The organism is Streptomyces sp. NPDC030820, assembly GCF_055572075.1.
Genome location: NZ_JBVIEB010000001.1, coordinates 499,158 through 914,232, shown reverse-complemented (window position 1 = coordinate 914,232; position 415,075 = coordinate 499,158). Strand labels below are relative to the sequence as shown.

At 71.0% G+C, this 415,075-nt stretch carries 365 protein-coding genes, 6 tRNA genes, 1 other RNA gene and 5 pseudogenes; 168 read left to right on the top strand and 209 right to left on the bottom strand.

Annotation, left to right across the window (positions count from 1 at the left end):
* Positions 1 to 1,150 precede the first annotated feature (1,150 nt).
* The 3 genes from ACZ418_RS04150 to ACZ418_RS04140 are packed head-to-tail and all read left to right on the top strand — an operon-like array spanning position 1,151 to position 4,315.
* On the top strand, positions 1,151 to 2,038 hold the full coding sequence (locus ACZ418_RS04150) for an alkaline phosphatase family protein (protein ID WP_468356600.1): 888 nt from the start codon (positions 1,151 to 1,153) through the stop codon (positions 2,036 to 2,038).
* Between the two features lies 1 nt (position 2,039).
* Entirely contained in the window at positions 2,040 to 3,299 is a 1,260-nt protein-coding gene (locus tag ACZ418_RS04145; protein WP_468356597.1) for an MFS transporter, read from the top strand.
* The gene (locus tag ACZ418_RS04140; RefSeq protein WP_468356594.1) at positions 3,296 to 4,315 is read left to right on the top strand and encodes a TolB family protein; all 1,020 of its coding nucleotides are present in this window, start codon (positions 3,296 to 3,298) and stop codon (positions 4,313 to 4,315) included. Before ACZ418_RS04145 ends, ACZ418_RS04140 begins: the two co-directional genes overlap by 4 nt.
* Before the next feature lie 13 nt (positions 4,316 to 4,328).
* Here ACZ418_RS04140 and ACZ418_RS04135 read toward each other — a convergent pair whose 3' ends face one another.
* Genes ACZ418_RS04135 through ACZ418_RS04125 form a run of 3 tightly spaced genes read right to left on the bottom strand, consistent with a single transcriptional unit; the run spans position 4,329 to position 8,853 of the window.
* Complete coding sequence (locus tag ACZ418_RS04135; RefSeq protein WP_468356591.1) at positions 4,329 to 5,303, bottom strand: antibiotic biosynthesis monooxygenase; 975 nt, start codon at positions 5,301 to 5,303, stop codon at positions 4,329 to 4,331.
* Positions 5,304 to 5,308: 5 nt separating this feature from the next.
* Positions 5,309 to 8,026, bottom strand: coding sequence for a molybdopterin-dependent oxidoreductase (locus ACZ418_RS04130; protein WP_468356588.1), 2,718 nt, complete (start codon positions 8,024 to 8,026; stop codon positions 5,309 to 5,311).
* Positions 8,023 to 8,853 (bottom strand): FAD binding domain-containing protein, encoded by an 831-nt coding sequence (locus tag ACZ418_RS04125; RefSeq protein WP_468356585.1) that lies wholly within the window; start codon positions 8,851 to 8,853, stop codon positions 8,023 to 8,025. Before ACZ418_RS04125 ends, ACZ418_RS04130 begins: the two co-directional genes overlap by 4 nt.
* A gap of 385 nt (positions 8,854 to 9,238) precedes the next feature.
* On the opposite strand from ACZ418_RS04125, the gene ACZ418_RS04120 reads away from it, so the two are divergent.
* Complete coding sequence (locus ACZ418_RS04120; protein ID WP_468356582.1) at positions 9,239 to 9,898, top strand: NADPH-dependent FMN reductase; 660 nt, start codon at positions 9,239 to 9,241, stop codon at positions 9,896 to 9,898.
* Between the two features lie 21 nt (positions 9,899 to 9,919).
* On the opposite strand, the gene ACZ418_RS04115 is transcribed toward ACZ418_RS04120, so the two are convergent.
* Together ACZ418_RS04115 and glnA are read right to left on the bottom strand one after the other, a co-directional pair.
* Positions 9,920 to 11,029 carry a PP2C family protein-serine/threonine phosphatase gene (locus tag ACZ418_RS04115; protein WP_468356579.1) on the bottom strand — a complete coding sequence of 370 codons (1,110 nt, stop codon included), beginning with the start codon at positions 11,027 to 11,029 and terminating at the stop codon, positions 9,920 to 9,922.
* Between the two features lie 158 nt (positions 11,030 to 11,187).
* Complete coding sequence (gene glnA, locus ACZ418_RS04110; protein ID WP_153534723.1) at positions 11,188 to 12,549, bottom strand: type I glutamate--ammonia ligase; 1,362 nt, start codon at positions 12,547 to 12,549, stop codon at positions 11,188 to 11,190.
* Between the two features lie 304 nt (positions 12,550 to 12,853).
* Here glnA and ACZ418_RS04105 point away from each other — a divergent pair, with 304 nt between their 5' ends.
* Positions 12,854 to 14,038, top strand: a complete 1,185-nt coding sequence (locus ACZ418_RS04105) for a globin domain-containing protein (protein WP_468356575.1) — start codon at positions 12,854 to 12,856, stop codon at positions 14,036 to 14,038.
* A gap of 215 nt (positions 14,039 to 14,253) precedes the next feature.
* On the opposite strand, the gene ACZ418_RS04100 is transcribed toward ACZ418_RS04105, so the two are convergent.
* Positions 14,254 to 14,706 carry an RrF2 family transcriptional regulator gene (locus ACZ418_RS04100; RefSeq protein WP_468356572.1) on the bottom strand — a complete coding sequence of 151 codons (453 nt, stop codon included), beginning with the start codon at positions 14,704 to 14,706 and terminating at the stop codon, positions 14,254 to 14,256.
* A gap of 151 nt (positions 14,707 to 14,857) precedes the next feature.
* Here ACZ418_RS04100 and ACZ418_RS04095 point away from each other — a divergent pair, with 151 nt between their 5' ends.
* The 3 genes from ACZ418_RS04095 to ACZ418_RS04085 all read left to right on the top strand — a co-directional run bounded on the left by ACZ418_RS04095 (position 14,858) and on the right by ACZ418_RS04085 (position 18,364).
* Positions 14,858 to 15,535, top strand: a complete 678-nt coding sequence (locus ACZ418_RS04095; RefSeq protein WP_468356569.1) for a DUF3105 domain-containing protein — start codon at positions 14,858 to 14,860, stop codon at positions 15,533 to 15,535.
* A complete protein-coding gene (locus ACZ418_RS04090) occupies positions 15,535 to 16,170 on the top strand; it encodes a DUF305 domain-containing protein (protein ID WP_468356566.1) in 636 nt (211 codons plus the stop codon). Before ACZ418_RS04095 ends, ACZ418_RS04090 begins: the two co-directional genes overlap by 1 nt.
* Before the next feature lie 256 nt (positions 16,171 to 16,426).
* Positions 16,427 to 18,364, top strand: a complete 1,938-nt coding sequence (locus tag ACZ418_RS04085; protein WP_468356563.1) for a S53 family peptidase — start codon at positions 16,427 to 16,429, stop codon at positions 18,362 to 18,364.
* 74 nt (positions 18,365 to 18,438) lie between these two features.
* Here the strand turns inward: ACZ418_RS04085 and ACZ418_RS04080 are convergent, their stop codons facing one another.
* Positions 18,439 to 18,642, bottom strand: a complete 204-nt coding sequence (locus ACZ418_RS04080; RefSeq protein ID WP_468356560.1) for a DUF397 domain-containing protein — start codon at positions 18,640 to 18,642, stop codon at positions 18,439 to 18,441.
* Positions 18,614 to 19,477: a helix-turn-helix domain-containing protein gene (locus tag ACZ418_RS04075; protein ID WP_468356557.1), complete on the bottom strand. Its 864-nt coding sequence runs from the start codon at positions 19,475 to 19,477 to the stop codon at positions 18,614 to 18,616. Before ACZ418_RS04075 ends, ACZ418_RS04080 begins: the two co-directional genes overlap by 29 nt.
* A 157-nt stretch (positions 19,478 to 19,634) precedes the next feature.
* Here ACZ418_RS04075 and ACZ418_RS04070 point away from each other — a divergent pair, with 157 nt between their 5' ends.
* Positions 19,635 to 19,814, top strand: coding sequence for a hypothetical protein (locus ACZ418_RS04070; protein WP_468356554.1), 180 nt, complete (start codon positions 19,635 to 19,637; stop codon positions 19,812 to 19,814).
* The gene (locus tag ACZ418_RS04065) at positions 19,811 to 20,167 is read left to right on the top strand and encodes an ATP-binding protein (RefSeq protein WP_468356551.1); all 357 of its coding nucleotides are present in this window, start codon (positions 19,811 to 19,813) and stop codon (positions 20,165 to 20,167) included. Before ACZ418_RS04070 ends, ACZ418_RS04065 begins: the two co-directional genes overlap by 4 nt.
* Before the next feature lie 40 nt (positions 20,168 to 20,207).
* Here the strand turns inward: ACZ418_RS04065 and ACZ418_RS04060 are convergent, their stop codons facing one another.
* The 4 genes from ACZ418_RS04060 to ACZ418_RS04045 form a co-directional block, all read right to left on the bottom strand.
* Entirely contained in the window at positions 20,208 to 21,431 is a 1,224-nt protein-coding gene (locus tag ACZ418_RS04060) for an MFS transporter (RefSeq protein ID WP_468356548.1), read from the bottom strand.
* 104 nt (positions 21,432 to 21,535) lie between these two features.
* A complete protein-coding gene (locus ACZ418_RS04055; RefSeq protein ID WP_468356545.1) occupies positions 21,536 to 22,585 on the bottom strand; it encodes an endonuclease/exonuclease/phosphatase family protein in 1,050 nt (349 codons plus the stop codon).
* 188 nt (positions 22,586 to 22,773) lie between these two features.
* On the bottom strand, positions 22,774 to 23,403 hold the full coding sequence (locus tag ACZ418_RS04050) for a TetR/AcrR family transcriptional regulator (RefSeq protein ID WP_468356542.1): 630 nt from the start codon (positions 23,401 to 23,403) through the stop codon (positions 22,774 to 22,776).
* A gap of 94 nt (positions 23,404 to 23,497) precedes the next feature.
* Positions 23,498 to 25,084: an MFS transporter gene (locus ACZ418_RS04045; protein ID WP_468356539.1), complete on the bottom strand. Its 1,587-nt coding sequence runs from the start codon at positions 25,082 to 25,084 to the stop codon at positions 23,498 to 23,500.
* Between the two features lie 197 nt (positions 25,085 to 25,281).
* Here ACZ418_RS04045 and panB point away from each other — a divergent pair, with 197 nt between their 5' ends.
* From panB to ACZ418_RS04030, 3 genes are all read left to right on the top strand, one after another.
* Positions 25,282 to 26,148, top strand: a complete 867-nt coding sequence (gene panB / locus ACZ418_RS04040; RefSeq protein WP_468356536.1) for a 3-methyl-2-oxobutanoate hydroxymethyltransferase — start codon at positions 25,282 to 25,284, stop codon at positions 26,146 to 26,148.
* An 813-nt stretch (positions 26,149 to 26,961) separates the two neighbouring features.
* Positions 26,962 to 27,987 carry an ATP-binding cassette domain-containing protein gene (locus tag ACZ418_RS04035; RefSeq protein ID WP_468356533.1) on the top strand — a complete coding sequence of 342 codons (1,026 nt, stop codon included), beginning with the start codon at positions 26,962 to 26,964 and terminating at the stop codon, positions 27,985 to 27,987.
* Positions 27,984 to 28,802, top strand: coding sequence for an ABC transporter permease (locus tag ACZ418_RS04030; RefSeq protein ID WP_468356530.1), 819 nt, complete (start codon positions 27,984 to 27,986; stop codon positions 28,800 to 28,802). Before ACZ418_RS04035 ends, ACZ418_RS04030 begins: the two co-directional genes overlap by 4 nt.
* Before the next feature lie 18 nt (positions 28,803 to 28,820).
* On the opposite strand, the gene ACZ418_RS04025 is transcribed toward ACZ418_RS04030, so the two are convergent.
* Positions 28,821 to 32,084, bottom strand: coding sequence for a BTAD domain-containing putative transcriptional regulator (locus tag ACZ418_RS04025; protein ID WP_468356887.1), 3,264 nt, complete (start codon positions 32,082 to 32,084; stop codon positions 28,821 to 28,823).
* A gap of 14 nt (positions 32,085 to 32,098) precedes the next feature.
* On the bottom strand, positions 32,099 to 32,575 hold the full coding sequence (locus tag ACZ418_RS04020) for a DUF6578 domain-containing protein (RefSeq protein ID WP_468356527.1): 477 nt from the start codon (positions 32,573 to 32,575) through the stop codon (positions 32,099 to 32,101).
* A 107-nt stretch (positions 32,576 to 32,682) separates the two neighbouring features.
* Here ACZ418_RS04020 and ACZ418_RS04015 point away from each other — a divergent pair, with 107 nt between their 5' ends.
* Positions 32,683 to 33,453 carry a site-2 protease family protein gene (locus tag ACZ418_RS04015; protein WP_468356524.1) on the top strand — a complete coding sequence of 257 codons (771 nt, stop codon included), beginning with the start codon at positions 32,683 to 32,685 and terminating at the stop codon, positions 33,451 to 33,453.
* Here ACZ418_RS04015 and ACZ418_RS04010 read toward each other — a convergent pair.
* From ACZ418_RS04010 to ACZ418_RS04000, 3 genes are read right to left on the bottom strand one after another with little or no spacing between them, the layout of a single operon-like run.
* The gene (locus tag ACZ418_RS04010) at positions 33,450 to 33,692 is read right to left on the bottom strand and encodes a hypothetical protein (protein ID WP_468356521.1); all 243 of its coding nucleotides are present in this window, start codon (positions 33,690 to 33,692) and stop codon (positions 33,450 to 33,452) included. The genes ACZ418_RS04015 and ACZ418_RS04010 overlap by 4 nt on opposite strands.
* 4 nt (positions 33,693 to 33,696) lie before the next feature.
* Positions 33,697 to 34,410 carry an NADPH-dependent F420 reductase gene (gene npdG / locus ACZ418_RS04005; RefSeq protein WP_468356518.1) on the bottom strand — a complete coding sequence of 238 codons (714 nt, stop codon included), beginning with the start codon at positions 34,408 to 34,410 and terminating at the stop codon, positions 33,697 to 33,699.
* Between the two features lie 35 nt (positions 34,411 to 34,445).
* Entirely contained in the window at positions 34,446 to 35,519 is a 1,074-nt protein-coding gene (locus ACZ418_RS04000) for a sialidase family protein (RefSeq protein WP_468356515.1), read from the bottom strand.
* A gap of 139 nt (positions 35,520 to 35,658) precedes the next feature.
* Here ACZ418_RS04000 and ACZ418_RS03995 point away from each other — a divergent pair, with 139 nt between their 5' ends.
* Together ACZ418_RS03995 and ACZ418_RS03990 are read left to right on the top strand one after the other, a co-directional pair.
* Positions 35,659 to 36,261 carry a hypothetical protein gene (locus ACZ418_RS03995; protein ID WP_468356512.1) on the top strand — a complete coding sequence of 201 codons (603 nt, stop codon included), beginning with the start codon at positions 35,659 to 35,661 and terminating at the stop codon, positions 36,259 to 36,261.
* A gap of 71 nt (positions 36,262 to 36,332) precedes the next feature.
* Positions 36,333 to 37,601 carry an MFS transporter gene (locus ACZ418_RS03990; protein WP_468356509.1) on the top strand — a complete coding sequence of 423 codons (1,269 nt, stop codon included), beginning with the start codon at positions 36,333 to 36,335 and terminating at the stop codon, positions 37,599 to 37,601.
* On the opposite strand, the gene ACZ418_RS03985 is transcribed toward ACZ418_RS03990, so the two are convergent.
* Positions 37,602 to 37,835 carry a hypothetical protein gene (locus ACZ418_RS03985; RefSeq protein WP_468356506.1) on the bottom strand — a complete coding sequence of 78 codons (234 nt, stop codon included), beginning with the start codon at positions 37,833 to 37,835 and terminating at the stop codon, positions 37,602 to 37,604.
* 57 nt (positions 37,836 to 37,892) lie between these two features.
* Here ACZ418_RS03985 and map point away from each other — a divergent pair, with 57 nt between their 5' ends.
* Positions 37,893 to 38,750, top strand: coding sequence for a type I methionyl aminopeptidase (gene map, locus ACZ418_RS03980; protein WP_468356503.1), 858 nt, complete (start codon positions 37,893 to 37,895; stop codon positions 38,748 to 38,750).
* Between the two features lie 104 nt (positions 38,751 to 38,854).
* Positions 38,855 to 39,505: a biliverdin-producing heme oxygenase gene (locus tag ACZ418_RS03975; protein ID WP_468356500.1), complete on the top strand. Its 651-nt coding sequence runs from the start codon at positions 38,855 to 38,857 to the stop codon at positions 39,503 to 39,505.
* A 13-nt stretch (positions 39,506 to 39,518) separates the two neighbouring features.
* Here the strand turns inward: ACZ418_RS03975 and ACZ418_RS03970 are convergent, their stop codons facing one another.
* The gene (locus ACZ418_RS03970; RefSeq protein ID WP_468356497.1) at positions 39,519 to 40,163 is read right to left on the bottom strand and encodes a PhzF family phenazine biosynthesis protein; all 645 of its coding nucleotides are present in this window, start codon (positions 40,161 to 40,163) and stop codon (positions 39,519 to 39,521) included.
* A gap of 166 nt (positions 40,164 to 40,329) precedes the next feature.
* Here ACZ418_RS03970 and efeO point away from each other — a divergent pair, with 166 nt between their 5' ends.
* Genes efeO through ACZ418_RS03950 form a run of 4 tightly spaced genes read left to right on the top strand, consistent with a single transcriptional unit; the run spans position 40,330 to position 44,562 of the window.
* On the top strand, positions 40,330 to 41,466 hold the full coding sequence (efeO, locus tag ACZ418_RS03965) for an iron uptake system protein EfeO (protein WP_468356494.1): 1,137 nt from the start codon (positions 40,330 to 40,332) through the stop codon (positions 41,464 to 41,466).
* A 2-nt stretch (positions 41,467 to 41,468) separates the two neighbouring features.
* On the top strand, positions 41,469 to 42,734 hold the full coding sequence (gene efeB / locus ACZ418_RS03960) for an iron uptake transporter deferrochelatase/peroxidase subunit (RefSeq protein WP_468356491.1): 1,266 nt from the start codon (positions 41,469 to 41,471) through the stop codon (positions 42,732 to 42,734).
* A 3-nt stretch (positions 42,735 to 42,737) separates the two neighbouring features.
* Positions 42,738 to 43,610: an iron uptake transporter permease EfeU gene (gene efeU, locus ACZ418_RS03955; protein WP_468356488.1), complete on the top strand. Its 873-nt coding sequence runs from the start codon at positions 42,738 to 42,740 to the stop codon at positions 43,608 to 43,610.
* Positions 43,570 to 44,562, top strand: coding sequence for an SCO2278 family lipoprotein (locus ACZ418_RS03950; protein WP_468356485.1), 993 nt, complete (start codon positions 43,570 to 43,572; stop codon positions 44,560 to 44,562). Before efeU ends, ACZ418_RS03950 begins: the two co-directional genes overlap by 41 nt.
* A 17-nt stretch (positions 44,563 to 44,579) precedes the next feature.
* Here the strand turns inward: ACZ418_RS03950 and ACZ418_RS03945 are convergent, their stop codons facing one another.
* The 4 genes from ACZ418_RS03945 to ACZ418_RS03930 form a co-directional block, all read right to left on the bottom strand.
* Positions 44,580 to 45,308: a bifunctional DNA primase/polymerase gene (locus ACZ418_RS03945; protein WP_468356482.1), complete on the bottom strand. Its 729-nt coding sequence runs from the start codon at positions 45,306 to 45,308 to the stop codon at positions 44,580 to 44,582.
* Between the two features lie 113 nt (positions 45,309 to 45,421).
* Positions 45,422 to 46,411: a small ribosomal subunit Rsm22 family protein gene (locus ACZ418_RS03940; protein WP_468356479.1), complete on the bottom strand. Its 990-nt coding sequence runs from the start codon at positions 46,409 to 46,411 to the stop codon at positions 45,422 to 45,424.
* A gap of 54 nt (positions 46,412 to 46,465) precedes the next feature.
* On the bottom strand, positions 46,466 to 47,647 hold the full coding sequence (locus ACZ418_RS03935) for a serine hydrolase domain-containing protein (RefSeq protein ID WP_468356476.1): 1,182 nt from the start codon (positions 47,645 to 47,647) through the stop codon (positions 46,466 to 46,468).
* Complete coding sequence (locus tag ACZ418_RS03930; RefSeq protein WP_468356473.1) at positions 47,587 to 48,891, bottom strand: multidrug effflux MFS transporter; 1,305 nt, start codon at positions 48,889 to 48,891, stop codon at positions 47,587 to 47,589. The genes ACZ418_RS03935 and ACZ418_RS03930 overlap by 61 nt, the downstream gene beginning before the upstream one ends.
* A 71-nt stretch (positions 48,892 to 48,962) precedes the next feature.
* Between ACZ418_RS03930 and ACZ418_RS03925 the strand changes: the two are divergent.
* Positions 48,963 to 49,893: pseudogene (locus ACZ418_RS03925) on the top strand (Gfo/Idh/MocA family protein).
* Between the two features lie 97 nt (positions 49,894 to 49,990).
* Positions 49,991 to 50,749 (top strand): SDR family oxidoreductase, encoded by a 759-nt coding sequence (locus ACZ418_RS03920; protein ID WP_468356470.1) that lies wholly within the window; start codon positions 49,991 to 49,993, stop codon positions 50,747 to 50,749.
* Positions 50,750 to 50,969: 220 nt separating this feature from the next.
* On the opposite strand, the gene ACZ418_RS03915 is transcribed toward ACZ418_RS03920, so the two are convergent.
* The 3 genes from ACZ418_RS03915 to ACZ418_RS03905 all read right to left on the bottom strand — a co-directional run bounded on the left by ACZ418_RS03915 (position 50,970) and on the right by ACZ418_RS03905 (position 53,893).
* Entirely contained in the window at positions 50,970 to 52,247 is a 1,278-nt protein-coding gene (locus ACZ418_RS03915) for a D-alanyl-D-alanine carboxypeptidase family protein (RefSeq protein ID WP_468356467.1), read from the bottom strand.
* Between the two features lie 277 nt (positions 52,248 to 52,524).
* Entirely contained in the window at positions 52,525 to 53,514 is a 990-nt protein-coding gene (locus ACZ418_RS03910; RefSeq protein ID WP_468356464.1) for an aldo/keto reductase, read from the bottom strand.
* A gap of 52 nt (positions 53,515 to 53,566) precedes the next feature.
* Positions 53,567 to 53,893, bottom strand: a complete 327-nt coding sequence (locus tag ACZ418_RS03905; protein WP_468356461.1) for a nuclear transport factor 2 family protein — start codon at positions 53,891 to 53,893, stop codon at positions 53,567 to 53,569.
* Between the two features lie 131 nt (positions 53,894 to 54,024).
* Between ACZ418_RS03905 and ACZ418_RS03900 the strand changes: the two genes are divergently transcribed.
* The 3 genes from ACZ418_RS03900 (at position 54,025) to ACZ418_RS03890 (ending at position 56,738) form a co-directional block, all read left to right on the top strand.
* On the top strand, positions 54,025 to 54,570 hold the full coding sequence (locus ACZ418_RS03900; protein WP_468356458.1) for a DoxX family membrane protein: 546 nt from the start codon (positions 54,025 to 54,027) through the stop codon (positions 54,568 to 54,570).
* A gap of 71 nt (positions 54,571 to 54,641) precedes the next feature.
* Positions 54,642 to 54,995 carry a MazG-like family protein gene (locus tag ACZ418_RS03895; RefSeq protein ID WP_468356455.1) on the top strand — a complete coding sequence of 118 codons (354 nt, stop codon included), beginning with the start codon at positions 54,642 to 54,644 and terminating at the stop codon, positions 54,993 to 54,995.
* Between the two features lie 453 nt (positions 54,996 to 55,448).
* Entirely contained in the window at positions 55,449 to 56,738 is a 1,290-nt protein-coding gene (locus tag ACZ418_RS03890) for an ATP-grasp domain-containing protein (RefSeq protein WP_468356452.1), read from the top strand.
* On the opposite strand, the gene ACZ418_RS03885 is transcribed toward ACZ418_RS03890, so the two are convergent.
* On the bottom strand, positions 56,739 to 57,173 hold the full coding sequence (locus tag ACZ418_RS03885) for an adenylyltransferase/cytidyltransferase family protein (protein ID WP_468356449.1): 435 nt from the start codon (positions 57,171 to 57,173) through the stop codon (positions 56,739 to 56,741).
* A 174-nt stretch (positions 57,174 to 57,347) separates the two neighbouring features.
* Here ACZ418_RS03885 and ACZ418_RS03880 point away from each other — a divergent pair, with 174 nt between their 5' ends.
* Complete coding sequence (locus ACZ418_RS03880) at positions 57,348 to 58,412, top strand: amidinotransferase (RefSeq protein ID WP_468356446.1); 1,065 nt, start codon at positions 57,348 to 57,350, stop codon at positions 58,410 to 58,412.
* 81 nt (positions 58,413 to 58,493) lie between these two features.
* Here ACZ418_RS03880 and ACZ418_RS03875 read toward each other — a convergent pair whose 3' ends face one another.
* On the bottom strand, positions 58,494 to 60,071 hold the full coding sequence (locus ACZ418_RS03875) for a B12-binding domain-containing radical SAM protein (protein ID WP_468356443.1): 1,578 nt from the start codon (positions 60,069 to 60,071) through the stop codon (positions 58,494 to 58,496).
* Positions 60,072 to 60,237: 166 nt separating this feature from the next.
* Positions 60,238 to 61,626: a JmjC domain-containing protein gene (locus ACZ418_RS03870; RefSeq protein WP_468356440.1), complete on the bottom strand. Its 1,389-nt coding sequence runs from the start codon at positions 61,624 to 61,626 to the stop codon at positions 60,238 to 60,240.
* A gap of 23 nt (positions 61,627 to 61,649) precedes the next feature.
* Here ACZ418_RS03870 and aepX point away from each other — a divergent pair, with 23 nt between their 5' ends.
* The 3 genes from aepX to ACZ418_RS03855 are packed head-to-tail and all read left to right on the top strand — an operon-like array spanning position 61,650 to position 65,585.
* Positions 61,650 to 63,335, top strand: a complete 1,686-nt coding sequence (gene aepX / locus ACZ418_RS03865) for a phosphoenolpyruvate mutase (RefSeq protein ID WP_468356437.1) — start codon at positions 61,650 to 61,652, stop codon at positions 63,333 to 63,335.
* Positions 63,336 to 63,345: 10 nt separating this feature from the next.
* Entirely contained in the window at positions 63,346 to 64,500 is a 1,155-nt protein-coding gene (aepY, locus tag ACZ418_RS03860; RefSeq protein ID WP_468356434.1) for a phosphonopyruvate decarboxylase, read from the top strand.
* Positions 64,497 to 65,585: a 2-aminoethylphosphonate aminotransferase gene (locus ACZ418_RS03855; RefSeq protein ID WP_468356431.1), complete on the top strand. Its 1,089-nt coding sequence runs from the start codon at positions 64,497 to 64,499 to the stop codon at positions 65,583 to 65,585. Before aepY ends, ACZ418_RS03855 begins: the two co-directional genes overlap by 4 nt.
* 42 nt (positions 65,586 to 65,627) lie before the next feature.
* Here ACZ418_RS03855 and ACZ418_RS03850 read toward each other — a convergent pair whose 3' ends face one another.
* Complete coding sequence (locus ACZ418_RS03850) at positions 65,628 to 66,896, bottom strand: MFS transporter (protein WP_468356428.1); 1,269 nt, start codon at positions 66,894 to 66,896, stop codon at positions 65,628 to 65,630.
* A 106-nt stretch (positions 66,897 to 67,002) separates the two neighbouring features.
* On the opposite strand from ACZ418_RS03850, the gene ACZ418_RS03845 reads away from it, so the two are divergent.
* The 6 genes from ACZ418_RS03845 to ACZ418_RS03820 all read left to right on the top strand — a co-directional run bounded on the left by ACZ418_RS03845 (position 67,003) and on the right by ACZ418_RS03820 (position 73,502).
* On the top strand, positions 67,003 to 68,154 hold the full coding sequence (locus ACZ418_RS03845; protein WP_468356425.1) for an acyl-CoA dehydrogenase family protein: 1,152 nt from the start codon (positions 67,003 to 67,005) through the stop codon (positions 68,152 to 68,154).
* 83 nt (positions 68,155 to 68,237) lie between these two features.
* On the top strand, positions 68,238 to 69,809 hold the full coding sequence (locus ACZ418_RS03840; protein ID WP_468356422.1) for an amino acid adenylation domain-containing protein: 1,572 nt from the start codon (positions 68,238 to 68,240) through the stop codon (positions 69,807 to 69,809).
* Positions 69,806 to 70,561 (top strand): thioesterase II family protein, encoded by a 756-nt coding sequence (locus ACZ418_RS03835; protein ID WP_468356419.1) that lies wholly within the window; start codon positions 69,806 to 69,808, stop codon positions 70,559 to 70,561. The genes ACZ418_RS03840 and ACZ418_RS03835 overlap by 4 nt, the downstream gene beginning before the upstream one ends.
* Complete coding sequence (locus ACZ418_RS03830; RefSeq protein WP_468356416.1) at positions 70,558 to 71,844, top strand: aminotransferase class I/II-fold pyridoxal phosphate-dependent enzyme; 1,287 nt, start codon at positions 70,558 to 70,560, stop codon at positions 71,842 to 71,844. The genes ACZ418_RS03835 and ACZ418_RS03830 overlap by 4 nt, the downstream gene beginning before the upstream one ends.
* A 51-nt stretch (positions 71,845 to 71,895) precedes the next feature.
* Positions 71,896 to 72,183, top strand: a complete 288-nt coding sequence (locus ACZ418_RS03825; protein WP_468356413.1) for a phosphopantetheine-binding protein — start codon at positions 71,896 to 71,898, stop codon at positions 72,181 to 72,183.
* Positions 72,180 to 73,502: a condensation domain-containing protein gene (locus tag ACZ418_RS03820; RefSeq protein WP_468356410.1), complete on the top strand. Its 1,323-nt coding sequence runs from the start codon at positions 72,180 to 72,182 to the stop codon at positions 73,500 to 73,502. Before ACZ418_RS03825 ends, ACZ418_RS03820 begins: the two co-directional genes overlap by 4 nt.
* A gap of 24 nt (positions 73,503 to 73,526) precedes the next feature.
* Here ACZ418_RS03820 and ACZ418_RS03815 read toward each other — a convergent pair whose 3' ends face one another.
* The 9 genes from ACZ418_RS03815 to ACZ418_RS03775 all read right to left on the bottom strand — a co-directional run bounded on the left by ACZ418_RS03815 (position 73,527) and on the right by ACZ418_RS03775 (position 84,458).
* Positions 73,527 to 74,342 (bottom strand): alkaline phosphatase family protein, encoded by an 816-nt coding sequence (locus ACZ418_RS03815; protein WP_468356407.1) that lies wholly within the window; start codon positions 74,340 to 74,342, stop codon positions 73,527 to 73,529.
* Positions 74,343 to 74,364: 22 nt separating this feature from the next.
* Positions 74,365 to 75,663 carry a condensation domain-containing protein gene (locus ACZ418_RS03810; RefSeq protein WP_468356404.1) on the bottom strand — a complete coding sequence of 433 codons (1,299 nt, stop codon included), beginning with the start codon at positions 75,661 to 75,663 and terminating at the stop codon, positions 74,365 to 74,367.
* The gene (locus ACZ418_RS03805) at positions 75,660 to 78,101 is read right to left on the bottom strand and encodes a beta-ketoacyl synthase N-terminal-like domain-containing protein (protein WP_468356401.1); all 2,442 of its coding nucleotides are present in this window, start codon (positions 78,099 to 78,101) and stop codon (positions 75,660 to 75,662) included. The genes ACZ418_RS03810 and ACZ418_RS03805 overlap by 4 nt, the downstream gene beginning before the upstream one ends.
* Positions 78,102 to 78,170: 69 nt before the next feature.
* Positions 78,171 to 80,141 (bottom strand): amino acid adenylation domain-containing protein, encoded by a 1,971-nt coding sequence (locus ACZ418_RS03800; RefSeq protein WP_468356398.1) that lies wholly within the window; start codon positions 80,139 to 80,141, stop codon positions 78,171 to 78,173.
* An 86-nt stretch (positions 80,142 to 80,227) separates the two neighbouring features.
* Entirely contained in the window at positions 80,228 to 80,491 is a 264-nt protein-coding gene (locus ACZ418_RS03795; RefSeq protein WP_468356395.1) for an acyl carrier protein, read from the bottom strand.
* Between the two features lie 146 nt (positions 80,492 to 80,637).
* The gene (locus tag ACZ418_RS03790; protein WP_468356393.1) at positions 80,638 to 81,651 is read right to left on the bottom strand and encodes a ParB/RepB/Spo0J family partition protein; all 1,014 of its coding nucleotides are present in this window, start codon (positions 81,649 to 81,651) and stop codon (positions 80,638 to 80,640) included.
* A 60-nt stretch (positions 81,652 to 81,711) separates the two neighbouring features.
* Positions 81,712 to 83,448 (bottom strand): aminotransferase class V-fold PLP-dependent enzyme, encoded by a 1,737-nt coding sequence (locus tag ACZ418_RS03785; protein WP_468356391.1) that lies wholly within the window; start codon positions 83,446 to 83,448, stop codon positions 81,712 to 81,714.
* 85 nt (positions 83,449 to 83,533) lie between these two features.
* A complete protein-coding gene (locus tag ACZ418_RS03780) occupies positions 83,534 to 83,722 on the bottom strand; it encodes a hypothetical protein (protein ID WP_468356389.1) in 189 nt (62 codons plus the stop codon).
* Between the two features lie 169 nt (positions 83,723 to 83,891).
* A complete protein-coding gene (locus tag ACZ418_RS03775; RefSeq protein WP_468356386.1) occupies positions 83,892 to 84,458 on the bottom strand; it encodes an ATP-grasp domain-containing protein in 567 nt (188 codons plus the stop codon).
* 264 nt (positions 84,459 to 84,722) lie between these two features.
* On the opposite strand from ACZ418_RS03775, the gene ACZ418_RS03770 reads away from it, so the two are divergent.
* Entirely contained in the window at positions 84,723 to 85,733 is a 1,011-nt protein-coding gene (locus ACZ418_RS03770; protein WP_468356383.1) for a hypothetical protein, read from the top strand.
* 505 nt (positions 85,734 to 86,238) lie between these two features.
* Here the strand turns inward: ACZ418_RS03770 and rnpB are convergent.
* The 7 genes and pseudogenes from rnpB to ACZ418_RS03735 all read right to left on the bottom strand — a co-directional run bounded on the left by rnpB (position 86,239) and on the right by ACZ418_RS03735 (position 91,362).
* Positions 86,239 to 86,641, bottom strand: an RNA gene (gene rnpB, locus ACZ418_RS03765) — RNase P RNA component class A.
* A gap of 118 nt (positions 86,642 to 86,759) precedes the next feature.
* A pseudogene (locus ACZ418_RS03760) lies at positions 86,760 to 87,476 on the bottom strand (DMT family transporter); the annotation flags it as partial.
* Positions 87,477 to 87,561: 85 nt separating this feature from the next.
* Positions 87,562 to 88,383, bottom strand: coding sequence for an AraC family transcriptional regulator (locus ACZ418_RS03755; RefSeq protein WP_468356380.1), 822 nt, complete (start codon positions 88,381 to 88,383; stop codon positions 87,562 to 87,564).
* An 18-nt stretch (positions 88,384 to 88,401) separates the two neighbouring features.
* Entirely contained in the window at positions 88,402 to 88,935 is a 534-nt protein-coding gene (locus ACZ418_RS03750) for a TetR/AcrR family transcriptional regulator (RefSeq protein WP_468356377.1), read from the bottom strand.
* Complete coding sequence (locus ACZ418_RS03745) at positions 88,928 to 89,338, bottom strand: DUF4260 family protein (RefSeq protein WP_468356374.1); 411 nt, start codon at positions 89,336 to 89,338, stop codon at positions 88,928 to 88,930. Before ACZ418_RS03745 ends, ACZ418_RS03750 begins: the two co-directional genes overlap by 8 nt.
* Before the next feature lie 399 nt (positions 89,339 to 89,737).
* Entirely contained in the window at positions 89,738 to 89,929 is a 192-nt protein-coding gene (locus tag ACZ418_RS03740) for a hypothetical protein (protein ID WP_468356371.1), read from the bottom strand.
* On the bottom strand, positions 89,926 to 91,362 hold the full coding sequence (locus tag ACZ418_RS03735) for an RNB domain-containing ribonuclease (RefSeq protein ID WP_468356368.1): 1,437 nt from the start codon (positions 91,360 to 91,362) through the stop codon (positions 89,926 to 89,928). The genes ACZ418_RS03740 and ACZ418_RS03735 overlap by 4 nt, the downstream gene beginning before the upstream one ends.
* A 74-nt stretch (positions 91,363 to 91,436) precedes the next feature.
* Here ACZ418_RS03735 and yaaA point away from each other — a divergent pair, with 74 nt between their 5' ends.
* Entirely contained in the window at positions 91,437 to 92,219 is a 783-nt protein-coding gene (gene yaaA / locus ACZ418_RS03730) for a peroxide stress protein YaaA (RefSeq protein WP_468356365.1), read from the top strand.
* A gap of 72 nt (positions 92,220 to 92,291) precedes the next feature.
* Positions 92,292 to 92,954 carry a bifunctional 4-hydroxy-2-oxoglutarate aldolase/2-dehydro-3-deoxy-phosphogluconate aldolase gene (gene eda / locus ACZ418_RS03725; RefSeq protein WP_468356362.1) on the top strand — a complete coding sequence of 221 codons (663 nt, stop codon included), beginning with the start codon at positions 92,292 to 92,294 and terminating at the stop codon, positions 92,952 to 92,954.
* On the opposite strand, the gene ACZ418_RS03720 is transcribed toward eda, so the two are convergent.
* Genes ACZ418_RS03720 through ACZ418_RS03710 form a run of 3 tightly spaced genes read right to left on the bottom strand, consistent with a single transcriptional unit; the run spans position 92,926 to position 95,735 of the window.
* On the bottom strand, positions 92,926 to 94,107 hold the full coding sequence (locus tag ACZ418_RS03720) for a bifunctional RNase H/acid phosphatase (protein ID WP_468356359.1): 1,182 nt from the start codon (positions 94,105 to 94,107) through the stop codon (positions 92,926 to 92,928). The two genes, eda and ACZ418_RS03720, sit on opposite strands and share 29 nt — an antisense overlap.
* Positions 94,108 to 94,129: 22 nt before the next feature.
* Positions 94,130 to 94,873: a zinc ribbon domain-containing protein gene (locus ACZ418_RS03715; RefSeq protein WP_468356884.1), complete on the bottom strand. Its 744-nt coding sequence runs from the start codon at positions 94,871 to 94,873 to the stop codon at positions 94,130 to 94,132.
* A 13-nt stretch (positions 94,874 to 94,886) separates the two neighbouring features.
* Complete coding sequence (locus tag ACZ418_RS03710) at positions 94,887 to 95,735, bottom strand: Nif3-like dinuclear metal center hexameric protein (protein WP_468356356.1); 849 nt, start codon at positions 95,733 to 95,735, stop codon at positions 94,887 to 94,889.
* Between the two features lie 187 nt (positions 95,736 to 95,922).
* Between ACZ418_RS03710 and ACZ418_RS03705 the strand changes: the two genes are divergently transcribed.
* Both ACZ418_RS03705 and ACZ418_RS03700 read left to right on the top strand, forming a co-directional pair.
* The gene (locus ACZ418_RS03705) at positions 95,923 to 97,284 is read left to right on the top strand and encodes a hypothetical protein (protein WP_468356353.1); all 1,362 of its coding nucleotides are present in this window, start codon (positions 95,923 to 95,925) and stop codon (positions 97,282 to 97,284) included.
* 96 nt (positions 97,285 to 97,380) lie between these two features.
* Entirely contained in the window at positions 97,381 to 97,539 is a 159-nt protein-coding gene (locus ACZ418_RS03700; RefSeq protein ID WP_450980888.1) for a hypothetical protein, read from the top strand.
* 52 nt (positions 97,540 to 97,591) lie between these two features.
* Here the strand turns inward: ACZ418_RS03700 and ACZ418_RS03695 are convergent, their stop codons facing one another.
* The 3 genes from ACZ418_RS03695 to ACZ418_RS03685 are packed head-to-tail and all read right to left on the bottom strand — an operon-like array spanning position 97,592 to position 100,576.
* Positions 97,592 to 98,584, bottom strand: a complete 993-nt coding sequence (locus ACZ418_RS03695) for a 3-oxoacyl-ACP reductase (protein ID WP_468356349.1) — start codon at positions 98,582 to 98,584, stop codon at positions 97,592 to 97,594.
* A gap of 14 nt (positions 98,585 to 98,598) precedes the next feature.
* The gene (locus tag ACZ418_RS03690; protein ID WP_468356346.1) at positions 98,599 to 99,675 is read right to left on the bottom strand and encodes a Zn-dependent alcohol dehydrogenase; all 1,077 of its coding nucleotides are present in this window, start codon (positions 99,673 to 99,675) and stop codon (positions 98,599 to 98,601) included.
* A 25-nt stretch (positions 99,676 to 99,700) separates the two neighbouring features.
* Positions 99,701 to 100,576: a MaoC/PaaZ C-terminal domain-containing protein gene (locus tag ACZ418_RS03685; protein ID WP_468356343.1), complete on the bottom strand. Its 876-nt coding sequence runs from the start codon at positions 100,574 to 100,576 to the stop codon at positions 99,701 to 99,703.
* A gap of 322 nt (positions 100,577 to 100,898) precedes the next feature.
* Here ACZ418_RS03685 and ACZ418_RS03680 point away from each other — a divergent pair, with 322 nt between their 5' ends.
* Positions 100,899 to 102,170 (top strand): sensor histidine kinase, encoded by a 1,272-nt coding sequence (locus tag ACZ418_RS03680; RefSeq protein ID WP_468356340.1) that lies wholly within the window; start codon positions 100,899 to 100,901, stop codon positions 102,168 to 102,170.
* Here the strand turns inward: ACZ418_RS03680 and ACZ418_RS03675 are convergent.
* Complete coding sequence (locus tag ACZ418_RS03675; RefSeq protein WP_468356337.1) at positions 102,148 to 103,707, bottom strand: alpha-L-arabinofuranosidase B; 1,560 nt, start codon at positions 103,705 to 103,707, stop codon at positions 102,148 to 102,150. The genes ACZ418_RS03680 and ACZ418_RS03675 overlap by 23 nt on opposite strands.
* Positions 103,708 to 104,014: 307 nt before the next feature.
* Here ACZ418_RS03675 and ACZ418_RS03670 point away from each other — a divergent pair, with 307 nt between their 5' ends.
* Positions 104,015 to 104,656 carry a response regulator gene (locus ACZ418_RS03670; RefSeq protein WP_468356334.1) on the top strand — a complete coding sequence of 214 codons (642 nt, stop codon included), beginning with the start codon at positions 104,015 to 104,017 and terminating at the stop codon, positions 104,654 to 104,656.
* 13 nt (positions 104,657 to 104,669) lie between these two features.
* Here ACZ418_RS03670 and ACZ418_RS03665 read toward each other — a convergent pair whose 3' ends face one another.
* From ACZ418_RS03665 to ACZ418_RS03655, 3 genes are read right to left on the bottom strand one after another with little or no spacing between them, the layout of a single operon-like run.
* Complete coding sequence (locus tag ACZ418_RS03665; RefSeq protein ID WP_468356331.1) at positions 104,670 to 105,470, bottom strand: hypothetical protein; 801 nt, start codon at positions 105,468 to 105,470, stop codon at positions 104,670 to 104,672.
* Positions 105,470 to 106,009 carry a SigE family RNA polymerase sigma factor gene (locus tag ACZ418_RS03660; RefSeq protein ID WP_468356328.1) on the bottom strand — a complete coding sequence of 180 codons (540 nt, stop codon included), beginning with the start codon at positions 106,007 to 106,009 and terminating at the stop codon, positions 105,470 to 105,472. Before ACZ418_RS03660 ends, ACZ418_RS03665 begins: the two co-directional genes overlap by 1 nt.
* A 51-nt stretch (positions 106,010 to 106,060) precedes the next feature.
* Positions 106,061 to 107,491 carry an MFS transporter gene (locus ACZ418_RS03655; RefSeq protein ID WP_468356325.1) on the bottom strand — a complete coding sequence of 477 codons (1,431 nt, stop codon included), beginning with the start codon at positions 107,489 to 107,491 and terminating at the stop codon, positions 106,061 to 106,063.
* 209 nt (positions 107,492 to 107,700) lie between these two features.
* Between ACZ418_RS03655 and ACZ418_RS03650 the strand changes: the two genes are divergently transcribed.
* Positions 107,701 to 109,446 carry an MFS transporter gene (locus ACZ418_RS03650; RefSeq protein ID WP_468356322.1) on the top strand — a complete coding sequence of 582 codons (1,746 nt, stop codon included), beginning with the start codon at positions 107,701 to 107,703 and terminating at the stop codon, positions 109,444 to 109,446.
* 133 nt (positions 109,447 to 109,579) lie between these two features.
* Entirely contained in the window at positions 109,580 to 110,230 is a 651-nt protein-coding gene (locus ACZ418_RS03645) for a class I SAM-dependent methyltransferase (RefSeq protein ID WP_468356319.1), read from the top strand.
* Positions 110,231 to 110,507: 277 nt separating this feature from the next.
* Here ACZ418_RS03645 and ACZ418_RS03640 read toward each other — a convergent pair.
* The 5 genes and pseudogenes from ACZ418_RS03640 to ACZ418_RS03620 form a co-directional block, all read right to left on the bottom strand.
* A pseudogene (locus ACZ418_RS03640) lies at positions 110,508 to 110,738 on the bottom strand (Scr1 family TA system antitoxin-like transcriptional regulator); the annotation flags it as partial.
* Positions 110,738 to 110,983 (bottom strand): annotated as a pseudogene (gene cutA / locus ACZ418_RS03635) (divalent-cation tolerance protein CutA); the annotation flags it as partial. The pseudogenes ACZ418_RS03640 and cutA, both read right to left, overlap by 1 nt.
* A gap of 75 nt (positions 110,984 to 111,058) precedes the next feature.
* The gene (locus ACZ418_RS03630) at positions 111,059 to 111,535 is read right to left on the bottom strand and encodes a hypothetical protein (RefSeq protein WP_468356316.1); all 477 of its coding nucleotides are present in this window, start codon (positions 111,533 to 111,535) and stop codon (positions 111,059 to 111,061) included.
* Between the two features lie 1,036 nt (positions 111,536 to 112,571).
* Positions 112,572 to 112,718 carry a hypothetical protein gene (locus tag ACZ418_RS03625; RefSeq protein ID WP_468356313.1) on the bottom strand — a complete coding sequence of 49 codons (147 nt, stop codon included), beginning with the start codon at positions 112,716 to 112,718 and terminating at the stop codon, positions 112,572 to 112,574.
* Positions 112,676 to 113,599 carry a hypothetical protein gene (locus ACZ418_RS03620; protein WP_468356310.1) on the bottom strand — a complete coding sequence of 308 codons (924 nt, stop codon included), beginning with the start codon at positions 113,597 to 113,599 and terminating at the stop codon, positions 112,676 to 112,678. Before ACZ418_RS03620 ends, ACZ418_RS03625 begins: the two co-directional genes overlap by 43 nt.
* 26 nt (positions 113,600 to 113,625) lie before the next feature.
* Between ACZ418_RS03620 and ACZ418_RS03615 the strand changes: the two genes are divergently transcribed.
* From ACZ418_RS03615 to ACZ418_RS03605, 3 genes are all read left to right on the top strand, one after another.
* Positions 113,626 to 114,588 carry an N-acetylmuramoyl-L-alanine amidase gene (locus tag ACZ418_RS03615; protein ID WP_468356308.1) on the top strand — a complete coding sequence of 321 codons (963 nt, stop codon included), beginning with the start codon at positions 113,626 to 113,628 and terminating at the stop codon, positions 114,586 to 114,588.
* A gap of 83 nt (positions 114,589 to 114,671) precedes the next feature.
* Entirely contained in the window at positions 114,672 to 115,469 is a 798-nt protein-coding gene (locus tag ACZ418_RS03610) for a hypothetical protein (protein WP_468356305.1), read from the top strand.
* A gap of 103 nt (positions 115,470 to 115,572) precedes the next feature.
* Positions 115,573 to 116,583 carry an LLM class F420-dependent oxidoreductase gene (locus tag ACZ418_RS03605; protein ID WP_468356302.1) on the top strand — a complete coding sequence of 337 codons (1,011 nt, stop codon included), beginning with the start codon at positions 115,573 to 115,575 and terminating at the stop codon, positions 116,581 to 116,583.
* On the opposite strand, the gene ACZ418_RS03600 is transcribed toward ACZ418_RS03605, so the two are convergent.
* Positions 116,580 to 117,149, bottom strand: coding sequence for a hypothetical protein (locus tag ACZ418_RS03600; protein ID WP_468356299.1), 570 nt, complete (start codon positions 117,147 to 117,149; stop codon positions 116,580 to 116,582). The two genes, ACZ418_RS03605 and ACZ418_RS03600, sit on opposite strands and share 4 nt — an antisense overlap.
* Before the next feature lie 128 nt (positions 117,150 to 117,277).
* Between ACZ418_RS03600 and ACZ418_RS03595 the strand changes: the two genes are divergently transcribed.
* Complete coding sequence (locus ACZ418_RS03595) at positions 117,278 to 117,571, top strand: hypothetical protein (protein ID WP_468356296.1); 294 nt, start codon at positions 117,278 to 117,280, stop codon at positions 117,569 to 117,571.
* A 10-nt stretch (positions 117,572 to 117,581) separates the two neighbouring features.
* Here the strand turns inward: ACZ418_RS03595 and ACZ418_RS03590 are convergent, their stop codons facing one another.
* Genes ACZ418_RS03590 through ACZ418_RS03580 form a run of 3 tightly spaced genes read right to left on the bottom strand, consistent with a single transcriptional unit; the run spans position 117,582 to position 120,831 of the window.
* Complete coding sequence (locus ACZ418_RS03590; RefSeq protein WP_468356293.1) at positions 117,582 to 118,652, bottom strand: prenyltransferase; 1,071 nt, start codon at positions 118,650 to 118,652, stop codon at positions 117,582 to 117,584.
* On the bottom strand, positions 118,649 to 119,407 hold the full coding sequence (locus ACZ418_RS03585) for a class I SAM-dependent methyltransferase (RefSeq protein ID WP_468356290.1): 759 nt from the start codon (positions 119,405 to 119,407) through the stop codon (positions 118,649 to 118,651). Before ACZ418_RS03585 ends, ACZ418_RS03590 begins: the two co-directional genes overlap by 4 nt.
* Positions 119,401 to 120,831 carry a glycosyltransferase family 4 protein gene (locus ACZ418_RS03580; RefSeq protein WP_468356287.1) on the bottom strand — a complete coding sequence of 477 codons (1,431 nt, stop codon included), beginning with the start codon at positions 120,829 to 120,831 and terminating at the stop codon, positions 119,401 to 119,403. Before ACZ418_RS03580 ends, ACZ418_RS03585 begins: the two co-directional genes overlap by 7 nt.
* Before the next feature lie 220 nt (positions 120,832 to 121,051).
* On the opposite strand from ACZ418_RS03580, the gene ACZ418_RS03575 reads away from it, so the two are divergent.
* A complete protein-coding gene (locus ACZ418_RS03575; RefSeq protein ID WP_468356284.1) occupies positions 121,052 to 121,684 on the top strand; it encodes a TetR family transcriptional regulator in 633 nt (210 codons plus the stop codon).
* Between the two features lie 68 nt (positions 121,685 to 121,752).
* Here ACZ418_RS03575 and ACZ418_RS03570 read toward each other — a convergent pair whose 3' ends face one another.
* Positions 121,753 to 121,986, bottom strand: a complete 234-nt coding sequence (locus ACZ418_RS03570; RefSeq protein WP_468356281.1) for a ferredoxin — start codon at positions 121,984 to 121,986, stop codon at positions 121,753 to 121,755.
* A 3-nt stretch (positions 121,987 to 121,989) separates the two neighbouring features.
* Complete coding sequence (locus ACZ418_RS03565) at positions 121,990 to 123,441, bottom strand: aldehyde dehydrogenase (RefSeq protein ID WP_468356278.1); 1,452 nt, start codon at positions 123,439 to 123,441, stop codon at positions 121,990 to 121,992.
* A 171-nt stretch (positions 123,442 to 123,612) separates the two neighbouring features.
* Between ACZ418_RS03565 and ACZ418_RS03560 the strand changes: the two genes are divergently transcribed.
* Positions 123,613 to 124,578, top strand: a complete 966-nt coding sequence (locus ACZ418_RS03560) for a DUF1152 domain-containing protein (protein WP_468356275.1) — start codon at positions 123,613 to 123,615, stop codon at positions 124,576 to 124,578.
* 93 nt (positions 124,579 to 124,671) lie between these two features.
* On the opposite strand, the gene ACZ418_RS03555 is transcribed toward ACZ418_RS03560, so the two are convergent.
* The 4 genes from ACZ418_RS03555 to ACZ418_RS03540 form a co-directional block, all read right to left on the bottom strand.
* Positions 124,672 to 124,911, bottom strand: a complete 240-nt coding sequence (locus ACZ418_RS03555; RefSeq protein ID WP_468356272.1) for a hypothetical protein — start codon at positions 124,909 to 124,911, stop codon at positions 124,672 to 124,674.
* Positions 124,912 to 125,014: 103 nt separating this feature from the next.
* On the bottom strand, positions 125,015 to 128,911 hold the full coding sequence (locus tag ACZ418_RS03550; protein ID WP_468356269.1) for a polymorphic toxin-type HINT domain-containing protein: 3,897 nt from the start codon (positions 128,909 to 128,911) through the stop codon (positions 125,015 to 125,017).
* 227 nt (positions 128,912 to 129,138) lie between these two features.
* Positions 129,139 to 130,707: a trypsin-like serine protease gene (locus tag ACZ418_RS03545; protein WP_468356266.1), complete on the bottom strand. Its 1,569-nt coding sequence runs from the start codon at positions 130,705 to 130,707 to the stop codon at positions 129,139 to 129,141.
* A 58-nt stretch (positions 130,708 to 130,765) separates the two neighbouring features.
* Positions 130,766 to 131,290: a hypothetical protein gene (locus ACZ418_RS03540; protein ID WP_468356263.1), complete on the bottom strand. Its 525-nt coding sequence runs from the start codon at positions 131,288 to 131,290 to the stop codon at positions 130,766 to 130,768.
* Between the two features lie 310 nt (positions 131,291 to 131,600).
* On the opposite strand from ACZ418_RS03540, the gene ACZ418_RS03535 reads away from it, so the two are divergent.
* The 9 genes from ACZ418_RS03535 to ACZ418_RS03495 all read left to right on the top strand — a co-directional run bounded on the left by ACZ418_RS03535 (position 131,601) and on the right by ACZ418_RS03495 (position 140,577).
* Complete coding sequence (locus ACZ418_RS03535; RefSeq protein ID WP_468356260.1) at positions 131,601 to 132,632, top strand: MBL fold metallo-hydrolase; 1,032 nt, start codon at positions 131,601 to 131,603, stop codon at positions 132,630 to 132,632.
* 40 nt (positions 132,633 to 132,672) lie between these two features.
* On the top strand, positions 132,673 to 133,125 hold the full coding sequence (locus ACZ418_RS03530; protein WP_468356257.1) for a nuclear transport factor 2 family protein: 453 nt from the start codon (positions 132,673 to 132,675) through the stop codon (positions 133,123 to 133,125).
* Positions 133,126 to 133,488: 363 nt separating this feature from the next.
* Positions 133,489 to 134,706, top strand: a complete 1,218-nt coding sequence (locus tag ACZ418_RS03525) for a prenyltransferase/squalene oxidase repeat-containing protein (RefSeq protein WP_468356254.1) — start codon at positions 133,489 to 133,491, stop codon at positions 134,704 to 134,706.
* Positions 134,703 to 135,350, top strand: a complete 648-nt coding sequence (locus ACZ418_RS03520) for an SCO2322 family protein (RefSeq protein ID WP_468356251.1) — start codon at positions 134,703 to 134,705, stop codon at positions 135,348 to 135,350. The genes ACZ418_RS03525 and ACZ418_RS03520 overlap by 4 nt, the downstream gene beginning before the upstream one ends.
* Positions 135,337 to 136,473, top strand: a complete 1,137-nt coding sequence (locus ACZ418_RS03515) for an energy-coupling factor transporter transmembrane component T (RefSeq protein ID WP_468356248.1) — start codon at positions 135,337 to 135,339, stop codon at positions 136,471 to 136,473. The genes ACZ418_RS03520 and ACZ418_RS03515 overlap by 14 nt, the downstream gene beginning before the upstream one ends.
* Positions 136,470 to 138,203 carry an ABC transporter ATP-binding protein gene (locus ACZ418_RS03510; RefSeq protein ID WP_468356245.1) on the top strand — a complete coding sequence of 578 codons (1,734 nt, stop codon included), beginning with the start codon at positions 136,470 to 136,472 and terminating at the stop codon, positions 138,201 to 138,203. Before ACZ418_RS03515 ends, ACZ418_RS03510 begins: the two co-directional genes overlap by 4 nt.
* Positions 138,200 to 139,078 (top strand): ECF transporter S component, encoded by an 879-nt coding sequence (locus ACZ418_RS03505; RefSeq protein ID WP_468356242.1) that lies wholly within the window; start codon positions 138,200 to 138,202, stop codon positions 139,076 to 139,078. The genes ACZ418_RS03510 and ACZ418_RS03505 overlap by 4 nt, the downstream gene beginning before the upstream one ends.
* Positions 139,079 to 139,363: 285 nt before the next feature.
* Complete coding sequence (locus ACZ418_RS03500; RefSeq protein ID WP_365721371.1) at positions 139,364 to 139,777, top strand: aggregation-promoting factor C-terminal-like domain-containing protein; 414 nt, start codon at positions 139,364 to 139,366, stop codon at positions 139,775 to 139,777.
* Positions 139,778 to 139,878: 101 nt separating this feature from the next.
* On the top strand, positions 139,879 to 140,577 hold the full coding sequence (locus tag ACZ418_RS03495) for a YoaK family protein (RefSeq protein WP_468356238.1): 699 nt from the start codon (positions 139,879 to 139,881) through the stop codon (positions 140,575 to 140,577).
* Positions 140,578 to 140,677: 100 nt separating this feature from the next.
* On the opposite strand, the gene ACZ418_RS03490 is transcribed toward ACZ418_RS03495, so the two are convergent.
* Positions 140,678 to 141,913, bottom strand: a complete 1,236-nt coding sequence (locus ACZ418_RS03490; RefSeq protein ID WP_468356235.1) for a cytochrome P450 — start codon at positions 141,911 to 141,913, stop codon at positions 140,678 to 140,680.
* Positions 141,914 to 142,186: 273 nt separating this feature from the next.
* On the opposite strand from ACZ418_RS03490, the gene ACZ418_RS03485 reads away from it, so the two are divergent.
* On the top strand, positions 142,187 to 143,356 hold the full coding sequence (locus ACZ418_RS03485) for a steroid 3-ketoacyl-CoA thiolase (RefSeq protein ID WP_468356232.1): 1,170 nt from the start codon (positions 142,187 to 142,189) through the stop codon (positions 143,354 to 143,356).
* Here the strand turns inward: ACZ418_RS03485 and ACZ418_RS03480 are convergent.
* Entirely contained in the window at positions 143,340 to 143,525 is a 186-nt protein-coding gene (locus tag ACZ418_RS03480) for a DUF397 domain-containing protein (RefSeq protein ID WP_468356229.1), read from the bottom strand. The two genes, ACZ418_RS03485 and ACZ418_RS03480, sit on opposite strands and share 17 nt — an antisense overlap.
* Positions 143,506 to 144,333, bottom strand: coding sequence for a helix-turn-helix domain-containing protein (locus tag ACZ418_RS03475; RefSeq protein WP_468356226.1), 828 nt, complete (start codon positions 144,331 to 144,333; stop codon positions 143,506 to 143,508). The genes ACZ418_RS03480 and ACZ418_RS03475 overlap by 20 nt, the downstream gene beginning before the upstream one ends.
* Positions 144,334 to 144,441: 108 nt before the next feature.
* Between ACZ418_RS03475 and ACZ418_RS03470 the strand changes: the two genes are divergently transcribed.
* Positions 144,442 to 144,831, top strand: coding sequence for an ATP-binding protein (locus tag ACZ418_RS03470; RefSeq protein WP_468356881.1), 390 nt, complete (start codon positions 144,442 to 144,444; stop codon positions 144,829 to 144,831).
* Between the two features lie 163 nt (positions 144,832 to 144,994).
* On the opposite strand, the gene ACZ418_RS03465 is transcribed toward ACZ418_RS03470, so the two are convergent.
* A complete protein-coding gene (locus ACZ418_RS03465; protein WP_468356223.1) occupies positions 144,995 to 147,031 on the bottom strand; it encodes a bifunctional glycosyltransferase 87/phosphatase PAP2 family protein in 2,037 nt (678 codons plus the stop codon).
* Positions 147,032 to 147,420: 389 nt separating this feature from the next.
* Between ACZ418_RS03465 and proP the strand changes: the two genes are divergently transcribed.
* Positions 147,421 to 148,797 carry a glycine betaine/L-proline transporter ProP gene (gene proP, locus ACZ418_RS03460; protein ID WP_468356220.1) on the top strand — a complete coding sequence of 459 codons (1,377 nt, stop codon included), beginning with the start codon at positions 147,421 to 147,423 and terminating at the stop codon, positions 148,795 to 148,797.
* 155 nt (positions 148,798 to 148,952) lie between these two features.
* Positions 148,953 to 149,624 carry an O-methyltransferase gene (locus ACZ418_RS03455; protein WP_468356217.1) on the top strand — a complete coding sequence of 224 codons (672 nt, stop codon included), beginning with the start codon at positions 148,953 to 148,955 and terminating at the stop codon, positions 149,622 to 149,624.
* A gap of 27 nt (positions 149,625 to 149,651) precedes the next feature.
* On the opposite strand, the gene ACZ418_RS03450 is transcribed toward ACZ418_RS03455, so the two are convergent.
* A complete protein-coding gene (locus tag ACZ418_RS03450) occupies positions 149,652 to 150,044 on the bottom strand; it encodes an FHA domain-containing protein (protein ID WP_468356214.1) in 393 nt (130 codons plus the stop codon).
* 103 nt (positions 150,045 to 150,147) lie between these two features.
* Between ACZ418_RS03450 and ACZ418_RS03445 the strand changes: the two genes are divergently transcribed.
* Entirely contained in the window at positions 150,148 to 150,582 is a 435-nt protein-coding gene (locus tag ACZ418_RS03445; protein WP_468356211.1) for a DnaJ family domain-containing protein, read from the top strand.
* Here ACZ418_RS03445 and ACZ418_RS03440 read toward each other — a convergent pair.
* Positions 150,571 to 151,122: a hypothetical protein gene (locus ACZ418_RS03440; RefSeq protein ID WP_468356208.1), complete on the bottom strand. Its 552-nt coding sequence runs from the start codon at positions 151,120 to 151,122 to the stop codon at positions 150,571 to 150,573. The genes ACZ418_RS03445 and ACZ418_RS03440 overlap by 12 nt on opposite strands.
* 839 nt (positions 151,123 to 151,961) lie before the next feature.
* The gene (locus tag ACZ418_RS03435) at positions 151,962 to 152,582 is read right to left on the bottom strand and encodes a hypothetical protein (RefSeq protein WP_468356205.1); all 621 of its coding nucleotides are present in this window, start codon (positions 152,580 to 152,582) and stop codon (positions 151,962 to 151,964) included.
* A 131-nt stretch (positions 152,583 to 152,713) separates the two neighbouring features.
* On the opposite strand from ACZ418_RS03435, the gene ACZ418_RS03430 reads away from it, so the two are divergent.
* The gene (locus tag ACZ418_RS03430; RefSeq protein WP_468356202.1) at positions 152,714 to 153,220 is read left to right on the top strand and encodes a GNAT family N-acetyltransferase; all 507 of its coding nucleotides are present in this window, start codon (positions 152,714 to 152,716) and stop codon (positions 153,218 to 153,220) included.
* On the opposite strand, the gene ACZ418_RS03425 is transcribed toward ACZ418_RS03430, so the two are convergent.
* Positions 153,213 to 155,252, bottom strand: a complete 2,040-nt coding sequence (locus ACZ418_RS03425) for a DHA2 family efflux MFS transporter permease subunit (protein WP_468356199.1) — start codon at positions 155,250 to 155,252, stop codon at positions 153,213 to 153,215. The genes ACZ418_RS03430 and ACZ418_RS03425 overlap by 8 nt on opposite strands.
* Positions 155,253 to 155,392: 140 nt before the next feature.
* Between ACZ418_RS03425 and ACZ418_RS03420 the strand changes: the two genes are divergently transcribed.
* The gene (locus tag ACZ418_RS03420; protein WP_468356196.1) at positions 155,393 to 156,301 is read left to right on the top strand and encodes a peptidoglycan-binding domain-containing protein; all 909 of its coding nucleotides are present in this window, start codon (positions 155,393 to 155,395) and stop codon (positions 156,299 to 156,301) included.
* Between the two features lie 19 nt (positions 156,302 to 156,320).
* Here the strand turns inward: ACZ418_RS03420 and ACZ418_RS03415 are convergent, their stop codons facing one another.
* Together ACZ418_RS03415 and ACZ418_RS03410 are read right to left on the bottom strand one after the other, a co-directional pair.
* A complete protein-coding gene (locus ACZ418_RS03415) occupies positions 156,321 to 156,989 on the bottom strand; it encodes an HAD family hydrolase (RefSeq protein WP_468356193.1) in 669 nt (222 codons plus the stop codon).
* 219 nt (positions 156,990 to 157,208) lie between these two features.
* Entirely contained in the window at positions 157,209 to 157,790 is a 582-nt protein-coding gene (locus ACZ418_RS03410; RefSeq protein ID WP_468356190.1) for a TMEM165/GDT1 family protein, read from the bottom strand.
* 398 nt (positions 157,791 to 158,188) lie between these two features.
* Between ACZ418_RS03410 and ACZ418_RS03405 the strand changes: the two genes are divergently transcribed.
* Positions 158,189 to 158,833, top strand: coding sequence for an HNH endonuclease family protein (locus ACZ418_RS03405; protein ID WP_468356187.1), 645 nt, complete (start codon positions 158,189 to 158,191; stop codon positions 158,831 to 158,833).
* Between the two features lie 530 nt (positions 158,834 to 159,363).
* Here ACZ418_RS03405 and ACZ418_RS03400 read toward each other — a convergent pair.
* Positions 159,364 to 159,918, bottom strand: coding sequence for a DedA family protein (locus tag ACZ418_RS03400; protein ID WP_468356878.1), 555 nt, complete (start codon positions 159,916 to 159,918; stop codon positions 159,364 to 159,366).
* A gap of 302 nt (positions 159,919 to 160,220) precedes the next feature.
* Between ACZ418_RS03400 and ACZ418_RS03395 the strand changes: the two genes are divergently transcribed.
* Entirely contained in the window at positions 160,221 to 160,757 is a 537-nt protein-coding gene (locus tag ACZ418_RS03395; RefSeq protein ID WP_468356184.1) for a superoxide dismutase family protein, read from the top strand.
* A gap of 60 nt (positions 160,758 to 160,817) precedes the next feature.
* Here ACZ418_RS03395 and ACZ418_RS03390 read toward each other — a convergent pair whose 3' ends face one another.
* On the bottom strand, positions 160,818 to 161,273 hold the full coding sequence (locus ACZ418_RS03390; RefSeq protein ID WP_468356181.1) for a DoxX family protein: 456 nt from the start codon (positions 161,271 to 161,273) through the stop codon (positions 160,818 to 160,820).
* A gap of 485 nt (positions 161,274 to 161,758) precedes the next feature.
* Positions 161,759 to 161,989, bottom strand: a complete 231-nt coding sequence (locus tag ACZ418_RS03385; protein WP_468356178.1) for a DUF2277 domain-containing protein — start codon at positions 161,987 to 161,989, stop codon at positions 161,759 to 161,761.
* Positions 161,990 to 162,082: 93 nt separating this feature from the next.
* Here ACZ418_RS03385 and ACZ418_RS03380 point away from each other — a divergent pair, with 93 nt between their 5' ends.
* Positions 162,083 to 162,982, top strand: coding sequence for a ketopantoate reductase family protein (locus ACZ418_RS03380; RefSeq protein ID WP_468356175.1), 900 nt, complete (start codon positions 162,083 to 162,085; stop codon positions 162,980 to 162,982).
* Positions 162,983 to 163,211: 229 nt separating this feature from the next.
* The gene (locus ACZ418_RS03375) at positions 163,212 to 163,556 is read left to right on the top strand and encodes a hypothetical protein (protein ID WP_468356172.1); all 345 of its coding nucleotides are present in this window, start codon (positions 163,212 to 163,214) and stop codon (positions 163,554 to 163,556) included.
* 38 nt (positions 163,557 to 163,594) lie between these two features.
* Here the strand turns inward: ACZ418_RS03375 and ACZ418_RS03370 are convergent.
* Positions 163,595 to 163,666: transfer RNA gene (locus ACZ418_RS03370), tRNA-Val, on the bottom strand.
* Between the two features lie 183 nt (positions 163,667 to 163,849).
* Here ACZ418_RS03370 and ACZ418_RS03365 point away from each other — a divergent pair.
* From ACZ418_RS03365 to ACZ418_RS03350, 4 genes are all read left to right on the top strand, one after another.
* Positions 163,850 to 164,620, top strand: coding sequence for a DUF4097 family beta strand repeat-containing protein (locus ACZ418_RS03365; protein ID WP_468356169.1), 771 nt, complete (start codon positions 163,850 to 163,852; stop codon positions 164,618 to 164,620).
* Between the two features lie 95 nt (positions 164,621 to 164,715).
* Positions 164,716 to 166,107 carry a hypothetical protein gene (locus ACZ418_RS03360; RefSeq protein ID WP_468356166.1) on the top strand — a complete coding sequence of 464 codons (1,392 nt, stop codon included), beginning with the start codon at positions 164,716 to 164,718 and terminating at the stop codon, positions 166,105 to 166,107.
* A gap of 97 nt (positions 166,108 to 166,204) precedes the next feature.
* A complete protein-coding gene (locus tag ACZ418_RS03355; protein WP_468356163.1) occupies positions 166,205 to 166,741 on the top strand; it encodes a DUF4383 domain-containing protein in 537 nt (178 codons plus the stop codon).
* A gap of 9 nt (positions 166,742 to 166,750) precedes the next feature.
* A complete protein-coding gene (locus ACZ418_RS03350) occupies positions 166,751 to 166,960 on the top strand; it encodes an FmdB family zinc ribbon protein (protein WP_468356161.1) in 210 nt (69 codons plus the stop codon).
* A gap of 36 nt (positions 166,961 to 166,996) precedes the next feature.
* Here the strand turns inward: ACZ418_RS03350 and ACZ418_RS03345 are convergent, their stop codons facing one another.
* The 3 genes from ACZ418_RS03345 to ACZ418_RS03335 are packed head-to-tail and all read right to left on the bottom strand — an operon-like array spanning position 166,997 to position 171,416.
* Positions 166,997 to 167,809: an HAD family hydrolase gene (locus ACZ418_RS03345; protein ID WP_468356158.1), complete on the bottom strand. Its 813-nt coding sequence runs from the start codon at positions 167,807 to 167,809 to the stop codon at positions 166,997 to 166,999.
* Positions 167,809 to 170,250, bottom strand: coding sequence for a phosphoribosyltransferase (locus ACZ418_RS03340; protein ID WP_468356155.1), 2,442 nt, complete (start codon positions 170,248 to 170,250; stop codon positions 167,809 to 167,811). Before ACZ418_RS03340 ends, ACZ418_RS03345 begins: the two co-directional genes overlap by 1 nt.
* On the bottom strand, positions 170,247 to 171,416 hold the full coding sequence (locus ACZ418_RS03335; RefSeq protein ID WP_468356152.1) for an HpcH/HpaI aldolase/citrate lyase family protein: 1,170 nt from the start codon (positions 171,414 to 171,416) through the stop codon (positions 170,247 to 170,249). The genes ACZ418_RS03340 and ACZ418_RS03335 overlap by 4 nt, the downstream gene beginning before the upstream one ends.
* Positions 171,417 to 171,603: 187 nt before the next feature.
* On the opposite strand from ACZ418_RS03335, the gene ACZ418_RS03330 reads away from it, so the two are divergent.
* Positions 171,604 to 172,314: a TerD family protein gene (locus ACZ418_RS03330; RefSeq protein ID WP_468356149.1), complete on the top strand. Its 711-nt coding sequence runs from the start codon at positions 171,604 to 171,606 to the stop codon at positions 172,312 to 172,314.
* A gap of 14 nt (positions 172,315 to 172,328) precedes the next feature.
* On the opposite strand, the gene ACZ418_RS03325 is transcribed toward ACZ418_RS03330, so the two are convergent.
* From ACZ418_RS03325 to ACZ418_RS03300, 6 genes are all read right to left on the bottom strand, one after another.
* Positions 172,329 to 173,066: a TerD family protein gene (locus tag ACZ418_RS03325; protein ID WP_468356146.1), complete on the bottom strand. Its 738-nt coding sequence runs from the start codon at positions 173,064 to 173,066 to the stop codon at positions 172,329 to 172,331.
* 142 nt (positions 173,067 to 173,208) lie between these two features.
* A complete protein-coding gene (locus tag ACZ418_RS03320; RefSeq protein WP_468356143.1) occupies positions 173,209 to 174,348 on the bottom strand; it encodes a DUF475 domain-containing protein in 1,140 nt (379 codons plus the stop codon).
* Between the two features lie 109 nt (positions 174,349 to 174,457).
* Entirely contained in the window at positions 174,458 to 175,036 is a 579-nt protein-coding gene (locus tag ACZ418_RS03315) for a TerD family protein (RefSeq protein WP_228620119.1), read from the bottom strand.
* A gap of 107 nt (positions 175,037 to 175,143) precedes the next feature.
* On the bottom strand, positions 175,144 to 175,719 hold the full coding sequence (locus ACZ418_RS03310) for a TerD family protein (protein ID WP_468356140.1): 576 nt from the start codon (positions 175,717 to 175,719) through the stop codon (positions 175,144 to 175,146).
* A gap of 148 nt (positions 175,720 to 175,867) precedes the next feature.
* On the bottom strand, positions 175,868 to 176,326 hold the full coding sequence (locus ACZ418_RS03305; RefSeq protein ID WP_468356137.1) for a peroxiredoxin: 459 nt from the start codon (positions 176,324 to 176,326) through the stop codon (positions 175,868 to 175,870).
* 134 nt (positions 176,327 to 176,460) lie between these two features.
* Positions 176,461 to 176,898, bottom strand: coding sequence for a DUF3052 domain-containing protein (locus tag ACZ418_RS03300; RefSeq protein ID WP_361244565.1), 438 nt, complete (start codon positions 176,896 to 176,898; stop codon positions 176,461 to 176,463).
* Positions 176,899 to 177,312: 414 nt separating this feature from the next.
* Between ACZ418_RS03300 and aceE the strand changes: the two genes are divergently transcribed.
* Positions 177,313 to 180,060 carry a pyruvate dehydrogenase (acetyl-transferring), homodimeric type gene (gene aceE / locus ACZ418_RS03295; protein ID WP_468356134.1) on the top strand — a complete coding sequence of 916 codons (2,748 nt, stop codon included), beginning with the start codon at positions 177,313 to 177,315 and terminating at the stop codon, positions 180,058 to 180,060.
* A 499-nt stretch (positions 180,061 to 180,559) separates the two neighbouring features.
* Here aceE and ACZ418_RS03290 read toward each other — a convergent pair whose 3' ends face one another.
* Positions 180,560 to 182,179: an MFS transporter gene (locus tag ACZ418_RS03290; RefSeq protein WP_468356131.1), complete on the bottom strand. Its 1,620-nt coding sequence runs from the start codon at positions 182,177 to 182,179 to the stop codon at positions 180,560 to 180,562.
* A 66-nt stretch (positions 182,180 to 182,245) separates the two neighbouring features.
* Here ACZ418_RS03290 and ACZ418_RS03285 point away from each other — a divergent pair, with 66 nt between their 5' ends.
* The 3 genes from ACZ418_RS03285 to ACZ418_RS03275 all read left to right on the top strand — a co-directional run bounded on the left by ACZ418_RS03285 (position 182,246) and on the right by ACZ418_RS03275 (position 185,097).
* Complete coding sequence (locus ACZ418_RS03285) at positions 182,246 to 182,881, top strand: TetR family transcriptional regulator (RefSeq protein ID WP_468356128.1); 636 nt, start codon at positions 182,246 to 182,248, stop codon at positions 182,879 to 182,881.
* A gap of 83 nt (positions 182,882 to 182,964) precedes the next feature.
* Positions 182,965 to 184,182, top strand: coding sequence for an alpha/beta hydrolase (locus ACZ418_RS03280; RefSeq protein WP_468356125.1), 1,218 nt, complete (start codon positions 182,965 to 182,967; stop codon positions 184,180 to 184,182).
* A gap of 66 nt (positions 184,183 to 184,248) precedes the next feature.
* A complete protein-coding gene (locus ACZ418_RS03275; RefSeq protein WP_468356122.1) occupies positions 184,249 to 185,097 on the top strand; it encodes a DUF4429 domain-containing protein in 849 nt (282 codons plus the stop codon).
* A gap of 1 nt (position 185,098) precedes the next feature.
* On the opposite strand, the gene ACZ418_RS03270 is transcribed toward ACZ418_RS03275, so the two are convergent.
* Together ACZ418_RS03270 and ACZ418_RS03265 are read right to left on the bottom strand one after the other, a co-directional pair.
* Positions 185,099 to 186,115 carry an aldo/keto reductase gene (locus ACZ418_RS03270; RefSeq protein ID WP_468356119.1) on the bottom strand — a complete coding sequence of 339 codons (1,017 nt, stop codon included), beginning with the start codon at positions 186,113 to 186,115 and terminating at the stop codon, positions 185,099 to 185,101.
* Entirely contained in the window at positions 186,112 to 186,576 is a 465-nt protein-coding gene (locus ACZ418_RS03265) for a MerR family transcriptional regulator (RefSeq protein WP_468356116.1), read from the bottom strand. Before ACZ418_RS03265 ends, ACZ418_RS03270 begins: the two co-directional genes overlap by 4 nt.
* A 96-nt stretch (positions 186,577 to 186,672) precedes the next feature.
* On the opposite strand from ACZ418_RS03265, the gene ACZ418_RS03260 reads away from it, so the two are divergent.
* Both ACZ418_RS03260 and ACZ418_RS03255 read left to right on the top strand, forming a co-directional pair.
* Positions 186,673 to 187,149 (top strand): GNAT family N-acetyltransferase, encoded by a 477-nt coding sequence (locus tag ACZ418_RS03260; RefSeq protein WP_468356113.1) that lies wholly within the window; start codon positions 186,673 to 186,675, stop codon positions 187,147 to 187,149.
* A gap of 19 nt (positions 187,150 to 187,168) precedes the next feature.
* Positions 187,169 to 187,999 carry a serine hydrolase domain-containing protein gene (locus ACZ418_RS03255; RefSeq protein ID WP_468356110.1) on the top strand — a complete coding sequence of 277 codons (831 nt, stop codon included), beginning with the start codon at positions 187,169 to 187,171 and terminating at the stop codon, positions 187,997 to 187,999.
* 9 nt (positions 188,000 to 188,008) lie between these two features.
* Here ACZ418_RS03255 and ACZ418_RS03250 read toward each other — a convergent pair whose 3' ends face one another.
* Positions 188,009 to 188,662 (bottom strand): pirin family protein, encoded by a 654-nt coding sequence (locus tag ACZ418_RS03250; RefSeq protein ID WP_468356875.1) that lies wholly within the window; start codon positions 188,660 to 188,662, stop codon positions 188,009 to 188,011.
* A gap of 125 nt (positions 188,663 to 188,787) precedes the next feature.
* Between ACZ418_RS03250 and ACZ418_RS03245 the strand changes: the two genes are divergently transcribed.
* The 5 genes from ACZ418_RS03245 (at position 188,788) to fabF (ending at position 193,732) form a co-directional block, all read left to right on the top strand.
* Entirely contained in the window at positions 188,788 to 190,005 is a 1,218-nt protein-coding gene (locus ACZ418_RS03245; RefSeq protein ID WP_468356107.1) for a PucR family transcriptional regulator, read from the top strand.
* A gap of 89 nt (positions 190,006 to 190,094) precedes the next feature.
* A complete protein-coding gene (locus ACZ418_RS03240; RefSeq protein ID WP_468356104.1) occupies positions 190,095 to 191,012 on the top strand; it encodes an ACP S-malonyltransferase in 918 nt (305 codons plus the stop codon).
* 10 nt (positions 191,013 to 191,022) lie between these two features.
* A complete protein-coding gene (locus ACZ418_RS03235) occupies positions 191,023 to 192,054 on the top strand; it encodes a beta-ketoacyl-ACP synthase 3 (RefSeq protein ID WP_468356101.1) in 1,032 nt (343 codons plus the stop codon).
* Positions 192,055 to 192,136: 82 nt separating this feature from the next.
* Positions 192,137 to 192,385, top strand: coding sequence for an acyl carrier protein (locus ACZ418_RS03230; protein WP_135785772.1), 249 nt, complete (start codon positions 192,137 to 192,139; stop codon positions 192,383 to 192,385).
* 84 nt (positions 192,386 to 192,469) lie between these two features.
* Positions 192,470 to 193,732: a beta-ketoacyl-ACP synthase II gene (gene fabF / locus ACZ418_RS03225; RefSeq protein WP_468356098.1), complete on the top strand. Its 1,263-nt coding sequence runs from the start codon at positions 192,470 to 192,472 to the stop codon at positions 193,730 to 193,732.
* 77 nt (positions 193,733 to 193,809) lie between these two features.
* Here fabF and ACZ418_RS03220 read toward each other — a convergent pair whose 3' ends face one another.
* Positions 193,810 to 194,304, bottom strand: coding sequence for a DUF3145 domain-containing protein (locus ACZ418_RS03220; RefSeq protein ID WP_468356096.1), 495 nt, complete (start codon positions 194,302 to 194,304; stop codon positions 193,810 to 193,812).
* A 275-nt stretch (positions 194,305 to 194,579) separates the two neighbouring features.
* Between ACZ418_RS03220 and ACZ418_RS03215 the strand changes: the two genes are divergently transcribed.
* A complete protein-coding gene (locus ACZ418_RS03215) occupies positions 194,580 to 195,473 on the top strand; it encodes an SGNH/GDSL hydrolase family protein (RefSeq protein WP_468356093.1) in 894 nt (297 codons plus the stop codon).
* Positions 195,474 to 195,499: 26 nt separating this feature from the next.
* The gene (locus ACZ418_RS03210; RefSeq protein ID WP_468356090.1) at positions 195,500 to 196,471 is read left to right on the top strand and encodes an aldose epimerase family protein; all 972 of its coding nucleotides are present in this window, start codon (positions 195,500 to 195,502) and stop codon (positions 196,469 to 196,471) included.
* Here ACZ418_RS03210 and ACZ418_RS03205 read toward each other — a convergent pair.
* Together ACZ418_RS03205 and ACZ418_RS03200 are read right to left on the bottom strand one after the other, a co-directional pair.
* Positions 196,468 to 197,367 (bottom strand): hypothetical protein, encoded by a 900-nt coding sequence (locus ACZ418_RS03205; RefSeq protein ID WP_468356087.1) that lies wholly within the window; start codon positions 197,365 to 197,367, stop codon positions 196,468 to 196,470. The two genes, ACZ418_RS03210 and ACZ418_RS03205, sit on opposite strands and share 4 nt — an antisense overlap.
* Before the next feature lie 138 nt (positions 197,368 to 197,505).
* Positions 197,506 to 199,935: a beta-glucosidase gene (locus tag ACZ418_RS03200; RefSeq protein ID WP_468356084.1), complete on the bottom strand. Its 2,430-nt coding sequence runs from the start codon at positions 199,933 to 199,935 to the stop codon at positions 197,506 to 197,508.
* A 107-nt stretch (positions 199,936 to 200,042) separates the two neighbouring features.
* Here ACZ418_RS03200 and ACZ418_RS03195 point away from each other — a divergent pair, with 107 nt between their 5' ends.
* Positions 200,043 to 200,624, top strand: coding sequence for a TetR/AcrR family transcriptional regulator (locus ACZ418_RS03195; protein WP_468356872.1), 582 nt, complete (start codon positions 200,043 to 200,045; stop codon positions 200,622 to 200,624).
* Between the two features lie 12 nt (positions 200,625 to 200,636).
* Here the strand turns inward: ACZ418_RS03195 and ACZ418_RS03190 are convergent, their stop codons facing one another.
* Together ACZ418_RS03190 and ACZ418_RS03185 are read right to left on the bottom strand one after the other, a co-directional pair.
* Positions 200,637 to 201,023: a RidA family protein gene (locus tag ACZ418_RS03190; RefSeq protein ID WP_468356081.1), complete on the bottom strand. Its 387-nt coding sequence runs from the start codon at positions 201,021 to 201,023 to the stop codon at positions 200,637 to 200,639.
* A 10-nt stretch (positions 201,024 to 201,033) separates the two neighbouring features.
* Positions 201,034 to 201,846, bottom strand: a complete 813-nt coding sequence (locus ACZ418_RS03185; protein WP_468356078.1) for an NAD(P)-dependent oxidoreductase — start codon at positions 201,844 to 201,846, stop codon at positions 201,034 to 201,036.
* 59 nt (positions 201,847 to 201,905) lie between these two features.
* On the opposite strand from ACZ418_RS03185, the gene ACZ418_RS03180 reads away from it, so the two are divergent.
* Entirely contained in the window at positions 201,906 to 202,862 is a 957-nt protein-coding gene (locus ACZ418_RS03180) for a LysR family transcriptional regulator (protein ID WP_468356075.1), read from the top strand.
* Between the two features lie 15 nt (positions 202,863 to 202,877).
* On the opposite strand, the gene ACZ418_RS03175 is transcribed toward ACZ418_RS03180, so the two are convergent.
* From ACZ418_RS03175 to ACZ418_RS03165, 3 genes are read right to left on the bottom strand one after another with little or no spacing between them, the layout of a single operon-like run.
* Positions 202,878 to 203,492, bottom strand: a complete 615-nt coding sequence (locus tag ACZ418_RS03175) for a LysE family translocator (RefSeq protein WP_468356072.1) — start codon at positions 203,490 to 203,492, stop codon at positions 202,878 to 202,880.
* Positions 203,489 to 204,283 (bottom strand): EI24 domain-containing protein, encoded by a 795-nt coding sequence (locus ACZ418_RS03170; RefSeq protein WP_468356069.1) that lies wholly within the window; start codon positions 204,281 to 204,283, stop codon positions 203,489 to 203,491. Before ACZ418_RS03170 ends, ACZ418_RS03175 begins: the two co-directional genes overlap by 4 nt.
* Before the next feature lie 43 nt (positions 204,284 to 204,326).
* Positions 204,327 to 204,764 carry a MarR family winged helix-turn-helix transcriptional regulator gene (locus ACZ418_RS03165; RefSeq protein ID WP_450980966.1) on the bottom strand — a complete coding sequence of 146 codons (438 nt, stop codon included), beginning with the start codon at positions 204,762 to 204,764 and terminating at the stop codon, positions 204,327 to 204,329.
* A gap of 91 nt (positions 204,765 to 204,855) precedes the next feature.
* Here ACZ418_RS03165 and ACZ418_RS03160 point away from each other — a divergent pair, with 91 nt between their 5' ends.
* Positions 204,856 to 205,854, top strand: a complete 999-nt coding sequence (locus ACZ418_RS03160) for an NADP-dependent oxidoreductase (RefSeq protein ID WP_468356065.1) — start codon at positions 204,856 to 204,858, stop codon at positions 205,852 to 205,854.
* Between the two features lie 104 nt (positions 205,855 to 205,958).
* Complete coding sequence (locus tag ACZ418_RS03155) at positions 205,959 to 206,378, top strand: organic hydroperoxide resistance protein (RefSeq protein ID WP_468356062.1); 420 nt, start codon at positions 205,959 to 205,961, stop codon at positions 206,376 to 206,378.
* 197 nt (positions 206,379 to 206,575) lie between these two features.
* Here the strand turns inward: ACZ418_RS03155 and ACZ418_RS03150 are convergent, their stop codons facing one another.
* Both ACZ418_RS03150 and ACZ418_RS03145 read right to left on the bottom strand, forming a co-directional pair.
* Entirely contained in the window at positions 206,576 to 207,727 is a 1,152-nt protein-coding gene (locus ACZ418_RS03150) for a serine hydrolase domain-containing protein (RefSeq protein WP_468356059.1), read from the bottom strand.
* A 230-nt stretch (positions 207,728 to 207,957) separates the two neighbouring features.
* The gene (locus tag ACZ418_RS03145) at positions 207,958 to 208,920 is read right to left on the bottom strand and encodes an SCO2400 family protein (RefSeq protein WP_468356056.1); all 963 of its coding nucleotides are present in this window, start codon (positions 208,918 to 208,920) and stop codon (positions 207,958 to 207,960) included.
* A gap of 201 nt (positions 208,921 to 209,121) precedes the next feature.
* Between ACZ418_RS03145 and ACZ418_RS03140 the strand changes: the two genes are divergently transcribed.
* From ACZ418_RS03140 to ACZ418_RS03105, 8 genes are all read left to right on the top strand, one after another.
* Positions 209,122 to 210,279 carry a mandelate racemase/muconate lactonizing enzyme family protein gene (locus ACZ418_RS03140; RefSeq protein WP_468356053.1) on the top strand — a complete coding sequence of 386 codons (1,158 nt, stop codon included), beginning with the start codon at positions 209,122 to 209,124 and terminating at the stop codon, positions 210,277 to 210,279.
* The gene (locus tag ACZ418_RS03135; RefSeq protein ID WP_468356050.1) at positions 210,276 to 211,280 is read left to right on the top strand and encodes a zinc-dependent alcohol dehydrogenase; all 1,005 of its coding nucleotides are present in this window, start codon (positions 210,276 to 210,278) and stop codon (positions 211,278 to 211,280) included. The genes ACZ418_RS03140 and ACZ418_RS03135 overlap by 4 nt, the downstream gene beginning before the upstream one ends.
* A 141-nt stretch (positions 211,281 to 211,421) precedes the next feature.
* Positions 211,422 to 212,393 (top strand): hypothetical protein, encoded by a 972-nt coding sequence (locus ACZ418_RS03130; protein WP_468356047.1) that lies wholly within the window; start codon positions 211,422 to 211,424, stop codon positions 212,391 to 212,393.
* Positions 212,394 to 212,430: 37 nt separating this feature from the next.
* Entirely contained in the window at positions 212,431 to 213,540 is a 1,110-nt protein-coding gene (chvE, locus tag ACZ418_RS03125; RefSeq protein ID WP_468356044.1) for a multiple monosaccharide ABC transporter substrate-binding protein, read from the top strand.
* Between the two features lie 32 nt (positions 213,541 to 213,572).
* Positions 213,573 to 215,123 carry a multiple monosaccharide ABC transporter ATP-binding protein gene (gene mmsA / locus ACZ418_RS03120; protein WP_468356041.1) on the top strand — a complete coding sequence of 517 codons (1,551 nt, stop codon included), beginning with the start codon at positions 213,573 to 213,575 and terminating at the stop codon, positions 215,121 to 215,123.
* On the top strand, positions 215,120 to 216,364 hold the full coding sequence (mmsB, locus tag ACZ418_RS03115) for a multiple monosaccharide ABC transporter permease (RefSeq protein ID WP_468356038.1): 1,245 nt from the start codon (positions 215,120 to 215,122) through the stop codon (positions 216,362 to 216,364). Before mmsA ends, mmsB begins: the two co-directional genes overlap by 4 nt.
* 57 nt (positions 216,365 to 216,421) lie before the next feature.
* Positions 216,422 to 217,585 (top strand): aldose epimerase family protein, encoded by a 1,164-nt coding sequence (locus ACZ418_RS03110; protein WP_468356035.1) that lies wholly within the window; start codon positions 216,422 to 216,424, stop codon positions 217,583 to 217,585.
* Between the two features lie 139 nt (positions 217,586 to 217,724).
* A complete protein-coding gene (locus tag ACZ418_RS03105; RefSeq protein WP_468356032.1) occupies positions 217,725 to 219,395 on the top strand; it encodes a pyridoxal phosphate-dependent aminotransferase in 1,671 nt (556 codons plus the stop codon).
* 328 nt (positions 219,396 to 219,723) lie between these two features.
* Here ACZ418_RS03105 and ACZ418_RS03100 read toward each other — a convergent pair whose 3' ends face one another.
* The gene (locus tag ACZ418_RS03100; protein ID WP_468356029.1) at positions 219,724 to 220,374 is read right to left on the bottom strand and encodes a DUF4360 domain-containing protein; all 651 of its coding nucleotides are present in this window, start codon (positions 220,372 to 220,374) and stop codon (positions 219,724 to 219,726) included.
* 151 nt (positions 220,375 to 220,525) lie between these two features.
* On the bottom strand, positions 220,526 to 220,984 hold the full coding sequence (locus tag ACZ418_RS03095) for an RrF2 family transcriptional regulator (RefSeq protein WP_468356026.1): 459 nt from the start codon (positions 220,982 to 220,984) through the stop codon (positions 220,526 to 220,528).
* A gap of 75 nt (positions 220,985 to 221,059) precedes the next feature.
* Between ACZ418_RS03095 and ACZ418_RS03090 the strand changes: the two genes are divergently transcribed.
* On the top strand, positions 221,060 to 224,020 hold the full coding sequence (locus tag ACZ418_RS03090; protein ID WP_468356023.1) for a glycoside hydrolase family 35 protein: 2,961 nt from the start codon (positions 221,060 to 221,062) through the stop codon (positions 224,018 to 224,020).
* On the opposite strand, the gene arfA is transcribed toward ACZ418_RS03090, so the two are convergent.
* Both arfA and ACZ418_RS03080 read right to left on the bottom strand, forming a co-directional pair.
* Entirely contained in the window at positions 224,021 to 225,541 is a 1,521-nt protein-coding gene (gene arfA, locus ACZ418_RS03085) for an arabinosylfuranosidase ArfA (protein ID WP_468356020.1), read from the bottom strand.
* Between the two features lie 14 nt (positions 225,542 to 225,555).
* A pseudogene (locus ACZ418_RS03080) lies at positions 225,556 to 225,908 on the bottom strand (glycoside hydrolase family protein); the annotation flags it as partial.
* Between the two features lie 210 nt (positions 225,909 to 226,118).
* Between ACZ418_RS03080 and ACZ418_RS03075 the strand changes: the two are divergent.
* From ACZ418_RS03075 to ACZ418_RS03065, 3 genes are read left to right on the top strand one after another with little or no spacing between them, the layout of a single operon-like run.
* The gene (locus tag ACZ418_RS03075; RefSeq protein WP_468356017.1) at positions 226,119 to 226,763 is read left to right on the top strand and encodes a toxin-antitoxin system, toxin component family protein; all 645 of its coding nucleotides are present in this window, start codon (positions 226,119 to 226,121) and stop codon (positions 226,761 to 226,763) included.
* Positions 226,760 to 227,983: an MAB_1171c family putative transporter gene (locus tag ACZ418_RS03070; RefSeq protein WP_468356014.1), complete on the top strand. Its 1,224-nt coding sequence runs from the start codon at positions 226,760 to 226,762 to the stop codon at positions 227,981 to 227,983. Before ACZ418_RS03075 ends, ACZ418_RS03070 begins: the two co-directional genes overlap by 4 nt.
* Positions 227,976 to 229,379, top strand: coding sequence for an FAD-dependent oxidoreductase (locus ACZ418_RS03065; protein WP_468356011.1), 1,404 nt, complete (start codon positions 227,976 to 227,978; stop codon positions 229,377 to 229,379). The genes ACZ418_RS03070 and ACZ418_RS03065 overlap by 8 nt, the downstream gene beginning before the upstream one ends.
* 29 nt (positions 229,380 to 229,408) lie before the next feature.
* Here the strand turns inward: ACZ418_RS03065 and ACZ418_RS03060 are convergent, their stop codons facing one another.
* Both ACZ418_RS03060 and ACZ418_RS03055 read right to left on the bottom strand, forming a co-directional pair.
* Positions 229,409 to 230,257: an SMP-30/gluconolactonase/LRE family protein gene (locus tag ACZ418_RS03060; protein WP_468356008.1), complete on the bottom strand. Its 849-nt coding sequence runs from the start codon at positions 230,255 to 230,257 to the stop codon at positions 229,409 to 229,411.
* Positions 230,254 to 231,027: an IclR family transcriptional regulator gene (locus ACZ418_RS03055; RefSeq protein WP_468356005.1), complete on the bottom strand. Its 774-nt coding sequence runs from the start codon at positions 231,025 to 231,027 to the stop codon at positions 230,254 to 230,256. Before ACZ418_RS03055 ends, ACZ418_RS03060 begins: the two co-directional genes overlap by 4 nt.
* A 152-nt stretch (positions 231,028 to 231,179) precedes the next feature.
* On the opposite strand from ACZ418_RS03055, the gene ACZ418_RS03050 reads away from it, so the two are divergent.
* Positions 231,180 to 231,737 (top strand): hypothetical protein, encoded by a 558-nt coding sequence (locus ACZ418_RS03050; protein ID WP_468356002.1) that lies wholly within the window; start codon positions 231,180 to 231,182, stop codon positions 231,735 to 231,737.
* A gap of 175 nt (positions 231,738 to 231,912) precedes the next feature.
* Here ACZ418_RS03050 and ACZ418_RS03045 read toward each other — a convergent pair whose 3' ends face one another.
* The gene (locus ACZ418_RS03045; RefSeq protein WP_468355999.1) at positions 231,913 to 232,743 is read right to left on the bottom strand and encodes an SDR family NAD(P)-dependent oxidoreductase; all 831 of its coding nucleotides are present in this window, start codon (positions 232,741 to 232,743) and stop codon (positions 231,913 to 231,915) included.
* 94 nt (positions 232,744 to 232,837) lie between these two features.
* On the opposite strand from ACZ418_RS03045, the gene ACZ418_RS03040 reads away from it, so the two are divergent.
* Entirely contained in the window at positions 232,838 to 233,737 is a 900-nt protein-coding gene (locus tag ACZ418_RS03040; RefSeq protein WP_468355996.1) for a LysR family transcriptional regulator, read from the top strand.
* A gap of 1 nt (position 233,738) precedes the next feature.
* Here ACZ418_RS03040 and ACZ418_RS03035 read toward each other — a convergent pair whose 3' ends face one another.
* Positions 233,739 to 234,608, bottom strand: a complete 870-nt coding sequence (locus tag ACZ418_RS03035) for an ATP-grasp domain-containing protein (protein WP_468355994.1) — start codon at positions 234,606 to 234,608, stop codon at positions 233,739 to 233,741.
* A 175-nt stretch (positions 234,609 to 234,783) separates the two neighbouring features.
* Between ACZ418_RS03035 and ACZ418_RS03030 the strand changes: the two genes are divergently transcribed.
* From ACZ418_RS03030 to ACZ418_RS03000, 7 genes are all read left to right on the top strand, one after another.
* Positions 234,784 to 236,271: an acyl-CoA synthetase gene (locus tag ACZ418_RS03030; RefSeq protein ID WP_468355991.1), complete on the top strand. Its 1,488-nt coding sequence runs from the start codon at positions 234,784 to 234,786 to the stop codon at positions 236,269 to 236,271.
* A complete protein-coding gene (locus ACZ418_RS03025; protein WP_468355988.1) occupies positions 236,264 to 237,610 on the top strand; it encodes a carboxyl transferase domain-containing protein in 1,347 nt (448 codons plus the stop codon). The genes ACZ418_RS03030 and ACZ418_RS03025 overlap by 8 nt, the downstream gene beginning before the upstream one ends.
* Before the next feature lie 108 nt (positions 237,611 to 237,718).
* Positions 237,719 to 238,153 (top strand): CU044_2847 family protein, encoded by a 435-nt coding sequence (locus ACZ418_RS03020; RefSeq protein ID WP_468355985.1) that lies wholly within the window; start codon positions 237,719 to 237,721, stop codon positions 238,151 to 238,153.
* The gene (locus tag ACZ418_RS03015; protein WP_468355982.1) at positions 238,150 to 239,820 is read left to right on the top strand and encodes a VMAP-C domain-containing protein; all 1,671 of its coding nucleotides are present in this window, start codon (positions 238,150 to 238,152) and stop codon (positions 239,818 to 239,820) included. Before ACZ418_RS03020 ends, ACZ418_RS03015 begins: the two co-directional genes overlap by 4 nt.
* Positions 239,821 to 239,844: 24 nt before the next feature.
* Positions 239,845 to 240,858, top strand: coding sequence for an AAA family ATPase (locus ACZ418_RS03010; RefSeq protein WP_468355979.1), 1,014 nt, complete (start codon positions 239,845 to 239,847; stop codon positions 240,856 to 240,858).
* Entirely contained in the window at positions 240,848 to 245,650 is a 4,803-nt protein-coding gene (locus ACZ418_RS03005) for an SAV_2336 N-terminal domain-related protein (RefSeq protein ID WP_468355976.1), read from the top strand. Before ACZ418_RS03010 ends, ACZ418_RS03005 begins: the two co-directional genes overlap by 11 nt.
* Positions 245,651 to 245,802: 152 nt before the next feature.
* Positions 245,803 to 246,840 (top strand): rod shape-determining protein, encoded by a 1,038-nt coding sequence (locus ACZ418_RS03000; protein WP_468355973.1) that lies wholly within the window; start codon positions 245,803 to 245,805, stop codon positions 246,838 to 246,840.
* Between the two features lie 15 nt (positions 246,841 to 246,855).
* Here ACZ418_RS03000 and ACZ418_RS02995 read toward each other — a convergent pair whose 3' ends face one another.
* The gene (locus tag ACZ418_RS02995) at positions 246,856 to 248,235 is read right to left on the bottom strand and encodes an MFS transporter (RefSeq protein ID WP_468355970.1); all 1,380 of its coding nucleotides are present in this window, start codon (positions 248,233 to 248,235) and stop codon (positions 246,856 to 246,858) included.
* A 92-nt stretch (positions 248,236 to 248,327) separates the two neighbouring features.
* On the opposite strand from ACZ418_RS02995, the gene ACZ418_RS02990 reads away from it, so the two are divergent.
* The 3 genes from ACZ418_RS02990 to ACZ418_RS02980 all read left to right on the top strand — a co-directional run bounded on the left by ACZ418_RS02990 (position 248,328) and on the right by ACZ418_RS02980 (position 250,382).
* Positions 248,328 to 249,248: a LysR family transcriptional regulator gene (locus tag ACZ418_RS02990; protein WP_468355967.1), complete on the top strand. Its 921-nt coding sequence runs from the start codon at positions 248,328 to 248,330 to the stop codon at positions 249,246 to 249,248.
* Between the two features lie 664 nt (positions 249,249 to 249,912).
* Entirely contained in the window at positions 249,913 to 250,059 is a 147-nt protein-coding gene (locus ACZ418_RS02985; protein ID WP_468355964.1) for a hypothetical protein, read from the top strand.
* A 35-nt stretch (positions 250,060 to 250,094) separates the two neighbouring features.
* Positions 250,095 to 250,382, top strand: coding sequence for a YciI family protein (locus tag ACZ418_RS02980; protein WP_468355961.1), 288 nt, complete (start codon positions 250,095 to 250,097; stop codon positions 250,380 to 250,382).
* Positions 250,383 to 250,555: 173 nt separating this feature from the next.
* Here the strand turns inward: ACZ418_RS02980 and ACZ418_RS02975 are convergent.
* The 3 genes from ACZ418_RS02975 to ACZ418_RS02965 form a co-directional block, all read right to left on the bottom strand.
* Positions 250,556 to 250,632 (bottom strand) — tRNA-Ile (locus ACZ418_RS02975).
* A gap of 176 nt (positions 250,633 to 250,808) precedes the next feature.
* A tRNA-Asn gene (locus ACZ418_RS02970) sits at positions 250,809 to 250,881 on the bottom strand.
* Positions 250,882 to 250,887: 6 nt separating this feature from the next.
* A tRNA-Asn gene (locus ACZ418_RS02965) sits at positions 250,888 to 250,960 on the bottom strand.
* A gap of 161 nt (positions 250,961 to 251,121) precedes the next feature.
* Here ACZ418_RS02965 and ACZ418_RS02960 point away from each other — a divergent pair.
* The 4 genes from ACZ418_RS02960 to ACZ418_RS02945 all read left to right on the top strand — a co-directional run bounded on the left by ACZ418_RS02960 (position 251,122) and on the right by ACZ418_RS02945 (position 256,713).
* Entirely contained in the window at positions 251,122 to 251,427 is a 306-nt protein-coding gene (locus tag ACZ418_RS02960; protein WP_451007423.1) for a YtxH domain-containing protein, read from the top strand.
* A gap of 72 nt (positions 251,428 to 251,499) precedes the next feature.
* Positions 251,500 to 252,939: an FGGY family carbohydrate kinase gene (locus tag ACZ418_RS02955; protein ID WP_468355957.1), complete on the top strand. Its 1,440-nt coding sequence runs from the start codon at positions 251,500 to 251,502 to the stop codon at positions 252,937 to 252,939.
* A 112-nt stretch (positions 252,940 to 253,051) separates the two neighbouring features.
* The gene (locus tag ACZ418_RS02950) at positions 253,052 to 254,785 is read left to right on the top strand and encodes an ABC transporter ATP-binding protein (protein WP_468355954.1); all 1,734 of its coding nucleotides are present in this window, start codon (positions 253,052 to 253,054) and stop codon (positions 254,783 to 254,785) included.
* Entirely contained in the window at positions 254,785 to 256,713 is a 1,929-nt protein-coding gene (locus ACZ418_RS02945; protein ID WP_468355951.1) for an ABC transporter ATP-binding protein, read from the top strand. The genes ACZ418_RS02950 and ACZ418_RS02945 overlap by 1 nt, the downstream gene beginning before the upstream one ends.
* 32 nt (positions 256,714 to 256,745) lie before the next feature.
* On the opposite strand, the gene ACZ418_RS02940 is transcribed toward ACZ418_RS02945, so the two are convergent.
* The gene (locus ACZ418_RS02940; protein WP_468355948.1) at positions 256,746 to 257,924 is read right to left on the bottom strand and encodes an RNA polymerase sigma factor; all 1,179 of its coding nucleotides are present in this window, start codon (positions 257,922 to 257,924) and stop codon (positions 256,746 to 256,748) included.
* 232 nt (positions 257,925 to 258,156) lie between these two features.
* On the opposite strand from ACZ418_RS02940, the gene ACZ418_RS02935 reads away from it, so the two are divergent.
* Positions 258,157 to 258,783: a hypothetical protein gene (locus ACZ418_RS02935; protein WP_468355945.1), complete on the top strand. Its 627-nt coding sequence runs from the start codon at positions 258,157 to 258,159 to the stop codon at positions 258,781 to 258,783.
* Positions 258,780 to 259,706 (top strand): nucleotidyl transferase AbiEii/AbiGii toxin family protein, encoded by a 927-nt coding sequence (locus ACZ418_RS02930; protein WP_468355942.1) that lies wholly within the window; start codon positions 258,780 to 258,782, stop codon positions 259,704 to 259,706. Before ACZ418_RS02935 ends, ACZ418_RS02930 begins: the two co-directional genes overlap by 4 nt.
* Here the strand turns inward: ACZ418_RS02930 and dnaG are convergent.
* The 4 genes from dnaG to ACZ418_RS02910 form a co-directional block, all read right to left on the bottom strand.
* Positions 259,703 to 261,601: a DNA primase gene (gene dnaG, locus ACZ418_RS02925; protein WP_468355939.1), complete on the bottom strand. Its 1,899-nt coding sequence runs from the start codon at positions 261,599 to 261,601 to the stop codon at positions 259,703 to 259,705. The genes ACZ418_RS02930 and dnaG overlap by 4 nt on opposite strands.
* Positions 261,602 to 261,639: 38 nt before the next feature.
* A complete protein-coding gene (locus tag ACZ418_RS02920) occupies positions 261,640 to 262,905 on the bottom strand; it encodes an NAD(P)/FAD-dependent oxidoreductase (RefSeq protein WP_468355936.1) in 1,266 nt (421 codons plus the stop codon).
* Between the two features lie 104 nt (positions 262,906 to 263,009).
* On the bottom strand, positions 263,010 to 264,287 hold the full coding sequence (locus ACZ418_RS02915; protein ID WP_468355933.1) for a deoxyguanosinetriphosphate triphosphohydrolase: 1,278 nt from the start codon (positions 264,285 to 264,287) through the stop codon (positions 263,010 to 263,012).
* Positions 264,288 to 264,403: 116 nt separating this feature from the next.
* Complete coding sequence (locus ACZ418_RS02910; protein WP_468355930.1) at positions 264,404 to 265,261, bottom strand: sirohydrochlorin chelatase; 858 nt, start codon at positions 265,259 to 265,261, stop codon at positions 264,404 to 264,406.
* A gap of 176 nt (positions 265,262 to 265,437) precedes the next feature.
* Here ACZ418_RS02910 and ACZ418_RS02905 point away from each other — a divergent pair, with 176 nt between their 5' ends.
* The 3 genes from ACZ418_RS02905 (at position 265,438) to ACZ418_RS02895 (ending at position 269,787) form a co-directional block, all read left to right on the top strand.
* Positions 265,438 to 266,118: a SanA/YdcF family protein gene (locus ACZ418_RS02905; protein WP_468355927.1), complete on the top strand. Its 681-nt coding sequence runs from the start codon at positions 265,438 to 265,440 to the stop codon at positions 266,116 to 266,118.
* 1 nt (position 266,119) lies between these two features.
* Complete coding sequence (locus tag ACZ418_RS02900) at positions 266,120 to 267,589, top strand: membrane-associated oxidoreductase (RefSeq protein ID WP_468355925.1); 1,470 nt, start codon at positions 266,120 to 266,122, stop codon at positions 267,587 to 267,589.
* Between the two features lie 98 nt (positions 267,590 to 267,687).
* On the top strand, positions 267,688 to 269,787 hold the full coding sequence (locus tag ACZ418_RS02895) for a molybdopterin oxidoreductase family protein (RefSeq protein ID WP_468355922.1): 2,100 nt from the start codon (positions 267,688 to 267,690) through the stop codon (positions 269,785 to 269,787).
* 138 nt (positions 269,788 to 269,925) lie between these two features.
* On the opposite strand, the gene ACZ418_RS02890 is transcribed toward ACZ418_RS02895, so the two are convergent.
* On the bottom strand, positions 269,926 to 270,381 hold the full coding sequence (locus ACZ418_RS02890) for a gamma-glutamylcyclotransferase family protein (RefSeq protein ID WP_468355919.1): 456 nt from the start codon (positions 270,379 to 270,381) through the stop codon (positions 269,926 to 269,928).
* A gap of 138 nt (positions 270,382 to 270,519) precedes the next feature.
* Here ACZ418_RS02890 and ACZ418_RS02885 point away from each other — a divergent pair, with 138 nt between their 5' ends.
* The 7 genes from ACZ418_RS02885 to ACZ418_RS02855 all read left to right on the top strand — a co-directional run bounded on the left by ACZ418_RS02885 (position 270,520) and on the right by ACZ418_RS02855 (position 279,650).
* Complete coding sequence (locus tag ACZ418_RS02885; protein ID WP_468355916.1) at positions 270,520 to 272,172, top strand: M4 family metallopeptidase; 1,653 nt, start codon at positions 270,520 to 270,522, stop codon at positions 272,170 to 272,172.
* A 283-nt stretch (positions 272,173 to 272,455) separates the two neighbouring features.
* Positions 272,456 to 272,962 (top strand): hypothetical protein, encoded by a 507-nt coding sequence (locus ACZ418_RS02880; protein WP_468355913.1) that lies wholly within the window; start codon positions 272,456 to 272,458, stop codon positions 272,960 to 272,962.
* Between the two features lie 510 nt (positions 272,963 to 273,472).
* Entirely contained in the window at positions 273,473 to 274,111 is a 639-nt protein-coding gene (locus ACZ418_RS02875) for a class F sortase (protein WP_468355910.1), read from the top strand.
* A gap of 268 nt (positions 274,112 to 274,379) precedes the next feature.
* Positions 274,380 to 275,597 (top strand): NAD(P)/FAD-dependent oxidoreductase, encoded by a 1,218-nt coding sequence (locus ACZ418_RS02870; protein ID WP_468355907.1) that lies wholly within the window; start codon positions 274,380 to 274,382, stop codon positions 275,595 to 275,597.
* Positions 275,597 to 278,197 (top strand): nitrite reductase large subunit NirB, encoded by a 2,601-nt coding sequence (nirB, locus tag ACZ418_RS02865; RefSeq protein ID WP_468355904.1) that lies wholly within the window; start codon positions 275,597 to 275,599, stop codon positions 278,195 to 278,197. Before ACZ418_RS02870 ends, nirB begins: the two co-directional genes overlap by 1 nt.
* Positions 278,194 to 278,544: a nitrite reductase small subunit NirD gene (gene nirD, locus ACZ418_RS02860; RefSeq protein WP_468355901.1), complete on the top strand. Its 351-nt coding sequence runs from the start codon at positions 278,194 to 278,196 to the stop codon at positions 278,542 to 278,544. Before nirB ends, nirD begins: the two co-directional genes overlap by 4 nt.
* A gap of 716 nt (positions 278,545 to 279,260) precedes the next feature.
* Entirely contained in the window at positions 279,261 to 279,650 is a 390-nt protein-coding gene (locus ACZ418_RS02855) for a DUF4232 domain-containing protein (protein WP_468355898.1), read from the top strand.
* Between the two features lie 161 nt (positions 279,651 to 279,811).
* Here ACZ418_RS02855 and ACZ418_RS02850 read toward each other — a convergent pair whose 3' ends face one another.
* The 3 genes from ACZ418_RS02850 to ACZ418_RS02840 all read right to left on the bottom strand — a co-directional run bounded on the left by ACZ418_RS02850 (position 279,812) and on the right by ACZ418_RS02840 (position 284,782).
* The gene (locus ACZ418_RS02850) at positions 279,812 to 280,228 is read right to left on the bottom strand and encodes a TIGR03668 family PPOX class F420-dependent oxidoreductase (RefSeq protein ID WP_468355895.1); all 417 of its coding nucleotides are present in this window, start codon (positions 280,226 to 280,228) and stop codon (positions 279,812 to 279,814) included.
* A gap of 190 nt (positions 280,229 to 280,418) precedes the next feature.
* The gene (gene ppdK / locus ACZ418_RS02845; protein WP_468355892.1) at positions 280,419 to 283,139 is read right to left on the bottom strand and encodes a pyruvate, phosphate dikinase; all 2,721 of its coding nucleotides are present in this window, start codon (positions 283,137 to 283,139) and stop codon (positions 280,419 to 280,421) included.
* A 422-nt stretch (positions 283,140 to 283,561) separates the two neighbouring features.
* Positions 283,562 to 284,782: an ROK family protein gene (locus ACZ418_RS02840; RefSeq protein ID WP_468355889.1), complete on the bottom strand. Its 1,221-nt coding sequence runs from the start codon at positions 284,780 to 284,782 to the stop codon at positions 283,562 to 283,564.
* Between the two features lie 131 nt (positions 284,783 to 284,913).
* Here ACZ418_RS02840 and ACZ418_RS02835 point away from each other — a divergent pair, with 131 nt between their 5' ends.
* From ACZ418_RS02835 to ACZ418_RS02825, 3 genes are all read left to right on the top strand, one after another.
* Complete coding sequence (locus ACZ418_RS02835) at positions 284,914 to 286,614, top strand: MGH1-like glycoside hydrolase domain-containing protein (protein ID WP_468355886.1); 1,701 nt, start codon at positions 284,914 to 284,916, stop codon at positions 286,612 to 286,614.
* Positions 286,611 to 288,548: an amylo-alpha-1,6-glucosidase gene (locus tag ACZ418_RS02830; protein ID WP_468355883.1), complete on the top strand. Its 1,938-nt coding sequence runs from the start codon at positions 286,611 to 286,613 to the stop codon at positions 288,546 to 288,548. Before ACZ418_RS02835 ends, ACZ418_RS02830 begins: the two co-directional genes overlap by 4 nt.
* Before the next feature lie 127 nt (positions 288,549 to 288,675).
* Positions 288,676 to 290,463 (top strand): alkaline phosphatase family protein, encoded by a 1,788-nt coding sequence (locus ACZ418_RS02825; protein ID WP_468355880.1) that lies wholly within the window; start codon positions 288,676 to 288,678, stop codon positions 290,461 to 290,463.
* Here ACZ418_RS02825 and dusB read toward each other — a convergent pair whose 3' ends face one another.
* Complete coding sequence (gene dusB, locus ACZ418_RS02820; RefSeq protein WP_468355877.1) at positions 290,464 to 291,594, bottom strand: tRNA dihydrouridine synthase DusB; 1,131 nt, start codon at positions 291,592 to 291,594, stop codon at positions 290,464 to 290,466.
* A gap of 226 nt (positions 291,595 to 291,820) precedes the next feature.
* On the opposite strand from dusB, the gene ACZ418_RS02815 reads away from it, so the two are divergent.
* Positions 291,821 to 293,272 (top strand): MFS transporter, encoded by a 1,452-nt coding sequence (locus ACZ418_RS02815; protein ID WP_468355874.1) that lies wholly within the window; start codon positions 291,821 to 291,823, stop codon positions 293,270 to 293,272.
* A 166-nt stretch (positions 293,273 to 293,438) separates the two neighbouring features.
* On the opposite strand, the gene ACZ418_RS02810 is transcribed toward ACZ418_RS02815, so the two are convergent.
* Positions 293,439 to 294,350, bottom strand: coding sequence for a helix-turn-helix transcriptional regulator (locus tag ACZ418_RS02810; RefSeq protein WP_468355871.1), 912 nt, complete (start codon positions 294,348 to 294,350; stop codon positions 293,439 to 293,441).
* 101 nt (positions 294,351 to 294,451) lie between these two features.
* Between ACZ418_RS02810 and ACZ418_RS02805 the strand changes: the two genes are divergently transcribed.
* The 3 genes from ACZ418_RS02805 (at position 294,452) to ACZ418_RS02795 (ending at position 296,891) form a co-directional block, all read left to right on the top strand.
* Positions 294,452 to 295,879, top strand: coding sequence for an MFS transporter (locus ACZ418_RS02805; protein ID WP_468355868.1), 1,428 nt, complete (start codon positions 294,452 to 294,454; stop codon positions 295,877 to 295,879).
* A 136-nt stretch (positions 295,880 to 296,015) separates the two neighbouring features.
* On the top strand, positions 296,016 to 296,240 hold the full coding sequence (locus ACZ418_RS02800) for a hypothetical protein (RefSeq protein ID WP_468355865.1): 225 nt from the start codon (positions 296,016 to 296,018) through the stop codon (positions 296,238 to 296,240).
* A gap of 150 nt (positions 296,241 to 296,390) precedes the next feature.
* Positions 296,391 to 296,891, top strand: coding sequence for a hypothetical protein (locus ACZ418_RS02795; RefSeq protein ID WP_468355862.1), 501 nt, complete (start codon positions 296,391 to 296,393; stop codon positions 296,889 to 296,891).
* On the opposite strand, the gene ACZ418_RS02790 is transcribed toward ACZ418_RS02795, so the two are convergent.
* The 3 genes from ACZ418_RS02790 to ACZ418_RS02780 form a co-directional block, all read right to left on the bottom strand.
* Positions 296,872 to 297,468 carry a TetR/AcrR family transcriptional regulator gene (locus tag ACZ418_RS02790; RefSeq protein ID WP_468355859.1) on the bottom strand — a complete coding sequence of 199 codons (597 nt, stop codon included), beginning with the start codon at positions 297,466 to 297,468 and terminating at the stop codon, positions 296,872 to 296,874. The two genes, ACZ418_RS02795 and ACZ418_RS02790, sit on opposite strands and share 20 nt — an antisense overlap.
* Before the next feature lie 26 nt (positions 297,469 to 297,494).
* Positions 297,495 to 298,505: an aldo/keto reductase gene (locus tag ACZ418_RS02785; RefSeq protein WP_468355856.1), complete on the bottom strand. Its 1,011-nt coding sequence runs from the start codon at positions 298,503 to 298,505 to the stop codon at positions 297,495 to 297,497.
* Positions 298,506 to 298,579: 74 nt separating this feature from the next.
* Positions 298,580 to 299,095 (bottom strand): TetR/AcrR family transcriptional regulator, encoded by a 516-nt coding sequence (locus ACZ418_RS02780; RefSeq protein ID WP_468355853.1) that lies wholly within the window; start codon positions 299,093 to 299,095, stop codon positions 298,580 to 298,582.
* Between the two features lie 28 nt (positions 299,096 to 299,123).
* On the opposite strand from ACZ418_RS02780, the gene ACZ418_RS02775 reads away from it, so the two are divergent.
* The gene (locus tag ACZ418_RS02775) at positions 299,124 to 299,354 is read left to right on the top strand and encodes a nuclear transport factor 2-like protein (protein WP_468355850.1); all 231 of its coding nucleotides are present in this window, start codon (positions 299,124 to 299,126) and stop codon (positions 299,352 to 299,354) included.
* 92 nt (positions 299,355 to 299,446) lie between these two features.
* Here the strand turns inward: ACZ418_RS02775 and ACZ418_RS02770 are convergent, their stop codons facing one another.
* A complete protein-coding gene (locus tag ACZ418_RS02770) occupies positions 299,447 to 300,829 on the bottom strand; it encodes a glycine--tRNA ligase (protein WP_468355847.1) in 1,383 nt (460 codons plus the stop codon).
* A 184-nt stretch (positions 300,830 to 301,013) separates the two neighbouring features.
* Here ACZ418_RS02770 and ACZ418_RS02765 point away from each other — a divergent pair, with 184 nt between their 5' ends.
* The 4 genes from ACZ418_RS02765 (at position 301,014) to ACZ418_RS02750 (ending at position 304,131) form a co-directional block, all read left to right on the top strand.
* Entirely contained in the window at positions 301,014 to 301,973 is a 960-nt protein-coding gene (locus ACZ418_RS02765; protein WP_468355844.1) for a metal ABC transporter substrate-binding protein, read from the top strand.
* An 11-nt stretch (positions 301,974 to 301,984) separates the two neighbouring features.
* Complete coding sequence (locus ACZ418_RS02760) at positions 301,985 to 302,755, top strand: metal ABC transporter ATP-binding protein (protein ID WP_468355841.1); 771 nt, start codon at positions 301,985 to 301,987, stop codon at positions 302,753 to 302,755.
* On the top strand, positions 302,755 to 303,657 hold the full coding sequence (locus ACZ418_RS02755; protein ID WP_468355838.1) for a metal ABC transporter permease: 903 nt from the start codon (positions 302,755 to 302,757) through the stop codon (positions 303,655 to 303,657). Before ACZ418_RS02760 ends, ACZ418_RS02755 begins: the two co-directional genes overlap by 1 nt.
* A 63-nt stretch (positions 303,658 to 303,720) precedes the next feature.
* A complete protein-coding gene (locus ACZ418_RS02750) occupies positions 303,721 to 304,131 on the top strand; it encodes a Fur family transcriptional regulator (RefSeq protein ID WP_468355834.1) in 411 nt (136 codons plus the stop codon).
* Between the two features lie 8 nt (positions 304,132 to 304,139).
* Here ACZ418_RS02750 and ACZ418_RS02745 read toward each other — a convergent pair whose 3' ends face one another.
* From ACZ418_RS02745 to recO, 4 genes are read right to left on the bottom strand one after another with little or no spacing between them, the layout of a single operon-like run.
* On the bottom strand, positions 304,140 to 304,649 hold the full coding sequence (locus ACZ418_RS02745) for a YcxB family protein (RefSeq protein WP_468355831.1): 510 nt from the start codon (positions 304,647 to 304,649) through the stop codon (positions 304,140 to 304,142).
* 44 nt (positions 304,650 to 304,693) lie between these two features.
* Positions 304,694 to 306,025, bottom strand: coding sequence for a histidine-type phosphatase (locus ACZ418_RS02740; RefSeq protein WP_468355828.1), 1,332 nt, complete (start codon positions 306,023 to 306,025; stop codon positions 304,694 to 304,696).
* Positions 306,026 to 306,065: 40 nt separating this feature from the next.
* On the bottom strand, positions 306,066 to 306,914 hold the full coding sequence (locus ACZ418_RS02735) for an isoprenyl transferase (protein ID WP_468355825.1): 849 nt from the start codon (positions 306,912 to 306,914) through the stop codon (positions 306,066 to 306,068).
* Positions 306,915 to 306,932: 18 nt separating this feature from the next.
* Entirely contained in the window at positions 306,933 to 307,679 is a 747-nt protein-coding gene (gene recO / locus ACZ418_RS02730; protein ID WP_468355822.1) for a DNA repair protein RecO, read from the bottom strand.
* A gap of 93 nt (positions 307,680 to 307,772) precedes the next feature.
* On the opposite strand from recO, the gene ACZ418_RS02725 reads away from it, so the two are divergent.
* The 6 genes from ACZ418_RS02725 to ACZ418_RS02700 all read left to right on the top strand — a co-directional run bounded on the left by ACZ418_RS02725 (position 307,773) and on the right by ACZ418_RS02700 (position 315,280).
* Positions 307,773 to 307,925 (top strand): hypothetical protein, encoded by a 153-nt coding sequence (locus tag ACZ418_RS02725; RefSeq protein WP_468355819.1) that lies wholly within the window; start codon positions 307,773 to 307,775, stop codon positions 307,923 to 307,925.
* An 848-nt stretch (positions 307,926 to 308,773) separates the two neighbouring features.
* The gene (locus ACZ418_RS02720) at positions 308,774 to 310,417 is read left to right on the top strand and encodes an ABC transporter substrate-binding protein (protein WP_468355816.1); all 1,644 of its coding nucleotides are present in this window, start codon (positions 308,774 to 308,776) and stop codon (positions 310,415 to 310,417) included.
* 4 nt (positions 310,418 to 310,421) lie between these two features.
* Entirely contained in the window at positions 310,422 to 311,378 is a 957-nt protein-coding gene (locus ACZ418_RS02715; protein WP_468355813.1) for an ABC transporter permease, read from the top strand.
* Entirely contained in the window at positions 311,378 to 313,351 is a 1,974-nt protein-coding gene (locus tag ACZ418_RS02710; RefSeq protein ID WP_468355810.1) for a dipeptide/oligopeptide/nickel ABC transporter permease/ATP-binding protein, read from the top strand. Before ACZ418_RS02715 ends, ACZ418_RS02710 begins: the two co-directional genes overlap by 1 nt.
* Positions 313,348 to 314,352: an oligopeptide/dipeptide ABC transporter ATP-binding protein gene (locus ACZ418_RS02705; RefSeq protein ID WP_468355807.1), complete on the top strand. Its 1,005-nt coding sequence runs from the start codon at positions 313,348 to 313,350 to the stop codon at positions 314,350 to 314,352. The genes ACZ418_RS02710 and ACZ418_RS02705 overlap by 4 nt, the downstream gene beginning before the upstream one ends.
* Position 314,353: 1 nt before the next feature.
* Positions 314,354 to 315,280, top strand: a complete 927-nt coding sequence (locus ACZ418_RS02700) for a dihydrodipicolinate synthase family protein (protein ID WP_468355804.1) — start codon at positions 314,354 to 314,356, stop codon at positions 315,278 to 315,280.
* 11 nt (positions 315,281 to 315,291) lie between these two features.
* Here the strand turns inward: ACZ418_RS02700 and ACZ418_RS02695 are convergent, their stop codons facing one another.
* The 6 genes from ACZ418_RS02695 to leuA all read right to left on the bottom strand — a co-directional run bounded on the left by ACZ418_RS02695 (position 315,292) and on the right by leuA (position 323,334).
* Positions 315,292 to 316,467 carry a sialidase family protein gene (locus ACZ418_RS02695; protein WP_468355801.1) on the bottom strand — a complete coding sequence of 392 codons (1,176 nt, stop codon included), beginning with the start codon at positions 316,465 to 316,467 and terminating at the stop codon, positions 315,292 to 315,294.
* A complete protein-coding gene (locus ACZ418_RS02690) occupies positions 316,464 to 317,129 on the bottom strand; it encodes a response regulator (RefSeq protein WP_453309227.1) in 666 nt (221 codons plus the stop codon). Before ACZ418_RS02690 ends, ACZ418_RS02695 begins: the two co-directional genes overlap by 4 nt.
* Positions 317,126 to 318,337 carry a sensor histidine kinase gene (locus ACZ418_RS02685; RefSeq protein WP_468355798.1) on the bottom strand — a complete coding sequence of 404 codons (1,212 nt, stop codon included), beginning with the start codon at positions 318,335 to 318,337 and terminating at the stop codon, positions 317,126 to 317,128. The genes ACZ418_RS02690 and ACZ418_RS02685 overlap by 4 nt, the downstream gene beginning before the upstream one ends.
* Positions 318,338 to 318,343: 6 nt before the next feature.
* On the bottom strand, positions 318,344 to 320,413 hold the full coding sequence (locus ACZ418_RS02680; protein ID WP_468355795.1) for an MMPL family transporter: 2,070 nt from the start codon (positions 320,411 to 320,413) through the stop codon (positions 318,344 to 318,346).
* 319 nt (positions 320,414 to 320,732) lie between these two features.
* On the bottom strand, positions 320,733 to 321,428 hold the full coding sequence (locus ACZ418_RS02675; protein ID WP_468355792.1) for a TerB family tellurite resistance protein: 696 nt from the start codon (positions 321,426 to 321,428) through the stop codon (positions 320,733 to 320,735).
* Between the two features lie 184 nt (positions 321,429 to 321,612).
* Positions 321,613 to 323,334 carry a 2-isopropylmalate synthase gene (gene leuA, locus ACZ418_RS02670; protein ID WP_468355789.1) on the bottom strand — a complete coding sequence of 574 codons (1,722 nt, stop codon included), beginning with the start codon at positions 323,332 to 323,334 and terminating at the stop codon, positions 321,613 to 321,615.
* Positions 323,335 to 323,681: 347 nt separating this feature from the next.
* Between leuA and ACZ418_RS02665 the strand changes: the two genes are divergently transcribed.
* Together ACZ418_RS02665 and ACZ418_RS02660 are read left to right on the top strand one after the other, a co-directional pair.
* Complete coding sequence (locus ACZ418_RS02665) at positions 323,682 to 324,752, top strand: M4 family metallopeptidase (protein ID WP_468355786.1); 1,071 nt, start codon at positions 323,682 to 323,684, stop codon at positions 324,750 to 324,752.
* An 18-nt stretch (positions 324,753 to 324,770) separates the two neighbouring features.
* On the top strand, positions 324,771 to 325,037 hold the full coding sequence (locus ACZ418_RS02660) for a protealysin inhibitor emfourin (RefSeq protein WP_468355782.1): 267 nt from the start codon (positions 324,771 to 324,773) through the stop codon (positions 325,035 to 325,037).
* Here the strand turns inward: ACZ418_RS02660 and ACZ418_RS02655 are convergent.
* From ACZ418_RS02655 to ACZ418_RS02640, 4 genes are all read right to left on the bottom strand, one after another.
* Positions 325,034 to 325,873 (bottom strand): hypothetical protein, encoded by an 840-nt coding sequence (locus ACZ418_RS02655; RefSeq protein WP_468355779.1) that lies wholly within the window; start codon positions 325,871 to 325,873, stop codon positions 325,034 to 325,036. The genes ACZ418_RS02660 and ACZ418_RS02655 overlap by 4 nt on opposite strands.
* Entirely contained in the window at positions 325,870 to 327,987 is a 2,118-nt protein-coding gene (locus ACZ418_RS02650; protein WP_468355776.1) for a polysaccharide deacetylase family protein, read from the bottom strand. Before ACZ418_RS02650 ends, ACZ418_RS02655 begins: the two co-directional genes overlap by 4 nt.
* Before the next feature lie 103 nt (positions 327,988 to 328,090).
* Positions 328,091 to 329,935, bottom strand: a complete 1,845-nt coding sequence (locus ACZ418_RS02645; RefSeq protein ID WP_468355773.1) for a glycosyltransferase family 2 protein — start codon at positions 329,933 to 329,935, stop codon at positions 328,091 to 328,093.
* Complete coding sequence (locus ACZ418_RS02640) at positions 329,932 to 331,254, bottom strand: nucleotide sugar dehydrogenase (RefSeq protein ID WP_468355770.1); 1,323 nt, start codon at positions 331,252 to 331,254, stop codon at positions 329,932 to 329,934. Before ACZ418_RS02640 ends, ACZ418_RS02645 begins: the two co-directional genes overlap by 4 nt.
* A 267-nt stretch (positions 331,255 to 331,521) precedes the next feature.
* On the opposite strand from ACZ418_RS02640, the gene ACZ418_RS02635 reads away from it, so the two are divergent.
* Together ACZ418_RS02635 and ACZ418_RS02630 are read left to right on the top strand one after the other, a co-directional pair.
* The gene (locus ACZ418_RS02635; RefSeq protein ID WP_468355767.1) at positions 331,522 to 332,835 is read left to right on the top strand and encodes a GH1 family beta-glucosidase; all 1,314 of its coding nucleotides are present in this window, start codon (positions 331,522 to 331,524) and stop codon (positions 332,833 to 332,835) included.
* A gap of 9 nt (positions 332,836 to 332,844) precedes the next feature.
* Positions 332,845 to 334,125 (top strand): MFS transporter, encoded by a 1,281-nt coding sequence (locus ACZ418_RS02630; protein WP_468355764.1) that lies wholly within the window; start codon positions 332,845 to 332,847, stop codon positions 334,123 to 334,125.
* 19 nt (positions 334,126 to 334,144) lie between these two features.
* On the opposite strand, the gene ACZ418_RS02625 is transcribed toward ACZ418_RS02630, so the two are convergent.
* Positions 334,145 to 334,999, bottom strand: coding sequence for an NAD-dependent epimerase/dehydratase family protein (locus tag ACZ418_RS02625; RefSeq protein WP_468355761.1), 855 nt, complete (start codon positions 334,997 to 334,999; stop codon positions 334,145 to 334,147).
* 123 nt (positions 335,000 to 335,122) lie between these two features.
* On the opposite strand from ACZ418_RS02625, the gene ACZ418_RS02620 reads away from it, so the two are divergent.
* Positions 335,123 to 335,977 (top strand): helix-turn-helix transcriptional regulator, encoded by an 855-nt coding sequence (locus ACZ418_RS02620; RefSeq protein WP_468355758.1) that lies wholly within the window; start codon positions 335,123 to 335,125, stop codon positions 335,975 to 335,977.
* Between the two features lie 235 nt (positions 335,978 to 336,212).
* Here ACZ418_RS02620 and era read toward each other — a convergent pair whose 3' ends face one another.
* Positions 336,213 to 337,166: a GTPase Era gene (gene era, locus ACZ418_RS02615; protein ID WP_450668251.1), complete on the bottom strand. Its 954-nt coding sequence runs from the start codon at positions 337,164 to 337,166 to the stop codon at positions 336,213 to 336,215.
* A 150-nt stretch (positions 337,167 to 337,316) separates the two neighbouring features.
* Here era and ACZ418_RS02610 point away from each other — a divergent pair, with 150 nt between their 5' ends.
* Together ACZ418_RS02610 and ACZ418_RS02605 are read left to right on the top strand one after the other, a co-directional pair.
* Positions 337,317 to 338,633 (top strand): ammonium transporter, encoded by a 1,317-nt coding sequence (locus ACZ418_RS02610; RefSeq protein ID WP_468355755.1) that lies wholly within the window; start codon positions 337,317 to 337,319, stop codon positions 338,631 to 338,633.
* A complete protein-coding gene (locus ACZ418_RS02605) occupies positions 338,630 to 338,968 on the top strand; it encodes a P-II family nitrogen regulator (RefSeq protein ID WP_468355752.1) in 339 nt (112 codons plus the stop codon). Before ACZ418_RS02610 ends, ACZ418_RS02605 begins: the two co-directional genes overlap by 4 nt.
* On the opposite strand, the gene ACZ418_RS02600 is transcribed toward ACZ418_RS02605, so the two are convergent.
* The 11 genes from ACZ418_RS02600 to ACZ418_RS02550 all read right to left on the bottom strand — a co-directional run bounded on the left by ACZ418_RS02600 (position 338,862) and on the right by ACZ418_RS02550 (position 349,584).
* Positions 338,862 to 339,872: a DUF916 domain-containing protein gene (locus ACZ418_RS02600; RefSeq protein WP_468355748.1), complete on the bottom strand. Its 1,011-nt coding sequence runs from the start codon at positions 339,870 to 339,872 to the stop codon at positions 338,862 to 338,864. The genes ACZ418_RS02605 and ACZ418_RS02600 overlap by 107 nt on opposite strands.
* Positions 339,873 to 339,943: 71 nt before the next feature.
* Positions 339,944 to 341,281, bottom strand: coding sequence for a WxL domain-containing protein (locus ACZ418_RS02595; protein ID WP_468355745.1), 1,338 nt, complete (start codon positions 341,279 to 341,281; stop codon positions 339,944 to 339,946).
* A gap of 152 nt (positions 341,282 to 341,433) precedes the next feature.
* The gene (locus ACZ418_RS02590) at positions 341,434 to 341,910 is read right to left on the bottom strand and encodes a hypothetical protein (RefSeq protein WP_468355742.1); all 477 of its coding nucleotides are present in this window, start codon (positions 341,908 to 341,910) and stop codon (positions 341,434 to 341,436) included.
* Positions 341,911 to 342,113: 203 nt separating this feature from the next.
* On the bottom strand, positions 342,114 to 342,467 hold the full coding sequence (locus ACZ418_RS02585; protein ID WP_468355739.1) for a cytidine deaminase: 354 nt from the start codon (positions 342,465 to 342,467) through the stop codon (positions 342,114 to 342,116).
* A gap of 51 nt (positions 342,468 to 342,518) precedes the next feature.
* Positions 342,519 to 343,547: a S66 family peptidase gene (locus ACZ418_RS02580; protein WP_468355736.1), complete on the bottom strand. Its 1,029-nt coding sequence runs from the start codon at positions 343,545 to 343,547 to the stop codon at positions 342,519 to 342,521.
* A 42-nt stretch (positions 343,548 to 343,589) separates the two neighbouring features.
* Entirely contained in the window at positions 343,590 to 343,949 is a 360-nt protein-coding gene (locus ACZ418_RS02575) for an MmcQ/YjbR family DNA-binding protein (RefSeq protein ID WP_468355733.1), read from the bottom strand.
* On the bottom strand, positions 343,946 to 345,247 hold the full coding sequence (locus ACZ418_RS02570; RefSeq protein ID WP_468355730.1) for a hemolysin family protein: 1,302 nt from the start codon (positions 345,245 to 345,247) through the stop codon (positions 343,946 to 343,948). The genes ACZ418_RS02575 and ACZ418_RS02570 overlap by 4 nt, the downstream gene beginning before the upstream one ends.
* Positions 345,248 to 345,255: 8 nt before the next feature.
* Positions 345,256 to 345,753, bottom strand: coding sequence for an rRNA maturation RNase YbeY (gene ybeY / locus ACZ418_RS02565; RefSeq protein WP_468355727.1), 498 nt, complete (start codon positions 345,751 to 345,753; stop codon positions 345,256 to 345,258).
* A 12-nt stretch (positions 345,754 to 345,765) separates the two neighbouring features.
* Positions 345,766 to 346,848: a PhoH family protein gene (locus tag ACZ418_RS02560; RefSeq protein ID WP_468355724.1), complete on the bottom strand. Its 1,083-nt coding sequence runs from the start codon at positions 346,846 to 346,848 to the stop codon at positions 345,766 to 345,768.
* Positions 346,849 to 347,072: 224 nt separating this feature from the next.
* On the bottom strand, positions 347,073 to 348,230 hold the full coding sequence (locus ACZ418_RS02555) for a carbohydrate kinase family protein (protein ID WP_468355721.1): 1,158 nt from the start codon (positions 348,228 to 348,230) through the stop codon (positions 347,073 to 347,075).
* A gap of 64 nt (positions 348,231 to 348,294) precedes the next feature.
* The gene (locus tag ACZ418_RS02550; protein WP_468355718.1) at positions 348,295 to 349,584 is read right to left on the bottom strand and encodes a glucarate dehydratase family protein; all 1,290 of its coding nucleotides are present in this window, start codon (positions 349,582 to 349,584) and stop codon (positions 348,295 to 348,297) included.
* A gap of 266 nt (positions 349,585 to 349,850) precedes the next feature.
* On the opposite strand from ACZ418_RS02550, the gene ACZ418_RS02545 reads away from it, so the two are divergent.
* Positions 349,851 to 351,113 (top strand): MFS transporter, encoded by a 1,263-nt coding sequence (locus ACZ418_RS02545; RefSeq protein WP_468355716.1) that lies wholly within the window; start codon positions 349,851 to 349,853, stop codon positions 351,111 to 351,113.
* Here ACZ418_RS02545 and ACZ418_RS02540 read toward each other — a convergent pair.
* The 10 genes from ACZ418_RS02540 to hrcA form a co-directional block, all read right to left on the bottom strand.
* Entirely contained in the window at positions 351,065 to 352,069 is a 1,005-nt protein-coding gene (locus ACZ418_RS02540) for an adenosine deaminase (protein WP_468355713.1), read from the bottom strand. The genes ACZ418_RS02545 and ACZ418_RS02540 overlap by 49 nt on opposite strands.
* Before the next feature lie 20 nt (positions 352,070 to 352,089).
* Positions 352,090 to 352,995, bottom strand: coding sequence for a ribonuclease Z (locus ACZ418_RS02535; protein WP_468355711.1), 906 nt, complete (start codon positions 352,993 to 352,995; stop codon positions 352,090 to 352,092).
* Between the two features lie 6 nt (positions 352,996 to 353,001).
* Positions 353,002 to 353,355 (bottom strand): histidine triad nucleotide-binding protein, encoded by a 354-nt coding sequence (locus ACZ418_RS02530; RefSeq protein WP_468355708.1) that lies wholly within the window; start codon positions 353,353 to 353,355, stop codon positions 353,002 to 353,004.
* Between the two features lie 49 nt (positions 353,356 to 353,404).
* Positions 353,405 to 356,635, bottom strand: coding sequence for a S41 family peptidase (locus ACZ418_RS02525; protein WP_468355705.1), 3,231 nt, complete (start codon positions 356,633 to 356,635; stop codon positions 353,405 to 353,407).
* A gap of 46 nt (positions 356,636 to 356,681) precedes the next feature.
* On the bottom strand, positions 356,682 to 357,245 hold the full coding sequence (locus ACZ418_RS02520; RefSeq protein WP_468355702.1) for a hypothetical protein: 564 nt from the start codon (positions 357,243 to 357,245) through the stop codon (positions 356,682 to 356,684).
* 183 nt (positions 357,246 to 357,428) lie between these two features.
* Positions 357,429 to 357,821, bottom strand: coding sequence for a VOC family protein (locus tag ACZ418_RS02515; protein ID WP_468355699.1), 393 nt, complete (start codon positions 357,819 to 357,821; stop codon positions 357,429 to 357,431).
* Positions 357,822 to 357,836: 15 nt separating this feature from the next.
* The gene (locus tag ACZ418_RS02510) at positions 357,837 to 358,589 is read right to left on the bottom strand and encodes a 16S rRNA (uracil(1498)-N(3))-methyltransferase (RefSeq protein WP_468355696.1); all 753 of its coding nucleotides are present in this window, start codon (positions 358,587 to 358,589) and stop codon (positions 357,837 to 357,839) included.
* Positions 358,586 to 359,704 (bottom strand): nitronate monooxygenase, encoded by a 1,119-nt coding sequence (locus ACZ418_RS02505; RefSeq protein WP_468355693.1) that lies wholly within the window; start codon positions 359,702 to 359,704, stop codon positions 358,586 to 358,588. The genes ACZ418_RS02510 and ACZ418_RS02505 overlap by 4 nt, the downstream gene beginning before the upstream one ends.
* Before the next feature lie 221 nt (positions 359,705 to 359,925).
* Positions 359,926 to 361,062 carry a molecular chaperone DnaJ gene (gene dnaJ, locus ACZ418_RS02500; protein ID WP_468355690.1) on the bottom strand — a complete coding sequence of 379 codons (1,137 nt, stop codon included), beginning with the start codon at positions 361,060 to 361,062 and terminating at the stop codon, positions 359,926 to 359,928.
* Complete coding sequence (hrcA, locus tag ACZ418_RS02495) at positions 361,063 to 362,079, bottom strand: heat-inducible transcriptional repressor HrcA (RefSeq protein WP_468355687.1); 1,017 nt, start codon at positions 362,077 to 362,079, stop codon at positions 361,063 to 361,065.
* Between the two features lie 172 nt (positions 362,080 to 362,251).
* Between hrcA and ACZ418_RS02490 the strand changes: the two genes are divergently transcribed.
* The gene (locus ACZ418_RS02490) at positions 362,252 to 362,974 is read left to right on the top strand and encodes an MBL fold metallo-hydrolase (RefSeq protein ID WP_468355683.1); all 723 of its coding nucleotides are present in this window, start codon (positions 362,252 to 362,254) and stop codon (positions 362,972 to 362,974) included.
* A gap of 34 nt (positions 362,975 to 363,008) precedes the next feature.
* Complete coding sequence (locus ACZ418_RS02485) at positions 363,009 to 363,827, top strand: DUF3097 domain-containing protein (RefSeq protein ID WP_468355680.1); 819 nt, start codon at positions 363,009 to 363,011, stop codon at positions 363,825 to 363,827.
* Here the strand turns inward: ACZ418_RS02485 and ACZ418_RS02480 are convergent.
* The 5 genes from ACZ418_RS02480 to lepA all read right to left on the bottom strand — a co-directional run bounded on the left by ACZ418_RS02480 (position 363,805) and on the right by lepA (position 371,802).
* Positions 363,805 to 364,383 (bottom strand): Uma2 family endonuclease, encoded by a 579-nt coding sequence (locus ACZ418_RS02480; protein ID WP_468355677.1) that lies wholly within the window; start codon positions 364,381 to 364,383, stop codon positions 363,805 to 363,807. The genes ACZ418_RS02485 and ACZ418_RS02480 overlap by 23 nt on opposite strands.
* Positions 364,384 to 364,483: 100 nt before the next feature.
* Complete coding sequence (hemW, locus tag ACZ418_RS02475) at positions 364,484 to 365,716, bottom strand: radical SAM family heme chaperone HemW (RefSeq protein WP_468355674.1); 1,233 nt, start codon at positions 365,714 to 365,716, stop codon at positions 364,484 to 364,486.
* Between the two features lie 27 nt (positions 365,717 to 365,743).
* Complete coding sequence (locus ACZ418_RS02470; RefSeq protein ID WP_468356869.1) at positions 365,744 to 367,573, bottom strand: SpoIIE family protein phosphatase; 1,830 nt, start codon at positions 367,571 to 367,573, stop codon at positions 365,744 to 365,746.
* A gap of 208 nt (positions 367,574 to 367,781) precedes the next feature.
* Positions 367,782 to 369,656 carry an AMP-dependent synthetase/ligase gene (locus ACZ418_RS02465; RefSeq protein ID WP_468355671.1) on the bottom strand — a complete coding sequence of 625 codons (1,875 nt, stop codon included), beginning with the start codon at positions 369,654 to 369,656 and terminating at the stop codon, positions 367,782 to 367,784.
* A gap of 271 nt (positions 369,657 to 369,927) precedes the next feature.
* Positions 369,928 to 371,802, bottom strand: coding sequence for a translation elongation factor 4 (lepA, locus tag ACZ418_RS02460; protein ID WP_468355668.1), 1,875 nt, complete (start codon positions 371,800 to 371,802; stop codon positions 369,928 to 369,930).
* 226 nt (positions 371,803 to 372,028) lie between these two features.
* Between lepA and rpsT the strand changes: the two genes are divergently transcribed.
* Positions 372,029 to 372,295: a 30S ribosomal protein S20 gene (gene rpsT, locus ACZ418_RS02455; RefSeq protein ID WP_067006864.1), complete on the top strand. Its 267-nt coding sequence runs from the start codon at positions 372,029 to 372,031 to the stop codon at positions 372,293 to 372,295.
* Positions 372,296 to 373,143: 848 nt separating this feature from the next.
* Here rpsT and holA read toward each other — a convergent pair.
* From holA to leuS, 8 genes are all read right to left on the bottom strand, one after another.
* On the bottom strand, positions 373,144 to 374,133 hold the full coding sequence (holA, locus tag ACZ418_RS02450; RefSeq protein ID WP_468355665.1) for a DNA polymerase III subunit delta: 990 nt from the start codon (positions 374,131 to 374,133) through the stop codon (positions 373,144 to 373,146).
* Between the two features lie 87 nt (positions 374,134 to 374,220).
* Complete coding sequence (locus ACZ418_RS02445) at positions 374,221 to 374,466, bottom strand: hypothetical protein (protein ID WP_468355662.1); 246 nt, start codon at positions 374,464 to 374,466, stop codon at positions 374,221 to 374,223.
* Positions 374,467 to 374,570: 104 nt separating this feature from the next.
* Complete coding sequence (locus ACZ418_RS02440) at positions 374,571 to 375,413, bottom strand: arylamine N-acetyltransferase family protein (RefSeq protein WP_468355659.1); 843 nt, start codon at positions 375,411 to 375,413, stop codon at positions 374,571 to 374,573.
* A gap of 28 nt (positions 375,414 to 375,441) precedes the next feature.
* Complete coding sequence (locus ACZ418_RS02435) at positions 375,442 to 378,144, bottom strand: ComEC/Rec2 family competence protein (protein WP_468355656.1); 2,703 nt, start codon at positions 378,142 to 378,144, stop codon at positions 375,442 to 375,444.
* A 161-nt stretch (positions 378,145 to 378,305) separates the two neighbouring features.
* Positions 378,306 to 379,040 (bottom strand): ComEA family DNA-binding protein, encoded by a 735-nt coding sequence (locus ACZ418_RS02430; RefSeq protein ID WP_468355653.1) that lies wholly within the window; start codon positions 379,038 to 379,040, stop codon positions 378,306 to 378,308.
* 580 nt (positions 379,041 to 379,620) lie between these two features.
* Positions 379,621 to 380,466 (bottom strand): DegV family protein, encoded by an 846-nt coding sequence (locus tag ACZ418_RS02425; protein ID WP_468355650.1) that lies wholly within the window; start codon positions 380,464 to 380,466, stop codon positions 379,621 to 379,623.
* A 72-nt stretch (positions 380,467 to 380,538) separates the two neighbouring features.
* A complete protein-coding gene (locus ACZ418_RS02420) occupies positions 380,539 to 381,276 on the bottom strand; it encodes a hypothetical protein (RefSeq protein WP_468355647.1) in 738 nt (245 codons plus the stop codon).
* Positions 381,277 to 381,416: 140 nt separating this feature from the next.
* Positions 381,417 to 384,296, bottom strand: coding sequence for a leucine--tRNA ligase (gene leuS / locus ACZ418_RS02415; protein WP_468355644.1), 2,880 nt, complete (start codon positions 384,294 to 384,296; stop codon positions 381,417 to 381,419).
* A 424-nt stretch (positions 384,297 to 384,720) separates the two neighbouring features.
* On the opposite strand from leuS, the gene ACZ418_RS02410 reads away from it, so the two are divergent.
* Both ACZ418_RS02410 and ACZ418_RS02405 read left to right on the top strand, forming a co-directional pair.
* Entirely contained in the window at positions 384,721 to 385,995 is a 1,275-nt protein-coding gene (locus ACZ418_RS02410) for a cytochrome b/b6 domain-containing protein (protein ID WP_468355641.1), read from the top strand.
* Positions 385,996 to 387,606, top strand: a complete 1,611-nt coding sequence (locus tag ACZ418_RS02405) for an NADH-ubiquinone oxidoreductase-F iron-sulfur binding region domain-containing protein (RefSeq protein ID WP_450984520.1) — start codon at positions 385,996 to 385,998, stop codon at positions 387,604 to 387,606.
* Positions 387,607 to 387,738: 132 nt separating this feature from the next.
* Here ACZ418_RS02405 and ACZ418_RS02400 read toward each other — a convergent pair.
* The 4 genes from ACZ418_RS02400 to ACZ418_RS02385 all read right to left on the bottom strand — a co-directional run bounded on the left by ACZ418_RS02400 (position 387,739) and on the right by ACZ418_RS02385 (position 390,478).
* Positions 387,739 to 387,811 (bottom strand) — tRNA-Ala (locus ACZ418_RS02400).
* Positions 387,812 to 388,633: 822 nt separating this feature from the next.
* Positions 388,634 to 388,867, bottom strand: a complete 234-nt coding sequence (locus ACZ418_RS02395; RefSeq protein WP_006136074.1) for a hypothetical protein — start codon at positions 388,865 to 388,867, stop codon at positions 388,634 to 388,636.
* A 3-nt stretch (positions 388,868 to 388,870) separates the two neighbouring features.
* Positions 388,871 to 389,044 (bottom strand): hypothetical protein, encoded by a 174-nt coding sequence (locus ACZ418_RS02390; RefSeq protein ID WP_388622257.1) that lies wholly within the window; start codon positions 389,042 to 389,044, stop codon positions 388,871 to 388,873.
* A 69-nt stretch (positions 389,045 to 389,113) separates the two neighbouring features.
* On the bottom strand, positions 389,114 to 390,478 hold the full coding sequence (locus ACZ418_RS02385) for an MFS transporter (RefSeq protein WP_468356866.1): 1,365 nt from the start codon (positions 390,476 to 390,478) through the stop codon (positions 389,114 to 389,116).
* Positions 390,479 to 390,918: 440 nt separating this feature from the next.
* On the opposite strand from ACZ418_RS02385, the gene ACZ418_RS02380 reads away from it, so the two are divergent.
* Positions 390,919 to 391,803 (top strand): helix-turn-helix transcriptional regulator, encoded by an 885-nt coding sequence (locus ACZ418_RS02380; protein WP_468356863.1) that lies wholly within the window; start codon positions 390,919 to 390,921, stop codon positions 391,801 to 391,803.
* Positions 391,804 to 391,856: 53 nt separating this feature from the next.
* On the opposite strand, the gene ACZ418_RS02375 is transcribed toward ACZ418_RS02380, so the two are convergent.
* The 7 genes from ACZ418_RS02375 to ACZ418_RS02345 form a co-directional block, all read right to left on the bottom strand.
* A tRNA-Ala gene (locus ACZ418_RS02375) sits at positions 391,857 to 391,929 on the bottom strand.
* Positions 391,930 to 392,046: 117 nt separating this feature from the next.
* Entirely contained in the window at positions 392,047 to 392,715 is a 669-nt protein-coding gene (locus ACZ418_RS02370) for a histidine phosphatase family protein (protein ID WP_468355638.1), read from the bottom strand.
* Positions 392,712 to 393,158: a ribosome silencing factor gene (gene rsfS, locus ACZ418_RS02365; RefSeq protein ID WP_468355635.1), complete on the bottom strand. Its 447-nt coding sequence runs from the start codon at positions 393,156 to 393,158 to the stop codon at positions 392,712 to 392,714. Before rsfS ends, ACZ418_RS02370 begins: the two co-directional genes overlap by 4 nt.
* Positions 393,159 to 393,261: 103 nt before the next feature.
* A complete protein-coding gene (locus ACZ418_RS02360; RefSeq protein ID WP_468355632.1) occupies positions 393,262 to 394,986 on the bottom strand; it encodes an LCP family protein in 1,725 nt (574 codons plus the stop codon).
* A gap of 16 nt (positions 394,987 to 395,002) precedes the next feature.
* Entirely contained in the window at positions 395,003 to 395,689 is a 687-nt protein-coding gene (gene nadD, locus ACZ418_RS02355; RefSeq protein WP_468355629.1) for a nicotinate-nucleotide adenylyltransferase, read from the bottom strand.
* 56 nt (positions 395,690 to 395,745) lie between these two features.
* Entirely contained in the window at positions 395,746 to 395,901 is a 156-nt protein-coding gene (locus ACZ418_RS02350) for a hypothetical protein (protein ID WP_330340003.1), read from the bottom strand.
* Positions 395,902 to 396,021: 120 nt separating this feature from the next.
* Positions 396,022 to 396,183, bottom strand: coding sequence for a hypothetical protein (locus ACZ418_RS02345; protein WP_468355625.1), 162 nt, complete (start codon positions 396,181 to 396,183; stop codon positions 396,022 to 396,024).
* Between the two features lie 100 nt (positions 396,184 to 396,283).
* Between ACZ418_RS02345 and ACZ418_RS02340 the strand changes: the two genes are divergently transcribed.
* The gene (locus tag ACZ418_RS02340; protein ID WP_468355622.1) at positions 396,284 to 397,372 is read left to right on the top strand and encodes a M48 family metallopeptidase; all 1,089 of its coding nucleotides are present in this window, start codon (positions 396,284 to 396,286) and stop codon (positions 397,370 to 397,372) included.
* Positions 397,373 to 397,501: 129 nt separating this feature from the next.
* Here ACZ418_RS02340 and ACZ418_RS02335 read toward each other — a convergent pair whose 3' ends face one another.
* The 5 genes from ACZ418_RS02335 to proB all read right to left on the bottom strand — a co-directional run bounded on the left by ACZ418_RS02335 (position 397,502) and on the right by proB (position 402,376).
* The gene (locus ACZ418_RS02335; protein WP_468355619.1) at positions 397,502 to 398,575 is read right to left on the bottom strand and encodes an SCO2583 family membrane protein; all 1,074 of its coding nucleotides are present in this window, start codon (positions 398,573 to 398,575) and stop codon (positions 397,502 to 397,504) included.
* A gap of 89 nt (positions 398,576 to 398,664) precedes the next feature.
* Entirely contained in the window at positions 398,665 to 399,231 is a 567-nt protein-coding gene (locus ACZ418_RS02330; RefSeq protein ID WP_468355616.1) for an SCO2584 family spore wall biosynthesis protein, read from the bottom strand.
* Positions 399,232 to 399,351: 120 nt separating this feature from the next.
* Positions 399,352 to 400,638 (bottom strand): glutamate-5-semialdehyde dehydrogenase, encoded by a 1,287-nt coding sequence (locus tag ACZ418_RS02325; protein ID WP_468355613.1) that lies wholly within the window; start codon positions 400,636 to 400,638, stop codon positions 399,352 to 399,354.
* A 72-nt stretch (positions 400,639 to 400,710) separates the two neighbouring features.
* On the bottom strand, positions 400,711 to 401,136 hold the full coding sequence (locus ACZ418_RS02320) for a hypothetical protein (RefSeq protein ID WP_468355610.1): 426 nt from the start codon (positions 401,134 to 401,136) through the stop codon (positions 400,711 to 400,713).
* A gap of 133 nt (positions 401,137 to 401,269) precedes the next feature.
* Positions 401,270 to 402,376 (bottom strand): glutamate 5-kinase, encoded by a 1,107-nt coding sequence (gene proB / locus ACZ418_RS02315; RefSeq protein ID WP_468356860.1) that lies wholly within the window; start codon positions 402,374 to 402,376, stop codon positions 401,270 to 401,272.
* A 223-nt stretch (positions 402,377 to 402,599) separates the two neighbouring features.
* On the opposite strand from proB, the gene ACZ418_RS02310 reads away from it, so the two are divergent.
* Complete coding sequence (locus ACZ418_RS02310; RefSeq protein WP_468355607.1) at positions 402,600 to 403,997, top strand: polysaccharide pyruvyl transferase family protein; 1,398 nt, start codon at positions 402,600 to 402,602, stop codon at positions 403,995 to 403,997.
* 370 nt (positions 403,998 to 404,367) lie between these two features.
* On the opposite strand, the gene ACZ418_RS02305 is transcribed toward ACZ418_RS02310, so the two are convergent.
* From ACZ418_RS02305 to rplU, 8 genes are all read right to left on the bottom strand, one after another.
* Positions 404,368 to 405,573: a glycosyltransferase family 2 protein gene (locus ACZ418_RS02305; RefSeq protein ID WP_468355604.1), complete on the bottom strand. Its 1,206-nt coding sequence runs from the start codon at positions 405,571 to 405,573 to the stop codon at positions 404,368 to 404,370.
* Positions 405,574 to 405,872: 299 nt separating this feature from the next.
* Positions 405,873 to 407,990, bottom strand: coding sequence for a hypothetical protein (locus tag ACZ418_RS02300; RefSeq protein WP_468356857.1), 2,118 nt, complete (start codon positions 407,988 to 407,990; stop codon positions 405,873 to 405,875).
* A 165-nt stretch (positions 407,991 to 408,155) separates the two neighbouring features.
* Positions 408,156 to 409,652, bottom strand: a complete 1,497-nt coding sequence (locus ACZ418_RS02295; RefSeq protein ID WP_468355601.1) for a D-ribitol-5-phosphate cytidylyltransferase — start codon at positions 409,650 to 409,652, stop codon at positions 408,156 to 408,158.
* Positions 409,653 to 410,075: 423 nt separating this feature from the next.
* The gene (locus ACZ418_RS02290; protein WP_468355599.1) at positions 410,076 to 410,681 is read right to left on the bottom strand and encodes a hypothetical protein; all 606 of its coding nucleotides are present in this window, start codon (positions 410,679 to 410,681) and stop codon (positions 410,076 to 410,078) included.
* A gap of 331 nt (positions 410,682 to 411,012) precedes the next feature.
* Positions 411,013 to 412,434 carry an integrin alpha gene (locus ACZ418_RS02285; RefSeq protein ID WP_468355597.1) on the bottom strand — a complete coding sequence of 474 codons (1,422 nt, stop codon included), beginning with the start codon at positions 412,432 to 412,434 and terminating at the stop codon, positions 411,013 to 411,015.
* Between the two features lie 166 nt (positions 412,435 to 412,600).
* Entirely contained in the window at positions 412,601 to 414,049 is a 1,449-nt protein-coding gene (gene obgE, locus ACZ418_RS02280) for a GTPase ObgE (protein WP_468355595.1), read from the bottom strand.
* Positions 414,050 to 414,193: 144 nt separating this feature from the next.
* Complete coding sequence (gene rpmA / locus ACZ418_RS02275) at positions 414,194 to 414,448, bottom strand: 50S ribosomal protein L27 (protein WP_023550764.1); 255 nt, start codon at positions 414,446 to 414,448, stop codon at positions 414,194 to 414,196.
* Positions 414,449 to 414,462: 14 nt separating this feature from the next.
* Positions 414,463 to 414,783, bottom strand: a complete 321-nt coding sequence (gene rplU, locus ACZ418_RS02270) for a 50S ribosomal protein L21 (RefSeq protein WP_009188585.1) — start codon at positions 414,781 to 414,783, stop codon at positions 414,463 to 414,465.
* Positions 414,784 to 415,075: the final 292 nt, after the last annotated feature.

The window sequence follows — 415,075 nt, the reverse complement described above, 5'->3', positions numbered from 1 at the left end:
TCGGGGCGGGGCCTGCGGAGCGTTGGCGGCTTCGAGGGCGTGGGCCTGTGCCGAGGCGGCGTGGTCCCGGTGTGTGGTCGGCTGCGGGTGCGGGGACCCTGCGGGGCGCGGGCGGCTTCGGGGGCGGGGGCCCTGCGGGGCCTTGGCGGCTTCGGGGCGGGGCCTGCGGAGCGTTGGCGGCTTCGAGGGCGTGGGCCTGTGCCGAGGCGGCGTGGTCCCGGTGTGTGGTCGGCTGCGGGTGCGGGGGCCCTGCGGGGCGCGGGCGGCTTCGGGGGCGGGGGCCCTGCGGGGCCTTGGCGGCTTCGGGGGGCCTGCGGGGCGTTGGCGGCTCCGAGGGCGGGGACCTGTGCCGAGGCGGCGTGGTCCCGGTGTGTGATCGGCTGCGGGTGCGGGGGCCCCGCGGGGCGCGGGCGACTTCGAGGGCGGGGGCCTGTGCCGAGGCGGTGTGTCCCGGTGTGTGGTCGGCTGCGGGTGCGGGGCCGTGCGAGGCGTTGGCGACTTCGGGGGCGTGGTGTCGTGCCGGCACGTGGTCCTGGGCCGGGCGGTGGGGTCCCGGTGTGTGGTCGGCTGGGGGTGCGTGGTCCCTGCGGGGCGGGGTCGGGTGCGGGGCCTGTGCCGAGGCGGTGTGGGGTGCCGGTGCCTGCGGGCCCGGGCGGCTTCGGGGGCGTGGTGTCGTGCCGGTACGTGGTTCTGGGCGGAGTGGCTTGGGACGCGTGGGCCCTGCGGGGCGCGGCGGCTTCAGGTGCGTGGTGTCGTGCCGGTGCGTGGTCCTTGGAGGGGGTGACCTGGGGTGCGTGGTGCCCCGCGGTTCGGTGGGGTGCCGGTGCGTGTCCATGCCTGCGGCAGCCTGTGCGCGTGGTTCGTGGCTGGGGGCGCGCCCTGGGTGGTCCGGGCGTCGGTGCCCGCGCGGCGTGGTGTCCGTCCTCGGGTCGGCGGGCCGCTTGTTGGACATTGCAAGGAGTTTTCGCCGGCCGCTGCGGGCGGACACCACCCGAAACGTCCCCTTCCCGCCGTGCGCGGCTGCGGCCCCGCGCAGTAGTTCATCTGGTTTTCACCGTGCCGGTTGGGGGCCGTACGGCGGGGGAATGTTGACGTGAGCATGCTCTGTCCGCACCGCCAACCCCGTCCCACCCCCACACCGGAGGTTGATGTGTCCGGCAGTTCCGTGTACCGCCGTGCCCGTACCGTCGTGGCGTCCACAGCGGCCCTCGCCGCGGCCGCGTTCGGGCTGTGGACCGGGATCGGCGCAGAGTCCGCGCACGCCGCGGGCGCCGTGCCGAGCCCGGACCACGTGGTCGTCGTGGTCTTCGAGAACCACGCGTACAGCCAGGTCATCGGCTCCTCCCGCGCCCCGTACATCAACTCGCTGAAGTCGGGAGGTGCCAACCTGACGCAGTCGTACGCCGAGACGCACCCGAGCCAGCCGAACTACTACGCGATGTTCTCCGGCGACACCCAGGGCATCACGGACGACAGTTGTGTCACGCCCGGATTCTCCTCGGAGCCCAACCTGGCGTCCGAGGTGATCGACGCCGGCCGTACCTGGGCCAGCTACAACGAGGATCTGCCCAGCCAGGGTGACACCACGTGCAGCAGCGGCGACTACGCACAGAAGCACAACCCGTGGTTCGGGTTCAGCAACGTGCCGGCGGAGAGCGCCATGACGTTCGACCAGTTCCCGACGGACTACTCGACGCTGCCCCAGATGTCGTACGTGGTCCCCAATCTGTGCAGCGACATGCACGACTGCTCGGTGTCCACCGGTGACACCTGGCTGAAGAACCACCTGGGTGCCTACGCGACCTGGGCCAAGACCCACAACAGCCTGCTCGTCGTCACGTTCGACGAGGACAACCGGCTGAGCGGGAACCGGATTCCGACCGTGCTGTACGGGCAGCCGGTGGCCGCGGGCTCGTCCAGCTCCACGACGTACAACCACTACGACCTGCTGCGCACCCTGGAGGACAGCCAGGGGCTGACCTCGCACGCGGGCAACGCGGCCTCCGCCAAGGACATCACCGGCATCTGGGCGTCCTGACGTGTACGTAGCGGACAGCCGCGCGAGTACGCCGGCGTCCGCGGACGGTGCCGTCCGGCCACTGGCCGGGCGGCGCCGTGCCGCGATCGCCCCGACCGTTCTCGCGCTCGGAACGGTCAGTCTGGTGACGGACGTGTCGTCCGAGATGGTCACGGCCGTGCTGCCGTTGTACCTGGTCAGCGGGCTGGGTCTGTCGCCGTTGGGCTTCGGGCTGCTGGACGGCGTGTACAACGGGTTCTCGGCGGTCGTACGGCTGGTGGGCGGGCACCTGGCCGATCGCGGTGGCGGGCGGCACAAGTGGGTCGCCGGGTTCGGGTACGTGGTGTCGGCCGTGTGCAAGCCGTTGCTGCTGGTTGCTCATTCGCTGACTCCGATCGGGCTGGTTCTCGCCGCCGACCGCACGGGGAAGGGGCTGCGGACGGCGCCCCGGGACGCCCTGATCTCGCTGTCCAGCACGGCGGAGTCGCGGGGGCGGGCCTTCGGGGTGCACCGGGCCATGGACACGGCCGGGGCGCTGCTCGGGCCGCTGGTGGCCTTTCTGATCCTGCGGGCGACCGTGGACGGATACGACGCGGTGTTCACCGTCAGCTTCTGTGTCGCGGTGCTGGGCGTGCTCGTCCTGGTGCTGTTCGTGCCGGGCGGGCGTGCCGGTGTGCTTCCGGCCGAGCGGCCCAGTCTGCGCGGTGCCGTGGGGCTGTTGCGGCGGCGGGGGCTGCGGCGGATCGCGGTGTGCGCGCTGCTGCTGGGTCTGGCCACGGTCAGTGACTCGTTCGTGTATCTGCTGCTCCAGCGCCGCCTCGGCGTCCCGGACCGGTGGTTCGCGCTGCTGCCGCTCGGTACGGCCGCCTCCTTCCTGCTGCTGGCGGTGCCGCTCGGGCGGCTCGCGGACCGGGTGGGCCGGTGGGCGGTCTTCGTGGGCGGGCACGGTGCCCTGCTCGTCGCGTACGCGTCGCTGCTCACCGCGTGGCGCGGCTCGGCCCTGCCGTATGTCGTCCTCGCCCTGCACGGCGCCTTCTACGCGGCCACCGACGGGGTGCTGATGGCGGCGGCCTCGGACGGGGTGCCGGAGGCACTGCGCTCGTCGGGGCTGGCCCTGGTGCAGACCGGGCAGGCCGCGGCCCGGTTCGCCTGCAGTCTGCTGTTCGGCGCGGCCTGGACGGTGTGGGGCGACCGGGCGGCGCTGGCGGGCGCGGCGGTGGCGCTGGTCGTCTGTGTGGTCTTCTCCGTCGTCGTTCGCCCGAAGGGGGCGGTGCCCGCATGACCGTACGCAACCGCGTCCTGATCCTGGTCGCCGCCGTCGCCGTGCTCGCGGCGGTGGGGCTGGCGTCCGTGCTGCACGCCTCGGCCCGCGCCGACCGCCGTGACCAGGCGCAGGCGGGCGGTCCGCGGGTCACGGCGGGGGCGGTGACGCTGACCGGGCACGGGCGGATGGTGTTCCGCAACATGGCGTGGGGGCCGCACCGGGACGAGCTCGTGAGCGTTCCGGCCGGTGATCCGTCGGGGGCGCGGACGGCGTCCGGGGTCAAGTGCCTGCGTTTCCACGCCGCTTCGGGCACCGGTGTCTGCCTGCAGGCCGTGCACGGCCCGGTCTCGGACACCTATCGCGCGCTGATCCTGGACGCGCGTCTGCGGACCGTGCACCGGTACGACGTCCCGGGCATCCCCTCACGTGCCCGGGTCTCGCCGACGGGTCACTTCGCCGCCTGGACGGCGTTCGTGGGCGGCGACTCGTACGCCGGTACCGACTTCTCCACGCGTGCGGCGATCGTGGACACGAGGAGTGGTGAGCTGATCCCGTCCCTGGAGGACTTCCGGATCGTCAAGGACGGGCACACGTACCACGCGGCGGACGTCAACTTCTGGGGCGTGACGTTCGCGGCGGACGACCGCACGTTCTACGCGACTCTGGCGACGAAGGGGCGCACGTATCTGATCCGGGGCGACCTGCGCGCCCGTACGGTCACCACCCTGCACGCGAACGTCGAGTGCCCGTCCCTCTCGCCCGACGGCACCCGGATCGCCTACAAGAAGCGGGTCAAGGGCCTGCCGAAGGACGCCCCTTGGCAGCTGTACGTACTCGACCTGCGCACCTTGCGGGAGACCCCGCTCGCCGAGTCCCGCAGTGTCGACGACCAGGTGGTGTGGCGCGATGCGCACACCCTGGTCTACGCCCTGCCCGGGGACTACGGCGCGGACCTCTACACGGTTCCCGCGGACGGCTCCGGGGCCCCGCGCCGGATCGCCTCGGCCGCGGTGTCCGCCGCGTACGTCGGCTGACCGTGCGGACCGTTCAGGGCAGTGTCCAGAACCGGACCGTGACGAGATAGAAGACGGCGGCCCAGAAGACCATCGCCACCGCGACCACGGCGAGGCCGCGGACGTTCGTTCTGGCCACCGCCTCGCCCGGTGGCGGGCGCAGCCACCCCCCGAGCAGCCGGTTCACGTAGAAGGGCATCGTGAGGAAGCTCATGAGGAAGCTCGACAGCAGGTTCCCCACGAGCAGGCCGATCCAGAGCGGCAGGTGCAGCGGGGACAGCGCGAGCGTCAACAGCACGACGGTCGGGTACAGGCCGACCCAGACGGCCAGGGAGGTCTTGGTCGCGGAGGGCGGCGGCGGTGCCTCCTTGCCGTCGCCCCCGAACGCGAACCAGCTGCCGAACGAGTTGTCGATCGTGCGCAGCTTGAAGTCGTTGAACTTCTCGCCCGCGGCCAGGATCTTCTGCCGTTGCGGCGACGTGAGCCAGGCGTCGAGGTGCTCGGCCGTGTCGTACCGGTACAGCGTGGTCCACTCCTCCTGCAGTCCCTCGACCGGGCGGAAGAGCTCGGTCCCGCGGAACCCCTCGAACTTGCTCTCCTCCTCGACCATGTGATGCTGCCACTCGAGGAAGTCGTCGACGTGGTCCGGGTGGACGCGGTGGGTGACCACCACGGTCACCAGGGGATCCAGTGCCTGCGTGCCGCTGCTGACCACCTGCTGGGTCGCCGGGCCGTCGAAGTACTTGGCGCCGACGTCGAGGTACGTCTGCCGGGTCGCGCTGTTGATCCAGGTCTGAAGGTGCGCGACCGAGTCGAAGCGGTACACCACGACCCAGTCGGGTTGCAGGGGGGTCGGCGGCGAGATCTCGGCGCCGAGGAAGCCGGGGTAGTAGGCGGCGGCGGCGTTCAGGTCCTCCTGCCAGGTCTCGTACTCCTTCTCCATGCCGGGCAGGACCTTCTGCCCGATGATCGCCGTGGCCGCGGCGGCGACGTTCTTCGTGGTGTCCATGGTGCTCAGCCTGCCGACACCGACTGCTGTGCGTGTAGCCGGCCGTAGATCCGTTCCGGTGTCAGCGGCAGCGCGCGGTAGCGGACGCCCGTGGCGTCGTGGACCGCGTTCGCCAGCGCGGGGGCCACCGGATTGATGCAGCACTCCGCCATGCCCTTGGAGCGCATGGGCCCCACCGAATCCGCCGAGTCCACGAGGAGAACCTCGGTACGGGGGACGTCCGCGTAGGTGGGCATGCGGTAGTTCCGGAAGTTCGGGTTGGTCATCGCGCCGTTGTCGTCGACGTGGTGGTTCTCGGTCAGCGCGAAGCCGATCCCCTGGGCGACACCGCCCTCCACCTGTCCGCGGACCTGCGCCGGGTTGATGATCACTCCGGCGTCCGCCGCCTGCACGCTGTACAGGATCCGTATCTCGCCCGTCACCCGGTGGACGGCGACCCGGAACCCCTGGGTGTTGGAGGTGACGCTGCGGGGCGAGCCGTACGCCTTGCGGGCGGCGGTGAACCGGATGCCGCGCGCTCGGGCCGACGCGACGAGTTCGGCCAGCGACACCCGGCGGTCCCCGCAGACGACGCCGTCGTCGTCCATGGAGCACAGCACGACGTGCACGCCCGTGTGTGCCGCGGCGAACTCCAGGATGCGGTCGCGCACGGCGCCGGCCGCGCGCAGGACGGCGTTGCCCGCCACGAAGAGGCCCGCGCTGGCGAAGGCGCCGGTGTCGAATCCCGTGCGGTCGGTGTCGGACTGCACCAGTCGGATCCGGGCCGGCGTGGTGCCCAGCTGGCTCGCCGCGATCTGGACATGGGCCGTGGAGGTGCCCTCCCCGAACTCCACCGTTCCTACGGCAAGTTCGTAGATGAGGTCGTCGCCGAGCGTGACCCAGGCCTCGCAGAGGTGCTCGGTCGGGGGCGCCGTCTCGTGCAGGGAACTCGCCACACCGGTTCCGACGAGCCACTCGGGTCCGGGCGGCGGCTGGTCGGCCGTACGGGTCAGGGCGTCGCCCACGAGGTCGATGCAGGTGGCGAGCCCGTCCTCGGTGAAGAGCACGTCGTCGGGGCCCTCGTGCAGGGCGACCAGTGGCTCACCCGGCCGCACGATGTTGCGCCGGCGCAGTTCCAGCGGGTCGAGGTGCAGGGCGCGGGCCAGTTCGTCCATCGCCGACTCCACGGCGAACGCCGGCTGGGTCATCCCGTAACCGCGCAGGGCACCGCTCGGCACCGTGTTCGTGTACACGGAGTACGCGTCGTACCTCTTGTTGGGGCAGCGGTAGATCATGACGGCGGCGCCGCCCGCGTACACCGTCTCGCCACCGTGGTTGCCGTAGGCGCCGGTGTTGGAGACGTTGCGCACCTGGAAGGCCGTCAGCGTGCCGTCGGCCTTCGCTCCGAGCTTGACCGTCAGGGTCATCGGATGCCGCGGCGAGGCCGTGGTGAACTCCTCCTCCCGGGTGTACTCGAGACAGGTGGGCCGCCCGGTGTCCAGGGTGGCGAGCGCGACCAGGTCCTCCGAGATCACCTCTTGCTTGCCGCCGAAGCCGCCGCCGACCCGCTTGCAGAACACCCGTACCTGGTCGGGGCGCAGGCCGAACAAGTGCTCCAGTTTGCCCTTGGCGATGGACGGTGACTGCGAACTGGTGCGGACGTTCAGCCGGCCGTCCTCCATCCAGGCGATCGAGCCGTGGGTCTCCAGGTGCCCGTGCTGCACCCGCGGTGAGAAGTACGTGCCTTCGTGGATCACGTCGGCCGCGGCGAACCCCGCCTCGACATCACCGATGTCCGAGTGGAGTTCGACCAGGATGTTGTGGACGGGGTCACGGACGAACGGGTCGTGGGATCCGTGCAGTTGGGGGGCGCCGTCGGCCATCGCCCGCTCGGGGTCGAACACCGCCGGCAGCACCTCGTACGTGACGGCCAGGCGCCGGCAGCCCTCCTCCGCCGCCCCGACGGTGTCGGCCAGGACGGCGGCGACGCGCTGGCCGACGAAACGGACCGTGTCGTCGAGGATGTACGTGTCGTCCGGGTCCACCAGGTGGTCGGTGTGGATCGCCGTGGTGAAGCGTTTCCGCGGTACGTCCTCCCAGGTGTAGACCCGGTGCACGCCGGGCACGGCCAGTGCGGCGCTCTTGTCGACCGAGAGGATCCGGGCGTGCGCGTGCGGCGCGTGGAGCACCTTGAGGTGCAGCAGGCCGTCGATGTGCGTGTCCATGGTGAACTCGGCGTGACCGGTCACGACGTCCTGGCCCGCGGGGGCGCCGACGCTCGTCCCGACGGCCTTGCCCGGCGCGGCCGTCTCCACCGCGCCGACGCCCCGCACCGCGTCCTCGATCGCCCGGTAGCCGGTGCAGCGGCAGAGGTTGCCCTTCAGCGCCCGCGGCAGATCCGCCTTCTGCTCCTCGGTGAAGGTCGCCGAGGTCATGATCATCCCAGCGGTGCAGAAACCGCACTGGAACCCCGGGGCGTCGCGGAACTGCCGCTGCATGGGATGCAGGGCGCCGGGCCGCCCCAGGCCCTCGATCGTGGTCACCTCACGGCCGTCCGCGCGGAACGCGGGGGTGATGCAGCTGTGGACGGGTTCGCCGTCCAGCCACACCGTGCAGGCGCCGCAGTCGCCCGCGTCACAGCCCTTCTTGACGCCGAAGTGCCCGAGGTCACGCAGGAAGGTGCGCAGGCACTGGCCGGGTGCCGGTTCCCGGTCGAACCTGTTGCCGTTCACGAGGTAGGTCATGCCAGGTCCCCAGCCAGGAGTTCGCGGCGAATCTCTTCGGCGAAGTGCTGTGTCAGATGCCGACGGTGGTCGGGCGTGCCGTTGGGATCGGCGAACCAGACGCCGGCGGGAAGGGCGTCGATGCTCTGCCGCAGAGTCCGGGCGTCGGGCACGGCGTCGAAGGCGATCCGGACGGGCCGCGTGGTACCGGCGGTGACGGTGAGCAACAGATCGTCCCCGCCCGGCCGTTGGGTACCGATGAGGAACACCGTCGAACGGCCGAGCCGGGTCAGGGAGAAGCGGCGGTGCGCGGTGCGTCTGCGCAGCGCGTGCGCCGGAACGGTGACACGCCGCAGGATCTCTCCCGGAGCGAGAATGTTGCGGTGCTCGCCCGTCACGAAGTCGAGGGCGTCGACGACGCGTACGGAGCCGTCCGGAGCCCACAGTTCGTACTGCGCCTCCAGCGCCACCGTCAGGGTGATCATCGGTCCGGCCGGAAGGGACATGCAGATGTTGCCGCCGACGGTCGCCGCGTTCCAGACCTTGAACGAGGACAGGAAGGCCTCGCAACTCGCGCGGAGGAGAATTCCCGCGGTCCAGTCCATGGGGCAGGCGAAGGCGTGCAGATCGCGGATCGTGCAGGTGGCGCTGATCTCGAGTCCGCCGTCGGCCGTCGGGACAAGGGGTTCCCAGCGCAGGGCCGTGAGGTCGATCAGCCGGTGCAGGTCCGGCTGCTCGACGGAGTAGAGCCAGGTTCCGCCGGCGAGCCAGGCATCGCCGTGGTGCCAGTCCTCGCCCGGACGATCGGACGGCTGCCGGACTACTTCGGTGATGGTGTTGAGGTCCATGAAAACGACCTACGGAGAAAAAGACCCCGGGAGACGGATGTCCCGTGACACCGTGGGAATTGTTGTCCCGCTCATGGACGACCCGCGGGTACATATGTCTGTGATTACGCTTTCGGCCAGCGTATCCCAGCGTGCCGACGACGGCCCTCGGAGCGAGAAGAGCAGCGCGGAGCCGCACGCCCGGACACTCGCGCCGGCCTCCGGGCAGGGGGCTGACCAGTACGGATGTCGATGGTCCCCGGAGGCCCCGGTGGCCCCGGCGGTTGCCGAGCCATCGGTCCGGCCGGCTCCGGGCTGTCGGTCGCGCGTCGGCCCTCGCGGAACCACACTGGTCATCGGGGCCGCCTCGCCTGGAAGGGCGTGCCCACGACAAGAGGACGGACCCATGCCCACGGACATGTCTCCCGGCCCGCTGAGATTCCTGGTCTTCGGTGCGGCGCTGCGGGCCGATTCGGCCAACGCCCGCCTCGCCTCACTCGTGGCCCGGCTCATCTCCGACACCGGTGCCACCGTCGACCTGGCCGCCATGCGCGACTTCGACATGCCCTTGTACGACGGCGACATGGAGGCCGACGAGGGGCTGCCGCGCGGCGCCCTCGACCTGCGCGACCGACTCGACCGGAGCGACGCCTTCGTCATCTCCTCGCCGGAGTACAACGCCTCCGTGCCGGGAGTACTGAAGAACGCGATCGACTGGGTCTCCCGTATCCGGCCGCAGCCGTTCAAGACCAAGCATGCGCTGCTCGTCTCCGCCTCGCCGTCCCTGGTCGGCGGCAACCGCGGGCTGTGGGCCCTGAGGATCCCCCTGGAACACCTGGGCACCCGCGTCTACCCGGACATGTTCAGTGTGGCCAACAGCTACCAGGCCTTCACCGAGGACGGAACGCTGGCCGACCCCGGGCTGCAGCAACGTCTCACCGATACCGTGGCGGGTTTCCTCAGCCTCGTCGAGGCGGACGTGCGCTACGTCTGTCTGGAACGCCGGTGGTACGAGTTCCTGGGAGACCGTACCGAGGCGGCCGTCACCCAGCGGGCCGAGGCGTGATGCGAACGTAGCGGGCCGGGTTCACAGGCGCACGATGACCAGGGCGGTGTCGTCGGTGGCGCCACCGGGTGGGAGCAGGTCGTCGAGCACGGCGTCGGCGAGGGCTTCGGGCTCTTCCGCCCGGTGGCGGGCCAGGGAGTCGGCGAGCCGGGCGAGGCCGGTGTCGATGTCCTCGTGGCGGCGTTCGATCAGGCCGTCGGTGTAGAGCACGAGAACGGCGCCCTCGCGGAAGGCCGTGACAGCCTGGACCCGGGGGGCGTGTTGAGGGCGGGCGGCCAGTGGCGGGTCGGTGGCCTGGTCCAGGAACTGGACGGTCCCGTCCCTCTGCAGGAGCCCGGGCGGGGGGTGGCCGGCGCTGCTGTAGGTGATGGTGCGGGTCTCCCAGTCGACGAATGCCGTGGCCACGGTCGTGTTCTCGGCGCCCTCGATGGTGCGGGCGTACAGCCCGAGGACTTCCAGGGCACGGGCGGGACCTGCGGCGACGAGGGAGGCGGCGGTGAGGGCGCTGCGCAGTTGTCCCATGACGCCGGCCGCGGGCAGGCCGTGGCCGACGACGTCGCCGACGGCGACGGCGATGCGGTCGCCGGGCAGATCGGCCAGGTCGTACCAGTCGCCGGCCACGTTCAGCGCTTCGACGGCGGGCCGGTAGCGGACGGCCGCCGGATGCCGGCCGACCGGCCGGGGAGCGGGCAGCATGGCTTCCTGCAAGGTCAGCGCGACTTCCCGGGCATGGATGAGCTCGGTGACGTCCTCCACCCGGTGCAGCAGCAGCGTCACCTGCCCGTCAGGTCCGAGCACGGGAATGTTGGTCAGGTTGAAATACCGCTCGTGCGCCACGCCGGGCTGGTCGGGGTCCTCCATGTCGATGCGCTGGAGCGCCACGATGCTGCGCTCACCGGTTGCCACCGTCCGGCGCAGTGACGCCAGGATTCTGAGCAGGAGAGGCTCGGCGGGGTCCTTGTCGGGGCGGTCCTCGGGCAGGAAGCGACCGACCAGTTGCTCGCGGGGGAGGCCCCTGAGGGTCAAGAACTCCGGGTTGGCGTCCACGAAGACCAGCTGCGGGGTCAGCAGCGCCACCGCTCCGGGAGTGGCCTGGAACACCGCCGCGTAGTCGACCGCCGGTACGTTCATGACTTTCCTGCCTTGCCACCGCGGCTGCGTCTCTTTTCACGATACGAGCGGGGAGTCACAGCCGGCCCCATGAGCCCTCGGCAGACGCGACGGGGCCGACGGTCCGCGACCGTCGGCCCCAAGGGATCGTTTCGCCGGAAACCCGCCCTGACCTGCGCCTACAGCACCGGCAGGTTCTTGCGCAGCTCGAACGCGGTGACCTCGGACCGGTACTCCTCCCACTCCTGGCGCTTGTTGCGCAGGAAGAAGTCGAAGACGTGTTCGCCGAGGGTCTCGGCGACCAGGTCGCTGCGTTCCATGAGGGTCAGGGACTCGCCGAGGTTCTGCGGGAGCGGCTCGATGCCCATCGCGCGGCGCTCGGCGTCGGAGAGGGCCCAGACGTCGTCCTCGGCGCCCGGCGGGAGCTCGTAGCCCTCCTCGATGCCCTTCAGGCCGGCCGCCAGGAGGACGGCGTAGGCCAGGTAGGGGTTCGCGCCCGAGTCGAGAGAACGGACCTCCACCCTCGCCGATCCGGTCTTGCCGGGCTTGTACATCGGGACGCGGACCAGGGCGCTGCGGTTGTTGTGGCCCCAGCAGATGTACGACGGGGCCTCGCCGCCGGCGCCGGCCGTGCGCTCGGAGCCGCCCCAGATGCGCTTGTAGGAGTTCACCCACTGGTTGGTGACCGCGGAGATCTCCGCCGCGTGCCGCAGCAGGCCCGCGATGAAGGAGCGGCCGACCTTGGAGAGCTGGTACTCGGCGCCGGACTCGTAGAACGCGTTGCGGTCGCCCTCGAAGAGGGACAGGTGGGTGTGCATGCCGGAGCCCGGGTGCTCGGAGAAGGGCTTCGGCATGAACGTCGCCTGCACCCCCTGCTCCAGCGCCACCTGCTTCATGACCAGGCGGAACGTCATGATGTTGTCCGCCGTGGAGAGCGCGTCGGCGTAGCGCAGGTCGATCTCCTGCTGGCCCGGCGCGCCCTCGTGGTGGGAGAACTCCACCGAGATGCCCATCGACTCCAGCATGGTGATCGCCTGGCGGCGGAAGTCCATGCCGACGTTGGTGGGCGTGTGGTCGAAGTAGCCCGAGTTGTCGGCCGGGGTGGGGCGGGAGCCGTCCAGCGGGCGGTCCTTCAGCAGGAAGAACTCGATCTCGGGGTGGGTGTAGAAGGTGAAGCCCAGGTCGGAGGTGCGGGCGAGGGCACGCTTCAGCACATAGCGGGGGTCCGCGAAGGACGGGGAGCCGTCCGGCATGAGGATGTCGCAGAACATCCGGGCGGTGCCGGGGGTCTCCGCGCGCCACGGCAGGACCTGGAAGGTGGAGGGGTCCGGCTTGGCGATCATGTCGGACTCGTAGACGCGGGCGAAGCCCTCGATGGCCGAGCCGTCGAAGCCGATGCCCTCGTCGAAGGCCTGCTCCAGCTCGGCGGGGGCCACGGCGACGGACTTGAGGAAGCCCAGCACGTCCGTGAACCACAGGCGTACGAACCGGATGTCGCGCTCCTCCAACGTACGGAGCACGAACTCCTGCTGCTTGTCCATCTTCCGCTACCCCATCCTTGCTGGTCAGGCCGCCTGTCCCCCGTCCCGCGGGAGGCGGTCGGGCACCTGAGCATCCCACCACAACACCATTTCATGCGCGTTGCGGACCTTGATCGCGGATACGTCCTCGGCCTGAACGCCTCTCGTACGGCAGATGTACTGCCGTGTCGCCCATCTTGCCTGCTCGGACCGATATCCGTAATGGGCGATCGGGTTCCGACGTGAGCGACGCCACGTCCGTTTAATTTGCATCTCAGATGCAACTTTTCCTACGGTCAGATCAGTTGAGAGGTAAGGAGTCCCGATGCTGACCGAACAGTCCGCAGTCACCGTCCGCGCCACGCTTCCCGCCGTCGGCGCGGCCATCGGCGAGATCACCGAGCGTTTCTACACCCGCCTCTTCGCCGCCCACCCCGAACTGCTGCGGGACCTGTTCAACCGCGGCAACCAGGCCTCCGGCGCCCAGAAGCAGGCCCTCGCCGGATCCATCGCCGCCTTCGCCACGCACCTGGTGAACAACCCGGACCAGCGGCCGGACGCGATGCTCAGCCGCATCGCCCACAAGCACGCCTCCCTGGGCGTGGCCCCCGAGCACTACCCGATCGTGCACGAGCACCTCTTCGCCGCCATCGCCGAGGTCCTCGGCGAGGCTGTCACGCCCGAGGTCGCCGCCGCCTGGACCGAGGTCTACTGGCTGATGGCCAACGCGCTCATCGCCATCGAGAAGCGGCTGTACGAGGAGAGCGGCAGCACCGAGCGCCGGCCCTGGGAGGTCGTGGAGCGCATCGAGGAGACGGCGGACGTCGTCACCTTCCGGCTGCGCCCGGCCGACGGCGGCCCGGTGCGCGACTTCCGCGCCGGCCAGTACGTCTCCGTCCAGGTCGAGCTGCCCGACGGCGCCCGGCAGATACGGCAGTACAGCCTCTCCGGCGCGTCCGGCGAGACGCTCCGCCAGTTCAGCGTGAAGCGGGTGACCGGCGACGACGCCCCTGACGGCGAGGTCTCGAACCACCTCCACGCGCGCGTGCGCGTCGGTGACGTCCTGGACCTGTCCGAGCCGTACGGCGACCTCGTCCTGGACGCCGGCGCCGAGGCCCCCGTGCTGCTCGCCTCCGCCGGTATCGGTGTGACCCCGATGATCGCGATGCTGGCCGACCTCGCGGCCGGCGGCCACGGCGGCCCGGTCACCGTCGTCCACGGCGACCGCTCCCCCGCCGACCACGCCCTGCGCACCGACCACGAGACGTACGCCGGGAAGCTCGCAGACGCGTCCGTGCACTTCTTCTACGAGCGGGACGCCGAGCCGGACACCCGCACCGGCCTGGTCGACCTCGCCGACATCGCCGTACCGGCCGGCACGCGCGCGTACCTGTGCGGCCCGCTGCCGTTCATGCGCGCGGTGCGGGCCCAGCTGATCGAGAAGGGCGTGGCCCCGGCCGACATCCACTACGAGGTGTTCGGCCCGGACCTGTGGCTGGCCCAGGGCTGAGCAGCGGCAGTCCCAGCGGAGCGCCCGCGGCCCTGCGAACCCGGATCACCGGGCGCGGGCGCGGGCGCCGAGGTGACCTGGCAGGCCGGCGAGGAGTTCCGCATCTTCGAAGCCGACCCGGGCCCTCATGACGTACCCCCGGCATCGTGATCAAGTCGGGGACCGGCCTTCATCAGGTCCGCCCCGCGATCAACGACGCCTTTCGGGCACCGGCGTCAACCTCCCCGCGGCCCCCGCGAGATGCCCAGCAGCAGCGGACCCGTCGGCTCGGTGACGAGTTCGTCGATCGTGACCGGGTCCAGCGCGGCGTAGAACGCCTCCTGGGCCCGGCGCAGGGCGCCGCGCAGGCGGCAGGCGGAGTTCAGGGGGCAGGGGGCCGTACCCGCCGTACCCTCGCAGTCGACCACGTCGCCCTCGCCTTCGAAGGTGCGCACCACCGCGCCGACCGAGGACGCACGGCCCTTGGCGGTGAGGGTGAGGCCGCCGCCCCGGCCGCGCCGGGCGTCGACGAGGCCCAGGTGCTGGAGTTCGGCGACGACCTTCGCGGCATGCGTGTAGGGCACGTCCATGTCCGCCGCGACCTGGCGGGTGGTGGGCGTGGCGTCGGCGACCACGGCCAGGCGCATCAGGACGCGCAGGGCCAGGTCGGTGGAGCGCAGAAGCCGCATATCACGAGCTTAGGTAATGCGCATCCACGGTTCAAATTATTGCTCGGTCCCCTCTTTGCCGTGCCCTGCTTACGGAAGTCGCCCCCTTCCCCACTACGATCAGCGGGCCCCACCCTTCCCGTTGCCGGCCCTTTCCCCAGAAGGACACCTCATGGGTTCCGCCAAGAACAGCAGCGCGGCGCGCAAGGCGCGCATAGAGGAGATGCGTCGTGCCGAGCGTGCGCGCGAGCGCCGCAACCGCGTGCTGACCATCGCCGCGAGCGTGGTGGTCGTCGCCGGCCTCGTGGTCGGCGGTGTCGTCCTCGTGAACTCCCAGTCCGACAACAAGAAGGACAGCGCGAGCGACTCCAAGGGCGCCGGGAGTTCCGGGGACTCCGGGCAATGGACCACCGACAAGGACGGCGTGAAGGTCTGGTCCGGCAAGCTGGCCCGGACGCACGTGCAGACCAAGGTGTCGTACCCGATGCACCCCCCGGTCGGCGGCAACCACAACCCGGTCTGGGCGACCTGCGACGGCACCGTCTACACCAAGCCGCTGCAGGACGAGAACGCCGTGCACTCGCTGGAGCACGGCGCGGTCTGGGTGACGTACACCAGCAAGGCGAGCAAGGCCGACGTCGACGCGCTGGCGGCCAAGGTGAAGAAGACGCCGTACTCGCTGATGAGCCCGTACGAGAACCAGGCGGCGCCGCTGATCCTGTCGGCCTGGGGCCACCAGGTGACCGTCAAGAGCGCCACCGACCCCGAGGTGGACAAGTTCTTCGCCACCTACGTCCAGGGCAAGCAGACCCCCGAGCCGGGCGCCGCCTGCACCAGCGGGGCGATGTAGTGAAGCGCCGGCACGTCGGCTGGCTCGCCGGGGCCGCGGCGGCGGTGCTCGTCGCGGCCGGTGCGATCACGTACGCGGTCGCCGAGGACACGAGCGGCGGCTCGGCCGTGCGGACGCCGACGGCCGAATCGGCGGACGCCGGTTTCGCCCGGGACATGGCGGTCCACCACCAGCAGGCCGTCGAGATGTCGTACATCGTCCGGGACCGCACGAAGAACGAGGAAGTGCGGCGGCTCGCCTACGACATCGCGCAGACGCAGGCCAACCAGCGCGGCATGCTGCTCGGCTGGCTGGACCTGTGGGAGCTGCCGAAGGTGTCGGCGAAGCCGCCCATGGCCTGGATGGGCATGGGAGACATGCCCGAGCGCGGGGACGGCTCGCTGATGCCGGGCATGGCGACGAACACGGAGCTGAGGAAGCTCCGGTCGCTGAACGGCAAGCAGGCCGAGATCCTCTACCTCCAGTTGATGACGGACCATCACAAGGGCGGGATCCACATGGCCGAGGGCTGTGTCGCCAAGTGCACCGTCGGCGTGGAGAAGCGGCTCGCCCAGGGCATGGTCGACGCGCAGCAGTCCGAGCTCCAGGTGATGGCCCAGATGCTCAAGGAGCGGGGCGCGAAACCGCGTTCGTGAACGGAGCGGAACCGCGATCGTGAACAGTGGGCAAGCCCTTTCGTAATGCGCTCGTAAGGATAAAAGCCTCAAATCGCCCTACCTGACGGTTACTTGAGCTTCTCTTGACCTTTTCGTTCCCCTGGCATGAACGGTTCATCGAAAGAGTGACCCCCATCGTGTGATCCATACGGCCGGCCGAACCGCCGCGGGCCGGCACGCGGACGCATGACGTACCGACCACTACATGCATGCGAACCGCATCGCAGGGGGTTCTATGAGATCCAACCGCGCCAAGCTGCGCGCCGTGAGCATGGCAGCGACACTGCCCATGGTCGCCGGCGCGCTGGCGCTGGGCATACCCGCGGCACACGCTGCGGACAGCCCCGCCCGTGAGGCACTGAAGGGCACCAAGCCGCTGTGGGCCACGGCCACGGCGGACAAGGGCGCGACCTCGAACAGCGCCCAGGTGAACGCCCGGGTCTACCTGGCCGGCAAGAACGCGGCGGGCCTCGCCGCCTACGCCAAGGCCGTGTCCGACCCCAGCTCGCCGCTCTACGGCAAGTACCTGAGCGCCAAGAGGGCGCAGGCCCAGTTCGGGGCCACCAAGGCCCAGGTGGCCGCCGTCAAGTCCTGGCTGACCGCGGCCGGCCTGAAGGTCACCGAGGTCACCCAGCACTACGTCGCCGTCTCCGGTGACGTGGCCGCCGCCGAGAAGGCCTTCGGCACCCAGCTGCACAACTACGCCAAGGGCTCGGCGACCTACCGCGCCCCGGCGCAGACGGCCACCGTGCCGGAGGGCCTGAAGGGCGCCGTCCTGACCGTCACCGGCCTGGACAACGCCCCGCACAAGGCCAACCACGACGACCAGCTCCCGCCGCCGGACGCCGTGTTCAAGAACTCCGGGCCGTTCTCGTCGTACTTCGGCTCGAACATCGCGACGACCCTCCCGGACGCGTACGGCGGCAAGATCCCGTACGCGATCAAGGGCTACACCGGCAAGCAGCTGCGCGCCGCCTACGGCGCGGGCGACTACACCGGCAAGGGCGTCCGCGTCGCGATCACGGACGCCTACGCGTCCCCGACGATCGCCTACGACGCGGGCAAGTACGCGGTCAAGCACGGTGACGCGGCCTGGACGACCGGCCAGCTGCACCAGGTGCTGCCGAAGAACTACACCAAGACCAAGGAGTGCGGCGCGGCCGGCTGGTACGGCGAGGAGACCCTCGACGTGGAGGCCGTGCACGCGGTGGCTCCGAACGCCGACGTCACGTACGTCGGCGCGGCCTCCTGCTACGACGACGACCTGCTGGACTCGCTCAGCAAGGTCGTGGACAACCACCTGGCCGACATCGTCTCCAACTCCTGGGGCGACATCGAGGCCAACCAGACCCCGGACCTCGCGGCCGCCTACGACCAGGTCTTCCAGCTGGGCGCGGTGCAGGGCATCGGCTTCTACTTCTCCTCCGGTGACAACGGCGACGAGGTCGCCCACACCGGCACGAAGCAGGTCGACACCCCCGCCAACTCCGCCTGGGTGACTGCGGTCGGCGGTACGTCCCTGGCCGTGGGCAAGGGCGACACGTACGAGTGGGAGACCGGCTGGGGCACCGAGAAGGCGACCCTGTCGGCCGACGGCAAGAGCTGGACCAACTTCCCCGGCGCCTTCACCTCGGGCGCGGGCGGCGGCACCAGCAAGACGGTCGCCGAGCCGTACTACCAGAAGGGCGTCGTCCCGGACGCGCTGGCGCAGGCGAACAACGCCGCCGGCAACCGCGTCGTCCCGGACATCGCGGCCATCGCCGACCCGAACACCGGCTTCCTGGTCGGCCAGACCCAGACCTTCCCGGACGGATCGCAGCAGTACAGCGAGTACCGCATCGGCGGCACCTCGCTCGCCGCTCCGGTCATCGCGGCGGTCCAGGCCCTGGCCCAGGAGGCGCGCGGCGGCAAGGCGATCGGCTTCGCCAACCCGACGATCTACGCCAAGTATGGCAAGGGCGTCTTCCACGACGTCACGGACAACCCGACCGGCTCCGGCCTGGCGGTCGCCCGCGTGGACTTCGCCAACGGCTTCGACGCAGCGGGCGGCCTGCTGTACTCGGCCCGCAGCCTCGGCAAGGACAGCTCCCTGTCGGCGGTCAAGGGCTACGACGACGTGACGGGTGTCGGCTCGCCGGCTAACGGTTACGTGCAGTCGTACAAGAGGCACTGACACAGCACTGACGCGCTGACGCTCCGCTGAGCGACAGGGGGCCCGGGGTCGCGAAGACCCCGGGCCCCTTTGTGTTACGCGGACTTGAGTGCGGTGATGAAGGGGGTCCAGGCGGTGGGGGGGAGGAGGAGGGTGGGGCCGCTGGGGAACTTCGAGTCGCGGACGGGGACGAGGGCGGGGATGTTGTCGGCTACTTCGACACAGTTGCCGCCGTCACCGTTGCTGTAGCTGCTCTTGAACCAGAGCGCTTCACTCAAGTCGATCCGGTTGCTTGCCATTTCGGTAATCCTCTGCCGCTGCCTTGATCATGGCGAGGGACGTGTCTGGTGACAGCGCGACGGCCCTGAGCCGATCGTATGCCTTGCGGTACTGCTTCACGAGCGCCGGATCGTCGATGGTGTCCCCGCTGTACGACGCCTCGGTGTAGATCAGCGGTGGAGCATCCGGGAAGTCCATGATCATAATGGAAGCCACCATCAGGGGATACGCACCACACTTCCGCGGAACGATCTGCGGAGTGATCCGGCGCCGGTCCGCCAACTGCGCGATGCTTTCAAGCTGCACGGACATGTCCTGGGCCGACAGCAGCGGTTCGGTGACCAGCGACTCGTGCAGGATCACCCAGTACTCCGGGGTGGCGTGGTCGTCCTCGAAGAGGCGTGCGCGGGCAAGACGGGCCGTCACCTTCTCCTCGACCCACTCGTCGGAGGCCGCCGGGTGAGCCGACCGGACCATGGCCCGCGCATACGGCGCCGTCTGGAGCAGCCCGGGGAACGTGATGGGGCACCACTCCTCAATGGACTCCGCGTACTTCTCCGCCTCCAGCACTTTCTCGAAGTACTCGGCATGTGGCCCTCGCCGCGCCTTCCGCACATCCTCGCAATGCCGCTCGAAGAAGCCGTCGGTCTTCAGGACCCGGTCCGCATGCCGGGCCAGATCGAGCGGCATTCTCCGTTCCCCTCGCTCGATGTCGCTGAGGTACGTCTTGCCGTAGAAGCTGCCTTCGAGGAACGCCTCAAGCGACAGCCCCGCCGACTCCCTCTTCCAGCGCAACTCCGCGCCGTAGAAGGTCGGGACGCTCATCGAGCCGTCGATGTCCTTGCGCCGTGCCATCGCTCACCTTTCGCTGCCCCGGTCGCGAACGCGAAACCACTTTTACGGTAGCCAGCAGGGGGACAGCCTGTGAGGAGTTCGTCACACACCGCACAGAAGGGTGCAGGAGTCCATGCCCGACCACCGCTCCCCCACCGCCTAGGACGTCACCCTCTGCGTGGAGGAACTCCGCTCGGCCCTAGCCCTGCACGGCATCACTCTCCCGTCCCTCCGCGTGGATCTGCCGAGTTTCGCGGGCACGTACGCCCGGCCCGCCGGACTCGTCACGCTCGGGAACTGCAACACGGCCACAGCACGGTCGCTGGCGGCCGCGCTCAGGAAGACGGCGGGCCGGTGAGGACGGTGCTCGAACTCCGCCTGCTCGCCACACCGAAGGCCGCGCCGGAGCTGCGTCACCAGCTCCGTGAGCACAGCTACGACGTCCGGCTGTGCGCAACGGAGTTACTGACGAACGTCATCGACCACCTCGGCGAGGGCACACCGGTGACCGTACGCGTCATCGGTACGCCGGCGGATCACGGCCGTACCCGCATCGAGGTGACCGACCCCGCGCCGGGTGCCCTGCCTGTCCTGCTGTCCGCCACGGAAGCGGAGGAGTCCGGGCGGGGCTTGGCACTGCTCGAGGCGCTCGCCGAGCGGTGGGGCGTGGAGCAGTGGGCGGACAGGAAGACGGTCTGGTGCGAGCTATGAAGTTGCCGACCGAGTCGGGCGGGCGGGTGGGCAAACGGGGTCAGTGGTGCAACACCCCCGACTCCTCCGGCAAGTGGGCGGCAACCACCCTCTCCCGCCCCACCGACGGAGTCCCCCGGCGGCGGTCCACCGCATACGCCACGCTCGCCACGCCCAGCCCCAGCACCGCCAGCATCGCGCCGGCCAGCGCCGGGGACGTCGTACCGAAGCCCGCCGCCAGTGCCAGGCCGCCGATCCAGGCGCCGCCGGCGTTGGCCAGGTTGAAGGCGGCCTGGTTGGCGGAGGAGGCCAGGGACGGGGCCGCGGCGGCCTTCTCCATCACCATCAGCTGGAGCGGCGAACCCGTGATGAACGCCGCCATGCCCAGCAGGGTCACCGCCAGCACCGCGCTCCACTCCGCCCGCATCAGCACCGGGAACAGCAGCAGTACGAGCCCCAGTGACGCCAGGCCGCCGAACAGTGTGCCCCGCAGCGAGTGGTCCGCCAGGCGGCCGCCCAGCAGGTTGCCCGCCGTGGCGCCCACGCCGAACAGGGCCAGGAGCAGCGTCACGCTACCCTCCGCGAACCCGGCCGACTCCGTCAGCATCGGGGTCACGTAGCTGTACGCCGCGAAGAGCGCGCCGAAACCCGCCACCGTCGTACCCAGCGCCAGCCAGACCGGCACGGACCTCAGCGCGGCCAGCTCGCCGCGCAGGCCCGTCGACGAGGCGGCCTGCCCCCGGTCGTGCGGGATCAGCAGCGCGAGCGACGCGATCGCCGCCAGGCCGATCGCGCTCACGCCCAGGAAGGTGGCCCGCCAACCCAGGTGCTGGCCCATCAGCGTGGCCACCGGCACGCCCGCGATGTTGGCGACGGTCAGGCCGAGGAACATCAGGGAAACCGAGCGGGCCTTGCGCTCCGGCGGGACCATGGTCGTGGCAACGACCGCTCCTACGCCGAAGAAGGCACCGTGCGGCAGGCCGCTGAGGAAGCGGGCGGCCAGCAGCGAGTCGTTGCCGGGTGCGAACGCCGAGAGCGCGTTGCCCGCGACGAACAGCGCCATCAGGGCGATCAGCACCGTACGGCGGGACATGCGGGCCGTGAGCGCGGCCAGCAGCGGGGCGCCGATCACCACGCCCAGCGCGTACGCCGAGACCAGGTGCCCGGCGGCGGGGATAGAGATGTGCAGGTCGTCCGCGACGTCGGGCAGCAGGCCCATCATCACGAACTCGGTCGTACCTATACCGAAAGCGCCGACGGCCAGAGCGAGCAGGGCCAGGGGCATGAAGGGCCTGTGCCTTTCAACGTGAGAGTCAACGAGAGCGGAGTTCCGTTACAGCATATGTTCAGCTGCGGAACAAAGTCTCTCAGGCCCAGTATTCCAGCGGGTTACGACGACGTGTCGAGCTTCACACGCGCAGCCACCGGCAGATGGTCGCTGCCGGTGCGCGGCAGGGTCCAGGAGCTCTCCGGTTCGGCGCCCCTGACCATGATCTGGTCGATCCGCGCCATCGGGAACGACGCCGGCCAGCTGAACCCGAAGCCGCTGCCCGCCGCGCCCTGCGTGGAGCGCATCTGGGAGGTGACGGCGTTGAGCGAGCGGTCGTTCATCGTGCCGTTCAGGTCGCCGAGCAGCACCACCCGCTTCAGCGGTTCGTCGGCGATGGCCTCGCCGAGCGCGTCGGCACTCTTGTCGCGCTCCCGGGCGGTGAACCCGGCCTTCACCTTCACCCGTACCGAGGGCATGTGGGCGACGTACACCGCGACGGGGCCGTGCGGGGTGGCGACGGTGGCCCGCATCGCGCGCTTCCAGCCGAGCTTGATGTCCACCGCCCGCACATCGCTCATCGGGTACTTGCTCCACAGGCCGACCGTGCCCTCGACCCCGTGGTACTTGTACGTCGGCGCGAGCGCCTTCTCGTAGGTGGACACGGCCGTCGCCGGGACCTCCTCCAGGGCCAGGACGTCGGCGCCGGAGGCGGCCACCTCACGGGCGGTCCCGGCGGGGTCGGGGTTCTCGGCGTTGACGTTGTGGGTCGCCACCATCAGGTCGCCGCCCGAGCCCGTCTTGTCGGTGAGCAGCCCGCCGAACAGGTTCAGCCACACGATCGCCGGGAGGAGCACGGCGATCAGCGCGGTCGCCGACCTCCGCAGCAGTCCGAGGAGCAGCAGCACCGGGACGGCGAGGCCCAGCCACGGCAGAAACGTCTCGGTGAGGCTGCCGAGGTTGCCCACCCGGTTCGGGATGCGCGAGTGCAGCAGCATCACCAGGGCGAGGAGGAGGGCGAGGGCCGCGAGGACGATGCCCCGGCGCCAGATGCGCGGGTCGCCGCGCCAGCCGGCGAGCAGGCGGTGCAGCAGGCGCCGAAGCCGGGATCCGGGTCGCTCGGGCCCCGAGCCGCCGTTGTCCGTCTCCGTCATGTACGCCTGCTGCGCCATACCGTCTGCCTCACTGCCTGCCGTGCACACCGTCGTTCCCCCCGTGTTCTTCCGACCCTAGGGGATGATCGGCTCCGTTCCCGCCGTCCCATGACGGCCGTACGGAAGACGAGGACGAAGGAAGCGGGACAGGGAGTTCCGTTATCCCCGGAACACTTGGGGTCTGTGACGAAACGCGCACATGAGCGCTACGAGGCTGTGGAGCTGACGGGTCGTAGGCCTGCCAGGACGGAGTCGACGATCTGCTCGGCCAGGCCCTCGGGCAGTGCGCCGTCGCGGCGCAGGACGGAGCGGACGAGCATGGGGCCGACGAACATGTCGTTGGCCAGCTCCAGGTCGACGTCCGCGCGCAGTTCGCCGTTGCGCTGTCCGCGGCGCAGCACGTCGAGACCGAGGGCGCGCCGGGGCTCGACGACCGCGGCGTGGTACGCCGACCAGATCCTGGGGCTGGACTTCATCTGGGCGTAGACGTTGTGCAGGATCGCGGAGGAGCGGCTGACCAGGCCGCGTTGGCGCAGCGACTCCAGAAGGGCGACCATGTCGTCGCGCATGGAGGTGCCGGGGAGTACCGGGTCGGGAGGTTCGGCGGCGCGTACGACGTCGACGAACAGTTCCTCCTTGCCGCTCCAGCGGCGGTAGATGGTGGCCTTGCCGACCCCGGCCGTGCGCGCGACGCGCTCTATGGAGAGTTCGGCGAGCGGTACGCCGTCCTCCAGGAGCTTCATCACGCCTTCCAGAATGGCCCGTTCCACGGCCTCGCTGCGGGGGCGTCCCCGCGCGGGCCCGTCCGGTCGCGGCCGGCTCTCGGCAAGGCTCACGTCGTCCGTCCTCTCACTGTGCTGCGGGAATTGTCCACCAGCAGCCTTCTTCCCCCGTGGAACCTCGGTCGGAACCGTGGCCGGTCGGTCCGTGTCAGTCCGCGGCCGCGACCAACTCCGCCTCCTGCTCGTCCGCTTGAGCGGCCGGCGGCTTGCCGGGCAGGAACAGGGCCGTCACCACGGCGCCGATCAGCGCGACACCCACTCCGCACAGGGCGGTGACGTGCATGGCGTGCAGGAACGCGTCGTCGGCGGGGGTGACCAGGGCCTTGCCCCGCGGGCCGAGCCTGCCGGCGATGCCGAGGGTGGCCTCGATGGACTCGCCCGCCCTGTCGCGCAGGGCGGGCGGCAGCATGCCGAGCTTGCCCTCGATGCCGTTGCGGTAGGAGGTGGCGAGCACCGAGCCGAGTACGGCGATGCCGAGGGCGCCGCCGACCTGACGGAAGGTGTTGCTGAGCGCGGAGGCGGAGCCGGCCTTCTCGCGGGGCAGCGCCTGCATGATGACGACCGAGGTCGGCGTCATGATGTGCGCCATGCCGGTGCCCATGAGGAAGAAGACGACCTCGAGGATCCAGATCGGGGTGTCGGCCTCGAACGTGGCGAACGCGGCCAGTGTGGCGGCGATCAGCACCAGGCCGGCAGTGGTGGTGGCCTTGTTGCCGAACCGGTCGACCAGCAGCCGGGCGCGCGGCGCGAAGATCAGCTGGGCGCAGGCGAGCGGCAGCATCAGCACACCGGCCTCCAGCGGCGAGTAGCCGCGCACGCTCTGGGTGTAGAAGACACCGAAGAACGTGACGCCCATCAGCGCGAAGAAGACCAGCGCGATGGCGCTCATGGCGGCCGAGAAGACCTTGTTCTTGAAGTAGGTGACGTCGAGCGACGGGTGGTCGCTGCGCTTCTCGAAGACGACGAAGCCGGTCAGGACGACCAGACCGGCGACGATGGTCGCCAGCACCTTGGGGTCGGTGAAGTCGGCGAGTTCGCCGCCCTTGATGATGCCGTAGACCAGCAGGACCAGGCCGACGACGGACAGGACGACGCCGACGGGGTCGAGGCGGCCGGGCTTGGGATCGCGGGAGTCGGGCACCAGCCAGGTCATCAGGATCAGCGCGACGATCACGATCGGCACGTTGATGAAGAAGACCGAGCCCCACCAGAAGTGGTCGAGGAGCGCGCCGCCGGTGATCGGCCCGATGGCGATGGCGAGGCCGACGCCGCCGGCCCAGATGCCGATGGCCTTGGGCTGCTCCTCGCGCTCGAAGACGTTCATCAGGACGGCGAGGGTGGCGGGCATGACGAAGGCGGCACCGAGGGCCATCAGGGCACGGAAGGCGATCAGCTGGCCCGGCGAGCCGGACTCGGCGGCCAGGGCGGAGCCGATGCCGAACACGGCGATTCCGCCGAGCAGCACCTTCTTGCGGCCGAGGCGGTCACCGATGAGGCCCGCGGTGAACAGCAGGCCGGCGAAGACGAGGGTGTAGGCGTTGATCGCCCACTCGATCTGCCCCTGGGAGGCGCCGAGGCCGGTGGGCGCGGGGCTGGAGATGGTCTTGATGGCGACGTTCAGGATCGAGTTGTCGAGCACCACGATCAGCAGGCTCAGCATGAGCACGCCGAGGATCGCCCAGCGGCGCCGGTGCACCGCTTCCGGTATCCGGGAGGCAGGGACGGGACTTGTCATGGGTTCGAGCCTACGACCATTCCGATACGGAACGGTCTCGTATCTTAGTTCTTTACCAAGGCCTTACAGAGCTTGGTCTCGGCCACGGTTGTGGATCACAGGCGGTTCCCCTGGCCCTGGCTGGCACGAGGTGCCACCATGGAAGCGATCCGGGGACGCCGTCAGGGCGCCTCGAGATGACTGAAGGAGCCGTTGCCATGACGCAGCTTTCGGCTGCCCAGAACAAGCCTTCCGACGGCAGCAAGGCGCTGTACGGGGGGAAGGGCACCCGCCGCATCACCGTTCGCGACATCGCCCTCGCCAAGGAGCGGGGCGAGAAGTGGCCCATGCTCACCGCCTACGACGCGATGACCGCGTCCGTCTTCGACGAGGCCGGGATCCCGGTGATCCTGGTCGGCGACTCGGCGGGCAACTGCCACCTCGGGTACGAGACGACCGTGCCCGTCACCCTCGACGAGATGACCATGCTGTCGGCGGCCGTGGTACGCGGCACGCAGCGCGCCCTGATCGTCGGCGACCTCCCCTTCGGCTCCTACCAGGAGGGCCCGGTGCAGGCGCTGCGCTCGGCGACCCGGCTGGTGAAGGAGGCCGGGGTCGGCGCGGTCAAGCTGGAGGGCGGCGAGCGGTCGCACGAACAGATCCGGCTGCTGGTCGAGTCCGGCATCCCGGTCATGGCGCACATCGGCCTGACCCCGCAGTCCGTCAACGCGATGGGCTACCGCGTGCAGGGGCGCGGCGAGGAGGCGGCGCAGCAGCTGCTGCGGGACGCGAAGGCGGTTCAGGACGCCGGCGCGTTCGCCGTCGTCCTGGAGCTGGTTCCGGCGGAGCTGGCGGCCGAGGTGACGCGGGTGCTGCACATCCCGACCGTCGGGATCGGCGCCGGGCCCGAGACGGACGCGCAGGTCCTGGTCTGGACGGACATGCTGGGGCTGACCTCCGGCCGGGTGCCGAAGTTCGTCAAGAAGTACGCCGACCTGCGTGAGGTCATGGGGAACGCGGTGAAGTCGTTCGCCGAGGAGGTCGTCTCCGGGGCGTTCCCGCTGGAGGAGCACTCCGTCCACTGAGCCATCGCGGCAACACCCGGGCAGCCCGCCGATCTTCCCCCGTCGGCGGGCTGTCCCCGTTGTGCGCCCGAACCGGCGCCGCTCCCCCCGTTCGGCCGGTCGGGGTGGTCGACGGCCAGGCGCAGTCCGACCCGTCCGGAGACGGCCCGTGGATCGCCGACGCGACCCCCGGAGCGTCCAAGCGGGAGAGCGAACGCCGCCCCTTCGGGGACTGAGCCGCCGCCCTCCCGCCTGCCGACCGGGCGCCTGGGGCCGGTCAGTTCCTGCTCCGGGTGGTCGGTCCAGAGCTGGAACAGGCCGCGCTGCACGAGTTCGCGGTCGAGGGCGTCGGTGTTGGTCCACAGCCGGTCGAAGAGTTCCTCGACGCGGATGCGGGACTGCCGGCAGAAGGCGTCGGCGCGGCGCCCATGCCGCGGCCGGGCATCGGCGCCGGCTCGTCGGCGACCTGTGCCGGGAGGCGGTGGACGTCGTCGGCGTGCGTGCGATCGAGGGTGGCCGGACCGGACCGATGACCGCGCCCCGGTGGTCGGCGTCCGGCCAGTCGTCCCGGGGGCACCACCGGCCGCCGTCCCGGTGATTTCGGCCGGGAAGATCCGGATGCCGCCGACCGGATGTCGCCGGGAACGCCCGCGACGGCCGCTGTCGTGTCGAGGACCCGGTGTCGGCCCGCCTGGCGGACGGCGTCACGGACAAGGGATGACGAGGGGTGCCGACGGCCGGCCGACGGACGTGCCGACGGGCTGTCGGTGCGCCGCAGGCGGCTGTCGGCGGCCTGTCGGTGGTTTGTCGGTGGCCCCTGGCACCGTCTTGCCCATGAAGCGAATCCATGAGAACCCCGTCGGCGCGAGCCACGCAGTGACGGTACGGGGACTGGTCAAGCACTACGGCGAGACCAAGGCGCTGGACGGTGTCGACCTGGACGTGCGCGAGGGCACCGTGATGGGCGTGCTCGGTCCGAACGGCGCCGGCAAGACCACCCTCGTGCGGATCCTGTCCACCCTGATCACCCCGGACGCCGGCCAGGCCACCGTGGCCGGCTACGACGTCGTACGGCAGCCCCGCCAGTTGCGCCGGGTCATCGGGCTCACCGGCCAGTACGCCTCCGTCGACGAGAAGCTCCCCGGCTGGGAGAACCTTTACATGATCGGCCGGCTGCTGGACCTGTCCCGCAAGGACGCCCGGGCCCGCGCCGACGAGCTGCTGGAGCGGTTCTCCCTCACGGAGGCGGCCAGGCGGCCGGCGAGCACCTACTCCGGCGGTATGCGGCGGCGACTCGATCTCGCCGCCTCGATGATCGGGCGCCCGGCCGTCCTCTACCTCGACGAGCCGACCACCGGACTCGACCCCCGGACCCGCAACGAGGTGTGGGACGAGGTGAAGGCGATGGTCGGCGACGGCGTCACCGTGCTGCTGACCACCCAGTACATGGAGGAGGCCGAGCAGCTCGCCTCCGAGCTGACCGTGGTCGACCGCGGCAAGGTCATCGCCACGGGCGGGATCGAGGAGCTGAAGGCCCGCGTCGGCGGCCGCACCCTCCGCGTCCGGCCCGTCGACCCGCTGCAGCTGCGCCCGCTCGCCGCGATGCTGGACGAGCTCGGCATCACCGGGCTCGCGGCTACCACCGTGGACACCGAGTCCGGGACCCTGCTGGTGCCGATCCTCAGCGACGAGCAGCTGACCGCCGTGGTCGGCGCCGTCACCGCGCGCGGCATCACGATCTCCTCCATCACCACCGAACTGCCCAGCCTGGACGAGGTGTTCCTGTCCCTCACCGGCCACCGCGCCAGTGCCCCCCAGGACACCACGCCCGCCGAATCCCGCGAGGAGGTCGCCGTATGAGCGCCGCCACCATCACCACCCCCGCCGCCACCGATGTGCGTATCCCGCTGCGCGGGCATCTGCGGCACACCGGCGCGCTCATCCGGCGCAATCTGCTGTGGATCCGCCAGGACCCGGAGTCGATGTTCGACGCGCTGCTGATGCCGGTCGTCTTCACCCTGCTGTTCGTGTACGTCTTCGGCGGGTCCATCGGGCAGGCGCTCGGCGGCGGCCAGGGCCAGTACGTGCAGTACGTCATCCCGGGCATGATCGCCATGATGAGCATGACCCTGTCCCAGGGCGTGGGCACCGGGTTCAGCCAGGACTTCAACAGCGGCGTCATGGACCGCTTCCGGTCGCTGCCGATCGGGCGCGGATCCGTGCTGTTCGCGAAGATCGCCGTCGAGCTGGCCCGGATGCTGTTCGCCACGTCCGTGCTGATGATCGTCGCCGTACTGGTCGGCTTCCACATCCACCACTGGGCCGGCCTGTTCGCGGCCGTCGGGCTGTCCGCGCTGTTCGCCTCCTCGATCATGTGGGTGTTCCTCACCCTCGGCGTGATCCTGAAGAACGCGCAGTCCGTGCAGGCGATGGGCTTCCTGGTGCTGTTCCCGCTCCAGTTCGGCTCGTCGATCTTCGCGCCGACCAAGTCGATGCCGGGCTGGCTGCAGCACTTCACCGACTACAACCCGCTGTCCACGCTCGCGGACGCGGCCCGCGGTCTGATGATCGGCGGCCCGGTGGCGCACGACCTGTGGGTGACCGTGGCCTGGTCGGTGGCGATCACGGCGGTCATGGGACCGGTCGCGATCCACAAGTTCCGCACCAAGACCTGAGCCGGCGCACGCCGTGCGTCAGACCAGGGCGGTGGCCTCCGCGAGGGAGAGGCCACCGCCCTCGGCGTACGCGGCCCGGTAGGCGGGTTCGTCCAGGACCTGACGGATCCGGGCCTCGGTCAGGTCGCGGCACCGCAGCTCGACGCCGGAGAGGATGTGGCCGGCCGGCAGCAGGGCGTGGGCGGCGCCCAGGCAGCGGGCGGCGTCGGCGGCGCGGCTGCCGCCGTCCAGGGCCGCGAGGGCCATCGCCGCGGCGGTGAGGCACACCGAGTGCAGGTGCGGGGCGATGGTCTGGGTCAGCGGGTCGCGGGCGAGGCGCATGGCCCCCCGGGACCGGTCCAGAGCGGCCTCGGCATGGCCGTCGAGAGCGTCCAGCCAGGCCTCCTGGCAGAGGATCATGGAGTCGAAGACGACGAAGTGCGCGATCTTGAACTCCTCGCGCAGCAGCCGCAGTTGCTCCCGGGCCTCGGCGGTACGGCCCGTCAGTCCGAGCCAGCAGGCGAGGAACAGCCGGGCGGCGGGCATCGCCTCGTTGTGGGAGCCCTCCTGGCTCGCGACGACGTCCCGGAGCAGTTGCTCGCCGTGCTCGAGGTCACCCGTCTCCATGAGTACGCTGCCGAGGCGGGCGTGGAGAATGGCCACCTGGCCGCGGGCGCCCAGGCGTTCGGCGTGTCCGATGGCCGCCCGGTAGTCGGCGGCGGCCTCACGGTAGGCGCCCTGGCGTTCGTGGGCCTCGCCGCGGGCGGACAACGCCTCGGCGACGCCCCAGACGTCCCCGAGACGGCGGAAGATCTCCAGCGATTCCTCGGCGTCGCGGGTGGCGTTGCCGGCCCATTCGGCGCGGTTGGCGAGGAGGTTGGCGCGCAGCTGCAGGGTGTTGGCCAGGTCCCACTCGAACCCGGGGGTGTCGCGGCAGGTCTGGACGCAGGCGTCGATGACGGCCCACATCTGCTCGGCGCCGCCGGTCAGCATGACGGCGAAGAACCAGAGCAGGCCGGGCACCCGGCAGGTCTGCGGCAGGCCGGGCTCGTAGGCCTCCGCGATGGCGCGCAGCTTGGCCTGTGCCTCGGGCGTCTGCCACGACTCCATGTCGTGGTCCATGCAGGCGAGGTGGGCGAGGTGGACACCGCGCCGGGCCTCGGCGAGGACCTCGCCGGTGTACGGGGGCGGGGCGTCGGTGCAGCGCTGCCACAGCGGCAGGGCCGGCCGTACGGGTGCGGCGAAGGGCTCGGGACCGAGCGCCATGACCTCCTCGCACCAGGCACGGGTCTCGATGCGCTGGTCCCGCATCTGCCAGAAGACCACCAGGGACAGCACCAGGCACAGCCCCTCCTGCTCGTCCCCCGCGGCGACGGCGTGCCGCAGCGCGGTGCGCAGGTTCTCGTACTCCAGCTGGAACCGGCCGATGGCGGTGCGCTGTTCGGGGCCGCGCAGCAACGGGTCGGTGGTGCGGGCCAGTTCGCGGTAGTACGTCAGATGGGCGCGCTCGGCCTCGCTGCGGCGCCCGGCCTCGTCGAGCCGTTCGCCGGCGTACTCGGCGACGGTCTCCAGGAGCCGGTAGCGCATCCCGCCGTCGGCCGAAGGGGCGGCCACCACCAGGGACTTGTCGACCAGGGAGCCGAGCGCGTCCAGCGCGACGGGCCCGCACACGGCCTCGGCGGCGGCCAGGTCGCAGCCGCCCGCGAAGACCGACAGCCGGGCGAGGACGTCCCGCTCGTCCGCGTCCAGCAGCTCCCAGGACCAGTCCACGACGGCCCGAAGGGTCTGCTGGCGGGGCAGAACGGTGCGGCTGCCGGAGGTGAGCAGCCGGAAACGGTCGTCGAGGCGGTCCGCTATCTGGCGTGGGCTCAGCATCCGCAGCCGGGCCGCCGCCAGCTCGATCGCGAGCGGGAGTCCGTCGAGCCGACGGCAGATCTCCGCACAGGCCTCCGGGTCGTCCTCCACGCGGAACCCGGGCCGGGCCGCCGCGCCCCGGTCGGCGAGCAGCCGCAGCGCGACCGGCTCGGGCAGCGGCTCGACCGGCCGTACCAGCTCCCCCGGTACGCCAAGGGGTTCGCGGCTGGTGGCGAGGACGGTCAGCTCGGGGCAGCGGGCCAGCAGCCGCTCGGTGAGGTGGGCGGCGGCCTCGATCACATGCTCGCAGTTGTCGAGGACGATCAGCATCCGGCGCCGGGCGCAGTGCTCCACGATCCGTTCGAGGGGGTCGTCGTGCCGGTCGGTGACCGCGCGGATGCTCTCGGCGCCGGCGCCGTGCAGCACGGTGTCACGGGCGCCGATCGCGGTGAGCACGGCCTGCGGTACGGCCTCGGGGTCGTCCACGGGAGCGAGTTCGGCCAGCCACACCCCGTCCCGGACGGTGTGCCGTACCGCCTCGGCGGCCTCCTGGGACAGCCGGGTCTTCCCGGCGCCGCCCGGACCGAGCAGGGTGACCAGGCGGGCGGCGGCCAGATCGGCGCCGATGGCCTCGATGTCGGTCTCCCGGCCGACGAAGGAGGTGAGCCGGGCGGGCAGATTGCCCACGGCCGCCGGCCCGGGCCGCGGCGCCGGGGGTTCCCCGGCGGCCAGCAGCTCGGCGTGCAGGGCGCGCAGTTCGGGCCCGGGATCGGAGCCGAGCCGGTCCCCGAGCAGCCGTCGTACGTCCTCGTAGGCGGCGAGCGCCTGGGCCGAGCGGCCGGCGTCGCGCAGGGCGCGCAGCCGCAGCGCCTGGAGCGGCTCGTCCAGCGGATGGTCGTCGCACAGGGCGGTCAGCTCGGGCAGGGACTGCTCGGCGTGGCCGAGGGCGAGGGCGGCGGTGTGCCGGGCGCGCAGCGCGTCCAGCCGACGGGTCTCCCAGCGGGCCGCCTCGGCGTGGTGATCGGGCAGGTCGGCGAGCGCGGGGCCGCGCCACAGGGCGAGCGCGTCGTCCAGGGCGGCGGCGGCCTTGGCCGGGTCGCCGTCGGCGAGGGCGCGCAGGCCGTCGCCGGTCAGCCGCTCGAAGCGGGTGAGGTCGACGTCGTCGGGCGCGGCGGTGAGCCGGTAGCCGCCCTCGGCGGAGGCGACGGCGTCCGCGCCGAGGGTACGGCGCAGCCGGCCGACCAGCGCCTGGAGCGCTCCGGCGGCGTCGGCCGGCGGGTCGGCGCCCCAGACCTCGTCGACGAGCACGCCCACGGGCACGGTCCGCCCGGCCCGGAGCGCGAGCACGCCCAGCAGGGCACGCAGCCGCGCCCCGCCGACCGGGACGGCCGTGCCGTCGGGGCGGAGTACCTGGGTGGTGCCGAGCAGCGAAAAGCGCACGGGGTCCATTGTCGCCGGAGCGGTCACCGATGGTCACCGGGTTGCGGCGGCGTGCCGTCCGGGACCTCCAGGGTGACGAGGACGCCGCAGGTGCGGCGGACCCGCCCCATGCCGTCCGCGGTGCCGCGGTCCACTTCCCCGAACCACTTCGGGCAGTTGTCGACGGGCTCCAGCGTGACGGTCCCCGGTACTGGTTCGAGGCAGCGCCCCATGCCCCGGACGACGACGGCGCCCTCCGGCGCCACGGCTTCGAGCTCGGGGTCGGGCAGGTGGTAGCTGTACTCCTCGTGGACCAGGTCGACGGCGTGGACCCGGCCGGTGGTCGGACGGTCCGGGCCGCCGTGGTTCTCCACCCACGCCTCGGCGCCGTAGCCGTGGCCCTGCCGGACGCCTTCGGCGTCGTAGGCGACCAGCTTCCACGCCACCTCGTCACCCACCGCGAACGGCGTGCCGCAGCAGCCCATCTGCCAGTCCTCGTAGAACACCCTCATCCGTGGCATCCCCCCAGGGTCCAGGAACCGGACGGCGGGCGCGAGACGTTTCCCCCGCGAGGGCGCGGCCGGTACGGTCGCACTCCGCACCGTCGCCAGCGCACAGGAGACCGCCGATGACCACCGCCACCACCCGCCGCGGCGAGCGCCGGGTCAGTCCCGTGTTCGTCGGGATCCTGGCCGTGACGGCGGTGACGGGCTGGGCCACCTGGACGGGGTATGCGGCACAGCCGGGCATCGCGGTGTTCCTGTTCGTGACCGCGGCCTGGATCGTCTCCCTGTGCCTGCACGAGTACGCGCACGCGCGCACGGCCCTGCACAGCGGCGACCTCACGGTCGGCACGAAGGGCTACCTCACCCTGAACCCGCTGAAGTACACGCACGCGCTGCTGAGCATCGTCCTTCCGGTCCTCTTCGTGATCATGGGCGGGATCGGTCTGCCCGGCGGCGCGGTGTTCATCGAGCGCGGCCGGATCCGGGGCCGCTGGCGGCACAGCCTGATCTCGGCGGCGGGTCCGCTGACGAACGTGCTGTTCGCGGCGGTGTGCACGGCACCCTTCTGGCTGGACGCCCTGGACGGCATACCGAGCGACTTCCGGTTCGCGCTCGCCTTCCTGGCTCTGCTGCAGGTGACGGCGGCGATCCTGAACTTCCTGCCGGTGCCGGGCCTGGACGGCTACGGCGTGATCGAGCCGTGGCTGTCGTACAAGGTGAAGCGCCAGGTGGAGCCGTTCGCGCCATTCGGCCTGCTGTTCGCGTTCGCGCTGCTGTGGGTGCCGTCGATCAACAGCGCGTTCTTCCACATGATCGACGCGATCCTGCGTGGACTGGGAGTCAGCGAACGGGACACCTCGTACGGCTGGAGCCTCTACCGCTTCTGGGCCTAGGCCGAGCGGCCGCGCCTGATGTAGTACCAGGTCATGTTGGACGTCAGGCCCGCCAGCAGCACCCAGACGATCCCCAGCCAGCTGCCCTGGACGAAGGAGACGACGGCGGCGGCCACGGCGAGCACGCAGACGACCAGGGTGTAGAGGGCGAGTCGCCGGGTCCGGGTGGGCGGGGGCAGAAGGGGCATGGGGGTCGGCTCCTTGCGGGGGACACTGCTACGGCGAACAGTGTCCCCCATCCGCTCAGACGTCGGTGACGCGGAGCCCGGCGTGTGCCTTGTAGCGGCGGTTGACGGAGATCAGGTTCGCGACCAGCGACTCGACCTGGTGGGCGTTGCGCAGCCGCCCGGCGAAGACGCCGCGCATGCCGGGGATGCGCCCGGCGAGGGCCTGCACGATCTCGACGTCGGCCCGCTCCTCGCCCAGCACCATCACATCGGTGTCGATCTGCTCGATCTCCGGGTCCTGGAGCAGGACGGCGGACAGGTGGTGGAAGGCGGCGGCGACCCGGGAGTCCGGCAGCAGGGCGGCGGCCTGCTCGGCGGCGCTGCCCTCCTCGGGCCGGATCGCGTAGGCGCCCTTCTTGTCGAAGCCGAGCGGGTTGACGCAGTCCACGACGAGCTTGCCGGCCAGTTCGTCGCGCAGTGCCTTCAGCGTGTCGCCGTGGCCGTCCCACGGTACGGCGACGATCACGATGTCGCTGCGGCGCGCGGCCTCGGCGTTGTCGGCGCCCTCGACGCCGTGGCCGCACTCCTGGGCGGCGGCCCGGGCGCGGTCGGCGGACCGGGAGCCGATGATCACCTTCTGGCCGGCCCGGGCGAGCCGGTAGGCGAGGCCCTTGCCCTGCGGTCCGGTGCCGCCGAGCACGCCGACGACGTATCCAGAGACGTCGGGCAGGTCCCAGGGGTCCTTGGCGGGGGCCTTGGCAGGGGTCTGTGCACTGTCGGTAGAGGTCATGGGGCGAGCCTACGTCCGTGGCACTTGCGGCACGCTCAAGAGAGGCGGCGCACGGGCACCCGGCGGAAGGTGATGGTCTCGTAGGCGCTGAAGTCGCCGGTCTCGTAGAGGAGTCCCACCGTGTCCCGGTCGACGCGGACCAGGTCGGAGTAGGCGGCGGGCAGCCCGTCGACGGTGCACGCCGTGCGCCAGGTGGTGCCGCCGTCGGCGGAGGCGTGGATCGTCATCAGGGCGCGGAAGGCGGGGTCGGCCGGGCCGGAGTAGAGGAGCAGGTCCGGGTCGCGGAGCTGGAGGACGGATGCCTCGCAGACGGGTGCGGCCAGCCCGGCCTGCGGCCGGAACGGCTTGACCAGGGTCATCCCGCCGTCCGTCGAGTGGGCGTCGGCGCGGTTGCCGGGGGAAGGGCTGTCGTTGCGGGTGTTGAAGTAGACGCGGCCGTCGGGGAGTTCGGCGGCGGTGGTCTCGTTGACGTTGATGTACCCGTCGGTGTTCTCATCGAGGTACCCGAGGTACCAGGACTCCCCCCGGTCGTCGCTGAGCAGGCAGTGGCCGCTGTTGTACTGCGGTTCGGCGCCTGTGTCGGTGCCGGTGGGCGGCAGGGTGTGGTTGGCGGGGACGAGGATGCGGCCGGTGCTCAGCTGGAGGGCGTGGCCGGGGGTGGTGGCGTACCAGCGCCAGCCGGGCTTCTTCACCTGCGCGGTGATCTCCCTGGGCGCGGACCAGGTCACCCCGTCGTCGTCGCTGTGCTGCACCCAGATCCGCCGACCGTCGGCGTCCGGCACCTGCCCGCGCAGGATGGCGGCCTCGGTGGCGGTGGCGGCGGCCCGGATGTGCACGAGCAGGACGCGGCCGGTGTCGAGGACGACGGGGGCGGGGTTTCCGGCGAGGCCGTCGCCGTTGCGCGCGGCGACCTGGAGCGGGCCCCAGGTGCGGCCGCCGTCCGTGGACCGCTTGAGCACGATGTCGATGTGCCCGTGGTCGGCGGCGGAGTCGACGCGGCCCTCGCAGAAGGCGAGGAGGGTACGGGCACCGGTGGCCACGACCGCCGGGATCCGGAAACTGGCGTAACCCTCGTGTCCGGCACGGAAGGGGACGGTGACCTCGGTCATCGGGCGGCTCCTCGGGAGGGGACGGGGACCGGTTCGTGTGGGGACCTGTTCGCTCGGTGACCGGTGAATGTCCCCGTTGTGGGCGAATTCCGGGTGAACTCCGCGTCACGAGTGACCGGTTGCGGCAGGATGCGGGCGCATGGACGCCGTACGGGTCGCGCTGCTGCGGGAAGTGCTCGCCGGGACCGAGTGGCTGGGGGCCACCCGGAGATTCGCGGGGGTGCTGCGCGGGTCGGTGGTGGCGCACGGGGGCGGGCTGCTGCTGGTGGGCACGCCGGAGTACGAGCCGTGGCATCTGGCGGCGCATCTGGTGGACGAGGCCGCGTGGTCCGGGACGCCCGAGCTGGCGCCGACCCTGGTACGGCATCACGCGCGCCCCTCCGACCCGGCCCATCTGGCCGTGGGGCCGGGCCGGATCGAGGCGGCGCGGCGGGGTGAGACCCTGCTGGTCGTGGCTCCCTCGGAGCCCGCGCCGCTCCTTGAGCGGGTGCACGACGCCCGCCGGGCCGGGGTCACCGTGCTGGCCCTCGGCCCGTGCGCCGGTGACCTCACGGCGCTGGCCCATGACACGCTGGCCGTACCGGAGGGTGCGGAGCTGGACCTGGACACCGTCCAGCACCTGGTCAGCGCGGCGGCCGGCGAGAACGGGGGCGGGGTCTCTCCGAGGGTTCGGCGGAGCTTCCGGGACCGTCTGTCGAGGCTGGCGGAGATCCTGACGGCCCCGCCACCCGCCCCTTGGTGACCTTGCTCGGCCGACCGTGCCGTCGGGGAAAAACAGTTGCCCGGTGATCCCGGCCCGCAGAACATGCCTCAGTGACCCGCGCCCTCCTCCCCGACCTCTCCCCCTGGAAGGCCTCCGCGGACTTCCGCCGCCTCTGGAAGTCGGGCCTGATCAGCAACTTCGGCAGCTTCCTGACCTTCGTCGCGCTGCCGGTCCAGCTGAAGGACCTGACGGAGTCGACCGCAGCGGTGGGCGCGATCGGGGCCGTAGAGCTGCTGCCGCTCATCATCTGCGGACTGTACGGCGGTGCCCTCGCCGACGCGCTCGACAAGCGGAAGCTCATCGTGTGGACGGAGGCCGGGCAGGGCCTGCTCAGCGCAGCCCTGCTGGTCAACGCGCTGCTCCCGCACCCGGTGGTCTGGCCGCTGTACGCCGTCGCCGCCCTCTCCTCCGCCCTGGTCTCCGTCCAGCGCCCGGCCCTCGACTCCCTGTGGCCCCGGATCGTCGCCCACGCCGATTTGCCCGCCGCGGCCTCGCTGAACTCCCTGCGCTGGACCGTCGGCGGTGTCGCCGGACCGGCCCTCGCCGGCGTGGTCGTCGCCTACGCGGGCCTCGGCTGGGCGTACGCCGCCGATCTGCTGACCTTCGCCGTCTCGCTGGCGTACATCGTCCGGATCGCCCCCTCCCCCGCCTCCCACGAGGCGTCGAAGCCCTCGTTGCACGCCATCCTGGAAGGCGCCCGCTACGCCTGGAGCCGTAAGGAACTCCTGGGCACCTACGTCGTCGACCTCGCGGCGATGTTCCTGGCCATGCCGCTCGCGGTACTGCCGTTCCTCGCCGACGAGCTGCACGCCGACTGGGCGCTCGGACTGATGTACGCCACCGTCCCGGCCGGAGCGATGCTGGTGAGCCTGACCAGCGGCTGGGCCTCCCGGATCCACCGGCACGGCCTGATGGTGGTGCTGTCGGCCACGGGCTGGGGCCTCGCGGTCGCGGCGGCCGGTATCTGCGGGAACGTGTGGCTGGTGCTCCTGTTCCTGACCGTCGGCGGCGGCTTCGACATGGTCAGCGGGATCTTCCGGTCAGCCATGTGGAACCAGACGATCCCGGACGAGCTGCGCGGCCGGCTCGCCGGGATCGAGCTGCTGTCCTACTCGGTCGGCCCGCAGCTCGGCCAGGTCCGGGCGGGCGGCCTGGCCGCCTGGGCGGGCGTACGGACCTCCGTCGTCTCCGGCGGGCTGGCGTGCGCGGGCGCCATGGGACTGCTCGCGCTGTGCCTTCCGGGGCTCATGACGTACGACGCCCGCACCAACGAGCACGCGGTGCGGATGCGCGAGCAGCGCACGGCCGTAGAAGCCTGATCAGTCCTCCTCGCCGCTCCCACCGGCCGGCGCGTCGTGCCAGCGCGGGTCGTTCTCCCACTGGAGGTTGCGCTCCGCGGCCGTCTCCATGGCGTGCCGGGCCTCCTCCGGGGAGGCGTACGGCCCGAAGCGGTCCTTGCCCGGGCACTCCGGGCCCTCCTCGACCTTCTTGTGCTCCAGGCAGTAGTACCACTCGCCCGGCTTGCCGACGGTGCGCTTCTTGAACAGGGGCATGGACAGCTCCTCTCGCCAACGACATGATCCCCCAACTCGGCTCGATAGACTCGCTGCATGTCTGGCCAGTCGCTGCTCGTACCGGGGGAGCTGTCCCCCACCCGTTCGGTCCCCGGAAACATCCGCCGCCCCGAGTACGTCGGCAAGCCCGCGCCGGCGCCGTACACCGGTCCTGAGGTGCAGAGCCCGGAGATCATCGAGGCGATGCGGATCGCCGGCCGTATCGCCGCGCAGGCGATGGAGGAGGCCGCGAAGATCATCGCGCCGGGGGTCACCACGGACCAGCTGGACAAGGTCGCCCACGAGTACATGTGCGACCACGGCGCCTACCCGTCCACGCTCGGCTACCGCGGCTTCCCGAAGTCCCTGTGCACGTCGATCAACGAGGTCATCTGCCACGGCATCCCGGACTCGACGGTCCTCAGGGACGGGGACATCGTCAACCTGGACGTGACGGCGTACATCGGCGGGGTGCACGGCGACAACAACGCCACCTACCTGGTCGGGGACGTGGACGAGGAGTCCCGGCTGCTGGTGGAGCGGACCCGGGAGTCCCTGAACCGCGCGATCAAGGCGGTCCGGCCGGGCCGGCAGATCAATGTCATCGGCCGGGTCATCGAGTCCTACGCCAAGCGCTTCGGCTACGGAGTCGTCCGTGACTTCACCGGCCACGGCATCAACTCCTCCTTCCACTCGGGCCTGATCATCCCGCACTACGACAGCCCGCACGCGACGACGGTGATGCAGCCGGGCATGACGTTCACGATCGAGCCGATGCTGACGCTGGGCACCCATGAGTACGACATGTGGGACGACGGCTGGACGGTCGTGACGAAGGACCGCAGGCGGACGGCCCAGTTCGAGCACACGCTGGTGGTGACGGAGACCGGCGCGGACATCCTGACCCTGCCGTAACGCCGCGCTCGCTTCCGCCACGACCGCACGGCCCGCCCTCTGCGAGGGCGGGCTTTCTCTTGTAGTCTTTTACCGACAGGATGTCGGCAAGATGGGACGGCCTCATGGACTCCTCCTTCTCGACCCTCATCCGCACCGCGTCCCATGAGGCACACGTGGAGGCGGAGACGTCGTCGTTCATGAGCGACCTGCTCGGCGGCCGGCTGGGCGTGACCGCCTATGCGCGCTACACCGAGCAGCTGTGGTTCGTGTACGAGGCGCTGGAGAACGGCGCCGGGCGGCTGGCGGCGGACCGGGTGGCGGGGCCGTTCGTCCGGCCGGAGCTGTTCCGGCTGGCCGCGCTGGAGCGGGACCTGGCGCATCTGCGCGGGCCGGGATGGCGGGCGAGCCTGAGCGCTCTGCCCGCCACGCGGGAGTACGCGGCCCGGGTCCGCGAGTGCGCCGAGCGCTGGCCCGGCGGCTATGTCGCCCACCACTACACCCGCTATCTGGGCGACCTGTCCGGCGGTCAGATCATCCGCGACCGGGCGGAGAAGACCTGGGGCTTCGCGAAGAAGGGCGACGGCGTCCGCTTCTACGTCTTCGAGGGCGTCTCCAACCCGGCGGCCTTCAAGCGGAGTTACCGCGCACTGCTGGACGCCGTGGACGTGGACGAGCTGGAGAAGCAGCGGGTCGTCGGGGAGTGCAAGCGGGCTTTCGCCCTGAACACGGCGGTGTTCCGGGCGCTGGGTGCGGAGTTCCCGCTGAGCGCCTAGCGCTCCGGGGCGGCTAACGCTCCAGGAACACCCGGCCCCCGACCTCCACCCACCCCTCCGGCTGGGGCGCGGTCAGGATCTGGGAGCCCTTGCCCTGGGTGATGTTGAGGGCGCGGCCCAGTTGATCGGTGAGGAGGAGGGCCGCCGCGCCGGTGGCCTCGTCCTCGTCGATGCCGTCGTTCCGGCCGGGGAAGGCGCGGGCGCGGATCCGGCCGGCCGCCTCGTCCTCCCAGGCCCAGGCGTAGATCCAGTCGCCGGGGGCCGGGATCTGCAGGGCGTCGACCTCGGCGGCGCTGCCGTACTGCCGCAGGGTGCGTGGCGGCGCCCACTCCGCGCGGGCCTCGATCCAGCTGAACTCTCCGTCCAGCCGGGCGCCGACGATCCCGGCGGGCGTGACGAGTTCGGGCACGTCGAGCAGCCAGGCAGTGCCGACGCAGGGGTGACCGGCGAAGGGCAGCCGCAGAGTGGGCGTGTAGATGTCGATCACGCCGCGCTCGGGGTCGTCCACGAACACGGTCTCGCTGAAGCCGAGTTTGGCCGCCAGCTCCTGCCGGTCGCTCCGCTCGGGCAGTACCGAGCCGTCGCGGACGACACCGAGCTCGTTGCCGTAGCCGCCGTTCGGTCCACAGAAGACGCGGAGTACGTCGTAGTCAGTCACGGGGGCATTGAAACATCGCGACGGTCAGCCCGTGGTCGGTGGTGGCGACCGGCGCACGGGTGGCGCTGACCTTTGAGATCTGGATCACGACCCCGGAGGGTATGAGCGAGGTAAGACTCAGGTAAGTTAGGGCAGCCTCACCAAACCAGATCTGCCTGGAGTCCGCATGCGAGCCGTCCGACTGACCGTCACCGCCGCCACCACGGTGGCCGCCCTGACCGCCCTCACGGCCTGCACCGCGAAGAGCGACGCCAAGGACGGCGACGCCATCCAGGTCACCGCGGCCGACTCCACGTGCGACACCTCGGCGAAGTCGGTCCCGGCCGGCCAGGTCACGCTGAAGATCGAGAACAAGGGCGCCAAGGCCACCGAGGTCGAGATCCTGTTCACGGACGACCGGATCGTCTCCGAGAAGGAGAACATCGGGCCGGGCACCAGGTACACACTGACCGCCGAGGTGAAGGCGGGGTCGTACGAGATCGCCTGCCGCCCGGGCATGAAGGGCCACGGCGTCCGCCAGAAGCTCACCGTGACCGGCGCGGGCACGACCGCCAAGCGGGACCCGAAGCTGGACGCGGCCGTCGCCGAGTACCGGCAGTACGCCCAGGACCAGGCCGACGAGACGCTGCCGCGGGTCGAGACCTTCGCCAAGGCGGTCAAGGCCGGCGACCTGGACGCCGCGAAGCAGGCCTACGGCCTCTCCCGCCTCGGCTGGGAGCGCACCGAGCCGGTCGCCGAGTCCTTCGGTGACATCGACCCGAAGGTCGACGTCCGCGAGGACGGCCTGGAGGACGGCCAGAAGTGGACCGGCTGGCACCGGCTGGAGAAGGCCCTCTGGCAGGACAAGAAGATCGGCGCCGAGGAGAAGGCGCTCGCCGGCCGGCTGGTGACCGACCTGAAGGACTGGCAGGAGCGGGTCGGCAAGGCCGAGATCACCCCGACCTCCATGGCCAACGGCGCCAAGGAGCTGCTGGACGAGGTCGCCACCGGCAAGGTCACCGGCGAGGAGGACCGCTACGCCCACACCGACCTGGTCGACTTCAAGGGCAACGTCGAGGGCGCCCAGAAGGCGTACGAGCTGCTGAAGCCGGTCGCCACGAAGAACGACCCGGCGCTGACCGAGGAGCTGGACAAGCAGTTCACCGCGCTGAACGGCCTGCTGGACAAGTACCGCTCGGGCAGGGCCCCGTACGACTTCGTCTCCTACGCCAAGGTCACCGAGGACCAGCGCAAGGAGCTGTCGGACGCGGTGAACGCGCTCGCCGAGCCGCTGTCCAAGCTCGCCGCCGCGGTGGTGAGGTAGCCATGACCGAGCAGCACACCAGCGGCGCCAACCCGTCGCGCCGCGCACTGATCGGCTGGGGCGGTGCCGGGCTCGCGCTCGGCGCCGCCGCGGCCGGCGGGGCCGTGGCGATGACCACGACCGGCAACGACCTGGACCCGGCCGCCGCCGAAGCGGGCGGCGCGGTGGAGTTCCACGGCGCCCACCAGGCGGGCATCGCCACCCCGGTGCAGGACCGGCTGCACTTCGCCGCGTTCGACGTGAAGACCGACGACCGCGAAGAGTTCGTCCGGATGCTGAAGGAGTGGACGGCGGCGGCCCGGCGGATGACCGCCGGAAAGCCGGTCGGCGAGGGCGCCTTCGACGGGCTCGCCGAGGCCCCGCCGGACGACACCGGTGAGGCGATGGGGCTGAAGCCGTCCCGTCTGACGCTGACCATCGGCTTCGGGCCGTCGCTCTTCGACAGGTTCGGGCTCAAGGACCGGCGGCCCGAGGCCCTGGTCGACCTGCCCAAGTTCCCCGGCGACAACCTGGAGAAGGCCCGCACCGGCGGCGACCTGTGCATCCAGGCCTGCGCCGACGACCCTCAGGTCGCCGTGCACGCCATCCGCAACCTCGCCCGCATCGGCTTCGGCAAGGTCGCCGTGCGCTGGTCCCAGCTCGGCTTCGGCAAGACCTCCTCGACCACCCCGGACGCGCAGACCCCGCGCAACCTCTTCGGGTTCAAGGACGGCACCCGCAACATCGCGGGCACCGAGACCGACCGGCTGAAGAAGTTCGTGTGGGTCGGCGACGGGGATGCCGGCGGCAAGGACGCCTGGATGACCGGCGGGTCGTACCTCGTCGCCCGGCGCATCCGCATGAACATCGAGACCTGGGACCGGACTTCGCTCCAGGAGCAGGAGGACGTGTTCGGGCGGGACAAGCGCGAGGGCGCCCCGGTCGGCAGGGCCGAGGAGCATGACGCGCCGTTCCTGAAGGCGATGAAGCCGACCGCGCATGTCCGGCTCGCACACCCGGACGCCAACGCCGGGATCACCATCCTGCGCCGGGGCTACTCCTTCACCGACGGCACCGACGGCCTCGGCCGCCTCGACGCCGGCCTGTTCTTCCTGGCCTACCAGCGGGACGTGCGCAAGGGCTTCATCCCGCTGCAGCGCAGGCTGTCGGCGCACGACGCCCTCAACGAGTACATCCAGCACGTGGGTTCGGCGGTCTTCGCGATACCGCCCGGCGTCCGGGACTCCGGCGACTGGTGGGGCCGCACGCTGTTCGCCAAGGAGGCGTAGCCCGTGTTCTCCAACTACCTGATCGGCCTGCGCGAGGGACTGGAGGCGTCGCTCGTCGTCTGCATCCTGATCGCCTACCTCGTCAAGACCGGCCGCCGGGACGCCCTGAAGCCGATCTGGATCGGCATCGGCATCGCGATCTCCATCGCGATGGGCTTCGGCTGCGCCCTCGAATTCGGCTCCCAGGAGCTGACGTTCGAGGCGCAGGAGGCGCTCGGCGGCTCCCTCTCCGTCGTCGCCGTCGGCCTGGTGACCTGGATGGTGTTCTGGATGCGGCGCACCGCCCGGCACCTGAGGTCGGAGCTGCACGGCAAGCTGGACGCGGCGCTCGCCATGGGTACCGGCGCGCTGGTCGCCACGGCATTCCTGGCCGTCGGCCGGGAGGGCCTGGAGACCGCGCTGTTCGTATGGGCCTCGGTGCACGCGGCGTCCGACGGCACCCCGCGCCCGCTGATCGGCGTGGCGCTGGGCCTCGCCACGGCCGTCCTCCTCGGCTGGCTGTTCTACCGGGGTGCCCTGAGGATCAACCTGGCGAAGTTCTTCACCTGGACCGGCGGCATGCTGGTCGTGGTCGCGGCGGGCGTCCTCGCCTACGGCTTCCACGACCTGCAGGAGGCGAACTGGCTGCCCGGCCTGACCAGCCTGGCCTTCGACATCAGCGACACCGTCCCACCGGACAGCTGGTACGGCACCCTGCTGAAGGGCGTGTTCAACTTCCAGCCCGACCCGACCGTCCTCCAGATCACGGTGTGGCTGCTGTACCTGATCCCGACGCTCGCGATCTTCCTCGCCCCGGTAGGGTTCGCCTCCGGAAAGGCGAAGGTGAAGGGACCCGATGAGCAGGGATCGCAGCCCGCGCAGGCTCCGCAGGCGTGACCGGAACGCACTCATAGCGGCCTCGCTGACCGCTTTGTCGCTGACGGCGAGCGGATGCGTGGTGGTTCACGGGGAGCGTGAGGTGCTCCCCGCCGCCACCCGCGCCGAGGCCGCCAAGGCGCTCACCGCGTTCACGGCCGCGTACAACAAGGCCGACAAGGCCTACGACAACTCCCTGGACGCGCCCTACCTCACCGGCCCGTTCGGCGACATCACCGCCGCGCGGCTGAAGGCCGGGCGCGCCAACAGCCCCTCCGGCAACCCGAACCACGTGCCGCTGAAGCTGTCGGACGTGAAGGTCACGATCCCCAAGAAGGCCGGCTGGCCGCGCTGGTTCGTCGCCGACGCCCAGGGCAACAAGACCGGCACGGCGCGCTGGCTGATGGTGTTCACCCGGGGAGACCTGGGCGAACGCTGGCGGGTGGCGTACATCACCCTGGTGGCGCCCGCCGCCGTACCGGAGTTCAAGACGGACAAGGACGGCTGGGCCGAGGCGGTACCGGCCGGCTCCGCACAGCTCGCCGTCGCGCCCGGGAAACTGGGCCAGGAGTACACGACGTACCTGAAGAAGGGCGGCCAGACCTTCGCCGCCGGCAGGTACACCAGCGTCGAGCGCGCCGACCGGGCCAAGCGGGCCCGTAAGCCGGGCCTGGTCACCCAGTTCATCGACGCGCCGCTGACGAACGGCGGCTACGCGCCGGTGGCGCTGCGCACGGCGGACGGCGGGGCGCTGGTGTTCTTCACCACGCACCACTACGAGAAGCAGACCGCCGCCACGGGTACGACGGTGCCGCCCCAGGGCAAGGACGTCCAGGCCCTGACCAAGGGCGAGGTGAAACAGTCCCTGACGCTGGAGTTCATGTCGGCAGAGGTGGCCCTGGACCCGGCGGGCAGCGGCAAGGTGTCGGTGCTGGGGCGGGTGCCGGGGCTTACCTCGGCACAGGGCGAGTAAAGCGCCCCGCCCGGCGCCTAATGCCGCAGTGGCCAGGCCGCACCCTGATGGTCAGCCCCCGCGTACCGCGCACACGCATCGGTGAGCGCCTCCAACAGGCTCAACGGATCCGGCAGCGCATGCTCCGGCCCCCGCACCCAGCGCACCTGCTGATCGTCACCGGGGAGCCGGGCGGGCGGTACGAGCACATACGACCCCCGGCAGTGCCAGCGCAGCCCCGGGTGCTCGTCCATGGTCTCGGGGTGGCAGTCCAGCTCGCAGGGCCACCACTCGTCCTCGTCCTCGGGGGTGCCGCGGGTGAGGGTGAAGAACAGCATGCGGCCGTCGTCGCTCTCGGCGACGGGTCCCACCTCGACGCCGGAGGAGAGCAGCCGGTCCAGGGCCTCCCGCCCGGCTGCCAAGGGGACGTCCAGGACGTCGTGGACCATTCCGGTCGCGGTGATGAAGTTGGCCTGCGGCTGGTGCCGGGACCAGCGTTCGATCTGCGCGCGGTCGGTGGTGGACTGCGTCTGCCAGGCGAACGACACCGGGTGCCGGGCCGGGGTGGGACAGCCGACGCGGTCGCAGGAACAGCGGTAGCCGGGGGCGGGGTGTGCGGCGGGGGCGAGCGGCAGGCCCGCCGCGGCGGCGGCGAGCAGCACGGCCTCACGGCCCCCGTCGTCGGCGGCCTCCTTCGGGCGGCGTCCGCGCAGCCACTGGGAGAGTTTGCCCTGCCGGCCTGACCGGCCGCCGAACGTCGCGCTCATCTATCCCCTCAGTCTGGTCGTCGCCTCGCTGGTGTGCGGACAGTGTGCCTTATCGTCCCATCTTCGTGCGCTTGGGGGTGTCTGGGGTGGGCGACGGCGACAAGCCGCGGCGGCTACGCGGACGGCTCCTCTGGGGAGTCCTCCGGCGGCCACGAATCTCCCCACTCGGCGTCCCGGGCCGCCTTGTACAGGGGGCCATGGCGTTTGGTGACCGTCGTACGGGCCAGCCGTTCGCCGGCCTCGCACAGGTCCAGGAGCACCTGGCCCTTGCGGATCTGCGGTCGCCGGATCACCCGGGAGGGAGCCGGCGCGGCGGCCAGGCGGGTGGCCACGACGTACGAGAACTTCTCGTCCTCGTACGGCAGGGTGCCGCCCTTGACCTGGCGGTGCAGCGAGGAGCGGCTGACCCGGGCGGAGAAGTGGCACCAGTCCCGGCCGGGCTCGATGGGGCAGGCGGCGCTGTGCGGGCAGGGGGCGACGATGTGCAGTCCGGCGCGGATCAGACGGTCGCGGGCCTCGATGACGCGGGCGTAGCCGGCCGGGGTGCCGGCCTCCACGATCACCACGGCCTGCGCGGCGGCCGCGGCGGCGTCGACGAGGGCGGCGCGGTCGGGCTCGGAGAGTTCGTTGAGGACGTACGACACCGTGACGAGGTCGGTGTCGTCCAGGGTGAGGTCGGCGCCGATCCGGGCGCGCTGCCAGCGGGCGCCGCGCAGGGCCGGGTTGGCGGCGGCGATCTCCCGGCCGAGGGCGAGGGCGGGCTCGGCCCAGTCCAGCACGGTCACGCTGCGCTCGCCGGGCCAGGTCGCGGTGACGGCCCAGGTCGCGGCGCCGGTGCCGCCGCCTACGTCGACATGGCTGCCGGGTGTCCAGTCGGGGACGGTCTGTGCGAACGCCTCCAGCGCCGAGTGGACCGCTTCGAAGGTGGCGGGCATGCGGTAGGCGGCGTAGGCGGCCACGTCGGCACGGTCGCGCAGGATCGGGGCGTGCGTGGGGGTGTCGCCCCGGTAGTGGGCGATCAGCCGTTCCACCGCTCCGGCGGCCTGGGTGGGCGGGAGTCCGTCGAGAAGCTCCGCGAGGGTGCTACGGAGGGTGTCGTTCACCTGGCGATTGTATGGCTGGGCGCCCACCCGGAACCGTCGGCTGGAGGGCCGGACTCAGATCACCGCCCTCGCCAGCCGTGTCGCCAGTCTCGCCCTCGGCCCGCTGTCCGCCGGCCTGCGCCGCGGGTGCACCGTGTTGGCCAGCAGGATCAGGAACGTGTCCGTCCTCGGGTCGAGGACGAGCGACGTACCCGTGAAGCCCGTGTGCCCCGCCGCCCCGTGCCCCGCGAGTTCGCCCATGAACCACGGCTGGTCCATGGCGAAGCCCAGCCCCGGCGGGGTGAGCAGGAGCTCGACGAAGTCGGGGCCGAGGATGCGGGCGGGGCCGTAGGAGCCGCCGGCGAGCAGGGTGCGGCAGAAGACGGCCAGGTCGCGGGCGGTGGAGAAGAGCCCGGCGTGCCCGGCCACGCCGCCCAGCGCCCAGGCGTTCTCGTCGTGCACCACGCCCCGCAGCATTCCCCGGTCCGCCTTGGCCCAGGGCCGCCGCTGGTCCTCGGTGGCGGCCGCGCCGGGGCAGGGCCCGAAGCTGGTCGTCGTCATGCCGAGCGGCCGGGTGATTCCGTCCTGGACGAGGACGTCGAGGGTCCGGCCGGTGATGCGCTCCAGCACGGACTGGAGCAGGAGCATGTTCAGGTCCGAGTACAGATGGCGTCCCGGCTCACCCGTCGGGGCCTCGGCGCGCAGCAGGGCCAGCCGGCTCGCGTCGTCGGGGCAGTCGTACAGCGGCAGCTCGGGGCGCAGCCCGGAGGTGTGGGTGAGCAGTTGCCGCACGGTGATGCCGTGCACGGCCGCGGCGTGGAAGTCGGGCAGGTAGTCGCCGACCCGGGCGTCCATGCCGAGGGTGCCGCGCTCGATCTGCTGCACGGCGGCGACGGAGGTGAACAGCTTGGTGAGGGAGGCCAGGTCGAAGGGCGTGTCGACGGTGGCCGGGACCCGGGCGGCGGGCGGCAGTTCGACACCGGTGTCGGTCTCGGGGTCGTAGCCGGAGTAGCGGACGGCCCAGCCCGCGGCCTCGGCCACGGCGATCACGGGTCCGCGTCCGGCCAGCACGACGGCGCCGGCCGCCCAGGGGCGGTCTCCGGCGGTGAGGGCGTGCACCTCGCCGACCAGGTGCCCGAGTTCCACCGGGTCGAGCCCGGCCCGTTCCGGCGTGTCGGCGCGCAGTCTCGGTGCGCTCAGTTCTCGTCTCCCTCCGACCCCGCACGTGTGTTCCCACGTGTGTTCCAGGGACGGCACATTCCCACGAAGCAGGCCGCCGCGACCAGTGCTCCCACCAGTTGGACCATCGCCATGGGTACGGCGGTGTGCTCTCCGGCGACGCCGACGAGCGGTGAGGCGACCGCTCCGACGAGGAAGGAGGAGGTGCCGAGCAGGGCGGAGGCGGAGCCGGCGGCGTGCCGGGTGCGCAGCAGGGCGAGGGACTGGGCGTTGGGAAGGGTGATGCCCATGGCGGACATGAGGACGAAGAGCGCGGCGGCGATCGGCGGCAGACCGACCTGGCCGAGGGCGCCGGTGGACATCAGCAGCAGGGCGGTCGCGGCGAGCACGATCACCGCGAGGCCGTAGGCCAGCACCTTCTCCAGGGCGACCCGGCCGACCAGCAGCTTGCCGTTGACCTGCCCGGCGATCACCAGGCCGACCGAGTTGAGGCCGAACAGCAGGCTGAAGGTCTGCGGGGAGGCGCCGTAGATCTCCTGGACGACGTAGGGGGAGGCGGATATGTACGCGAACAGCGCGGCGAAGGCGAAGCCGCCGGTCAGCATGTAGCCGGTGAAGGGCAGGTCGGCGAGCAGGCCGCGCATCGCGCGCAGGGCCGCCCCGACTCCCCCGTCGTGCCGTTCCTCCGGCGGCAGGGTCTCCGGCAGCCGCAGCCGGACGAGCGCGGCCAGCACGACGCCGACCGCCGTCAGGACGACGAACACGCCCCGCCAGTCGGTCACCCGCAGGATCTGCCCGCCGATCAGCGGCGCCACGATCGGCGCGACCCCGGAGACCAGCATCAGGGTGGAGAAGAAGCGGGCCATGGCATCGCCGTCGTACAGGTCGCGTACGACGGCCCGGGCGATCACGATGCCGGCGGCGCCCGCGAGGCCCTGGGCCAGCCGGAGGGCGACCAGCGTCTCGACGTTCGGGGCGAGGGCGCACAGGGCCGTGGCGAGGAGGTAGACGGCGAGGCCGGCGAGCAGCGGACGGCGGCGGCCCCAGCGGTCGCTCATCGGGCCGACGACCAGCTGCCCGAGTGCCATGCCCAGCAGGCAGGCGGTGAGGGTGAGCTGGACGGTGGCGGCGGGCGCGCGCAGGGACTCGGTGACCTCCGGCAGGGACGGGAGGTACATGTCCATCGCGAGCGGGGGTGTCGCGGTGAGGCCGCCGAGGACGAGCGTGACGAGCAGGCCGGTGCGGCGGTTGGCGGCGGACGGCCGAGCAGGAACGGACGTGGGCTGCGCCTCAGGTGCCGATGGCGCCGTGTGCTCGCGCATCCGTCCCCTCCCTTCGGTGAAGCGACCGCCTGACGAAAGCGACCGGCACCTATGCTCTCAGCTCGTACACACTGCCGGGGCACACAGGACCGATGAGTGGGGCGATGGTGGAGCAGAAGGTGCGCCACGGCGACTGGGAGTCGCTGGCGGCGGACCCGGACATCGATGTCGTGTACGTCGCCACTCCGCACTCGGCGCACCGCGTGGCGGCCGGGCTGTGCCTGGAGGCGGGGCGGAGCGTGCTGTGCGAGAAGCCGTTCACGCTGAACCTGCGCAGGACGGAGGAACTCGTCGCGCTGGCGCGGGAGCGCGACCACCGCTTGCTGATGGAGGCGATGTGGATGTACTGCAATCCGCTGGTCAGGCGGCTGAAGGCACTGGTGGACGACGGGGCGATCGGCGAGGTCCGCACGGTGCAGGCCGACTTCGGTCTTGCCGGTCGTCGTGCCGGAGGCGCGCCATAAGACACAGCCCGCCGGCCACCGGCTGCGGGATCCGGCGCTGGGCGGCGGGGCGCTGCTGGACCTGGGCGTGTACCCCGTGTCGTTCGCGCAGTTGCTGCTGGGCGAGCCGGACGTGGTGGCGGGGAGCGCGCTGCTGTCGCCGGAGGGCGTCGACCTCCAGACGGGCGCGGTGCTGTCCTGGGCGAGCGGGGCGATGGCCGCGCTGCACTGCTCGATCGTCGGCGGTACGGGCGGCACGGCGTCGGTGACCGGTTCGCGCGGCCGGATCGACGTCCCGTCCGGCTTCTTCCACCCGGAGCGGTTCGTGCTGCGCCGCGACGGCCGCGATCCGGAGGAGTTCGCCGCCGACCTTGCCGACGGGCCGCGCACCACCCTGCGGCACGAGGCGATCGAGGTCATGCGGGCGCTGCGGGCGGGTGAGAAGGAGTCGCCGCTGGTGCCGCTGGAGGGTTCACTGGCGGTGATGCGGACCCTGGACGCGGTGCGGGAGCGGATCGGGGTGCGGTATCCGGGAGACGCGGTCGCGGTGACGGTGTGAACCGGTATCCCGGGCAGGCGGTGGCCGCCGCCGTCGGGCAACCGTATGGCGGACATGGCATTCCGCATGGCGGACCTGCCGCCTACGCTGCGGTGCCATGACTGAAAGGCAATCGAAGATCGCGGTGGTGACCGGCGCCGGCTCCGGCATCGGGCGGGCCGTCGCCGTGGAACTGCTGCGGGCCGGCTGGTCGGTGGCGCTGGCCGGCCGGCGCACCGAGCCGCTGGAGGCGACGGCGGCGCTGGTGCCGGAGGGCGCCTCCCTCGCCGTACGCACCGACGTGTCCCGGCCCGAGGACGTGGACGCGCTGTTCGCGGCGACGGCGGACCGGTTCGGCCGGGTGGACCTGCTGTTCAACAACGCGGGGACCTTCGGGCCGGGCGGGGTGCCGGTCGAGGAGCTGTCGTACGACGCCTGGCGGCACGTGGTGGACACCAATCTCAACGGGGCGTTCCTGTGCGCCCAGGCGGCCTACCGCCGGATGAAGGAGCAGGAGCCGCAGGGCGGCCGGATCATCAACAACGGCTCCGTCTCGGCCCACACGCCCCGCCCGCTCTCGGTGGCCTACACCGCGACCAAGCACGCCCTGACCGGCCTCACCAAGTCGCTGTCGCTGGACGGGCGGCCGTACCGCATCGCCGTCGGGCAGATCGACATCGGCAACGCGGCGACCGACATGACGGCCCGGATGGAGACCGGTGCGCTGCAGGCGAACGGTGAGGTGGTCCCGGAGCCGGTGATGGACGTGGCCGACGTGGCGCGGACCGTGCGGCACATGGCCGACCTGCCGCTGGAGGCGAACGTGCAGTTCGCGACGGTGCTGGCCACGGCGATGCCGTACATCGGGCGGGGTTGACCCCCATACCACAAACGGAATTCGAACATCCGCGGTATTGCGGCCCGTCGGGCCGGTATGCTCAACTTTCCTTCACGAGAGCTTCACAGTTGAAGCACGATGGTTCCGCAGCCACCACCGAGGGGGGAGGCGACGGCCGTTCCACCGGGCCGGAGTTGGGGGTGGACCTCGCGACGGGACGCGAGGTGCACGCCGGTCGGTGGAACGGCCGTCGCACTGTTCAGCGCCGGTGCCGGCCGCCGGGCTCCGTGCCCCCGTCAGCCCCGTCGGACCGCTCGGCCTCCTCGGGCCGCTGCGCCGCCTCGGCCCTCGCGGCCGCCGCGACCGCCCTGCGCCGCCGCTTGACCACCAGCGCCCCTGCCGCCGCCAGCAGCAGCGCCGTACCTCCCGCGCCCTCCACGAGCCGGCCGGTGGACGGTCCGCCGGAGCCCGGGTCCGGCGCGCCGGCCGCCGCCTGCGCGGCCTCCTCCGAAGGCGCCGGACTCGCCTTCGCCCCGCCCTCGCTGAGCGGATCGACCAGCGTGCCCACCGCCCGCGCCGAACGCCCGCGGCCGAAGCCCCAGTCGAGCAGCGCGGCGGTCTGCTCGTAGACGGCGTTGCTGCCGGTGGCCGGATGCATCACGGTGACCAGCAGGGTGCGTCCGCCCCGGGTGGCCGCGCCGGTGAAGGTATTGCCGGCATGGCTGGTGTAGCCGTTCTTGACGCCGATCAGGCCGTCGTACGTCTTCAGGCCCCACGCCCCGGTCAGCAGGCGGTCGGTGTTCTGGATCTGGAACGTCTTCTTGCCGCCCGCCGGGAAGTCGGCGGTCCGCGTGCCGCAGTAGCCGCGGAAGTCGGCGTCCTTCAGGCCGTGGCGGGCGAACAGCGTGAGGTCGTACGCAGAGGAGATCTGGCCCGGGTGGTCGAAGCCGTCGGGGCTGACCACATGGGTGTCCAGGGCCTGCAGGTCCTCGGCCTTCGCCTGCATCTCGGCGACGGTCTTGGCGATGCCGCCGTTCATGTGGGCGAGCACATGCACGGCGTCGTTGCCGGAGCGCAGGAACACGCCCTGCCACAACTGCTCGACGGTGTAGGTGATGCCGGGCTTGATGCCGACCAGGCTGGAGCCGAGCGGGACGTCGGCGACATCGGAGTCCTTGACGGTGTACCGCTGGGTACGGTCGAACTTCTTCAGCACGGTGTCCGCGAACAGCATCTTCAGCGTGGACGCGGGCGCGAGCCGCCGGTGCGCGTTGTACGAGGCGAGGACCTCGCCGCTCGCGCAGTCGGCGATCAGCCAGGAACGGGCGGTGAGCTTCTCGGGCAGCCCGGAGGCACCGCGCACCTGGACGCCGGTACGGGCCAGTTGCTCGCCGCCGATCACCGTCGCGGCGGACGCCGGGGTGGTCGCGGACAGGGGAAGGGCGGCGGCCGTCAGTCCGAGGACGGCACGCCGGCTGAGCCGGGAACATTCGCGCACCCGGGGACGGTACACCGCGCCCAGCAGCGACTTCCGCATCGCGGGTCCGTCATCGCCGTGGAATTTGCCACCTTATGAAAATCCGATGAGGTACCCGGCTTTCTCAGCCCTTGCGCACCCTTTGCCCAGGGCGGCTCAAAGGTTCCTCCCCAGCTTGTGGCAGCGCCCACAGCGGGCGCCAAGAACCTCGAGGAACGGGATGTTCGGCATCTATCTCAAGCGCGAGCTGAGCCGCCGCAAGAAGGCCTCTCTGGTCATCGCGGTGGGTCTGGCGCTCGGTATCGACGGCTCCTGAAACCAGCTGGGGCGGGGTCGCTCACCTGCCGAGGATCCGGTCGATCTCGGCCAGCTGCCCGGCGGTGAGCGGCCCCTTCCCGATCGCCCCCGCGTTCGCCTCGGCCTGCGCGACCGACCGGAAGCCGGGGATGGGCACGGTGTGCGGACTGCGGGCCCAGATCCAGGCCAGGGCGCCCTGGGCGAGGGTGCGGCCGCCGCTGGTGAGGACGTCCCGCAGGGCGTCGATCCGGGTCAGCCAGCTTTCGTCGGCCCCGGAGCCGTCACCGTCGTACCCCTGCATCCAGGCCGGCGGGCGGCTCCGGATGTCCCCGGCCTCCAGCGATCCGCTCCGCCTCCCGGCCAGCAACCCCATGGCCAGCGGGCTGCGGTTGATGCTCGCAAGCCCCATCCGCTCACACAGGTCGAGGAGTTGCGGCGCGTCCTGGAGGACATTGAGGGCGTGCTGTACGGCCGTGCAGTGCGGCCCCTCGGCGAAGACGGCGGCGCGGTCGGGGTCGTCGGTGCTCCAGGCGTAGGCGCGGATGAGCCCTTCCCCGACCAACTCCTCGCACATATCACGGAGTTCGGCGCCCCGCACCGGGTCGGCGTCGGACAGATGGAACTGGTACAGATCGATGTGATCGGTGCCGAGACGGCGCAGGGAGGCGGTGAGGGCGCGCCGGGCGTGCTCCGGGGTGTCGTCGCTGCCGGTGAGGGTGCGGGTGTCCGGGTCGAAGACGTTGCCCCACTTGGTGGCGATCACGACGTCGTCGCGCCGCTTGCCGAGGGCACGGCCGAGGACTTCCTCGCTGTGCCCGGTGCCGTAGACGTCGGCGGTGTCGAAGAAGGTGACACCGAGATCGAGCGCACGGCGTACCGCCCGCACGGACTCCTCGTCGTCCACCTTCCCCCAGCCGAGCGGCTGTCCGTCGGCGGACTGCCACTCCCCGCCGATGGCCCAGCAGCCGAAGCCGAGCGGGCTGACGTCGATACTGCTGCGCCCCAGAGTCCTCTTCGCGCTGTTCGTCATGCCCAAGGACGCTAGGAGTTGAAGCGCACGCGAAGGCAAGCCCCGGGAGCTGTTATGCCTGCCCGGTCTCGAACCGCGAGATCCGCCCGTCGTCCTCCACGGTAAAGATCCACTTGGTACGCATCTCGCCCCAGGTGTCGTTGCGGTAGCGGGCGATCAGGGCCCGGCCGCCGGAGGACTCGTTGTCGACCTCCATGTGGCCGTGGGACGAGAAGATCTCCTGGTCGATCCACTCGGCGAGGTCACGGTCGGAGCCGTCGTCGGACATGGTGGCGCCGGGGGCGAGCAGCGCCATGAAGCCTTCCCTGTCGTGCGAGTTGACGGCGTTCACGAAGGCCCGGACTGCTGGGTCGCTGAGCTTGGCTGGCTGAATCGTCATGGCGCCAGAGTCACACCGGCACCCTGGTCCCGCCACCCGAACGCCATCCACGGCGGGCCGACGGGTGTCGGACCTGCGACGGTGGAAACACGAGCCTCTGCGCCTCTGCGCCTCTCCGCTTGGGAGTCACCGTGAGCTGTTTCGACCGACGTGATCTGGGCCTGCTGCTGCTCCGGCTGGGGACCGGCGGGGTGCTGGCCGCGCACGGCACGCAGAAGCTGTTCGGCTGGTTCGGTGGTCACGGTCTGGAGGGCACCGGCCAGTTCATGGAGTCCGTCGGCTATGCACCCGGCAAGGCGAGCGCCACGGCGGCGGGCCTCGCGGAAGCCGGCGGCGGCGCCCTCCTCGCCCTGGGCCTCGCGACGCCGGCGGCGGGTGCGGCGGCGGCCGGGGCGATGGCCGGGGCGGCGACGGTCCACATGCCCAACGGCTTCTTCGCCCAGGAGGGCGGCTACGAGTACGCCGCGAGCCTGGGCCTGGCGGCAGCCGGCCTGGCTGTGACGGGCCCCGGCCGCCTCTCCCTCGACCACGCCCTCGGCCACGTCTTCGACCGGGGCTGGATGGTGCCGGTGGCCCTCGGCGTCACGGCGGCGGCGACGGCACTGGTGATCGGCGCACGCAACCAGCGGGTACGGGCGAAGGCGGAGGGGGAGCAGGAGGTGCTGTTCGAGGAGTAGCCGTAGGGCGCGGTGCCGGGGACAGGGTGGCCGGTACGGCGCGGTCCCGGGGGCATGGGAAGCTGCCCGGCATGACCGATCAGGACACCACCGGCACCGCCGCCGCCCTCTGGCCGACGATCGACGAACTCTGGTCCCGCCTGGAGGCCACCCGCACCCACCCCGGCACCGAGGGCCTCCTCCTCCGCGTCCTCAAACTCTCGGAGGAGGTCGGCGAGGTGGCCGAGGCGATCATCGGCACGACCGGCCAGAACCCCCGCAAGGGGGTTACCCACACGTGGGAGGACGTCCAGGCGGAACTGTGCGACGTGGTGATCACGGCGCTGGTGGCCCTGCGGACGCTGACGCCTGAGGCACGGGAGGTGTTCGAGGGGCATCTGTCGAGGGTGAGTGCACGTCCCCTTCGGCCGGGCGACTCCGCCTGATCCAGGCCCGACGGAGGCTTCGTCGAAGGAAGGCGACGCACGAAGTTCAGAAGCAGTGCGCAGAACGCCAAGTGCCCCGACCGACGCCGGTCGGCTCGGAGGACGGCGCCCAAGACGCAGGCATCCCAGGTGCGGACCAGCAACACGGCACGAACCACAGCCAGTTGGCGCAACCTCGCCCGCGGCGCCCCGCGGCGCCCCCTCGCCCTGCTCGGCCCCACGTGATCACGAAACGGACCTCAGTCGACTATGCCGAGCCCCGGGCACACCCTAGAGGAACTTCCTCCAGGCGGCCACCGATTGTTGCGGAGCTGAGCGCGGTCACTCGTACGTATTCCCTGTCCCGTAGTCGCCGCATAATGTTCGGCCCGGCCGGACAGTCGGCCAGGAGCGGTAATCGGCGTTTTGCAGAGGCCCATCGGCAAAATCGGAGACGGAGAGGTGACTGGCCCGGTGACCTTGTGTGTATTGTTCAGCGAGGGGGCCATTTCGCCCCGCGAGCTGCTCATCGCGCTGGAAAATTACGATCCCATCGTCTTTGCCATCGGCAATGACGCCTATGCACGTTCTTACATGCCGCTGATCGCAACGGCAGGCACCGTGGTCGAGTTGACCGGCGATGCGACGGTCGACGCGACGCGATTGAAAGCCGCCGGAGTCACCGGCATCGTCACCTACAGCGAGGGTGGCATTCCCGTCTGCGCCTCACTCACCGAGCGGCTGGGCCTTCCCGGGCATGACGTGGCCACTGCCACGGCTCTCACCGACAAACACACCCAACGCGCACTGCTGTCGGCCGCAGGTGCGGGCGGCGTGGACAGTCGGCTGATCACGGGCACCGAGGACTGGGACGCGGCTGTCCACGAGATCGGGCTGCCCCTGGTGGTCAAACCCCGGTGCGGCGAGCGGAGCAGGAACGCTCGGCCGGTGCGCGACGCGGACGAGGGACGCGCACTCGTCGCGCGACTGCTGGACCGGGCCACCGCCGGCCATGAGAAGGATCTGGTCGCCGAGCAGTACCTGGTCGGGCTGCCCACGCACCCGTACGGGGACTACGTGTCCGTCGAGTCGGTCTCTTCCGAGGGCATCATCCGGCACATCGGCGTGACCGGCAAGTTCCCCCTGTCGCCGCCGTTCCGTGAGATGGGCCACTTCTGTCCCGCGCCGTTCGCCCCGGATCTGCTCGACCAGGTCGAGGAGTTGGTCGGAACCGCGCTGCGCGCTCTCGGGGTCCGGCACGGCATCACTCACACAGAGGTGAAGTTGACCGCACAAGGACCTCGGATCATAGAGGTGAACGGTCGGCTCGGAGGATTCATGGCCGCCCTTTACCGGCGTTCCCAGGGCCTTGACCTCATACAGGTCGCCGCCGATCTGGCACTAGGGCGACCGGGAATTCCAGAAGGCAAGCCGGGCGGCCTGACGCACTTTCAATACACCACGCGAGCTCCCCTGGACGCACGCCGCCTTGTTTCCGTATCCGGCCGTGACGTTCTTCTGGGCCACCCGATGATCGACGCTTATCAGCTGTACGTGATACCCGGTGCTCCGCTGGACCCGGACATGACCTATCTGGACTGCGTCTCGGGCTCGGCCGGCTCACCCGCGGAGATGATGCGCGACATCGACGAGTGCCTCGCCCTGCTGACCTACGAGTTCGAGATGCCCGACGGGCCCCTGCACATCAACGGGGCCGCCCTCCGTACCGCCACTGCACCCGCGAGAGGAGCACATGAATCGTGATCACCGTGCCGTTCGGCACCGGGTGATCAGGTCTGTGGTGGAAATTCCCTGCGTGTAGGCGACCAGCCGCAGCTTACCGACGGCGGACACCTCGCCAAAGATTTCCTCGACGACCTCGGGCTTGATGTCGTCGCCGTGCACCACCAACGCTATGTCGTGTCGGTCCAGGAAATCCTTAGTGACCCGATATGGCGCGTTCGGCAGCACCTCATCGACATAGCGGCACGCTTCGATCACCGCGATTCGCTCGGCGAGACTCATGATGGGACGACGCTTGTACGAGGCCACCACCTCGTCGGAGAGCACGCCGACCATGAGGTAGTCACCAAATTCACGAGCCTCTTTGAGAAGCGACACATGCCCGGAGTGAAAGAGGTCTCCCACCATGTCCACGTAGACACGTTTCTGGTTGCTCATACCGGCGCGGTCTGTCATGGTCGATGCCACCTCGCAAGCTCAACGGAACTCAGCCATCGCCGCCAGTATTGTCCGTGGACTCACTCAAGACGAGGACGAAACTTGAACATCGCGGATTCACGCGCAGACGAGGTAACAGTCACTTCCGCAGTCAGTTCCCACAACGAGTGGGACCCTCTCGAGGAAGTAATCGTGGGCACCATCGAGGGGGTGACGATTCCACCCCTGACGCACGAGATGAAGGTCATGGTGCGCCGTGACTACTGGGACTTCTACCGGGAGCACGCCGGAGAGCCTTACCCCGAGCATTTGGTGCAAGGCGCTTCGAAGGCCCTCGACAACCTCCAGAAGGTCCTGGAGGACGAAGGAGTCAAGGTCACCCGGCCCGAGCCCGTCGATTACGCCACCAAGAAGTTCCGCACGCCGTACTTCGAGTCGACCGGCTTCTTCAACGCCGACGTCCGCGACGTGCTCCTGGTCGTGGGGGACGAGATCATCGAGGCGCCGATGGCACTGCCTCCGCGCTACTTCGAGCACCTCAAGTACCATTCGCTGATACAGCAGTACTTCGAGCGCGGGGCCCGGTGGACTGCGGCCCCGAAGTGCTCGATGGGCCGGCACATGTACGACTACGACTACCCGGACGAACACCTCGCGTTCTTCCGCGGCGACCCCAACATCCCGGACAACGTGGGCCCGCTGGTCGGCCAGTACATGACCAACGAGGCGGAACCCTGTTTCGACGCCGCGGACTTCGTACGCTTCGGCCGCGACATCATCGTGCAACGCAGCCAGGTCACCAACGAGCTCGGCATCCGGTGGCTGGAGCGGCACCTCGGCAGCGAGTACCGGATCCACCGGGCACGCTTCCGCTCCTCGGGTCCGGTCCACATCGACACGACCTGGGTGCCGCTCGGTGAAGGCCGGGTGCTCACCTGCCCGGCGCGGCCGTGTCTGTCGCCAGAACTCCTCGACATGTTCAAGCGCGCCGGCTGGGAGATCATCGAGGCTCCGGAAGGGGTGGCGCCCGCGGAGTTCCAGCTCTCCAGCCGGTGGCTGTCGATGAACCTCCTGGTCCTCGACGAGGAACGGGTCGTCGTCGACAAGCACGAGGAACCGACCATCAAGATGCTCAAGAACCTCGGCATGAAGCCGGTTCTCGTGGACTTCAAGGATCACTACGTCTTCGGCGGCGGTCTGCACTGCGCCACCCTCGACGTCCGTCGGCGCGGTGTCCTCAAGAGCTACTTCGACTAGACGCAGGAAGTCCCGGCATGACGAGAGGGCGTCCGCCTCGGCGGACGCCCTCTCGTCATGGCAGCCGGAACCGCCGCGCCGTCAGCCGGCGGCCGCCGCGCCTACGTCACCGGGACGGTACTCGCGCACCAGCTCGTCGTAGGCCGCGTTGCCCTCGGGGGTGTCCGGCTCCGCCAGCCGGACCCGGTCCCAGTCGGACTCCGGCACGGTCTGATAAAGGCCGTAGCACTTGGCGATCCCGATCACTTCACTTCGCCTGAGCTGCGGCTGGTCGAGGATGCTCACCTCGTTGTCCGTGATGTCGCAGAACGTGTCGGGGTCGAGGTAACCGTTCTGCTCCGCGATCTTCCGCAGCTCGGTGCCGTGCAGGGGCGAAAAGATGAAGCAGCCCGCGGTATCGATGTCGTCCGGCAGCCGACGGGTGAACTCCACCGTCTCGAAGACCAGTTCACGGGTCTCCTCGGGCATGCCGATGATGCAGTTGCCGGTGGTCGAGAAGCTGCGGCCCGAGCAGATCTCGAAGGCTCGGCGCAACTGGTCGTTCGTCTGGAACCGCTTGAGCATCTTCCGCCGGTACTCGGCGTTCCCGTGCTCGATGCCGATGCTGGTGCGCAGCATGTTCATCCGCTCGAGACCGTCGGCCGCGTGCTCCGTCATGGTCTCGGACCGGGTATTCATCCAGAACGGGATGCGATAGTCCTCGTAGCGCTCGACCAGTTCGTCGAATTCTCGCGTCGGAAGTGCCAGGAAGGTGTCGGCGAGCCAGTAGACGAGTTCGATGCCGTGGATCCTGTGCTGGTGTTCCAGTTCCGCCATGGTGCGGTCGAGCGACTTGCGCCGGTAGAATTTGCTGCCTTGTTCGGCGGAAGCAATGCGGTTCTGCCCGGGGGAGTTGCAGTAGGTGCACTGGAACGGGCACCCGCGCTGGCTCTCGATGCCGATGGTCCGCCAAAGCCGGCCTTCCATCGGCCGGTATATCGCTTGTTCCTCGAACAGGCTGTAATCGGCGAACGGCAGGCGGTCGAGGTCTACCCGGGGGCCCAGCGGATTGCGGTACAGCTGGCCGTCCTCCCGGACCCAGAGGTTGGGGATGTCGGTCAGCGACCGGCCGTCGCACATCCGCTCGCACAGCTCGATCAGCGCGATCTCGCCCTCACCGCGGCACACGAAGTCGCCCACGTTGTCACGGAGGATGAAATCGGGTGCGAAGGTCGCGAAGGGGCCACCCCAGATGGTGGGGATCTTGCGGTCCTTCTCGGGAAGCGCCTGGATCATGGCACGGCCGATGGAGTAGGTGTTCTCCACCACGGAGACGGCGATCAGGTCCGGCTGGTACTCCGCCACCTTGGCCCGGAAGTCGTCCAGCATTCTGGTCCGCCGGAAATGCACGTCACGTTCGAGCCAGTCGAACTGCTTCACGAAGGTCCGGTAGTGGACGTAGTTCGAGTTCAGATCCTCCGCGTAGAAGGTGCTGTCGAAGAGATCGACCTGGAAGCCTCGTTCGCGCAGCAGTGCGGTGAAGAGCCCCATAGAATAAGGCATCATCGCCGCTTGCTGAATGTTCGGATAAACCAGCAGGACCCGGAAATCCGATGGTTTCTTCCGCGCATGCCGCTTCGCGCCTCGAGTTTGCACTATGACTTCGACTTTCTGAGCCATCCACGCTCCCACCGATGTCGGCAATACCGCGACAATAAGACCTGCACGCTGACATATACGCTTCAACCAGGTCAACCACAGAAGATCGGCTCGCGGAAGCCACCCGGGTGTGCAACCTCGGAATTTCCGCGGTTGCACACCCGGTCAGTGGTCACGCCGACAGAACCTACCGGCTCGGGCTGCCCCACCGTCGCCGCAGCAGGCCGGCCTCGACGCACTGCTGAAGCAGGTTCCACACGGCCCGGGGGCTCAACTGCCCTTCGGCAGCGGCAAGTGCCTCGGCAAAGCCGAACCAGTCCGGGGCGTCTGCGAGCATCCAGCCGCAGAGTCCGGCGGTCGCGGCGGGCAGTTCGACATCGATGCCCTGCCCGCCGTAGTCGACCACGACGGGCGGTTCGGCGATCAGCAGCCGGGCCGCCGCATCGGGTTCGACCTGGAAGGCCGCCTGGTGGTGGGAGGCGAGATTGCCCAGCAGGTCCTCCTCGAGCAGTTTCTGGGGATCGTCCAGAGCCTCCCTGGCACGCTCGGCCGCCCAGGCCATCCCCTCCCGTGCTTCGGCCGACGGGCCGGCCGGTCCGAAGGCGTCGAAGGGGGTGGTCCGCATGCGCGGATCGCACGTGAGCCGTCGCTCCAGGGCGGCCAGCACGACATGCGACCACGTGGGCAGTGAGAAGTGGTAGCCGAGGGACAGTGAGGCTTCGTCATCGGCCAGCGTCGTGTGATAGATGCCGCGGGGCATGATCAGCGCCGAGCCGCGCCGCATCTCGATCACCTCCAGATCGGTCACCAGTTCCGACTGTGTGCCCATGCGTGGCAGGGAGGGCGGGAAGTCCAGCCGCGCTGCGAGCTCCTCGTTGTAGAGGGGGTATTCGAGGAACGGATGCCGGCCCACGCGCCAGCGCTTGTGTCCGCGCACGTGCACCACGACGCTGTCGAATCGGTCGTAGTGCAGGCCCAGTCCGGAGCCGACTCCCGCAGGTGTGTACACCATGCTCAGCACGAACGGCCGTGTGCTGCTCCAGGGGTCCAACAGCCCCCGCGTCGCCACTGGTTGATGCGGCAGGCCGAGCGACTCCAGGATGTCGGCACCGCGTTGGCGTGCCTCGGGCAGGTGCTCCAGCATCCGCCAGCAGACGATGGTGTGGCCGGAGTGGTAGAGGGGCACCGCGTCGCTGATCGATGTCGGTGGAAAGGTGTGCAGGTCCTGCACGTTCTCCGTCGCGCCCGCGGTTCCCTCGGCGCGGTTCTTGTCGAGGAAGCCGTACACCGACACCTTCATGTCAGGGGCGAAGTCGGCCAGTGCCTCGGGCGTGGGAAAGCGCTCGGCTATGCGCTCTTCGAGGTCTTTCGGATCACCGTGCTCGACGAGGTGGCGGCCTTCGGCCCAGTGCGTCCGCGGCGCGTTACGCTCACTCGCGCGCGGAAACAACTGCCGCAACGCGTCGACTGTGGATGCATCGGCGGTCATTCCGGTCTCTCCCATCTCGGTGGACTTTCTGTTCGTATCCTCATACAGCCAACTAGCGTTGCCGAAGTATTGGCCACTCTGTAACATCAGGTGATCAACTGGGAGGTGGAGTGTCCTCGCTGCATTTTCCGGCGAAGCATGTCGTCAACGGGCCCGGAGTCGGCCCCGACAACCCGGTGAGCAAAACCGCTCAACTGCGGCACATGCTGCGCTCCAACGAACTTGAGTTCATTCTCGAAGCACACAACGGCATCAGCGCGGTCATCGCGGAAGAGGCCGGATTCAAGGGCATCTGGGCCTCCGGACTCGCATTGTCCGCACAGTTCGGGGTGCGTGACAACAACGAGACGAGTTGGACCCAAGTCGTCGACATGGTGGAATTCATGTCCGACGCGACCTCGGTACCGATTCTCCTCGACGGCGATACCGGGTACGGCAACTTCAACAACGTCCGGCGACTGGTGCGTAAACTTGAGCAGCGCGGCGTCGCCGGCGTCTGCATCGAGGACAAGTCGTTCCCGAAGACCAATAGTTTCATCAACGGCGAGCGGCAGCCGCTCGCGGACATCAATGAGTTTTGCGGCAAGATCGCCGCGGCGAAGGACTCGCAGCTCGACGACGATTTCTGCGTCGTCGCGCGCGTCGAGGCGTATATCGCGGGGCGGGACACCCGTGAGGCGATCACTCGCGCCGAGGCGTACCGCAAGGCCGGTGCCGACGCCATCCTCATTCACAGCGCCCTGTCCAAGCCCGACCAGGTCCTTGAGTTCGCGAAGGAATGGGGCGGGCGTGCCCCGCTCGTGATCGTGCCGACCAAGTACTACAGCACCCCGACGCACATCTTCCGCGATGCCGGGGTCAGCTTGGTGATCTGGGCGAACCACCTCATACGCAGCGCTGTCGACGCGATGCAGGGTACCGCCCGGCAAATCTTCGAGGACCAGTCGTTGGTGGAGGTCGAGGATCGGGTCGCGAGCATCAAGGAGATCTTCCGTCTCCAGTGCGCGGAGGAACTGGCCGCCGCGGAGCACCGCTACGCGAAGGGCACACGGCCGAACACCGCAGCCGTCGTGCTCGCCGCGAGCCGCGGCGACGAACTGACTCATCTCACCCATGACCGCCCCAAGACCATGCTCTCGGTCAATGGGAAGCCGCTGCTCGCACGCCTCGTCGAACTGTGCCGGAAACAGGGGATCGACGGCATCTCGGTGGTGGCGGGTTACCGGGCCGACAGCGTCGACATCAAGGACATCGAGCTGGTCCTGAACGACGGCCACGCCACGAGCGGTGAACTCGCCTCGCTCGCCTGCGCGCGGCACGCCTTCCGCGACGACACGGTGATCCTCTACGGCGATCTGCTCTTCCGCTCCTACATCCTGCGCGAACTGATGGAGTCGGACAGCGAGTTGACGGTGGTCATCGATTCACAGGAGAGTGACACGGGCCTCGCGCGCGACGACGCGTACTGCTCCTCCCCCGACAACCGTTCGCTCTGGGGGCAGCACGTCCTGCTGAGGCGCATCGCCGGCGCCGAATGCCGCAACGGCGCGCGGCCCGACGGCCGTTGGATCGGCATGGTGCGGGCCCAGGGCGACGGCCGCGCCTGGATCGAGCAGGGTCTCGACACGCTCGGCATGCGCCCCGACTTCGACCGGCTCACGCTGGGCGACCTCCTCAACCACATCGTCGCCGAGGGACACCCGGTGCGCGTCATGTACATCCACGGGCACTGGCTCGATGTGAACTCACTCGCCGATCTGGAGCAGGCGGGCCGGTTCACCGCCGGCCAGTCGTGAAGGAGCGCTCATGATCCAGGCTCGCGACTTCGTCCACGACGCCCTCGGCCGGGGCTACGACTGGTACGCCGGGGTGCCCTGCTCGTTCCTGACCCCGTTCATCAACTACGTCATCGGCGACGACGTCATCGGCTACGTGTCGGCGGCGAACGAGGGAGATGCGGTCGCCATCGCCGCCGGCACCTGGATCGGTGGGCATCGCGGCGTCGCGATGATGCAGAACTCCGGCCTCGGCAACGCCCTCAATCCGCTGACCTCGCTCCTGCACACCTTCCGCATCCCGGTGCTCCTGATCTGCACGCATCGCGGCGCGCCGGGAGTCGACGACGAGCCGCAGCACGACCTGATGGGACGCGTCACCGGCCCGTTGCTGGACACGGTGCACGTTCCCTGGACGCGATTTCCCAGCGATCCGGCGGCGATTTCCGCGGTACTGGACGAGGCCGATCACCGGGCCGCGGAGCGGCAGGCGTGCGCTCTGGTCCTGGAGAAGGGCAGCTGCGCACCGCATCCGCCGGCACCGGCAGCGACCGCTCCCCCGCCGACGCCCGTGCTCATCGAAGGCCGCGGCCATGTGCTGACCGCGGCGGAGCGCGGCTCACGGCAGGCGGCGCTGGAGGCGATCGTCGCCACCAGCGACGAGGCCCGCACCGTCGTCGTGGCCACTACCGGCTACACCGGCCGTGAACTGTACGCGATCGCGGACCGGCCGAACCACCTGTACATGGTCGGCTCCATGGGGTGCGCCTCGTCACTGGGGCTCGGCCTGGCGCTGGCCCGGCCGGACCTGCGCGTGGTCGTGGCCGACGGCGACGGAGCCGCTCTGATGCGCATGGGAAATCTCGCGACGATCGGTGCGTACCGGCCGAAGAACCTGCAGCATGTGGTGCTCGACAACGAAGCGCACGACTCGACGGGCGCGCAGGCGACCGTCAGTTCGCGGATCGATCTCGCCGGCGTCGCCGCGGCCTGCGGCTATCGCCGGGTGCTGCGCACGGACTCGGCCACGGAGTTGCGGACGTTCCTGCGCTCTCCGGGCCAGGACGGTCCGTACTTCGCGCATATGAAGATCCGTACCGGCACCCGTGGCACACTCCCCCGGCCGGCGCTCCGGCCGCCCGACGTACTCGACCGACTGATGGACCGCATCGGACGTGCCCAGTGAAGACGATACTGCTCAATCCCGGCCCGGTGACGCTCTCGCGGCGCGTACGCGAAGCGATGTCCCGGCCCGATCTGTGTCATCGCGAGCCCGAGTTCGGCGCGCTCCAGGACGGCCTGCGCCGCAAGCTGCTCGATGTCTACGCCCTCGACCCGACGGACTGGGCGGCGGTGCTGCTCACCGGCTCCGGCACGGCCGCGGTCGAGGCCATGCTCACCAGCCTGGTACCGGCGGACGGCAGCGTGCTGATCGTCGAGAACGGCGTGTACGGCGAGCGCATGTCGCAAATCGTCCGCGCCCACGGCATCGCCCATGAGCGGATCACGGGCCCGTGGTCCGACGCCATCGATCTGTCCGCCGTGGAACGAGCGCTCGGCGACGGCGCCTTCACCCACGTCGCCGTGGTCCATCACGAGACCACGACCGGGCGGCTCAATGACATCGCCCGGCTGTCGAAGCTCGCGGCGGCTCACGGTGCGCGGCTGCTGCTCGACGGTGTCAGCAGCTTCGGTGCCGAGACGCTGGACTTCGACGGCTGGCATCTCGACGGCTGCGCGGCCACAGCGAACAAGTGCCTGCACGGTGTACCCGGCAGCGCCTTCGTCCTGGTCCGTCGCGCGGCGCGGGCCACCGCACCGAGCCGCACGGTCTATCTGGATCTGCACGCCTACCTCGCTCAGCAGGACCGGCGGGCCACGCCCTTCACCCAGTCGGTGCAGACGCTCTACGCGCTCGATGAAGCGCTGGACGAGTTCTTCGAGGAAGGCGGCCGGAGCGGCCGGCAGGCGTTGTTCCGGTACCGCATGACGCGCATCCGTGAGGTCCTGCTGGCCCTCGGCGTCGAACCGCTGCTACCGGACGCCGAGTGCTCCTGTGTGCTGCAGTCCTTCAGACTGCCGCCGGGACACGACTACGAAGTGGTGCACGACCGGCTCAAGCAGGACGGCTTCATCGTCTACGCCGGCCAGGGCGGGCTGTCGGGACGTGTCTTCCGGATCTCCGCGATGGGCGACATCACCGAGGAGGACCTGACGCGCCTGCTCGACGCGTTCTCCACCCTCTTCCCGGCCGTCCGCCGTCGGGGCTGAGGTACCGGGCCGACGGCACACGGAGGTGTGCCGTCTCCCTCCTCACGTGGGAACGCCGTCCTCGACCGGTACCGGGCGCGTGCGGCGGGCCCAGTGAGCGGCGGCCGACAGGCCGAGCGCGAGGCCCGCGTACAGGACGCCGAGCAGAATCCACCCGAGCCGGCCAAGTCCGAGAATCATGACGGTGACCAGGATCGGCCCGAGCGAGTCGTAGATGCGCGTACCCATCGCGAACGCTCCAAGGTACTCGCCCTGGCGGTCCTCAGGGGCGAGTTCATAGGACAACCCCCAGCCACCCGCCGACTGGAGCATCTCCGCCAGACTGAGCAACACGCATCCGATGCCGAGGACGACGACCGCGCCGAGCGCGGGCAACGCGCCGGTACTCGCGAGCACCAGGCAGGCGACCAACAGCAGCGCACCCGACTTCAGCACTCCCCGAGCGGCTCCCCGCACCGTGTCCGTGCCACGGCTCGCGCGCACCTGAAGCGTCACCACGAGGAAGGTGTTGACCAGGAACGTGCCGGCGACGGTCCAGGTCGGTGCGTGCGTGTGGCGCACGATCCACAACGGCAGCCCCACGGTGAGGATGGCTGCGTAGGTCATCAGCAGCCCGTTCAACACGCAGACGGTGAGGTACCGCAGGTCGCGCAGCACCGATCGCGGGCGGGCGGCCTGCGACCGCGGGGACGATGCCGACCGGGCCGCCGGCGCTGCAGGCATCGTCAGCAGGATCACGGCCGCGATGGCGAACGACACGGCGTCGGCCAGGATCAGCGAGACGTACGCGGCGCGGGTGCCCACGCCCAGCGCTATCCCGGCGGCCAGGGCACCGACGGCGATGCCACCGTTGACGACGGCCTGGTTGTAGGCCCGGGCGCGAACTCGCTGCTCCTGCCCCGCGATGCGGGACAGGTAGGCACCCCGGATCGGCGATCCTCCCACTTCCGCGAGCGCGGCGATGACAGCGAGCGTCACGAACTCCGGGAAGGTGCGCACGAACGGGTAGGCCGCGAACACGACCGCCTGGACGGCCGTGAGAAGCACCCAGATGCGCCGGTACCCGAAGCGGTCGCCCAGCGAGCCGAGCGGTACCGCGGCGATCATCGCCGCCAGGCCCGCCAGCGACAGTCCCGAGGCCACCGCACTCGCCCCGAGCCCGACGATGCGCGTGAAGAACAGCACGCTGACCGTCAGAAACATGCCGGTCCCCGTCGCATCGACGAGAGAAACGAGTGCGTACCTGCGTAAAGGCCCGGCGGGTGGAAGTATGGCACGGAGCCATTTCGCGGCAATCACAGAATCAGGCATTGAATTATCGTACCAGCCTGCCCATTCTGCTATCCCGGCCGATTACGATGAGGCCATCATTTCAGACACTTGACAATTATGTCGAGCGGAAGTCACCGTAGTCGCCATGGTCGCCTTCACCGCTGAGCACAACGCGTTTCGTCAGCTGGTCCGGGACTTTGCCGAGAAGGAAATCGGGCCGCACGGGGATGAATGGGAAGCGAATGGGATATTCCCCGCGCACGAGCTGTTCTCCAAGATGGGCCGGCTCGGTCTGCTCGGCGTGGAGTATGACGAGCAGTACGGCGGCCAGGGCGCGGACCACCTCTACACAGTGATCCTGCACGAGGAACTCGGCCGCGTCGCCCCCGGTGGCGTGGCCTTGGGAATCGGCGTCCAGACGGACATGGCGACCCCGGCGCTGCACCATTTCGGCAGCGCGGAACTCAAGCGGAAGTACCTCGTCCCGGCAACCACGGGCGAGGCGGTCTGCTCGGTCGCGGTGACCGAGCCCGATGCCGGCTCCGACGTGGCCGCCCTGCGCACCCGCGCGACGCGCGACGCCGACGACTGGGTGATCAACGGCTCGAAGCTGTACATCACCAACGGCACGCAGGCCGACTGGATCTGTCTGCTCGCCCGCACGTCGGACGAGCCCGGCTACGGCAGCTTCTCGCAGATCGTCGTCCCGACGGACACACCCGGCTTCAAGGTCCACCGCAAGCTCGACAAGCTCGGCATGCGCTCTTCCGACACCGCCGAGCTGACCTTCACCGACGTGCGGGTTCCGGTCAGCAACACGATCGGCGAGATAGGCCTCGGCTTCTACCAGCAGATGAGCCAGTTCCAGAACGAGCGCCTGGTCTGCTGTTACGCCGCGGTCGGCGGCATGGAGACGGCCCTGACCCGGACCGTGAACTATCTGAAGACCCGCCAGGCCTTCGGCGAGCCCCTGATCGACAAGCAGTACATCAGCTTCACGCTGGCCGAGCTGAGTGCGCGGCTGGACATGCTGCGGCACTACACCTACGCGGCCGCGGAGGCGTGCATCCGCGGCGAGGACGCGAGCCGGTTCGCGACCATCGGGAAACTGGAGGCAGGCCGCCTGGCCCGCGAGATCTCGGCGGTCTGTCTGCAGTTCCACGGCGGCATCGGCTACATGGAGGAGTCGTGGACCGCCCGGTACTTCCGGGACAGCCCCGCATGGTCGATCGGCGGCGGCGCCGACGAGGTCATGCTGTACGCCCTGTCCCACCTGGACGGCTACCACGCGAATTAGCGCTGCCGTCCGCATTTCATTCCCTTCCCAGTACAGATGTGGGCTGTGCCAGGAGTCATTTTCGCAGCGGGAGAAACGCCACAGTGAGCCTCACATGCGAACCAACCATTCACGGCGCATTCGCCGCCCACGCCAGGCGGCGGCCCCAGGCGACCGCCATCATCTCCGCGGGGCGACGCATCAGCTATGCGGCCCTGGACGCCGCCGCGGACACCTACGCGGCGGAACTGGCCGAGCGCGGAGTCGGTCCCGGCACCGTCATTCCACTGCTTCTCCCGCGGTCCGCCCAGCTCATCGCGGTGCAGTTGGGAATTCTCCGGTGCGGGGCGGCCTACGCCGGACTCGACCTGCGCTGGCCGGCCGAACGAACAGCGGCGGTCATCGACCTGCTCTCCGCGCCGCTGATCATCACCGCCGACGGGTCCGCGCATGATCTGGGGCCACAGCCCATCCTTCCGGTGCCCTCCGAAGACGTCGCCGACGTGGCCGCGAGGTCCCGCGGCTTCCGGGCCCGCACGCTCGACGGGGCGTCCCCGGCGACTCTCTTCTTCACGTCCGGGACGACAGGCCGACCCAAGATCGTGGTCACCCCGCACCGCGCGGTCACCCGGATGTTCCGGCCCGGCGGACTCGCCGGATTCGGTCCCGGTCACGCCACGCCACAGGCCGCACCGCTGCCCTGGGACATGTACGCGTTCGAGGTGTGGGGCCAACTCGTCAGCGGTGGCACGACGGTGCCGGTGGCGGAGGACCACCTCATGCCGCGGACGCTGCGCGAACTCGTCCGGGACGCCGGGGTGGACACCCTGTGGCTCACCACATCGCTGTTCAACCTCTTCGTCGATGAGGACATCGACTGCTTCAGCGGCCTGCGCCAGGTGCTGACCGGCGGGGAGAAGCTCTCCCCCGCACACGTCCGCGCGTTCCTCGGGCGGCATCCGGGCATTCCGTTGCGCAACGGCTACGGGCCTGCGGAGAACTGCATGCTGACCACCACTCATCTGTTGCGTCCCGAGGACTGTGACCTGCCCGGGGGCGTACCGGTCGGCACCCCGGTACCGGGTACCAGGGTGCTGGTCCTCGCCCCGGACGACCGGCCGTGCCCGCAAGGCGAGCCGGGTGAGATATGCGTCGCGGGCGAGGGCCTCGCGTGCGGTTACGCCGGCGACCCGGAACTCACCGCCGCCAAGTTCCCGACCGTCGAAGTGGAGGGCGAGCCGGTTCGCCTCTACCGGACCGGTGACCTCGGTGTCACCGACGCATCGGGGGTGCTGCATTTCCTCGGACGAGCGGACCGGCAGGTGAAGATCAGCGGGCACCGGGTGGAACTGGAGGAGATCGAGGTCGCGGTGCGCCGCGTGCCCGGTGTCCGCGCCTGCGTCGCGGTTCCCGTGGCCGGCACGCATGGCGAGGTGGGACGGATCTCGCTGTTCTACACGGACGACTCAGCCGTGCCACCCGACGCTGACGACCCCCTGGCCGTCCGTGAGCGACTGCTGCGCCAACTGCCCGGTTACATGGTGCCGGGGACCGTGCAGCGCGTCGACCGGTTCCCCGTCACCGCGAACGGAAAGATCGACTCCGCCGCACTGCTCCGGCTCACGAGGCCGGTCCGGCGGGCGTCCCGGCTCGCGTCGGAAGGCGGTCGTCCATGACCAGCCGACCTGTGAGAAGTTGCTGGCTGCCCTTCGGCACCGCGCCGGACGCCGCGGTCCGGCTGCTCTGCCTGCCGCATGCGGGTGCGGGTGCCGCCGTCTACCGTTCTTGGGGCGCCGGGGCTCTCAGCGGAGTAGCGGTGTGCCCGGTGCAGCCCCCCGGCCGGGAGAAGCGGCGCCGCGAACCCGCCCTGGCCTCCGCGACAGAACTGGCGCGCCTGCTCGCCCCCGAGATCATCGCGGATGTGCGGCCGCCGTACGCGTTCCTCGGTCACAGTACGGGCGCCCTGGTCGCCTTCGAACTGTGCCGGCAGATCCGCCGGCTCGGCGGCACCGCGCCGGTTCACCTCTTCGTCTCCGGCCGCCCCGCACCTCAACTTCCGATGCGCCGTACCCGGATCAGCGGTCTTTCGGTCACCGAACTGGCCGAGGTCCTGCGCCGTCTCGGGGGCACTCCGCGGGAAGTCCTGGAGAACGAGGCCCTCCTGGCCTCGATCCAGCCCCTTCTCGTGGCCGATTTCAAGGTCAACGAGGAGTACACCTACCAGCCGGAGGACCCTCTCGGCATTCCCCTCACCGTCTTCGCGGCCACCCAGGACGCCGGGACGAGCCTCGACGAGGCAGCGGCGTGGGAGGCACAGACGGACGGCGAGTTCCGAATGCTCACGCTGGACGGCGGCCACTTCGCGGTGTTCGACAAGGCCCCCGAGATCCACGGACACATCGCCACGTCCCTGCGGACGCCGTCATGACGCGCACGGCGCACGGAACCTCACCGCGGCTGTCCCATGTCGGCGACCAGATGTCGCGCATGTCGGGGCTCCGCGCGCTGATGGAGGACATCGCAGCCTCGACCGCGGGCGACCGGGCCGGCGAGTGGCTCAACCTCGGCATCGGCAATCCGGCGGTCCTTCCCGCCGTGGCCGGGATGTGGCGCCAACTCACCCGGCACGCACACGAGGAGAGCTTCGCCGACGCGGGCCAGTACGGACCGTCCCGGGGAGCGCCGGCCCTGGTCCGTGCCATCGCCGACTACTTCCGCAGTCGTCTCGGGTGGAGGATAGGGAGCGAGAACATCGTCGTCAGCCCCGGCAGCCAGATGCTCTGCTTCGTCGCGGCCGCGGTGTATGCAGGCCCCGGCAGCACGGGAACGCGCAGCGTTCTCCTGCCGATGACACCGGATTACACCGGTTACCAGGGACTGTGCATGGTGCCCGGCGGGGTCGCCGGAACACGGTCCCTCCCCGTGCCGGAAGAAGGCCGGCTCTTCAGGTACGTCCTCGACCTGGACGCGGTCGCCCGTCAGCCGGATCCCGGCATGCTGCTGCTGTCCAGCCCAGGCAACCCGACAGGCCGCGCCCTGAGCCCGGCGGAGCAGGACGGCCTCATCAACGTCGCCGAACGACTCGACGTGCCCTTGTTCATCGACCATGCCTACGGCCACCCCTTCCCGCAGATCGGTCCGACTCAGGCCCCTCCTGTGCTCCATCCGAACGTCGTCAACTGCTTCAGCATGTCCAAACTGGGTCTACCGGGCGAGCGCATCGGTTTTGCCATCGGCCCCGAGCGTTTCATCACCCCGATCGTCTCCTGCTTGTCCAACTCGGTCCTGCACGCGCCCAGGCTGGCCCAGGCCGCGGTCGCGGCCGGCCTGCGTTCGGGCGCGATCGACGACGCGGTCTCGACGGCGGTCAGGCCGTTCTACCTCGAACGCCGACTGCTCGTGGAAAAGCTCCTGAGCAGCGCCATGCCGCCGGGCGTCGACTGGCGGTTGCACGCGAACGAGGGCGGCATGTTCGCCTGGGTATGGGTCGACGAAGACTGGTTCGATGATCTCGCGCTCTACGACAGGCTCAAGGAGCAGCACGTCTTCATCGCTCCGGGCCGGAGCTTCTTCACCGGCAGCCCGCGTCAGGCCGAGCACGGCACCCAGTGCTTCCGTATCACGCTCTCCGTGGACGAGGACGTACTGAAGGAAGGCATCAGGCGCATCGGCCGCGTCATCGGCCAGGCCGCCCCGCAGCACAGCCCCTGAGAAGACCCTTGAGAAGACCGAAGACTCGGATGAGAGGGAGGAATCGTCGCGTTGACCGAGAGCCGCGAAGACCACGTGGGCGCCGAGTTCGAGCCGCCGCAGGGGCCGCTCGAAAACACGGTGGCCCGCATTCAGGCCGAGGTCCTCGGCGTCGACCGGATAGGCCGGTCCGACAGTTTCTACGACTTCGGTGGCACGTCCCTCCAGGCCATCCGGATCTGCACGAGGATCGAGCGGGAGACCGGCCGGCAGGCTCAGCCTGAATGGCTGTTCGAGTTCGATGTTCTATCGGAATTCGTCAGCCTCCTGTCGGCACCGGGCGGGGAGGCAGCGCCGTGAGCCGTGACCGTTGCCGCGACGACCATCCTCTGTCGTTCGTGCAAGAGGCGCTCTGGCTCTCGGAGCAGTTCGCCGTCGGGACGCCCCCCTACGTCGAAAGCTGGGCGCAACGGCTCAGAGGCACCCTGGACGCCGATGCGCTGATCCGGGCGCTGAAGCGGATCAGGGACCGCCATCCTGCACTGCGGTCGCAGTTCGTCCTGGAGCACAACCGCCTTGTCCAGCGCGTGCGGCACGATGCCGAGCTCGTCGTGGAGCGGGTGGATGCGCAGGGCGAGGATTCCGACGACGCGCTGCGAAGGGCGGCGCAGCGGCCGATCGACATCCGGGAGACCACCCTCCGGGTGGTCTTGCTGAAGCTGGCGCACGACGATCACGTTCTTCTCGTGCAGTGCCACCACATCGTCGTCGACGATCACTCGTTCGACCTGCTGTCCGCGGAGATCGAGGCACTGTACACGGCGGCCGTCGGCGGACAGGCCGTCGAACCGCCCGCCCCCGGGATCACCGTCGGCCGGTACGCGGCGGATCAACGGGCCCGCGGGATACCTGAGTCGTCCTTGGCGTACTGGACCCGTTACCTCGACGACGCCGAACCCCTGCCCGCGTTACCGCCGGCCGGGCGAGCGCTCCGGTCCCGGCGCGACAATCGGTGCGGCCGGGTCACCGAAGTGGTGGACGCGGATGTCGCCCGCCGGGTCCGGAAACGCGCCCGGGCGATGCGAACGACGCCCACCGTCATCATGCTCACCTCGCTCGGCATGACGCTGGCCGCCTCGGCGGGCGTCGAGGACATCGTCATTGGCCACCCGGTGTCACAGCGGGGTCCGGCCGGCCTCGACCGGGTGTTCGGCTGCTTCACCGACACCATGCCGCTGCGGCTGCGCGCGCTGCCCGAGTCGACGTTCAGCGAGCTGTGCGGCTCCGTGAAACGAGACGTGATCTCCGCGCTGCGCCACCGCGACGTTCCGTGGGCCCACGTCGCGAGACAGCTGCCGCGCACACCGGGCATGCTGCCCGGTGAAGGACTCATCAGGGTGGTGATGGTGGTCGAGGAGCCCACACCGCTGACGCTTCCCGGCCTCGTGTGCGAGCGCGTCCATGTCGTGCCGGCGGGGGTGAAGTTCGACTGGTTCGTCGACGTGGTGGCAGAAGCGGGCGGCTACACCTGCCATGTCGACTACGCTGCGGACTGCTTCAGCTCCGACGAGGCCACACGGGCGCTGCGGCAGTGGACGCACACCCTCGCGGAGGTGTCGGACGATCCGGACCTCACCGTCGCGGCCCTCGGCCGGACCTTCGCCGCCGAACCCGCGTGATCCGGACCAAGCGCGGGCCGGAGGTCATTCGCCGCCGCCTCCCGCATGTTGCAGCGCGGTCCCGGCCAGGCCGAAGCCCCTGTGGGGAGTCCTGCCGAGAGCCGCGAACACCGTCGGAAAGACATCGGCGTGGCTGGCCGGTCCCCGCGTGATGCCGGGCCCCGCCGCGGCCAGCCACGCGGTGCTCTCAGCCTTCGAGCGGCCACCGTGTCCGCCCTCGTCCCGATGGCCATGGTCAGTGACGACGATGACCGTCCACTCCTCGCCGCTGCGTTCCCCTATCGCCGCTGTGATATCGCCGATCCGGGCGTCCGCTCTCTCGATGGCCTCGCGGTATTCAGGTCCGATGCCATGGCGGTGGGCCACCGAGTCGGGCTCGCCGAAGCAGACGAAAGCGGCATCGACCTTGTCGTTCCGCAGAACGCCGACGGCGTCGCGCGCGACGGATTCGTCGGCTTCCTGGTATCCGAGCGTGTCGCCGTTCATCATCATGAGCCGGGAGGCGGGCCGGAATATTCTCGTGGCCAGCGGCTGCCAGGCGGCGGCCACATAGGTGCGCACGCTTTTGTCCATCCACGTGAGTGCGTACAGAAAGTCGGGGAAAGAGGCCAGCCGATTGCCGGCAAGGCTGTTGTCGTACACCCCGTGGAAGGCCGGCCAAACGCCTGTCGCGACGGTCGCCCAGAGTGGCCCGGAATTCACCGGCGCCTGATCACTCACGCTGAATTCACTCAGGAACCCGGCTCTCACGACAGTGTCGATATGAGGGGTGCTGGCCTCCTGCAGCACGTCATAGCGCACACCATCCACGCCGATCACGATCACTTTGCGATCCGGCATACGGGCCACCTCCGGTTGATCTTCATCGAATATTTCCCATGTCAAAGCACGTGCCGGGACTCCGCAAGATGCTGACGATCTGTTCAGTCATCTCAACAGGAACCCCCTGGTCGACGACCGAAGGCTGGTACATGACGTTCGCGACATAGCCGGGCTTCTGGTTCACCCACATGACTTTCAACTTGCGGTAATAAGGGTCGGAGGCGAATACCGGTATTTCCTCCACCCGCACTCCCGGAAGTGTCAGGTCCTCGTTCCCGTTACTGTCGACGCCCATGTCGACCTTGACGAACTCCGGCCCTCCGAGCGCCTCGAGTACCGGGTCCATGCTTGCGTCCCGATGGCGGTCCGCGGCGCGCCAGTCCTGGCGGACGGCGACGACGAGGTCGTCGAAGGACCGGACGCCGAGTGAATTGAGCCGGGTGATCCGGATGTCCGAGAAGAAGCCGACCGCGTGCTGGACGGCCGGGGTGTTCCTGTTGGCGATCTGTGTCCCGAGCAGCACGTCACGCTGCCGCGTGACGCGGGAGACCGCGACGCCGGTCGCGCAGAGGAGCACGGTGAACGGCGACACCCTCAGGGCACGGGCGAGTTCCAGCGTCTGGGCCGAGCAGTCCGCGGGCAGGACCATCTCATGATTTCTTCTGGCCGACTGCGAGGACGTCGCCTGGGCAGGTGACGGGGCGGGCCAGCGGACGGTGCCGGTGTACCCGGAGACGATCGAGGCCCAGAAAGGCACGGCACGGTGCCGCACCTCACGCCAGGAATTCCTCTGCAGCTCGGCGAACTCGCCGTAGCTCATCCCGAGCGGTGGAAGCACGGCCGGCCGACCGGCCAGCCGAGCGGCATACAGTTCGGCGAGATCCCGGACGATTATCACGTACGACAGACCGTCATAGACCAGGTGGCTGATGGTGATCGAAAGAAACACACACCCGGCGATGTCGTGCAACTCGGCCCGAAAGAGCGGCCTGCCGTCCAGGATGTCATCCATGCTGTGACGTCGCTGCAGGAGCACGTGCGCCAGCGAGTCGATGTCGTCGGCCTGAGAGGCGCTCTCGCGGAAAGGGTCCTGTGGTTCCGCGTGGACCCGCTGTACATGGCCCAGTCCACGGCTGGCTATGGTCGTTCGGAGAGCCGCATGGCGCCTGACGAGATCATCGAACGCGAGGGAAAGACACGCCGTGTCGATTTCTCCCTCGAGCCGGTAGAGCCGCACCTCGTTGCAGCAGGCCGCACAGTACGGAATGCGCTGGTAACGCTCCAGCTCCACCTCTTGCTGAAACGACAGTGGATGGTATTCGACACCCCGCAGATTCACCGCTGTCCCCCCGGGCCGGGCGGGTCTTCCGACGCGTCACGAGGCAGCAAGTCCCTTACGCGGGCGACAAGCTCTCCAGGGGTCGGTTCGGAGAACACGGTATCGAGCTCCAGCCGGACGCCAAGGCGTTCCTCGATCTGCGAGACGACGACCAGCGCGGAGAGCGAATCACCGCCGGCATCGTAGAAGTCGGTGTCGGCCGAGTCCGGCGCCTCACCGAGAGCCGTCTCCCAGGCGGCCATGACCTGCGCCGCGATCATGTCGTCGGAGGCCTTCGCTCCGCTCCCGGCCTGCGCGTCGGTCACGCCCGGATCAGTGAGGGACGCACGTGCTGTCGGCTCCCCGTAGTGGGGATCCCAGTAACGCCGCGTCTTGAACCGATAACCCGGCAGCGGCACTCGTCCGAATCCGCCGCCGCTGAACAAGGGGCCGAACCTCACGTCCACACCCGCTTGCCAGATCGCGGCGAGCGCGGCCACCACGGTGCCGGTCGCGTCACCGTGGCGGGACACCTCGTGGCCGTCGATCCGGACCGGTCCGGCGTCCGTCATCGAGACCCAGATGCCGCCTCCTGGTTCGCCCGCTCCCACCCGCTCACTGTCCCAACTGCCCTCGGCGGCGCGGCTGAGCGCCTGTGAGACCGCGATCTCTCCGGTGAACGCCGCTGCCGCGGTGGTGCCGAGTCCGGATGCCACGATGCGCGTCGGCTCGATGCCATGCGCCGCCCACATGCGGGCGAGGGCGTACTCGAACGCGCACTGGGCAACGGCACGATCACGCTCGTCCCACTGTTCCGCGGACAGGGCGGGCACCGCGTCTTCGCATCGACCCCATGCGTCGTGGAAATCGGGGTGCCAGTGGGCGAGTTCTCGCACCAGCTCCGGCGTTGCCCCGACGTCGGCCGGGAAGCTGAAGGTGATCTCATCGACGGCACGACGGTGCGTCGGCTCGGCGGTGCGGAGCAACCGCGCCGCCTCGTCCACGTCGCGTCCGGTCACTGCACAGCGGTGGTCGAACGCCTCGCGTCCCTCAGCGAGGGTGAACGCCGCGTCCGGCAAGTCGATGCCGCAGGGCAGCGCCTCGGCCAGATCCCGCAGGTGCAGCCGGAGCGATTCGGGGTTCTTGGCGCTGACCAGCAACGGCCAGTACCCGTGGCGCGGCGGCGGAGCGGGGCGTTCGGGTGCCTCTTCCAGCACCAGGTGAACGTTCGTGCCACCCACGCCGAAGGCACTGACACCCGCACGCCGTGGCCGATCATCCGGCCACGGCTCGCATGCGGTGGGGATGCGGAAGGCGCTCTCTTCGATACCCAGAGCCGGATTGGGCGTCTCCACGTGGGCGCTGGGGAAAATGACGCCCTCTTCCAGGCTGAGTACGGTCTTGATCAACCCGACGACCCCTGCTGCCGCGTCCAGATGCCCGATGCTGCTCTTCACCGCGCCCAGGGCACACGAGCCGCGTGGTGTCTGCCTGTCGAACACCTCCCTCAGGGCGGCCACCTCCACCACATCCCCGAGGGCCGTCCCGGTGCCGTGGGCCTCGACGTACCCGATGTCGCTCGGCCTCACGTCCGCGATGGTGTGCGCCATCGTGATGGCGCCGACCTGACCCGAGACGCTGGGCGCGGTGTAGCCGACCTTGTCGTTCCCGTCGTTGTTCAGGCCGTAGCCGGAGATGACGGCCCGAATCACGTCTCCGTCATGGATCGCGTCGGACAGCCGTTTGAGCACCACCACCCCGGCGCCGTCGCCGGGTACGGTGCCCGCCGCCTTCGAGTCGAACGTCCGGCAGAACCCGTCCGGTGACAGGATCGAACCTTCCTGGAAGACATAGCCCTCCTCCGGGAAATCGATCGCTGTCCCCCCGGCCAGCGCGATGTCGCACTGGCCCATCAGCAAGGCCTGCGCCGCCTGCGTGACGGCGACCAGAGAGCTGGAACAGGCGGTCGACACGGTCATGCTCGGCCCGCGCAGGTTCAGCTTGAACGACACGCGCGTACTGAGATGATCACCGGTTCCGTTGATCACGTGCTTCAAGTCGTTCGAGGTCACCGGGGCATACGAATTCTTGCTGCACGCACCGAATACGCCGGCGCGCGATCGGAGCCGTGGTGCCGCATAGCCCGCGTCCTCCAGCGCGTGCCAGGCCGTCATGAGGAACAGGCGGTGCTGCGGGTCCATGGCCGTCGCATCCGACGTGGAGAAGCCGAAGAACTCGTTGTCGAACATGTCCGACTCACGGATCATGCCGCGCGCGGGGACGTAACGCGGATCATCAAGTCGCCGAGCCGAAACTCCCCGGGCAAGCAACTCTTCGCGCGACAGGCGCGTGACAGAGTCGGTTCCTTTTTTCAGATTCTGCGCAAAGCACCGATAGTCCTCCGCACCGGGAACGCGGCACGCCAATCCAATGACTGCTATTTTGCGAGACTCGGGCATATCGTCACAACCTCCATCTGTTCGCGCCGGGCCTGCTTTCCGGATGCATGAGCGGTAAACGCTTTTTGATCAGACCTGACCCTGCTTCGCGAACGAACCGGCAGGCATGGCGATGGCCGCGAGTCGGCGTCGGTCGATTTTGCCATTTGCCGTGAGAGGCAGCCGATCCACAACGGCCCAGAGCGGGGGAACCATATATGAGGGCAGTTGGTCCCGCACCCGGTCTCTCAATTCGGCAGGTGTCACCGTCGTCCCCGGCGCCAGCCGTACTGCGGCAATGAGCCTTTTGTCGGCGCTGTCGCCGTCCGTGACCGTCACGACCGACTCCTCGACTTCCGGCTGAGCGGTCAGAAACTCACTGATCGCCCCCGGCTCGATACGGAAGCCGCGAACCTTGACCTGGTCGTCCACCCTGCCCAGAAAGCGGAGCCGGCCGGCCCCGTCGATACGCACCAGGTCACCTGTGCGGTACAGCCTTTCGCCCACGTCAGGCGAAAAGTAGCCAAACGATCGATCGGTTTCCGCCTTGTCGTTGAGGTAGCCTGCCGCAAGTCCTTCCCCGGCGGCATACAGTTCTCCGACAGCCCCGGGCATCAGCAGCCTCGCACGATCATCCAGAACGTATATCCGAGTTCCGGGAACGGGTAGGCCGATAGGGATCGGCCCGTCGATGTCTGCAGGGTCATGAAGCGAATGGACCGTCGTGAAGGTCGTGTTCTCGGTCGGACCGTATCCGTTCGTGATCACAAGGCCTGGGTTCTCCGTCAGAGCACGTTTGATGTGCTCATGAGGCACTACGTCTCCACCCGTCAGGAGCTGTCGCAAGCCGCCCAATGATGTCGCCGCGAAATCCTGCACGAGCCTGAAGAGGCCCGCCGTGAGCCAGGCCACGGTGATCCGGCGTTCCTCGAGGAAAGCGCCTATCTCGCCGGGGGTGAGCAGGTCCGGTGGACAGACTTCAAGCGTCGCTCCCGTCAACAGACTGCCCCAGATCTCGACGGTGGAGGCATCAAAGGCGAGTGACGACAGACGCAGACAGCGCTCCCCCGGGCCCAGCGCCAGATAGTCGGCGCCGTGCACCAACCGGATCACCGCACGGTGCGGAATCGCCACACCTTTCGGCTCCCCCGTCGAGCCCGAGGTGAAGGCGATGTACGCCAGTCGGTCGGGGTCGGGCCGGACGGGCGTCATGCCCGCCCCGTCAGCCTCCCAGCCCCGGCGCCATGAACTGACCGGAGGAACGCCGTGCGAGGCGAGCCGACCGGCCCCGTCGCCGGTCACGATCGCGGCGGCGGGGGCTGCTTTGGCGATGATTGTCCCGATGTGAGAAGGGGGTTGCGTGAGATCGACTCCGATATAGGTGGCTCCCGCCCAGAGGGTGCCCAGCACCGCCACTGTCTCCGCCACCGAGCGCTGAACGGCGATCAGCACGGTGTCGCCCTCGTGGACGCCGGCGGTACGCAGCAGGCGCGCCTGCTCGGCCGCGGCGGCGGCCAGCTCGGAGTACGTCAGCGTCGATTCCGCGTCGCGCACGGCCGGCACAGCGGGCCATCGCTCCGCCGCCATCCGGAAGAGTTCATCCACAGATGAACGCGGGAAGACGCGAGGCGTGTCATTGACCGCTTCGAGAATCTTCTGCGCCTGGGCAGATATACACCGGACATCCGCCAGCATCATGCCCGCAGATTCCTCGGCCGTCGCCTTCGCAAGCTGTTCCACCGCAGCCGAATAATTCGCGACAAATCTCTCCGCCTCGTCCCTGTTCCACAGGTCCGTCGCGTAATCGAGATGCCCCTCGAACGATCGGCCGGCCCCGGTCGGTTGCAGAGAAATGACGCACTGCGTCGCAGGTTCGGCATCATAGAAGATCCGAACGAGCGGATCACGTGGAAAATCCTCCGTGCCCAGGCTCCGTCTCAGCGATTCGTCAACGCTGCGCACGAACGCTTGTGGCGCGAGGTCGTCGTCGATATCGATACGGATCGAAACCGGGTCTTCGGGAGTGGCGACGCCGACCAGCAAAGTGCTCGCACCGGTCAATCGGCTCAGCGTGAGGCCGAATGCAGCGAGAAGGACAGGGAGTTCGGTGTCGGCAGGCAGCCTGGCGGGGAGCCGACCACTGCGCATTACGGGCGCTCTCCCCCGTGACCCTCGCCCATCATTTGTCCGAGCAACTCAGCCTGGTTTCGAACGGTGGGAGCCCGGAGGACGTCAATGGCCCTGATCGTGAGTCCAGAGGATTGCGTCAGCTTACCGATGAGAGAGATGAGCATAAAAGAATCCCCGCCGGCGTCAAAAAAACCGGTGTCGTCGTTGAAATTTTCGTAGCCCAGCGTATCCCGCCAAGCGGAACGGACGACACCGATGAGATCAGCCTTGCAGTTTTCCATGATCTACGCCTCTCCAATTTTTCCGGAAGCCGTAGTATCGCGCTCAAGTCGGGGTTTGTCTAAAGTCCAGCCTGCGCCATTGGCGCAACATCAGCCGACCGGTTGACTGATGCCCGCGCCAGAATTCAGGCGCGGGCATCGCTGCCTCAGCCGGCTCGGTGACGGAGGCTTGTCGCCGCGGCCCCGAACGCTTCGGAGTCACCCCCGTAGTCCTCCAAGAGGTGCTGCCACGAAGTCAGATACTGCTGGATCAGCCAGGCAACCACGTCGGCGCAGTGCGGCGGGATCGCGGACATCATCTCGGGCCACTTGCGCAGCGCCGTCTCGTGGGCCCAGAGCCAGCGCAGCAACTCGCGCCCCCGGTCCGTCGAGCGCACGGCCGGATCGCGGGCCAGCCGGTCGAGGTACCTGCGGACGTCGGCTCCCGAAGAAGCGGCGGGCGGTGCACCGCGTCGCGTCGGGCCCGCGCTCCCGCACTCCCCCGGGGCCGCCGGCCGTCCCCTGCCCTCCTGCTGGGCACTTCCCTTCCGCCTGCCCGGCGGCGCCGCCTCAAGGCCCTGGTCGAGACGCTGGCGTACGTCTCGCGCAGTCCCCAACGAGATCCCGGCCTCCCGGGCCACCTCGCGCAGCGTCGCCTCGGGGCGCTCGGCGATCACCTCGGCCGCACGCAGCCGCCCCTCGGACGCGGCGAGCGGGCGGGCTCTCCCGTCCGCTCCCCTCCGGACGTTCAACTGCGGAATATCCGGGCTTGAACGCCGGATCGCCGCCACCGTCTTGTCGGACAGTCCGGCGCACCGGGCGATCTCCCGGTTCGACAGGTCCGGGTGGCTCCGGATGATGCGCCGGGCCGCAGATTTCCGATCGGCCATGGCCAGCGGAAGGCCGTGCGCGGTGTTCGCCTCCACCGCGCGCAGAAAGGCTTCCGCCTCGGAACCGTCGAAGAACTCCACTTCTATCTTCGGCTTGCCATTGAGCTTGGCCGCACGTAAACGGTGCATCCCGTCGATTACTCGCATAGTCTGCCGGTGCACTAAAATCGGAGGCGTTTCCGTCTCCGCGAGTACACGAACATGATCGAGGTCTTCCCCGTCCAGTCGCGGAGAGTCCGCATCCTTCAGTTCGTCGATCCGGACGAACTGGCGTATCGGACGTTGCTCCACAATTGCTCCCTCTTCTATACAATTTCGGTGCTTGGTCAGCCTTTTCCAGTCGGAGCCGATCTACGCGGACACGGCGTCGCGTGACGTGCGAAGAGCATCGGCGAGCGCCACAGCGGCCTGATCCATGTCGTGGGCGCCGCGTCGGCCGGAGTGCCCCACGTTCAGCGTGGTCATACCGCCGGGTGCTCGCCCGTGCCCGACCACGACCCGGGACAGGGTGAACAGGTTCGCCTGTAGTCGACTCAGTCGGACGTCGCCCGGAAGGACGAAGGCCGTACAGGCCGCGCTGCGGAGATCGGCGACAGGTGTCAGATCGGCCTCCTGCGCGCAGCGCCGTCGGAACCGCTCCGCGGAGGCCTGCCGTTGGGCGATGTAGGAGTCCAGGCCTGTGTCCTGGATCAGGGATACGGACAGCTGGAGCCCGAGCAGTGCCGACGCCGGCGGTGGCGTGGGCGGCCGGTTGCCGAGATGGGCGCGCAGGTCCAGGTAGCCGCCGAGCCGTGCGGGCGCCGCCTTCTCCAGCGCGGCGAGTGCCCGTGGGCCGAGTGCGATCAGGCTGAGGCCCGGCGGTGCCATGACGCCGCTGGCGGAAGACGACAAGGCGACGTCGACACCCCACTCGTCCATCCGCAGGTCGTCGGCGCAGAAGCTCAGGGTGGCATCGGCGATGACCGTCGTTGGCACGTCCCGCAGGACGCGCAGCACCGCCGGGAGATCGGTCAAGGTGCCGTCTGCGGGATCGGCCATGGCCAGGAGAACGAATCGTGGAGGGGGCCCCTGGGCGAGTTGCTCGGCCAGCGTCGTGCTGCTCAGGCCCGCGCCGAACACGGCCTCCGAAACCGCGATGTGCATGCCGAGCCGCTCGACGACCGGCCGCCACCGACGGACGGCGGAGCGCCCGCCGGCGATGAGGAACCGGTCGCCCGGGCGACCGAGCGCGCCGGCCACCGCCTCCAGCGCGAGTTCTTCGGGACAGGCCAGCGGCAGCACCCGGCCGGCGGTGCGGAAGAGCGCCGGAAGGGTCCTGTCGAGTTCCTGGCGAGCTGCACTCACGAACGGAGTCCCGGCGGCGACGGGCTGTCCGCCGAGCAGTGCGCGCACCTCTCCGGGGAGGTGCGGCGTTCCAGGGACCCACCAGTCCGCTTCGAGCAGCCGAGGGGTGGCGGCTCCCGTGCGTTCCGGTGTCGGCGTGGCTTCTGCCGACTGTGTCCATTTCCGGCGGTCAACGGCCCTGATCAGCAAGAAGTGCGGGACGAAGATCAGCGAGCCGGACAGCGTGAGCACGATCACGAGCGTGCGGAGAACGCCTGCGGAGGTGCCGAAGGCGATGAGCGCCGCCATGATCGGCAGCTCGATGGGAGATAACAGCCACAGGACCCGCACGACCCGCCGGAACGTCCGGCGCAGGCGTGGATGCTCCAAGATGTTCGCCGCGTCAGGCCGTATCTGCCGGACGACGGCGATATAGACGGCCTGGACCACGGTGAGCGCCGAGACGAGCGCGACGTTCCCCGCCTGCGGATGCGCGAGCAGGAGCGCCGCGCCCGCCCCTGCGATCAGCGACATGTTGCCGATCCAGTGTGCGAGCTGCTCCAGGAGTGTGCCGGAGACCGAGGGCCGGTTCCTGGAGCGTGCCAGGTCGCCATCGACACAGTCGAACAGGATGGCGACGAGAACGAGGGAACCGGCCAGGACCTGGCGTCCGGCCGCGAGGGCGATAGAGGCGGCCACCAGCAGGACCGCCCAGGCGACGGTCACCGCGTTCGAACTGAGCCGCGAGTCACGGAGCTTCGGCACCAGCCATCCACTGGCCAGTTTGAACGGTGTGTAGAGCGGCGGATACGACGGACCGGTGTTCTTTCGAGCGTCGCCGGACACCGGTTTACTCCGGTGCGTCATCAAAAGTGATGTCAGGGGAGAGTTCGGCGGCGATACTCTCCACCTGCCACGGCTCCAACTCGGGCGAGAGGCTCGCGAACTCCGGCGCGCCGCCCGTCACATCAGGCTCCAGCTCGAGCGGCGATTCTTCCAGGCCCTCCGCGGGGCTATGTTTTCCTTCATCCTTGCCCATTTTGATTCTCCTTTGTTGAACAGAGAAGAACAACCGGCCGATCGATTATTGGTCGGCGTTCCGGGGCTGTCAACCTCAATAGACCGGCGCCCGTTTTGTTCCCGGAGGCGTCGAGTGCAATGCCAATTTTTTTGCCACTTCCCATGAGGTGAAGGCATCGCATCCCAACCTATTTCGGATTGACCTCCAGGACGTAGGCACGAGCCAGGTCCTCGACGCGTTTGGGCACGAGCGCCGCCTCGACACCCGGGCCGGCCTGCCGGTCGACCGGTTTCACCACACAACGGCCACCGTGATCGGCGCGGAACGCGACGACGTCCTTCACGCTTTCGGCTGGCCGCCAACGAGTTCGCGGCAGTCCGGCGGAATCGGCGTGGGCGCGCAGGACGGACTCGTCCCTCGGAATCGCCGCGGCCGATGTGCCCGCGCCGGGCAGTCCCCACGCGTCGGCCAGAGCCGCAGCGGCGACCACGCCGTACTCGGTCGCCCGGATGACGGCGCGAACGTGTTGGGGTTTCGGAACCGCACGCAGCACCCTGGCAGGGGCCCGCTCGTCCTGGACCGGCGCGTGGACAACGGCTTCGCCGCACCCATGACTCACGGCCCGGCGGTGCGCGTCATGCGCTGTGGCGACGTGTTCATCCTCCAGGACGAGCACGGACGCCGCTGGTAACAGGCCGTCAAGGTCCGGGATCAGCCCCTTGCTGAACCCGCAAAGGACGTGCGTGACGTCCACGAGTTACATCCCCCAATGACGCAACGAAAGTCGCACGACGAACCCCGGCGGATCCTGTGGTGCACCGCCGCCTTTTCCTGAGTTTATTTCGTGTTCATGCCAGGGCAGTCTAGCGATCATGCCGGTCCTGTCCAACCATCTGTGGCGGACGCCCTGATCCGGCTCGCCGCCCCCCGCGAAACGTTCCTTGTCAGGTGCGCTGTCGATGGGTAGCGTTCCTGCACCATTGCGTCGGCCGGGGAATGGCTGCACAGGAGGTGTCCCGTGCGACATGAGATTCGCTCCTCGTTAGCAGACGATTCGGAGTATTTCGACGAGCTGGACAAAGACCTCGGACCGGCGGGTTCGCGGGGGCGACTTCTGGCGCTTGAAGGCGACAGGAGGTGGCGGATCGAATACCACACGTTCAGCAGCGCCACGGATCGACCCGTGGCGGTTGTGCCGGTATATCGCAGACGGGTGAAAAATTGGCCGAATTCCTTCTACACGCCACATCCGGTGGACGCCGACAGCGTCCCGGCCACCGATGAGTGTCTTCTCGTCGGCGGTCGCGACGGAGTGTCGTCCTCACTGCATGTGCGCCCCGATGCACGCAGCCCTGAGGTATACCGAGAGATCCTGCAAGCGATTTGGGCCAGCTACCCGGAAAAGTACCGCTATCTGTACTTCCCCTGCTTCCCCCAGGCCCAACTGGACCTGGTGAGCGATGCCCTCCCGACGAAGCTGCTGCGTGCTCCGATAGGGCAGGACGCGAGGCTGGACCGGCTCTTCGGCGACTGGGAAAAGAGCCTGTTGTCGAAACAACGGTCAACGCTGCGCCGGGACGTCGTCGATTCCGAGCGTCTGGGACTGCGAACGGCCGTCTCTTCTTGGTCCGAAGCTCGCGAGCAGGCCGCTCCGTTGATCGTGGAGCACCATCGCCGGAAGGCAATGGTCGACCACCCGGACTTCGTTGATTTCAGGATCCGGCAGTGGGAGGCCCAACCCGGGGTGCGGATACTCGTCTACAGGGCGTGGGGTCCGAGCGTCACAGGAGTTCTTGTGGCAGCTGTTTGGAAAGACTGGATGGATCTGCTGGAGATAGGTCTCTCCCCTGGCGGCGCTGAAGAACGGCGATGCGTCTACGCGCAGCTGATCGCACATCTCCCCGCGTCGACCGCCAAAGCGATGAATCTGACCAAAATGCGCGCCGGCCTCAGCGCCAAACAGGCGAAATCCGCCCGTGGCGCGTACTTCTTCGAAGTGGAGTCCGGCCTATCGCTCATCCCGCGGTGAGCGAACTCGCCGCGTCACGAGGCCGGCCAGGGCCTCGGCACAGTCGACTGGCGTCCGTTTCGTGATCACGTGAGGCCGAGCAGAACGAGGGGGCGCCGCGTCGCAGTCCGGCGGCGATGTTGGCGGCGTCGGCGAGTCGGAGGGCGCCGCTGGCCGACGCGGCGCAGCGTGTCGGCCTCGTCCGTCCACGCGGCATGACCTTCGGGCGGTGGGAATCCCTGGGATCGTGCCACCTGAACGCCCGACGCGTCAGCACGAGGATGCTCGCCCGGCTGCGAACGACGATGCGTGAGAACACTCTGGGCACGGACGAGCGGCAGGCCCGACTCGCCGTCCGACCGATGGGTCATGCAGCGAGTTCTGTCCCCGCGTCCGCCGTCCGGGACGATACCCATCAGGCGTGGAGGCCGCTGTGACCACGCGTACGCGTTGCCGAGCTTGAGGACCGGGAACCGGCTGCCTCCAGGTTCAGAGGCCCTTTCCGAGGCAAAACCGCAGGTAGTGGCAGACGAGTCGGGCTGTACGCCGGGTTCTGTTCCCCGGAGCCCTCACGGCCCCCGGGGCGACGGCCATCCATCTAGGGCCGGTGTTGCCACCGGCCTCGTGCGGTCTACCCGCGGACTCGGGCGGGCAGCCCTCGAGCGTCCGCGCAGAAACACCGGAGTGTTTCCTTTTGACCTTGCTCCGGGTGGGGTTTACCTAGCTGCCCAGGTCACCCTGGGCACTGGTGGTCTCTTACACCACCGTTTCACCCTTACCAGGGGCCTGAGCCCCGGGCGGTCTGCTTTCTGTGGCACTGTCCCGCGGGTCACCCCGGGTGGCCGTTAGCCACCACCCTGCCCTGTGGAGCCCGGACGTTCCTCGGGAAGCCCCCTAGGGGGACTCCACGCGGCCGTCCGCCCGGCTCGTCTGCCGTGTCGACCATGGTACCGGGCGCCGGGAGCGGCGCGGACCCGCAGCCGCCGTCGCCAGGACCGAGCCCGTCAGGATCAGGGCGAAGGCCATCAGGACGGTGGCGGTCAGGCGCTCGTTCAGGAAGATCACGCCCGCCGCCACCGCCACCGCGGGGTTGACGTACGTGATCACCGTCGCCCGCGTCGGGCCCGCCTCCTTGATCAGCTCCAGGAACGCCACGAATGCCACCGCCGTGCAGAGCACGCCCAGGCCCGCCAGCGCTGCCAGGGTGGAGGAAGAGGGGACGGAGGACGGGCGCGCCGCGATCGCCACCGGGGCGTAGACCACGGCCGCCAGGGTCAGGCAGGCCGATGTCAGGTGGAGTGACGGGACGTCCTTCATCCGGCGCGCGGCTATCAGCGGAGCCGTCGCGTAGCCGATGACCGTCACCAGGACCTCAGCGAGGGAGCGGGCGTCCCCGCCGGTCAGGTGGGGCAGGGTCAGGACCGTCACGCCCGCCAGGCCGAGGGCGAGGCCCGTCAGGCGGCGGGCTCCCAGGTGTTCGGTGTCGCCGAGGAGCCGGACCGCGATCACGCCCACGATCGGTACCCCCGCGATCAGCAGTCCCGATGTCGAGCTGGACAGGTGCCGTTCGGCGTCGGTGAGGGTGAACCAGGGGATCATGATCTCCAGGCACGCGAAGGCCAGCATGGGGCGCCAGTGGGTGCGTACGGTCGCCGGCAGGCCGCCCTGGCGTACGGCGAACGGGAGCAGGAGGGCCGCGCCGAGCGCACAGCGGGTGAACACCAGCACCGGCGGGGACACCTCGGCCACCGCCACCTTGATCATGAGATAGGGGATGCCCCAGATCACTCCCATGAGGGAGAACAGGAACCAGCCGCGTGCAGTCATACGGTGAGTTTCGGCCAGCCCCTCACCGGGTGTCTTGAACGCTGTTGCGGTACGCCGCCGGCGTCACCCCGAGCACCCGGCGGAACCAGCGGGTCAGGTGCGCCTGGTCGGCGAAGCCCACCAGGCCTGCCACCTCCGCCGGGCGCAGGCCCGCCTCCAGCAACCCCCGTGCCCGGTGCACCCGGTACTGGGCGAGCCAGGCGTACGGCGGTATGCCCATGGTCGTACGGAAGGCCCTCAGGAGCTGGTAGCGGGACAGGCCCAGCTCGGCGGCCAGGCCGGCCAGCGGTGGTGGCGCGGTGAGTTCGTCGGCGAGGCGGTCGCGGACCGTCAGGGCGATCGCGCCGGCGCCGGGGATCTCGTCGGACAGGGACCTGGCGGTGGAGTGGCGGCGGGCCAGGGCCGTCAGCAGCCAGGGGAGGCGGGATTCGGCCTCCAGCGGGTCGGGGCAGGCGCTGAGTTCGGTGTGGGCGAGGCGGAGGGCCGTGGCCAGTTCGGGGTCGTCGAGGAGCGGTTCGCGGAAGTGCGGGAGGCCGCCGAGGGTGCCGTCGGCCAGGAGGGACGGCTCGGCGTACAGGGCCCGGTAGGCGTAGCCGTCGGTGGCGTTGCCGGGGCCGCCGGTGTGCATCTCGCCGGGGTCGAGTACGACGATCGTGCCGGGGCCGGTGCGGATGTGGCCGCCCCGGTAGTCGATCACCTCGGAGCCGCCCACGCAGACGCCGATGGTGTACTCGTCGTGGGCGTGCGGGGCGTAGGTGTGCAGTCGGAAGTTCGCGGTCAGGAGGTCCAGCGGCGGGCCGCACCGGCCCAGTCTCGCCCTGGTCCACCGTGCCTGTTCCGTCATGCGACACCACCCCTTTCCCTAGGGGTGCAACGCCTTCAGGCCCCGCTTCCATGCCGCGTCCAGGTCGGCGTCCGCGGGAAACCGGCCGTGGATCTCCAGGATGACCATGCCGTGGGCGAAGGCCCAGAGGGCGCGGGCCGTGTCGATGTCCCCGCCGCACGCGCGCATCAGCGGCAGCGCCGCCCGGTCCTCCAGGCCCTCGGGGAGTTCGGCGCGCGGCAGGGGCTGTTCGGTGGCGAGGCGGTAGAGGTGGGGGTGGGCGAGGGCGTACGACCGGTACGCCTCGGCGAGCGCTTCGAGGGAGCCGGGGGCGCGGGTCTCGGCCGCCTCCAGTGCCTCGGCCGACTCCGTGAGCAGTTGGGCGGTCAGCTCGACCTCCACGGCGTGCTTGTCGGCGAAGTGCTTGTAGAGGGACGGGGCCCTGATGCCGAGGCGGTCGGCGAGGGTGCGCATGGTGAGGGCGGCGGGCCCGGACTCCTCCAGCAACTCCCGGGCCGCCGCGGCGATCTCCCGCGCTCTTGGGGTGAGTCGGTCACCGAGTCGGTCAGCCACGCTGGAAGCCCTCCTTCGTACGCAGTCCGTAGCCGAAGGCGCGATCGTACGAGATGTGGGCGAGCCAGCCGCACAGGGCCGCGAATGCGGGCGGCCAGGCGATCGGCGCCACGGCGTAGGCGACCAGCAGCGCCAGCGGGACCAGCGCCCGGTGCATCGCGTTGTAGTACGGCACCGCGCGCGGCGCCAACTGGCCCTTGGCCATGCGGGGCGCGTCGTCCAGGGCGACCAGGAAGGTCAGGTCCGGCAGGACGAGGAAGGTCAGGGCGAGGGCGCCGGCCGGCCAGCCGTGGTTCAGGCCCTCCAGCACGGCGAAGGCCGACCAGAACAGGGCGAACGCCAGCCATGCCGTGCGGCGCAGGGATGTGAGGGCCGGGGTCGCGGTGGTGGTCGTACCGGTCATGACTGCCTCCGGGGTCGTACGGCGCACGGGACGGATCGGCGGATTGACGGTCGGCTAACGATGTTAGCCATGCCACGACCATACGGCGAACAGTGTTAGCCGTCAAGGGCCGGTCCCGGAGGCCTGGAACGCCGGCTCAATGTCCTTGAGCGGGAAGGGAGATGAGGATGCTGAGACACTGGGACGGCTGGCTCGACATGAGATGCGGCTCTGCGCCGGCCTGGCACCGTGACTGGCCCGGCGCACCCACGGGACCGCCGGCGGGCGGGCGTTCGGATACATGCGCGGGCAGGGCACGCGGCCTGTGTGGTCCGTCCGCACGTGCTGACACCGCAGGCGCTGCGGGTGCGGTACGGGACCCATGTGGACCTGTGGATCCCGCCGGCCGCGATCGCCGCCCTACACCGGGAGACCCGGATGACCCACGAGCAGGCAAAGGACGTACTCGACCTCGCGGTCGGTTCGCAGACGTCGGTACGGCTCGACCTGGCCGAGCCGGTCACCCACCGGTCGTTCCTGGGCCGGCCACGGCAGGTCGGCGTGGTGCGGCTGCACGCCGACCTGCCGTGGCACCCTGGTGCGGGCGCTCACACGGGCGTGAACAGGATCTTCGCCGTGCCCGGGTCGGCCCGGCGGAGCCGAACCCGGAGGCGTTCGCCGAGCGGCAGCCGGTCGCCCTCGATGCGGCCGATGACCGCCGGGGAGTCCACCTGGACGGTGCCGACGGTCGGCCGGTGTTCGTCGACGTCCACCACACAGCCCTCGAAGACGTCCCCGACCCGGTCCTTGACCAGGGCCGCCTCCACGATGTCCACGCACTCGCGCTCGACCGTGCCGGCGATCCGGGAGCCGTCGGCCATCTGCCGGGGCAGCGCGTCGAGCGCGGCGAGCACCCAGTCGGGCGGAGACTGACCGGCGACCGCCGCGAGGCAGATCTCCGTCGTGTAGCGGTCGGCGAGGCGGCGCAGCGGGGCGGTGCAGTGGGTGTAGGGGACGGCGACGGCGGCGTGGGTCGTGATCGCGGGGAGGGCGCCGTCCCGGAACACCGTGTGGCCGGCGCCGCGCAGCAGGGTCGTGCACTCCTGGAGGAAGGCCGCGTGGTGGGTGTTGTGCGGGTCGAGGGTGCGGATCAGGGCGGCGTACGACACATGGTGCGGCCAGTCGATGTGCAGCGCGGTCGCGGTGCGGCGCAGGCGGGCGACGGCGCCGTCGGGGGCGGCGGGGAGGGTGCGCAGGATGCCAGTGCCGTGCGCGAGCATCAGGTCGGCGGCGGCCATCCCGGTGAGCAGGGAGAGCTGGGCGTTCCAGCCGTCGGCGGGCAGCGGGGCCCGGTAGCCGAGGACGTAGGTGTGGTCCTGCTCGGTGATCTCCTGCTCGGGCACGTTCAGGGAGATGCCGCCGCGCTCGGTCTCCTGCCGCTCCCGGGCCTCGCCGATCTCCTTGAGCAGCGCGACCGGTTCCTCGGCGGTCCGGGCGTCGATCTCCTTCTGCACGCGCGCGTAGTCGAGTTCGGCGCGGCTGCGGACCAGGGCGCGGCGCACGTCGACGGCGAGGGTCCGGCCCTCGGCGTCCAGGTCGATCGTCCACAGCGCGGCCGGGCGGACCTGGTCCGGCAGCAGGCCGGCCGCGCCCTCGCTGAGCACGGTCGGGTACAGCGGGACGTTCCCGTCGGGAAAGTACAGGGTGTTCACCCGGCGGTGCGCCTCCGCGTCCAGCGCTCCACCGGGTACGACGAAGGCGGCGACGTCGGCGATGGCGTACCGGACGCGGTAGCCGGTGCCCTGCCGGGCGAGGTGGGTGGCCTGGTCCAGGTCGGTGGAGGCCGGGGGGCCGAGGGTGAAGAAGGGGATGTCCGTGGCGTCGTACGACGGCAGGGCGGGCGGCGTCTTCGCGGCGCGCTCGGCCTCCGCCCGGACCTCGGGCGGGAAAGCGTCCGGGATGCCGAGTTCGGCGCGCAGGGCGGCCAGGGCGGCCCGCAGCGGCGCCTCGGGTGCACCGGTCACGCGGATCTTGCGGCGGGGCATACAGCGAGCGTAGGTCGGGGGCGCCGGGGCGGCACGCCGTACCCTGTCGCGAAGGTCTACGTAAGGAGTACGTGTTGCTGGTCCTGCTGCCGCCCTCGGAAGGCAAGGCGAACTCGGGCGAGGGCGCCCCGCTGGAGCTTTCCTCGCTGTCCCTGCCGGGGCTGACCGCCGCACGGCAGGCCGCGCTCACCGAGCTGGTCGAGCTGTGCACCGGTGACGAGGAGAAGGCGCGCGAGGTGCTCGGTCTGAGCGAGGGACTGCGCGGCGAGATCGCGAAGAACGCCGGCCTGCCGACGGCCGGCGCCCGCCCCGCCGGGGAGATCTACACCGGGGTCCTCTATGACGCCCTCGGCCTGGCCACGCTGGAGGCGGCGGCGCGCAGGCGCGCGGCGGACTCGCTGCTGGTTTTCTCCGGGCTGTGGGGCGCGGTGCGGGTCACGGACCCGATCCCCTCCTACCGCTGCTCGATGGGGGTGAAGCTGCCGGGGCTCGGCGCGCTGGCCGGGCACTGGCGGGCGCCGATGGCCGAGGTGCTGCCCAAGGCGGCCGGGGACGGGCTGGTGCTGGATCTGCGCTCCTCCGCGTACGCGGCGGCCTGGAAGCCGAAGGGCGAGCTCGCGGGGCGCACGGCGACCGTACGGGTGCTGCACGCGCCGACCCGGAAGGTGGTCAGCCACTTCAACAAGGCGACCAAGGGCCGGATGGTGCGGAGCCTGCTGACGGCCGGTGCCGCCCCGAAGGACCCCGCCGAGCTGGTCGGGGTGTTGCGGGAGCTGGGGTATGTCGTGGAGGCGCAGGCGCCGGGCAGGGCGGGCAAGGCGTGGTCGCTGGACGTGCTGGTGGAGGAGATTCACTGAGAGACCCCGACTGGCATTGCAGCATGCGCAACGCTCATTGCGGGTAACGCACCTGCTGGGCACGATGTGGGCATGCCCTCACCGCTGCCCTCCGCTTCGGCTGCCTCCGTGCTGGATCTCGCCCCCGTCGTGCCCGTCGTGGTCGTCTCCGACGCCGCCGACGCCGTACCGCTGGCGCGGGCTCTGGTGGCGGGCGGGCTGCCGGCGATCGAGGTGACGCTGCGGACGCCGGCGGCGCTGGACGCGATCCGCGCGATCGCCGCCGAGGTGCCTTCGGCGGTGGTCGGCGCGGGCACCGTGATCGCGCCGGAGCAGGTCGGGGCGAGTACGTCGGCGGGAGCGCGGTTCCTGGTCAGCCCCGGGTGGACGGACGCGCTGCTGGCGGCGATGCGCGGGTCCGGGGTGCCGTTCCTGCCCGGGGTGTCGACCACCTCGGAGGTCGTGGCGCTGCTGGAGCGCGGGGTGCGGGAGATGAAGTTCTTCCCGGCACAGGCGGCGGGCGGTACGGCGTATCTGCGGTCGCTGGCCGGGCCGTTGCCGCAGGCTCGTTTCTGTCCCACGGGTGGGATCGGTCCGGCGAACGCGCCCGAGTATCTCTCCCTGCCCAACGTCGGCTGTGTGGGCGGCAGTTGGATGGTCCCGGCGGACGCGGTGGCCGCCGGGGAGTGGGCGCGGATCGAGGAGCTGGCGCGGGGCGCGGTGCGGCTCAGGGACGCAGATGGGACGTGTCGTTGAAGAGCCGTACGCTCGCGTTGCCGTCCGCGTAGTACGCCACCGCCGACAGGGAGGCCGCCGACAGTTCCATCCGGAACAGGGACTCGGGCGGGGCGCCGAGGGCGAGGCGGACGAAGGTCTTGATCGGGGTCACATGGCTGACCAGCAGGACCGTGCGGCCCGCGTGGGCGGCGACCAGCTTGTCACGGGTGGCGGCGATCCGGGTGGCCGTCTCGGCGAAGCTCTCGCCGCCGCCGGTGGGGTGGGCCTCCGGGTCGGCGAGCCAGGCGTTCAGGTCGTCGGGGTAGCGGTCGCGTACCTCGCCGAAGGTGAGGCCTTCCCAGGCACCGAAGTCCGTTTCGCGCAGGCCGTCTTCGATCGTCACCTCCAGGCCGAGGCGGGTGGCGACGATGGCCGCGGTCTCGCGGGTGCGGGTGAGGGGGGAGGCGATGACGGCCTGGATGGTGCCGCGCCGGGCGAGTGCCTCGGCCGTGCGGTGGGCCTGCTCGCGGCCGGCGGCGGAGAGGGAGGGGTTGGTGCCGCCGCTGCCGGAGAAGCGCTTCTGGGGGGTGAGGGGGGTTTCGCCGTGCCGGAGAAGTACAAACGTGGCCGGAGCGCCGAGGTCGGGGGCGCTGCCCCAACCCGGTGTCGAGACGTGCTGCTCGTCGGGGGTGGTGGGGCGCTGCTCGCTGAGAGGTGCCGCTGGGCCCGCGGCGCCCGTGGTCTCCAGGGCTGCCGTCGACTCCGAGGGCGACCACTGCTCCCCCCTCGACCCCGCGTCCATCGCCTCGTTCGCCAAGCGGTCCGCGTGCTTGTTCTGCTCGCGGGGGATCCACTCGTACGTGACCTGCTCCGGGGGGAAGATCGACCTCGCCTCCGTTGCCAGAGGCTTCATGTCGGGGTGCTTGATCTTCCAGCGGCCCGACATCTGCTCGATGACGAGCTTGGAGTCCATGCGGACGTGCACCATCGCGGTCGGGTCGAGGGCGTGGACGGCACGCAGTCCGGCCACGAGGCCCCGGTACTCGGCCACGTTGTTGGTGGCGACGCCGATGTACTCGGCCACCTCCGTCAGCGGCTCACCCGTGCTCGCGTCACGGACCACCGTGCCGTAACCGGCGGGCCCGGGGTTGCCCCGTGACCCGCCGTCCGCCTCGACGATGAACTCCCGCACCCCTGAAGCCCCTTACCGACTCTTACAGACCCGACTCGGCCGTACGCACCAGGATGCGGCGGCAGTTCTCGCAGCGCACCACGGTGTCCGGCGCCGCGGCGCGGATCTCGTTCAGCTCGGTGATCGCCAGCTCCTGGCGGCAGCCCTGGCAGGTGCGGGCGTACAGCTTGGCCGCGCCGATGCCGCCCTGCTGCTGGCGCAGCTTGTCGTAGAGCTTGAGCAGGTCCGCGGGGATGCTGCCCGCGATGACCTCGCGCTCCTTGGTCACCGTCGCCACCTCGCCGTCGATCTCCTCGAACGCGGCGTCCCGGCGGCCGCTCGCGTCGTCGATCTTCGACTGCACCGACGCGACCCGCTCGGTCAGCTCGTTCACCCGCTCCTGCGCGGCCTCACGGCGCTCCATGACCTCCAGGACCACGTCCTCCAGGTCGCCCTGGCGCTTGGCGAGGGAGGCGATCTCGTGCTGGAGGTTGGACAGGTCCTTGGGCGAGGTGACCGCGCCGGAGTCCAGGCGCTGCTGGTCGCGGGCGGCGCGCTGACGCACCTGGTCCACGTCCTGCTCGGCCTTGGTCTGCTCGCGGGCGGTGTCGCTCTCCTCGGTCTGCGCGGCGACGAGCAGGTCCCGCAGCTGGGTGAGGTCCTTGTTCAGCGAGTCGATCTCGGCGTGCTCGGGCAGCGACCTCCGCCTGTGGGCGAGTTGCTGCAGGCGGACGTCGAGGTCCTGGACGTCGAGGAGTCGGATCTGGTCGGCGGGCGCGGCGTTCAGTTGGGGGCTCCTGTTAGTTAGACGCGGTGGTGGACGCCGCGTGGGCGGTCCAGGGGTCGGTGACCGTCTTGGAGACGTGGACGCGAAGGTCCCAGCCGCGGCGGTCGGAGATCTCGTCGAGCTGGCTGGCGGCCAGCTCGCACCAGGGCCATTCGGTGGCCCAGTGCGCCGCGTCGAGCAGCGCGAGGGGGCTGTGGGCGACAGCCGCCATGAATTCTGCGGCCGGGTGGTGACGCAGGTCGGCGGTGAGGAAGGCGTCCACTCCGGCGGCGCGTACGTTCTCGAAGAGGCTGTCGCCGGAGCCGCCGCTGACGGCGATCGTGCGGATGACGGCCTCGGGGTCGCCGGCCACCCGGATGCCCTGCGCGGTGGCGGGCAGCCGCGCGGCGGCGCGCGCGGCCAGCTCGCGGAGGGGCAGCGGGTGGTCCAGCTCGCACACGCGGCCGAGGCCGCGGCGGCCCTCCGGGTCGGTGGGGTCCGGCACCAGCGGTCGTACGACACGAAGGTCCAGCGCGCCCGCGAGGGCGTCCGAGACACCCGGATCCGCCGTGTCGGCGTTGGTGTGGGCGACGTGCAGTGCGATGTCGTTCTTGATCAGTGTGTGCACGACACGGCCCTTGAAGTGGGTCGCCGCCACCGTGGTCGTACCGCGCAGGTACAGCGGGTGGTGCGTGACCAGCAGGTCGGCGCCGAGCTTCACCGCCTCGTCGACGATCTCCTGCACGGGGTCGACGGCGAACAGGACCCGGGTGACCTCCTGGTCGGGGTCGCCCACGACCGTGCCGACCGCATCCCAGGACTCGGCCCGCTCGGCGGGCCACAGGTTCTCCAGTGCGGCGATGACTTCAGACAGACGGGGCACGAAGGCAAGGCTACCTGGCTGGTCCGGGCGGCCGTACCGCATCCGTCCGGTCTGACCCCGGTCAGCACAAAGGCCCCGCTTTCCTCAGGTGAATCGCTTCTGCACCACCCGTATGTGTGAAGCCGGAGTGGGCCGTCCCACGTCTGCGCGTCCGAAAACTAGCTTCGTGGCCGGAGGTGACCGAACGATGACGGCCTGTGCGATCGAATCCCCGTCCACGGGCGGGGCCGACGGCGTACCGGGGACGGCGTTCACCGTGACGGCGGACGGCGCGTACGCGGCCCGGCTCGCGTCGGCCGGCGACTGCTGGTTCCCGGAGCGCTGGACGCTGGACGGCCCGGAGCCGTACGCGGTGCCGTTGCCCGGCAACCAGCCGGAGGAGCCCGGCACCGAGGTGCAGCCCCTGTCCGACGGCCGGGTGCTGATCCACCGGCTGGTGGAGCACCGGCACGCCTTCTCGCTGCTGTACCCGACCGGCCCCGGCACCGGTGAGCTGCCGCTGGGCGCGGTGGAGTGCCTTGAGCCCGGCACCCGGCTCACCCTGCTGCCGCCCGCCCCGGGGGGCGTGCGGGCGTACGCCCTCGCCGTCGGGCCGCGGTCGAGTGTGGTGTGGCTGGTGGCGGGCGGGGCGTTCGGGCCCGAGCGGCTCGCCGAGGTACCGGGACGCTGCTCGGGCGGGGTGTGGCTCGACCGCGCCGAGCGGATGCTGGCGCTGGACCGGGAGCTCGGCGGCGGGCCGGTCAAGACGGTCGTGGTGGACCTGGAGCGCGCCGAGGTCTCGCCGCTGCTGCAGATCGCGGCCGGGAGCGACGACCGGCTGCTGCTCGCCGACCCCGACAGCGGGCTGCTGCTCCTCTCCTCCGACGCGCCCTCGCCGGGGCAGGAACGATTGGGCTGGGGCGTGCTCGGCAGCACGCTGCCGGTGCGCTTCCCGGAGAGCCTCAGGGTGCCGGACTGCGCGGTGACGCCGTTCGCGATCCAGCCCGGGCAGGTGCTGATGCCGGAGAGCTGCGCGGTGGCGCTGCGCATCGACGGAGCGTTCGGCAACAGCTGGATGGGCATCTGGCGGCCGGCGGGGCGGCAGCTGAGCCATCTCCCGGCGCCCGAGGGGTGGCTGACCGGGGCCGGGCTGTGGACACGGGACGGGGTGCTGCGGCTGCCGTACGCCACGGAGGAGACTCCGTGCGGCGTGGCGGAGCTGACGGTGCCCAGGGGGGAGATGGCCGCGGCGAGCAGTACTGCCGCGGCACGGGGGGACGCGGGACCGGAGGGTCCGGTCCGGGACGGCACGGCTGCCGGGGCGCCCGAGGCGCCGCCGGAGCCGACGGCACCGGATCCTCCGGGACCTGCGGGGTGGCGGGCCTCGGAGCCTGCGGGGCGGAGTTCGCAGCCCGGGGAACCGAACCCCCCGGAAACCGCGGGGTGGGAAACCCGGGAGCCTGTGGAGCCGGAGATTCCGGAGTCTGTGGAACCGGGGGTTCCGGAGCCCGCGGCGGCGCGTCCTGTGCCGTTGCAGCAGGCGCCTCTGGGACGTCTTGTAACGAACTAGTGCCGGTTGGCGTGTGCGCCTGGATTCGGCCCGTGGTGCGCCGGTTACACTCGCCCGGCTGTACGAAAGATCATGTTGACGGGGTGAATACTTCCGATGAGCGACACCAGCACGACGGACCAGCTGTCTGCCGACTCTCTGGAGGCTGCCGGCCACGGCCGGCACCGGGGCCCGGTCGCGGCCCAGGAGAGCGAGTCGGCTCCGCACGGCCGGCACCGCAAGCCGGCCCAGCAGACCGCGGAGGCGGCTGCCTGACGGTGGTAACGGAAGAGGGGGCGTCCGACGGGCGCCCCCTCTTCTCCTTTTCTCACCCGCGTTTGAGTCCCAGCACCTCCGCCGCCGCGAAGGTCTCCCCCGGCGGCCGCTGCGTGTAGTGCGGGGTGAGGAGCGCGTCGAGTTCGTCGTAGCTGAACGTCTCCTGCTTGCTGTCGAACTTCGCCCGCACCCGGGGCCGTTCGACGATCGCGACCATGCCTCCGTGCACGACGAGCAGCTGGCCGTTGATCCCGGCGGCGGCCGGCGAGGCCAGGTAGCCGACGAGCGGGGCGACATGCTCGGGGGCCAGCGGGTCCAGGCCCTCGGCGGGCCGCTCGAACCCGGCGAAGACGTCCTCGGTCATGCGGGTCCGGGCGCGCGGGCAGATCGCGTTGGCCGTGACGCCGTACTTGGCGAGGGCGAGGGCGGTGGAGGTGGTCAGGCCGACGATCCCGCCTTTCGCGGCCGCGTAGTTGGGCTGGCCGGCGGAGCCGGCGAGGAACGCCTCCGACGAGGTGTTCACGATCCGCCCGTACACCTGCCCTCCCCCGGCCGCCTTGGACCGTTCCCGCCAGTGCCGGGCGGCGAAGTGGGTGGTGTTGAAGTGCCCCTTGAGGTGGACGCGGATCACCGAGTCCCACTCGTCCTCGGTCATGGAGAAGACCATGCGGTCGCGCAGGATGCCCGCGTTGTTGACGAGGATGTCCAGCTTGCCGAACTCGCCGACCGCCAACTGGACGAGTTCCTGCGCTCGTTGGAAGTCGGCGACGTCGCCGGTGTGGGCGACCGCCCGGCCGCCTTGTGCGCGGATCTCGGCGGCGACCTGTTCGGCCGGTCCCGCCGAGGCCTCCCCCGAGCCTCCCCCAAGCTCTCGGCTGCGCTCGAGCTCGGGGGGACCCCCATCGGCCGGACCCCCGTAGTCGTTGACGACGACGGCCGCGCCGAGCCGGGCGAGTTCCAGGGCCTCGGCCCGGCCGAGCCCGCGTCCGGCGCCGGTGACGACGGCGGACAACCCCGTCAACGGCCCCTCGGATGGCAGTGCCATACCGGTCCCCGTCCTCAGATCTCGATGCACGTACGCAGGGCCGTCCCGGTACGCATCTGGTCCAGCGCCTCGTTGATCTCGGTCAGTCGGACCCGGTGGGTGATCAGGCCCGCCAGATCGACGCGGCCGGCCCGCCACAGGGCGATCGTGCGCTCGTAGGAGCGCAGCACGTCACCGCCGCCGTACATGGACGGCAGGATGCGCTTCTCGTCGAAGAACAGCTCGAACATGTTGAGCTGCAGGAAGTCGTCCATGGCGCCGGCGCCGACCACGACGAGGGTGCCGCCGCGCCGGGTGTTCTCGTAGGCGGTGCGGGCGGTGGCCGACCTTCCGACGACCTCGAAGACGTAGTCGAAGCCCTCGCCGCCGGTGACCTGCTGCTTGGCGTCGGCCAGCGCCTCCGGCTCAACCGCCTTGGTGGCGCCGAACCTCAGCGCGGACTCACGCCGGGAGGCGACCGGGTCCACGGCGACGATCTCGGCGGCGCCCTTCAGCCGCGCCCCCTGCACCGCCGAGATGCCGACGCCTCCGCACCCGATGACGGCGACCGACGAACCGGCCGCCACGTCGGCGGTGTTGAGGGCGGCGCCGAGACCGGTGGTGACCCCGCAGCCGATCAGCGCGGCGATGTCGAAGGGCACGTCGTCCGGGATCGGCACCGCACAGCCGGCGTCCACCACGACCTCCTCGGCGAAGGTGCCGGTGCCGGCGAAGCCGAAGACGTCACCGCCGGAGCGCCTGAAGTTGGGGGTACCGGCGTTCATGAACCCGGCCAGGCACAGCTCGGTCTGCCCGCGCCTGCAGGCCGGACAGGCGCCGCAGGCGGGCAGCCAGCAGATGACGACCCGGTCGCCGACCTTCAAGTGCCGTACGCCTTCCCCCACTTCGAGGACCTCACCCGCGCCCTCGTGCCCCGGCACGAACGGCGCGGGCTGCGGCAGCACCCCGTTCATCGCGGACAGGTCCGAGTGGCACAGCCCGGTCGCCCGCACCCGGACCCTGACCTTGCCGGGGCCGAAGCCCACCGCCTCGACGTCGTCGAGGACCTCCAGCTTTTCCTGGCCGATCTCGTGCAGTACGGCTGCGCGCATGGTGCGGCTCCCCTCGACACTGGTTTCAGGAGTGCTCTACGACGGTGTCCGCGAGGACCGGCGCGTCCCCGCGCTCGACGGCGCTCACGGCCACCCGCACGCTCCCCTCCTGCCGCCACATGCGGATGCGCAGGGTCTCCCCCGGGTACACGACGCCCGCGAACCGGGTGGTGTACGACCGCACCCGGCTCACATCCCCGCCGAGCAGCGTGTCCACGACCGCCTTGAGCGTGATGCCGTAGGTGCACAACCCGTGCAGGATCGGCTTGTCGAAGCCGGCGAGCTTGGCGAACTCGGGGTCGGCGTGCAGCGGGTTCCAGTCGCCGGACAGGCGGTAGAGGAGGGCCTGGTCCTCGCGGATCGGGCGCTCGACGGTCCGGTCGGGTTCGCCTGCGGGCGGATCGAGACGGACGGAGGGGCCCCGGTCGCCACCCCACCCGCCCTCCCCCCGTACGAAGATCTGGGCGTCATTCGTCCACAGCGGCCCGTCGGCGTCGGCGACCTCGGTGCGCAGCACCAGGACGGCGGCCTTGCCCTTGTCGTAGACGGCGGCGAGCCGGTTGGTCGCGGTCGCCCTGCCCTCGGCCGGGATGGGGCGGTGGATCTCCAGCGTCTGTCCGCCGTGCAGGACCTTGGCGAGCTCGACCTCCACGCCGGGCATGGACAGCCCGCTGATCACTCCGGGTGCGCCGGAGCCCGCGACGGTGGCGAAGCTCGGCAGGACGTGCAGCCGGGACTCCAGGGTGTAGCGCAGCTCGTCGGGGTCGGTTGCCGGGGCGCTCTTGTCGGGGTCGGCTCCCGCGCCGATGCCGAGGTGGTAGAGCTGGACGTCCTTGGTGGTCCAGGAGATCTCGCCGGTCCGGGGTTCGGCCGCGAGGGCTCGGCTTGCGTCGATGGGCATACGGCTCCTGACACTGGCGGTCCAAGACCCCGGTGCGGACGTCCGCACCGTCGGCCGCACCGAGGTCGCTACGGGCCGATCTAGAACGCGTTCCAGTCCGGCGCCCTCTGTATAGCCCAGCGCTCCATACTTGTGAAGGCTCCTGACGCTGTGTCAGCTCCGGAGATCGGCTCGGCGGGACAGTGACATTTGTACTGCCGTAGTCCGTACACGCGCATCTGCCGGGAGCGGGGCCGGATCCGTAGCGTCGTAGAGGGGCACGCACCGGATACCGGTGCGATCATCATGCTGACCGCTTGGCCCATTTGACCGGGGGAAAGATATGACGTGGGCATGTGGAGTTCGGTGCCAGCTACAGGCCTTTCGGGCCGAGCGGCGCCGGTGGAAGGCCGAGCACGAGCGCTTCAGGGCCGCGCAGCGGGCCGCCCGGAAGGAGGGCAAGGAGCCGGACGTCGACCATCCGGGCCCGCCGCCCACCGGCTTCGTCCTGCTGCCCTGGCTGCTGATGGGGATGGGGTCCTTCTCCAACCTCCTCCAGGGCAGGACCCCGAACCCGTGGATCGGCAGCCTGGGCCTGTTGACCTTCAACAGCCTCTACATCTACGTCACCTTCCGCTCCTTCGAACGGGAGAAGCGCGAGGCGGTCTCCACCCGGGTGGCGCTGCTCGTCATGGGCCTGGTGACCACAGGTCTGGCGCTCGGTTACGGCGGCAACTGGCTGATGTTCTTCCCGCTGCTGGGGCTGGCGACGGGTGCGGCCCTGCGCGGTCCGTGGCTCGGCCGTACGGGTGTGCTGCTGGCCGCGTACGCGGGTGCGGTCTCCGCTGTCCACGACGGCTCGGACGCGGTGAACATCGCCTACGGCACCTTTCTCTCCAGCATGGTGACCGCCGCCATCCTCAGCCTGTCCGAGGCGGTACGGGAACTGCGCGCCGCCCGCGAGGAGTTGGCCCGGCGCGCCGTGGAGAAGGAGCGGCTGCGCTTCTCCCGGGATCTGCACGACCTGCTCGGGCACACGCTGTCGGTGATCGTGGTGAAGTCGGAGGCGGCCCGGCGGCTGGCCCCGCGCGACATGGACGCGGCGCTGGGCCAGATCACGGACATCGAGTCGGTGGGCCGGCAGGCGCTCACCGAGATCCGCGAGGCGGTGACCGGCTACCGGGAGGGAAGCCTGGCCACCGAGCTGACCCGGGCCCGCTCGGCACTGTCGGCGGCGAGTGTGGAGCCGGTGGTACGGCAGTCGGGGGTGCCGCTGGAACCGCAGACGGAGGCGCTGCTGAGCTGGGTGGTGCGCGAGGCGGTGACGAACGTGGTCCGGCACAGCGACGCGGGCCGCTGTGAGATCACCGTCGACAGCGGCGCCGAGCAGGTCCGGCTCACCGTCACCGACAACGGCAGCGGCAAGGCCGTCAGCCGGCCCCAGCAGGGCATCGGCGGCACCGGGCTGAAGGGGCTCACCGAGCGCCTCGCGGCGGCGGGCGGCTCACTCAGGGCCGGCCCGTCGCCGCGCGGCGGTTTCACGGTGACCGCCGAACTCCCGGTGGAGTCGGCGGAGTTCGCCGAGGCGGTGGCTACGGCGCCCAGGGCGCGCTGACCGCCCAGCTGACGTCGTTCGTCCAGGACGTACTGCTGTCGAAGTCGTTGGACCCGCCGTCGCTCGCTATGTACAGGTTGTAGTTGTAGTGGCGCAGATATCGCGTCGGGTAGTTGTACGAGGCGAACGAGGTGCCGGTGCCGCTCTTGCCGGCCTGTGGGCAGAACGTGGCGTCGGCCCGGAACTGGGCGGTGCCGTCCATGGGCTGCCGGTAGAGCTTGAAGTTGTAGTGGCGCAGATAGTCACCGGGATAGTTGCGCGACTCGAAGGAGACGCAGGAGCTGTCGGCGAGTCCCTTGCGCACGATCCAGGTGGCGTCGTTCTTGTCCAGGCTGGAGCTGCTGGAGGTGATGGAGGAGATGACGCCGGCGCTGTTCTGGTGGCGGACGTAGTCGCTGGTGCAGCAGGAGGTGGTGGCGCGCAGCGAGATCTCGGAGCCGGCGCCGAGCGTGCCGGTGCTGCCGGTCGCACCGCCGTAGCCGACGGAGACGATGTCGGCCTGGACGGCGTCGTCGGCGGCGTCCGTCGGGATGCCGGAGGTCATGACGCCCTCGAAGAACGAGCCGATGGAGCCGTTGCTGTTGTCGCCGCCGGTCCCGAGGACGATCGCGCCCTCCTGATGCATGGGCGAGTATCCGCTCGTGGTCGGCTCACCTCCGGAATAGGTGGTCGTGAGCCCACCGGATTGTGCATTTCCCCATTTGAGCGCGAAATGGTTCTGACCGTTGTTCTTGAGCAGCGCGGTCACGAACGGCAGGGGTCCGGTGCCGGTGTTGGCGGAGTTCTTGCTGTATCCGGCGTCGGACTGGAACAGCCCGTTCTCCAGGTCGGCCTGCACCCAGGGGCCCTGCCCGTAGCAGGGGGAGAACCAGCACTCGGTGCCGAAGTTGATGGCGTCCATGTGGCCGTTGCCGGTGTCCTTGTTGTTGGTCTCGGCGTTGCCGTAGTCGAAGCAGCAGCGGCCGTTGACGTGGGTGCCGGAGGTCACCATGTACATCCCCTCGGCGGCACCGTTGGTGGCGACGCCGGAGGTGGAGTTGTCGCGGTAGCCCATGCCGGCGGAGATCTCCAGGCCGTAGACCTGGTGGCCGCCGACGGTCACCGGCAGCGCGTCGGCGGGCGCCCCGACATCGGCCGCGCCGGCCCCGCCCGCACCCTCGATCGTGAGGTCGTTGTGCCGGGAGGACTGGTCGTAGATCTTGGTGATGATGCAGGTCGTGCCGGAACAGAAGGAGTCCTGGGCGGCCGCGTTCGCGTATCCGCCGGCGGCCAGCAGCCCGATGTCCTTGGTGGCGCCGTCCGAGGCCCGCTGCACCTGGTAGAGCGAACCGCTGTACGAGGAGTACAGCGCCCGGACCAGGCTGTGCGCGGCGACGCAGGGGGTCCCGGCGGCGGCGTAGACGTCACAGGGCAGCGAGCTCGCGGCGGCGGCCTGGGGTGCGCCGACGCCGAGGAGCAGCGCGGCGAGGGTCGCGCAGACGGCGAGCACGGACAGGGCGGCGCTTCTCAGCCGCGGGTGGACGTGGGGGGATCTCACGGGCACGGTGCACCTCGGATTCTCTCGTTCGATATCCCGGACGTCGTTCGACCGAAATACCGAACCTATTCGACGGTGGAAATTGCACGGATTCCTGGAAATGCAGGGGCGATTGTTTGAGTACCGCCGGAGACCGTCAACCCCCGCCGCACCGGACAATGCCAAGTCTTTAATCGACGACGGCTGCCCGCGCCCTGAGCAACTTCCGGAAGAAACCCGTCTCTTCGGGCATCGGCCAGGCGATGTCCGGCGAGGCCGGTGTGCCGAGCGCTGCGGTGGGCCGGGGTCCCGGCCGTAACCTGACCCCATGAACGAGATGCCCCGGGAGCACCGGTCCGGCAAGTCCATTCGGGTGCTGCTCGCCGAGGATCAGGGCATGATGCGGGGCGCGCTCGCTCTGCTGCTCGGTATGGAGGAGGACATCGAGGTGGTGTCCCAGCTGGGCTCGGGCGACGGCATCGTGGACGCCGTGCTCGCCCACCGGCCGGACGTGGCCCTGCTGGACATCGAACTGCCGGGCATCAGCGGGCTGGACGCGGCGGCCGAGCTGCGCGAGCAGGCGCCCGACTGCCGGGTGCTGATCCTCACCACCTTCGGCCGGCCCGGCTATTTGCGCCGGGCCATGGAGGCCGGGGCGGCCGGGTTCCTGGTCAAGGACGGGCCCGTGGAGGAACTGGCCGCGGCGATCCGGCGCGTGCTCACCGGGGAGACCGTCGTGGACCCCGCGCTGGCCGCCGCCGCGCTCAGCGCCGGGCCCAGTCCGCTGACGGCCCGGGAGTGCGATGTGCTGAAGGCGTCGGTGGACGGGGCGACCGTCGCCGACATCGCCGACAAGCTGCATCTGTCCGAGTCCACCGTCCGCAACTACCTGTCCTCGGCGATCGGCAAGACGGGCACCCGCAACCGGGCAGAGGCGGTACGGGAGGCCCGGCAGCAGGGGTGGCTGTGAGTCACGTGCGCTACTACTGGATCACCTCCGCGTTCTGGTAGGCCGTGCCCTCCGGGGCCGTGCAGGCGAACCACTCCACCGGCGAGCCGGCCACCGCCTGGGGCTCGACCACGGTGCTGGTGCCGTCCTCCCAGCCGCACCTGACCTGCCGGGCGGTGATGGCGACCGCGCCCACCACGAGCCGCTCGGGGCCGTCGGAGTTCGCCTTGCCCAGGGGGAGTGCCCCCGACATCAGGCCCGTGCCCCTCTCGGGCTCCCACTTCTTCACCGTGTGGAAAATGATCGTTCTGAGCGGGTTGTCGCCGTAGTAGAGGCCCGAGTAGTACGAGGTCATGCCGACCAGGTGCCGGTGGTCGGGAAGCGCGGCCGACTCGATGCCGTACTTGCGCATCGCGGCCAGTTGCACGGCCGCCTCCGACTCGTCCCGCGGCGCTCCCCACACGGAGACGACCACACGCCAGCTCTTGCCATGGTCCGTCCCGCGCGCCAACTCCGTTTCCTGCGGAATGTCCACATGCCGGGCCTCGGGGGTGGACGGTTCGGCCGCCACGCTCGTCCGCCGGTCCCCGTGACCGCCGCCGGGCAGCCCGGTCACCGCCAGCGTCACCCCGGTCGATCCCGCCAGCACCAGTGTCGTGGCCGCTGCCACCGCCCAGCGGCGGGCTCTGCGCCGCCGGCCGCGGCGGATGACCGCCTGGACGGGGGCTATGCCGATCTCGACCTCGTCCGCGGCGTCCGCGAGGAGGAAGGCGATGTCCGTCTGCGTCATGTCGGCCGTCCCGTTCATGTCGTGGCTCTCCCGGTCCGCGTTCATCACTTCCGCCCTCCGTGCGTCACCGTCTCGGCCAGTCCCGGTATGGCCCGGAGTTTGGCGATCCCCTTGGCCGCGTTGCTCTTCACGGTGCCGACCGAGCAGCCCATCGCCTCGGCCGCCTGGGTCTCCGTCAGGTCCTCCCAGTAGCGCAGGACCACCGCCTCCCGCTGCCGCACGGGCAGTTGGGCGAGCGCCTTGAGCAGCGCGCTGCGGTCGTCGGCCTGCGCGATCCGGTCCCCCGTGTCGGCGATCTCGTGCACCAGGCCCGAGTCGTCCCTGGGAGCCAGGAACTCCTTGAGTTTTCTCCGGTGCTTGCGCGCATGCAGATTGATCATCACGCGCCGTACGTACGCCTCCGGTTCGTCGGCGGCGCCGACCTTGCGCCAGGACACATAGACCCGCTCCAGGGTCGACTGGACCAGGTCCTCGGCGGCGTGCTGCTCCCCCGTGAGGAGAAATGCCGTACGCATCAGCCGCGGCCAGCGGCCGATCATGAAGCTCTGGAACTCCTCGTTCCGAGCCTGCTTCCCGTCCCCCATGGGCACCTCCTAGATGTCAGAAGGAGTCCATGGGCGGCCCGGACCGTTGCCTCACGTCGAAGAAATTCTCCGCGGCAGCCACACCAGCATCAGCACCGCCCCGCCCAGCAGCACCGCCGTACTGGCCCGGAAGGCCAGCGCATAGCCGTCGGTCAGCGCCTCGGGGCCGTGCCCGCTGCCCGTGCCGGCCGCGGCGACGGTCGACATCACGGCGAGCCCGAGCGAACCACCCATCGTGCGCGAGGTGTTGACCAGTCCCGACACCACACCGGCCTCGCCCGGTGCCGCCCCGGACGTGGCCAGGGAGGCGAGCGGCGTCGCCGCGAGGCCCGCGCCGAGCATCATCAGGATCCCCGGGATCATGATCGCGGTGAGGTACGCCTCGTGCGCACTCATCGTCGACTGCCAGCCGAAGCCGGCCGCGGCCACCAGCGTGCCCAGCGCCGCCACGGTCCGCGGGCCCGCGAGCCGCATCAGGCGCGGCGCCAGCTTGGAGCCGACGACCACGGACAGCGAGCTGGGCACCAGGGCGACCCCGGCCTCCAACGGCGTGTAGCCGAGGACGTTCTGGGCGTAGAGGGTCATGAAGTACCACATGCAGAACATGGCCGAGCCGCTGAGGAACATCGCCGCGTTGGCCGAGGCGACCGAGCGCAGCCGGAGCAGGCCGAGTGGCATCAGCGGGGCCGCCGTACGCGCCTCGACCAGCAGGAACAGGGCGATGAGCGCCGACCCGGCGAACAGCGGGAGGAGCGTTGCGGGGGACGTCCAGCCCTCGGCCTCCGTCTGCGAGATGCCGTAGGCGAGGGTCGCGAGGCCGGCCGTGACCAGCAGCGCGCCCGGCAGGTCCAGGCGCCGCCCGTCGCCGGCCCGGCTCTCGGTGAGCCAGCGCACCGAGCCGGCCAGCACCAGCGCGCCCACCGGCACGTTGATCAGCAGCACCCAGCGCCAGGAGAGCACGTCCACGAGCACCCCGCCGACCAGTCCGCCCGCGGCCCCGCCACCGGCGCCGACCGCGGTCCAGGTGGCGATCGCGCGCGCCCGCGCCGCCCCCTCCGGCACCGCGGACGTCAGCAGGGTCAGCGTCGAGGGGGCCAGCACCGCCGCGCCCAGCCCCTGCACGGCCCGCGCCAGCAGCAGCTGCCAGCCCTCCTGGGCGAGGCCGCCGCCCAGCGAGGCCAGCGTGAACAGGCCGAGGCCGACCAGGAACATCCGCTTGCGCCCGTACAGGTCGCCGGCCCGGCCGCCGAGCAGCATGAACCCGGCGAAGGCGATGGCGTACGCGTTCACCACCCACTGCAGGCCGGACGCGGTCAGGCCGAGGCCGGACCGCATGGACGGCAGGGCCACGTTCACCACCGACACGTCGAGCACGACCAGGAACTGTCCGGCGCAGGCGAGCGCCACCACCAGCCAGGTCGGCGCGGCCGTGCGGCGGGATATGAGGGGTGCGGTGTCGGCGGCTTCCAGCATGGGTGTCATGCTCTCAACCCGGTTACGGTCCTTGCATCAGCATTTCGGACCACGGGTGCCTGGGTCGTGCGTCCTACACCCCTCGCAGCATCGCCCTGACGAGCGATCAGAAACCCATGACCTGGTCAAGGATTTATTAGAGGCCTGAAGCAACGGAATAGTTGCCTGCGCATACGAGGTTTACCCAGCACTTATCACTACGGGGAGGCCTCGACTCCATGACCCACACGACGACCGACCAGCCGGCCCGGAGGGCGAGCGGCGCCGTGGTCCCGGTGCTCGCGTTCGCGGGCATCGTCGTCGCGGTGATGCAGACCCTGCTGGTGCCGGTCATCAAGGACCTGCCGCAGCTGCTGCACACCGCGCCCAGCAACGCCACCTGGGTCCTCACCTCGACCCTCCTGTCCGGCGCCGTCGCCACCCCGATCATGGGCCGGCTCGGCGACCTCTACGGCAAGCGGCGGATGCTGATCCTCAGCCTTGCCGTGATGGTGGTCGGCGCCCTGGTCAGCGCGCTCACCAGCCAGCTGCTCACCATGATCGTCGGCCGTACCCTGCAGGGCTTCGCCATGGGCGCGATCCCGCTCGGCATCGGCCTCATGCGGGACATGCTGCCGCGCGAGAGGCTCGGCTCGGCCATGGCCCTGATGAGCTCCTCGATCGGCGTCGGCGGCGGCCTCGCGCTGCCCGCCGCGGCCCTGGTCGCCCAGCACACGAACTGGCACGCCCTGTTCTACGGCGCCGCCGGCCTCGGCGCGCTGTCCATCGTCCTGACCCTCCTGGTCGTGCCCGAATCCCCGATGCGGGCCGAGGGCTCCTTCGACCTGCTGGGCGCGACCGGCCTGTCGACCGGCCTGGTGCTGCTCCTGCTGCCCATCACCAAGGGCAGCGACTGGGGCTGGTCCTCGGGTACGACGCTCGGCCTGTTCGCCGCGTCGGTCGTGGTCCTCGTCCTGTGGGGCCTGTTCGAGCTGCGGATCCAGGCGCCCCTGGTCGACCTGCGCACCACCGCGCGCCCGGCCGTCCTCTTCACCAACCTCGCGTCGATCATGGTCGGCGTGGCGTTCTACGTCGTCTCCCTCGTCCTGCCCCAGCTGCTCCAGCTGCCCAAGGCCACCGGCTACGGCCTCGGCCAGTCCATGGTCGTCGCGGGTCTGTGCGTGGCCCCGCTGGGCCTGACGATGATGTTCACGGCTCCGGTGTACGCCCGGCTGTCCGCCAAGTACGGTCCGAAGGTCACCCTGATCATCGGCCTGCTGATCATCGCGCTCGGCTACGGCGGCGGGCTCGGCCTGATGGACGCGGCCTGGCAGACCATCGTCACCTCCGTGGTGCTCGGCGCGGGCATCGGTCTCGCCTACTCCTCGCTGCCCGCGCTGATCGTCGGCGCGGTCCCGGCCTCGGAGACCGGCGCGGCGAACGGCCTCAACACCCTGATGCGGTCCATCGGCACGTCGGTGTCGAGTGCCGTCATCGGCATGGTGCTCGCCAACACCGCGAAGAACGTGGGCGGTATCGCGATCCCGACCATGCACGGGTTCCGGGTGTCCTTCCTGATCGCCACGGCCGCGGTCGCGGTGGGCCTGCTGATGGCCCTGTTCCTGCCGAAGGCCTCCCGGCCGGGTCAGCAGCACACTCAGCTGCGGGCCAGCAGCGAGGAGGACGCCGTGCTGGAGCGCGCCGAGGAGGTGCTGCGGGGCTTCCGGGGACGGGTTCTGGATGCCGACGGTGCGCCGGTCGCCCGGGCCAGGGTCACTCTGATCGACCGGCGGGGGCGGCAGGCGGGGGCGACCGTCTCCGACGAGGACGGCAGCTATGCGGTCGCCGTGCCGGAACAGGGGGCCTATGTGCTGGCCGCACGGGCTTCGGGGCATGGGCCGCTCGCGTCTTCCGCCACGCATTCGGGCGAGGAGCGGCCGGTCGATCTGGATCTTTCCTTGCCTGAGGAGATTGTGAACGCGTAGAACTCGGGGGGACTGCCGGCCGGCGGCTGCGGCTTCGTCGTGGCTGGTCGCGCCCACGCGGCGGAACCGCATATAAATACAGCCCCGCGCCCCTTTGGGGCGCTGTCACAGCCGTACGACCGAGAGGCCCCCTATGACCGCCGCCCCCAAGCCCGAGATCCTGGCCGCTTTCGAGGCGGCCAAGGGGTTCATGCCCGTGGACGAGGGGCTGGCGCTGTACGGAGCTGCCGTGGAGGCGGGGCGGCTGGGGCTGCCGTTGCTGGAGGTCGGGACGTACTGCGGGCGGTCGACCGTGCTGCTGGCTGACGCGGCCCGTGCGGCCGGGGTCACGGCGTTGACCGTGGACCATCACCGGGGCAGTGAGGAGCAGCAGCCCGGGTGGGACTACCACGACCCCGGGACCGTCGACCCCGAGGTCGGGCTGATGGACACCCTGCCGGCCTTCCGGCGGACGCTGTTCAAGGCGGGGCTGGAGGAGCACGTGGTCGCCCTCGTGGGCCGCTCCCCGCAGATCGCGGCCATCTGGAACTCCCCGCTCGGGCTCGTCTTCGTCGACGGCGGCCACACCGACGAGCACGCGAGCGCCGACTACGAGGGCTGGGCCCCCCATGTGGCCGAGGGGGGACTGCTGGTCATTCACGACGTCTTTCCGGAACCCGAGGACGAGTTCACCGGGCAGGCCCCATACCGGGTGTACCTGCGGGCGCTTGAGTCCGGGGCGTTCACGGAGGTCTCGGTGACCGGTTCACTGCGTGTCCTGCGGCGAACGGCAGCGGGGATCTGAGAAACGGATCCGGGAGGCGGCCAGCCCTGGATGAGGCTGGACTCGGCGGCGAGCCAGTGGTCGCCTGAAGCGATCGAGGCGGGGACTTCCTGATCCCATGCCGCGCCGGCGAGTTCCGGGTGGCCGCTGCACTCGGCGAGCCACGCGTCCCCGGCCTCGTACAGTGCGGCGGAGAGCATCGGGTGGGTCATGACGCGACCGTATGCAGGGCGATTGCAGCCCTGCGCGCCGATTGCGCGTGATTGCGCGCCCAGTTGGAGGCGTTGCGGCTGATTGCCTACGAGAGGTCGAGAGAGGCCCGTGCACGGCCGATCAGCCGCCGTGCCGGTGGCCCGTACTCGGCGGACTCAGCGAGCCAGTCCCACGCCCGCTCGTACAGCTGCAGGTCCTCGTCGCCGGTGAGCCACAGTTCCTCGCTGATCGTCTCGACGATGACCAGGCGGCGGTCATAGATCCAGAATGCGTGCGGGACGGTGCGGCGCAGCTGCGCGCCGAACGGGATGATCCCGCGCACACCTCGGGGCTGTCCCACGGGTGATGCTCGATCAGGTGGGCCTCCAGCTCGGCGTACCGGGCGCCGGTCGTCTTGAGGAGCAGCTGGTATTCCTCGCTGGTGCCGAACTCCCCGGCGTGCCAGAACACGGACGTTAAGGGTCCGATGATCTGGGCACCCGCGGCGAGCCGGGCCTGGACGGCGGACTGGGCGAGGGCGACGGCCTGTTCGCGGGTCTCGGTCGCGGTGGACACGGTCAAGTAGTCAGGCGTGCCGCGAGGCTACCGACGCCCGGAGACCGGCACCGCGGCTGCCCGGTCAGGGTGTGGAGTTGATCAGTTCCTGGGTGACGTCTTCGATGGCCTGGTCGAGTTCCTCGTCGGAGAGGTCACCGCAGACGCTGTAGCCGACGGAGGCGTCGATGCCGTCCGTGGAGTCTTGGAGTTCGGCCTTGATCCAAGCGCGGCACTCGTCTGAGATCTGCGGGTGTGAACGGGAACGGGGCTGGCGCTGTCGATGATGTCCCCGACCGCCTTGTCGGCCTCGTCGCTGGCCAGCCACTCTTTCGTGACTTCGCCAGCGAGTCGCTGGGCGGTCTTGTCGTCGATGCCGTTGCAGGCGGCGGGGCGGCTGCTGGTGGCGGTTGGGCCGGCGCCCGTCTTCGCCGCGTTGGCCATGCTCTTTCGGAGTTGCTCGGCCATGGCCGTCTTGCAGGCCGCCGGGTTGACTTCGGTACCGGAGCCTGAGTCGCAGCCAACCGTGAGGGCGGCGAGGGCGAGCAGGACGGCGCAGGCGGCAGTGCGGGTGCGCATGGTCCCCCCAAGGACGTGCGTGTCGAGGTGGGCATCATGCTCGGCGCGAGTCGCGAGGGTGTGCGGTGTGTCCGTGTTGTGACCCCGCATGGGTGACCCCAATCGCACAAGGGCGTTGGCGGATTCGAGGAGTCACCGTGGCGTGATCACGGCCGTGCACGGTCGAGAGTGAACCCCACGGCTGCACTGCGCGTCGCGTCCGGTGACGCCCACTCACGGGACGTCGTGACTCCACGTCAAGACTCGCGCGACCGTCCAGAAACAATTCGAGGTTCACGTTGCCGCCATGCTGGCCTCAGCCGCCCACCTGACGCGCCGTGATTGACCCTGAGTGGACATGGCGGATGTGAGTGGATACCGTCGAAATGTGGGCGCCGCAGCCGGAAATGATCGGCAAATCAGACACACGGCGCCGAAGGCGCAACCCGCCGCCATGTGGTTGCCCAGATGACTTACGCAGAGCGTTCAACGAGCCATCTGTCGCAATAGTTCACCCCTGACCGGGATAAGGCAGGCGCCAATGCTCGCCCCCGTTTCTGGAATGGGAAATACCATGCACGCGAAGCGATTCCTCGTACTGCTCCTAGCCCCACTCGCCGCTGGGAGCGTGACATTCATGCCTGGAGTGGGACCGCAGGCCGTCGCTGCCCCGCCCGGCTCAGCCGCTCTCACAGCACAGTCCACGCACACCCTCGCCCCTCAGTCACGCCGGGACTATCGACGCGGTTACAACGACGGTCGCTACGACGGTCAAGATTGCGATGACTACAGCCCGTCGAGTTACAACCGGGATTACCTCCGGGGGTACGACGCCGGATATTGGGCCTATTACGACTCAGCCGGATGCTGACTGGCAATAGCAATTCGACCCTTCCAGGTCGGCGCCGAGCACCGATGGTGGGCTGTGAGCTAGCCGGGGACGCCTCGAAGATGGTCGAAACCAGAAACTTCCCAGGTCGCCGCCGATACCAGGGGCGAAACCGGTTTCGGATCAACGTGAAACCACAGGCTTGATCCGAAACCGGCCCGAGGGCCCCTACTCGCCGTCCCCGTCGGCCGGGAGATCGGTGTACCGCAGTCCCTTGGCGCCCCCGCAGCACTCCCTGATGGTGATCTGCTTGGTGGAGATCCTCAACGGCCTCAGGGCCGCGCTGAGCGCGGTGGAGGCGGCCGCGGTGTCCATTCCAGGTCTTCGTCCTCGTCGCCGGACACGTACCGATGGCAGATCGGCTTGACCGCGTCGCGGTCGCCGGATCCCTTCAGCTCGTAGATCCACAGTTCGGCGGTCGGGTCGGGGGCGACGCCGATGACGATCGCCAAGGCGCAGGACGTCTTGCCGGAGCCGGGGATGCCTCCGACCAGCAGGTTCGAGTACATGAGGGTGATCTCGACCAGGTCGCCGCGCGGGTCGAACCCGAACGGGAGCGGCTCGTAGACGTCGGCCTGGCCGTCCTTCATGAGCGGACACAGCTTCCGGCCGGCCTTCGCCGGGTCCCGCTGCGCCACCCACAGCACCGGGCGGCCGGGGTGCGCGGTGCGGTCGGCCTCCGGCCACACCGTACTGATGGGGCGGCGCATGGCGGCGGCGAGGGCCTCCCGCTTCTCCAGTACCTCGGTGCCCTTCACGCCCGGGGGCAGGTCGACCTCGGCGCGCCGGCCGGGCCCGTCCCGCATCACCTCGGACGCGAACTCCACGCCGCGGCGGCCCTTCTTGCCCTCGAAGCCGATCGCGGCGAGGGTCTCGAAGACCTCGGTGGAGTCGAGGCGGCGCAGGACGTTGGTGGCGACGTAGCGGGTGATGAGCGGCTTGTCGCCCTTCTTGCCGAAGGCGCCTGCTGCTGCGGCGGCGGCCACGTAGGCGGTGAGGGTCCAGCCGGGCACCAGGAAGGCGCTGACCAGGGTGGTGATGCCGGTGGCGGTGGCCACGGCGAGGGACGCGATGCGGCGCGGCCGGACGCGGCGGGAGTGCTCGCGGCAGAGGGCGAGCCAGGCCTCGATGTCCGGGGAGGCGGCGGCCTTGGCCTCGACCGGGCGGGCCTCGGTGTCGGCGGTCCGCCTGGACACCCTGGACAGCCGTTAGGGTGGCAGACGTGTCGTACCTAGGCCCGGAGTTCGATCCCCCGCAGCCGCGCCGGCCCCGGCGTGGCCCGCTGACCGTGGCGCTCGCCGCGCTGGTGCCCGGTGCGCTGCTCGGCTGGGTGGTGTACGAGGCGGTGGGCGGCGGTGCCGGGGACGGCGGCGTGCGTACGGCCTCCGCCGCTCCGGCGTCCGGTACCTCCGCCGCGTCCTCCCCGTCCTTCTCCCCGTCCGCTCGCTCCGCTTCCCCTTCCGCGACGGACGACGGCAAGCAGTCCTCGGCGGGTTCCGCGTCCGGTCCGCTCAAAGGCAAGGTCGTGGTCATCGACCCCGGGCACAACCCGGGCAACTTCCAGCACGCGGCGGAGATCAACCGCAAGGTGGACATCGGCACGAACCTCAAGGAGTGCGACACCACCGGGACGTCCACCAACGCCGGTTACACCGAGGCCCGGTTCACCCTCGACGTCGCCCACCGGCTGCGCACACTGCTGGAGAAGCAGGGCGCCACGGTGAAGCTGACCCATGACGGCGACAGTCCGGCCTGGGGGCCGTGTGTGGACCAGCGGGCCCGGATCGGCAACGACGCGCACGCCGACGCGGCCGTCTCCATCCACGCCGACGGCTCGGCGGAGGGCAACCGCGGCTTCCATGTCATCCTGCCGGGCTCGGTGCACTCCGGTGCCGCCGACACCCGCCGCATCGTCGGACCCTCGCACGACCTCGGTGCCCGCATCGCCGGGAACTTCCTGCGCGACACCGATGAACCGCCGTCCAACTACCTCGGCAACGGCACCGGTCTCGTCACGCGCACGGACCTGGGCGGTCTCAATCTGTCAACGGTTCCCAAGGTGTTCATCGAGTGCGGCAACATGCGCGATAGCAAGGACGCGGCACTGCTGACCAGCGGCGCCTGGCGGCAGCGGGCGGCGCAAGGGATCTCTGAGGGAATCGTGAGTTTCCTGCGCGCTTCGTGACCGACGGGCGGAACCGGCCGGACAGCCGGATCTTGCGGACGGTAGTGTCTACCGACGACGAGACGACTCACGAAGGACCTGAAGTGAACATCCGCTCCCTCACTAGAGGCGACGGCGTGGTGATCGGAGCAGCGGTGTTGCTGTTCATCGCGTCGTTCCTCAAGCTCTACTCCTACTCGGTCTCCGGCTTCTCCGACAGCCAGAGCGTGTGGGACGAACTCGGGACGGGCCTCGGCACGTACATGGGGGCCGTCATCGGTGCCGCGCTGATCGTCCTCAACCGCTGTCTGCCGCAGCAGCGCAAGGTGTTGGGCCTGGACCTCGGCATGGTGGGCACGGGTTTCACAATTCTGTCCGCGTGGACCCTCTTCTGGACGCTGGTGGACGTGCCTGACCACGTCGACGCCGGCTCCGGCCTGATCCTGGGGTTCATCGCGGCGCTCGTCCTCGCCGCCGCCGCCGTCGCGACCCCCCTGGTCCCGGCCCTCCAGGGCGCGCTGCTCCCGGCCCCCGCGCCGGTCGCCCCGCAGCCCTACGGCGCCCAGCCGCCCGGTGGTTACGGGTACCCGGGTGCGCAGCCGCAGCCGGGACAGCCGTACGGCGCCCAGCCGCAGCCGGGTCAGCCGTTCGGGCAGCAGCCTGCCGCGCAGGGTGCTCCGACGGCGGCGCAGCCGCCCGTCGCGGACTTCTCGCCGTTCTGGTTCGCCGTGCCGGTGACCCGTCCGCTGTTCGCGGAGGACGGCTCGCCCACCCCGATCGCCGAACTGGCGCCGGGCACCTGGTACCTGGCCGTCGAGCAGCGCGGTGCCGCGCTGGTCGCGCAGACCCAGGACGGCCGCCGGGGCGTGCTCCAGGACACCTCCGGCATCCAGCGCGGCTGAGCCCCGCACAGGCGCGCACGGCCCCTCGCCCTTCCGGGCGGGGGGCCGTTGTCGTACAGTCACCTCCCGGCAGTGAACTGACGGTACGTCAGGAGGCAGGCGCATGCGGCTCGGTCTCGCACTCGGTTACTGGGGACGCGGTCCGGACGCCGGTCATGTGCCGCTCGCCCAGGAGGCGGAGCGGCTCGGGTATCACTCTGTGTGGACGGCGGAGTCCTGGGGCTCGGACGCCTTCACCCCGCTGACCTGGATCGCCGCACAGACCTCAAGGATCCGGCTGGGTACGGCCGTTGCCCAGATGGCCGCCCGCTCGCCCACCACCACCGCGATGCACGCGCTCACCCTGGACCATCTCTCCGGCGGGCGGATGATGCTCGGGCTCGGGCTGTCCGGGCCGCAGGTGGTGGAGGGCTGGTACGGCCGCCCGTTCCCGAGGTCGCCGCTGACCGCGACCCGGGAGTACGTGGACGTCGTACGGCAGGTGCTGCGGCGCCAGGCGCCGGTGGCCTCCGGCGGGCGGTTCCATCCGCTGCCGTACCGGGGGCCGGACGGCACCGGGCTCGGCAAGCCGCTGAGGTCCATCACCCATCCGCTGCGTCCGGACCTGCCCGTGCTGCTCGGCGCCGAGGGCCCGAAGAACGTGGCCCAGACCGTCCGCATCGCCGACGGCTGGCTGCCGCTGTACTGGGCGCCGAGCCGGCCGGAGGCGTACGGGGACGTGGTGCGGGGGCTGCCGGAGGGGTTCCTGGTGGCTCCGATGGCCCGGGTGAAGGTGTGCGACGACGTGGCCGAGGGGCTGCTGCCCGTGAAGGCCATGCTCGGCTTCTACATCGGCGGCATGGGCCACGCCTCCCGCAACTTCCACGCCGACCTCATGGCACGCATGGGGTACGAGAAGGAGGCCCGGCGGATCCAGGACCTGTTCCTGGCGGGGCGGCGGGAGGAGGCCGTGCTGGCCGTGCCGGACGCCTTCGCCGACGAGATCTCGCTGGTCGGGCCGCGTGAACGCATCGCCGAGCGGCTGGGGCTGTGGCGCGCCGGCCCGGTGACGGACCTGCTGGCCCTGTCACCGGACCCGCACACTCTCAGAGTGCTGGCGGAGCTGAACTCCTAACCGCCCTGGGAGAGCTGGGACTGCGTGGGCACCTGGTTCTTGACCGGGGCGCCGGCGCTGCTGCCCGCGTCCTTGACCTTGTTGATGACGTCGTTGAAGGCGTTGGCCGCGTTCCCGTCGCCGCTGCGGAGCTTGGACGGCAGGTTCTTCAGGCCGTCGATGGCGGCGCCGAGCGGCGCGAGCGCCTTCGACAGCAGCGGATCGCCCTGGGCGTTCTTCTTGGCCGCCTTGAGCCGGTTGTAGGTGAACGCGCCGGCCAGACCGGCCTTCACCAGGGTCATCTTGCGACCCTTGGCGCCCTTCTTGAACTTGCCCGCCTTCCAGGGCTTCACGATCCACTGGTAGGTCGCGCCCGCCGCGAGGCCCGCGTTCGCCACGAACCGGGCCTTGGCGAACTTCTGCCGTTCGGCGGAGGTGGTCGGGCTGGGGGTGGCGGCGGGGGTGGCCCGGACCGCCGCGCTGTCCTTCGTGCCGGTCTTCTCGCTGCTGCCACAGGCGGTGGAACCGGCCAGCAGGGCGCAGCACAGCGTGAGCGCCACGCAGAGGCGCCGTATGGGTACGGGCACGGGGTCCTCCGGACATGTCCTCCCCGAGCGGAATGCTTCCTCCGGCAGCCTCACCCGGGACGGCCGGGTACGCGACTCGGGCGCCGCCGTTCGGGTTTCACCGCCCGCCGTCCGGCAATCCGGAAGGTATGTCCCTTCGATATCGTAACGGTGCGAATCAGGCTGGGACGGTCATCGCGGTCGTCGCCGACATCATGGCGGTGATCCTCGGCCTGTGGATTCTGATGTACCTGCTGGACGCCAACCGCGCCAACAGCCTGGTCCAGTTCGTCCACCACGCCGCCGCCTGGCTGGCGGGCTGGTCCCACGACCTCTTCACGTTCAACGAGGCCTGGGCGAGGGTGGTCGCGGGCTACGGCCTGGCCGCGGTGGTGTACCTGTTCGTGGGCCACGCCATCGCCAACCGGATACACCGGCACTGAGCTGTGCGGCCTAGCCGCAGCAGTCGGTGTCCAGTCCGGCCGGCAGGTGCTCCCCGCCGAACACCGCGCACGTCGCCTCGTGGCCGCCGAGCGCCGCGACGGCGAGGAGCAGGGAGCCGGCCGTCCAGGTGGTGAGTTCACGGGGCCAGATCGCGTCGTCCTCGAAGACATAGCCCGTCCAGTACAGGCCGCTCTCGGGGTCGCGCAGGTGCTGGATGGACTGGAGGATCTCCAGGGCGCGGTCCGACTCCCCCACCGCCCACAGGGCCAGGGCGAGCTCACTGGACTCGCCGCCGGTGACCCACGGATTGGGGACCACGCAGCGCACGCCGACATCCGGTACGACGAACCGGTCCCAGGACTTTGCTATCCGGGCCCTGGCCTCCTCGCCGGTCAGCGCGCCACCGAGGACCGGGTAGTACCAGTCCATCGAATAGCGGTCCTTGTCGAGGAAGCGCTCCGGGTGCCGGCGGATCGCGTGCCGCAGGCCTCCCACCGCCAACTCCCAGTCGGGCTGCGGTTCTTCACGCTGCTCGGCGATGGCGAGCGCGCAGCGCAGCGCGTGATGGATCGAGGAGCTGCCGGTCAGCAGGGCGTCCGCGGTGGGCGTGCCGTCGTCCTCGCGGCGCCAGCCGATCTGGCCGCCGGGCTGCTGGAGGGCGAGCACCCACTCCATGGCCGCACAGACGCACGGCCACATGCGGTCCAGGAACGTGTCGTCGCCGGTGGAGAGATAGTGGTGCCACACGCCCACGGCTATGTAGGCGACGAAGTTCGACTCGCGGGCGCGGTCGGTGACGTCGTCGTGGGCGCCGTCGGCGTAGGCGGCGTACCAGGAGCCGTCCTCGTGCTGGTGCCGGGCCAGCCACTCGTAGGCCCGCTCGGCGGCCTCGTGCTCGCCGGCCGCGTCCAGGGCCATCGCGGCCTCGGTGTGGTCCCAGGGGTCCAGGTGATGCCCGCGGAACCACGGGATCGCGCCGTCCTCCCGCTGTACGGCGAGGATGCCGCGGACGGTCGCGGCGGCCTGCTCGGCGGTGAGGACCCCGGGCAGGACGAGGTGTTCTGTCCGGGGAGTGGTCACTTGGCGGCCGCCTCGGCGGTCTCGGTCTCGGCGAGGCGCGGCAGGTGCGGCTTGGTCGCGTAGACCACGAAGCTCTTGCCGATCAGCGGGTTCAGCGCCTGCTCGGCGACCCGGGTGGCGAGCGGCTTCTTCATGATGTCCCAGACCAGCAGCTTGTGGTACGCCCGCACCGGCAGCGCCTTGTCGTTGTCGACGCCGAACGCGCACTTGAGCCACCAGTACGGCGAGTGCAGGGCGTGCGCGTGGTGGCTGCCGTACGGCTTCAGGCCCGCCTCGCGGACCTTCGCCACCAGCTCGTCGGCCTTGTAGATGCGGATGTGGCCGCCCTCGACCTCGTGGTAGGCGTCGGACAGGGCCCAGCAGACCTTCTCGGGGCCGTAGCGCGGCACGGTGATCGCGATCCGGCCGCCGGGCTTGAGCACCCGGACCATCTCGGCGAGCACGCCCTTGTCGTCGGGGATGTGCTCCATCACCTCGGAGATGATGATCACGTCGAAGGACTCGTCCGGGAAGGGCAGGGCGAGCGCGTCGCCCTCCATCGCCGTGGCGGTGGCGCCCTGGGGTGCCTCCCCGGCCTCCTTCATCGCCGCGAACCACTTGGCGACCTCGCGGATCTCCTCGCCGTTCTGGTCCAGGGCCACGACCTGGGCGCCGCGCCGGTAGCACTCGAAGGCGTGCCGGCCCGCCCCGCAGCCGAGGTCCAGGACGCGGTCGCCCGGGGCGAGCGGGAACCGGGAGAAGTCGACGGTCAGCACGTGGCCCTGCTTTCGGAAGAGACGCCTGCAACGCTTGCTGGGGCCGCGGAGCGGCCGGGAATCGGGGCGGCGGTGGGCGCGGTGGGCGCGCCCCCGTGCGAGCCTGAACGAGCGTGGGAGCGGCCGGCGCGGGCGATGGCCTCGCGGTAGTGGGCCACCGTGCCCTCGGCGGCGCGGGCCCAGGTGAAGTGCCGCAGCACCCGCTCGCGGCCGGCGCGGCCGAGCCGCACCCGCAGTTCACGGTCCCCCAGCAGCCGGACGAGCCCGGCGGCCAGCGCCCCCGCGTCGCCCGGCGGTACGGCCAGGCAGGTCTCACCGTCGCGGCCGGCGACCTCGGGGATCGCGCCGCCGGTCGTGGCGACCAGCGGGGTGCCGGTGGCCATGGCCTCGGCGGCGGGCAGCGAGAACCCCTCGTACAGCGAGGGCACGCAGGCCACCTCGGCCGAGCGGATCAGGTCGACCAGTTCGCCGTCGGAGATGCCCTTGACGAACTCGACGGCGCCTTCGAGGCCGTACCGCTCGATCGCCGCCGCGACCGGCCCCTCCTCGGGCCGCTTGCCGACGACCACGAGATGGGCGGCCGGCTGCTCGGTGCGCACCTTGGCCAGCGCCTCCACCAGGAACACCAGCCCCTTGAGCGGCACATCGGCGCTGGAGGTGGTGACGATCCGGCCCGGCACCTCGGGCACGGCCGGATTCGGCGCGAACAGATCGGTGTCGGCGCCGATGTGGACCACGTGCACGCGGTCGCCGCGGACGCCGAGGTGGTCGACGATCTCCTGCTTGGAGCTGCCGGAGACGGTGAGGACCGAGGGCAGCCGGCGCGAGACGCGCTTCTGCATCCGGGTGAAGGCGTACCAGCGGCGCACCGAGTAGCGGCGCTGCCAGCCCTCGGCCGCGTCCAGCTCCAGCTGCCGGTCGACGGTGATGGGGTGGTGGATGGTGGTGACCAGGGGCGCGCCGATGTCACCGAGGAGCCCGTACCCGAGGGTCTGGTTGTCGTGGACGACGTCGAACTCGCCGCGCCGGGCCCGCAGATGGCGGCGGGCGCGCAGGGAGAAGGTCAGCGGTTCGGGAAAGCCGCCGGTCCACATCGTCGCGACTTCGAGCGCGTCGATCCAGTCCCGGTACTCGTCCCGCCCCGGGGTGCGGAAGGGGTCGGGCTGGCGGTAGAGGTCGAGGCTGGGCAGCTCGGTGAGCGTGAGGTGGGGATACCCCTCGTCGAGCACGGGATACGGCTGCGAGCCGATGACGTCGACCCGGTGCCCGAGCCGGGCAAGCTCACGGGAGAGGTGCCGTACGTAGACACCCTGGCCGCCGCAGAACGGGTTCCCTTTATAGGTGAGGAGCGCGATGTCGAGCGGTCGCTCGCCGTCGGCAGCGGGGCCCTGATCGACGCCCGCCACACGGGCCTCAGCGGTCACTCCGTGCCCCCTTCTGCCTGCACTGTCCCGCGAGACTACGTCGGGACGCTAATCTAGAACAAGTTTCAGACTTGATCGTTCAAGAGGCTCTGAATCTACCGGCAGGTAGGGGCGCTGTGAGCAGTGGATCAGGTGATTCACGCCACGGCGGACCGTCCTACCATGCTGTCTGATCACGTGCCCCACAGACGCCTTCACCGACTGTCACGGAACGGGACCCATGCCTGCGGAATCCAAGGTGGAAGCCAGTACGGTCCGGCCCTCCTCGTCGCCGCTCACCGAGCGCCAGGAGGCCCGCCGCCGCCGGATCCTGCACGCGAGCGCCCAGCTGGCCAGCCGGGGCGGTTTCGACGCCGTGCAGATGCGCGAGGTCGCCGAGTCCTCCCAGGTGGCCCTCGGCACCCTGTACCGCTACTTCCCCTCCAAGGTCCATCTGCTGGTGGCGACGATGCAGGACCAGCTGGAGCACATGCACGGCACCCTGCGGAAGAAGCCCCCGGCCGGCGACACGGCCGCCGAGCGGGTCGCCGAGACCCTCATGCGGGCCTTCCGTGCCCTCCAGCGCGAGCCGCACCTGGCCGACGCGATGGTCCGCGCCCTGACCTTCGCCGACCGCAGCGTCTCGCCGGAGGTCGACCAGGTCTCCCGTCAGACGACCCTGATCATCCTGGACGCGATGGGCCTGGAGAACCCCACCCCCGAGCAGCTCTCGGCGGTCCGGGTCATCGAGCACACCTGGCACTCGGCCCTGATCACCTGGCTCTCCGGCCGCGCCTCCATCGCCCAGGTGAAGATAGACATCGAGACGGTGTGCAGGCTGATCGACCTGACGGAACCGGGTGCCGAGCCCTGAGTCCGGTGCGGGCACACACCCGGTCAGCAACGTGGTCGCCCACCTGAAGTGACCGAGGGCCGGCGGCCCTACTCCTCGGGCGGGAACACCGCCTCCCCGCTCTCCACCAGCGTGATCACGATCGCCTCCACCGGGCAGCTCTCGGCGGCCTCCAGGACGGGTTCGCCGGCGTCCGTGTCCGCCTGCACCGGGTGGGACTGGCGGGCGGAGTCCAGGCGGAAGGCGTGCGGGGCGTGGTGGAGGCACTGGGCCGAGCCGATGCACACCGACCGGTCGACCTCGACGTGCCAGCGGTCGCCCATGGCCTACGCCCCCGCCGGCAGGTGGATCATCTTGTGCTCGAAGTACGCGCCGTACCCCTCCGGCCCGAACTCCCGCCCCAGACCGGAGTTCTTGTAGCCGCCGAAGGGGCCCAGCATGTCCAGGCTGAAGGTGTTGACCGAGTAGGTGCCGGTGCGGACCTGCCTCGCCACGTCGATGCCGTGCTCGACGTCGGCCGTCCACACGCTGCCGGACAGGCCGTAGTCCGAGTCGTTGGCGATCTTCACCGCCTCCTGCTCGTCGCCGTACGGCAGCAGGCAGATGACCGGGCCGAAGATCTCCTCGCGGGCGATCCGCATGGCGTTGTCGACATCGCCGAAGAGGGTCGGTTCGACGTACCAGCCGCGGTCCAGCCCCGCCGGCCGGCCGCCGCCGGTGAGCACCTTGGCACCCTCCTCCTGGCCGATCCGGATGTAGTCGAGGTTGCGCTGCTGCTGGCGGCGGGCGACGAGCGGGCCGACCTGGGTCGCCGGGTCCAGCGGGTCGCCCACCTTCAGCGCGCCGGCCGCTGCCGCGAAGGCGTCGGCGAACTCGTCGTAGCGGGCGCGCGGGACGAGGATGCGGGTCTGGGCCACGCACGCCTGCCCGTTGTTCATCCAGGCCGCCGGGACGATCCCGGCCACCGCCGTCTGCACGTCCGCGTCCGGCAGCACGACCGCCGCCGACTTCCCGCCGAGCTCCAGGGTCACCCGGGTGAGGTTGCGCGCGGCGACCTCCATCACCCGCTTGCCGGCCGCGACCGAGCCGGTGAAGGAGATCTTGTCGACGCCGGGGTGGCCGACCAGGTACTCGCTGACCTCGCGGTCGGCGGGCAGGATGGAGAGCACGCCCTCGGGCAGACCGGCCTCCCGCGCGATCTCCCCCAGGAGATACGCGTCGAGCGGGGACTCCGGGGACGGCTTCAGTACGACCGTGCAGCCGGCCAGCAGCGCGGGCGCGAGCTTGGCGGCGGCGACGAACTGCGGGACGTTCCAGGGCACCACGGCCGCGACCACGCCGACCGGCTCACGGCGGACGAGGATCGGCCCGAGGACACCGTCCCGGCGCTCCTCGTACGTGTGGTCCCGCGCGACCCTGATCGCGGCGTCCCACACCATCATCGCGCCGAGCGCCTGGGCGAGGACGCTCCAGGAGTAGGGGGAGCCGTTCTGGGCGGAGATCACCCGGGCGATCTCCTCGTGCCGGGCGGCGATGCCGTCCTTGATGCGGGTGACGACCTCGATCCGCTCCTCCAAGGCCGCCCGCGGCCACGGCCCCTCGTCGAAGGCGCGGCGCGCGACGGCCACGGCCCGGTCCACGTCCTGCCGACAGGCGTGCGGCACCCGGCCGATGACCTCCTCGGTGTGCGGGGAGATCACCTCGATGACGTCCTGGCCCAGCGGCTCGGTCAACTCCCCGCCGATGAACAGCTGTCCGTGTTCCACGAGCTCGGTCATGGCCGACTGCCTCCCACCGCACCGCACGTTTCTGACGCTCTTTCAGAAACTGATATCAGTTCTGCTCGAACTAGGCCAGACCTAGCGCCGGATAGGCCCTCACCAGCGGATTCGCGGTCCTCTGTGCAGCATTCCGGGGTTCCCGTGCGCGGGCGTTGTTAGGGTCGGGTGGTGTTCTCCCTCCGTGAGCCCGTCTTCTTCAGCCGCCTGCGCGAGGCGCGCCGGATCCTCGTCGCCGGTGCGGGCGGGGGTTTCGACGTCTACGCCGGCTTGCCCCTGGCTCTCGCGCTGCGGTCGGCCGGTGCCGAGGTTCACCTGGCCAGCCTGTCCTTTTCCGACCTCTACGGCCTGGACCTGGACTCCTGGGTCGCGGAAGACGTCGCCGCCGTCCGCCCGGACACCCCGCTGCGTGGCGACTACTTCCCCGAGCGCTCCCTCGCCCGCTGGCTCCACTCGCGGGAACTGCCCGACACCGTCTACGCCTTCCCCCGCACGGGTGTCCAGCCGTTGCGCGCCGCCTACCGGGCACTTCTGGAGCATGTGGGCGGGGTGGATGCGATCGTGCTGGTGGACGGCGGGACCGACATCCTGATGCGCGGGGACGAGCACGGGCTTGGCACTCCGGAGGAGGACATGGCCAGCCTGGCGGCCGTCGCCGGGCTGGACGAGGTCCCGCACCGACTGGTGACCTGCGTGGGCTTCGGTGTGGACGCCTATCACGGTGTCAGCCACTCTCTGGTGCTGGAGAACCTGGCCCGCCTGGACCGCGCCGGAGGCTATCTGGGTGCTTTTTCGCTGCCCCGCGAAAGCCCTGAGGGGGCCGCCTACCTCGACGCGGTGGCCGATGCCCAGCGCTGCCACGCGAGTCATCCGAGCATCGTGCACGGGTCCGTCGCCGCCGCCGTGCGGGGGGAGTTCGGTGACGTGAGGTTCACCGAGCGCACCCGTGGCAGCGAACTGTTCGTCAACCCGCTGATGGCGCTGTACTTCTGTGTCGACCTGCCCGTCCTGGCGCGCGCGAACCTCTACCTCGACCGGCTGGAGGACACGGTTCTGATGCGCCAGATCAGCTCCGCCATCGCCGCCTTCCGCGAGGAACTGCCCAGGCAACGGCCACCCCGGGCATTCCCGCACTGAGCCCGGCAGCAGCACGAAGGCTCCTGTACCGATGAGCGAGGTTCCGATCCTCTCGCACAGCGGCACAGGAGCCCTACACGTCCTTCATGGAGCTCAGTCCGTCGGCCTGAACGGTCCAAAGCGGGAAGGCGTCATGGAGTTCCCCTCATCTTCGTGCCATTGACAGTGGGTCGCATGGACATAGCCGACCCCGCCGTTGACGATGAACCATTTTCCTCGCGGGCTCGCGATCTCCACCCCCGGCATGGCGAACTGATCGTCCTCGTGCACCTCGAACCGGTCGAAATCCGTAGGGAGATGCATGAAGTTGACGTTCGAGAAGAGCACGTCCACTCGAGTCGGGGAGTACTCGGTGAGGCTGCGCAGGAGCAGCCGCTGATAGCTTACCGAGTAGTGCCACACCCGAAATCTGCGTTCCCATCGGGCAGAAGGCATTTCAAGAACCCCCTAGGTATTTGGATCCCGAAAAGACTTCGTCGGTGACATCTTTTCCTCCCAGGTAGAAGGTGAGCCTGTTCCGGGGCAGCTCACCTACGCGGTAGGCCCGTTCCAGGTATGCCATCTCCTTCTGCGTGGTATACCAGTAGTTCCCCTGGCCTTCCTTGACTGCGTCGTCGAAGAGTTCGGCGGGGGTTCCACCGGCCTTGCCTCCCGACAACTTGAAGCCATCAAGGCGTACATGTATGTGTGCCTCGGGATGTTCGTTCAACACATCGCGAACGGCGGCCAAAGCGTCCTCCATGGAATGGCCCATGAAATGCGTGTAGCCGTTGTCGTTCGCCCAGTCCTCAAGACCGTGATCGGAAGTCCCGAGCGCGACATCGGGAATCTTTACGTCACAGTTGTGAACGAGGATCGGCGTCGTGCCGACCAGCACATAGTACGTGTGGAGGTCGTCGACGGTGAGGTTGTAGGTGCGGGTGTGCTGGTCGAAGGGCTGGTTGGCCTGGACGCGGACGGTGGTCCGGTGGGTGCTGAGGAGGGTGCTGCCGGGGGTGAGGTCGCGGGCCTTGACCCACTGGTGTGCTGAGGGGCTCCAGAAGGGGTGTTCGTAGGTGGCGGTAAGTTTCCGTGGGCCCTCGGGGGTGGCGATGGTGAGTTCGTCGAAGTGCTTGTCGCCGTCGGTGATGATGAGACGGCTGACCTTGCGGGGTTCGGTGCGGCCGGTGACCGGGTCGGTGGCCAGGACGGCGTCACCCGGGTGGACGGTTTCGATGTCCTTGGTGCCGGCGTTGGCCATGAGGACCTTGGTGCCGGCCGGGAAGCACTGCGCACACTCCTTCAGGTAACGGAGGCGGCGCAGGTCCTGAAGCGCTTCCAGCCCTCGTTCGAGGAGCTTGAACTTGGACCTGAGAGTGACGTCTTCCGCGAGTTGGGTGCAGGCGATGACGTCGCCGCCCTTGCAGTCCTCCAGTTGTCCGAGGCCGAGGAGGTCCTTCTCCACGGTCCACAGCTCTTCGGCCGCGACCTCGGCACCGGGGCCCATGGAGGCGAGGTCGCACAGCACCTCGTTGTGCTGGCAGTAGCGGGCCGGGCGTTCCACGGCGTCGCAGCCGAGCATGCCGCACCGGTAGCGTGCTTCGGCCTGGGCTCCGGTGTCCTTCTCGGCGGCCTTGCGTTCGGCTTCCTTCTTCTCCACGGCCGCCTGGAAGGCGTCCTTGAAGGCTTGGTCGGCGGCCTTGGAGTCCTTGCCGGCCGCGATTTCGGAGGCGCGGGCCCGCGCTCCGGCGCTGTAGGCGGCGGTGGCGGATGCCTGGGCCCACTGGGCGGAGCCGGCGGCGTCGACGGCGGAGGTGGCCGCGTCGCTTGCGGCCTGGTTCGCGGAGGCGGCGGCCTTGGCGGCGGTGTGGGCGGATGCGGCCGCCTGGTCGGCGGAGGCCTGGGCGTCCTTGGCGGACTTGGCGGCCTGGTCGGCGTAGCCCTTGGCCCGCTTGGCGGATGCGTCGGCCTTCTTCGCCCAGTCGGCTGCCTGGTCCTTGGCCCTGGCCGCGTTGGCGGCGGCCTTGTGGGCGTCGGCGGCGTTCTGCTGGGCGGTGGCCGCGATCCCGGCGGCGTCCGCGATCAGCTGGGCGATCTGCGCGGTGTGGGTGGCGCCGAGGAAGTCCTGGCGCTGGGCCTTGTACTGGCCGACCTGGATGAACTGGTCCAGCAGGTCGTCGGGCCCCTCAAGAGCGATCCGGGCGGCGGACTTCACGTCCGGGCCGCTGCCGCTGCTCTTGGGGTCGGCGAGCTGGGCGGCGCGGACGCGTTCGTCCTGGGTGCGGGCCTGGTACTGGCCGGTGGTGAGGAACTGCCGGTATTTCTGGGGGTCGCCCGAGTCCAGTGCGGCCCGGCCGGTCTGCTGCACCACCGGTCCGCCGGCGTTGATGATCTGGGCGATGTTCACCCGGAAGTCCTGCGCCCCGGCCTCGTACTGCCCGGTGGACAGGAACGCCGAGACCTGGTCGTCGCTGCCCTTGAGGGCTTCCTCGGCCGCGGCGCGGACCGAGGCCAGGGAGCTTTCCTGGGCAAGGGTCTGCACGCGGTAGCGGTCGTCCTGGTGGGCGGCCTGGGTGCGGCGGGTGGTGAGGTAGTCGACGACGTCCTGGTCGGTGCCGGTCAGGGCCTGTTCGGCGGCGCCCCGGCTCCAGGGCCCCGCGGTCTGCATCGTGGCCAGCGCGACCTTGCGGCCGGCCGGAGCAATGGTCTTGGGGTCGGCTCCGGGCTGGGCGGCCTGCGCCGCCAGGCTCCTGGCCTGGTCGTCGGTGTCCTTGACCTGCTGGGCGGCTGCGGCATCGGCGGCTGCCTGCTGATCCTGCTGGGCCTTGAGGTCCTTGGCCTGCGCGATACCGGCGTTGGTGCGCTCGGTCAGCTGCTCCGTCTCGATCTTGACGGCGGTCTGGTGGGTCTTCTGGGCCTTGGCGACGGCCGCGGTGGCGGCGTCGGCCGCCTCCTGGGCGGCCTTGGCGTGCGCCGCCGACTGGGCTGCGGCGGTGGCAGCCTCGCCGGCGTGCTTGGCCGCGTCATCGGCGTCCTTCGCGGCGTTGTCCGCATGGGTGGCCGCCGCGTTGGCCGCGTCCTGCGCGTCGTCGGCCGCACTGGCCGACTCCGCGGCAAGCGCTGCTGCGGCGTTGGCGGCGCGGTTGGCCTCCTGCGCGTGCCGGTGAGCGGCCGCGGCCTCGGCACCGGCCTCGGAGGAGTGGACGCCGGCCTGGGTGGCGTAGGTGTTGGCCTCATCGGCCGCATCCGCGGCGGCGTCGGCGTTGGTGCCGGCATCGGCGGCGGCCTTCGCCGCGTTGCCCGCATCGGTTGCGGCGTTGCCGGCCTGCTTGGCGGCGTCCGCCGCCAGCCGTGCTCCCTTGGCCGCGGTGCGGGCGTCGTCGGCCGCCTTGCGCGCCGCGGAGGCCTTGCTCGCGTCCGTGGCCGCGTCCGCGGCGGCGCTCTGGGCACGGGATGCGGCCTGCGCGGCACCCACCGCCGCCGAAGCGGCCTGCTCGGCGGCGCTGGCCGCCAGCCGCGCACTGTTGTTGGCGGCGGCCGCGGCGTCGATCGCCTCCTGCGCAGCCTCCGCGGCCTGCTTCGCGGCAAAAGCCGCCCGGCCGGCCGCCGAAGCGGCGTGCAGGGAGTCGTTCCTGGCCGCCTGGGTCTCGGCCGCCGCCTTCTGCGCGGCCTCCTTGGCCAGCTTCGCCGCCGTCACGGCGCGCGCGGAGGCGTCCTTGGCCGCCTTGGTCTGCGCCGCCGCCTTGCTGCCGGCCTTCGTGGCCTGCGCCGCCAGCTGCGCGATGGTGGCGTGCTCCTGGTCACGGGCGCGCGCCACGTACTGGCCGACCTCCAGGAACTCATGGATGTCGTCCGCCGAACCGTTCAACGCGATCCGGCCGGCCGCCGCGACGTTGGAGCCGCCCGCGCTGATGATCTGCGCGACCTCGACCCGCTCGTCCTGTGCCCGCCGGTCGTACTGACCGGTGGACAAGAACGCCCTGATGTCGTCCGGCGTCCCGTTCAGCGCGGCCTGCCCGGCCTTCCTGACCTCCGGGCCACCCGCATCGATGATCTGCGCGACCTTGACCCGCTGATCCTGGAACAGCGGATCCTGCCAGCCCTCGTCCAGGAAGACCTCGAGGTCGTCCTGGGTTCCGTCCAGCGCCTTACGGGCGGCCTGCTGCAGGTTCAGCCCGCCCACGCTGGCGAGCTGGGCCACGGCGACGCGTTCGTCCTGGAACGTGGCATCGTTCGCCGTGTCGAGGAAGTGCCGTACGTCGTCTTCACTGCCGGTCAGCGCGGTTTCCGCGGCGGCCCGCACCTCGGGGCCGCCCGTCGACCACAGGCCGAGCGCCTTGGAACGGTCGGTCACCTCATCGGTGGCAGCACTGCCGCCACCGGTCGGGGCGCCGTCGGCCACAGCGCGGGAGGCAGCGTTCCCGAGCAGACCGACTATGAGCGCAAGCGGCAGCAGACACAGACAGAGCATCCGTGTCGCATACGCGACCCTTCTCACCGCGATGCCCGCGGGTTTCCCTGTTTTCAACTGTCTCTCGTATCGTCCGTCGTTCGTCCGTCGTTCGGTGAGGTGAGGAGGCGTCAGTTGGCCGGTGCGAGCTGGATCTCGTCGTGGAGGCCCTTGGCGTCGACGCCGGTGAAGTAGCTGACGTGGCCGTCGTTCCAGCGGACGAGGATGTCGTTGGCGGTGGTGTTGGTGCTGAAGGCGCCGACGGTGATCGCGGCCGCGTTGACCCAGTACGACTTGGCGGGCCGGATCTTGATCTCGCCGGGCAGGGCCTTGCCGGTCATCCCGGGATAGATCGTGGTCTCGCCGTCGACCCAGCGCACCAGCAGGTCATCGGTGCTCTTGCCGGTGAAGGAGCCGGAGGCGAGTTTCTCGGCGTAGGGCCACGTGTTGTTCTTGGCGACGGTCTGGGTCTGCTTCTTCAGCCCGTTGACCGCCAGGTCGCCGAAGACGGAGACGTGGCCGTCCTTCCAGGTCACCAGCAGGTCGTCGCGCAGGCCGTTGGCGGTGAAGCGGCCGCCGGTCAGCTGCCGGGCGTCGTCCTTCCATTCGGCGGTGTTCGGCGGAGCGAGCTGCTTCTCGCCGTGGAAGCCCTTGGCATCGACCGTGGTGTAGAGGGTCATCTCGCCGTCGGTCCAGCGCACCACGACTCCGTCGGTGCCGCCGCCGGTGTTGACACCGGTCACGTCGACGGCGTGGGTCCAGATGCTCTTCCCGGGCTGCAACTGGTGTTCCGCGGCGAAGGGGCGGGCGGGGTCGTTGCCGTAGCCACCCTGGTAGAGGGTGACCTCGCCGTCGTCCCAGACGACGATCAGGTCCGTGTGCCGGGTGCCGCCCGCGGAGTCGCCCGCGTAGTAGCCGGCCGTGATCTGCACGGCGTGCTTCCACGGGGCGGCCGCGAAGACGGGGGCGTAGGCGACCTGCTGGACCCAGGAGGACAGGTCGTCGGCCCGGGCGGCCACCGCCCCCGTGCGCGTCTCCGCCGGGTCGCTGCCGAGGCAACCGCCCTGCCAGGACAGGCTGCTGACACCGACAATCGCGGTACGGCCGCCGGTGGTGCTCAGCACCGGGCCGCCGGTGTCGCCCTTGCAGATGGCCGCACCGTCGGACTTGCCGGCCAGTTCGAGGGTGGTGGCGGCGGTGTTCTGGACGGTGAACGCGGCCGCGTGGACCTGGTCGGGCACCCACTCCTCGTGGGTACGTCCGAACCCGGCGGCCTGGACCTCGTCCCCGGCGGCAGGCGCTGCGCCGGCCACCGGGACGGGGGTGATACCGCTGACCGGCTTGGCCAGTTGGGCCATCACCACGTCACGGTCCGCGCGCGGCACCAGGTTCACCACCTGCTGGGCGCTGCCGCCGATCGTGGCGGTCGTCTTCAGCTTCGGCGCGCCGGACGCGAGCGTGCCGCCCGGGGTGTCGGTGAAGCAGCTCGCGGCGGTCAGCAGCCACTGCGGGGCGACCAGGGTGGCCGAACAGCCGCGCTGGCCGCCGACATCGAGGCGGGCGGTGGCGGCCGAGACCGTGGCAGAAGCGGTCGGGCCGGACACGGCGGTGGCGGGTGCGGCCGTCAGAGCAGCGGCGGCCAGCGAGGTGGCGGCCATCAGGCCACCGGTCCACGCGGCGCGCGGACGAAACCCAGACATGAAAGTTCCTTGCTGTCGTGCGAGAAAGGGTGGGAGAGGCAGCGGAAGGCGGGGCCGGTCAGCCGGTGACCCGCAGTTCCAGCAGCACGGCCGGCGCACCACCGGCCGCGCCCTCGCCCACGCTCTGGTAGCCGTTCTTGTCCACGCTCACGGTCTTCACCGGCGCGGTGGGGTCGGCCTGCGGCCTGAGATCCGCGCTGATGGGGTGGTCGGCGGTCTCCAGGGCGAACACCCGCGGGAGTTCGAGGGAGAGGTAGCCGCTCTTGGCGCTCGCCTTGAAGCAGTACGCGCCCTGTGGATTGCCGCTTTGGCCCTGCACGGTGAGGACCTTGATCTGCTGGGCGGAGTCGTCGCACTTGGCGAGGGTGATGTGCCCGTCGCCCTTGATCAGCTTGATGCCCTGGTCCCGCTGGATCTGATCTGCGTTCGGGTAGGCGAAGTCCTCCACCGCGGACGGCGGTGTGGCCCCGGCAGTTCCCCCTGTCGGCTGCGGGTCGGCGGACGCGAGCATCGGCATGCCCGCGATCGCCAGAAAGACAGCAACCCCCGCGACGGGGAGCATCCTGCGCATACGAGGAGTCACCCGAATTCCTTTCCAGGCACGGGTGACGGCATGACGAAATAACATCTGCAGCCCCCCGTGCGCACAGACGTAAAGCAAAAATAAGTGGTCGAGTGCGACGCTAATGCGGTGCCGGAAACGAAGGCAACGTGACCATGTTCACGAGCCGTTCACGGAACCTCGGCAGATGAATCACAGTTACGCGATCACGTGAACCGCGGACTCCCCGTGGGGGCGCTTGGAGTCATCTGACGTACCATCAGTTCCCGTTGGTAGTTGCGGTGGGCATGGCCGTGGGCCGGCGGGTGGAGGGGTGAGGGGTGGAAGGCCGATGGTGAAGACGTTCGAGCACGGCGGGGGCGTACGGTCCGTGGCCGTGCCCATCCCGGACAACCCCCTCGGTCACACGCTGGTCTACGTCGTGGCCACCGACCGCGGCCCGGTGCTGGTCGACACCGGGTGGGACGATCCGGCGTCCTGGGACACACTCGTGGCGGGACTGGCCGCGTGCGGTACGGCGGTGGCGGAGGTGTACGGCGTCGTCATCACGCACCACCACCCGGACCACCACGGCCTGTCGGCCAGGGTGCGCGAGGCCTCCGGTGCCTGGGTGGCGATGCACGCCGCCGACGCCGCGGTCGTACGGCGCACCCGGGAGGCCCGGCCGGAGCGCTGGTTCAGCTACATGAGCGCCAAGCTCGCGGCGGCCGGCGCGCCCGAGGAACACCTGGTGCCGCTCCGCGCACCCCGTAACCCCCGCACCCTGCCCGGCCTCTCCCCCGCCCTCCCCGACCGGGAGATCGTCCCCGGCGAGCTCCTCGACCTGCCCGGCCGCAGACTGCGCGCGATCTGGACCCCCGGCCACACACCGGGCCACGTCTGCCTGCATCTGGAGGAGGACCACCCAGACCGTCAACTTCCGGGCGACGGGCGGCTGTTCAGCGGTGACCACCTCCTCCCCCGGATCACCCCGCACATCGGCCTGTACGAGGACCCCGACGACGCGACCGTCACCGACCCCCTCGGCGACTACCTCGACTCCCTGGAGCGGATCGGCCGCCTCGCCCCCGCCGAGGTCCTCCCCGCACACCAGCACGCCTTCACCGACGCGCCGGGCCGGGTAAGGGAGTTGCTCGCGCACCACGAGGAGCGGCTGGCCGGCCTGCTCGCCCTGCTCGCCGAGCCGCTCACGCCCTGGCAGCTGGCGGAGCGCATGGAGTGGAACCGCCCCTGGGCCGAGATCCCCTACGGCTCCCGGAACATCGCCGTCTCGGAGGCCGAGTCCCATCTGCGCCGCCTGGTCAAGCAGGGCCGGGCGGAGCCGGTGGCGGGGAGCGAGCCGGTGGCTTACGTGGCGGTGTAAATCGTTCGCCTGCCGTGGGGCGCCCCTGCTACACAGCCCTATGGACCCCATGAAGCGGCTTTTCGCCGAGCGCGCCTGCGAGCGCGCGATCGTCGACTTCGTCCACCGCCTCGACCTCGGTGAACCGGCTTCCGTGGCCGATCTGTTCACCGAGGACGGCGTCTGGGAATGGCCGCCACCCGGAGACGGGCGCCGCATCCAGGGCCGCGAGGCCCTGCGAGCCTACTTCGGATCCCGCCCCGCCGACCGGCTCTCCCGCCGCATCATGTCCAACGTGCTGGTCACGGTGACCGGTCCGCGCGCGGCGACCTCCACCGCGTACTTCACGACGTACCGCGTCGACGGATACGAGCCGGGCGGCCCCATCGCCTCCGGTCCGCCCGTCCAGGTGGGCCACTACGAGGACACCTTCCGCCGGATCGACGACAACTGGCTGATCGCCTCCCGCATCCTGCACCTGCCTTTCGGCACCGAGACCCCGAAGATCAGGTGAGGCCGTCCGTTCCCGGTCGCCGACCGTGACCCTGGTCACCGCGCCCCTGTGCCCACAGCCACCCCTCAGGCCGCTCAGGGCTGCCGGTAAAGTGGCGGGGTCGTCATCACACCCGTACGGGGGGAAGCCGGTGCAATTCCGGCGCTGACCCTCCCCCAACTCTCGGCTTCGCTCGAGCCGGGGGCACCCCCATCCGTGAGCCGCCGTGAGGCAGTGAGCCGGAATGCCCCGCGCGGGACGTTGACCGGCCCGCGTGCGTCGGCGGTCCGCCGCGCACGGCACCGTCGAGGTTTACGGAGCCGAGCCGCCCGGGGTGTCTCCCGTGCGCTGCCCGGCTCCCCGCAGGAGAGGCAGTCGCCGACCATGAACGTCCGCCGCAGTGCCGCGGCTCTCGCCGCCATAGGCGTGCTGGCCGCCGCCGCACCCGCCACGGCCGCCGGCCAGTCCCCGTCCCCCTCTCCGAAGATCGCGATCCCGTCCGGGCTGTACGGCACGTCCGACCCGACCTACGACGGCGTGTGGCGCCAGTCGCTGACGCTCATCGCCCAGCGGACCCTCGGCTACCGGCCGGCGGCGAAGGCCGTGGACTGGCTCGCCGGTCAGCAGTGCGCGAGCGGCGCCTTCGCCGCGTTCCGCGCCGCCCCCGCCAAGGCCTGCGACGGCAAGGTCATGGTGGACACCAACAGCACGGCCGCCGCGGTCCAGGCCCTGAAGGCGGTCGGCGGGCACGACGAGGCCGTCGCCAAGGCGGTGGCCTGGCTGAAGTCCGTGCAGAACAAGGACGGCGGCTGGGGCTATTCGCCGGGCGGGGCCAGTGACACCAACTCCACCTCCGTCGTCATCGGCGCGCTCGCGGCGGTGGGTACGGATCCGGCGAGCGTCAGCAAGGCGGGCAGGTCCCCCTACGACCTCCTCGCCGCCATGTCCCTCCCCTGCGACCAGGACGGCGGCGGCGCCCTCGCCTTCCAGCCGGACAAGAAGGGCAAACTCGCCGCCAACGCGGACGCCACGGCGGCCGGGGTGCTCGGCGCCCTCGGCAAGGGGTTCGTGGCGACGGCCGGCAAGGTGCCCGCGCAGGACGCGTGCGCCAAGGCCGCCCGTCCGGCGCAGGTCGCCGACAACGCCGGCGCCTATCTCGCCGCGGCCGTCGGCAAGACCGGGCACCTGCAGTCCGCCCTCCCCGGCGGCAAGGACCAGCCGGACTTCGGGAACACGGTGGACACGGTCGTCGCCCTCGCCGCGGACGGCCGGACCGAGCAGGCCAAGAAGGCGTACGGCTGGCTGGAGAAGAACGCCGGGCACTGGGCGGTGCAGAGCGGTCCGGCAGCGTACGCCCAGCTGATCCTCGCCGCGCACGCGGTCGGCGCGCAGCCCGGTGACTTCGGCGGCACCAGCCTCGTCCGGTCCCTCAACGAGCTCGGCCCGGCCCCGGCCATGGACTCCGCCGCACACAACACCAAGAAGGCCGAGAAGTCCGACAGCGGCTCGGGCTTCGGCACCTGGTGGTTCGTCGGCGTCTGCCTCGTCGCGGGCATCGGCATCGGCTTCCTGCTCAGCGGCCGGAAGAAGCGGCAGCCGTGAGGGCCGTCCGCCGCGCCGCGAGCCTGCTGTGCGCCGCGCTCGTCCTGCTGGCCGGGGCGGGTCAGGCACACGCCACCGGTTACCGCTACTGGTCCTTCTGGGAGCGGTCCGGCGGACGCTGGACGTATGCCACGCAGGGCCCGTCCACCGCCCGTCCCGACGACGGCGCCGTGCAGGGCTTCCGCTTCGCGGTGAGCGCGGACTCGGCGGACGCGAGCCGGCCGCGCGGGGCGGCGGACTTCGGCACGATCTGTTCCGGCACACCCGCCAAGTCCGGTACGAAGCGGGTGGCCCTCGTCCTCGACTTCGGCACCCCCGCGGACGCGCCGTCCGGCGAGCTGCCGCCGGCCCGTCGCACGGCGTGCGCGCGGGTCCCGGCCGACGCGACGACCGCGGACGCCCTGGCGGCCGTCGCCCCGCCCCTGCGCTACGACACCAACGCCCTGCTGTGCGCGATCGCCGGGTATCCGAAGAAGGGGTGCGGGGAACAGGTTTCGGCGTCCTCGGGCAAGAAGGCCCCGGCGAAGAGCGGCAGTTCGGACAGCGGGCCTTCCCTGGGGTTGCCGATCGGCGTGGGGGCGGTCGTCCTCCTGGGAGGCGCGGCGGTGTGGCAGTTCCGACGGCGACGCGATGACTCCGTCTGACTGCGGGCCGGTGGGGGCTGGTCGCGCCCACGGGGCGGAGCCGCATATCGACACGTCTCGCGCCGCTGTCCACCCCGGTGCCTGGTGGCTCTGGGCGTTGAGCCTCGGTACCGCCGCCACCCGCACCACCAACCCCCTCCTCCTCGCCCTCCTCATCTCCGCCTCCGCCTACGTCGTGGCAACGCACCGCGGCAACACCAGCACCCCCACCGCCCACGCCTACACCGCCTTCGCCAAGCTCGCCCTCGCCGTCCTCCTCATCCGTCTCCTCTTCGCCGTAGCGCTGGGCTCCCCCATCCCCGGCACCCACACCCTCCTCACGCTCCCCGAAGTCCCCCTCCCCCACTGGGCGCAGGGCATCCGCCTGGGCGGAAAGGTCACGGCGGAGGCGCTCGTCTTCGCCGTCTACGACGGGCTCAAGCTCGCCACCCTCCTGATCTGCGTCGGCGCGGCGAACGCCCTCGCGAGCCCCACCCGCCTCCTCAAGTCCCTCCCCGGCGCCCTGTACGAGACCGGCGTCGCCGTCGTCGTCGCGCTCACCTTCGCCCCGCACCTCATCGCCGACGTCCAGCGCCTGCGTGCCGCCCGCCGGCTGCGCGGCCGCCCGGACCGGGGCCTGCGGGGCCTGCTCCAGGTCGGACTGCCGGTGCTGGAGGGCGCGTTGGAGCGCTCGGTCGCGCTCGCCGCCGCGATGGAGGCCCGCGGCTACGGCCGTACCGTCGAGGTCCCCGCCCGCATCCGCCGTACGACGTCCGCGCTCACCCTCGGCGGCCTGCTCGGCGTGTGCGCGGGGACGTACGGGCTGCTCACCGCGGAGGGCGGCACCTACGGCATCCCGCTCGTCCTCGCCGGTGTCGTCGCCGCCCTCGCGGGGCTGCGCCTGGGCGGCAGGCGTTCGCCGCGCACCCGGTACCGCCCGGACCCGTGGGACGTACGCGCCTGGCTGGTCACCGGCTCCGGCGCCGCGGTCGCCGCGCTGCTCGGCCTGGCCGCCGCCCGCGACCCGGAGGCGCTGCACCCGGGCGTCGTCCCCCTCGTCGCCCCGACCCTCCCCCTGTGGCCCGCCGCGGCGGTCCTCCTCGCCCTCCTCCCCGCCTTCGTCGTCCCCAAGGAGCCGTCGTGATCCGCTTCGAGGAGGTCAGCGTGACGTACGACGGTGCGGCCGAACCTTCCGTCCAAGGCGTCGACTTCGAGGTGCCGGAGGGTGAACTCGTGCTGCTCGTCGGCCCGTCCGGGGTCGGCAAGTCGACCGTGCTCGGCGCGGTGAGCGGTCTCGTGCCGCACTTCACCGGCGGCACCCTGCGCGGTCGCGTCACGGTGGCGGGCCGGGACACCCGTACCCACAAGCCGCGTGAACTGGCCGACGTGGTCGGCACGGTGGGCCAGGATCCGCTCGCCCACTTCGTGACCGACACCGTGGAGGACGAACTCGCCTACGGCATGGAGTCGTTGGGTCTCGCCCCGGAGGTCATGCGGCGCCGGGTCGAGGAGACCCTCGACCTGCTGGGGCTGGCCGGACTGCGCGACCGCCCGATCGCCACCCTCTCCGGTGGGCAGCGGCAGCGGGTCGCGATCGGCTCGGTCCTCACCCCGCACCCGCAGGTACTGGTCCTGGACGAGCCGACCTCGGCCCTGGACCCGGCCGCGGCGGAGGAGGTCCTGGCGGTGCTCCAGCGCCTGGTGCACGACCTCGGCACGACGATCCTGATGGCCGAACACCGCCTGGAACGCGTGATCCACTACGCCGACCGCATGGTCCTGCTGCCCGGCCCCGGCGAATCCCCGCTCGTCGGCACCCCGGCCGAGGTGATGGCGGTGTCCCCGGTCCATCCCCCCGTGGTCGCCCTGGGCCGCCTGGCGGGTTGGTCCCCCCTCCCCCTGACCGTCCGAGACGCCCGCCGCCAAGCCGGTCCCCTACGAGAACGCCTGGCCGCGTCCGCCGCCGCGGGTACTCGTGGCACTGCGGCTGCGGGTGCGTCCGGGCTGGTCGCCCAGTACCCCGCGCCCCTTCGCGGCGCGACCCCACCCCCGGCCGGCACCGGCTCAGGGCGCCGTCTCCGGTTCCGTCGCCGCCCGAGCCCCGCCCCAGAGCCCCGGCAACCGCTCATCGCGGAGGTCCGCTCCCTCTCCGTCCGCCGCGCCCGCATCGACGCCCTCCGACACATCGACCTCACCGTCACCCCCGGCGAGACCATCGCCCTCATGGGCCGCAACGGCGCCGGAAAGTCCACCCTCCTCGGCTCCCTCGTCGGCCTGGTGGCGCCCAGCGCCGGAAACGTCCGGGTCGGCGGAGTCGAACCCCACCGCACCGCACCCCCCGACCTCGTACGCCGCGTCGGCCTGGTCCCGCAGGAACCGCGGGATCTGCTCTACGCCGACACGGTCGCCGACGAGTGCGCCGCGGCCGACCGGGACGCCGGCGCCGAGCCCGGGACCTGCCGGGCCCTCGTGGCCGAGCTGTTGCCGGGGATCACGGACGGCACCCACCCCCGCGACCTGTCCGAGGGGCAGTGCCTGGCGCTCGCCCTGGCCGTCGTGCTGACCGCCCGGCCGCCACTGCTGCTGCTGGACGAGCCGACCCGCGGCCTGGACTACGCGGCCAAGGCCCGGCTGGTGACCGTACTGCGCGGCCTCGCCACCGAGGGGCATGCGATCGTGCTGGCCACGCATGACGTGGAGCTGGCGGCCGAGATCGCGCACCGGGTGGTGCTGCTCGCCGAGGGGGAGGTCATAGCCGACGGGCCGACCGCGCACATCGTCGTCTCCTCGCCGTCCTTCGCCCCGCAGGTGACGAAGATCCTCGCCCCGCAGCAGTGGCTCACGGTGGCCCAGGTACGAGAGGCCCTCGCATGAGTGCCCCACGCCTCCACGCCATCCGTCTCGGCCCCCGCTCGCTCGCCGCACTCGCCCTGGTCAGCGCGGTCGGTGTGGTCGCCTTCGGCTGGCCGTTCCTCGCTCCGCCCGCCTCGCAGCTGAGCGCCCACGCCCAGGATGCGCCCTGGCTCTTCGCGGGACTCCTCATCCTCCTGGTCGCGGTCGTGGCGGCGACGATCTCGGAGTCGGATCTCGGGCCCAAGGCCGTGGCCATGCTGGGCGTGCTGGCCGCGACGGGGGCCGCGCTGCGGCCGATCGGGGCGGGTACGGCGGGGATCGAGCCGATGTTCTTCCTGATGGTGCTCAGCGGCCGGGTGCTGGGCCCCGGCTTCGGCTTCACCCTGGGCTCGGTGACGATGTTCGCGTCCGCCCTGCTCACGGGTGGGGTCGGACCGTGGCTGCCGTTCCAGATGCTGTCGATGGGGTGGTTCACGATGGGCGCGGGGCTGCTCCCGGGCCCGGTCCGGCTGCGCGGCCGGACCGAACTGCTGCTCCTCGCGGTATACGGCTTTCTCGCCGCCTTCGCCTACGGCACCGTCATGAACCTGGCCGGCTGGCCGTTCATGGGAGCCGCCGCCTCGGACATCTCCTTCGACGCCCATGCCTCCGTCCCCGCGAACCTGGCCCGTTTCGTGGCCTACTGCCTGGCCACCTCGCTCGGCTGGGACCTGGGCCGGGCCCTGTGCACGGTGGTGCTGACCCTCGCCCTCGGACCGGCCGTGCTGCGCGCGCTGCGCCGGGCCACTCGGCGGGCCGCCTTCGAGACCGGGGTCACATTCGACGGCCCGGAACGCTCACGTGACGGATCCGGCCCTTCACACAGCGCAAGCGAGACGGTGAAGCACCCCACATGACGCAGGTCACCTACGACCCGGGGCCGTAGTCCCGAATGTCCGTTACGTCCCTTAGTGCACCCCCGCTGACCTGCACATTGAGACCCACGCCACAGACTCGACGTTTCCCATCTATCCGGCCACAACTAGTAAAAGGGGTCATTGCGGACGGCTTTCCGGGCTGCTTCTCTGGACGACGTCGCCAGGCGCCACAAGCCCACCGGGCCGAGGCGCCGACGCATGCGGCCACATCGCGTGGCCCGTCCCATGCGGGCGATCCCCTGTCCCCGACGCAAGAGGTACTCCGTGTCCGTCTCCTTCATCCGCCGCATCGCTTCCCCGAAGAAGGCCCTCACCGTTGCCGCCGTGGCCGCCGCCACCGCCGGCATGGCACTGTCCGCGGCGCCCGCCCAGGCCGCCCCGACCTCGGCCTCCTCCGCCCAGGCGATCGCGCACAAGATGATCCCGGACGCCGCGCAGTTCAACGCGTTCAGCAAGATCGTCTCCCATGAGAGCGGTTGGAACCCGTCGGCCACCAACAGCTCCTCCGGCGCCTACGGCCTGGTCCAGGCCCTGCCGGGGTCCAAGATGGCCTCCGCCGGTTCCGACTGGAAGACCAACCCGGCCACCCAGATCAAGTGGGGCCTGGACTACATGAAGTCCCGCTACGGCAGCCCCGTGAAGGCCTGGAACTTCTGGCAGGCCAACGGCTGGTACTGAGCCAACGGCAGCGCGCCGAAAAGCCGCTGAAGGCGGCGGCCCCCGATCCCCGGGCCGCCGCCTTCGGCGTTTCCCTCGCCCCCGCGTGGTCAACTGGGGCGGTGAGCGCAGCGGAAGAAGCATCGGCGCAAGAGACGTACGACCCGGAGGCGCGCGGGCTCCGGCTGGTGACCGTGCTGCTGACCCTGACCGTGGTGAGCGGTCTGATCGACGCCGTCAGCTATCTGGGGCTCGGCCGGGTCTTCACCGCCAACATGACCGGCAACGTGGTCGTCCTCGGCTTCGCGGCGGCCGGCGCACCCGGCTTCTCCGTGCCGCACACGGCGACCTCGCTGGGGTGTTTCCTGCTGGGCGCGGTGACCGGCGGCCGGCTGGCGGCCCGCGTCGGCAAGGGGTCACGCCGTACCTGGACCCGCCTCACCCTGACGGCCGAAGCGGTCCTGGTCACCCTGTCGGCGGCGGTCGCCTTCGCCTGGCCGCACGCCACCGGCACGGTCTACGCCCTGATCGCCCTCACGGGGTACGCGATGGGCCTGCGCAACGCGACGGTCCGCAAACTGGGCATCGCCGACCTCACCACCACCGTGCTGACCATGACCCTGACCGGTCTGGCCTCCGAGTCCCGCCTCGGTGACGCCACCGGCCACCGCTCACCGCGCCGTACGGCCTCGGTGATCGCCATGCTCGTCGGCGCCTGCCTGGGCGCGTGGCTGGTCCTGCACCAGGGTCTCGCCCTTCCGCTGCTGCTCGCGGCGGTGGCGTCGGGCGTGCTGGCGGTGGTGGCGTCCGGCCGGGAGTAGTCCGGCGAGGGGGAGACCCTGCCGACCCCGGGGGAGGCAGGAACGGGGCGTTGGGGTAGGGGTGCTCCTGCCTCCCTCGGGGTGGGCCGACCCGCACGGGTCAACCGGTGGTGACCTGGAGTTCCTTGACCCCGTTGATCCAGGCCGAGCGCAGCCGCCGGGGCTCGTCGGCGGACCGCAGGCCGGGCATCGCGTCGGCGATCGCGCTGAAGATCAGGTCGATCTCCAGGATCGCCAGGGACTTGCCCAGGCAGTAGTGGGGTCCGCCACCGCCGAAGCCGAGGTGGGGGTTGGGGTCGCGGGTGATGTCGAAGGCGTCGGGGTCGGTGAAGACCTCGGGGTCGTGGTTGGCGGAGGCGTAGAACAGCCCGACCCGGTCCCCCTTCTTGATCTGCACCCCGCCCAGCTCCGTGTCCTGGGTGGCCGTCCGCTGGAAGGCGTTGACCGGCGTCGCCCAGCGCACGATCTCCTCGGCCGTCGTGTCCGGCCGCTCCCGCTTGAACAGCTCCCACTGCTCGGGATGGGTCAGGAACGCGTGCATCCCGTGGGTGATGGCGTTGCGGGTGGTCTCGTTCCCGGCCACCGCCAGCATCAGCACGAAGAAGCCGAACTCGTCGGAGTTCAGGTTGCCTTCGTCCTCCGCGGCGACGAGCGTCGTGACGATGTCCTGGGCGGGGCACTTCTTCCGCTCGGCGGCCATGTTCATGGCGTAGGCGATGATCTCAGTGGCCGACTGGGCGCCGACCTCCTCAGTGATGGCGTACTCGGGATCGTCGTAGGCGATCATCTTGTTGGACCAGTCGAAGATCTTGGACCGGTCCTCCTGGGGTACGCCGATCAACTCGGCGATGGCCTGCAGGGGCAGTTCACAGGCGACCTCGGTGACGAAGTCGAAGGGTCCGGAACGGGCGCGGGCACTCGCGACGATCGCCTCGGCACGCGCCCGGAGCCGGTCCTCCAGGGCTCGGATGGAACGTGGCGTGAAGCCGCGCTGCACGATCTGCCGCACCCGCGTATGTTCCGGAGGATCCATGTTGAGCAGGATCAGCCGCTGCGCGTCGATCGCGTCGCGCTCGATGTGCTCGTTGAAGCGGATGATCGCGGTGTTGACGGTGGAGGAGAAGAGCTCCGGGTGCGTGGAGACGTACTTGACGTCCGCGTGCCGGGTCACGGCCCAGTAGCCGTCGTCGGCGAAGCCCGCGAGGCCGTGCGGCTGCCGGATCCAGCGGACCGGCTCGGTGCGACGCAGCTCGGCGAACTCCGGGAGGGGCACACGGTGGTGGAGCAGGTCGGGGTCGGTGAAGTCGAACCCGTCGGGCAGCGCGGGGCAGTGCATCGGCGACTCCCGTCGTCCGGTCTGAGTCCGTTCCGAGTCGGTTCTGGTCTGAATCCGTCCTGACGGCCCATCAGCGGGTGCGGTGAAGGTAGTAACGGGTTCTACAAGTCGCAAGAGGTGCGGCAGCCCCAATCCATGCGGAATTCGTGCAGATCGCGACTTCGACACCTGCAAGACTCTTGCGGTGATGGACATCACGTCAGCAGACTGCTGGGCAGAACTAGAACGCGTACTAGTTCTGGAGGAGAGCCCTCTCGGAGAGGACCCGCACCCATGGCCGCCGAACCCGTGATCGTCGAAGCCGTCCGCACCCCGATCGGCAAGCGCGGCGGCGCGCTCGCCAATCTGCACCCCGCCTATCTCCTGGGCGAGACCTACCGTGAACTCCTCGGCCGCACCGCCATCCCCGCCGACGCGGTCGAGCAGATCGTCGGCGGCACGGTCACCCACGCCGGCGAACAGTCCATGAACCCCGCGCGCACGGCCTGGCTGACCATGGGACTGCCGTATGAGACGGCGGCGACGACGGTCGACTGCCAGTGCGGCTCCTCCCAGCAGGCCTCGCACATGGTGGCCAACATGGTCGCCGGGGGCGTGATCGACGTCGGGATCAGCTGCGGCGTCGAGGCGATGAGCCGGGTCCCGCTGGGGTCGGGTTCGAAGCATGGTCCCGGCAAGCCGTTCCCGGACGAGTGGAACGTGGACCTGCCGAACCAGTTCGAGGCGGCCGAGCGCATCGCCCGTCACCGGGGGCTGACGCGGGAGGACGTGGACGCGCTGGGCGTGCGGTCGCAGGAGCGGGCGGCGCTGGCCTGGGCGGAGGAACGCTTCAAGCGTGAGACGTTCGCGGTCCAGGTCCCGACCACCGAGGAGGAGCAGTACGCCGGTCAGGGCATGTGGCGGCTCGTGGACAAGGACGAGGGCCTGCGCGACACGTCCATGGAGGCGCTGGCGAGGTTGAAGCCGGTGATGCCGACGGCCGTCCATACGGCGGGCAACTCGTCGCAGATCTCGGACGGTGCGGCGGCCATCATGTGGGCGTCGAAGCGGATGGCTCGCGCGCTGAAGCTCAAGCCGAGGGCGAGGATCGTCGCACAGGCGCTGGTGGGCGCCAACCCGCACTTCCATCTCGACGGCCCGATCGACGCGACGCGCGCGGTGCTGGGCAAGGCGGGGATGTCCCTGAAGGACATCGACCTGGTCGAGATCAACGAGGCGTTCGCGTCAGTCGTGTTGAGCTGGGCCCAGGTCTTCGAACAGGACCTGGACAAGGTCAACGTGAATGGCGGTGCGATTGCCTTGGGTCACCCGGTGGGGGCGACAGGCGCCCGCCTGATCACCACCGCCCTGCACGAACTGGAGCGCGCGGACAAGGAGTTCGCGCTGGTGACTATGTGCGCGGGCGGTGGGCTGGCTACGGGGACGATCATTCAGCGGTTGTAGAGGCCCAGTTCACGAAGGTGGTGAATGCGGCGGGGTCGAGGGTGAGGATCGGTCCCGCCGGGGTCTTGGAGTCGCGGATGGCGACACTCTCGTCGGGCAGTTCGGCGACCTCAAGGCACTGGCCGCCCTGGTCTCCGCTGTAGCTGGACTTACGCCACTTGCTCTCCATAGCGGTCCTCCATTACGCGCCGGATCAGCTCCGCCGAGTCCTTGAGGGAGAGTGCGGCGGCCTGGAGATGATCGTAACGGAGCGAACAGTCCTTGACGGTGTCCGGGTTCGCGGTCGGATGCCCGCTGCCGTACCCCTCGGTATAGACGATGGCCGGATCGCTCGCGAAGCGATAGAGGTCGAACGAGCCTTGCGTACCTGCGTGCGCGCCAGCGGAGAAAGGCAGCACCTGGACGTTGATCAAGGGGGTGTCCTCCAAGGTCAACAGGTGGGCCAATTGGCCGCGCATGGTCTCCCTTCCGCCGATCTCCAAGTACAGCGCAGCCTCGCTCAGGACCGCCCAGAAGGCCGGCGGCTCCTCCTTCTCGAATACGCTCTGCCGCGCCAGCCGGACCGCAGTCCGGTCGTCGAGGTCGCTTCGGTCCACCGCTCCGAGCACCGCACGGGCGTAAGCCGGAGTCTGGAGCAGACCGAGGATCATGTGCGTCTGGAAGGAGCAGATCTCAACGGCCCGAACCTCCAGCTCAGCCACCTGCTGAAACCAAGCCGGAAGTTGACTCCGCATCACCAGCGGGTGGAGCCGAGTCAGTAACCCGCCCGTGCACAGCGCCGCGTCCGCCCGCTGGCTGAAGTCGAGCGTCGGCAGCTTCCGGGCCGTCTCCACCTGGCCGACCATCGACCCGGTGTAGTTGATGATGTCCCCGAGCTGCTTCTGCGTGAGTCCCGCCGCCTCTCGGAAGCGACGCAACTCGAAGCCGTAGTAGTCGAGCGGTGAGGCGCTCGGGTCGAGGGTGTTGATGTTCACCATGCCAAGTCCCCTCTCGGACCCGTTGTGTTCAACCTGTAGCCGAGCGTAGTGATCCGAGGTCAGCCTCGTCCTGTGAACCTCAACATTCCCCACACTCCCCAGTACCGCATGCAGCTCACCGCCGGCGAGCACTCGGTGCGACACATCCGCCGTATCGTCCGCTCGCTGCTGCACGAGTGGGAGCTGACGGAGCTGGTCTTCGCCGTGGAGCTGGGCGTCAGCGAGCTGGTCACCAACGTCGTACGGCACGTACCGGACCGCCGCTGCACCGTACTGCTCGCGCGGCTGGCGGCGGGTGTACGGGCCGAGGTGACCGACGGTTTCGCCCAACTCCCGTGCCGGGCAAGCAAAGTCGACCACGACTCGGAGGGCGGCCGGGGTCTGGCTCTGCTCGATGCCGTGGTCGACAAGTGGGGGGTGTCAGCGGCTGGCGGCGACGGAAAGACGGTCTGGTTCGAGTGCGGGACCGAGGGACCGAGGGTGTTTCCCCGCCGCTGACTCAGACGTGACCGTTGGGCCGCTCGCTCGCTTCTTTCCCGGGGGTGGAGTGAGGTGGGTCAAGGGTGGCCCGGAGGGCCATCGCCGAAGGCGACGCGAATGCGCCCTTGACGCACCTCGCGGAGGCGGCCCGACAATCGCCGGGAAGCGAGCGGCCCAACGGTCACGTGCTGCCGACGGTCACCTTCCGTGCCTCCTGGGCGGCGCCCGCAGCCGACGTGACCGTCCTCGCCCTCGGGCCCTGGAAGACGTACGACAGCCCGAAGCCGGCGCCGACCACCACCGCGCCGCCCACCGCGTCGAGCACCCAGTGGTTGCCGGTCGCGACGATGGCCGAGACGGTGAACAGGGGGTGCAGGAGGCCCAGCGCCTTCATCCACCACCTCGGGGCGATGATCGCGATGACCACTCCGCACCACAGGGCCCAGCCGAAGTGCAGCGACGGCATCGCCGCGTACTGGTTGGTGAGCGCGGTCAGGGTGCCGTAATCCGGTTTGGAGAAGTCCTGGACGCCGTGGACGGTGTCGATCATGCCGAGCCCGGGCATCAGACGCGGCGGCGCCAGCGGGAAGAGCCAGAAGCCGATCAGCGCGAGGAAGGTGGCGAAGCCGAGGGAGGCGCGCGCCCAGCGGTAGTCGACGGGGCGGCGCCAGTAGAGGACGGCCAGGACCGTCAGGGGGACTACGAAGTGGAAGGACTCGTAGTAGAAGTCGAAGAAGCTCCGCAGCCAGTCGATCTTCACGACGGCGTGGTTGGCCCAGTGCTCGATGTCGATGTGCAGGAAACGCTCGATGTCGAGCACGATGTGGCCGTGGTGCTCGGCCCTGGCCCGGCCCCCCGAGATGGTGCCGCCGGTCGCTGCCAGGCGTACCTGCTGGTAGGCCGCGTACACGACCCGGATCAGCAGCAGTTCCAGCAACAGGTTGGGGCGGGTGAGGACTCGGCGCAGGAAGGGCACCAGGGGGACCTGGCGGAAGCGGGGCGCTACCGGTGGCGCGTACTCCGCCGGGATCGGCCGCTGGTAGTGGGGGGACGTCCGGGACAGGAACGGTACGGCCGTGGCGGCGGCCAGTGCCGCGAGCAGGACGAGGTTGTCGCGGAGCGGGTACATCACCGCCATGTTCGGCAGCAGCATCTTCGCCGGCAGGGTGGTCACCAGGACCATCGCGACCGGCCAGACGTACCGGTCGGAGGCCCGGCTGCCGACCCGGCCGACCATCGCGAGCAGCACCCACAGCAACTGGTGCTGCCAGGCGGTGGGAGAGACGGCGACGACGGCGCAGCCGATGACGGCCACGGCGAGCAGCAGCTGGCCGTCGTGCGCGTAGTGGACGGCGCGGCGCAGGGCGAGGGCGGTGACGGCGGCGCTCAGCACCAGGAAGAGGGTGATCTCCAGCGGGCCGCTCAGGCCCAGGCGGAGCAGGGCGCCGTGCAGGGACTGGTTGCCGAGGGCGTCGGCCTTGCCGCCCAGGCCCGTCCCGGCCATGTGGTGCACCCAGTACGTGTACGAGTCGTGCGGCAGCGCAGCCCAGGCGAGCGCGGTGCAGGCGGCGAAGGTGCCGGCCGTGGCGGCGGTGGCCCGGCGGCGGCCGGTGAACCACAGCAGCGGGGCGAAGAGCAGCATGGTCGGTTGCAGAGCGGATGCCAGGCCTATGCACAGGCCGCTCTCCCGTTCGCTGCGTACGGTGAAGCAGCCGAGCAGGACGAGCAGGACCGGGATGATGCTGGTCTGGCCGAGCCACAGGGCGTTGCGGACCGGCAGCGACAGCATGAGCAGGCTGATCGCGACCGGCGCGGCCAGCAGGGAGGTGCGGCGGCCGATCGGCTGGGGCAGCGCGCGGGCGGCCACCAGGCCGAGGGCGACGACGAGCAGCAGGGTGCCGAAGGTCCAGCCCCAGCCGAGGGCGGCCTGCGCGGAACGGGTGAGGGGTCTGAGGACGAGGCCGCCGAAGGGGGTGCCGGTGAAGCGGGTCGAGTCGTAGATCGAGCCCTTCACATGCAGGACGCCGTGTGGGCCGACCCAGGTCTCCAGGTCGGTCAGCCGCTCGCCGCTCGGCGTGGTGAGGACGACGGTCAGCTGCCGTACCGCGAGGATCGCGGCCACCGCCCACAGGGCGAGCCGGGCCGCGAGCAGCCGCGCTTCCGCCGGTGCCCTGCCGAAGGTGTCCGCCGGTCGCCCGCTGTGCTCCACGTTCGCCACGCCTCGTCGGCCTCCCGCCCCGTTCGGTCCCGGCGCCGGTCACGCCGGGCTGCTCCGAGAACCCTATGAGGGTCCCGGCCCCCGGAGAAGGACGCAGGAAACCTGCGCTTCACCTGACGTCCTTTCTCCTTTTGTCCGGATGACGATAGTCGTCGGCATGGCCGGTTCCCCGGCCGGGGCGCGAGAAGGATCACAGCGCGGGACCGGAATGCCTGATCGGTAGCGGGCAGACGTACCTGCATACGCGCCTTTTAGCTGCACAGGGCAGCTAAATGGGTACAGCGCGTAAGGGGACCAGGGCCTTCTATGGTCGGTTTTCGGCCCGTTCCCGGCAGTGTCGCCGTACGGACCGCGTCCCTGTCCCCGTCGAAAGGTAGGCGAGCCCCGTTTTGGCGACCGCCACAGCAGTCTCCCCGTCCCTCCTGAAGACCCGGCGGGCCGGCACGGCCCGTGACGTCACCGTCACCGACCCCGCGCTCGTCAAGCGCGCCGTGAAGGCGGCCGCGCTCGGCAACGCGATGGAGTGGTTCGACTTCGGTGTCTACAGCTACATCGCGGTCACCCTGGGCAAGGTCTTCTTCCCCTCCGGCAACCCGACCGCGCAGCTGCTGTCGACCTTCGGCGCCTTCGCGGCGGCCTTTCTGGTCCGGCCGCTCGGTGGCATGGTCTTCGGTCCGCTGGGCGACCGCGTGGGCCGCCAGAAGGTCCTCGCCCTCACGATGATCATGATGGCGGCGGGCACGTTCGCGATCGGTCTGATCCCGTCGTACGCCTCGATCGGCGTGGGCGCGCCGCTGCTTCTGCTGGCCGCCCGGCTGGTGCAGGGCTTCTCCACCGGTGGCGAGTACGCCGGCGCGTCGACCTTCATCGCCGAGTACGCCCCCGACAAGAAGCGCGGCTTCTTCGGCAGCTGGCTGGAGTTCGGCACGCTGGCGGGCTATATCGGCGGCGCGGGTCTGGTCACGCTGATGACCGCGCTGCTGTCCTCGCACGACCTGGTGGCGTGGGGCTGGCGGATCCCGTTCCTGATCGCGGGCCCGATGGGCATCATCGGCCTGTATCTGCGGATGCGTCTTGAGGAGACCCCGGCGTTCGCGGCGGAGGTGGAGAAGGCGGAGGCCGCCCGGCCGAAGGTGCCGCTGCGCGAGATGATCGCGGGCCAGTGGAAGGCGCTGCTGCTGTGCATGGGTCTGGTGCTGGTCTTCAACGTCACCGACTACATGCTGCTGTCGTACATGCCGAGCTACCTCACCAGCGAGCTGAAGTACGACGAGACGCACGGGCTGCTGGTCGTGCTGGGCGTGATGGCCCTGATGATGATCGTGCAGCCGTTCGCGGGCGCGCTGACCGACCGGGTCGGCCGGCGTCCGGTGATCGCGGCGGGCTGCGCGGGCTTCCTGTTCCTGTCCATCCCGGCCCTGCTGCTGATCCGCGAGGGCAGTCTGCCGGCGGTGGGGCTGGGTATGGGTGCGCTGGGTCTGCTCCTGGTGTGCTTCACCGCGGCCATGCCGGCCGCGCTGCCCGCTCTCTTCCCGACGCGGGTGCGGTACGGGTCGCTGTCCATCGGGTTCAACGTGTCCGTGTCCCTGTTCGGCGGAACGACTCCGCTGGTCGTGACCGCGCTGATCGGGGCGACGGGGAACATGATGATGCCCGCGTATTACATGATGGCCGCGGCTGTGGTGGGCGGATTCGCGGTGTGGCGGATGTCCGAGTCCGCGGGGCGGCCGTTGCCGGGTTCCGCCCCGGCAGTGGAAGGTCGCTGAGCACTCGACGGTGCTGCTGTTCGCGGCTGCCGGTGCTCTGATCGTCGTACGGCGCTCCCGGTGGCCGTGAATCCGTCGGTGATCACGCCGTCGGCGCCCCTCGGCTGAGACGATGTCGGTGGGAAGGGCAGACACTCGGGAAAGGCAGCAGGAGCATGAGCGACTCCCAGCTCTGGGACGATGTCGACGACTACTTCACCAGCCGGCTCGCCCCCGATGACGAGGCGCTGCAGGCGGCCCTGCGGGAGAACGACGCAGCCGGTCTGCCGCAGATCGCCGTCACGGCGGCACAGGGCAAGTTCCTCCAGCTGCTCGCCCAGGTGCAGGGCGCGCGGCACATCCTGGAGATCGGCACACTCGGCGGTTACAGCACGATCTGGCTGGCCCGGGCCCTGCCCGAGGACGGCAGACTCGTGTCGCTGGAGTACAACGCCAAGCACGCCGAGGTGGCCACCCGGAACCTCGCGCGGGCCGGCCTGGACCGGATCGCGGAGGTGCGGGTGGGCCCGGCCCTGGAGTCGCTGCCCAAGCTCGCCGACGAGAACCCGGCCCCGTTCGACCTGGTGTTCATCGACGCCGACAAGGCCAACAACGCGAACTACGTGGAGTGGGCGCTGCGGCTCACCCGCACCGGCAGCCTGATCGTCGTGGACAACGTGGTGCGCGGCGGCCGGGTCGTCGACGAGCGCAACACCGAGCCCGACGTCGTGGGCACGCGCGCCGCGATCGAGCTGATCGCCACGCATCCGAGGCTGAGCGGCACGGCGCTCCAGACGGTCGGCAGCAAGGGCTACGACGGCTTCGCGCTGGCCCGGGTACTGGACTGAGCCGCCCGATCGCCACCCGGGCCGGGCTCAGACCTCGTGATAGAAGCCGACGTTGACGCTGCGCGGCGCGGTGCGGTCCTGGACGACGATCTCGCCGGACCCGCCGTGCGGCAGCGGCACGGTCGTGCCGTAGCCGATGGGCTGCGCGTACTCCCCGACCACCAGCCGCACTTGGGACGACGGCTCGGCCTGCGAACCGCGCAGCCAGGTGACTTGCCAGCCGCCGTCGGGGCCGCACTGGAACTCCAGGTGCACCCGGGAGACGAACAGCCAGTCCTCGGGGGTGACCAGCCGGCACATGGACGCGTCCCGGCCGACCCGGAGCACGGCGCCCGGCTCGCTCGGCGCGTCGGCCATCGTCATGCCGGCCGTGGCGCCCGCGTCGGCCCCGGAGACGGTGGCCATGGTGAGTTCGAGCACGCGCGTTTCCCCCTGTACGACCATCGGTGTACGGCGGCCGGATCGCCGTATCCCCGCCGCATGATAAAACGCCCGGCGAGGCCGCGTCCGGCACAATGGGCTCATGACCGAGCGAAAGCCACCTGGTGTGCCGTTCGAGTCCTGGGTCGACAAGCAGATCCGCGACGCGCAGGGGCGCGGTGAGTTCGAGCGGCTGCCGGGCACGGGGGAGCCGCTGCCCGCCGAACTCGACTCCACCTATGACGAACTGTGGTGGATCAAGCGGAAGATGGCGCGCGAGGGCCTGTCCGTGCTGCCGCCCGCCCTCGCCCTGCGCAAGGAGGCCGAGGACGCGCTCGTGGCGGCCTACGCGGCGCCGTCCGAGCGGATCGCGCGGAAGATCATCGAAGACGTCAACGTCAAGATCAAGGACATGATGTTCAAGCCGCCGCCCGGTCCCCCGCTGGGGAAGAAGCCGTACGACGTCGAGGAGGTCGTGCGCGAGTGGCGGCAGCGCAGGGCTGCCGCCACACGTGGACGGGGTCCCTCAGAGGTGTAGCAGACGTCCGGCCAGCTCCTGGTAGTCACGCAGAGCCAGCCTGAGCTGCTCGGTGTCGGTGTCCGAGCCCGGTCCACGGTCCTCGGAGGCCTCCCAGGAACGCCGCAGCGTACGCCGCCGCCGCTCCACGGCCGCTTCGAACCGCCCCGCGATCTCCTCCAGCAGATGATCGGCCTGTTCGACCGCGCCCCGGGGCTCGTCCACGAACCCGGCGGCCAGCCGCCGCATCCGCTGCTCCCAACGGTCGGTCTCGTCGTGGGACAGCAGGGGTGCGCCGGTGCCGGAGGGAGCGGGTGCCGTCTCGCCGACGGAGGAGACACCGGGGGACCCGGGCGCCGGCGCGCTTCCGGCTGCGGCCGCGGTCCCGCGTGCGCGGGTGCCGGCCGGTGCCGTCGGCCATGCATCCGGTGCGGTGGTTTCGGTGGTGTGCGCATCCCGCGCGCTCACGTCCCCGGGCGACGGCACCCCCAGCCCGTCGTCCGGCATGGGGCTCTCGTACGACATACCGGCCTCACCGGGCATGCGGCTCTCACCGGGCATGCGGCTCTCGCTTGGCATACGACTCTCGCTCGGCATCCCGCGCTCGCTCGGCATCCCAGGCTCGCCCGACATCGCCCTCTCGCCCAACATCTCACGCTCGCTCGGCATCCGACCCTCACCTGGCATACGGCCCTCACCCGGCATACGGCCCTCACCCGGCATCCCGCTCTCGCCCGACATCCGGCTCTCGCCCGACATCCGGCTCTCGCCCGGCAGCCGACCCTCACCTGGCGTACGCCCCTCACCTGGCATCCCGCGCTCACTCGGCATCCCAGGCTCGCCCGGCATCGCCCTCTCGCTCGGCATCCGACCCTCACCTGGCATACGCCCCTCACCTGGCATCCCAGGCTCACTGCGCATCCCGCTCTCGCCCGACATCCCGCTCCCGCCGGACATCGCCCTCTCGCCCGGCATGCGGTCCTCGCCTGGCATCCCGCGCTCACTCGGCATCCCAGGCTCGCCCGGCATCCGACCCTCGCCCGGCATCCACCCCTCGGCCGGCCTTCGGCCCTCGCCGGCGATGCCGCCTACGCCTGGCATCCGGCCTTCGGCCAGGGTGCCGGTTTCGGTCGGGCGGTCCGGTGGGTGTGGGGGTGTGTCTTCCGGGGTGAGGTCGTCGGCTGTCAGGCCGTTTCTGCCGGGGCCGACCGAGCCGGGAAGGCGGGAAGTGGGCGCTGTCGGCGGCGGTTCGCCGGGGAGCCGTTCCTCCGGCAGGGGGTCACTCGGGATGTACTGGCCCAGAGGCGTGTCCTCCGGGGTCCAGTCCTCGTCCGGCGGCCGGCGGAAGCGGCCGGTGGGGCGCTCGTCGCCAGGGCCGCTCGTCCTGTCCGACATGATGCTCAACCCTTCTTCGAGTGGCTGGTGCCGGCGTGGGTCGCCCGGTGGCGGCCGGTTTCCCGGGAGGGGTGGGTGAGGTCGTCGAAGAGGGCGCGGGCGCCGACCAGCGCCGTACGCATCTCCTCGGTCCCGGAGCCGGCCTCGGTCAGCCCGTGACGCGCCCCGGCACGGGCCACCCGGTGCACCTGCCGATAGCCGTCGACGTGGTCGGCGTGGTGCACGGACAGCGCGGCGAACTGCTCCTCGTAACGCCCGCCGTCCGGGTAGCCGCGCGCGGCCGCGAGGTCCGCAAGCAGCCGGTCGGCCTCGGCCACCGCCTGCCGAGGCGAGTCGACGAAGTGTTCCTGTACGGCCGTCCAGCGGGCCGCGTAGTGCTCACGCCCGGCCGGGTCCAGCGGCCGTTCCCGCAGGTCGCCGTGGCGTTCGACGCGCTCGGCCAGCTCCCGTTCGGCGGCCTTGGTGTCTCCGCCGTGCAGGGCGACGGTCCGCTCGTACTCAGGCCCGAAGCGCCGCTTCAGGCCGGGCCCGCCGTACCGTCCGCGGCCGCGCAGAACAAGGGAGGTGACCGCGGCGATGACCACGGCCGCAACGATCACGGTCACCACGATCATGCCTGTGGACATGGTTGCCTTCCGATCGGCCGGCCCCACTGGCCGGCTCCTCTCCGGGTGACCCGGAAGGACAGCGACAAACGGTGGTCGGTCCGCGAAGCGGCGCGGAAAACCGCTGGGCGGCGCGCTGACGGCCGTCGACAATGGCCGCCATGACGTGGGTGATCACTCCGGAACCGTGCGACTCCCCGGTCGCCGCCGCGCTGTGGCGGGCCTACTACACGGAGGTCAGCGACCGTTGGTATCTGCTGCACGAGGGCCGTCGGACCGACCCCGACGAGCTGGAGCGGGAGATCGCGGCGGCGACCGGTGCCGAGCTCGCGCCTCCTACCGGTCAGTTGCTCGTCGGGCGGTACGACGGTGAGCCGGCCGGCTGCGCGGGCGTACGGCTGCTGGAGCCGGACACGGCGGAACTGACCCGGGTGTTCGTGTACGAGCGGCTGCGCGGCAGGGGCGGCGCCCCGCTGCTGGTGGCCGCCGCCGAGGAGGCCGCCCGTGCCCTCGGCGCCCGGCGGCTGATCCTGGACACCCGCAGCGACCTGGTCGAGGCCCGCGCCCTGTACGCCCGCCTCGGCTACACGGAGACGGACCCGCACAACGACGACGTCTACGCCGAGCACTGGTTCCGCAAGGAGCTGGCGCTCAACTGACCTTGGCGCCCGTGGTGTCGTGCGGTCGTTCGCGCTCGGTGCCGCACATCTCCCCGGTGAGTTCCCTGACGAGCTTGGTCAGGTCGGTGGACCGGCCGGGTTTCCACCAGTCGCCGAGGAGTTCGGCGAGGGACTCCTCGCGGGCCTTGGCGAGCCGTTCGGCGACCTCGCGGCCGGACTCGGTCAAGTACAGGTCCAGGCCACGGCGTTCGCCCAGGTGCCGTTCCTCGACCTGGCGGGCGGCGGCGAGGACGGCCTCCAGCGGGACGGGGCTGCGCTCGGCCAGGACGCCCGGCTCGACCGAGCCGTACTTGCGGATGCGCAGCAGCATCCAGCTGGCGGCGGGCAGCAGATCGTACCCGGCCCGTTCGGTGATCGTCCGGTAGATCTCGCCGCGGCCCTCGCGGGTGCCGAGCACGGAGAGCGCACGGCACACCTCGTCGTAGGAGGACCGCTCGACCGGGTTGGGCGGGATGGTCTCGGAGGCGTCCGGCGCGGTGACCGAGCCGCGCAGCCGGTCCTCCCTCAGGCACCAGGCCAGCAGGAAGCCGAGGAGGGCGACGGGGGCGGCGTAGAGGAAGACGTCGGTGATGGCGGACGCGTACGCGTGCAGGGCCGCCGAGCGCAGGGCGGGCGGCAGGGTGGCGATGCCGCGTGGGTCGGACTTGAGGGCGTTCGCGGAGGCGCTCGGGGGCAGGCTCACGCCCCGGAAGGCGGCGGTGAGTTTGTCGCCGAGACGGCTCGCGAAGACCGTGCCGAAGATCGCCACGCCGAAGGAGGCGCCGATGGAGCGGAAGAAGGTCGCGCCGGAGGTGGCGACGCCCAGGTCCTCGTACGACACCGCGTTCTGCACGATGAGCACGAGGACCTGCATGACCAGGCCGAGTCCGAGGCCGAACACGAAGAAGCAGGCGCTCATCTCGGCGGTCGGACTGTGCTCGTCGAGCCGGTGCAGCAGGAGCAGGCCGATGGCGGTGACGGCGGTGCCGGTGACGGGGAACACCTTCCAGCGGCCGGTGCGGCTGACGATCTGCCCGGAGAGCGTGGACGACAGCAGCAGGCCGACGACCATGGGCAGCATGTGCACGCCGGACAGGGTCGGCGAGATGCCGTGCACGACCTGCAGGAAGGTCGGCAGATAGGTCATCGCGCCGAACATGGCGAAACCGACGATGAAGCTGATGACCGCGGCGAGGCTGAAGGTGCGGATGCCGAACAGCTTGAGCGGCAGGACGGGTTCGGCGGCCCGCCGCTCGGCGGCGACGAACGCCACGGCGAGGAGGACGCCCAGCACGGCGAGCCCGATGATCTGCGCCGAGCCCCAGGGCCAGGTCGTACCGCCGAGGGAGGCGACCAGGACCAGGCAGGTGGCGACGGAGGCGATCAGGAAGGTGCCGAGGTAGTCGATGACGTGGTGCTCGGTACGGCGCGGGATGTGCAGGGCGGTGGCGATCACGGCGAGCGCGACGGCGCCGACGGGCAGGTTGACGTAGAACACCCAGCGCCAGCTCAGATGCTGGGTGAACAGCCCGCCGAGCAGCGGTCCGAGCACACTGGTCGCGCCGAACACGGCCCCGAACAAACCCTGGTAGCGGCCGCGTTCACGGGGCAGCACGAGGTCGCCGACGATCGCCATCGACAGCACCATCAACCCGCCGCCGCCCAGGCCCTGCAGCGCGCGGAATCCGATCAGCTCGCCCATGTTCTGCGCCATGCCGCACAACGCCGAGCCGATGAGGAAGATGACGATGGCCGTCTGGAACAGTCGTTTCCGGCCGTACTGGTCGCCGAGCTTGCCCCACAGCGGGGTCGCGGCGGTCGAGGCCAGCAGATAGGCGGTGACCACCCAGGACAGGTGCTCCAGACCGCCGAGATCGCTGACGATGGTGGGCAGCGCGGTCGACACGATCGTCTGGTCGAGCGCGGCGAGCAGCAGCCCGAGGAGCAGCGCACCGATGGAGACGAACACGTTGCCGGGGACGTGCTCGGCGGCCTTGATCTCCTGCTGCGTGCCGTGCGTGTCCAGGGCCATGGAGACCTCCCGGGGCTGGGTGCACCTCTTCCATCGTGGTCGGTGTCACCGTTTATGGCCTGTTGAGTCCCGCGTTTCCGGCGGCGGATGCGAAGAATTTGCGCATAGGGTCTGTAGTTCGTGAGGGGAGGGGCGAACGCGTGAGTGAATCCGAGGGCCACAGCTGTCCGGAGTGCGGAGCGCCGAGGGGCCCGGACCTGAGCCCGTCCTGCGACTGCACCGAGCGCGCGGCCGAGGCGCTGCGCGAGACGCGCACGGCCGAGGCGGCAGCGGCGGAGGACTTCGATCCGCTGCGTATACGGCCGTATGTACAGGTCGAGGCCGTCGAGACGACGCTGCCCCTGCGGCCGACGGCGGAGCCGCCGCCGAGTACGGCCGACCCGCGGACGCAGCACCGCGAAGGGGCCCGGGACCATGCCTTGACCTGCGACTCGGCCGCGAGCGCTCCCGCGACGGCGCAGCAGCCGGACGTCGACCCACCGCGGCCGAGGCGGCGAAGCGCTCGCCGTACCGTCCTGCTGTCCGTCGCGGGGGCGCTCGCGGCGGGCGGGTTCGCGGGCGGGTTGTTCTCCTATCACACGCCGTCCCGGGACCGGGCGGCCCAGGAGGTCAGGCCGAGGGTCCCGGAGGTGAGCACACCGGGCCCGGCGTCACCGCCGGCACGATCCGCCTCCCCCGCCGTGCCCCGCTCGCCGGTGCCGCCGCCCGCCGCTGCGGCGAGCCCTCCGAGCCCGCCGGCGACGCGGACCACGTCACCGACGCCGTCCCCGTCCACCGCCACGACCCGCCCGGCCTCCCCCACCGCCCGGGCCACCCCGGCCGTCGCTCCGGTGCTGCAACGCGGCGACCATGGCCCGGAGGTGGACGAACTGCAGGAGCGGCTACGGCAGTTGAACCTCTACGGCGACCAGGTCAACGGCATCTTCACCCGGCCCGTGGAGGACGCCGTACGCAACTACCAGCTGGCTCGCGGTATCCGGGGCGACACCCTGGGGGTGTACGGGCCGGCGACCAGGAAGAGCCTGGAGGCGGAGACGTCCGAGCCGTGAGAGCGGGCGACGCGACGCGTCAGCCGATGTGCAGCCGGATCGTCCCGTCGTCCCTCGCCTCGACCCGTACCTGGGTCAGATCCGGGACGACCACGTCAGGTCCGTGCAGACCGGCGCGGGCCCCGACCCCGACCACCGTCATCCCCGCGGAGCGCCCCGCCGCGATTCCCGCGCCGGAGTCCTCGAAGACCACACAATCCGCCGGATCCACGCCCAGCTCGGCGGCGCCCTTCAGGAACCCCTCGGGGTCGGGCTTGCTCGCGCCCACCGACTCGGCGGTGATGCGGACCTCCGGCAGCGGCAGCCCGGCGGCGTTCATGCGGGCGGTGGACAGCGGGACGTCGGCGGAGGTCACCAGGGCGTGCGGGAGACCTCGCAGGGAGGCGAGGAAGGCGCTCGCGCCGCGGATCTCGACGACGCCGTCGGTGTCGGCGGTCTCCTCGGCGAGCATGCGCGCGTTGTCGGCGAGGTTCTGCTCCATGGGCCGGTCGGGCAGCAGTACGGCCATGGAGGCGTGACCCTGCCGGCCGTGGACCACCTTCATCACCTCGTCGCCGTCCAGCCCGTGCCGCTCGGCCCAGCGGCGCCAGATGCGCTCGACGACGGCGTCCGAGTTGACGAGGGTGCCGTCCATGTCGAGCAGGAGGGCACGGGCGGTGAGGACGGTGGGCGTGGCGGTGGCCGTCATCGGCAGCTCCAGGAACGAAAAAGGCCCCGAGGGGAGGGACAAGGCGGCCCCGCCCGCCGGTCAGGGAAAACGGGCGGGAGCCACTTTGTTCCTCCACGGTACAAAACCGGGAGCGGATCCCGCCACCGCATCCGGAAAGGGTTCACCGACCGTTCAGCTCGACCGGGGTTCATGGCCGGGGTTCACGGCCGGTGTTCATGCCGGGATGCACGACCGGGTTCAGCCCGCCACCGCCTCGTACAGGCTCCACGCGCCGAGCGCGAGCATCAGCAGTGCCGCGATCTGCGTGATCAGCCGCAGTGGCACCTTCTTCATCAGGGCCTTTCCGCCGACGATGCCGAGTCCGGCGACGGCCCACAGGCCGAGCACGGCGCCGAGGCCGACGGAGAGCGGGTCGTCGTAGCGGGCGGCGAGGTTGGCGGTCATGATCTGGGTGAGATCGCCGAACTCGGCGACGAGGATCAGCATGAAGCCCGTACCCGCGACCTTCCAGAAGGACTGGTCGGCGGGCTTCTTGATCTCCTCCTCGCCCTCGTCCCTCTTCAGCAGCAGCATCGCGGCGCCGCCGAGGAAGAGGACGCCCGTGAGGGCGTGCACGATCTGCTGGGGCAGCAGCGTCAGCACGCTGCCGGCGGCGACGGCCAGCACGACGTGCAGCAGGAAGGCGGCGGCGACACCGGCGAAGACGTAGCTCGCGCGGTAGCGGGTGCCGAGGACGAGACCGGCGAGCGCGGTCTTGTCGGGCAGTTCGGCGAGGAAGATGACGCCGAAGACGAGCGCCGTCACGGTGATGCTGATCAAGGTTCCTCAATCGGTCGGGGCTGCCCCACCGAGAGTGTGGTACGTCACGCGATGACACCTCGGCACGGCAGCGCACTCGGCGTCCGTGTCGCGGGGACACGGACGTGCACTGCTTGCCGAAGGTCTCGCTGGCGGTCCTCGAAGGACTCGAGGGTCCGCCTCCGGGCGCCGGCTCAGGCTGGCTGAGCAGTATGTCGACGGTCCGGCAAAGAGCTACTCCCCTTCTGCGCTGCCCATCGTAAGGGATGTGCGGGTTGAGCGGGAAAGGTTGTCATGAACCTTGTTATGACATGAACGCGTCATTATCTTCTTACCGAACGCTCACCCCACGGCAACACGGCCTCGCGAGCATTCCCTGGCTCGCGTCCAAATTCCCGACTCCGCAAGGGAGTTCCCGCATGCCCAGGCTCTACGCGCGTCGACGGCTGAACATACTCGCCGCTCTTACCGCACTCATAGCCTCCGTCGCCCTGCTCGACTCCCCGAGCGCCTCCGCCGCCCTGCCCACGCCGGTCAGCGCCGCCACCGCCCGCAGCTACCTCTCCCAGCTGACCGTGGCCACCGAGAACCGCACCGGCTACCAGCGCTCCCTGTTCCCGACCTGGATCACCATCTCCGGCACCTGCAACACCCGTGAGTGGATTCTCAAGCGGGACGGCACGAACGTCGTCACCGACTCCGCCTGCACCGCCACCAGTGGCAGCTGGTACTCCCCCTACGACGGGGCCACCTGGACCTCCGCCTCCGACGTCGACATCGACCACCTCGTCCCGCTGGCCGAGGCCTGGGACTCCGGCGCGAGCAAGTGGACCACCGCGCAGCGGCAGGCCTTCGCCAACGACGTCACCCGTCCCCAGCTCCTCGCCGTCACCGACAACGTCAACCAGGCCAAGGGCGACCAGGACCCGGCGACCTGGGTCCCGTCCCGGTCCGCCTACGTCTGCACCTACGTCCGCGCCTGGGTGCAGGTGAAGTACTACTACGACCTCTCGGTCGACTCCGCGGAGAAGTCGGCACTGACGAACTACCTGGCGAGCTGCTGACTTCCACCTCCCGCCGCACGACTTGAGACCGCACGGCGACCGCGGACCCGCCGTCGTGGCCGGTCGCGCCCCCGCGGCCGAGCCGCATATCAGATACAGCCCCACGCCCCGGGGGGATCTGCGGCGACCGGCACCCGCAGCCCGCACCAGGGCCAACCGCCGGAGGCCTGGGCACCGCACGCCGAAGTTCACCTCCCGCCGCAGGACTTGAGGCCGCACGGCGACCGCGGACCCGCCGTGGCCGGTCGCGCCCACGCGGCCGAGCCGCATATCAGACACAGCCCCACACCCCTTCGGGAGCTGCGACCACCGGCACCCGCAGCCCGCACCAGGGCCAACCGCCGGAGGCCTGGGCACCGCACGCCGAAGTTCACCTCCCGCCGCAGGGCCTGGGGCCGCACGGCGACCGCGGACCCGCCGTGGCCGGTCGCGCCCCCGCGGCCGAGCCGCATATCAGATACAGCCCCACACCCCCGGCGCGCTGCGGCCACCGGCACCCGCAGCGCGCCCCGGGCCAAACCGCCGGAGGCCTACGCGGCGCGGCGGCGCATGAGGTAGCCCGCCGCCGCGCCCGCGGCGAAAAGGGCCGCGAGCGAGACGGCCGTGGCCAGCCATGTCGGGCCGAGCCACTGGGCGCCGTAGTAGCCGAGGGCGACGCTGTAGGCGGCCCAGGAGAGGCCGGCCAGGGCGGACCAGGGGACGAAGTCGCGGGCTCGGCGGTGGGCGGCGCCGGCGCAGAAGGACACGACCGAGCGGCCCGCCGGGGCGAAGCGGGCGAGCACGACCAGCGCGCCGCCGCCCCGAGCCAGGGCATCGCCGAGACGTTCCTGCGCGGTGGTCAGCCGCCGGGAGCGGGCTATCGCCCGGTCCAGCCGCGCACCGCCCCGCCAGGCCAGCCGGTACGCCACCAGATCGCCGAGGACCGAGGCGGTCGCCGCGGAGAGGATCAGAACCAGGAGGTCCGGAACGTCGCGCGGAACGCGGCCGGCCGCCGCGCCCGAGCCCGCCGCCGCTGCCGTACCCGCCGTGATGACGAGCACGCCGCTCGGCAGCACCGGCACGAACACGTCGAGCAGCACGGACATGACGACCGCGGCATAGATCCACGGTCCGGCGGCCAATGCCCCCACATTCTCGAACACCACGACTCCCGTTGCTCCCCCGTTGACAGCCATACAGCGTACGCCGGGGTGTGACAGAAGGGGCTAGGGGGGCGAACAAGAAGCCAGGCTGGTTTCCGGGGCCTCCGACACGCTCTGTCACCCGAACAGCGCACGCTGTGCGGCGGGGCCATGCCACGTCCGTAGCAATGGAGAGAGGCCTGTCCCGAAACATCGGGAACAAATCCGAACGAAACGGCGCATGAGCGCAGAAAAAGGTGCACATCATGGTGGCAGCAGCCATATACGCGGGCACCCTCGCCGCAGCCCTGTTCGCGTCCGGGACCGCAAGCACCGCCCACACCTCCTCGCTGGAGACCTACGGCGTGTTCTCACCTCCGGCCGCGACCGACAAGTCGAACGCGGTGGTGTACGACCAGAGCCTCGTCCCGACGGGCGCCCTGATCCGGGTCCGCCAGATCACCCAGCCGAGCGGTGCCACGACCGTCGAGCTGTGGGTGGCCGGCGTCAAGCCCAACCATCTCTTCGGGGTCCACGTCCACCAGAAGGCCTGCGGCGCCGACCCTGCCGCCGCCGGCAAGCACTACCAGAACCACCCCGGCATGGACGCCGCCCACGTCAACAAGGACAACGAGGTCTGGCTGGACTTCAAGTCCAACGCGAACGGGATCGGCAGTGCCACCGCCAAGCACACCTGGGCCTTCCGGAAGGGCCAGGCGGGTTCGGTGGTGATCCACAAGGAGCCCGGCACCAAGGGCAGCCGGGTGGCCTGCGTCACCGTGCCGTTCGGCGGGACGTCGTAGCACACTGGAGACCGAACGGCGCCCTTCCCCCGCGTGGCCGGGAAGGGCGCCGACGCCGGGTCAGGCCGCTATCGGGGTGTGCTCGGTGGCGTCCCGGCCGTCCACGGCGGTGCGGCGGGCGACGAACCGGTCGAGCCCGAAGGCGCCGGACCCGGTGAAGGCCAGCAGGAAGAAGGCCCAGCAGAACAGGACCGACAGCTCGCCGCCGTTCTGGATGGGCCACAGCGCGGCCTGCTGGTGCACGTCGAAGTAGGCGTACGCCATCGAGCCCGAGGCGATCAGCGCGGCCCCGCGGGTGCCGAGGCCGAGGAGCACCAGGCCGCCGGCGAGCAGCTGGATCACGGCCGCGTACCAGCCGGGCCAGGTGCCGGTCGGGATCGTGCCGCCCTGGGTGCCGGCGGCACCGCCGAGGACGCCGAAGAGGGACGCGGCGCCGTGCACGGCGAAGAGCAGACCTACGACGATGCGGAAGAGCCCGAGGACATAGGGCTGAGCGGAGTTGAGGCGTGCGGTCATGAGGGGGGTTCTCCTCTTCGGTGTCGGTCGGACCGGCCGGGGACGTCCAAGTGGCCGGTCGTGGGGGTGCGGCGGTACCGAATGAGGGACCCAGGTTAGGGCCGCCTAATCAATGCTTGCAAGTTCAACATTCGGCCATCGCTCCGGCGCCACTTGCGGCTCGGCTTCGGCGAATGCCGCCCAGTGCACGCCTTCCGTGGGCAGCCGAAGGCGAACCTCCTTGTGTGCGCGTGATCTTGATGCTCCATCAGGCAATACGGCCGCCGGGTCACATCCAGCCCTCCGGTCTCACAGCCGTCCGCCAAGTGCGGTCGGCAGCCGCCCTGTACGAGCAGTCCGGCGGGCAACTCGTCGGCCGTACACCGCGGACGGCGCGGTTCATCATGCTCTGCTGGCCCAACGCCCTTGCTTCTGGGCAGAGTTGACCGTCATGCCGGATTATGGGGGTGGTGCGGCGGAGCCGCACATCAAACGCGGCCCCGCCCCTACGGGGTGCTTCGCACCGACTGCCCCCGCACTTCCAGCCCCCCGAGCAGCTCCGCCGTGGCCTCGGCCACCGCGGCCACCGCGCGGTCGAAGACCTCGCGGTTGTGCGCTGCGGGGGCCCGGAATCCCGAAACCTTCCGCACGTACTGCAGCGCGGCGGCGCGGATGTCCTCCTCCGTGGCCTCGTCGGGCAGCACGGGCGGACGCAGCGTCTTGATACTCCGGCACATGCCCCCAGTCTCACGCACCCCGCGTCAAGGTGCGAGGATCGCGCCGAAGGCGGCCACCGATCCCCGGGGCCGACCGACGAGAGGAACCTCCTCATGACCACCGAGCACACCGTGGCCGTCCTCGGCCCCGGCGGCACCGGCGGACTCCTCGCCGCCCTGCTCTCCCGCTCCGGCCACCGCGTCGTCTGCCTGGCCCAGGACCGCACGGCCGACACCCTGCGCCGTACCGGAATCACGGTCCGCAGCCCACAGTTCGGCGAGTTCACCGCCCCGGTCGAGGCGGACACCGAGCTGCGCGAGCCGGTGGACGCCTGCCTCATCGCCGTCAAGCACACCGCGCTGGACGCCGCCCTCACCCGGGTGCCGCCGCAGGCTCTGGGCGACGCCCTCGTCGTACCGCTCCTGAACGGCGTCGAACACCCCGGCCGGCTCCGCGCCCGTTACGGTCCCGACCGGGTCGCCCCGGCGGTGATCCGCGTGGAGTCCACCCGGGTCGCCCCGGGGGTGATCGAACACGGGAGCCCGTTCACGGAGATGGACCTGGCCGGGGACGCCGTGCCCCGCCCCCGTCTCGACGGCCTCGCGGCCACCCTCGTCTCCGCCGGTGTGACGGCCCGCGTGGTCGAGGACGAGACGGCGGCTCTGTGGGCCAAGATGGCGTTCCTCGCCCCCTTCGCCCTGCTCACCACGCGGTACGCCCTCCCCCTCGGCGAGGCCCGCACCCGGCACCGCGAGGAGCTGGAGTCCCTGGTCGCCGAGACCGCCGCGGTCAGCCGCGCCTGCGGCGCCCCCGCCGACCCGGCTCAGGCGCTGGCCCGGTACGACGCCTTCCCGCCCGGCGCCAAGTCGTCCATGCAGCGCGACGCCGAGGCGGGCCGCCCGCTCGAACTCGACGCCATCGGCGGGGCGCTGCTGCGCGCGGCGGACCGGCACGGCGTGCCGGTGCCGGTGACGGCCCGCCTGGTGGACGAACTGCGGTCCGCCGGCCACTGATGAAGGCCCACGTCGGCTCAGTGGGTCAGCAGCCACTGAGCCGGCACCAGATGCGCCACGTCGAGTCCGCCCGCGCTGATCAGCATGCCGCACCCCTGGCCGCCCGAACGGCAGGCGCTGCACACGGCACTGGGAAGCCGGCGGGCCCGGCCGAGGCCCCGCCCACCCGTTCGCGTGAACCTCACAAACGAACTCGCCCCCCAAAATCGAACAGGCGTAGCATTGGCGTGTGGCAACGACCTATGAATTCCCCAGTGACCTCCTCGCCGGTCAGGAGGAGCTGCATCAGGTCCGGGCCGAGCTGTCGGCCCTGCTCAAGCGCCTGCCCTGGTCGGTCGAGCCGATGGACGGCTTCAGCGACGACACCGGCTGGCGGAAGGTGGAGCGGCCCGCGTCCCCGGGCTGGACGGCGGACGAGCAGGCCGAGGTGGAGAAGCTGCGCCGCCGCGAGCACGAACTCGCGGTCTTCGTCAGCACACACCGCTTCTGGGCCGAGGTCTCGGCAGCGGACCGCATGGACGCCCGCACCAGGCTGAAACACGCACACAAGCAGCAGCCGTCAGGAGAGGAATGAGAAGAGCCCCCAGCCGCGTTGGCTGGGGGCTCCATCGGTGGGCGCGGACGGTTTCGAACCGCCGACATCCTGCTTGTAAGGCAGGCGCTCTACCCCTGAGCTACGCACCCGGACACCTGGGCCGCGCGCCCAGGACGAGTCGACAGCCTACCTTGCCGGAACCGGTGCACGGCAAACCCGTGACGCGGTGTGCGGGGGTTATCCCCACCCCGGTCCGGGAGCCGTCCTCATCGCCCCGCCCGCCCGGGCTCCCTTACGGTCCTCGCAGACCGAATCTCAGGGGGAGTTCCCGCATGACCCGTTCCGTTCCTGTCCGCGCCGCCGCCCTGGCCGTCGTCACCGGTGTGCTGGTCGCCACGGTCAGTGCCTGTGGCGCCTCCGCCGACGACGACACGCACCCGGACCACCGGTCCTTCGCCCTGCACGGCCGCACCCTCACGATCGACTCCGACGACTCCGCGCTGGAGGTCGTCGCCACCGACTCCGCCAAGGCCGGCACGGTCGAGGTCACCCGGTGGTTCCAGGGATCCGTCGTCGTCGGCCACAGTCCCACGCTGCGCTGGTCCTTCCAGGACGACCGGCTGGTGCTGCGGGTGCACTGCTCGGGCTTCATCGCCGACTGCTCGGCCCGGCACCGGATCGAGGTGCCGCGCGGAATCAGCGTGAAGGTCGACAACGGGGACGGCGGCGTGCGAGCACAGGGGTTCCGGGATCCGCTCAGTGTCGACACCGCCGACGGCTCCGTACGCGTCACCGACTCCAGCGGGCCGCTCGACCTGAAGTCGACCGACGGTTCGGTCCGCGCGGACGTCTCCTCGCGCCGGGTGAAGGCCGGCTCCGCCGACGGCTCCGTGCAGGTCCTGCTGTCCGGTGTGCCCGACCTGGTGGACGCCTCCAGCACCGACGGCTCGGTGACGGTCGCCGTGCCCCGGGGCGCGTACCGGGTGTCGGCCGGTTCCGACGACGGCGTGGTGTCGGTGTCCGTGCCCCGCGACGACCGCAGCCCGCACCGGGTTTCGGCCCACTCCTCGGACGGAGAGGTCACGGTCCGCACAGGAAAGTGAGGGCGCCGAGCGCGAACTGACCGGCCCATGTGTTTCGTCTACAACGGGTGGGAGAATGACACCAGCCACGGCGGACCACAGCACGGGAGAGGGATGTGACGGCGACACCGGGCACGCCAGCGACGCGGTCGTACCCGCCGTCGACCGTACGGGCCCGGTCCGGGTCCACGGCCCTGCGCGACACCCTCACCCTGCTGGGCCTGCCGGTCCTGGCCGCGCTCGCCCTGCCCGCCGCGTTCGCCGGCGGCGGCACCCGGCGCTGGTTCGGCGGCCGGGCGGAGAGCCAACGGGCCGAGGCGCAGGCCGCGAAGGACGCCGCGGCGGCCGCGTTCTACGAACTGGACACCGCCCAGCGCGACCTGCGGATCTCCATCGAGACCATCACGGCCGTGGACGACTCGCCCGCCGCCCGCCGTGCCGTCGCCGACTTCGCGGCGCTCGGGCAGCGCATCGACGAGGCCAGCCAGCGCTACATCCAGGCCGTCGACGCCCATGACCTGGACCGGGACGATCTGGAGGCCGCCGCGGCCGCCCGGGCGCGCGCGGAGCTGACGTCCGCCAAGGACGAGCTGCTCCGGGTCAGACAGGAGCTGGACCGTTTCGGCAGCTCGCTCGGGCCGCTGCTCGGCAAGGCCGAGACCCAGCTGGCCCGGGTGGCGCCCGCCGTGGAGCGGGCCCGGCAAGCGCTGCTCGGCGCGAGCAACGCCCTGGACGCCGTACGGGAGCAGGGGCTGCGCGCCGACGACCTGGCCGGCCGGCTCGCGGCCCTCTCCCCCGAGCTGACCAAGCTGAACCAGGGCGCCGGGCAGCACGGCGTGGCACAGACGCTGGAGCGGGCCGAGCGGGTGCAGCGGGAGGCCGGGGCGATCCGGGCCGAGGCCGAGCGGCTGCCGGAGAAGGCCGCCGAGATCGACCACCGGCTGGTCAGCCTGCGCACCCGGGCCCAGGCGCTCACCACCAGGGCCGGGCAGGTGGACCCGGTGCTGAGCGAGCTGCGCCGCCGGTTCGCGGCCGCGTGCTGGCAGGATCTGCAGCACGTGCCCGAGCAGGCCGCGGAGAACGTACGGCAGGCCGAGCTCAAGCTCCGCGAGGCCCAGGCGGCGCGGGACGCCCAGCGCTGGCCGGACGCCACGTCGCTGTTGTCGACGGTACGGGCCCTGCTGAACGCCACCGACGAGGCCGTGTCGGCCGCGGGTGACCGGCTGCGGCGGCTGAACGAGGTGCAGAAGGATCCGCAGACGGAGATCGAGCGCACCCGGTTCGCGATCCGGGACGCCCAGCGGCTGGCCATGACCGGCCGTACGACCCCCGATCCCCGGCATGCCCGGCCGCTGGACGACGCGGTGGGGCGGCTGGAGCGGGCGATCGGTTCGCTGGAGACCGGCCGGCATCCCGACTACTGGCACTTCCTGACCGAGACGGATGCGGTGCGGCAGACGGTGGCGCGGGTGGTGGCGCAGATTCGCGGGGAGCGTGGGGGCCACTGAGGGGGCCCACCGCACTGGTATGTGTGTTGCCGCGTGGGTCGGGCAGGCGGATATTGGGTGGACGGATGGCCTCCGCTAGCGCCCGAGGGAGGCGGATATGGCCACACACGCAGCGCACACGCGGGACACGGGGCCGCGACGGCGGATCGAGTTCGACCAGCACCTGCCCGTCGACCACCGGCTGAACACGGTCTACCGGATCGGCGCGGGCCTGATCGGCGCGTTCCTCGTCGCCTTCGGCATCCTGGGTCTGATCAACCACATCGGCTTCTTCGACACCGGCGGTGCCACTGTCGCCGGGCTGAACACCAACGGAACGCTGAGCGTGCTGTCGATCGTCGTCGGCGCGATCCTGCTGGCCGGCATGGTGATCGGCGGAAACGTGGCGTCCACGCTGAACATGGTGTTCGGGGTGCTGTTCCTGCTGAGCGGCTTCCTGAGCCTCGGCCTGCTGGACACCACGCACAATTTCCTGGCGTTCAAGATCCAGAACGTGTTCTTCAGTTTCATCGTGGGCCTGCTGCTGATGACCTTCGGCATGTACGGCCGGGTCGGCTCGACCCTGCCGCACGACAACCCCTACTGGCGGGCCCGGCACCCGGATGCCGTCGAGCGTGAGCAGGCCGGGCAGTAATCTGTGGCCATGCCTCGCTATGAGTACCGCTGCCGCACCTGCGGCGACACGTTCGAACTGAGCCGTCCCATGGCCGAGTCCGCCGCCCCCGCGACGTGCCCTGCCGGGCATGACGACACCGTCAAGTTGCTGTCGACGGTGGCGGTGGGCGGTACGGCGTCTGCTCCGGCGCCGGGTGGGGGCGGCGGTGGCTGTTGTGGCGGAGGCTGCTGCGGTTAGTCGCCTCCGGGGGGCCGCGAACGCAGCCCCGCGCCCCTAGGCCGGCTGCCGTGCCGCTCTCAGGAACTCCCGTACGATCCTCTCCCCCGCCAGCACCCCCCGCTCGGGCAGCGCGCTGATCTCCGGAGCGATCCAACCGGTGTCGGCCAGCTCCCCATGCCCCGGGCGCCAGCCGCGGTCGGCGGCGAGGAGGAGGTCGGCGTCCAGAAGGGAGTCCCCGGCGGCCAGCGTGAGCTCGGCACCGCTGCGGCGGGCGATCTCACGGACGGCTGCGCTCTTGGTGAGCGGCTTCGGGACGGCGTAGATCTTGCGGCCCTGGAGCGAGACGGTCCAGCCGCGGTTCTCCGCCCACACGGCCAGCTCCTTCACCCAGTCCTCGGGCAGCAGCTCGCGCTCGACGACGAGGTAGGTGAACAGGTCCTCCGCGATGCGGTGCTTGCGCACCCAGGCCGGGTCCGCCGAGCGCATCAGATGGTCGTGGACCTCGGCCAGCGGCGCGCACTCGTCGGCGAGGCGGGCGAGCACACCGGCGTGCCAGTCGGTGTCCGTCACACCGTCGACCAGCAGATGGCCGCCGTTGGCGCAGATCGCGTACTTCGGGGGCGGCCCGGGCAGGTTGATCCGCTGGTACTGCTTGCGGGTGCGCGTCGTCGTCGGGACGAAGACGGCCGTGTCGCCGAGGTCGGTGAGCAGCTGGGCCGCCGTCTCCGTCATGTAGGAGAGCGGCTTGGCCTCGTGCACCTCCACGCACAGCAGCCGGGGCGCCCGCGCGTCCGGCATGGTCAGCGCGAGGGCCGCGGAGGAGTAGATCAGCGTACGGTCGAGGTCGCTCGCCACCAGCACCGGCATCAGACGGTCACCGCCTTGCCGTCGGCGCCCGTGGCACCGCGCGTGTACTTGGGGTGGATCAATCCGACGCAGGTGTACGGCAGCTCACCGACCTCCTCGACCGGCACGCCCCGTTGCTCGGCGAGCATGCGCACGTGGTCGAGGTCGGCGCCGGCCCCTGCGCGGGCCAGGATCTTCCAGGGCACCCGGCGCAGCAGCACCCGGGTGGTCTCGCCGACGCCGGGCTTGACGAGGTTCACGTCGTGGATGCCGTACTCCTCGCTGATCCGCTCCACGGCGCGCCAGCCGGCCCAGGTCGGGGCGCGGTCCTCGGCCATCAGTTCCTTGACCGCGGTGTCGACGGTGTCGGTGACCTCCGGGAAGCGGGCGGAGACGGCGTCGAGGAAAGCCACGGAGACGTCGGCGCCGGCGAGTTCGCGGTAGAACTTCGCGCCGTGGAAGTCACCCGGGCCGACCAGGTCGGCGCGCAGGACGGTCCGCGATATCAGCCCGGAGACCGTCGAGTTGAGGCAGGCGGAGGGGATGAGGAAGTCCTCGCGGGTGCCGTAGGTGCGCACGCAGGCGCCCGGGTCGGCGAGTACGGCGATCTCCGGGTCGAAGCCGGTGACGCCCTCCCTCGCCTCGAACTCCTCGATGGCCTGGGCGAGTTCGCGGGTGATGGCGCCCTTGCCGGTCCAGCCGTCGACGAACACGACGTCCCGCGGGTCGTGGTGGGCGGCGAGCCAGCGCAGCGCGTTGGCGTCGATGCCCCGGCCGCGCACGATCGACACCGCGTAGTGCGGAAGGTCCAGGCCGTGCCGGAACTGCGCCCAGCGGCGCATGAGGATGCCGACCGGGGTGCCCGCGCGGGCGAGCGAGACCAGCACCGGGCGCGGCGACCGCTCGGCGATGACAGCCTCGGTGACCACGCCGACGGCCTGCGCGATCCGGGCGGCGGAGGTGTCGAGGGCCGCGTGGAACAGCTCCTGGTACTGCTCGCTGGGCTGGTACTCCACCGGCAGCGACTCCGCGTAGTGCGCGCCGCCGCTCTGGATGGCCTCCTCCCGCTCCTCGGTCGGCGCCTCCAGCGTGACGTCGGAGAGGTCCTGGAGCAGCCAGCCGACCTCCTCGGGCGCGTAGGAGGAGAATGCGGGGCCACGGAGGGGCTCGGGCAGCATGGCCGGCCTTTCGGAAGCGGCGTGCGGTACGTACGACGGGACGACCGCGAGCAGGACGTGCGGGGTGTGTGCGGCGAGGCAGGCCAGCAGGCCGTCGGGCGCGTGCAGGGCGGGGGTGTCGGCGACGGAATCGACCACGGCGACCACGGCGTCGAAGCCACCGCCCGCGACGTTGTAGGCGTACCGCTCGCCGGGCCCGTCGGCCGGGTCGTCGTGCGCGGGGAAGACCAGCCGGGTACGGATCGCATACCCCGGGTCGTCCAGCGCGAGGACGGGCGAGCGGGTGGTGGTGGAGAACCGCACCTCGGCCGGTATGACCTGCTCCAGCTCACGGGCGAGGCGCAGGGGCGCGTACATCAGCTCCTCGAAGCCGAGCACGAGGACACGCCGGGCGGAGGCGGGCAGGGCGTCGGCCGTTCGGGCGGCCATGGCGGGCAGCGCGGACTCCAGGCGGGCCCGGTGGACGGGCGTGAAGCCGTGCCGGCCGCCGTCGGGCAGGCCCGGGGGCCAGTGGAGCTCCAACCGGGTGACACGGCCGTACGACGGCTCGGGCGAGCCGTGCCGCCGGTCGTGCTCGGCGACCAGCCGCTGCCCCTTGTCCAGCACGCCCTCCGGGAGCCGTACGGTCCCGGTGGCAGCGGCGATCAGGTCCACCCGGGCGCCGATCTCGCCGGCGAATCGATCCATCCGGTCGGCGTCCTCGGGCGAGCGCATGTCGACCAGCGCGACCACGACGTAACGCTTGCGCGGATAGCGTTCGTGCAGCTCACGGATGGTGTTCAGGACCGTGTTCCCGGTGGAGAACTCGTCGTCGACCAGGACCAGCGGACCGTCTCCGGTCAGCAGGCCGGGATCCTCGGGGAGCAGCAGATGGGAGGTGGCGTGCGAGTGGCTCTCCTCGAAGCCGGCCGCACGGGCGAGGCCGGCCACCGGCCGACGCGTGGAGTGCAGGTACGGCGCCGTACCCAGACCGTCGGCCACGGCGTGGCCGAGGCCCGTCGCGGTCTCCGCATAACCCAGGACCACGGCACCGGCGGCCTCGGCGTCACCGAGCAGTTCATGGACGCGTCGGCCCAGGCGGTGGCCGTGCCCGTACACCACCGTCGGCGACTGCGGAACATGCTTGCCGAGCACGTTCGACACCAGCAGATGGGCCCGCTTCGGATTGCGCCGCAGGGCGAGCCCGAGCAGGGCCCGCAGGCCGTCCTCCCCCACGAGTTCGACCCCGAGCCGCTCGGCGACCCAGCTGCCGGACCAGACCCCGTGGTTCAGTGCGTTCTTCATGCGTTCCTTATTCCGGCGGCCAGAAGCTCCACGAAGCCGACGTCCTCATGGGCCACGCCGAAGGCCTCGGCGCGCAGCAGGGTCCGCTCCGCCCAGGCGCGGTGCGGCTTCACCTCGTTCATCTTGTTCGTGTAGGCCGACCGGAGTACACCCCCGCCGCCGCGTTCCGGCCGCAGGATGTCCTGGGCGTCGCTGTACTCCTCGTGGCTGACCACGGACAGCGCGTGGACGGGCAGCACATGGGAGGGGTGGATGCAGGTCTTGCCGAGCAGGCCGTTGGCCTGGTCGAGGGAGATCTCCCGCAGCAGTCCGTCCATGGCGTGCTCGATCAGCCTCTCGCGCAGCTCGACGGCCTGCACCTCCAGGAAGGGGCTCTGCCTCAGCTGCGGCTTGAACATGCGCTCGGAGACCCGGAAGTACTCCCACACGGGCCCGGTCACGGTGAATCCGGTGCCGTCGGCCCGGCCCAGCATGTTCACGACGTCGGCGATCACCGAGGCGACGACCTGCACGTCGTAGGCGGTCATGTCGGGCGCGCGGCGCAGGCCGTAGGAGGAGCAGAAGTCGGTCACGCCCAGGCGCAGGGCGAGCACCCGGTCGCGGTACTTGTCGACCGCGCGGGCGATGCCCTCCAGGGTGTCCACGCGGGACTCGCGGTAGAGCAGCTCCGGGGACTCCAGGACGGGCATGGCGAACAGCCGGCGTCCACCGGCCGCCTCGGCGGCCGTCAGGGCCTCCAGGAAGGGGATGCCGCGCTCCTCGGTGAACTTCGGCAGCACGAATCCGGACAGCAGGCGCACGGACGCGCCGAGGCGCCGTACGAGGTCGGGGACCTGCTCGGGGGTGCGCACCCGGATGAAGAGCAGCGGGGGCTCTGCGCCGGGCCGGGCGGCCAGGTCGGCGAACTGCCGGACGAGGTTCTCCTCGCCGGCCACGACGTCCGCGTCGTCGATCGAGTCCTCCAGGCACAGCACCATCGAGACCACGCCGTTCCCGGCCTGCTTGACGATGTCGTCGGCGAGCCGCGGCCGGGTGGCCGGGCTGTACAGGGTGGCGCCGAGGGCGGTGGCGAGCAGCCGGGCCGGAGAGTCGGCGGTGAACGCGCACGGCTCCCGGTGGAAGAGGCGCTGCCGCACCTCGGGGGCGATGTGCCCGAAATGACGCATAGAACTCCCCCAGGGCGATGAGCCCGAGTCTCAGTGTTCGGTAAAGGGTGGCCGGTAATAGTACGTAGGGATTGATGTCAGAGGTTCCCGGCGGGCATGAATTTCCGGTAACTCGCCCGTGTCGGCGGCGCGCTGGGACACCACCCCCGCATTGTCGTGGCCAGGACCGAGAAGGCAGGATGACCGCATGACGCACGCGATGCTGAAGGGGTCGAACGTCCCGCTGGAAGCCACCACGGTCCGCGCCGTGCTGCGCTGGGCGCCCGGGCAGGAGGTTCCGGACGTGGACGCCTCGGCGCTGCTGCTGGGCCCCGACGGCCGTGTGCGCTCCGACGAGGACTTCGTCTTCTACAACCAGCCCCGGCACCCCTCCGGAAAGGTGTGGCGGCTGGGCAAGAAGCGCGTCGCCGAGGGGCTGACCGACACGATCCAGACGGACCTGCCCGGCGTGGAGCCGGACGTCGGCCGGATCCTGCTGGTCGCGTCCGCGGACGGGATCACCTTCGACCGGGTGCCGGCGCTGTGCATCCTGCTGTACGACGCCGCGGTCGCCGACGCCGAGCCGCTGGCCCGGTTCGAGATCAAGCCGGAGACGGGTGCGGAGACGGCGCTGATCTGCGGTGAGCTGTACCGGCGCGGGGAGGGCTGGAAGTTCCGCGCGCTGGGCGAGGGGTATTCGAACGGGCTGAAGGGGCTCGCGACGGACTTCGGTATCTCGGTGGACGAGTCCGAGGAGATGCCTCCGGCGGTTCCGCAGCAGCCGCCGGCATACGGCTATCCGCAGCCGACGTCGGCGCCCCCGGCGTATGGGTACCCTCAGCCGGTGCCGGTGCCTGCCGGGCCGGTGGATCCGAGCTTCCGGTTGCCTCCGCAGGGGCCGCAGTTCATCGGGCGGTGAGTGCGCCTACCGGCTCACCTGTCCACCTTCGTCTTGTAGCCCCTGCCCCACTGCAGCCCCCACCCGTACAACCGGTCCAGCTCCCCCTGGAAGCCGTACACGAACTTCACCTCTCGGCGTACGACCAGCTCGCCCTTGACGTTCTCGATCATCACCACCGCGCACGAGCGGGCCTGCGGATGCCGCTCGTCCAGGCCTATCTCGATGCGAGGACCGTTGCTGGGGTAGAGAGTCACGATCGCGTGCGTCCGGTCGAAGGCCGGGGTCTGGTCGTAGATGTAGACGAAGACCAGCAGGCGCTTGATGGCGTCGCGGTGGTCGAGGTTGACGTACATCGTCTCGCCGGACGCCGAGCCGAACCGGTCGTCGCCGCTGAGCTTGATGTACGGCGGTGCGTTGACGTCGCCGAGGTAGTTGCCGAGGGGCTGGACGACGCCCTTGGTGCCGTCGGTCAGTTCGTAGAGGCAGCCCAGGTCGAGGTCGACGTTGACCATGCTCTGGCCGTGGCCGAGGACCTCTGGTGGCCTGAGGGCCTTGAAGGGGTGCCTCAGCAGGCTGGTGCGCTGGTTGCTGTCGAAGTCGGAGGTGCGCATCCGCCAGGTGAGGTTGATGCGCAGATGGCCGGTGGCCGCGTCCTGCTTGGTGAGGGACACCGTCTGGTGCCGCCTGGTCAGTTCTATGGAGTTCGTCGAGGCGTTGCCCGCGTCGAATTCGGCGGCGCTGGCGCCCCGCAGCCCGTCGAAGAATCCCATTCCCGCCCCCAGGTGCTCATGTACTCGTTCACCACGCCGTCGGGGCGGCCGACCGCGTCGGCCGCCCCGATTCAGAGCGTTCCTCGCCCGGCGGGGTGTCACACCCCGTCACGGCCCGGATCTGTCCCGTAGGGGACCCGGCTCACACCCCTGAGGAGACCTCGGCCTTCTCGTCGGTGCCCTCGCCCTCGGCCGCCAGTGCGCGGTTGCGGCGGACGGAGGACCAGAAGGACAGGGCGATCAGGATGACACCGACGAGTCCGGTGATGACCTCGTTGATCTCGTACTGGATGGTGACCATGAGGATCACGGCCAGGGCGCCGATGGCGTAGTGGGCGCCGTGCTCCAGGAAGACGTAGTCGTCGAGGGTGCCCTGGCGGACCAGGTAGACCGTGAGCGAGCGGACGTACATCGCGCCGATGCCGAGGCCGAGGGCCATCATCACGATGTCGTTGGTGATGGCGAAGGCGCCGATCACGCCGTCGAAGGAGAAGGACGCGTCCAGGACCTCCAGGTAGAGGAACATGAAGAACGCGGCCTGGCCGGCCAGCAGCACCGCCGACTTCTTCTTGCCGGTGCGGGCGGCCTCTTCCTCCTCCTCGTGCTCGCGCTCCTCCTCTTCCTCCAGCCGGTCCTCGAAGTAGCCGGACAGGCCGCCGACGATCATGTACGTGATCAGGCCGGCGATGCCGGCGATCAGGACCGTCTGCGCCTTGTCGACATGGGCGCCGCCGTGCTGGTGGGCGTAGGTGGCGAAGGTGAAGGAGGTGATCAGCAGGACGATCAGGGCGATGCAGACCGCCAGCATGTCGACCTTGCCGAGCTTGGCGAGCGGGCGCTCGATCCAGCGCAGCCACTGGATGTCCCGGTCCTCGAAGATGAAGTCCAGGAAGATCATCAGCAGGAACATTCCGCCGAACGCGGCGATCGCCGGGTGGGCGTCGGTGACCAGCTGCTGGTAGCGGTCCTTGTCGGTGAGGGCCAGGTGGACCGCGTCGTAGGGGTTGAGCTTGGCGGTGAGGGCGACGATCACGACGGGGAAGACCAGCCGCATGCCGAACACCGCGATGAGAACGCCGACCGTGAGGAAGATCTTCTGCCAGAAGGCGTTCATCTTCTTCAGGATGCCGGCGTTGACCACCGCGTTGTCGAACGACAGCGAGATCTCGAGGATGGCCAGGATCGCAACGACGCCGAAGGCCTCCCACCCCCCGTAGAAGACCGCGGCGACCAGGCCGAGCGCGGTGACCGCGAACGACCAGCCGAAGGTTTTCAGAAGCACTGGCTACCCCATCTTGTCGGTACGGGTCTCCCCCGTGCCGTACTCGGCTTTGCGAAACATTGACCCCGAGTCTAGAGGGACACGCTGCCGGCCGTACCGCCCAGGGCCGCTACGAGACATTCACCCCGAAGTCGAGGGCGATGCCGCGCAGGCCCGACGCATACCCCTGCCCGACGGCGCGGAACTTCCATTCGCCCTGGTAGCGGTACAGCTCGCCGAAGATCATGGCGGTCTCGGTGGAGGCGTCCTCGCTCAGGTCGTAGCGGGCCAGTTCCTGGCCGTCGGCCTGGTTCACGACCCGGATGAAGGCGTTGGAGACCTGGCCGAAGGTCTGGCCGCGCTCGTCCGCCATGTGGATGGAGACCGGGAAGACGATCTTCTCGCAGTGCGCCGGCACCTTGCCGAGGTCCACCAGGATCGACTCGTCGTCGCCCTCGCCCTCACCGGTGAGGTTGTCGCCGGTGTGCTCGACCGAGCCGTCGGGGCTCTTGAGCTGGTTGTAGAAGACGAACCACTCGTCGCCCAGGACGCGGTTGCCGGCGCCGCACAGCAGCGCACTGGCGTCCAGGTCGAAGGGGGCGCCGGTGGTGGAACGCGCGTCCCAGCCGAGGCCGATCATGACGTTGGTGAGATTCGGTGCGGCTTTCGAGAGGGAGACATTGCCTCCCTTGGCGAGCGTGACGCCCATGATTGCTGGTCCTCCCCTAGTGGTGCTTCCCTGGTTGTCCTGCGCGTCCGGCGCCGCCCGTAAACGGTGCGGCGCCGGACGGTGCAGGTGTCCTGACCCTGCCGGGATCAGACGTTGACGCCGAAGTCCTGCGCGATGCCGCGCAGGCCCGAGGCGTAGCCCTGGCCGATGGCGCGGAACTTCCACTCCGCCCCGTGCCGGTAGAGCTCGCCGAAGACCATGGCGGTCTCGGTGGAGGCGTCCTCGCTCAGGTCGTAGCGGGCGATCTCCTGCTGGTTGGCCTGGTTCACGACGCGGATGAAGGCGTTGCGGACCTGGCCGAAGGATTGCTGGCGGTTCTCTGCGTCGTAGATCGACACCGGGAAGACGATCTTCTCGATGTCGGCCGGGACGCCGGACAGGTTGACCTTGATCTGCTCGTCGTCCCCCTCGCCCTCACCGGTGAGGTTGTCACCGGTGTGCTCGACCGAGCCGTCGGGGCTCTTGAGGTTGTTGAAGAAGACGAAGTGCTGGTCGCTGGCGACCTTGCCGGAGTTGTTCAGCAGCAGCGCGCTGGCGTCGAGGTCGAAGTCGGAGCCGGTCGTGGTGCGCACGTCCCACCCCAGACCGACGATGACGGCGGTCAGGCCCGGGGCCTCCTTCGTCAGCGATACGTTGCCGCCCTTGCTGAGGCTGACTCCCACGGGTCCTCCATGTGGTGTCCAGGGGCGGGGAGCCCCGTCGTGCTTCGGATATGGGATCAACGAGCCGATCCTAGTGACGGGTTCCCGCCCCCCGCAGACCCTGGACCCGGAGCATCACAGGTGTCGGCCACGGTCGGCCTACAGGGGCCTACAGGGTGTCGAGCGCCTTCACGTAGTCGTTCAGGTCGCGCGCGTCCGGCAGGCCGTTGACCACGGTCCACCGCACGACGCCTTCCTTGTCGATGATGAAGGTGCCCCGGACGGCGCATCCCTTGTCCTCGTCGAAGACGCCGTACGCGCGCGAGACGTTGCCGTGCGGCCAGAAGTCGCTGAGCAGCGGGTACTCCAGGCCCTCCTGCTCGGCGAAGACGCGCAGGGTGTGGATGGAGTCGTTGGAGACGGCGAGCAGCTGGGTGTCGCGGCCTTCGAACCTCGGCAGGTTGTCGCGCAGCTCGCACAGTTCGCCGGTGCACACGCCGGTGAAGGCGAAGGGGTAGAAGAGCAGGACCACGTTCTTCTCGCCGCGGAAGTCCGAGAGCTTCACGCTCCGGCCGTGGTTGTCCTTGAGCTCGAAGTCGGGCGCCTTGTCGCCGACCTGGATCGCCATCGTCGTGCATCCCTTCGGTGGGCCGTTCGGGTGAGCGCACAGCACACGCTCGGGTCCACCCTACGCAGCGATCACCGGGGCCTTCCGGACGGGCTGGGGCGAAATCCAGCCCGTCCGGTGGTGGGAAGAGGAGATCACCTCTTGGACTTGGCCGCCTTCGGCGTGGCCAGCCGGCTGCCGCTCCAGTCCTTGCCCACGCTGACGCTCTTCGAGGCCGTCAGGCCGGCCGTCGTGGCGGCGTCCTGGATGTCGCTCGGCTCGACGTACCCCGTACGGCCGGTCTTCGGCGTCAGGAGCAGGATCGCGCCACCCTCTTCGATGTACGTGGTGGCATCCACCAGCGCATCCGTCAGGTCGCCGTCGTCATCACGGAACCACAGCACAACGGCGTCGGCCACGTCGTCGTACTCCTCGTCCATCAGGTCGCCCTCGATGGTTTCCTCGATGGCCTCGCGGAGCTCCTGATCGACGTCGTCGTCGTAGCCGATCTCCTGGACCACCTGCCCGGGCTGGAACCCCAGCCTGGCGGCAGGGTTCGTCCGCTCCTCCGCGTGGTCCGCGGTCGCGCTCACGGGTTGCCTCCTGATCATGTCTTGGTGAGTATCTCAGCCACGCGCGTGCGCGAAGCATTGGCCGTAGTCCACACGGGCGGGGCGGATCGCGCAAGTACCCGGCCGTTTGGACCGCCGAAACGGTGACGATACCGGCCGTGTCGCCGCAACTCCTGGCACCGTACCCCGATTCCACGTGACCCACATCACACCGATGTGCCCGGTTTGCACCGTTCGGAATCATCTCAGAATCATCCGCTGATACGCCCCTCGAACGCCTTTGCCAAGCGCGTCACACCCCGGGCGTATCGTTGCGTTTTGACCGGTGCGGACACGATGCACACCGAGGAGATGACGTATGCCCTCCCGAGGTACACGATGGGGAGCGGTGTAGGCAGGTGCGAACAACTGGCCCTCTGACAGGTAAGGAACAGCGTGGCTTCCGGATCCGATCGCAATCCGATCATCATTGGCGGCCTTCCGAGTCAGGTTCCTGACTTCGATCCCGAAGAGACCCAGGAGTGGCTCGATTCCCTCGACGCCGCCGTGGACGAGCGCGGCCGGGAGCGGGCCCGCTACCTCATGCTCCGGCTGATCGAGCGGGCCCGCGAGCGGCGCGTGGCCGTGCCCGAGATGCGCAGCACGGACTACGTGAACACGATCCCGACCAAGAGCGAGCCGTTCTTCCCGGGCAACGAGGAGATCGAGCGCAAGATCCTCAACGCGACCCGCTGGAACGCCGCGGTGATGGTCTCCCGCGCCCAGCGCCCCGGTATCGGCGTCGGCGGCCACATCGCCACCTTCGCCTCCTCCGCCTCGCTGTACGACGTCGGCTTCAACCACTTCTTCCGCGGCAAGGACCAGGGCGACGGCGGCGACCAGGTCTTCTTCCAGGGCCACGCCTCCCCGGGCATCTACGCCCGCGCGTACCTGCTCGACCGGCTCACCGCGGACCAGCTGGACGGCTTCCGCCAGGAGAAGTCGAGGTACCCGAACGGCCTGTCCAGCTACCCGCACCCCCGCTCCATGCCGGACTTCTGGGAGTTCCCGACGGTCTCCATGGGCCTCGGCCCGCTCGGCGCGATCTACCAGGCGCGGATGAACCGCTACATGGAGGCGCGCGGCATCGCCGACACCTCCAGGTCGCACGTGTGGGCGTTCCTCGGCGACGGCGAGATGGACGAGCCGGAGTCGCTCGGCCAGCTGTCCATCGCGGCCCGGGAGGGCCTGGACAACCTGACCTTCGTCGTCAACTGCAACCTGCAGCGGCTCGACGGCCCGGTGCGCGGCAACGGCAAGATCATCCAGGAGCTGGAGTCGATCTTCCGGGGCGCCGGCTGGAACGTGATCAAGCTGATCTGGGACCGCACCTGGGACCCGCTGCTCGCGCAGGACCGGGACGGCATCCTCGTCAACAAGATGAACACGACCCCGGACGGGCAGTTCCAGACGTACGCCACGGAGTCCGGCGCGTACATCCGCGAGCACTTCTTCGGCGACGACCACCGGCTGCGCGCGATGGTCGAGAACATGACCGACGACCAGATCCTGCACCTGGGCCGCGGCGGTCACGACCACCGCAAGATCTACGCGGCGTTCAAGGCGGCCAAGGAGCACAAGGGCCAGCCGACGGTCATCCTGGCCAAGACGATCAAGGGCTGGACGCTGGGCCCCAACTTCGAGGGCCGCAACGCCACGCACCAGATGAAGAAGCTGACGGTCGACGACCTCAAGCGCTTCCGGGACCGGCTGCACCTGCCGATCTCCGACAAGGAGCTGGAGTCCGGCCCGCCGCCGTACTACCACCCGGGCCGGGACACGGACGAGATCCAGTACATGCACGACATGCGCCATCAGTGCGGCGGGTACGTCCCGACGCGCGTCGTGCGCTCCAAGCCGCTCGCGCTGCCGGACGACAAGGCGTACGCGACGGTGAAGAAGGGCACGGGCCAGCAGTCCATCGCCACGACGATGGCCTTCGTCCGGCTCCTGAAGGACCTCATGCGGGACAAGGAGATCGGCCGGCGGTTCGTGCTGATCGCGCCGGACGAGTACCGCACGTTCGGCATGGACTCCTTCTTCCCGAGCGCGAAGATCTACAACCCGCTCGGCCAGCAGTACGAGTCGGTCGACCGGGAGTTGCTGCTCGCCTACAAGGAGTCGCCGACCGGCCAGATGCTGCACGACGGCATCTCCGAGGCGGGCTGTACGGCCTCCCTGATCGCGGCGGGCTCGGCCTACGCCACGCACGGCGAACCGCTGATCCCGGTCTACGTCTTCTACTCGATGTTCGGTTTCCAGCGCACCGGCGACCAGTTCTGGCAGATGGCCGACCAGCTGGCGCGCGGATTCGTGCTCGGCGCGACCGCCGGCCGTACGACGCTGACCGGTGAGGGCCTGCAGCACGCGGACGGCCATTCGCAGCTGCTCGCCTCGACCAACCCGGCGTGCGTGGCCTACGACCCGGCGTACGCCTACGAGATCGCGCACATCGTCCAGGACGGCCTGCGGCGGATGTACGGCGGCGACGCCGAGCACCCGCACGGCGAGGACGTCTTCTACTACCTCACCGTCTACAACGAGCCCATCCAGCACCCGGCCGAGCCGGCGAACGTGGACGTCGAGGGCATCCTCAAGGGCGTCTACAAGCTCAGCGAGGGCACGAGCGGCTCGGTCCCGGCGCAGATCATGGCGTCCGGCGTGGCGGTCCCCTGGGCGCTGGAGGCACAGCGGATCCTCGCCGCGGACTGGAACGTGCGCGCCGACGTCTGGTCGGCCACCTCCTGGAACGAGCTGCGCCGCGAGGCGGTGGCGTGCGAGGAGCACAATCTGCTGCACCCGGAGGAGGAGCAGCGGGTGCCGTATGTGACGCGGAAGCTCAGCGGCGCCGAGGGTCCGTTCGTGGCCGTGTCCGACTGGATGCGATCTGTTCCGGACCAGATCGCGCGGTGGGTGCCGGGCACGTACCAGTCGCTGGGCGCGGACGGCTTCGGCTTCGCCGACACCCGGGGTGCGGCGCGGCGCTTCTTCCACATCGACGCCCAGTCGATCGTCGTCGCGGTGCTGACCGAGCTGGCCCGCGAGGGCAAGGTGGACCGCTCGGTGCTGAAGCAGGCCATCGACCGGTACCAGCTGCTGGACGTGTCGGCGGCGCATCCGGGGGCGGCGGGCGGCGACGCGTAGCGGCTGCGCTCGGCTTTGACCGGGCGGCAACCGGGGAAGGTCTGCTGGTTCGTCGCCGAGTGCGGGGGTCTGCGTGGCCGGTCGCGCAGTTCCCCGCGCCCCTTTGGGGCGCGTTTACGATGCCGGCATGAACGATCAGTCGGCGCAGGCGCGTTGGGGTACGGGGATCATGCGCCGACGAGCGGGCACATCGAAGACGACGGCACTGCAGCTCCCCAAGGGGCGCGGGGAACTGCGCGACAAGCCACGACGGAGCCGCACCCGGCAACGAACCGGTGCCCCCACCCCAGTTGCCGGAACCGCCAAGGCACCGCAGGCCATCGCAGGCATTGGCGCGCGCAGCCCCCTCCGCAGCGCGCGCCACAGCCCGGCCCGTCCTCCCATGCCCTGCGGAGGACTTGACCCACTGTGACCTGCGGCGCGCGCCCGGTGCGAGCGATCTTTAGCGAAGTCACCCTGATAGGGGAACTCCGCCCGGAAGGCACCCGGGCGGAGAGCCTCAGATGTGGCCCACGCCCGCGCCCGCCTCCGCGTTCGCGCCCCGCTTGGTGAGCAGCGCGACAAGGACGGCGAGCGCCGCCACCCCCGCGGCGACCAGGGAGGCGAGGCTCATGCCGGAGATGAACGTGTGGTGGGCGACCTCGGTGATCTTCGCGGCGATCTGGTCCGGCACCCCCTTCGGCACCGGGGCGACGCCGACCTGGACCGCCTCCGAGGCCTTGCCGAGCTGACCCGGGGTCAGCTGCGGCAGCCCGGCGCCGGTCCAGTTGCCCGGCAGGTCGCTGTCGACCTTGGAGGCCATCACGGCGCCCAGCACGGCCGTACCGAGGCTGCCGCCGATCTGCATGGCCGCCTGCTGGAGGCCGCCCGCCACACCGGAGAGCTCCATCGGGGCGTTGCCGACGATGACCTCGGTGGCGCCGACCATGACCGGCGCGAGGCCGAGGCCGAGCAGCGCGAACCAGATCGACATCACACCGCTGCCGGTGTCGGCCTCGAGCGTCGACATGCCGTACATGGCGATCGCGGTCGCGGCCATACCGCCGGCCAGCGGGATGCGCGGGCCGAGCTTGGTGATCGCGGCACCGGCGAGCGGCGAGCCGACGATCATCATTCCGGTGAGCGGCAGCAGGTGCAGACCGGCGTCGATCGGGCTCATGCCGTGCACGTTCTGGAGGTAGAACGTCACGAAGAAGAGCCCGCCCATGAAGGCGATGGCCATCAGGACCATCAGGACCACGCCGGCCGACAGCGGTACCGAGCGGAAGAGGCCGAGCGGGATCAGGGGCTCTTCGACCCTCGTCTCCCAGAACGAGAACGCGGCGAAGAGCAGCACGGACCCGGCGATGAAGATCCACGTCCTGCCGTCGCCCCAGCCCCAGGTCGGGGCCTTGATCAGGGCCCAGACCAGGCAGAACATCGCGCCCGAGAGCAGCGCGATGCCGAGGACGTCGAACGAGCGCGGGGCGTTCTTCGCACGGTGGTCGCGCAGGATCAGCACGCCCAGGATCAGGGCGAGCGCTCCCACCGGCACGTTGATGAAGAACACCGACTGCCAGTTGACGTGCTCGACGAGCACACCGCCGAGGATCGGGCCGCCCGCAGTGGACGCGCCGATCACCATGCCCCAGATGCCGATGGCCATGTTGAGCTTCTCGGCCGGGAAAGTGGCCCGCAGCAGGCCGAGCGCGGCCGGCATCAGCAGCGCGCCGAACAGGCCCTGGAAGACGCGGAAGGTGACGACCGCGGCGATGCTGTGGGACAGGCCGATGGCGCCGGAGGCGGTGGCGAAGCCGGTCACACCGATGAGGAAGGTCTGCCGGTGGCCGAAGCGGTCACCGAGCTTGCCCGCGGTGATCAGGGTGACCGCGAGGGCGAGGAAGTAGCCGTTGGTGATCCACTGGACATCGGCGAAGGTCGCGCCCAGGTCCTCCTTGATGGTCGGGTTGGCGATCGCCACGATGGTGCCGTCGAGGGCCACCATCATGACGCCCACGGCGACGGTGATCAGGGTGAGCCAGGGGTGGCCGCGCAGCCCCGCGGCCGGAGGCGACTCGAGCGGGGCTTGAGGTGCCGCGCCCCCCGGCCCCGTCGCGTCGACGGTGGTCTGACTAGTCATGCGTTCGAGGCTAGTGACAGTCTCTGACAATTGACAAACGATTTCATCCGTCAGTAACTGACACATATGGAAACACTGCGCGAACGCAAGAAACAGCGCACCCGGGAGGCGCTGCTGCGGGCCGCTCTGGAGCTCTTCACGACCCAGGGGTACGAGCACACGACCGTCGACGAGATCACCGAGGCCGTCGACGTCTCGCAGCGCACCTTCTTCCGCTACTTCGCCGGCAAGGAGGACGTGGCCTTCGCCGTGCAGGAGATGACGGAGGCGCGCTTCGTCGAGGCCGTACGCGCGCGTCCGCCGCACGAGGCGCCGCTGGAGGCTCTGCGGCAGGCGGTCCTGGAGGGCTGGGACGGGATCCGGGAGACCGTCGAGTCGGCCGTACCCGTCGAGCTGTATCTGCGCATGTACCGGACGATCGAGTCGACGCCCGCGCTGCTCGCCGCCCATCTGCGCCGCTCGGCGGCCACGGAGGAGACGATCGCGCGCCTGCTGGCCGAGCGCGAGGGTGTGGACGTGGACACCGACCCTCGACCGCGGCTGGCCGTGGCCGTGTTCGGCGGAGTGATAAGGGTCACCGAACGGCAGTGGAGCACGGGCGACGACTTCAGTCTGGTGGCGATCCGTCAACTCACCGCGTACTACCTCGATCAGGTGGGTTCGGCACTTGTCGGGAACTGGCGCTCAAACGGAGATCGTTGACAACGCGTTCGACGCCTAGCGAAACGTGATACCTGTCACTCGGTTACCCCGAGACCCTCCCGTTCTCCTAGTGTGTCCTCCCAGTGACTTCCTTCGACACCTCCCCGCAACTGAACGTCTGGCGCGCACTGCTGGCGCTGGCCGTGGTGTTCGTGATGCTCGCGACCACCGGCTGGACCGCCCTGCACAGCCACAGGGAGTCGACCGCACTGCAGGCCTCGCTCACCAAGTGGGAGCACGGCAGGATCCACGGCCTTCATCTGCCGGACCCCAAGGCCGCGCCGTCCCTGCTCAGCCGTTTCTTCGCGTCCCTCTCCCCCGAGGACCGCAGCCGTCTCGCCCGCCGCTACCCGCTCGCGGTCGGCAACATGAACGGCGCCCCCGTCACCTTGCGCTACCGCGCCAACCACATCGCGCTGGAGCAGCAACGCAGGGTCGAGAAGAAACGCATGCACGACAGCCGGCTCAGCGCGGCCGGACAGCAGGACGCGGGCCGTCGTATGCACCGCTACGAGGCCCTGACGAACCCCGGCAGGCAGATCCTGGCCTTCGACCCCGAGGGTTCGGGCCGTATCGCGGAGGTGTTCGGGAACCTGGACCAGGCGCAGCGGATCTCTGTCGTCGTCCCCGGTGTCGACACCGACCTGCTGACCTTCCAGAAGACCAACCGCCAGTACACCGCCCCGGTCGGCATGGCCAAGGCGCTGTACGCGGCGGAGCGCGCGCAGGGCCCCACGACCCGTACGGCCGTGATCGCCTGGGCCGACTACACCGCCCCGGACGGCCTCGGCGTGGACGCGGCCACCGGGCTGCGCGCCGCGGAGGGTGCCGTACGGCTGAACGCACTGCTGGGCGGCCTGCCCGGCCGTGCCCCGGTGACGACGGTCTGCCACAGCTACGGCTCCGTGGTCTGCGGGGTGGCCGCGCACGCCATGCCGCGCCGGGTGACCGACATAGCCGTGGCCGCGAGCCCCGGCATGCGGGTCTCCAGCGCCTCCCACCTGGACACCACGGCCCGGGTGTGGGCCATGCGGGACGCCAGCGACTGGATCCAGGACGTGCCGTATCTGGAGCTCGGCGGCCTCGGGCACGGCGCCGATCCGGTGTCCTCGGCGTTCGGTGCGCGCGTGCTGTCCGCCCGGAACGCGCAGGGCCACGCCGGCTATTTCCAACCGGGCACGGACAGCCTGCGCAACCTCGCCGACGTGGCCGTCGGGGCGTACGACGCGGTGACGTGCGCACGCGAGAACGACCTGTGCCGGGCCGGTGTGTCCGGCAGCACCACGGCCGGACGCGCGTAGAAACAGCAGGAAGTGCGGTCTGCGCGGGTGGCGACGGAGGAGCACGTGCCGCATACGATGAGCCGCATGGGTGACGTACTGGCGGGTTTTCATGCCGTCTGGGAGTTCGAGTCCGACTCCGTGCTCATCCGTTACGAACGGGGGATTCGAACACCGAAGCTTTTCCAGGCACTCGGGGAGCGACGGGTCCCGCTGTCCGCGGTCGAGGGCGTGACGCTCTCCCCGGGCAGACGCGGCACCGTCGTGCTGCGGCTGCTGCCGCGCGTCGGCGCGGATCCGCTGATGGAGGCGGCCGCCGGGCAGCTGAAGGAGGGCTCCGATCCGTACCGGTTGGTGCTGCCGGCCGAGCGGGAGACGCTCGCCGAGTACTACGCCGACGAACTGAAGGGCCTGTTGACCGAGTCCGGGTCCACCGAGCGGCATCTGGTGGCGGCGCCCGAGGCACCGCTGTCGTTCAAGGCGTACGACGGCAAGGCGAGCTTCGACGGTACGGCCGTGCAGTTCCGCTGGTCGTGGACGGGGGCGTCCTCGGCGAAGTGGAAGGCCGGCGACCAGAGTTTTCCGGTCACACAGCTGAGCGGGGTGGAGTGGCGGTCGCCGGAGGTGTTCGAGGGACATCTGCGGCTGGTTCGCCGTGACTGTGGCTCGGACGCGTTCCCGCAGCCCGATCAGGATCCGGCGGCCGTGGTCTTCGGGCTGGGGTACGGGCCGGTGCACGAGTCACTGCCCTTCGCCGCGGCGGTCCTGGCGGCCGTACGCACGCGGGGGCCGGTACCTGCGGTACCGGCCCCGTCCCGGCGCGACCCGGCGGACATCGCCGAACGGATCCGGCATCTCGGGGAGTTGCACCAGGCCGGGTTGGTCACCGACGAGGAGTTCTCCTCCAAGAAGGCCGAGCTGCTGGCGGAGCTCTGAGCTACTCCCGGCCCGCGGAGGTGAACGCCATGTCCGCGTACCGGGCACCTGCCACCTTCGCCGCGATCGGCTCCAGTTGGGACAGTTCCTCGTCCGTCAGGACGATCGCCGTCGCCGCCACGTTCTCCTCCACCCGGTTCGGCTTGCGGGTGCCCGGGATCGGAATCACCGGCAGGGCGTCGATCGTCGCCCGCTGCTGTACCCAGGCCAGGGCGATCTGGCCGAGGGTGGCGTCGTGGGCCTCGGCGATCGCGCGGATCGGCTCCAGGAGGGCCGCGTTGGCAGTCGCGTTGGCGCCGGTGAAGCGGGGCTGCTGACGGCGGAAGTCGTCGGCCGTGAGCTCCTGTTCGGCGTTGGTGAAGGAGCCGGTGAGGAAGCCGCGGCCGAGCGGCGAGTACGGCACCAGGGCGACGCCCAGGTCCCGCGCGGCCGGTACGACCTTCGCCTCGATGTCCCGGCTGAACAGGGACCACTCCGACTGCACGGCCGCGATCGGGTGCACGGCGTGCGCGGCGCGCAGCTCGTCGGCGGTGACCTCGCTCAGCCCGAGGTGCTTGACCTTGCCCTCGCGGACCAGCTCCGCCATCGTGCCGACGGTCTCCTCGATGGGGACGTTCACATCGCGGCGGTGCATGTAGTACAGGTCGATCACATCGACGTCGAGCCGCTTCAGGCTGGCCTCGACGGCCTCGCGGATGTACGGCGCGTCGTTGCGGATGATCCGCTTGGTCGGGTCGTCCTCCGGGATCGACAGGGCGAACTTGGTGGCGATGACCACCTCGTCCCGGTGCGCCGTGAAGAAGGGGGAGAGGAAGCGCTCGTTCTCACCCGCGCCGTAGGCGTCCGCCGTGTCGTACAGCGTCACGCCCAGCTCCAGCGCCCGCTCCAGCGCGGCGCGCGCCTGGCCGGCGTCGGTGGGGCCGTACGCGAAGCTCATCCCCATGCAGCCGAGGCCCTGTACGCCCACCTCCGGCCCGTCCTCGCCGAGCCGTACGGTCGGAATCCTGGCGTCGGTCATCGCGTGGTCCCCTCCATCGCGTAGAAGCTGATCTTGCGGTCGAGTACGGCGAGCGTGTCCCGCAGTTCGGCGATCCTGTTCAGCACGTCCTGGCGGGTCGACTCCAGCAGGTCCCGCCGTTCCCCGTAGGTGCTCTCGCCCTCCCGGACCAGTTCCGCGTACCGGACCATGTCCGCCACCGGCATGCCGGTCAGCCGCAGCTTGGTCACGAAGTCCAGCCAGTCCAGGTCGCGGTTGCTGTAGCGCCGCTGACCGGTGTGCGAGCGGTCGACGTGCGGCATCAGGCCGATCCGCTCGTACCAGCGCAGGGTGTGCGCGGTCAGGCCGGTGAAGGCGACGACCTCGCTGATCGTGTAGCGGTCCTGGCCGTCGGGGCGTGGATGGCGTCTGGGTGGGGCGGCGCAGATGTCTGCGGGGGCCGTGCGTGCGGTGTCGGCTGGCGTGGTCTGCATCACCGTCATGGCCCCCACGCTATGGGGTTGGAGTGCACTCCAAGCAAGCGGATTCGGTAAGAAATCCGGGGACGCGGGCCGGGGCGCCTGGCTAGCGTGCGGCACATGAGTCTTGCACGCCGGGCGCTGCCCGAGGATGCCGAGGAACTGCTGCGTCTGCGGCAGGTGATGATCGACTCCATGTGGAGCGGGGAGGGCGGCGGGTCGACGGACTGGCATGCCGAGTCGCTGCCGACGCTGCGGAAGCGGCTGACCGAGCGGGACGGTGACTTCGTCGCCTTCGTCGTGGACCATCCGGACCGGCCGGGGACGCTGGCCGCGCTGGTGGTCGGGACGCTGGAGTACCGCATCGGCAAGGCCGGCAATCCGCACGGGCGGGTCGGGCACGTCTTCAGCGTCGCGACCGACCCGGACGCCCGGCGGCGCGGGTACGCGCGCGCGGCCATGGAGGAGCTGCTGGCCTGGTTCCGGGAGCGCGGCGCGGGCCATGTGCTGCTGAACGCCTCCCCGGAGGCCGAGCCGCTGTACGCCTCGCTCGGCTTCAAGCGGGACCCGGACCCGTCGATGCGGCTGCTGCTGTGAGCCGCATAGGCTCGGGAGCATGTCGTTGAACAGCCTGAACAGCTTGGCGTCGATCGAGAACTGGCCCGTCCCCACCGCGGCGGCGGGTGTCGTGCGAGCCGACGGGACCGTCCTCGGGACGCACGGTCCCGTCGGGCACCGCTTTCCGCTCGCCTCGGTCACCAAGCCGCTGGCCGCCTACGCGGCGCTGGTCGCGTACGAGGAAGGCGCGATCGAGCTGGACGAGCCGGCCGGGCCGCCCGGCTCGACCGTCCGCCACCTCCTCGCGCACACCTCGGGGCTGGCCTTCGACGAGCACAATGCGATGGCGCCTCCCGGTGAGCGCCGCCTCTACTCCAACGCCGGCTTCGAGCAGCTCGGGGACCACATCGCCAAGGCGACGGACATTCCGTTCGCCGAGTATCTGCGGCAGGCCGTGCTGGAGCCGCTGGGCATGACGTCCACCACACTGGAGGGCTCCCCGGCGAAGGACGGGGTGTCCACGGTGGCCGACCTGCTGCGGTTCGCGGCGGAGGTGCAGGCGCCGCGGCTGCTGGATCCGCGGACGGTCGCGGAGGCGATGAGCGTGCAGTACCCGGGGACGAAGGGGGTGCTGCCCGGGTACGGCCACCAGAACCCGAACGACTGGGGGCTGGGCTTCGAGATCCGCGACTCCAAGTCGCCGCACTGGACGGGGAGTTCGTCCTCCCCACGCACCTTTGGACATTTCGGGCAGTCCGGTACGTTTCTGTGGATCGACCCCGATGCGGGAGTTGCGGGCGCTGCCCTGACGGACAGGGCGTTCGGGCCCTGGGCGATCGAGGCGTGGCCGGTGTTCACGGACGCGGTGCTGGCGGAGCTGCGGGGCTGAGGCCGCCCCCTACCCGCCCATCTCCCACATCAGCAGCTCGGTTGCCGTCATCCCCACCACCTCCAGGCCCCTCGCGTCTGCGATCCGGGCCGAGTCGCCTGCGTCCAGTCGCTCCTCCCCCAGCCGGACAGCACCCCGTACGACGTGTACATACGCGTACGCCCCGTCCGGCACCGCCGTCCGCTCCCCCGCCGCCAGTCGCCGTATGTGCAGCATGGCCCCCGCCTCCGGCACCGCGTACGGCGTGGAGTCGGCTATCCCCGGGATGATCTCGTACGACGGCTCCCCGCCGGGATCCCGCGGCGCCAGCCACATCTGGATGAAGGTGAGCGGCGACGACCCGTCGTTGCGCTCCACGTGGCGGACGCCCGCCGCCGCGCTGAGGTGCTGGACGTCACCGGCGCGGACCTTCGTCTCGCGCCCGGTGGAGTCGCGGTGGGTCAGCTCGCCCTCGACGACCCAGGTGACGATCTCGGTGTGGCTGTGCGGGTGTTCGTCGAAGCCGGCACCGGGTGCGAGCCGCTCCTCGTTGCAGGCGATGATCGCGCCGAAGCGGAGGTTGTCGGGGTCGTAGTGCGGCCCGAAGGAAAAGGAGTGCCACGACTCGATCCCGGCCTCGGGCTCGCCCCCTGGATAGCGCTCGTCCGCGCGCCGTACGTCCATCACGCGCACAACGGTAGACCCCGCCGGGCCGAGCCCTGGTGAGCTGCGGCACAGGCCACCGTCCCCGCACCGGCAAGCATGACCCGGCGGAGCACGCCGGCGCCCGGATAAGGCAGTCTTGTCCCGTGCCCGAACCCGAATCCCGCAGCAGCGAGCCCCACGCCGATCACCACGCACGCGACGCCCACCCGCACTCGGCGACCCTCAGGCGGCTGGAGAAGTCCTCCGGGTCTCTCGCCGCGCAGGCCATCGCGCGGATGGACGAGACCCTGCCGTGGTACCGGGCCATGCCCCCGGAGAACCGTTCCTGGATCGGGCTCGTGGCCCAGGCGGGCATCGCGGCCTTCACCGAGTGGTTCCGGCACCCGGACGCCCCGCAGGCGATCTCGACCGATGTCTTCGGCACCGCGCCGCGCGAGCTGACCCGGGCCATCACGCTGCGGCAGACCGTGGAGATGGTGCGGACCACCATCGAGGTCATGGAGTCGGCGATCGACGAGGTGGCCGCGCCCGGTGACGAGAGCGTGCTGCGGGAGGCGCTGCTCGTGTACGCCCGGGAGATCGCCTTCGCCACCGCGCAGGTCTACGCGCAGGCCGCCGAGGCACGCGGTGCCTGGGACGCGCGGCTGGAGTCGCTGGTCGTCAACGCCGTACTCAGCGGAGAGGCCGACGAAGGGGCCGTCAGCCGGGCCGCCGCGCTCGGCTGGAACTCGCCGGAGCATGTGTGCGTCGTGCTCGGGACCGCGCCCGACGGGGACAGCGAACTGACCGTCGAGGCGATCCGGCGGGCCGCCCGGCACGCCAAACTGCAGGTGCTCACCGGGGTGCTCGGGGATCGGCTCGTCGTCATCGCGGGGGGTAGTGCCAATCCGCTCGCCGTCGCCAAGTCGCTCATCGGGCCCTATGCCGCGGGGCCGGTCGTCGCGGGGCCCGTCGTACCCGATCTGCTGGCCGCCACCCGCTCCGCACAGGCCGCCGCCGCGGGCCTGAAGGCGTGTTCGGCCTGGCAGGACGCACCCCGGCCGGTGCTGGCGGACGATCTCCTGCCGGAGCGCGCCATCGCGGGCGATCCGAGCGCCCGCGAGCAGTTGGTGGAGGAGATCTACAGACCTCTCGAAGAAGCCGGTTCGGCGCTGCTGGAAACCCTGAGTGTCTATCTGGAGCAGGCGAGCAGCCTGGAAGGCGCGGCCCGGATGCTCTTCGTTCACCCGAACACCGTGCGCTACCGGCTCCGACGTGTGACAGACGTCACCGGTTGGTCGCCGTCGGATGTACGATCCGCGTTCACGTTGCGGATCGCGCTCATCCTGGGGCGTCTGGCCGACGGCGAGACCCCCGCATAGGGTTTTGTCGGGGGCCCACAAAAGCCCTTCGTGTTCTTCGTCCCTGTCCCCACGGGCGGCCGTGGCCGTCCCCAAGAGAGAGTGTGAGAGTGCTCGTACTCGTCGCTCCCGGCCAGGGCGCCCAGACGCCCGGCTTCCTGACTCCCTGGCTCGAACTGCCCGGCGCCGCCGACCGCGTCGCCGCCTGGTCGGACGCCATCGGACTGGACCTGGCCCACTACGGCACCCAGGCCGACGCCGACGCCATCCGTGACACCGCGGTGGCCCAGCCGCTGCTGGTCGCCGCCGGGATCCTGTCCGCCGCGGCACTGGGTGACACTGCACCAGACGCCGTGGCCGGTCACAGCGTGGGCGAGATCACGGCCGCCGCCTTCGCGGGCGTCCTGGACGACACCGCCGCGCTGGGCCTGGTCCGCAAGCGGGGGCTGGCGATGGCCGACGCCGCCGCGGTCACCGAGACCGGCATGTCGGCGCTGCTCGGCGGCGACCCCGAGACCTCCGTCGCGCATCTGGAGAAGCTGGGCCTGACCCCGGCGAACATCAACGGCGCGGGCCAGATCGTCGCCGCGGGCACGCTGGAGCAGCTGGCCGCGCTGAACGACGACAAGCCCGAGGGCGTCCGCAAGGTCGTCCCGCTCAAGGTCGCCGGCGCCTTCCACACCCACCACATGGCTCCCGCCGTCGAGACGCTGGCCAAGGCCGCCGCGGAGCTGAACCCGGCCGACCCGAAGGTCCGTTACGTCTCCAACAAGGACGGCCGGGCCGTCGCGACCGGCGCCGAGGTGCTGGAGCGGCTGGTCGGCCAGGTCGCCAACCCCGTGCGCTGGGACCTGTGCATGGAGACCTTCAAGGAGCTCGGCGTCACCGCGCTCATCGAGGTGTGCCCGGGCGGCACGCTGACCGGACTGGCCAAGCGGGCGCTGCCCGGCGTCACGACGCTGGCCCTGAAGACCCCCGACGACCTCGACGCGGCCCGCGCGCTCATCACTGAGCACGCCGGCGCCTAAGGAGCCGTACATGGCGAAGATCAAGCCCAGCAAGGGCGCCCCGTATGCGCGCATCCTCGGTGTCGGCGGCTACCGGCCGACCCGGGTGGTGCCCAACGAGGTGATCCTGGAGAAGATCGACTCGTCCGACGAGTGGATCCGCTCGCGCTCCGGCATCGAGACCCGGCACTGGGCCGGTCCCGAGGAGACCGTGGCCGCGATGTCGATCGAGGCGGCCGGCAAGGCCATCGCGGACGCCGGCATCGCCGCCGAGCAGATCGGTGCCGTGGTCGTCTCGACGGTCTCGCACTTCAGCCAGACCCCGGCCGTGGCCACCGAGATCGCCGACAAGCTGGGCACGAACAAGGCCGCCGCGTTCGACATCTCGGCCGGCTGCGCGGGCTTCGGCTACGGCCTGACCCTCGCCAAGGGCATGGTGGTGGAAGGTTCCGCCGAGTACGTGCTCGTCATCGGCGTGGAGCGGCTCAGCGACCTGACCGACCTGGAGGACCGGGCCACGGCCTTCCTGTTCGGCGACGGCGCCGGCGCGGTCGTCGTCGGTCCCTCGCAGGAGCCGGCGATCGGCCCGACCGTGTGGGGCTCCGAGGGCGACAAGGCCGAGACGATCAAGCAGACCGTCCCCTGGGACCGGTTCCGGCTCGGCGACGTGTCCCAGCTGCCGCTCGACAGCGAGGGCAACATCAAGTTCCCCGCCATCACGCAGGAGGGCCAGGCGGTGTTCCGCTGGGCCGTGTTCGAGATGGCGAAGGTCGCCCAGCAGGCGCTGGACGCGGCCGGGATCAGCCCGGAGGAGCTGGACGTCTTCATCCCGCACCAGGCCAACGTGCGGATCATCGACTCGATGGTGAAGACCCTCAAACTGCCGGAGCATGTCACGGTCGCCCGTGACATCCGCACCACCGGCAACACCTCGGCCGCCTCGATTCCGCTCGCGATGGAGCGGCTCCTGGCGACCGGGGAGGCGAAGAGCGGCGACACCGCGCTCGTCATCGGATTCGGGGCGGGTCTCGTCTACGCCGCAACGGTCGTTACCCTCCCCTAGGCACTCCGTGCCGGATCTTGGGATCGGGCACGGTAGCAATTTGCCACAAACCGTCTGGAACATCGAAGAAGGAGCGCCTGACATGGCCGCCACTCAGGAAGAGATCGTCGCCGGTCTCGCCGAGATCGTGAACGAGATCGCCGGGATCCCCACCGAGGACGTCCAGCTGGACAAGTCCTTCACCGACGACCTGGACGTCGACTCGCTGTCCATGGTCGAGGTCGTCGTCGCCGCCGAGGAGCGCTTCGACGTGAAGATCCCGGACGAGGACGTCAAGAACCTCAAGACCGTCGGCGACGCGACCGACTACATCCTCAAGCACCAGGGCTGAGTCACCTCTTAGGCCCAGGCTGCAAGGCCCCGCCACCCGGCGGTGGCGCCGTAGAATCCCGCATCCGTTGGAGAAAGAATTCCCGTGAGCCCGACCAATCGCACCGTGGTCGTCACCGGTATCGGCGCAACCACACCGCTGGGTGGCGACGCAGCTTCGTTCTGGGAGGCCCTGCTCGCCGGCACGTCCGGTGTCAGCCTCCTGGAGCAGGAGTGGGCGGCCGACCTGCCGGTCCGCATCGCAGCGCAGATCGCCGTCGAGCCCGGCGAGATCATCCCCCGGCCGCAGGCCCGCAAGCTGGACCGCTCGGCGCAGTTCGCGCTGATCGCCGCTCAGGAGGCCTGGAAGGACGCCGGTTTCACCGCCAGGGCCGGTGAGGACGCGTCCGTGAACCCCGACCGTCTCGGTGCGGTCATCGCCTCCGGCATCGGCGGCGTGACGACGCTCCTGGACCAGTACGACATCCTCAAGGAGAAGGGCGTACGCCGCGTCTCCCCGCACACCGTGCCGATGCTGATGCCCAACTCCCCGGCGGCCAACGTCGGCATCGAGCTGGGTGCCCGCGCCGGTGTGCACACCCCCGTCTCGGCCTGCGCCTCGGGCGCGGAGGCCATCGGGTACGCGATCGAGATGATCCGCACCGGGCGTGCGGACGTGGTCGTGGCCGGTGGCACCGAGGCCGCCATCCACCCGCTGCCGATCGCCGCGTTCGGCAACATGATGGCGATGTCCAAGAACAACGACGACCCGCAGGGCGCCTCCCGTCCCTACGACGCCGGCCGTGACGGCTTCGTGCTCGGTGAGGGCGCCGGTGTGATCGTCCTGGAGTCCGAGGAGCACGCCAAGGCCCGCGGCGCCCGGATCTACGTCGAGGCGGTCGGCCAGGGCATCTCCGCCGACAGCCACCACATCACCCAGCCGGAGCCCTCCGGCAACGGCATCGCGCACGCGCTGCAGAACCTGCTCGACACCACGGATCTGAAGCCGGCCGAGGTCGTGCACGTGAACGCGCACGCCACGTCGACGCCGCAGGGTGACGTGGCCGAGATCAAGGCGCTGCGCAAGGTGTTCGGCGACGACGTCGACCACATGGCGATCTCCGCGACGAAGTCGATGACCGGTCACCTGCTCGGTGGTGCCGGTGGCATCGAGACCGTGGCGTCGATCCTGGCGCTGGTCAACCGCACGGCTCCGCCGACCATCAACATCGGCGAGCTCGACCCCGAGGTCAACGCGGACGTCGTGCGCGACGAGGCGCGTGCGCTGCCCGAGGGGCGTATCGCCGTGCTGAACGATTCGTTCGGGTTCGGCGGGCACAACGTGGTCCTGGCGTTCCGGACGATCTGAGAACGTGAGTGAGGGCCCCTGCCGACCGGCAGGGGCCCTTTCTCATGCCCGGATACGGAAGATCCAGGCAGGAAGACTCACACCACCTGGTGCAGCCAACGGACCGGGGCGCCCTCGCCGGCGTATCTGAACGGTTCCAGTTCGTCGTCCCACGGCTTGCCCAGGAGCTTGGCGATCTCTGCTTCCAGGTCGGTCTCGCCGCGCTGGGCGCGGGTCAGGGCCGCGCGCAGGCGGTCCTCGGGGATGAGGATGTCGCCGTGGATGCCGGTGACGGCGTGGAAGATGCCGAGGTCGGGGGTGCAGCTGTAGCGCTCGCCCTCGGCGGTCGGGCACGGCTCGGCGGTGACCTCGAAGCGGAGCAGGTGCCAGCCGCGCAGGGCGGAGGCCAGCTTGGAGGCCGTACCGGCCTCGCCCTGCCAGGAGAACTCCGAGCGCCAGGTGCCGGGGGCCGCGGGCTGCCGGATCCAGTCGAGGTTGACGCGCGTGCCGAGCACCCCGGCGACGGCCCACTCGACGTGCGGGCACAGCGCGCGCGGCGCGGAGTGCACGTACAGAACTCCACGTGTCGTCACCGGAACCTCCGGGCAGAGCGGGACATCTTGCGGACTGGCTGGCGGCAGCGGCCCGACGGCCGCGTTGATGGCGAGGCTACCCTGCGGCGGTGCAAGGAGGGTGACGTACCGTCGGTCCCGACGTCAGGAAACCCCCGCCATTCACCCAGGGGGACGCTTGTACGGGGGTGCTCCGTTCCAGAACACCCGGTCGGGAACCCTCGCACGTTCTTATGAGAGGGAGCACATACGAACACCCGGGGGCACCGGGTTCGACGACGAGGGGAGAGCAGGGGATGCGGAAGCCGAGCAGCCGTGGGCGAGCCGCTCTCGCCGTCGTGGCGGCCGCCGTGCTGGGCGTCGCCGGGTGCGACGCCGGGGGCGGGAGCGCGCCCGCGCCGGAGGGCACCAAGGCGCGTGCGGCCAGACCCGCGCCGCTGTGGAACCGCAGCCCCGAATCGATCGCCGCGGTCGGCGACTCCATCACCCGCGGCTTCGACGCGTGCACGGTGCTGTCGGACTGCCCCGAGGTGTCCTGGGCGACCGGCAGCGACGCACAGGTGGACAGCCTGGCGGTGCGGCTGCTCGGGGTCACGGGCGCGGCGGAGCGCAGCTGGAACTACGCGGTGACCGGTGCCCGGATGGCGGACCTGCCCGAGCAGATGTCGCAGGCGGCGGCGCACGAACCGGAGCTGGTGACGGTGATGGTGGGCGCGAACGACGCCTGCCGGTCCTCGGCGCGGGCGATGACCTCGGTGGCCGGCTTCCGTGCGGACTTCGAGGAGGCGCTGCGCACCCTGCGCGAGGCGTCGCCGAAGACCCAGGTCTACGTCGCGAGCGTGCCGAACCTGAAGCGGCTGTGGTCGCAGGGGCGGACCAGTCCGCTGGGCAAAGAGGTGTGGAAGCTCGGCATCTGCCCGTCGATGCTGTCCGACGCCGACGATCTGACCAGCGCGGCCGTGCTCCGCCGGGACCGGGTGCAGCAGCGGGTGGTGGAGTACAACAAGGTGCTGAAGGACGTCTGCGCCAGGGACAGCCGCTGCCGCTTCGACAACAACGCGGTCTACGACTACCGCTTCGGCACCGACCAGCTCAGCCACTGGGACTGGTTCCACCCCAGCAGGAACGGTCAGGCACGACTCGCGTCGATCGCGTACCGGACGATCACCGCCGCCAATCCGGCTGCCTAGAACACTCCTCGCCTACTGTTTTCAACATGAGCGAACTTTTCGGCACACTGTCCGACGGCACCGAGGTCCACCGCTGGACGCTGGAGCGCGCCGGGACACGTGTGGAGGTCCTGACGTACGGCGGGATCGTGCGGTCGCTCCAGGTGCCGGACCGGGAGGGCCGGACGGCGAACGTGGTGCTCGGCTTCCCGGACCTGGACGGCTATCTCACCCACCCGGAGCCGTACCTCGGCGCCTTGATCGGCCGGTACGCCAACCGGATCGGGCACGCCCGCTTCCCGCTGGACGGCTCGGTCTACGCTCTGGAGCCGAACGACGGCCCGAACTCCCTGCACGGCGGTGTGCTCGGCTTCGACAAGCGGGTGTGGGGTGCGGAGCCCGTCGAGCACGGGGTACGGCTGAGCCGGGTGAGCCCGCACGGCGAGGAGGGCTTCCCGGGCCGCCTGGAGGTGTCGGCGACCTACACCCTCGACGCGTCCGGCGCGCTGCGGATCGCCTACGAGGCGGTCACGGACGCACCGACCGTGATCAACCTCACCAACCACAGCTACTTCAACCTGGCCGGAGCGGGCCATGCGGGCGGGCACGAACTGCGGCTCGCCGCCTCCCGTTTCACCCCGGTCGACGCGGGCCTGATCCCGACGGGCGCCCTGGAGGACGTCACCGGCTCCCGGTTCGACTTCCGCGCCTCCCGCAAGGTCGGCTCGGGCTACGACCACAACTTCGTCCTGGACAAGGGCGTGACCGGCACCCCGGAGGAGGTCGCCGAACTCCACGACCCGGCGTCCGGCCGCACCCTGACCGTGGCGACGACCGAGCCGGGCCTCCAGCTGTACACCGCCGACCACCTGAGCGAACCCTTCGCCCCGGGAGACGGCATCGCCCTGGAGACCCAGCACTTCCCGGACTCCCCGAACCGCCCGGACTTCCCGAGCACGGTCCTCGGGCCGGGCGAGGTGTTCCGCTCGGAGACGGTGTACGGGTTCGGGGTCCGCTAGAGGGTCTCGCCCTTCATCCGCTTGGCGGCCTTGCCCAACAGGGACATCGCGGCTCCGCAGATCAACAGCGTCGAACCCCCGGCGACGATCGGCCCGACCGAGCCACCCTTGATGCCCTCACCTGTGACCGTCGTAGCCAGCACGAAGATGATGGAGTACAGACTCCGCCCCACCTTCGCCCCGGCGGGAATCACCTGGAGCAGCTGCGGAATGGTGGTCGCGGCGGCCACCGCCATCCCGAACGGCAAGGCCGCGCCCAGCGAAAGCGCCCCGAAGCCGAGGGAGTTGCCGTACGCACCCCAGCCGGCGCCCTTGTAGAGGAGATAGCCGGTCGCGGCGAGGGACAGCAGGACCAGCAGGCCGTTGAGATAGGCGGCCTGCGTGGCGGCCTTGCGGGCGCCGGGCAGATGCGCGGCCGGGGAACGCCAGGCGTCCGCCGTGATGAGCCGCAGCTGCCGCTTGAGGGCCTGCATCTGCATCAGTGAGAAGACCCCGAAGCCCAGCAGGGCCAGCCCGGCGAGCGCCGCGACGAATCCGAGGGGCTTTTCGGTGATGCCGTAGTGGACTCCGCCGAAGGTGAGCGGGATGCCGAGCACCATGCCGTAGGCCATGGGCTTGGACTTCGCCTGGATCTTCAGCGCCAGATCACGCTGGGCGGGCGTGAGGTTCGGATCCAGCCGCATCCGGCCCTCGCCGACCTGCTGAGCGGGCGCCTGCGCGGCCTGCTGCGGCGGGTACGGCTGCTGGGGCGGGTACGGCTGCTGCGGGTACCCCTGTGGCGGATACGGCTGCTGCGGCGCGTAGGGCTGCTGCGGATAAGGCTGTTGGTACTGCGGCGGCTGCCCGTACGGCCCCGGCTGCTGGCCGTACGGCCCCTGCTGCTGGCCTGGATACACGATGTCTCTCCCCCGTGCCGTGCCCGGTGTCTTCCGGTGTTCGCGGGCCGGGAGTCTGCCATACGTGCCCGGAGGCGACGAGCCCCGGTCCGGAGGTCAGGTCCCGGACCGGGGCTGCTCGTGGGGACTTGTCCCGGATCAGACGTTAATCGGCGCGGTGAGCCTGCGGTCCGCGATCGAGCGTCCGGCGCTGATCTCGTACGAACCCTTCACAAACGCCCACGCGTTCGCCGTCTCGTCCCAGATCTCGAAGGCGCGGCGCGGCAGGGCGACGGTCACCTCGACGCTCGCGCCGGGAGCGGCCTCGGCGGAGGCGAAGCCGGCGAGCCGGCGGGCCGGGCGCCGGGGATCGGGCTCGGCCGGGGCGAGGTAGACCTGGACGACCTCACGGCCGGGTCGCTCGCCCGTGTTGCGGAGGCGGATGCGCGCGGTGGTGCCGTCGACGTCCAGGGACTCGTAGGTCCAGTCGGTGTAGCCGAGGCCGTGGCCGAAGGGGTAGGCGGGGGTGCGGCCGGCCTTCTCCCAGGCGCGGTAGCCGATGAACAAGTCCTCCGTGTACGGCAGTTCGCCGTTGATCGGCACGACCTGGGTGACCGGGGCGTCGCTGAGGGAGCCCCAGGTGGTGGGGAGCCGGCCGCCGGGCTCGTGGGCGCCGGTGAGGACGTCGGCGAGGGCGGCGCCGCCCTCCTGGCCGGGGAACCAGCTGAGCAGGACGGCGGCGACCTCCTCGCGCCAGGGGAGTTCCACCGGGGAGCCGGAGTTGACCACGACCACCGTGTTCGGGTTGGCGGCGGCGACCGCGCGGACCAGGTCGTCCTGGCGGCCCGGGAGCCTGAGGTCCGTACGGTCGAAGCCCTCGGACTCGACGCGGTCGGTGGTGGCGACCATGACGACGGCCGTATCGGCGGCGCGGGCCACCTCGACGGCCTCGGCGATCAGCTCGTCGGCGTCGCGCTGCGGCTCGGCGTGGGCGAGCGCGAAGGTGACGACCTTCATCGGGATGTCGTCGGGGAGCTGGACGACGTGGGTGAGGGAGACGTCCACCGGTTCGCCGGCGGTGAGTTCGGCCTGGGCGCGGGGCACGGGGGCGCCGAAGAAGGCCTCGAAGGGGTCGTCCTTGTCGGGGCGCTGGACGTCGTCGTAGTACGTCGTCCCGTCGATGGTGAGCGTGAAGGCGCCCATGCCCTTGATACCGAAGGTGTGCGGGCCGGTCGCGCGCGGGGTGAAGGTGCCGGTGAGCTCGACGGTGTGCAGGGTGACGCCCTCGGGGAGGTCCGAACCCATCCACTGGATCAGGCCGTTCGGGGCCGAGCGGGTGCCGATGACCTGGCCGTCGGTGTCTCGGCAGACGGCCCTGAGGCCGAACCCCTGCTCGGCGACGGCGAGTTCGGTGGCGGGGTCGGCGCCGACGGCGTAGGTGAGGGTGCCCTCGGGGAGGGCGGCGGTGAGGCCGTCCAGCGGGGAGACGATCCGGGCCGGGAAGACGGTGGCCGAGCCGCCGCCGAGGACGCGGGCGTCGCGGGCGGCGGCGCCGATCAGGGCGACGGTGCCGCCCTTGAGAGGGAGTACGTCCCGCTCGTTGCGGACGAGGACGAAGGAGCGGCGGGCGATCTCCCGGGCCAGTTCGACTCCGTCGACGGTCTCCGGCGGCTCGGTGACGACGGGCTCGGCGCCCTCCAGGATCCCGACGCGGGCGGCGAGGCGCAGGACGCGCCGTACGGCCGCGTCGAGGGTGGCCTCGGCGACCTTGCCGTCCCGGACGGCCTGCGCGAGGGCGTCGCCGTAGACGGTGCGCGGCCCGGGCATGGCCACGTCGAGGCCGCCTTCGATGGCGCCGACGGTGTCCCGGGCGGCCGTCCAGTCGGAGACGTTGAAGCCGTCGAAGCCCCATTCGCCGCGCAGGACTTCGTCGACCAGGTAGTGGTGCTCGGTCATCGTCGTGCCGTTGACCGTGTTGTAGGCGGTCATGATGCCCCAGGGGTGGGCGTTTTCGACGATGGCCTCGAACGGGGCCAGGTACAACTCGCGCAGGGCGCGTTCGGAGACCAGGTTGTTCACCGTGAAGCGGTCGGTCTCGGCGTCGTTGGCGACGAAGTGCTTGACGGTGGTGCCGACTCCGCCGGACTGGACGCCGGTGACATAGCCGGCGCCGATGACACCGGTCAGGTACGGGTCCTCGCTGTAGCACTCGAAGTGCCGGCCGCCGAGCGGGGAACGGTGCAGATTGACGGTGGGCGCGAGCAGCACATGGACGCCCTTGCGCCGGGCCTCCTGGGCGAACAGGACCCCCGCCCGGCGGGCGAGGCCGGGGTCCCAGGCGGCGGCGAGCGCGGTCGGCGAGGGCAGGGCGACGGAGGGGTCGTCGGCGGTCCAGCGCACGCCCCGGACGCCGATCGGGCCGTCCGACATGACCAGGGATTCCAGGCCGATCTGCGGCAGGGCGGGCAGGGTCCACATGTCCTGGCCGGCCAGCAGCCGGGCCTTGGCGTCCAGGTCGAGCTTGCCGAGAGCGGCCTCGACGACCGCCTCGCGGGCCGTGTCGGCCGGGGTGGGCTGGGGTCCCGCCATCGCGGTGCCTCCTCGTGTGTACGTCGGTGCAGCGCGCCTCCATCGTGCATGGGTTACCTGTAGAGCGGTAGGTTCCGTTACCTTGTCGTTATTTTCGGGTGGCGTGGATACCGTACGGTGAGGTCATGAACGCGAGGGTCAGGAGCGAGGAGCGGCGCGCGGAGATCGTCGGGGCGGCCCTGGAGGTCATCGCCGAGCGCGGTTACCGGGGCGCGAGCCTCGCCGCGGTCGCCGAACGCGTCGGCCTCACCCAGCAGGGCCTGCTGCACCACTTCCCCACCAAGGACGCCCTGCTGGTGGCCGTGCTGCAGGAGCGGGACCGGTGGGACGCGGTGCCGGACACGCAGTGGCGGGTGGATCTGCTGGCCTCGCTGGTGGAGTACAACGCGATGCGGCCGGCGATCATCCAGACGTTCTCGGCACTGCTCGGCGAGAGCGTGACGGAGGGGCATCCGGCGCGTTCGTATTTCACCGAGCGGTACGCGCGGGTGCGAAAGTCCATGGCGGCGGTCCTCCGCGCCGAGTACGGCGACCGCTTGCCGAACGGCCTCACCCCCGAGCGCACCGCCCCACTGCTGGTCGCGGTGATGGACGGCCTGCAGTACCAGTGGCTGCTGGACCCGGAGTCGGTCGACATGCCGGGGGCGTTCCGGGACTTCCTGCGACTGCTGGGCGAGCCGGTGGACTGAGAGCGGTTCCTCTCACGAGGGCTGTACGGCCGCCACGACCTCCACCTCCACCTGCGCCTCCGGGCGGAACAGTCGCGGCACTTCGAAGGTCATGCTCGTCGGCGGGGTGCCCGTGAGGAACTGCCGCCGCACGGTGCCGTATTCGTCGAGCTTGCCGATGTCGGTCAGATAGGTGCGGATGTTGATGACGTCCGCGAGGCTCGCGCCGTGTGCCTTGAGCAGGGCGTCGATCGTCTCGAAGACGCCCCGGGTCTGTTCGGCCAGGGTGGCGCCCTCGGCGATCTGGCCCGAGAGGAACAACAGGGCGCTGCCGTCGGCGTGTTCGACGCGGGCCACCTGGGAGTAATAGGGGCTCAGGGGCTGCGGTGCGGAGGCGGGGCTGTTCAGGGTGATCTGCACGGGGAGTCCTTCAGACGGTACGGATGATGTGGGCGGCGGCTCGGGCTATGTCGGCGCGGGCCACTGCGGGGTCCGCCGCGGCCTGCCGAAACTGCTCCAACACCGCTGCGGCCACCGGTAGTTCGGCGGCACCCGCGGCGATCCGCAGGTCCTTCACGGCGAGGTCGGTCGCGAAGAGCGCCCCGTCGGCGAAGGCACGGTCGACCGCGCCGCCGAGCGGGCCGGCCTTCAGCGCCGCACGGGCGGTGTCGCCGTCCAGGCCCAGCGCGGCGGCGAGCCGCAGCGCCTCGGCGACCAGGCCGACACCGCCGATCACCGCCGTGTTGACGACGAGTTTGAGGGACGCCCCCGAGCCGAGCGGGCCGGTGCGGGTGACCGTGCCGAGCTGCGCGAGGACGTGCTCGACCGCGGTCGTGTCCCCGCCCGCGAGGATGCCGAGCGTGCCCTCGGCGGCCCGGTCCGTACTGCCCATGACCGGCGCATCGACGAGGACGACCCCGTCCCCCAGCCGGCCGGCCAGGTCCCGTACGGCGTCCGGTCCGACGGTGGACATCTCGACCCAGGTCGTCCCCGGCCGCAGCTCCGGTGCGACGGCGTCGGCCACGGCGGTGAGCGCGTCCGGTCCGGCGAGCATGGTGATCACGACGTCGGCGTCCCGCACCGCCTCCGCCGGTGACCCGGCGCGCGTGGCTCCCTCGGCGACGAGCGGCTCGGCGCGGGCCGGGGTGCGGTTCCAGACCCTCAGCGGGTGACCGGCCGTAAGCAGCCGGCGGGCCATCGGGGCGCCCATGTGCCCCAGCCCGAGAAAAGCGATCTTCTCCATGCCTCCGACGCTAGGACTCGGTCGCGCAATGCGACAAGCGAATGTCTAGCATCGCTGCCATGCCTACTTCGCATGACGAGCATCCCGCGCGCCCCGAGCACCCCGAGCCGCCCGACCTGTCCACCGTCTGGCTGCGGGTGTTCCTGGAGGTGGCCCGGCACGGCTCGTTCACCGTGGCCGCGCGGACGCTGGGCTGGACCCAGTCCGCCGTGTCCCGGCAGATCTCCGCACTGGAGTCGGCCCTCGGCGGCGGTCCGCTCTTCGACCGGCTGCCGCGGGGCGTACGGCTCACCGAGGCCGGCCGCACCCTGGTGCCGTACGCCGAGGCCGTGTCCGAGTCGCTGCGCGGCGCGGCCCGCGACCTGGCCGAGCTGCGTACGGCGGCGGGCGGGCGGCTGCGGTTCGGCGCGTTCGCCACCGCCGACGCGGCGCTCGTCCCGCACGCGCTGGCCGCCTTCCGCGCCCGTCATCCCCGCGTCCGCGTCTCGCGCGAGGAGGGCCTCTCCCCCGGCCTGCTGGACCGGCTGACGGCGGGCCGTCTCGACCTCGCCGTGGTCTCGACGACGGGCCGCGCCCCGCTGGAGGCGTACGAGCTGCACCATCTCCTCGACGAGACCCTGTATGTCGCCGTACCCGCCGGCCATCCGCTCGCCCGGGCCGAGGGGCCGGTGCGGCTGGCCCGGCTCGCCGACGCCGACTGGATCGCCGGCAGTTCCCGGCCCGAGGGCACCCTCCTCGACGCGGCCGTGCGGCTGGGTTTCCGGCCGCGCGTCGCGCATGTCGTCGGCGAGTGGACCGCCAAGCAGGGGTACGTCGCCGCCGGCCTCGGGATGACCCTGGTGCCCGCGCTGGCCGCCGCGTCCGTGCGGCCGGACGTCGCCCTGCTGCCGGTGCACGCCGAGGACGCCCCGCCGCGCGCGGTGTACGCGGCGACGGTCCGCGGACACTCACTGACGACGGCGGCGCGGGCCTTCGTCGCGGCGCTGCGGGAGGCGGCGGGGCGCATCCCGGGCTGAAGCGGGCGCGTGGGCTCAGTGCGCCGGCGCGAGCGCGAGGCTGACGCCGAGGCCGGCCAGGACCGAGCCGATGACCTTGTTGAGGATCTTCTGGCCGCGCAGCATCAGGGCCCGCATCCTGGCCTGCGAGAAGAACGTGGCGACCACGCCGAACCACAGCAGGTGGGCGAGCGACATGAACAGGCCGTAGCCGACCTGCTGGTACAGCGGGGTGTCGGGGCTGACGACCTGGGCGAAGGTGGAGACGACGAAGAGGGTCGTCTTCGGGTTGAGGACGTTGGTGAGGAAGCCGGTGCGCAGCGCGGCGAACGGGGTCAGCTCACGGCGGTCCGCCAGGTCGATCTTCAGTTCGCCGCGGGTGCGGTAGGTGCGGATGCCGACGTACACGAGGTAGGCCGCGCCGATCAGCTTGATCACCGTGAACAGGGCGGTGGAGGAGGCGATCAGCAGGCCGACGCCGAGCAGGGTGTAGGTGACGTGGACCAGGACGCCGGCGGCGACGCCGGCGGCGGCGAGCAGACCGGTGCGGCGGCCGTACAGATAGCTGTTGCGGACGATCATGGCGAAGTCGGCGCCGGGGGCGATCACGGCGAGGACCGTGATGGCGGCGACGGCGAGTATCTGGGTCACGGGGTGGCGCTCTCCTCTTCGGACTCGTCGGCAAAGCCGTCGGCGTTCTCCTCGCCCAGCAGGTCGCGGGCGAGCAGCGTGGCGCCCGCGACCGCGCCCGGCATCAGGAACACCGCGACGAACGGGATCAGGAAGGCCAGGCCGAGGGGCGTGCCGAAGCCCCAGACCAGGGTCTTGCGGGAGCGGAGCAGGGCGAGCCGGGCGCGCAGTTCGACGCCCCGGCGCTGGAGGGCGACGGCGGTGAGTTCCTCGGTGAGGAAGAAGCCGGTGACGAAGAAGCCGAGCACGGGGACGGCGGTCTGCCCGACGAACGGCAGGAAGCCGAGAGCGAAGAGCAGCACGCCCCACAGCGCGGCCCGCACCAGCACGCGCAGGCTGTCCCGGGCCGAGATCCACAGCTCGCGCCACGGCGGCAGGTCCGACCGCGGGACGGTGCCGTCGGGTGAGGTTTCGGCGTCGACCTTCTCCGACAGGTTCTCGTAGAAGGGCTGGCCGATCAGCAGGGTGGCGGCCGTGAACGTCAGCATGGCGAGCAGCAGCCCGAGGGCGAAGAGCACGGCCGTGAGGAGGCCGCGGAACAGACCTTGCCAGGGGCTGGACCAGTGGTCCGCGAACGGCGTCGCCCCGGTCACCGCGTCCTCGCCCCACACCGCGAGCGCGACCAGCGCCGCGGCGTAGAGCACCAGGGTGATCAGCCCGGGCAGCAGTCCGAAGCCGTAACTCCGGCCGTGCCGACTCATCCAGCGCTGGCCCTTCAGCAGATACCCGAACCCCACCCCAAGATCGCGCATGGCGGAGACTCTACCGACTCTCCGCCGGCCGGCACGGGTCTTCTCAGGCGTCCAGCATCCGGCGCAGCAGGTCGCGCAGGGAGCGGCGTTCCTCCTCCGACAGGCCGGCGAGGGGCTCGCGGGCGAAGCGGAGACCTTCGCGCAGGTCCTGGGCCATCCGCACGCCCTCGTCCGTGGCGGCGGCCAGCTTCACACGGCGGTCGGCGGGGTCCGGGCGGCGCTCGACCAGACCCCGGGACTCCAGGCGGTCCACTATCCCGGTCACGTTGGACGGCTCGCACTTGAGCTTCTGCGCGAGCTTGCGCATGGGCAGCGGTTCCAGCGAGAGCAGGCTGAGCAGCCGGGCCTGCGGTCCGGTCAGCGTGTGCTCGCCCGCCGCCTTCTCGTAGTCCGCGTAGAAGCGGGCGACGACGTCACCGATCAGTTCGACGACCTCCATGGTCAGGGCGTCGGGGCGGCGGGTCTTCGATGGGGTGGACATGCTCTCCAGGATACCGCGTTACTTGACAGGCTGAAATATTCAGGAGCATGGTTGTTTCAGGTTCTGAAATATTTGAGGAAGGCCCCCTGTCATGACCAACCGTGAGTGGCACCTGCTCAGCCGTCCCGTCGGCTGGCCGAAGCCCGAGGACTTCGCCCTCGTCGAGACCCCCGTCCCGACCCCCGGCGAGGGCCAGGTGCTGGTGCGGAACAAGTACCTCTCCGTGGACCCGTACATGCGCGGCCGCATGAGTGCCGCGAAGTCGTACGCCGCCCCCTACGAGCTGGGCAAGGTCATGCAGGGCGGCGCGGTCGGCGAGGTGATCGCCTCCAACGCCGAGGGCATCGGGACCGGCGACCACGTCCTGCACTTCTTCGGCTGGCGCGAGTACGCCGTCGTGGACGCGAAGAACGCCGTCAAGGTCGACCCCGCGGCCGCGCCCCTCTCGACGTACCTCGGCGTCCTAGGCATGACCGGCCTGACCGCCTACGCCGGACTGCTGCGCACCGCCTCCTTCAAGGAGGGCGACATCGTCTTCGTGTCCGGCGCGGCGGGCGCCGTCGGCAGCCAGGTCGGCCAGCTCGCCAAGCTGCTCGGCGCCTCGCGGGTCATCGGCTCGGCCGGCTCCGACGAAAAGGTCAAGCTGCTCGTCGAGGAGTACGGCTTCGACGCGGCGTTCAACTACAAGAACGGCCCCGTGAACGAGCAGCTGCGCGCGGCCGCGCCGGACGGCATCGACGTCTACTTCGACAACGTCGGCGGGGACCACCTGGAGGCGGCCATCGACTCGCTCCGCCAGGGCGGCCGGATCGCGATCTGCGGCATGATCTCCGTCTACAACAACACCGAGCCCGCGCCCGGCCCGCGCAACCTCGCCCGGCTGATCCAGACCCGGGGCCGCATGGCGGGCTTCCTGGTCGGCGACCACTACGACCTGCAGCCGGAGTTCGTCCAGAAGGTCGGACCGTGGGTCGCCTCGGGCGAGCTGAAGTACCGCGAGACGGTCGTCGAGGGCATCGAGAACACCCTGGAGGCGTTCCTCGGGGTGCTGCGCGGCGACAACATCGGCAAGATGATCGTCAAGCTCTGACCGGCCAGGGCTTCTACTGCGTTTCCGGCATGCGGTAACTTCTTTCCGAAATCTGCCGCCGATCGTGGGCGCGAGTCGCGGCGGACCGAGGAGGAAGACAACGCATGCCCATCACGCAGTCCGACGTCCTGTACACCGCCGTCGCCACCGCCGAGAACGGCCGGGACGGCCGGGTCGCCACGGATGACGGCCGACTCGACGTCGTCGTCAACCCGCCCAAGGAGATGGGCGGCAACGGCGCCGGCACGAACCCGGAGCAGCTGTTCGCCGCGGGGTACTCCGCGTGCTTCCAGGGCGCGCTGGGGGTCGTCGCCCGGCAGGCGGGAGCCGATGCCTCCGGGGCGACCGTCACCGCGAAGGTCGGTATCGGCAAGAACGACGACGGGTTCGGGATCATCGTGGAGATCTCGGCGAACATTCCCAACGTGTCCGCCGAGGTGGCCCGGGAGCTGGTGGAGAAGGCTCACCAGGTGTGCCCGTACTCGAAGGCGACGCGGGGCAACATCACCGTGACGCTGGTCTGACGCCCGTCGTTGCGTACTGCGGAGACCGCACCCTTGGACGTGGGGTGCGGTCTCTTTTTCGGCGGGGGGCGTCTGCCGGGTGCGGTGCTTCTTCGGGTACGGGTGCGTCGTGGCTGGTCGCTCCCCCACTCTCGACTTCGCTCGAGCGGGGGGACCCCCATCGCGGCGGAGTCGCATATCGACACAGCCCCGCGCCCCTAGGGCGCCACCGCCGCCCGGTGCAGCACGCGCACGAACCTGTCGTTCTCCGGTGCCGCCCCGCCCGGAAACGCCGATCGACGGCGCGTGTAGCCGTACGCCAGGCCGCTGCGCGGGTCGGCGAAGGCCTGGCTGCCGCCTGCGCCGCTGTGGCCGAAGGTGCCGGCGCCCAGGACCGGGTGCCACATGTCGGCGGTGGCCTGGAAGCCGAGGCCGTACGACTTGTGGGCGCGGGCCACCAGGTCGTAGCCCACGGAGTGGATCTGGCCCACCTCGGCGACCGTGTCGGGCTTGAGCAGCGGCGGGCGGTCGTCCAGTTCGCTGATCGCCGCCGCGTACATCGTGGCGAGCCCGCGCGCGGAGGCGACGCCGCCCGCCGAGGCCGGTCCCTTGGCCCGTACGAGGCGGGAGTTGGCGTGGTCGGTCAGTGTGCCCGGCTCGGGAACGTGCGTGTTGAAGGCGATCGAGGTCAGGGTGTGCGGGCCGGTCGGCTGGGCGTCCAGCAGGGCCTGCTGCTCGGGCGTCGGGAGCATCGGCTGGACCGAGCGGAAGCGGGGCTCCTCCGACTCGGGCAGCCCCAGGAAGAAGTCCAGGCCGTACGGCGCGCGCACCCGCTCCTCGTACACCTCCTGGAGCGTGTGCCCCGTGGCCCGGCGGACCACCTCTCCGGTGAGCGCGCCGATCACCAGCGCGTGGTAGCCGAAGGCCGTGCCCGGGCGCCAGAACGGCTTCTGGTCGGCGAGCCGTTCGGCCATCGCCCGGTCGTCGGCCAGCTCCTCGGCGGAGAACCCGGCGTCGATCCCGACCAGGCCCGCCCGGTGCGCCAGCAGGTCCCTCAGGGTCACCGCGCCCTTGCCCTCGGCGCCGAACTCCGGCCAGTAGTACGTCACTTTGCGGTCCAGCTCCAGCGTGCCGTCCTGCACCAGGAGCGCGACCACCAGATGCGCGGCACCCTTGGTGGACGAGAACACGCCGTACAGCGAGTCCGCCTCCGCGCCCGCCCACAGGTCGACGACCCGCCGCCCGTGCACATACGCGCACAACTGGCCCTCGTAGTCCTCCCGTTCCCCGGCGACGAAGGCGGCGAACTCCTCACGCACCGCCTCGAACCCCTCGGCGACCGTGCCCTGGACGGTGATCTGTTGCGTCATCCGCTCTCCTCAACCTGAGCCGCTGCTCGCTGCTCCCTCTCAGCACAACGCCCGTTCCTGCTCGGGGCGTTCCCGAGACCGGTACGGCGCGATGTGCCTGTTCGACTCAACCGCTACGGACGCCCATGGGTGTCACCACTGCCCCGGATGGCGGATGGCGCGGGGGTGGCGCGAGGCGCATGGCAGGGCTCAGGCGATGGCTCGGGGGGCGCACGGATGCGCGGCCGGGGTCAGGTGCACCACCACAGGAAACGGTTGCAGGTCTTGGTGGGCGAGGGTACGGGGGGCGGAGCCGACGTCGTCGGGGCGCTGGAGGGGGTGGGGGCGGGCCGGGAGGTGGCGGTGGGCGCCGGGGCCTTGGGGGTGGCGCCGGAGCCCGCCGTGGCGGTCTGCTGCGCCTTGGCGGTGTCCTTGGCGTCGGGCGACTTGGAGTCCTTGTCCTTCGGGGACTTGGAGGCGGACGCGGAGGCGTCCGGGGATGCGGAGCCGGCCCTGCCCGGGGTCGTACCGGAGGTGCCGGAGGCCGGGTCGGCCGTGGCGCGGGGGGACGCGGAGGATGTGCCGCCGTCGGCCGCGGTGTCCCCGGCGGAGTCCGGCTGCCCGCTGGAGAACGGTGAGAAGGGCGCGTCCGTGCCGAGTTCGGCGAGACCCAGGCTGCCCGCGGCCAGCACGAAACCCGCGGTGATCAGCACGGTACGGCGGCGCCGGCGCCGGTGCGCGGCGGCCTTGCGGTCGCGGCGGCTGGCGTCGGCGTCGGCGGGGCTCACGGTGGTGCTGCCGCGCGCCCGGCGCCGGGCGGCCCGGCCCCCGGGCTCGTGGTCGGTGTCGCCGTCGGAGTCGGGGTCGGGGTCGGCGTCGGCGGAGGAATCGGGGTCGGGGTCACCGTCGGCTGCGGCCTCGGTGCCGGACTCGGGCCCGGGATCCCAGTCCTCGTGCGGTTCCGGTTCCTCCGGCCACGCCGCCCGTTCCGGACCGGCCGGCTCGTACTGCTGGGGGATGCGGTACTGCTGGGACTCGTACTGCTGGGCGTACTGCTCCGCATACTGCGGGGGGACGCCGTACCCCGCTGTCCCACCCGTGCCCGCGCGCGCGTACGCGGTCGGGGCTTCCGCGGCAGCGCGCACCGGAGTTCCGCACCCGGGGCAGGCCAGGGCGCCGTTGAGGTGCCGTTGGCACGGGTGGCAGTAGTCCATGACGCCGGAAGACTAGATTCCCCATGGGTCACGTTCCTAGGCACCGCTGTGAAGGTTTCGTAGAAAGCGAAAGAATTCTCGAAAGGCTTGTCGAAACCGTTACCTGTTCGACCCATTGACACCCCCACCGCCCCGTCCTTACTGTCACGCCAGCATTTCGAACGTGTGACGAAATCTCGAACAGCCTGAAGGGCAACTGCCGTGCGCATCACCGGAATCAGCACACACGTGGTCGGCACGCCGTGGCGCAACCTGACCTACGTCCAGGTGCACACCGACGAGGGGATCACGGGAGTCGGCGAGACCCGGATGCTCGGTCACACCGACGCGCTGATCGGCTATTTGCGGGAGGCCGAGGCCAATCACATTCTCGGCTCGGATCCGTTCGCGGTCGAGGACCTCGTCCGCCGGATGAAGTACGGCGACTACGGCCGTGCGGGTGAGATCGTCATGTCCGGCATCGCGGTCGTCGAGATGGCCTGCTGGGACATCAAGGGCAAGGCGCTGGGCGTGCCGGTGTGGCAGCTGCTCGGCGGCACGGTCACCGACAAGGTGAAGGCCTACGCCAACGGGTGGTACACGACCGAGCGAACGCCCGAGGCGTACCACAAGGCCGCCCAGCAGGTCGTGGAGCGCGGTTACCGGGCGCTGAAGATCGACCCGTTCGGCACCGGGCACTTCGAGCTGGACCACCAGGGGACTCTTTACGCCGTCTCCCTCATCGAGGCCGTGCGCGATGCCATCGGGCCGGACGCCGAGCTGATGCTGGAGATGCACGGCCGCTTCTCCCCCGCCACCGCCGTCCGGCTGGCCAGGGAAATGGCACCCTTCAAGCCGGCCTGGCTGGAGGAGCCGGTGCCGCCGGAGAACCTGAAGGCGCTGGAGAAGGTCGCGGCCAAGGTGGACATCCCGGTCGCCACCGGTGAGCGGATCCACGACCGGATCGAGTTCCGCGAGCTGTTCGACAGCCAGGCCGTGGACATCATCCAGCCCGATGTCGGCCACATCGGCGGCATCTGGGAGACCCGCAAGCTCGCCGCCACCGCCGAGACGCACTACATGCTGGTCGCGCCGCACAACGTCGGCGGCTCGGTGCTCACCGCCGCCTCCCTCCAGGTCGGCTTCACCTCGCCGAACTTCAAGATCCTTGAGCACTTCAACGACTTCGCGGACGCGGAGATCAAGAAGGTGGTCAAGGGGGCCCCGCAGGTCGTGGACGGCTACTTCCACCTCTCCGACGCGCCCGGTCTGGGCGTGGAGCTGGACGTGGACGCGGCCGCCGAGTTCCCGCAGCAGCAGGCCCGGTTCGATCTGTGGGCCGAGGGCTGGGAGCAGCGCAAGCCGAAGGGGACCAAGTGAGCACCGCCGTCGTCGTCGAGGCCCCGGGCCGGCACCGGCTCGTGGCGCACACGCCGCGTGAGCCCGGTCCCGGCGAGGCGCTGGTGGCCGTGCACGCGGTCGGCATCTGCGGCAGCGACCGCGAGGTGTACCAGGGCAACCGGCCCGAGGGGTACGTCCGTTACCCGCTCACCCCCGGGCACGAGTGGTCGGGGACGGTCTCCGCGGTGGGTGCCGGGGTGCCGGCGGGACTCGTCGGGCGCAAGGTCGTCGGCGAGGGCTTTCGCAACTGCCAGGTCTGCGACCGCTGCCACGCCGGCGAGACCACCCTGTGCACCGACGGCTACGAGGAGACCGGGTTCACCCAGCCCGGCGCCATGGCCGGCACGCTCACCCTCCCGGCCCGGCTGCTGCACGTCCTGCCGGACGACGCCGACCTCACCGCCGCCGCCCTGCTGGAGCCGGCCGCCTGTATCGCGGCCGCCGCGCTGAAGGCCCACGCCCTGCCGGGCGAGCGGGTCGCGGTGGTCGGCACGGGGACGCTCGGGATGTTCGCCGTGCAGTTCCTGAAGGCGGTGTCACCGGCACAGCTGCTCGTCGTCGGCACCAGGAACGACCGGGAGGCGCTGTCGCGGCAGTTCGGGGCGACCGACTTCCGGCTGAAGGACCAGGAGCTCCCGGCCGACTTCGACGTCGTGATCGAGACGGCCGGGTCCGCGTCCGCCGCGCGCACCGCCGCCTCGCTGCTCCGGCGCGGCGGACGGCTGGTCCTGACCGGGATCCCGGCGCCGGGCGCGGACGGGCTCGACCCGACCGATCTCGTCGTACGGCAGCTGGAGGTGCACACCGTCTTCGGGGCGCCGCCGGACGCCTGGGCGCACACCGTGAGGGTGTTCGGTGCCGGACTGCTGGACCCCTTGCCGCTGGTCACGCACGAGCTGCCGCTGACCGAGTTCCCGCAGGCCATCGAGCTGGTCGGGGCGGGTGATCCAAAGGTGGGCAAGGTGCTGCTGCGCCCCTGATGACGTACGCCGGTCAGGGCGTGACCTGACGGCGCCCTGACCGGCGTACCACCACGGCCGCTTTTTTCGCAGCACCACCCAGGCCGTTCCCCGCCCCGAGCCGCGAACCTCGTCCGAAATACCGAACACGAAGGACAGCTTGTGACGACCGACGCTTCCACCACGGCGGCCCGCCGACCCGGTGAGCAGGCGCTCACCGCCCTCGGCCTGGGCGCGCCCGCCCTCGACCCCGCCGACACCTCCGCGCACAGCTTCCCGGGCGGTGGCCGCTGGCGCACCGAGATCCCCTCGTGCGAGGGTCCCGAAGCGCTGGCGGTCGTACTGAAGGAGGCCTCGCGCCTCGATGTCCCGATCCACCGGATCAGCCAGGGCAGCGGCGTGTGGATGCTCACCGACGCCGAGATCACCGAGATGGTCGAGGCCACGGCCGCACGCGACATCGAACTCTGCCTGTTCACCGGCCCGCGCGGCACCTGGGACATCGGTGGCTCGGTACGCTCCGACTCGCGGGGGGCCGGACTGCGCGCACGGGGCCACGACGCCGTCGCCGGCTGCGTCGAGGACGCCGTACGGGCCACCGAGCTGGGCGTCAAGTGCCTGCTGGTCGCCGACGAGGGCGTGCTGTGGACCCTGCACCGGGCCCGTGAAGCCGGGATCGTCCCGGCCGACACCACGCTGAAGGTCTCGGCGCTCATCGGCCCCGTCAACCCGGCCGCGTACGCCGTGTACGAGCGGCTCGGCGCCGACTCCATCAACGTGCCCAGCGATCTGACGCTGGATCACCTCACCGAGATCCGCCGGGTGTCCGGCGCCCCGATGGACATGTACATCGAGGCACCCGACGACCTGGGCGGCTATGTGCGGATGTACGAGGTCGCCGAGCTGATCCGGCGCGGCGCCCCGCTCTATCTGAAGTTCGGTCTGTCCAAGGCACCCGGCATCTACCCGTGGGGCACCCACCTCAGGGACGTGACCCTGGACACCGCCCGGGAGCGGGTGCGGCGCGGCCGCCTCGCCCTGGACCTGCTCGCCCGGCACGGCGCGGACGGCGACATGGCGCCGCTCGGCTCGCGGCTGCCAGGGCCTCTCAACCGCTTCCCCATCACCGCGTGACCCCGCTCAACGACCAGAAGAACAAGGACGGATCACCATGCGCAACCGCAGAGCCGCACTCGCCGCGATATCCGGCGCCGCCTCCCTCGCCCTCACCCTGACCGCCTGCGGCCAGAGTGGCTCGGGTGGCAGCAAGGAGAAGACCGGCGACGTCAAGGGCGCCACCATCGGCATCGCCATGCCGACCAAGTCCTCCGAGCGCTGGATCAACGACGGCAACAACGTCGTGAAGAACCTGCAGTCCATGGGCTACAAGACCAAGCTGGTCTACGGCGAGGACGACCCGAGCACCCAGGTCTCGCAGATCGAGAACCTCATCACGCAGGGCGTGAAGGGCCTGATCGTCGCGGCGATCGACAACAAGTCGCTGAACAACGTGCTCCAGGAGGCGCACCAGGCGAACATCCCGGTGATCGCCTACGACCGGTTGATCCTCGGCACCCCGAACGTCGACTACTACGCCTCCTTCGACAACGAGAAGGTCGGCGTCCTCCAGGGCACCTACATCGTGCACAAGCTCGGCCTGGACGCCGGCAAGAAGGGCCCGTTCAACATCGAGCTGTTCGCCGGCTCGAACGACGACAACAACACCAAGTACTTCTTCAACGGCGCGATGAGCGTGCTCAAGCCGTACATGGACAAGAAGCAGCTGGTGGTCAAGTCGGGGCAGACCCAGCTCAACCAGGTCACGACGCTGCGCTGGGACGGCACCACCGCGCAGAAGCGCATGGAGGACATCCTCACCTCCTCCTACAAGAGCGGCCGGGTCGACGCGGTGCTCTCGCCGTACGACGGCATCTCCATCGGCATCCTGTCCGCGCTGAAGTCGGACGGCTACGGCTCGGGCAGCAACCCGCTGCCGGTCATCACCGGCCAGGACGCAGAGCTCGCCTCGGTGAAGTCGATCACCGCCGGGCAGCAGACGCAGACCGTCTACAAGGACACCCGGCAGCTCGCCAAGGTCGCCTCGACCATGGTGGACGACGCCCTGAAGGGCAAGAAGCCGCAGGTCAACGACACCAAGACATACAACAACGGCAGCAAGGTCGTGCCCGCCTATCTGCTCCAGCCGGTCAGCGTCGACAAGACCAACTACAAGCAGGTGCTGGTGGACGGCGGTTACTACACCGAGTCCGAGCTCAAGTAAGCGCCGCCCCCTACGGATTGGAAGGCACGACCATGGCGGGACCCGTCCTGGAAATGCGCTCGATCGTCAAGACCTTTCCCGGTGTCAAAGCGCTGTCGGACGTCACGCTGACCGTCCGCCAGGGCGAGGTCCACGCCATCTGCGGGGAGAACGGCGCCGGCAAGTCGACCCTGATGAAGGTGCTCTCCGGTGTCCATCCGCACGGCACCTACGAGGGCGAGATCCTCTTCGAGTCAGAGGTCTGCCAGTTCAAGGACATCCGGGCGAGCGAGCAGCGCGGCATCGTCATCATCCACCAGGAGCTGGCACTGGTGCCGTACCTCTCCATCGCGGAGAACATCTTCCTCGGCAACGAACACGCCACGCGCGGGCTCATCAACTGGCGTGAAACCCTGCGCCACGCCACCGAGTTGCTGCGCCGAGTCGGCCTCGACGAGCACCCGGAGACCCGCGTCGCCGACATCGGCGTGGGCAAGCAACAGCTCGTGGAGATCGCCAAGGCCCTGTCGAAGGAGGTGAAGCTGCTCATCCTCGACGAGCCGACGGCGGCCCTGAACGACGAGGACAGCGGCAAACTCCTCGACCTGATCCTGGAGCTGAAGGACCAGGGCATCACCTCGATCATCATCTCCCACAAACTCAACGAGATCCGCCGGGTCGCCGACTCGGTGACGATCATCCGCGACGGTCGGTCCATCGAGACGCTCGACGTGAAGGCGGCGGAGACGACCGAGGACCGGATCATCAGCGGCATGGTCGGCCGCGACCTCGACCACCGCTTCCCCGAGCGCACCCCGCACCAGCCGGAGGAGGGCGCGGCCCCCGCGCTGGAGATCCGCGACTGGACCGTGCTGCACCCCATCGACCAGCAGCGCAAGGTCGTGGACGAGGTGTCGCTCCACGTCCGCCGGGGCGAGATCGTCGGCATCGCGGGCCTGATGGGCGCCGGCCGCACCGAACTCGCGATGAGCGTCTTCGGCCGCACCTACGGCCGGTACGCGGGCGGCACGGTCCTCAAGGACGGCGTCGAGATCCGTACCAAGTCCGTCGCGGAGGCGGTGGAGCACGGCATCGCGTACGTCACCGAGGACCGCAAGCACTACGGCCTGAACCTGATCGACACCATCAACCGGAACATCTCGCTGACCGCGCTGAAGAAGGTCGCGAAGCGGGGCGTGGTGGACGAGCAGGCGGAGCGGCAGGTCTCCGAGGGCTTCCGCAAGTCCATGAACATCAAGGCGCCGACGGTGTTCGAGCCGGTGGGCAAGCTGTCCGGCGGCAACCAGCAGAAGGTCGTCCTCAGCAAGTGGATCTTCGCGGGTCCGGACGTGCTGATCCTGGACGAGCCCACGCGCGGCATCGACGTGGGCGCCAAGTACGAGATCTACACGGTCATCGACCAACTGGCCGCCCAGGGCAAGGCGGTCGTCTTCATCTCTTCCGAGCTGCCCGAACTGCTCGGCATGTGCGACCGCATCTACACGATGGCCGCCGGGCGGCTGACCGGTGAGGTGCCGCGGGCCGAGGCCACGCAGGAAGTGCTGATGCGCCATATGACGAAGGACAAAGAGGTAACGCGATGAGCACGGACGTCACCGACAAGAGCCCGGCCGCCGCGCCGCCGGGCAAGGGCGGACCGACCGCCGGCGAGGGTCTGTTGCAGCTGGTGCTCGGCGGCCTGCGCCGCAACATGCGCCAGTACGGCATGCTGATCGCGCTCGGTCTGATCGTCGTCCTCTTCCAGATCTGGACCGGCGGCGACCTGCTGCTGCCGCGCAACGTCTCCAACCTGGTGCTGCAGAACAGCTACATCCTGATCCTCGCGATCGGCATGATGCTGGTGATCATCGCCGGGCACATCGACCTGTCGGTCGGGTCGATCACCGCGTTCGTGGGCGCCTTCGCGGCGGTGCTGACGGTGCAGCACCATGTGGCGTGGCCCGTCGCCCTGGTGCTGTGCCTGCTGGTGGGCGCGGCGGCGGGGGCCGTACAGGGCTTCCTGATCGCCTATTTCGGCATACCGTCGTTCATCGTCACCCTCGCCGGGATGCTGCTCTTCCGCGGACTGACGGAGATCTTCCTCAAGGGCCAGACCCTCGGCCCGTTCCCGAACGGCCTGCAGAAGATCGGCAACGGCTTCCTGCCCGAGGTCGGCCCGAACACCAACTACCACAACCTCACCCTGCTCCTCGGCATCGTCCTGATCGCCGCCGTGGTGTGGCAGGAGGTGCGCGACCGGCGTCGCCAGCGGGAGTTCTCCCTCGACGTGGTGCCGACGAAGCTGTTCCTGCTCAAGCTCGTCGCCCTGGTCGCCGCGATCGTCGCCCTCACGATGCTGCTCGCCAGCTACGACGGCGCGCCCATCGTGCTGATCGTCCTCGGCGTGCTGGTGGGCGGCTACGGCTACGTCATGCGCAACTCGGTCTTCGGCCGGCACATCTACGCCATCGGCGGCAATCTGCCGGCGGCCAAGCTGTCCGGCGTGAAGGACAAGCGCATCACCTTCCAGGTGTTCCTGAACATGGGCGTGCTCGCGGCCCTGGCGGGTCTGGTGGTCGCCGCCCGTCTGAACGCGGCCTCGCCGAAGGCGGGCGACGGCTTCGAACTGGAGGCCATCGCCTCCTCGTTCATCGGCGGCGCCTCCATGAGCGGCGGTGTCGGCACCGTCCTCGGCGCCATCATCGGCGGTCTCGTCCTCGGCGTGCTGAACAACGGCATGAACCTCCTCAGCGTCGGCACCGACTGGCAGCAGGTCATCAAGGGCCTCGCCCTGTTGGCGGCGGTCGGGTTCGACGTGTGGAACAAGCGCAAGTCCGGTTCGTAAGTCAGCTCGGGCCCCGCCGCACCCGGCGGGGCCCCTCCTCTTTCGGGAGCCGCATCCATGGAACTGAACAGACGCACGGTCATCGCTGGAGCCGCGGCGGCCGGCATCGCCGCCACCACCCTCGGCACGGGCAGCGCCCAGGCCGCGTCCGCCACGTCAGGGAGCCGTAAGCCGGTGAAGGAACTCTTCGGCACGCTCGCCGACGGCACGAAGATCTACCGCTGGTCGCTGGAGAACGGCGGCACGCGGCTGAAGGTCCTGAACTACGGCGGCATCGTCCAGACCCTGGAGGTCCCCGACCGCCGCGGCCACTACGCCAACGTCGTCGCGGGCTTCGACGACATCGCCGACTACGTCGCCAAGAGCCCGTACTTCGGCGCCCTGATCGGGCGGTACGGCAACCGCATCGGCAAGGGCCAGTTCACGCTCGACGGCAAGAGCTACCAGCTCTCCGTCAACGACGGCGTGAACAGCCTGCACGGCGGCAAGCAGGGCTTCGACAAGCACGTGTGGGACGTCGAGCCGTTCGCCGAGGGCTCCGAGGTCGGCCTGCACCTGCACTACACCAGCGTCGACGGCGAGATGGGCTACCCGGGCACGCTCAAGGCGAAGGTGACGTACACCCTCACCCGGCACGGTGAGTGGCGCATCGACTACGAGGCCACCACGGACAAGGCGACCATCGTCAACCTCACCAGCCACGTCTACTGGAACCTGGCCGGTGAGGGCAGCGGCACGATCGAGGACCACGAGCTCCGGATCGCCGCCTCCCGCTACACCCCCACCGACTCGGGCCTGATCCCGACCGGCGAGCTGGCGAAGGTCGCCGGCACCCCGTTCGACTTCCGCCACGCCAAGCCGATCGGCCGGGACATCCGCGCCGGCCACGTCCAGCAGGTGCAGGCCAAGGGCTACGACCACAACTGGGTCCTGGACAAGGGCATCACGGCACGCCCGGAACATGTGGTGACCCTGCGCGACCCGCGCTCCGGCCGCACCCTGAAGATCGCCACCGACCAGCCCGGCCTGCAGTTCTACTCCGGCAACTTCCTCGACGGCACCCTCACCGGCACCGGCGGCCACACCTACCGCCAGGGCGACGCCCTGTGCCTGGAGACCCAGCACTTCCCGGACTCGCCGAACCACGCGAACTTCCCGTCGACCGTGCTGCGGCCCGGGCAGACGTACCGGACGACGACGATCCACACGTTCGAGGCGTGAACCGGGACGTGCATCGGGCGGCGTGACCCGGGACGTGAACCGGCTCACACGGCAGTGGAGTTGAACGTCACTGCCGTCCCCTCCGTATCCAGGGGTGGCCCGTGCTCCCCCGCACGGGCCACCTGAAACGGAGGTTCCTTTGGCCGGCAACGTCACCTCGTTGTTTCGCGGCAGCGCCGCCCACAGCCCTTCGATGGCGGCGCTGACGCGAGAGGGCGGCGACGGAACCGGCCCGGTGGACTTCTGCATCCCGTGCAACCCGTACTTCCCCACACCGGCCATGTACGACGAGCTGGCGGTCCGGCTGCGCGAGATCATCACGTACTACCCGAGCAGCGCCGACGCGATCACCGCGGAACTGTGCAGCCTCCTGCAACTGCCGCCGCAGTGCGTGGCGATGGGCAACGGCTCCACGGAACTGATCACCTGGATCGACCACCTCCTGGTCCGTGAGTCACTGGCGATCCCCGTGCCGACGTTCGGCCGCTGGACCGACCAGCCGATGGAGACCGGCAAGCGGGTCGACATGTTCCCGCTGCAGGAGGCGAGCGGGTTCGCCCTGGACCTCGCCCAGTACGCGGACTTCATCCGGACCCGGGGCACGCGGGTGGCGGTGATCTGCAACCCCAACAACCCCGACGGCGGCTATCTGCGCAAACAGCAGGTCGTACAGTTCATGGACGCGATGGCGGACCTGGACCTGGTGATCGTCGACGAGTCCTTCCTGGAGTTCGCCGACGCGGAGGCCGAACCGAGCGTCGTACAGGAGGCCATGCTCCGCCCCAACGTCATCGTGCTGCGCAGCCTCGGCAAGAACTTCGGCCTGCACGGCATCCGCTTCGGCTATCTGGTCGCCAACCCGGCGCTCGCGGGGAAGGTGCGGGGGATGCTCCCGAAGTGGAACCTCAACTCCTTCGCGGAACACGTGGTGTTCATGCTGAGGGAACACGGCCCCGAGTACGCTCAGAGCCTGCAGCAGGTCCGCCGCGACCGCCTGGAGATGACCAGCCACCTGTCCGCACTCCCGGGCCTGACGGTGTACCCGTCCCAAGGCAACTTCCTCTTCGTACGACTGCCCGTCGGCGCCGAGGGCACGGTGGTCCGGGACCGGCTGCTCACCGAGCACCGGATCCTGGTCCGTGAGTGCGGCAACAAGATCGGCTCGTCCAGCCGCTTCCTGAGACTCGTGGTGCGCCCCCAGGTCGACGTGCGTCGCCTGGTGTCCGGCCTGGAGCAGGTGCTCTACGGGTCCAGGAGGGGAGCCGCCGTACCCGAGCTGGGCACCGGGACCAGCTACAGCTCGGGTACGGCGGCGGTGGACCGGCTGATGAGCGAGACGAACGGGGGTGGCATGCGTTTGCCCGCGGCGTCGCAGCCAGAGCCCGCACCCCAGCCGACGCCGGTGTCGCAGCCCCTGCCCGCGGCGGCTCAGCCGATGCCGGTACCTCAGCCGACGGCACCGCAGCCCGCGCCCGTACAGCAGCCGATGGCACCGGTGGCCGCCCCACAGCCGGCCCCGGCGCCGACGCCCGCTCCCCTGCCGACGCCCGCTCCCCTGCCGGCCCCGGCACCACAGCCCGCGCCGGCACCTGCACCGGCACCGCTGCCCGCGCCGGCCCCCGTGCCCGCTCCCACCCCGGTACCGGCACCCGCCGCGGCGATCGCCCCCACTCCCCCTGGCGTCCCGGCACGCGGCGGCCTCACGGCAGCCCAGGTGCGCGGGATGACGGCACCGGCGTCCGATCTGACGCCGGCGCCGGCCACGGGCTGGCCCAATGCGCAGAGCTGGCCGAACGCGGCGGGGGCCTAGCCGCCTACCGCCGCCGCCCCGGCGTCAGTGGGCGACCGGCCACCCGCTGCTCCTGGGTCGGCATTCGTCACGCAGGCGGGGAAGTGGCCGCTGGACCGCTCGCTTCCTCTCAGTGTCGTGCTTCCACGGCCCGCCTCAAGGGCGCGCAGCGCCCTTGACGCACCTCGCGGAAGCACGACACTGGCCAAGAAGCGGGCGGCCCCACGGCAACCAATCGACACCGGCCCAAGCAGCAGCCCGCCCTACAGCACCCGACCACACCGGCCCAAGCAACGGGCGGCGCACGGCACCCGGGCAGTCCCGGATGCCGCCCGTGCCCTTGGCGGGGCTACCTGCTCGGGCACTGCTTCCACGCCAGGTGGTACACCGTGCTGATGTCCCCGTCCGTGGAGTCCATGGTCATGAAGCTGACCTTGTCCGAGGCCTGGGTCCCGGCGCTGACCCGCAGCTCGGTGTTGATGTTGAAGTTGCGCAGCACCCCGCAGGGCGCCCAGACCAGTTGGGCCCAGTCGGTGCTGTCGGTGGCCTGCCAGTCGTCGTTGTAGGGGCCGTTGAAGGGGTGGTTCTTGGGCACCGTCTGCGGGGAGCCCTGGAAGTAGTACAGGGCCTTCTGGGCGGCGCTCGCGCCGGGCCGGAGCGAGAGGAAGCCGCGGTAGTCGGCGCTGGCTATCGCGTAGGTGAAGCCCTGAGGGACATGAACCACCAGGTTGAGCTGGCAGTTCTTGCGGAAGGCCGTCGGGTCGGAGGCGCCGCCGGCCTGGGCCAGGTATTCGCTGTAGGTCACCGTGAAGGCCGTGTTGTCCGGCGAGACGGCGACCGCGGCCGTACCCGCGGGGCAGCCGGAGCCGTTCACCGTCGCCACATCGATGACGATCTTGTCCGGGGGCGGGTTGTCGAACACCGGCGAGGAGGGCTGCGCGGGCAGCGCGGTGGTGAGGAGCGCGGCTACGGCGCCGCTGAGGAGTAGTCCACCAGCCATCGTTTCTCCCGTGGTCAGGTGTGGGGGGTCTGTGTGGAACCTGTGAAGCGTTCCGCATCGTAGGAAGCCCCCATCGCCCCCGGGAGGGTCAACACCGGCCATTCACAGCGGGCCGTTCACACCAAGCAGCCCCTACGTGCTCGCCCCAGCCCTACGGGTTCTCCCAGGCCGCCGGTTCCGCCGCCAGCGCCCGGACGGGCTCCGGCAGCGCGTCCGCCGCAAGGTCGGCGATGGTGACGCCCTCCAGGATCCGGCGGACGTTCGCGCGCAGCGCGATCCACAGGGGCAGCAGGGGCTGTGCGCTGCCGGTGTACGCGAGGCCCGTCGGGCGTTCGCCGCGGACCGAGACGATCGGGCCGTCCACCGCCCGGATCACGTCGGCGACCGTGACCTCGGCGGCGTCCCGCGCCAGCCGGTAGCCGCCGCCCCCGCCCCGCCTGCTGTCGACGATCCCGCCACGCCTCAGGTCGCCCAGGATCCCTTCCAGGAACTTGTGCGGAATGCCCTGGGCGGCGGCGATTTCCTCCGCCTTCACCGGGCCGTCACCCTGCCGTACGGCCAGCTCCAGTACCGCTCGTACCGCGTAATCCGCCCGCGCCGAGATCCTCATGGGTCCATTGTGGGGCGTCGCCGCATGGAGAATGCTGCACCCGCGCCCCGTAAGATCGCCCGCGGAGGATCCACCTTGGCGCTCAGCAGACGTACTTTCAGTGCCCTGGCCGGCTCGACCGCCCTCGGGCTCGCCCTCGGCGGCAGCGGCGGCCCCGGCGCGCCCTCGGCGTACGCGGCGCGCAGTGTGCCGACCGGCCCGGCACCCGCCCCGCCGAGCGCCGACGGACGCCGGCACACCATCGGCTACGACCACTACTCGCTGCTCGTGGACGGCAGGCGGCTGGTGGTGTGGTCCGGTGAGATGCATCCCTTCCGGCTGCCCAGTCCCTCCCTGTGGCGGGACGTGCTGCAGAAGATGCGGGCCCACGGGTACAACGCGGTCAGCATCTACGCGGCCTGGAACTACCACTCCCCCGCGCCCGGGCACTACGACTTCACCGGCGTCCGGGACCTGGACCTGTTCCTGCGCATGGCCGCCGAGACGGGCCTGTACGTCATCCTGCGGCCCGGCCCGTACATCAACGCCGAGGTGGACGGCGGCGGCTTCCCCGGCTGGCTGACGGCGACGAAGGGGAGGGCCCGGACCGACGACCCGGCCTATCTGTCGCACGTCGACGAGTGGCTGACCCAGGTGAACCGGATCGCCCGTAGACACCTGTTCACCCAGGGCAACGGCACGATCCTGCTGTACCAGATCGAGAACGAGTACGACGCCCACGCCGGCGACGCCACCGGCCGGGCCTATATGTCCCATCTGTACAAGAAGGTGCGCGCGGACGGCATCGACGTCCCGCTGTTCCACAACGACAAGGGCAGGAACGGGTACTGGGTGCCCGGCTCGTTCGACACCGGCGGTGAGAAGGGCGGCTGGCTGTACGGCTTCGACGGGTATCCGTCGCCGTCGCAGACCCCGCCGGACTGGGGAACGTTCGGGCCCGGCGGGGCGAAGGGCGGGGCCAGTGCCTCGCCGGCCACGCCCGGCTTCGTGCCCGAGTTCGGCGGCGGCTGGTTCGACCCGTGGGGCGGGGCCTGGTTCGACGGCAAGGGGTACGCCGAGTCCCGGCGCACCCGGGATGCCGCCTACGAGCGCCGGTTCTATCTGACCAACCTCGCCAACGGGCTCACCCTGCACAACGTCTACATGACCTTCGGCGGAACCTCCTGGGGCTGGCTGCCCGCGCCCGTCGTCTACACGTCGTACGACTACGGCGCCGCCATCGACGAGGCGCGGAACGTCACCGACAAGATCGCGCCGATGCACCAGTTCGGGCATCTGCTCCAGCGCGTGCCCGACTTCGCCAAGCTGGACCGGGCGGCGGACGTGAAGGCCGAGGGCCTGAAGGTCTACCACCTGACCAACCCGGACACCGGCGCCCACTTCTATGTCGCCCGCAACGACGGCACGGTCCCGGTCACCACCGATCTGCCGACCGACGCCGGGCGGCTCCGGATCACCGTGCCCGGCAAGGACGCCAGGCTGCTGGCGACGGGGCTGAGGCTGGGCAAGCGGACGCTGAAGTACTCCACCGCCGAGCCCATGCTGGCTCTGACGGCCGGCCGGCAGGACATCGCGCTGTTCTCGGGGCGCAGCGGTGACATGGCCGAACTGGTGCTGAAGTGCCCGGTGGAGCCGAGCGTCATGCGGCTGGACCCCGAGGCCGCCTGGGTCTTCGACGACGGCGACAGCTCGCTGCATGTGAACGTCCCGCTCGGCGAGGGCGGGCTCACCCGCGTGCTGGTGCAGAAGGGCGAGACCGAGACCCCGCTGCTGCTGCTCTTCGCCGACGACGCCACCGCCGTACGCCTGTTCCCGTACGACACCCCGTCCGGGACCCTGCTGGTGTACGGCCCGGCTTTGCTGCGCCACGCAGAGCTGCGCGGATCCGAGGTCCATCTGACGGGTGACGTCACCGAGACGACCACCATCGAGGTGTGGGGGCCGCGCGGGATCGACGCCCTGGTGTGGAACGGCCGCACCCTGCCCACCCGGGTGACCCTGTCGGGCAGCCTGATGACCACCGGTCTGCTGCCCACCGTCCCCGAGGTGCGGCTGCCCGAGCTGGGCGCCTGGCGGATGCGCACGGAGAACCCGGAGGCCGGACCCGGTTTCGACGACTCGGCCTGGGCGGTCGCGGACAAGAGGTCGTCGTTCAGCACCACGCCGGTCCCCGACGGCGGGCCGGTCCTCTTCGCCGACGACTACGGCTTCCACTACGGGGACGTCTGGTACCGCGGCTCCTTCACCGACGCCACCGGCCTGGAGGAGGTCTCGCTCGCCTACAGCACCGGCACGCAGGGCCTGCTGATGGCCTGGCTGGACGGGGAGCCGCTGGGCACCCATCGGATGCCGGTGCCGGACAAGAACACGACCGTGCGGAAGGGCAGTTGGGCGGACACGGCCGTCTTCCCCGTCCGCGAGCGGCTGCGCTCTCCTGGCCGGCATGTGCTGTCGGTCCTGGTCCGGCGTATGCAGCACGACCAGGACGGCAAGGGGCTCGACACCCACAAGGTGGCGCGCGGGCTGACGGCGGCGAGCTTCAAGGGCGCTTCGCCGAATGTGAGTTGGCGGATCCAGGGCGCGGCGGCGCCCGACCCCGTGCGCGGCCCGATGAACAACGGCGGCCTGTACGGCGAGCGGGAGGGCTGGCATCTGCCCGTCTTCCGGGACCACGACTGGGAGCGGACGACCTTCCCGCGGGCCGCCCGGTACCAGGGCGTTACCTGGTACCGGACGACCTTCCGGCTGGCGGTGCCGGCCGACATCGACGCCTCGATCGGGCTGACCCTGGAGGACGACCCGTACCGCGCCTACCGCGCCCAGATCTTCCTCAACGGCTGGAACATGGGCCAGTACATCAACAACGTGGGTCCGCAGCACACCTTCGTCCTGCCGAACGGCGTCCTGCGCACCCGGGGCACCAACACCCTGGCGCTGGCGGTCCTTTCGGAGTTCACCACGCTGTCGGGGCCCGGCCGGGTGAGCCTGACGCTGCTCGGCAGGGCGAGCGGCGGACTGCCGGTCACGCCGGTCTGATCACGCGAGCCTGATCACGTTCCAGGACAGCGGTTCCAGTACGGCCGTGAGGGTGCCGTCCGCCAGGGCGGTGCCCGCGACCGGGTGCGGGGCGACCCGCTCGGGCTCGTCGAGGGTGTTGCGGGCGTCGGGGTCGGCGTCCGCGAGCGCGCTGTGCTCGGTGACGGTCGTCAACTGGAGTCCGTTGAGGGTGACTTCGAGCGGCAGGGGGTGCGTACGGCTGCGGTTGACGGCGAACACGGTGACCGTGCCGTCGGCCGCGCGGACGGCCGTGGCGTGCAGCAGGTCCGTCTCGCCGTACTTCTTCGTCTCGTACGTCGGCGAGTCCACGCGCACGTCCAGGACCTCGCCCCGGCCGTGCTTCGACGCCTGCGCGAACGGGAAGAACGTGGTCTGCCGCCAGGCCGGGCCGCCCGGCTCGGTCATGATCGGGGCGATCACGTTGACCAACTGGGCGAGGCAGGCGACGGTGACGCGGTCGGCGTGCCGGAGCAGGGCGATGAGGAGCGAGCCGAAGACGACGGCGTCCGTGACGCTGTAGTTGTCCTCCAGCAGCCGGGGCGCCTCGGGCCAGTCGGACCGGTCGAGCCCCTTGGCGTGCTCCTCCCAGCGGGAGAGGTACCAGACGTTCCACTCGTCGAAGGAGAGGTTGATCCTCTTCTTGGACTTGAGCTTCGCGCCGATGTGGTCGGCGGTGGCGACCACGTTCTCGATGAAGGACTCCATGTCGACGGCCGAGGCGAGGAAGGAGTCCACATCGCCGTCGGTGGGCTCGTAGTAGGCGTGCAGGGAGACGTGGTCGACCAGGTCGTACGCCTCCTGCAGGACGGTCGCCTCCCACTCGGCGAAGGTGGGCATGGCCTGGCTGGAGGAACCGCAGGCGACCAGCTCGACGCCCGGGTCCGCCTGGCGCATGGCGCGTGCGGTCTCGGCGGCGAGCCGGCCGTACTCCTGTGCCGTCTTGTGGCCGGTCTGCCAGGGGCCGTCCATCTCGTTGCCCAGGCACCAGAGCCGGATGCCGAAGGGCTCCTTGTCGCCGTGTGCCACGCGGAGGTCGGAGAGGGCGGTGCCGGCGGGGTGGTTGGCGTACTCCTGGAGTTCGAGGGCTTCGGCGACGCCACGGGTGCCGAGATTCACCGCGATCATCGGCTCGGCGTCGGGCCCGAGCTTCTTCAGGAACGCGATGAATTCGGAGAGGCCGAACCGGTTCGTCTCGGTGGAGTGCCAGGCGAGGTCGAGTCGGCGGGGGCGGTCCTCGACGGGGCCGACCGAGTCCTCCCACTTGTAGCCGGAGACGAAGTTGCCGCCGGGGTAGCGGATGGCGGTGACGCCGAGTTCGCGGACCAACTCCAGAACGTCGGTTCGCAGTCCGGCTTCGTCTGCCGAGGGGTGGTCGGGTTCGTGGATGCCGGTGTAGACGCAGCGGCCGAGGTGTTCCACGAAGGAGCCGAAGAGGCGGGGGTTGACCTGGCCGACGGTGAAGGCGGGGTCGAGGGTGAAGCGGGCGGTGCGCTTGCTCATGGGGTCCTTTCGGGTCACTTCAGAACAGGCCGGTCGGAACGCCAACCCAGTTGGTTCAGGCCCAGCTTCGGGGTGCCGTTGTCCGTCGCGTCGTAGTAGTGGTACGCCAGCCAGGTCTTGCCGTGCGTACAGGTAGTAGTAGTGGCCGTGGTGGACGATCGAGGCGCCCTCGACCGCGTACGGGGCGTCGGGGCGGGTCGCCAGGTGGTGGACCTCGGCTCCCGGGTCTGCCGTCGGACCGGATGACCGCCGGGTCGATGGCGTTCCAGGTGTCCGTCGTCTCGGAGGCGAACGCCTTGCCGTGGTCCGTCCAGGTGCCGGGGAGGCCCGTCGGGGAGGTGGCCACGCCGATCGCCGAGTGGTTGGTTCAGGCCAGGTTGTCCCATACCTTGCCCCCAACCGTTCGGCATTTCGAATGCCACCCGTAACTTCGAACGGGACCGTAGATTCGGAGCGCTCCCGCGTCAATGGGTGGGACACAAGCTCATAGGTGGTTCTCTCTTCGCCGACGGTCACGTCATCCCATGACGGGGACACGTCGAGACGCGTAGGCTCTGCCCAGCGGAAGGGGGAGGCGATGGGCATCGCGGGCGCGCGTGAGCAGGCGACACGCCTGGCCGCACGGCTGCGGCGGGCCCGCCCGGGCTCGGCGATGCGCTCGCTGGCCCGCGACCTCGCCGCCGGCGTCCACGCCCGGCCGGAAACACCCGGAGGCGTACGGGAGTTGTGCCGGGCACTGTGCGAGGAGATGAGCGGACTGCGCGGCGGACGGCCGATCGAGGTGCGCTTCGAGCGCTTCCCGGACGAGATCGAGGTCACCGGGCTGTGGCTGGAGTTCGCCGAATTCGACCTGGTGATCGTGGAGGAGCGGGCCGAGGCCGTGCAGCAACTGGTCATCCTGGGACATGAGTTGTGGCACCTCGAGAACGGGCACCGGCATCCCCACCTGGCCGGGGACGCGGCGGCCCGGGCGCTCGCCGACGCACCCGGCTGGCGGGGCATGCCCCTCACGGTGGCCGCCCGCAACGGCTCCCGGGCGGCCGACGAGGCCGAGGCGGACGACTTCGGGCACCGCCTGGCCGCCCTGTTCCGGCCGCACCTCACCGGCTCCGGCGCGGGCGCTCCCCCGGGCCCGGCACCCCGGTCCCTCAGCCCGGTGCAGCGGACCCTCGGCTATCGCGGACGCGACCGAGCGCCGAAAGAGGGGGGAGCCGCGCGGTGACGCTGGCGTTCGATCTCTCCGGACTTCTCGACGAGGTCTCCGTCTCCTTCTGGATCCCCACGGCCGTCCTGACCGCCGCCCTGGCCATCAAACTGCCGAGCATCATCAAGCTGTGGCGGGACCCGCTGCTGCGTGCCGTCGGCGGTCTGCTGCTGTTCGCCTGCGCGGTGTTCGTCTTCGCGGCCCCGCGGACCATCGCCTGGACCAACCGGGTCACCGGGGTGCCGAACATCTCGGCGCCCTGGGTGTACTCCCTGATCACCGCGCTGTGCGCGTCCTGGCTGCTGCTGATCATCGCCTGGCGCAACGGCCGCTCCGACTCGGCCCAGACCCGGCGGGTGACCCGCTGGGTCGTGGCCGGCTACGCGGGCGTGGTCGTCGCCCTGTGGGTGCTCTTCGCGCTCGCGGACGTGCCCGTGGAGCGGCTGCGGGACCTGGACACGTACTACGCCAACACCCCCTTCATGCGCGAGGAGATCCTGCTCTACCTCGTCGCGCACACGGTGGCCTGCTCGATCACGGCCCGGCTGATCTGGAACTGGATCCGCACCGACGGCCTCGACGCCTGGCTCCGCTGGGGGCTCAGGCTGCTGGGCGTCGGCTACGCCACGAACCTGTTCTTCGACGCGTCCAAGCTGACCGCCGTCGTGGCCCGGTGGACCGGCCACGACCTGGACTGGCTGAGCACCAATGTGGCGCCGGCGGGCGCGTGTGTCTCCGCGACCCTGGTCGCGGTGGGCTTCATCGTCCCGCACGTCGGCCAGTATCTGCACGAGCGCTGGCACGTCCGGCTGCGCCACCGCGCTCTCGGCCCCCTCTACCAGCTGACGCGGACCGTCACGGGCGAGCGCGAGCCCTTCGCCCCGCACGCCCCCGCCGAACTGCGCCTGATCCGCCGCGAGACCTTCATCCGCGACGCCCTGCTGCAACTCTCCCGGCACCTGGACGAGGACCTGCGCGAACGGTCGTACCGGGCCGCCCTCGCCCTCGGCTTCGAGCGCGGCCGGGCCAGGGCCCTCGCCGCCGCCGTGACGCTGCTGGACGCGGCCGGCGGCGGGCGGCCGCGGGCCGACGGCACCGGCTGCCCGTCCGGTCCCGACACGGCATACCTGCTCCAGGAGATCCAGGCCGTGTCCGAGGCCCTCCGCCACCCCGACGAGATCACGGCGGTACGCGCCCGTGCGACCGCCCCGGCAGAGAGCGTGCCCGCGCATGAGTGACCGCCCCTCCCCCGCCAGAACCGCCGTCGTGCTGGGGGGATCCCACACCGGCATGCTCGCGGCGCGGGCGCTCGCCGAGTTTGCCGACCGGGTCGTCGTCGTCGAGCGCGACGCCCTGCCCGAGGGCCCCGAACCCCGCAAGGGGCTGCCGCAGGCCCGGCACGCCCACATGCTCTGGTCGGGCGGGGTGCGGGCCGTGGAGGAACTGCTGCCGGGCATCACCGAAGCGCTGAAGGCCGCCGGGGGGCGACGGCATCCGTTCACGACCGGCGTGGTCGCCCTCTCCGCACGGGGCTGGTTCCGGCGCTGGCCCGAGTCCCACCATGTGATCCTGGCCGGCCGCGACCTGCTGGACGCGACGATCCGCGCACAGGTCCGCGCCGACGAGCGGATCGACCTCCTCGACGGCACCGAGGCGCTCGGCCTCACCGGCACCGACAAGGCGGTCACCGGCGTACGGATCCGGAACCGGGACGGCGCCGAGCGCACCCTCCCGGCCGGCCTCGTGGTCGACGCCACCGGGCGCGGCTCCCGGGCCGCGCGCTGGCTCGCGGACCTGGGGCTGCCCGCGCCGCAGGTCCGCGAGGTCGACCCGGGCCTGGTCTACGCGAGCCGGCTCTTCCTCGCCCCCGAGGCGGCCCGGGAGGGCTTCCCGGTGGTCAATGTGCAACCCGATCCGCACGGCGACGGCCCGGGCCGCTCCGGCTTCCTGCTCCCCATCGAGCACGGCCGCTGGATCGTCACCCTCGCCGGCACGCGCGGCGGCGAACCCACCGCCGGGAACGAGGACTTCATCCCCTTCGCCCGCGAGAAGCTGCGGCATCCGCTGATCGGCGAACTGCTGGAACGCGCCGAGCCGCTGTCCGACGTCACACTCACCCGCTCCACCGTCAACCGCCGGCACTTCTACGAGCGCATGCCGGCCTGGCCGGAGAACTTCACCGTCCTCGGTGACGCGCTCGCCGTGTTCAACCCGGTCTACGGCCACGGGCTGGCCGTCGCCGCCCAGAGCGCGGTACGGCTGCGCGAGGTGATACGGCGGCACGGCTGGAGCACACCGGGGCTGGCACGCCGCGTGCAGCGGGCGGTGGCTCGTCCGGTGCGTGCGGCATGGGACCTGGCGCTGGGTCAGGACGTGTTCTACCCCGGCGCGACGGAGCACGGGCCCACCGTGCGGGACCGGCTCCTGTCCGCGTACGTCGGCCGGCTGATGCACACCGCGACGGGGAACGGGCGCGTGGCCCGCCGGGTGACCGACGTGACGTCACTGGAGCGGGGAGCCGAGGTGTTGCTGACGCCGAGCGTGCTGCTGGCGGCGGCGGTCGGACCACTTCGGCCGCCGCTCGCGGCTCCGCCGATGACTGCGGAGGAGCGGAAGCTGGCGGGGGTCGTCTAGGCCGGCTCCCGGGCGCCGCCCCCGCCGGGTCAGCCCTCGAACGCCGGTTGGGGCAAGCCCTTCCCCGCGCCCGGAATCACCAGCACCGAGCCCGACAGGGGGTGCGGGGCCGACAGTCCCGTCCGCGCCGTCGTGACGTACAGGTCGGTCAGGTCGGCACCGCCGAACGCGCAGGCCGTCGTACGCGGCGTCGGCAGCGGGATCACCCGGTCCAGCGCGCCGCCCGGGGTGTAACGCCGCACCGCTCCCCCGTCCCACAGCGCCACCCACACACAGCCGTCCGCGTCGACCGTCAGGCCGTCCGGGAAGCCGGCGCCCTCCTCGATCTCCAGGAACGGGCGGCGGCCCCGGACGCGCTCGCCGTCGTGGTCGAAGACGTCGACGCGGCGGGTGGGAGTGTCGATGTAGTACATGAGGCGCCCGTCGGGGCTCCAGCCGGTGCCGTTGCTGATCGTGGCGTCGGACAGGACCGTCTGAGCCGTGCCGTCGCCGGTCAGCCGGGTCAGCGTGCCGCCACCCGGCGCCTCGTCGTACCGCATGGTGCCCGCCCACAACGAGCCGTCGGGCGCCACCGCGGCGTCGTTCGCGCGCCGGCCCGCGACCGGCTCGTGGTGCAGCCAGCGGAAGGTGTCGTCGGGGTCCAGCAGGCCCACGCCGTCCCGGAGGTTGAGGACCAGGCCGCCGCCCGCGCGGGGCTTGACCGCGCCCACGTGCTGCTCCGTCGTCCGCACCGTGCGCCGGCCCGTGGCCGGGTCGTACGTGTTGACGCGCATGCCCAGGATGTCGAGCCATATCAGCCGGCCCGTCGCCGGGTCCCAGGTCGGGCCCTCGCCCAGCTGCGCCTCCGCCCGTACGGCGACCTCGTATCCGGCGCTCACGCCGCGCCCCGGTGGCCCAGCCGCTCCGACAGCTCCGCCGCGCCCTTCGCCGCCAGCTGCTCCAGCTCGGCCCGGCGCTCGTCGCTCCAGCGGATCATGGGGACCGAGATGGACAGGGCCGCGACCACCTGGCCCGTGCGGTCGCGCACGGGAGCTGCCACACAGCTCACGTCCGGGTTGGACTCGCGGCTCTCCACCGCGATGCCCCGCTGCCGGATCTCCGCCAGGGCCTCGCGCAGCGCGGCGGGGTCCGTGATGCTGTTGGGGGTCATCGCGGTCAGCTCGGCGTCGTCCGGGATCCGTGCCGCGAGCTCCTGCTCCGGCAGCGAGGCCAGCAGCATCTTGCCGACCGAGGTGCAGTGGGCGGGCAGCCGGCGGCCGGCGGCCGAGACCATGCGGACGGCGTGCGTGGAGTCGACCTTGGCGATGTAGATGACGTCGGTGCCTTCGAGGATCGCCACGTGGACCGTCTCGTCACAGGTCTCGGCGACCGAGCGGGCCACCTGCTGGCCCTCGGCGGCGAGGTCGAGCTGCTCGGCGTAGCGGCTGCCGAGCTGGTACGGGCGTACGCCGAGCCGGTAGCGTCCGGGCTGTCCCGGCACGGGCACGATGTACGACCGTGCGGCGAGCGTGGTGACCAGCTCGTGCACGGTGGTGCGCGGCAGTTGGAGCTTGCGCACGATGTCGGGGGCGGAGAGCGTCCCGTCCCCGTCGAGAAACAGCTCAAGAATGTCGAGAGCCCGGGTCACGGCAGGCACGAGGCGTCCCACGTCCGGCCCCCTCCCTTGGGTCTAAGCGCCCGTTCGACACCTCGACACCGAGATGTTCGAGATATCAACAGGCGATCGGCATGACGAACACAGGCTAGTCATGGAGGGTTGCGCGGGCAATGGCCCGGAAGCAGACCGTGCACCATGGGGGCATGGATCTCGACTTCCAGCTGGTCCTGCTGCGCCGCATGGCCGACCACAACCCGGATCTGGTCGAGGACGCCCGGCACCGGCTCGGGGTGTCCATCGCCGAGATGCGGGAGACCAACAAGCGCTGGCAGGCCATGGTCCGCTCGCCGAGAGCCCGGTCCGCCGCCGCCCGGTACCGATCCGTGCTGGGCGAGCCGGAATCCGTCCTCCCCCGCCGGCTCGGCGACGTCGACTGCGAGGCCCGGCGCTGGGCCCTGCCGCTCTGGCCCGACCTGCGCTTCGAGGTGCTGGTCGGGCCGGACGGGGCGGTGTGGAACGAGTGGCTGGTGCGCGCGCCCGGCGCCCCGGCGCCCAAGCTGGAGACTCTGGACGACCTCGTGCCCTGGTCCTGCACGGTGGACGAGGCGGCGCGCGCCTTCGCCCCGGCCCGCCCGCTGGAGGGCACCGCACCGACCCGGTGGGGGCTCGCCTTCGCCGTGCCCGGCCCGGACGGCGTACGCCACGAGGTGGTCGCCGAGTTCACCTGGGGACTGCTCCAGCGGACGGCCGTCCGCACCTAGGTCCTGTCGTCGAACAGGTCCTGCCGTCGAACTCCCGCCGTCCGCCCGGAGGGCGGGCCTCGCGGCGTCAGGTGCGTGCTCTCGGCGCGCCTGGGGGAGCGTGCATGGCGTCGCGCCGCTGGGGGCACGGCCCGGCCGAAGGCTGGGGGAGGGGAGTTCGACGACGGGGCCCAGGTCAGTCGTCGAAGGCCGTCGCCCGGGTGCGCTTCTCCCAGGCGGTGACCTCCTCGCGGACCTGGTCGAGGTGGCCCAGGACGGCGCTCACCGCGTCGTCGCCGAGCGGCAGCCGCAGCGGGGTGTCCTCCGCGTCCAGCGCTGCCAGGATCAGGGCGGCCGCCTTGGCCGGGTCGCCGGGCTGGCTGCCGTGGCCGCCGGCGACGGCGCCCCGGGTCTCGCCGACCTTGCCGTACACCCCCGTGTCGGAACTGGCCCCGGCCCGGTCGGCCTCGAACAGCGCGGTCCGGAACGCGCCCGGCTCGACGATCAGCACCTTGACGCCGTACTCCCGCACCTCGTCCGCGAGCGCCTCGGACAGGCCCTCCAGGGCGAACTTGGTCGCGCTGTACGCTCCGAAGCCCGCGAAGGACATCTGGCCGCCCATGCTGCTCATCTGCACGATCGCGCCCGAGCGCCGCTCCCTCAGCTGCGGCAGCACCGTCCGGACGAGCGCCGCCGGGCCGAAGAAGTGCAGGTCGAACAGGTCGCGCAGCTCGCCGTCGGTGGTCTCCTCGACGGCGCCGACGTGGGTGCGGCCCGCGTTGTTGACCAGCACGTCGATCCGGCCGTGCCGGGCCAGGACATCCCGGACCGCCGCCTCGCTCGCGGCCACGTCGGTGACGTCCAGCCGCAGCGCCTCCACCTGGTCGGGGTGGGCGGCCACCAGGTCGTCCAGGGCCTCGGGGCGCCGGGCCGCGCCGACCACCACATCACCGGCGGCGACGGCCGCCTCGGTGATCGCCCGCCCGAAACCGCTGCTCGCGCCGGTCACCAGCCAGACCTTGTTCATCACAACTCTCCCTGCGTCTCGTCGGGTTCGACACGAACAACACTGCGGCCGCATGCCGTTGCCCGTCCAAGACCCCCGGTGATAACCAACGGCTATGACCATGGACGTCCACGCCCGCGATCTGCGCTACTTCGTCGCGGTCGCCGAGGACCTGCACTTCACGCGCGCCGCCGAGCGGCTGTACGTCTCCCAGCCCGCGCTGAGCAAGCAGATCCGGGCACTGGAGCGGCAACTGGGGGCGGAGCTGTTCCGGCGCGACCGGCACGGGGTGACGCTGACGGGCGCGGGCGAGGCGCTGCTGCCGCACGCGCGCACGGTGCTGGCCGCGTGGGAGGCGGGCGCGGCGGCCGTGGAGGCGGCCAAAGCGGCCGAGCGCAGCACCCTGGTCGTGGGCATGAGCACCAGTCCGGGCCGGGGCGGGCTGCTGCCGGCCATCCGCTCCCGCTTCACCGCCACGCACCCGGAGACGATGGTCCGGCTGCGCCAGATGAGCTGGGACGATCCGACGGCGGGCCTGGCAAACGGCACCGTGGACGTCGCCTTCGTCTGGCTGCCGCTGCCCGACGAGGAGCGCTACGCCTGGACGGTGGTCGCCGAGGAACCCCGCCTGCTCGCCCTGCCCGAGTCCCACCCCCTCGCCGCCCGCCCCGAGATCGACTTCACCGACCTGCTGGACGAGCCGTTCCTGGCCCTGCCCAAGAGCGCGGGCCGACTGCGCGACCACTGGCTCGCCCTGGACGCCCGCGCCGGCCGACCGCCCCGGATCGGCGCGGAGGTCTCCGGCGCGGAGGAGACGTACGAGGCCCTGGTCGCGGGCCTGGGCGTCTGCCTGGTGGCGGAGGGCAACGCCCCGCTGATCAGCCTGGGCGGCGTCACCACCCGCCGGGTCCGGGGCATCGGGCCCAGCCGCTATGTGCTGGCGTGGCGGAGGGAGGACGGGGCCCGACCGCTGGTACGGGCGTATGCGGAGGCATGTCGAGAGACGGTGCGCTGAGCTAGTCCGCGGCCGCCAGCACCGCCTCCACAACCCGCTCCAGCGACCCCGGATGCAGCCACAGAAACAGATTCGGCTCCACCAGCTCCAGCTCCATCAGCCGGGGCTCACCGTCCTCCCCGTCCACGAGATCCACCCGCGCGTACAGCAACTCGGAACCACCGGGCACCACACCCAACGCCTTCTCGGCGACCGCCAGTTCGGCATCCGTCGGCTGCCACCGCTCCAGGTCGGGATGCGCCACCTTCTCCGCGTCGTACGGCGTGCCCGGCGCGAGCACCGCGCCCTTGCGGCTGGCGTGCAGCAGCCGGCCGCCGAAGAACTGCAGCGCCCGCTCCCCGCCGGCGTCGATGCCGCGCATGTACGGCTGGACCATCGCGGTGAAGCCCTCGGCGTGCATCCGGGCGAGCTGCCGTAGGGCGGTCTCGTGCCGGCCGGGCGCGTAACGGGCGGCGAACCGGGCGCCGGCGCCCGAGGTCGGCTTGATCACGTACTCGTGGTCGTCGGGCAGGTCGGCCGGCTCGCCCGGTGCTATGTAGCGCGTGGGGACGGTGGGCACGCCGGCCGCCGCCAGCTCGCCCAGGTAGCGCTTGTCGGTGTTCCAGCGCACCACGGGCGCCGGATTGGCGAGCCGGGTCAGCGCGCCGACCCGGTCCACCCAGGCCCCGAACTCCGCGGCCCGCCAGCTGTAGTCCCAGGTGGAGCGGATGACGACGAGGTCGTAGCCGCCCCAGTCGGCGTCCAAGTCGTCCCAGTACCGGGCCTCCGCCTCGGCCCCCGCATCCGTGAGCGCCCGCACCAGCTCCGGCAGGTCGGTGTCCTTGCCCGGCTCGGCACCGGGGTCGTAGGTGGCGAGGGCGATGCGGGGCACGGCGGACTCCCTGTCGTACGACGGTTCGGGTCGCAGTGAGGCTAACAACCGCGGGGGAACCGGAGCACCGCGCGACCGAACTGCAGCTCGCGGCGGACCTGAGCACGGTCGTCGGGAGCAGACTCCTGGTGTAGGAAGGGTGGCGACGGTCAACCGACAGTTAGGAGTGCGCCGCGTGTCCTCCCTCTTCCCCGCTCTGACGGACGGCCCGGGCGAGCGCAGCGAGATGGGGGTCCCCCCGGACGAAGTCCGGGGGAGGATCGCCCTGCGGTTCGGCGAACGGTCGTTGACGTACGGCGAGCTGGCCGGGGCCGCCGGTGCGCTCGCCGCCCGGCTGCGCGGCGCCGGCCGGGTGGCCGTGTGGGCCACGCCGGAGCTGGAGACCGCCGTCGCCGTGACGGGCGTGCTGCTCGCCGGGGCGGCCGCGGTGCCGCTGAACCCGAAGTCGGGCGAGAAGGAACTCGCGCACATCGTCTCCGACAGCGCGCCGAAGCTGGTGCTGGCCGCGCCGGGCAGCCGGCTCCCCGATGCGCTGGCCGAGTTGGAGCGGATCGACGTCGACGCGTCCGCCGCACCCGGCGCCGTACCCGAGGACACGGCCACCGACGAGGACCCGGCGCTGATCGTCTACACCTCCGGCACCACCGGCCCGCCCAAGGGCGCCGTCCTGCCCCGCCGGGCCCTCGCCACCACCCTGGACGCACTCGCCGACGCCTGGCAGTGGACGGAGGCGGATGTGCTGGTGCAAGGGCTGCCGCTGTTCCATGTGCACGGGCTCGTGCTGGGCATCCTGGGTCCGCTGCGGCGCGGCGGCGGCGTGCGGCACCTGGGGCGGTTCAGCACCGAGGGCGTGGCGCGGGAGCTGACCACCGGCGCGACCATGCTGTTCGGGGTGCCGACGATGTACCACCGCATCGCCGAGGCCCTGCCGACGGACCCCGGGCTGGCCGCCGCCCTCGGGCGGGCCCGGCTGCTGGTCTCCGGCTCGGCCGCGCTGCCCGTGCACGACCACGAGCGGATCGCGGCGGCGACCGGGCGCCGGGTGATCGAGCGGTACGGCATGACGGAGACGCTGATGAACACCAGCGTGCGGGCCGACGGCGAGCCGCGCGCGGGAACCGTGGGCGTTCCGCTGCCCGGTGTCGAGCTGCGGCTGGTGGAGGAGGACGGGACGCCGATCACCTCGTACGACGGGGAGAGCGTCGGCGAGATCCAGGTGCGCGGGCCGAACCTGTTCACCGAGTATCTGAACCGGCCCGACGCCACGGCCGCCGCGTTCACCGCCGACGGGTTCTTCCGCACCGGTGACATGGCCGTCCGCGAGCCCGACGGCTATGTGCGGATCGTCGGGCGCAAGGCCACGGACCTGATCAAGAGCGGCGGGTACAAGATCGGGGCCGGTGAGATCGAGAACGCGCTGCTGGAGCACCCGGGGGTGCGGGAGGCGGCCGTCACCGGGGAGCCCGACGCGGACCTGGGCGAGCGGATCGTCGCCTGGATCGTCCCCGCGGACCCGCAAACGCCGCCCGCCGCCGAGGAGTTGGCGGACCACGTGGCCCGTCGCCTCGCCCCGCACAAGCGCCCCCGCGTCGTCCGCTACCTGGACGCGCTCCCCCGCAACGACATGGGCAAGATCATGAAGCGGGCGCTGGCCGATGTCTGAGCGCCGCTCGGCCCGGGAGATCCTGGCCCTGGTCGCGGACCAGGGCAGCTTCGGCGAACTCGACCGTCCGGCGGGGAGGTCGGCGCCGGACGGCCCCCTCGGCTGGCAGGGTTACGACGCCTCGCGCGCCCGTGCCGCCGAACGCACCGGCGAGGAGGAGTCGGTGGTCTGCGGCACCGCGAGCGTCGCGGGCACCCCGGCCATGCTGATCGCCTTCGAGTTCGGCTTCCTGGGCGGCTCGCTGGGCGAGCGCACCGGAGACCGGCTGGAGGCGGCGTACACCCATGCCCGCGCACACCGGTTGCCGGTCGTGCCGTTGATCGCGACCGGCGGCAGCCGGATGCAGGAGGGCATGCTCGCACTGAGCCAACTCCAGCGTGTGGCCCGGCAGTCCGTGCTCACCCGGGAGGCCGGCCTGCCGCAGATCGCGGTGCTGCGGGACCCGACGACCGGCGGCGGCTGGGCCACGCTCGGCGCCGGCGCGGACGTCATCCTGGCTATGCCGGGCGCCCAGGTGGGCTTCGCCGGCTCCCGGGTCCGGCCCGCGGACGCCGACCCTGCGGCCTACACCGCTGAGGGGCAGGTGGCGGCCGGTTCGGCGGACGCGGTGGTGCGGCCCGAGGAGCTGCGGGAGACGCTGGGACAGTGGCTCCGGCTGCTCACCACCCCCGCCCAGGAAGCCCCCGCGCCGGCGCCCCTCGGCAGCCCGGACCTGCCAGCCACCGGCTGGGCAGCCGTCCGCCGCGCACGCTCCCCCGAACGCCCGCGCGCACAGGCCTACCTGGACGCCTACTTCACCCACCGTCGCGAGATCAGCGGGGACCGGTGCGGGGGTGCGGACACCGACGGCATGCTGTGCGGGTTCGGTGCGCGGAACGGTCGTACCGTCGCGTTCGCCGCGCAGACCGGAACCGCGACCCGGCCCGCCGGGTACCGCACCGCCGCCCGGCTGATCCGGCTCGCCGACCGGCTCGACATCCCGGTGCTGACGCTGGTGGACACTCCGGGCGCGGCCAATGACGCCGAGGCGGAGCGGCAGGGGGCCGGCGCGGCGATCGCGGAGGTCTTCGGAGCGGTGGCGTCCGCCCGGGTCCCGATCACCACGCTCGTCATCGGCGAGGGCGGCTCCGGCGGGGCCCTGGCAGTGTCCGCACCGGACAACACCTGGGCCACGCCGGACAGTTACTTCTCGGTGATCGCCCCCGAGCTCGCGGCCGCCATACTCAAACGGCGGGCGGAAGCCGTGGAGGCGACCGCCGAGCAGCTCCGGATCCGGCCGCAGGACCTGGTGGAGCTGGGGGTGATCAGAGGGATCGTGCACCATCCCCAGCCGTGTTGAGCGGCGCCGGCGGGAAGGTGCCGTGACGGCTTCCCGCCCATGCCGTCGCCCGGCCCGGCGGGAGGAGCGGACAGGCCCAGCCTCCTTCCGCAACAATGGAGTTGGCAGATGAGGGAGAGCACGGGGGGTCTCGCCATGAGCAGGTTGGTGGAGTTCACCACGGAGGACGGCGCCGTGGTCGTCGTGGAGACCGCGGACCCGGCGGGCGGCACCCGCCTCGTCTCACGCGGTGACGGACCGGCCGCTCAGGCCACCCGCACCTTCGAGGGCGCCCTGGACAGCGTGCGCGCGGCGGCCCATTCCGCCCTGCGCACCTTCCGCGACGGTGCCCTGCACCCGGACTCCGTGGAGCTGGAGTTCGCCGTGAAGCTGACCGCGGAGGCCGGCGCGGTCATCGCCAAGGGCGCGGCTGAGGGGCAGCTGGTGGTGCGGCTGGGGTGGTCGGCGGAGCGTACGGCGGTGGAGCAGCGGACGGCGCCGGTCTCGTCGGATGCGTCGGACACCTCGGCGGTGAGCGGCCCGGAGCCGACGTCACGGTCATGAGAGGTGCTTCCTGGCACGCCCGCGTCGAGTGCGCGGGCGCGGTGGCCGGCGCGGGCTTCCTGGTGACCCCCACCACCGTGCTGACCTGCGCGCATGTCGTGCAGGACAGCGAGCCGGGGACGCTGACGGTGTCGTTCCCGCAGCGCCCTGACCTCGGTGGGCTGCCCGCGACGGTGGCCGTGCACGGCGGCTGGCGGGGCGGCGCCACCGACCCCGGTGACCTGGCCGTCCTCGAACTGGCCCGGGACGTGCCGCTGACACCGGCGCGGTTCGCCCCGCTGGACGCCGAACGGATGCTGCCGGAGCTGGCGTTGGAGGCGTACGGCTTCCCCCAGGGTTATGACGAGGGGCAGCTCGCCTGGTACCGGGCGCGGTCCGCCACGCGCATAGCGGGCGAGTGGGTGCAGCTGGAGGCCATGACCGGGCACGGGCAGCCGCTGACGCACGGCTTCAGCGGCGCCGCGGCGGCCCTGCCGGACGGCCGGGTGGTCGGCATGGTCGCGCAGGTGGCGGGCGAGCCCGGCGTGCTGGTCGCCCGGATGCTGCCCACCGAGGTGCTGGCCCGGCACTGGCCCGCCCTCGGGGAGCTGGTCCCGGCGCACCAGGGCGCCGAGGATCCGGCGCGGCGGCTGTACGAGCTGGTGCGGCGGGCCGAGGCCGCCGCTCTGGTCTGCTCACCGGACCAGCTGTTCGTGGACGCCGTCGGCGACTTCGGTCCGCCGCTGCCGCCGGGCGGCTTCGCCTCGCTGCGGGCGGCGGCCTGCTATGTGCAGTGGGAGGTCGAGGAGCCGGCCGAGGCGCTCACCCGGTTCGCCGACCGGCTCACGGAACTGCTGGAGGGGCCCGGCCCGGCCGGACCGGCACCGGCCGGCTCCGCCGCCTGGGCGCCCATCCTGGTCGAGGTCGACCGCAGCGGCGCCGGGCCCGACCAGGTCACGGTCGCGGTGTCGGCGTACCGCGACGGACGTCGGCGGCCCGTGGGCACGGTCCGGTTGCCGCGCGCCGAGGTGCAGTCCTACGTGCAACGGGGCATCGACCGGGCCTTCGCCGAACTCTCCTTCGGTGCCGACGAGTTGCTGGCCTTTGCGCTGCCGCGCGACCTGCTGAACCTGCCGGTGGCGCACTGGGCGTGCAGCGCGGACGACCCCACGCCGCTGGGCTGTGCGCACCCGGTCGTCGTCACCGACCGCTCCCGGTACCACAGCGCCCGGCTGCGCCACCAGCTCGGCAAGAAGTGGCGGAAGCTGGACGCGGGCGGGAAACCGGCGCTCCATCGCGTGGACTGCGACACCCCGTACCTGGGTCTGCGCAGACGCCTGCGCGAGCAGGAGGCGGGCCTGGCGGGTTTCGCCGCGCCGCCCACCGCCGTACCCGAGCACTTCGACGTCGGCCTGAACATGCCCGTTCCCGTGCTGCTGTGGCCGCGCGAGGGCTGTCCCGGCGTTGCCGCACACACCGCACCGTGCACCGGCGCGGCGTTCCTGGACGCCCTCGCCCCGCACGTGGAGGGTGTCCACCCGGCCGAACTGCCGAGACGGATCCAGCTGCTGCGGGAGGAGGCGGAGGAGGAACCCGAACGGCACTGGGCGAGGGAGGTCCAACTGCTGTGGGACGACCCGCGCTGCTTCCCCGAACCCGCCGCCAGCCTGCACACCCCCGTGGCCTGAGCCGACCGAGAAGGACCGCAACCCATGCCCCTATGGCCCGTGTACACCGGCGCGAAGGAGCCGCACGACGGCATCACCCGGCTGCCGCCGCCCCCACCCTGGCGGGCCTTCGACGGCGGCCCCGCGCTGAACACGCCCGCAGACGCCGCCGACTCCGCGGCCACCTCGCCCGACCGCACCCACCGCGCGAAGACGTACCGGGCCACCCCGCGCACCGTCCAGCTGGTCAACGCCGCTCTGTACCTGCGGCGACCGCTCCTGGTCACCGGTCCACCCGGCACCGGCAAGTCCTCGCTGGCCTACGCGGTGGCCCACGAGCTGAGGCTGGGCCCGGTGCTGCGCTGGAACATCACCAGCCGCAGCACCCTGCAGGACGGCCTCTACCAGTACGACCCCCTCTCCCGCCTGTACGCCGCCCGTCAGGCCCCGGTGACGCCCACGCCGGAGCCGGGCCCGGAGGACCATCTGCGCCTCGGTCCCCTGGGCACGGCCCTGCTCCCCTACGCCCGCCCGCGTGCCCTGCTCATCGACGAGATCGACAAGAGCGACCTGGACCTGCCCAACGACCTGCTGAACGTGCTGGAGGAGGGCCAGTACGAGATCCCCGAACTGGTCCGCGCCGCCGGGCACGTCCCGACGGCACAGGTGATGGTCGACGGCACCCACGACCGGGTCCCGGTCGAACGCGGGCGGGTCCGCTGCCGCGCGTTCCCCTTCGTCGTCCTGACGAGCAACGGCGAGCGCGAGTTCCCGCCCGCGTTCCTGCGCCGCTGTGTGACGCTGCGGCTGCGGCAGCCGGACGACCGGCAGCTGGCCGACATCGTCCGCGCCCACTTCGACGACGAGCCCGACGCCTACGCCCAGACCCTGATCAGCCGCTTCCTGTCCCGCGTGGGCGGCGGCGACCTGGCCACCGACCAACTGCTCAACGCGATCTACCTGGCCCGCTCCGCCGATCTGCCCGCCGACTCCCTGGACGACCTCGCGGCACAGCTGATGCCGTACCTCGGCGAAGGCCGGCACCCCGATGGGTTCTGACGCCTCCGTCCCCGCGGACCCCCTCGCCCGCCTGGCCGACGCGCTGGCCCGGGCGACCACGGGGGTGCGCCCCACACCGCTGGAGCTGGCCGAACTGCTATGGCTGGCACGGCAGATGGAACCCGAACCGGCAGCCGACGATCCGGAGGCGACCGCCACCGGCGCAGGCGCACCGGTGCCGGCCGAACCTCCCGCCCGGGAGCCGCTGTCAAAGCCGCCCGCGGCACCGCCCCGGGAACGGCGCCCGACCCCGCCGCCGCGGCCCGCCCCGACCGGGCCGCGGGAAGCACACCGGGCCCCGCTGCACCTGCCGTCGCCGGTGCCGGGCGACACCGGCCCGTACAGGGGCCTCCTCGCGCCCGCGCCGCCGATGCTGCGCCATCCCCTGGACCTGCAACGCGCACTGCGCCCGCTCAAACGGCACGCCGACGCCCCGGCCGGCCAGCAGCTCGACGAGCACGCCACCGCCGACCGCATCGCCCGCCTCGGTGCGTCCCCCGAGTGGTGGCTGCCGGTGCTGCGCCCCGCCAAGGAGCGCTGGCTGCGCCTCAACCTGGTGTACGACACGGGTCCGACGATGCCCGTGTGGCTGCCCCTGATCCGCGAACTGCACACGGCTTTGGCCCAGTCGGGCGTCTTCCGCACGGTGAGCCCGGTCCGGGTCACGCCCGAGGGCACGGTGCACGGCGAGGGCACGCACGGCCCGGCCGACGGCCGCACCGTCACCCTGGTGATCAGCGACTGCATGGGCCCGCAGTGGCGGCCCGGCCCGGCGGGCGGCCGCTGGGAGGCAACCCTGCGCCGCTGGTGCCGCCGGATGCCGGTGGCCGTCGTACAGCCGCTGCCGGAGCATCTGTGGCGGGACACCGCTCTGCCGGCCGCGCCGGGCCTGCTGACCGCCCCGTCCCCGGCCGCTCCGGCCGCGGCGCTGGCGTTCGCCCCGTACGACGGCGATCCGGCGCGGTTCGCGGACCGGGGCACGGTCCCGCTGCCCGTCCTGGAGGCCGGTCCGCGGTGGCTGGCCAACTGGGCGGCCCTGCTGACCTCGGCCGGGGGCAGCTCAGTGCCGGGCTCGGCCGCGCCGCTGGGCAGCCACCCCGCCCCCGAGACCCGTACCGACCTCGGCCGGCTCTCCGCCGAGGAGTTGGTCCTGCGGTTCCGCGAGACCTCCTCCACGGAGGCGGTGCGGCTGGCCGGCCATCTGGCCGTGGGCCGCCCCGACCTGCCGGTGATGCGGCTGGTGCAGCGCGCGGTCGAGCCCGATCCGCGCCCCCAGCAACTGGCCGAGATCATTCTCAGCGGCCTGCTGACCACGGCCCCCGGACCACCGGGCAGCTACGCCTTCCGCCCCGGCGTGCGGGACCTCCTGCTGCGCGGGCTGCCCCGCTCGTCCCGCAACCGTGTGACCGACCTGCTGGCCCGGGCGGGCGGGCTGATCGAGGAGCGGGCGGGCGCGGCACCGGGAGAGTTCCGCGCGGTGACACCGGCGGCGGACGGCACCGGGGCGGAGGCGGCGCGCGGGGAGGCGTTCGCGACGGTACGCCCGGAGAGCGTACGCAGGCTCTCCGGACCCGGGGGGCGGTCGGTGCCGCCGGGGGTGGGCGCCCGTTACCGGCTGCTGCGGCGGATGAGCCCGAGCGGCACCCTGTGGCTGGCCGAGGCCCCCGGGGAGAACCGGACGGTGGTGGTGCGGCTGCACGAGCCGGTCACCGACCGGGAGCGGCGCGCGCAGTTCCTGCGGGAGACGAAGGCGCTGAAACAGCTCGACCATCCGAACGTGGTGACCGTCCACGAGTTCGGCATCGAGGACGACATCCCGTACGTCGTCATGGAACACCTGGACGGCATCCCGCTGAACGCCTTGGCGGCACCGAACGGCTACCACCTGCCGGCACCGCTGACGGTGTCCATCGGGGCGCAGCTCGCGCGCGCTCTGCGAGCCGCGCGCGCGGGCTGGGTCCGGCACGGCGCCCTGGGCATGTCCCGGGTGGTGCTGCTGCCCGACGGTACGGTGAAACTCACCCTGTTCGAGCCGTTCCTGCCGTCGAACGTGCCGAGGGACGAGGACGAGCGGGCGCTGGGGCAGCTGATGCTGCCCCTGGCCGCCGGGAACCCGCAGGCCGGTGCGGAAAGCACGCTGCGCCATCTCCCCAAGCCGTTGCGTCGACCGTACGCGGAGGCTTTCTCCTACCTGCTGTCCATGCCGCGCTACGGCTCGGGCATGCGGACGCTCCTGAACGACCGGATGCTGGAGCTGGCCCGGGAGGCGTACGACCCACGGTTCTACTCGCTCCTCGGCCCGGTGACCGTCGACGTCCCCGGCCGCCCGGCGGAACTGCAGCCGCCGGCCCGCGCGCTGCTCGCCATGCTGCTGCTCCGGCACGGCCGCAAGGTGACGCACGACGAGCTGCGGGCCGGACTCTGGGCCCCCGCCGAGGAGCCGAAGGACGCGATGGCGGTCCTGGGCCGCCTGGCGTCGGGGCTGCGCGAGACCCTGGGCCCCGGGGCCGCGCTGGCGACACTTCCCGACGGGTACGCCCTGCACACCAGCGCCGACCGCGTGGACCTGCTCGACTTCGAAGAGCTGGAGCGGACGGCCGCCGAGCTGGACGCTCCGGGCTTCGCCCAGCAGGCGCGGGACCATCTGGACCGGGCACTGGGCCTGTGGCACGACGCCGGCCCCCTCGCCGACGTCCCCGGCCCCGCGGCCCGCACCGCCCGCACCCGGCTCGTGCAGCTGCGGCTCGCCCTGTACCGCAGGCGGGCCGAACTCGACCTGGACCTGGGTGAGTTCGAGCGTGCGGCGGCAGACCTCGGCGAACTCCTGCGCACGCACCCGGCACGCGAGGACTACCGCCGCCTGCTGCTGCTCGCGCTGCAGCGGCTGGGCCGCATCGAGGAAGCCCTGGAGGTGTTCTGGGAGTACGAGGAGTCCGGCGGCGACGATCCCGCCCTGCTGGCTCTCGGGCACGAACTGCGCCGTGACCACGCCGACCACGCCGACCACGCCGAGCCGACGGACGCGGAGGAGCCGTCCCAGTACGCCCCGGACCCCGGCCACGCCTGGACCGAGGGCCCCGACGGGCTGCCGCTGGGCTCGTTCCCCACCGAGGACGACCTGCCCTCGCTCCTGTACGGTCCCGAGGACGCGGCGGAGGACGGGCCGCTGCCGCAGGACGACGTGCCGGACAGTCTCTTTTCGACGGAGGACGCCCCGACCACTGTGCCCCTGCGTGCCGTGGCGCTCTTCGAGCTCGCGGACGAGACCCGGGACGCGGACGACTCGTCAGCACTCGGCCGGGCTGTGGTGCGGCTGCTGGTGGCCGCAGGGCTGGACCCGGACGAGTACCGGCTGCTGACCGACCGCAACGATTGCATGGTCCAGCTGCGCGTCGGGGTGTCGGCACTCGGGTTCTTCTCCGTCGTCCTGCGGGAGTTCGAAGACCGTGTGACCGAGACGGGGCGCCTGCGGTGGCGGGTGAGTCTCCTGCATCCGTCGGGTGACCTGGGGTCCTGGCGGCCGCCGGACGGGTTCTTCGAGCAGGCGCTGGAGGAGGACGGCGTCATGGGTGTCGTCGTACTCCCCGACGTGCTCCGGAACGAGCTGGCCGCCGACGGCCTCGCCCACCCCGACCTGGTGCCCGTGAGCCGTCGCGGGCCCTCCGACGGCTGGTGTCTTCTCGCGCGGCCGCCGTCCCCCGACGCCGTCGAGCCGGTCCAGGGTCCCTTCCGGCTGCCCCACCGGGTGCCGCTGCCCCGGCCCGCGGGCAGGACGCGAACCGTCGTCTTCACGGCGTACGACACCGGGTTCACCCTCGACCGGCCCGACGGCGACTGTTTCTACTACGAGGTGGATCTCACCGAGCGCCGCACGGAACTGGACGATCTGCACCCGGTGGGCCCCGGCGTTCCCGTGCTCCGGCTGGCGGGCGAGGCGCGCTGGCGGATCGTCACCCCGCTCCTCGCCGTTCCGGCCGTGGCGGCCCGGGCTCCGTCCGACCTCGTCCGAGAGCACGTGGTGGACTGCCTGGGCGACGTCGCACCTCTCCACCCACCCGGCGGGTGGCTGGACACCGCCCCGATCAGCAAGCTGATCGGGGCGAATACGGAACTCACCGTCACGGTGGGCCACCGGCCCCCGGCCGGGTTCGAGATCCACTGGGAGGGCAGGCTGACTTCGGCCCACCTGTCCGAAGCCTTGCTCAACGCGGAGACCCTCAAAGGACTCGCCGACGCCCTCCGTGCCGCCGACGCCGTGCTGATGGGGTTCGACGGCGTACTGACCCGTCTGCACCTCGCCGGCCGCCAAGGCGGGGGGGAGAACACCGCCATGCAGCAGGCCGCCGATCTCCACTTCGACCTGACGACGCGCGAGACGGCCGCCGCCCGCGCGTCGCGCCCCGAGCCCGACGCCGACACGCTGCTGCGCACCCTGGCCGGCAAGGGCAAGTCGCTGGCCCTGGTGACCGACTGCTCGACGGCGGCGGCCACGGCGTACCTGGAACGGTGGGGCCTCATGGACTGCGTGGACGGCGGAGTGCACGGACGCGACGGGACCGATGCTCCGCCGATGCCCGATCCGCACCGCGTCCTGCAGGCCACCGCCCGGCTCGGCATCGTTCCCGCGAAGTGCCTGATGATCGGGAACACCGACGCCGAGTGGGAAGCCGCCCGGGCGGCCGGAGTGCCGTTCGTCTACGTGAGCCCCGCCCTGTCCCACCGGGTGGACGGCCCCGCCACGCTGACGGGCCCCGGCCTCTTACCTCTCCTGCACGCCGCACAGAGCCTGTGACGCGCCCAAGGCCCTGAAGAACCCCCATTCAGCGGCACCCCGCCCGGCCCCCTCCAGCAGGCGCACGCCGTCGCGGCCCGTGCAGGATGCAGTGTGGGAAGCCCGCCGACCGGCCGGGCGCACCGAAGGCCCGCGCACCGGAAGGATCCGCCGTGACCGTCAGTCTGGAGCAGTTGCGCCGCTGCCACTTCGCCGTCGACCTGGGTGCCGCCCGCACCCGCGTGTATGTGAAGGGCGCCGGCCTCGTCGTCGACCAGCCCTCGGTCGCCGCCGTGAACACCCGTACCGGGGCGCTCATAGCCGTGGGCGAGTTCGCGGAGAAGATGACGGGACGGACGCCGGGGTACATCCGGGTCGCGCGGCCCATCTCCGGCGGCACGGTGGTCGACATCGAGATGGCCCAGCGCATGCTGCGGCAACTGCTCGGCGACAAGATGCGCCGCAGCCTGCGCCGCAACCTCCGGCTGCGCGCGGCGGCCTGCACCCCGCACGACGCCGACCCGCTGGCCCAGCGGGCGACCATCGAGACGCTGGTCGGGCTGGGTGCCAGAAGGGTCGAGCTGGTGGACACGCTGATCGCCGCCGCGGTGGGGTGCGGGCTGCCGGTGGACCGCCCCGAGGCCACGATGATCATGGTGTGCGGGGCAGCCGCCACCCAGGTGGCCGTCCTCTCGCTCGGCTCCATCGTCACCGCCGAGCGGATCCCGGTGGGCGGCGAGGCGGTGGACCACGCGATCGTGCAGCTCCTGCGGCACGAGCATGAGCTGATGCTGCCCAGTCAGTCGGTACGGCCGCTGCAACTGGCCCTGTCCGGCACCGGGCTGACCGCGGGCGGCCCGGAGACCACCGAGATCCACGGCCGGGACGTGGCCACCGGGCTCGCCCGCAGTGTGCGCGTCAACACCGCCACCGTGCGGGACGCGATCCAGACCCCGCTGACCGCCGTCCTCGACGGCATCGGCAAGGTGCTGCGCGAGTGCCCGCCCGACCTGGTCGCCGACCTCGCCGACCGCGGGATCACGATGGTCGGCGGCTCGGCGCTGCTGCCCGGCTTCGACCAGATGCTGCGGCAGGCCACCGGGATGCCGGTGTACATCGCCGAGCGCCCCGACATCTGCGCGGCCGAGGGCCTCGGCGCCATGCTGGAGGGCCGGGTCGAGCCCTTGGTCCTGAACCCGCTGGCCGCCTGAGGCGGACGCCCTCGCTCACTCACCCGTGCGGGAAACCAGCAGCACCGCGATCACCCCGACCCCCATGAGCAGGTAACCGGAGTCGGTCAAGGCACCCGACGTGCCCAGCACCGCCACCCCCAGCGCAGACCCAGCCTGACGGATACCGTTGAGCGCACCCTGGCTCGTCGCCGCGTACTCGGCCGGCGCCGCGACGGCCACCGCCGCGGCCGCGCCCGGAATGGACAGCGTGCCGGTCGCGGCCAGCGCCAGCTCCGCGGCCACGATCAGCGGCAGCGGCGGACGCCCGCCCGCCGCGCAGGCCAGCAGCGCCCCGGCGAGGACGGCGGCGGACATACCGGTCAGCAGCACCGGGCGGGGGCCGTAGCGGGCCACGAGCCGGCCGGTGAAGAACGGCATCACACACACCGGGAAGGCCATCGGCAGGGCGGCGAGACCGGCGTCGAACGGCGTCAGGCAGTAGGTGTGCTGGAGCCAGACGGCGAGCTGGTACATGCCGCCGAAGTAGGCGAAGCAGGACACCGCGGCGGCCACCATCGCCGCCCGCACCCTCGGCAGGGCGAGCAGCGCCGGCGGCAGGACGGGGGCGGCGGCACGGCGCTCCACGGCGGCCACCGCGGCGAAGCAGCCGAGCGCGGCGGCGAGCGGGAGCAGCGCGGCCGGCGCGCCCCAGCCCTCGATGCCGGCCTCGACCAGGCCGAAGGTGAGCAGACCGAGACCGGCGGTGGACAGCACCAGCCCGGCGCGGTCCAGGGCTCGGCCGGTCCGTGCGGGCGGCGCGGGCAGCCGGCGGGCGAGGAACAGCGCGGCCAGGGCGAGGGGCGGGTTGACCAGGAACACCAGCCGCCAGCCGCCGAGTTCGACGAGGGCCCCGCCGAGCACGGGTCCGGCGGCGGCACCCAGCCCGCTGAGCGCCGCCCAGGCACCGATCGCGCGGGTACGGCGGGCGGGATCGGGGTTCTGGTGGATGAGGAGCGCCAGGGAGGCGGGCACCAGACCGGCGCCCGCGGCGCCGAGCGCGGCGCGTGCGGCGATCAGGGCACCGGCGCCGGGCGCGAGGGCGCAGGCCACGGACAGCGCGGCGAAGAGGCCGAGCGCGAGGGTGTAGACCCGGCGGGCGCCCCAGCGGTCGGCGATGACTCCGCCGGCCAGGAGCAGCCCGGCGAAGACGACCGTGTAGGCGTCGACGGTCCAGGGCAGCGCGGCGGCGGCCGGGTGCAGCGAGGTCTGGATGCCGGGGACGGCGACGTTGAGGATCGAGGTGTCCAGCAGGACGAGGAGATTGCCGGTGGCGATGCCGGCGAAGGCCCCACGACGTGTGCTTCGGGTGGTCCCGCGGGAGGCGGGACCGGCGGCCGGCGTTGCCGGCCGGCAGGTGGGTTCGGCTGTGGTCATGCGGGCAGCGTGTCGCGCACGGCGTGGTGCTCGCGACGCCGCACTTTCGATGGGGGCATCGGAAAGTCCGATGGGCTGGTTACGCTTCCACCGTGGACTCCCGCTACCTGCGCGCCTTCGTCGCGGTCGCCGAGCACGGCGGCATCTCAGCCGCCGCCCTGGCCCTGGGCTATGCGCAGTCCAGTGTGAGCGCCCAGCTCAAGCGGCTGGAGGCCGACTTGGGCGTGAGCGTACTGGTGCGGGCGGGCACGGGCGCGGTGCTGACCGAGGCCGGCGCCCGGCTGCTGCCGTACGCGCGCGAGTCGCTGGAGCTGGAGGAGCGGATGCGCCGGGCGGTCCGCGGCGACCGGGTCCGGCTGCGAATCGGGGCGCAGGAATCGCTGGCCCACGTGTGGCTGCCCGAGGTGCTGGCCGCGCTGGAGTACGGTGCGGGCGGCACCGGCACCGGCGCGGACATCGCGCTGACGGTGGCCTCTCGCGCGGCGTTGGAACGGGCCTTCACGGCAGGCGAGTTGGACCTGATGTTCCAGTACGACAACGGAGTCCGCCCGGTCCGCCCGCACGCGGTCGTGGGGCACGACCGTACGGTGCTGGTGGCGGCGCCCGGCCATCCACTGGCCCGACGGGAAACGGTGACTCCCGGGCAACTGCTGCGCTTTGACTTCCTGGTGGCCGAGCGTGGCTGCACCTCGGAGATGCTGGTGGACCGCTTCGGCCGTGATCTGCTGACCGGCGCCCAGCACACCCTGCTCCAGGGCTCGATGGCAGCTCTGCTCCGCCTGCTCGGCCACGGCCGCGGCATCACCCTGCTCCCCCACCTGACCGTGGCACGGGAGCTGACGGAGGGTGAACTGGTCGAACTGCCCCTGAGCGAGCGCATCCGGCCGGTCGCCATCACGGCCCAGTGGCACCCCCGCCTGGGCGGGGCCGAACGCACCGTACGAACCCTGCTCGACCTGGCCCACCGCGCCGATCCGCTGCCGGAGGTGACGGAGGCACAGCGCGCGTCCTGACGCACGGACGGGCCCGGCGGTCAGTACGGCAGGATGCGCCCCGACGGCGTCCTGCGGTCGATCTCCCGGTCGCGCGGGGCGCTGGGGCGTCGGATGACGCGTACCCGGATGCGACGGTCCATGACGCCCTCCCTCTGCCGAAGTGGCCCGGCGGTCGACGCCGGTAGGGGGTGGGTGCCCAGGACACGGCCTGTTCAAGCATGTACGGGTCAAACAGCCGATCGACCTGACTGAGCCTTGACGCCTCCTAGGACGAGCGTCCTGGAGAAGTGCCACGGCTAGGACATGCGTCCTAACGGAACAGGGGAGCGTGGTTGTGGTGGCGGGGAGCGCCGGAACTTCTACTACCACTTCAGGACCAAGGACGAGATCCTCAGCGCGGTGATCGAGGCTCGGCTGCAGGGCACCCGCGAGATGCTCAGGGAGTGGGAGCACGAGCAGCCGGAACCGGCAGGCCGGGTACGCCGGTTCGTGGAGATCGTCATCGTCAACCGTGCGGACATACAGAACTTCGGCTGTCCCGTCGGAACCCTCACCAACGAACTCGCGAAGCTCGGCCACCCCGCACATCCGCAGGCGGTCGCCGTCTTCGACCTCCTACGGGCCTGGCTCCGCGAGCAGTTCGAGCAGCTCGGCTTCGTGGGCCGAGAGCGAAGACTTCGCGATGCACGTGCTGGCCCTCAGCCAAGGTGTGGCCACCTTGTCCAACGCGTTCAAGGACGACGAGTTCGTGCAGCGAGAGGTCGATCGCCTGCTCGCCTGGCTCGCTGATCGTCTCAACGACCGCGGATCATCGCGCTCCCGCACCTGACACGACCACTCGACCCGCAACCGAAGGAGATTCCCGTGTTCCTCGTCCTGCTCCGCTTCGCCGACGGCAAGAGCAAGGCCACGGACCACATGGCCGGGCATCAGGCCTGGATCAAGCAGGGCCTGGACGACGGTGTCTTCCTGCTGGTCGGCAGCATTCAGCCCGGCCAGGGCGGCGCCGTGGTGGCGCACAACGCGAGCCGGGACGAGCTGCAGGCACGCGTCGCGGCCGATCCCTTCGTCGTCCACGACGTCGTGTCCGCCGAGATCATCGAGATCGCCCCCAACGTCACCGATCCCCGCCTCGCCTTCCTGGCGGGGTGACCGCATCCGCCGGAACGTGCTGACGCGGCAGCCCCTGCCGCGTGAATCCGGGAGATCGACTTTCCCGCACTCGGCGGTGTCCGCCGAGGGAGTGAACGGCGGTCGCCACGCTGGCGTGGCGACCGCCGCCCTTGCAGGTGCGCAGGTAGAAACGCTTCTGCGCGTGTAGCGCCTGGTGGGGCGGGTGGGACTCGAACCCACGGCCGACGGATTATGAGTCCGCTGCTCTAACCGGCTGAGCTACCGCCCCATAGCGGCGTGTCGCGTACAAGTGTGCGCGCCGTCTGCCGCAGCATAGCCGCTCATACGATCTCCTGCCTCGGATGGTCGGCTTCCGCGCTGCTCATGACCTTGGGGACATCGACGCAGGCGCGACGGTTCCCGCGGGCATGAAAAAGGACCCCCAAGGGGTCCTCGTTCATCGCGCTCCCCCGACTGGACTCGAACCAGTAACCTGCCGGTTAACAGCCGGCTGCTCTGCCAATTGAGCTACGGAGGACCGAAGCTCCCCCGACTGGACTCGAACCAGTAACCTGCCGGTTAACAGCCGGCTGCTCTGCCAATTGAGCTACGGAGGATCGCCTCGTTCGCATCGAACGTACCTCCCTGGGTATTCGCCAGGGGGCGCTCGCTCGCTGCGACACATACATTAGCGCAAGCAGGGGGGTGTTCCGCCAATCGGTTCCCCCCGGCGCCCCACGTCGCACCAGCAGACCCAGGCAAGGGAAAGGTGGCAGCCATGCGCTACCGGCTCACGTTCGTCGCCGGACTGGCCCTCGGTTACGTGCTCGGCACGAGGGCCGGACGCGAGCGCTACGAGCAGCTGAAGAAGTCCGCTCGGCGGATCGCGCAGAACCCGGCCGTCCGCAATACGGCCGAGACCGCCGCCCAGCAGGGCCGCCAGTACGCCGGCAAGGCCTTCCACACGGTCAGTCACAGGGTCGGCGACCGGGTTCCGGAGACGGTGGCCCAGCGGGTGAGGTCCCTGCGGGAGCGGAACCTGAACGGCACGCCCGAGGACGACTGGGGCACCAGCAACACGTAGGAATGCCCGCATCCCCACTCCTTTGGCCGCCCTCTGCCACCGCATCCACAGGAATGCTGCAAAATTCAGGGCATGGGGATAGTCGCCGGCTTGGACAGCTCACCGGACTTCACACGCATCGTGGTCTGCGACACGGACACCGGTGCCGTACTGCGGCAGGGCTACGCCCCGCATCCAGTGGAGGGCCGGCCCAGCGACGTGGACCCGCAGGCCTGGCTGCTCTCCCTCGGTGAGGCGGCCGGCGGCGGCCTCCTGGAGGGCGTGCAGGCCATCGGCGTGTCGGCCCAGCAGAACGCACTGGTCCCGCTGGACGCCCAGGGCAACACCGTGCGCCCGGCGATGGTCGGCGGCGACAAGCGGGCGCAGGTCGCGGCGGCCGACCTGATCGACGCGCTCGGCGGGCGGGAGGCCTGGGCGCAGGCCGTCGGATGCGTGCCGCAGGCCGCCCAGCCCGTCACCAAGCTGCGCTGGCTCGCCAAGACCGAGCCCGAGAACGCCCGCCGCACGGCCGTACTGCTCCAGGCGCACGACTGGCTGGTCTGGCAGCTGCTCGGGCGGCCGGTGCGCAGGACCACCGACCGCGGTGGCGCCTCCGGCACCGGGTACTGGTCGGCGGCCACCGGCGCCTACCGGCCCGACCTGGTAGAGCTGGCCCTCGGCCATCAGGCGATGCTGCCGGAGGTGATCGGCCCGTCGGACGCGGCCGGTACGACCCCGGAGGGGCTGCTGATCTCCGCCGGGACCGGGGAGACCATGGCCGCCGCGTTCGGGCTCGGGATCGGGCTGGGGGACGCTGTGGTGTCCCTCGGTGCCTCCGGGTCCGTGATGGCCGTGCACCCCGAGGCACTCGCCGACCAGTCCGGGATGATCACCTCGCTCGCCGACGCCACCGGCATGCACCTGCCGGTCGTGACCACCCTGAACGCCGTACGGACCCTGCGCGGGACCGCGGAACTTCTCGGGCTGCCGGACCTGGAGAGCCTGTCCGAGCTGGCGATGAAGTCCACGCCGGGCGCGCACGGACTGGTCCTGCTGCCCTATCTGGAGGGTGAGCGGACGCCGAATCTGCCGCACACCGCCGGGACGATCGCGGGCCTCAGGCGCGAGTCGATGAAGCCCGAGCATCTGGCGCGGGCCGCGTTCGAGGGCATGCTGTGCGGGCTCGGAGACGCGCTGGACGTGCTGCGCGGGCGGGGCGTGGACGTGCGGCGGATCTTCCTGCTCGGCCCGGCCGCCGAGCTGCCCGCCGTGCAGGCCTCGGTGCCCTCGCTGTTCGGCGCGCAGGTCGTCGTACCGCAGCCCGCGGACTACGCGGCGATCGGCGCGGCCCGGCAGGCGGCCTGGGCGCTCGGTGTGTCGCAGGGCGCACTCGATCCGCGCACCCCGCCGGCCTGGCAGGGCGCGGCGGCGCAGGTGCTGGAGCCGGGCGACGAGCTGCCCGTGGGCCAGGCGGTGCGGCAGCAGTTCACGGCGGTGCGGGAGCAGACCCACCCGGGGGCGTTCCGCTCTTAGCTCAAGAGCCCGGTACCGAGGCGTTAATCGGTTGAGGTAACGCGGGTGGAGTGTCCGACGATAGGGGCCAGGGGCAACCGACCCCCCACCCGCCGACTCCGAGAGACCTAGCGTGCTCATACGACTCCTGCGGACCTACCTCAGGCCCTACAAGAAGCCCATCGCCCTGCTGGTGCTGCTGCAGTTCCTGCAGACCTGCGCCACTCTCTACCTGCCCACGCTGAACGCGCACATCATCGACAACGGTGTCGTGAAGGGCGACACGGACTACATCCTGTCCTTCGGTGCCCTGATGATCGGCATCTCGCTCGCGCAGGTCGTCTGCAACATCGGCGCCGTGTACTTCGGTGCGCGGACCGCCTCCGCGCTCGGCCGGGACGTGCGCGGGGCCGTCTTCGACCGGGTGCAGTCCTTCTCCGCGCGTGAGGTGGGTCACTTCGGGGCGCCCTCGCTCATCACGCGTACGACGAACGACGTTCAGCAGGTCCAGATGCTGGCCCTGATGACGTTCACCCTGATGGTCTCGGCGCCCATCATGTGTGTGGGCGGCATCGTGCTGGCGCTCGGCCTGGACGTGCCGCTGTCCGGGGTGCTGGTCGCCGTCGTGCCGGTGCTGGCGATCTGCGTGACGCTCATCGTGCGCCGGCTGCGCCCGCTGTTCCGCTCGATGCAGGTCCGCCTGGACACGGTGAACCGGGTGCTGCGCGAGCAGATCACCGGCAACCGGGTGATCCGCGCCTTCGTGCGCGACGAGTACGAGCAGGGCCGGTTCGGGAAAGCCAACGGCGATCTCACCGAGATGCAGCTGGCCACCGGCCGGATGCTCGCGCTGATGTTCCCGATCGTCATGACGGTGGTGAACCTGTCGTCGATCGCGGTGGTGTGGTTCGGCGCGCACCGCATCGACAGCGGCGGGATGCAGATCGGTGACCTGACCGCCTTCCTCGCCTATCTGATGCAGATCGTCATGTCCGTGATGATGGCGACCTTCATGTTCATGATGGTGCCGCGCGCGGAGGTGTGCGCCGAGCGCATCGAGGAGGTCCTGGGCACCGACTCCAGCGTCGTTCCGCCGGTCGCGCCGGTCACCGAGCTGCGCCGGCACGGCCACCTGGAGATCCGGGGCGCGGGCTTCCGCTATCCGGGTGCCGAGGAGCCGGTGCTGAAGTCCATCGACCTGGTGGCCCGGCCCGGTGAGGTGACGGCCGTGATCGGCTCCACCGGCAGCGGCAAGTCGACGCTGCTCGGGCTGGTCCCGCGGCTGTTCGACGCCACCGAGGGCGAGGTCCTGGTGGACGGCGTGGACGTGCAGGAGGTCGACCCGAAGCTGCTCGCGCGGACGGTCGGACTGGTGCCGCAGAAGCCGTACCTGTTCGCGGGGACGGTCGCCACCAACCTGCGCTACGGCAACCCGGACGCCACCGACGAGGAGCTGTGGCACGCGCTGGAGGTGGCGCAGGCCAAGGACTTCGTGAGCAAGCTGGAGGGCGGCCTGGACGCGCCGATCGCGCAGGGCGGTACGAACGTCTCCGGCGGCCAGCGCCAGCGGCTCGCCATCGCCCGCACCCTGGTCCAGCGGCCGGAGATCTACCTCTTCGACGACTCCTTCTCCGCGCTCGACTACGCCACCGACGCGGCCCTGCGCAGCGCGCTCGGCCGCGAGACCGCCGAGGCGACCGTCGTCATCGTCGCCCAGCGGGTGGCGACCATCCGGGAGGCGGACCGGATCATCGTGCTGGACGAGGGCCGGGTCGTCGGCTCCGGCCGGCACCGGGAGCTGATGGCGGGCAACGAGACCTACCGGGAGATCGTGCTCTCCCAGCTGACGGAAGCGGAGGCCGCCTGATGGCAGGGCCCATGGGACGCATGATGGCCGGGGGCGGCCCCGACCAGCGCTCGATGGACTTCAAGGGATCGGGCAAACGGCTCGTCTCCCAGTTCAGACCGGAACGGCTCACGATCTACGGCCTGCTGCTGTGCGTGGTCGTCAGCGTGACCCTCAACGTGATCGGCCCGAAGATCCTCGGCCGGGCCACCGACCTGGTCTTCGCCGGCATCATCGGCCGGCAGCTGCCGGCCGGGGTCACCAAGGAGCAGGTCCTCGACCGGATGCGGGCCCATGGTCAGGGCTCCATCGCGGACATGCTCAAGAGCACCGACTTCACGCCCGGCAAGGGCATCGACTTCGGTGCCGTCGGGAACGTCCTGCTGCTCGCGCTGTGTACGTTCCTGGTCGCCGGCCTGCTGATGGCGGTGGCCACCCGGCTGGTCAACCGGGCCGTGAACCGCACGATGTACCGGATGCGCGAGTCCGTGCAGGCGAAGCTGTCGCGGCTGCCGCTGTCGTACTTCGACAAGCGCCAGCGCGGTGAGGTGCTCTCCCGCGCGACCAACGACATCGACAACATCGGGCAGACGCTCCAGCAGTCGATGGGCCAGCTGATCAACTCGCTGCTGACCATCATCGGCGTGCTCGTGATGATGTTCTACGTCTCCTGGATCCTGGCGCTGGTCGCCCTGGTCACCGTGCCGCTGTCGTTCCTGGTGGCCACCCGGGTCGGCAAGCGCTCGCAGCCGCACTTCGTGCAGCAGTGGCGCTCCACCGGCAAGCTGAACGCACACGTCGAGGAGATGTACACCGGGCACAACCTGGTGAAGGTGTTCGGCCGGCAGGAGGAGTCGGCGAAGCAGTTCGCCGAGCAGAACGAGGCGCTGTACCAGGCCGGGTTCAAGGCGCAGTTCAACAGCGGCGTCATGCAGCCGCTGATGATGTTCGTGTCGAACCTGAACTACGTCCTGGTGGCGGTGGTCGGCGGCCTGCGGGTCGCGTCCGGCGCCCTGTCCATCGGTGACGTCCAGGCATTCATCCAGTACTCGCGGCAGTTCTCGATGCCGCTGACGCAGGTCGCGTCGATGGCGAACCTGGTGCAGTCCGGTGTCGCCTCGGCCGAGCGGATCTTCGAACTCCTGGACGCGGAGGAGCAGGAGGCGGATCCGGTGCCGGGCGAGCGGCCGGCGGAACTGCGCGGCCGGGTGCGGCTGGAGCACGTGTCCTTCCGGTACGACCCGGAGAAGCCGCTGATCGAGGACCTCTCGCTCACGGTGGAGCCCGGTCACACGGTGGCGATCGTCGGTCCGACGGGTGCGGGCAAGACCACGCTGGTCAACCTGCTGATGCGGTTCTACGACGTGTCGGGCGGCCGGATCACCCTCGACGGGGTCGACATCCGGAAGATGTCCCGGGACGACCTGCGGTCCGGGATCGGCATGGTGCTGCAGGACACCTGGCTGTTCGGCGGCACGATCGCGGACAACATCGCGTACGGGGCGTCCAGGGAGGTCACCCGCGGGGAGATCGAGGAGGCGGCACGGGCGGCCCACGCCGACCGCTTCGTCCGCACCCTCCCCGACGGGTACGACACCGTGATCGACGACGAGGGCACCGGCGTCAGCGCGGGTGAGAAGCAGCTCATCACCATCGCGCGGGCGTTCCTGTCCGACCCGACGATCCTGGTGCTGGACGAGGCGACGAGTTCGGTCGACACCCGCACCGAGGTGCTGATCCAGAAGGCGATGGCCAAGCTGGCCGCGGGGCGGACGTCGTTCGTGATCGCGCACCGGCTGTCGACGATCCGGGACGCCGACACGATTCTCGTCATGGAGAACGGATCGATCGTGGAACAGGGCGCGCACGCGGAGCTGTTGGCCGCGGACGGTGCGTACGCCCGGCTGTACAAGGCCCAGTTCGCGCAGGCTGTGGCCGAGGTGGACTAGGCACACGGGGGCCGCCTGCGGGCGGCCCCCGTTCAGTCCAGGTAACCCCTCAGCTGGTCCGCGAAGGCATGGTCCCGGAGCTTGTTGAGGGTCTTGGACTCGATCTGCCGTATCCGCTCCCGGGTCACCCCGAACAGCCGGCCTATCTCCTCCAGCGTGCGCGGCCGGCCGTCGACGAGCCCGTACCGGAGCTGTACGACCTTCCGCTCCCGCTCGCCCAGCGTGGACAGCACGGCCTCCAGATGCTCCCGGAGCAGCAGGAACGCCGCCGACTCGACCGGCGATGCCGCGTCCCCGTCCTCGATCAGGTCGCCGAGGGCCACGTCGTCCTCCTCGCCGACCGGGGCGTGCAGCGAGACCGGCTCCTGGGCGAGACGCAGCACCTCGGAGACCCGTTCGGGCGGCAGGTCGAGATGCGCGGCGACCTCTTCGGGCGTCGGCTCGTAGCCCCGCTCCTGCAGCATCCGCCGCTGGACGCGCACGACCCGGTTGATCAGCTCGACCACGTGCACCGGGACGCGGATGGTGCGGGCCTGGTCGGCGAGGGCCCGGGACATGGCCTGGCGGATCCACCAGGTGGCGTAGGTCGAGAACTTGTAGCCGCGGGCGTAGTCGAACTTCTCCACCGCCCGGATCAGCCCGAGGTTGCCCTCCTGCACCAGGTCGAGCATGGTCAGCCCGCGGCCGACGTACCGCTTGGCGACGGACACGACGAGCCGCAGGTTGGCCTCGATGAGCCGCCTCTTGGCCATTCGCCCCATGACGACGAGCCGGTCCAGATCGAGCGCCAACTGGCTGTCCAGATCGGAGGCGTTGCTCAGCTTCTCCTCGGCGAACAGGCCGGCCTCGACCCGGCGGGCGAGTTCGACCTCCTCGGCGGCGGTGAGCAGCGGGATACGGCCGATCTCGCGCAGGTACTGGCGGAACAGGTCGGTCGAGGGGCCGCCGGTCTCGGCCCGGGCCGCGACCGGTGTCTCGACGGGCTCGGCGGCCTCCAGCGGTTCGCCGTCCTCCTCGGGCTCGTCCACGAGCGCTTCCGCGGGTGGTTCCGCCGGCTCGGCGGGCACCGCCTCGGGGTGGCCGGCGGGGCGGCTCTGCGGGGGCACGGCCACGAGGACGTCCAGCTCCGCGTCCGGCTCGTCCGCGCTCGCGCCGGTGGTACTGGTGGCACTGGTGGCGCTGTCGGTCTGGGTGAGGGTCTGGGTCTGCACGGGGGCGACCTCCAGGATGATCGCTGCTGAAGGCTGTGCGGCAGCGGTACTTCGGGAGCGGAGAGTCGACGGCCTGCGCTCCGAGGATCGGGCACCGGACCCAGTGTGGAGTACGACACATCCCCGCCACGAGGGGCTTGCGGTGACTTTTTGCGTCCGGTTCGTGACCGGACGGTGATCGGCGCAGGGAAACCGGGCGCCGGATCCGGCCTTGATCTGGGAGGATCCCCGGGTGTCCGGACTTCTGTACGAAACCCATGTCACCGTCCGCTGTGCCGGCCCCGCCGAGACGGAACGGCTGCGCGGCTGGGCGGAGGCGGCCGGGCTGAAGCTGACGCACATCGTGCTGGCCCGCGGCCGGATGCGGGACCAGCCGATGCTGACCCTGACCGGTTCGGCCTCGTACGCCGAGCAGTCGGCGCGGGCGGGGCGGACGGTGGCGGCGCTGCGGTCGGCCGGTTTCGCGCCGGTCCGGGTGAAGACGGAGTCGGTGCCGTGGGCGCCGGAGGTGCCGGACGGGCCGTGCGGGGGCGGGCAGTATTTCGAGCACCATGTGAAGCTCCTGCTGGACGCCGGCACGGACCTCGCCGAACTGGCCGCGCTCGTCGTCCCGCACGGCGCGCATGTGTCCTGGAACGCGCGCCGGGTACGGGCCGGCGGTCGGCACGAGCGGTTTGTGACACAGCGCTGCCGGGGCGTCCGCGACGCGGAGGCCGAAGCGGCGCTGCGGCTACTGCTGGCGGAGCTGGACGGGCTCGAAGTGCTGGGCGTGGAGCGGGAGTTCGTGCTGTACGACAGCGACGAGTCGGTGGACGACGGGTGGATCGAGGAGCCGGTGGTTCAGGAGGTGCGGGGATGAGCGGGACGGAGCGGGAACGGCCGACCAGGGATGTGCCCCGGACACTGACCTGGATACCCGGCGACGACGTGAGCCAGCGCCCCGTCTTCGAACCGGCCCTCAAGCAGTACCAGAACGCCTACCGCGCCACCGACCCCGTGTTCACCGAGCCGGTACGCGGCGAGGCCTGGCGTACGGCCCGGCGGCGGGCCCTCGGCCTGGTACTGGCCGCCCTCGCGGACTCGGAGTGGGCGCAGGCGCTGGTGCTGCGCGGCAGCGTACTGATGTCGGTGTGGTTCGGGCAGGCCGCGCGGGAGCCCGGTGACCTGGACTTCGTCGTCGTACCCGCCGACTGGCGGATCGAGGAGGCGCGGACGGCCCGGATGCTGGACGGCATCGCGGAGGCGGCGCAGGCGGGGGCGGCGGCAGATGCGGGAGGGGTGAGGTTCTCGGCCCGGAACACCGTCGTGGAGGACATCTGGACCTACGACCGCGTGCCCGGCCGCCGCATGCTCCTGCCCTGGTCGGCGCCCGGTCTGCCCGGCGGGCACGTGCAGCTGGACTTCGTCTTCAACGAGGAGCTGCCCGAGCCGCCCGAGCCGGTCGAACTGCCCGGCGGCACCGTGCTGTCGGCCGCTTCGCCCGCGCTGTCGCTGGCCTGGAAGCTGATGTGGCTGATCGACGACGCGCATCCGCAGGGCAAGGACCTCTACGACGCCGTGCTGCTGGCCGAATCCCACCCGCTCCCCTATGACCTGCTGCTGCGGGTGTTCGAGCTCTCGGGCAGCGACGGCTCGACCGGCAGCCTGCACGAGGTGGCACAGGCCGCGCGGTACGTGGAGTGGGACCACTTCGTCACGGAGTACCCGCAGTTCGCCCACCGCGCGGGCGAGTTCGCGAAGCGGCTGGTGCAGGCGGTGACACCGACCTTCGCGGGCCGCTAGAGCGCCTCCGCGCCCCGCTCCCGCAGCGCCTGGTCGTACTGCTGGAGAACCCACATCTCGTTCTGTACGGCGGCCAGCTGGGCGGGGTCGCCGCCGGTGGCGAGGCGGGTCAGCTGGGACTGGATGTCGTGGATGCGGCGCTCGACGGCGCGGCGGCGGATCTGGACCAGGACCGTGCCGGCGTAGGTCTCGTCGACCGTGCGGCGCAGGATCGGCTCGACGGCCAGCTCGGTGACCATCGCGCGGACGGTGTCGTCGGGCGCGGCCTCACGTACCCGGATCAGGTACTCCTGCGGGTCCTGGACGCCGTACTCCGCGCCGCCCGCCTCCGCGACGGCCTGGCGGACGGCCGCGTACGGCGGCGCGGTGAACTCGTCCACGCCGTAGGCGTCGAAGGCCGGGGAGACCAGCTCGGGGCGCTGGAGGGCGAGTTTGAGCAGTTCGCGTTCGGCGGCGTGGACCGGGTTGCGCAGGGTGAGGGCCGGGCCGGTGCTCGCCGGGCGCGGGGTGGCGTCGTATGCCGGCATGCGGCTTCGCTGTGGCGCGGGAGCCTGGCCGCCGTGCCCGTTTCTGCGCACCAGGTAGCCGACGCGATCCACGACGAATTCCTGATCCAGGATGCCGACCAGGCCCGCCAGTTGCACCGCGACCTCACGCCGGACACTGCGGTCCTTGATCTTGGACACGACTGGCGCGGCTTCGTCCAGTGCCGCCGCTCGTCCTCCCGGAGTGTCCAGGTCGTAGCGCGAGACGATCTGGCGGAGTGCGAACTCGAAGAGCGGCGTGCGCGGTTCGGCCAGGTCCGCCACCGCCTCGTCGCCCTTGGCCAGGCGCAGCTCGCACGGGTCCATGCCGTCGGGCGCGATGGCGATGTAGGTCTCGGCGGCGAACTTCTGGTCGTCCTCGAAGGCGCGCAGGGCCGCCTTCTGGCCGGCCGCGTCGCCGTCGAAGGTGAAGATCACGCGCGCGCTGCCGTTGTCCATCAGCAGCCGGCGGAGGATCTTGATGTGCTCGCCGCCGAAGGCCGTGCCGCAGGTCGCGATCGCCGTCGTCACTCCGGCGAGGTGGCAGGCCATGACGTCGGTGTAGCCCTCGACCACCACCGCGCGGCTGCTCTTGGCGATCTCCTTCTTCGCCAGGTCGATGCCGTACAGCACCTGGCTCTTCCTGTAGATCGCCGTGTCGGGCGTGTTCAGGTACTTCGGGCCGTTGTCCGCCTCGTACAGCTTGCGGGCGCCGAAGCCGACGACCTCGCCGCCGATGTCGCGGATCGGCCACATCAGACGGCCCCGGAAGCGGTCGATGGGACCCCGGCGGCCCTCCTGGGACAGCCCGGAGAGGATCAGCTCCTTGTCGGTGAATCCCTTGCCGCGCAGGTAGCGGGTGAGGTGGTCCCAGCCCTGGGGGCTGTATCCGACGCCGAAGTGGACGGCGGCGGCCTGGTCGAAACCGCGCTCGGCGAGGAAGATCCGGCCGGTCTCGGCCTCGGGGCTGGTGGCGAGCTGCTCGGCGTACCACTGCGCGGCGATCTTGTGCGCCTCGACCAGGCGGATGCGCTCGCCGCGCTGGTGGGCCGGGTTGTACCCGCCCTCCTCGTAACGCAGGGTGATGCCGGCCTGGGCGGCGAGCCGCTCCACCGCCTCCGAGAAGGAGAGGTGGTCCACCTTCATCACGAAGGTGATGGTGTCGCCGCCCTCCTGGCAGCCGAAACAGTGGAAGAGTCCCTTGCTCGGGCTGACCTGGAAGGACGGCGACTTCTCGTCGTGGAACGGGCAAAGGCCCTTGAGGTTGCCGCCGCCCGCGCCCCGCAGCTGGAGGTACTCGGAGACCACGGCGTCGATCGGGACCGCGTCCCGTACCGCCTTCACGTCCTCGTCGTTGATCCGTCCTGCCACGCGTGAATTCTACGGGGGTGGTGTGACAGTCCTGGTCCTCAGGAAGTGAGGCTGTCCAGCGGTACGTGCGGGTCGGCCAGGGCCTCTGTGTCCACCTGGGCCTTGGCACGGACCAGCTTCTGGATCTGGTCTGTGACATCCCACACGTTCACGTTCATCCCGGCCAGCACGCGTCCCTCCTTCACCCAGAACGCGATGAACTCCCGCTTTCCGGCGTCACCCCGGATCACCACCTGGTCGTACGATCCGGCCGGCGCCCACCCGCTGTACTCCATGCCCAGGTCGTACTGGTCGGTGAAGAAGTAGGGCACACGGTCGTAGGTCACGTCCTGGCCGAGCATCGCGCGGGCCGCCGCCGGGCCGCCGTTCAGCGCGTTCGCCCAGTGCTCGACCCGCACCCGGGTGTCGAACAGGGCGAGGGGGAAGTTCGCCACGTCACCGGCCGCGTAGATGTCCGGGTCGGACGTGCGCAGCCGTTCGTCGACGACGATGCCGCCGCCGTGCGCCCGGTCGGCGGTCTCCAGGCCCGCCGCCTCCGCGAGGCCGACCCGGGGCGCCGCCCCGATCGCGGCGAGCACGTCGTGCGCCGGGTGCTCCTCGCCGTCGTCGGTGCGGGCCGCGAGGACCATGCCGTCCTGGCCGACGATCTCGGTGAGCTGCCGCCCGAAGTGGAAGCGGACGCCGTGCTCGCGGTGCAGCTCGGCGAAGACGCCGCCCAGCTCGGGGCCGAGGACGCCGTGCAGCGGGGTCGGCGCCGGTTCGATCACCGTGACCTCCGCGCCGTACTCGCGGGCGGCCGCCGCGACCTCCAGGCCGATCCAGCCGGCGCCCGCGATCACGATGTGCCCGTTGTCCCGGCCGAGGGCCGCGAGGACGCCCTTGAGGCGCTCGGCGTGGGCGAGGCGGCGCAGGTGGTGCACGCCCGCCAGGTCGGTGCCCGGGATGTCCAGGCGGCGCGGCTCGGCGCCGGTGACCAGCAGCAGCTTGTCGTAGCGGACGAGGGTGCCGTCGTCGCCGAAGCGGACCGTCTTCGCGCTGCGGTCGATGCGGTCCACGAACTGGCCGAGGTGCAGCTCGATGTCGTTCTGCGCGTACCAGGCCGGCTCGTGCACGAAGACGCTGTCGCGCTCCTCCTTGCCGAGCAGATAGCCCTTGGACAGCGGCGGTCGCTCATAGGGGTGGTCGCGTTCGTCACTGATCAGTATCACCCGGCCGGTGAAGCCCTCCGTCCGGAGCGTCTCGGCCGCCTTCGCGCCGGCGAGTCCGCCCCCGACGATGACGAATGTCTGATCCGCGTCGACCACTTGATGCCTCCTCGTAAGGGTGCCGCCACATGCGAGCGTCCCGCACCGGGCGTGCTGCGGGAAGAGGGAGTGACCCGATCAGGCCACGGAGGGTCATGTTCCTCTCACATATGCCCCGTAAGTCTCGCGTGCAGCGAGCGCGCGGAGGCGTCGGTGAGGGAGGCGATCTGGTCGACGATCACCCGCTTGCGTGCGTGGTCGTCGCCTGCCCCGTCGAACAGTGCCCGAAACTGTGGATCCAGCCCGTCCGGCGCGCGGGCGGTGAGCGTCTCCGCCAGCTCCGCCACGACGACCCGCTGGTCCGCGCGCAGCCGCTCCTGCTCGGCGCGCTGCATCACATACCGGTCCGCGACCGCCTTGAGCACCGCGCACTCCATGCGGGCCTCGCGGGGTACGACGAGTTCGGCGTCGTAGCGGGTGAGCCGGCCGGTGCCGTACGCGACGCGGGTGGCGCCCTCGGCGGCCAGGCAGAACCGGCCGATGAGCTGGCTGGTGGCGTCCTTCAGGCGGGCCTGGGCGACCGCCGTGCCGTCGTAGCCGTGCGGCCACCACTCCTCGTCCTGGAGCCGGTCGAGGGCGGCGGAGAGTTCGGCCGGGTCGGTGTCCGCGGGGACGTACCTGCCGATGGCCACCTCGAACACCGCCTGCCGCTCGGGCTCGGCGTGCAGGCAGTTGGGGTCGATGTGCCCGGCGTGCAGACCGTCCTCGACGTCGTGCACCGAGTACGCCACGTCGTCCGCCCAGTCCATGACCTGGGCCTCGAAGCAGGTGCGGGTGCCGGGGGCGTGCGCCCGGACCCAGTCGAACACCGGGCGGTCGTCGTCGTAGACACCGAACTTCCCCGACGCGGGGTCGGTGGGGTGGGCGCCGCGGGGCCAGGGGTACTTGGTGGCGGCGTCGAGGGTGGCGCGGGTGAGGTTGAGGCCGACCGAGCGGTCCTCGGTGAACCGTTTGGGCTCGATGCGGGTGAGGAGTCTCAGGGACTGGGCGTTGCCCTCGAAGCCGCCGCAGTCGTCGGCGAAGGCGTTCAGCGCCTGTTCGCCGTTGTGGCCGAAGGGCGGGTGGCCGAGGTCGTGGGCCAGGCAGGCGGCCTCCACGAGGTCGGGGTCACAGCCGAGGGCCGCGCCGAGCTCTCGGCCTACCTGGGCGCATTCGAGTGAGTGGGTGAGCCTTGTCCGGGGGCTGGCGTCCCATTCCCGACTGCGGGTGCCCGGGGTGACCACCTGGGTTTTGCCGGCGAGGCGTCGCAGGGCGGCGGAGTGCAGGATGCGGGCGCGGTCGCGTTGGAAGGCGGTGCGGCCGGGGCGTTTGTCGGGCTCGGGGGCCCAACGCTCCGCTGAGGTTGGATCGTAGGGGCCGTTGTCGAGTGCGGTGCCTTCCATTCTTCGACAGTATGCCTGCTCGCCTGCCGGGTTCAGTCGCGTGGCGGGTGCGGGTGCGTCGTGGCTTGTCGCGCAGTTCCCCGCGCCCCTTGACCGGTACTTCCCGGCTGCTTCTCTCAGGCGGAGGCCAATTGTGCCTGCCTCACCCGTGCCTGGTCGTAGCGGTGCAGGACGAGTCGAGCCATCGCCGGGTGGGCTCCCAGGGGGGCTGCGGCCATCCACGGGGCTTGGTCCGCGCACTGCGTCGCGAAACGCCCCGGCGCCGTGAAGTACGAGGCGACCGCGACCCGGTGCCGGCCGCGCGCCGCCAGTGCCCGTACCGCCGTCGGGACCGTCGGGGTCGCCGCCGAGGCGTAGGCCGGGACCACCGGGACGCCCAGCCGGTCCGCGAGGAGGCGGGCCGTGCGGCGGGTGTCGGTGGCCGAGTCGGGGTCGCGGGAGCCGGCGGCGGCCAGGACGACCGCGCTCGCACGGCGGGTGGCCGCGTCCATGGCCGGGCGCCAGCCGGCCTCGACCAGGCGGTCGTAGAGGGTCTCCACCAGGAGCGGGTGCGGGCCGAGCGGCGCGGCCAGGCGGGTCGGCGCCGGTGCGGCGGCGGCCATCTCGGGGATGTCCTGTTTGACGTGGTAGCCGCGCGAGAGGAGCAGCGGGACCAGGACGGCGGGGGTGTCGCCCAGGGCGGCGAGGGTGTCCGGGAGCAGGGGCTCGTTCAGCTCGATGTGGCCCAGGCGGACGGGCAGGGCGAGGCGCAGTTCGCGCACCCGGTCCGCCAGCGTCCGTACGGTCTCCAGCGCGCGCGGGTCGCGGCTGCCGTGCGCGACCAGGACGAGGGCGGGCGGGGCCGAGCGGCGCCGGCCGAGCGGGGAGACGAGCCGGAGCCGGCCGGCGAGCTGGCTGCTGATGCTGTCCATGAGGTGCGCCGTGCTGTCGAGGTGGATGCGGGACTCGGAGCTGGGAGGGTGCGACGCCGTCATGACAGGATCCTGACGGGGCCAGGTTGCGTGGCCGTTGCCGGGCCGTCACGAGCGTTTTCCGCTGCTTCACGTCGTACGGATGCTCGATGTGAGGCGAACCGGACGGCTGCCGGTGACGTCCTCCATGGTCGGAACCGGTCGGAGGAACCGGTCGGCACCGATCCCTGGGGGGCCGTATGAAGATCCGTCGACCGCGACTGCCGCGCACCCGCACGGGGCAGCGACGGCTGGTGCAGGCCGTGATGGCCGGGTGTGTGCTGGCGCTGCTGCCGGCGACCTGGCTGTTCGTGTCCACGGCGGACCGCCTGCGCACGACGGCCGACGTCCCGCCGGCACCCGTCGCGGTCGTCTTCGGCGCGGGGCTGTGGAACGGCGAGCCGTCGCCGTATCTGGCGCACCGGCTGGACGCGGCGGCACGGCTGTACCGGGCGGGGCGGATCAAGGTCGTGCTCGTCACCGGGGACAACAGCCGCAAGGACTACGACGAGCCCGACGCCATGCGCGCCTACCTGAAGAAGCACGGGGTGCCGGAGCAGCGGATCGTCAGCGACTACGCCGGGTTCGACACCTGGGACTCCTGTGTGCGGGCCAAGAAGATCTTCGGTGTGGACCGGGCCGTGCTGATCAGCCAGGGTTTCCACATCCGGCGTGCGGTGGCGCTGTGCGAGGCGGCGGGGGTCGACTCGTACGGGGTCGGGGTCGCCGACAAGCACGACGTGACCTGGTACTACGGCGGGACACGCGAGGTGTTCGCGGCGGGCAAGGCGGTGCTGGACGCGGTGTTCCGTCCGGGTCCGACCTTCCTCGGGCCGCGCGAGCACGGGGTCACGAAGGCGCTGGCTCAGGCGCGGGGCTGACATGGAGGTCACGGACCTGACGCCCGCCGAGCGCCGCGTCCGGGAGGCTTTCCCGCTCGGCGAAGGGGTCGACTTCCGGGAGGGCGACGACGAGGACCCCGCGCAGGGCGCGTCATGGGGTCCGGAGCGGACGCTGCGGGCGGAGGTGCTGCGGGAGCTGCTGCTGGACGGGCCGGTGCGGGAGGGGCGGATCGCCGGGCTGAAGGTGTGGGGCGCGCGGATCACCGGGCGGCTGGACCTGCAGTACGGCACCGTCGCCCATCCGGTCCGGCTGCGCTTCTGCCACTTCGAGGAGGCGCCCGATCTGTACGCGGCGCGAGTCGTCGCGCTGGTCCTGAGCGACTCGGTGCTGCCGGGGCTGACCGCCGGGAATCTGCGCGCCGAAGGGGTCGTGCGGATCAGCTGCTGCCGGGTCACGGGGCCGGTACGGCTCCAGGGGGCGAAGCTGTCCGGGGCGTTCTTCGCCAATGGTGCGCTGCTCGGCAGTCCCGGCGAGGTCCCGGAGGAGCCCGTGCTCCAGCTGGGCCACGCCGAGGTGGCCACGGACGTGTGGGCGCCGGGACTGGTCGCGCACGGAAAGGTGCACCTGAACGGTACGGTTGTGCGCAATCAGGTGAACCTCAACGACGCCGAGCTGTACGCCCCCGGCGAGACCGTGCTGCACGCCGAGGTCCTGACGGTCGGCACCGACCTGCACGCCATGCGGCTGCGGGCCCGTGGCCGGGTCAACCTGGGCGGTGCCCGGATCCCCCGCCAGCTCAACCTCGCGTACGCCCGGCTGTCCAACCCGGGCGGCCAGGCACTGCGCGCCAGCAGCAGTGCCGTCGGCGAGCTGTGGCTGCGGGAGGCCGCGCCCATCGAGGGCGCCGTGAATCTGCGCCGGGCACAGCTCGACCTGCTGCACGTGCCGCCCGAGGTGTGGCCGCAGCACGTCCAGCTCGACGGGCTCAGCTACCGCGTCCTGACCCCGCACCTCCCGGCCGAGCAGCGTCTTCCACTGCTGGAACGCGAGCCGGACGGCTATCTCCCCTACCCCTACGAGCAGCTCACCACCGCATACCGCACGGTCGGCGACGACGCCGCCGCGCGCACCGTCCAACTGGCCAAGCTCCGCCGCCACCGCCGTACCCTGCCGCCGTACGCCCGGCTGTGGGGCTTCCTCCAGGACGCGGCCGTCGGCTACGGCTTCCGCCCGATGCGGGCCGCGGGCTGGCTGCTGCTCCTGCTGTGCACCGGCACGCTCGCCTTCGCCCTGCATCATCCGCCCGCGCTCAAGCCCTCCGAGGCGCCCGCGTTCAACCCGCTCTTCTACACCCTCGACCTGCTGCTGCCGATCATCGACTTCGGCCAGGAGGGGGCGTTCGCGCCGGACGGGTGGTACCAGTGGCTGTCGTATCTGCTGATCGTCACCGGCTGGGTGCTGGCGACGACGATCGCGGCGGGCGTCAGCCGCTCGCTGAGCCGGCAGTAGGGACCTCACGGCGTCACGGGCCCGGCGGGGAGGTCGCCGTGCCGGGCGTGTAACGGGAAGCGGTCGGGGCCGTAACACGCCCGACGCACGCTGGCGGCATGGAACCGATCGCCTCGACGCCCACCCACTGCCCGTACTGCGCCTTGCAGTGCGGGATGAACATCACGCCCCTGCCGAAGGGGGGCGTCGAGGTGACCGAACGGACGGACTTCCCGGTGAACCGGGGCGCACTGTGCGGCAAGGGCCGTACGGCGGCCGAGGTGCTGTCGCCCGCGGTACGGCTGACCGCGCCGCTGGTGCGGTCCGGGGGACGGCTGGTCGAGGCGAGCTGGGACGAGGCACTGGACCGGATCGCCGAGCGGCTCGGGAGCATACGGGAGGAGTACGGCGCCGACGCGCTGGGCGTGTTCGGCGGGGGCGGGCTGACGAACGAGAAGGCGTACACGCTGGGGAAGTTCGCCCGGGTGGTGCTCGGGACCTCGCAGATCGACTACAACGGCCGGTTCTGCATGTCGTCGGCGGCGGCGGCCGGGACGAAGGCGTTCGGTCTCGACCGGGGGCTGCCGTTCCCGCTGGAGGACATCCCGAAGACCGGGTGTGTGATCCTGGTCGGGTCGAACCTCGCGGAGACCATGCCGCCTTCCCTGCGTTTCTTCACCGAACTGCGGGAGAACGGCGGCAGGTTGATCGTCGTCGACCCGCGCCGGACGAGGACGGCCGAGCAGGCGGACCTGCACCTGGCCCCCCGGCCGGGCACCGATCTCGCCCTGGCCCTCGGCCTGCTGCACCTGGTGGTGGCCGAGGGCCGGACGGACGAGGAGTACATCCGGGAGCGGACCACCGGCTGGGAGCAGGCGCGCGCGGTGGCGATGGCGCACTGGCCGGAGCATGTGGAGCGGATCACGGGGGTGTCCGTTCCCCAGCTCAGGGAAGCGGTACGGCTTTTCTGCGAGCCGGAGTCGGCGATGGTGCTCACCGCACGCGGGCCGGAGCAGCAGTCCAAGGGCACGGACACGGTGGGCGCGTGGATCAACCTGTGCCTGGCGACAGGGCGCGCGGGACGGCCGTTGAGCGGTTACGGCTGTCTGACCGGGCAGGGCAACGGGCAGGGCGGCCGCGAACACGGCCAGAAGGCCGACCAGTTGCCCGGCTACCGCAAGCTGGACGACGCGGCGGCGCGGGCGCATGTGGCCGGCGTGTGGGGCGTGGACCCGGATGCGCTCCCGGGGCCCGGGCGCAGCGCGTACGAGCTGCTCGACGCCCTGGGCTCGGACATCCGGGCGCTGCTGCTGATGGGCTCCAACCCGGTGGTGTCGGCGCCGCGCGCGGCCCATGTCGAGGAGCGCCTCAAGTCCCTGGACTTCCTGGCCGTTTGTGACGTCGTACTGTCGGAGACGGCCGAGCTGGCGGACGTGGTGCTGCCGGTGACGCAGTGGGCGGAGGAGACGGGCACGACGACCAGTCTGGAGGGCAGGGTCCTGTTGCGCCGCCAGGCGGTCACCCCGCCGCCCGGTGTCCGCAGCGACCTGTACGTCCTGCACGAGCTGGCGGACCGGCTCGGGGTGGAGAAGGGCTTCCCGACGGACGCGGAGGAGGTCTTCGAGGAGCTGCGCCGGGCGAGCGCGGGCGGCCCGGCGGACTACTCGGGGATCACCTACGGGCGGCTGGCGGCGGAGAACGGGGTGTTCTGGCCGTGCCCGGAGCCGGCAGAGGGCACCGCGGCCGACTCCCACCCGGGCACCCCGCGCCTCTTCCTGGACCGCTTCGCCACGCCGGACGGCCGCGCCCGTTTCGTCCCCGTGACCCACCGCCCGACGGCGGAGGAGCCGGACGCCGAGTATCCGCTGCTGCTGACCACCGGCCGGGTGGTGTCGCAGTACCAGTCGGGAGCGCAGACCCGGCGGGTGACCGAGCTGAACGCCGCCGCGCCCGGCCCCTTCGTGGAGCTCCACCCCCGGCTCGCGGCCCGGATCGGCGCGGCCGACGGGGATCCGGTGACCGTGACCTCCCGCCGGGGCCGGGCGACCGTCCCCGCCCGGATCACCTCCGCCATCCGCCCGGACACCGTCTTCATGCCCTTCCACTGGCCGGGCGAGGGCCGCGCCAACACGCTCACCAACCCCGCCCTCGACCCGACGTCCCGGATGCCGGAGTTCAAGTCGTGCGCGGTGCGGGTGGAGGTCGTAGGGCCACGGTAGGAGCGGGGATCGGTCCGCAGGTCAGGGCGGGCAGCGGCCGGAGGGCGTCAGGTTCGATGCATGTCCGACCCGGAGCCTTCCGACCTGGACGCCTACCTGGTCCCGGCGCCATCTGGGGCCGGGCGCCGCTGGCCTGACTCAGCGCCGGGACAGCCAGTCGCCGTCCTCGATCGGCTTTCCCCCGGCGCGCAGGCGGGCGGCGACGCGCGGGGCGGCCAGGTAGACCCAGGCGAGGGCGGTGGTCCCGTCGGTGGTGCGGGTGACGTTGCGAGCCGCGCGTTCGTAGAGGTTGCGGGGGTCGCCGGGTGTGTACTCCTCCAGGTGGTCCAGGGCGGCGAGCAGTTCGGTGTACGACTCCGGGCGGGCGGTGACCAGTTCGCCCCGGATCTCGCCGCCCGGCCGGTCCACGGCGTAGGGATAGCCGGGGCCGTCGTACAGCGCGGTGTCCCGCAGGCTGGCCGGTTCCTCCGACGCGGTGCGGCCCCGCAGGAACAGGTCGTGGTTGGGCTCGCCGGGGCGGAGGGTGCCGTAGACGAAGAAGGGCAGGGGGGTGCCGGGCTCCTCGAGGTCGTTCTCGTTCTCCTCGGTGATCACGGAAACGATTCTCTACCCCCTTCGGCTCCTCACACATCTCCATGAAGGCGCTATGGACATGCCATGTCATGGCCCCTTAAATCTCAGGTACATCAGCGCCGCCCCCACGCCTACACGGGCGCTTCCCCGAGGAGACCGATGAGCCGGATACGCCAGCACGTCCGAGGTTCCCGTCGTCTCGCCACCACCGCCGGCGTCGCCGTCACCACCGCGACCCTGCTGTCCATGGCCCTCTCCCCCGCCGCCCACGCCGACGCCAGACCGACCAGGGCCACCGCGATCCAGAACGCGGCGTCGGCGCTGCTGGCCCATGCCGCGAGCCTCGGCCTGACCTCGGCCGAGGGCACCAGCGTCCGCGACGTGATCGTGGACAAGGACGGCACCCAGCACGTCCGCTACGACCGCACCTACCACGGACTGCCCGTGCTCGGCGGCGACTTCGTGGTCCACCTGACCCCGGACGGCGCCTACCGCAGCGCGAACCGGGCCACCCGCGGCACGATATCCCTCGCCTCGATCCTCCCGGCGATCTCCGCGCCCAAGGCCGCCGACCTCGCCGTGAACGCCCTGCGCGCCGCCAACCTCGGCGACCCGCTCAAGCAGGTCAAGGCCAAGCCCGAGCTGATCGTCGACGCCCTGCACGGCACCCCGAAGCTCGCCTGGCGCACCAACGCGGCCGGCCTGGACTCGCTCGGCAACCCGGTCGCCCGGACCGTGCTGACCGACGCCCGCACCGGCCGGCAGATCGACGCCTGGGACAGCATCGAGACCGCCACCGGCGACGGAAAGTCGCTGTACAGCGGGACGGTGCCGCTGGAGACGACCCAGTCGGGATCGTCGTACCAGCTCAAGGACCCGACGCGCGGCAACACCTACACCGGTGACGCCGAGGGCAAGACGGACCTGTGCTTCTTCGGGATCTGCTTCAGCCGGGCGCCCGCGGACCTGTTCACGGACGCCGACAACCACTGGGGCAGCGGCACCACCTCCGACCGCGCCTCGGCCGCCGTCGACGCCCAGTACGGCACCAACACGACCTGGGACTACTACAAGAACGTCCAGGGGCGCAACGGCATCGCGGGCGACGGCAAGGGCTCGTACAACCGCGTCCACTACGGCAGCAACTACAACAACGCCTTCTGGGACGACAGTTGCTTCTGCATGACGTACGGCGACGGTGACGGGACCACCTTCGGTCCGCTGGTCGCCCTCGACGTGGCCGGGCACGAGATGACCCACGGGGTGACCTCGAAGACCGCCGCGCTGACCTACTCCGGCGAGTCCGGCGGGCTCAACGAGGCCACCTCGGACATCCTCGGCACGATGGTGGAGTGGTACGCCAACAACCCCTCCGACCCCGGTGACTACCTCATCGGCGAGAAGATCGTGAAGTCCGGCTTCGGCCACACCGCCCTGCGCTACATGGACAAGCCGTCGAAGGACGGCAACTCGGCGGACTACTGGAGTTCGTCGGTCGGGAATCTCGACGTCCACTACTCCTCCGGTGTCGCCAACCACTTCGCCTATCTGCTGGCGGAGGGCAGCGGCCCGAAGACTATCAACGGCGTCAGCTACGACTCGCCGACGTACAACGGCTCCACGGTCACCGGCATCGGCCGCGACAAGGTCGGCAAGATCTGGTACCGGGCGCTGACGGTCTACATGACCTCCTCGACGAACTACGCGGGGGCGAGGACGGCGACGCTGAACGCCGCCAAGGACCTGTACGGCGCGGGCAGCACGGAGTACAACGCGGTGGCGGCGGCGTGGAGCGCCGTCAATGTGAACTGAGGGTCCCGGGGCCAGGCCGGTCACCTCGCCGTTGAGTGGCGAGGTGACCGGCCATCACCCGTTCAAGGCGACATCACTCCATTCGTGTTCTTTTCATACTTGTTGCTCCTGTGATCCGCGGGTGTTCCTGTGACCTGCCGGAACCCGGCGGGGGCTAGTCCGTGTGGGGGTCGGGGGCGACACCCGTTCACCGCATTTCTGACGGCTCATCAGGGAGCGGGACTCCCGGACTGCGGCTTACCTCGGTAGCGAAGAGACCGAGACGAGAGCCCTGGGAGCCACCATGCGACGCACCGCTCGTCTGCTGACCGGCACCGCGCTCGTCGTGGCGGCCGCGGCCCCCGCCTGGGCCGGCACCGGAAGCCTGGACGTGTACCCCTCCAACGTGGCGCCCGGCGGCCAGGTCACGGTGAACACGGCCGCGTGCGGCGACAAGGGCTCGGCGATCGGGGACGCCGGCGCGGTCGGCGCCGGCGCCTTCACGCTGGCGCCCAGCTCGCACAAGGGCGAGGCGATCGGGCAGTTCCACGTGCCCGAGAGCGCGCAGCCGGGGACGTACGAGATCGTCGCCAAGTGTGCCGAGGGCGGCCGGCAGGTGGCCGGCGACCTGGTGGTGGCGTTGAGCGCGGCGCACGAGCAGGTGCAGCCGCGAGGAAGTGTCAAGACGGGGGTCGGCGGCGCACTAGGCGCCGGCCCCGTGCAGACCGTGGCGGGTGTGGCGGCGCTGGCCGTCGCCGCCGCGGGCGGTACCTGGCTCCTGCATCGCCGGGCGAGAGGCGACGGGATCTGACGGACACCCTCCGCTGTCCGTCAGCCGGTACCGCACATCCCGCCCCCTCCGGGTCCGACGCCCCTCGCGGCCCGGAGGGGGAGGGGGTCGACGGGACCCGCCCCGGTGTTCCGGGGCCCCCTCCGGCTCTTCGGGACCCGGCCAACGGGTCCAAGGGTCCGGCTTCCGGGTCTTCGGTCCGGCCTCCGGTCCACGGGGTCCGGCCTCCGGTCCACGAGGTCCGGCCTCCAAGTCTCGGGGGTCTGGCTTCCAGGCCTTCGGGTCCGGCCTCCAAGTCTCGGGGGTCTGACTTCCAGGCCTTCGGGGTCCGGCCTCCGATCCACGGAGGTCCGGCCTCGAGGTCTACGGGGGTCGGGCCTCCGACTCTTCGGGGCCCGGCCTCCGGGTCCAAGGGGTCCGGCTCTCCGGTCCACGGAGGTTCCGGCCTCCGGATCTACGGGTGTCCGCCTCCGGATCTACGGGGATCCGCCTCCGGATCTACGGGGATCCGCCTCCGGGAGAGATGATCGTATGCGCACCAGAACCAGGCGCGACAGGCTCGGCGACAGCGCGATAGCCGCGGTCACCGTGATAGCCCTCGGCTCCGGGGTGTGGCTGCTCGGCGGTGGCGCCGGGAGGCACGCCCCGCCGCAGCCCGCCGCGGTCGAGGGAAGCCCGGAGCCGGGTGGCGATCGGCTCGCGGCGCCCGCCCTCGCCCCGTCCCCGCCCACCCGCATCCGCATACCCGAGATACATGTGAACGCCCCGCTGATGGGCCTGGCCCTCACCCGCTCCGGCAGCCTGGACGTCCCCCCGGCCCAGAACAAGAACCTGGCCGGCTGGTACGAGGCCGGCACCATACCCGGAGAGACGGGCACCGCGATCATCGACGGGCATGTCGACAACACCGAGGGCCCCGCCGTCTTCTACGACCTGGGCGCGCTGAAACGGGGCGCCCGCATCGAGGTGGACCGCCGGGACCGCTCCGTGGCCGTGTTCACCGTGGACGCGGTGGAGGTCTACGCGGCGAGCAACTTCCCCGACGAGAAGGTCTACGGCGCGGCGCCCCGCCCCGAACTCCGCGTCATCACCTGCGGCGGCGGCTACTCCAGGACCACCGGCTACCAGGGCAACGTGGTGGTCTTCGCACACCTCACCGGGAGCCGTTAGGGCTGTCGGATCGTCGTTCGGCCGCGGCTCCGTCGTGGACCGGGCGCGCAGTTCTCCACGCCCCGGGCCGCTGGTGTGCCGGCTCGCCGCCAAGGACACCGCTAGCCCTGTGTTGCGCCGCTGAGAACCGGTCCGCGGCTCCTCACAGCCCTCCCCGGCCCGCGCACGGACCCCTCACACCCCCCGCCAGCCCCCGCTGAGGGCAGCGTTCCTCACGGGAAACAGACGTGATGCGGCCGGGTAACGTCCGGACCGCACGCTCAAGGACATGACCTCGAATACGCGTGTGGTGGTGATCGGCGCCGGCCTCGCGGGCGTACGGCTCGCCCGGCGGCTCGGCGAGCTGGGCACGCCCGCGCTGCTCGTCGGCGAGGAGGAGCACCCGCCGTACAACCGGGTACTGCTCGCCGAGGTGCTGGCCGGCCGGTACGCCCCCGAGGTGATCGGCCTGCCGGCGCCCGAGGGCCTGCTGCGCGCCCGGGTCACCGGTGTCGACCGGGCCGCCCGGACCGTCGAGTGCGCCGACGGCTCCTCGATCGCATACGACACGCTGGTGCTCGCCACCGGCTCCAATCCGGTGCTGCCGCCGCTGCGCGGCCTGTTCACCCCGGATCACCAACTCCCCGAGGGGGTCCACGCGTTCCGCACGATGGACGACTGCCTTGGGCTGGCCAAGGCGGTCCGGCCGGGGGTGCGCGCGGTCGTCATCGGGGGCGGGCTGCTCGGCGTGTCCGCCGCCCGCGCGCTCGCCGTGCGCGGCGCCCAGGTGGTCCTCGCCCAGCAGGCCGAGCGGCTCATGGAGCGCCAGCTCGACCCGGACGCCTCGCGGCTGGTGCTGCGGCACCTCACCGACCTGGGCGTCGAGGTGCACACCGAGTGCCGGGTGCGGGACGTGCGCTGCGTCGCCGGCGCGGTCCGCTCGGTGGAGATGGCCGACGGATACGCCCTGGACGCCGACCTCGTCGTGGTCGCCTGCGGGGTGCGCCCGCGCACCTCACTCGCCGAACAGGCCGGTCTCGCCGTGCACAAGGGCATCCTCGTCGACGACGAACTGCGCACCTCCGACCCGCACATCCACGCCGTCGGCGACTGCGCCCAGCACGACGGCACGGTCTACGGCCTGGCGGTGCCCGCGCTGGAACAGGCCGACGCCCTCGCCGAGTTGCTCGCCGGAGACCCGGACGCGCGCTATTCCGGCACCCGTTCCCTGACCCGGCTGACCCTCACCGGCCCGGGCTCTCCCTTCGACCTGGCCGCGTTCGGCGAGACCGAGGCACGCCCCGGCGACGACGTCGTACGGCTCGCCGACGCCACCCGCGGCACCTACCGCAAGGTCGTCGTCCGCGACGACCGCCTGGTCGGCGGCGTCCTCGTCGGCGAACTCGGCACCGTCGGCGCGCTCGCCCGCGCCTGGGAGGGAGCAGAGCCGCTCCCGACCGACGGCGGCCCGCTGCTCCACCTGCTCACCAACGACGGAGGCTCCTGATGTCCACGGACACCACCCCCACGATCGTGCTCGTCGGCCACGGCATGGTCGGCCAGCGCTTCCTCGAAGCGCTGGCCGAGCGCGGCCTGACCGCCACGCACCGCGTGGTCGTGCTGTGCGAGGAGCCGCGACCGGCGTACGACCGTGTGCAGCTCACCTCGTACTTCTCGGGCAAGACCCCCGAGGACCTCTCCATGACCGACATGGGGTTCATCAAGGACCACGGCATCGAGCTGTACGTCGGCGACCCGGCTCGGACGGTCGACCGCGAGGCGCGGACGGTCACGGCCAGGTCCGGCCGGGTCTTCGCGTACGACACCCTCGTCCTGGCCACCGGCTCGTACCCGTTCGTGCCGCCGGTCCCGAACAAGGACGCCGAGGGCTGTTTCGTCTACCGCACGATCGAGGACCTGCTCGCCATCGAGGAGTACGCGAGGACGCGGGCGACGACCGGCGCCGTGGTCGGCGGCGGACTGCTCGGCCTGGAGGCGGCCGGTGCGCTGAAGGGGCTCGGACTGACCACGCACATCGTGGAGTTCGCGCCGCGCCTGATGCCGGTGCAGGTCGACGCGGGCGGCGGCGCGGCGCTGCTGCGGACCATCGAGGGCATGGGCCTGACCGTGCACACGGGTGTGGGCACGCAGGAGATCGTCACCGGTGAGGACGGCTCGGTCAGCGGCATGAAGCTGTCCGACGGCTCCGAACTCGGTGTCGACCTGGTGGTGTTCAGCGCGGGCGTGCGGCCCCGCGACCAGTTGGCCCGCGACTGCGGCCTCGCGGTCGGCGAGCGCGGCGGCATCACGGTCGACGAGCAGTGCCGTACGGTCGGCGACCCGCACGTCTTCGCGATCGGCGAGTGCGCGCTGGCGGCGGACGGCCGGGTGTACGGCCTGGTGGCGCCCGGCTACGAGCAGGCGGAGACGGCCGCGGCGACGATCGCTTCCGACGAAGCCGCTTTTGTCGGCGCCGACCTGTCCACCAAGCTGAAGCTGCTCGGCGTGGACGTGGCGTCCTTCGGGGACGCGCACGGCACCACCGAGGACTGCCTGGACGTCGTCTACTCCGACTCCCGCGCCGGACTGTACAAGAAGCTGGTCATCGGCCCGGACGGCACGCTGCTCGGCGGCATCCTGGTCGGTGACGCGGACGCGTACGGCACCCTGCGCGCGCTGACCGGTTCGGTGCCCCCGATCTCCCCCGAGTCGCTCGTCCTGCCCGCCGGAGCGGGCTCGGGGGCCCAGCTCGGCCCGTCCGCCCTGCCGGACGAGGCGGTCATCTGCTCCTGCCACAACGTCAGCAAGGGCACGATCCGCGGCGCGGTGACGGAGCACAGGTGCACCACCGTGCCCGAGGTGAAGAAGTGCACCAAGGCCGGTACCGGCTGCGGCAGTTGCGTCAAGGTGCTCGGCCAGCTCGTCAACGCCGAGCTGGAGGCGTCCGGCGTCGAGGTCGACAAGGGCCTGTGCGGCTGCTTCGCCCAGACCCGCGAGGAGCTGTACGAGATCGTCCTCGCGCTGCGCATCACGTCGTACCAGGACCTGCTGGACCGCTACGGCCGTGAGGGCGCGCGGGGCGGCGACGGCTGCGAGGTCTGCAAGCCGGCGGTCGGCTCGATCATCGCCTCCCTCGCCCCGGCGATCGGCGCGAGCGGCTATGTCCTGGACGGCGAGCAGGCGGCCCTGCAGGACACCAACGACCACTTCCTGGCCAACCTGCAGAAGAACGGCTCGTACTCCGTCGTGCCGCGCATCCCCGGCGGCGAGATCGCGCCCGAGAAGCTGATCGTGATCGGCGAGATCGCCCGGGACTTCGGCCTCTACACGAAGATCACCGGCGGCCAGCGGATCGACATGTTCGGCGCGCGGGTGGAGCAACTCCCGCTGATCTGGGCCCGCTTGGTGGACGCCGGCTTCGAGTCGGGCCACGCGTACGGCAAGGCGCTGCGCACGGTGAAGTCCTGCGTCGGCTCCACCTGGTGCCGTTACGGCGTCCAGGACTCGGTCCGGATGGCGATCGACCTGGAGCTGCGCTACCGGGGCCTGCGCTCGCCGCACAAGCTGAAGTCGGCGGTCTCCGGCTGCCAGCGCGAGTGCGCCGAGGCCCAGTCGAAGGACTTCGGGGTGATCGCCACGGCCAACGGCTGGAACCTGTACGTCGGCGGCAACGGCGGCGCCACCCCGCGCCACGCGGACCTGCTGGCCCAGGACCTGTCCGACGCCGAACTCGTCCGCCTGATCGACCGTTTCCTGATGTTCTACATCCGCACGGCCGACCGCCTGGAGCGCACGAGCGTGTGGCTGGAGCGGATCCCGGGCGGCCTGGACCACGTACGCGACGTGGTGGTGCACGACTCGCTCGGCATCTGCGACGAGCTGGAGCGGCTGATGCGGGCGCATGTCGCCCACTACCGCGACGAGTGGGCGGAGACCATCAACGACCCCGAGAAGCTCGCCCGGTTCGTGTCCTTCGTGAACGCCCCGGACACCCCGGACCCGGTCGTCGCCTTCGTCCCCGAGCGCGACCAGATCAAGCCCGACCTGCCGCTGCTGAACATCGGTCTGCGGCCCGCCGACGACGTCCTGGAAGGAAGCGCCCGATGACCCTGGCTGTCGAGACCACCGACCTGAAGGTCCAACTCCGGCTGTCCGACGGCTGGTTCACGGCCTGCGACCTGAGCGCGCTCACCCCGGGCCGCGGGGTGGCCGCCCTGCTGCCGGACGGCCGCCAGGTGGCCCTGTTCCGGGACCGCGCCGACCGCCTGTACGCCGTCGACAACCGCGACCCCTTCACCGGCGCGGCCGTCCTCTCCCGCGGCCTGACCGGCACCCACCAGGACCGCCCGTTCGTCGCCTCGCCCCTGCTGAAGCAGCGCTTCGACCTGGTCAGCGGGGAGTGCCTGGACGACGGGGAGGTGCGGGTGGCCGCGTACGAGGTGCGGGCCGCCTGAGGCGACCCGGCCCCGGAGCTGTTCCGGCGGCGCTGGAGCGCCACGAGCGGTCGGGGCTCACCCGGATCGTGCGGGAGCTGTCCCGGCCGGACGCCGCCCTGCCGGCCGTGCGGGCGGTCGTACGGCGGTACGCGCCGGAGGCGGCCGACGAGCGACTGCGGCTGAGCGACTGCGGCTGAGCGGCGGCCTGAGCACCAACACGGCCGCCGAGCCGGCCTCGCACGACCTGGCCGCCGCCCGGCGCGTCGAGCGCAACCGCCGGCCGGCCGCGATCCGCCGGCCCTGGCCCGCACCCTGTTCCTGCTGATGCACGGCCTGCGGATCGTCGGCAAACGAAAGTGGTGTTGCGGCCGTGTGCCAGCGGGGCCGGCGGGCACCCGGAACGCATGCCCCGGCCGCGGGCCGCGGGGCCGCGGGCCGTCTCGGGCGGCGATGCACAACTTTTCCGGCCCAGGGTGCATCCAACACAGTGACCTGCATCCACCCGTTCGCCCGATGGAGGCGGATGTGTCATGTTTCCGTATCCGAATTTCCCGAATCATCTGAGTCCTCGCCCTCGGAGAGTCCTCCGGGCACTTCGGACACCCCGGAAACTCCCCAGGCGCGGCCCGGCGGCCGTACTGACCGCCGCTCTCCTCGGTCTCACGGCCGCGGGAGCCGCGTGGAGCGCGACCCCGGCGGCGGCCCGGACCTCGGCCACTGTCCGGACCTGCGCCGTGAGCGACCTCTATCTCTCCATGGGCCGCAAGGAAGGCGCGGCGGGGTCGCTGTACTGGCCGATCCGGTTCACCAACACCAGCACGACCAGCTGCGCCCTGCGCGGCTACCCGGGCGTCAGCGTCCTGGACACCGCGCACCACCAGATAGGCCCGGCCGCCACCCACAGCGGCCGCTCGTACGGCACGGTCACGCTCGCCCCCGCCCGTTCGGCGTCGGCGGTCGTCCGCACCACCAACGGTCCGGTCGGCGGTCCCTGCCTGCGCACCGGCACCTACCTGCGGGTCTACCCACCGGCCTCCCGCACCGCAACCCTGATCCCGGCGCCCTGGACGATCTGCTCGAACATCTTCCAGGTCGGGCCGGTGAACGTCGGGGGCGCCTTCTGAGAGGGGGGTCCGGGGCGCCTTCCGAAAGGGGCAGCAGCGCTGAAGGGGCAGCACTCACACCGGGTACCGCCCCGAGCGGGTCCCGCGCCTCTCAGTCCCGCCGGATCGGCACCACCTGACGCAGCTGGAGAAGAAGGGCGTCATCGACGTGTCCCGCAGGGCTAGGCGAAGGCCCAGCCGGTCCACTGCTCGACCCGGACAGCGACCGCAGGGCCCTGGGGCGGGGACTGCTTGTATTGGTCATACTTGTCGCACAACAACATCACCGCCCGCAGGCGCTCTTCACCTTCCTCCAGGACTTCGCCGCGGCCGTCGGCGCGGACCCACCACAGCTTCGTCCAGTCGTCGTCGTAGTGGTCGACCAGCACGGTTACCGCTGGATTCTCCCTGATGTTGCGCAAGCGCCGCAGGTTCCAGGTGCTCTTGGGCTTGTGGTCGACCGCGAAGTACAGGACGTCGTCCTGGACCACGAAGGTCACGGGAACCGCATGAGGCACCCCGGAGCCGTCCACGGTCGCCAGCCGGGCGACGGATGAGGAGACGAAGCGTTCCCGGGCGACGGACGGTGAGAGCCTCATGCATTCCACGGTAGTGAAGGCTCGGCGCCCTGGCCGTCGTGCGACTCGTCGAGTAGCGGTCCGCATGACGCCGGAGAGGCGGCACCCCCGCACAGGGTGCCGCCTCTCCTCTTTCGTCCGCCGGAGCCGCCGCCGATCGGTGAGGGTCGGGGACCAGCGGCGGCTCCGGGGTCAAGTGGCCCGCGAGGGCCTAGCGGTGGTCGCTGCCCGCCGACTGGGTTGCCGCGCGGCCTGCCTCCAGGCGGGCGACCGGGATGCGGAAGGGGGAGCAGGAGACGTAGTCCAGGCCGACCTCGTGGAAGAAGTGGACGGACTCGGGGTCACCGCCGTGCTCGCCGCAGACGCCGAGCTTCAGGTCGGGGCGGGTACGCCGGCCCGCCTCCGCCGCCGACTTCACCAGGGAGCCGACGCCGTCCTTGTCGATCGTCTCGAAGGGGCTGACGCCGAAGATGCCCTTTTCCAGGTACGCGGTGAAGAAGCTGGCTTCGACGTCGTCGCGGCTGAAGCCCCACACCGTCTGCGTCAGGTCGTTCGTGCCGAAGCTGAAGAACTCCGCCGCCTCGGCGATCTGGCCCGCCGTCAGGGCGGCTCGCGGGAGTTCGATCATCGTGCCGATCGCCAGCTTCAGCGCCGTACCCGTCGCGGCCTCGACCTCGGCGATGACCTTGTCGGCCTCCTCGCGGACGATCTCCAGCTCCTGGACCGTGCCGACGAGCGGGATCATGATCTCCGCGCGCGGGTCGCCCTTCGCGGACTTGCGTTCCGCCGCCGCCTCGGCGATCGCGCGGACCTGCATCGTGAACAGGCCGGGGATGACGAGGCCGAGGCGCACGCCGCGCAGGCCGAGCATCGGGTTCTGCTCGTGCAGGCGGTGCACCGCCTGGAGCAGGCGGAGTTCGTTCTCGTGCGGCTCCTGGCGGGACTCGGCCAGGGCCACGCGGACCGACAGCTCGGTGATGTCGGGGAGGAACTCGTGCAGCGGCGGGTCCAGGAGACGGATCGTCACCGGGAGGCCGTCCATCGCCTCGAAGAGCTCGACGAAGTCCTTCTTCTGGAGGGGGAGCAGCTCCGACAGGGCCGCCTCGCGCTCACTCTCCGTGTCCGCGAGGATCAGCTTCTCGACCATCTCACGGCGCTCACCGAGGAACATGTGCTCCGTGCGGCACAGGCCGATGCCCTGGGCGCCGAAGCGGCGGGCGCGCAGTGCGTCCTCAGCGTTGTCCGCGTTGGCGCGAACGCGCAGGCGGCGCTTGCGGTCGGCGAAGGCCATCATGCGGTGGACCGCCTCGACCAGCTCGTCCGCGTCGTCCGCACCCGGGTGCATCCGGCCCTCGAAGTACTCGACCACGGGGGACGGGACCACCGGGACCTCGCCCAGGTAGACCTTGCCGGAGGAGCCGTCGATGGAGATCACGTCGCCTTCCTCGACGACGTGGCCGCCGGGGACCGTCATGCGGCGGCGCTTGGTGTCGACCTCAAGCTCCTCCGCACCGCACACACACGTCTTGCCCATGCCCCGGGCCACCACGGCGGCGTGGGAGGTCTTGCCGCCGCGCGACGTCAGGATGCCCTCCGCCGCGATCATGCCGTCCAGGTCGTCCGGGTTCGTCTCACGGCGGACCAGGATGACCTTCTCGCCGGAGCGGGACCACTTGACGGCCGTGTAGGAGTCGAAGACCGCCCTGCCCACCGCGGCGCCCGGAGATGCGGCGATGCCGCGCGCCACCTTGTCGACCTTCGCCTGCTCGTCGAAGCGCGGGAACATCAGCTGGGCCAACTGGGCGCCGGTGACGCGCTGGAGGGCCTCCGTCTCGTCGATCAGGCCCTGGTCGACGAGCTGGGTCGCGATCCGGAAGGCGGCGCCCGCGGTGCGCTTGCCGACGCGGGTCTGGAGCATCCACAGCTGGCCGCGCTCGATCGTGAACTCGATGTCGCACAGGTCCTTGTAGTGGTTCTCCAGCGTCTCCATGATCTGCATGAGCTGGTCGTACGACTTCTTGTCGATGGACTCCAGCTCCGCGAGCGGGACGGTGTTGCGGATGCCGGCGACCACGTCCTCGCCCTGGGCGTTCTGCAGGTAGTCGCCGTAGACGCCCTGGTGGCCGGAGGCGGGGTCACGGGTGAAGGCGACGCCCGTGCCGGAGTCGGGGCCCAGGTTGCCGAAGACCATCGAGCAGACGTTGACGGCCGTACCGAGGTCGTGCGGGATGCGCTCCTGGCGGCGGTAGAGCTTGGCCCGGTCGCCGTTCCACGAGTCGAAGACCGCCTTGATGGCGAGGTCCATCTGCTCGCGCGGGTCCTGCGGGAAGTCCCGGCCGGCCTCCGTCTTGACGATCTTCTTGAACTTGGTGACCAGCTTCTTCAGGTCGGCGGCCTCCAGGTCGGTGTCGACCGTGACCTTCTTGGCCTCCTTGGCCGCCTCGAGGGCCTCCTCGAAGAGGTCGCCGTCGACGCCGAGGACGGTCTTGCCGAACATCTGGATCAGGCGCCGGTAGGAGTCCCAGGCGAACCGGTCGTCGCCGGCCTGCTTGGCCAGGCCCTGCACCGACTTGTCGGACAGGCCGATGTTCAGGACCGTGTCCATCATGCCGGGCATGGAGAACTTCGCGCCGGAGCGGACCGAGACCAGCAGCGGGTTGTCGGCCTGGCCGAGCTTCTTGCCCATGCGGGACTCGAGGGCGTCGAGGTGCGCACTCACCTCGTCACGCAGTGCCGCGGGCTCCTCACCGCTCTCCAGGTAGACCTTGCAGGCCTCGGTGGTGATGGTGAAGCCGGGAGGGACCGGCAGACCGAGGTTGGTCATCTCGGCGAGGTTGGCGCCCTTGCCGCCGAGGAGGTCCTTGAGGTCCTTGTTGCCCTCGGTGAAGTCGTAAACGAACTTCACTACGTGGGGTTCTTTGTTTTCCGACACGGGTCTCGACTCCTTGAGGCCACGGTGGCTGCCCTGACGGCGAGGAACATACCCAGATCGAAGGAACATGGGTACGTCCACTTGCGCGTCATGAGCCCGTAACCACTCGTCCGCCAGCGGATCGAAAGTCAAGGCTTGGCAAGCCAACACCGCCAAATGTCTTCACTTCTTGAACGCAAGCATGCCCCGAGATGGGGTTTCCCGCTCAGATGAGCAGGCATCCCGCACGTCTGATTTCGATCGATGAACGATCAAGGGGTGGCACCGAGTGCCACCCCTTGGAGAAGTGCAGTCGCCCAAGATCCGCTCATCTGAGCGCAACCCTTATCAAGGGTGGCGAGAATCACGCTGCCACAGCCCGCCGGATTTCACCATGCGGACTGCTTCCCGGTACCCGGAAACACCCACGTCACACGGCCGCATCAGACACCCAGCGCCCGCAGCCGCTCCTCCGCCCGCTCCGGCGCGTAGAGGTGTTCCACGACCAGCGCCCCCGCTCCGATGAGCGCGGCCTGCTCCCCCAGCCGGGAGGTCACGACCTGGAGATGGGCCGTGGAGCGCGGCAGCGCCCGCTGGTAGAGGAGTTCCCGGACGCCGGTGAGGAAGGGGGTCCCGGCCAGGTCGCCCGCGATCATCAACACCCCGGGGTTGAGCAGGGTCACCACCGTCGCCAGTACGTCCCCGACCCGCCGCCCGGCCTCCCGGGCCAGCGCCGCCGCCTCCGGATGCCCGGCGGCCAGCAGATCCCGTACGTCCGCGCCGGAGGCGGCCGGCACCCCGTTCTCGGCCAGCCGCCGGGCCACGGCGCCCCCGCTCGCGACGGCGGCGAGACAGCCGTGCGAACCGCAGCGGCACAGCGCGTCCGCGCCGACCCGGATGTGCCCGATGTCGCCGGCGCCGCCGTCGATCCCCCGGTAGATCGAGCCGTCCACGACCACTCCGCCGCCGATGCCGGTGGACACCTTGACCAGGACGAAGGCCGCGCAGTCGGGGTGGCCGGCGCGCTGTTCGCCGTACGCCATGAGGTTCGCGTCGTTGTCGACCAGGACGGTGACGGCCGGGGCGCCGGTGTGTTCGGTGAAGGCGCGGGAGAGACGGCCCGTTATGTCGTAGCCGTCCCAGCCCGGCATCATGGGCGGCTGCACCACCCGGCCCGTTCCGGAGTCCACCGGACCGGGCACGGCGAGCCCGATGCCGCAGACCTCCGCCGCCGGGCGCCCGGTCTTCTCCAGCAACTCGCCGAACCAGTGGCCCAGTTCGGACAGTACGACCTCCGGGCCGTCCCCGATCACGAGCGTCCCCGAGTGCTCGGCGAGGATCTCGCCGGTCAGGGAGAGAACGGCCGCGCGGGCGTGCCGGGTGTCCAGGTCGGCGGCGAGGACGACGGCGTGGGAGTCGTCGAACTCCAGGGTGATGGAGGGGCGGCCGCCGAGCGGCGAGTCGACCGGGCCGCCGGCGCCCTCGCGCAGCCAGCCGGCCCGGAAGAGGCGGTCCAGGCGCTGGCCAACGGTCGCGCGGGAGAGTCCGGTCGCCTGCTGGAGCGCACCGCGCGTCACCGCCCGTCCGCTGCGGACCAGTTCGAGCAGCTCGCCGGCGCCGGCCGGGCCGCCGGCCTTCCCGATTCTTCCCGGACGTTCGGTCATGCGCACCCCCTTGTGTTTCCCAAGCCTGCATTACATATTGAGTTTTGCGTGTTAAATAGACGTAACTCTACGACGGTTACCACCAAACCCGGTCGGCCCGGCCGGGTGTCTTCGTCTTCGGGGAGCCCCGAGTGGATCGCAGCACGCAGCTCACCGTCCGTCCCGCGGAACCCGCGACGTACGAGTCCGCGGGTGATCCCCCGCTCTCCGGCAGCTCCCTGCCCGTCCGGGCGGCCCGGGTGCTCGACGCGAACTGGACGGGCGCCTCGACGGTCCCCTCCCGGAGCCTGTATCCGCACCAGTGGTCCTGGGACTCGGCGTTCATCGCGATCGGCCTGCGGCATGTCTCGCCGCTGCGGGCCCAGACCGAGCTGGAGACACTGCTGGCCGCCCAGTGGGCCGACGGGCGCGTCCCGCACATCGTCTTCAACCCCTCCGTACCGCTCGACGCCTACTTCCCCAGCCCCGACTTCTGGCGCTCCTCCACCGCCGGTCGCACGGCGGGCGCCCCGCGCGCCGTACAGACGTCGGGGATCGTGCAGCCACCGGTACACGCGCTCGCGGCCTGGCTGGTGCACCGCGCCGACCCCGGGCTGTCGCGCGCCCGCGGCTTCCTGGCCCGGATGTACCCGCGGCTGGCCGCCTGGCACCGCTATCTGCTGCACCGCCGGGACCTGGGCGGCGCGGGGCTGGTGTCCGTGGTCCACCCCTGGGAGCAGGGCATGGACAACAGCCCCTGCTGGGACGCCCCGCTCGCCCGGATCACCCCCGCCCCGGCCCGCTCCTTCCGCCGCGCCGACCTCGCCCACGGGGCGCCCGAGGACCGGCCGACGGATCTGGACTACGGACGGTATGTGCGGCTGGCCGCCGATTACCGGGACGCGGGGTACAGGGACGGGACGGGTGCGGGACACGGGGCCGGGGGCGGTGAATTCGCGGTGGAGGACCCGGCGTTCAACGCCCTGCTCATCGCCTCCGAACACGCGCTGGCCAGGATCGCCGAGGAACTGGGCGCCTCCGGCACCGCCCGGCACGCACGCGCCGAACGGCTGACCCAGGTGCTGGTGGAGCGGCTGTGGGACCCGGCGGCCGCGCTGTTCCTGTGCCGGGACCTGCGCGACGGCGGACCGAGCCGCGAGCGGGACGTCTCGGGCCGGATCCGCCGGCCGGGCGCCTCCGGGCGGCTACCGGAGCCGGGCCCCTCCGGACCGCTCTACGAACAGGGCGGCGACGGCCCCACCGACGACCAGCGCAGCTCCGGACCGGACGACCAACGGGGCGCTCCCTGCCCGGCCCGCCGGCAGGGCGCCCGCGCCCCGGCCCGCCAACAGGGCGGCTCCGGTCCGATCCCGGAGCGGAGTGTCTCCGGGCTGGTGCCGCTCATCCTCCCCGGGCTGCCGCGTGAGGTCGTCGACGCGCTCGTGCGCACGCTGTGCGGGCCGCACTTCGGGCTCGGCGGGTGTACCCGGCTCGTGCCCAGTTACGACCTGCTCGGCGAGGCCTTCGATCCGCACCGGTACTGGCGCGGGCCGGCCTGGTTCAACACGAGCTGGCTGCTGGAGCGGGGCCTGCGGGTGCACGGCGAGCGGGAGCGGGCCGACGCGCTGCGCGCGGCCGTGCTGCACCTCGCCGAGGTCACCGACTTCGCGGAGTACGTCGACCCGTACACCGGCGAGGCCTGCGGCGCGACCGGCTTCGGCTGGACCGCCGCGCTCGCCCTCGACCTGCACCACGAGTTGCACAAAGACCTGCTCAAGGGCGCCCGCGAGGGCGTGTCCGAGGCGGCCACCGGCACGTTCGACAGAAGTGAAGAAGGAGGCGACCGGGCATGACGGACCGGCATCATCTGCTCGTGCACGGGGCGACGTTCGCCGCCGTGGGCGACCGGGGTGACATCAGCGGGGTCCGGGGCAGCGGCTCCCCGGACGGGTTGTTCGTACGGGACGCCCGGCATCTCAGCCGCTGGCAGCTTACCGTCGACGGCGCCGTGCCCGAGGTGCTCACCCCGGTGACCGACGGTGACACGGCCCGCTGCGTCCTGGTCCCGCGCGGCGGCCGGCAGGAGCCTCCGGCGCACACCCTCTTCCGCCAACAGGCGGTCGGTGACAGCTCGTTCGTCGAATCGCTCCGGGTGACCAGCAACCGCCCGGTGCCGACCACCGTCCGGCTCGCCGTCACCGCCGACGCGGACTTCACCGACCAGTTCGAACTCCGCTCCGACCACCGCACCTACGCCAAGCCCGGCGCCGTACGCTCTCGCGAAGTCCTCGACGACGGCATCGAGTTCACCTACCGGCGCGCCGAATGGCAGTCCCGTACGACCATCACCGCCGACCCGGCCCCCGACGCCGTGGAGGAGACCGGCACGGGCGCCCGCCGCCTGGTGTGGACCCTCGACCTGGCACCGCACGGCACGACCGAGCTGCTGCTCCGCGTGATCGCCCGCCCGCACCGCGAGAAGCGCGCCCTGCGCGTACCCCGCGACCCGGCATCGGTCCGTGCACAACTGCGCGCACTGGAAGGGGAGTTCGTGGAGGGTGTGGCCTTCCCGACCGGCTGGCCGGAGCTGGCGGCGGCCTGCGCGCGGGGCCTCGCCGACCTGGCGGCGCTCCAGGTGCCGGCGCGGGGACCCGACGGCGAGGAAGTGCGCGTCCCGGCCGGCGGCGCCCCCTGGTTCCTCACCCTCCTGGCCCGGGACGCCCTGCTCACCTCCCTGTTCGCACTGCCGTACCGCCCCGAACTGGCCGCCGCCACGCTCCCCGCGCTCGCCGCGACCCAGGCGACCGGCAGCGGCCCGTCCCCGCTCGCCCAGCCGGGCAAGATCGTGCACGAGGTACGGCACGGCGAGCTGGCGCACTTCGGGCAGGTGCCGTTCGGGCGGTACTACGGCTCGGTCGACGCGACCCCGCTGTTCCTGATCCTGCTCGGCGCGTACGTCGAGCACACCGGGGACACCGGCCCGGCCCGGCGTCTTGAGCCGCACGCGCGTGCCGCCGTCGGCTGGATGCTGGACCACGGCGGCCTGACCTCGCGCGGCTACCTCGTCTACCGGGCCGACGAGGGCGGCCTCGCCAACCAGAACTGGAAGGACTCCCCCGGCGCGATCTGCTGCGCGGACGGCACCCGGCCGACCGGCGCGGTGATGGCGGCGGGCGCGCAGGGCTACGCGTACGACGCGCTGCGCCGCACGGCGTGGCTGGCGCGGACGGCGTGGGGCGACGAGACGTACGGCGCCCTGCTGGAACAGGCCGCCGCCGATCTGAGGGACCGGTTCCAGCGGGACTTCTGGATGCGGGAGCAGTCCTTCCCGGCGCTCGCGCTGGACGGCGAGGGCCACCGGATCGACGCGCTGGCGTCCGACGCCGGGCATCTCCTGTGGTCCGGGCTGCTGGACAAGGAGTACGGCGAGGTGGTGGGCCGGCGGCTGCTGGAGCCGGACTTCTTCTCCGGCTGGGGTGTGCGGACGCTGGCCGCGGGGCAGGCGGCGTACCATCCGCTGTCCTATCACCGGGGTTCTGTGTGGCCGCATGACAACGCGCTGATCACGTTGGGGCTCGCGCGGTACGGGCTGCACGACGAGGCTCGGGCGGTGGCGCGTGCGCTGGTGGACGCGGCGACCGTTGCCGGGCATCGGCTGCCGGAGGTTCTGGCCGGGTACGGGAGGGACACGCATCCGGAGCCGGTGCCGTATCCGCATGCGTGTGTGCGGGAGTCACGGTCGGCTGCGGTGCCGCTCGCGCTGTTGACGGCGGTGGGGGGTGTGTAGCGCCGTTGTGGGGTGCAGCTGACGTTTGCCAGGTGTTTGCCCGGTGCCTGTGAACAGGCGTGACCAAGTGGCCGTACGGGACGGCAGATCGGGTCTCGTAGGGAAGGACGCCGGGTTGTCCCAGGACATGAGCACGCGCGAATCAGCCGTAGCGGAAGCCGAGGAGGCCGAGCCGGAGGAGCCCGCCGCGCCGATACCCGGCCCGCGCCGCCGTCCCTTCCCGCGTCCCTGGACCGCCTGCTCGGGATGGGTGCGGCGCTGGCGGGAGGAGCATCCGGCCGGCGCCCAGGCGCTCTCCGTCACCGTCAACGTGCTCGCCGCCGCCCTCGTGGTCGCCGCGCTGGTGATGCCGAACTCCGTGGTGCGGCTGGGGCCTTCGGAGTTTGTGCGGATGCCGGCGGAAGCCGTGATCGGCGCCGCCGTGATGATCGCGTTGCCGCGCCGGCCGCGGGTGGTGCTGGCGGCCGTGTCAGGGGTCGCGCTGGGCGCGATGACCGTGCTGAACGCGCTCGACATGGGCTTCAAGCAATACCTCGGCCGCGGCTTCAACGTCGTTCTCGACTGGAGCCTGTTCGGTGACGCGGAGTCGTACCTGGAGGACTCGCTCGGTCGTACGGAGACCCTGGCCGCCGTGGCCGGTGTGATCGCCCTCGTGCTGCTGCTCTTCGCGCTGCTGGCGCTGTCCGTGGTCCGGCTGAGCAATCTGCTCGCCCGGCACACCGGTATCGCGACCCGGGGCACGCTGGTCGCCGGGGTCGTCTGGATCACCTGCTCCTCCCTCGGCCTCCAGCTGTCCGGCGTACCGCTCGCCTCCGACAGCACCGCCACCGCGCTGAAGGCCCAGGCCCATCTGATCTCGGCCACGCTCAAGGACGAGGCGGAGTTCCGGAAGGTCGCGAAGGTCGACGCGTTCGGGAACACCCCGGGCAGTCAGCTGGTCCCCGATCTGCGCGGCAAGGACATGATCTTCACGTTCATCGAGAGCTACGGCCGCAGCGCGATCGAGGACCCGATCATGGCGCCCGGTGTGGACGCGACGCTCGACGCCCGTACCAAGGCGCTGGCCAAGGCCGGTTTCCACGCCAAGAGCGGCTGGCTGACCTCGGCGACCTACGGCGGCAGCAGCTGGCTCGGCCACTCCACCACCATGTCCGGCCTGTGGATCAGCAACCAGCAGCGCTACCGCACGGTCATGGCCAGCGACCACATGAGCCTGACCGACGCGTTCAAGAGGACCGGTGCCTTCGACACGGTCGGCGTCATGCCGGGCGTGCAGAAGGCGTGGCCGGAGCAGAAGTGGTACGGCCTCGACAAGGTCTACAACGCCTTCGAACTCGGCTACAAGGGGCCCAAGTTCAGCTGGTCGACCATGCCCGACCAGTACGCGCTGCAGCAGTACCAGGACCGGGTGCACAGCAAGAAGCCCGCCGCCGGCAAGGCGCGGATGTCCCTGCTCATCCTCACCTCCAGCCATCAGCCGTGGGCGCCGATCCCGAAGATGGTCGGCTGGGACCAGCTGGGCGACGGCTCGATCTTCAAGGGCATCCAGGCGGCGGGCAACAAGCCGGCCGACGTCATCGCCGACACCACCAAGTCCCGCCAGGAGTACGGCAAGTCGATCCAGTACTCGGTGACCGCGCTGACCGAGTGGCTGACGCGCTACGGCAGCAAGGACACCGTGCTGGTCTTCCTCGGCGACCACCAGCCCATCGCCCGGGTCAGCGGCAACCACGCCAGCCGTGATGTGCCGGTCTCGATCGTCGCCAAGGACCCGAAGGTGCTGGACAAGCTCGCCGGGTGGGGGTGGACGGACGGTCTGCGCCCCGCCCACAACGCGCCGGTGTGGAAGATGAGCGCGTTCCGCGACCGCTTCCTGACGGCGTACGGCTCGACTCCGCACCCGAAGAAGGGCTGATCACCCTCCGGAGGTGTCGAGTTCCGCGTCCTCGCTGACCCCCGCGCAGTCGTACGGGTCCTTCAGCCAGCCGTCCGGCAGCACCACGCGGTTGTTGCCGGACGTACGGCCGCGCGGCCCGTCCGCGCCGGCCGGCCACGGCTGGTCGAGGTCGAGCTCGTCGAGCCCGGCGCGCAGTTCGGCCAGCGAGGACGTGATCGCGAGCCGCTTGCGCATCTCGGAGCCGACCGCGAAGCCCTTCAGATACCAGGCGACGTGCTTGCGGAAGTCCACCACGCCCTTGGACTCGTCGCCGATCCACTCCCCGAGCAGGGTGGCGTGCCGGACCATGACGTCGGCGACCTCCCGGAGCGTCGGCCGCGCGAAGGACGTACGCCCCTCGAAGGCGGCGACCAGGTCCGCGAACAGCCACGGCCGCCCCAGGCACCCGCGCCCGACCACGACCCCGTCGCAGCCGGTCTCCCGCACCATCCGCAGTGCGTCCTCGGCCGACCAGATGTCGCCGTTGCCGAGCACGGGGATCTCCGGGACGTGCTCCTTCAGCCGGGCGATGGCGTCCCAGTCGGCGGTGCCGCCGTAGTGCTGGGCGGCCGTGCGGCCGTGCAGGGCGATCGCGGTGACGCCCTCCTCGACGGCGATGCGGCCGGCGTCGAGGTAGGTGATGTGGTCGTCGTCGATGCCCTTGCGCATCTTCATGGTGACCGGGAGGTCACCGGCGCCGCTCACGGCCTCCCGGAGGATCGCCCGCAGCAGGTTCCGCTTGTACGGCAGGGCCGAGCCGCCGCCCTTGCGGGTCACCTTGGGGACGGGGCAGCCGAAGTTCAGGTCGATGTGATCGGCCAGGTTCTCCTCCGCGATCATGCGGACGGCCTTGCCGACGGTCGCCGGGTCAACGCCGTACAGCTGGATCGAACGCGGCTGCTCGCTCGCGTCGAACCTGATCAGCTGCATGGTCTTCTCGTTGCGCTCGACCAGTGCCCGGGTCGTGATCATCTCGCTGACGAACAGGCCCTTGCCGCCGCTGAACTCTCTGCACAGGGTGCGGAAGGGCGCGTTGGTGATCCCCGCCATGGGTGCGAGCACGACGGGCGGCGTCACGGCGTGCGGGCCGATGGAGAGCGGGTGGGTCATCAGACGACTCCGGGACGGACGTACAGCACAGGGCAAGCACCCATTGTCCCTCACTCCGCCGGCAGCTCGGCCGACGGCCGACCGTGGGGCCGGGTGTGCTTGGTCTTCGACTGCCGCGGGTACTGGGACAGCCGCTGGACAGGGGCATTCCATGATTATGTAGTGCACATCAATTAGACAAACTATTAGTTAGACGCACTATCGAAATCCGCGTACGATTGAAGTCATGCCTGAGCTGAGCCACCGTCGTCGTCTCCTCGTGCTCGCGATCTGCTGCATGAGCCTGCTGATCGTGAGCCTGGACAACACCGTGCTGAACGTGGCGCTGCCGTCCATGCAGCGCGAACTGCACGCCACCACCTCCGGCCTGCAGTGGACGATCGACGCCTACACGCTGGTACTCGCCTCGCTGCTGATGCTCGCGGGCTCGACGGCCGACCGGATCGGCCGCAAGCGGGTCTTCATGTCGGGCCTGGTGATCTTCTCCATCGGCTCGCTGTTGTGCTCGCTCGCGCCGAACCTGTCCCTGCTGGTGGTGTTCCGGATGGTGCAGGCGGTCGGCGGCTCGATGCTCAACCCGGTCGCCATGTCGATCATCACCAACACCTTCACCGACGCCCGGGAGCGGGCCAGGGCGATCGGCGTCTGGGGTGCGGTGGTCGGCATCTCCATGGCGGCCGGCCCGCTGGTCGGCGGCCTGCTGGTGCAGTCCGTGAGCTGGCGCGCGATCTTCTGGATCAACCTCCCGGTCGGCCTCGCGGCCCTCCTGCTCACCCTCCGCTTCGTCCCCGAGTCCCGAGCGCCCAAGGCCCGCCGTCCCGATCCGGTCGGCCAGCTCCTGGTCATCGCCCTGTTCGGCTCGTTGACGTACGCGATCATCGAGGCGCCGGACTCGGGCCTGAGCGCGATGGCCCCGTTCATGGCGATCGCCTTCGGGGCCCTGCTCGGACTGCTCCGGTACGAGCCCCGCCGCACCGAACCCCTCATCGACCTGCGCTTCTTCCGCTCGGCGCCGTTCAGTGGCGCCACGGTGATCGCGATCAGTGCGTTCGCGGCGCTGGGCGGCTTCCTCTTCCTGTCCACGCTCTATCTGCAGAACGTCCGCGGTCTCGACGCCCTGCACGCGGGCCTGTGGATGCTCCCGATGGCCGCGCCGACCTTCCTGTGCGCGCCGCTGTCCGGCCGCCTGGTGGGCAGCCGCGGGCCCCGCCTGCCCCTCCTGATCGCCGGTACGGCGATGACGGCGAGCGGCGTCCTCTTCGCGGCCTTCGAGGCGGAGACCTCGAACACCACCCTCCTCGTCGGCTACATCCTGTTCGGCATCGGCTTCGGCTTCGTGAACGCGCCGATCACCAACACCGCCGTCTCCGGCATGCCGCGCGCCCAGGCCGGCGTCGCCGCCGCGGTCGCCTCCACGAGCCGGCAGCTGGGCCAGACGCTCGGCGTCGCGGTGGTCGGCGCGGTCCTGGCCTCCGGTATCGGCTCGTCGCCCATGAAGCAGGCCTTCGTCTCGGCGGCCCGCCCCGGCTGGTGGATCCTGACCACCTGCGGCCTGGCCGTCCTCCTCCTCGGCCTCCTCACCAGCGGCCACTGGGCGCACCGCACCGCGGAGCGCACGGCCGAGACCCTGGAGTCCGCGGAGATCCGCCAGACGGTCGGAGCCTCGGGGCGCGGCTGAGCGCTCCGCTGGAAGGGCCGCGCTGTGCCGTCGTTCGGGTGGGGCGCCGTTGTGGCTGGTCGCTCCCCCAAGTCCTCGACTTCGCTCGGACCCGGGGGGACCCCCATCGCGGCGGAGCCGCACATCGATGCGGCCCCGCGCCCCTTTGGGGCGCAGGGGCCCCTCCTCAGGATGCTCTGGCAGCCCCGGCAACGGCCCCGCGGGCGATGTCGCACAGCCTCTCCAGGCGCTCGCGGGTCTCCTCGTCGGCGGGGGTGTACGTCACCATGCGGGCGCCCTGCTCGGGGCCGAGCCACAGGTCCGTGTGCTCCAGCTTGAGGTGTCCCACATGGGCGTTGAGGAACTCCTTGGTCTTGCTGCGGGCGGCGACGACCTCGTAACGCTCCCAGTTCTCGCGGAAGTCGGGGGATTCCGTCTGCAGGCGCTTCAGCAGCATCTTCCAGGCCGGCTCGCCGAGATGGCCGGCCATGGACGCGCGCAGGCGGGCGGCCATCAGGCGCTGGGTCTGCTCCAGGTGGACGACCGACGACTGCCAGTCCTTGTTCGTGTACGTGAGGAGGATGCAGTTGCGGTCCTCCGCCGGTATGGCGTCCAGGTCGCCGAGCAGACGGCCGTAGGTGAGGTTGTAGGCGAGGATGTCGTACCGGCTGTTCTGGATGCAGGCCGGGATCGGCTCCAGCTGGCGCAGCATCGCGCGCAGGGCCGGGGTGACGCTCGGGCAGCTCGCGGCGGGCGTCGGATCGATGGCGCCGGCCAGCTGGAAGAGGTGGGCGCGCTCGCTGGCGTCCAGCATCAGGGCGCGGGCCAGGGCGTCCAGGACCTGCACGGAGACCTGGATGTCACGGGCCTGTTCGAGCCATGTGTACCAGGTGACGCCGACCGCGGAGAGCTGGGCGACCTCCTCCCGGCGCAGTCCGGGCGTACGACGCCGGGCCCCGCGCGGCAGGCCCACCTGCTCGGGGTCGATGCGCTCGCGGCGGCTGCGCAGGAACGCGGCCAGCTCGTGCCGCCGGATCTCCGAGCCCCGGGGCGTCGGCTGCGCGGCGGGCGTCTTGCGGTCCGTGGCCATGGTGGTCATGGTTCCAGGGTGCCCGCCCCGTCATCCTGTTGCCAGGTACTTCTTGTACCAGGATGAGGACACTCTGGTACCAGTCTGTGCGGAGGCGCAGGCTCGGGGACATGAGTGAAACCGTCACCACCCCGGCCGTCCGTACGACGGCCGCACCGCCCGCACTCGGCGGGCTCGGGCTGTTCACCGTACTGCTGGCCGCGGCGCTGCCGCTCGTCGATTTCTTCATCGTCAACGTCGCCCTGCCGACCATCGGCACCGACCTCGCCGCGAGCGAGGCCGTGCTGGAGCTGGTGGTGGCCGGGTACGGCGTCGCGTACGCCGTGCTGCTGGTGCTCGGCGGGCGGCTCGGCGACCTGTTCGGGCGGCGCCGGCTGTTCCTCGGCGGAATGGCCGCGTTCGGACTGACCTCGCTGGCCTGCGGGCTGGCGCCGGACGCCTGGAGCCTGGTCGCGGCGCGGGTCGCGCAGGGCGCCTCGGCCGCCGCGATGCTGCCGCAGGTGCTCGCCACCATCCAGGCCACCACGCGCGGCGCGCGCCGCGCCAGGGCCATGAGCCTGTACGGCGCGACCGCCGGACTGTCCATGGTCGCCGGGCAGATACTCGGCGGGGTGCTCGTCGCCGCCGATGTCGCCGGCACCGGCTGGCGCGCGGTGTTCCTCGTCAATGTGCCCGTGGTCGCCCTCGGCCTGCTCCTCGCCGTGCGGGTCGTGCCGGAGACCCGGTCGCAGCACCCCGAGCCCGTCGACGCGCCCGGCACGGTCCTGCTCGCGGTGTCCCTGCTGACGCTGCTCGCCCCGCTCACCGAGGGCCGGGCCGCGGGCTGGCCGCTGTGGACGTGGCTGTCGCTGGCCGCGTTCCCGTTCGCCGCCGGCGCCTTCTGGGCCGTGGAACGGCGGGCCGACCGGTCGGGGCGGACCCCGCTGGTGCCGCCGAGTCTGCTGGCGCTGGCCTCACTGCGGCGCGGTCTGATCCTGATCCTGCCGTTCTCGATCGGCTTCAGCGGGTTCATGTTCGTCATCGCGCTGGCCCTGCAGAAGGGCGCGGGACTCGGTCCGGTGGCGGCCGGGCTCGCGCTCGCGCCGATGGCCGTGGTGTTCCTGTTCACCTCCCTCGCCGGGCCCCGGCTGACGGCCCGTCACGGCACCCGGGTCGTCACCGCCGGCTCGCTGATCCAGGGTGTGGGCGTGCTGCTGATCGTGCTGGCCGCCTGGCGGGACTGGCCGCACCTGGACTTCGGCTCGCTGCTGCCGGGCGCCGCCGTGGCCGGTGCCGGGCAGGCGCTCCAACTGCCCAACGTCTTCCGGATCGTGATGTCCGAGGTGCCGCCCGCCCGGGCCGGTGTCGGCAGCGGTGTGATGGTCACCACTCAGCAGTCCGCGCTCGCCCTCGGCGTGGCCACGCTCGGCACCCTGTTCCTCACCCTCACGTCGAGCATGGGCATGCGGGACGCGCTGGTCACCACGCTGCTGGTGCAGTTGGCCGGGGTCGCGCTGACCGGGCTGCTCAGCCTGCGGCTGCCGCGCGAGGTCGGCTGAGCCGGGGCCCGGCCGGGACGACTCCGGCCACGGCTTGGACAACTCCACGTGAAGCTCCCCCTGTTGATGTTCGTCTTGCTGCACACTCCTGTCCCGGCCGGGGTGTGCCACAGGAGTCGAGGAGACGTGAGGCGTCATGCCGCAGGGCAACAGCACGAGCAAGGTCAGCCGCTGGGACCAGCACGGCCGGGAGCATGTCGTCCTGGTCCAGCGCACGGGGGTGCAGCGCACGATCAGATGCGACACGTGCGGCTGGCGCAGAGGAGCCCAGTTCCTGCCGTGGCTGAAGGCGGAGGAGCATCTGGCCGAGGTCCATCAGGCGACGGTCGATCCGGCGGCGGCCCGGCAGCCCTCCCGTTGAGCGCGGGGTGCGCAGAAATCTTCGGATATCGGCACTGACCTGCGCATATACCTGGTCGGGCGGTCGGTTACGCAGTGTCTCGAGTGGCCAACGGAGCGAAGTCGGGTCAGCCTGGGATACGTCCGATCGAGCGATCGACAGGAGATGAACATGACCTCCGTACTCCGCCACCACCGCTACGGCCGCGCGCTGGGCGCCGGCGTCCTTTCCGTGGCGCTGCTCTCCGGCGGTACGACCGGAGCCTTCGCCGCGACCCACGCACAGCCCCCCACCCCCGCCCCCACCACGACCCGCAGCGGCATGCCGACCGCCACACCCTCGGTGACCCTCACCGGCAGGCCGAGCATGAGGCCGTCGCGGACGCCGACCGCGATGGGTTCGATCACCATCTCGGCGAACCGCAAGGTGATCAAGGTCGGGAACACCGTGGTGTTCATCGGCCGGGTCACGGGTGTGAAGCGCGGCTCCACGCTGGTGCTCCAGCACCTGCGCAACGGCAAGTGGACCACGCTCAAGACCACCACGATCGTGAGCAACAGCGGCCGCTACGCGATCAGACAGACCTTCACCACCAAGGGCACCGAGCACGTGCGGGTGGCGACCAGGTCCGGCACGCTCCACTCCTCGCCGGTCACCGTGAAGGTGAGCTGAGTCCCCGTATCAGCAGGTCCACGACGGCCGTGAACTCCTCGTCGACTCCGGGAGCGGTCCATTCCCGGGCGTAGCAGGGATCGTGGAAACGGCCGGTGGCCTGGAAGACGGCTCGTGCCGCGGCGGCCGGGTCGGACACCGGGAAGGTGCCCGCCCCGGCCCCGTCCGCGATGATCCGGGTCAGCTGTCCGGTCAGGTCGGCGATGTGCTCGCCGACCGCCGTGCCGTTCTCGTCGGTGAGCACCGTGTAGGTGGCGAAGAGTTCGGGGTCGTCGCCCGCCTTGTGCCGTTTGGCCTCGAACAGCGCCGCGAGCCAGGCCCGCAGCCGCTCCTCGGGAGCGCCGTCCGCCGCCACGATCCCGGCGAGCTTCGCCGACGTCCGGTCCAGCCAGCGCTTGGTAACGGCCTCGCGCAGCGCCGCCTTGGTGCGGAAGTGCCGGTAGACACTGCCGTGGCTGACGCCGAGCGCGCGGGCCACGTCGACCACGGTGGCCTTGGCCGGGCCGTGGCGGCGCAGCACCTCCTCGGTCGCTTCGAGGATGCGCTCGGCGGTCAGGGTCTCGGTGGGCGGTGCCATGCCTCAGACGGTACCTGGAGCCATGGTCAGCGCTCGCTGTCGAGGTGTGCCATCTGCGCGGTCGGGTAGCGGTCGCCGGCCGCCGCGTCCGCCGGCACGGCCTCCTCGATCGCCGCCAGGTCGGCCGCCTCCAGGGTGACGTCCAGCGCGCCCAGCGACTCGCCCAGCCGCTCGCGGGTACGGGCGCCGACCAGCGGCACGATGTCGTCGCCGCGGGAGAGCACCCAGGCGATGGCGATCTGCGCGACGGTGACGCCCTTCTGCTCGGCGATCTTGCGCAGGGCCTCGACCAGGTTCAGGTTGTGCTGGAGGTTCTCGCCCTGGAAGCGGGGCGAGTGGGCGCGGAAGTCGTTCGCGGCCAACTGCCGGTCGCGGGTGAAGTGGCCGGAGATCAGGCCGCGGGACAGCACGCCGTACGCGGTGATGCCGATGCCCAGTTCGTGGGTGGTCGGCAGGATGTTCCGCTCGATGCCCCGGCTGATCAGCGAGTACTCGATCTGCAGGTCGGCGATCGGGGCGGTGGCGGCGGCCCGGCGGACGGTCTCGGCGCCGGCCTCGCTCAGGCCGACGTGCCGGACGTACCCCTTCTCGATCAGTTCGGCGATCGCGCCGACGGTCTCCTCGATCGGTACGTCGGGGTCGATGCGGGCGATCCGGTAGACGTCGATGTGGTCGACACCGAGGCGCTGCAGGGAGTAGGCGGCGAAGTTCTTCACGGCGGCGGGGCGGCCGTCGTAGCCGCTCCAGTTGCCCTCCGGGTCGCGCAGGGCGCCGAACTTCACGCTGGTCAGGGCCTGTTCGCGAAGGGCGGCCGGGGCGGTGCGCAGGGCCTCGCCGAGCAGCATCTCGTTGTGGCCCATGGCGTAGAAGTCGCCGGTGTCCAGCAGGGTGACGCCCGCCTCCAGGGCGGCGTGGATGGTCGCGATGGACTCCGCGCGGTCGGCGTCGCCGTAGAGGGCGGACATGCCCATGCAGCCGAGTCCGAGGGCGGAGGTGCGGGGGCCGGTGGTTCCGAGGGTTCGGGTGGGCATCGTCATGGCTTCACTGTTGCATGACGAATGACAGATTTCAATATCTGTCATTCCAACTGTGTCATTCGGAAGGGCGGCGGTCAGTCCGCCGGTTCCGCCAGCGCCTTGATCGCCGGCCGGAGCAGGGCGGCGACGCGGTCGGCCGGGGCCGCACGCAGCGGGGCCAGGCCGAGGAGCTGGTGGCCGATCGTGACGCCCAGCAAGGCGGTGACGAGCAGTGCGGCGCGCAGCTCGCGGTCCTCGGCCCCGGGCAGCGCGCCGCCGACGCCGTCGATCTGCCGCCCCAGGGTCTCGCGGGCCTGCTCGGCGGCGGCCGGGTCGGTGAGCATGGAGCGCATCATCGCCAGCGCACCCTCGGGAAGACCGCCGAGCTTGAGGCCGAGCGCGGCCACCAGCTGATCGACGAGCGCGTCGGTGTCGGTGGCCGTCGGCAGCGCGGGGACCGGCTGCACGGCCCGGGTGAACAGCTCGCGCTTCGAGCCGAAGTACGGCATGACCAGCGCGGGGTCGACGCCGGCCGCGGTCGCCACGGCACGGATGGTGGTGCGATCGAACCCCTTCTCGGCGAACAGTTCCCGGGCACGGAGTTGACTCAACGACTGTTGAGCGAATGGAGTGATCTCCGTGCCGGACCTTCAGCCGCGCGCCGCTCGCACACCCCGCGAGGTGCTGGCCCGCTACTACCAGGCCATGCTCGAGTTCCCGTTCACCTCCCCCGGCTTCCCTCCGCGCTTCGAGGGACGTGAGGCGGTGCGGGCGGGGTACCGGGCGGTCTGGGGCGCGAGTCCTGCCAGGGTGGAGGAGATCAGGAGGATCGCGACGGACGGCATGGGGGTGGCGACGGCCAGGCCGTGAGCACAAGGCTCCGGTGAAGACAAAAGGCCCACCCACCCGGCCGACGGTTGTCGGGCGGGTGGGTGGGCAAGGACGCTGAGGCGCCGCAGGCGTCAGCAGCCCAGCAGGCGACCGGCCAGGTAGCCCTCGATCTGGTCCAGCGACACGCGCTCCTGCTTCATCGAGTCACGCTCACGCACCGTGACCGCGTTGTCCTCGAGCGTGTCGAAGTCGACGGTCACGCAGTACGGCGTACCGATCTCGTCCTGGCGGCGGTAACGGCGACCGATCGCGCCGGCGTCGTCGAACTCGATGTTCCAGTGCTGGCGCAGCGCCTGGGCGAGGCCCTTGGCCTTCGGGGACAGCTCCGGGTTGCGGGACAGCGGCAGCACGGCGGCCTTCACCGGCGCCAGCCGGTGGTCAAGGCGCAGTACCGTCCGCTTCTCCATCTTGCCCTTGGCGTTCGGCGCCTCGTCCTCGACATAGGCGTCGAGCAGGAAGGCCAGCATGGTGCGGCCGACACCCGCCGCCGGCTCGATGACGTACGGCGTCCAGCGCTCCTGGGCCTCCTGGTCGTAGAAGGCGAGGTCCTGGCCGGAGGCCTTGGAGTGGGCACCGAGGTCGTAGTCGGTCCGGTTGGCGACACCCTCCAGCTCGCCCCACTCGCTGCCGCCGAACTGGAAGCGGTACTCGATGTCGGCGGTGCGCTTGGAGTAGTGGGAGAGCTTCTCCTTCGGGTGCTCGTACCAGCGCATGTTCTCAGTGCGCAGACCCAGGCCGGTGTACCAGTTCCAGCGCTGCTCCATCCAGTACTCGTGCCACGTCTCGTCCTCGCCCGGCTTGACGAAGAACTCCATCTCCATCTGCTCGAACTCGCGGGTGCGGAAGATGAAGTTGCCGGGCGTGATCTCGTTGCGGAAGGACTTGCCCATCTGGGCGATGCCGAACGGCGGCTTCTTGCGCGAGGCGGTCTGCACCTGGGCGAAGTTGGTGAAGATGCCCTGGGCGGTCTCGGGGCGCAGGTAGGCGACCGAGCCGCTGTCCTGGGTCGGGCCGAGGTGCGTCGACAGCAGGCCGGAGAACTGCTTGGGCTCGGTGAACTGGCCCTTGTTGCCGCAGTTCGGGCAGTTGATGTCGGCCAGGCCGTTCGCCGGGGCGTGGCCCTTCTTCTCCTCGTACGCCTCCTCCAGGTGGTCGGCGCGGAACCGCTTGTGACACGAGGTGCACTCGGTCAGCGGGTCCGTGAAGGTGGCGACGTGGCCGGAGGCGACCCAGACCTCGGGGGCCAGGATGACGGACGAGTCGATACCGACCACGTCCTCGCGCGACGTCACCATGTAGCGCCACCACTGGCGCTTGATGTTCTCCTTGAGCTCGACACCCAGCGGTCCGTAGTCCCAGGCGGCACGCTGTCCGCCGTAGATCTCACTGCACGGGAAAACGAAGCCACGGCGCTTGCTCAGGCTGACGATGGTGTCGATCTTGTCGGCGGCCACGGTGCTCTCTTCATTACGACGACGGGCGTTGAAGCGAGATGCTTCCAGCGAATGATTCAGGTTACCGGCGCAGGCTCCCCCCGGACCAAATCGACCCCCTCCCCAAGCCCCTCCCCCGGGCTCTCACCGGCCGCTTACCGGCGTTTATTGACAACGGTTTCCATGTTTGTTGAAAATGACTGTCATGAACGTACGACGACGCCTCATACCCGCCGCCGCGATCGCCGCCGTGACCGCCCTCGGCCTCGGCACCCTCACGGCCTGCTCCGGCGACAGGGCGGAGGCGGCGAACACCGGCAAGTTCGATGTCGTCGCGTCCTTCTACCCCATGGCGTTCCTCGCCGACCGGATCGGCGGGGACCACGTCCACGTCACCAGTCTCACCTCCCCCGGCCAGGAGCCGCACGACCTGGAGCTCAGCCCCCGGCAGATCGCCTCCCTCCAGGACTCCGACGCCGTCCTGTACCTGAAGAACCTCCAGCCCTCCGTCGACGACGCGGTGGCCCAGTCCCCCGTGCAGACGAAGATCGACGCGGCCTCCCTGACCACGCTGGAGGAGCACGGCAACGAGGTCGGCGGCCACGCGGCCGCGCACGACACCCACCAGGGCGAGGAGGCCGGCGCCAAGGACCCGCACATCTGGCTCGACCCGGTGCGCTACGCCCAGGTCGCCGAGGGCGTCGGCAAGGCCTTCGAGAAGGCCGACCCGAAGCACGCGGCCGACTACCGGAAGAACACCGCGGCCCTGGTCAAGCAGCTGACCGACCTGGACCAGCAGTTCAAGAGCGGCCTCGCGCACACGAAGACCAAGGTCTTCATCACCACCCACGCCGCCTTCGGCTATCTCGCCGAGCGCTACGGCCTGACCGAGGAGGCCATCAACGGCCTGGACCCCGAGTCCGAGCCCAGCGCCGCACGCGTGAAGGACCTGGAGACGATGGCCGAGGCCGACGGCGTCTCCACCGTCTTCTACGAGACGCTCGTCAGCGACAGGACCGCGAAGACCATCGCGCACGACGCGGGCCTGAAGACCGACGTGCTGGACCCGATCGAGGGCATCACGGCCAAGTCCCGCGGCAAGGACTACTTCTCCGTCCAGAAGGCCAACCTCAAGGCGCTCCAACAGGCCCTCGGCTCGAAGTGAGGGGTCACGAGATGACCAGCGAACCCGTCATATCCCTGCGCGGGGTCACCGCCGAACTCGGCGCTCGCCCCGTGCTCCGGGGCATCGACCTCACGGTCCGCCGCGGCGAGGTCGTCGCGCTGCTCGGCGCCAACGGCTCCGGCAAGTCCACGGCGATCCGTACGATCATCGGCCAGGTCCCGGTCAGCGGCGGCACGATCGAGCTGTTCGGCACCCCGCGCCGCGCCTTCCGTGACTGGGCGCGCGTGGGCTACGTACCGCAGCGCACGACGGCCGCGGGCGGCGTACCCGCGACGGTGACCGAGATCGTGTCGTCCGGGCGCCTCTCCCGCACCCGCTTCGGCGTCTTCCGCAGGACCGACCGGGAAGCCGTGCGCCGGGCCCTGGAGCTGGTCGGGATGGCCGACCGCGCCAAGGACTCGGTGAACGCCCTGTCCGGCGGTCAGCACCAGCGCGTCCTGATCGCCCGCGCCCTCGTCGCCGAGCCCGAACTGCTGATCATGGACGAGCCGATGGCCGGCGTCGACCTGGCCAGCCAGGAGGTGCTCGCCCGCACGCTGAAGCAGCAGGTCGACTCCGGTACGACGGTCCTGCTCGTCCTGCACGAACTCGGCCCCCTGGAGCCCCTGATCGACCGGGCGGTCGTACTCAGGGACGGCTGTGTCCTCCATGACGGCCCGCCCCCGCAGGCCGTGGGCCAGCACGCCCTGCCCGGCCACGACCACGTACACCCGCACGCACCGTCGGGTTCCGAATCTCTGCGGACGGGACTGCTGAGCTGATGGACCTCCTCAACTACGCCTTCATGCAACGGGCGCTGCTCGCCGCCGTCCTGGTCGGCATCACCGCGCCCGCGGTCGGCATCTACCTGGTCCAGCGCCGCCAGGCCCTGATGGGCGACGGCATCGGACACGTGGCCATGACGGGCGTCGGCCTGGGCTTCCTGCTGTCGACGTCCCCCGTGTGGATGGCGACGGCCGTCTCGGTCCTCGGCGCGGTCCTCATGGAGCTCATCCGCTGGTACGGCAGGACACGCGGCGACATCGCCCTCGCCATGCTCTTCTACGGCGGCATGGCAGGCGGCGTGATGTTCATCAACCTCGCGCCGACGGGCTCCAACGCGAACCTGACGACGTACCTGTTCGGCTCGCTGTCGACGGTGTCGCAGTCGGACGTCCTGTCGATCTGCCTGCTGGCCGCGTTCGTGGTGCTGGTCACCCTCGGCCTGCGCCGCCAGCTGTTCGCGGTCAGCCAGGACGAGGAGTTCGCACGGGTCACGGGCCTGCCGGTGCGCGCGCTCAACCTCCTCACGGCGGTCACGGCGGCGATCACGGTCACGGTCGCCATGCGCGTGGTCGGCCTGCTGCTGGTGTCCGCGCTGATGGTGGTGCCGGTGGCCGCGGCGCAGCAGCTCAGCCGCAGTTTCACCGCCACGTTCGTGATCGCCGTCGCGATCGGGGTGGCCGTGACCGTCAGCGGCACGGTCACCTCGTACTACCAGGACGTTCCGCCCGGCGCGACGATTGTCCTGCTGACCATCGCCGCGTTCGTCGCGCTGACGGTCCTGGCCACACCGCTGGCCCGCCGACGCGCCCGCGCGGCCGCTGCCGCGCAGCCCGCCGGGGATCCGGCAGAGTGCACTGTTCCGGCCACTCGGCCGGCCGGGGACGAGATCATCGTCTGACCGCTGACAGCCCGGGCTGGCACAATGGCCGCCCGGGCAGAAGCGAGACGTGAGGAGACAACGGTGACGACCGCTGGACCGCCCGTGAAGGGCCGCGCGACCCGCCAGCGTGCAGCCGTGGCGGCGGCCCTGGACGAGGTCGAGGAGTTCCGCAGCGCGCAGGAACTGCACGACATGCTCAAGCACAAGGGCGACTCGGTCGGCCTGACCACGGTGTACCGCACCCTCCAGTCCCTCGCCGACGCCGGCGAGGTCGACGTCCTGCGCACCTCCGACGGCGAGTCCGTCTACCGCCGCTGCTCGACCGGCGAACACCATCACCACCTCGTCTGCCGCGCCTGCGGCAAGGCGGTGGAGGTGGAGGGACCGGCCGTGGAGAAGTGGGCGGAGGCGATCGCGGCGGAGCACGGTTACGTCAACGTGGCCCACACGGTGGAGATCTTCGGTACGTGTGCGGAGTGCGCGGCGGGCTGAGCGCCGCTTCACACCCGCCGGATGTGCCGGTCCAGGATCGCCCGCAGCCGGTCCGCGTCCGACGGGTCGGTCAGGCCCTGCTTCGGCAGCAGGGTCAGGCACCGTGCCTTCGTGTCGTCGCTGAACAGCACGAACAGCTCCGGCGTCTCCCGGTACACCGGCCGCGCACCCCACCCCTGCATGACGGTGATGTGCTCGCCGCGGATCGTCACCCCGGCGTCCGTCACCGTCGTACGGCAGGGGCCGTTCACAGCCGCGGCGCGCATCATCCCGCGTCCCTGCAAACGGGGCAGCAGGACGAGCCCGAGCGCCAAGTAGCACAGCAGGAGGAGCGTGGGCAGGTCGATGTCCCCGTCGGAGGCCAGGAGGGCGTACCACAACACGCCCGCGGCCACCGCCCCCACCAGATGCCGGACCGACCAGGTGACCTTCCTGCGCGCCCACAGTGCCGACGAGAAGTCCCGCGCGGTCGGCCGGTAGTCCAGCTCGACCGTCTCCTGCACTGCATCCCGCCCCATGTCCATGACCATGAGGCGGGATCATACGGGGCCCGAGCGGCGGCTCAGCCTCGTCCGAAGCAGCGTTCCAGTTCGTCCAGGTCGTAGAAGGCGCTGCCCTTGGTGATCGGACGGCACCCTGCCTTGAACGCCGTCTCCTTCTCGTTGTAGAGCATGCGGACCAGGTAGCGGCCGCCCTTCTCGTACACGTCCCACTGGATGTTCGCGCCGAGCGGGGCCACCGACGCCCCCCGCCAGGAGTTGTCGGCGTAGGTGTACGGCTCCCCCGGCGTCGCCGGCCTCGTGCTGCCGGGCAGGCCCATCAGCGCGGCCAAGGGGATGATCTCCTCGGCGTGGGTGAAGCGCAGCTCTGCGCCGAGGTCGCTGGTGCCGGCGCGCTTGGCCTCGACCTGCTTGAAGAGGTCGTCCAGGAGGACGCCGGCCATCTTGTAGGTGATGTCGCTGTCGGAGAACCCGGGGCCCTTCTCGTAGAAGTCCTCCGCGTCGGAGAGGTAGCCGAACCAGGACGCGTCCGAGCGCGAGATGTAGCGGTCCATGTCCCAGCCCTTGCCGTCCGGGGCGGGGCTCTCCTCGATCATCGCCGGTGCGATGGCGTACAGGTTGTAGACGGCCTGCGCGGCGCCGACCTGGTCGGTGATCCCGTCGACGAAGGACTCCTTGAAGATCCGCCGCAGCACGCTTCGCGCGGCCTCGTGCGACCGGGGCTGGTCCTCGATCGAGTGCAGCGTGTCCTTGAGGCGCTGGTTGTTCGCGATGTAGTCGCGGTACGCCGCACCGCCCGCCGACTTGTGGAAGTACAGCAGGTCCTTGTCGGTGCGGGTGGGGCCGATCAGCGGCTTCAGCGCGGGGTCGGCGGCGGCGAGGGCGCCGGTGTACTCGCTCGCGCTGGCCACGGCCCGCCCCTGCCCGGAGCTGACCACGTCGATCTTCTCGCCCTGGTCGGCGATGTCCTCGAACAGGGTGGGCAGCCGCTGCTCCATGCGCTTCGCCGTGTCCCGCATCTCCTGCCGGCCGCGCCCGCTGAGATTGCCGTACCCGACCTTCTCCATGGCGGCCATGAGGGCCCGCACGGTCGGCCCGAACTGCTCGCCCTCGCCGCTGAGTTGCCCCTCGGCCCGCGCCTTGTCCCACAGCCCGAGGATCAGGTCGCCGTCCTCGCTTCCGGTCGCCGCACGGGAGCCGTGCCGGGAGACGTTCTCGGTGAAGACGGCGGAGTATCCGGCCGGGGGCTGCTGGTAGGCGCGCGGGTTCTGCCCGGGCGCGTACGGCGCCCTGGTGCCGTAACTCTCGCGGTGCGCGGGGCCGTCGGCGGCGTGCGCGGGCAGCGCGGTGAGCAGCAGGGCGCCGAGGGCGAGAACAGGCGTGAGACGTCTCATAAGTCCTCCATCCTCGGCGGCCCGCGTGAACCGCCGGTGGCTACGAAGTGGACTCGCCCTTCATCGCGGCCTCCATGGCGAGGAGCTCCTCGTTGGGGACGGCGCCGCCGAACCGCCGGTCGCGGGAGGCGAATTCGACGCAGGCCCGCCACAGGTCACGGCGGTCGAAGTCGGGCCACAGCACGTCCTGGAAGACCATCTCGGCGTACGCGCTCTGCCAGAGCAGGTAGTTGGAGGTGCGCTGCTCCCCGCTGGGCCGCAGGAAGAGGTCCACGTCCGGCATGTCGGGGTAGTACAGGTACTTCTGGATGGTCTTCTCGCTGACCTTCGCCGGGTCCAGCCGACCCGCCGCGACATCCTCGGCCAGCGCCTTCGCCGCGTCGGCGAGCTCGGCCCGCCCGCCGTAGTTCATGCAGAAGTACAGCGTGAGCAGGTCGTTGCCCTTGGTCTGCTCCTGGGCGACCTGCAGCTCCTTGGCGACCGACTTCCACAGCTTGGGCATACGGCCCACCCAGCGCACCCGGATGCCGAGCTCGTCGAGCTGGTCCCGCGTCTTGCGGATGAAGTCGCGGTTGAAGTTCATCAGGAAGCGGACCTCGTCGGGGGAACGCTTCCAGTTCTCGGTGGAGAAGGCGTAGAGGGAGATGTTGCGGACGCCGATCTCGATCGACCCCTGGAGGACGTCGAGGACGCGCTCGGCACCGACCTTGTGCCCCTCGGTCCGGGGCAGACCCCGCTCCTTCGCCCACCTCCCGTTGCCGTCCATGACGATGGCCACGTGGTTCGGGACCAGCTCGCCGGGGAGCTTGGGCGCGCGGGCACCGGACGGGTGCGGCTCCGGCGCCTTGTACTCGCGCCGCTGGCGCCCCAGGATCCCGCGTACGACCATGTGCTTCTCGTCTCCCTCTTACTTCTCGACGTACCTGAGCGAACGCAGCCCGCGCTCCAGATGCCAGTGCAGGTAGGCGGACACCAGCCCGCTGCCCTCGCGGACGTACCGCGCCTCGCACGCGTCCGCCGTCTCCCAGTCTCCCGTAAGCAGCGCCCCGAGGAGTACCAGGGTCTGGGGCGACGGTACGACACTCCCGGGCACCCGGCAGTCGGCGCAGACGGAGCCACCGGAGGCCACGGAGAAGAACCGGTTCGGACCGGGCATCCCGCACTTGGCACAGTCACCGAAACTCGGGGCGTATCCGTTGACGGCGAGGGAGCGGAGCAGGAAGGCGTCGAGGACGAGGTGGGGCGCGTGCTCGCCCCGGGCGAGCGTGCGCAGCGCGCCGACCAGCAGCAGATACTGCTGGACGGCCGGCTCCCCCTCGTGATCGGTGAACCGCTCGGCGGTCTCCAGCATCGCCGTCCCGGCGGTGTAGCGGGCGTAGTCGGTCACGATCCCGCCGCCGTACGGCGCGATGGTCTCACTCTGCGTGCATAGCGGGAGACCGCGCCCGATCAGCTCGCTCCCGCGTGCGAAGAACTGCACGTCGACATGGGAGAAGGGCTCCAGCCGGGCCCCGAACTTCGACTTCGTCCGCCGCACGCCCCGGGCCACGGCCCGGACCCGGCCGTGGCCGCGCGTGAGCAAAGTGATGATCCGGTCCGCCTCACCCAGCTTCTGGGTGCGCAGCACGATGCCGTCGTCGCGGAACAGACTCATGGACACCATTCTCGCCCAAGCGCTCCCCTGCCGACGCCGTTAAACAATATGTTGAAGGGTGGCAACTGCACGAATGGGAAGAACGTGCAGCCCGTGCCGCTCGACGGCCTCACTCCGTGGCCCGAGGACGCCGCCCAGCACAACGCCTCGGCCTTCACTCCGGACGGCTTCTACCGCACGGGAGCCCTGGCCCGCGTGACGGCTGAGGGCAAAGTGGTCGTGGAGGGGGTGGTGAGGGGGTGGTGAGGAGCGGGTCGGCTGCGTGGGCGGAGTTCACCCGCACCATTGGGCCGCTCGCTTCTGGGCCAGTGTCGTGCCTCCGCACTCCGCGTCAAGGGCGCTACGCGTCGCCTTCGGCGATGGCCCTCCGGGCCACCCTTGACCCGGAGCGCTCCAGCACGGGCAAGAAGCGAGCGGCGATCGGCAACGACTCCCCCATGCGCCTTCCGGTCCTCACAGCCCCCGGTCGAGCGGTGATTGGCAGACTTGTTCCACGCTCCTGAGGCAGAGTGGCTGGTCAGGCGGGTGCAGGGCTGGAGGGGGTGGCACAAATCCGCCAATCACCTCCCGGTCGTCTGGGGATGAGTGGCTGGTGGGGCGTGTGTGGCTGTCGGGACGCGCCGGGGTCCGCTCGCGACCTCACCGCGGCCCGCCCACCGGCGCATGGCCGCTAGCCCACCGGCGGATGGCCGCTGAGTCCACCCGGCGTGCATGCGAGACGCCACCGCGCCCCCGCCCACGGTGCGAACGCAGCCGAGCCGAGGGGCCGACCCCGGCAAGGCGTCCACTTTCCCCGGGCTGCTCGCTCGCTTCTTGCCCGTGCTGGAGCGGGGTGAGTCAAGGGTGGCCCGGCGGCAACCTGGTCACCCCCTCCCTGCAGCTGATCTCGTCCGGCTCGGTCTCCTGCATCACCCCGCCCAACCGCCAATGGTGCGACCTCTGGCGGCTAGGCCATTCGTGTGCGCCGTCTTGACCGTCCTCACGCCCCCTCCTATGGTCGCGCTACCGACCGGACGTAGGACGTAGGACGTCGTATCTCCCAGCCTCCCCAGCCTCCCCAGGCCAACTCCCCCCGACGACTTGCTGGAGGATCCGTGCGCGACGACGTGACCGACGTGAGCCCCGACGTACCGGCACCGCGCCGCCGGTCGTTCCTGAAGTACTCGGGTGTGCTGGGCGCGGCCGCCGTTCTGCCGCCCGTGCTGGCGGGTTGCTCCGCGGGACCGGAGTCCACGAACGACACCGGGAGCGGCGGCAGCGGCAAGGACCGGACGCTGACCGCGGTGATCGGTTACGGCAACGACGGCAGCTGGGATCCGACGCAGACGGCGTCGGCGTTCTGCATGGCCGCCAACAACCATGTCTACGAAGGACTGTTGGACACCGATCCGATCACCCGGGTGCCCTATCCGGCGCTCGCCACCGAGGTGCCGAAGGACCCAAACGCCACCGTCTGGCGGTTCACCCTGCGGTCGGGGGCGACCTTTCACGACGGCAAGCCCGTCACCGCCGACGACGTCGTGTTCGTCTTCGACCGGATCCTCGATCCGAAGACCCAGACCCTTGCCAAGGGCTTCTTCGCCGGCTGGCTGAGCGGCGTCCGCAAGGTCGACCCGCGCACCGTCGAGCTCGTGCTCAAGTTCCCCTTCCCGGACGGGCTTTCCCGGCTCACCCTCGCCAAGATCATGCCGAAGCACGTCTTCTCCAAGCCCGGTGCCTGGGACGACGCCATCAAGGGGCTGGCCGTCGGCTCGGGGCCGTACCGGCAGACCGCGCACCACCCGAAGTCCAACACCACCTTCGAGGCGTACGCCGGCTACAACGGGCCGCGCCCGCCTGCCTTCAGGCGCATGAACTGGCTGACCATCGTGGATGCCGCTCCCCGCGTCGCGAAGATCTCGGGGAGCGATGCCGGGGCGCAGATCGCCGACAACATCCCCTACGCCAACATCGCACGGCTGGAGCAGGGGGGCCTGAAGGTCGCCGGTGGCGCCGGGATGAACAACCTGTTCCTGATGTTCAACACCCAGCACAAGCCGTTCGACGACGTACGGGTGCGGCAGGCGCTGCACTACGCCATCGACACCGAGAAGATGGTGCAGGTCGCCCTCAAGGGGCACGGCAGGCCCGCCTCCTCGTTCCTCAACGAGGGCAACCCGGCCTACCGGCGGGCCAAGACCGTCTACGACTACGACCCCGGCAGGGCGAAGGCCCTGCTGAAAGCCGCCGGGGTCAGCGACCTCAAGGTCAACGTCCTTGCCGTGAACGTCAGTTGGATCGTGGACTGTCTGCCGACCATCAAGTCCTCCTGGGACGCGATCGGCGTGGAGACGACCCTGGCGCCGCAGGAGACCACGGCCGTGTTCACCAAGATGGACCAGAAGCAGGACTATCAGGTCGTCGCCGCGGCATCCAATCCGAATCAGTTCGGGCTCGACGCCGATCTGATCATGCACTACAACTACGGGCCGCAGAACCTGTGGATGCAGTACACCCGGTGGGCCGGCGACCCCGTCGCCAGGCAGCTCTTCAAGGACATGGACCGGGCGACCCGGGAGCCGGACCCGGAGAAGAAGAAGGCGATCATCCAGGACTACATCGACGTCGTCGCCGAGCAGGCCGTGCTGTACCCGGTCGTCCACAACGAGCTGATGACCGCCTGGGATCCCCGGAAGCTCACGGGTATAAGGGCGCAGCCCTACCCCGGCATCAACCTCCTCCAGGCCAAGTGGGTCTGACGGCATGACGGCCGTCGTACGGATCCTGCTCCGCCGTATCGCGCTGCTCGTGCCGCTGGTGCTCGGGATCGTGCTGTTCGTGTTCCTGGTGATGCGGTTCTCGGACGTGGATCCCGCGTCCGCGTTCTTCCAGGGCGCCAATCCGACCCCGCAGCAGCTGCATGACTTCCGGGAGCGGAACGGCCTGCTCGATCCGCTGCCCGTCCGGTACGTCCACTTCGTCGGCGATCTGCTCCACGGCGACCTCGGCACCAGTGCCCTGACCCGGGCGCCGGTGGTCGACCAGGTCACCACCGCGCTGCCGCTCACCCTCCAGCTGACCTTCCTCGGGCTCGCCATCGCGGTGGTGCTGGCGCTGGCGGGTGGGGTGACGGCCGCTGTGTACCGGGACCGGATTCCGGACCAGGTCATCCGGGTGGTCTCGCTCGTAGGGGTGGCGGCACCTGGTTTCTGGCTGGCGCTGCTGATGATCCAGTATCTGGCGGTGGACCGGGGCTGGTTCCCGTCCGGCGGCTACATCAACCCGGCCGACTCGGTCACCGGCTGGCTGAAGACCATGGCGCTGCCCGCCGTCGCCCTCTCCCTGCCGGTGGCCGCCCAGCTGACGAGGATCGTGCGGACCTCGGTGGTGGAGGAGCTGGACAAGGACTATGTGCGGACGGCGATCGGGAGCGGGTTGCCGCCGTGGGTGGTCGTCGGCCGGAACGTCCTGCGCAATGCCCTGGTCAATCCGCTGACCGTGCTCGGGCTGCGGGTCGGCTATCTCCTCGGCGGTGCCGTCGTCATCGAGACGATCTTCTCGCTGCCCGGCATGGGCAAGCTGATGATCGACGCCGTGCAGAACGGCGACCCGGCGGTGGTGCAGGGGGTGGTGCTGACGACCGCCACCGGGTTCGTCGTCGTCAATCTCGTCATCGACATTCTGTATCTGCTGGTCAACCCACGTCTGAGGGCGGGCTGATGGTCACGCGCGCGAGTCTTGCCGAGCGGCTCTCCCGGCCCGGCGGCGTGCGGCTGCGGGGCTGGCGCCGGCTGCCCCTGCTGTCGAAGGTCGCCGTCTGTTTCCTGGCCTTGGTCATCCTCGTCGCCGTACTCGCCCCGCTCCTGGCCCCCGACGATCCGCTCGACCAGCAGGAGCCGGTCGGCGGCAGCGGGCATCCGTCGGCCGCGCACTGGCTGGGGCAGGACAGCCTCGGCCGGGACATCCTGAGCCGGCTGATGTACGGCGCCCGGTGGTCGCTGGCGATCGGGCTGGGGGCCACCGGGCTCGCCCTGGTGGTGGGGGCCGTCATCGGGGCGGTCGCGGCCACCTCCCGGAAGGGCGTCGACGAGACGCTGATGCGGTGCCTGGACGTGGTGATGGCGTTCCCCGGGATCGCGCTCGCCGCTGTCCTGGTCGCGGTCTTCGGCGGCGGGATCGGCGTGCTGATCTGTGCCATCGCCTTCCTGTTCACACCGCCCGTGGCCAGGGTCGTACGGGCCAACGTCCTCGATCAGTACGGCGAGGACTACGTCACGGCGGAACGGGTGATCGGCGCCCGTACGCTCCATGTCGTGGTGCGGCACGTGGCCGTCAACTGTGCCGCCCCGGTGCTGGTGTTCTGCACGGTGCAGGTCGCCGAGGCAATCGTGTTCGAGGCGTCGCTGTCCTTCATCGGCGCCGGGGTGCGGCCGCCGGACCCGTCCTGGGGCAGTGTCATCGCCGACGGCAAGAACATGGTGCTGACGGGGGGCTGGTGGGCGACCGTCTTCCCCGGGCTGCTGATCCTGCTGACCGTACTGTCGTTGAACATCCTCTCCGAGGGCGTGTCCGACGCGTGGGCGGCACCGGCCGCCCGGGACATGGAGACCGCTGAGGACCGGTTGGAGAAGGCGGAGCCCGGTGAGGTGGTGCACCTGCCCGGGCTGACCGAGGCCGCCCGGCGGCTGCGGTCCCGGGCCCGGCCGCTGCCCGACCGGAGCGGGCAGCCGGTGCTGGCCGTGGAGAACCTCACCATCGGCTTCCCGGACCGGCACCGGGGCGTGGACATCGTGGCCGGGGTCAGCTTCGAGGTGTACCCGGGTGAAGTGCTGGGTCTGGTGGGCGAGTCGGGCTGCGGGAAGTCGCTGACCGCGCTGACCGTCATGGGGCTCCAGCCTCGGGACGCGCGGATCGGCGGCCAGGTGCGGTTCCGGCAGCGGGAACTGCTCGCCGAGCCGATGCGGGCCAGGCGGCGGCTGCTCGGGCACGAGATGGCGATGGTCTACCAGGACGCCCTGTCCTCGCTGAACCCGGCGATGACCATCCGCGCCCAGCTGAAACAGCTGGTCCGGCGCGGTGGCCGACGCGGTCCGCGCGAACTCATGGAGCTGGTCGGCCTGGACCCCGAGCGCACCCTGCGCAGCTATCCGCACGAGCTGTCCGGCGGGCAGCGGCAGCGCGTGCTGATCGCCATGGCGCTGTCCCGCGAGCCGCGGCTGATCGTCGCCGACGAGCCGACGACCGCCCTGGACGTCACCGTGCAGGCCCAGGTGATGGAGCTGCTGCTGCGGCTGCGCGAGGAGCTGGGGTTCGCGCTGATCCTGGTCTCGCACGATCTGGCGCTGGTCGCCGACGTCACCGACCGGGTGGTGGTGATGTACGGCGGGCAGATCGTGGAGAGCGGGGTGACCGCCGACCTGGTGGCGGCGCCGGCCCACCACTACACGCGCGGACTGCTGGGCAGCGTGCTGTCGCTGGAGTCGGCCGAGGAACGGATGACGCAGATCAGGGGGGTGGTACCGGCCCCCGCCGACTTCCCGGCGGGCTGCCGCTTCGCCGACCGCTGCCCGCTGGCGAGCGAGGTGTGCCATGCGAACGCCCCCGTCCTCGCCGGTACGGCCACCCACACGGCCGCCTGCCACCACCCGGCGGTGGACCTCACGTCGGCGGAGAGCGAGGAGGCGCTGCAGTGACCGCTGTGGTCGAGGTGCAAGACGCCCATGTCGTGCACAGGGCCCGCAGCGGCGGGCTGCTGCGCCGCGACCGGGTGTACGCCCTGACCGGCGCCGATCTCACCGTGGCCGCCGGGGAGACGGTGGGCGTGGTCGGCGAGTCGGGGTGCGGGAAGTCGACGCTGGCGCGGGTGCTGGTGGGCATCCAGCGGCCGGCCTCCGGGACGGTGGCGTTCCGGGGCCGTGACCTGTGGACGATGCCGCCCGCCGAGCGCCGGGCCACGGTCGGTGCGGGCGTCGGGATGGTCTTCCAGGACCCGTCGACCGCGCTCAACCGGCGGCTGACCGTACGGCGGATCCTGCGCGACCCGCTGGACGTCCACGACCGTGGGACCAGGGCCGAACGGGAGGACCGGGTAAGGGAGTTGATGACGCTGGTGGGGCTCCCCCGGGCCTTGGCCGACGCCCTTCCCGGGCAGCTCTCCGGCGGGCAGCGGCAGCGCGTCGCCATCGCCCGCGCGCTCGCCCTGGACCCGGCGCTGGTCGTCGCCGACGAGCCGACCAGCGCCCTGGACGTCTCGGTCCGCGCACAGATCCTGAACCTCCTGCTGGACCTGAAAGAGCGCCTCGGCCTGGCCCTGGTGTTCGTCTCGCACGACATCCAGACGGTACGGCGGATGAGCGACCGGGTGATCACCATGTACCTGGGCCGGATCGTGGAGGAGAGCCCGGCGGACCGGGTCACCGACGCCGCCCGGCACCCGTACACCCGCGCCCTGTTCTCCGCCACGCCCGGCCTGCTGGACCCCATCGACCCGATCCCGCTGACCGGGCCGGTGCCCTCGGCGACCCGGCCGCCCAGCGGCTGTCCGTTCCGCACCCGCTGCTGGAAGGCGGACGGGTTGTGTGCCGAGGTGATGCCGGACTTCTCGGCCGCGTCACACCCCGGACACCGCTATCGGTGCCACCATCCTGTTGAGGAGGAGGAATCGACCCGAGACCTAGCACGCCAGGAGCCCTGACATGCCCTTCCCCACCCCGCTCACCGGTGTCGTCCCGCCCGTCTGCACGCCCCTGACGCCGGAGCGCGAGGTGGACGAGCCCTCGCTGCTCAGCCTGGTCGACCATCTGGTGGAGGGCGGGGTGCACGGGCTGTTCCTGCTCGGGTCCACGTCCGAGGCGGCGTTCCTCACGGACCGGCAGCGCAGGCAGGTCGTGGAGGCGGTCGTGGCCCATGTGGGCGGTCAGCTGCCGATCCTGGCCGGCGCCATCGACATGACCACGCCGCGCGTCCTGGACCACGTCAGGGCGGTGACGGCGGCCGGAGCGGAGGCGGTGGTCGTCACCGCACCCTTCTACGCCCGCACGCACCGCGGTGAGATCATCCACCACTACCGCCGGATCGCCGCCGCGTCCGACGTGCCGGTCATCGCCTACGACATTCCCGTCGCCGTGCACACCAAGCTCCCCGCCGACGTGGTGCTGGGTCTCGCCGCCGACCGGGTGCTGGCCGGGATCAAGGACTCCAGCGGGGACCTGGCCGCCTTCCGTGAGATCGCCACCGGCGCCCGCGTGCACCCCGGGTTCAGCGTGCTCACCGGCTCCGAGCTGATCGTGGACTCCGCGCTGGCGCTGGGTGCCGACGGGGCGGTGCCGGGGCTGGCCAATGTCGACCCGCACGGGTACGTCCGGCTGTACCGGATGTGCCGCGCCGGGGACTGGGAGGGGGCGCGGGTGGAACAGGAGCGGCTGTGCGCGCTGTTCGGGATGGTCACGGTCGGGGATCCGGCGCGGATGGGCGGCAGTTCCTCGGCACTGGGCGCGTTCAAGGCCGCGCTGCATCTGCGGGGCGTCGTCGACTGCCCGGTGACGGCCGAGCCGCAGGTGCCGCTGTCCGGCGAGGAGGTCGAGAGGGTCGGCAAGTTCTTGGCGGCGGCCGGGTTGCTGTAGTCCCTTCCGGCTCAGGTCAACGTCAGCCTGCGGAACTCCAGGGTGTCGTAGCTGTGGGTGGTGCCCGTCTCGTACAGGACGCCGATCGTGTCGTGGGCGAGCTGGACCAGGTCGGAGTAGGCGGCCGGGCGGTCCGTGAGGGTGAGGATCCTGGTGAAGGTGCGGCCGGCGTCCGCGCTCGACCAGATCGCCAGGGCTCGGCGGGCTGTCGGTACGGAGGGGGCGGAGAACAGGAGCGGGGCGTCGTGCCCCCGGAGTTGGAGGACGCTGCCCTGGACGACCGGGACGTCGTTCAGGGTGGGCTGGGCGGCATAGGGGCGGTCGAGGGTGGTGCCGCCGTCGCCGGAGTAGGTGTCGAGGCGGTTGCCGGGCGTGCTGCCGTACTGGTCGCGGGCGTTGAAGTAGAGGCGCCCGTCGGGGAGTTGGGTGGCAGTCGTCTCGTTGACGTTGGTCACGCCGCCGTGGGGTGCGGTCACGAAGCCGAGCCGCCAGGTGCGGCCGCCGTCGTCGCTGTAGAGCGCGTGCCCGCCGTCGTACCGGGAGCCGGGGCCGAAGGACGTGGCGGGCGGGGCGATGGTGTGGTTGGCGGGAACCAGCAGGCGGCCGGCATGCGGACCCCGGGTGAGGGCGACGGCGTGGCCGGGACCGGTGGCGTACCAGCGCCAGCCGGGCCGCTTCACCTGGGCCGTGATGTCCGCCGGAGGTGTGAAGTGCCGGCCGTCGTCCCAGCTGTGCTGCACGAACACCCGGCGTTCCCCCTCCCCGCGCCGGATCTGTTCCTCCGTCATCTTCCCGCTGTTGGCGCAGGTCACCAGGACGACGGCACCGGTGTGCGGGTCCACGACCGGTGCCGGATTGCCCCGGGTGTCCCCGTGTCCGGCGGCCACGACCGTCAGCGGGCCCCAGGTGCAGCCGCCGTCGGTGGAGCGGCGCAGTACGACATCGATGTCACCGGTGTCGCCGACGCCGTCGCGCCGCCCCTCGGCGAAGGCCAACAGGGTGCCGTACCTCGTCTTCACGACCGCGGGGATGCGGTAGTCGGCGTAGCCGCCCCGGCCGGAGACGTACGGCACCGAGGAGATGCAGCCGGGCATCGCCTGCGCCGATGCGGCGTGGGCGGGCGGACGGACGGTGAGCGAGGTGAGGAGCGCCAGGGCGGTGAGCAGGGTACGGCTCTTCGGTGTCACCCACCCATGCTCCCCGGAATCACCAGCCCTGACTCGTAGCCGACGATCACCAGCTGGGCCCGGTCCCGGGCGCCGAGCTTGCCCATGATCCGGCTGACATGGGTCTTGGCGGTGAGCGGGCTCAGGCCCAACGCCTCGGCGATCTCGGCGTTGTTGAGGCCGCGCGCGACCAGGGTCAGCACCTCCCGCTCCCGGTCCGAGAGGCACTCGGGGCCGCCGGTCACGGGCGCCGAGGGGCTGCGCAGGAACCGCTCGATCAGCCGTGCCGTGGGCCCCGGCGAGAGCAGTGCCTCGCCCGCCGCGACCGTGCGGATCGCGTCGAGGAGGTCGGCCGGACGGGTGTCCTTCACCAGGAATCCGGAGGCACCGGCGCGCAGCGCCTCCACCACGTGCTCATCGGTGTCGTAGGTGGTGAGCACCAGGACCCTGACCCCGGCGAGGTCCTCGTCGGCGGCGATCAGCCGGGTCGCCTCGATGCCGTCCAGGCCGGGCATGCGGATGTCCATCAGGACGACGTCGGCGCGCTCGGCCCGGGCCAGGTCGACGGCCTCGCGCCCGGTGCCGGCCTGCCCGACGACCTCCATGTCCGGCGCCGACTCCACGAGCATCGCGAACGCGGCCCGCACCAGGGTCTGGTCGTCGGCGAGCAGTACCCGGATCATCTCTCGGCCTCCAGCGGCAGTACGGCGCTCACCTCGAAGCCCCGGCCGTCGGCGCGCGGTCCGGCGTCGACCGTGCCGCCGACGCTGCGGGCCCGCTCCCGCATACCGACCAGCCCGAACCCGGGCGGACCGGCACCGGCGCCGCCCACCCCGTCGTCGGTGACCTGGACGCGCAGGCCGCCCTCCGCCTCGTACACGCCCACCCGCACGGTCAGGTCGGCCCGGCCGCCGTGCCGTACCGCGTTGGTGAGCGCCTCCTGCACGATCCGGTAGGCGGCGGCGCCGACGGCGGGCGGCACCCCGTCGGCGCGCACGGCCAGCTCCACCCGGGCGCCCGCCGACTTCGCCAGTTCGGCGAGGCCGTCGAGGCCGGGCAGCGGGCCGCGGGCGTCCGGGGCGCCGGGGTCGCGCAGCACCTCCAGGGTCGTACGGAGTTCGCCGCGGGCCGTGCGGCAGGTCTCGGCGATGTCGTCGAGGGCCTTCGCGACGGCCGTGCGGTCCAGGCGCTCGGGGTCGGCCTCCAGGACGTGCGCGGCGACCGAGGTCTGCACACCGATGAGGGTGATGGTGTGGGCGAGCAGGTCGTGCAGGTCGCGGGCGACGCGCAGACGTTCCTCGGCGACCCGGCGACGGGCCTCCTCCTCGCGGGTGCGTTCGGCGCGCTCGGCGCGTTCCACGGCCGCGGCGGCGTTCTCCCGGTGGACGCGGATGTAGCCGCCGAGGACGAGCATGGAGATGATCCAGCCGGTGATCTGGAAGCTGACCTGGACCCCGGCCATGCCGTGGCGGATCTTCAGGAGCAGCATCAGCGTGACGACGGCGGCGCCGATGAAGGCCGTGCGCCGGGGGCCGTGGGTCACCGCCACCGTGTAGAGGACGACCATCGAGGCGGCGGTGGGCGCCGAGTGGTTGTAGTCCAGCTGGTGGTAGGTCGCGATCAGCGTGATCATGACCGCGAGCACGGTGAGCGGGGCCCGCCGGCGCCAGGCCAGCGGCACGTGCAGGCCGAGCAGCAGGGCCCAGCCGAGCGCGTCCGGGTGCCGGCCGCTGCCGACGGTGACGGCGATGCCGGAGGCAAGCGCGGCGAGCGCGGCGGCCAGGAGGGCGTCCTGCCGCAGGGGATCCAGGGCCGCGAGGGTCCGGCCGGGCCGGGAGGCGGCTACGGTTGCCTGCACGGGGTTCGTGACGGTTGCCTGCACGGTGTTCATCTTCCGCTACGCGCTCACCGGCTCCGGTGTGCGGTCGGCGTCCGGCGCCGGGCGGGACAGCCGGCCCGGCCACCACACCCTGCGCCCGAGCGCCACGCTCGCGCTGGTCACCAGGTAGGTGCGGACGAGGAAGGTGTCCAGCAGGACGCCGACGGCGATGACGAAGCCCAGCTCGACCAGCGGCACCAGGCCCATGTTGGTCAGCACCGCGAAGGTGGCCGCGAGCACGAGCCCGGCGGAGGCGATGACCCCGCCGGTGGTGCGCAGGGCGGTGAGCGCGGCTGCCGCCGGTTCGGCGCCCTTGACCGATTCCTCCCGCATCCGGTGCATCAGGAAGATGCCGTAGTCGACGCCGAGGGCGACGAGGAAGACGAAGGACAGCAGGCCGAGGCCGGGGTCGGTGCCGGGGAAGCCGAACAGGGGCCCGAAGACGAGCCCGCCGAGGCCGAGGGCGGCGCCCCACACGGCGACCACTGCGGCGACCAGCAGCAGCGGGGCGACCAGGGAGCGCAGCAGGACGACCAGGATCAGCAGCACGGACAGAAGCACGATCGGGACGACCACCAGGCGGTCGCGGGCGTTGGTGTCCTTCAGGTCGAGTTGCTGGGCGCTGGGCCCGCCGACGTGGGAGCCGGGCAGCCGGTGCCGGAGCGCCTCGATGGTGGCGGTCTCGGCGGCGGACTGGGGCGGGGCGGACGCGGTCACGGTGATCTCGGTCCAGCCGCCGCCGGTACGGACCTCGCGGGCGTCGGCCACTCCCTCGGTGCCCTTGACCGCGGCGAGGGTGGCGTCGGCGCGGACCGCCGGGGTGATGACCTCGATGGGCTGCGCGGACCGCTCGGGGTACGCCTTGGCCAGGGTTTCCATGGCGGTCACGGACTCGGGCCGGTCCACGAAGGTGTCCAACTGCTTGATCGCGCCGGGCAGGTTCAGGGTGCCCAGGGCGAGCGCGCCGAGCAGGACGGCGCCGGAGGCGAGGACGGTCAGCGGGCGGCGCCCGGCCGAGGAGCCCATCGCCGCGAACAGGGAGCGGCGGACCTTGGGCTCGCTGCCGTACGCCGGGACGAGCGGCCAGAAGACACGGCGGCCCAGCAGCACCAGGACGGCCGGCAGCAGGGTCAGCATCGCGGCGAGCGCGCACAGTACGCCGACCGTGCCGAGCGGGCCCATGCCCCGGCTGGAGTTGAGGTCGGCGGCGAGCAGGCAGAGCAGGCCGGCGGCGACCGTGCCGGAGGAGGCGAGGACGGCGGGACCGCAGCCGCGCAGGGCGGCGCGCATCGCGTCGTACGGGCGCTCGTGGCGCCGTAGCTCCTCGCGGTGGCGGGAGACGAGGAGCAGGGCGTAGTCGGTGCCGGCGCCGAAGACGAGGATGGTCATGATGCCGGCGCTCTGGCCGGAGACTGTGGTGCCGAAGGCCTGGTTGAGAGCGTAGGCGGCGGCGCGGGCGAGGAAGTCGGAGAGACCGGCGACGACGAGCGGGACCAGCCACAGCAGGGGGCTGCGGTAGATCAGGATGAGCAGGATCGCGACGACGGCGACCGTGGTGTAGAGCAGGGGCCCGCCGAGCGAGGCGTAGACGCCGGAGGCGTCGGTGGCGAGCGCGGCCGGACCACCCACCTGCACGCTCAATCCGCCCTGTCCGTGGGCGACTTGACGAACGTCGTCGACGAAGGTGTTCCGCTTCTTCTCGTCCGTGCCGGGCTCGTTGCTGGTGACGGGGTACATGAGGGTGGTGCCGTCGGCGGACGGGATGCCGCGCGGGGTGTCCCCGGTCAGCCGGTGCCGCCGGCCGATCTCGGCGACCTGTCCGTCGGCCGTGGTCCGGTCGACGGCGGTGAGACCGGTCGCCCGGTGGTAGACGAGGACCAGCTGGGTGGTCTCGCCGCCGGGCAGCCGGTCCTCCAGCTTGGCGACCTGGGTGGAGTCGGCGGACGCCGGCAGATAGTCGGTGGCCCGGTTGTGCTGGACGTCGCCCAGCTTGGCGGCGAACGGCCCGACGACGGCCAGCAGCACCGCCCACAACCCGACCATCAGCCAGGGCAGCGCCCTGCCCCTCTGTGTCTTGACGGCCCCCATGGAATCGGGCCTCCCCTTCGCAGTGGATGTCTGGATACGGCTTCCAGACTCCCGGCGAAGGAGGCCACGATCGTCGGGCGCGGGAGCGAGTTCGGCGGTACTGCGCGGGGTGACCGTACGGCCCGGTTACTCCCCGGGGAGTAACCGCCCGCACACACCCAACGCCCACACCCCGGCCCCGTGCCTTACGCCCCACGACCACCGGCCCCAGGCACCCCACGCCCACCGGCCCTACGCGCCCGCGCGGCGCGGTCCCGCGGGCCTTCCTCAGATCCGGTGGCTTTCCCACGCCCCGCGGGTGATTCCCACCCCGCCGACGTCAGGACGGCGTGCGTGCCGCTGCCAGTAGGCGGGTCACGTCGTCCGCGGGGATGGTCAGGGCCGCGCCGACCGTGGTGAGGGCGTCGCGTTCGGCGGGGGTGTAGGGGCCGTCGGCGAGGGCGATGCGGGCGGCCTGGAGGAGGAGGGACTCGCGGCCGGCGGGGGCGAGGTGCGGGGCGAGCGGGTCCAGGGCCTCGTGGAGCTCTATGGTCAGGCTGGTGCCGCACTCGGCGCCGAGGACCCGGCCGGTGTCGGCGGCGAGCGCGTCGACCAGGGCGGCCAGCTGTTCCTCGGTGCAGCCGTCGAAGCCGGCCGCGCGCACGGCACCGGCGGCCGTCTCCAGGGCCGTACGGGAGGAGGTGCCGCCCGCGGCGAGCACGGCGAGGGCGACGGTGTGCACGGCGTCGCGGAGCATCGCGGAGAAACGGCGGGTGGTGGGATGGTCGAGGACGTCGGTGCCGTAGTGGTGGCGGCAGGCGGCGCACTCCACGACCGGGCCCGCGGTGCCGCGCGGCAGCAGGGGCATGCCCAGCAGGGTGAGCCGGCGGCGGCCGGTGAGCCGTTGGTAGTTGCGGTCGCCTCCGCAGCCGGGGCAGTAGAACTCGCCGTCTCCCACCGGTGTCCACGCGGTGCGGACGCGCAGGATGTGCGCAGCCCTGGTGGCACGGCCGTCTTGTCCCCGTACTGGCAGCACGTCGCACCTCCGTAACGACGCGGCAACATCGCCGCGCTGGCGTGATGTTAGCCACATCATCAAGGCTGAGTCAGTACCCCGTAAGAGACCTTTCTGTGACCTCACCGGCCCTATGGCCGATAACAGCCGGGGCCCCGGCCGCCGTATACAGCGGTCGGGGCCCCGAAACTCCCGGTCAGCGCGGTCAGCGGGCGGCGCGGTTGACGGCCGAGACGACCGCCTTCAGCGACGCACGCGTCGTGTTCGCGTCGATGCCGATCCCCCACAGGACCTTGCCGTCGATCGCGCATTCGATGTAGGAGGCGGCCTGCGCGGAGGCGCCCTCGCTCATCGTGTGCTCCTGGTAGTCCAGCAGGCGTACGTCGATGCCGATGGACTGCAGGGCGTCGAAGAAGGCCGAGATCGGACCGTTGCCGGTACCGGTCAGGACCGTGTCCTCGCCGTCCACCGTCGCCTCGACCGTCAGGGTGTCGATCCCGTCGGTGTCCGTCGTCGACTGGCCCGTCCGGACCTGGATGCGGCCCCAGGGGTTGTCCGGGTTCGGCAGGTACTCGTCCTGGAAGACCGCCCAGATCTCCTTCGCCGTGATCTCGCCGCCCTCGGCGTCCGTCTTGGCCTGGATGAGCTTGGAGAACTCGATCTGCATCCGGCGCGGCAGGTCCAGCTTGTGGTCGTTCTTCAGGACGTAGGAGATACCGCCCTTGCCGGACTGGGAGTTGACCCGGATGACGGCCTCGTAGGAGCGGCCGACGTCCTTGGGGTCGATCGGCAGGTACGGCACCGCCCACTCGATGTCGTCGACGGTGACGCCCTTGGCCTTCGCCTCGGCCTCCATGGCGTCGAAGCCCTTCTTGATGGCGTCCTGGTGGGAGCCGGAGAAGGACGTGTAGACCAGGTCGCCCACGTACGGGTGGCGCGGGTGGACCTCCATCTGGTTGCAGTACTCCCACGTACGACGGATCTCGTCGATGTCGGAGAAGTCGATCTGCGGGTCGACGCCCTGGGAGAACAGGTTCATGCCCAGGGTGACCAGGTCGACGTTGCCGGTGCGCTCGCCCTGCCCGAACAGGCAGCCCTCGACGCGGTCGGCGCCGGCCATCAGGGCCAGCTCGGCCGCCGCCACGGCCGTACCGCGGTCGTTGTGCGGGTGGACGGACAGGCAGACGTACTCGCGGCGGGAGAGGTTGCGGTGCATCCACTCGAAGCGGTCCGCGTGCGTGGACGGCGTCGAACGCTCCACCGTGGCGGGCAGGTTGAGGATGATCTCGCGGCCGGGGCCGGGCTGCCAGACGTCCATGACCGCCTCGCAGACCTCCAGCGCGAAGTCCAGCTCGGTGTCGGTGAAGATCTCGGGGCTGTACTGGTAGCCGAACTCGGTCTCCGGGCCCAGCAGCTTCTCGGCGTACTCCATGACGAGACGGGTGCCGTCCACCGCGATCTGCTTGATGTCGTCCTTGGAGCCGCGGAAGACCACCCGGCGGAACACGGGAGCCGTCGCGTTGTACAGGTGGACGGTGGCCCGCTTGGCGCCCTTCAGGGACTCCACGGTCCGCTCGATCAGGTCCTCGCGGGCCTGGGTCAGCACGGAGATCGTGACGTCGTCCGGGATCGCGCCCTCTTCCTCGATGATCGAGCGCACGAAGTCGAAGTCGGTCTGGCCGGAGGCGGGGAAGCCGACCTCGATCTCCTTGTAGCCCATCTTCACCAGCTGGTCGAACATCCGGCGCTTGCGCTCGGGCGACATGGGGTCGATCAGGGCCTGGTTGCCGTCGCGCAGGTCGGTGGAGAGCCAGCGGGGGGCGGCGGTGATGCGCTGCTCCGGCCAGGTGCGGTCCGGGATGTCCACCTGTTCATAGCGGCCGTACTTGTGGATCGGCATGGAACTGGGCTGCTGGCGGTTGGCCATGATGCGTGGGCTCCTCAGGGTGTCCGGATGTTCGCAGGATCCGGATGTCCGGGTGGACGGCCGACGACGCAACGCCAGAGCTCCGCGGGGAGGGAGTCGGCCTTGTGACTACAGGCCCTCGCCGCGGCAGCTAAGAAGAAGCAGCCCGAAACGCATGATGCGTCGCAGCCTATCCGAGCCGCCCCGGACGCGGGGACGCGTTTCAGTATGCGGGACCGCGGTCGCAAAAGGGATAAAAAGTGCGCCGTACCACATTGTCACGGAGTGTGGTGCTCCCTGTCCGGGTTTTTCACCAATCATGGTGGCCACTAGTGACATGAGTGTCACGGAGTGCGATGGTGCCGGGCATGACGACCAACGGGGGCTTCGAGCCCGTCTTCTGCACGATCGTGCCGCCGCACGTCCTCGACAAGCTCGCGCAAGCCGAGGACACCGCGCTCTCCGGTCCGGCCCGCCGGTCCCTGGAGCACGACGCCTACCAGCGCACCAAGCGCCGCCTGACCACGGTCATCGGTGCGCCCTCCGTCGCCGCGCCCGAGGGCACCGCCGCCGACCAGCCGCACCGCACGATCTACGACGCCCACCACACCCAGGACCTGCCCGGCACACAGGTCCGCGCGGAGGGTTCCGACCCGGTCTCGGACGCCACCGTCAACCGCGCCTACGCGGGCCTCGGCGCCACCTTCGAGCTGTATCTGAAGGCCTACGGCCGGCACTCCATCGACGACAACGGGCTGCCGCTGGACGCCACCGTCCACTACGACCAGAACTACGACAACGCCTTCTGGAACGGCGAGCAGATGGTGTTCGGCGACGGCGACGGCGAGATCTTCCTCGACTTCACCATCCCGGTCGACGTCATCGGCCACGAGCTGACCCACGGCGTCACCCAGCACACCGCGAACCTGGAGTACTTCGGCCAGTCCGGCGCGCTCAACGAGTCGGTCTCGGACGTCTTCGGCTCGCTGATCAAGCAGTACACCCTCGGCCAGACCGCCGCCGAGGCCGACTGGCTGATCGGCGCGGGCCTGCTCGCCCCGCACGTCCACGGCACCGCGCTGCGCTCGATGAAGGCCCCGGGCACGGCGTACGACGACCCGAACCTGGGCAAGGACCCGCAGCCGGCGACCATGGACCACTATGTCCGCACCGGCCGCGACAACGGCGGCGTGCACATCAACTCGGGCATCCCCAACCACGCCTTCTACCTGGTCGCCACGGCCATCGGCGGCAACGCCTGGGAGCGGGCCGGGCAGATCTGGTACGACGTGCTCACCGGCGGCGAGCTGAGGAGCGACGCGCACTTCACCGACTTCGCCACGCTGACGGTGAAGGCGGCGCGGGAGCGGTACGGCACCGGGGACGAGCTACAGGCCGTGCAGAAGGCGTGGGAACAGGTCGGGGTGCGGACGCTGTAGTGCTGCGACACTGAGCCCATGCGGATTCAGGTGAGGCGCACGGGCGGGTTCGCGGGCATCGAGCGCCGGGCCGAGGTGGACACCTCGGGCCGGCCCGACGCCCCCGCGTGGCACGCCCTGGCCGAACGCGTCCTCGCGTCCGGCCGGGGCACCCCGCCGGCCGGCGTCCCCGACGGCTTCCGGTACGAGATCACCGTGGACGGCCGCACGGTCTACGCGGCCGATCCCCGACTGACCGAGGATCAGCGGGAGTTGGTGTCCCGGGTGCTGAAGGAGGGCGCCTAGGACACGTCTCCGGTCGCGCGGAAGCCGCGGAAGAACAGCTCCGAGTTGTCCGCCCGGATGCCCACCCCGCCCGGTCTCCACAGGCTGCCGGGGGTGCGGTCGTCGGCCCTCAGCACGGTCGTGCCGTCGATCGCCAGCTCCAGCCGGACCCCGCCGAGATGGTTCACGGCCGACGCGGTGACCTGGTGCCAGCTGTCGTAGCGGAAGGCGTGCCGGGCCTCGGCCAGGGTCGCGTAGTCGCCGCCCTCGACGGCCGAGGCATCGGCGGCGGGGACCTTGCGCTTGATCACCACGGTGCCGTCGCGGCGCCGGAAGCTGAGCGCGTACAGCTCCTGCGGGCTGTGGTAGCGCAGCCAGAGGTGGCCGCCGTCCCAGTCCTGCGCGGGGGTGCGGGGCGTGGTGACGGGCGGCCTCAGCCGCACCCGGGTGGTCACCGTCACCGCGTCGAAATCCCGGCGCCTCGTGACCAGGCGGAAGACGGCGGAGTCGGTGACCTCGGCGGAGTCGGGGCCGGTGAAGCCGGTGTCCGGCACCCCGGTCCAGCCCGCGCCGCGCGTGGCGAACAGCGAACCGCTGGTGACCACCCAGTCCTTCGAGCGGCGCGCGCCGGCGGCGTGCGGGTGCCGGTAGGCGTACTCGTTCGTCACCAGCCCCTCGCCGGTGAACTCCGGCGCGAAGGCGGCCACCGCGTGCCGTCCGGATCCGTGCACGACGGCGACCGCCCCGGCCGTGGCGGCCGTGGCACCGGCGGCGAGGGCGCAGCCCAGCAGGGCGCGCCGGGAGACCCGCGGACCGCCGGTCGCCCAGGGGCGGCCGGGGTCCGGACGGTCCGTCACGAGCTCACCCGTGGGGTCACCTTGAGGTCGGCGACGGTGGGCCAGGAGTGCCGGGTCATGTCCCGGTAGGCGGAGTAGGCCACGCCTCCGGTCTCCGACTTGGCCATGAGGGTCATGCGCGTGGAGCCGTCCACGCTGATGACCGTCGAGGCGCCGGTCACGGTCACCGACAGCCGGTGGGAGTCCGCCGCGGTGAGCGGTCGGGCTCCGACGAGCCGCTGGTTGTCCGCGTCACCCGAGTAGACGTTCAGCTGGTCGCGGCCCACCTGCACACTGATGGCCAGCGGGCTGCCCACCCGCACCCAGATCGCGCCGCTCACCCCGGAACCGGACAGCCGCTGCACGGTGCCGGTGACGGTGTAGCCGGTCCAGCCCTGGGTCCGCTCCGGCTGGTAGGCGCCGTACGCGGAGAGGGTGCGGCCGGTGGGCTCGATCGCGGTGCGGGAGATGTGGAACGGCGCCTTGACGCCGGGGGCGCTGAGCCACTGGGCGGCGGGGTTCATCAGGTCGGCCCCGGCGACGCTCTGCTGCGTGCCGCCGGAACCGCCGATGGCGCCGGCGAGCTGCTTGACGGACAGGGCGGTGAACTTCGGCCAGGCGGCACCCGCCCGGTTGATGCCGACCCGGATGCCGATGCCGCCGGTGATGTCGGCCGCGGCGAGGCGGGAGGTGTGGTGCAGGGTGACCGTGCCGTCGACCTGGACGGTGGTCGTCTGGCCCTTGACCGTCACGCGCAGGCGGTGGGAGGTGGACGGGGCGAGCCTGGCCTCGCCTACGTGCTTGCCGTTCACGGAGAGCACGAGGGAGCCCTGGCTCACGCTGACATCCACCGGTTCCAGGCTGCCGTGGCGGACCTGGACGCCGCCCTGGTTGGTGCCGTCGCCGAGGCCGGAGACCGTGGCGTCGACCTGGTAGCCGGTCCAGTCGGCGCTGCTCATGTCCCGGTAGTTCGCGGCCACGTAGTGTGCGCTGCCGGAGGGCCGGGGCGCGTCGCCGGTGAAGGCGCCGATACCGGTCTGGCCGGTGCTGTCGTCGCGCTTCCACTGCGCCGGGTGCGACAGCGGGGCGCTGTCGGCGGGGGCCACCTGTGTCCAGTGGGCGATGTCGGACATCAGGCCGTCCAGCCTACTGGAGTTGACCACTTCCAGTCGCTGCACCACGCGCGCCGAGGCGGCACGTCGGCTGGCCGTGAGGGGCCGGGGCGAGTCGTTGGTCAGCGTCGCCGCGAAGTAGCGGTTCATCAGCTGCTGCAGCGTCAGTCCCGGCATGGGGAGGTTGACCTTCTCGGTCGCTTCCGAGAACGGGAAGGCGAACACCTTCGGCCTGGGCAGCCCGTGGCCGGCGAAGTCCGCGAAGGACCGCTCGATGTCGGCGACGACCCGGCTCTCGTACTCCTGACGGGTCTCCAGCCGGTTCTCCGCGTTCAGCCACAGCCGGTTGGCCAGCATGGAGGCGGTGTGCCCGGCGGCGTCCACGGCACCCCGCCGGTGCAGGTCGTGGGTGTGGTCCTGGAAGTCCCAGCGGCCGGAGTCGGCCATGCGCCGGATCTCCCTCCAGGACAGGTAGTACGGCCGCTGGTCGACCCGTCCGGTGATGAGGAAGACGGTGCCGTGCATGTGGTGGCGGGCAAGGATCCGGTCGCCGTACTTCCACAGGCCGTCGGGGCCGTCGTCGAAGGTGATGTACACCGAACGCGGCGGTGCCGGGCTGCCCTTGAGGTAGTCGACGAACTCGTCGGTGGTCAGGCTGCGGTACCCGGCCTGCTCCAGGGCCGCCATCTGGGCCTCGAAGGCCTTCGGGGAGACGACGTAGTCGCTCTTGTTGTAGCCGATGTCGTGGTAGGCCAGCACGACCGGTGCCGAGGTCGCGGGCAGACTCTTGATCTGCGCGTTCCAGCCGCCGGTGTCGGCGGCGGTCAGCTGCGCCGAGGCGGTGTCCACCTGGGTGCTGACGTACTTCTGGTACAGGTAGTACTGGGTCGCGGCGTAGAACGGCAGGGCGAGCACCGCCAGGGCGAGCAGCACGAGGCCCGCGCGGGCGGCGTAGTGTCCCGGGCCGCGGCGCTGCTTGCGGCGTGTCGTGGCCGGCGCCGCGAAGAACTCGTCGCTGGTCACGGCAGGATGCTTCCTCTCGTCAGCACGATCAGGTACACGCCGCACACCACGGCGGAGGTCAGCGCTGCGGCGAGGAGCCGCAGCACGAGGGGCGGTCGCTTCATCAGTTCGCCCCCCGCGCCCACACCCCGCGCCGGATGGTGGCGAAGGAGTACGGCAGCAGCCAGGCCAGGATCAGCGCGGACAGCAGGCTCATCAGCGGGCGGTACCGCCAGCGGCCGTCACTCGGGTTGTCGATCTTGAAGGCGAGTCCCCAGACGCAGCCCTTGAGAATCACCCCGCATATGTACAGCAGGGTGAGGAAGGCCGCGCCGTGCAGCGGGGCCCACAGCAGGTGGCGGAACGCCATGACCGGCGCCGCGACCACCCACAGGGCGTGCCCGTAGTAGAGGGCGGCCGGACCGAAGCCGCGGCGCCACATGAACGAGCCGGTGAAGAACAGGTTCCGGATGAAGCTCTTCTTCCAGCGGATCTGCTGCTTCATGAACGGCTTGAAGCGCGCCGGCACGTTCGTCCACACCTTCGCCGACTGCACGTACCCGATCCGCCAGGCCCGCTCGGGGTAGTCCTGGGCGGTGACGAACGGGGAGTCGGCGTGGCGCCGCTTGAGGGCCTTGCCGCGCCAGCGCTGGCCCAGCACATAGCCGGTGAGCTGGCGGTCGGTGGCGAAGCGGAAGGGCGCGCCGAGGAAGCGGTCGCCGGCCCAGGCGGGCAGGTAGTTGTAGATGGCGTCCCGGCGGAACACGGCCAGTGGACCGGAGACGCAGGTCACCGAGCCGAAGGTGGCCTCGGCGGCCTTGGCGACCCGGAACTGGCCCTCGTACCAGACGTCCTGGGCCTTGGTGAAGAAGGTGTCGGCCGCGTTCAGCGCGCGGGCGTGACCGCTGACCGCGCCCAGCTCGGGGTGGGTCACCAGGGCGCGGACACAGCGGGCCAGGGCGTCCGGGGCGAGGATGCAGTCGGAGTCGGTGAACGCGATGACGTCACCGTCGGCGATCTCACAGGCCCGCACCAGGGCGTGCTTCTTGCCGAGGTTCTTCTCCAAGTAGATGACAGTGATGCCGAGTTCGGCCTCCAGGCGGCGCAGCACGTCGCGGGTGCCGTCCTCGGAGAGGTCGTCGACCACGATGATCTGCAGGTCCGGGTACTCACTGCCGGCCATGGAGCGCACACAGGCCTCGATGCACTCCTCCTCGTCCTTCACCGCGAGCAGGAAGGAGACCCGGGGCACGGAGGGCAGGGCGGGGAAGGCGGCGAGGTCCTTGGCGCGGGGCCGGCGCCTGAGCTGCCGCTCGGACGGGTCGTCGTAGCGGCTGTAGGCGATGTAGAGCATGGCGATGGTGCCGACCAGCACGGTGAAGCCGTAGCCGAGCACCAGCGGGCTCTGCGCCAGCCGGGGCGCCTCCCGGGCGAGGATCAGCAGCAGCGGCAGCAGGCACAGCAGCGTCAGGACGCGCCGGGCCGCGTGCCGGATCGCCGGGTCCTGCCGGTCCAGCCAGCGGCGTATGAAGCCGGGCTGGTGGCGGCGGGCCGAGCGCAGCCGGGGCAGCGGGACGGGGGCCGCGGTCGGGCGGGCCGCCGGTGCGGGTACGGCGGCCAGGCCGGCCGATGTCGCGCGGGCGCCGGTGTGGGTGCGGGCCGGGGCGGACGCGGTGCTGTACGCGAACTCGGGTGCGGTTTCGAACGGCGTCGCGGGTGCGGACGGGGCGCCGTACGGCGTCGCGGGTGCGGGGTCGTAGGCCGTCGCGGCCTCGGGGTCGTACGGCACGGCGCCGCCGGGACCGTACGGCGTCGTTTCCCGGGCGGTGGCGCCGTTCCAGCCGCCGAAGGCCTCGTCGACGTACGCGATGGCGTCGTCCCCGGCCCAGCCGTGCTGTTCGCGGGGCATGTCGGCCGTGTCTTCGTACCGCCACTCGCCGCCCGGCGAGCGGTGTGCTCCGTTGCTCACACGACCGCCTTGGCGGTGACGGAGTCGAGCCGGTAAGTGGCGTCCAGCACCAGCGGCTGCTCGGCGAGCCAGTCGAGGCCGACGCCGGGGTGCAGGGTGTGCACCAGCACGAGGTCCCACTCCTGGCCGGCCGGTTCCGGGACGCTGGTGTGCACGGCGGCGCCGAGGCGCAGCGAGGTCACCAGCGGGTCGAAGAACTCCACCTTGGCGCCGTCGGCCGCCAGCTCCTGAAGGATCTCCAGGGCCGGGGACTCGCGCAGGTCGGCGACGCCGGGCTTGTAGGCGACCCCGACGACCAGGACGCGGGCGCCGGAGACGGACCTGCCGTGCTCGGCGAGCAGGTCACGGGCGCGCTGCACGACCCGGCGCGGGCGGCCGGCTATCGCGGTCATGGCGGTGTCGACGAGCGGCGAGGAGACCCGGCGGGCGCGCAACTGCCAGAGCAGGTAGTGCGGATCGCAGGGGATGCAGTGTCCGCCGACGCCGGGGCCGGGGTAGAAGGGCATGAAGCCGTACGGCTTGGTGGCGGCCGCCTCGATGATCGGCATGGGCTCCAGGCCGAGGACCCGGCAGTCCTCGGCGAACTCGTTGGCCAGCGCGATGTTGACGGCGCGGAAGGTGTTCTCCCACAGCTTGGTCATCTCGGCCTGCTCGGCGGAGGGCAGCAGGTGCACGGCCGGCGCGGTGCGCTGCAGGACCGCCTCGGCCAGGCGGTTGGTGAGGTCGTTGGTGCCGCCGGCCACCCGGGGCGTCGTGTCCTGGGCGTGGTGGGCGTTACCCGGGTCGATGCGCTCGGGCGAGAAGGCCACGAACACATCGGTGCCCACCCGGAATCCGCGCGCGGTGAGCGGGTCGACCAGCAGTTCGCGGGTGGTGCCGACGTAGGTGGTGGAGGTCAGCATGATCAGCTGGCCGGGCACGGCGTGGGCCACCACCGCGGCGCAGGCGGCGGACAGGGCGTTCAGGTCGGGGACGAGGTGGCGGTCGACGGGGGTCGGCACGCAGACGATCACGGTGCGCGCACGCTGGATGGCGGCGGGGTCCGCGGTCAGGGTGAAGCACGGGTCGTCCCGGTGGGCGGTGAGCCGGTCGTGGTCGCTCGGCAGCAGGTCGACGTCACCGCTGCGGATGGCGGCGAGGCGGGCCTCGCTGACATCGATGCCGACGACCTCGTTGCCCGCCGCCAGCAGGGCGAGCGCGGTGGGCAGGCCGACATAGCCCAGGCCCACGACGGCCACGGGGGCCGCGGCGTGCTCGGCCGGAACGGGTGCGCTGTCCTCGACGGCCGGACACACGGGCGACAGTGAGAGAAGGTCCATGGCTCCCCCTGATCGACTAGTTGACTGATGAAACAAGACCGGGAAGGTACTTGCGCCGCCGCCATTCGATCAATCGCGAGACACGTGACACCTTGAGCGATTTACCCGGTATATACGTGCAACGGCCGTCCGGTTCAGCCGGATTTGATGTCAATCACCCATTCCACTTATGAGGAGATCATTAATAAGTTGCGATGAACATGTAATGAGATGTGGAGAAGTTGTGAATCCTTACCGGCGGTAACGCCGACTGAGGATGATCCGGCCATGGCGACTGACGCAGGCAATCCGATACCTCGGTTCCCGGCCGGCTTCCTGTGGGGTGTGTCGACCTCCGCCCACCAGATCGAGGGGGCGGCGGACGAGCGCGAGGCGTCCGTGTGGGACGTGTTCACGGCCGAACCGGGGCGGGTGAAGGACGGTTCGACGGCGGCGGTGGCCTGCGACCACTACCACCGCCACCAGGAGGACGTGGCCCTCCTCGCCGCCCTCGGCGTGGACGCGTACCGCTTCTCCGTCTCCTGGCCCCGGGTCGACTCCCCCGGCGGCCTCGACTTCTACGACCGTCTGGTGGACGAGCTGTGCGCGGCGGGCGTACGGCCCGTGCCCACCCTCTTCCACTGGGACCTGCCCGCCTCCCTGGACTGGCTCCAGCGGGACACGGCGGACCGGTTCGCCGAGTACGTCTCCGTCGTGGCCGAACGGCTCGGCGACCGCGTCACCAAGTGGATCACCCTCAACGAGCCCGCCGAGCACACCCTCCTGGGCCACGCCCTCGGCGCCCACGCCCCGGGCAGGCAGCTCCTCTTCGACGCGCTCCCGGTCGCCCACCACCAGCTCCTCGCCCACGGTCTCGCGGTACGGGCCCTGCGCGCGGCCGGGGCGACGGACATCGGCATCGCCAACTCCCACGGCCCCACCTGGCCCGCCTCCGACGGGCCGGCGGACATGGAGGCGGCCGGCTTCTACGACCTCCTGCTCAACCGCCTGTTCGCGGAGCCGGTCATCCTCGGCCAGTACCCGGACGGCATGGGTGAGTTGATGCCGGGAGACGTGCAGGAGGACCTGAAGGTCATCGCCGAGCCCGTCGACTGGTACGGGATCAACTACTACGCGCCGACCCGGGTGGGTGCCCCCGATGGCACCGACAGCGAGTACGGCGGTCTGGCGCTGCCCGCCGAACTGCCCTTCTCGGTACGGGAGATCGCGGGCCGGCCGGTGACCGACTTCGGCTGGCCGGTCGTCCCCGAAGGCCTCACCGAGCTGCTGTGCGGCTTCCGCGAGACCTACGGCGACAAGCTCCCGCCGATCGTCATCACCGAGAACGGCTGCTCCTACGACGGCCTCGACGACCAGGACCGCATCGCCTACCTGGACGCCCATGTCCGCGCGCTGCACACCGCCATGACGGCCGGCGTGGACGTGCGCGGTTACTTCGTGTGGTCCCTGATGGACAACTTCGAGTGGGCCGAGGGCTATCAGCGCCGCTTCGGCCTCGTGCACGTGGACTACACGTCGCTGAAGCGCACGCCGAAGGCCTCCTACCACTGGTTCCGGGACATGCTCCGGGCCCAGAGATGACGGCCCGCGATGACCGCGCAGGATGACGGCACGGAGACGGCCACGGCCCGGGCGTCGGCCGCGCTGGCCGAGCCCGTCGTACCGGTCGGCCGGGGCTGGACGGCGGCCCTGTCGCTGGCCAACGGGGCGATCTGGGTCGGCTGGTTCGGCCCGCTGCAGATCCTGCTCGCCTCCCAGGCGAAGGACTTCGCGCCCGGCTCCGGGATGTCCAAGGAGACCATGCTGGCCTGGGTGACCGGCGCCGGCGCGGTGGTCTCCCTGTTCGCCAACCCGCTCTTCGGCGCCCTGTCCGACCGTACGACCGCCCGCCCCGGCCGCCGTACGCCGTGGATCGTGGCCGGGACGGCGGGCGGCGCGCTGTCCCTGCTGCTGCTCGCGCGGGCGGGCGGGGTGTGGTCCATGGCGGTGGGCTGGTGCCTGGTGCAGCTCACGCTGAACGCGGCGTTCGCAGCGGTGACGGCGGCCGTGCCGGACCGGGTGCCCCGGCTTCAGCGGGGCGCGGTGGGCGGCTGGCTGGGGGCGGCGCAGATCCTGGGCGTGGTCGGCGGCACGGGACTTGCGACCGTGGCGGGCGGGACCGGCGCCGGGTACGCGGCGTGCGCGGTGTTCACGGCGGCGGGTGTGCTGCCGTACGTCCTGCGCTACGCGGATCTGCGGCTGCCGCCGGAGGACCGCCCGCCGTGGTCCTGGCGCGGCTTCCTCGCGGGCTTCTGGCTGAGCCCGCGCCGCCACCCCGACCTGGGCTGGGCCTGGCTGACCCGGTTTCTGATCAACCTCAGCAACTCGCTGGTGCTGTTGTACCTCCTCTACTACCTGCGGGACCGTCTGCACTACGTCGAGCCCGAGCAGGGTGTGCTGACCCTGACGGCCGTCAACAGCCTGACGCTGATGGCGACCGTTGTGGCGGGCGGTGTCTGGTCGGACCGGGTGGGTCGGCGCAAGCCGTTCGTCGTCTGGTCGGGCGTGCTGATGGCGGTGGCGACGGCGGCCCTGGCCGGCTGGCAGACCTGGCCCGGGGCGATCGTGGCGGCGGCCGTCCTCGGCGTCGGCTTCGGCGTGTTCACCTCCGTCGACTTCGCGCTGATGACGGACGTGCTGCCGAAGGCGCTGGACCGGGGCAAGGACCTGGGAGTCATCAACGTGGCCAACGCCCTGCCCCAGGTGGCCGCCCCCGCGCTGGCAGCGCCGATCGTGACCTACCTGGGCGGCTACCGGGTGCTGTACCTGGTGGCGGCGGTGATCGGGCTGGCGGGGGCGGTGCTGGTGGGGCGGATCAGGGGAGTCGACTAGGTGCTGCGGGGCGCTCGGGTCAGAGGACTCCGGCGTCGCGGGCGGCCCAGACGGTCGGGTAGAGGGGCCGGAAGCCGAGGTCCCGGCGGATCCGCTCGGTGGACATGGCCCCCAGCCACGGGTCGGGGTCGGTCCGGGTGTGCATGTCGGCGGGCACCTCGGAGCCGTTGAGCTGGTGCAGCTCGACCGCCGTGACGGGGGCGTCGTCGGCGATGTTGTAGACGGGGCCGCTGACCGCCGGTGCGTACAGCAGGCGCAGCAGCCCCTGGGCGACATCGGCGTGATGGCCCATGTGCAGCCGCTGGGTGGACGCCCAGTGCGTGGCCCATCGCAGGGACTGGGCGAGATGCGGGTCGCCGTCGCCGTAGACGAAGGGCAGCCGGCCGACCCGCACCTCCATGCCCTCCAGCGCGAGCAGCTCCCGTTCGGCGGCCGCCTTGGACTCGGGATAGGCGCCCCACATCGCGCCACCGGGCCGGGACTCGTCGTCCTCGGTCAGCGGGCGGCCCCGCCCGACGCCGTACACGAGACCCGTGCTGACCTGAACAAAGCGCCGCACGCCCGAGGCCAGGGCGGCGCGGCCCAGGGCCACGGCCGCGTCCCGGTTGACGGCCCACGCCTCCTCGTCCGGCACCCCGCGGAAGGACGCCGCGATGTTCACGACCGCGTCCACCCCGGCGAGCGCCTTGCCGAGCGTCTCCTCGTCCCGCAGATCGCCGAGGGCGACCTGGGCGCCCAGCTCCGCGAAGGCCTCGCCGCGCGCCGCGTCCCGCACCAGGACCCGTACCTGCTCGCCCGGCCGCCGCTGGGCCAGCAGCCTGGGCACGAAACGCCGGCCGACCTGTCCCGTGGTGCCCGTCACCAATGTCAGCATCCTCTGCTCCTCTCGACCTGGTGCCACCACGGTCGGACGGTGTCGCGCCGGCCGGGAGAGACCTCCCGATCAGGGGACCGGCACTCCCTGGATAACCCCGGCGCGCTGCCCCACCCTGAAGAGGTGAACCGAGCCGAACTCGCCGACTTCCTGCGCCGTGGCCGTGCCCGCCTGGACCCGACCGACGTGGGGCTCGCCCCCGGCGCCCGCCGCCGTACCCCGGGCCTGCGGCGGGAGGAGGTGGCGTCGCTGGCCGGCATGTCGGTCGACTACTACACCCGGCTGGAACAGTGCCGGGGCCCACGGCCGTCCCGCCAGATACTCACGGCGCTGGCCCGGGCGCTGCGCCTGAGCGACGACGAACGGGACCACCTCTTCCACCTGTCGGGCGAGGAGCCGCCCCGCCGGGAGGCGGCCTCCACCCATGTGCGGCCCGGGCTGCTGCTGGTCCTGGACCGGCTGCACGACGCGCCGGCGCTCGTGGTGACGGACTGCGGGGAGGTGCTGGCGCAGAACGCGATGTCCAGGGCTCTCTCAGGCGACGCGCTGGCCCGCTCGCCCCGCGAACGCAACCTGGTCCGCCGCTTCTTCCTGGACCCGGCGGGACGCGAGCTCCTCCCTCCCGAGGACGTGCCGCACCACGCCCGCCGGCACGTGGCGAACCTGCGCGCGGTGACCGCCGCCCGCCCCGACGACCCCGAACCGGCCAGGCTGGTCGCCGAACTCCGCGCGGCCAGCGAGGAGTTCAGCCGCCTCTGGGACGAACACGAGGTGGCCGTACGGCGCAGCGCGACGAAGCGTTTCCGGCACCCGGTGGTCGGCCTCCTGGAACTCGACTGCGAGGTCCTCCTGACCGACGACCACCGCCACCACCTCGTCCTCCACACGGCCCGCCCGGGCACGGAGTCGTACGAACGGCTGCAGTTGCTGAGGGTGGTGGGGCTGCAGGACATGACCCCACAGGGCGCCGTCGGCTAGAACCCCAGCCTGCGCAGCTGCTTCGGGTCCCGCTGCCAGTCCTTGGCGACCTTGACGTGCAGGTCGAGGCTGTATCGATATGCGGCTACCGCCGCGCGGCCGGCATGCCCAGCAGTGCCTCGATGTGCTCGCGGGACTAGATGCCGACCTCCTTCAGGCACCCGCCGGAGCGCCCAACCACCCCCACATCCCCGCCCACCCAGACACAAGCCCTCGCAGCCCCGGAACGCAAGGCTCAGAACCCCAGCCTGCGCAGCTGCTTCGGGTCCCGCTGCCAGTCCTTGGCAACCTTGACGTGCAGGTCGAGGAAGACCGGCGTCCCGAGGAGTGCCTCGATGTGCTTGCGGGACTTGATGCCGACCTCCTTCAGGCGCTTGCCCTTGGGGCCGATGATGATGCCCTTCTGGCTGGGGCGCTCGATGTAGACGTTGGCGTGGATGTCCAGCAGGGGACGGTCCGCGGGGCGGTCCTCGCGGGGGAGCATCTCCTCCACGACCACGGCGATGGAGTGGGGAAGCTCGTCGCGGACGCCCTCCAGGGCCGCCTCGCGAATGAGTTCCGCGATCATGACCTGCTCCGGCTCGTCCGTCAGATCACCCTCGGGATAGAGCGCGGGGCCCTCCGGCAACAGCGGGATCAGCAGATCCGCCAGCAGATCCACCTGCTTGGCGCCGACCGCCGACACCGGCACGATCTCCGCCCACTCGATGCCCAGGTCCTTGCCGAGCTGGTCGATCGCGATCAGCTGCTCGGCCAGGGTCTTGGAGTCGACCAGGTCGGTCTTGGTGACGATGGCGACCTTCGGGGTCTTGCGGATCCCAGCCAGTTCCTTGGCGATGAAGCGGTCGCCGGGGCCGATCTTCTCGTTCGCCGGCAGGCAGAAGCCGATCACGTCGACCTCGGCCCACGTCGTCCGTACGACGTCGTTGAGCCGCTCGCCGAGCAGCGTGCGCGGCTTGTGCAGTCCCGGCGTGTCCACCAGGATCAGCTGGGCGTCCGGCCGGTGCACGATCCCGCGCACCGTGTGCCGCGTCGTCTGCGGCTGGTTGGCGGTGATCGCCACCTTCTGCCCGACCAGAGCGTTCGTGAGGGTGGACTTGCCCGCGTTGGGACGGCCCACGAAGCAGGCGAAGCCGGCACGGTGGACGGCCTCGGCCGACTGCTCGGATGACTGGGTACGAACACTCATGCCGTTCATTGTCCCTGATCCACGAGCCCCGCCGTACCGTGAGATTTCGGTAACCCCAGCGCAACGAAACATCACGGAAACACATCTGTACGCGACCGGAAACGCTCACCGGTGACCCTCTGACGAGCCCGCACACCGTTGGAGACGCCCGTGACCCTCGCCGCCGCGCACGTCAACACCGGCGACACCGCCTGGCTGCTCGCCGCGACCGCCCTGGTCCTGCTGATGACCCCGGGCCTGGCCCTGTTCTACGGCGGCATGGTCCGCACGAAGAGCGTCCTCAACATGCTGATGATGAGCTTCGTGTCGATCGCCCTGGTCACGGTGGTCTGGCTGGCGGCCGGCTACTCCCTCGCCTTCGGGGACGACCTCGGCGGCGGGCTGATCGGCGGCCTCGACCACGCCGGGATGGCGCACCTCGGCCCCGGCAGCGTGCACGGCACCGTCCCCACCCTCCTCTTCGCCACCTTCCAACTCACCTTCGCGATCATCACCGCGGCCCTGATCAGCGGCGCGGTCGCCGACCGCACGAAGTTCTCGGCGTGGCTGGTCTTCGTCCCGGTCTGGACCCTGCTCGTATACGTTCCGATCACCCACTGGGTGTGGGGTCCGGGCGGCTGGATCGCCGGCAGGCTCGGCGCGCTCGACTTCGCGGGCGGTCTGCCCGTCGAGATCACCTCCGGCGCCTCCGGTCTCGCCCTGTGCCTGGTCCTCGGCCCGCGCCTGGGCTTCAAGAAGGACGCCATGCGGCCGCACAACCTGCCCATGGTGATCCTCGGCGCCGGCCTGCTCTGGTTCGGCTGGTTCGGCTTCAACGCGGGCAGCGCGCTCGGCGCGAACGGCCTCGCCGCGGCCGCGTTCCTGAACACCCTGGCCGCCGGCTGCACCGGCCTGCTCGGCTGGCTCTTCGTCGAGCAGAAGCGCGACGGCCACCCCACCACCCTGGGCGCCGCCTCCGGCGCGGTGGCCGGTCTCGTCGCCATCACGCCCTCCTGCGGCACGGTCTCCCTGCTCGGCGCGCTGGTCGTCGGCCTCGCCGCCGGTGTCGTCTGCTCCTACGCGGTCAGCTGGAAGTTCAGGCTGAACTACGACGACTCCCTGGACGTCGTCGGCGTCCACCTGGTCGGCGGCGTCATCGGCACCCTGCTGATCGGCCTGTTCGCCGAGAAGGCGATGACCGGCGGCACGGAGGGCCTCTTCTACGGCGGCGGACTCGCCCCGCTCGGCAAGCAGGCGCTGGCCGTGGTGGTCGTGGCGGCGTACGCCTTCGCGGTGACGTACGGCCTGGGCAAGCTGCTCGACAAGGCGATGGGCCTGCGCGCGAGCGAGGAGCAGGAGCAGACCGGCCTGGACCTTACGGTGCACGCCGAGACGGCTTACGATCACGGGGTCCTGGGCCACGGCGCCCCGGTCTCCCACTCCGTCCTCACCGGCATCAGCACGCAGAAGGTCGACACCCAGGCATGAAGCTCATCACCGCGATCGTCAAGCCGTACCGTCTGGACGAGGTCAAGACCGCCCTGCAGGAACTGGGTGTGCACGGTCTGACCGTGACCGAGGCTAGCGGCTACGGCCGGCAGCGTGGCCACACCGAGGTGTACCGCGGCGCCGAGTACCGGGTCGACCTGGTGCCGAAGGTGCGCATCGAGGTCGTCGTGGAGGACGCCGACGCGGACGCGGTGATCGACGCGGTCGTCAGGGCCGCGCAGACGGGGAAGATCGGGGACGGGAAGGTGTGGGCCGTGCCCGTGGAGACGGTCGTTCGCGTACGGACCGGCGAACGCGGCCCCGACGCGCTCTGACCAGCAGCATCCCGACCACCACGCCGGCGACGAAGACCAGCGCCACGACCAGCCACGGCAGCGCGAGGAAGGAGGCGCTCGCCGACTGCCGGGTGCCCGGCGCGCTCGCGGTCAGTGTCACGTCCGCCCGGTCGAGCTGGGGCGCCCCGGACCAGGTCTCGGTGAGCCGGACCCGCTGTCCCGGCAGCAGCTCGGACGGCACCCGGGTCAGCTCCCGGTCGAGCAGCGTACGGCCGAACAGCCCGCGTGCCTTCAGCTCCACCTTGGGGTCGAGGGTGACGTTCCCGGTGTTGCGCAGGGTGTAGGAGACGGTGGCCGTGCCGGTGCCGATGCCCGGGATCAGGGGCTGGTGGTGGCTGATGTGCAGCTGCCCGACGGAGAGCGCGGGCAGTGTGGGCCCGCTGACCCGGAGGTAGACCCGGGCGCCGACGGCCCGCTGTACGCCGAGAGCCAGTGATCCGCTGCCGGGGTCCACACGCTCGTCCAGGGCGACGACGGCACCGGGATGGTCGCCGGGTTCGGCACCCTGCGGGACGCGGAGGGTGAAGGGCACGGTGACGGTGCGGTGTCCGGGTACGGTGACCCGGTCCTTCGCGGGCTTCGCCCACGCGCCCACTCCGCTCATCCGCTCCTTCGGCGTGCGTACGGCGAAACCGCCGTCCCGGGCGGTGTTGTAGGCGTCGGCCGCGTACAGGCGGAAGGTGAGCGGGCCGCCGGTCCTGTTCTGGACGGCGACCTTGTCGGTGAGGGTCTGGCCGGGGTCGGCGGAGAGATAGAAGTAGGGCCGGGCGGCGATCTTCGAGGCGACCGGGTAGACGGACCAGCTGCCGTTGTCGGCGGCGCGGGCGGGCGTGGCCTGCCATGCCAGCATCAGGCCCAGGAGGAGGACGTACGGCTTGCGCATGGGTGCGGACCCCCACGGACGGGAGACAGGGCGGAAGACAGGGGAACGGGCGGGTGCGGACGCCCGCACGCTCAGGTGAGCGTCAGCGTGAGCACGCCGGAGTACGCGCCCGGAGGCGTGAACGCCGGTACGTCCAGGGAGAGTCCGGCGTCGACGGTGAACTCACCGCCGGTGAGCGTGCCGTCGGAGGCCTGTGCCAGGGTCGCTCCCGAGGAGCCCACGGTGCCCGCCGAGCCGGCCTTGCAGGTGCTGGGGCTGCCTGGTTTGGTCGCGCAGGCCGGGTTCCAGCTCAGCCTGCCCGCGTCGATCTTGCCGCCGGGACCGGTGAAGTCGGTGACCTTGCCGGTCAGGGACCAGCCCGCGGGCCCGCCGCGGAAGTCCTGGACGGTCACCGTCTGGAGCTTGCCGGTCGAGGCCCCACCCTTGCCGAAGGCGACCGCCGACAGCGCGACGGAGTCCCCGGCCTGGGACATGGACAGCGTGCCCGCCTTGACGGTCGTGGTCAGCTTCTGGCTGCCGGGCGGGACGGGGGTGTTGTCGTTGACGACGTAGGCCGCGGGTCCGGCGCCCTTGTCCGCGCTCCAGGAGCCGCCCTCGTAGGCCACGATCCCGGTCGTCGTCTTGTCCTTGACGACCAGCGAACCGCTGAAGGACCCCTGGGCGTTCGCAGTCACGGTGGCCGTGTCCGCGGTCTGGGCGCCCCCGGACCGCCCGGCCAGGGTGACGGTGGCACCCGGCGTGAAGTTCGTCCCGTTGACCGTGACACTGGCGCCGGGGTCACCGGAGGCCGAACTCAGCGAGATGGCCCGGGTGTTGGCCGGGGTGCCGTCGGTCGCCGTGACGGTCCCCGACACGGGGGCGGGCGGATTGGTGACCGTGCACGGGGTGTCCAGCTCCAGGATGTAGCTGGTGTGGATGTTGTAGTCGCCGGGCGAGAGGGTGATCTGCCCGGCCTTGGTGACGGTGAACGTGCCGGTCATGGAGAAGGACGGGAAGGCGGCCTTCCCCGGCACCGGCGGGTTCTTCTTCGGCCCGGCGACGGTCACGTCCCCCGTCTGGGCGCCACCGAGGGTCACCTTCCCGGTCGGGGTCATGATGTCGGCGGGCAGGGCCAGGTCGGTGGGGTTGCTGGCGGCGGCGGTGACCACGGTGTAGGTCACGGTGACGGTGTCGCCGACCTTCGGGTTGGTGTTGTCCACCGACACGTTGGCGGTCGTGGTGCCGTCGATCGGCGGGATGCCCGCGACGGCGGGCGGGATGCAGTGCGTGGCGAAGTCCACGTTCGTGCCGGCGGCACCGGCCGGACAGGCCAGCGCACCGCCCGCGGTGACCGCGAGCGCGGTCGCCCCGAACAGCGACGCCCAGCGCCACCGTCGGGATCGTCGTGGTCTTGGGGGTGTCGAACCCATGGGGCCCCCTCCTGAGGGTTGCGGGCGCAGCGGCTCATCTGCGCCGACAGGGGGCATTGATGTGGAGCAGGGGTGAGAAGTCAATGGAGATGCCGCAGAAATCTGACGGATCATCAGTTTCTGCGGCATCCGGAACAGATCGCTCAGTTCAGTCAGTCGAAGACGAACGGGCCGGGCGACTGCGGCCCGCTCGCCGTACACGTCACGGTGACCCCGAAGATCACCATCTTCAGCGAGCCGCCGTAGGCGTCGAGGCTGTCACCGGAGGCGACGGTGCCGGGGAGCGGGCCGACGCTGACGGCGTCGCCGGTGTTCATCGCGGGGTTCTTGGTCCCGCTGAACACCACGGAGCCGCCGCCGGCCTTGGCCATGGTGAGGGTGGAGGAGATGGAGTCCTGCGCGACCGCGACCGGCGCGGTGATCGCGGAGGAGGTGAGGGTGATGGTGGCCGAGGTGCCGCTCTGGGTGGCGGTGAGCGTGGCCGTGCCGCCGCCGAAGATGCCGCAGCTCGCGGTGATGGTCGCCGACTGTGGGGTGACGGCGGCCGCGGAGGGTGCGAAGGCCGGCCCGGTGACCGCGAGGGCCCCGGCGGCCAGTGCCGCACCCGTTGCCGTGCGCTTGCCTCTCATGGGGATCCGCTTCCCTTCCCTGGGGGGAGTGTGGGGGGACACCGACGGGCGGGCAGGCCTGGGCAGGCGGTACGGCACACTGCGTCGGCGGTGCGGATCTGACGGCCCGTCGGAAAGGTACGGGTCCATTGATGCGCGAGTGGAAGGCGGCGACAAGGTTGAATTCCGGCCGACCTGCCGTTCGGCCGGTTCCGGGCGAGTTCTCAGCCTGCGGAAACGGTCACCCGCACAGCACCGTCAACCCCGGCCAGCAACACCGGTGTCCCCGCACCCCCGAGATCGGCGACCGCGGCCAAGTCCTCCGCCGGCACCGACTCCGCGTCACTCACCACCGCCGCCGCCTCCAGCGACGCAGCCCCCGATGCCACCGCCATGGCAACGGCGGTACGGAGCGCGCTCAGCTGCAGCGAGGGCAGCGAGACCGACCCGGCGACATAGGTCCGCCCGGTGTCGTCCCGTACGGCCGCCCCTTCCGGCACACCGTTGCGGACCCGCGCGGAACGGGCCAGGGTCACGATCTTGCGGTCCTCGGGATCAAGCGCGTTGCTCTCGGTCATGCCCAGAGCATACGAAGCCACAGCCCGCCCACCCCGCCACGGGGTACCGCGTCACCCGGCCACGTCCAGGGTCTGAACGATCTCGCTCCGCGCGGCCGTGTGCACCACACGGCCGCGCGCGCCGTTGACCAGCGGCAGGAAGGGCGCGACATGCCCGCACTCGACGTCGGCGACGATCGGTACCCCGAGCGGGCCGAGTGCGTCGAGCACGGCCTCGTACTGGGTGAGGGTGGGGCTGTCGGGGGCGTGGGTGCGGCCCACGAGGACGGCGGCGGCGCGGTCGAAGAAGCCGGCGAGACGCATGCCGTGCAGGTGGCGGCAGATGGTGAACGCGTTGTCCTCGCACGCCTCGACGTAGACGAGCAGCGGCTCGTCCCCGGCGAACCGCGCGAGGTCCAGATACGGGGTGCCGGCGAGGGGAGCGACGGTCTCGATGCAGCCGCCGATCAGCCGGCCCTCGACGTCCACGTCTGCGTCGCCGTCGAGCCGGGTCCAGGTGCCCTCGGCGTCCAGGGTGAAGTCGCGGATCTCAGGGTGCCCGACCCAGTCGTCCCAGCGGGCGGACCGGTACCGGCCGGGCGGCGTCTGCGCGATCGGCTCCCCCTGCGGTGCCGCCACGATGTCCAGCCACGACCTGAGACCCTCGGGCGTCCGGTAGGGGGTGTCCATGAGGTTGTTGCCGTGCACGGTCGCGACCCCGGTGAGCAGGGTCAGTGGGGTGATGACGGTCGACATGTCCGAGTACCCGACGACCCAGGTCGGCTCGGCCCGCCGGATCGCCTCGAAGTCGAGCAGCGGCAGCAGGTCGATCGCCGTCTCCCCGCCCCACGGGGGCACGACAGCCCGGATCGTCGGGTCGGTCAGCATCCGGGTCAGCTCGGCCGCGCGCTCGGCGGCCGGGGCGCTGAGGTGCGTCGAGCCGTCCATGCACCGGCCGACGACCACCTCGTACCCGCGCTCCTCGAGGTCCCGTACCGCGAGGTCGAGGCGCGCGCGCATCTTCTCGGCCACCCCGCTGGACGGGGAGGTCACACCTATACGGTCACCGGGGCGCAGCGGGCGCGGACATCTGATCGTCATACGGGAATCCGACCCCGCACCCGACGCCCCGGGCAACCGGATTTACGGCCGGTCCAGCCGCAGCCGCTCCGCCCGCGGCAGCCCGGCGACGACGAGGTCGTACGAGTCCTCGATCAGCTCTTTCACCAGCCGCGCGGGCAGCCCGCCGTCGACCGCCACGGTGTTCCAGTGGCGCTTGTTCATGTGGTAGCCGGGGACGATCAGCCCCTCGTGCTCGGTGCGCAGCCGGACCGCGTCCTCCGGATCGCACTTGAGGTTGACCGTCAGGGGCCGCGCGTCCAGCTGCGTCAGGGCGAACAGCTTGCCCTGGACCTTGAAGACGGACGTCTCCGGATTGAACGGGAAGTCCTCCACCGCCGCGTTGAAGGACAGGCAGAAGGCGCGCAGCTCTTGCGGGGTCACTCGGGCTTCTCCTCCTCCGCGGGGGGTGCGGGCACGGGCTCCACCAGGACCGTCACGATCTTGTTCCGGCGGCCGGCCGCCGCCTCCGCCGTCAGCCGCAGGATGCGCGCGTCCGGCAGTTCGACCTCGGCGGACGCGCCCGCGATGGGCACCCGGCCGAGCGCCTTGGCGAGCAGTCCGCCGACGGTCTCCACGTCCTCGTCGTCGTACTCCTCCAGGCCGTACAGCTCGCCGAGGTCGGTGATGTCCAGGCGGGCGGTGACCCGGAAGCGGTCGTCGCCGAGGTCCTCGACCGGCGGGAGTTCCCGGTCGTACTCGTCGGTGATCTCGCCGACGATCTCCTCCAGGATGTCCTCGATGGTGACGATGCCGGCGGTACCGCCGTACTCGTCGATGACGACGGCGACGTGGTTGCGTTCCTTCTGCATCTCGCGCAGCAGGTCACCGGCGTTCTTGGTGTCCGGCACGAAGGCGGCGGGCCGCATGGCGGTGGAGACCAGGTCGCCCTCCGCCTCCCGGTTGATGTGGGTCTTGCGGACCAGGTCCTTCAGATACACGATCCCGACGATGTCGTCCTCGCTCTCGCCGGTGACCGGGATCCGGGAGAACCCGGAGCGCAGGGCCAGGGTGAGGGCCTGCCGGATGGTCTTGAAGCGCTCGATGGTGACCAGGTCGGTGCGCGGCACCATGACCTCGCGCACCAGCGTGTCGCCGAGCTCGAAGACCGAGTGCACCATGCGGCGCTCCTCGTCCTCGATCAGCGACTCCTTCTCGGCGAGGTCGACCAGCGCCCGCAGCTCGGCCTCGGAGGCGAACGGTCCGCGCCTGAAGCCCTTGCCCGGGGTGAGGGCGTTACCGATGAGGATGAGCAGCGACGGGATCGGCCCCATGATCCGGGCCAGCGGCAGCAGCACGTACGACGCCGCCGTCGCGGTGTTGAGGGGGTGCTGGCGGCCGATGGTGCGCGGCGACACCCCCACGGCGACGTACGACACCAGGACCATGACCCCGATGGCGACCAGCAGGGCCTGCCAGGTGGCGCTGAAGGCCGCCAGGCAGGCGTAGGTGACCAGGGCCGCGGCCGCCATCTCGCAGGCGACGCGGACCAGCAGGGCCACGTTCAGATAGCGGGTGGGGTCGGCGGCGACCTGGGCGAGTTTGGCGCTGCCGCGGCGGCCGGACTTGACGGCCTCCTCGGCGCGGAAGCTGGAGATCCGGGCGAGGCCCGCCTCCGCGCAGGCAGCTAGCCAGGCGACGACGACCAGCGCGATGGCGCCGATCACGATCTGCGGACTCATGGATGTGCTTATGAGACGGTCGGCGCCGGGGACGGCCCGGTCAGCCCGCGCTCGGCGCGCCATCCGTCCACGATGGCGGCCTGGAGCCCGAACATCTCGGCCTTCTCGTCCGGCTCCTCGTGGTCGTACCCGAGCAGATGCAGCACGCCGTGGACGGTGAGCAGCTGGAGCTCCTCGTCCATGGAGTGCTGCGTCTCGGCTTCCGCCCCCTGCTTGGCGGCGACCTCCGGGCACAGCACGATGTCGCCGAGCAGCCCCTGCGGCGGCTCTTCGTCGTCCTTGGACGGCGGCCGCAGCTCGTCCATCGGGAACGACATGACATCGGTGGGGCCCGGCAGGTCCATCCACTGGATGTGCAGCTGCTCCATGGCGTCGGCGTCCACGACGATCACCGAGAGCTCGGAGAGCGGGTGGATGCGCATCCGCGCGAGCGCGTAGCGTGCGATGTCGAGGATCGCCTGCTCGTCGACCTCGGTGCCGGACTCGTTGTTGACGTCGATCGACATGGTCGTGCTGGTCTACTTCCCCTTGGTGCCCTTGACGCCGGACTTGCCACGGCCGCCCTTGTGGGTGCCGTTCTCGGTGCCGTACTTGCTGTCGTATTGCTCGTACGCGTCGACGATACGGCCCACCAGCTTGTGCCGTACGACATCGTGGGAGGACAGCCGGGAGAAGTGGACGTCCTCGACGCCCTCCAGGATCTCCTGCACCTGCCGCAGACCGCTCTTGGTGCCGTTCGGCAGGTCGACCTGGGTCACGTCACCCGTGATCACGATCTTCGAGTCGAAGCCGAGGCGGGTGAGGAACATCTTCATCTGCTCGGGGCTCGTGTTCTGGGCCTCGTCCAGGATGATGAAGGCGTCGTTGAGGGTCCGGCCGCGCATGTACGCGAGCGGCGCGACCTCGATCGTCCCCGCTGCCATCAGCCGCGGGATGGAGTCCGGGTCGAGCATGTCGTGCAGCGCGTCGTACAGCGGGCGCAGGTAGGGGTCGATCTTCTCGTAGAGCGTGCCCGGCAGGAACCCGAGCCGCTCTCCCGCCTCCACCGCCGGCCGGGTGAGGATGATCCGGTTGACCTGCTTGGACTGCAGGGCCTGCACGGCCTTGGCCATGGCGAGGTAGGTCTTGCCGGTACCGGCGGGTCCGATGCCGAAGACGATCGTGTGCTTGTCGATCGCGTCGACGTACCGCTTCTGGTTGAGGGTCTTCGGGCGGATGGTCCGGCCCCGCGAGGACAGGATGTTCTGCGTCAGCACCTGAGCCGGGGTCTCGGGGCCGTCGCTCGTCCCGTTCTCGCTCGCCTTGAGCATGGCGATCGAGCGTTCCACTGCGTCCTCCGTCATCGGCTGCCCGGTGCGGAGCACCAGCATCATCTCGTCGAACACGCGTGAGATCAGAGCGACGTCGGCCGGGTCGCCGACCGCGCTGATCTCATTGCCCCGGACGTGTATGTCGGCCCCCGGGAAGGCCTTCTCGATCACACGCAGGAGGGAGTCGCCGGAACCCAGCACGGTCACCATGGGGTGCTGGGCGGGGACGGTGAACTGTGCTCTCGCCTGCTCCTGCGCGGGGGTGGTGTGAGCTGTGGGTGTCTGTGTCATGGGCCGGCGCTGAAGGCCTGCGCTTCCTCCTCGTCACGGCCGCGTAGCTGAGGGCGGCCTCGCGATTCCAGGGTACGACGGTGCACAGACAAGCCCGTAGGGCTTTTACCCGGCCCACCCCCCACGTCCCGACCGGCGAGCCGGAACCGCCCGAGGGCCACTCCTCGGCCGACGGTTTCGGGTGGGCGGGTGCGGGGGTTCAGGGGGCGGAGCCCCCTGGGGGCTCAGCTGGACCGGCGGAAGCCGATGGTCGGGACGGCGCGGCGCAACGGCCACGGCCGGTCCAGTTCCTCCGGGACGAGCGCGTCCAGGAAGCCGTACCTGTGCAGCGCCGCGGGGTCCTGCCCCGGCACCGACTGGACCCGCCGCCACCACGCCCCGATCTCCGACCACCCTGGCGCGGACAGGGACCCCCCGAACTCCTGCACCGACAAGGCCGCCGTGAGCCCGGCGAAGGCCAGCCGGTCCGCCAGCGGCCACCCCGCGAGCGACCCCGTCACGAACCCGGCGACGAAGACGTCCCCCGCCCCCGTCGGATCCAGCGCCTCCACGGCGATCGCCGGCACCTCCGCCGCCTCCCCCGTCCGCCGGTCCACGGCGTACGCCCCCTCCGACCCCAGCGTCACCACGGCCACCGGCACGTACTCGGTCAGGGCGTGCGCGGCGAGCCGCGGACAGTCGGCCCCGGTGTACCGCTTCGCCTCCTCCGCGTTCGGCAGAAACGCCTCGCAGTGCTCCAGATCGGCGAGCCCGCCGAGATCCCACGCCCCCGTCTCGTCCCAGCCGACGTCGGCGAAGATCCGGGTCCCCTCCCGCGCGGCCTCGGCGATCCACGGCGCGCGTGTGCCGGGCGTCAGTGAGGCCACGGCGGCACGCGCGCGGGGCGGGCAGTCCGCAGCCCCCTCCTGGATGAGCGCGGCCTCCGGCGGCGGCTCGTGCCCGTGGGACACCATCGTCCGCTCGCCCTCGTACGCCATGGACACCGTCACCGGCGAGTGCCAGCCGGGCACGGTCCGTGACGCCGACAGATCGATGCCCTCACCCTGTGCGAGCGCGTCCCAGCAGTACTCGCCGTAGTGGTCGTCCCCGAAGGCCGCCGCCAGGGAGGTCTTCAGACCGAGCCGGGCCAGGGCGGTGGCCATGTTGGCGACCCCGCCGGGGCTGGAGCCCATGCCCCGGGCCCAGGACTCGGTGCCGCGCACGGGCGCCGAGTCCAGGCCGGTGAAGATGATGTCGAGGAAGACCGTGCCCGTCAGATAGACGTCCCAGGGCGGATCGCCGGGCCGGCGCAGCGCGGCGAGCGGGTCGACCTGGGCCTGACGGCGCGCGGCCGGGGTGAGGTGTTCCGGTTCCTCTCCGGTGATCGTGTGCGACGGGGTCACGGTGCGCTCCCTGGCATGGTGCGGATCTGGCCAGTGTGCACCAATCGGCCCGTCGCACAGGGCGTTACCAGCGGGGCATCACCGGTTGCCGCCAACCCGGTTCGGCCACCCGCATCGCGGCCGCGTCGTCGCGGTCGCGCAGCGAGCCGTCGTCCTCGGCCCACCGCCGGTGCAGCCGGGCCAGTTCGTCCCGGTCGAGTTCGATCCCGAGGCCGGGGGCGTCGAAGACCTCGGCCTTCCCGCCCCGAAACCGGAGCCGCTCGGTGAGGACGTCCTCGGACTGCCAGGGATAGTGGGAGTCGCACGCGTGGTGGAGCCCGGGGACCGTGGCCGCGACCTGGGTCATCGCGGCAAGGCTGATGCCGAGATGGGTGTTGGAGTGCATCGACACCCCGACCCCGAAGGCGGCGCAGATCGCGGCGAGCCGCTGGGTGTTGCGCAGCCCGCCCCAGTAGTGGTGGTCGGAGAGCACGACCTGCACGGCATCGCGGGTGAAGGCCTCCTTGATCTCCCCGAAGGTGGTCACGCACATGTTGGTGGCCAGCGGCACGTCGGTCCCGGCCGACACCTCGGCCATGGCCGCCGTGCCCAGCGTCGGGTCCTCCAGGTACTCCAGGACGTCCCCGAGTTCCTTCGCCACCTTCAGCGAGGTCTCCACCGACCAGGCGCCGTTGGGGTCGAGGCGCAGCGGATGGCCGGGGAAGGCCTCGGCGAGGGCCCGTACGGCCGCGATCTCCTCGTCGGGCGGGAAGACACCGCCCTTGAGCTTGAACGACGTGAAGCCGTGCCGCTCCTTGAACAGCCGCGCCTGTGCCACGACTCCGGCCGGGTCGAGCGCGGCCCCCCAGTCGTCCTGCTCGCCGGCCACGCCCGCCGGATGGCCGGCCCACTTGTAGAACAGGTAGGCGCTGTACTCGACGGCGTCCCGCACCTTGCCGCCGAGCAGTGCGTGCACGGGCAGCCCGAGTGCCTTGCCCTGGGCGTCCAGGCAGGCGACCTCGAAGGCGGACAGCACCGACAGCCGGAGCTTGTCGGCGCTCTGCACCCCGCGCAGCCCGCCGGCGTCGACCTGTCCCTCGACCCTGGACTCGTCCACGCCGAGGTCGATCGTGAACAACCCGTTCACATCCATGACCGAGCGCCCGGTGAGCCGTTCGGCCAGCGGGCGGGCCAGTTCCAGGTACTTGGTGTCGCCGTAGGTCTCGCCGAGCCCGGTGACCCCGTCGGCGGTGACGATCTCCACGACCAGCCGCGGGGTGTACGGCTGGTGCACGCCCTGGGTGTTGAGCAGCGGCGGGTCGGCGACCAGGATCGGCGTCAGTCGTACCTCGGCGATGGTCAGGTCACGGGTCACAGGGAGGCTCCTACGAGGTCGAGTCGGCGGGGAGCAGGGCCTTGAGGTCTATCTCATCATGAACGACGTCTATATATGCGAACGCAACTTAGCGCTTTCTACCCAGACCCCCACCGCGCAAACCGAAAAGTGATGCAGATCGCACCCTCCCACCTTCTTCCGGAAACCGGGTGCTTGGTACAACTTGCTTGCGGGTTCCTGTCCTTCGACAGTCGTCGCCCCTCCCCCTTCCTTGAGCCCTCCTCTCGCCTGCCCTGGAAACGCCCGTGCCCGCCCGCCGCCCCCTGCCCTGGCCCCTCGTCGCCCTTTTCACGGCCGGTTATCTCGCGCCCTATCTGCTGCCGACCACCGTCGGCCGGCTGGATTCCGCGCTTCCGCTCAACCCCACGCAGGCCGGGGCGATCGGCAGTGCGCTGCTGCTGAGTTCGGCGACGGCGGGCTTCCTGCTGGCCTCCCGGGTCGACCGGATCGGCCCCCGCACGCTCGCCCGGCTCGGCCTCGCGCTCGCCGTCCTCGGCTACGGCGGTGCCGCCCTCACCGCCTTCGTACCGGCCGTCGTCGCGGGCGCGGTCGTCGGCGGATTCGGCTCCGGCACGGTCACGGCGGTCGCCGCGAGCGGCATCGCCGCGATGGGGGTCCCCCCGCGCGAGGATGTTCGAGCGTGGGGGAACGATCCGCACCGGGTCACCACGCTCGGCCTGCTCGGAGTCTCCGCGCTCGCCGGCGCCCTGTATCTGACGATCCCCCACCTCGGCCCAGGGCACGGCCTACCGCTCGCGGCCATCGCGCTCACCGCACTCGCCGTTCTCCCGCTCACCGGCCGCCTGTCCGGTCGTACCGCACCGGCCCGTACGACCGCCGCGTACGGCCGGCTCCCCCGCCCCCGCGCCGGGCTGCTGCTGGCCGCCGCCATGCCCTGCTGGTCCCTCGCCCAGAACTCCCTCTGGGGCGTCAGCGGCCGGATCGGACTCGACCAGGCCCACCTCAGCGAGGTCACCGTCGGCGCGGTGTTCGCGGTCGCGCTCGGCGCCGGACTCCTCGGGGTCCTCGGCGCGGGCGCGCTCGGCCCCCGGCTGGGCCAGGCGGTACCCATCGGCGCCGGTACGGCACTGATCGCGGGCTGCATCGCGCTCAGCGCGTCCGCGACCGACCTGCCGGCCTTCGCGGCGGGCGAGATCTCCTGGAATCTGCTCTACCCCGTCGTCCTGTCGTACGTCATCGGCCTCGCCGCCTCCCTCGACCCGCGCGGCCGCTGGGCGGTCCTGGTCGGTTCTGCGGCGTCACTGGGGACGGCGGCGGGACCGCTGGCGGGGAGCATGCTGGCGGCGGGCGCGGGCTTCCCGGTGATGGGGCGGCTGCTCGGCGCCGGGCTGCTGCTGATCGCCGTGCCCATGACGGCGGTGGCGCTGCGGGCGGGCAGGCGGCCCCTGCCGGTCGTGGAAGTCCCGGTGGAGTCGCCCGCCGTGCCCGCCCGGAGCGCCTACGACACGGCGTCGCCGAACTCGTACGCGTCGACATCGGCGATGTAGCGGGCCCGCCGTTCCTCGTCGTCCTCCAGGAAGGAGGCGAGGAAGGAGTTGCGGGCCAGCTCGCGCAGCCGGTCCTCGGTCAGGCCCAGGGTCTGGTGCACGGCCGCGAAGTTGTCGCCGGCGTATCCCCCGAAGTACGCCGGGTCGTCGGAGTTGACCGTGCACAGCAGGCCGGCGTCGAGCATGGCCGGCAGCGGGTGGTCGGCCAGCGTGTCGACCGTGCGCAGCCGGACGTTGGACAGCGGGCACAGGGTGAGCGGGATCCGCTCCCGCACCAGCCGCTCGACCAGCGCCGGGTCCTCCATGCAGCGCAGCCCGTGGTCGACGCGTTCGACGCCGAGCACGTCCAGGGCCTCGGTGATGTACTCCGGCGGCCCCTCCTCACCGGCGTGCGCGACCCGGCGCAGCCCCAGCGCGGCGGCGGCCTCGTACACCTCCCGGAACTTCACCGGAGGATGCCCGACCTCGGCGGAGTCCAGGCCGACGCCGGTGATCCGGTCGAGGTGCGGCGCGGCCATCTCCAGGGTCAGCAGGGCCGACTCGGCGGACAGGTCGCGCAGGAAGCACATGATGAGCCTGGTGGAGACGCCGTGGTTCTCCTCGGAGCGGCCCAGCGCCCGCCACAGCCCCTCCACGACCGTGCCCATGGGTACGCCCCGCGCGAGGTGGGCCTGCGGGTCGAAGAAGATCTCCGCGTGCCGCACGCCCTGCGCGGCGGCACGGGTGAGATAGGCGTCGGCCAGGTCGGCGAAGTCCTGCTCGGTGCGAAGGACGGTCATCAGCTCGTAGTACAGGTTCAGGAAGGACTGGAGGTCCTCGAACTGGTAGGCCTTGCGAAGCTCGTCCGTGTCGGCGTACGGCAGGGTCACGCCGTTGCGGGCGGCCAGCTCGAAGGCCAGCTCCGGCTCCAGGGTGCCTTCGATGTGGAGGTGCAGTTCTGCTTTCGGGAGGGGCATCAAAGCATGGTACGGATGCTTCAGCACCGTTTCGGAACAGGCACCCGCAGCAGATCGTGCGCCACGGTCAGCTCACCCTCGAAGCCGGCCGCCCGCGCCTGCCGCTCGAACTCCTCCGGTTCCGTGTAGCGCTGGCTGAAGTGGGTGAGGACGAGGTGCCGTACCCCCGCGTCCCGGGCGACGGCGGCGGCCTGACCGGCAGTCAGGTGACCGTGCTCCACGGCCAGGTCGATGTCCTCGTCCAGGAAGGTCGACTCGATGACGAGCAGGTCGCAGCCCTCCGCGAGCGCGTGCACGCCGTCGCACAGCCGGGTGTCCATGACGAAGGCGAACCGCTGCCCGCGCCGCACCTCGCTGACGTCCTCCAGCGCGACCTCCCCCAGCCGGCCCTCGCGCTGCAGCCGGCCGACGTCCGGGCCCTTGATCCCGTGCGCGGCGAGCCGGTCGGGCAGCATACGGCGGCCGTCGGGCTCGATCAGCCGGTAGCCGTAGGACTCGACCGGATGCGACAGCCTGCGCGCCTCCAGGGTGTACGACGGGGTCACCGCGAGGATGCCGTCGGCGGCGACCGGCGCCTCGGTGATGCCGGCCGTCTCCCGGTAGGCCGTGGCATACCGCAGGCGGTCGAAGAAGCGCTGCCCGGAGCGCGGGTAGTGCGCGGTGACCTCGTGCGGCACCTGGTCGAGGTTGATCCGCTGGATGACACCGGCGAGGCCGAGGGAGTGGTCGCCGTGGAAGTGGGTGACGCAGATCCGGTTCAGGTCGTGGGCGGCGACCCCGGCGCGCACCATCTGCCGCTGCGTGCCCTCGCCGGGGTCGAACAGGATGCCCTCGCCGTCCCACCGCAGCAGATAGCCGTTGTGGTTGCGGTGCCGGGTGGGGACCTGGCTGGCGGTGCCGAGGATCACCAGTTCACGTACGGACACGGCTGGTTACCCGGGCGGCCACTGCAGTCCACGGCCGCCGAGGACGTGCGCGTGGGCGTGCCAGACGGTCTGGCCGGCGCCGGAGCCGGTGTTGAAGACGATGCGGTAGCTCTCGAGCTTCTCCTCGTCGGCCACGGCCTGGGTTTCGGCGAGCACGTCGGCGGCGAGTTGCGGTGCTTCGGTGCCGAGGACGGCGGCGTTCTTGTAGTGGGCCTTGGGGATCACCAGGATGTGGGTCGGGGCCTGGGGGTTTATGTCCCGGAAGGCGACGGTGGTGTCTGTCTCGCGGACGATCGTCGCCGGGATCGTACCCGCGACGATCTTGCAGAACAGGCAGTCGTCCTGCGGTTCGCCGGCCATGCGTGTGCCTCCTCACGCTGGTGATCAATACCCGGGCATCGTAGTCGTATCAGGTGGGCATTCCTGGCGGAGTTTTCGCGGGCCGTTCCTCCAGTGCCGCCAGCGCGAGCCGGATCGCCTCGTCGAGTTGGGTGTCGCGGCCCTGCGCCCAGTCCTGCGGCCGCTGTACGACCTCCACGTCCGGGTCGACCCCGTGGTTCTCCACGTCCCACCCCACGCCCTCCAGCCACATCGCGTACTTCGGCTGGGTGATCAGGGTGCCGTCGACCAGGTGGTAACGGCTGTCGATGCCGATGACGCCGCCCCAGGTGCGGGTGCCGACGACCGGGCCGATGCCGAGGGCCTTGATCGCCGCGTTGACGATGTCGCCGTCGGAGCCGGAGAACTCGTTGGCGACGGCGACGACCGGGCCGCGCGGGGCGTCGAGGGGATAGCTGGTGGGGCGCATGCCGCGCGGGAGGTCCCAGCCGATGATGCGGCGGGCCAGTTTCTCCACGACCAGCTGGGAGGTGTGGCCGCCGCGGTTCTCGCGGACGTCGACCACGAGCCCTTCGCGGGCCACCTCCACGCGCAGGTCCCGGTGGATCTGCGCCCAGCCGGGGGCCTGCATGTCGGGGACGTGGAGGTAGCCGAGCCGGCCGTCGGAGGCGGCGTGCACGTGGGCGCGGCGGTCGGCGACCCAGGCGTGGTAGCGCAGGGGTTCCTCGTCGGCGATCGGGATCACGACGGTGTGCCGGGGTTCGCCGCCGCCCGCCGGGGAGACGGTCAGCTCCACCGGGTGGCCCGCCGTGCCGACGAGAAGCGGGCCGGGGCCCGTCACCGGGTCGACCTGGTGGCCGGCGACGGCGATGATCGCGTCTCCGGGGCGGACGGCGACGCCGGGTGCGGCGAGCGGGGAGCGGGCGTCCGGATCGGAGGTCTCCGAGGGCAGGATGCGGTCGATGCGCCAACTGCCGTCCGGATGACGGGAGATGTCGGCGCCGAGCAGTCCGTGCCGGGGGCCGCCGCCCCGTCCGCCGGAGGGGATGACGTAGGCGTGCGAGGTGCCGAGTTCGCCGTGCAGCTCCCACAGCAGGTCGACGAGGTCGCTGTGGGTGGCGAGGCGGGCCAGCAGGGGGCGGTAGCGGGCGAGGACGCCGGTCCAGGCGACGCCGCCGAGGTCGGGCCGCCAGAAGTGGTCGCGCATCAGCCGGCCGGTCTCGTCGTACATCTGCCGCCACTCGGCGGCCGGGTCGAGGGTCTGCCGGACGCGGGCGAGGTCGACGGTGACGCTGGTGTCGCCGTCGTCGTCGGTGCCGGTACGGCGGTCGCTGGGGACGACCCGCAGCCGGTCGTCGCTCCACAGCAGCACGCGTTTGCCGTCGCCGCTGACCTCGAAGTGGTCGGCGTCGGAGGCCAGGTGTTCCAGGCGCCGCTGGGCGAGGTCGTAGCGCTCCAGCTCGGTGTGCGGGTCGGGGTCCTCGGGGTGGGCGCGGGCGGTGCCGAGGACGCCGTGCACGGGGTGGCGCAGCCAGAGCACGCCGTCCTTGGCGGCGCGCAGGGTGGAGTAGCGGCCGGCCTCGACCGGGAAGGGGACGATCCGGTCGGCGAGGCCTTCGAGGTCGATGCGGGTGGCGGGGGTGCCCTCGCTGTCCGGTGTCTCGTCCTTGTCGGGGGTCTCGAAGGGGCGGCCGTGGCGCTGCGGGCCGAAGGGCGAGGGCGTGGTGGCGGCGAGGGTGATCAGGTGCGGGCGGGCGCCGACCACGAAGGCGAGGTCGAAGACGTGCTCGTCGTAGACGGGGTCGAAGGCGCGGTTGGAGAGGAAGGCGAGGTGTTTGCCGTCGAGGGTGAAGGCGGGGGCGTAGTCCTGGAAGCGGAGCGGGGTCGCCTCGGTGACCGACAGGTCGGTGGTGTGGGCGATGCGCAGTTGGGACAGCGGGCGGGGGCCGGGGTGGGCCCAGGCGAGCCAGGCGGAGTCGGGGGAGAAGGCGAGGCCGGAGACCTCGCCGTCGTCGCTGCTGTCGACCTCGCGGACCTCTCCGGTCTCGCGTTCGACGAGCAGCAGCCGGCCGTCGTGCGCGGCCACGGCGGCCCGGCTGCCGTCGGGGGCCATGGCCAACTCCAGGACCCGGCCGAGCTGTCCGGCGGCGAGCCGGCGGGGCGGGGCGCCCGGTACCGTCCCGGTGGCGGGGGCGAACTCCAGGGCGTCGTCACCCTCCGCGTCCGTCACCCACACCACCCACTCCTCGCCCTCGGCGCGGAAGGCGCGCGGCATCCGGGCACGGACCCCGGAGGTGGCGGCGAGGGCGCGGGCGGGCCCGGAGCGGTGGGTGACCCAGTGGATCCCGCCGCGCACGCAGACGGCGCTGCCCCGCGCGGTGTGGTCCGGGGCCGCCTCGCCGAACCAGCGGGCGGCGTTCACCGGGCGGGGGCGCAGATCGATCCGGGGCCCGCCGAGGCGCACGTCCAGCCGGCGCGGCTCCGCGCCCTCCAGGTCGTCCAGCAGCCACAGTTCACCGGCGCTGCTGTAGACGACCCGGGTGCCGTCGCCGGAGGCGTGCCGGGCGTAGAAACCGTCGAGGGGGGTGTGACGGCGCAGGTCGGAGCCGTCGGCGAGGGAGGAGTAGAGCGCGCCGGTGCCCTCGTGGTCGGACAGGAAGACGATCCTCCCCCACTCTCGGCTTCGCTCGAGCGGGGGGACCCCCATCCCCACCCACCCGGGGCACTCGATGTTCCCGTCGAGACCCTCATGCAACCGGACGAACTCGCCGTCCCCGTCCCCGTCGATCCACAACTTGCCCGCCGTACCGCCCCGGTAGCGCTTCCAGTGGGCGGCCTCGCGGCCCATCGGCGCGGACAGCAGCACGGTGGCCGGCCCGAGGGCCACATCGCCGACCGGGCCGTACGGCAGGGTCTCGGCGGGTCCGCCGTCCAGCGGGACGGCGTGCGCCCAGCTGTGGCGGAAGCTGTGCCGGCCGTGCGCGCCGAGCGCGAGCACCCGCCCGTCGGCGGTCCAGCCGAGCACCTCGGTGCGGCGGTTGCCCCAGTAGGTCAGCCGGTCGGCGGGTCCGCCGTCGACGGGGGCGACATGCACCTCGGGCGCGCCGTCCCGGGTGGAGCTCCAGGCGAGGAAACGTCCGTCGGGCGATATCCGGGGCTTGGTCACCGGCATGTTGTCGGCGCTGACCCGCCAGGCCCTGCCGCCGTCGAGGGGCGCGAGCCATACGTCGTCCTCGGCGACGAAGGTCACCAAGTCGCCGTGTACATGAGGGAATCGGAGATAGGCGGCACCCTGAGTCACCCCGCCACTGTACGCAGCGACGGCTGTGCCTCACCCGGTGTTCGGATCACTTCCCCTCGACGGGCCAGCACGTGGGGTCGCCCTTGCACCAGATGGTGCGGGTGACGGTGACCGTGACGGTCACGGTCGGCTTCCCGCCCCCGGGCCGGTAGGTGGGCGGCCGGTACGTCGGCCCGGGCGTGGCGGCACAGTCACCGAGCCCGCTGACGTGGAACACCTGTCTGCCCCCGACCCTGGCGGTCAGATCCCCCCGCACACAGGCGCCGTCGACGGCCTTGGTCACCTTCCCGGTGACGGTGATCTTCCGCCCGTCCTTGGTCTCACCCTGGCAGTCGACGGAGACGACGGTGGTCGCGGACGGCGCGGGCGTCCCGTGCGCCGTCCTGCCGCCGTTGCCGTAGCTGCCGGTGCAGGTGAGCCAACTGACGTCGACATGCTGGTGCTTGAGCCTGGCCGTCGCTGTGGTGTCGGTGGTGTAGGCGACGGACGCGGTGCTGAGGTCGTCCGGCTGACACGCCACGAGGGCCGCACCGGCCACCACGACCAGCCCGGCCACGGCCACCGCACGCGTCCCGCGTCGCCCGTACCGAATCCGCCTCAATGCCCCCATGCACGGCAGAGTGCCACCGGCACGCACGGCACGGAAGGCCACATACGGCCACTCACCCGTTCGGGGTCCCGGTCAGCGCGCCCTGAAGGGGCGCGGGGAACTGCGCGAGCAGCCGCCCACGGCGCCGCAGCCGTCCGACAGGACATCCCGGCACTGCCCATCGCGGTCGAACCAGCGGAGCGCCTAGCCGCGCAGCAGCAGCCACTCCTGGAGTTCGACCAGGTTGCCCTCCGGGTCCTTGAGGTGGGCGACCCGCATGCGGTCGGTCATGGGGGCCGGGCCGTGCAGGAGGGTGGCGCCGCGGGAGGTGATCTCGGCGCAGTAGGCGTCCAGGTCGTCCACGCGCAGCACCACCAGCGAACGGTGACCGGTGGCCGTGTCCCCCAGCTCCTCCAGCACCTCGGCCATCATCGCCCGGTCCTGCAACGCGATCCCGGCGGAGCCGGCGTGCGGGCTGAACTTCTCGTACGGGCCCTGCGTCGCCCCGGACTGCGGCTTCAGGCCGAGGACGTCGGCGTAGAAGCGGTAGCAGGCGGCGAAGTCGGTGACCAGGAGCCGTACTTGGGCGAGTTCCACGGTGTCCCCCAGGTGTCAGGACCAGCGGCCGGTGCGGCCCAGCAGCAGGGCCACGGCGGCGGTGCCGGCGGTTGATGTACGCAACACCGTAGGACCGAGCACGTACGCCTTCGCACCCGCCTCCTGGAAGAGCGCCAACTCGTCCCGCGCGACGCCCCCTTCGGGGCCGACGACCAGCACGATCTCGCCCTCGGTGGGCAGTTCGGCGGTCGCCAGCCGCTCGCTCGCGTGCTCGAAGTCGGAGTGGAGCACGGCGGCGAAGTCGGCTTCGGCGAGAAGTGCGGCAACCTGCTTGGTGGTTGCCGCGTCCGCGACCTCCGGGAAGCGCAGCCGACGGGACTGCTTGCCGGCCTCGCGCGCGGTGGCCCGCCACTTGGCGAGCGCCTTCTGACCCCGGTCGCCCTTCCACTGGGTGATGCACCGGGCGGCCTGCCAGGGCACGATCGCGTCGACCCCGGTCTCCGTCATCGTCTCGACGGCGAGTTCCCCCCGGTCGCCCTTCGGGAGGGCCTGGACCACGGTGATCCGGGGGCTGGGCTCCGGCTCCACCGGGAACTCGAAGGGCTCGACCACCATGTGGTCCTTGCCCGACACGCTGACGACGACCCCGGCGGCCCCGCGCCCCTTGCCGTCCGTCAGCACCACGTTCTCGCCGGGCTGCAGCCGCCGCACGGAGACCGCGTGCCGCCCCTCGGGGCCCTCGACGTCGACGACGGAGCCGGGGCCCACGCCCTCCAGCGAGTCCACGACGAACACCGGCGCGGTCATCGCAGGCCCCCCTTGGCCGACAACGCTGTCCGGGCGGCGTCGAGTTCGGCGGCCAGCACCTCCACGAGCTCCCCGGCGGGCAGCTCGCGGGCCAGCCGGTGCCCCTGCCCCGCCCACAGCGCCATGCCCTGCGCGTCCCCGGCCTTGGCGGCGGCCTTGCGCAGCGGCGAGGTGAGGTGGTGGATCTCCGGGTAGGCGGCGGGGGCGTAGGGGCCGTGCTCGCGCAGGAAGCGGTTGACCAGCGCGCGCCCCGGGCGGCCGGAGAAGGCCCTGGTCAACTCGGTGTGCGCGAACAGGGGGTTGGTCAGCGCCTGCTTGTGCACGGCCTGGGCGCCGGACTCGGGGGTGGCGAGGAAGGCGGTGCCCAGCTGGGCCGCGCTCGCGCCGGCCGCGAGGACGGCGGCGATCTGGCTGCCCCGCATGATGCCGCCGGCGGCGACGACCGGGATGCTCACGGCCTCGCGGATCTGCGTGACCAGCGACAGCAGCCCGATGCCGGCGCCGTCGTTCTCGGGGAGGTCCCGGTGGGTGCCCTGGTGTCCGCCCGCCTCCACGCCCTGCGCGATCACCGCGTCCGCCCCGGCCCGCTCGACGGCACGGGCCTCCTCGGCGGTGGTGGCGGTGACCAGGGTGAAGGTGCCGACGCGGCGCAGGCCGTCGAACACCTCCCGGCTCGGCACCCCGAAGTGGAAGGAGACCACCGGCACCGGGTTGTCGAGGAGTACGGCGAGCTTGGCGTCGTAGCCGTCGTCCCGGCCGCTGTCCGGGTCGCCCAGCTCGGTCTCGTACCAGGCGGCCTCGCCGGCCAGCTGGTGGGCGTAGACCTCGACGGCGCCAGAAGGGGGCGCGGCGTCAGCCGCTCCAGTGGAGCCGGTGCTTGCACCGGGGTACTCGGACTGGGGCATGAACACGTTCACGCCGAAGGGGCGGCTCGTCAGGCTCCGCAGCTGCTTGATCTCCTGGTACATGCCATCGGCGGTCTTGTACCCGGCGGCGAGGAACCCGAGGCCACCGGCCTCGGAGACGGCGGCGGCGAGCTGCGGGACGGAGACACCGCCCGCCATGGGGGCCTGCACGATCGGGTGGGGGAAGAGATCGGTCAGCGCGGAGGACATGACCGCATGTTGTCACGTCCTTCGAACAAGTCCGAATCCAGGCGGGCAATGGCATAGACCGGTGGCATGCGGGGCGCCGAAGCACCCCGTCAGCCCTGCGCCGGCGGCGGCTCAGCGCCCGTTGAACGCATCCTCAACCGCGAGAACAGCCCCTGCTGCCCCGGCTGACCGTGCCTGCCCGGGGGACAACCCCCGGCCCCCCGGCCACGCCGCAGCGCACGTCAGCGCCCGTTGAACGCATCCTTCAACCGCGAGAACAGCCCCTGCTGCCCCGGCTGGAACTGGCCCTGGGGCCGCTCCTCGCCGCGCAGCTTGGCCAGCTCGCGCAGCAGGCGCTCCTGGTCCGGGTCCAGCTTGGTCGGGGTCTGCACCTCGACGTGCACGACCAGGTCACCCCGGCCACCGCCGCGCAGATGTGTGACACCCCGGTTGTGCAGCGGGATCGACTGGCCGGACTGGGTGCCGGGCCGGATGTCGACCTCCTCCATGCCGTCCAGCGTCTCCAGCGGCACCTTGGTACCGAGCGCCGCCGCCGTCATCGGGATCGTCACCGTGCAGTGCAGGTCGTCGCCGCGCCGCTGGAAGGTCGAGTGCGGCAGCTCGTGGATCTCGACGTACAGGTCACCGGCCGGACCGCCGCCCGGCCCGACCTCGCCCTCACCGGCGAGCTGGATCCGCGTGCCGTTGTCGACACCGGCCGGGATCTTCACCGTCAGGGTGCGGCGGGAGCGGACCCGGCCGTCGCCGGCGCACTCCGGGCACGGGGTCGGCACGACGGTGCCGAAGCCCTGGCACTGCGGGCACGGCCGGGAGGTCATGACCTGGCCCAGGAAGGACCGGGTGACCTGCGAGACCTCACCGCGGCCCCGGCACATGTCACACGTCTGGGCGGTCGTGCCGGGCGCCGCGCCCTCACCGTTGCAGGTGTTGCAGACGACCGCGGTGTCGACCTGGATGTCCTTGGTCGTCCCGAAGGCCGCCTCGTCCAGCTCGACCTCGATCCGGATCATCGCGTCCTGGCCGCGCCGGGTGCGCGAGCGCGGGCCGCGCTGCGAGGCCGTACCGAAGAACGCGTCCATGATGTCGGAGAAGTTGCCGAAGCCACCGGCGCCGAAGCCGCCCGCGCCGGCGGCGCCGCTCTGCGAGAGCGGGTCGCCGCCGAGGTCGTAGACCTGCTTCTTCTGCGGGTCCGACAGCACCTCGTAAGCGGCGTTGATCTCCTTGAACCGCTCCTGGGTCTTCGGGTCCGGGTTGACGTCCGGGTGCAGCTCGCGCGCGAGCCGGCGGAACGCCTTCTTGATCTCATCCTGCGACGCGTCGCGGCGCACGCCGAGAACGGCGTAGTAGTCCGTGGCCACTTACGACTCCGCCAGGATCTGTCCGACGTACCGTGCCACTGCGCGTACCGCTCCCATCGTTCCCGGATAGTCCATGCGGGTCGGTCCGACCACGCCGAGCTTGGCAACCGCCTCGCCGCCCGAACCGTAGCCGACCGACACCACTGAGGTGGAGTTGAGTCCCTCGTGGGCGTTCTCGTGCCCGATACGCACCGTCACGCCCGGATCCTTCGCCTCGCCGAGGAGCTTGAGGAGCACCACCTGCTCCTCCAGGGCCTCCAGGACGGGCCGGATCGTGAGGGGAAAGTCATGTCCGAAGCGGGTGAGATTGGCGGTACCGCCGATCATCAGCCGCTCCTCGTTCTCCTCGACGAGTGTCTCCAGGAGAGTGGAGAGCACCGTCGAGACCGTACCGCGGTCCTCGGGCTCGAAGGCTTCCGGCAGGTCCTCGACCAGCGTCGGCACGTCCGAGAACCGGCGGCCCGCGACCCGGCTGTTCAGCCGTGCGCGCAGGTCGGCGAGGGAAATCTCACCGAAGGGCGCCGGGCAGTCGACCATCCGCTGCTCGACCCGGCCGGTGTCCGTGATCAGCACGAGCATCACGCGCGCGGGTGCGAGCGAGAGCAGCTCCACGTGCCGCACGGTGGACCGGGTCAGGGACGGGTACTGCACGACGGCGACCTGCCGGGTGAGCTGCGCGAGCAGCCGCACGGTCCGCGCCACCACGTCGTCGAGGTCGACGGCGCCCTCCAGGAAGTTCTGGATGGCGCGCCGCTCGGGCGCGGTCATGGGCTTCACCCCGGCGAGCTTGTCGACGAACAGCCGATAGCCCTTGTCCGTGGGGATGCGCCCGGCGCTGGTGTGCGGCTGGGCGATGTACCCCTCGTCCTCCAGGGCCGCCATGTCGTTGCGGACCGTCGCCGGGGACACGCCGAGGTTGTGCCGCTCGGTCAGGGCCTTCGACCCGACCGGCTCCTCGGTGCCGACGTAGTCCTGGACGATGGCGCGCAGTACCTGAAGCCTGCGTTCACTCAGCATCAGCGCGCACCTCCAGCACGTCGTCTCCTCGGTTCCACTCGGTCCTGCGGTTCGTCCGCCTGGCACTCTTCGCATGTGAGTGCCAGCGTTCCCGGGCCCAGTGTACGGCTGTCGGGTACACCCGGGGCAAGGTCGGTGCGGTCCCGGCGGCTCGTGGAGCTAGCGTCGCGGTATGACGGTGACTTGGGAAGAGCTGGGGTGGGAGCGGCTGGCCGCGGGGGTCGGCCGGTGCCGGCTGCCCGGCTGGGACTGCACGGCGGGGCTGGTCCTCGGGGAGGGTACGGCGTTGATGGTGGACGCCGGCTCCAGCCTGGCTGAGGGCGCCCGACTGCGGGCCCGGGCCGAGGAGCTGGCCGGCGGCCGTGTGACCCATCTCGCGCTGACCCATCCCCACTTCGACCATGTCTTCGGAGCGGCGGCCTTCGCGGGGGCGGAGGTGTACGGGGCGGTGGGCGTCGACGCGGTGTTCGCCCGCGAACGCGACGAGCTGCGCATGGACGCCGTGCGCAACGGACTCGCGGTGGCGGACGCGGACGAGGCGGTGGACGCGCTGGCGCCGCCCGGCCACCTGGTCTCCGGCGAGTGGACGCTTGACCTCGGGGGCGGCCGGCAGGTCCTGCTGGCGAACGTGGGTCCGGGGCATACCGCGCATGATCTGGCGGTGCTGGTCCCGGGAGATCCCGAGGTGGTCTTCTGCGGCGACCTGGTCGAGGAGTCCGGCGAGCCCCAGGCGGGCCCGGACGCGATCCCGTCCCGCTGGCCGGACGCCCTGGACCGGCTGCTGTCCCTGGGCGGCGAGGACGCGCTGTACGTGCCCGGTCACGGAGCGGTGGTGGACGCGGCGTTCGTACGACGGCAACGCGACGAGCTGGCGGCCCGCTTCGGCGTGTCGTGAGCGCGGCCGTACGGCTTCTCCTATCGTCACTCGAATGCGCCAGTACTCCGCCGACCTGACCCCGCCGTGGAAGAAGCAGCAGCCGGTGCCTGAGGTACCGGCGGAGCCGGGCCTGGTGGTGGAGGAGCCCGGCACCGGGTTCTGCGGGGCGGTGATCCGCTGCGAGGCGGGCACGGTGACGCTGGAGGACCGCTTCGGCAAGCACCGGGTGTTCCCGCTGGAGCCGCGGGGCTTTCTGCTGGAGGGGCGGGTGGTGACGCTGGTACGCCCGTCGTCGTCCTCGGCTCCGGTACGACCCACCCGCACCGCCTCCGGCTCGGTCGCCGTCCCCGGTGCCCGCGCCCGCGTGGCCCGCGCCGGCCGTATCTACGTCGAGGGCCGGCACGACGCCGAGCTGGTCGAGAAGGTGTGGGGCGACGACCTGCGCATCGAGGGTGTGGTGGTGGAGTACCTGGAGGGCGTCGACGACCTGCCCTCGATCGTCGCCTCCTTCGCACCGGGCCCGGACGCGCGGCTGGGCGTCCTGGTGGACCACCTGGTGCCGGGCACGAAGGAGTGGCGGATCGCGGAGTCGGTGACCAGCGAACACGCGCTGGTGGTGGGCCACCCGTACATCGACATCTGGCAGGCGGTGAAGCCGGCCGCGCTGGGGATCGAGGCCTGGCCGGCAGTGCCGAAGGGGCAGGACTGGAAGACGGGGGTGTGCCGGGCGCTGGGCTGGCCGTCGGAGAACACCGGGGCGGTGTGGCAGGCGATCCTGAAGCGGGTGGGGTCCTACAAGGACCTGGAGCCGGAGTTGCTGGGGCGGGTGGAGGAGCTGATCGACTTCGTCACGGGTAGCGGTGGGGCCTGACGTTGGGGAACGTTCCGAACTCGGTGGTGTCCAGTTCGAGTCCCAGATCCTCCAACGGGACTGGATCACCGAACTTGATGATCTCCTGGCTGCGGTAGTCAGCGTCCTCACCCTGGCCCGAAGGCTTTGTCAACAGGACGCAGTGCGCCATGACCGGGTCGAGGATGAGGTAGGCGGGGATCTTTCCCGCAGCGTAGATCGAGCGCTTGACCACGTAGTCCTGGTGGACGCTGGACTTGGAGACGACCTCGACGACCATCGTGATCAGCCCAGACGGCAACAGGCGCCCTGAACGCGGCATTGCGTCGCGCTCCATTACCACCAAGTCCGGCACCGGCTCGCTGGCCTCGTCAAGGACGTCGACGTCCTGGGTCTGAAGCCGAGCCCACCGCTTGCGCGGGATTTGGTCAAGCACGTCTTCCACGATCATGTTGTGGACCAGATCAGGGCTGGCCATCATCACGATTACCCCCCGGAGAAGCTCGACCCTGACGCCCTCCGGAGGCTCGAACTCCTCGAAGAACTTGGTCATCCCACGCTCGTCCACAGCGGTCATCTCCGTGGCCCTCCACATCCGCCGCGTCCTTTTGGCGGCAGCCTACGAACCAGGTTAGGGACCGAACCGGCGTTCCGGAGGGATTCACTCGCGGGAGTGATCAGTCCACCAGATCCCGCACCACCGCATCCGCCAGCAACCGCCCCCGCAGCGTCAGCACGGCCCGCCCCTCCTCGTACGGCCCTTCCTGGAGGAGCCCCTCCCCCAGCGCCCGCCGGGAAGCCGCAAGCCCCTCCTCCTTCAGCAAGGACAGCGGCACCCCTTCCCGCAGCCGCAGCTCCAGCAGGATGCGCTCGACCCGCCGGTCCTCGTCGGACAGCAGCTCCCGCCCCGCCCCCGGGGAGCGGCCGGAGGCCAGGGCCGCCGCGTACGCCCCCGGATGCTTGACGTTCCACCAGCGCACCCCGCCCACGTGCGAGTGCGCCCCAGGCCCCGCGCCCCACCAGTCGGCGCCGCGCCAGTACAGCTCGTTGTGCAGGCACCGGCCCGCCTCCGAGGTGGCCCAGTTGGAGACCTCGTACCAGTCGAATCCCGCCTTGCTCAGGGTCTCCTCCGCGATCAGGTAGCGGTCCGCGTGCACGTCGTCGTCGGTCATCGGGACCTCGCCGCGGCGGATACGACGGGCGAGCTGGGTGCCCTCCTCCACGATGAGCGCGTACGCGCTGATGTGGTCCGGTCCCGCCCCGATCGCCGCGTCCAGCGAGGCCCGCCAGTCGTCGTCGCTCTCGCCGGGGGTGCCGTAGATCAGGTCGAGGTTGACGTGCTCGAAGCCCGCCGCCCGAGCCTCCGCCACGCACGCCTCGGGCCGGCCCGGCGTGTGGGTGCGGTCGAGCACGCGCAGCACATGCTGCCTCGCGCTCTGCATGCCGAAGGAGATCCGGTTGAAGCCGCCCTCCCGGAGGGTGGCGAGGTACGCGGGGTCGACCGACTCCGGGTTCGCCTCCGTCGTGATCTCCGCGTCCGGTGCCAGGCCGAACTCGTCGCGGATCGCCCCCAGCATCCGTACGAGGTCGTCCGCGGCCAGCAGCGTGGGTGTACCGCCGCCGACGAACACCGTGCGGACCTGGCGCGGGTCGTCGCCGAGCACCTTCCGGGCGAGCCGGATCTCGTCCGTCAGCGTGTCCGCGTAGTTGTCGCGGGACGCCAGCACGCCACCCGTCCCGCGCAGCTCGGTGGCGGTGTAGGTGTTGAAGTCGCAGTAGCCGCAGCGGGTCGCGCAGTACGGGACGTGCAGATAGAACCCGAGGGGCCGCTCGGCGGCTCCGGCGAGCGCGTGCGCGGGCAGCGCGCCGTCGGCGGGGACGGGCTCGCCGTCGGGGAGTGCGGAAGGCATGTACTCCATTGTCCCGTACGACGGCGGTCACTCCGCCTGGAGCACCAGCAGGGCCAGGTCGTCCTCGAGCGGGCCCCCGCCGAAGTCGTCCACGAGGCGGCGGATCCTTTCCGCGATCAGTTCGGCGTTGAGCCCGGCGCAGCCGGACAGGGCGCGGGCGAGGCCGTCGCCGTCGTCGAACTGGCGGGAGCCGGAGCGCCGCTCGGTCACCCCGTCGGTGACGCACAGCAGGCTGTCGCCGGGCCGGAGATCGACAGTCTCGCTGGTGTACGTCTCGTCCTCGACCACGCCGAGCAGGGTCTGCGGTCCGGCGGCGGTGCGCACGGTGCCGTCGGGACTCAGGACGAGCGGGAGCGGGTGGCCGGCGGAGGCGAGGGTGCAGCGGACCCCGCCGTCGTACGGGGTCAGCTCGCCGTAGAGCAGGGACAGGAAGCGGGTCTGCGGGCCGTCCCCGGTGGCCACCGGCCGGCCGCCGGCGGCGACGAGGGCGCGGGCGGCGGCGTCGGCGGCCTCGGTGGCGTCGTCCAGGAGGAGCTGGTTGAGGCGGTCGAGGACGTCGGCGACGCGGTAGCCCTCGCGGGCGAGGAGGCGCAGCCAGGGGCGGGCGAGGCCGATCACGACCGCCGCCTCGGGCCCCTTGCCCTGGACGTCTCCGACGGCGAAGCACCAGCGGCCGTCGCCGGCCGGGAACAGGTCGTAGAAGTCGCCGCTGGGCCCGCCCTTGTCGCAGGGCTCGTGGACGAGCGCGCTGCTCACGCCGGGGATCTCGGCGACCGCGCCGGGCAGCAGGCCGCGCTGCAGGACGGCGCTGATGGTGGCCTGGCGGGCGTACTGGCGGGCGGCGCCGATCGCGAGGGCGACGCGGCGGCCGAGGTCCTCCACGAGCCCGGTGACCTCGTCGGGGAAGCGCGCGAGCCCGGACCGGCCGATGACCAGCGTGCCGAGCGGCCGGCCGCCCGCGATCAGCCGGTACGCCAGCGCCGTGCCGTCGGCGCCCCGCGGGCCGAACGCATGGCCGGGCCACGGGTACGGCTCGGGCCCCGAGCGCAGCCCCTCGCCCAGGCAGGGCGGCTCCTTCTCCAGGGCGCACCGCAGCTCCTCGATGCGGTTCTCGCTGGCGTGCCAGACCCGGTCGGGACCGCCGGCGGCGCCACCGCGCACGGTCGCCTCGTCCTCCAGCCACACCGCGCACCAGTCGGCGAGCCGGGGCACGATGAGCTGGCCGGTGAGGGCGGTGACCAGGTTCTCGTCGAGCTGTCCGGCGAGCAGGTCGGATGCCTCGGCGAGGAACGACAGCGCGCCCCGGCCGAGCCAGTCGCGGTCGCCTTGGGCGCGGTGCGGCTGCGGGGAGAGGTCCTCGGCGACCTCCAGTGGTGCGTCCGGGGCGGGGGCGTCCGGGTCCTCGACGCCGCCCGGGGGCAGCCGCGCCCAGACGGTCTTGGCGCCGGCGCGGTAGGTGACGCCCCAGGACTCGGCGAGCGTGGTGACCAGGCGCAGGCCGCGCCCGTACTCGGGGGTGTCGTAGGGTGCCTCGCCACCGAGCGGGTCGCGGGGGGCGCGGGAGGGATGCCGGTCGCCCACCTCCACCACGAACGCGCCGGTCTCCTCCAGCAGCCAGTCGACCTCCACGTCCGTGCCGGCGTGCACGACGGCGTTGGTGACCAGCTCGCTGACGACGGCCATGGCGTCGTCGACGAGCCGCCCCGGGATCCGGGACCCCTCGGACGCCTCGGCCAGCGCGGCCCGCACCAGCGCACGGGCCGCCCCGGGCGCGAGAGGGCTTCCGGGCAGCGTGGCCCGCCCCCGCACCTCCCAGGCCCGGGGCTCGCTCTCCCGCTGTGTCGGTATGGCCGCCATGTCCATGCGGCCAGGGTGACAGAAAGGCGGGACTCATAAGCGGTGAGTTATCGAAATGGACAGAAGAGGGCGCCTTTTGAGCGCCGGCGAGCGCAATCTCCCCAGGGGCGCGGGGGTGCATCGAGACGCGGCTCCGCCGCGTGGGCGCGCCAAGCCACGAACGACCCGCAGCCGCCGACGCTCCCCCCGCCACCCCTCCGGAACCGCCCTACTTCTCCCTGGTCCCGGCGTACATCTCATCAATAAGGTGCTTGTACTCCCGCTCGACAACGGGCCGCTTCAGCTTCAGGCTCGGCGTGATCTCCCCGTGCTCGACGTCGAGATCCCGCGGCAGCAGCCGGAACTTCTTGATGGTCTGCCACTTCTGCAGCCCGGCGTTGAGCTGCCGCACATACCCGTCGACCATCTCGACGGTCTGCGGCGCGGCGACGATCTCGGCGTACGACTTGCCCTCCAGGCCGTTCTCCTTCGCCCAGTCCACGAGCGCGAGCTCGTCCAGGGCGATGAGCGCGGTGCAGTAGTTCCGGTCGGCGCCGTGCACCAGGATGTTGGAGACGTACGGGCACACCGCCTTGAACTGGCCCTCGACCTCGGCCGGGGCGACGTACTTGCCGCCGGAGGTCTTGATGAGGTCCTTCTTGCGGTCGGTGATGCGCAGATAGCCGTCGGGCGAGAGCTCGCCGATGTCACCGGTGTGGAACCAGCCGTCGGACTCCAGCACCTCTGCGGTCTTCTCCGGCAGCCCGTGGTAGCCCTCCATGATGCCGGGGCCGCGCAGCAGGATCTCGCCGTCGTCGGCGATGCGCACCTCGGTGCCGGGCAGCGGCTTGCCGACCGTGCCGGTGCGGTAGGCCTCGCCGGGGTTGACGAAGGAGGCCGCGGAGGACTCGGTGAGGCCGTAGCCCTCCAGGATGTGGATGCCGGCGCCGGCGAAGAAGTAGCCGATCTCGGGCGCGAGCGCGGAGGCGCCGGAGACACAGGCGCGCAGTCGGCCGCCGAAGGCCTCGCGGAGCTTGCCGTAGACGAGGGTGTCGGCGACCTTGTGCTTGGCGGCGAGACCGAAGGGCACCGCGGCGGTGCCGGTGCGCCGGAAGTTGTCCTGGCTGACCTTGGCGTACTCGCGGGCGACCTCGGCGGCCCACTGGAAGATCTTGTACTTGGCCGGGCCGCCCTCGCGGGCCTTGGCGGCGACGCCGTTGTAGACCTTCTCGAAGATGCGCGGCACGGCCGCCATGTACGTCGGCTGTACCACCGGAAGGTTCTCGATGATCTTGTCGACGCGGCCGTCGACGGCGGTGACGTGACCGACCTCGATCTGCCCGGAGGTGAGCACCTTGCCGAAGACGTGCGCGAGCGGCAGCCACAGGTACTGCACGTCCTCGCCGCTGATCAGACCGGTCGCGGCGATCGCCTTCGCCATGTACGCCCAGTTGTCCTGCGGGAGCCTGACTCCCTTGGGGCGGCCGGTGGTGCCGGAGGTGTAGATGAGGGTGGCGAGCTGGTCCCGGGTGATCGCGCCGACCCGCTCCTTGATCAGCTCCGGGTGTTGTTCCAGATAGGCGGCGCCGCGCCGCTCCAGGTCGGCGAGGGTGGTGACCCAGTCGTCCGTCTCGACGCCGGCCGGGTCGATGACGACGACCTTGGTCAGTTCGGGCAGCTCGGCGCGCTTCTCGACCGCCTTGGCGACCTGGGCCGCGTCCTCGGCGATCAGCACCCGGCTCTCGGAGTCGGAGAGGATGAAGGCCGACTCGTCGGCGTTGGTCTGCGGGTAGACGGTGGTCGTGGCGCCGCCGGCGCACAGGATGCCGAGGTCGGCGAGGATCCACTCGACCCGGGTGGAGGAGGCGAGCGCCACCCGCTGCTCGGGCTGCACGCCCAGCTCGATGAGGCCGGCCGCGATCGCGAACACCCGCTCGGCCGCCTGCGCCCAGCTGAGCGACTTCCAGTCGTCGGGGCCCTGGCCGGAGGCGGGGGCCACCGGGTAGCGGTAGGCCTCGGCGTCCGGTGTGGCCGCCACGCGCTCCAGGAAGAGGGCCGCCACGGACGGCGGACGGTTCTCGATCAGGGTCTGTGTGTCGCTCACGACATCCTCCGGGCCCGCGACGGTGCGGCTGTACTCGGTGCGGCTGGGTTAACTCACGGTGGGGGTTCGAGCTGTTGTATCGCTGTTGTTTAACTCGCGAGTAACTATCGAGCAGGGATCAGAGTAAGCCGCGACCGGCCGCTGCGTAAGGGGCATCGGCCTGTCACTTTCCACAGAGAGCGACGCTACGCACGCGTAGGGGCCCGCCACGCTTTCGCATGACAGGCCCCCGTGTGTCCTGTTTACGGACGCAGCCCGTTGTTACCGATGGTTACTTCTTGCCCTTGGTCGAACTCGCGCTGTCATCGCTGGACAGGACGGCGATGAAGGCTTCCTGCGGAACCTCCACGGAACCCACCATCTTCATCCGCTTCTTGCCTTCCTTCTGCTTCTCCAGCAGCTTCCGCTTACGGGAGATGTCACCGCCGTAGCACTTGGCGAGGACGTCCTTGCGGATGGCGCGGATGGTCTCGCGGGCGATGACCCGGGAGCCGATCGCGGCCTGCACCGGCACCTCGAAGTTCTGCCGCGGGATCAGCTCCTTGAGCTTGGCGACGAGCCGCACGCCGTACGCGTACGCCTGGTCCTTGTGGGTGATCGCCGAGAAGGCGTCGACCTTGTCGCCGTGCAGCAGGATGTCGACCTTGACCAGGGAGCTGCTCTGCTCGCCCGTGGGCTCGTAGTCCAGCGAGGCGTAACCGCGCGTCTTGGACTTCAGCTGGTCGAAGAAGTCGAAGACGATCTCCGCGAGCGGCAGGGTGTAGCGGATCTCGACGCGGTCCTCGGACAGGTAGTCCATACCGAGCAGGGTGCCGCGCCGGGTCTGGCACAGCTCCATGATCGCGCCGATGAACTCGGTCGGCGCGAGGATCGTCGCCCGTACGACCGGCTCGAAGACCTCGTCGATCTTGCCCTCGGGGAACTCGCTCGGGTTGGTGACGGTGACCTCGCTGCCGTCCTCCATGATCACACGGTAGACCACGTTGGGGGCGGTGGCGATCAGGTCGAGGCCGAACTCGCGCTCCAGCCGCTCCCGGATCACGTCCAGGTGCAGCAGGCCGAGGAAGCCGACGCGGAAGCCGAAGCCGAGGGCGGCGGAGGTCTCCGGCTCGTAGACCAGCGCGGCATCGTTGAGCTGCAGCTTGTCCAGGGCCTCGCGCAGTTCGGGGTAGTCGGAGCCGTCCAGCGGATACAGACCCGAGAAGACCATCGGCTTCGGGTCCTTGTAGCCCCCGAGCGCCTCCGTCGCCCCCTTGCTCTGGCTGGTGACGGTGTCACCGACCTTGGACTGCCGGACGTCCTTCACACCGGTGATGAGATAGCCCACCTCGCCGACGCCGAGGCCGTCGGCCGGCAGCATCTCGGGCGAGTTGACGCCGATCTCCAGCAGCTCGTGCGTGGCGCCGGTCGACATCATCCTGATGCGCTCACGCTTGTTGAGCTGGCCGTCGATGACACGGACGTACGTCACGACACCGCGGTAGGAGTCGTAGACCGAGTCGAAGATCATCGCGCGGGCGGGCGCGTCGGCGACCCCGACCGGCGCCGGGATCTCCTTGACGACCTTGTTCAGCAGCGCGTCGACGCCGAGACCGGTCTTGGCGGAGACCTTGAGGACGTCCTCCGGGTCGCAGCCGACCAGGTTCGCCAGCTCCTCGGCGAACTTCTCCGGCTGGGCGGCCGGCAGGTCGATCTTGTTCAGTACGGGGATGATCGTGAGGTCGTTCTCCATCGCCAGGTAGAGGTTGGCGAGGGTCTGCGCCTCGATGCCCTGGGCGGCGTCGACGAGGAGGATGGTCCCCTCACAGGCGGCGAGCGACCGCGAGACCTCGTAGGTGAAGTCGACGTGCCCCGGGGTGTCGATCATGTTGAGGATGTGGGTCGTGCCCTGATCGGGGCCCTCGGTGGGGGCCCAGGGCAGACGCACCGCCTGGGACTTGATCGTGATTCCGCGCTCGCGCTCGATGTCCATCCGGTCGAGGTACTGAGCACGCATCTGCCGCTGCTCGACCACACCGGTCAGCTGGAGCATCCGGTCGGCGAGCGTGGACTTGCCGTGGTCGATGTGCGCGATGATGCAGAAATTGCGGATCAGAGCCGGGTCGGTACGGCTCGGCTCGGGCACATGGTTAGGGGTCGCGGGCACGCAGGGTCCTGTCTCTTGAGGCGCCTTATGCCTCGGGTCGGATCGATACGTAGTCTCCATGGTCCCACGCGGAGGGACCGGGCACCGTTTTGGGCCGCTCGCAGGGCCACTGGTACTGTAGATGGCTGTGCCTCTTGCCCTCTCGGCGAGAGGCGCGTCAGAGAAATTTTGGATCACCGGTACGGGACCCGTGCGGCCCCGCACCAGAACCTGAAAAGGCTCCTTCGTGGCGAACATCAAGTCCCAGATCAAGCGGATCAAGACCAACGAGAAGGCTCGGCTGCGCAACAAGGCCGTCAAGTCCTCCCTGAAGACCGCGATCCGCAAGGCCCGCGAGGCCGCTGCCGCGGGTGACGTCGAGAAGGCCACCGAGCTGCAGCGCGCTGCCGCGCGTGCGCTCGACAAGGCCGTCTCGAAGGGCGTCATCCACAAGAACCAGGCCGCCAACAAGAAGTCGGCGCTTGCTTCCAAGGTCACGTCCCTCAAGGGCTGAACCCCCTTTTTGATCTGACCGCCGGAAGGACCCAGAGCGGGCCCTCTCTCATCCGCTCCCGTCCGGCACCCCCGGATTCGCACGCGGCCTGCGTTCGCCACGCGGGTGCGAGTCCACCAGCTTGATCCGAAGGCCCCGGCACCCTCCCTTCCCCAGGGCGGACACCGGGGCCTTCGGCATGCGCTCCTCTTATGACTTACGGCTTATGACTTACGTGACTTACGTGACTTACGGCCGGGCCGGGGTCACGCTGTGGGTGCGCATGGTGCCGGCCGTGGATGTCGGGTCGCGGCGTCCGACCCTTGGCCTCAGCGACAGCGCCAGCGCCAGCGGGCGGCTATCGGCCGTGTGGGGGCTGGCGTCCGGCCCGCCGCTGTCGGTACGCCCCGGAGGGTGTCCGTGTCCCCCGGTGGAGAAGGGTGTCGTCGCCCTTGCGGGTCGCCGCCGGATCGGCCTCAGGTTGGCGCCTGAACCGCCCCCGGTCGGCGCCGGGTCCGCCCGGGTCGCCGCCGGTCGGCCCCAAGTCGGTGCCCGAACCGCCCCAAGTCGGCACCGAGGTCGCCCGGATCGCCGCCCCAGCCCCAAGCCCGCGCCCGAACCACCCCAAGTCGGCGCCCGAACCGCCCCGAGTCGGCACCGAGGTCGTCCGGATCGCCGCCCCAGCCCCAAGCCCACGCCCGAACCACCCCAAGTCGGCACCGAGGTCGCCCGGATCGCCGCCCCAGCCCCAAGCCCACGCCCGAACCACCCCAAGTCGGCACCGAGGTCGCCCGGATCACTGCCGGGTCTGCCCGAGTCGGCGCCCGATCAGGCCCGGGTCGCCGCCTGATCAGGCCAGGGCACGGGGATCAGCCCCGGCCTCTCGATCGTGCCGCTCGGGCGACTGTCACGACCGCCTTCTCCAGGGCGTACCCGGGGTCGTCGCCCCCGCCCTTCACCCCGGCGTCGGCCTCGGCGACGGCGCGCATCGCCACTGCGACCCCGTCCGGCGTCCACCCCCGCATCTGCTGTCGCACCCGATCGATCTTCCACGGCGGCATCCCCAGCTCCCGCGCCAGATCGGCCGGCCGCCCCCCGCGCGCCGAGGACAGCTTCCCGATCGCCCGCACGCCCTGGGCCAGCGCGCTGGTGATCATCACCGGCGCCACGCCCGTCGCCAGCGACCATCTGAGCGCCTCCAGCGCCTCCGCCGTGCGCCCCTCCACGGCCCGGTCGGCGACCGTGAAGCTGGAGGCCTCGGCCCGGCCGGTGTAGTACCGCCCGACGACCGCCTCGTCGATCGTCCCCTCCACGTCGGCGACCAGCTGGGAGACCGCCGAGGCCAGCTCCCGCAGATCGCTGCCGATGGCATCGCAGAGCGCCTGGCACGCCTCGGGCGTGGCCGACCGCCCGAAGGAGCGGAACTCCCCCCGCACGAAGGCCAGCCGGTCCGCCGGCTTGGTCATCTTCGGGCAGGCCACCTCCCGCGCTCCCGCCTTGCGCGCGGCATCGAGCAGCCCCTTGCCCTTGACCCCGCCCGCGTGCAGCAGCACGAGCGTGATCTCCTCGGCGGGTGCCCCGAGATATGCCTTCACGTCCTTGACCGTGTCGGCGGACAGGTCCTGCGCATTGCGTACGACCACGACTTTCCGCTCGGCGAAGAGCGAAGGACTGGTGAGCTCGGCGAGCGTGCCGGGCTGCAACTGGTCCGGGGTGAGGTCGCGTACGTCCGTGTCGGCGTCGGCGGCCTTGGCGGCGGCCACCACCTCCTGCACGGCACGGTCGAGCAGGAGGTCCTCCTGGCCCACGGCAAGCGTCACCGGGGCGAGAGGGTCGTCATTCGCAGTCTTCCTGGCCATCACTGACAGCATCCCACGAGGCACTGACAACGAACCGGCCCCGGCACCCTGACCGGTCCCGGAGCGGACCCGGAGTCCGCCTCGGGGTCACGGCTCCTCGCGCCAGCCGTCCCACTCCGCAGCGAACTCGTCCAGCTCCGCCGGGTCCAGCCGCTCGTCCTCGTCCCGCAGGACCACCAGCCACTGCGCGTCCTCGGCGTCGTCCTCGCCTGCCAGCGCGTCCCGGACGAGCCGAGGCTCCTCGTCCAGCCCGAACCGCTGCCCGAGCGCCTCGGCCACCTCCTCGGCGGCATCCCGGTCGGGCAGCACCAGCACGTGTCTCACATCGCTCACGGGCCCATTCTCCGGCACCGTGCACAGGAGCCGGGACGGCCCCGTACGCCCAGCTCAGGCCTCGGGCACGGCGGGCGAGACACAAGCACCGGAACTGGACCGAATCACGAATTCAGGTTCCGGTTCCGGTTTCGCACCGTCGGCACACGGCCCAGCTCGATCCCGAACCGCTCCCGGTACACCGTCAGCACCTCCTCGTCCGTCTCCAACTCCCGTGTTCCGCGCCTGCCGTCGCCCGCGGTCGTCTTCAGTTCCCGACCGCTGAGCGTGATCCTCCCTCCGTCCTCGGTGACCCGTGAGCAGACCGGTGACCGGGTGAAATGCGACAGCGGCGAGGTGCTGTGCCACCAGGCCCCGGCCGCGAAGTCCGCAAGCACGCGGGGCCGCGTCTCCAGCCGGTACTGCGGCCTGCCGTCCCGTACGACGTCCAGGTCCCCGGGACCGGTCGAGCCTGCGCCGCTCACCCCGGCCGCGTCCGGCCCGGCCGCCCCCACCCGGAACACACCACCGGGGTCCACCTGCTCCTCGCGTTCCGCGTAACTCAGCGGGTAGTGGCTGTGCGCGCCGAACCCGACGTCCGCGAGCCAGGTGTCACCCTCCACCGTCCGCACCCGCAGGGCGAGATGGTCGTACGGGATGCCGAGCCGCCCCTCGTCGCCGTACACGCGTGCCGCGAGCAGCTCGACCTCGTAGCCGAGCGCGGCGAGCAACGCGCCGAACGCGCCGTTCAGTTCGTAGCAGAAGCCACCCCGCCCGCGTCCGACCACCTTGTCCAGTAGCCGCTCCTCCTCCAGGACGATCTCCTCGCCGAGGTGGATCGACAGGTTCTCGAAGGGGACGGTCAGCAGATGGCACAGTTGCAGCTCGCGCAGCGCCCGGCCGGTGGGCTCCTGCGGGTGCTCGGCCCCGATCCGGCGGAGATAGGCCTCGACCTGGCTTGAGTTCATGGAACCAGTCTGGGTGAACACCCGGTCCTCAGTCTCTGGCCACCCGTACCTCCCCACCCGTCCCTCCCGTCCCGCCGACCGCGAGCTCCCCGTCCCGGTCGGTGCGCAGCACCAGCGCCCCGCCCGCCCGCAGCGCTGCCACAGTCGCCGGTGCCGGATGGCCATAGGGGTTGCCGGCGCCGCACGAGATGAGCGCCACCCGGGGAGCGGCGAGCCGTATCAGCTCCGGATCCTGATAGGCCGAGCCATGATGGGCCACCTTCAAGACGTCCACGCCGGCCAGCTCGGCCGCCTCCGGTGACCGCACCAACGCCTGTTGGGCCGGCGGTTCGAGGTCGCCCAGCAACAGCAGCCGCAGCCCGCCCGAGCGCACCAGCATCGCGACGCTGGCGTCGTTCGGACCGTCCGGCTCGGGCACCGGGCCCGGCCAGGCCGGGGTCTGGGTGTCCCAAGGCGGCCGGGTGCTCGGTGGGGGCCACAGGACCCGCCATGACAGCGCTCCGGCACGCCGTTCCTCTCCCGCTACGGCCCGCGTGACCGGGATGTGCCGCGCCGCGGCCTCCCTTCTGACGAACTCGGCCTGGTCGGCAGGTTCCTCGAAACCCGTGGTCTCGATCGCGGCCACCGAGCGGCCCCGCAGCACCCCGGGCAGCCCCGCCACATGGTCGGCGTGGAAGTGGGTCAGGACGAGAAGCGGGATGCGCGTGATGCCCAGTTGCCGCAGACAGTGGTCGACCGGCGCCGGATCGGGGCCGGCGTCCACGACCACCCCGGCGCCCTCGCCCGCCGCCAGCACAGTCGCGTCGCCCTGCCCGACATCGCACATCGCGAACCGCCAGCCCGGCGGCGGCCAGCCCGTGATCACCCGGGTCAGCGGCGTCGGCCGCACCACCGCCAGCAGGAGCAGCACCCCGAGCAGCCCGCACCACCACGGATGCCGCGTGAGCCGCCGCCCGGCCAGGACGACGGCGACAGTGACCGCCGCGAGCAGCAGCGCTCCCGCCCAGCTCCCCGGCCAGTCCACTCCCGCGCCGGGCAGCGCCGCCCCCGTCCGGGCCACATGGGCGATCCACTCGGCGGGCCAACTCGCGCACCAGGCCATCGCCTTGGCCGGTGCCATCGCCACCGGCGCCGTCATGAGCGCCGTGAACCCCAGCACGGTGGCCGGTGCCACCGCCACCTCGGCCAGCAGATTGCACGGCACCGCCACCAGGCTCACCCGCGCCGACAGCACGGCTGTGACCGGGGCACACACCGCCTGTGCCGCTGCGGCCGCCGCCAGCGCCTCCGCGAGCCTGGGCGGCACCCGGCGCCGGCGCAGCGCCTCGCACCAGCCCGGTGCCAGGACGAGCAGCGCGCCGGTGGCCAGCACGGAGAGCAGGAAGCCGTAACTTCGGGCCAGCCATGGGTCGTAGAGCACCAGCAGCAGAACCGCCGTGGCCAGTGCCGGGATCAGGGATCTGCGGCGCCCGGTGGCCAGGGCGAGCAGCGTGACCGTGCCACAGGCGGCGGCCCGCAGCACACTGGGGTCGGGCCGGCACACGACCACGAATCCCACTGTGAGCGCTCCGGCGAGCAGTGCGGTCGCCCGCAGCGACAGCCCGAGGCGCGGAGCGAGGCCACGGCGTTCGACCAGCCGGGCCATTCCGGGCGGCCCGATGAGCAGCGCGAGCAGGACGGTGAGGTTGCTGCCGGACACGGCGAGCGTGTGCGCCAGGTCCGTCTCCTTGAACGCCTCGTCCAGCTCGGGCGTGATCCGTGAGGTGTCCCCGACGACCAGCCCGGGAAGGAGCGCCCGCGCGTCCCCCGGCAGAGTGCCGGTCGCCTCCCGCAGTCCGGCCCTGAGCCGTCCCGCGAGCCGTTGTGGCCCGCTGGGCCCCGCTACGATCCGCGGCGCCGGCCGGCCACGCACCCGCAGCACGGCCGCGGTCCGCTCCCCACCCGCCGGCGCGGGCGCCAGCCGCCCGTAGACCCGCACCCGCGTGGACGGCAACAACGCGAGCCAGGCAGCGCGAGCACCCTGCCCGCGCTGCACACCCCGCGCACCCTGCGCGCTTTGTACGCCCTCCGCACCCCGCGAAGCCCAAGTGCCCCGCGCACCCCGCGCGCCCTCCACCCCTCTTGCACCCTGCCCGCCCGGGTCGACGGGCCGCGCCACGCTCCCCTCTGCCGGAGAGCCGCCGCTCCGGAGAGCTGTCCCTTCCGGCGCCGGAACGTCCGCATCGACGACCAGCAGCACCGGAGTGCGCGTCCGTACGCTCGTCCCGTCGCTCTGTTCGACGCGCCGCACCTCCACTCGGGCCAGTACAGCCAGCGGCGCGGCATGGTCGCCGCGCACCCGTGGCCTGCTCAGCCAGGGGTCGCCGCTCACCTCGACCTCGGCGGTCACGATCGCGTACCTCCGGGCCAGCTCGGGCACCGGCCCGCGCCGCAGGTCCGCCCCGTGCAGTCCGGCCGAAGCGGCCGCCGCGGCAACGCACAGCAGCACGGCGGCGATCGGAGCACGGGCCCACGCGAACCCGCCGAGCGGCCTGCCGGCCTGCGCTCTCCGCGTGATCCGCCCGGCCGCTACGGACTGTGCGGGCCGTGGAGACCTCCGCGCCGCCAGCAGAGCGACCCCGCCCACCAGGCAGGCGAGCGCGATCCCGGCCGTCCAGGCCGCCGGCGTGTCCAGCGTCAGGGCCGCCGTGCCCCAGGCCGCGAGCGCAGGTGGCACCAGACGCAGGTCCATGGGCCCTGCCCGGTCGCCGCGAGCAGTGGGCCCGTTCTCCCCGGTGTCGCGGACCACTGCGTCGCCGGACCCCGGATTACCTGACCGCTCGCCTCTGCGCCGGGCGTGCGCGAATCCTCCGGTCCTCACGCGCCCCTGCGACCCGTCGACGATCGCGCGGCTCATGGCCGCACCAGGTTCCGCAGATCGCTGAAGCGGCGGTCGCCGATGCCGTTGACCTCGCGCAGTTCGTCCACCGAGCGGAAACCGCCGTGCTGGGTGCGGTAGTCGATGATGTGCTGAGCGAGGACCGGGCCGACTCCTGGCAGCGCGTCGAGCTGGTCCGCCGTGGCCGTGTTGAGGGAGACGGGCGCCGCGGGGCCCGTGCCGGCCGGGCCGGGGGCGGCCCCGGCCGACGGGCCGGGTGGAGGCACCGCCCCTGCGGGCGCGCCGACGACGACCTGTTCGCCGTCGACCAGAAAGCGGGCCCGGTTGAGGCCCTCGGTACTCACACCCGGACGGACACCGCCGGCCGCCCGCAGCGCGTCGGCCACCCGGGAACCGGCCGGCAGCCGCTGGATCCCCGGTCGACGGACCTTGCCGCTGACATCCACGACGATCTGGTCGCCCGGCGTCGCCGAGGCGCCCGCGCCCGCACCGGCCTTCGTGTCGTCTTCCTTCTTGGCGTAGGGCCTGTCCGCCTTGGTGTAAGGCGCCTGCGCGCGGACCGCTTGAGGAGCGCTCACGGACTCGGTCCGCCCGGCCCAGAAGTGCTGCACGGCGAACACTGCGGCGGCCACGAGCACCACGGCGAGCGCCACGACTCCCCGCCGCTCCACACCGCACCGCGCCTGCAGCCACACCGGCAGCCGCTCCCGCAACGCCGGCCCGAACCGCTCCCGCCAGCCGGGACCCACGGGTCCTGGGAACTCCAACGGGTGTACGTCTGCAGCTGGTTCGGAGCCTTGAGGTGGGCTCAGTGCCGATGTGGTCGTCGGCGTGGGCGTCGGCCCGTCGGCCGGCGCGGCGTGCGGTCGTTCGGTCGGGTCTGGCGCGACCGTGGTCGTCACCGCCCTCGCCGGGCTCAGCCCGGGCGCCCGGCCCGTGACCGATGCCGTGGCCGCCACGGCCGCCGGCTCGGTTGCCATCGTGGTTGCCGGATTCGCGGTGCTCTCCCGGACCGGCGGTCCGTTGCCCGACTCTCGCCATCGCACGGCTTGTTCGCCGAAGAGGAGTTCCGCTCGGCGGCGCAGTTCCTCGGCCGGCGCCGGCCGGCGATTGCGGGCACGGCCACGGTCGATGCCACGGCGGTGGCGGATGCGGCCGTCCGAGGTGGGGCCACGGCCGGGGCCGCTGGTCGGAGTCGCTGTGCGTGAGCGTGATCGAAGTGCCATGCGACGAGGATGGGACATCCCGCCGATTGGCGATGATCTTGGTCAATTCCCGGGGACAGCCGTCCCGTTGTGGATAACTCCATCACCCGTACGAGTGACTGGCTCAGCGGGGTGAGACCACCGCTCCGAGCAGCCCGGGGCCGGTGTGTGCCCCGATCACCGCCCCAACCTCGCTGACGTGGAGGTCGGCCAGGCCCGGCACCCGCTCCCGCAGCCGGTCGGCGAGCGCGGCGGCGCGGTCGGGGGCGGCGAGGTGGTGGACGGCGATGTCGACCTCGGCATCACCTGCCCGCTCGGCGGCGATCTCCTCCAGACGCGCGATGGCCTTGGACGCTGTACGGACCTTCTCGAGCAGTTCGATGCGGCCGCCGTCGAGCTGGAGCAGGGGTTTGACGGCGAGTGCGGACCCGAGCAGGGCCTGTGCGGCTCCGATGCGGCCGCCGCGGCGCAGATAGTCGAGCGTGTCGACGTAGAAGTAGGCGGACGTGCCCGCGGCCCGCTTCTCGGCGGCCGTGACGGCCTCGTCCACCGTGCCGTCGGCTCCAGCCGCCTCGGCCGCGGCAAGGGCGCAGAAGCCGAGGGCCATCGCGACCATCCCGGTGTCCACCACCCGTACCGGCACCGGCGCCTCGCGGGCCGCGAGGACCGCCGCGTCGTAGGTGCCGGACAGCTCGGCGGACAGATGCAGGGAGACGATGCCGCTCGCGCCGGACTCGGCGATCCTGCGGTACGTTTCCGCGAACACCTCGGGGCTCGGGCGTGAGGTGGTGACGGGGCGCCGCTTCTGCAGCGCCTGGGCCAGGGAACGGGTGGAGATCTCGGTGCCCTCTTCGAGTGCCTGGTCGCCGAGGACCACGGTCAGGGGCACCGCGGTGATGCCGTGACGCTCCATCGTCCGCGGCGGCAGGTAGGCCGTTGAATCGGTGACGATCGCGACATGGCGGGACATGAGCTGGAGGTTACCTGCCGTAGTGCTCGCGTGGCAGCCCGGCCCCCGTGGTGCGGGTCCGGAGCGGCCAGGTCAGGTGGTGCTCTCGGGGCGCGGCTTCTTCTGCCAGGGGTGGGTGAGGCGTGGCGACGGCGGGGTGATCGCCTGGCGCGCCTGGTCCTCGCCGGGGCGGGACGGGCGCGAGCGGGCGTGCTGGGCCGCCGGGCCGCCGGGGGTGGACGCGGCGGATGTGTCGGGCCGCTGTCCCTGAGCGGGTGGGGAACCGGCCGGTGTCCAGTGGCGCAGGGCGTCGGCCTCGATGTCTATCTGGTCGCTGAGTGCGCCCAGATCGTCCTCGACGAAGCGGCGCGCCCGGTCGCGGACCGCCCAGCGCAGCGAGTCCGCGGACTTGGTGATGCGCTCGGTGCGGCTGCGCAGCTCGGGCAGCCGCGCGCCGAGTTCGGCTCGGTCCGGCTCCGACTCCAGCCGTCTGAGGTCGGCGTCCAGCTCCTGTGCGTGTGCGCTGAGCCGTTCGAAGAGGCCGAGGGACTCCTTCAGCGACTCGTCCTCGGCCGCGCCCGCACGCAGGGCGTCCTGGGTGGCGCGCATGGAGGTGCGCAGCCCGAGCCTCAGCTGCGCGATCTCTGCGGCGGGACCGATCTGGACGAAGGACTTGGCGCGCAGCGTGTGGTCCTCGACGGTGCGGCGGGCCTGCTCGATCGTCCGGTCCACCCCGCGTTTGGCGGCGCCGACCGCCTTGACCGTGGCGTATGCGCCCAGGCCGATGAAGAGCAGGAAGAGCAGGGCGAACACGGCGATCACTGCTTCCATGACGCTCCTCCTCGGCTGGTGCGGCACACGCCGCTGCGCTTTCCACGGTAAACGCAGTGGGCAGGCCCGGAGTTCCAGAAAAACCCCGAACCTGCCCGTAGGGGACTACCCCGATGCCGGCTGTGGCCGGTGTCCGGTCATCACGCCGGAACGATGTTCACCAGCTTCGGCGCCCGGACGATCACCTTGCGGATGCCCGCGCCGCCCAGCGCCGCGACAACCTTCTCGTCGGCCAGCGCCACCTTCTCCAGCTCCCCCTCGGAGATGGCGGGCGGCACCTCCAGACGGGCCTTGACCTTGCCCTTGATCTGCACGACGCAGGTGACGGTCTCGTCCACGACGTACTCCGGGTCGGCGACCGGGAAGTCCTGGTGGACGACCGAGCCGGTGCGGCCCAGCTTCCGCCACAGCTCCTCGGCGATGTGCGGGGCCAGCGGGGCGACCATCAGCACCAGCGGCTCGGCCACCGAACGCGGCACCGCGGTGCCGGCCTTGGTCAGGTGGTTGTTCAGCTCGGTGACCTTGGCGATGGCGGTGTTGAAGCGCAGGCCCTCCAGGTCCTGGCGGACGCCGTCGATCGCCTTGTGCAGGGCGCGCAGGGTCTCCTCGTCGGGCTCGGCGTCGGTGACGGTGACCTCACCGGTCGCCTCGTCGACGATGTTGCGCCACAGTCGCTGCAGCAGCCGGAACTGGCCGACGACCGCGCGCGTGTCCCACGGACGGGAGACGTCCAGCGGGCCCATGGCCATCTCGTACAGGCGCAGGGTGTCGGCGCCGTACTCGGCGCAGATCTCGTCCGGTGTCACCGCGTTCTTCAGGGACTTGCCCATCTTGCCCAGCAGGCGGGTGACCTTCTCGCCCTGGTAGTAGTAGGCGCCGTCGCGCTCCTCCACCTCGGCGGCCGGCACCGCGATGCCACGGCTGTCGCGGTAGACGTAGGCCTGGATCATGCCCTGGTTGAACAGCTTGTGGAACGGCTCGGCCGACGACACGTGGCCCAGGTCGAACAGCACCTTGGACCAGAAGCGCGCGTACAGCAGGTGCAGCACCGCGTGCTCGGCGCCGCCGACGTACAGGTCGACACCACCGTGCGGCCGACCCTCGCGCGGGCCCATCCAGTACCGCTCGATCTCGGGGTCGACCAGCTGCCGCTCGTTGTGCGGGTCCAGGTAGCGGAACTCGTACCAGCAGGAACCCGCCCAGTTGGGCATGGTGTTGGTCTCGCGGCGGTACTTCTTCGGTCCGTCGCCCAGGTCCAGGGTGACGTTGACCCACTCCTCGTTGCGCGACAGCGGGGTCTCGGGCTGGGTGTCGGCGTCGTCCGGGTCGAAGGTGCGCGGGCTGTAGTCCTCGACCTCGGGCAGCTCCAGCGGCAGCATCGACTCGGGCAGCGAGTGGGCGACGCCGTCCTCGTCGTAGACGATCGGGAAGGGCTCGCCCCAGTAGCGCTGGCGGCTGAACAGCCAGTCGCGCAGACGGAAGTTGACGGTGCCCTCGCCGATGCCCTTGTCCTGCAGCCATGCGGTGATGCGGGCCTTGGCCTCGACGACGCCCAGGCCGTCCAGGCAGACCTCGTCGCTCGCGGAGTTGACCAGCTTCGCGTCGTACGACACGAAGGCGTCGTCCCAGGTGGCGGTGTCGGTGCCGCGGCCGTCGGTGGGCTCGACCACGCAGCGGATCGGCAGCTCGAAGGCGCGCGCGAAGGCGAAGTCACGGGTGTCGTGCGCCGGGACGGCCATGATCGCGCCGGTGCCGTAGCCCATCAGGACGTAGTCGGCGATGAAGACGGGGATCTGCTCGCCGTTGACCGGGTTGGTCGCGAACGCGCCGGTGAAGACGCCGGTCTTGTCCTTGGCCTCGGCCTGGCGCTCGACGTCGGACTTCGAGGCGGCCTGCGCGCGGTAGGCGGCGACGGCCTCGGCCGGGGTGGCGTGTCCGCCGGTCCACACCTCGTGCGTGCCCTTCGGCCAGGCCTCGGGGGTGAACTTCTCGACCAGCGGGTGCTCGGGCGCCAGCACCATGTAGGTCGCGCCGAACAGGGTGTCCTGGCGGGTGGTGAAGATCGTGATGTGTTCGCCGTCGATCGGGAAGTCGACGCGGGCGCCCTCGCTGCGGCCGATCCAGTTGCGCTGCTGCAGCTTGATGGCCTCGGGCCAGTCCAGCTCCTCCAGGTCCTCCAGCAGCCGGTCGGCGTAGGCGGTGATGCGCATGTTCCACTGGCGCAGCTTGGCCTTGAAGACCGGGTAGTTGCCGCGCTCGGAGCGGCCGTCGGCGGTGACCTCCTCGTTGGCCAGCACGGTGCCCAGGCCCGGGCACCAGTTGACCGGCGCGTCGGAGGCGTAGGCCAGGCGGTACTCGCCCAGGATGTCGGCGCGCTCGCGGGCGTTCAGCTCGCTCCACGCGCGCGTGGTGCCGGGAATCGCGCGCTCACCGGACTCGAACTGTGCGATCAGCTCGGAGATCGGGCGGGCCTTCTTCGCCTCGTCGTCGTACCAGGAGTTGAAGATCTGCAGGAAGATCCACTGGGTCCACTTGTAGTAGTCCGGGTCGATCGTGGCGAAGGACCGGCGCTTGTCGTGGCCCAGGCCCAGCCGGCGCAGCTGGACCTTCATGTTCTCGATGTTGGCCTCGGTGGACACGCGCGGGTGCGTGCCGGTCTGCACGGCGTACTGCTCGGCGGGCAGGCCGAAGGCGTCGAAGCCCAGGGTGTGCAGGACGTTGTGGCCGGTCATGCGCTGGAACCGGGCGAAGACGTCGGTGGCGATGTAGCCCAGTGGGTGGCCGACGTGCAGGCCCGCACCCGAGGGGTACGGGAACATGTCCATGATGAACTTCTTGGGCTTGGCGACCAGCTCGGGGTCGCCCGCCAGGTCGCCCTCGGGGTTCGGCGCCGCGTACGTGCCGTCGGCGTCCCAGAAGTCCTGCCAGCGTGCCTCGATCTCGGCCGCCATGGCAGCCGTGTAGCGGTGCGGCGCGGCCTCCGCCGACGTGGCGGCGGCAGCGGGGTTCGTCTCGCTCATGATCCTCAAAGCTCCATCGATCGTCTCTGCCTGCGGAAATGAAAAAACCCCTCGCACAGGAGGGGACGCCGCGCCGATGCCGACCTCACGGTTCGACCCGGGGTCGGTACTGATCAGCGCGGCCCGCTAAGCAGAAGGCGTACGGCACGCATGGCGTTAGGGTACCGCAGGCCCTCAGCGAGCGGCGACGGCCTTGAGCAAGCCGCGGCCCGCGTCCGTATCCCTTGTGGACATGCCAGAACGCAAGAGGAGGGCTGAACCAAGGTCAGCAATTACTTCGCGTACCGTCCGCTAAGGGACGTCACTCCCAGTCGCACTGTCCGTTGATAACAACGCAATAACTCAAACCCCGTACTGATCGGTATGGCGCCACTTAGAGTTCGGCAGCGGGACCGCTTTCCCGAAACTGCTCGGAGTTGCCCCCATGAACCCTCGTCGTAGTACCAGCTCCCTCCCCAAACCGGGCCGCTCGGCCTATGGGGTGGCATCGGCTGTCGTCCTGCTGCTCATACCCGTGGTGGTGCTGGCCGGAGGCAATCAGTTCCGCGACTTCCTCAACTTCGGCGCGGGCGTGTTGTCCCTGGTCTCGCTCAGCTGCTCGGTGATCTGGGGCCTGTTCGCGCAGGACCGGATCTTCCTGAACATCCGGCAGCGGATCGTCGGCCAGGCGGTGCACCGCACGCTCGGGGTCGCCTCGATCGCGTTCCTCCTGCTGCACATCACCACGAAGGTGGCACTCGGCCACACGAAGGCGATCGCCGCCATCATTCCGTTCGCGCTCGGTGTCACCGGAATCGGCGGCCTGATCGGGCTGGGTTCGCTGGCGGGACTGCTGATGATCTTCGTGGGCGTCACCGGCGCCCTGCGCAGCAATTTCGCCACCCCGGCCCCGGTCGCCGCCCGCTGGCGCGCCATGCACATGCTCGCCTACCCGGCCTGGTGCGCCGCGCTGATCCACGGCCTATACGCAGGTCGCGCGGCCAAGCCGTTCTTCGTGATCTCCTACGGCCTGTCGCTGCTGGGCGTGATGGCCGCCCTCGCCCTGCGCGCCGCCCCGCGCCCGGTCAAGCGCCGGGTCGCCGACCGGCTCGTGGCGCTGTTCGGCAGCTCGGAGCGGCCGGGACTCGAGGAGCTGGACGCGAGCCGTTCCCGGGCGGCCGAGCCGGCTGCGGCGGGCTTCGAGGGCCGGCGGGAGCCGAGGGGGGCCGCCGCCCCTTCGGCGCCGCTGTACCAGTCCCCCGCCACCCCCGCAGCGGAACCCGCGTCGGGCTTCGCGGCCGCCTACCGCGCCGTCTCCACGCCCGGCCGCTCCCGGCAGTCGTACCCGGCCGGTCAGACCTCCCGCGTGGACCTGCCGCTGGACATGCAGGCCACGGAGGCCATCCCGCGCGTGGACGGCCTCTCCAGCACCTCGGGCAGCTGGCCGATCCCGTCCCCGCCGCCGGTCGGCGAGGCCCCGCCGTCCGCGTACGACCCGTTCCAGGACACCGGGCAGACCATTCCGGTCTACGGCAATTCGGGCACCGCCGGTTACGCCGGAAGTGACATGTACGACACCGGTGAGACAAACGGCCTCTACGGCACGTACAACGCCAGTGACACGTACAACAGCGGTCCCGCTACCGAAACGCTGCCCGGCGCGTCCTACGACGCTCCGGGTTCGGGCGAACCTTGGAACACGCCGTCCGGAGGCTTTTAAGTGAACGAGGCCCTGCCCGACGTACCCGAAGTCCGCGTGGTCGGTCTTCCGCAGCTCACGTCGGGCTTCGACCTTGTGGAACGGCTCGATCTGCCCATGCACCTGAAGGTGCACGGGCCGCTCGATCCGCTCGGCGGCGAGCAGCTCGCTCAGCTCGCCGAACGCATCAACCTCAGGGGCCGTGGCGGCGCGGGCTTCCCCTTCCACAAGAAGCTGCGTTCGGTCGCCGAGTCGGCGATCAAGCGCGGGGTGCGGCCGGTCGTCGTGGTCAACGGCAGCGAGGACGAGCCTGCCTGCCGCAAGGACACGGTGCTGATCAACCGTGCCCCGCACCTGATCCTGGACGGCGCACTGCTGTGCGCCGAGGCGCTCGGCGCGCGGACGCTGGTGATCGGTGTCACACGCGAGTCGACGCAGCGCTCCATGGAGGCCGCGCTCGCCGAACGCGGGCTGAGCAACAGCCGTAGATCGGCGCTACGCGCGTGGGTGCAGCGCAACCCGGTACGGATGGTCACCGGGGCGGCGGCCTCGCTGATCCGCTCGGTCGACGGCGGCCCGGCGATCCCGCCCGGCCGCAAGATCAGCGCCTCGCAGAGCGGCGTCGGCGGCGCGCCCACGCTGCTGTCGAACGCGGAGACGTTCGCGCAGCTGGCCATCGCCGCCCGCATCGGCCCCGAGCGCTACGGCAACACCGGACTGTACGACGAGCCGGGCACCGTCATGCTCACCGTGTCCGGCGCGGTCGCCCGCCCGATGGTGATCGAGGTGCCCACGGGCGTGCCGCTGCGCTACGTGCTGCAGCTGGCGGGCGCCCCGCCGGTGCCGCAGGGCGTGCTGACCGGTGGCTATCACGGCAAGTGGATCGACGCGGCGACCGTCAACGAGGCGATCGTCTCCCGCAACTCGCTGGATGCGGTGGGCGGTTCGCTGGGGGCCGGCGCGATTCTGCCGATCAGCCAGGAGACCTGCCCGCTGGGCGAGTCGCTGCGGGTGGCGCAGTGGCTGGCGGAGGAGAGCGCGGGCCAGTGCGGGCCCTGCTACCTCGGACTGCCGGCCGCCGCACGCGGCATGGAGGACATCCTGGGCGGCGGCGGCCCGGCCGCGCTGGAGGCACTGAAGCAGGTCGCGAAGAACGTCAAGCGCCGTGGCGCGTGTTCGCATCCGGACGGCTCGGCGATGTTCCTGGAGTCGACCATCAAGGCGTTCACCGACGACCTGGCCGCGCATGTGCTCGGAAACGGCTGCGGACGGCCCGTGGAGGGCGTTCTGCCGCTCTTCGAGGGAGGCAGGGCCCCTACGGGCATCCCGGGCGGCGGAGAGCCCGAAGAGACCGGCGCCAGCCGCCAGAAGATCTACGTCGACTGGACGCTGTGCCGGGGTCACGGACTGTGTGCCGACATCCTCCCGGAGGTGTTCGAACTCGGCGCCGACGGTTTCCCGACCGTCGCCCAGGCACAGGTGCCGCGGTATGCGGAGGCGAAGGCGCTGCGTGCGGTGCGCCGCTGCCCGGCGCTCGCCCTGCGCATCGAGGAGGACACGCGCGGGCAGGCACCGTCCCGCAACCTGCCGGTCGTCTCCCAGGGCCGCGGCCGGCGCGCTCTCGGCCGCTGAGCACACCAAGGGGCGGCCTCCCGGTTCGGGTGACCGCCCCTTCGTTCGACCGCCGTCGTTCGGCCGCGAATCTCGGCGACGCAACACGCCGAAGGCGGACCATCCGTCGGGATGATCCGCCTTCGACTTCTGTGGAGCTAAGGAGAATTGAACTCCTGACCTCTTGCATGCCATGCAAGCGCTCTACCAACTGAGCTATAGCCCCTTGTTTTGTTGTTTCGCCCGGTTCCCCCGGCGACGACGTAAACATTACAGGCCCGGGGGCGCAGCGCCAAATCGGTTTCGGATTCGCACCGATGCGTCGCCAATGTCTGCTTTTGCGGCCCTGATCGTGTCGTGCGCAGCTCGTCGCCGTGTACGGGGCCGAGGTCGCCACCGTGCGCGCCGGCGGCGACCTGTACGCGCTGCGGGCGACGGCCGCACCTGCCCATCACCCACCCGCCGTTCGCCGCCCGGCTCTTCACACCGCTGCCCCTCACCCGCTGCCGGCCGTTCTGGTGCTGTGGGGCCTGACCCGCCGCCCCACCGGCCGGTGTTCCTGCTCGTGACGGGCGTCGCGGCCCACCTGCCGGGCGGGGACGCGACGCCATGACTGCGGCACGCGCGCGGGGCGGCCGTCCTGCCGTACGGCTCATGGCGCTTCTGGACGGACACGGTGATCCGTGCGGGCCGGGTCGGTCATGCAGAGGACGCAGCCGATCAGGCCCTGCGCGGCGTTTCTGGCGCGTGTTCTGCATCCGCCCGACCAGGGAGGCCTTTGGAGCGCCCGGCAGCCGTCGTGGCCGCTCTGGGCCGCGCGGCCGCCGCGGCGGCGGAGTTGTCGTGGACCCACCAGTGGGTGTGGTGTGTGCCACTTGGGCTTCTGTTCGTACGTCCCCTGGTGGGTGCCGCACGGAACCGGGCGGCCCGAACTGAACCGGGGCGCCCGGCGAATTGACGCTTTCGGCGCTCTACGCGGCCGCTGGTGCGCTGTCCCTCGTGCTCACCCGGACATCGGCGCCGGAACACGACAGCGGCGCATCCGGTATCAGGCGGTCACGAAGGAGTAGAACCGTTTGAGTGTGCAGTGCTCCTCGAGAAGGCGCCCGTAGATCGGCTCGCCCTCCAATTCCCGGTACGTCTCGATCGGGTCGCCTTTTATGATCAGCGCCCGCGCGCATTCCTCGCACCAGTACTGGTAGTCGGGATTGATCGGCTCCATGTCACGGACGATCGGCGTACCGCTCCCACACCAGTCGCACTTTCGCCTGTGTGCACCCATCGATCAGCTCCAGATGTGGCCGCAGGCCGTGCACACGTAGGAGATTCCGCCGTTGTCGCCGAGAACCTGGGCGACATGCGCGGAACCACAGGAAGGGCAGCTCAGCCGGGTGGTCGTGTCCCGTATCAACGCCGCACCGAGGAGGTGGCCGACCTCCTCAAGGATGCTCGCAGGCATCGCTACTCCCTCCCGTCGGGCCGCGCCCCCTTCCGGCCGTTTGATTCTGCCACGGCCGGAGCAATACGGTCAGCGACGCCTCAGTACCAGTCCGGACACGGCGCCCACCGCGGCCGCTGAGGCCAGCGCCCAGGCACACACCGAGAACGCCTCCGCAGAGGTATACGAGCGCGGAAGCCCCAGTGACTCAACCCGGTTCAGGAACAGTGTGCCGAAAGACGCCACGCCGATCAGCTGACCGAGCTGGGTGACCGTCGCCAGCAGGCCACTGGCGTCCGCCGCGTCCTCGGGCCGCACGGTGGCGAGTGCGCGGGTGAGCGTCGGACTGAAGGCGAGCGCGAGCCCGGCGCCCACGCCCGCGTACCCGGCGTACAGGACCGCTCCCCCGTCACCGCCCCCGTGGAAGGCCAGCCCCACGACGGCCACGGAGACCGCGGTCAGCGCGAACCCGGCCGAGGTGAGCATCCGCTGCAGCCCGGCGGGCCACCTCCGCCAGCTCAGGCTGACGGCACCGAAGACGCCGGCGGTCGGCGCGAAGCTCAGGCCGGCCCGCAGCGCGCTGTAGCCGAGGCCGCCCTGGACGTGCAGGGTCAGCGCGAAGAGGAAGCCGGCGTTGACCGACATCACGACGAGGATGCGGAAGACGGCCAGGCCGATGCCGGGGTGGCGCAGCACCCGGAGCGCGATCAGCGGGGCGCCACCGCGCCGGGCCAGCCGGGTCTCGTACCCGCAGAACAGCGCGAACAGCACCACCGCACCGGCCAGTGACAGCCAGGACCACAGCGGCCAGTCCTCCTCCTGCCCGAGCACCAGCGGCACAGTCAGCAGCGACACGGCCGCGCCCAGCAGCACCAGTCCCGGCAGGTCGAGCGCACGGGACCGCTCCCTCCCTCCCGCGCCGCCCAGCGGCAGGACCCGGCGGCCGAGTACGAGCAGCACGGCGCCCACCGGCACATTGACGAGGAACACCGGCCGCCAGCCGGTCCCGAACAGATCGGCGCTGACCAGCACACCGCCCGCTATCTGCCCGGCCGCCGCACCGACGGCGAGGACCGCCGAATAGGCGCCGAGCGCCCGGGCCCGGGCCTCGCCGGTGAAGGTGCGCTGGATCAGGCTGAGCACCTGCGGGATGGCCAGCGCCGCACCCGCACCCTGCGCCAGCCGGAAAGCGATCAGTTCGGTCGCCCCCTGCGCCAGCCCGCAGGCGAGCGAGGCCGCGGTGAACAGGGCGACACCGGCGAGGTGGACCCGGGCATGGCCGAGCCGGTCGCCCAGCCGGGCGCCGGTGATCAGCAGCACGGAGTAGGAGATGGCATAGCCGGCGATGACCAGCTGCAGGTCGGCGCCCGAGGCATGGAGTTCGGAACCGATGGTGGGAGCGGCGACGTTCACGATGAAGACGTCGAGGGCCGCCATGAACAGGGCGGTGAGCAGGACCGCCAGCAGCAGCCGGGGCCGGTTGTCAGTGCCGGGTGCTTCACTGTCCGTGACGGGTGATGCGGGACCGTCGGCGGTCGAGGGGTCACTGTCAGTGGCAGGTGCTTCACTGATCGCAGGGTTCACAGCGGGCCCGCTGCCCGGCCCGTTTCGGGATGTCGTCGTCATGGCGTCGAGCTTGACGACGCTCCGGTACGGGTGCCGAGAGCCCGGCGATGCTGGTACTGCCAGCACCTGGCAGGGCCGGGCCCGGGTGCCGACGATGAGGGCGGGGACGACGGGGGATGACGAGGATGGACGGGGACGACGGGGGTCGCACGATGACGGTGAGCACGACGAACACGACGCGGACGACACAGACAACGCAGCAGACGGCACAGACAACGCAGACGGCACGGACGACGAGGACGGCGAACCGGGCGGGGACGGCGAAGACGATCCGGCCGACGAGCGCTCAGCGCCGCAGGCCGGAGCTGGCCGCCTTCCTGCGCAGCAGGCGGGCGCGGGTGACACCGGCCGACGTGGGGATGCCGCCGGGACTGCGGCGGCGCACACCCGGCCTGCGCCGGGAGGAGGTCGCCCAGCTCTCCGGCGTGGGTGTGACCTGGTACACGTGGCTGGAGCAGGGCCGGCCGATCAACGCCTCGCCACAGGTGCTGGACGCGGTCGCCCGCACGCTGCGGCTGGACGCGCCGGAGCGTGAGCATCTGTACCGGCTGGCGGAGGTGCCGTTCGAGGCAGAGCCGGGTGCCCTGCCCCGCCGGGTCGCCCCTGAGGTGCAGGGCATCATCGACGCCTTCGATCCCCTGCTGGCGGTGGTCTACAACTCGCGTTACGACATCCTGGCCGCCAACCCTGCCTACCGTGTCCTGTTCGCGGTGCGGAAGGCCCCTGGGATCGGTGTGCCGAACGCGCTGTGGACGCTGTTCACCGCGGCGGACGAGGACTGCCCGGTGGTGGCCCGGGAGTGCGAGCTGCCGGTGATGGTGGCGACGCTGCGGTCGGCGTACGGCAGACGCGTGGGCGAGCCGGCCTGGGAGGAGTACATACGCGCGCTGTCGGCGGCGAGCCCCTGGTTCGCAAGGCTGTGGGCGGGTGCCGAGGTGATACCGCCCGGCCCTCGGGTGAAGACGTTCCGTCATGCGGCGGTGGGCGACATGCGGATGACCTCGCAGTCGCTGTCCATCGACGGGATGCCCGAGTGCCGGATCGTCGTCTACACCCCGGAGGACGAGGAGTCGCGCGAGAAGGTGGCGTTGCTGCGGGAGCGAAGAGAGCGGCTGTGGCCGCCGACGTACACGACAGAAAATCCCGCCCCCTGAGGGGACGGGACCTTCATCACCGATCTTTGACAACTCAACAGAGTGTCGATCAGTGGAGCTAAGGAGAATTGAACTCCTGACCTCCTGCATGCCATGCAGGCGCTCTACCAACTGAGCTATAGCCCCTGGCGCCACGCGGCGGAGCCGCATGGTGTCTCGCCCCGCTCGGCGGGGCGAACAAGAAGAACTTTAGCCTGTGACCTGCCAGAAAGTGAAATCCGGGGTCGCGCGCCCCCGAGGCGCTCAGTCGTCGTCGCCGAGGACCGGCTCCGGGAGGGTGCCGGCGTTGTGCTCCAGCAGGCGCCAGCCGCGGGCACCCTCACCGAGCACGGACCAGCAGCAGTTGGAGAGCCCGCCGAGGCTCTCCCAGTGCCCGGCCTCCAGGCCGAGCAGCCGGCCGATGGTGGTGCGGATGGTGCCCCCGTGGCTGACGACGACAAGGGTGCCGTCCTCCGGCAGCTTCTCGAGGTGCCGCAGTACGACGGGCGCCGCGCGGTCGGCGACCTCGGTCTCCAGTTCGCCGCCGCCGCGGCGGACCGCCTCGCCGCGCTTCCAGGCGGCGTACTCCTCGCCGTACAGGGCGATGATCTCCTCGTGCGTCAGCCCCTGCCAGACGCCCGCGTAGGTCTCGCGCAGGCCCTCCTCGCGGGTGACGTCGAGGCCGGTCAGGGCGGCGAGCTCGGCGGCCGTCTTCGCCGCCCGCTGCAGGTCCGAGGAGATGATCGCGTCCGGCCCCAGGGAGGCCAGCAGCCGGGCGGCGCGGCGGGCCTGGCCGATGCCGGTCTCGGTCAGCGCGACGTCCGTGCTGCCCTGGAAGCGGCGCTCGACGTTCCAGGCGGTCTGGCCGTGCCGCCACAGGATGATGCGGCGGCCGCGGTCCTTGCGGTCGGTGACCTCGCCGGTGGCGCTCATCGCCACTCCCCGCCCGGCCCCTGCTCGGCCTCGGCGGCCTGCAGCTTCGCGTGCTCCTCCGCCCTGCCGCGGGTGGCCTTGGCGTCGGCGGGCAGCTCCAGCTCGGGGCAGTCCTTCCACAGCCGCTCCAGGGCGTAGAAGACGCGCTCCTCGCTGTGCTGGACGTGTACGACGATGTCGACGTAGTCGAGCAGGATCCAGCGGGACTCGCGGTCGCCCTCGCGGCGGACCGGCTTGGCGCCGAGTTCCTTCAGCAGGCGCTCCTCGATCTCGTCGACGATGGCCTTGACCTGGCGGTCGTTCGGCGCGGAGGCCAGCAGGAAGGCGTCCGTGATCGACAGTACGTCGCTGACGTCGTAGGCGATGACGTCGTGGGCGAGCTTGTCGGCCGCCGCCTGGGCGGCGGTGTTGATGAGCTCAAGAGAACGGTCGGTGGCGGTCACTACGAAGCTTTCGGTCGGCGGTCACTGGACCTCAAGGGTCTCACGGACCGCCGGGCGCACCCCACGTGATTATGTGGCACGTGGGGTGCGCGGGATCGGCCGGTCAGGAGCTGGTGGGTTTGTAGTCCTGGCCGAGGACGACCGAGACGTCGGCGCCGGAGGAGACGGTGCCCTTGGCCACGGAGCCGGCGGGCAGGCCGAGGGTCTTGGCGACCTCGGTGGCGTCCGACTTGTGGGAGGCGTCCGAGTAGACCACCTTCGACGTGGCCTGCGCGCCAGAGGCCGTCCCGCCCTCCAGGAAGGTGAAGCCGCCGTTGAGCAGCACCACGCGGGCCTTCTCCTCGTCGTCCTTCACACCGGTGGCGTTCTGCACGGAGACCCGGACCGCGGAGCCGGCGTCGGGGCTCTTGGCGGTGCCGCCGAGGATGTTCTTCACCACGCTGTCGCTGGTCTTCGCGCTCAGGGTGCCGTCGGCCTGCACCGGCAGCAGGGCGGTCTTGTAGGCGCCGCTCTTGGCGAGGTCGGCGAGCTTGGCGAGGAAGGTGCCGAGGTCCTTGTCGGTGAGCGGCGGGTCGAGGATCTGCGCGAGGGTCTGCACGGTGGTCGTGGCCGACGACGGGTCGGAGGACATCTTGCGCAGCACACCCTGCATGACCTGGCCGAACCGCTCCAGCTGGGCGTTCTGGGACTCGCCGGCGGCGCGGTAGGTGGCGTAGGCGACAGCCATCTTGCCGCTGAGGGTCTGGTCACTGCCCTTGTGGACGAGGGGTTCGGCGCCCTTCTTCTTGGCGTCCGGGTCGGGCACGTCGGTGTTGGTGTCGATGTCGATGTTTCCGACCAGGTCGACGAGGTTCTGCAGGTAGGGCGTGTCCAGGCGCCAGGTGCCCTGGATGTCGGTGCCGAGGACCGTGTCGAGCTGGTCGCGGGTGCCGGAGGCGCCGTCGTCGTCCACCGACTTGGCGAGGGTGGTGGTGGAGCCGTCGTCGTCGCTCAGGGCGAGGGAGTTGGGCAGCAGCACGGTGCTGCCCTGCTTGGTGGTGGTGTTGTCGACCAGCAGCGCCGTGGAGGTGCCGCCCTTGCCGGTGTTGTGCAGGTGGACGACGATCACGTCGCGCTTCTGGGCGCCGACCGGCGTGGCCGCGCCGGGTTTGGAGCCGGAGGAGGACAGGCCCGGCAGCTTTCCGGCGTACCAGAGGTAGCCGACGCCGCCGACGGCGACGAGGGCGAGGACGACGAGGAGGGCGATGATCCGGCTGCGGGCGCGGCGCCGGGCCTCCTCGCGGCGCTCGGTGCGGTTCTCGGTGAACTTCAGCCAGTCGATGACGTCCTCGGAGTCGCCGTCCGGCTCCTCGACGAATGCGAACTGCTCGGTGTGGTAATCCCGTTCGCCCGCGTCACGCGGCCCCTGGGACGGCGCCGGGGCGTGCGGGCGCTGCGCCGGGCCGGCCTGCTGCGGGATGTGGGGGGTCTGCTCGGTGACCGGGGGCTGCTGTCCACTGTTCGCGGCCTGCCCGTAGGGGTCTTGGCCGGCGGGGTGCCGGGTGCCGGTGCCGTAGGGGTCGTACGGGGCCTGGGAGCCGTAGGGGTCGTACCCGGGTGCGGGCCGGCCGGGATCGTAGGAGGTCACCGGTGGCTGCTGGCCGGTGGTGTACGGGTCGTAGCCGTAGCCCTGCTGCTGGGCGTACGGGTCATAGGTCGCCTGCTGAGCCTGCGGTGTCTGCTGTGCCGGGACCTGCCGGTACATGGGCCGGCCGTACTCGTCGTAGCCGACGATTTCGTACGGGCCGGCGCCATAGCCAACGTCACCCGCGTCGTATCGGTCGTTCACCGGTGCCCCTCTCGGCTCACTCGCCGCGGTACAGCTCGCGCTTGTCGATGTAGCGCACGACTCCGTCCGGCACCATGTACCAGATGGGTTCTCCCTTGGCGACTCTCGCACGGCAGTCCGTGGAGGAGATGGCCAGCGCCGGCACCTCGACGAGCGAGACGCCGCCTTCCGGCAGGCCGGGGTCGGTCAGGTGGTGGCCGGGCCGGGTGACGCCGATGAAGTGCGCGAGGGAGAACAGTTCCTCGCTGTCCCGCCAGGTCAGCAGTTGGGCGAGGGCGTCGGCGCCGGTGATGAAGAAGAGGTCCGTGTCGGGGTTGAGGGCGCGCAGGTCGCGCAGGGTGTCCACGGTGTAGGTGGGGCCACCGCGGTCGATGTCGATGCGGCTGACGGAGAACTGCGGGTTCTCTGCGGTGGCGATGACCGTCATCAGATAGCGGTCCTCGGCCGGGGAGACCTTGCGGTGGGACTTCTGCCACGGCTCGCCGGTGGGCACGAACACCACCTCGTCCAGCTGGAACTGCGCGGCGACCTCGCTGGCCGCCACCAGGTGCCCGTGGTGGATCGGGTCGAAGGTCCCGCCCATGACGCCGAGGCGGCGCTTACCCGTGTGGGCGGGGCCGCCGAACGGACGGTACTGAGGGTGCTTGACCGTGTCGTCGGCGGTCTCGTACGCCGGACCGGTAGGCATGTCCTGCTCTCCCATGCGTGCAGACCCTACCGGCCCGGCCCCAAGCGTCCGGCCGGGGACGGGGTCCCCGCTCAGCGGTCGCGGTTGAAGCGGGTGGTGATCCACAGCAGGAGCAGCAGGATGGCGAGGGCGCTGCCTCCGGTGACCGCGGGGTTGAGGCTGTTGTGGTGGCCGCCCTCGGCTTCGGCAAGGGTGACCAAGTGGGCTGCGGTGCTGGGAAGGCTCATCTTCGGCAGGACCTAACGCGTGTGGGCGGGATAAAGATGTCGGCTCATCGTATGCGGGGGACCTGGCGGCGATCACGCCGACTCCGCCGTCAGGCCCGCGCGGGGAACTTTCGCGAGCTGTCAGTCGTCTTTCCGTTTGTAGCCGCTCAGCAGGAACCAGGCGGTCAGTGCACAGCCCAGGACCATCACGACCAGGACGATACGGAGCAGATTGCCCGACCCGTGCTGCTGGACGGCGCTCGCGGCGGCATCGGTCAGCCAGGCGGCTGTGGGGTGGTCCATGAGGGGACTCCTTCGGCTGTACTGCCCGTCCACGGTATCTCCGCCTAGGCTGGGCTCCGCTTCGGGGGCACAGTGGACTCACACGCACATGGGGGAAGACATGTCCGACGACGGCCAGCAGCAGACGGGGCACGAGCGCGTGCCGAGCAGGCAGCGCAGGCGCTTCCCGGGGATCTCCTCGCGTGCCTACGAGCATCCGGCCGACCGCTCGGCCCTGGTCGCGCTGCGCAAGCTGAGCGGATTCGACACCGTTTTCAAGGCGCTCAGCGGGCTGCTGCCCGAGCGGAGCCTGAGACTGCTGTTCCTGTCCGACTCGGTGCGGGTCTCCGAGCGGCAGTTCCAGCACCTGCACGACATGCTGCTGGACGCCTGTTACATCCTGGACCTGGAGAAGGTCCCGCCGATGTACGTCAACCAGGACCCGCAGCCGAACGCGATGTGCATCGGCCTGGACGAGCCGATCATCGTGGTCACCACGGGGCTCGTGGAGCTCCTCGACGAGGAGGAGATGCGGGCGGTCGTCGGGCACGAGGTGGGACATGCGCTGTCCGGTCACTCGGTGTACCGCACGATCCTGCTGTTCCTGACCACCCTCGCGCTGAGGGTGGCCTGGATTCCGCTGGGCAACCTCGCGATCATGGCGCTCGTGACGGCGCTGCGGGAGTGGTTCCGCAAGTCGGAGCTGTCCGCGGACCGGGCGGGTCTGCTGGCGGGGCAGGATGTCCGGGCCTCGATGCGCGGTCTGATGAAGATCGCGGGCGGCAACCATCTGCACGAGATGAACGTGGACGCGTTCCTGGAGCAGGCCGAGGAGTACGAGTCCGGGGGCGATCTGCGCGACTCGGTGCTGAAGATCCTGAACGTGCTGCCCCGCTCGCACCCCTTCGCCACGATCCGCGCGGCCGAGCTGAAGAAGTGGGCCGAGTCCCGTGACTTCCAGCGGATCATGGACGGCCACTACCCGCGGCGCGACCAGGACAAGGACACCTCGGTCAGCGACTCCTTCCGTGAGTCGGCGGCCAGCTACGCGAGCGATGTGAAGACCTCCAAGGACCCGCTGATGAAGCTGGTCTCGGACCTCGCGGGCGGCGCGGGCGACCTGGGCGGCCGGGTCCGCCGTGGCTTCGACGGCTTCCGCAGCCCGCCCCCGTCGAAGGGAGGCGCGGCGGACGCCCCTCAGGAGGGGTGACACCAGCCCGCCACAGCGGCACCCGCACAGGCTCCGCTTGCCCCGAGGTGTCCTTCCCGCCGCAACGTTGTGAGCCACGGCGGCGGAATCCGGCGGCGCCGTACCCTCCCCAGTCCGGCGACCCCCGGCTCACACCTTCGGCTCAGCCCCAGCGGCCAGCGTCCCGCACAGGGCCGTAGGGCTGTCCGTCTCGTAGGGGTCGGTGCCCGCGGGGCCGCCGGTGTGAGCCGTCTGGCCGGCCAGGAGGGGGCGGAGGTAGGCCGTGGAGTCCTCGGCGCAGGCGAGCGGGCCCGCCTGGACGTAGGACGTGACCAGCTGGACCTGGTGCGTGCGCAGATCGTCGCGGGTGAAGCGGAAGGTCACCTCGCGGCGGACGGTGAACAGGGACGCGGGCGCGCCCGCCGCGGCACCGGAGCGGCGCAGGGCGTAGACGAAGGTGTGGTCGGCGGTGACCTCCAGCGTGGCCGCGTCGCTCTCGACGGCCTGGAGGTTGCCCTGGACGCGGGTCGGTCCGTCGGCGGCGAGCTGGACGCGGGAGGGGTCGAGACGGACCAGCCAGCCGGTGGGGGCGTGCCGGCCGTCCGCCGCCGGGTGGTCGAAGCTCTGGTCGAACTGGCCGAGCTGGTCGGCGTCGATGAGGGACCGGACAGGGCTTACCTGGCGGCCGGTCAGCACCTCGGGATCGAGCGAGGAGCGGACTATGTAGTCCTTGGCGGTGGTGAGCGCGGTCACCACCTGACTGTCGGAGAAGTGGGCGGTGCTGCGGGCGGCCGGCAGCGGTATGCCCTCGGCGCCGACGTCGTACGAGGCGGCGGGGCTGTGCGCGTACAGGCTCTCGGCGTCGGCGGTGCCGGGCACCTTGCCCGTGGGTGCGAGCGGGATCACCGTCATCCGCAGGGGTTCGACGGGGCGCCGGGTCTCCGGGGAGCCGTAGGGGTGGCGGACGCCCATGTAGATCGCGGTGCCGAAGGCGACGGCGATCAGCAGGACCAGGATCAGGGCCTGCCGGGTGAGTCCGCGGTGCAGGGGCGGACGGCGGCGCACGGCGGGCGCGTGGTCGGCCATCCGCTCCTCGGCAGAGTACTCCTGGAGGCGCGCAGCACGGACGAACGACTCGTCGAACACGACGGATCGGTACTCGTCCTCGCCACCTCCGGGGCCGCCCTCGGGTGTGCCCTCCGGTGGGTCTCCAGGCCCGCCCATACTTTCAGAGTAGGTCGCGTAGGCCTCAGGTAAACGCCCTGCTACACGACAACTTCTGACAGGTGCTCACCAAGACCGGGCGGGGGCGTTCAGGGGGAGCGCGGGATGGCCGAGGCCGCCGGCTGGGCGGTGTCGGCGGAGACGGAGGGCGCGGCGGCGCTGCCCTGTTCCAGGCCCGGCGGGGCGGGCGTGGGGATCCCGTCACGGGTGCCGGCGGAGCCGCCGCGGTAGACGGCGGCGAAGGCCAGGGCGACCATGCCGATGCCCATCACGACGGCCAGCACCCAGGCCACGGGACGGTGCCAGCGGACCTGCTTGCCGTATCCCCCGAAGTGGCGGTCGCCGAGGACGTAGGTGTCCTCCAGCTCGTCGTCGTCCGGATCTTGGCCGAAATCGGTCCCCTCGGGGCCGTAGGCGTCGTCGTAGTGCTCGCCTCGGGCGTGGGCGCGGCGGGCCTCCGCGTCGGAGGCCTCGGCTCTGGCCTGTGCGGCGGCAAGGAGGCGCTCGACGGCGGTCGGCTCATGAACCGTGGCCGCCTGCACAAAGGCCTCGTCGAAGACCACGGAGGCGAACTCTTCGTCCGACACCCCGTGGTCGTGGTCGTCGTCGGGCTCCCAGCCGTCAGGGAACGGCGTGCCCCCCACGTCCTCCGGCACGCATCCAGAGTAGACCTGGGGGGTCAATTTGGGCAGACGGTATGGAAATTCGTCTGACTGGTGAGACGCCGTTTCGGCCGCCGCCACGACGCGCGGGGCGTACGGCCGAACGGGTGAGTCTCAGGGGCGCACGTGGCCGTCACCGGTGACGATGTACTTCGTGCTGGTCAGCTCCGGCAGGCCCATCGGTCCGCGGGCGTGCAGCTTCTGGGTGGAGATGCCGATCTCGGCGCCGAAGCCGAACTGGCCGCCGTCGGTGAAGCGGGTGGAGGCGTTCACGGCGACGGTGGTGGAGTCGACCAGCTGGGTGAAGCGGCGGGCGGCCTGCTGGGAGGTGGTGACGATGGCCTCGGTGTGGCCGGAGGTCCACAGCCGGATGTGCTCCACGGCCTTGTCCAGGGAGTCGACGACCGCGGCGGCGATGTCGTAGGAGAGGTACTCCGTCTCCCAGTCCTCGGCCACGGCCTCCACCACCGTCGCCTTGGAGTCCTTGGCGTAGGCCATCACCCGCTCGTCGGCGTGCACGGTGACGCCGGCCTCGGCGAGGGCGTCGAGGGCGCGCGGCAGGAACACCGGGGCGATGTCCTGGTGGACGAGGAGGGTCTCGGCGGCGTTGCAGACGCTGACCCGCTGGGCCTTGGAGTTGATCAGGATGTCGATGGCCATGTCGAGGTCGGCGTGGGCGTCGACGTAGACGTGGCAGTTGCCGGTGCCGGTCTCGATGACGGGGACGGTGGACTCGCTCACCACGGTCTGGATGAGGGAGGCGCCGCCCCGCGGGATCAGCACGTCGACGAGGCCCCGGGCGCGCATCAGCTCGCGCACGCTCTCGCGGCTCTCCCCCGGCACCAGCTGGACGGCGTCGGCGGGCAGCCCGGCGCCGCCGACGGCGTCCCGGATGACGCGGACGAGGGCGGTGTTGGACGCGTAGGCGGAGGCGGAGCCGCGCAGCAGGACGGCGTTGCCGGACTTCAGACAGAGGGCGGCGGCGTCCACGGTGACGTTGGGGCGGGCCTCGTAGATGATGCCGACGACGCCGAGCGGGACGCGGACCTGACGCAGGTCGATGCCGTTGGGGAGGGTGGAGCCGCGGACGATCTCGCCGACCGGGTCGGGCAGCTTCGCCACGTCGCGGACGTCGGAGGCGATGGCGCGGACCCGCTCGGGGGTGAGGGTGAGCCGGTCGACGATGGCCTCGCTGGTGCCGTTCTCCCTGGCCTTGGCCACGTCGTGAGCGTTGGCCTCGACAATCTCGGCGGTCCGGACCTCCAGCGCGTCGGCGATGGCGAGCAGCGCGTCGTCCTTCACGGCCCGCGGGAGCGGCGCGAGGTCGGCGGCGGCGGCCTTGGCCCGGTAGGCGGCCTGGGTGACCGGGGACATCGAGTCGTACGGCGAGAGCGTGGTCATGAAGGAAGGGTAGTGCGCGGCAGGTGCCGGTCACCGCTCATCCCAAACCCCGAGACACGGTCTCAGGAGGGATCAAAAGGGATGGACTCCCACCGGTGTCGCGGGCGGCGGGCCGTAGCCCTCGGCGATGCGCTGGTGATAGGTCTCGCGGTCGATGACCTCCAGGCCGACGATCTCCCACGGGGGCAGTCCGGCGGTCTGCCGGTGCTCGCCCCACAGGCGCAGGGCGACGGCGGCGGCGTCATGCAGGTCACGGGCCTCCTCCCAGTACCGGATCTCCGCGTGGTCGCTCGCATACCGGCTGGTCAGCAGGAAGGGGTGGTCGTGGGCCAGCTGTTCCAGGGCCCGCCGCAGATCGGTGAGGGGGACGTCCGGGCCGGAGACGCTGAGAGTGACGTGCCAGAGCCGGGGCATGTCCTTGGGCTCCTCATAGGTGTCACCGGCCGTGACGCTCGTCAGGGCACCGCGGGTGGCCACCCCAGGGCGCACTCGTCTCACGACGGCCTCCTTCACCCACTGCTCGGGGACGTGTCTCGGAACGTCTCTCTGAGACAAAGTTGAGCAGGCCCTACGGCACCGCGGGGCGGTTTTACGGAACGTCCCCCACCGGGGGCTGTCGTTACGTCCCGTTTTATGCGTGCAAGAGCACCAGGTCGTCCCTGTGTACGACCTCGCGTTCGTACGCCGGGCCGAGTTCCCGGGCCAGTTCACGGGTCGAGCGCCCGATCAGCCGGGGGATCTCCTTGGCGTCGAAGTTGACGAGCCCACGGGCCACCGCGCGCCCCGTCGTGTCGCGCAGTTCGACGGGGTCGCCGGCGCTGAACTCGCCCTCCACGGAGGCGATTCCAGCGGGCAGCAGCGACGTGCGCCGCTTCACGACGGCGTCCACCGCCCCGTCGTCCAGGATCAGCGCGCCTTGCGGGGTGGAGGCGTGCTGGAGCCACAGGAGCCGGTCGGCGGAGCGCTTGCCGGTGGGGTGGAAGTAGGTGCCGGTGTCGCCGCCGCTCAAGGCGTCGGCCGCGTGCACGGCGCTGGTGAGGACCACGGGGATGCCGGCCGCGGCCGCGATCCGGGCGGCCTCGACCTTGGTGACCATCCCGCCGGTGCCCACGCCGGCCTTGCCCGCGCTGCCGATGTCGACGCCCGCGAGGTCCTCCGGCCCCTTCACCTCGGCTATCCGCGAGGTGCCGGGCTTGCTGGGGTCGCCGTCGTAGACGCCGTCGACGTCGGAGAGGAGGACGAGCAGATCGGCGTGGACGAGGTGGGCGACGAGGGCGGCGAGGCGGTCGTTGTCGCCGAAGCGGATCTCGTCGGTGGCGACCGTGTCGTTCTCGTTGACGATCGGGAGGGCGCCCATCGCGAGGAGCTTGTCGAGGGTGCGGGAGGCGTTGCGGTGGTGGGCGCGGCGGCTCATGTCGTCGGAGGTGAGCAGGACTTGGCCGACGCGGACGCCGTAGCGGGCGAAGGAGGCGGTGTAGCGGGCGACGAGCAGGCCCTGGCCGACGCTGGCGGCGGCCTGCTGCCGGGCGAGGTCCTTGGGGCGGCGGCGCAGACCGAGCGGGGCGAGGCCGGCGGCGATGGCGCCGGAGGAGACGAGGACGACCTCCCGCTCTCCCCCGCTGCGGCTCTTGGCCAGCACGTCGACCAGCGCGTCGACGCGGTCGGCGTCCAGACCGCCGGCGGCGGTGGTCAGCGACGAGGAGCCCACCTTGACGACGATCCTGCGGGCCTCACCCACGGCCTGCCTTGCCCTTGCCACCTTGCCCTCTGTTCCCCTCTTTTGCCCGCGCGCTGTTCCGGCTGCCTGAGCGGCAATCTACGCGAAGTGGATCGACCCTCGCCCACCGGTCCAGCCTCCGGACACGCGGTCCGTAGCCGTTCCTTCACGATCTGCGTATGGCAAAAAGGTTGTACTGGTTGCGTATAGAAATTAAAGCTCGTCCAAACATAAGTTGAAGATCGTGAAGCGCATTCTGCTGCGATCGGGCAAGAGCCCGTACGACGTCCTGTCCGTCGAGGAGGCCCTGCACCGGGACGTCATCGCCACCAACTCGGGAAATCTGATCTTCAGTGACGCGGCGCACAAGATCCTTGAGGCACCGGACACCGAGGTCGTCTCCAACGGCATCGGCACGGACCTGGCCGCGGCCGCCCGGATCAACGAGGAGTACGACGCGTTCGTCGTCCCGCTGGCCAACGCCTTCCGGCCGTCCTTCGAGGGCCGCCTGAAGCGGCTGACCCGGCTGATCGACAAGCTCCGGATCCCGGTCGTGGTGCTGGGCGTCGGCGCGCAGACGGGAGTGAGCTACAACCCGGCCCGGCTGAAGCCGATGGAGCAGTCGGTGCGTGAGTTCTGCGCGGCGGTGCTGGAGCGCAGCGCGTCGATCGGCGTCCGGGGCGAGTTCACCGAGCAGTACCTGCGGGACATGGGCTTCCATGACGTGGAGGTCATCGGCTGCCCGTCGATGTTCCTGTACGGCTCCGAACTCGACGTCCGCAAGCGGGTGCCGGTGCTGGGTGCCGAGTCGCGGATCGCGGTCAACGGCTCGCACAGCGCGGTGCAGAAGCAGGGCCTGGACCGGATCATCGGCCGTACCCACGCGCGGTATCCGAACCTGCGGTTCATCGGCCAGAACCTCAGCGACGCACGGCAGTTGCACTGGCGGGACCTCACGGACCCCAACTCCCGGGTGACCGCCATGCCGACGCACCCGGACCACCCGATGTACCGAGAGGACAAGGTGCGGGTGTACGTCGACCCGGTCACCTGGATCGACGATCTGCGCGGCTTCGACTTCTCCTTCGGCTCGCGCATCCACGGCAACATCGCGGCGCTGCTGGCGGGGACGCCCGCGACCGTGCTGTGCGGCGACTCGCGCACGCTGGAGCTGTGCCGGTACTTCGAGATCCCGCACCAGCGACTGGACAAGGCGGTCACGGATCCGCAGGCGGCGGATCCGGCCCGGCTGTACGAGGAGGCGGATCTCGGCGGCCTGGTGGGCCACCACCGGGAGCGGTTCGACCGGTTCGTCGGCTTCCTGGACAGGAACGGGCTGCGGAACACCTTCACGCACGGCGACGGCGGCGCCGCCTTCGAGGAGCGGTTGCGGTCGCTGTCCTTCCCGCCGGGCATCCGGCCGTGGAACGACACCGACCTCGCCTCGCTCAGCAGCCGGTTCGGCTGGCTGCACACCCAGGTCAGCGAACTGGCCCAGGACAACGCGAGGTTGCGCAAGGAGCTGGCCCGGTCGCGCAGGGCGCAGGGCACCTCCCCCGCGCCCGCCGCGTCCGTCTACCGCCGCGCCCGCCGCGTGGTGGGCCGCCCGCTGCGCCGGGCACTGCAGTCGGGCAAGCAGTAGGGCTCGGTCCGCGCGGACCGCCACACAGCAACGAGCCCGGCCGCGCATACGGCCACACAGCAGCGAGCCGGGCCACCGGACCGCTGTGCCGCACAGTCCCGGCCGCCTGGACCACCGCACACAGGCCGGAAAGCCGAGCCGGACCACGCGGGCCCCACCCACAGTCCGCCGTAAGCGGCGAGCGAACCGAGCCGCTCAAGCAGGCCCACGCGGACCTGCCAAAAGCGAACCCGCCACTGAGGCCGCCTCACACAAACCCGCCAGAAGCGAACCCGCCGCTCAGCCCGCCGCCACACAAACCCCGCAGAAACAACCCCCGGCCCCTCAAGCGCCCCCAAAAAAGGCCGGCAGCGGCGTGTGTACGGGCCCGTCAGGCCGCCGCCGGCTTGAAGTTCTTCGCCGACAGCGTCCGCCGTACCTTGCGGAGCACCCGGCGCAGGAAGGAGTTGGCGGCTGCCTCGCGGTAGCCGTGGACGGCGCGGGCCTCGCGGGGTGCGGCGAGGTAGATGTCGTCCGGGATGCCGGCCGTCTTCGAGCGGAAGTGCGGGTAGGCGAGGTAGACGCGGGTGCCGCGCTTCTCCAGGATCGCGGCCGGCTCCTTCTTCGTCTTGACGAACTCCACGACGTCCAGCAGCAGATCGGCTCGCTGCAGGGCGACCAGGTGCAGAAGCAGCCGCTCGTGCACCTTCATCCGCCGGGCCACTCCGGGCGTCCAGTAGGCGTCTATCAGCGGCTTGGCCAGCTCGAACTTGTGCCGGCGGACCTTCTCGCTGTTCTTGAGGAACTTCGGTCCGAACTGCGGCAGCAGGGTGATGAGGAAGGGCCGGACCATGAGCAGGTCCCGCTTGTCGCCGGCCGGGACCATGTCGGCGATCAGCGCCATCAGGGACCGCGCGGAGTCGAAGCGCAGGGTGTAGCTGCCGCTCTTGGTGACGTGCTTGCCGTCGTCGCGGCCGACCAGGTAGTAGCAGGTGTAGTCGGCGAGGACCGAGACGCCGTCCGCACGCAGGTACGCCTCCATGGTGAACAGGGCGTCCTCGCCGGTGAACAGCGACTCGTCGAACCGCATGCCGTGCTTGTCCAGCAGCTCGCGGCGGAACAGCTTCTGCGCGCTCAGCGTGAACTTGATGTTGGAGGAGAAGACGTCGGTACGGCCGAGGGTCTTGCCCCACATGGACTTCGGCGGAATGCGGTTGATGCCCTCGACCTTGCCGAGCACCACGTCCGTGCCGTTCTCGTCGGCCATGGCGACCATGCGCTCAAGGGCCTCGGGGCCGAGCCGGTCGTCGGCGTCGAGGAAGAACACGAACCGGCCGGCCGCCCTGCCGAGGCCGACATTGCGGGGACCGCTGGGGCCGCCGGAGTTCTCCTGGCGGATGACGGTGACGCGCATGGGGGCGCGGGCGGCGAACTCCTCCAGGTACTCGCCGGTGCCGTCCGTCGAGCCGTCGTCGACCGCGATGACCTCGAGGCGTGCCGGGTCGATGGTCTGGGCCTCGACCGACGCCAGGCACTCGACCAGGTACGGCATCGCTTCGTACGCCCCGATGATCACGCTCACATCAGGCTGCGTCACGACGGTCACACTTTCCCCTTACTTACCAAAAGCGAATTTTCCCCGTATTGCCGCAATGGCAACCTGTAAGACAGGCATCTCATGGGAGCGGTTGCCCCGCACGGGGTGATCAGTGGTGCAGGTCACACCGGTGCCCGGGTCTTCACCCGACAGTACGTAGGGTCGGTAAGAGTTGCTCACCGTCGGTCGGCGGCCGGAGTAAGAGCGCCCGTAAGAAACCTGAACAACGGATTCCGCACAACGGCGAGGGCCGGCCCCGGGAGCGATCCCGGGGCCGGCCCTCGCCGGCAGTGAAGGTGTCAGCCCGCGTTCACACCGTCCTGGTCGCCGGCGGACGTGGTCCGCTGGCCGGGGACCGCGTTGGTCAGCTCGGCGGCCTCGGCGGGGTCCGCGCTCGCGGCGCCCAGCCGGGACTGCTGGCCGACGTTTCGGGCCTCGGCCTTGAGGGCCAGCTCGGCCACCGCGTGGTTGAACTGGTCGATGGACTTCGGCTCGTCCGGGCCCAGCAGATAGCGCTTGAGCTCCTTGCGGGCCTCCGTCAGCGGGTCGGCCGACGGATCGCGCACGGCGTCCAGCAGCCCGCCCAGCTCGCGCGCGTCGTTGGACAGGATCACCGCGGCACGCACCGCCGTGTTCTGCCGCCTGAACTCCTCGTGACCGAGCTCCCCGGAGTCGGTGACCGCGTACGGCTTGCCGCTCGCGATGAAGTCGGAGACCACGGAGGAGATGTCGGAGACCATCGCGTCGGAGACGTTGAAGCAGTCGTACAGGCGCGGCTCGGCGCCGGTGATGACGCGGTGCTCGTACGACGGGAAGGAGCGCCAGTAGGCGGTGTTCCACTCGGTGCGCAGCCGGGCGATCTCCGCGTGCTTGGCCACGTCGACGACGCCGTCCCGGGTGGCCTCGGCCTCGTCGCCCTTGTCGCCGCCGACCGCGGCCAGCTCGGCGAGCCGGGCCTCGATCCGGGTCAGCTCGGCCTTGGCCTGGGCGAGCGCCTTGCCGTCGGCGGTGAAGCGGGAGTCGGCGGCACGCTCGGCGGCGGCCTTCTCCACCAGCGCGGTGATCCGCTTGTGCGCGGCGCCGGCCTCCTTGCTGACGGTGCCGGTGAACGGGTGCGGCTTGTACAGGACGCGGACCGGCGGGTCGGCCTTCACCAGCTTCTTCACGATGTTCTCGCCGGCGAGCACGATCGAGGTGTTGCCGGGGTTGCCGTCCCAGCCCTCCCAGGTGGGCGCGTACAGCACGGTCGGGCAGCGTCCGTCAGCGGCTCCGTCGCGGGGCCCGTCGGGCACGCCCTGCCAGGTCTGGATGGGGGCGAGCTGCGGACGGCCGACCTCCACGATGTCGTCGTCGCGGACACCGACGTCGGCGATGGCGTAGCGGTCACGGCCGGCGCGCCCGGCGGTCCACACCTCGTCGTAGACCTTGCTGTACGGATTGACGCTGGCGAGCTTGTCGCTGTCGCCATGGCCGATGAAGACGTGCTTCATGGTGGGCACGCGCAGCAGGTGGATGTTCTTGCCGACGTTCGCGGCGTACAGGGCTACGCGGACGGTCGACAGGTCCAGGTTCATCAGGTGCACCCCTCCGGGCACGCAGATGACGGGGACCGTGGTCGGCGCGAGGTTGTTCAGGATGGCCCGCTCGCGGAGGATGATCAGCGGCCGGGTGTCCAGCTGCTCCATCGTCTCCAGCCACATGTTGACCTGGTACGCGGAGTCCTTGGAGCCGGAGAAGTACAGGACCGTCTCGGGCTTGTAGCCGGCCAGCCAGTCGTCGACGGCGGCGAGGACGACCTCGGCCTTCGGCGGGATCTTCCGGCCGCGCACGTACGGCACGAGCACGAGGACGTACAGGACGCCGAGGCCGACGGTGAGGCCGACGCCGGCGAAGCCCGGGGCGGCGGGCGAGTCCTGCCCGGCCGAGACCAGGATGCCGGTCATCGCGAACAGGTCCAGGTGGAGCATCTTCTCCGCGCTGCGGTGCAGCAGCCGGCGCGGCGGGGCGTCCGGGATGCGGATGCGCGACTTCAGGTCGATGTTGCGGGTGGCGACCGGCATCCGGCGGCGGTTTCGGATGAGGGTGACCAGCGCGCCGTGCGGGGCCTGGAGGCCGTAGAAGGCGATGAAGCAGGCGACGGCGCCGTAGAAGATCAGGTCGTCCGCGTGCGACAGGCGGGCCAGCAGCAGGATCAGCAGCAGCTGCCGGATCAGGAAGCGGATCGACAGACCCGCCCGGATCTTGCTGAGGCGGTTGATCAGATAGCTGCCCTTGCGGTGCAGATAGTGATCCGCCAGGTACGTCACGGCGGCCAGGGCCGCGAAGGCGGGAACGCTCGGGGCGAGCGCGGCCAGCATGAGCGCCGGGAAGCCCAGGATCATGAGGGCCGCCGCGGTCAACTCGGCCGCGCTGCCCACCCGGGCGACGCGAATAGCGGTGGATATCACGGAGAAACCTGCTCTGGGAGGGGGAGTGCCGGTTCGCGGGGGGTGGTGAGAGATGTACGGATTCAGGCCTCTGCTAACGCCCGGTTAATGAGCGACGGCAGAGGCCTGAAATTCCTAAAAGCTATTGACGAATTATTACATGCTGTCCTGGCGGTCCAGAACAGTGGCCAGCGCCTGCTCGAAACCGGAGGCCTTGGCGGCGCCCGCCGTCGGGTCCTGCTGACGGACGTCGATGACATGGCCGGTCAGCTCCGACAGGAGCACGTCCAGCGAGGTGCGGGCCACGGCCTCGGAGGAGAGCAGCGAGCCCGCGGGCTCCTGGCCGAAGGCCTTGGTGCGCATCGGGGTGGCGGTGCGCTCGGGGTTGATGCAGTTGACGCGGATGCCGTCGCCGGCCCACTCGTCGGACAGCGCCTGGGTGAGGTTCACCATGGCGGCCTTGGTGGAGGAGTACAGGGAGTACTCGGCGCGGCCGCGGGTGTAGCTGCTGGAGGTGTACAGCAGCAGCTGGCCGTTGGTCTCGGCGAGGTACTTGTAGCTGGAACGGGCGATCTGCACCGGGGCCAGGTAGTTGACCTTCAGCGCCTCCTCGATGGTGGCGTTGTCGGTCTCGGCGAGCTTGCCGATGCGCAGCACGCCCGCGGTGTTGACGACGTAGTCGATCCGGCCGGTCTCCGCGTACGCCTTGGACAGCGCGTCGTCGACCTCCTCCGGGTTCTCCACGTGGGTGCCGGTGGTGGAGCGGCCCAGTGCGTAGACGTTCGCGCCGTAGGACTCGGCGAGTTCGGCGATGTCCTTGCCGATGCCGTAGGAGCCGCCGAAGATGACGAGCGTCTTGCCGGTGAGCAGGTCGCGGTAGGCCTCCTCGCCGACCTGCTCGGGCGCGGCGGTGGAGGCCAGCTGGAACAGCTTGTCGGCGATGAAGACGTCGACCGGCTGGGTCACCTTCATGTTGTACTCGTCACCCGCGACGACGTGGATCGGCACGTCCGGCAGGTACTTGAGCACGACGGAACAGTCGTCCGTGGCCTGGAAGTTGGGGTCGCCGGCGGCGACCTCGTAGGCCCGGCGGATCGTGGACAGCTTGAAGGCCTGCGGGGTCTGGCCGCGGCGCAGCCGGGAGCGGTCCGGGATCTCGGTGATGAACTCGCCGTCCCCGCCGTGCGTGCGCGTGACGATGATGGTGTCCGCGGACGGGATGGCCACGTCCACGGCCTGGTAACGCTCCAGCGCGGCCACGCAGTCGTCGATGACGCGCTGCGAGAGCAGGGGGCGTACGGCGTCGTGGAAGAGGACGTTGAGGTCCTCGCCCTCGGCCAGGCCCTCGCGCAGCGCGGAGATGGCGCGCTCGGTGGTCTCGTTCCGCGTCGAGCCGCCCTCGATGATCTTCTTCACCTTGGTGAAGCCGGCCTTGGCCACGATCTTCTCGACGTCCGGGACATAGCCCGGCGCCATCAGCACGATGACGTCGTCGATCGAGTCCGCCTTCTCGAAGGTGGTCAGGGTGTGCTCGATGACTGCCTTGCCGGCGATCTTCAGCAGCTGCTTGGGGATCGACAGACCCACCCGCTGGCCGGTGCCACCGGCGAGGATCACTGCGGTGGTTCGGGGCTTGGCTATGTGCTGGGACACAGGCTGACCTACCTTGGGGCGACAGGGAACTGCGAAATGGTCCCACTTTAGGTAAGCGCAGTGCAAGGTGAGTGACATCCCATGCATATGTGAGCGCAACCTGTCATTCACCTTGCACCCCTGGTGATTGGGTCCGGAACCTGGCGAACGCCCGTGAATTTGCTGTGAGTAAGTCCACAGGTCCGTCACGGAGTCATGAGCGGACGCGGTTCAGCGCCGCCCGAGCCGCTTCAGACAGCGGTGCCCGAGGACCCGCACGAGTTCCCTCGACGACGTCTGGTGCACGGTCCGCACGAAGGCCTGCCCGCACACCCAGCGCGGCGATCCGCCCGGCCGACTCGGCGCCGATCGAGGCCACCCGCTCGACCGCCCAGCGCGGGGTCACGATCTTCACGTCCCCCGGCTCGGGAGGGCACGCATTCTTCATGTGGAGCACGGCGCCGCCCCGGACAAGACGGGAATAAAGCTCGTCCGGCAGTCCATTGCCGCGGAATTCGACATTAAGATTCCGCAGCATTTCGGTCTCGGCGAGGGTAAGAGACCGATTAGCGGCGTCGGGACGGGCCCAAGGAGATTCTCCGGCAGCCCGAGCAGCGCCTCGAAGGTGCGCAGCAGACCGCCGCGGTCACGGTCGTCCACCACGACCACGGTCACCCGCTCCGGACCGACCGCCCGCGTCCAGCGCTCGACCAGCCGGTCGTGCCGGTGCCGGTGCCAGAAGCTCGGATTGGGCTTCTCGTACGGCGGCCTGCGGAGCATGTGCTCCAGCCGGTCCGCATAGCCCATGCGCAGGCCGTTCTGCACGTACTGCTGCCACTGCGAGGGCATGATCTTCGCCAGGGGACGCAGTGTCACCAGCACGTGCACGCGGTCGCCGCCGAGCTGCTCCACGATCCGGGCGATCGTCCCGTCGCCCTGGGCGTCGGCGAAGAACTCCCTGCTGATCACCGAGGTGAGTCCGCCGGTGGCCGCCACCTGGTCCAGCAGCCGCCGCCGGTGCCGGTCGGTGGGCACGGTGTCGCCCGTCATCGCGGGCCGGGGCGCAGGCGGCGAGGGCGGCTTCCATGGGATGCGGGGTGTGCGCGGGGAACGCGACGCCGTGTTCCGCCATGCGGTCCCTGGCCGCGAAGAGGGCACCCTGGATGGCGGTGGTCCCGGTCTTGTGCGGGCCGATGTGCAGCAGGTGGGTGCCCGGGGGCAGGGGTGCGGGGGTTGTCGTACAGGCCGTCTCCATGGTTGAGGGACGGTAAGAGCCTCACCTGAGGCGGGGCTGAGCGGAGCCTGGGACCGCGATAGGTCCCGGGCTCCTGCGGTCCCAGGCGTCTGACGGCAGGTCGGTCACCGGCCGAAGCCGGGCGGGTCAGTCGGGGAAGTCGGTGGCGAGCCCCGCGCCGGAGGCGGTCGTGCCGAGGGTGCGGGCGGTGACCGCGTAGGAGCCCTGGGCGGTCGTACGGCCCGGGAACACCCAGAACGCGCCGGCGCCGGAGTCCTCCCCCGGCGCGCCGACCACCGGCTCGGCCCTGCCGTCGCCGTTGCCGTCCACCAGGTATGTGGTGGCCCCGAACACGTCCCCCGACTCGGCGGTCCCCGGTACGCCCGTGCCGTCCTGGCTGAACCCTCTGGTCCCTGCGCCGGTCGCCCCCGAGGGGCCACCCGGTACGAGGGCGAAGGTGCCGGCGTTCGTCACCCGGCCGAAGTCCTCGTACGGGATGCCCGCGAGGATGTCGCCGTAGCCGTCGCCGTCGACGTCCCGGACGGACACGGACCGGCCGAACTCGTCCCCGGCCTCCTGGATACCGGGCACCCCGGGCGTGTCCTGGGTGATCACCTGGGGCGCACCCTGGCCGAGGCCCTGGCTGCCCGCGTAGACGATCCGCAGGTACTCCCCGCCGACGACGAGATCCGCGCGGTGGTCGCCGTCGAGGTCGCCGAGGGCCACGGTGTCGGCACTGGGCCCGGTCAGGGCGTCCAGCCGCACCGGCGCGCGCAGCCCGTCCCGGCTTCCGCGCGCGTAGTACACGTAGGTGCCGTAGTGGCCCTCGTCGTCCGGGTCGTAGGTGCGGGCCAGCGTCACGAGGTCGTCGATGCCGTCGCCGTCGGTCTCCCCGACCGCCGTCGCGACCGTGTTCAGGTCGCCGTCGACGAAGTCCGCGCCCTCCTGTGCGCCCGCGGGGCGGCCGTCCCGCCCGAACGGGCCGAACAGCACCCGGCCGTTGTGCGCCAGATCCAGGTGGCCGTCGCCGTCGAAGTCACCGGCGACGGTTGTCGGCGCCTGCCAGATGCCGGTGCCCTCGGCGGGCAGCAGGGTGCCGGAGCCGAGACCCTGCGGACCGCCCCACAGCACGGTCCGGCTGCCCTGCCGGCCGATGCCGCCCTGGCTCCAGCGCTCGCCCCCGGACTCGACGAGCAGATCGCCGTACCCGTCACCGTCCAGGTCGGCCGTGACCAGCCGGGAGCCGAACAGGTCGCCCTGCTCCACGGCGCCGGGTATGCCGGGGGACGCCTGCGTGTACACCTTCTTCGCCGAGAGCCCCTTGGGGGACCCGTACAGCACCGCCACATAGCCCGCGTGGGTCTTGCCGCCCACGGTGGCGTACGGCGCGCCGACCGCCAGGTCCTCGTAGCCGTCGTCGTTGAAGTCGGCGCGCAACTGCCGGACGGACTGCTGCGCGGCGGCATTCGCGGCGAGGGCCGGCAGGGCACCGGCGGCGGCCAGCGCGACACCGGTGGCGATCGCGAGCGTGCACCGGCGGAAGGAACGGGACTGGGACGACTGGGACACGTCGGCTCCGGGAGTCGTGGAGACAGAGAAATGCGGCGTGGCGAGGCTCAAGTACCTCTCCACGCCGCACGGTTCGACTCACCGGGCCGGGACGGGGTTGCTCTGGAGTGTGCGGGATGTTTGTCCGACGTTCATTTCAACAGCCCGTCCCGCGCTTGACCGAGCCTTACTCGAAGGGGTCGAACTCGTCGTACTCGCGCAGAGCCTCGTCCCGCTCCGCCTGCTTGTCCCGGCGGCGCTGCGCCGCGGGCCGCGGCGCGTCGAAGCGGTGGTCCTCGCCGCGGCGGCCCAGCATCTCCGCGCCGGCCATGACCGTCGGCTCCCAGTCGAAGACGACCGCGTTCTCCTCGGGACCGATGGCGACGCCGTCGCCGGCCCGGGCGCCCGCCTTCATCAGCTCCTCTTCCACGCCGAGGCGGCCCAGCCGGTCGGCGAGATAGCCGACGGCCTCGTCGTTGTTGAAGTCGGTCTGACGGACCCAGCGCTCGGGCTTCTCGCCGCGCACCCGGAACAGCGGCTCGCCGCCGACCTCCTCGCGGGTGACGGTGAAACCGGCGTCGTCGACGGCCTTGGGCCGGATGACGATCCGGGTCGCCTCCTCCTTCGGCTTCGCCGCGCGTGCCTTGGCGACCAGCTCACCGAGCGCGAACGACAGCTCGCGCAGCCCGATGTGGGCGACCGCCGACACCTCGAAGACGCGGTAGCCGCGGGCCTCCAGGTCGGGGCGGACCATCTCGGCGAGGTCCTTGCCGTCGGGCACGTCGACCTTGTTCAGGACGACGAGCCGGGGCCGGTTGTCCAGGCCGCCGTACTGGCGCAGCTCCTCCTCGATGACGTCGAGGTCGGAGACCGGGTCGCGCTCGGACTCCAGGGTCGCGGTGTCCAGCACGTGCACCAGCACGCTGCACCGCTCCACGTGCCGCAGGAACTCCAGGCCCAGGCCCTTGCCCTGGCTGGCGCCCGGAATCAGACCCGGCACGTCGGCGATGGTGTAGACGGTCGAACCGGCCGTCACGACACCGAGGTTCGGCACCAGGGTCGTGAAGGGATAGTCGGCGATCTTCGGCTTGGCCGCGCTGAGCACGGAGATCAGCGAGGACTTGCCGGCGCTCGGGTAGCCGACCAGCGCCACGTCGGCGACGGTCTTCAGCTCCAGGACGATGTCGTGCAGGTCCCCGGGCTCGCCGAGCAGCGCGAAACCGGGCGCCTTGCGGCGGGCGGAGGCCAGCGCCGCGTTGCCGAGACCGCCGCGGCCGCCCTGCGCGGCGATGTACGAGGTGCCGTGGCCGACCAGGTCGGCGAGCACGTTGCCGGCCTTGTCCAGCACGACCGTGCCGTCCGGCACCGGCAGGACGAGGTCCTGGCCGTCCTTGCCGGAGCGGTTGCCGCCCTCGCCGGGCTTGCCGTTGGTGGCCTTGCGGTGCGGGGAGTGGTGGTAGTCGAGAAGTGTCGTCACCGACTGGTCGACGGTGAGGATCACGTCACCGCCGCGGCCGCCGTTGCCGCCGTCCGGGCCGCCGAGCGGCTTGAACTTCTCGCGGTGTACGGAGGCACAGCCGTGACCTCCGTTACCCGCGGCGACATGCAGTTCGACGCGGTCCACGAAGGTGGTCATGGTTCAGTGCCTCCAGAAAGTACGGGTATGTCTCGTCGTCGACACAGTGGTCAACACGCGAAAGGCGGACCCGCCTTCCCGACCGGGAAGTGAGGTCCGCCTCGCGAAAGCGTTCGGTGCTGAATCAGCCGTTGATCAGATGACTCAGGCGACCGGAACGATGTTCACGACCTTGCGGCCGCGGTGGGTACCGAACTCCACCGCACCGGCCTGCAGGGCGAACAGCGTGTCGTCGCCGCCACGGCCGACACCGGCGCCGGGGTGGAAGTGGGTGCCGCGCTGACGGACCAGGATCTCACCAGCGTTCACGACCTGACCGCCGAAGCGCTTCACGCCGAGCCGCTGGGCGTTGGAGTCGCGACCGTTCCGGGTGGACGATGCGCCCTTCTTGTGTGCCATGTCTCCTCAGTCCCTTACTTCGCAGCCGTGGGGATCGACGTGACCTTGATCGCCGTGTACTGCTGGCGGTGGCCCTGCCGACGGCGGTAGCCGGTCTTGTTCTTGTAGCGCAGAATGTCGATCTTCTGGCCCTTGTGGTGGTCCACGACCTCGGCCTGGACCTTGATGCCGGCCAGCACCCACGGGTCGCTGGTCACAGCGTCGCCGTCGACAACGAGCAGGGTCGAGAGCTCGACCGTGTCGCCAACCTTGGCGGTGGAAATCTTGTCAACCTCAACGATGTCGCCGACAGCAACCTTGTGCTGGCGACCACCGCTGCGCACGATGGCGTACACGCGGATCTCTCTTTCGCTCGAAGAAACGGCACCCCCGCAGGCCAGCCGCCCAGAAACACCACGGACGACCTCTCCCGGCCAACCTTGTGCCCGGGAGGAAGAGGTTTACGGGGATGTGGCATGTTCAGTGGACACGCCGACGGTCAAGGTTACGGGGCCATGACCTGGAGGGTCAAACCGGGCCCCGGTGGGTGTGGGGGGGGGTCCAGGGACCGGGCCCCCACCCCCGGGATCCGCCCTCTTTGTGGGGGTCCCAAGCAGAGGCGACCATGGTTGTTTTCTTTTTCCCCAA

Coding starts and splice junctions, on each gene's coding strand:
- ACZ418_RS04140 (WP_468356594.1), top strand. CDS start 3,296: ATGACCGTACGCAACCGCGTCCTGATCCTGGTCGCCGCCGTCGCCGTG.
- ACZ418_RS04135 (WP_468356591.1), bottom strand. CDS start 5,303: ATGGACACCACGAAGAACGTCGCCGCCGCGGCCACGGCGATCATCGGG.
- ACZ418_RS04130 (WP_468356588.1), bottom strand. CDS start 8,026: ATGACCTACCTCGTGAACGGCAACAGGTTCGACCGGGAACCGGCACCC.
- ACZ418_RS04125 (WP_468356585.1), bottom strand. CDS start 8,853: ATGGACCTCAACACCATCACCGAAGTAGTCCGGCAGCCGTCCGATCGT.
- ACZ418_RS04120 (WP_468356582.1), top strand. CDS start 9,239: ATGCCCACGGACATGTCTCCCGGCCCGCTGAGATTCCTGGTCTTCGGT.
- ACZ418_RS04115 (WP_468356579.1), bottom strand. CDS start 11,029: ATGAACGTACCGGCGGTCGACTACGCGGCGGTGTTCCAGGCCACTCCC.
- glnA (WP_153534723.1), bottom strand. CDS start 12,549: ATGGACAAGCAGCAGGAGTTCGTGCTCCGTACGTTGGAGGAGCGCGAC.
- ACZ418_RS04105 (WP_468356575.1), top strand. CDS start 12,854: ATGCTGACCGAACAGTCCGCAGTCACCGTCCGCGCCACGCTTCCCGCC.
- ACZ418_RS04100 (WP_468356572.1), bottom strand. CDS start 14,706: ATGCGGCTTCTGCGCTCCACCGACCTGGCCCTGCGCGTCCTGATGCGC.
- ACZ418_RS04095 (WP_468356569.1), top strand. CDS start 14,858: ATGGGTTCCGCCAAGAACAGCAGCGCGGCGCGCAAGGCGCGCATAGAG.
- ACZ418_RS04085 (WP_468356563.1), top strand. CDS start 16,427: ATGAGATCCAACCGCGCCAAGCTGCGCGCCGTGAGCATGGCAGCGACA.
- ACZ418_RS04080 (WP_468356560.1), bottom strand. CDS start 18,642: ATGGCAAGCAACCGGATCGACTTGAGTGAAGCGCTCTGGTTCAAGAGC.
- ACZ418_RS04075 (WP_468356557.1), bottom strand. CDS start 19,477: ATGGCACGGCGCAAGGACATCGACGGCTCGATGAGCGTCCCGACCTTC.
- ACZ418_RS04060 (WP_468356548.1), bottom strand. CDS start 21,431: ATGCCCCTGGCCCTGCTCGCTCTGGCCGTCGGCGCTTTCGGTATAGGT.
- ACZ418_RS04055 (WP_468356545.1), bottom strand. CDS start 22,585: ATGGCGCAGCAGGCGTACATGACGGAGACGGACAACGGCGGCTCGGGG.
- ACZ418_RS04045 (WP_468356539.1), bottom strand. CDS start 25,084: ATGACAAGTCCCGTCCCTGCCTCCCGGATACCGGAAGCGGTGCACCGG.
- panB (WP_468356536.1), top strand. CDS start 25,282: ATGACGCAGCTTTCGGCTGCCCAGAACAAGCCTTCCGACGGCAGCAAG.
- ACZ418_RS04035 (WP_468356533.1), top strand. CDS start 26,962: ATGAAGCGAATCCATGAGAACCCCGTCGGCGCGAGCCACGCAGTGACG.
- ACZ418_RS04030 (WP_468356530.1), top strand. CDS start 27,984: ATGAGCGCCGCCACCATCACCACCCCCGCCGCCACCGATGTGCGTATC.
- ACZ418_RS04025 (WP_468356887.1), bottom strand. CDS start 32,084: ATGGACCCCGTGCGCTTTTCGCTGCTCGGCACCACCCAGGTACTCCGC.
- ACZ418_RS04020 (WP_468356527.1), bottom strand. CDS start 32,575: ATGCCACGGATGAGGGTGTTCTACGAGGACTGGCAGATGGGCTGCTGC.
- ACZ418_RS04015 (WP_468356524.1), top strand. CDS start 32,683: ATGACCACCGCCACCACCCGCCGCGGCGAGCGCCGGGTCAGTCCCGTG.
- ACZ418_RS04010 (WP_468356521.1), bottom strand. CDS start 33,692: ATGGGGGACACTGTTCGCCGTAGCAGTGTCCCCCGCAAGGAGCCGACC.
- npdG (WP_468356518.1), bottom strand. CDS start 34,410: ATGACCTCTACCGACAGTGCACAGACCCCTGCCAAGGCCCCCGCCAAG.
- ACZ418_RS04000 (WP_468356515.1), bottom strand. CDS start 35,519: ATGACCGAGGTCACCGTCCCCTTCCGTGCCGGACACGAGGGTTACGCC.
- ACZ418_RS03995 (WP_468356512.1), top strand. CDS start 35,659: ATGGACGCCGTACGGGTCGCGCTGCTGCGGGAAGTGCTCGCCGGGACC.
- ACZ418_RS03985 (WP_468356506.1), bottom strand. CDS start 37,835: ATGCCCCTGTTCAAGAAGCGCACCGTCGGCAAGCCGGGCGAGTGGTAC.
- map (WP_468356503.1), top strand. CDS start 37,893: ATGTCTGGCCAGTCGCTGCTCGTACCGGGGGAGCTGTCCCCCACCCGT.
- ACZ418_RS03975 (WP_468356500.1), top strand. CDS start 38,855: ATGGACTCCTCCTTCTCGACCCTCATCCGCACCGCGTCCCATGAGGCA.
- efeO (WP_468356494.1), top strand. CDS start 40,330: ATGCGAGCCGTCCGACTGACCGTCACCGCCGCCACCACGGTGGCCGCC.
- efeB (WP_468356491.1), top strand. CDS start 41,469: ATGACCGAGCAGCACACCAGCGGCGCCAACCCGTCGCGCCGCGCACTG.
- ACZ418_RS03950 (WP_468356485.1), top strand. CDS start 43,570: ATGAGCAGGGATCGCAGCCCGCGCAGGCTCCGCAGGCGTGACCGGAAC.
- ACZ418_RS03945 (WP_468356482.1), bottom strand. CDS start 45,308: ATGAGCGCGACGTTCGGCGGCCGGTCAGGCCGGCAGGGCAAACTCTCC.
- ACZ418_RS03930 (WP_468356473.1), bottom strand. CDS start 48,891: ATGCGCGAGCACACGGCGCCATCGGCACCTGAGGCGCAGCCCACGTCC.
- ACZ418_RS03920 (WP_468356470.1), top strand. CDS start 49,991: ATGACTGAAAGGCAATCGAAGATCGCGGTGGTGACCGGCGCCGGCTCC.
- ACZ418_RS03915 (WP_468356467.1), bottom strand. CDS start 52,247: ATGCGGAAGTCGCTGCTGGGCGCGGTGTACCGTCCCCGGGTGCGCGAA.
- ACZ418_RS03910 (WP_468356464.1), bottom strand. CDS start 53,514: ATGACGAACAGCGCGAAGAGGACTCTGGGGCGCAGCAGTATCGACGTC.
- ACZ418_RS03905 (WP_468356461.1), bottom strand. CDS start 53,893: ATGACGATTCAGCCAGCCAAGCTCAGCGACCCAGCAGTCCGGGCCTTC.
- ACZ418_RS03895 (WP_468356455.1), top strand. CDS start 54,642: ATGACCGATCAGGACACCACCGGCACCGCCGCCGCCCTCTGGCCGACG.
- ACZ418_RS03885 (WP_468356449.1), bottom strand. CDS start 57,173: ATGACAGACCGCGCCGGTATGAGCAACCAGAAACGTGTCTACGTGGAC.
- ACZ418_RS03875 (WP_468356443.1), bottom strand. CDS start 60,071: ATGGCTCAGAAAGTCGAAGTCATAGTGCAAACTCGAGGCGCGAAGCGG.
- ACZ418_RS03870 (WP_468356440.1), bottom strand. CDS start 61,626: ATGTTACAGAGTGGCCAATACTTCGGCAACGCTAGTTGGCTGTATGAG.
- aepY (WP_468356434.1), top strand. CDS start 63,346: ATGATCCAGGCTCGCGACTTCGTCCACGACGCCCTCGGCCGGGGCTAC.
- ACZ418_RS03850 (WP_468356428.1), bottom strand. CDS start 66,896: ATGCCTGATTCTGTGATTGCCGCGAAATGGCTCCGTGCCATACTTCCA.
- ACZ418_RS03845 (WP_468356425.1), top strand. CDS start 67,003: ATGGTCGCCTTCACCGCTGAGCACAACGCGTTTCGTCAGCTGGTCCGG.
- ACZ418_RS03835 (WP_468356419.1), top strand. CDS start 69,806: ATGACCAGCCGACCTGTGAGAAGTTGCTGGCTGCCCTTCGGCACCGCG.
- ACZ418_RS03830 (WP_468356416.1), top strand. CDS start 70,558: ATGACGCGCACGGCGCACGGAACCTCACCGCGGCTGTCCCATGTCGGC.
- ACZ418_RS03815 (WP_468356407.1), bottom strand. CDS start 74,342: ATGCCGGATCGCAAAGTGATCGTGATCGGCGTGGATGGTGTGCGCTAT.
- ACZ418_RS03805 (WP_468356401.1), bottom strand. CDS start 78,101: ATGCCCGAGTCTCGCAAAATAGCAGTCATTGGATTGGCGTGCCGCGTT.
- ACZ418_RS03795 (WP_468356395.1), bottom strand. CDS start 80,491: ATGGAAAACTGCAAGGCTGATCTCATCGGTGTCGTCCGTTCCGCTTGG.
- ACZ418_RS03780 (WP_468356389.1), bottom strand. CDS start 83,722: ATGGGCAAGGATGAAGGAAAACATAGCCCCGCGGAGGGCCTGGAAGAA.
- ACZ418_RS03755 (WP_468356380.1), bottom strand. CDS start 88,383: ATGACGGAACAGGCACGGTGGACCAGGGCGAGACTGGGCCGGTGCGGC.
- ACZ418_RS03745 (WP_468356374.1), bottom strand. CDS start 89,338: ATGACCGGTACGACCACCACCGCGACCCCGGCCCTCACATCCCTGCGC.
- ACZ418_RS03735 (WP_468356368.1), bottom strand. CDS start 91,362: ATGCCCCGCCGCAAGATCCGCGTGACCGGTGCACCCGAGGCGCCGCTG.
- eda (WP_468356362.1), top strand. CDS start 92,292: ATGCCCTCACCGCTGCCCTCCGCTTCGGCTGCCTCCGTGCTGGATCTC.
- ACZ418_RS03705 (WP_468356353.1), top strand. CDS start 95,923: ATGACGGCCTGTGCGATCGAATCCCCGTCCACGGGCGGGGCCGACGGC.
- ACZ418_RS03700 (WP_450980888.1), top strand. CDS start 97,381: ATGAGCGACACCAGCACGACGGACCAGCTGTCTGCCGACTCTCTGGAG.
- ACZ418_RS03695 (WP_468356349.1), bottom strand. CDS start 98,584: ATGGCACTGCCATCCGAGGGGCCGTTGACGGGGTTGTCCGCCGTCGTC.
- ACZ418_RS03690 (WP_468356346.1), bottom strand. CDS start 99,675: ATGCGCGCAGCCGTACTGCACGAGATCGGCCAGGAAAAGCTGGAGGTC.
- ACZ418_RS03685 (WP_468356343.1), bottom strand. CDS start 100,576: ATGCCCATCGACGCAAGCCGAGCCCTCGCGGCCGAACCCCGGACCGGC.
- ACZ418_RS03680 (WP_468356340.1), top strand. CDS start 100,899: ATGACGTGGGCATGTGGAGTTCGGTGCCAGCTACAGGCCTTTCGGGCC.
- ACZ418_RS03670 (WP_468356334.1), top strand. CDS start 104,015: ATGAACGAGATGCCCCGGGAGCACCGGTCCGGCAAGTCCATTCGGGTG.
- ACZ418_RS03665 (WP_468356331.1), bottom strand. CDS start 105,470: ATGAACGCGGACCGGGAGAGCCACGACATGAACGGGACGGCCGACATG.
- ACZ418_RS03660 (WP_468356328.1), bottom strand. CDS start 106,009: ATGGGGGACGGGAAGCAGGCTCGGAACGAGGAGTTCCAGAGCTTCATG.
- ACZ418_RS03655 (WP_468356325.1), bottom strand. CDS start 107,491: ATGACACCCATGCTGGAAGCCGCCGACACCGCACCCCTCATATCCCGC.
- ACZ418_RS03650 (WP_468356322.1), top strand. CDS start 107,701: ATGACCCACACGACGACCGACCAGCCGGCCCGGAGGGCGAGCGGCGCC.
- ACZ418_RS03645 (WP_468356319.1), top strand. CDS start 109,580: ATGACCGCCGCCCCCAAGCCCGAGATCCTGGCCGCTTTCGAGGCGGCC.
- ACZ418_RS03630 (WP_468356316.1), bottom strand. CDS start 111,535: ATGCGCACCCGCACTGCCGCCTGCGCCGTCCTGCTCGCCCTCGCCGCC.
- ACZ418_RS03625 (WP_468356313.1), bottom strand. CDS start 112,718: ATGGACACCGCGGCCGCCTCCACCGCGCTCAGCGCGGCCCTGAGGCCG.
- ACZ418_RS03605 (WP_468356302.1), top strand. CDS start 115,573: ATGCGGCTCGGTCTCGCACTCGGTTACTGGGGACGCGGTCCGGACGCC.
- ACZ418_RS03595 (WP_468356296.1), top strand. CDS start 117,278: ATGTCCCTTCGATATCGTAACGGTGCGAATCAGGCTGGGACGGTCATC.
- ACZ418_RS03575 (WP_468356284.1), top strand. CDS start 121,052: ATGCCTGCGGAATCCAAGGTGGAAGCCAGTACGGTCCGGCCCTCCTCG.
- ACZ418_RS03570 (WP_468356281.1), bottom strand. CDS start 121,986: ATGGGCGACCGCTGGCACGTCGAGGTCGACCGGTCGGTGTGCATCGGC.
- ACZ418_RS03565 (WP_468356278.1), bottom strand. CDS start 123,441: ATGACCGAGCTCGTGGAACACGGACAGCTGTTCATCGGCGGGGAGTTG.
- ACZ418_RS03545 (WP_468356266.1), bottom strand. CDS start 130,707: ATGTCTGGGTTTCGTCCGCGCGCCGCGTGGACCGGTGGCCTGATGGCC.
- ACZ418_RS03535 (WP_468356260.1), top strand. CDS start 131,601: ATGGTGAAGACGTTCGAGCACGGCGGGGGCGTACGGTCCGTGGCCGTG.
- ACZ418_RS03530 (WP_468356257.1), top strand. CDS start 132,673: ATGGACCCCATGAAGCGGCTTTTCGCCGAGCGCGCCTGCGAGCGCGCG.
- ACZ418_RS03525 (WP_468356254.1), top strand. CDS start 133,489: ATGAACGTCCGCCGCAGTGCCGCGGCTCTCGCCGCCATAGGCGTGCTG.
- ACZ418_RS03515 (WP_468356248.1), top strand. CDS start 135,337: ATGACTCCGTCTGACTGCGGGCCGGTGGGGGCTGGTCGCGCCCACGGG.
- ACZ418_RS03505 (WP_468356242.1), top strand. CDS start 138,200: ATGAGTGCCCCACGCCTCCACGCCATCCGTCTCGGCCCCCGCTCGCTC.
- ACZ418_RS03490 (WP_468356235.1), bottom strand. CDS start 141,913: ATGCACTGCCCCGCGCTGCCCGACGGGTTCGACTTCACCGACCCCGAC.
- ACZ418_RS03485 (WP_468356232.1), top strand. CDS start 142,187: ATGGCCGCCGAACCCGTGATCGTCGAAGCCGTCCGCACCCCGATCGGC.
- ACZ418_RS03480 (WP_468356229.1), bottom strand. CDS start 143,525: ATGGAGAGCAAGTGGCGTAAGTCCAGCTACAGCGGAGACCAGGGCGGC.
- ACZ418_RS03475 (WP_468356226.1), bottom strand. CDS start 144,333: ATGGTGAACATCAACACCCTCGACCCGAGCGCCTCACCGCTCGACTAC.
- ACZ418_RS03470 (WP_468356881.1), top strand. CDS start 144,442: ATGCAGCTCACCGCCGGCGAGCACTCGGTGCGACACATCCGCCGTATC.
- ACZ418_RS03455 (WP_468356217.1), top strand. CDS start 148,953: ATGAGCGACTCCCAGCTCTGGGACGATGTCGACGACTACTTCACCAGC.
- ACZ418_RS03445 (WP_468356211.1), top strand. CDS start 150,148: ATGACCGAGCGAAAGCCACCTGGTGTGCCGTTCGAGTCCTGGGTCGAC.
- ACZ418_RS03440 (WP_468356208.1), bottom strand. CDS start 151,122: ATGCCCGGTGAGAGCCGCATGCCCGGTGAGGCCGGTATGTCGTACGAG.
- ACZ418_RS03435 (WP_468356205.1), bottom strand. CDS start 152,582: ATGTCCACAGGCATGATCGTGGTGACCGTGATCGTTGCGGCCGTGGTC.
- ACZ418_RS03430 (WP_468356202.1), top strand. CDS start 152,714: ATGGCCGCCATGACGTGGGTGATCACTCCGGAACCGTGCGACTCCCCG.
- ACZ418_RS03425 (WP_468356199.1), bottom strand. CDS start 155,252: ATGGCCCTGGACACGCACGGCACGCAGCAGGAGATCAAGGCCGCCGAG.
- ACZ418_RS03415 (WP_468356193.1), bottom strand. CDS start 156,989: ATGACGGCCACCGCCACGCCCACCGTCCTCACCGCCCGTGCCCTCCTG.
- ACZ418_RS03405 (WP_468356187.1), top strand. CDS start 158,189: ATGCCCAGGCTCTACGCGCGTCGACGGCTGAACATACTCGCCGCTCTT.
- ACZ418_RS03400 (WP_468356878.1), bottom strand. CDS start 159,918: ATGTCCGTGCTGCTCGACGTGTTCGTGCCGGTGCTGCCGAGCGGCGTG.
- ACZ418_RS03395 (WP_468356184.1), top strand. CDS start 160,221: ATGGTGGCAGCAGCCATATACGCGGGCACCCTCGCCGCAGCCCTGTTC.
- ACZ418_RS03390 (WP_468356181.1), bottom strand. CDS start 161,273: ATGACCGCACGCCTCAACTCCGCTCAGCCCTATGTCCTCGGGCTCTTC.
- ACZ418_RS03385 (WP_468356178.1), bottom strand. CDS start 161,989: ATGTGCCGGAGTATCAAGACGCTGCGTCCGCCCGTGCTGCCCGACGAG.
- ACZ418_RS03380 (WP_468356175.1), top strand. CDS start 162,083: ATGACCACCGAGCACACCGTGGCCGTCCTCGGCCCCGGCGGCACCGGC.
- ACZ418_RS03365 (WP_468356169.1), top strand. CDS start 163,850: ATGACCCGTTCCGTTCCTGTCCGCGCCGCCGCCCTGGCCGTCGTCACC.
- ACZ418_RS03355 (WP_468356163.1), top strand. CDS start 166,205: ATGGCCACACACGCAGCGCACACGCGGGACACGGGGCCGCGACGGCGG.
- ACZ418_RS03350 (WP_468356161.1), top strand. CDS start 166,751: ATGCCTCGCTATGAGTACCGCTGCCGCACCTGCGGCGACACGTTCGAA.
- ACZ418_RS03345 (WP_468356158.1), bottom strand. CDS start 167,809: ATGCCGGTGCTGGTGGCGAGCGACCTCGACCGTACGCTGATCTACTCC.
- ACZ418_RS03340 (WP_468356155.1), bottom strand. CDS start 170,250: ATGAAGAACGCACTGAACCACGGGGTCTGGTCCGGCAGCTGGGTCGCC.
- ACZ418_RS03335 (WP_468356152.1), bottom strand. CDS start 171,416: ATGCGTCATTTCGGGCACATCGCCCCCGAGGTGCGGCAGCGCCTCTTC.
- ACZ418_RS03330 (WP_468356149.1), top strand. CDS start 171,604: ATGACGCACGCGATGCTGAAGGGGTCGAACGTCCCGCTGGAAGCCACC.
- ACZ418_RS03325 (WP_468356146.1), bottom strand. CDS start 173,066: ATGGGATTCTTCGACGGGCTGCGGGGCGCCAGCGCCGCCGAATTCGAC.
- ACZ418_RS03315 (WP_228620119.1), bottom strand. CDS start 175,036: ATGGGCGTCACGCTCGCCAAGGGAGGCAATGTCTCCCTCTCGAAAGCC.
- ACZ418_RS03305 (WP_468356137.1), bottom strand. CDS start 176,326: ATGGCGATCCAGGTCGGCGACAAGGCGCCCGACTTCGAGCTCAAGGAC.
- ACZ418_RS03290 (WP_468356131.1), bottom strand. CDS start 182,179: ATGACTAGTCAGACCACCGTCGACGCGACGGGGCCGGGGGGCGCGGCA.
- ACZ418_RS03285 (WP_468356128.1), top strand. CDS start 182,246: ATGGAAACACTGCGCGAACGCAAGAAACAGCGCACCCGGGAGGCGCTG.
- ACZ418_RS03275 (WP_468356122.1), top strand. CDS start 184,249: ATGGGTGACGTACTGGCGGGTTTTCATGCCGTCTGGGAGTTCGAGTCC.
- ACZ418_RS03270 (WP_468356119.1), bottom strand. CDS start 186,115: ATGACCGACGCCAGGATTCCGACCGTACGGCTCGGCGAGGACGGGCCG.
- ACZ418_RS03265 (WP_468356116.1), bottom strand. CDS start 186,576: ATGACGGTGATGCAGACCACGCCAGCCGACACCGCACGCACGGCCCCC.
- ACZ418_RS03260 (WP_468356113.1), top strand. CDS start 186,673: ATGAGTCTTGCACGCCGGGCGCTGCCCGAGGATGCCGAGGAACTGCTG.
- ACZ418_RS03255 (WP_468356110.1), top strand. CDS start 187,169: ATGTCGTTGAACAGCCTGAACAGCTTGGCGTCGATCGAGAACTGGCCC.
- ACZ418_RS03250 (WP_468356875.1), bottom strand. CDS start 188,662: ATGGACGTACGGCGCGCGGACGAGCGCTATCCAGGGGGCGAGCCCGAG.
- ACZ418_RS03235 (WP_468356101.1), top strand. CDS start 191,023: ATGGCGAAGATCAAGCCCAGCAAGGGCGCCCCGTATGCGCGCATCCTC.
- ACZ418_RS03230 (WP_135785772.1), top strand. CDS start 192,137: ATGGCCGCCACTCAGGAAGAGATCGTCGCCGGTCTCGCCGAGATCGTG.
- ACZ418_RS03215 (WP_468356093.1), top strand. CDS start 194,580: ATGCGGAAGCCGAGCAGCCGTGGGCGAGCCGCTCTCGCCGTCGTGGCG.
- ACZ418_RS03210 (WP_468356090.1), top strand. CDS start 195,500: ATGAGCGAACTTTTCGGCACACTGTCCGACGGCACCGAGGTCCACCGC.
- ACZ418_RS03200 (WP_468356084.1), bottom strand. CDS start 199,935: ATGGCGGGACCCCAGCCCACCCCGGCCGACACGGCCCGCGAGGCGGTC.
- ACZ418_RS03185 (WP_468356078.1), bottom strand. CDS start 201,846: ATGGAGAAGATCGCTTTTCTCGGGCTGGGGCACATGGGCGCCCCGATG.
- ACZ418_RS03180 (WP_468356075.1), top strand. CDS start 201,906: ATGCCTACTTCGCATGACGAGCATCCCGCGCGCCCCGAGCACCCCGAG.
- ACZ418_RS03170 (WP_468356069.1), bottom strand. CDS start 204,283: ATGCGCGATCTTGGGGTGGGGTTCGGGTATCTGCTGAAGGGCCAGCGC.
- ACZ418_RS03165 (WP_450980966.1), bottom strand. CDS start 204,764: ATGTCCACCCCATCGAAGACCCGCCGCCCCGACGCCCTGACCATGGAG.
- ACZ418_RS03160 (WP_468356065.1), top strand. CDS start 204,856: ATGACCAACCGTGAGTGGCACCTGCTCAGCCGTCCCGTCGGCTGGCCG.
- ACZ418_RS03155 (WP_468356062.1), top strand. CDS start 205,959: ATGCCCATCACGCAGTCCGACGTCCTGTACACCGCCGTCGCCACCGCC.
- ACZ418_RS03150 (WP_468356059.1), bottom strand. CDS start 207,727: ATGACGCAACAGATCACCGTCCAGGGCACGGTCGCCGAGGGGTTCGAG.
- ACZ418_RS03145 (WP_468356056.1), bottom strand. CDS start 208,920: ATGGACTACTGCCACCCGTGCCAACGGCACCTCAACGGCGCCCTGGCC.
- chvE (WP_468356044.1), top strand. CDS start 212,431: ATGCGCAACCGCAGAGCCGCACTCGCCGCGATATCCGGCGCCGCCTCC.
- mmsA (WP_468356041.1), top strand. CDS start 213,573: ATGGCGGGACCCGTCCTGGAAATGCGCTCGATCGTCAAGACCTTTCCC.
- mmsB (WP_468356038.1), top strand. CDS start 215,120: ATGAGCACGGACGTCACCGACAAGAGCCCGGCCGCCGCGCCGCCGGGC.
- ACZ418_RS03110 (WP_468356035.1), top strand. CDS start 216,422: ATGGAACTGAACAGACGCACGGTCATCGCTGGAGCCGCGGCGGCCGGC.
- ACZ418_RS03100 (WP_468356029.1), bottom strand. CDS start 220,374: ATGGCTGGTGGACTACTCCTCAGCGGCGCCGTAGCCGCGCTCCTCACC.
- ACZ418_RS03095 (WP_468356026.1), bottom strand. CDS start 220,984: ATGAGGATCTCGGCGCGGGCGGATTACGCGGTACGAGCGGTACTGGAG.
- arfA (WP_468356020.1), bottom strand. CDS start 225,541: ATGAGCAAGCGCACCGCCCGCTTCACCCTCGACCCCGCCTTCACCGTC.
- ACZ418_RS03075 (WP_468356017.1), top strand. CDS start 226,119: ATGGGCATCGCGGGCGCGCGTGAGCAGGCGACACGCCTGGCCGCACGG.
- ACZ418_RS03065 (WP_468356011.1), top strand. CDS start 227,976: ATGAGTGACCGCCCCTCCCCCGCCAGAACCGCCGTCGTGCTGGGGGGA.
- ACZ418_RS03050 (WP_468356002.1), top strand. CDS start 231,180: ATGGATCTCGACTTCCAGCTGGTCCTGCTGCGCCGCATGGCCGACCAC.
- ACZ418_RS03045 (WP_468355999.1), bottom strand. CDS start 232,743: ATGAACAAGGTCTGGCTGGTGACCGGCGCGAGCAGCGGTTTCGGGCGG.
- ACZ418_RS03040 (WP_468355996.1), top strand. CDS start 232,838: ATGACCATGGACGTCCACGCCCGCGATCTGCGCTACTTCGTCGCGGTC.
- ACZ418_RS03025 (WP_468355988.1), top strand. CDS start 236,264: ATGTCTGAGCGCCGCTCGGCCCGGGAGATCCTGGCCCTGGTCGCGGAC.
- ACZ418_RS03020 (WP_468355985.1), top strand. CDS start 237,719: ATGAGGGAGAGCACGGGGGGTCTCGCCATGAGCAGGTTGGTGGAGTTC.
- ACZ418_RS03015 (WP_468355982.1), top strand. CDS start 238,150: ATGAGAGGTGCTTCCTGGCACGCCCGCGTCGAGTGCGCGGGCGCGGTG.
- ACZ418_RS03010 (WP_468355979.1), top strand. CDS start 239,845: ATGCCCCTATGGCCCGTGTACACCGGCGCGAAGGAGCCGCACGACGGC.
- ACZ418_RS03005 (WP_468355976.1), top strand. CDS start 240,848: ATGGGTTCTGACGCCTCCGTCCCCGCGGACCCCCTCGCCCGCCTGGCC.
- ACZ418_RS02995 (WP_468355970.1), bottom strand. CDS start 248,235: ATGACCACAGCCGAACCCACCTGCCGGCCGGCAACGCCGGCCGCCGGT.
- ACZ418_RS02985 (WP_468355964.1), top strand. CDS start 249,913: ATGCACGTGCTGGCCCTCAGCCAAGGTGTGGCCACCTTGTCCAACGCG.
- ACZ418_RS02960 (WP_451007423.1), top strand. CDS start 251,122: ATGCGCTACCGGCTCACGTTCGTCGCCGGACTGGCCCTCGGTTACGTG.
- ACZ418_RS02955 (WP_468355957.1), top strand. CDS start 251,500: ATGGGGATAGTCGCCGGCTTGGACAGCTCACCGGACTTCACACGCATC.
- ACZ418_RS02945 (WP_468355951.1), top strand. CDS start 254,785: ATGGCAGGGCCCATGGGACGCATGATGGCCGGGGGCGGCCCCGACCAG.
- ACZ418_RS02930 (WP_468355942.1), top strand. CDS start 258,780: ATGAGCGGGACGGAGCGGGAACGGCCGACCAGGGATGTGCCCCGGACA.
- ACZ418_RS02915 (WP_468355933.1), bottom strand. CDS start 264,287: ATGGAAGGCACCGCACTCGACAACGGCCCCTACGATCCAACCTCAGCG.
- ACZ418_RS02910 (WP_468355930.1), bottom strand. CDS start 265,261: ATGACGGCGTCGCACCCTCCCAGCTCCGAGTCCCGCATCCACCTCGAC.
- ACZ418_RS02905 (WP_468355927.1), top strand. CDS start 265,438: ATGAAGATCCGTCGACCGCGACTGCCGCGCACCCGCACGGGGCAGCGA.
- ACZ418_RS02900 (WP_468355925.1), top strand. CDS start 266,120: ATGGAGGTCACGGACCTGACGCCCGCCGAGCGCCGCGTCCGGGAGGCT.
- ACZ418_RS02895 (WP_468355922.1), top strand. CDS start 267,688: ATGGAACCGATCGCCTCGACGCCCACCCACTGCCCGTACTGCGCCTTG.
- ACZ418_RS02885 (WP_468355916.1), top strand. CDS start 270,520: ATGAGCCGGATACGCCAGCACGTCCGAGGTTCCCGTCGTCTCGCCACC.
- ACZ418_RS02880 (WP_468355913.1), top strand. CDS start 272,456: ATGCGACGCACCGCTCGTCTGCTGACCGGCACCGCGCTCGTCGTGGCG.
- ACZ418_RS02875 (WP_468355910.1), top strand. CDS start 273,473: ATGCGCACCAGAACCAGGCGCGACAGGCTCGGCGACAGCGCGATAGCC.
- ACZ418_RS02870 (WP_468355907.1), top strand. CDS start 274,380: ATGACCTCGAATACGCGTGTGGTGGTGATCGGCGCCGGCCTCGCGGGC.
- nirB (WP_468355904.1), top strand. CDS start 275,597: ATGTCCACGGACACCACCCCCACGATCGTGCTCGTCGGCCACGGCATG.
- nirD (WP_468355901.1), top strand. CDS start 278,194: ATGACCCTGGCTGTCGAGACCACCGACCTGAAGGTCCAACTCCGGCTG.
- ACZ418_RS02850 (WP_468355895.1), bottom strand. CDS start 280,228: ATGAGGCTCTCACCGTCCGTCGCCCGGGAACGCTTCGTCTCCTCATCC.
- ACZ418_RS02840 (WP_468355889.1), bottom strand. CDS start 284,782: ATGACCGAACGTCCGGGAAGAATCGGGAAGGCCGGCGGCCCGGCCGGC.
- ACZ418_RS02830 (WP_468355883.1), top strand. CDS start 286,611: ATGACGGACCGGCATCATCTGCTCGTGCACGGGGCGACGTTCGCCGCC.
- ACZ418_RS02825 (WP_468355880.1), top strand. CDS start 288,676: ATGAGCACGCGCGAATCAGCCGTAGCGGAAGCCGAGGAGGCCGAGCCG.
- dusB (WP_468355877.1), bottom strand. CDS start 291,594: ATGACCCACCCGCTCTCCATCGGCCCGCACGCCGTGACGCCGCCCGTC.
- ACZ418_RS02815 (WP_468355874.1), top strand. CDS start 291,821: ATGCCTGAGCTGAGCCACCGTCGTCGTCTCCTCGTGCTCGCGATCTGC.
- ACZ418_RS02810 (WP_468355871.1), bottom strand. CDS start 294,350: ATGACCACCATGGCCACGGACCGCAAGACGCCCGCCGCGCAGCCGACG.
- ACZ418_RS02805 (WP_468355868.1), top strand. CDS start 294,452: ATGAGTGAAACCGTCACCACCCCGGCCGTCCGTACGACGGCCGCACCG.
- ACZ418_RS02800 (WP_468355865.1), top strand. CDS start 296,016: ATGCCGCAGGGCAACAGCACGAGCAAGGTCAGCCGCTGGGACCAGCAC.
- ACZ418_RS02795 (WP_468355862.1), top strand. CDS start 296,391: ATGACCTCCGTACTCCGCCACCACCGCTACGGCCGCGCGCTGGGCGCC.
- ACZ418_RS02790 (WP_468355859.1), bottom strand. CDS start 297,468: ATGGCACCGCCCACCGAGACCCTGACCGCCGAGCGCATCCTCGAAGCG.
- ACZ418_RS02785 (WP_468355856.1), bottom strand. CDS start 298,505: ATGACGATGCCCACCCGAACCCTCGGAACCACCGGCCCCCGCACCTCC.
- ACZ418_RS02765 (WP_468355844.1), top strand. CDS start 301,014: ATGAACGTACGACGACGCCTCATACCCGCCGCCGCGATCGCCGCCGTG.
- ACZ418_RS02760 (WP_468355841.1), top strand. CDS start 301,985: ATGACCAGCGAACCCGTCATATCCCTGCGCGGGGTCACCGCCGAACTC.
- ACZ418_RS02755 (WP_468355838.1), top strand. CDS start 302,755: ATGGACCTCCTCAACTACGCCTTCATGCAACGGGCGCTGCTCGCCGCC.
- ACZ418_RS02745 (WP_468355831.1), bottom strand. CDS start 304,649: ATGGGGCGGGATGCAGTGCAGGAGACGGTCGAGCTGGACTACCGGCCG.
- ACZ418_RS02740 (WP_468355828.1), bottom strand. CDS start 306,025: ATGAGACGTCTCACGCCTGTTCTCGCCCTCGGCGCCCTGCTGCTCACC.
- ACZ418_RS02735 (WP_468355825.1), bottom strand. CDS start 306,914: ATGGTCGTACGCGGGATCCTGGGGCGCCAGCGGCGCGAGTACAAGGCG.
- recO (WP_468355822.1), bottom strand. CDS start 307,679: ATGAGTCTGTTCCGCGACGACGGCATCGTGCTGCGCACCCAGAAGCTG.
- ACZ418_RS02715 (WP_468355813.1), top strand. CDS start 310,422: ATGACGGCCGTCGTACGGATCCTGCTCCGCCGTATCGCGCTGCTCGTG.
- ACZ418_RS02710 (WP_468355810.1), top strand. CDS start 311,378: ATGGTCACGCGCGCGAGTCTTGCCGAGCGGCTCTCCCGGCCCGGCGGC.
- ACZ418_RS02700 (WP_468355804.1), top strand. CDS start 314,354: ATGCCCTTCCCCACCCCGCTCACCGGTGTCGTCCCGCCCGTCTGCACG.
- ACZ418_RS02690 (WP_453309227.1), bottom strand. CDS start 317,129: ATGATCCGGGTACTGCTCGCCGACGACCAGACCCTGGTGCGGGCCGCG.
- ACZ418_RS02685 (WP_468355798.1), bottom strand. CDS start 318,337: ATGAACACCGTGCAGGCAACCGTCACGAACCCCGTGCAGGCAACCGTA.
- ACZ418_RS02680 (WP_468355795.1), bottom strand. CDS start 320,413: ATGGGGGCCGTCAAGACACAGAGGGGCAGGGCGCTGCCCTGGCTGATG.
- leuA (WP_468355789.1), bottom strand. CDS start 323,334: ATGGCCAACCGCCAGCAGCCCAGTTCCATGCCGATCCACAAGTACGGC.
- ACZ418_RS02665 (WP_468355786.1), top strand. CDS start 323,682: ATGACGACCAACGGGGGCTTCGAGCCCGTCTTCTGCACGATCGTGCCG.
- ACZ418_RS02660 (WP_468355782.1), top strand. CDS start 324,771: ATGCGGATTCAGGTGAGGCGCACGGGCGGGTTCGCGGGCATCGAGCGC.
- ACZ418_RS02640 (WP_468355770.1), bottom strand. CDS start 331,254: ATGGACCTTCTCTCACTGTCGCCCGTGTGTCCGGCCGTCGAGGACAGC.
- ACZ418_RS02635 (WP_468355767.1), top strand. CDS start 331,522: ATGGCGACTGACGCAGGCAATCCGATACCTCGGTTCCCGGCCGGCTTC.
- ACZ418_RS02630 (WP_468355764.1), top strand. CDS start 332,845: ATGACCGCGCAGGATGACGGCACGGAGACGGCCACGGCCCGGGCGTCG.
- ACZ418_RS02625 (WP_468355761.1), bottom strand. CDS start 334,999: ATGCTGACATTGGTGACGGGCACCACGGGACAGGTCGGCCGGCGTTTC.
- era (WP_450668251.1), bottom strand. CDS start 337,166: ATGAGTGTTCGTACCCAGTCATCCGAGCAGTCGGCCGAGGCCGTCCAC.
- ACZ418_RS02605 (WP_468355752.1), top strand. CDS start 338,630: ATGAAGCTCATCACCGCGATCGTCAAGCCGTACCGTCTGGACGAGGTC.
- ACZ418_RS02600 (WP_468355748.1), bottom strand. CDS start 339,872: ATGCGCAAGCCGTACGTCCTCCTCCTGGGCCTGATGCTGGCATGGCAG.
- ACZ418_RS02595 (WP_468355745.1), bottom strand. CDS start 341,281: ATGGGTTCGACACCCCCAAGACCACGACGATCCCGACGGTGGCGCTGG.
- ACZ418_RS02590 (WP_468355742.1), bottom strand. CDS start 341,910: ATGAGAGGCAAGCGCACGGCAACGGGTGCGGCACTGGCCGCCGGGGCC.
- ACZ418_RS02585 (WP_468355739.1), bottom strand. CDS start 342,467: ATGACCGAGAGCAACGCGCTTGATCCCGAGGACCGCAAGATCGTGACC.
- ACZ418_RS02580 (WP_468355736.1), bottom strand. CDS start 343,547: ATGACGATCAGATGTCCGCGCCCGCTGCGCCCCGGTGACCGTATAGGT.
- ACZ418_RS02570 (WP_468355730.1), bottom strand. CDS start 345,247: ATGAGTCCGCAGATCGTGATCGGCGCCATCGCGCTGGTCGTCGTCGCC.
- ybeY (WP_468355727.1), bottom strand. CDS start 345,753: ATGTCGATCGACGTCAACAACGAGTCCGGCACCGAGGTCGACGAGCAG.
- ACZ418_RS02560 (WP_468355724.1), bottom strand. CDS start 346,848: ATGACACAGACACCCACAGCTCACACCACCCCCGCGCAGGAGCAGGCG.
- ACZ418_RS02540 (WP_468355713.1), bottom strand. CDS start 352,069: ATGCCCCTCCCGAAAGCAGAACTGCACCTCCACATCGAAGGCACCCTG.
- ACZ418_RS02530 (WP_468355708.1), bottom strand. CDS start 353,355: ATGGCCGGCGAACCGCAGGACGACTGCCTGTTCTGCAAGATCGTCGCG.
- ACZ418_RS02520 (WP_468355702.1), bottom strand. CDS start 357,245: ATGGGGGCATTGAGGCGGATTCGGTACGGGCGACGCGGGACGCGTGCG.
- ACZ418_RS02510 (WP_468355696.1), bottom strand. CDS start 358,589: ATGACCGCGCCGGTGTTCGTCGTGGACTCGCTGGAGGGCGTGGGCCCC.
- ACZ418_RS02505 (WP_468355693.1), bottom strand. CDS start 359,704: ATGTCCTCCGCGCTGACCGATCTCTTCCCCCACCCGATCGTGCAGGCC.
- hrcA (WP_468355687.1), bottom strand. CDS start 362,079: ATGCTGAGTGAACGCAGGCTTCAGGTACTGCGCGCCATCGTCCAGGAC.
- ACZ418_RS02490 (WP_468355683.1), top strand. CDS start 362,252: ATGACGGTGACTTGGGAAGAGCTGGGGTGGGAGCGGCTGGCCGCGGGG.
- ACZ418_RS02485 (WP_468355680.1), top strand. CDS start 363,009: ATGCGCCAGTACTCCGCCGACCTGACCCCGCCGTGGAAGAAGCAGCAG.
- ACZ418_RS02480 (WP_468355677.1), bottom strand. CDS start 364,383: ATGACCGCTGTGGACGAGCGTGGGATGACCAAGTTCTTCGAGGAGTTC.
- hemW (WP_468355674.1), bottom strand. CDS start 365,716: ATGCCTTCCGCACTCCCCGACGGCGAGCCCGTCCCCGCCGACGGCGCG.
- ACZ418_RS02470 (WP_468356869.1), bottom strand. CDS start 367,573: ATGGCGGCCATACCGACACAGCGGGAGAGCGAGCCCCGGGCCTGGGAG.
- holA (WP_468355665.1), bottom strand. CDS start 374,133: ATGGCCAGGAAGACTGCGAATGACGACCCTCTCGCCCCGGTGACGCTT.
- ACZ418_RS02440 (WP_468355659.1), bottom strand. CDS start 375,413: ATGAACTCAAGCCAGGTCGAGGCCTATCTCCGCCGGATCGGGGCCGAG.
- ACZ418_RS02435 (WP_468355656.1), bottom strand. CDS start 378,144: ATGGACCTGCGTCTGGTGCCACCTGCGCTCGCGGCCTGGGGCACGGCG.
- ACZ418_RS02425 (WP_468355650.1), bottom strand. CDS start 380,466: ATGTCCCGCCATGTCGCGATCGTCACCGATTCAACGGCCTACCTGCCG.
- ACZ418_RS02420 (WP_468355647.1), bottom strand. CDS start 381,276: ATGGAAGCAGTGATCGCCGTGTTCGCCCTGCTCTTCCTGCTCTTCATC.
- leuS (WP_468355644.1), bottom strand. CDS start 384,296: ATGAGCGAGACGAACCCCGCTGCCGCCGCCACGTCGGCGGAGGCCGCG.
- ACZ418_RS02410 (WP_468355641.1), top strand. CDS start 384,721: ATGAACCCTCGTCGTAGTACCAGCTCCCTCCCCAAACCGGGCCGCTCG.
- ACZ418_RS02395 (WP_006136074.1), bottom strand. CDS start 388,867: ATGGGTGCACACAGGCGAAAGTGCGACTGGTGTGGGAGCGGTACGCCG.
- ACZ418_RS02390 (WP_388622257.1), bottom strand. CDS start 389,044: ATGCCTGCGAGCATCCTTGAGGAGGTCGGCCACCTCCTCGGTGCGGCG.
- ACZ418_RS02370 (WP_468355638.1), bottom strand. CDS start 392,715: ATGAGCGCCACCGGCGAGGTCACCGACCGCAAGGACCGCGGCCGCCGC.
- nadD (WP_468355629.1), bottom strand. CDS start 395,689: ATGGGAGAGCAGGACATGCCTACCGGTCCGGCGTACGAGACCGCCGAC.
- ACZ418_RS02350 (WP_330340003.1), bottom strand. CDS start 395,901: ATGAGCCTTCCCAGCACCGCAGCCCACTTGGTCACCCTTGCCGAAGCC.
- ACZ418_RS02345 (WP_468355625.1), bottom strand. CDS start 396,183: ATGGACCACCCCACAGCCGCCTGGCTGACCGATGCCGCCGCGAGCGCC.
- ACZ418_RS02340 (WP_468355622.1), top strand. CDS start 396,284: ATGTCCGACGACGGCCAGCAGCAGACGGGGCACGAGCGCGTGCCGAGC.
- ACZ418_RS02335 (WP_468355619.1), bottom strand. CDS start 398,575: ATGGGCGGGCCTGGAGACCCACCGGAGGGCACACCCGAGGGCGGCCCC.
- ACZ418_RS02325 (WP_468355613.1), bottom strand. CDS start 400,638: ATGACCACGCTCTCGCCGTACGACTCGATGTCCCCGGTCACCCAGGCC.
- ACZ418_RS02290 (WP_468355599.1), bottom strand. CDS start 410,681: ATGACGGGCGACACCGTGCCCACCGACCGGCACCGGCGGCGGCTGCTG.
- obgE (WP_468355595.1), bottom strand. CDS start 414,049: ATGACCACCTTCGTGGACCGCGTCGAACTGCATGTCGCCGCGGGTAAC.
- rpmA (WP_023550764.1), bottom strand. CDS start 414,448: ATGGCACACAAGAAGGGCGCATCGTCCACCCGGAACGGTCGCGACTCC.